Origin of the sequence: Flavobacterium sp. MMS24-S5 (assembly GCF_050320125.1) — a bacterium.
GTDB lineage: Bacteria > Bacteroidota > Bacteroidia > Flavobacteriales > Flavobacteriaceae > Flavobacterium > Flavobacterium tyrosinilyticum.
This window is the reverse complement of the sequence record NZ_CP190016.1, coordinates 4,443,238-4,904,610: the sequence shown is the minus strand read 5'-3', so window position 1 is coordinate 4,904,610 and position 461,373 is coordinate 4,443,238. Positions and strand designations below refer to the sequence as shown.

The 461,373-nt window shown below is 33.3% G+C and carries 395 protein-coding genes and 38 pseudogenes (2 of these 433 cut by a window edge); 210 read left to right on the top strand and 223 right to left on the bottom strand.

Annotation, left to right across the window (positions count from 1 at the left end; translation table 11 throughout):
• Positions 1-777: the 5' portion of a DUF808 domain-containing protein gene (locus ACPWTF_RS22595; protein WP_427873240.1), read on the bottom strand. It extends 108 nt beyond the left edge of the window; the window shows 777 of its 885 coding nt (coding positions 1-777); it begins with the start codon at positions 775-777; the stop codon falls past the left edge of the window.
• Between the two features lie 390 nt (positions 778-1,167).
• Positions 1,168-3,765, bottom strand: coding sequence for an ATP-dependent chaperone ClpB (gene clpB, locus ACPWTF_RS22590; protein WP_427873238.1), 2,598 nt, complete (start codon positions 3,763-3,765; stop codon positions 1,168-1,170).
• A 202-nt stretch (positions 3,766-3,967) separates the two neighbouring features.
• Here clpB and ytxJ point away from each other — a divergent pair, with 202 nt between their 5' ends.
• Complete coding sequence (gene ytxJ / locus ACPWTF_RS22585; protein ID WP_427873236.1) at positions 3,968-4,357, top strand: bacillithiol system redox-active protein YtxJ; 390 nt, start codon at positions 3,968-3,970, stop codon at positions 4,355-4,357.
• A 152-nt stretch (positions 4,358-4,509) separates the two neighbouring features.
• On the opposite strand, the gene ACPWTF_RS22580 is transcribed toward ytxJ, so the two are convergent.
• The gene (locus ACPWTF_RS22580; RefSeq protein WP_427873235.1) at positions 4,510-5,673 is read right to left on the bottom strand and encodes a hypothetical protein; all 1,164 of its coding nucleotides are present in this window, start codon (positions 5,671-5,673) and stop codon (positions 4,510-4,512) included.
• Positions 5,670-6,671, bottom strand: coding sequence for a DUF2157 domain-containing protein (locus ACPWTF_RS22575; RefSeq protein WP_427873233.1), 1,002 nt, complete (start codon positions 6,669-6,671; stop codon positions 5,670-5,672). The genes ACPWTF_RS22580 and ACPWTF_RS22575 overlap by 4 nt, the downstream gene beginning before the upstream one ends.
• Before the next feature lie 257 nt (positions 6,672-6,928).
• On the opposite strand from ACPWTF_RS22575, the gene ACPWTF_RS22570 reads away from it, so the two are divergent.
• The gene (locus tag ACPWTF_RS22570) at positions 6,929-8,245 is read left to right on the top strand and encodes a T9SS type A sorting domain-containing protein (protein ID WP_427873231.1); all 1,317 of its coding nucleotides are present in this window, start codon (positions 6,929-6,931) and stop codon (positions 8,243-8,245) included.
• Positions 8,246-8,321: 76 nt separating this feature from the next.
• Here the strand turns inward: ACPWTF_RS22570 and argH are convergent, their stop codons facing one another.
• From argH to ACPWTF_RS22515, 11 genes and pseudogenes are all read right to left on the bottom strand, one after another.
• Positions 8,322-9,602 (bottom strand): argininosuccinate lyase, encoded by a 1,281-nt coding sequence (gene argH / locus ACPWTF_RS22565; RefSeq protein WP_427873230.1) that lies wholly within the window; start codon positions 9,600-9,602, stop codon positions 8,322-8,324.
• A 139-nt stretch (positions 9,603-9,741) separates the two neighbouring features.
• A pseudogene (locus ACPWTF_RS22560) lies at positions 9,742-10,813 on the bottom strand (M20 family metallo-hydrolase).
• Positions 10,814-11,069: 256 nt separating this feature from the next.
• Positions 11,070-11,843, bottom strand: a complete 774-nt coding sequence (gene argB, locus ACPWTF_RS22555) for an acetylglutamate kinase (RefSeq protein ID WP_427873228.1) — start codon at positions 11,841-11,843, stop codon at positions 11,070-11,072.
• Positions 11,844-11,942: 99 nt separating this feature from the next.
• Positions 11,943-12,895: pseudogene (locus ACPWTF_RS22550) on the bottom strand (N-acetylornithine carbamoyltransferase).
• Between the two features lie 99 nt (positions 12,896-12,994).
• Complete coding sequence (locus ACPWTF_RS22545) at positions 12,995-13,384, bottom strand: GxxExxY protein (RefSeq protein WP_427873226.1); 390 nt, start codon at positions 13,382-13,384, stop codon at positions 12,995-12,997.
• A 107-nt stretch (positions 13,385-13,491) separates the two neighbouring features.
• Positions 13,492-14,253, bottom strand: a complete 762-nt coding sequence (proB, locus tag ACPWTF_RS22540) for a glutamate 5-kinase (RefSeq protein ID WP_427873224.1) — start codon at positions 14,251-14,253, stop codon at positions 13,492-13,494.
• A gap of 182 nt (positions 14,254-14,435) precedes the next feature.
• Complete coding sequence (locus ACPWTF_RS22535; protein WP_427873223.1) at positions 14,436-15,629, bottom strand: glutamate-5-semialdehyde dehydrogenase; 1,194 nt, start codon at positions 15,627-15,629, stop codon at positions 14,436-14,438.
• A 101-nt stretch (positions 15,630-15,730) separates the two neighbouring features.
• Positions 15,731-16,870 carry an aspartate aminotransferase family protein gene (locus ACPWTF_RS22530; protein WP_427873221.1) on the bottom strand — a complete coding sequence of 380 codons (1,140 nt, stop codon included), beginning with the start codon at positions 16,868-16,870 and terminating at the stop codon, positions 15,731-15,733.
• Between the two features lie 160 nt (positions 16,871-17,030).
• Positions 17,031-18,008 carry an N-acetyl-gamma-glutamyl-phosphate reductase gene (argC, locus tag ACPWTF_RS22525; RefSeq protein WP_427873219.1) on the bottom strand — a complete coding sequence of 326 codons (978 nt, stop codon included), beginning with the start codon at positions 18,006-18,008 and terminating at the stop codon, positions 17,031-17,033.
• Positions 18,001-19,194 carry an argininosuccinate synthase gene (locus ACPWTF_RS22520; RefSeq protein ID WP_248726407.1) on the bottom strand — a complete coding sequence of 398 codons (1,194 nt, stop codon included), beginning with the start codon at positions 19,192-19,194 and terminating at the stop codon, positions 18,001-18,003. The genes argC and ACPWTF_RS22520 overlap by 8 nt, the downstream gene beginning before the upstream one ends.
• 55 nt (positions 19,195-19,249) lie before the next feature.
• Positions 19,250-19,897, bottom strand: coding sequence for a GNAT family N-acetyltransferase (locus ACPWTF_RS22515; protein WP_427873217.1), 648 nt, complete (start codon positions 19,895-19,897; stop codon positions 19,250-19,252).
• Positions 19,898-20,098: 201 nt separating this feature from the next.
• Between ACPWTF_RS22515 and ACPWTF_RS22510 the strand changes: the two genes are divergently transcribed.
• The gene (locus ACPWTF_RS22510) at positions 20,099-20,266 is read left to right on the top strand and encodes a hypothetical protein (RefSeq protein WP_162615021.1); all 168 of its coding nucleotides are present in this window, start codon (positions 20,099-20,101) and stop codon (positions 20,264-20,266) included.
• Between the two features lie 102 nt (positions 20,267-20,368).
• Here the strand turns inward: ACPWTF_RS22510 and ACPWTF_RS22505 are convergent.
• A pseudogene (locus ACPWTF_RS22505) lies at positions 20,369-22,640 on the bottom strand (M1 family metallopeptidase).
• A gap of 185 nt (positions 22,641-22,825) precedes the next feature.
• Between ACPWTF_RS22505 and ACPWTF_RS22500 the strand changes: the two are divergent.
• From ACPWTF_RS22500 to ACPWTF_RS22490, 3 genes are all read left to right on the top strand, one after another.
• Complete coding sequence (locus tag ACPWTF_RS22500) at positions 22,826-23,677, top strand: aldose 1-epimerase family protein (RefSeq protein ID WP_427873215.1); 852 nt, start codon at positions 22,826-22,828, stop codon at positions 23,675-23,677.
• Between the two features lie 8 nt (positions 23,678-23,685).
• Positions 23,686-24,234, top strand: a complete 549-nt coding sequence (locus ACPWTF_RS22495) for a GNAT family N-acetyltransferase (RefSeq protein ID WP_427873213.1) — start codon at positions 23,686-23,688, stop codon at positions 24,232-24,234.
• Positions 24,235-24,344: 110 nt separating this feature from the next.
• The gene (locus tag ACPWTF_RS22490) at positions 24,345-24,899 is read left to right on the top strand and encodes a DUF3575 domain-containing protein (RefSeq protein WP_427873212.1); all 555 of its coding nucleotides are present in this window, start codon (positions 24,345-24,347) and stop codon (positions 24,897-24,899) included.
• A 3-nt stretch (positions 24,900-24,902) separates the two neighbouring features.
• On the opposite strand, the gene ACPWTF_RS22485 is transcribed toward ACPWTF_RS22490, so the two are convergent.
• The gene (locus ACPWTF_RS22485) at positions 24,903-25,127 is read right to left on the bottom strand and encodes a VF530 family DNA-binding protein (RefSeq protein ID WP_427873211.1); all 225 of its coding nucleotides are present in this window, start codon (positions 25,125-25,127) and stop codon (positions 24,903-24,905) included.
• A 110-nt stretch (positions 25,128-25,237) separates the two neighbouring features.
• Positions 25,238-25,876 carry a hypothetical protein gene (locus ACPWTF_RS22480; RefSeq protein ID WP_427873210.1) on the bottom strand — a complete coding sequence of 213 codons (639 nt, stop codon included), beginning with the start codon at positions 25,874-25,876 and terminating at the stop codon, positions 25,238-25,240.
• A gap of 141 nt (positions 25,877-26,017) precedes the next feature.
• Between ACPWTF_RS22480 and smpB the strand changes: the two genes are divergently transcribed.
• From smpB to ACPWTF_RS22465, 3 genes are all read left to right on the top strand, one after another.
• A complete protein-coding gene (smpB, locus tag ACPWTF_RS22475; protein WP_095927676.1) occupies positions 26,018-26,473 on the top strand; it encodes an SsrA-binding protein SmpB in 456 nt (151 codons plus the stop codon).
• 82 nt (positions 26,474-26,555) lie between these two features.
• Complete coding sequence (locus tag ACPWTF_RS22470) at positions 26,556-27,194, top strand: hypothetical protein (RefSeq protein WP_427873209.1); 639 nt, start codon at positions 26,556-26,558, stop codon at positions 27,192-27,194.
• A gap of 86 nt (positions 27,195-27,280) precedes the next feature.
• Positions 27,281-28,330 (top strand): Fic family protein, encoded by a 1,050-nt coding sequence (locus tag ACPWTF_RS22465; RefSeq protein WP_427873207.1) that lies wholly within the window; start codon positions 27,281-27,283, stop codon positions 28,328-28,330.
• 28 nt (positions 28,331-28,358) lie between these two features.
• On the opposite strand, the gene ACPWTF_RS22460 is transcribed toward ACPWTF_RS22465, so the two are convergent.
• Entirely contained in the window at positions 28,359-29,000 is a 642-nt protein-coding gene (locus ACPWTF_RS22460; RefSeq protein WP_250835697.1) for a protein-L-isoaspartate(D-aspartate) O-methyltransferase, read from the bottom strand.
• A gap of 246 nt (positions 29,001-29,246) precedes the next feature.
• On the opposite strand from ACPWTF_RS22460, the gene ACPWTF_RS22455 reads away from it, so the two are divergent.
• The 9 genes and pseudogenes from ACPWTF_RS22455 to ACPWTF_RS22415 all read left to right on the top strand — a co-directional run bounded on the left by ACPWTF_RS22455 (position 29,247) and on the right by ACPWTF_RS22415 (position 37,023).
• Entirely contained in the window at positions 29,247-30,212 is a 966-nt protein-coding gene (locus ACPWTF_RS22455; protein ID WP_095927680.1) for a Gfo/Idh/MocA family protein, read from the top strand.
• Positions 30,213-30,305: 93 nt separating this feature from the next.
• Positions 30,306-31,193 carry a 3-hydroxyacyl-CoA dehydrogenase family protein gene (locus ACPWTF_RS22450; protein ID WP_427873205.1) on the top strand — a complete coding sequence of 296 codons (888 nt, stop codon included), beginning with the start codon at positions 30,306-30,308 and terminating at the stop codon, positions 31,191-31,193.
• 15 nt (positions 31,194-31,208) lie between these two features.
• Complete coding sequence (locus ACPWTF_RS22445; RefSeq protein WP_427873203.1) at positions 31,209-31,622, top strand: hypothetical protein; 414 nt, start codon at positions 31,209-31,211, stop codon at positions 31,620-31,622.
• A gap of 85 nt (positions 31,623-31,707) precedes the next feature.
• Positions 31,708-32,379, top strand: a complete 672-nt coding sequence (locus tag ACPWTF_RS22440) for a YggS family pyridoxal phosphate-dependent enzyme (RefSeq protein WP_427873202.1) — start codon at positions 31,708-31,710, stop codon at positions 32,377-32,379.
• Between the two features lie 63 nt (positions 32,380-32,442).
• On the top strand, positions 32,443-32,790 hold the full coding sequence (locus ACPWTF_RS22435; RefSeq protein ID WP_091496967.1) for a four helix bundle protein: 348 nt from the start codon (positions 32,443-32,445) through the stop codon (positions 32,788-32,790).
• 103 nt (positions 32,791-32,893) lie between these two features.
• A complete protein-coding gene (locus ACPWTF_RS22430; protein WP_250835694.1) occupies positions 32,894-34,255 on the top strand; it encodes an exonuclease domain-containing protein in 1,362 nt (453 codons plus the stop codon).
• 30 nt (positions 34,256-34,285) lie between these two features.
• A complete protein-coding gene (locus tag ACPWTF_RS22425) occupies positions 34,286-35,125 on the top strand; it encodes an ion transporter (RefSeq protein WP_427873200.1) in 840 nt (279 codons plus the stop codon).
• A gap of 152 nt (positions 35,126-35,277) precedes the next feature.
• Positions 35,278-36,198, top strand: a complete 921-nt coding sequence (gene miaA / locus ACPWTF_RS22420; protein WP_427873198.1) for a tRNA (adenosine(37)-N6)-dimethylallyltransferase MiaA — start codon at positions 35,278-35,280, stop codon at positions 36,196-36,198.
• A gap of 77 nt (positions 36,199-36,275) precedes the next feature.
• A pseudogene (locus ACPWTF_RS22415) lies at positions 36,276-37,023 on the top strand (acyl-[acyl-carrier-protein] thioesterase).
• A 241-nt stretch (positions 37,024-37,264) separates the two neighbouring features.
• On the opposite strand, the gene ACPWTF_RS22410 reads toward ACPWTF_RS22415, so the two are convergent.
• From ACPWTF_RS22410 to ACPWTF_RS22325, 18 genes and pseudogenes are all read right to left on the bottom strand, one after another.
• Positions 37,265-37,807, bottom strand: a complete 543-nt coding sequence (locus tag ACPWTF_RS22410; RefSeq protein WP_427873197.1) for a hypothetical protein — start codon at positions 37,805-37,807, stop codon at positions 37,265-37,267.
• Positions 37,794-38,483, bottom strand: coding sequence for a peptide chain release factor H (gene prfH / locus ACPWTF_RS22405; protein ID WP_427873196.1), 690 nt, complete (start codon positions 38,481-38,483; stop codon positions 37,794-37,796). Before prfH ends, ACPWTF_RS22410 begins: the two co-directional genes overlap by 14 nt.
• Entirely contained in the window at positions 38,471-39,085 is a 615-nt protein-coding gene (locus ACPWTF_RS22400; RefSeq protein WP_427873194.1) for a hypothetical protein, read from the bottom strand. The genes prfH and ACPWTF_RS22400 overlap by 13 nt, the downstream gene beginning before the upstream one ends.
• A gap of 11 nt (positions 39,086-39,096) precedes the next feature.
• The gene (locus ACPWTF_RS22395; protein WP_427873192.1) at positions 39,097-40,488 is read right to left on the bottom strand and encodes an RtcB family protein; all 1,392 of its coding nucleotides are present in this window, start codon (positions 40,486-40,488) and stop codon (positions 39,097-39,099) included.
• The gene (locus tag ACPWTF_RS22390; protein ID WP_427873191.1) at positions 40,478-41,239 is read right to left on the bottom strand and encodes a hypothetical protein; all 762 of its coding nucleotides are present in this window, start codon (positions 41,237-41,239) and stop codon (positions 40,478-40,480) included. The genes ACPWTF_RS22395 and ACPWTF_RS22390 overlap by 11 nt, the downstream gene beginning before the upstream one ends.
• Positions 41,240-41,752: 513 nt before the next feature.
• Entirely contained in the window at positions 41,753-42,469 is a 717-nt protein-coding gene (locus ACPWTF_RS22385) for a response regulator transcription factor (RefSeq protein ID WP_095927693.1), read from the bottom strand.
• A 3-nt stretch (positions 42,470-42,472) separates the two neighbouring features.
• Positions 42,473-44,059 carry a sensor histidine kinase gene (locus ACPWTF_RS22380; protein ID WP_250835685.1) on the bottom strand — a complete coding sequence of 529 codons (1,587 nt, stop codon included), beginning with the start codon at positions 44,057-44,059 and terminating at the stop codon, positions 42,473-42,475.
• A gap of 59 nt (positions 44,060-44,118) precedes the next feature.
• Positions 44,119-44,715, bottom strand: coding sequence for a dephospho-CoA kinase (gene coaE, locus ACPWTF_RS22375; protein WP_427873190.1), 597 nt, complete (start codon positions 44,713-44,715; stop codon positions 44,119-44,121).
• Positions 44,716-44,717: 2 nt separating this feature from the next.
• Positions 44,718-45,715 (bottom strand): annotated as a pseudogene (locus ACPWTF_RS22370) (glycosyltransferase).
• Between the two features lie 126 nt (positions 45,716-45,841).
• Positions 45,842-47,032 (bottom strand): enoyl-ACP reductase FabV, encoded by a 1,191-nt coding sequence (gene fabV / locus ACPWTF_RS22365; protein WP_095927697.1) that lies wholly within the window; start codon positions 47,030-47,032, stop codon positions 45,842-45,844.
• A 21-nt stretch (positions 47,033-47,053) separates the two neighbouring features.
• A complete protein-coding gene (locus tag ACPWTF_RS22360) occupies positions 47,054-47,575 on the bottom strand; it encodes a tetratricopeptide repeat protein (RefSeq protein ID WP_427873188.1) in 522 nt (173 codons plus the stop codon).
• Positions 47,576-47,584: 9 nt separating this feature from the next.
• Positions 47,585-49,237: a DNA repair protein RecN gene (recN, locus tag ACPWTF_RS22355; protein WP_427873186.1), complete on the bottom strand. Its 1,653-nt coding sequence runs from the start codon at positions 49,235-49,237 to the stop codon at positions 47,585-47,587.
• A gap of 59 nt (positions 49,238-49,296) precedes the next feature.
• Positions 49,297-50,181 carry a DUF4835 family protein gene (locus ACPWTF_RS22350; RefSeq protein WP_427873184.1) on the bottom strand — a complete coding sequence of 295 codons (885 nt, stop codon included), beginning with the start codon at positions 50,179-50,181 and terminating at the stop codon, positions 49,297-49,299.
• Between the two features lie 69 nt (positions 50,182-50,250).
• On the bottom strand, positions 50,251-51,465 hold the full coding sequence (gene coaBC, locus ACPWTF_RS22345) for a bifunctional phosphopantothenoylcysteine decarboxylase/phosphopantothenate--cysteine ligase CoaBC (protein ID WP_427873183.1): 1,215 nt from the start codon (positions 51,463-51,465) through the stop codon (positions 50,251-50,253).
• A gap of 7 nt (positions 51,466-51,472) precedes the next feature.
• Positions 51,473-51,790: a DNA-directed RNA polymerase subunit omega gene (locus tag ACPWTF_RS22340; RefSeq protein WP_008463064.1), complete on the bottom strand. Its 318-nt coding sequence runs from the start codon at positions 51,788-51,790 to the stop codon at positions 51,473-51,475.
• Between the two features lie 9 nt (positions 51,791-51,799).
• Entirely contained in the window at positions 51,800-52,594 is a 795-nt protein-coding gene (locus tag ACPWTF_RS22335; RefSeq protein WP_250835677.1) for an outer membrane protein assembly factor BamD, read from the bottom strand.
• 141 nt (positions 52,595-52,735) lie between these two features.
• Positions 52,736-53,617, bottom strand: a complete 882-nt coding sequence (gene dapA, locus ACPWTF_RS22330) for a 4-hydroxy-tetrahydrodipicolinate synthase (protein ID WP_250835676.1) — start codon at positions 53,615-53,617, stop codon at positions 52,736-52,738.
• Between the two features lie 12 nt (positions 53,618-53,629).
• Positions 53,630-54,142: a DUF6913 domain-containing protein gene (locus tag ACPWTF_RS22325; RefSeq protein ID WP_427873180.1), complete on the bottom strand. Its 513-nt coding sequence runs from the start codon at positions 54,140-54,142 to the stop codon at positions 53,630-53,632.
• Between the two features lie 47 nt (positions 54,143-54,189).
• Between ACPWTF_RS22325 and ACPWTF_RS22320 the strand changes: the two genes are divergently transcribed.
• Together ACPWTF_RS22320 and ACPWTF_RS22315 are read left to right on the top strand one after the other, a co-directional pair.
• Positions 54,190-54,969, top strand: a complete 780-nt coding sequence (locus ACPWTF_RS22320) for a 5'-nucleotidase C-terminal domain-containing protein (RefSeq protein WP_250835674.1) — start codon at positions 54,190-54,192, stop codon at positions 54,967-54,969.
• A gap of 44 nt (positions 54,970-55,013) precedes the next feature.
• A complete protein-coding gene (locus tag ACPWTF_RS22315) occupies positions 55,014-55,925 on the top strand; it encodes a bifunctional metallophosphatase/5'-nucleotidase (protein WP_427873178.1) in 912 nt (303 codons plus the stop codon).
• Here the strand turns inward: ACPWTF_RS22315 and ACPWTF_RS22310 are convergent.
• The 10 genes and pseudogenes from ACPWTF_RS22310 to rpsF form a co-directional block, all read right to left on the bottom strand.
• The gene (locus ACPWTF_RS22310; RefSeq protein ID WP_427873176.1) at positions 55,915-56,604 is read right to left on the bottom strand and encodes a hypothetical protein; all 690 of its coding nucleotides are present in this window, start codon (positions 56,602-56,604) and stop codon (positions 55,915-55,917) included. The genes ACPWTF_RS22315 and ACPWTF_RS22310 overlap by 11 nt on opposite strands.
• Positions 56,594-58,596: pseudogene (gene ligA / locus ACPWTF_RS22305) on the bottom strand (NAD-dependent DNA ligase LigA). Before ligA ends, ACPWTF_RS22310 begins: the two are co-directional and overlap by 11 nt.
• A 244-nt stretch (positions 58,597-58,840) precedes the next feature.
• Positions 58,841-60,778 carry an OmpA family protein gene (locus ACPWTF_RS22300; RefSeq protein WP_427873174.1) on the bottom strand — a complete coding sequence of 646 codons (1,938 nt, stop codon included), beginning with the start codon at positions 60,776-60,778 and terminating at the stop codon, positions 58,841-58,843.
• 11 nt (positions 60,779-60,789) lie between these two features.
• On the bottom strand, positions 60,790-61,722 hold the full coding sequence (locus ACPWTF_RS22295; RefSeq protein WP_427873172.1) for a PorP/SprF family type IX secretion system membrane protein: 933 nt from the start codon (positions 61,720-61,722) through the stop codon (positions 60,790-60,792).
• A 47-nt stretch (positions 61,723-61,769) separates the two neighbouring features.
• Positions 61,770-68,822: a gliding motility-associated C-terminal domain-containing protein gene (locus tag ACPWTF_RS22290; protein WP_427873170.1), complete on the bottom strand. Its 7,053-nt coding sequence runs from the start codon at positions 68,820-68,822 to the stop codon at positions 61,770-61,772.
• Entirely contained in the window at positions 68,803-71,463 is a 2,661-nt protein-coding gene (locus ACPWTF_RS22285) for an immunoglobulin domain-containing protein (protein WP_427873168.1), read from the bottom strand. Before ACPWTF_RS22285 ends, ACPWTF_RS22290 begins: the two co-directional genes overlap by 20 nt.
• Positions 71,464-72,628: 1,165 nt before the next feature.
• Positions 72,629-73,102 carry a DUF6495 family protein gene (locus ACPWTF_RS22280; RefSeq protein ID WP_427873166.1) on the bottom strand — a complete coding sequence of 158 codons (474 nt, stop codon included), beginning with the start codon at positions 73,100-73,102 and terminating at the stop codon, positions 72,629-72,631.
• Positions 73,103-73,235: 133 nt separating this feature from the next.
• On the bottom strand, positions 73,236-73,676 hold the full coding sequence (rplI, locus tag ACPWTF_RS22275) for a 50S ribosomal protein L9 (RefSeq protein WP_095927713.1): 441 nt from the start codon (positions 73,674-73,676) through the stop codon (positions 73,236-73,238).
• A gap of 68 nt (positions 73,677-73,744) precedes the next feature.
• Positions 73,745-74,041 carry a 30S ribosomal protein S18 gene (gene rpsR, locus ACPWTF_RS22270; RefSeq protein WP_002987043.1) on the bottom strand — a complete coding sequence of 99 codons (297 nt, stop codon included), beginning with the start codon at positions 74,039-74,041 and terminating at the stop codon, positions 73,745-73,747.
• A gap of 5 nt (positions 74,042-74,046) precedes the next feature.
• Positions 74,047-74,388, bottom strand: a complete 342-nt coding sequence (gene rpsF, locus ACPWTF_RS22265; protein ID WP_068842999.1) for a 30S ribosomal protein S6 — start codon at positions 74,386-74,388, stop codon at positions 74,047-74,049.
• Positions 74,389-74,565: 177 nt separating this feature from the next.
• On the opposite strand from rpsF, the gene ACPWTF_RS22260 reads away from it, so the two are divergent.
• Positions 74,566-75,264, top strand: a complete 699-nt coding sequence (locus ACPWTF_RS22260; RefSeq protein ID WP_008463025.1) for a LytR/AlgR family response regulator transcription factor — start codon at positions 74,566-74,568, stop codon at positions 75,262-75,264.
• Between the two features lie 8 nt (positions 75,265-75,272).
• Here the strand turns inward: ACPWTF_RS22260 and priA are convergent, their stop codons facing one another.
• The 5 genes from priA to nadC form a co-directional block, all read right to left on the bottom strand.
• On the bottom strand, positions 75,273-77,723 hold the full coding sequence (gene priA / locus ACPWTF_RS22255; RefSeq protein ID WP_427873162.1) for a replication restart helicase PriA: 2,451 nt from the start codon (positions 77,721-77,723) through the stop codon (positions 75,273-75,275).
• Positions 77,724-77,746: 23 nt separating this feature from the next.
• The gene (gene bla-B1-FLAV, locus ACPWTF_RS22250) at positions 77,747-78,505 is read right to left on the bottom strand and encodes a subclass B1 metallo-beta-lactamase (RefSeq protein WP_427873160.1); all 759 of its coding nucleotides are present in this window, start codon (positions 78,503-78,505) and stop codon (positions 77,747-77,749) included.
• 10 nt (positions 78,506-78,515) lie between these two features.
• Positions 78,516-78,944, bottom strand: coding sequence for a DUF2147 domain-containing protein (locus tag ACPWTF_RS22245; RefSeq protein WP_427873158.1), 429 nt, complete (start codon positions 78,942-78,944; stop codon positions 78,516-78,518).
• A gap of 1 nt (position 78,945) precedes the next feature.
• Positions 78,946-79,869, bottom strand: a complete 924-nt coding sequence (locus ACPWTF_RS22240; RefSeq protein WP_095927719.1) for a YihY/virulence factor BrkB family protein — start codon at positions 79,867-79,869, stop codon at positions 78,946-78,948.
• Positions 79,870-79,956: 87 nt separating this feature from the next.
• Positions 79,957-80,814: a carboxylating nicotinate-nucleotide diphosphorylase gene (gene nadC, locus ACPWTF_RS22235; protein WP_427873157.1), complete on the bottom strand. Its 858-nt coding sequence runs from the start codon at positions 80,812-80,814 to the stop codon at positions 79,957-79,959.
• Positions 80,815-81,019: 205 nt separating this feature from the next.
• Here nadC and ACPWTF_RS22230 point away from each other — a divergent pair, with 205 nt between their 5' ends.
• From ACPWTF_RS22230 to rlmH, 7 genes are all read left to right on the top strand, one after another.
• Positions 81,020-82,120 (top strand): DNA alkylation repair protein, encoded by a 1,101-nt coding sequence (locus ACPWTF_RS22230; RefSeq protein ID WP_427873156.1) that lies wholly within the window; start codon positions 81,020-81,022, stop codon positions 82,118-82,120.
• Between the two features lie 234 nt (positions 82,121-82,354).
• Positions 82,355-83,236, top strand: a complete 882-nt coding sequence (locus ACPWTF_RS22225) for a pirin family protein (RefSeq protein WP_427873155.1) — start codon at positions 82,355-82,357, stop codon at positions 83,234-83,236.
• A 2-nt stretch (positions 83,237-83,238) separates the two neighbouring features.
• Positions 83,239-83,634, top strand: coding sequence for an OsmC family protein (locus ACPWTF_RS22220; protein ID WP_095927723.1), 396 nt, complete (start codon positions 83,239-83,241; stop codon positions 83,632-83,634).
• A gap of 5 nt (positions 83,635-83,639) precedes the next feature.
• Complete coding sequence (locus ACPWTF_RS22215) at positions 83,640-83,924, top strand: GNAT family N-acetyltransferase (protein ID WP_427873153.1); 285 nt, start codon at positions 83,640-83,642, stop codon at positions 83,922-83,924.
• A gap of 258 nt (positions 83,925-84,182) precedes the next feature.
• Positions 84,183-85,598, top strand: coding sequence for an adenosine deaminase (locus ACPWTF_RS22210; protein ID WP_427873151.1), 1,416 nt, complete (start codon positions 84,183-84,185; stop codon positions 85,596-85,598).
• Between the two features lie 177 nt (positions 85,599-85,775).
• On the top strand, positions 85,776-86,078 hold the full coding sequence (locus ACPWTF_RS22205) for an antibiotic biosynthesis monooxygenase family protein (protein WP_427873150.1): 303 nt from the start codon (positions 85,776-85,778) through the stop codon (positions 86,076-86,078).
• A 208-nt stretch (positions 86,079-86,286) separates the two neighbouring features.
• The gene (rlmH, locus tag ACPWTF_RS22200; protein ID WP_427873149.1) at positions 86,287-86,760 is read left to right on the top strand and encodes a 23S rRNA (pseudouridine(1915)-N(3))-methyltransferase RlmH; all 474 of its coding nucleotides are present in this window, start codon (positions 86,287-86,289) and stop codon (positions 86,758-86,760) included.
• A gap of 30 nt (positions 86,761-86,790) precedes the next feature.
• Here the strand turns inward: rlmH and ACPWTF_RS22195 are convergent, their stop codons facing one another.
• Both ACPWTF_RS22195 and folP read right to left on the bottom strand, forming a co-directional pair.
• Positions 86,791-87,423 carry a hypothetical protein gene (locus tag ACPWTF_RS22195; RefSeq protein ID WP_427873148.1) on the bottom strand — a complete coding sequence of 211 codons (633 nt, stop codon included), beginning with the start codon at positions 87,421-87,423 and terminating at the stop codon, positions 86,791-86,793.
• Between the two features lie 138 nt (positions 87,424-87,561).
• Positions 87,562-88,386 carry a dihydropteroate synthase gene (gene folP, locus ACPWTF_RS22190; RefSeq protein WP_427875778.1) on the bottom strand — a complete coding sequence of 275 codons (825 nt, stop codon included), beginning with the start codon at positions 88,384-88,386 and terminating at the stop codon, positions 87,562-87,564.
• 226 nt (positions 88,387-88,612) lie between these two features.
• Here folP and ACPWTF_RS22185 point away from each other — a divergent pair, with 226 nt between their 5' ends.
• The 16 genes from ACPWTF_RS22185 (at position 88,613) to ACPWTF_RS22110 (ending at position 101,215) form a co-directional block, all read left to right on the top strand.
• On the top strand, positions 88,613-89,155 hold the full coding sequence (locus ACPWTF_RS22185) for a DUF1599 domain-containing protein (protein WP_379800619.1): 543 nt from the start codon (positions 88,613-88,615) through the stop codon (positions 89,153-89,155).
• Between the two features lie 86 nt (positions 89,156-89,241).
• A complete protein-coding gene (locus ACPWTF_RS22180; RefSeq protein WP_427873146.1) occupies positions 89,242-90,342 on the top strand; it encodes a BT_3928 family protein in 1,101 nt (366 codons plus the stop codon).
• A gap of 228 nt (positions 90,343-90,570) precedes the next feature.
• Positions 90,571-90,936: a hypothetical protein gene (locus tag ACPWTF_RS22175; protein ID WP_427873144.1), complete on the top strand. Its 366-nt coding sequence runs from the start codon at positions 90,571-90,573 to the stop codon at positions 90,934-90,936.
• A 41-nt stretch (positions 90,937-90,977) separates the two neighbouring features.
• The gene (locus tag ACPWTF_RS22170; RefSeq protein WP_427873143.1) at positions 90,978-91,637 is read left to right on the top strand and encodes an alpha/beta hydrolase; all 660 of its coding nucleotides are present in this window, start codon (positions 90,978-90,980) and stop codon (positions 91,635-91,637) included.
• A 326-nt stretch (positions 91,638-91,963) separates the two neighbouring features.
• The gene (locus tag ACPWTF_RS22165; protein WP_320492622.1) at positions 91,964-92,461 is read left to right on the top strand and encodes a TlpA family protein disulfide reductase; all 498 of its coding nucleotides are present in this window, start codon (positions 91,964-91,966) and stop codon (positions 92,459-92,461) included.
• 97 nt (positions 92,462-92,558) lie between these two features.
• Entirely contained in the window at positions 92,559-93,311 is a 753-nt protein-coding gene (tpiA, locus tag ACPWTF_RS22160) for a triose-phosphate isomerase (RefSeq protein ID WP_427873142.1), read from the top strand.
• A 171-nt stretch (positions 93,312-93,482) separates the two neighbouring features.
• On the top strand, positions 93,483-94,316 hold the full coding sequence (gene prmA, locus ACPWTF_RS22155) for a 50S ribosomal protein L11 methyltransferase (protein ID WP_427873140.1): 834 nt from the start codon (positions 93,483-93,485) through the stop codon (positions 94,314-94,316).
• A gap of 36 nt (positions 94,317-94,352) precedes the next feature.
• Entirely contained in the window at positions 94,353-94,628 is a 276-nt protein-coding gene (locus ACPWTF_RS22150) for an ATP-dependent Clp protease adaptor ClpS (protein WP_095927736.1), read from the top strand.
• Between the two features lie 175 nt (positions 94,629-94,803).
• Positions 94,804-96,075, top strand: coding sequence for a sterol desaturase family protein (locus ACPWTF_RS22145; protein WP_427873137.1), 1,272 nt, complete (start codon positions 94,804-94,806; stop codon positions 96,073-96,075).
• 8 nt (positions 96,076-96,083) lie between these two features.
• A complete protein-coding gene (locus tag ACPWTF_RS22140) occupies positions 96,084-96,770 on the top strand; it encodes a lysoplasmalogenase (protein ID WP_427873136.1) in 687 nt (228 codons plus the stop codon).
• A gap of 20 nt (positions 96,771-96,790) precedes the next feature.
• Positions 96,791-97,237 carry a 2-dehydro-3-deoxyphosphooctonate aldolase gene (locus tag ACPWTF_RS22135; RefSeq protein ID WP_427873135.1) on the top strand — a complete coding sequence of 149 codons (447 nt, stop codon included), beginning with the start codon at positions 96,791-96,793 and terminating at the stop codon, positions 97,235-97,237.
• 603 nt (positions 97,238-97,840) lie between these two features.
• Positions 97,841-98,659 (top strand): 3-deoxy-8-phosphooctulonate synthase, encoded by an 819-nt coding sequence (gene kdsA, locus ACPWTF_RS22130; protein WP_427873133.1) that lies wholly within the window; start codon positions 97,841-97,843, stop codon positions 98,657-98,659.
• Positions 98,660-98,681: 22 nt separating this feature from the next.
• The gene (locus ACPWTF_RS22125; RefSeq protein ID WP_320492617.1) at positions 98,682-99,587 is read left to right on the top strand and encodes a hypothetical protein; all 906 of its coding nucleotides are present in this window, start codon (positions 98,682-98,684) and stop codon (positions 99,585-99,587) included.
• 99 nt (positions 99,588-99,686) lie between these two features.
• Positions 99,687-100,364, top strand: coding sequence for a YiiX family permuted papain-like enzyme (locus ACPWTF_RS22120; protein WP_427873131.1), 678 nt, complete (start codon positions 99,687-99,689; stop codon positions 100,362-100,364).
• Between the two features lie 90 nt (positions 100,365-100,454).
• Positions 100,455-100,907 (top strand): hypothetical protein, encoded by a 453-nt coding sequence (locus ACPWTF_RS22115; protein ID WP_427873130.1) that lies wholly within the window; start codon positions 100,455-100,457, stop codon positions 100,905-100,907.
• A 5-nt stretch (positions 100,908-100,912) separates the two neighbouring features.
• Entirely contained in the window at positions 100,913-101,215 is a 303-nt protein-coding gene (locus ACPWTF_RS22110) for a hypothetical protein (protein WP_427873128.1), read from the top strand.
• Positions 101,216-101,270: 55 nt separating this feature from the next.
• On the opposite strand, the gene ACPWTF_RS22105 is transcribed toward ACPWTF_RS22110, so the two are convergent.
• The 12 genes and pseudogenes from ACPWTF_RS22105 to corA all read right to left on the bottom strand — a co-directional run bounded on the left by ACPWTF_RS22105 (position 101,271) and on the right by corA (position 122,288).
• Positions 101,271-102,662, bottom strand: coding sequence for a M20/M25/M40 family metallo-hydrolase (locus tag ACPWTF_RS22105; protein ID WP_427873127.1), 1,392 nt, complete (start codon positions 102,660-102,662; stop codon positions 101,271-101,273).
• 166 nt (positions 102,663-102,828) lie between these two features.
• Positions 102,829-104,748: a discoidin domain-containing protein gene (locus ACPWTF_RS22100; RefSeq protein WP_427873125.1), complete on the bottom strand. Its 1,920-nt coding sequence runs from the start codon at positions 104,746-104,748 to the stop codon at positions 102,829-102,831.
• 29 nt (positions 104,749-104,777) lie between these two features.
• Positions 104,778-105,551 (bottom strand): glycerophosphodiester phosphodiesterase family protein, encoded by a 774-nt coding sequence (locus tag ACPWTF_RS22095; protein ID WP_427873123.1) that lies wholly within the window; start codon positions 105,549-105,551, stop codon positions 104,778-104,780.
• Between the two features lie 91 nt (positions 105,552-105,642).
• Positions 105,643-107,943, bottom strand: a complete 2,301-nt coding sequence (gene bglX / locus ACPWTF_RS22090) for a beta-glucosidase BglX (RefSeq protein WP_427873121.1) — start codon at positions 107,941-107,943, stop codon at positions 105,643-105,645.
• Between the two features lie 92 nt (positions 107,944-108,035).
• Entirely contained in the window at positions 108,036-108,749 is a 714-nt protein-coding gene (locus ACPWTF_RS22085) for a prolyl oligopeptidase family serine peptidase (protein WP_427873120.1), read from the bottom strand.
• A 6-nt stretch (positions 108,750-108,755) separates the two neighbouring features.
• Positions 108,756-110,132 carry a glucoamylase family protein gene (locus ACPWTF_RS22080; RefSeq protein ID WP_427873118.1) on the bottom strand — a complete coding sequence of 459 codons (1,377 nt, stop codon included), beginning with the start codon at positions 110,130-110,132 and terminating at the stop codon, positions 108,756-108,758.
• Positions 110,133-110,207: 75 nt separating this feature from the next.
• Positions 110,208-111,686: a RagB/SusD family nutrient uptake outer membrane protein gene (locus tag ACPWTF_RS22075; RefSeq protein WP_095927756.1), complete on the bottom strand. Its 1,479-nt coding sequence runs from the start codon at positions 111,684-111,686 to the stop codon at positions 110,208-110,210.
• A gap of 4 nt (positions 111,687-111,690) precedes the next feature.
• Positions 111,691-114,705, bottom strand: a complete 3,015-nt coding sequence (locus ACPWTF_RS22070) for a SusC/RagA family TonB-linked outer membrane protein (RefSeq protein ID WP_427873116.1) — start codon at positions 114,703-114,705, stop codon at positions 111,691-111,693.
• Positions 114,706-114,949: 244 nt separating this feature from the next.
• On the bottom strand, positions 114,950-117,694 hold the full coding sequence (locus tag ACPWTF_RS22065; RefSeq protein WP_427873115.1) for a LuxR C-terminal-related transcriptional regulator: 2,745 nt from the start codon (positions 117,692-117,694) through the stop codon (positions 114,950-114,952).
• A gap of 99 nt (positions 117,695-117,793) precedes the next feature.
• Positions 117,794-118,978, bottom strand: coding sequence for an acetate/propionate family kinase (locus ACPWTF_RS22060; RefSeq protein WP_427873113.1), 1,185 nt, complete (start codon positions 118,976-118,978; stop codon positions 117,794-117,796).
• A 74-nt stretch (positions 118,979-119,052) separates the two neighbouring features.
• A pseudogene (gene pta, locus ACPWTF_RS22055) lies at positions 119,053-121,148 on the bottom strand (phosphate acetyltransferase).
• 66 nt (positions 121,149-121,214) lie between these two features.
• Positions 121,215-122,288, bottom strand: coding sequence for a magnesium/cobalt transporter CorA (gene corA / locus ACPWTF_RS22050; RefSeq protein ID WP_427873112.1), 1,074 nt, complete (start codon positions 122,286-122,288; stop codon positions 121,215-121,217).
• 166 nt (positions 122,289-122,454) lie between these two features.
• On the opposite strand from corA, the gene ACPWTF_RS22045 reads away from it, so the two are divergent.
• A complete protein-coding gene (locus ACPWTF_RS22045; protein WP_427873111.1) occupies positions 122,455-123,057 on the top strand; it encodes a transposase in 603 nt (200 codons plus the stop codon).
• Between the two features lie 143 nt (positions 123,058-123,200).
• Here the strand turns inward: ACPWTF_RS22045 and dnaK are convergent.
• Positions 123,201-125,085, bottom strand: a pseudogene (gene dnaK / locus ACPWTF_RS22040) (molecular chaperone DnaK).
• 388 nt (positions 125,086-125,473) lie between these two features.
• Between dnaK and ACPWTF_RS22035 the strand changes: the two are divergent.
• The 5 genes from ACPWTF_RS22035 to ACPWTF_RS22015 all read left to right on the top strand — a co-directional run bounded on the left by ACPWTF_RS22035 (position 125,474) and on the right by ACPWTF_RS22015 (position 128,997).
• Complete coding sequence (locus ACPWTF_RS22035; protein WP_427873109.1) at positions 125,474-126,523, top strand: hypothetical protein; 1,050 nt, start codon at positions 125,474-125,476, stop codon at positions 126,521-126,523.
• An 80-nt stretch (positions 126,524-126,603) separates the two neighbouring features.
• Positions 126,604-127,050 (top strand): hypothetical protein, encoded by a 447-nt coding sequence (locus ACPWTF_RS22030; RefSeq protein ID WP_427873108.1) that lies wholly within the window; start codon positions 126,604-126,606, stop codon positions 127,048-127,050.
• 82 nt (positions 127,051-127,132) lie between these two features.
• Positions 127,133-127,588 (top strand): SRPBCC family protein, encoded by a 456-nt coding sequence (locus ACPWTF_RS22025; RefSeq protein WP_427873107.1) that lies wholly within the window; start codon positions 127,133-127,135, stop codon positions 127,586-127,588.
• A gap of 64 nt (positions 127,589-127,652) precedes the next feature.
• Entirely contained in the window at positions 127,653-128,438 is a 786-nt protein-coding gene (locus ACPWTF_RS22020; RefSeq protein ID WP_427873106.1) for a TlpA disulfide reductase family protein, read from the top strand.
• A gap of 121 nt (positions 128,439-128,559) precedes the next feature.
• Positions 128,560-128,997, top strand: coding sequence for an acyl-CoA thioesterase (locus ACPWTF_RS22015; protein ID WP_057122622.1), 438 nt, complete (start codon positions 128,560-128,562; stop codon positions 128,995-128,997).
• Positions 128,998-129,090: 93 nt separating this feature from the next.
• On the opposite strand, the gene ACPWTF_RS22010 is transcribed toward ACPWTF_RS22015, so the two are convergent.
• The gene (locus ACPWTF_RS22010) at positions 129,091-129,783 is read right to left on the bottom strand and encodes a hypothetical protein (RefSeq protein ID WP_427873104.1); all 693 of its coding nucleotides are present in this window, start codon (positions 129,781-129,783) and stop codon (positions 129,091-129,093) included.
• Between the two features lie 282 nt (positions 129,784-130,065).
• Here ACPWTF_RS22010 and ACPWTF_RS22005 point away from each other — a divergent pair, with 282 nt between their 5' ends.
• The 8 genes from ACPWTF_RS22005 (at position 130,066) to ACPWTF_RS21970 (ending at position 135,864) form a co-directional block, all read left to right on the top strand.
• Complete coding sequence (locus ACPWTF_RS22005; protein ID WP_427873102.1) at positions 130,066-131,055, top strand: alpha/beta fold hydrolase; 990 nt, start codon at positions 130,066-130,068, stop codon at positions 131,053-131,055.
• 200 nt (positions 131,056-131,255) lie between these two features.
• Positions 131,256-131,645: a DUF1398 domain-containing protein gene (locus ACPWTF_RS22000; protein WP_427873100.1), complete on the top strand. Its 390-nt coding sequence runs from the start codon at positions 131,256-131,258 to the stop codon at positions 131,643-131,645.
• Between the two features lie 14 nt (positions 131,646-131,659).
• Positions 131,660-132,517, top strand: coding sequence for a ThuA domain-containing protein (locus ACPWTF_RS21995; protein WP_427873098.1), 858 nt, complete (start codon positions 131,660-131,662; stop codon positions 132,515-132,517).
• A 21-nt stretch (positions 132,518-132,538) separates the two neighbouring features.
• The gene (locus ACPWTF_RS21990; RefSeq protein WP_427873096.1) at positions 132,539-132,901 is read left to right on the top strand and encodes a hypothetical protein; all 363 of its coding nucleotides are present in this window, start codon (positions 132,539-132,541) and stop codon (positions 132,899-132,901) included.
• A 42-nt stretch (positions 132,902-132,943) separates the two neighbouring features.
• Complete coding sequence (locus ACPWTF_RS21985; RefSeq protein ID WP_427873094.1) at positions 132,944-133,795, top strand: sulfurtransferase; 852 nt, start codon at positions 132,944-132,946, stop codon at positions 133,793-133,795.
• A gap of 211 nt (positions 133,796-134,006) precedes the next feature.
• Entirely contained in the window at positions 134,007-134,867 is an 861-nt protein-coding gene (locus ACPWTF_RS21980; protein WP_427873092.1) for an ATP-binding cassette domain-containing protein, read from the top strand.
• Positions 134,845-135,231, top strand: a complete 387-nt coding sequence (locus ACPWTF_RS21975) for an ATP-binding cassette domain-containing protein (RefSeq protein ID WP_427873090.1) — start codon at positions 134,845-134,847, stop codon at positions 135,229-135,231. Before ACPWTF_RS21980 ends, ACPWTF_RS21975 begins: the two co-directional genes overlap by 23 nt.
• Before the next feature lie 18 nt (positions 135,232-135,249).
• Positions 135,250-135,864 carry a family 16 glycoside hydrolase gene (locus tag ACPWTF_RS21970; RefSeq protein ID WP_427873088.1) on the top strand — a complete coding sequence of 205 codons (615 nt, stop codon included), beginning with the start codon at positions 135,250-135,252 and terminating at the stop codon, positions 135,862-135,864.
• A gap of 224 nt (positions 135,865-136,088) precedes the next feature.
• Here ACPWTF_RS21970 and ACPWTF_RS21965 read toward each other — a convergent pair whose 3' ends face one another.
• Positions 136,089-137,132, bottom strand: coding sequence for an RluA family pseudouridine synthase (locus tag ACPWTF_RS21965; protein WP_427873086.1), 1,044 nt, complete (start codon positions 137,130-137,132; stop codon positions 136,089-136,091).
• The gene (locus tag ACPWTF_RS21960) at positions 137,122-137,742 is read right to left on the bottom strand and encodes a PASTA domain-containing protein (RefSeq protein ID WP_095927824.1); all 621 of its coding nucleotides are present in this window, start codon (positions 137,740-137,742) and stop codon (positions 137,122-137,124) included. Before ACPWTF_RS21960 ends, ACPWTF_RS21965 begins: the two co-directional genes overlap by 11 nt.
• Positions 137,743-138,170: 428 nt before the next feature.
• Here ACPWTF_RS21960 and ACPWTF_RS21955 point away from each other — a divergent pair, with 428 nt between their 5' ends.
• From ACPWTF_RS21955 to ACPWTF_RS21935, 5 genes are all read left to right on the top strand, one after another.
• Positions 138,171-139,142, top strand: coding sequence for a D-alanine--D-alanine ligase (locus tag ACPWTF_RS21955; protein WP_427873083.1), 972 nt, complete (start codon positions 138,171-138,173; stop codon positions 139,140-139,142).
• Positions 139,143-139,281: 139 nt separating this feature from the next.
• The gene (locus ACPWTF_RS21950) at positions 139,282-139,974 is read left to right on the top strand and encodes a DUF421 domain-containing protein (protein WP_427873082.1); all 693 of its coding nucleotides are present in this window, start codon (positions 139,282-139,284) and stop codon (positions 139,972-139,974) included.
• Positions 139,975-140,102: 128 nt separating this feature from the next.
• A complete protein-coding gene (gene coaD, locus ACPWTF_RS21945) occupies positions 140,103-140,561 on the top strand; it encodes a pantetheine-phosphate adenylyltransferase (RefSeq protein ID WP_026729362.1) in 459 nt (152 codons plus the stop codon).
• Position 140,562: 1 nt separating this feature from the next.
• Positions 140,563-141,435, top strand: a complete 873-nt coding sequence (locus ACPWTF_RS21940; protein WP_427873080.1) for an alpha/beta hydrolase — start codon at positions 140,563-140,565, stop codon at positions 141,433-141,435.
• A gap of 70 nt (positions 141,436-141,505) precedes the next feature.
• Complete coding sequence (locus ACPWTF_RS21935) at positions 141,506-142,084, top strand: PhnA domain-containing protein (RefSeq protein WP_427873078.1); 579 nt, start codon at positions 141,506-141,508, stop codon at positions 142,082-142,084.
• Between the two features lie 284 nt (positions 142,085-142,368).
• Here ACPWTF_RS21935 and ACPWTF_RS21930 read toward each other — a convergent pair whose 3' ends face one another.
• The gene (locus ACPWTF_RS21930) at positions 142,369-142,812 is read right to left on the bottom strand and encodes a hypothetical protein (RefSeq protein WP_095927830.1); all 444 of its coding nucleotides are present in this window, start codon (positions 142,810-142,812) and stop codon (positions 142,369-142,371) included.
• A 264-nt stretch (positions 142,813-143,076) separates the two neighbouring features.
• A complete protein-coding gene (locus ACPWTF_RS21925) occupies positions 143,077-144,438 on the bottom strand; it encodes a DEAD/DEAH box helicase (protein ID WP_427873075.1) in 1,362 nt (453 codons plus the stop codon).
• 215 nt (positions 144,439-144,653) lie between these two features.
• Between ACPWTF_RS21925 and ACPWTF_RS21920 the strand changes: the two genes are divergently transcribed.
• From ACPWTF_RS21920 to ACPWTF_RS21910, 3 genes are all read left to right on the top strand, one after another.
• Positions 144,654-146,381 carry a M14 family metallopeptidase gene (locus ACPWTF_RS21920; RefSeq protein ID WP_427873073.1) on the top strand — a complete coding sequence of 576 codons (1,728 nt, stop codon included), beginning with the start codon at positions 144,654-144,656 and terminating at the stop codon, positions 146,379-146,381.
• Positions 146,382-146,650: 269 nt separating this feature from the next.
• Entirely contained in the window at positions 146,651-146,986 is a 336-nt protein-coding gene (locus ACPWTF_RS21915) for a cyclic-phosphate processing receiver domain-containing protein (RefSeq protein ID WP_427873071.1), read from the top strand.
• 112 nt (positions 146,987-147,098) lie between these two features.
• Complete coding sequence (locus ACPWTF_RS21910; RefSeq protein ID WP_427873069.1) at positions 147,099-148,079, top strand: restriction endonuclease; 981 nt, start codon at positions 147,099-147,101, stop codon at positions 148,077-148,079.
• A gap of 181 nt (positions 148,080-148,260) precedes the next feature.
• Here the strand turns inward: ACPWTF_RS21910 and ACPWTF_RS21905 are convergent, their stop codons facing one another.
• The 5 genes from ACPWTF_RS21905 to ACPWTF_RS21885 all read right to left on the bottom strand — a co-directional run bounded on the left by ACPWTF_RS21905 (position 148,261) and on the right by ACPWTF_RS21885 (position 151,779).
• A complete protein-coding gene (locus ACPWTF_RS21905; RefSeq protein WP_250835610.1) occupies positions 148,261-148,674 on the bottom strand; it encodes a helix-turn-helix domain-containing protein in 414 nt (137 codons plus the stop codon).
• Between the two features lie 145 nt (positions 148,675-148,819).
• On the bottom strand, positions 148,820-149,218 hold the full coding sequence (locus ACPWTF_RS21900; RefSeq protein WP_427873067.1) for a hypothetical protein: 399 nt from the start codon (positions 149,216-149,218) through the stop codon (positions 148,820-148,822).
• 37 nt (positions 149,219-149,255) lie between these two features.
• Positions 149,256-149,630, bottom strand: coding sequence for a hypothetical protein (locus ACPWTF_RS21895; protein WP_427873065.1), 375 nt, complete (start codon positions 149,628-149,630; stop codon positions 149,256-149,258).
• A 273-nt stretch (positions 149,631-149,903) separates the two neighbouring features.
• Positions 149,904-150,302, bottom strand: a complete 399-nt coding sequence (locus ACPWTF_RS21890; protein WP_427873064.1) for a hypothetical protein — start codon at positions 150,300-150,302, stop codon at positions 149,904-149,906.
• A 19-nt stretch (positions 150,303-150,321) separates the two neighbouring features.
• Positions 150,322-151,779: a hypothetical protein gene (locus ACPWTF_RS21885; RefSeq protein ID WP_427873063.1), complete on the bottom strand. Its 1,458-nt coding sequence runs from the start codon at positions 151,777-151,779 to the stop codon at positions 150,322-150,324.
• A 208-nt stretch (positions 151,780-151,987) separates the two neighbouring features.
• On the opposite strand from ACPWTF_RS21885, the gene ACPWTF_RS21880 reads away from it, so the two are divergent.
• From ACPWTF_RS21880 to ACPWTF_RS21860, 5 genes and pseudogenes are all read left to right on the top strand, one after another.
• Complete coding sequence (locus ACPWTF_RS21880; RefSeq protein ID WP_427873062.1) at positions 151,988-152,908, top strand: hypothetical protein; 921 nt, start codon at positions 151,988-151,990, stop codon at positions 152,906-152,908.
• Between the two features lie 119 nt (positions 152,909-153,027).
• Positions 153,028-153,258, top strand: a complete 231-nt coding sequence (locus ACPWTF_RS21875; RefSeq protein WP_427873060.1) for a DUF4287 domain-containing protein — start codon at positions 153,028-153,030, stop codon at positions 153,256-153,258.
• 54 nt (positions 153,259-153,312) lie between these two features.
• Positions 153,313-154,053, top strand: a complete 741-nt coding sequence (locus tag ACPWTF_RS21870; protein WP_427873058.1) for a DUF6882 domain-containing protein — start codon at positions 153,313-153,315, stop codon at positions 154,051-154,053.
• 152 nt (positions 154,054-154,205) lie between these two features.
• Positions 154,206-155,565: pseudogene (locus ACPWTF_RS21865) on the top strand (IS3 family transposase).
• 159 nt (positions 155,566-155,724) lie between these two features.
• Positions 155,725-156,132 carry a hypothetical protein gene (locus ACPWTF_RS21860; protein WP_427873056.1) on the top strand — a complete coding sequence of 136 codons (408 nt, stop codon included), beginning with the start codon at positions 155,725-155,727 and terminating at the stop codon, positions 156,130-156,132.
• Between the two features lie 77 nt (positions 156,133-156,209).
• Here the strand turns inward: ACPWTF_RS21860 and ACPWTF_RS21855 are convergent, their stop codons facing one another.
• The gene (locus ACPWTF_RS21855; protein ID WP_427873054.1) at positions 156,210-156,848 is read right to left on the bottom strand and encodes an NUDIX hydrolase; all 639 of its coding nucleotides are present in this window, start codon (positions 156,846-156,848) and stop codon (positions 156,210-156,212) included.
• A 7-nt stretch (positions 156,849-156,855) separates the two neighbouring features.
• On the opposite strand from ACPWTF_RS21855, the gene pyrE reads away from it, so the two are divergent.
• Entirely contained in the window at positions 156,856-157,500 is a 645-nt protein-coding gene (pyrE, locus tag ACPWTF_RS21850) for an orotate phosphoribosyltransferase (RefSeq protein WP_095930841.1), read from the top strand.
• Between the two features lie 342 nt (positions 157,501-157,842).
• A pseudogene (locus ACPWTF_RS21845) lies at positions 157,843-158,237 on the top strand (SRPBCC family protein).
• 407 nt (positions 158,238-158,644) lie between these two features.
• Here the strand turns inward: ACPWTF_RS21845 and ACPWTF_RS21840 are convergent.
• Positions 158,645-159,373 carry a biotin--[acetyl-CoA-carboxylase] ligase gene (locus ACPWTF_RS21840; RefSeq protein WP_427873052.1) on the bottom strand — a complete coding sequence of 243 codons (729 nt, stop codon included), beginning with the start codon at positions 159,371-159,373 and terminating at the stop codon, positions 158,645-158,647.
• Positions 159,374-159,465: 92 nt separating this feature from the next.
• On the opposite strand from ACPWTF_RS21840, the gene rsfS reads away from it, so the two are divergent.
• The 8 genes and pseudogenes from rsfS (at position 159,466) to ACPWTF_RS21800 (ending at position 166,215) form a co-directional block, all read left to right on the top strand.
• Positions 159,466-159,837 carry a ribosome silencing factor gene (gene rsfS / locus ACPWTF_RS21835; protein WP_095930844.1) on the top strand — a complete coding sequence of 124 codons (372 nt, stop codon included), beginning with the start codon at positions 159,466-159,468 and terminating at the stop codon, positions 159,835-159,837.
• A gap of 15 nt (positions 159,838-159,852) precedes the next feature.
• The gene (gene ftsH, locus ACPWTF_RS21830; protein WP_250835603.1) at positions 159,853-161,778 is read left to right on the top strand and encodes an ATP-dependent zinc metalloprotease FtsH; all 1,926 of its coding nucleotides are present in this window, start codon (positions 159,853-159,855) and stop codon (positions 161,776-161,778) included.
• A gap of 116 nt (positions 161,779-161,894) precedes the next feature.
• Positions 161,895-162,500, top strand: a complete 606-nt coding sequence (locus ACPWTF_RS21825) for a lactate utilization protein B/C (protein WP_095930846.1) — start codon at positions 161,895-161,897, stop codon at positions 162,498-162,500.
• Position 162,501: 1 nt separating this feature from the next.
• Positions 162,502-163,392, top strand: a pseudogene (locus ACPWTF_RS21820) (phosphatidate cytidylyltransferase).
• On the top strand, positions 163,382-164,035 hold the full coding sequence (locus ACPWTF_RS21815) for a phosphatidylserine decarboxylase family protein (protein ID WP_320492463.1): 654 nt from the start codon (positions 163,382-163,384) through the stop codon (positions 164,033-164,035). Before ACPWTF_RS21820 ends, ACPWTF_RS21815 begins: the two are co-directional and overlap by 11 nt.
• Positions 164,036-164,305 (top strand): acyl-CoA-binding protein, encoded by a 270-nt coding sequence (locus ACPWTF_RS21810; protein ID WP_248726295.1) that lies wholly within the window; start codon positions 164,036-164,038, stop codon positions 164,303-164,305.
• A gap of 6 nt (positions 164,306-164,311) precedes the next feature.
• Positions 164,312-165,091: a superoxide dismutase gene (locus tag ACPWTF_RS21805; RefSeq protein WP_427873050.1), complete on the top strand. Its 780-nt coding sequence runs from the start codon at positions 164,312-164,314 to the stop codon at positions 165,089-165,091.
• A gap of 65 nt (positions 165,092-165,156) precedes the next feature.
• Positions 165,157-166,215, top strand: coding sequence for a glycoside hydrolase family 130 protein (locus ACPWTF_RS21800; protein ID WP_427873049.1), 1,059 nt, complete (start codon positions 165,157-165,159; stop codon positions 166,213-166,215).
• 176 nt (positions 166,216-166,391) lie between these two features.
• Here ACPWTF_RS21800 and ACPWTF_RS21795 read toward each other — a convergent pair whose 3' ends face one another.
• Positions 166,392-168,263 (bottom strand): alpha-amylase family protein, encoded by a 1,872-nt coding sequence (locus ACPWTF_RS21795; protein WP_427873047.1) that lies wholly within the window; start codon positions 168,261-168,263, stop codon positions 166,392-166,394.
• 284 nt (positions 168,264-168,547) lie between these two features.
• Here ACPWTF_RS21795 and ACPWTF_RS21790 point away from each other — a divergent pair, with 284 nt between their 5' ends.
• The 7 genes and pseudogenes from ACPWTF_RS21790 to ACPWTF_RS21760 all read left to right on the top strand — a co-directional run bounded on the left by ACPWTF_RS21790 (position 168,548) and on the right by ACPWTF_RS21760 (position 177,798).
• On the top strand, positions 168,548-170,227 hold the full coding sequence (locus ACPWTF_RS21790; protein WP_427873045.1) for an OstA-like protein: 1,680 nt from the start codon (positions 168,548-168,550) through the stop codon (positions 170,225-170,227).
• A gap of 119 nt (positions 170,228-170,346) precedes the next feature.
• Positions 170,347-171,541, top strand: a pseudogene (locus ACPWTF_RS21785) (aspartate aminotransferase family protein).
• Positions 171,542-171,805: 264 nt separating this feature from the next.
• Positions 171,806-173,200, top strand: a complete 1,395-nt coding sequence (locus ACPWTF_RS21780; protein WP_379801388.1) for a tetratricopeptide repeat protein — start codon at positions 171,806-171,808, stop codon at positions 173,198-173,200.
• Between the two features lie 2 nt (positions 173,201-173,202).
• On the top strand, positions 173,203-173,955 hold the full coding sequence (locus ACPWTF_RS21775) for a shikimate dehydrogenase family protein (protein WP_427873043.1): 753 nt from the start codon (positions 173,203-173,205) through the stop codon (positions 173,953-173,955).
• A 68-nt stretch (positions 173,956-174,023) separates the two neighbouring features.
• Positions 174,024-174,770 carry a lipid A phosphoethanolamine transferase gene (locus tag ACPWTF_RS21770; RefSeq protein ID WP_427873042.1) on the top strand — a complete coding sequence of 249 codons (747 nt, stop codon included), beginning with the start codon at positions 174,024-174,026 and terminating at the stop codon, positions 174,768-174,770.
• Positions 174,771-175,018: 248 nt separating this feature from the next.
• Positions 175,019-176,998 carry a DUF349 domain-containing protein gene (locus ACPWTF_RS21765; RefSeq protein WP_427873040.1) on the top strand — a complete coding sequence of 660 codons (1,980 nt, stop codon included), beginning with the start codon at positions 175,019-175,021 and terminating at the stop codon, positions 176,996-176,998.
• A gap of 380 nt (positions 176,999-177,378) precedes the next feature.
• Positions 177,379-177,798, top strand: coding sequence for an OsmC family protein (locus ACPWTF_RS21760; protein WP_095930858.1), 420 nt, complete (start codon positions 177,379-177,381; stop codon positions 177,796-177,798).
• Positions 177,799-177,859: 61 nt separating this feature from the next.
• On the opposite strand, the gene ACPWTF_RS21755 is transcribed toward ACPWTF_RS21760, so the two are convergent.
• A complete protein-coding gene (locus tag ACPWTF_RS21755; protein ID WP_427873038.1) occupies positions 177,860-179,128 on the bottom strand; it encodes a tetratricopeptide repeat protein in 1,269 nt (422 codons plus the stop codon).
• A 39-nt stretch (positions 179,129-179,167) separates the two neighbouring features.
• Positions 179,168-181,807 (bottom strand): DNA gyrase subunit A, encoded by a 2,640-nt coding sequence (gyrA, locus tag ACPWTF_RS21750; protein ID WP_379801392.1) that lies wholly within the window; start codon positions 181,805-181,807, stop codon positions 179,168-179,170.
• 257 nt (positions 181,808-182,064) lie between these two features.
• Between gyrA and ACPWTF_RS21745 the strand changes: the two genes are divergently transcribed.
• From ACPWTF_RS21745 to ACPWTF_RS21735, 3 genes are all read left to right on the top strand, one after another.
• Entirely contained in the window at positions 182,065-184,611 is a 2,547-nt protein-coding gene (locus ACPWTF_RS21745) for an ATP-dependent Clp protease ATP-binding subunit (RefSeq protein WP_095930861.1), read from the top strand.
• 140 nt (positions 184,612-184,751) lie between these two features.
• Positions 184,752-186,119 carry a 30S ribosomal protein S6--L-glutamate ligase gene (gene rimK / locus ACPWTF_RS21740; protein ID WP_095930862.1) on the top strand — a complete coding sequence of 456 codons (1,368 nt, stop codon included), beginning with the start codon at positions 184,752-184,754 and terminating at the stop codon, positions 186,117-186,119.
• A 100-nt stretch (positions 186,120-186,219) separates the two neighbouring features.
• Positions 186,220-186,738: a DUF421 domain-containing protein gene (locus tag ACPWTF_RS21735; protein ID WP_427873036.1), complete on the top strand. Its 519-nt coding sequence runs from the start codon at positions 186,220-186,222 to the stop codon at positions 186,736-186,738.
• Positions 186,739-186,750: 12 nt separating this feature from the next.
• Here the strand turns inward: ACPWTF_RS21735 and ACPWTF_RS21730 are convergent, their stop codons facing one another.
• The 5 genes from ACPWTF_RS21730 to hutH form a co-directional block, all read right to left on the bottom strand.
• The gene (locus ACPWTF_RS21730) at positions 186,751-187,158 is read right to left on the bottom strand and encodes a hypothetical protein (protein ID WP_427873034.1); all 408 of its coding nucleotides are present in this window, start codon (positions 187,156-187,158) and stop codon (positions 186,751-186,753) included.
• Between the two features lie 351 nt (positions 187,159-187,509).
• The gene (locus tag ACPWTF_RS21725) at positions 187,510-188,226 is read right to left on the bottom strand and encodes an inorganic phosphate transporter (protein WP_427875777.1); all 717 of its coding nucleotides are present in this window, start codon (positions 188,224-188,226) and stop codon (positions 187,510-187,512) included.
• Between the two features lie 53 nt (positions 188,227-188,279).
• The gene (locus ACPWTF_RS21720) at positions 188,280-188,849 is read right to left on the bottom strand and encodes an inorganic phosphate transporter (protein ID WP_427873032.1); all 570 of its coding nucleotides are present in this window, start codon (positions 188,847-188,849) and stop codon (positions 188,280-188,282) included.
• Positions 188,850-188,879: 30 nt separating this feature from the next.
• Positions 188,880-189,524 (bottom strand): DUF47 domain-containing protein, encoded by a 645-nt coding sequence (locus ACPWTF_RS21715; RefSeq protein WP_008462731.1) that lies wholly within the window; start codon positions 189,522-189,524, stop codon positions 188,880-188,882.
• Positions 189,525-189,573: 49 nt separating this feature from the next.
• Positions 189,574-191,088 (bottom strand): histidine ammonia-lyase, encoded by a 1,515-nt coding sequence (hutH, locus tag ACPWTF_RS21710; RefSeq protein ID WP_427873031.1) that lies wholly within the window; start codon positions 191,086-191,088, stop codon positions 189,574-189,576.
• Between the two features lie 645 nt (positions 191,089-191,733).
• Here hutH and thrA point away from each other — a divergent pair.
• The 6 genes from thrA to ACPWTF_RS21680 all read left to right on the top strand — a co-directional run bounded on the left by thrA (position 191,734) and on the right by ACPWTF_RS21680 (position 199,978).
• Complete coding sequence (gene thrA / locus ACPWTF_RS21705) at positions 191,734-194,181, top strand: bifunctional aspartate kinase/homoserine dehydrogenase I (protein WP_427873029.1); 2,448 nt, start codon at positions 191,734-191,736, stop codon at positions 194,179-194,181.
• A gap of 127 nt (positions 194,182-194,308) precedes the next feature.
• Entirely contained in the window at positions 194,309-195,229 is a 921-nt protein-coding gene (locus ACPWTF_RS21700; protein ID WP_198857192.1) for a homoserine kinase, read from the top strand.
• Between the two features lie 499 nt (positions 195,230-195,728).
• Positions 195,729-197,018 carry a threonine synthase gene (thrC, locus tag ACPWTF_RS21695; RefSeq protein ID WP_073409768.1) on the top strand — a complete coding sequence of 430 codons (1,290 nt, stop codon included), beginning with the start codon at positions 195,729-195,731 and terminating at the stop codon, positions 197,016-197,018.
• Between the two features lie 263 nt (positions 197,019-197,281).
• On the top strand, positions 197,282-198,109 hold the full coding sequence (locus tag ACPWTF_RS21690; protein WP_427873027.1) for a DUF6602 domain-containing protein: 828 nt from the start codon (positions 197,282-197,284) through the stop codon (positions 198,107-198,109).
• A gap of 53 nt (positions 198,110-198,162) precedes the next feature.
• On the top strand, positions 198,163-199,584 hold the full coding sequence (locus tag ACPWTF_RS21685; RefSeq protein WP_427873025.1) for a hypothetical protein: 1,422 nt from the start codon (positions 198,163-198,165) through the stop codon (positions 199,582-199,584).
• 55 nt (positions 199,585-199,639) lie between these two features.
• On the top strand, positions 199,640-199,978 hold the full coding sequence (locus ACPWTF_RS21680; RefSeq protein WP_427873023.1) for a hypothetical protein: 339 nt from the start codon (positions 199,640-199,642) through the stop codon (positions 199,976-199,978).
• Between the two features lie 191 nt (positions 199,979-200,169).
• On the opposite strand, the gene ACPWTF_RS21675 is transcribed toward ACPWTF_RS21680, so the two are convergent.
• Positions 200,170-200,562 (bottom strand): helix-turn-helix domain-containing protein, encoded by a 393-nt coding sequence (locus tag ACPWTF_RS21675; RefSeq protein WP_427873021.1) that lies wholly within the window; start codon positions 200,560-200,562, stop codon positions 200,170-200,172.
• A gap of 133 nt (positions 200,563-200,695) precedes the next feature.
• Between ACPWTF_RS21675 and ACPWTF_RS21670 the strand changes: the two genes are divergently transcribed.
• The 4 genes from ACPWTF_RS21670 to ACPWTF_RS21655 all read left to right on the top strand — a co-directional run bounded on the left by ACPWTF_RS21670 (position 200,696) and on the right by ACPWTF_RS21655 (position 202,959).
• Positions 200,696-201,220 carry a hypothetical protein gene (locus tag ACPWTF_RS21670; protein WP_427873019.1) on the top strand — a complete coding sequence of 175 codons (525 nt, stop codon included), beginning with the start codon at positions 200,696-200,698 and terminating at the stop codon, positions 201,218-201,220.
• On the top strand, positions 201,204-201,437 hold the full coding sequence (locus ACPWTF_RS21665) for a hypothetical protein (protein ID WP_427873017.1): 234 nt from the start codon (positions 201,204-201,206) through the stop codon (positions 201,435-201,437). The genes ACPWTF_RS21670 and ACPWTF_RS21665 overlap by 17 nt, the downstream gene beginning before the upstream one ends.
• 233 nt (positions 201,438-201,670) lie before the next feature.
• Positions 201,671-202,177: a GNAT family N-acetyltransferase gene (locus ACPWTF_RS21660; protein ID WP_427873015.1), complete on the top strand. Its 507-nt coding sequence runs from the start codon at positions 201,671-201,673 to the stop codon at positions 202,175-202,177.
• Between the two features lie 233 nt (positions 202,178-202,410).
• Positions 202,411-202,959 (top strand): HutD family protein, encoded by a 549-nt coding sequence (locus ACPWTF_RS21655; protein WP_427873014.1) that lies wholly within the window; start codon positions 202,411-202,413, stop codon positions 202,957-202,959.
• A 277-nt stretch (positions 202,960-203,236) separates the two neighbouring features.
• On the opposite strand, the gene ACPWTF_RS21650 is transcribed toward ACPWTF_RS21655, so the two are convergent.
• On the bottom strand, positions 203,237-203,809 hold the full coding sequence (locus tag ACPWTF_RS21650) for a Crp/Fnr family transcriptional regulator (protein ID WP_229352141.1): 573 nt from the start codon (positions 203,807-203,809) through the stop codon (positions 203,237-203,239).
• Positions 203,810-204,047: 238 nt separating this feature from the next.
• Between ACPWTF_RS21650 and ACPWTF_RS21645 the strand changes: the two are divergent.
• Positions 204,048-205,166, top strand: a pseudogene (locus ACPWTF_RS21645) (pectate lyase family protein).
• 365 nt (positions 205,167-205,531) lie between these two features.
• Here ACPWTF_RS21645 and ACPWTF_RS21640 read toward each other — a convergent pair.
• From ACPWTF_RS21640 to ACPWTF_RS21630, 3 genes are all read right to left on the bottom strand, one after another.
• Positions 205,532-205,915 (bottom strand): DUF3037 domain-containing protein, encoded by a 384-nt coding sequence (locus ACPWTF_RS21640; RefSeq protein ID WP_427873012.1) that lies wholly within the window; start codon positions 205,913-205,915, stop codon positions 205,532-205,534.
• The gene (locus tag ACPWTF_RS21635) at positions 205,905-206,684 is read right to left on the bottom strand and encodes a HipA family kinase (RefSeq protein ID WP_427873010.1); all 780 of its coding nucleotides are present in this window, start codon (positions 206,682-206,684) and stop codon (positions 205,905-205,907) included. Before ACPWTF_RS21635 ends, ACPWTF_RS21640 begins: the two co-directional genes overlap by 11 nt.
• 326 nt (positions 206,685-207,010) lie before the next feature.
• Positions 207,011-207,859, bottom strand: a complete 849-nt coding sequence (locus ACPWTF_RS21630; RefSeq protein ID WP_427873008.1) for an NAD(P)H-hydrate dehydratase — start codon at positions 207,857-207,859, stop codon at positions 207,011-207,013.
• A gap of 281 nt (positions 207,860-208,140) precedes the next feature.
• Here ACPWTF_RS21630 and gcvT point away from each other — a divergent pair.
• The 5 genes and pseudogenes from gcvT (at position 208,141) to ACPWTF_RS21605 (ending at position 213,641) form a co-directional block, all read left to right on the top strand.
• Positions 208,141-209,225: pseudogene (gene gcvT, locus ACPWTF_RS21625) on the top strand (glycine cleavage system aminomethyltransferase GcvT).
• 198 nt (positions 209,226-209,423) lie between these two features.
• The gene (locus ACPWTF_RS21620; protein ID WP_427873006.1) at positions 209,424-211,460 is read left to right on the top strand and encodes a S41 family peptidase; all 2,037 of its coding nucleotides are present in this window, start codon (positions 209,424-209,426) and stop codon (positions 211,458-211,460) included.
• 302 nt (positions 211,461-211,762) lie between these two features.
• Positions 211,763-212,476, top strand: a complete 714-nt coding sequence (locus tag ACPWTF_RS21615; RefSeq protein ID WP_427873004.1) for a YebC/PmpR family DNA-binding transcriptional regulator — start codon at positions 211,763-211,765, stop codon at positions 212,474-212,476.
• Positions 212,477-212,746: 270 nt separating this feature from the next.
• Positions 212,747-213,235, top strand: coding sequence for a hypothetical protein (locus ACPWTF_RS21610; RefSeq protein ID WP_427873003.1), 489 nt, complete (start codon positions 212,747-212,749; stop codon positions 213,233-213,235).
• 22 nt (positions 213,236-213,257) lie between these two features.
• Positions 213,258-213,641 (top strand): hypothetical protein, encoded by a 384-nt coding sequence (locus ACPWTF_RS21605; RefSeq protein ID WP_427873001.1) that lies wholly within the window; start codon positions 213,258-213,260, stop codon positions 213,639-213,641.
• Positions 213,642-213,643: 2 nt separating this feature from the next.
• On the opposite strand, the gene ACPWTF_RS21600 is transcribed toward ACPWTF_RS21605, so the two are convergent.
• Positions 213,644-213,934, bottom strand: a complete 291-nt coding sequence (locus tag ACPWTF_RS21600; protein WP_427873000.1) for a hypothetical protein — start codon at positions 213,932-213,934, stop codon at positions 213,644-213,646.
• A 132-nt stretch (positions 213,935-214,066) separates the two neighbouring features.
• Here ACPWTF_RS21600 and ACPWTF_RS21595 point away from each other — a divergent pair, with 132 nt between their 5' ends.
• Both ACPWTF_RS21595 and ACPWTF_RS21590 read left to right on the top strand, forming a co-directional pair.
• A complete protein-coding gene (locus ACPWTF_RS21595) occupies positions 214,067-214,273 on the top strand; it encodes a hypothetical protein (RefSeq protein WP_379797669.1) in 207 nt (68 codons plus the stop codon).
• Between the two features lie 63 nt (positions 214,274-214,336).
• Positions 214,337-214,786 (top strand): hypothetical protein, encoded by a 450-nt coding sequence (locus tag ACPWTF_RS21590; RefSeq protein WP_427872999.1) that lies wholly within the window; start codon positions 214,337-214,339, stop codon positions 214,784-214,786.
• A 95-nt stretch (positions 214,787-214,881) separates the two neighbouring features.
• Here ACPWTF_RS21590 and ACPWTF_RS21585 read toward each other — a convergent pair whose 3' ends face one another.
• Positions 214,882-215,790 carry a LamG domain-containing protein gene (locus ACPWTF_RS21585; RefSeq protein WP_427872998.1) on the bottom strand — a complete coding sequence of 303 codons (909 nt, stop codon included), beginning with the start codon at positions 215,788-215,790 and terminating at the stop codon, positions 214,882-214,884.
• A gap of 355 nt (positions 215,791-216,145) precedes the next feature.
• Here ACPWTF_RS21585 and ACPWTF_RS21580 point away from each other — a divergent pair, with 355 nt between their 5' ends.
• A complete protein-coding gene (locus ACPWTF_RS21580) occupies positions 216,146-217,165 on the top strand; it encodes a DUF481 domain-containing protein (protein ID WP_379797676.1) in 1,020 nt (339 codons plus the stop codon).
• Positions 217,166-217,267: 102 nt separating this feature from the next.
• Here ACPWTF_RS21580 and ACPWTF_RS21575 read toward each other — a convergent pair whose 3' ends face one another.
• The 3 genes from ACPWTF_RS21575 to ACPWTF_RS21565 all read right to left on the bottom strand — a co-directional run bounded on the left by ACPWTF_RS21575 (position 217,268) and on the right by ACPWTF_RS21565 (position 221,688).
• Complete coding sequence (locus ACPWTF_RS21575) at positions 217,268-218,164, bottom strand: LamG-like jellyroll fold domain-containing protein (RefSeq protein WP_427872996.1); 897 nt, start codon at positions 218,162-218,164, stop codon at positions 217,268-217,270.
• 350 nt (positions 218,165-218,514) lie between these two features.
• The gene (locus ACPWTF_RS21570; protein ID WP_095930895.1) at positions 218,515-219,555 is read right to left on the bottom strand and encodes a PLP-dependent cysteine synthase family protein; all 1,041 of its coding nucleotides are present in this window, start codon (positions 219,553-219,555) and stop codon (positions 218,515-218,517) included.
• A gap of 72 nt (positions 219,556-219,627) precedes the next feature.
• Entirely contained in the window at positions 219,628-221,688 is a 2,061-nt protein-coding gene (locus ACPWTF_RS21565) for a S9 family peptidase (protein WP_427872994.1), read from the bottom strand.
• A gap of 144 nt (positions 221,689-221,832) precedes the next feature.
• Here ACPWTF_RS21565 and ACPWTF_RS21560 point away from each other — a divergent pair, with 144 nt between their 5' ends.
• Positions 221,833-222,153, top strand: coding sequence for a YbaB/EbfC family nucleoid-associated protein (locus ACPWTF_RS21560; protein WP_008462685.1), 321 nt, complete (start codon positions 221,833-221,835; stop codon positions 222,151-222,153).
• Positions 222,154-222,264: 111 nt separating this feature from the next.
• Entirely contained in the window at positions 222,265-222,651 is a 387-nt protein-coding gene (locus ACPWTF_RS21555) for an Imm1 family immunity protein (RefSeq protein ID WP_427872992.1), read from the top strand.
• 117 nt (positions 222,652-222,768) lie between these two features.
• On the opposite strand, the gene ACPWTF_RS21550 is transcribed toward ACPWTF_RS21555, so the two are convergent.
• The gene (locus ACPWTF_RS21550) at positions 222,769-223,788 is read right to left on the bottom strand and encodes a threonine aldolase family protein (RefSeq protein ID WP_427872990.1); all 1,020 of its coding nucleotides are present in this window, start codon (positions 223,786-223,788) and stop codon (positions 222,769-222,771) included.
• 151 nt (positions 223,789-223,939) lie between these two features.
• Here ACPWTF_RS21550 and prfB point away from each other — a divergent pair.
• The 3 genes and pseudogenes from prfB to lpxD all read left to right on the top strand — a co-directional run bounded on the left by prfB (position 223,940) and on the right by lpxD (position 226,888).
• Positions 223,940-225,038 (top strand): peptide chain release factor 2 gene (gene prfB / locus ACPWTF_RS21545; protein ID WP_427872989.1). Its coding sequence is split into 2 segments (ribosomal slippage): positions 223,940-224,002 and positions 224,004-225,038, totalling 1,098 coding nucleotides; the frame shifts between segments, so codons are not numbered across the junction.
• Between the two features lie 73 nt (positions 225,039-225,111).
• A pseudogene (gene msrB, locus ACPWTF_RS21540) lies at positions 225,112-225,557 on the top strand (peptide-methionine (R)-S-oxide reductase MsrB).
• A gap of 332 nt (positions 225,558-225,889) precedes the next feature.
• A complete protein-coding gene (gene lpxD / locus ACPWTF_RS21535) occupies positions 225,890-226,888 on the top strand; it encodes a UDP-3-O-(3-hydroxymyristoyl)glucosamine N-acyltransferase (protein ID WP_427872988.1) in 999 nt (332 codons plus the stop codon).
• A gap of 49 nt (positions 226,889-226,937) precedes the next feature.
• Here lpxD and ACPWTF_RS21530 read toward each other — a convergent pair whose 3' ends face one another.
• The 4 genes from ACPWTF_RS21530 to ACPWTF_RS21515 form a co-directional block, all read right to left on the bottom strand.
• Positions 226,938-227,144, bottom strand: a complete 207-nt coding sequence (locus ACPWTF_RS21530; protein WP_250835548.1) for a hypothetical protein — start codon at positions 227,142-227,144, stop codon at positions 226,938-226,940.
• Between the two features lie 4 nt (positions 227,145-227,148).
• Positions 227,149-227,460 (bottom strand): DUF3817 domain-containing protein, encoded by a 312-nt coding sequence (locus tag ACPWTF_RS21525; protein WP_427872986.1) that lies wholly within the window; start codon positions 227,458-227,460, stop codon positions 227,149-227,151.
• Between the two features lie 2 nt (positions 227,461-227,462).
• Positions 227,463-227,921, bottom strand: coding sequence for a hypothetical protein (locus ACPWTF_RS21520; protein WP_427872984.1), 459 nt, complete (start codon positions 227,919-227,921; stop codon positions 227,463-227,465).
• A gap of 69 nt (positions 227,922-227,990) precedes the next feature.
• Positions 227,991-228,581 carry a TetR/AcrR family transcriptional regulator gene (locus tag ACPWTF_RS21515; protein WP_427872983.1) on the bottom strand — a complete coding sequence of 197 codons (591 nt, stop codon included), beginning with the start codon at positions 228,579-228,581 and terminating at the stop codon, positions 227,991-227,993.
• 186 nt (positions 228,582-228,767) lie between these two features.
• On the opposite strand from ACPWTF_RS21515, the gene ACPWTF_RS21510 reads away from it, so the two are divergent.
• From ACPWTF_RS21510 to hemN, 5 genes and pseudogenes are all read left to right on the top strand, one after another.
• Positions 228,768-230,396, top strand: a complete 1,629-nt coding sequence (locus ACPWTF_RS21510; RefSeq protein ID WP_427872982.1) for an acyl-CoA carboxylase subunit beta — start codon at positions 228,768-228,770, stop codon at positions 230,394-230,396.
• A 123-nt stretch (positions 230,397-230,519) separates the two neighbouring features.
• Positions 230,520-230,941, top strand: a pseudogene (locus tag ACPWTF_RS21505) (DoxX family protein).
• Positions 230,942-231,036: 95 nt separating this feature from the next.
• Positions 231,037-231,384 carry a hypothetical protein gene (locus tag ACPWTF_RS21500; RefSeq protein ID WP_427872980.1) on the top strand — a complete coding sequence of 116 codons (348 nt, stop codon included), beginning with the start codon at positions 231,037-231,039 and terminating at the stop codon, positions 231,382-231,384.
• Positions 231,385-231,489: 105 nt separating this feature from the next.
• Entirely contained in the window at positions 231,490-231,966 is a 477-nt protein-coding gene (locus tag ACPWTF_RS21495) for a hypothetical protein (RefSeq protein WP_095930909.1), read from the top strand.
• 119 nt (positions 231,967-232,085) lie between these two features.
• Entirely contained in the window at positions 232,086-233,450 is a 1,365-nt protein-coding gene (gene hemN, locus ACPWTF_RS21490; RefSeq protein ID WP_427872978.1) for an oxygen-independent coproporphyrinogen III oxidase, read from the top strand.
• A 20-nt stretch (positions 233,451-233,470) separates the two neighbouring features.
• Here the strand turns inward: hemN and ACPWTF_RS21485 are convergent, their stop codons facing one another.
• The 8 genes and pseudogenes from ACPWTF_RS21485 to ACPWTF_RS21450 all read right to left on the bottom strand — a co-directional run bounded on the left by ACPWTF_RS21485 (position 233,471) and on the right by ACPWTF_RS21450 (position 242,094).
• Positions 233,471-234,172: a sulfite exporter TauE/SafE family protein gene (locus tag ACPWTF_RS21485; protein WP_427872976.1), complete on the bottom strand. Its 702-nt coding sequence runs from the start codon at positions 234,170-234,172 to the stop codon at positions 233,471-233,473.
• 6 nt (positions 234,173-234,178) lie between these two features.
• Positions 234,179-234,628, bottom strand: a complete 450-nt coding sequence (locus ACPWTF_RS21480) for a FixH family protein (RefSeq protein WP_427872974.1) — start codon at positions 234,626-234,628, stop codon at positions 234,179-234,181.
• A gap of 12 nt (positions 234,629-234,640) precedes the next feature.
• On the bottom strand, positions 234,641-236,059 hold the full coding sequence (gene ccoG, locus ACPWTF_RS21475; RefSeq protein WP_427872973.1) for a cytochrome c oxidase accessory protein CcoG: 1,419 nt from the start codon (positions 236,057-236,059) through the stop codon (positions 234,641-234,643).
• A gap of 10 nt (positions 236,060-236,069) precedes the next feature.
• Positions 236,070-237,008 carry a cbb3-type cytochrome c oxidase N-terminal domain-containing protein gene (locus ACPWTF_RS21470; protein ID WP_320492419.1) on the bottom strand — a complete coding sequence of 313 codons (939 nt, stop codon included), beginning with the start codon at positions 237,006-237,008 and terminating at the stop codon, positions 236,070-236,072.
• Positions 237,009-237,010: 2 nt separating this feature from the next.
• Positions 237,011-237,205 (bottom strand): cbb3-type cytochrome oxidase subunit 3, encoded by a 195-nt coding sequence (locus ACPWTF_RS21465; RefSeq protein ID WP_095930915.1) that lies wholly within the window; start codon positions 237,203-237,205, stop codon positions 237,011-237,013.
• A gap of 7 nt (positions 237,206-237,212) precedes the next feature.
• Positions 237,213-239,399: a cytochrome-c oxidase, cbb3-type subunit I gene (gene ccoN, locus ACPWTF_RS21460; RefSeq protein ID WP_427872971.1), complete on the bottom strand. Its 2,187-nt coding sequence runs from the start codon at positions 239,397-239,399 to the stop codon at positions 237,213-237,215.
• A 2-nt stretch (positions 239,400-239,401) separates the two neighbouring features.
• Positions 239,402-239,593 (bottom strand): cbb3-type cytochrome oxidase assembly protein CcoS, encoded by a 192-nt coding sequence (gene ccoS / locus ACPWTF_RS21455; protein ID WP_427872970.1) that lies wholly within the window; start codon positions 239,591-239,593, stop codon positions 239,402-239,404.
• 117 nt (positions 239,594-239,710) lie between these two features.
• A pseudogene (locus tag ACPWTF_RS21450) lies at positions 239,711-242,094 on the bottom strand (heavy metal translocating P-type ATPase).
• A gap of 202 nt (positions 242,095-242,296) precedes the next feature.
• Between ACPWTF_RS21450 and ACPWTF_RS21445 the strand changes: the two are divergent.
• The gene (locus ACPWTF_RS21445) at positions 242,297-242,980 is read left to right on the top strand and encodes a Crp/Fnr family transcriptional regulator (protein WP_250835536.1); all 684 of its coding nucleotides are present in this window, start codon (positions 242,297-242,299) and stop codon (positions 242,978-242,980) included.
• On the opposite strand, the gene mazG is transcribed toward ACPWTF_RS21445, so the two are convergent.
• The 3 genes from mazG to def form a co-directional block, all read right to left on the bottom strand.
• On the bottom strand, positions 242,977-243,747 hold the full coding sequence (mazG, locus tag ACPWTF_RS21440) for a nucleoside triphosphate pyrophosphohydrolase (RefSeq protein ID WP_111424177.1): 771 nt from the start codon (positions 243,745-243,747) through the stop codon (positions 242,977-242,979). The two genes, ACPWTF_RS21445 and mazG, sit on opposite strands and share 4 nt — an antisense overlap.
• A gap of 100 nt (positions 243,748-243,847) precedes the next feature.
• On the bottom strand, positions 243,848-244,330 hold the full coding sequence (locus tag ACPWTF_RS21435; RefSeq protein WP_427872967.1) for a DUF5606 domain-containing protein: 483 nt from the start codon (positions 244,328-244,330) through the stop codon (positions 243,848-243,850).
• Between the two features lie 47 nt (positions 244,331-244,377).
• A complete protein-coding gene (def, locus tag ACPWTF_RS21430; RefSeq protein WP_427872966.1) occupies positions 244,378-244,980 on the bottom strand; it encodes a peptide deformylase in 603 nt (200 codons plus the stop codon).
• A gap of 199 nt (positions 244,981-245,179) precedes the next feature.
• Between def and ACPWTF_RS21425 the strand changes: the two genes are divergently transcribed.
• On the top strand, positions 245,180-247,402 hold the full coding sequence (locus ACPWTF_RS21425; protein WP_427872964.1) for an FUSC family membrane protein: 2,223 nt from the start codon (positions 245,180-245,182) through the stop codon (positions 247,400-247,402).
• A 39-nt stretch (positions 247,403-247,441) separates the two neighbouring features.
• Here ACPWTF_RS21425 and ACPWTF_RS21420 read toward each other — a convergent pair.
• The 5 genes and pseudogenes from ACPWTF_RS21420 to ACPWTF_RS21400 all read right to left on the bottom strand — a co-directional run bounded on the left by ACPWTF_RS21420 (position 247,442) and on the right by ACPWTF_RS21400 (position 250,797).
• A pseudogene (locus tag ACPWTF_RS21420) lies at positions 247,442-248,936 on the bottom strand (malate:quinone oxidoreductase).
• A gap of 126 nt (positions 248,937-249,062) precedes the next feature.
• Positions 249,063-249,476 carry a Holliday junction resolvase RuvX gene (ruvX, locus tag ACPWTF_RS21415; RefSeq protein ID WP_427872962.1) on the bottom strand — a complete coding sequence of 138 codons (414 nt, stop codon included), beginning with the start codon at positions 249,474-249,476 and terminating at the stop codon, positions 249,063-249,065.
• A 45-nt stretch (positions 249,477-249,521) separates the two neighbouring features.
• Positions 249,522-249,803 carry a type II toxin-antitoxin system RelE/ParE family toxin gene (locus tag ACPWTF_RS21410; RefSeq protein WP_095930925.1) on the bottom strand — a complete coding sequence of 94 codons (282 nt, stop codon included), beginning with the start codon at positions 249,801-249,803 and terminating at the stop codon, positions 249,522-249,524.
• On the bottom strand, positions 249,793-250,044 hold the full coding sequence (locus tag ACPWTF_RS21405) for a hypothetical protein (protein ID WP_427872960.1): 252 nt from the start codon (positions 250,042-250,044) through the stop codon (positions 249,793-249,795). The genes ACPWTF_RS21410 and ACPWTF_RS21405 overlap by 11 nt, the downstream gene beginning before the upstream one ends.
• Before the next feature lie 120 nt (positions 250,045-250,164).
• A complete protein-coding gene (locus ACPWTF_RS21400) occupies positions 250,165-250,797 on the bottom strand; it encodes a PAS domain-containing protein (RefSeq protein ID WP_095930926.1) in 633 nt (210 codons plus the stop codon).
• A 262-nt stretch (positions 250,798-251,059) separates the two neighbouring features.
• Between ACPWTF_RS21400 and ACPWTF_RS21395 the strand changes: the two genes are divergently transcribed.
• Positions 251,060-251,875, top strand: coding sequence for a 2,3,4,5-tetrahydropyridine-2,6-dicarboxylate N-succinyltransferase (locus ACPWTF_RS21395; RefSeq protein ID WP_248726233.1), 816 nt, complete (start codon positions 251,060-251,062; stop codon positions 251,873-251,875).
• A gap of 69 nt (positions 251,876-251,944) precedes the next feature.
• Here the strand turns inward: ACPWTF_RS21395 and ACPWTF_RS21390 are convergent.
• Positions 251,945-252,690, bottom strand: a pseudogene (locus tag ACPWTF_RS21390) (glycosyltransferase family 2 protein).
• A 127-nt stretch (positions 252,691-252,817) separates the two neighbouring features.
• Here ACPWTF_RS21390 and ACPWTF_RS21385 point away from each other — a divergent pair.
• The 3 genes from ACPWTF_RS21385 to ACPWTF_RS21375 are packed head-to-tail and all read left to right on the top strand — an operon-like array spanning position 252,818 to position 254,672.
• Positions 252,818-253,882 (top strand): glycosyltransferase family 9 protein, encoded by a 1,065-nt coding sequence (locus ACPWTF_RS21385; RefSeq protein ID WP_427872957.1) that lies wholly within the window; start codon positions 252,818-252,820, stop codon positions 253,880-253,882.
• An 18-nt stretch (positions 253,883-253,900) separates the two neighbouring features.
• Positions 253,901-254,401, top strand: a complete 501-nt coding sequence (locus ACPWTF_RS21380; protein ID WP_427872956.1) for a glycosyltransferase family 2 protein — start codon at positions 253,901-253,903, stop codon at positions 254,399-254,401.
• Between the two features lie 46 nt (positions 254,402-254,447).
• The gene (locus ACPWTF_RS21375) at positions 254,448-254,672 is read left to right on the top strand and encodes a hypothetical protein (RefSeq protein ID WP_427872955.1); all 225 of its coding nucleotides are present in this window, start codon (positions 254,448-254,450) and stop codon (positions 254,670-254,672) included.
• On the opposite strand, the gene ACPWTF_RS21370 is transcribed toward ACPWTF_RS21375, so the two are convergent.
• Positions 254,653-255,417 (bottom strand): lipopolysaccharide kinase InaA family protein, encoded by a 765-nt coding sequence (locus ACPWTF_RS21370; protein ID WP_427872953.1) that lies wholly within the window; start codon positions 255,415-255,417, stop codon positions 254,653-254,655. The two genes, ACPWTF_RS21375 and ACPWTF_RS21370, sit on opposite strands and share 20 nt — an antisense overlap.
• A 121-nt stretch (positions 255,418-255,538) precedes the next feature.
• On the opposite strand from ACPWTF_RS21370, the gene ACPWTF_RS21365 reads away from it, so the two are divergent.
• Positions 255,539-256,636 carry a glycosyltransferase family 4 protein gene (locus tag ACPWTF_RS21365; protein WP_427872952.1) on the top strand — a complete coding sequence of 366 codons (1,098 nt, stop codon included), beginning with the start codon at positions 255,539-255,541 and terminating at the stop codon, positions 256,634-256,636.
• Here the strand turns inward: ACPWTF_RS21365 and ACPWTF_RS21360 are convergent.
• Entirely contained in the window at positions 256,633-257,418 is a 786-nt protein-coding gene (locus ACPWTF_RS21360; protein ID WP_427872951.1) for a DUF5672 family protein, read from the bottom strand. The two genes, ACPWTF_RS21365 and ACPWTF_RS21360, sit on opposite strands and share 4 nt — an antisense overlap.
• A gap of 174 nt (positions 257,419-257,592) precedes the next feature.
• Here ACPWTF_RS21360 and ACPWTF_RS21355 point away from each other — a divergent pair, with 174 nt between their 5' ends.
• Positions 257,593-258,153: an L-threonylcarbamoyladenylate synthase gene (locus ACPWTF_RS21355; protein WP_427872950.1), complete on the top strand. Its 561-nt coding sequence runs from the start codon at positions 257,593-257,595 to the stop codon at positions 258,151-258,153.
• Between the two features lie 245 nt (positions 258,154-258,398).
• On the opposite strand, the gene ACPWTF_RS21350 is transcribed toward ACPWTF_RS21355, so the two are convergent.
• Positions 258,399-259,523, bottom strand: coding sequence for a cysteine desulfurase family protein (locus ACPWTF_RS21350; protein WP_427872948.1), 1,125 nt, complete (start codon positions 259,521-259,523; stop codon positions 258,399-258,401).
• A gap of 87 nt (positions 259,524-259,610) precedes the next feature.
• On the opposite strand from ACPWTF_RS21350, the gene ACPWTF_RS21345 reads away from it, so the two are divergent.
• The gene (locus ACPWTF_RS21345) at positions 259,611-260,612 is read left to right on the top strand and encodes a hypothetical protein (RefSeq protein WP_427872947.1); all 1,002 of its coding nucleotides are present in this window, start codon (positions 259,611-259,613) and stop codon (positions 260,610-260,612) included.
• A gap of 136 nt (positions 260,613-260,748) precedes the next feature.
• Here ACPWTF_RS21345 and ACPWTF_RS21340 read toward each other — a convergent pair whose 3' ends face one another.
• Together ACPWTF_RS21340 and ACPWTF_RS21335 are read right to left on the bottom strand one after the other, a co-directional pair.
• Positions 260,749-261,300 carry a Smr/MutS family protein gene (locus ACPWTF_RS21340; protein ID WP_427872945.1) on the bottom strand — a complete coding sequence of 184 codons (552 nt, stop codon included), beginning with the start codon at positions 261,298-261,300 and terminating at the stop codon, positions 260,749-260,751.
• 1 nt (position 261,301) lies between these two features.
• Positions 261,302-261,475 (bottom strand): hypothetical protein, encoded by a 174-nt coding sequence (locus tag ACPWTF_RS21335; protein WP_008462622.1) that lies wholly within the window; start codon positions 261,473-261,475, stop codon positions 261,302-261,304.
• A gap of 108 nt (positions 261,476-261,583) precedes the next feature.
• On the opposite strand from ACPWTF_RS21335, the gene ACPWTF_RS21330 reads away from it, so the two are divergent.
• On the top strand, positions 261,584-261,868 hold the full coding sequence (locus ACPWTF_RS21330; RefSeq protein ID WP_427872943.1) for a DUF2752 domain-containing protein: 285 nt from the start codon (positions 261,584-261,586) through the stop codon (positions 261,866-261,868).
• Positions 261,869-262,188: 320 nt separating this feature from the next.
• Here ACPWTF_RS21330 and ACPWTF_RS21325 read toward each other — a convergent pair whose 3' ends face one another.
• Complete coding sequence (locus ACPWTF_RS21325; RefSeq protein WP_427872941.1) at positions 262,189-262,890, bottom strand: DUF1003 domain-containing protein; 702 nt, start codon at positions 262,888-262,890, stop codon at positions 262,189-262,191.
• Positions 262,891-263,080: 190 nt separating this feature from the next.
• Between ACPWTF_RS21325 and epsC the strand changes: the two genes are divergently transcribed.
• The 3 genes and pseudogenes from epsC to ACPWTF_RS21310 all read left to right on the top strand — a co-directional run bounded on the left by epsC (position 263,081) and on the right by ACPWTF_RS21310 (position 265,885).
• Positions 263,081-263,872 carry a serine O-acetyltransferase EpsC gene (gene epsC, locus ACPWTF_RS21320; RefSeq protein ID WP_095930983.1) on the top strand — a complete coding sequence of 264 codons (792 nt, stop codon included), beginning with the start codon at positions 263,081-263,083 and terminating at the stop codon, positions 263,870-263,872.
• 1 nt (position 263,873) lies between these two features.
• Positions 263,874-264,763, top strand: a pseudogene (gene cysM / locus ACPWTF_RS21315) (cysteine synthase CysM).
• A gap of 135 nt (positions 264,764-264,898) precedes the next feature.
• Positions 264,899-265,885 carry an aldo/keto reductase gene (locus ACPWTF_RS21310; protein ID WP_427872939.1) on the top strand — a complete coding sequence of 329 codons (987 nt, stop codon included), beginning with the start codon at positions 264,899-264,901 and terminating at the stop codon, positions 265,883-265,885.
• A 69-nt stretch (positions 265,886-265,954) separates the two neighbouring features.
• On the opposite strand, the gene ACPWTF_RS21305 is transcribed toward ACPWTF_RS21310, so the two are convergent.
• Positions 265,955-266,830 (bottom strand): sensor histidine kinase, encoded by an 876-nt coding sequence (locus ACPWTF_RS21305; protein WP_427872937.1) that lies wholly within the window; start codon positions 266,828-266,830, stop codon positions 265,955-265,957.
• 330 nt (positions 266,831-267,160) lie between these two features.
• Between ACPWTF_RS21305 and rlmD the strand changes: the two are divergent.
• From rlmD to ACPWTF_RS21290, 3 genes and pseudogenes are all read left to right on the top strand, one after another.
• A pseudogene (gene rlmD / locus ACPWTF_RS21300) lies at positions 267,161-268,572 on the top strand (23S rRNA (uracil(1939)-C(5))-methyltransferase RlmD).
• Between the two features lie 7 nt (positions 268,573-268,579).
• The gene (locus tag ACPWTF_RS21295) at positions 268,580-269,116 is read left to right on the top strand and encodes a DUF6452 family protein (RefSeq protein ID WP_095930945.1); all 537 of its coding nucleotides are present in this window, start codon (positions 268,580-268,582) and stop codon (positions 269,114-269,116) included.
• Positions 269,088-269,933 carry a DUF6048 family protein gene (locus ACPWTF_RS21290; protein ID WP_379797760.1) on the top strand — a complete coding sequence of 282 codons (846 nt, stop codon included), beginning with the start codon at positions 269,088-269,090 and terminating at the stop codon, positions 269,931-269,933. Before ACPWTF_RS21295 ends, ACPWTF_RS21290 begins: the two co-directional genes overlap by 29 nt.
• 144 nt (positions 269,934-270,077) lie before the next feature.
• Here the strand turns inward: ACPWTF_RS21290 and ACPWTF_RS21285 are convergent, their stop codons facing one another.
• The 3 genes from ACPWTF_RS21285 to ACPWTF_RS21275 all read right to left on the bottom strand — a co-directional run bounded on the left by ACPWTF_RS21285 (position 270,078) and on the right by ACPWTF_RS21275 (position 272,313).
• Entirely contained in the window at positions 270,078-270,770 is a 693-nt protein-coding gene (locus tag ACPWTF_RS21285; protein WP_427872936.1) for an aspartate/glutamate racemase family protein, read from the bottom strand.
• Positions 270,771-270,782: 12 nt separating this feature from the next.
• Entirely contained in the window at positions 270,783-271,019 is a 237-nt protein-coding gene (locus ACPWTF_RS21280) for a hypothetical protein (protein WP_095930948.1), read from the bottom strand.
• A gap of 136 nt (positions 271,020-271,155) precedes the next feature.
• Positions 271,156-272,313, bottom strand: coding sequence for a THUMP domain-containing class I SAM-dependent RNA methyltransferase (locus ACPWTF_RS21275; RefSeq protein ID WP_427872934.1), 1,158 nt, complete (start codon positions 272,311-272,313; stop codon positions 271,156-271,158).
• Between the two features lie 137 nt (positions 272,314-272,450).
• Between ACPWTF_RS21275 and ACPWTF_RS21270 the strand changes: the two genes are divergently transcribed.
• Both ACPWTF_RS21270 and ACPWTF_RS21265 read left to right on the top strand, forming a co-directional pair.
• Positions 272,451-273,215, top strand: coding sequence for a class I SAM-dependent methyltransferase (locus ACPWTF_RS21270; protein ID WP_427872932.1), 765 nt, complete (start codon positions 272,451-272,453; stop codon positions 273,213-273,215).
• Between the two features lie 92 nt (positions 273,216-273,307).
• Positions 273,308-273,976, top strand: coding sequence for a ZIP family metal transporter (locus ACPWTF_RS21265; RefSeq protein ID WP_427872931.1), 669 nt, complete (start codon positions 273,308-273,310; stop codon positions 273,974-273,976).
• Positions 273,977-274,326: 350 nt separating this feature from the next.
• Here the strand turns inward: ACPWTF_RS21265 and ACPWTF_RS21260 are convergent, their stop codons facing one another.
• Positions 274,327-276,705, bottom strand: a complete 2,379-nt coding sequence (locus ACPWTF_RS21260) for a TonB-dependent receptor domain-containing protein (RefSeq protein ID WP_427872930.1) — start codon at positions 276,703-276,705, stop codon at positions 274,327-274,329.
• 150 nt (positions 276,706-276,855) lie between these two features.
• A complete protein-coding gene (locus ACPWTF_RS21255; protein ID WP_427872929.1) occupies positions 276,856-277,995 on the bottom strand; it encodes a helix-turn-helix domain-containing protein in 1,140 nt (379 codons plus the stop codon).
• A gap of 168 nt (positions 277,996-278,163) precedes the next feature.
• Here ACPWTF_RS21255 and murQ point away from each other — a divergent pair, with 168 nt between their 5' ends.
• From murQ to ACPWTF_RS21210, 9 genes are all read left to right on the top strand, one after another.
• Positions 278,164-278,976 (top strand): N-acetylmuramic acid 6-phosphate etherase, encoded by an 813-nt coding sequence (gene murQ / locus ACPWTF_RS21250; protein WP_427872928.1) that lies wholly within the window; start codon positions 278,164-278,166, stop codon positions 278,974-278,976.
• 180 nt (positions 278,977-279,156) lie between these two features.
• Complete coding sequence (locus tag ACPWTF_RS21245) at positions 279,157-279,378, top strand: DUF6095 family protein (protein WP_095930955.1); 222 nt, start codon at positions 279,157-279,159, stop codon at positions 279,376-279,378.
• A gap of 30 nt (positions 279,379-279,408) precedes the next feature.
• The gene (locus ACPWTF_RS21240) at positions 279,409-279,981 is read left to right on the top strand and encodes a pentapeptide repeat-containing protein (RefSeq protein ID WP_427872926.1); all 573 of its coding nucleotides are present in this window, start codon (positions 279,409-279,411) and stop codon (positions 279,979-279,981) included.
• Between the two features lie 2 nt (positions 279,982-279,983).
• Entirely contained in the window at positions 279,984-280,559 is a 576-nt protein-coding gene (locus ACPWTF_RS21235) for a DUF1572 family protein (protein WP_427872924.1), read from the top strand.
• 85 nt (positions 280,560-280,644) lie between these two features.
• Positions 280,645-281,016 (top strand): DNA topoisomerase IV, encoded by a 372-nt coding sequence (locus ACPWTF_RS21230; protein WP_427872923.1) that lies wholly within the window; start codon positions 280,645-280,647, stop codon positions 281,014-281,016.
• A gap of 183 nt (positions 281,017-281,199) precedes the next feature.
• The gene (locus tag ACPWTF_RS21225; RefSeq protein ID WP_427872921.1) at positions 281,200-283,119 is read left to right on the top strand and encodes a DUF294 nucleotidyltransferase-like domain-containing protein; all 1,920 of its coding nucleotides are present in this window, start codon (positions 281,200-281,202) and stop codon (positions 283,117-283,119) included.
• Positions 283,120-283,121: 2 nt separating this feature from the next.
• Positions 283,122-283,754 carry a 3'-5' exonuclease gene (locus ACPWTF_RS21220; protein ID WP_427872919.1) on the top strand — a complete coding sequence of 211 codons (633 nt, stop codon included), beginning with the start codon at positions 283,122-283,124 and terminating at the stop codon, positions 283,752-283,754.
• Between the two features lie 158 nt (positions 283,755-283,912).
• Positions 283,913-285,388 (top strand): hypothetical protein, encoded by a 1,476-nt coding sequence (locus ACPWTF_RS21215; RefSeq protein ID WP_427872918.1) that lies wholly within the window; start codon positions 283,913-283,915, stop codon positions 285,386-285,388.
• A gap of 68 nt (positions 285,389-285,456) precedes the next feature.
• Positions 285,457-287,241, top strand: coding sequence for a cytochrome-c peroxidase (locus ACPWTF_RS21210; RefSeq protein ID WP_427872916.1), 1,785 nt, complete (start codon positions 285,457-285,459; stop codon positions 287,239-287,241).
• 67 nt (positions 287,242-287,308) lie between these two features.
• Here ACPWTF_RS21210 and ACPWTF_RS21205 read toward each other — a convergent pair whose 3' ends face one another.
• The 29 genes from ACPWTF_RS21205 to ACPWTF_RS21065 all read right to left on the bottom strand — a co-directional run bounded on the left by ACPWTF_RS21205 (position 287,309) and on the right by ACPWTF_RS21065 (position 313,302).
• Positions 287,309-289,150: a type VI secretion system baseplate subunit TssF gene (locus ACPWTF_RS21205; protein ID WP_427872914.1), complete on the bottom strand. Its 1,842-nt coding sequence runs from the start codon at positions 289,148-289,150 to the stop codon at positions 287,309-287,311.
• Positions 289,151-289,305: 155 nt separating this feature from the next.
• Entirely contained in the window at positions 289,306-289,755 is a 450-nt protein-coding gene (locus tag ACPWTF_RS21200) for a hypothetical protein (protein ID WP_427872912.1), read from the bottom strand.
• A 207-nt stretch (positions 289,756-289,962) separates the two neighbouring features.
• On the bottom strand, positions 289,963-290,445 hold the full coding sequence (locus ACPWTF_RS21195) for a hypothetical protein (protein ID WP_427872910.1): 483 nt from the start codon (positions 290,443-290,445) through the stop codon (positions 289,963-289,965).
• A gap of 279 nt (positions 290,446-290,724) precedes the next feature.
• Positions 290,725-291,192: a hypothetical protein gene (locus tag ACPWTF_RS21190; RefSeq protein WP_427872909.1), complete on the bottom strand. Its 468-nt coding sequence runs from the start codon at positions 291,190-291,192 to the stop codon at positions 290,725-290,727.
• A gap of 7 nt (positions 291,193-291,199) precedes the next feature.
• A complete protein-coding gene (locus ACPWTF_RS21185; RefSeq protein ID WP_427872907.1) occupies positions 291,200-292,627 on the bottom strand; it encodes a hypothetical protein in 1,428 nt (475 codons plus the stop codon).
• Positions 292,628-292,630: 3 nt separating this feature from the next.
• Complete coding sequence (locus tag ACPWTF_RS21180) at positions 292,631-293,974, bottom strand: type VI secretion system Vgr family protein (protein ID WP_427872905.1); 1,344 nt, start codon at positions 293,972-293,974, stop codon at positions 292,631-292,633.
• A 31-nt stretch (positions 293,975-294,005) separates the two neighbouring features.
• Positions 294,006-294,440, bottom strand: a complete 435-nt coding sequence (locus ACPWTF_RS21175; RefSeq protein WP_427872903.1) for a hypothetical protein — start codon at positions 294,438-294,440, stop codon at positions 294,006-294,008.
• A 38-nt stretch (positions 294,441-294,478) separates the two neighbouring features.
• Positions 294,479-294,874 carry a type VI secretion system tube protein TssD gene (tssD, locus tag ACPWTF_RS21170; RefSeq protein WP_095930969.1) on the bottom strand — a complete coding sequence of 132 codons (396 nt, stop codon included), beginning with the start codon at positions 294,872-294,874 and terminating at the stop codon, positions 294,479-294,481.
• Positions 294,875-295,025: 151 nt separating this feature from the next.
• Positions 295,026-295,412: a type VI secretion system tube protein TssD gene (tssD, locus tag ACPWTF_RS21165; protein ID WP_012025247.1), complete on the bottom strand. Its 387-nt coding sequence runs from the start codon at positions 295,410-295,412 to the stop codon at positions 295,026-295,028.
• Positions 295,413-295,599: 187 nt separating this feature from the next.
• Entirely contained in the window at positions 295,600-296,028 is a 429-nt protein-coding gene (locus ACPWTF_RS21160; RefSeq protein WP_427872901.1) for a GPW/gp25 family protein, read from the bottom strand.
• Between the two features lie 11 nt (positions 296,029-296,039).
• Positions 296,040-296,753: a hypothetical protein gene (locus ACPWTF_RS21155; protein WP_427872899.1), complete on the bottom strand. Its 714-nt coding sequence runs from the start codon at positions 296,751-296,753 to the stop codon at positions 296,040-296,042.
• 58 nt (positions 296,754-296,811) lie between these two features.
• A complete protein-coding gene (locus ACPWTF_RS21150; RefSeq protein WP_250835491.1) occupies positions 296,812-297,339 on the bottom strand; it encodes a hypothetical protein in 528 nt (175 codons plus the stop codon).
• 97 nt (positions 297,340-297,436) lie between these two features.
• The gene (locus ACPWTF_RS21145; RefSeq protein WP_427872897.1) at positions 297,437-298,807 is read right to left on the bottom strand and encodes a DUF5458 family protein; all 1,371 of its coding nucleotides are present in this window, start codon (positions 298,805-298,807) and stop codon (positions 297,437-297,439) included.
• A gap of 21 nt (positions 298,808-298,828) precedes the next feature.
• Entirely contained in the window at positions 298,829-299,278 is a 450-nt protein-coding gene (locus ACPWTF_RS21140) for a hypothetical protein (protein ID WP_095930974.1), read from the bottom strand.
• Between the two features lie 51 nt (positions 299,279-299,329).
• Positions 299,330-299,842 carry a type VI secretion system TssO gene (gene tssO / locus ACPWTF_RS21135; protein ID WP_095930975.1) on the bottom strand — a complete coding sequence of 171 codons (513 nt, stop codon included), beginning with the start codon at positions 299,840-299,842 and terminating at the stop codon, positions 299,330-299,332.
• A 23-nt stretch (positions 299,843-299,865) separates the two neighbouring features.
• Complete coding sequence (locus tag ACPWTF_RS21130; protein ID WP_427872894.1) at positions 299,866-301,035, bottom strand: hypothetical protein; 1,170 nt, start codon at positions 301,033-301,035, stop codon at positions 299,866-299,868.
• A gap of 210 nt (positions 301,036-301,245) precedes the next feature.
• Positions 301,246-301,974, bottom strand: coding sequence for a hypothetical protein (locus tag ACPWTF_RS21125; protein WP_427872893.1), 729 nt, complete (start codon positions 301,972-301,974; stop codon positions 301,246-301,248).
• Positions 301,975-302,076: 102 nt separating this feature from the next.
• On the bottom strand, positions 302,077-302,526 hold the full coding sequence (locus ACPWTF_RS21120) for a hypothetical protein (protein ID WP_427872891.1): 450 nt from the start codon (positions 302,524-302,526) through the stop codon (positions 302,077-302,079).
• Positions 302,527-302,645: 119 nt separating this feature from the next.
• Complete coding sequence (locus ACPWTF_RS21115; protein ID WP_427872889.1) at positions 302,646-303,125, bottom strand: hypothetical protein; 480 nt, start codon at positions 303,123-303,125, stop codon at positions 302,646-302,648.
• Between the two features lie 50 nt (positions 303,126-303,175).
• Positions 303,176-304,018 carry a hypothetical protein gene (locus tag ACPWTF_RS21110; protein WP_427872887.1) on the bottom strand — a complete coding sequence of 281 codons (843 nt, stop codon included), beginning with the start codon at positions 304,016-304,018 and terminating at the stop codon, positions 303,176-303,178.
• A gap of 179 nt (positions 304,019-304,197) precedes the next feature.
• Positions 304,198-304,527, bottom strand: coding sequence for a hypothetical protein (locus ACPWTF_RS21105; protein ID WP_427872886.1), 330 nt, complete (start codon positions 304,525-304,527; stop codon positions 304,198-304,200).
• Positions 304,496-304,870 (bottom strand): hypothetical protein, encoded by a 375-nt coding sequence (locus ACPWTF_RS21100; RefSeq protein ID WP_427872884.1) that lies wholly within the window; start codon positions 304,868-304,870, stop codon positions 304,496-304,498. The genes ACPWTF_RS21105 and ACPWTF_RS21100 overlap by 32 nt, the downstream gene beginning before the upstream one ends.
• A 143-nt stretch (positions 304,871-305,013) precedes the next feature.
• Positions 305,014-306,228 carry an XAC2610-related protein gene (locus ACPWTF_RS21095; protein ID WP_427872883.1) on the bottom strand — a complete coding sequence of 405 codons (1,215 nt, stop codon included), beginning with the start codon at positions 306,226-306,228 and terminating at the stop codon, positions 305,014-305,016.
• Positions 306,212-309,088: a peptidoglycan DD-metalloendopeptidase family protein gene (locus ACPWTF_RS21090; RefSeq protein WP_427872881.1), complete on the bottom strand. Its 2,877-nt coding sequence runs from the start codon at positions 309,086-309,088 to the stop codon at positions 306,212-306,214. Before ACPWTF_RS21090 ends, ACPWTF_RS21095 begins: the two co-directional genes overlap by 17 nt.
• Before the next feature lie 33 nt (positions 309,089-309,121).
• Positions 309,122-309,619 (bottom strand): DUF4280 domain-containing protein, encoded by a 498-nt coding sequence (locus ACPWTF_RS21085; RefSeq protein ID WP_427872880.1) that lies wholly within the window; start codon positions 309,617-309,619, stop codon positions 309,122-309,124.
• Positions 309,620-309,687: 68 nt separating this feature from the next.
• Positions 309,688-310,746, bottom strand: coding sequence for a LysM peptidoglycan-binding domain-containing protein (locus ACPWTF_RS21080; protein ID WP_427872879.1), 1,059 nt, complete (start codon positions 310,744-310,746; stop codon positions 309,688-309,690).
• A 15-nt stretch (positions 310,747-310,761) separates the two neighbouring features.
• Positions 310,762-311,730, bottom strand: coding sequence for a TssN family type VI secretion system protein (locus ACPWTF_RS21075; RefSeq protein WP_427872878.1), 969 nt, complete (start codon positions 311,728-311,730; stop codon positions 310,762-310,764).
• A 2-nt stretch (positions 311,731-311,732) separates the two neighbouring features.
• Positions 311,733-312,677, bottom strand: a complete 945-nt coding sequence (locus ACPWTF_RS21070; protein WP_427872876.1) for a type VI secretion system baseplate subunit TssG — start codon at positions 312,675-312,677, stop codon at positions 311,733-311,735.
• Positions 312,661-313,302 (bottom strand): C40 family peptidase, encoded by a 642-nt coding sequence (locus ACPWTF_RS21065; protein ID WP_427872874.1) that lies wholly within the window; start codon positions 313,300-313,302, stop codon positions 312,661-312,663. Before ACPWTF_RS21065 ends, ACPWTF_RS21070 begins: the two co-directional genes overlap by 17 nt.
• Before the next feature lie 346 nt (positions 313,303-313,648).
• Here ACPWTF_RS21065 and ACPWTF_RS21060 point away from each other — a divergent pair, with 346 nt between their 5' ends.
• Both ACPWTF_RS21060 and ACPWTF_RS21055 read left to right on the top strand, forming a co-directional pair.
• A complete protein-coding gene (locus ACPWTF_RS21060; protein ID WP_427872873.1) occupies positions 313,649-314,701 on the top strand; it encodes a PKD domain-containing protein in 1,053 nt (350 codons plus the stop codon).
• A gap of 7 nt (positions 314,702-314,708) precedes the next feature.
• Positions 314,709-317,171, top strand: a complete 2,463-nt coding sequence (locus ACPWTF_RS21055; protein WP_427872871.1) for an AAA family ATPase — start codon at positions 314,709-314,711, stop codon at positions 317,169-317,171.
• Between the two features lie 57 nt (positions 317,172-317,228).
• Here ACPWTF_RS21055 and ACPWTF_RS21050 read toward each other — a convergent pair whose 3' ends face one another.
• The 10 genes and pseudogenes from ACPWTF_RS21050 to ychF form a co-directional block, all read right to left on the bottom strand.
• On the bottom strand, positions 317,229-319,949 hold the full coding sequence (locus ACPWTF_RS21050; protein ID WP_427872870.1) for a DNA gyrase/topoisomerase IV subunit A: 2,721 nt from the start codon (positions 319,947-319,949) through the stop codon (positions 317,229-317,231).
• A gap of 23 nt (positions 319,950-319,972) precedes the next feature.
• A complete protein-coding gene (locus ACPWTF_RS21045) occupies positions 319,973-321,076 on the bottom strand; it encodes a PDDEXK nuclease domain-containing protein (RefSeq protein WP_427872869.1) in 1,104 nt (367 codons plus the stop codon).
• Positions 321,077-321,097: 21 nt separating this feature from the next.
• The gene (locus ACPWTF_RS21040) at positions 321,098-322,966 is read right to left on the bottom strand and encodes a DNA topoisomerase IV subunit B (RefSeq protein WP_095931725.1); all 1,869 of its coding nucleotides are present in this window, start codon (positions 322,964-322,966) and stop codon (positions 321,098-321,100) included.
• Between the two features lie 162 nt (positions 322,967-323,128).
• Positions 323,129-324,304: pseudogene (pncB, locus tag ACPWTF_RS21035) on the bottom strand (nicotinate phosphoribosyltransferase).
• Between the two features lie 76 nt (positions 324,305-324,380).
• Positions 324,381-325,355: a transglutaminase domain-containing protein gene (locus ACPWTF_RS21030; protein ID WP_427872868.1), complete on the bottom strand. Its 975-nt coding sequence runs from the start codon at positions 325,353-325,355 to the stop codon at positions 324,381-324,383.
• On the bottom strand, positions 325,356-325,880 hold the full coding sequence (locus ACPWTF_RS21025; protein WP_427872866.1) for an NADPH-dependent FMN reductase: 525 nt from the start codon (positions 325,878-325,880) through the stop codon (positions 325,356-325,358).
• A gap of 14 nt (positions 325,881-325,894) precedes the next feature.
• On the bottom strand, positions 325,895-326,836 hold the full coding sequence (locus ACPWTF_RS21020; RefSeq protein WP_427872865.1) for a YihY/virulence factor BrkB family protein: 942 nt from the start codon (positions 326,834-326,836) through the stop codon (positions 325,895-325,897).
• 152 nt (positions 326,837-326,988) lie between these two features.
• A complete protein-coding gene (locus ACPWTF_RS21015) occupies positions 326,989-327,603 on the bottom strand; it encodes a hypothetical protein (protein WP_427872864.1) in 615 nt (204 codons plus the stop codon).
• A gap of 7 nt (positions 327,604-327,610) precedes the next feature.
• Positions 327,611-328,288, bottom strand: coding sequence for a TIGR02117 family protein (locus ACPWTF_RS21010; RefSeq protein ID WP_427872863.1), 678 nt, complete (start codon positions 328,286-328,288; stop codon positions 327,611-327,613).
• Positions 328,289-328,631: 343 nt separating this feature from the next.
• On the bottom strand, positions 328,632-329,726 hold the full coding sequence (ychF, locus tag ACPWTF_RS21005) for a redox-regulated ATPase YchF (RefSeq protein WP_012024533.1): 1,095 nt from the start codon (positions 329,724-329,726) through the stop codon (positions 328,632-328,634).
• 291 nt (positions 329,727-330,017) lie between these two features.
• Between ychF and ACPWTF_RS21000 the strand changes: the two genes are divergently transcribed.
• On the top strand, positions 330,018-332,651 hold the full coding sequence (locus tag ACPWTF_RS21000) for a TonB-dependent receptor (RefSeq protein ID WP_427872860.1): 2,634 nt from the start codon (positions 330,018-330,020) through the stop codon (positions 332,649-332,651).
• Positions 332,652-332,859: 208 nt separating this feature from the next.
• On the opposite strand, the gene ACPWTF_RS20995 is transcribed toward ACPWTF_RS21000, so the two are convergent.
• Positions 332,860-334,014, bottom strand: a complete 1,155-nt coding sequence (locus ACPWTF_RS20995) for a carboxypeptidase-like regulatory domain-containing protein (RefSeq protein ID WP_427872858.1) — start codon at positions 334,012-334,014, stop codon at positions 332,860-332,862.
• 199 nt (positions 334,015-334,213) lie between these two features.
• Here ACPWTF_RS20995 and ACPWTF_RS20990 point away from each other — a divergent pair.
• A protein-coding gene (locus ACPWTF_RS20990) for an IS3 family transposase (protein ID WP_427872856.1) occupies positions 334,214-335,481 on the top strand; the annotation gives its coding sequence in 2 pieces (ribosomal slippage) (positions 334,214-334,553 and positions 334,553-335,481; 1,269 coding nt in all).
• A 65-nt stretch (positions 335,482-335,546) separates the two neighbouring features.
• Here ACPWTF_RS20990 and ACPWTF_RS20985 read toward each other — a convergent pair.
• Positions 335,547-335,897, bottom strand: a complete 351-nt coding sequence (locus ACPWTF_RS20985; RefSeq protein ID WP_111366760.1) for a 4Fe-4S dicluster domain-containing protein — start codon at positions 335,895-335,897, stop codon at positions 335,547-335,549.
• A 149-nt stretch (positions 335,898-336,046) separates the two neighbouring features.
• Here ACPWTF_RS20985 and ACPWTF_RS20980 point away from each other — a divergent pair, with 149 nt between their 5' ends.
• The 10 genes and pseudogenes from ACPWTF_RS20980 (at position 336,047) to ACPWTF_RS20935 (ending at position 346,066) form a co-directional block, all read left to right on the top strand.
• Positions 336,047-337,111, top strand: coding sequence for an acyl-CoA reductase (locus ACPWTF_RS20980; protein WP_427872854.1), 1,065 nt, complete (start codon positions 336,047-336,049; stop codon positions 337,109-337,111).
• Between the two features lie 126 nt (positions 337,112-337,237).
• Positions 337,238-338,275 carry a 3-phosphoserine/phosphohydroxythreonine transaminase gene (gene serC, locus ACPWTF_RS20975; RefSeq protein WP_427875776.1) on the top strand — a complete coding sequence of 346 codons (1,038 nt, stop codon included), beginning with the start codon at positions 337,238-337,240 and terminating at the stop codon, positions 338,273-338,275.
• A gap of 141 nt (positions 338,276-338,416) precedes the next feature.
• Positions 338,417-339,367, top strand: coding sequence for a D-2-hydroxyacid dehydrogenase (locus ACPWTF_RS20970; protein ID WP_263525041.1), 951 nt, complete (start codon positions 338,417-338,419; stop codon positions 339,365-339,367).
• 95 nt (positions 339,368-339,462) lie between these two features.
• On the top strand, positions 339,463-339,822 hold the full coding sequence (locus tag ACPWTF_RS20965) for a hypothetical protein (protein WP_427872852.1): 360 nt from the start codon (positions 339,463-339,465) through the stop codon (positions 339,820-339,822).
• 170 nt (positions 339,823-339,992) lie between these two features.
• The gene (locus tag ACPWTF_RS20960) at positions 339,993-340,556 is read left to right on the top strand and encodes a DUF937 domain-containing protein (protein WP_095931739.1); all 564 of its coding nucleotides are present in this window, start codon (positions 339,993-339,995) and stop codon (positions 340,554-340,556) included.
• Positions 340,557-340,663: 107 nt separating this feature from the next.
• Positions 340,664-342,023: pseudogene (locus tag ACPWTF_RS20955) on the top strand (IS3 family transposase).
• Positions 342,024-342,158: 135 nt separating this feature from the next.
• A complete protein-coding gene (locus tag ACPWTF_RS20950; protein WP_320495199.1) occupies positions 342,159-342,599 on the top strand; it encodes a DUF6146 family protein in 441 nt (146 codons plus the stop codon).
• Between the two features lie 31 nt (positions 342,600-342,630).
• Positions 342,631-342,933, top strand: a complete 303-nt coding sequence (locus tag ACPWTF_RS20945; RefSeq protein ID WP_095931741.1) for a DUF6787 family protein — start codon at positions 342,631-342,633, stop codon at positions 342,931-342,933.
• Between the two features lie 353 nt (positions 342,934-343,286).
• Positions 343,287-344,594 (top strand): hypothetical protein, encoded by a 1,308-nt coding sequence (locus tag ACPWTF_RS20940; protein WP_427872849.1) that lies wholly within the window; start codon positions 343,287-343,289, stop codon positions 344,592-344,594.
• Positions 344,585-346,066 (top strand): T9SS type A sorting domain-containing protein, encoded by a 1,482-nt coding sequence (locus tag ACPWTF_RS20935; RefSeq protein ID WP_427872848.1) that lies wholly within the window; start codon positions 344,585-344,587, stop codon positions 346,064-346,066. Before ACPWTF_RS20940 ends, ACPWTF_RS20935 begins: the two co-directional genes overlap by 10 nt.
• 45 nt (positions 346,067-346,111) lie before the next feature.
• Here the strand turns inward: ACPWTF_RS20935 and ACPWTF_RS20930 are convergent, their stop codons facing one another.
• On the bottom strand, positions 346,112-346,396 hold the full coding sequence (locus ACPWTF_RS20930) for a hypothetical protein (protein WP_095931743.1): 285 nt from the start codon (positions 346,394-346,396) through the stop codon (positions 346,112-346,114).
• A gap of 397 nt (positions 346,397-346,793) precedes the next feature.
• On the opposite strand from ACPWTF_RS20930, the pseudogene ACPWTF_RS20925 reads away from it, so the two are divergent.
• The 4 genes and pseudogenes from ACPWTF_RS20925 to ACPWTF_RS20910 form a co-directional block, all read left to right on the top strand.
• A pseudogene (locus tag ACPWTF_RS20925) lies at positions 346,794-347,006 on the top strand (ATP-binding cassette domain-containing protein); the annotation flags it as partial.
• A 216-nt stretch (positions 347,007-347,222) separates the two neighbouring features.
• Positions 347,223-347,672 (top strand): annotated as a pseudogene (locus tag ACPWTF_RS20920) (ABC transporter ATP-binding protein); the annotation flags it as partial.
• A 119-nt stretch (positions 347,673-347,791) separates the two neighbouring features.
• Positions 347,792-348,556, top strand: coding sequence for a TIGR02757 family protein (locus tag ACPWTF_RS20915; protein ID WP_427872846.1), 765 nt, complete (start codon positions 347,792-347,794; stop codon positions 348,554-348,556).
• A gap of 102 nt (positions 348,557-348,658) precedes the next feature.
• Positions 348,659-350,006: pseudogene (locus ACPWTF_RS20910) on the top strand (DEAD/DEAH box helicase).
• Between the two features lie 145 nt (positions 350,007-350,151).
• On the opposite strand, the pseudogene ACPWTF_RS20905 reads toward ACPWTF_RS20910, so the two are convergent.
• Positions 350,152-351,263 (bottom strand): annotated as a pseudogene (locus ACPWTF_RS20905) (lactonase family protein).
• A gap of 230 nt (positions 351,264-351,493) precedes the next feature.
• Between ACPWTF_RS20905 and ACPWTF_RS20900 the strand changes: the two are divergent.
• From ACPWTF_RS20900 to ACPWTF_RS20870, 7 genes are all read left to right on the top strand, one after another.
• A complete protein-coding gene (locus ACPWTF_RS20900) occupies positions 351,494-353,422 on the top strand; it encodes a BatA domain-containing protein (protein ID WP_427872844.1) in 1,929 nt (642 codons plus the stop codon).
• Between the two features lie 159 nt (positions 353,423-353,581).
• Positions 353,582-354,832 carry a dihydroorotase gene (locus ACPWTF_RS20895; protein ID WP_427872843.1) on the top strand — a complete coding sequence of 417 codons (1,251 nt, stop codon included), beginning with the start codon at positions 353,582-353,584 and terminating at the stop codon, positions 354,830-354,832.
• Between the two features lie 5 nt (positions 354,833-354,837).
• On the top strand, positions 354,838-355,164 hold the full coding sequence (locus ACPWTF_RS20890) for a hypothetical protein (RefSeq protein ID WP_250835428.1): 327 nt from the start codon (positions 354,838-354,840) through the stop codon (positions 355,162-355,164).
• A gap of 147 nt (positions 355,165-355,311) precedes the next feature.
• Positions 355,312-355,956, top strand: coding sequence for an alpha/beta hydrolase (locus ACPWTF_RS20885; RefSeq protein ID WP_427872842.1), 645 nt, complete (start codon positions 355,312-355,314; stop codon positions 355,954-355,956).
• 165 nt (positions 355,957-356,121) lie between these two features.
• The gene (locus tag ACPWTF_RS20880; protein WP_427872840.1) at positions 356,122-356,460 is read left to right on the top strand and encodes a type II toxin-antitoxin system RelE/ParE family toxin; all 339 of its coding nucleotides are present in this window, start codon (positions 356,122-356,124) and stop codon (positions 356,458-356,460) included.
• Between the two features lie 16 nt (positions 356,461-356,476).
• Positions 356,477-356,791, top strand: coding sequence for a helix-turn-helix transcriptional regulator (locus tag ACPWTF_RS20875; RefSeq protein WP_379797876.1), 315 nt, complete (start codon positions 356,477-356,479; stop codon positions 356,789-356,791).
• 29 nt (positions 356,792-356,820) lie between these two features.
• On the top strand, positions 356,821-357,390 hold the full coding sequence (locus tag ACPWTF_RS20870; RefSeq protein WP_427872838.1) for a cysteine hydrolase family protein: 570 nt from the start codon (positions 356,821-356,823) through the stop codon (positions 357,388-357,390).
• Positions 357,391-357,505: 115 nt separating this feature from the next.
• Here the strand turns inward: ACPWTF_RS20870 and ACPWTF_RS20865 are convergent, their stop codons facing one another.
• Genes ACPWTF_RS20865 through ACPWTF_RS20855 form a run of 3 tightly spaced genes read right to left on the bottom strand, consistent with a single transcriptional unit; the run spans position 357,506 to position 359,261 of the window.
• Complete coding sequence (locus ACPWTF_RS20865) at positions 357,506-357,934, bottom strand: hypothetical protein (protein WP_427872836.1); 429 nt, start codon at positions 357,932-357,934, stop codon at positions 357,506-357,508.
• 46 nt (positions 357,935-357,980) lie between these two features.
• On the bottom strand, positions 357,981-358,484 hold the full coding sequence (locus ACPWTF_RS20860; RefSeq protein ID WP_111286674.1) for a hypothetical protein: 504 nt from the start codon (positions 358,482-358,484) through the stop codon (positions 357,981-357,983).
• A 12-nt stretch (positions 358,485-358,496) separates the two neighbouring features.
• Complete coding sequence (locus ACPWTF_RS20855; RefSeq protein ID WP_427872834.1) at positions 358,497-359,261, bottom strand: MBL fold metallo-hydrolase; 765 nt, start codon at positions 359,259-359,261, stop codon at positions 358,497-358,499.
• 90 nt (positions 359,262-359,351) lie between these two features.
• Between ACPWTF_RS20855 and ACPWTF_RS20850 the strand changes: the two genes are divergently transcribed.
• Entirely contained in the window at positions 359,352-360,812 is a 1,461-nt protein-coding gene (locus ACPWTF_RS20850) for a TonB-dependent receptor (protein ID WP_248726145.1), read from the top strand.
• Positions 360,813-361,144: 332 nt separating this feature from the next.
• Here the strand turns inward: ACPWTF_RS20850 and bcp are convergent.
• A pseudogene (bcp, locus tag ACPWTF_RS20845) lies at positions 361,145-361,598 on the bottom strand (thioredoxin-dependent thiol peroxidase).
• A 276-nt stretch (positions 361,599-361,874) separates the two neighbouring features.
• Between bcp and nth the strand changes: the two are divergent.
• Positions 361,875-362,543 (top strand): endonuclease III, encoded by a 669-nt coding sequence (gene nth / locus ACPWTF_RS20840; RefSeq protein ID WP_427872832.1) that lies wholly within the window; start codon positions 361,875-361,877, stop codon positions 362,541-362,543.
• Between the two features lie 63 nt (positions 362,544-362,606).
• Here nth and ACPWTF_RS20835 read toward each other — a convergent pair whose 3' ends face one another.
• The 3 genes from ACPWTF_RS20835 to ACPWTF_RS20825 all read right to left on the bottom strand — a co-directional run bounded on the left by ACPWTF_RS20835 (position 362,607) and on the right by ACPWTF_RS20825 (position 364,995).
• Complete coding sequence (locus ACPWTF_RS20835; protein WP_427872831.1) at positions 362,607-363,671, bottom strand: tetratricopeptide repeat protein; 1,065 nt, start codon at positions 363,669-363,671, stop codon at positions 362,607-362,609.
• A gap of 545 nt (positions 363,672-364,216) precedes the next feature.
• Complete coding sequence (locus ACPWTF_RS20830; RefSeq protein WP_248726141.1) at positions 364,217-364,360, bottom strand: hypothetical protein; 144 nt, start codon at positions 364,358-364,360, stop codon at positions 364,217-364,219.
• A 50-nt stretch (positions 364,361-364,410) separates the two neighbouring features.
• The gene (locus ACPWTF_RS20825; RefSeq protein ID WP_250835419.1) at positions 364,411-364,995 is read right to left on the bottom strand and encodes an RNA polymerase sigma factor; all 585 of its coding nucleotides are present in this window, start codon (positions 364,993-364,995) and stop codon (positions 364,411-364,413) included.
• A gap of 519 nt (positions 364,996-365,514) precedes the next feature.
• On the opposite strand from ACPWTF_RS20825, the pseudogene uvrA reads away from it, so the two are divergent.
• Positions 365,515-368,311 (top strand): annotated as a pseudogene (gene uvrA, locus ACPWTF_RS20820) (excinuclease ABC subunit UvrA).
• Between the two features lie 88 nt (positions 368,312-368,399).
• Here uvrA and ACPWTF_RS20815 read toward each other — a convergent pair.
• The 7 genes and pseudogenes from ACPWTF_RS20815 to ACPWTF_RS20785 form a co-directional block, all read right to left on the bottom strand.
• Entirely contained in the window at positions 368,400-368,699 is a 300-nt protein-coding gene (locus tag ACPWTF_RS20815) for a hypothetical protein (protein WP_172426902.1), read from the bottom strand.
• Positions 368,700-368,926: 227 nt separating this feature from the next.
• Positions 368,927-370,579: a mechanosensitive ion channel family protein gene (locus ACPWTF_RS20810; RefSeq protein WP_427872828.1), complete on the bottom strand. Its 1,653-nt coding sequence runs from the start codon at positions 370,577-370,579 to the stop codon at positions 368,927-368,929.
• 96 nt (positions 370,580-370,675) lie between these two features.
• Entirely contained in the window at positions 370,676-372,145 is a 1,470-nt protein-coding gene (locus ACPWTF_RS20805; protein WP_250835415.1) for a polysaccharide biosynthesis C-terminal domain-containing protein, read from the bottom strand.
• Positions 372,146-372,180: 35 nt separating this feature from the next.
• A pseudogene (locus ACPWTF_RS20800) lies at positions 372,181-373,466 on the bottom strand (glycosyltransferase family 4 protein).
• 20 nt (positions 373,467-373,486) lie between these two features.
• Complete coding sequence (locus tag ACPWTF_RS20795) at positions 373,487-373,675, bottom strand: hypothetical protein (protein WP_427872826.1); 189 nt, start codon at positions 373,673-373,675, stop codon at positions 373,487-373,489.
• A gap of 264 nt (positions 373,676-373,939) precedes the next feature.
• Positions 373,940-376,384 carry a YfhO family protein gene (locus tag ACPWTF_RS20790; RefSeq protein ID WP_427872824.1) on the bottom strand — a complete coding sequence of 815 codons (2,445 nt, stop codon included), beginning with the start codon at positions 376,382-376,384 and terminating at the stop codon, positions 373,940-373,942.
• 49 nt (positions 376,385-376,433) lie between these two features.
• On the bottom strand, positions 376,434-376,727 hold the full coding sequence (locus ACPWTF_RS20785) for a DUF4834 family protein (protein WP_177210233.1): 294 nt from the start codon (positions 376,725-376,727) through the stop codon (positions 376,434-376,436).
• A gap of 123 nt (positions 376,728-376,850) precedes the next feature.
• Here ACPWTF_RS20785 and ACPWTF_RS20780 point away from each other — a divergent pair, with 123 nt between their 5' ends.
• The 3 genes and pseudogenes from ACPWTF_RS20780 to ACPWTF_RS20770 all read left to right on the top strand — a co-directional run bounded on the left by ACPWTF_RS20780 (position 376,851) and on the right by ACPWTF_RS20770 (position 379,570).
• Positions 376,851-377,819 (top strand): transporter, encoded by a 969-nt coding sequence (locus tag ACPWTF_RS20780; RefSeq protein ID WP_427872823.1) that lies wholly within the window; start codon positions 376,851-376,853, stop codon positions 377,817-377,819.
• A 44-nt stretch (positions 377,820-377,863) separates the two neighbouring features.
• Positions 377,864-378,984 (top strand): annotated as a pseudogene (locus ACPWTF_RS20775) (GTP cyclohydrolase).
• 40 nt (positions 378,985-379,024) lie between these two features.
• Positions 379,025-379,570, top strand: a complete 546-nt coding sequence (locus ACPWTF_RS20770) for a hypothetical protein (RefSeq protein ID WP_427872821.1) — start codon at positions 379,025-379,027, stop codon at positions 379,568-379,570.
• A 60-nt stretch (positions 379,571-379,630) separates the two neighbouring features.
• On the opposite strand, the gene ACPWTF_RS20765 is transcribed toward ACPWTF_RS20770, so the two are convergent.
• Positions 379,631-380,119: a hypothetical protein gene (locus ACPWTF_RS20765; RefSeq protein WP_379797907.1), complete on the bottom strand. Its 489-nt coding sequence runs from the start codon at positions 380,117-380,119 to the stop codon at positions 379,631-379,633.
• Between the two features lie 123 nt (positions 380,120-380,242).
• Positions 380,243-381,501 (bottom strand): annotated as a pseudogene (locus ACPWTF_RS20760) (aminotransferase class I/II-fold pyridoxal phosphate-dependent enzyme).
• Positions 381,502-381,759: 258 nt separating this feature from the next.
• On the opposite strand from ACPWTF_RS20760, the gene nirK reads away from it, so the two are divergent.
• Genes nirK through ACPWTF_RS20745 form a run of 3 tightly spaced genes read left to right on the top strand, consistent with a single transcriptional unit; the run spans position 381,760 to position 384,615 of the window.
• Positions 381,760-383,205, top strand: a complete 1,446-nt coding sequence (nirK, locus tag ACPWTF_RS20755; RefSeq protein WP_427872819.1) for a copper-containing nitrite reductase — start codon at positions 381,760-381,762, stop codon at positions 383,203-383,205.
• A 16-nt stretch (positions 383,206-383,221) separates the two neighbouring features.
• Positions 383,222-384,001: a formylglycine-generating enzyme family protein gene (locus ACPWTF_RS20750; RefSeq protein WP_427872817.1), complete on the top strand. Its 780-nt coding sequence runs from the start codon at positions 383,222-383,224 to the stop codon at positions 383,999-384,001.
• 17 nt (positions 384,002-384,018) lie between these two features.
• Entirely contained in the window at positions 384,019-384,615 is a 597-nt protein-coding gene (locus ACPWTF_RS20745) for an SCO family protein (protein ID WP_427872815.1), read from the top strand.
• 320 nt (positions 384,616-384,935) lie between these two features.
• On the opposite strand, the gene ACPWTF_RS20740 is transcribed toward ACPWTF_RS20745, so the two are convergent.
• The 5 genes and pseudogenes from ACPWTF_RS20740 to ACPWTF_RS20720 form a co-directional block, all read right to left on the bottom strand.
• Entirely contained in the window at positions 384,936-386,159 is a 1,224-nt protein-coding gene (locus tag ACPWTF_RS20740; RefSeq protein ID WP_427872813.1) for a hypothetical protein, read from the bottom strand.
• Between the two features lie 165 nt (positions 386,160-386,324).
• Positions 386,325-387,056, bottom strand: coding sequence for an iron-sulfur cluster repair di-iron protein (ric, locus tag ACPWTF_RS20735; RefSeq protein ID WP_427872811.1), 732 nt, complete (start codon positions 387,054-387,056; stop codon positions 386,325-386,327).
• 27 nt (positions 387,057-387,083) lie between these two features.
• Positions 387,084-389,316, bottom strand: a pseudogene (locus tag ACPWTF_RS20730) (nitric-oxide reductase large subunit).
• Between the two features lie 99 nt (positions 389,317-389,415).
• Complete coding sequence (azu, locus tag ACPWTF_RS20725) at positions 389,416-389,943, bottom strand: azurin (RefSeq protein WP_427872809.1); 528 nt, start codon at positions 389,941-389,943, stop codon at positions 389,416-389,418.
• A 20-nt stretch (positions 389,944-389,963) separates the two neighbouring features.
• The gene (locus ACPWTF_RS20720) at positions 389,964-390,413 is read right to left on the bottom strand and encodes an RrF2 family transcriptional regulator (protein WP_250835402.1); all 450 of its coding nucleotides are present in this window, start codon (positions 390,411-390,413) and stop codon (positions 389,964-389,966) included.
• A gap of 200 nt (positions 390,414-390,613) precedes the next feature.
• Between ACPWTF_RS20720 and ACPWTF_RS20715 the strand changes: the two genes are divergently transcribed.
• Together ACPWTF_RS20715 and ACPWTF_RS20710 are read left to right on the top strand one after the other, a co-directional pair.
• Positions 390,614-391,393 carry an NYN domain-containing protein gene (locus ACPWTF_RS20715; protein WP_379797922.1) on the top strand — a complete coding sequence of 260 codons (780 nt, stop codon included), beginning with the start codon at positions 390,614-390,616 and terminating at the stop codon, positions 391,391-391,393.
• A 36-nt stretch (positions 391,394-391,429) separates the two neighbouring features.
• Positions 391,430-392,944: an FMN-binding glutamate synthase family protein gene (locus ACPWTF_RS20710; protein WP_427872806.1), complete on the top strand. Its 1,515-nt coding sequence runs from the start codon at positions 391,430-391,432 to the stop codon at positions 392,942-392,944.
• 50 nt (positions 392,945-392,994) lie between these two features.
• On the opposite strand, the gene ACPWTF_RS20705 is transcribed toward ACPWTF_RS20710, so the two are convergent.
• The 4 genes from ACPWTF_RS20705 to ACPWTF_RS20690 form a co-directional block, all read right to left on the bottom strand.
• Entirely contained in the window at positions 392,995-393,426 is a 432-nt protein-coding gene (locus ACPWTF_RS20705) for a hypothetical protein (RefSeq protein ID WP_427872804.1), read from the bottom strand.
• 264 nt (positions 393,427-393,690) lie between these two features.
• The gene (locus ACPWTF_RS20700; RefSeq protein WP_427872802.1) at positions 393,691-394,098 is read right to left on the bottom strand and encodes a hypothetical protein; all 408 of its coding nucleotides are present in this window, start codon (positions 394,096-394,098) and stop codon (positions 393,691-393,693) included.
• A gap of 6 nt (positions 394,099-394,104) precedes the next feature.
• Positions 394,105-395,283: a glycoside hydrolase family 88 protein gene (locus tag ACPWTF_RS20695; RefSeq protein ID WP_427872800.1), complete on the bottom strand. Its 1,179-nt coding sequence runs from the start codon at positions 395,281-395,283 to the stop codon at positions 394,105-394,107.
• 322 nt (positions 395,284-395,605) lie between these two features.
• Positions 395,606-396,580 carry an integrase core domain-containing protein gene (locus tag ACPWTF_RS20690; RefSeq protein WP_427871829.1) on the bottom strand — a complete coding sequence of 325 codons (975 nt, stop codon included), beginning with the start codon at positions 396,578-396,580 and terminating at the stop codon, positions 395,606-395,608.
• A gap of 179 nt (positions 396,581-396,759) precedes the next feature.
• On the opposite strand from ACPWTF_RS20690, the gene ACPWTF_RS20685 reads away from it, so the two are divergent.
• On the top strand, positions 396,760-397,143 hold the full coding sequence (locus ACPWTF_RS20685; RefSeq protein ID WP_427872798.1) for a DUF2809 domain-containing protein: 384 nt from the start codon (positions 396,760-396,762) through the stop codon (positions 397,141-397,143).
• On the opposite strand, the gene ACPWTF_RS20680 is transcribed toward ACPWTF_RS20685, so the two are convergent.
• Positions 397,124-398,902, bottom strand: a complete 1,779-nt coding sequence (locus ACPWTF_RS20680) for an ABC transporter ATP-binding protein (RefSeq protein WP_095929946.1) — start codon at positions 398,900-398,902, stop codon at positions 397,124-397,126. The two genes, ACPWTF_RS20685 and ACPWTF_RS20680, sit on opposite strands and share 20 nt — an antisense overlap.
• 76 nt (positions 398,903-398,978) lie before the next feature.
• Here ACPWTF_RS20680 and ACPWTF_RS20675 point away from each other — a divergent pair, with 76 nt between their 5' ends.
• From ACPWTF_RS20675 to ACPWTF_RS20665, 3 genes and pseudogenes are all read left to right on the top strand, one after another.
• The gene (locus ACPWTF_RS20675; protein ID WP_427872795.1) at positions 398,979-399,557 is read left to right on the top strand and encodes a non-canonical purine NTP diphosphatase; all 579 of its coding nucleotides are present in this window, start codon (positions 398,979-398,981) and stop codon (positions 399,555-399,557) included.
• Between the two features lie 204 nt (positions 399,558-399,761).
• A pseudogene (locus tag ACPWTF_RS20670) lies at positions 399,762-401,680 on the top strand (DEAD/DEAH box helicase).
• Positions 401,681-401,932: 252 nt separating this feature from the next.
• Positions 401,933-402,715: a carboxypeptidase-like regulatory domain-containing protein gene (locus ACPWTF_RS20665; RefSeq protein WP_095929943.1), complete on the top strand. Its 783-nt coding sequence runs from the start codon at positions 401,933-401,935 to the stop codon at positions 402,713-402,715.
• Positions 402,716-403,017: 302 nt separating this feature from the next.
• On the opposite strand, the pseudogene ACPWTF_RS20660 reads toward ACPWTF_RS20665, so the two are convergent.
• Positions 403,018-404,479 (bottom strand): annotated as a pseudogene (locus tag ACPWTF_RS20660) (aminoacyl-histidine dipeptidase).
• Positions 404,480-404,657: 178 nt separating this feature from the next.
• On the opposite strand from ACPWTF_RS20660, the gene ACPWTF_RS20655 reads away from it, so the two are divergent.
• The 3 genes from ACPWTF_RS20655 (at position 404,658) to ACPWTF_RS20645 (ending at position 407,006) form a co-directional block, all read left to right on the top strand.
• Positions 404,658-405,719, top strand: a complete 1,062-nt coding sequence (locus ACPWTF_RS20655) for a DUF3810 domain-containing protein (RefSeq protein WP_427872793.1) — start codon at positions 404,658-404,660, stop codon at positions 405,717-405,719.
• Positions 405,720-405,870: 151 nt separating this feature from the next.
• Positions 405,871-406,365, top strand: coding sequence for an RNA polymerase sigma factor (locus ACPWTF_RS20650; protein ID WP_008462500.1), 495 nt, complete (start codon positions 405,871-405,873; stop codon positions 406,363-406,365).
• Between the two features lie 8 nt (positions 406,366-406,373).
• On the top strand, positions 406,374-407,006 hold the full coding sequence (locus tag ACPWTF_RS20645; RefSeq protein WP_427872790.1) for a hypothetical protein: 633 nt from the start codon (positions 406,374-406,376) through the stop codon (positions 407,004-407,006).
• A 211-nt stretch (positions 407,007-407,217) separates the two neighbouring features.
• Here ACPWTF_RS20645 and ACPWTF_RS20640 read toward each other — a convergent pair whose 3' ends face one another.
• The gene (locus ACPWTF_RS20640) at positions 407,218-408,027 is read right to left on the bottom strand and encodes a lysophospholipid acyltransferase family protein (RefSeq protein WP_095929938.1); all 810 of its coding nucleotides are present in this window, start codon (positions 408,025-408,027) and stop codon (positions 407,218-407,220) included.
• Positions 408,028-408,153: 126 nt separating this feature from the next.
• Positions 408,154-408,804 (bottom strand): NUDIX hydrolase, encoded by a 651-nt coding sequence (locus tag ACPWTF_RS20635; RefSeq protein ID WP_427872787.1) that lies wholly within the window; start codon positions 408,802-408,804, stop codon positions 408,154-408,156.
• Positions 408,805-408,897: 93 nt separating this feature from the next.
• Here ACPWTF_RS20635 and ACPWTF_RS20630 point away from each other — a divergent pair, with 93 nt between their 5' ends.
• Positions 408,898-409,338, top strand: a complete 441-nt coding sequence (locus ACPWTF_RS20630; protein WP_095929936.1) for a DUF4268 domain-containing protein — start codon at positions 408,898-408,900, stop codon at positions 409,336-409,338.
• Between the two features lie 151 nt (positions 409,339-409,489).
• Here ACPWTF_RS20630 and ACPWTF_RS20625 read toward each other — a convergent pair whose 3' ends face one another.
• From ACPWTF_RS20625 to mnmA, 4 genes are read right to left on the bottom strand one after another with little or no spacing between them, the layout of a single operon-like run.
• On the bottom strand, positions 409,490-409,900 hold the full coding sequence (locus tag ACPWTF_RS20625) for a hypothetical protein (RefSeq protein ID WP_095929935.1): 411 nt from the start codon (positions 409,898-409,900) through the stop codon (positions 409,490-409,492).
• A gap of 20 nt (positions 409,901-409,920) precedes the next feature.
• A complete protein-coding gene (locus ACPWTF_RS20620; protein ID WP_427872785.1) occupies positions 409,921-410,865 on the bottom strand; it encodes an NAD(P)H-dependent flavin oxidoreductase in 945 nt (314 codons plus the stop codon).
• Between the two features lie 5 nt (positions 410,866-410,870).
• Positions 410,871-412,478, bottom strand: coding sequence for a S8 family serine peptidase (locus tag ACPWTF_RS20615; protein WP_427872783.1), 1,608 nt, complete (start codon positions 412,476-412,478; stop codon positions 410,871-410,873).
• A 44-nt stretch (positions 412,479-412,522) separates the two neighbouring features.
• On the bottom strand, positions 412,523-413,710 hold the full coding sequence (gene mnmA / locus ACPWTF_RS20610) for a tRNA 2-thiouridine(34) synthase MnmA (RefSeq protein ID WP_427872781.1): 1,188 nt from the start codon (positions 413,708-413,710) through the stop codon (positions 412,523-412,525).
• A gap of 344 nt (positions 413,711-414,054) precedes the next feature.
• On the opposite strand from mnmA, the gene ACPWTF_RS20605 reads away from it, so the two are divergent.
• Positions 414,055-415,932 (top strand): PEP/pyruvate-binding domain-containing protein, encoded by a 1,878-nt coding sequence (locus tag ACPWTF_RS20605; RefSeq protein ID WP_427872779.1) that lies wholly within the window; start codon positions 414,055-414,057, stop codon positions 415,930-415,932.
• Here the strand turns inward: ACPWTF_RS20605 and ACPWTF_RS20600 are convergent.
• The 3 genes from ACPWTF_RS20600 to ACPWTF_RS20590 form a co-directional block, all read right to left on the bottom strand.
• Positions 415,929-416,486 carry a DUF4956 domain-containing protein gene (locus ACPWTF_RS20600; protein WP_250835384.1) on the bottom strand — a complete coding sequence of 186 codons (558 nt, stop codon included), beginning with the start codon at positions 416,484-416,486 and terminating at the stop codon, positions 415,929-415,931. The two genes, ACPWTF_RS20605 and ACPWTF_RS20600, sit on opposite strands and share 4 nt — an antisense overlap.
• A gap of 107 nt (positions 416,487-416,593) precedes the next feature.
• Positions 416,594-416,791: a hypothetical protein gene (locus ACPWTF_RS20595; RefSeq protein ID WP_427872777.1), complete on the bottom strand. Its 198-nt coding sequence runs from the start codon at positions 416,789-416,791 to the stop codon at positions 416,594-416,596.
• 25 nt (positions 416,792-416,816) lie between these two features.
• Positions 416,817-417,287, bottom strand: coding sequence for a toxin-antitoxin system YwqK family antitoxin (locus ACPWTF_RS20590; protein WP_427872775.1), 471 nt, complete (start codon positions 417,285-417,287; stop codon positions 416,817-416,819).
• Between the two features lie 297 nt (positions 417,288-417,584).
• On the opposite strand from ACPWTF_RS20590, the gene ACPWTF_RS20585 reads away from it, so the two are divergent.
• Positions 417,585-418,562, top strand: coding sequence for a fasciclin domain-containing protein (locus ACPWTF_RS20585; protein ID WP_427872773.1), 978 nt, complete (start codon positions 417,585-417,587; stop codon positions 418,560-418,562).
• A 72-nt stretch (positions 418,563-418,634) separates the two neighbouring features.
• On the opposite strand, the gene yidC is transcribed toward ACPWTF_RS20585, so the two are convergent.
• The 7 genes from yidC to ACPWTF_RS20550 form a co-directional block, all read right to left on the bottom strand.
• Complete coding sequence (gene yidC, locus ACPWTF_RS20580) at positions 418,635-420,551, bottom strand: membrane protein insertase YidC (RefSeq protein ID WP_427872771.1); 1,917 nt, start codon at positions 420,549-420,551, stop codon at positions 418,635-418,637.
• 79 nt (positions 420,552-420,630) lie between these two features.
• On the bottom strand, positions 420,631-422,247 hold the full coding sequence (locus tag ACPWTF_RS20575; protein ID WP_427872769.1) for a CTP synthase: 1,617 nt from the start codon (positions 422,245-422,247) through the stop codon (positions 420,631-420,633).
• A 240-nt stretch (positions 422,248-422,487) separates the two neighbouring features.
• The gene (locus ACPWTF_RS20570; protein WP_250835380.1) at positions 422,488-422,721 is read right to left on the bottom strand and encodes a DUF3820 family protein; all 234 of its coding nucleotides are present in this window, start codon (positions 422,719-422,721) and stop codon (positions 422,488-422,490) included.
• Between the two features lie 296 nt (positions 422,722-423,017).
• Positions 423,018-424,946, bottom strand: coding sequence for a glucosamine-6-phosphate deaminase (gene nagB, locus ACPWTF_RS20565; RefSeq protein ID WP_427872767.1), 1,929 nt, complete (start codon positions 424,944-424,946; stop codon positions 423,018-423,020).
• Between the two features lie 24 nt (positions 424,947-424,970).
• Positions 424,971-426,350 (bottom strand): sugar MFS transporter, encoded by a 1,380-nt coding sequence (locus ACPWTF_RS20560; protein ID WP_427872765.1) that lies wholly within the window; start codon positions 426,348-426,350, stop codon positions 424,971-424,973.
• A gap of 165 nt (positions 426,351-426,515) precedes the next feature.
• Positions 426,516-427,397 carry a sugar phosphate nucleotidyltransferase gene (locus tag ACPWTF_RS20555; RefSeq protein WP_427872763.1) on the bottom strand — a complete coding sequence of 294 codons (882 nt, stop codon included), beginning with the start codon at positions 427,395-427,397 and terminating at the stop codon, positions 426,516-426,518.
• 6 nt (positions 427,398-427,403) lie between these two features.
• Positions 427,404-428,495, bottom strand: coding sequence for a mevalonate kinase family protein (locus tag ACPWTF_RS20550; protein ID WP_427872761.1), 1,092 nt, complete (start codon positions 428,493-428,495; stop codon positions 427,404-427,406).
• Positions 428,496-428,726: 231 nt separating this feature from the next.
• Here ACPWTF_RS20550 and ACPWTF_RS20545 point away from each other — a divergent pair, with 231 nt between their 5' ends.
• Complete coding sequence (locus ACPWTF_RS20545; protein ID WP_095929921.1) at positions 428,727-429,767, top strand: LacI family DNA-binding transcriptional regulator; 1,041 nt, start codon at positions 428,727-428,729, stop codon at positions 429,765-429,767.
• Positions 429,768-429,940: 173 nt separating this feature from the next.
• Here ACPWTF_RS20545 and ACPWTF_RS20540 read toward each other — a convergent pair whose 3' ends face one another.
• On the bottom strand, positions 429,941-430,576 hold the full coding sequence (locus ACPWTF_RS20540; RefSeq protein WP_427872759.1) for a sugar-binding protein: 636 nt from the start codon (positions 430,574-430,576) through the stop codon (positions 429,941-429,943).
• Positions 430,577-431,254: 678 nt separating this feature from the next.
• On the opposite strand from ACPWTF_RS20540, the gene ACPWTF_RS20535 reads away from it, so the two are divergent.
• The 9 genes and pseudogenes from ACPWTF_RS20535 (at position 431,255) to ACPWTF_RS20495 (ending at position 448,661) form a co-directional block, all read left to right on the top strand.
• A complete protein-coding gene (locus ACPWTF_RS20535; protein WP_427872757.1) occupies positions 431,255-434,341 on the top strand; it encodes a SusC/RagA family TonB-linked outer membrane protein in 3,087 nt (1,028 codons plus the stop codon).
• A gap of 36 nt (positions 434,342-434,377) precedes the next feature.
• Positions 434,378-434,563, top strand: a complete 186-nt coding sequence (locus ACPWTF_RS20530) for a hypothetical protein (RefSeq protein ID WP_427872755.1) — start codon at positions 434,378-434,380, stop codon at positions 434,561-434,563.
• 145 nt (positions 434,564-434,708) lie between these two features.
• Entirely contained in the window at positions 434,709-435,890 is a 1,182-nt protein-coding gene (locus tag ACPWTF_RS20525; protein ID WP_427872753.1) for a RagB/SusD family nutrient uptake outer membrane protein, read from the top strand.
• 99 nt (positions 435,891-435,989) lie between these two features.
• Entirely contained in the window at positions 435,990-437,396 is a 1,407-nt protein-coding gene (locus tag ACPWTF_RS20520) for an aryl-sulfate sulfotransferase (RefSeq protein WP_427872752.1), read from the top strand.
• Positions 437,397-437,498: 102 nt separating this feature from the next.
• On the top strand, positions 437,499-438,500 hold the full coding sequence (locus ACPWTF_RS20515; RefSeq protein ID WP_427872750.1) for a c-type cytochrome: 1,002 nt from the start codon (positions 437,499-437,501) through the stop codon (positions 438,498-438,500).
• 37 nt (positions 438,501-438,537) lie between these two features.
• The gene (locus ACPWTF_RS20510; RefSeq protein WP_427872748.1) at positions 438,538-441,540 is read left to right on the top strand and encodes a glycoside hydrolase domain-containing protein; all 3,003 of its coding nucleotides are present in this window, start codon (positions 438,538-438,540) and stop codon (positions 441,538-441,540) included.
• Between the two features lie 137 nt (positions 441,541-441,677).
• The gene (locus ACPWTF_RS20505; RefSeq protein ID WP_427872746.1) at positions 441,678-444,773 is read left to right on the top strand and encodes a DUF5107 domain-containing protein; all 3,096 of its coding nucleotides are present in this window, start codon (positions 441,678-441,680) and stop codon (positions 444,771-444,773) included.
• A 21-nt stretch (positions 444,774-444,794) separates the two neighbouring features.
• On the top strand, positions 444,795-446,978 hold the full coding sequence (locus ACPWTF_RS20500; RefSeq protein ID WP_427872745.1) for a M1 family metallopeptidase: 2,184 nt from the start codon (positions 444,795-444,797) through the stop codon (positions 446,976-446,978).
• A gap of 302 nt (positions 446,979-447,280) precedes the next feature.
• Positions 447,281-448,661 (top strand): annotated as a pseudogene (locus ACPWTF_RS20495) (Gfo/Idh/MocA family protein).
• 130 nt (positions 448,662-448,791) lie between these two features.
• Here ACPWTF_RS20495 and ACPWTF_RS20490 read toward each other — a convergent pair.
• From ACPWTF_RS20490 to guaA, 4 genes and pseudogenes are all read right to left on the bottom strand, one after another.
• Complete coding sequence (locus ACPWTF_RS20490) at positions 448,792-449,193, bottom strand: OsmC family protein (protein WP_427872743.1); 402 nt, start codon at positions 449,191-449,193, stop codon at positions 448,792-448,794.
• Positions 449,193-451,268, bottom strand: a complete 2,076-nt coding sequence (locus tag ACPWTF_RS20485; protein WP_427872742.1) for a PBP1 and LysM peptidoglycan-binding domain-containing protein — start codon at positions 451,266-451,268, stop codon at positions 449,193-449,195. The genes ACPWTF_RS20490 and ACPWTF_RS20485 overlap by 1 nt, the downstream gene beginning before the upstream one ends.
• A 94-nt stretch (positions 451,269-451,362) precedes the next feature.
• Positions 451,363-453,276, bottom strand: a complete 1,914-nt coding sequence (locus ACPWTF_RS20480) for a LysM peptidoglycan-binding domain-containing protein (protein ID WP_427872740.1) — start codon at positions 453,274-453,276, stop codon at positions 451,363-451,365.
• Positions 453,277-453,339: 63 nt separating this feature from the next.
• Positions 453,340-454,870: pseudogene (gene guaA, locus ACPWTF_RS20475) on the bottom strand (glutamine-hydrolyzing GMP synthase).
• 224 nt (positions 454,871-455,094) lie between these two features.
• Between guaA and ACPWTF_RS20470 the strand changes: the two are divergent.
• Positions 455,095-455,622, top strand: a complete 528-nt coding sequence (locus ACPWTF_RS20470; RefSeq protein ID WP_250835362.1) for a hypothetical protein — start codon at positions 455,095-455,097, stop codon at positions 455,620-455,622.
• A gap of 168 nt (positions 455,623-455,790) precedes the next feature.
• Here the strand turns inward: ACPWTF_RS20470 and ACPWTF_RS20465 are convergent, their stop codons facing one another.
• Positions 455,791-456,504 (bottom strand): hypothetical protein, encoded by a 714-nt coding sequence (locus ACPWTF_RS20465; RefSeq protein WP_250835361.1) that lies wholly within the window; start codon positions 456,502-456,504, stop codon positions 455,791-455,793.
• A gap of 293 nt (positions 456,505-456,797) precedes the next feature.
• Between ACPWTF_RS20465 and ACPWTF_RS20460 the strand changes: the two are divergent.
• The 6 genes and pseudogenes from ACPWTF_RS20460 to gldI all read left to right on the top strand — a co-directional run.
• Positions 456,798-457,717: pseudogene (locus ACPWTF_RS20460) on the top strand (DnaJ C-terminal domain-containing protein).
• Positions 457,714-458,019 carry a chaperone modulator CbpM gene (locus tag ACPWTF_RS20455; protein WP_250835359.1) on the top strand — a complete coding sequence of 102 codons (306 nt, stop codon included), beginning with the start codon at positions 457,714-457,716 and terminating at the stop codon, positions 458,017-458,019. The pseudogene ACPWTF_RS20460 and the gene ACPWTF_RS20455 overlap by 4 nt, the downstream one beginning before the upstream one ends.
• A 150-nt stretch (positions 458,020-458,169) precedes the next feature.
• A complete protein-coding gene (locus tag ACPWTF_RS20450; RefSeq protein WP_095929905.1) occupies positions 458,170-458,553 on the top strand; it encodes a RidA family protein in 384 nt (127 codons plus the stop codon).
• Positions 458,554-458,690: 137 nt separating this feature from the next.
• On the top strand, positions 458,691-459,926 hold the full coding sequence (locus ACPWTF_RS20445; RefSeq protein ID WP_427872737.1) for a voltage-gated chloride channel family protein: 1,236 nt from the start codon (positions 458,691-458,693) through the stop codon (positions 459,924-459,926).
• A 198-nt stretch (positions 459,927-460,124) separates the two neighbouring features.
• On the top strand, positions 460,125-461,129 hold the full coding sequence (locus ACPWTF_RS20440) for a DHH family phosphoesterase (protein ID WP_427872736.1): 1,005 nt from the start codon (positions 460,125-460,127) through the stop codon (positions 461,127-461,129).
• An 8-nt stretch (positions 461,130-461,137) separates the two neighbouring features.
• Positions 461,138-461,373: the 5' portion of a gliding motility-associated peptidyl-prolyl isomerase GldI gene (gene gldI, locus ACPWTF_RS20435; RefSeq protein ID WP_427872734.1), read on the top strand. Its footprint extends 415 nt past the window's final position; the window shows 236 of its 651 coding nt (coding positions 1-236); the start codon lies at positions 461,138-461,140; its stop codon lies off the right edge, out of view.

Genomic DNA, 461,373 nt, shown 5'->3' with positions numbered 1-461,373 from the left:
AATTTCTTCTGACAAATGGTGAAAAAACGGAATGTAATGCACAAATATTCCTCCTGCCACTAAAATCAATGCAATTGTACCAATTACAGTTAGACCTTTTATAACAAGCGGCAATGCTTTTACTAATAAATTTCCAATAAATCGTGATGGACTTTTTTCGCTTTTGCTATATTTTATAAGCTTATAGCCTGCTTCATCCATACGAACAATAAGTGCTACAATTCCGTACACTCCTATTGTCGCAACTAACGCGATTATCGAAGTTACAATTATCTGCTGTGTCAGCGGTTCTTCTATAACAGTTCCTAATGCTATAATTACTATTTCTACAGATAATATAAAATCGGTTATGATTGCCGATTTTACTTTTCCTTTTTCAATTACTAGAATTTGTTCTTCTGTTAAATCCTCATGGGTAATTCCTTCTGATTCATCGTGCTTGTGCGGAAAGGCAAATTCGTAAATTTTTTCGGCTCCTTCGTAAGCTAAAAACAATCCTCCAAGCACCAAAATTATTATAATTGCAATTGGTAAAAAAGCACTTAGTAAAAATGCAATTGGAAGAATAATGATTTTATTCAATAAAGAACCTTTGCTAATTGCCCATAAAACCGGTAATTCTCTTGAAGATGCAAATCCAGAAGCTTTTTCGGCATTTACTGCCAAATCATCTCCTAGAATTCCAGCCGTTTTTTTTGCAGCAACTTTACTCATTACTGCAACATCATCCATAATTGCTGCGATATCATCTAATAGAACAAAAAAACCTGAAGCCATTTTTTAAATTTATTTTTAGTGATGCGAATCTAGACATTTTGACTTAATCTGCCCAACAATATTGCATCAAAATTTGTGTTTTTATTCCTATTTTCTGTACAGAACCTTTAACTACATTGCCCTAAGAGCACCCATAAAATAATAAAAACGATAATTGTTCCAAAACATCCTCCTCCAAGCTTTTTAGCTCCATAACCTGCCAATAATCCTCTAAATATATTGTTCATAATTTCTAATTTTAATTAATAATTTGCTGATTTTTATTTATTTAAAATTCATTCTTTTTTGAGAATATCTTGTTATATGAATTAGATGAAAAGTTTCAAAATTTCGGGCAAAAAAAAGCACCAGTTAAAAACTGATGCTTTTTTAAGATTAACATTAAAAAAATTAATTAGCGGTCTGGTTTCTAAAAACCAATTGGCCATCGAAAGCATCTAACAAAATGATGCTATCTGTTATTATATTTCCTGCCAGAATTTCTTTTGACAGTTGATTTAAAACTTCTCGCTGCACGACACGTTTTACAGGTCTTGCTCCAAAATGAGGATCGTAACCTTTGTCTGCCAAATAAGCAATAGCTTCTGGAGTCGCATCCATTGTAATGCCTTGCAAAGCCAGCATTTTTGTAACGCTCTTCAACTGCAAACTTACAATTCTTGAAATATTCTCTACTGTAAGTGGCGTAAACATTACAATCTCGTCGATACGGTTGATAAACTCAGGACGAACAGTTTGTTTCAATAACCCAAGAACTTCGTTTTTAGCGGCTTCTGTAGCTGCTTCAACTCCGCCTTTTAGGTTTTCAAATTTCTCCTGAATAATATTACTTCCCATATTTGAGGTCATAATAATTATCGTATTTCTAAAATCGGCTAAACGTCCTTTGTTGTCTGTTAAACGTCCTTCGTCTAGAACCTGTAATAAAATATTAAACGTATCAGGATGCGCTTTTTCGATCTCATCTAAAAGTACAACAGAATATGGTTTTCTACGAACAGCTTCTGTCAACTGACCTCCTTCATCATACCCTACATATCCTGGAGGCGCACCAACTAAACGACTCACGCTGTGACGCTCTTGATACTCACTCATATCGATACGCGTCATTGCATTTTCATCATCAAAAAGATATTCGGCCAGAGCTTTTGCCAATTCGGTTTTACCAACTCCGGTTGTTCCTAAGAATAAGAATGATCCAACAGGTTTTTTCATATCCTGTAAACCGGCACGGCTTCGACGAACAGCATCACTCACGGCTTCTATCGCTTCTTCCTGACCTACTACACGTTTGTGCAGTTCATCTTCTAAATGCAATAGTTTTTCTCTTTCTGTCTGAAGCATTTTGGTTACTGGAATTCCAGTCCATTTAGCTACCACTTCTGCAATGTCTTCTCTGGTAACTTCTTCTTTAATTAAAGAATTTCCAGATTGGAATTCCTGCAATTGTTTTTGCAAAGTTTCCTGACGTTCCTGCGCTTCTTTTATTTTTCCGTAACGTATCTCCGCTACTTTTCCGTAATCACCATCACGTTCTGCACGTTCTGCTTCGTATTTAAAGTCTTCTATTTCATGTTTTACAGCCTGAATTCCGTCAACGATATCTTTTTCCTGTTTCCATTTCGCATAGATTTCGTTTCGTTCTTCTTTCAGGTTGGCCAATTCCATACCCAAAATTTTCAGCTTGCTTTCTTCTTTTTCACGTTTAATGGCTTCAATCTCAATTTCTAACTGCATGATTTTACGATCCAAAACATCCAATTCTTCTGGTTTTGAATTGATTTCCATACGCAATTTAGAAGCTGCTTCATCCATTAAGTCAATCGCTTTATCTGGCAAGAAACGATTGGTAATGTAACGTTGTGAAAGTTCAACTGCTGCAATAATTGCCTCATCTTTAATTTGAACCTTATGATGCGTTTCATATTTTTCTTTAATTCCACGAAGAATCGAAACCGCACTTTCTGTATCTGGTTCATCAATAAGAACTTTTTGGAAACGTCTTTCAAGTGCTTTATCCTTTTCGAAATATTTTTGATATTCATCCAAAGTCGTAGCACCAATTGCTCTCAATTCTCCACGAGCCAAAGCTGGTTTCAAGATGTTCGCTGCATCCATTGCGCCCTCACCTCCACCTGCTCCAACAAGCGTATGAATTTCATCAATAAACAAAACAATATCTCCGTCTGCAGCTGTAACTTCTTTCACAACCGACTTTAAACGTTCTTCAAATTCTCCTTTATACTTCGCTCCGGCAATCAAAGCTCCCATATCAAGAGAAAAAACGATTTTATCTTTTAAGTTTTCTGGAACGTCTCCGTCCACAATTCTATGCGCTAAACCTTCTGCTATAGCGGTTTTACCAACTCCAGGCTCACCAATAAGCATTGGGTTATTTTTGGTTCTACGAGTTAGAATCTGCAATACACGACGAATTTCTTCATCTCGCCCAATAACCGGATCTAATTTTCCTGTACGGGCTAATTCATTTAAGTTTTTAGCAAATTTATTTAATGAGTTATAGGTTTCTTCTGCCGAAGCCGAAGTTACTCTTTCGCCCTTACGCAATTCTTCAATGGCCGCTTTCAAACCTTTTCCTGTAACTCCCTGATCTTTTAAAATCTGAGAAACTTTACTTTTTGAGTCAAAAATGGCTAAAATTAGATGCTCGATCGAAACATATTCGTCGTTCATTTTTTGTGCAATGATTTCTGCTTCATTCAAAGCTTTGTTTGCGTCTCTAGAAAGCATAACATCTCCTCCAGAAACTTTTGGAAAACTCTGAATTGTGCTATCTAAAATTTGTAAAAACAACGGCACATTTACATTTAATTTTTTCAAAATAAATGGCGCTACGTTTTCATCAACTTCAAAAATAGCTTTAAAAATATGCTCATTTTCAATTTGTTGCTGACCATTTCGTTGCGCTAATTGTTGCGACAACTGAATGGCTTCCTGTGATTTGATTGTAAATTTATTTATATTCATATCTTTTAATTTGATTGATTTAACTGTTTAAAATATATAGGATTAAAGTTACGATTTATTGAGGTAAATAGTTCGATCAAATAATTTAACTTTGTATTCGAATAGACAAATTATATTCCACAGTAAAAAAACAGACAAAAAGACAGTTAAAATTAGTTTTTAACGCTTTTAACACGTCAAAAAGTCATAAAACAAGCCAAATATGAGTTTTTTTAATTCAATCTTCGGAAGTTCAGAGAACTCAGAAGCAGCAAAAAGTAAAGTAAATTGGACAGAATTAACAGATATGCTTCAATTAATGGAAATCGAAGCGATCTCAAATGAAAAACCAGTTGTCATTTTTAAGCATAGCACAAGATGCAGCATCAGCCGAATGGCTTTAAAACAATTTGAAAGAGAATATGATCTTGAAGGTGTTGTTGACGCTTATTTTTTAGATTTAATAGCACACAGAGACATTTCAAATGAAATTGCAAGTAAATTTGGAGTTTATCATGAATCTCCTCAATTGATATTGATCAAAAACGGAAAAGCAGTTTACGATGTTTCGCACAGTGATATTGATGCAGAAGCATTGAAGGGTAAGATCTAAGTTATGAGTTAATTACTTAAACTAAAAAAAATAAAGCCTGAAATTATTTGTATAATTTCAGGCTTTATTTTTTTTAGTCAACTCTAAATTTTAATTCAAATTAGCGCTCAACTCATAATTCACAACTCATAATTCACAACTCATAATTAAACTTAAAAACTTCCGTCTGACCCTCCACCGCTGAAACCTCCTCCTCCAAATTCCATTGGAGAAGCTGTCTTAACTTCTGGTTTCATTCCGAAAGTTGAAGCTACAACTAAAGCTTCTGCATTTAATAAACTATCTGAATGGTTTATTCTATCTGGTTTAAAAGTCAGACCGCTTTCTTTTTCTTTTAATTTTCTAATTGAAAAATATGCTATTGCAAATAAAACTACACCTCCAAGCGTAAACGCTACTTCGATTGGTAAAACCGAATGATAGAATCGAATGGTATAGATTGAAAATGCAATTGCCAAAAAGCTCAACCAAAGCATTATTCGGTCTTTTGTTTTTAAAGCTTGCACCAAATAAACAATCGGTACAATAAAAGTAAACCCATAAAAGAAAAATGCAAACGGAATATCTGTTCCAGGTTTTACTTCTGTTCCTAAAAGTTCTGCAGAAAGTTCTCTTACAACCAAATAATTACAAGAAAGATAAAATAAAACCAAGCAAAAACTATTTGCCAATAATAATCCGTTGTAATAATAACTTTTGCTTAGATAATTCATTCTCTTTTTTGTCAAAAAATAAAATAATCCTGCAAAAATCATTGCTACAAATGGCAAAATAGCTTTTCCAATATCTCCAAATTTAAACATTCCGAAAAACAAAAAGGCGGTTGCCGAAATGCAAAATACAAGGATTGATAGCACATGCAGATACCTCAAAAACATAAAAAGCGCGCCAACTGCTACAAAAAAAGCAATTACTATTTCATGACCTTCAGTTGTTATTGCTACTGCTGCGCCCAAACATAAAAGCGCATTTAATATAAAAGCATCATCTAAGCCATGATTATGATAATTTTGATTTGCAAGCAATTCTACTCCTGCAAATCCAACTATAGTAAAAATATAGCAGCAGATTTGAAAAAATACATTTTCTGCGCTTAATCCAAATAAAGAAATTGCTCCACAAATTGAACCATACAACAAGCAGCCAAGCAAAAAGAAGCCTATTCTAACCAGAATATTACTCTGACTTTTTAAAACTGGCAGTTTTTTTTCTATAAATTTCTTCTGTTCTTTACTAATGAAACCTCCTTTGTACAAAGAATCTGATTCATCGACCAAAATTTCATTATCTAATAATTGTTTGCTATATACTATCATTCCGCTATCTCTTTATGAAATTTTTTAATCAATTTAATGAACATTACAATCGAACCAACAAAATAAGCTGGTAGTAAGAAAACTAATAATTCCCAAATATCAGAGAAATCAACATTTTCAAAAATTCTAAACAAAACAATATTTCCACCGATATAAGCATAAACAATCATAAATACATATAGTGACATTGCTTTATATTGGTAGCTAACTTTATAAAAATAATAGGTTGAACCAGCTAAAACTAAAGCAAATATTACCCATGTTAATGTATCATAACCTGTTAAATTACTAATTGCGGCGATACTTACAATATGCAATGCAAAAGTGAGAAAAACTAAACTAAAATGAGTTTTAAGTGAAATTCGACTACTGTAGATCGTCCATAAAATAAGTAAAACTCCCAACATTACTGCTGAATAGCTTAAACTTTGGCTAGCATACAAATTATTACTATCATTAAATATATCTTGTGGCGTAACCGAAAGTCCCACATAAGCCGCCAGACCCGTAATTGCAATCGTTAAAACACTTCTATTATCAAAATAATAAGCACAAAAGAAACTCACAACAGTGGGCACTAAAGTCGCTAATCCGTAATGTTCTCCAAAAGGTTTATATTGAAACTGAAGATATCCGATAAAAATACAAGTCAAGATATTGCCCGCCAAAACCAGATATTCTAAAACAGGATGCTCAAAAGTTGTTTCTGCTTTCTGAAAACCTTTAGAATGCTTGAAACAATAAAAAAAGCAAACTACAATAACAATTAAAAGCAACGATAGAATAGCGATGTGTCCTATAGTATCAATATTTTCATAAATCAAAACTCCAATTCCTGAAGTAAATAATAATACTGATAAATAAAGGAATAACTTTAATTCTGCATTTAACGAAAAGATATTTAGGCTTCGATAGGTTTTCACTTCTTCTAACTGGTTTTGTGTGATTAAACCTTTCTCGAAAAGATGAAGAGCAGACTGATCTTTGAATTTTTCCATTGGTACGTTTTAAACTGGTACATCAAATATATGTATTTAGCATGAATTTTCTCCTTTTACTTTAAAACCTTTCCTGTTTTCTAAAACATCTCTACAGATCGTATTACAATTAAATAGTGTAAAAACAACACTTACAAATCTATAAATCAAAACTTTAAAACATAAATATTTGAAAAATTAATTTGAAATTCTTTTAATTCTTTTACATTTGTGCAATCGATTACATTGACTATTAAACCACAAAAAACCACACTTAAATGAAAACGAAACTTATTGCATTGGCCTTACTTTTGCCTTGCTCCTTTCTGTTTGCACAAAACTATTTTATGAGTGCGCCAGAAGGATTTGGAGCTTCTGCCACTGGCGGAGGAAGTGCAACTCCTGTAACAGTAACTACTTTAACCGATTTAACGGCGAAATTAAAACTGACTACTCCACAAGTTATTTTGGTTTCAGGAACCATAAATTGTTCCTACACCAGCCTCCTAGTAAATGACAAAACTATTATTGGTCTTCCTGGTGCTAGATTAGTCAATCTGGATCAAACTGCTGCGGGTTCTGGAATTTTAAGTTTAAAACCAGGATCAAATAATATTATTATTAGAAATCTAATTTTTGAAGGCCCAGGTGCGTATGATGTTGATGGACGCGATAATCTTACTTCTGAAGCAACGAATCTTTGGGTAGATCATTGCGAATTTCAGGACGGAATGGACGGGAATTTTGATAATAAAGGGGCTGCTGATAACGTAACGGTATCTTGGTGTAAATTTATTTATTTGAAAGCCCCAAAAGCTGAAGGATCTGGCGGAGCCGATGATCACCGTTTTTCTGATTTAGTTGGTTCTTCTAAAACTGATGCTCCTTCTGACGGTCATTATAGCATCACTTTTAAAAACTGTTATTGGGCTGAAGGCTGTAAAGAAAGAATGCCACGAGCAAGAAATGCCGAACTTCATATTTTAAATTGTTACTACAATACATCCGTTTCGGGTTCACTTGCAATTGGTTTAGGTGGAGGAAATAATAATACAACTTGTTATGTAGAAGGAACTGATTTCGCAAAAATCGGAACTTCTTTCAAAAGTTATGTGAGTACAGACGGTGGAACAATCGGAATTGCTTTTACAGATTGTTTAAATGCTCCTGCAAATTCAGGAACTACTGTTACAAAACCTTCTTATACTTATAGTGTTTTGCCAATTGCTAATGTTGCTGGATATATTTCTAATGCTACTTGCGGAGCTGGAGCAACGCTTCAAGTTAGTGCTCAAGGGGCTGTATCTACGAGCTGCAACAATTTAGGCTTAAATGATAATGCAAACAATCTAGATTTAAAATATTATCCGTCAGTTATCAATCGTCTTTTGAATATCGATTTTTCCAGTTCAGATAATGGTTTGGCACATGTTGATCTTTTTTCTTCTAATGGCGCAAAAGTATATTCAAATTCCAAAAATGTTTCTCCTGATGAAAAACTAGAATTGAATGTTGGAAATCTTGCTAAAGGAATTTATGTATGCAAAGTTCAAATCGAAAATCGAAGCAAAACTTTTAAACTGGTAAAAAACTAAACTTACTCCATAAAAAAGGTCATTGAAACAAATCAATGACCTTTTTACATTTTATATCTTACTTTTCACATCTCACTTAAAAAGCAGCTTTCATTTTATCTTTTATAGCATCTAAGCATAAATTATTAATACTGCCTTCGTGCGTATGTTTGGTTTCTTTTGGAGATTTGTACGTTCCTGCTTCTAATTGTTCTGCAACAGCTTTGTATGCATCTCTAAATGGCATTCCTTCTACTACCATTTCGTTTAAAGTATCTACCGTAAACAAATAATCGTATTTTTTATCTTCTAAAATATGATCTTTAACCGTAATATCTTTTATTGAAAATATAGCAATATCCAAACAAGCTTTCAGGTTTTGAATTGCTGGAAACAAACCTTCTTTCAAAAGTTGTAAATCTCTGTGATATCCGCTTGGAAGATTATTGGTAATTAAAGTGATTTCGTAAGGAAGCGCCTGAATCTTATTGCATTTTCCTCTGATTAATTCGAAAACATCTGGATTTTTCTTGTGAGGCATAATACTAGACCCAGTTGTAAGATGCGCTGGCAAACCAATAAAATCAAAGTTTTGACTCATATACAAACAAACATCCATTGCAAATTTTGACAATGTTCCTGCAACACTTGTCATCGCAAAAGCAACCGTTTTCTCTGCTTTTCCACGGCTCATTTGTGCAGCAACAGCATTGTATTTTAAGGTTTCAAAACCTAATTCCTGCGTTGTAAAAGTTCTGTTGATTGGAAAAGAACTTCCGTAACCCGCAGCAGAACCTAACGGATTCTGATCTACAATTTTTGAAGCCGCGTTCAACATTGTTACATCGTCAATTAAACTTTCGGCATAAGATGAAAACCACATTCCGAATGACGATGGCATAGCAATTTGCAAATGTGTATAACCTGGCAATAAAACGTTCTGGTGTTTCTCTGCCGATTCCATCAACAAATCAAACAATGTTTTTACTTGCTCTTTTATTGCTTTTAATTCGTCTTTTAAATACAAATGAACGTCTACTAAAACCTGATCGTTACGAGAACGCGCGGTGTGGATTTTCTTTCCGGCATCGCCTAGTTTTACGGTTAGAAGATATTCGATTTTTGAATGTACGTCTTCGAAACTGTCTTCGATTTCGAAATTCCCAACTACAATATCAGCAATGATTTCGTTTAATGCATCAACTAAAGATGTTGTTTCTTCTTGCGTTAATAAACCAATCTGTCCCAACATTTTCGCATGAGCAATTGAACCTAAAGCATCATATTTTGCTAAAACCAAATCCAGTTCACGGTCGTTTCCTACCGTAAAGTGTTCGATTTGTTTATCTGTTGGTATTCCTTTTTCCCAAAGTTTCATAGGTCATATTTTTTTTCGCCACGAATTCACGAATTATTTTTTCAAATCTTTGCGATTATTTTTTTCGAATTAATTCGAATTAATATCTGATTTAGATAGTAAAAAATTAATTCGTGAATTCGTGGCGGTTTTTCTTTTCTTATAATTTAAAGAAATCAGTTAGTATCTTGATATACAAGTCGACTCCTTCTTCAATTTCATTTACAAAAATAAATTCGTCAGCTGAATGCGAACGCAACGTTTCTCCTGGCCCTAATTTTAAAGACTGACAGCTTAAAACCGATTGATCTGAAAGTGTTGGCGAACCATAAGTTGTTCTTCCTAATGCAATTCCAGCTTGAACCAAACCGTGCGCAACTGGAATAGACGATGCGTTTAAATGCATAGATCTTGGCGTTACTTCGGCATTTACATTTGCTTTTACAACTTCCAAAATTTCAGCGTTTGTATAACGGTCTGTTACACGAATGTCTACAACCAAATCACATTCTGAAGGCACAACATTATGCTGTTTTCCTGCATTAATCTGCGTTACGGTCATTTTTACACGAACCTAAAACGTCTGAGATTTTGTCGAATTTATAGTTTTTAAACCATTCCATTACCGGAATTGATTTGTATAATGCATTATCGTCATTTTGGTGCGCGGCGTGGCTTGCAGTTCCTTTTACTTTTACATCCAAAACTAATAAACCTTTTTCAGCAACTGCCAATTGCATTAATGTCGGTTCACCCACAATAGCGCAATCTAATTCCGGTAAATGTTTTAAAACGCTGTTTAATCCATTTTTTCCACTGCTTTCTTCTTCGGCGGAAGCCACAATTACAATATTGTGTGATAGGCTTTGATTTTCGTAAAAATGAACAAAAGTCGCTAATAATGAAACTAGACATCCACCTGCATCATTACTTCCTAAACCGAATAGTTTTCCGTCTTTTTCGATTGCTTTAAACGGATCATTTGTATAAGCTTGATTTGGTCGTACAGTATCGTGATGTGAGTTAAGTAAAAGTGTTGGTTTGTTTTCGTCGAAATATTTGTTGAAAGCCCACACATTATTATTTTCTCTCTTGAAAGGAATTTCATTCTGATAGAACCAATTTTCTATTAAAAGTGCCGTCTGGTCTTCTTCACTTGAAAATGAAGGGGTTTCGATTAAGCTTCTTAATAAACTAATTGCTTCTTGGGTAAGCGTATCTATACTTTTCATAGGTTTTATTTCTTTGCCACGAAGGCGCGAAGTCACAAAGTTTAATTTAAATCTGTGACATTTTTAATTGGCGCAAATTTCTAAAATTAATATTTAAAAGTACTGCGCAACTCTGTTTTTTTGCCACTGATTACACGAATTTTCGCAAATTATTTTTTTGTTGTAGATTTAAAATCAAAATGAACTTTTTAGTGTACATCTAAAATTATTTTCTCTTTTAACAACAAAAATTAGTGTCAATTCGTGGCAACATTTTTTATAATGTAATCGTTGTATGCGGAATATCTGAATTTTGGAGCATTTTGTGATGCCCAATCTTGATTTTCTGCACACCTCTTGATAAACTATTGAAACAGTTATCCAATTTCGGAATCATTCCGGAATGGATTACTTTTTCTTCTTTTAACTTATTATATAATGTTTCGTTGATTTCAGTAATTACAGACGAATCATCTTCTGAATCTTGTAAAACACCTTGTTTTTCAAAACAATAGGTCAACGTAACATCAAAAACTTCAGATAATGCAATTGATAATTCGCTTGCAATAGTATCGGCATTTGTGTTTAATAATTGTCCGTTTTTGTCGTGTGTAATCGCACAGAAAACAGGAACAACTCCAGCTTCTAATAAAGTTGCCAGTAATTTTGTATTCACTTGTTTTACATCGCCTACAAATCCGTAATCGATTGTTGGATGATTTCTTTTTACCGATTGAATTAAATTTCCGTCAGCACCTGAAAAACCAATTGCGTTATTGTCTTTTGCCTGCAATTGCGCCACAATATGTTTATTGATTTGTCCAGCGTAAATCATGACCACAACGTCCAGCATTGGAGCATCTGTAATTCGGCGTCCGTCAATCATCTGCGGAACTAAACCAATACTCTGCGCCATTTTTGTAGCCGATTTTCCACCGCCGTGAACTAAAACTTTATAGCCTTCAATTTTAGAAAAATCAGTTAAAAATTGTTCTAATTCTACTGGATTATCAATGATGTTTCCACCTATTTTTATTACGTTAACTTTCATAAGATTCTAAGGTTCTGAGATTCTAAGATACTAAGTTTTTTTTCCGCGCAAAGTTTCTTAGCATCTTAGTAGCTTAGAATCTTAGCAACTTTAAAAAAATTACAATTTCTTCAAAATCTTCTGTAAAACTAATTGCGCTGAGTACGTTCTGTTATTCGCTTGTTCGATTACGATTGAATTTTCTCCGTCTAGAACTTCATCACTTACAATTACATTACGACGAACTGGAAGACAGTGCATAAATTTTCCGTTGTTGGTTAGAGCCATTTTTTCCGCTGTAACGGTCAATTTGGATCCCTGTTGGTTACTTTTCCGTAATCGTTAAAATTACTCCAGTTTTTTACGTAAACGAAATCGGCATTTTCAAACGCTTTATTTTGATCGTATTCGATTTTACAGTCTTTTGTAATTTCTGGACTTAACTCGTAACCTTCTGGATGTGTGATTACAAAATCCATCTCTTTTTGCATCTGCATCATTTCTACAAAAGAATTTGCAACCGCCTGAGGCAACGCTTTTGGATGCGGAGCCCAAGAAAGAACTACCTTTGGTTTTTCTTTGTGTCTAGGTTTGAATTCTTCCATTGTAATCGCATCTGCTAATGACTGCAAAGGATGACGAATAGCACTTTCCATGTTTACAATTGGCACAGTAGCATATTTCAAGAATCCTGAAATTACAGTTTCTTGATAATCTTTTTCTTTATCAACCAAACCTGCAAAAGCACGAATTGCGATAATATCACAATATTGAGAAACTACTTCTGCAGCTTCTTTGATGTGTTCTGATGCACCAGAATTCATTACAGCTCCATCTTCGAATTCTAATGTCCATCCTTCGTTGGTAAAGTTCATTACCATAACATTCATTCCTAAATTTAAAGCCGCTTTTTGAGTACTCAAACGCGTTCTTAAACTTGGATTGAAGAATAACATTCCAAGAGTTTTATTCTTTCCTAAACTTTGATTTTTAAGCGGATTCTTTTTGATTTTTATCGCTTGTTTTACCCATTTTGATAATGAGTTGATGTCTTTTATTGAGATATAGTTCATTTGTTTTCTTTTGTTTTTATTTTTTTATATGCAATTCCTAAAATTAGACGCGGATTATACTGATTCGCTATCGCGAAGACGCGGATTGAGACGGATTTTTTATATTCTTACTTTTTTGCTATTCTCAAAAATTTTTCTTCGAAATTCTGGTTTTGTTCCAAAATTTAGAAGTAAACCTACTTCGCAATTAGTACCTCTTAAATAGTTTAAAATTTGGTTTTCAAATTCCATTACGATACAATCTGCTGCTTTTAATTCTAAAATAATTAAATCTTCCACTACCAAATCTGCATAATATTCGCCTACTTTTATTCCTTTATAATAAACGATGATTTTCTTCTGTGCTTCAACGTTAAGCCCTTTATTCTTTAATTCTAAATACAACGAATTTTGATAAACTCTTTCTAAAAATCCATATCCTAACTCATTATAAACTTCATAAAAAGTTTTGATAATTACTTCGGTTAACTCTTGATGCAATAATTTCATAAAAAACAAATTTGAATGAAATATACTACATAAAATTTAAAACCAAATATAAAATCCGTTTTAATCCGCGTCTTCGCGATAGCGAATCCGTTTCATCCGTGTTCTATCTACACAATCTTGGTAAACGGAATTTCGTCTTTTAATGCCTTTAAAATAAAATTATCGTTTAATCCATTGACAATCCAAGTTTCGATATTCGCTGCTTTTGAAATTGCAGCCGCTTCTATTTTGGACTGCATTCCTCCTGTTCCGTGTGATGATTTTGATTCGCCGATTTCCTTTTCTAAGGTCTTTAAATCATTTACCAATTTGATTGTTTCTGGATTTTCATCGTGAATAGAATCTTTCGTGTAAATTCCATTTGTATTGGTGGCAATAATCAGAATATCAACATTTAACAGCACTGCCGTTAAAGCGGCTAATTTGTCGTTATCTCCAAACCTAATCTCATCTGTTGCAACAGTATCATTCTCATTAATAATCGGAATGTAATTGTTTTTAACTAATACATTAATGGTATTGACAATATTCTTTTTGGTCTGCTCTTTTTCGAAATCAGAATAAGAAAGTAAACACTGCGATGTATTTAAACCTAAATCCTTGAAATTTTCATTGTAAATCCGCATTAAATGAGGCTGTCCAATTGAAGCTAAAGCCTGTTTTACAAAAACATCCTTGTCTTGATTATCCAGCTTTACAAATTGCTTTGCCGCCGCAATTGCTCCTGAACTCACTATGATAAATTCATATTCGTCGTTTAAAGCTGCAATCTGTATTCCAAGGTCTTCAATTTTTCCCCGCGAAATATGATTGGTTTCTTTGGTTAAAGTATTACTTCCTATTTTTAATAAAATCCGTTTCTTACCCATTGTTGTTGTTTTGCTGCGATTTTTTAACCGCAAAGTGCGCAAGGTTTTTTTATTGTGTGTGTTTACAAAACGCTAAGTTCGCAAAGCTTCATCTATAGTTAAATTCCAAAAAATAAATTCCAAATTCCAATAATCTAAAATCAAAAATCGTTAATCATCAATCTAAAATCTGAACTCTAAAATCACCTAATTTGTCCTTCTCCATACACGTACCATTTATTGGTTACAAGATGTTGAAGACCAATTGGACCTCTTTGGTGCAATTTATCGGTACTTATTGCTAATTCGCCACCAAGTCCAAATTGTCCGCCGTCTGTAAAACGGGTTGAGGCATTTTGGTATACTGCTGCAGCATCTATTGCTTCCATAAATTGTTGTGCCGTTTCGTCGTCTCTTGTTATAATTGCTGCAGAATGTCCTCCACAGTATTTATTAATCATATCGATTGCATGATCCTGAGAATCGATGGTTCCAATTACAATTTTATAATCTAAAAACTCTTCGTACCAAATATCTTCGTTTTGCAGTGTTTTCGTGTTTTCGAAATTCTCTAATGATTTATCTACAATAACTTCTACTTTTGCTTCTATTAAAGCCTCAATCAGCATTGCTGTGAAGCCTTCAAAATTAGGAAGTTTCGAATCAATCAAAACTTTATCCAAAGCATTACAAGCTGAAATTTTAGCTGTTTTGGCATTCAAAATCACTTTTAAAGCCAAATCTGTATCTGCTTTTTCATTAACATAAACAAAATTATTGCCGCGTCCGCTTACGATTACGGGACAAGTTGCATGCGCTTTTACAAACTCAATTAGTTTTTCTCCTCCTCTTGGAACAATTAAATCAACTTTTTGAGTTGGTTTTTCTAAAAATGCCTGAGTTTCTGTTCTGTTGTAATTCAGATATTCCACCCATTCTTTTGAAACTCCGTTTTCTTCTAAAGCTTTATGCCATAGGCTTACGATTTTCAAGTTTGATTTTAAAGATTCTTTTCCTCCTTTTAATAAAATCTTATTTCCAGATTTAAAAGCGATTCCTCCCGCTTCTATGGTAACATCAGGACGAGATTCGTAAATAATTAAAATCGTTCCGAAAGCAGCGGTTTTATTCACCACTTTTATTCCATTATCATGAGTAAAATGAAAACGCTCAACACCAACGGGATCTTCTTGAGAAGCTAATTGGTTTAATGATAAAATCATTTCGTCAACTTTTTTATCATCTACTTTTAAGCGTTCTTCCATCGCTAAATCTGAGCCGTCGTAATCGGCAAGATCTTCCTGATTAGTCAAGATTATCTCATTCCGTTCCTGTTCGACCAGCTTTGCCATAGTCCGCAAAACCGCATTGCGTGTTTCAATTGATAATGGTTTCATAATTTCAAGTGGTTGGTTGTTTTTTGGTTGTTTCTTTTTTCAGAAACTTTATTTTAAACCTGACAGGCTTTTAAAACCCGTCAGGTATAACGTAACAAGAATTAGTTCTTTAATTCTTCTAAACTTTCTTTTAAAGCTTTTACAAACGTATCAATATCAGCTTTTTTCACAGTTAAAGGCGGTAAAATTCTTAATAGATTTTTATTGTTGGCGCTTCCTGTAAAAATGTGTTTTTCGATAATCAATTTCTTTCTTAAAGCTGCAACATCAAAATCAAACTCAACTCCAAGCATTAATCCTTTTCCTTTTACTTGTTTGATTCCGTCAACTTCTTTTATTTTTTCTAAGAAGTATTCATAAACTTCGTTTACATTTTTCTGTAAATCTAGTTTTTCAATTACATCTAAAACCGCAATTCCCGCTGCACAAGACAAGTGGCTTCCGCCGAAAGTAGTTCCTAATAATCCGAAACTTGCTTCAAATTTTGGAGAAATTAAGATGGCTCCAACAGGAAAACCGTTCCCCATTCCTTTTGCAACCGAAATAATATCAGCATTGATTCCGTGATGCTGGAAAGCGAAGAATTTCCCGCTTCTTCCGTATCCTGATTGTACTTCGTCTAAAATTAAAACAACATCGTGTTTTTTACAAGCTTTTTCTAAAGCCTGGAAAAACTCAGTTGTTCCTTGATCTAAACCACCAACTCCTTGAATTCCTTCAATAATTACAGCAGTAACATCTCCTTTAGCTAATTCAGCTTCAACTAATTCGATTTGGTTTAGTGGTAAAAAAGTAACCACTTGTTGTGCGTTAATTGGTGCAACAATTTTTTTGTTATCAGTAACTGCAACTGCTGCAGAAGTTCTTCCATGAAAAGAATTATCAAAAGCTACAACTCTTGATTTTCCATTGTGGAAAGAAGCTAGTTTCAAAGCATTTTCATTGGCTTCAGCACCAGAACTGCATAAAAACAATTCGTAATCTTCTAAACCAGAAAGCTTTCCTAATTTCTGAGCCAATTCTACCTGCAAAGGATTCTGAATAGCATTCGAATAAAATCCTAAATGATCTAATTGATTTTTAAGTTTTGCTACATAATCCGGTTGTGTGTGTCCGATCGAAATCACACCATGTCCGCTATATAAATCTAAATATTCTACTCCTTTGTCGTCAATAATTGTACAATCTACTGCTTTTACTGGAGTTATGTCGTATAATGGGTAAACGTTGAATAAGTTCATGTGTTTTTTTGTTTATTTTGTTTCAGGTTTCATGTTTCAAGTTACTCACTGAACGTGAAAACTAAAACTTCAAACCTTAAAACTAGTTATGTTTCTTCGTATCCATTTCGAGTCACGCACAGAACGTGAAACCTGAAACTTGAAACTTGAAATTAAAAAATTAAAATCCGCTTGGTTTCAAATGTAAACCTGTGGTTTCTTCTAATCCGAACATTAAATTCATGTTTTGAATTGCTTGTCCTGAAGCACCTTTGGTTAAGTTATCGATAATTGATGTTATGAGAACCCGGTTTCCTTTTTTCAATAAACTAATAATACATTTATTCGTCTGCACCACTTGTTTCATGTTGATGTTGGTTGTGGTAACGGTTACAAAAGGCTCATTTTTATAAAACTCTTCGTATTTGGCAACCAATTGCTCCAAACTATCATCACATAATGTATATAAAGTTGCAAAAATTCCTCTTGGGAAATCTCCTCTGTTTGGAATAAAAAGCAATTCGCTGTCAAAATCGTCTTGCAACTGAACTAAGCTTTCTCCGATTTCTCCCAAATGCTGGTGTTCAAAAGCTTTATAATGTGACATATTATTGTTTCTCCAACTGAAATGAGAAGTTTCTGAAAGACTTACTCCCGCTCCTGTACTTCCCGTTGTAGCATTAATATGAATATCATTATTCAGCAAATTATGTTTTGCTAAAGGTAATAATGCCAATTGAATAGCAGTTGCAAAACAACCTGGATTTGCAATATAATTTGCTTTTTTGATTTCGGCTTTATTGATTTCAGGCAATCCGTAAACAAAATCTTTTCCTTCAAAATGAGCGTCTTTATTCAATCTGAAATCATTTCCTAAATCGATGATTTTCGTATGGCTTGCAAACTGATTTTCTTTCAAAAATGAAATCGATTTTCCGTGACCTAAACACAAGAAAACAACATTCACATTTGGATTTATTTCAGCTGTGAAATTCATTTCGATATCACCCATCAAATCTTGGTGCGCCACAGAAAGCGGCTTTCCCGCATTTGTTGTACTGTAAACAAAATCGATGTTTGCTTTGGGGTGATACATTAAAATTCTGATGAGTTCTCCAGCCGTGTAGCCCGAACCACCAATAATTCCGACATTAATCATGATCTAATTTGTTTACAGATGAGAAAATATTTTGTGCATTTCCTAAAATCTTAATAAATCCTTTTGCATCGTCAGATGTCCAAGCATTGTTCATTTCTCCGTATTGACCGAAACCTGTATTCATTAAATCATTTTCAGATTCGATTCCATCAAGTGAGAAATGGTATGGTTTTAAAGAAACTGTTACCGTTCCGTTTACTGTTTTTTGTGTGTCTTGCAAGAAAGTTTCAATGTTTCTCATAACTGGATCTAAGAATTGACCTTCGTGAAATAACATTCCGTACCAGTTTCCTAATTGTTCTTTCCAGTATTGCTGCCATTTTCCAAGAGTATGTTTCTCTAATAAATGGTGTGCTTTGATGATAATTAACGGAGCTGCAGCTTCAAAACCAACTCTTCCTTTAATTCCAATAATCGTATCTCCAACGTGAATATCTCTACCAATTGCATAAGCACTTGCCAGTTTTTCAAGAGCTACAATATTATTTGATGGTTTATCCGTTTTTCCATTTAAACCAACTAATTCTCCTTGTTCAAAATGAAGCGTTACTTTTTCTTCACCTTCTTTTTGCAATTGAGAAGGGTACGCTTCACTTGGCAACGGTTGGCTTGAAGTTAGAGTTTCTTTCCCTCCAACACTTGTCCCCCAAAGTCCTTTATTGATAGAATATTGAGCTTTTTCCCAAGAATAGTGAACTCCGTTTTGAGCCAAATAATCAACTTCTTCTTGTCTTGACAATTTTAAATCTCTAATCGGCGTAATGATTTCGATTTCTGGAGCAATAGTCTGGAAAATCAAATCAAAACGAATTTGGTCGTTTCCTGCACCAGTACTTCCGTGAGCTATAGCAGTTGCTCCTACTTTTTTCGCATATTTTATAGCTTCAATTGCCTGAAAAACACGCTCAGCACTTACTGATAATGGGTATGTATTGTTCTTTAATACATTTCCAAAAATCAAGTATTTTATAGCTTTATCGTAATATTTATCTAAAATTGTTAAGTTGGCGTGCTGTGCACTTCCTAACTCGTAAGCTCTTTTTTCTATAGCTGATAATTCTTCTGCACTAAATCCTCCTGTATCAACAAGAACGGTATGAACCTCATAACCTTTTTCATTTTTTAAATATTTCAAACAATACGAGGTATCTAATCCTCCGCTATAAGCTAATACTACTTTTTTCATTTTTTATAATTTAGGCTAATACTTTCGTATATAGCAGTTTGAGATTTCTTTTTAATTAAATTTTGAATAAAAAAACAAATGACAATAATTTGTTTAAGAATAAAGCCTGTTTTATTTTTTTAAGTCTGCTTAAAACAGCCTCGTTAAAAGGATGTCTCGGTGGTGTTTTTTGTTTTTCTTTTGGATTGTACAACATTCCAGTACAAAGACACATTTTGTTTTCTTTGCTTTGTAAAATTGGGAAGTTAGTACAGGTTTTACAGCCCGCCCAGAAACTTGGATTGGTTGTCAATTCTGAGAAAGGAACTGGTTTATAGCCTAATTCAGAGTTAATTTTCATAACAGCTAAACCTGTAGTAATTCCAAATATCTTAGCATCTGGAAATCTTTTCAAAGAATAATCAAAAACTTTGGATTTTATTTTTTTTGCCAAACCATGACTTCTATAATCTGGATGTACAATTAATCCTGAATGAGCGACAAATTTTCCGTGCTGCCAGCTTTCTATATAGCAAAAACCTGCAAATTTTCCGTCTGCCAAAGCAATCATCGCATCACCATTTGCCATTTTTTTCTGAATGTACTCAGGAGTCCTTTTAGCAATCCCCGTACCTCTTAATAAGGCAGACGATTCTATCGTATCGCAGATTTCCTGCGCATACTTAAAGTGTTCTTCTTGAGTTACAACAATAGAGATCTTCATTTCAATTATTGAAGTTAGAGTTAAAAATTAAAGCATATTGATTCGCTTGAAATCCAGAATTGAATCCAATAAAATTAAGCACAAAAGAAGTAAACACCTCAAAACCAAAACATTGATTAAGAAAATTTACAAAATAATAAATACTTTTAGGATGCGTTTGTCCAATGGACAAATTATGTGATTTCAAAATGAAAAATGGATATGAATAAATATACGGCTATAAAACTCAGTGAACACTATAGAGATAGTGTCCGTACTTCGGGAGAAGTAATCGGTGAGTTTGTCCGTGACAAAGAAGTTATATGTAAACTTATTTTATTCATCGGTGCAAAAGTACATTATTTTTTTATTTACAAAACAAAAAATTAAAATTCTAACATTTTTTTTAGGTTTTGTTAATATATGCAAAAACAAAAACCCGATAATTATCTCTAACTATCGGGTTTTAAATAGGTTATATCTTTATAATTTTTACTTCTTAGTAAACTGCATTATTTGTCCGTTATCTAAAATTGTCATGTCAAACGCATTTTTAGCTTCATTAAATTTAAATTTTAATCCCGCTCTTTTCGATTCAAATGTGTCTTTTTCGCCTGCTACAGGCTCTAATGTAAACTTAGGATAATTTGGAAGTTCGGCAACTAAAGCACTATTTTTTTCTGTCAGTTCAATAGTTAAAGGAGATTTTGCTGTAGCATATTTACCTAAATATCCATCTAAAATAATATCTTTTTCCAATTTACCTTTTGCTGCTGTCCAAACATTATTTGAGTCGTTATTGTCTGGAAAAACATGATCAGGATCTAGCGTAATGCTTTCTATTTCTTCTGTAGAATTATGTTTGAAAGACCAGCTGTTATTACGTTGCCATACTTCTACCGGAAGATTAACTCTAGTTACTTTTCCGCTTTTTGTTTTCACATCTAAAACAATTGGCATTGGCATTTTATCAAAATTTTCAACTGTGATTATGGCACCTTTAGCAGGATCGTTTTTTACATATTTTACAGAATTAACACCTTGATCAAAACGCCAATTGTTTACATACCAGCTTCTCCAGAACCAGCTTAGATCTTCACCGGCAACATTTTCCATAGATCTAAAGAAATCATCTGGTTGTGGATGTTTATATGCCCAACGCTGAATATAGGTTCTAAAAGCAGTATCAAAACGCTCTTTTCCTAAAATCTGTTCTCTTAAAATTACTAAACCTGCACTTGGTTTAAAGTAGCATAACATACCAATATTAGCTTCCTTCATATTATCAGGAGAACTCATAATTGTTTCTAAATTGGGTCTAGTAAACGGTTCTGCTTGTTCGTGCAAATCTGTTGGCTGTTCTTTGTACTCTCCATTATTAAATGCAGCAGTGCTTAACGAGTTAATAAAAGTGTTAAATCCTTCATCCATCCAAGCAAATAATCTTTCATTAGAACCAACAATCATTGGGAACCAAATATGTCCGAATTCATGATCTGTAACTCCCCATAAATCTGCTCCTTTAGATTTCCATCCGCAGAAAACAATTCCAGGATATTCCATTCCTCCTTCATTACCTGCAACGTTTGTAGCTGCTGGATAAGGATATTCGAACCATTGTTTAGAATAATGTTCAATTGAAGCTTTCACATATTCTGTAGAACGTCCATAAGCACCTTGCCCATCACTTTCAACTGGATAAGCAGACAATGCTAATGATTTTTTACCGCTTGGAAGGTTAATTTTAGCTCCGTCTAAGATAAAAGCCGGAGAAGATGCCCAAGAAAAATCACGTGCATTTTTGATTTTATAATGCCATGTTTTTTCAGTTCCTGAGTTGCTATTTGCCGTTGCGTTAACTTCATCGGCAGTACGAATCATAACTGTTTTGTCGCTGTTTGAAGCGTCTTTATATCTTTTTAATTGCTCAGCAGAAAATACTTCCTGACCGTTTAGCAATTCTCCTGAAGCTACAACATAGTGATTTCCTGGAACTGTAAGTTTCACATCAAAATCTCCATATTCTAAGTAAAACTCAGACGCACCTAAATAAGGAGCTGTATTCCATCCTCTAACATCATCATACACACACATACGTGGGTACCACTGTGCAATCGTGAAAATTTTTCCATTTTTTGTTTCCAAAACTCCCATTCTATCAGAGCCCTCGAAAGGCGCGATGAAAGAAAATTCGATTTTAACTTTTACAGAGCCTCCTTTTGCAGCTAATTCTTGTGGAAGGAAAATCTGCATTCTTGTGTCTGTAACTATATATTTGGCAACTGTTTCTGTTTTAGTTTTTCCACCAGTAATTACTTTTACAGATTTAATTTTATTTCCACCATCAAAAACTTGTCCTTGGGCTCCGTTACGGCTTCCTGTCAAAGGCACTATAGCGTTTCCTCTAGAATCTTCTTTAAATAAATTCTGATCTAAATTCAGCCAAAGAAATGATAATTTATTAGGGCTATTATTCGTATAAGTAATTTCATCTGTCCCTACAATCTCATTTGTAGTTCCGTTTAATTTTGCCGTAATCTGATAATCGGCTCTATTCTGCCAATACTCAACTCCTGGCTCACCACTAGCTGCGCGGGTTGATGTAGCATTTTTGGTGTAAAAATGAGGTTCCAAAGGCATCATGATAATTGTAATTGTTTACCGGATTTGCTGCTGTCGCTGACGGGGTTTGCTGCGCCCATACTGAAGAAATCCCAAAAAATAAAGCCGCGGTTAAAATGGCTTTTGCAGATTGCTTTTTCATATTTTTTAGCTGTTTATGTAGCAAATTAATGAAAAAAAAAGCTATTTACAGAGAAACTTTAAAACATAAATTCAATTTTAGCAAAATTTTATCAATAAAATAATTTAAGCCTTTTTCTTAAAAAACTAAATTTTATAAAATATATTTACATCTCTATAAAAAATATTCATTTTATATTCAACATTGTGACTACAACTATTTCAAATTCAATATTAAAAGCTTCCATTAAACATGCTGGAGCTGAATTATTTTCATTAAAAGACAATCAAGAAAACGAATATATCTGGGAAGGCAATCCAGATTTTTGGGGCAAACATTCTCCTGTACTTTTTCCAATTGTAGGAACTTTAAAAAATAACACCTACACAATCAATGAAAAAGAATACCATCTGCCACGCCATGGTTTTGCTCGTGACATGGACTTTGAATTGATTGAAAAAACGGAAAATAAAGCCGTTTTCTCTCTTCAATCTTCTGAAGAAACATTGCAGAAGTATCCTTTTAAATTTGAATTGCAGCTTATTTATACGCTTAATGAAAACGCATTGGAGCTTGAATACAAAGTCATTAATAAAGGAAAAGAAAAAATGCCTTTTTCTATTGGAGCGCACCCAGCAATTGCTCTTCCTGATCATTTTGAAAATTATGCCCTTCAATTTGAAAAAGAGGAAAGTTTAAAATATTACCTTCTTGAAAACGATTTGATTTCGTCTAAAACTAAAATTTTAGATACCAAAAACAATTTAGTCCCTTTAAATTATGAACTATTTAGTAACGATGCTCTAATCTTTAAAACATTAGAATCAAAATCTTTAACTATTTTAAACAATTCAAAACCTTATATAAAAGTTGATTATAAAGATTTTCCAAGTTTAGGAATCTGGACAAAAGAAGACGCACCTTTTATTTGTATTGAACCATGGCTTGGATATTCTGACACTGATGAAAACACAGGTGATTTATACCAAAAAGAAGGAATTTTGACATTGGAAGCCAACAAAGATTTCAGTGCAAAATTTAGTATAACAACATTATAATAAAGAAAATGTTAGATTTTAACTTTACTCCATTTCCTGTAATAGAAACAGAACGCATAATTCTAGACCGCCTTAACAACAAAGACGTACAGGAAGTTTTTGAACTACGTTCTAATCCTGAAATCATGAAATTTATTCCAAGACCTTTAACAAAAAATCATGAAGACGCTTTGGAACACATCAAAATAATCAATGATAAAATTGACGATAACACTGGAATAAATTGGAGTATCAGACTAAAAGGCAACCCTAAGTTGCTTGGAATTATTGGTTTTTACAGATTGCAACCTGAAAATTACCGAGCAGAAATAGGTTATATGCTTTCAGCTGATTATCATGGAAAAGGAATTATTCCAGAGGCTGTAAACCGACTAATTAAATTTGGTTTTGAAGATTTAAAACTTCACTCGATAGAAGCTGTAATTGATCCAGGAAATCATGCCTCAGAAAAAGTATTACAAAAATGTGGATTTGTTAAAGAAGCGCATTTAAAAGAATCAGAATTTTGGGAAGGAAAATTTCTTGATAAGGTAATTTATTCATTATTAGAAAAGTAGATTTTTATTCTTGTTAAAATAATCTTATAGGCAATTGTTCTCTAGCATTATACGTTATATTTGCGCTCGAAATCAGCAAAAAAAGCTGTTTTTGAATCCAAAACATTTTTATGAAAAAAATACCTGCCCTACTTGTTCTTTTATTTTGTATGCAATTACAAAGTCAGACATTTGTAAAATTTAACGGAGCAACTGCTTTGTTTTTAGTTCCTAATATTGGAATAGAAACTAGCATTGGAGAGAAAACCACATTTAGTGCCGATGTAATGGCTTCTTTCTGGGAATCGTTTAACGGACACAATCCAATGAAATTTATTACTATTACTCCAGAAGTACGTTACCATTTTAAAGAAAAATATAACGGTTTTTATGTAGGAGGACATATTGGAGCCGATAAATACGAATTGCAAAAATGGAATTATTGGGACAGTAACCGTTATGAAGATGGTTTTGGATATAGACTTGGTGCTACTGTGGGTTATAACCTAAAACTAAGTGATAAGTTTTTACTTGACTTTTTTGTAGGCGGTGGATGGCATCAAGGTTTTTATAAAGGATATTATAATGATGGAACTCCAGGAAGATATGAAAAAGCCCCGAATTATAATAAAAGTGGTGAATGGCTTCCGTACCGTGGAGGAGTTATGATCTCTTATAAACTATAAGAATCAGCTGAGCTTAGGAAGCGTTTTTACATAAAGCTCTTCTACTTTTTTACGAGCCCAATCTGTTTTTCTCAAGAATGTAAGACTCGATTTTACACTCGGATTTGAAGTAAAGCATTTTACTGGAATTAATTCTCCTAAAGTATCAAATCCATAATGATTGACTAAAGTTTCGACAATTTTTTGAAGCGTGATTCCGTGAAGGGGATCTTTAGATTGATTTTGCATTTTATACTTTTTAGATAATAAATCAAAAAGACCGTACTAGGAAAAGTACGGTCTTTTCTTTTTGCAAAATTACTAAAATAGAATTTTACGATAATCAAATAAAGAATAAATTAGAATACGAATTTAAATCCGACAGAAACAGGAGAGGTCAAATTTGGGTTACTTCCTGCTAATGCTGTATTGTAAAACGGATCTATATTTGCAACATGTGCTAAACCAAAATTGGTAACTGTAGTTTTGTCTCCAGTTTTAGGATCAAGTGTTGTTGATGTAAAGTTGGCCAAATCATAAGAAAACTCCACAGAGAAATTTTTGGTTACGAAATAATCAAATCCACCTGATAAAGACAATCCAACTTGATTTACTTTTAACTCACTTTCTTTTTCTTTACCAGTAATAATAGGTACTGCCAATTGTCCGAAGAAATAAAGTGAACCAGCAACATTCCAGTATTTTCTAACTAAAGGCTGCGCGACAAATAGATTTGTTTTTGCTGCAGTTCCAGCATCAGAATCTGCTTTAATGTTGATAAAACCAACTCCTGCACCTACCGCAACAGATGGTGTTACAAATGTTCCAACAATTGGCAGCACAGATAATGTCGTATTTTTTTCATCTGCCGTTTTCGTTTGTTGATAACCGAATTGAGAGGTTGCAAACCATGCTCCTTTTAGTCCTTGAGTTGAATCCTGGGCTTTAGCGGTTAAACCCATAATTACAACGCCGACTAGCGTTACAATTTTTTTCATTATTAAATTTGTTTTAGAAATTATGAGACAAACTTAAAAGGAAGCGTTTTTGTCCTAGATGATTAAAATCATAGATTAAAAAAAAACTTTAATTATCTTAGCCCTCATGAAATTTTTCAATTTTGTCTTACATTTGCAGCTATGATAAAATCAGTCAATATATTAAACAAAAGAGCCCGATTCGATTATGAAATAATCGATACGTACACTGCTGGAATTGTTTTGGCAGGAACAGAAATTAAATCTATACGTTTAGGGAAAGCAAACATTACCGAAAGTTTTTGTGAATTCAGTGGTATGGAACTTTTTGCCATTAATACTTATATTGAAGAATATTCTTTTGGAAATCAATTCAATCATAAATCTAGAAGTGAGCGAAAATTACTTTTAAACAAAAAGGAGTTAAAAACGCTACATAAAAGTGTTCAGGCAAAAGGACTTACTATTATCCCTTTGAAATTGTTTACAAATGAAAAAGGTTTAGCCAAGTTACAGATCGGCCTTTGTAAAGGAAAGAAAAACTACGACAAACGTGAATCTCTAAAGGAGCAAGATACCAAACGAGATTTAGACCGCATTAAAAAAGCTTACAACTAGTAAGCTTTTTTATTTTTATACAAAACACTTATAATTAACATTTTATAGTTATTTTTACTTATAACCAATTTAACTGTAAAATATGAAAAAGTACTTAGTTTTGTTTTTCGCTATTGCAGCGTTTTCAAGTTGTGGCAGTAATACTTCTATTGTAAACAGCTGGAGAGATCCTGATGTAACGATTGCTCAGGAACAATTTAAAAAAGTTTTGGTTGTCGCTTTGGTCAAAGATGAAGCTTCGAGACGAATTACAGAAAACAGAATTGCGGCAAGCAATCCAGTATTTAAAACGTCGTATCAATACTTAAATGCAACTTCACAATTATCACAAGAACAAAAACTAAAGGTTTTACAAGACGAAAATTTTGACGGAGTAATCAGTATGCGATTAGTCAGCAAAGAAAAAGAAGTTAATTATGTTCCTGGCACTTATACAGGAATGTACTATGGCGGTTTTGACGGAATGTATACAGGAATGTACGGTTATGGATTTGGAAACTGGTACGGAATGTATTCTCCAAATTTTTACGATCCAGGATATTACCAAGAAACTACATCTTACATGGTAGAAACCAATGTATTTTCGCTAAAACAAAACAAATTAATCTGGACAGGAACTACAGAATCGCAATATGTTACCGATTTAGGACAAACCGTTGATGCAATAATGCAAGCTGTTGTAAAAGAAATGAGAAAGGACGGATTGCTTCCTCCAAAATAAAATGTCGAAGCAGTATTTTTATGAAATACTGCTTTTCTTTCACTTAAAAAATTGACTAATTTTGTCAAGACTAAATATTTCATAAAATGAAATCACTTTTAAAAAACGCTAGAGAACAGAAAGGTTTAAAAACTCGTGAGTTAGCTCAGCTTGCTGATATCGATCAAGCTTTGATCAGCAAATTTGAATCTGGAACTCGAAGACCAACGAAAGAGCAAGTAACCAAATTATCTCAACTTTTAGAGATTGATTATGAAACTTTAATGGTTGCTTGGCTTAAAGAGAAAATTCTTTATGAAATTGGGGATGATGATCTTGCTTTAAAGGCGCTAAAAGTTGCCGAAGACGAAATCAAATACAATAAAACGGTTTCGAATCTTAAGTTATCTACTTCGTTAGAGAAAATCCTAAAAGAGATTGATGCTTTAAAAGAAAAATTAGATTCTTATCGCCAGTACGACAGCTTTAAGATCAAACAAGCTCTCGAATTAGAATATACTTTTGAAAGTAATAGGATTGAGGGAAACACAATGACTCTTCGTGAAACAGATATGGTTATCAATGAAGGCTTGACAATTTCTGGCAAAAGCATGCGCGAACATCTTGAAGCCATTAATCATCAGGAAGCTATTGGTTTTATAAAAGAGTTAATGAGTAAAAACAATTCATTAAACGAACGCGATCTTTTATCAATTCACAACTTAATCTTAAGAGGAATAATTCCAGAAGATGCTGGACGTTATAGAAAAGTTCAGGTCATGATTCAAGGAAGCAGTCACATGCCTCCTCAATCTTTAATGATTCCACAAGAAATGGAAGAATATTTTAATTGGTATGAAATCAATAAAAATAAATTACACCCTATTATTCTTGCTGCTGAAATGCATGAAAGATTAGTTACAATTCATCCATTTATTGATGGAAACGGAAGAACTTCAAGATTAATTATGAATTTAATACTCATGCAAAAAGGTTATCCTATTGCTAACATTAAAGGTGATTATGAAACTCGAATGCAATATTATCAGTCCTTAGAAATTGCTCAAACCAAAAAAGACAAAGAAGATTTTTTTCTGTTTATAGCTCAAAAAGAAAAAGAAAGCCTGGAAAGATATATTTCAATTCTTACACAATAAAAAAGCCCAGCTAAAACTGGGCTTCGTATTAATTTTTATCTTCTAATAAAGGAACAAATCTAAACTCTCCAAACTCATGTTTTTCAAATTGAGTTTCATTCTTTCTGATTAATAAAGTCATAATCTGAACATCTTCTCCTAACGGAATAACAAGCCTTCCTCCTATTTTCAACTGAGCCATTAAAGGCTGCGGAATAAAAGGCGCACCTGCTGTAACTATAATACTATCAAACGGAGCAAAATTGGGCAATCCTTTATAACCATCTCCAAAAGAAACATGCTTTGGACGAATGTTTAACTTTGGAAATAAATTGGAAGTTGTTTTAAACAATTCACTTTGTCTTTCAACGGTAAATACTTTAGCGCCTAGCATAAATAAAACGGCAGTCTGATAACCAGAACCAGTTCCTATTTCCAAAACTTTATGATCTTTCTTAACTTCAAGCAATTGCGACTGAAAAGCCACCGTATAAGGCTGAGAAATCGTTTGCCCCGCGCCAATAGGAAATGCCTTGTCTTGATAAGCGAAATCTTCAAAACTTGAATTTAAAAAAAGGTGTCTTGGGATTTTTTTAATGGCATCCAAAACCGCTCTATCAGTAATTCCTTTTTGTTCTAAAGTCGTTACTAATTGATTGCGAAGTCCTTGATGTTTGGCAGTGTCTTTCAAAATGGGTAGGTTTTATTTTCGCAAAAATAAGAAACAAAACAGGATTTCAAATATTGATTTTTAAATATTAAATTAATAAAGCTAAAAGTTGAAATGTGAATTGCGAAATATAGACCGTAAAACGTAAAACATCGACCGTTAAATATCGAAAGCCATAACTCACATTTACATTTCACATTTCACAATTCGGTAAATTCATTTTCACGTTAAACAAATAAATTATATTTTTGTTTAAAATACATTCTCATGTTAAAAGTAGGAGTTTTAGGTGCTGGTCATCTTGGTAAAATACATTTACGCTTATTACAACAATCTGACAAATACGAATTAGTTGGATTTTACGACGAAAATCAAGAAAATGCCGAAAGAATCTCTAAAGAGTTTGGCTATAAAAACTTCAGCACAATTGCAAAACTTATTCACGCTGTCGACGTGATTGACATTGTAACTCCAACACTTTCACACTATAAATGTGCAAAAGTTGCCATCAAATCAGGAAAACATATCTTTATTGAAAAACCAATCGCTAATACGGTTGAAGAAGCGGAAGAAATTATTGCTTTGGCAAAAGAGTACAATGTAAAAGGGCAAGTTGGTCACGTAGAGCGTTTTAATCCCGCTTTTATCGCTACAAAAAACATGATCGAAAACCCGATGTTTATTGAGACGCATCGTTTGGCCGAATTTAATCCGCGTGGTACAGACGTTCCTGTGGTTTTAGATTTAATGATTCATGATATTGATGCCATTTTAAGTGTAGTAAATTCAAAAGTAAAAGATATTCATGCCAGCGGTGTATCTGTAATTAGCGATACTCCAGATATTGCCAATGCCAGAATTGAATTCGAAAATGGTTGTGTAGCGAACTTAACAGCAAGCAGAATCTCATTAAAAAACATGCGTAAGTCACGTTTCTTCCAAAAAGATGCTTACATTTCTGTTGACTTCTTAGAAAAGAAATGCGAAGTGGTCCGTATGAAAGATGCGCCAGAAGTTCCTGGAGATTTTGACATGATTCTTCAAAACGCCGAAGGTGTAAAAAAACAAATCTATTTCACCAATCCAGATGTCGAGCAAAACAATGCAATTCTGGACGAATTAGAATCTTTTGCAAATGCAATCAATACAGATACTACACCAGTTGTAACACTGGAGCAAGCTACAGATGCTTTGCGCGTGGCTTATCAAATTATTGATTGTTTCGATAAATAAATTAAAGAATTTTAAAAATAAATTAGCCACGAAATTCGCGATCAAGTTGCGAATTCGTGGCTAAATCGTAAAATATAATATACTAAAGGTAATATGAAAACAATAGCTGTAATTGGAGCAGGAACAATGGGTAACGGAATTGCACATACTTTTGCGCAAAGCGGATTTACTGTAAAATTAATCGATGTTTCTGAAAAATCATTAGATAAAGGAATGGCAACCATTGCTGCTAACCTAGATCGTATGCTTTCTAAAGGAACAATTACTCAAGAACATGTTGCTAAAACTATCACCAATATTATTACTTACACAGATATAAAAGACGGTGTTGTTGGTGTAGATTTAGTAGTTGAAGCAGCAACTGAAAACGTTGAATTAAAACTAAATATCTTCAAACAATTAAACGAATATTGCTCGCACAACACCATTTTAGCAACCAATACTTCTTCTATTTCAATTACACAGATTGGAGCTGTTGTAGCACATCCTGAACGTGTTATCGGAATGCACTTTATGAATCCTGTGCCGATTATGAAATTAGTCGAAATCATCCGAGGATACAATACAAGCGATGAAGTAACTAAAATCATCATGACTTTATCTGAAAAATTAGGTAAAGTTCCTGTTGAAGTAAACGATTATCCAGGTTTCGTAGCAAACAGAATCTTAATGCCAATGCTAAACGAAGCAATTGAAACGTTATATAACAAAGTCGCAGGAGTTTACGAAATTGACACCTTAATGAAATTAGGAATGGGGCATCCAATGGGACCACTTCAATTAGCTGATTTCATAGGTCTTGACGTTTGTCTAGCAATCTTAAATGTAATGTACGACGGATTCAAAAATCCAAAATATGCTCCTTGCCCACTTTTAGTTAATATGGTTAGAGCTGGAAAACTTGGAGTTAAATCTGGAGAAGGTTTTTACGATTACAGCGAAAGTAAAAAAGCAGAGAAAATCTCGAAGCAATTTTTGTAAAATCTGATTTGTTCAATGAAAAAAATAATCTTTCTAGTCATTCTAATAATTTTTAGTTTAATTACTCTTTATTATTACAAACCAGTGACTATTGATTATTTATTTGGAATAACTAGAACTTTAAAGCCAGAAAATGGATATCAACTGGATATCAACAACAAAAGGTATGACAATTGTGTCTTTAAAAGTACCGAGAGTTTTGATAAAAAGCGAAAACACAATTTTTTAATTTTATATTTAAGAGATTTAAATATAAAATCAGACTTTGAAATAATCGTTGTAAATCTTGATGACAAAGTAGTAGGCTATTTTTGTGGTTCTGATAAGTGCTATGACAAAGTATTTGGCACTCTTTTTCAAAGTGATATGGGTTCTTTTTATATTCCTTTAGAGGATGATGCAAAAGGCCTGGATTCGATACTAAATTAAAAATGGAAAGTAAAAAGATCGATTTTTACATTCCATCAGAAAGAAATGAAAGCTTACATATTCAGCTTTTAAAAAAATAAATAAAATGTCAATAGCATCAAACTTACATACAATCAAAGCAACTTTACCTGAACAGGTAACTCTTGTTGCCGTTTCTAAAACAAAACCTGTTTCAGACTTAATAAAAGCGTACGAAGCAGGCCAACGCATTTTTGGAGAAAACAAAATTCAGGAAATGACCGAGAAATGGGAACAAATGCCAAAAGACATTCAATGGCATATGATTGGTCATGTTCAGTCCAATAAAGTCAAATTTATGGCTCCGTACGTGACTTTGATTCATGGTGTTGACAGTTTAAAATTATTACAAGAAATCAACAAAAAAGCTTTAAAAAATAAAAGAATTATAGATTGCCTTCTTCAAATTTATATTGCAGAAGAAGAATCTAAATTTGGTTTGGATGAAAACGAATTAAATGAACTTTTAACTTCTCCAGAGTTTAAAGAGTTAAAAAATATTCGTATCTTAGGTTTAATGGGAATGGCAACTTTCACAGACAATCAAAACCAGATTAAAAAAGAATTTACCCATTTAAAATCCATTTTTGATTCATTAAAAAACATTGACGGATATGGTAAAGACGCACTGCAGTGCGTCTCTACAATCTCAATGGGAATGTCTGGAGATTATCAATTGGCAATAGAATGCGGAAGCACAATGGTTCGCATTGGAAGCAGCATTTTTGGAGGCAGATAATTTTTCAACATCAATTTCAATTGCAAAAATCAATGTCAATTTTAAAAGAAGGGAAATTTTTAAATGGAAAAAATATTCAATTTTGAAGATCGATTAGTTCGTTTTGCTGGAGAATGTATTTTCTTTACAAGACAATTAGAAAGATTATTTGAAAATGAATATTATAAAAATCAATTAATTAGATCATCTGGAAGTGCATCTTTAAATTTTGGAGAAGCGCAAGGAACAATAACTGACAAAGATTTTGTCTTTAAAGTTTCATTAGTTGTAAAAGAGTTAAAAGAGTCTAGAAACTCATTAAAAATTCTAGATTATATAAAAGAAGGCGACGACAGCAAAAGGAATAAACTTCTAATTGAAGTAGAGCAATTAATCGCAATCTCATCAAAAATGATAATAAATAAAAGATAATTTTTCAATATCAATGACAATGGCAATTACAATAACAATTTTCAAAATTGATATTGAGTTTTGATCTTGTAATTGCCATTGATTTTTGAAATTGACATTGAATATGTACGCAATACTAGACATAGAAACTACAGGAGGACAATTTAATGAAGAGGGAATTACTGAAATCGCCATCTATAAATTTGATGGACATGAAGTAGTAGACCAATTCATCAGCCTTGTCAATCCTGAAATTCCGATTCAGCCCTTTGTAGTAAAACTGACTGGAATCAATAATGCGATGTTGCGTTCTGCTCCAAAGTTTTATGAAATCGCCAAACGCATTATCGAAATTACTTCAGACTCTGTAATTGTGGCTCACAATGCTTCTTTTGATTATAGAATCCTGAGAACAGAATTTCGTCGTTTAGGCTATGATTTCGAAGCCAGAACTCTTTGCACAGTAGAATTAGCCAAAAAACTAATTCCAGAACAACCTTCATACAGTTTAGGAAAACTAGTGCGTGCGCTCGGAATTCCTATGGCAGATAGACATCGTGCGAGCGGAGACGCTATGGCAACGACAAAGCTGTTCAAAATGCTTTTGGAAAAAGACACAGAGAAAACAATTGTAAAAGATTTTATAAAACTTGAAGTCGAAAAAGGAATTTCTCCAAAACTCCTAGATATCTTAAATCAAATGCCAGCCAAAACAGGCGTTTATTATATTTATAACGAAGGAGGAACTTTGATTTATATTGGCAAAAGTCAAAACATCAAAAAGAGAGTCAATCAGCATTTTACTGGAGTTACAACCAAAAGCAAAAGAATTCAGGCTGAAGTCTTTACCATAACTTACGATGAAACTGGAAGCGAATTAATCGCCCTTTTAAAAGAAAGTCAGGAAGTAAAAATAAATCGTCCGAGATACAATCGTTCGCAAAAGAAAACTGTTTTTCCTTTCGCCTTGTATGCCGAAAAAGATGAAAACGGATACATCAATTTAAAACTTGAAAAAGCAGACGGACGTAAAAAAGAAATAACCTCTTTTGCTTCTTTGCAAGAAGGTAAAAATGCACTTTTTAGGTTTACAGCAAAATATCATTTGTGCCAAAAACTAACCGGTTTATATCAAACCAAAAAAGAGTGTTTTCAATATAAAATCAAAGAATGCGACGGCGCTTGCATTGGCGAAGTTACACCAGAAGTTTACAATTTAAGAGTACAGCAGTTTATCTCAGAAAACAGTTTCGATAATAAAAGCATGATCTTAATAGACAGAGGCCGAAATGTAAACGAAAGAAGTGCTATTTTAATAGAAAACGGAACCTATCAAGGTTATGCTTATTACGATTTGAATCATCAAATCACCAATATTGATATCCTGAAAAACATTCTGATTCCAATGCAGCATAATCGTGATGTGAAAAATATCATTCAGAATTACATCCGAAAAAGCAAATCATTAAAAATACTTCATTTTTAACAAAACAAAACTTTCATTATCTTTAGTGATATGAAAAATAAAAAATCACAATACGAAATCTTCAGGGAAAAAGTCAAAATTATTCTATATGGTACCAATACCATTTTAGGACGAATGTTCGATTTAGTATTGCTGGGTTTAATCCTGCTGAGCGTTCTCCTAATAATGCTTGATACTGTTGAAGGAGTGAGCTCTAAATATCATGAACAATTATTGATATGCGAATGGATAATTACGGTTTTTTTCACCATCGAATATATACTGAGAATTATTTCTATTCAAAAACCCGTTAAATACGTTTTCAGCTTTTACGGAATCATCGATTTGCTTGCCGTATTACCCATGTATTTATCGATTTTTTTTCCTGGTGCGAGTATTTTATCCATCGTAAGAGCACTACGTTTTCTTCGATTGTTCAAGATTTTGCATATTCCGCAAATTAATCATCAATCTTTACAATTAAAAGAAGCTATAGAAGCCAGCAAAGAAAAAATTCTGGTTTTCATTTATTTTGTATTAATCAGCACCGTTATAATTGGTACAATCATGTATTTGGTTGAAGGCAGAGAATCAGGATTTACAAGTATCCCGATGGGAATTTATTGGACAATTGTTACTTTAACAACCGTTGGTTATGGCGACATTTCTCCTCAAACTCCTTTAGGACAATTTATTGCTGCATTTGTAATGATTTTAGGTTACGGAATAATTGCTGTTCCAACCGGAATTGTTACAGCCGAATTTGCAAAAAGCAGCCTAAGAAACAATTCAGTAAGCGGAAAAAAAACATGCCGAAAATGTCAGTCGCAAGTTCATTTTGACAATGCAAAATATTGTTACGAATGCGGAACAGAATTGCCAAATAATTAATTTTAGAAGCTAATCCAGCTGTACATTGCAACTCCTCCTTATATTTGTAATTTTTTAAGGCATAAAAGGAGCTTCCGCTGGTCGCTCTTTTACACCAAAAAAATGCAACAAATATAAGTCCGGGGTTTCCATTTCCATCTGGGCTAAAAAATATGAAACACCTAATTACCATTGTCGGACCAACAGCTATCGGGAAAACAGCCCTGAGCATTGCTTTGGCACAGCATTTTAAATGCGAAATTGTTTCTTGCGACAGCCGTCAGTTTTTTAAAGAAATGACCATTGGGACCGCTATTCCAAGTCAGGAAGAATTAAGTGCTGCAAAACACCATTTTATTCAAAACAAATCTATTTTCGAAAATTATACCGTTGGCGATTACGAAAAAGAAGCACTTTTAAAACTAGAAGAATTATATCAAAATAATGACTTCGCTATTTTAATTGGTGGATCAGGTTTGTACGTCGATGCCATATTAAAAGGTTTTGACGAATTTCCAGAAATTGCTCCAGAAATTCGTGCCGAAGTAAATTCAAACTATGAAAAATTCGGAATCGAATATCTTCAAGAACAATTACAAAATTTAGATCCAGATTATTATCAAAAAATAACGATCGAAAATCCGCAGACCTTACAAAATCCACAACGAATGATGCGTTTTGTAGAAGTTTGTATTGGATTGCAAAAACCCTATTCTTCATTTTTAAATTTGAAGAAAAACAATAGAAACTTCACTCCTATTTTAATTGGCTTAGACGCCGACAGAGAAATCATCTATAGCAGAATCAACCAACGTGTCGATATTATGATGGATATGGGATTGTTGGAAGAAGCCAAATCACTTTATCCTAACAAAGAGTTAAATGCTTTACAAACGGTCGGTTATAGAGAATTATTTAGTTATTTTGACGGAGATTTCACTTTGCCATTCGCAATTGAAGAAATAAAAAAGAACACACGTCGATTTTCTAAAAGACAATTAACGTGGTTTAAACGAAATGAAAACACCAAATGGTTTGATTATTCGACTGATAGAAATGAGATTATAAATTACATAGAAAATCTTCTAAAGTAGAAGTCTTTTCTCTTTCATCTTTATTCTATTTTCCACAGAAAAATCTAAAATCAACAATCTAAAATCTAAAATTAGCAATGCCTATATCACCAAATTTCACATCAGTTTTAAGTAAAGACTGGGAAATTAATTTTACACAATGTACGCCAAACGGCTACTTAAAATACACCGATTTATGCAATCTTTTACAGCTTACAGCTGCTGCACATTCAGAAGTTGGCGGAATCAGCTTTACAGATATGCAAGAATTTGATCAGGCTTGGGTTTTAAGCAGAATGCGTGTAGAAATTACTGAATTACCAAAATGGCAAGATGTTGTAACAGTAAAAACATGGATTAACAGCTTAGAAAATTCACGTTCGGTTCGTGCGCTTGAAATGTATGTAAATGGGAAAAAGATTGTTGGAAGCGAAACCTATTGGGCCGTTTTTAATACCAAAGCACGTCGTCCAGAAGCCTTAGCTTTGCCTTATGAACATTTCGAATTGTTCCCAGAAAAAAGAGCAACAACAGAAGGTTTTTCTAAAATAAATATTAACCACGAAAAAGAAGCTGTTTTCGAAAAAACAGTTTATTTATCAGATTTAGACATTGTAAACCACGTCAATAACGTAAAATATTTAGAATGGTGTCTGGACCAGTGTCAATCCAAGAAGAATTATAAAACAAGAAGTAAAAAGCTTCGAAATGAATTTCATGAAAGAGCTTTCATTACAAGATAATGTGGTAATTCACGAAAGCGAAGACGACGATCATACAACAGCAATATTCAGTATTACGAAAGACGATAAAACTTGTTTTGCTTTGGAGCTGCACTGGAAGTAAAAGAAGCTTATAAACAAGTTTTATTTACTATTTTCCCGCAATAGTGTCATTTCGACGAAGGAGACCCGAGCAATAGCGAATAGGCGAAGCAAATCTCCACAAGAAGCTCTACAAAGATTGTACATTCGTTGCGGAGTTACTCGCGGAAATTTCTCCTTCGTCGAAATGACAAACTTTATCTAAATATTCTTCATAGAACACAAAAAAAACGATGCTAAATTGCATCGTTTTTTGTTTAAAATCACTTTGATTTCTTTTTAGAGCTTTTCTTAGATTTATCCTCTTTCTTCTCTTTCTTCTTTTTCAATAAACCAACTTTAACTTTAATTCTTTTCTCCACTTCACTAATTCCAGAGTCATAATCATGCTGAATAGAATATAATTTTGCTTGCTTAATTTCTTTTAAAGCTTCTTTAAATTTATGCTGTACTTCTAACAGAATTGCTTTTTTGATGTAAATTTCAGACTTGTTTATTCCTTTTACAGTTAAAGCAAAATCAATTAGCTTTTGAGCCTCTTCATAATCTTCATTCACGATCAAGGTTTGCAAATAATACGGATATACTTCAAGCCCATAAATATTAATAGATAAAGCTTGCTGAAAATAAGATTTTGCCTCTTCATAATTCATTAATTGTTCTGCCTGAATTCTTCCGTATAAACACAAAACCATTGTATTTTTTGAATCATAAGAAAAAGCATAATCTAAAGATTCTATAGTTTCTTCAAGCGAGTAAGGATAATTATCCAACGCTTGAAAAAGGTATTTATCAGTTGTTTTCATTTCGTAAATCATTTTTTAATTTCTGACGAGTCCCTTTGTAACTTTTCTCCACTTTATTCTTCTTAAAATCACTTCCGGTAAAAACTCTCACTGGATTTCCTCGTTGTACATTGAGCTGATTTTCCCATTGTTTTCCCACATGATTCTTAAGCTGAATCAGTTTCTCGTCTTCTAGTTTTTTAATTAATCTTTCTGTTGCCAGTTTTTTGTTTTGGTGCTGCGAACGGCTGTCCATAGAAACTACTGCAATTCCGGTTGGAATATGCGTCGCTCTGATTGCCGAACTTACTTTATTTACGTGCTGACCACCCGCACCAGAACTTCTCATGGCCTGATATTGAATATCATTTTCAGAAAATAAGCTGTTTTTCTGTTGTTCAATTTCAAAGATTCCAATAAACCAGTTTTTGCGTTTGTGCATTTTCCTAAACTGACTTTGTCCAATCCATTGAACTGTTCCAATCCAAGAATTCACAAACTGATCAGCGTTCTTTCCTTTTATAGCGATTGAAGCTGTTTCTACAGTTCCGTTTTCAGTTCCTGCTTCTCTTTGCAGCAAAACAGTTTCCAATTGCTGTTCTTGTGCTTCTTCAAGTACTTTTTTAAGCACTTGAGCAACTACCCAAGTGCATTCTGCAGCTTCGCGACCCGCTGTTATCTGAATTATTCTTTCCATTTCTTTAAAATTTTTAGCAGCTTTTCTCTATTTTTCGATGCTTTTACAAATTGCGGTAAACGAGAAACTAAGCTTGAATTGTAATTTGCTTTTGAATTTCGCTCTCTTAAATCAGCCTGAATATATCTTTCCAGATAATCAATATGATCTTGATTATAAGCCCAGAAAACATTTCCGCCAATATCTTTTTGAAACCAAAGAGGTAAGTTATAGTGTTGTTCTCTTACTAAACCATCTTCTATTTTTGAATCCTGCAAAAACTCTCTAATTTTTGGTTTCCATTCTTCGTGAAAGCCGCAATACGGACATTTTACTCTACACTTCTCTGGTTTTTCTTTTAATGGCTGTGATTCAAATTCATATTGTTCATAACAATTGTTGCAATATGGATTTCCATAAGCTACGTATTGATAAATAGGTTTTTCAAGCTTGTAAAAGCAATGTTTACATTCAAAAACATTCGAATAATTATAACATTTACCACATTCACAATCTATTTTACTTCTCTTGATACTAGATTTAGATTCACATTTTGGACATCTTACAAAAATCTCATTTGCAAAATGTCCCAACCATTTATTTTCATCTTGAAATCTTTCCATAATCTTAATTTTTAGCAATCCATTCTAACAATTTTAGGCGTAAATGTTCCTAAAACTTCAACTAATTCTGTTTGGTTAGCCATCACTTTTGTAATGTCTTTATATGCCATTGGAGCTTCGTCAATATTACCGCCAATCAAGGTTACATCGTTGGCTTTCAAAACCTTTTTGATTTCACTTTGCGTAAAAGTACTTTTGCATTTGGCTCTCGAAAACAAACGTCCAGCACCATGCGAAGCAGAGTTTAAACTTTCAGCATTTCCTTTTCCTTTTACAATAAAACCTGGCGCTGTCATAGAGCCTGGAATAATTCCCAATTGTCCTTCACCTGCAGGTGTAGCTCCTTTTCTATGCACAATACATTCCTGACCATTTACCATTTCTTTCCAAGCAAAATTGTGGTGATTTTCTATTGTTACCACTACTCTTTTTCCAATCGCTTTGGCAATTCTTCTATGAATATCATCATGACAAGCCTTTGCATATTCTCCAGCCAAATTCATAGCCAGCCAATATTCCTGACCATCATGTGTATTCAAATCTAGCCAAGCTAAATGCTGTACATTCTTTGGCAACGGACATTGTTTTGTGGCCAGATACGTGTAATGTTTTGCAATATTAGCACCCAATCCGCGGGAACCGCTATGCGAAAGAACAGCAAAATATTCTCCTTTCTGCAACTTCCATTCGTTTTCTGGATTATCGATTTTTGCAATTCCGAATTCTACAAAATGATTTCCTCCTCCTGAAGTTCCCAATTGTTTGTAAGCTTTTGGTAAAAGATTCTTTAACAACGGAATATCCTTGAATTCACTTTTATAAAATACTTCATGATCTACTCTTGAAGCATGCGTCTCATACATTCCAAACTTTGTATTGTCTTTCAAAATAGCTTCTAATTGATGTTCTTTTCCTTTGAAATGAGAAGCTGGCAAATCAAAAATGGAAAGACTCATTCTGCATCCAATATCAACACCAACTCCGTACGGAATCACAGCATTGTCTGTTGCTAAAACGCCTCCAATCGGTAATCCGTAGCCTGAATGTGCATCTGGCATTAAAGCTCCAGCAACCGATACTGGGAGTTTCAACGAATCGTACAATTGAAATTTAGCCTGTTCGTCTATTTCGTTCTCACCAAAAATCTTAAAGGGCGCTCTTGTATTTTTAAGCTGATGCATTCTTACCTGAACGGGTTTGATTAAACCTTCGGCTACTTTACCCCAAGTTCCATTTCCTTCATATTTTTCAGGATTTAACAATACATCCTTTGCTTCTGTTAGAATAGATTCCTTTTTTTCTCTTTTTCTATATCTGTTTATCTGTCCTAAGGCGATATTTATTGAATTATTTTTTGGAAAACCTAATTTAATCAGGTCTTTTCCAGATAATTTATTTCCCATGATTTTCTATCATTTCGTCTGCATATTCCTGATACAAAGCATGCAGACTTTTATTTTTAATTGGGCTTATCTCTTTTGGATTTTCCTTTTCATAGTAACTCCATTTATGAGAACTGCCGTGTATTAATCTATTTATTTTATCTCTCAGATAATGATTAACAATATAATTGTCAAGAAGCTGAATTTGGCTTTCTAAATCTGAATCGACCATTCTAGTATGTGTTATCATATAAGGGCTTACACGAAGAACATATCGCCAAGGTTCGTTAAATACATAATGAATTTTGTATCGTTTAAAATTGCTGCACCAACGTTCCCTTTTGTAAAAATGTGCTTTTTCTTTTTCGGTCAATTCTAATTTTGAACTTCTCCACTCCCATTCCGAAAATTCTTTTACAGTTTGCAGTTTTTCAACATACAGATGTTTTCTCTTTCTCTTTTTCTTTCTTTTAAAAGATTTTTCAGGAGAAAACTGCCATGTATTTATTTTTTCCAATAACTCTCTGTAAAACGACGCTTCACTAGATCTAGCAATATCATCTCTTAATTTAAAATTACGTTGCCAGCCTTTTTGATACGGAATTTCCAAAGGAACCAATGGTAAGTCTTTACGCTTTTTCCAAAGGTCGATTTCAAGTTTTCTTAACTGGATTAATTGTTTTTCAAAATCTTCTTTTACTAATCTTTTCTTTTTTCTTTTACTTTTAAAACGAGTACATAAAGCATACTCGTCTACCGTATAATTTTCCATAAAAAAATTATCGTGCATTAAATTAACAGCCAAAAAGGCCAAACTATTTATCCTGACGGATAAATTCTAAAAATCGATTTTCGGGAAAATTTTGAAGAGTCTAGAATAAAAAAAAGCCCGAAACTTATTGTCTTCGGGCTTTTTTTATATATCTAAAAATATATTTCTAAGATTGAAATAAGCCACGAAGAATTGCTTCACCAAAAACATTTGGTGTAAAGCTCTGAGATGTCAATGTAAGTACAAACATTTTTTCTTCGTTTTTAAAGGGTTATTATTTTTTTTCGTGTGCAAATATTCATAATACTTTTTTGATTTTCCAAATTTATTTAAAGAAAATTCTTCAAAATAAATTTCACCAATATATTTTGAGCTTTTAAAACCAACACTATTGATTTTAGAATCAAACAATTAAAAGCAAATCTATATCACAAAAAATAAATTAAAATATTTTTATTTCATGCACAAAAAAAGCCCTGATTTCTCAGAGCTTATCTTTTTTTTGCTGAATGATTATTCAGAAACTTTGCTTTTTATTACCAATCTGAAACCTTCTCCATGAATGTTTAAGATTTCAACATCTTCATCTGCTTTTAGATATTTTCTTAATTTAGCGATGTAAACGTCCATACTTCTTGATGTAAAGTAGTTATCATCTCTCCAAATTTTTGTTAAAGCTAGTTCTCTTGGCATCAAATCATTTTCATGAAGAATAAGCATTTTTAACAATTCATTTTCTTTTGGAGACAATTTAATTGGCTCTTCATCTTGGAAAGTTAAGAATCTTAGTTTTGAATTTAAGTGGAATTTTCCAATATTAAACTCAAACTGTACTTGTTCTGCTTTTGTATCAGCTGATTTTCTTTGAATGATTGCTTTAATCTTCATTAAAAGAACTTCTGAATCAAAAGGTTTATTTAAATAGTCGTCTGCACCAGCTTTATAACCTTTTAACACATCTTCTTTCATAGATTTTGCTGTTAAAAATATAATTGGCACTTCACTGTTCTTCTCTCTAATTTCTTTGGCCAAAGTATAACCATCTTTATAAGGCATCATTACGTCAAGAATACATAAATCGTACACATCTTTCTTGAACTTCTCGAAACCTTCCATACCGTTTTTAGCTAAAGTAACTTCAAAGTCATTTAACATTAGATAATCTTTAAGAACCGCCCCAAAATTTAGGTCATCTTCTACTAAAAGTATTCTTTTGTTAGTATTTTCCATATTTTAATTTATTAATGGTATTTTTATTATAAAGGTGCTACCTTTTCCTTTTTCGCTTTCTACATATACTTGACCATTGTGATCCTCTACTATTCGTTTTACGTAAGCAAGTCCTAATCCGTGTCCTTTTACATTATGAAGATCCCCTGTGTGTTCTCTGTAAAATTTCTCAAACACTCGTTTTTGAGCTATCTTACTCATTCCCAATCCATGATCTCTCACTTTTATCAGGATCATATCTTTAATGTTTTCAGTAAAGATTTCGATCTCTGGTGCGTCTGGAGAATATTTAATGGCATTTTCCAAAATATTAACCAGCACGTTTGTAAAGTGAACTTCGTTAATCAAACAAGTTGTTCTTGCTGCGTTATAATGCTTTACTACCGAACCATTTCTGTCTTCTAAAATAAGATTCACATGCTCAATAGCATCGTCAATTATATCTGTAATTACAGTTGGCTCTTTAGTTATGTCAAGTTCTCTCTTTTCTAATTTTGAAATACGGAGAACATTCTCAACTTGAGCGTGCATTCTTTTGTTTTCATCTCGAATCATTTGAAGGTAACGATACACTTTTTCTTTATCTTCAATAACTTTCGGACTTCTAATAGCATCTAATGCTAGGTTTATAGTTGCAATAGGAGTTTTAAACTCATGCGTCATGTTATTAATAAAATCGGTCTTGATTTCAGAAATGTGTTTCTGACGCAATAATTGATTTAACGCACTTGTATATGCAACTATTATAATTAATGTAAAAACTATTGACAAAATAGTAATACTTAATAATTCAGATAATAAGAATTTCTTTTTGTGAGGAAAAGTAACTGATAATTCATATTTGCTATTCCCTTCATTATCTGTATAAATTGGAATATCATATGTGGATTCTTTATCAAAATGAAATCCATCGGATTTAATCTTTGTTGGAACGCCACTGCTGTATATTCCGAATTCAAATTTGGTTTTTACACCATATTCTTCAAGTTCTTTTTTCAATAATTTAAAAAGCCTTTCCTTTGTAACTCTCCCTTCAATTGGAGTTAGAGAAGCAATATCTTTGTATTGAATCTGCTGTTGAACTTTATTTAAAATATCTAAACTTCCTGATTTTTCAAATCTTTGATCAGGAATTATACTTTGACCTAAATTATTATTATCAATTCCGTTGTGGTTATTATAAACTTCAGTTATTCTTTTTGAACTAAAATTTTTAAAACGCTCGCTACTGAATTTTTTGTTAAAAACAGAGCCATTAATATCGTAATCTTCAGATGTCAATGTGCTTGAATAAACGATTGTTTTATTCGTTTTTGTGTTTCTTTGTACATAAAGTACTTCTAGTAAATCTTCTTTTTTTGGAATTTTACCCGTACTGTCTTTAATACGGTTGTATTTGTCGTAGAAACTGTACTCTTCTTGTTGTTCCAGCTTGTCTGCAACATTTCCAATTACTTGAGTAACGTGGTATTTAAATTGCTCTTCATTATTTTTGAACGAAGAATTGAACCAAAACACTTGCACCAGAATTATCCCTATCAAGGACAAACTCATCAATAAAACAAGTATTCTAAAAAATAATTTATTCATCGAAACAAAATTAATATTTTAACAATATACTAAATAATACATTAACCAAATATTAACATTTAAGACTGTTTTTGTTTTATATTTAAAATTTTAAGAATTTTAACAACTTCTTCTTTAGCATTTTTAAGATTATTGTTATTAATCACGAAATTGCTCTTAGAAATTCGTTTTTCATCATTCCACTGCATTTTCATTCTACTTAAAACTTCTTCACGGGTGGTTTTATCTCGTTTTATAACCCTATCAATTCTTACCTCTTCGGGTGCTGTTACGGTTATAATTACGTCACAATCTTTATATCGGCCGCTTTCAAATAAAATAGCAGCTTCATACATTACATAATCATTATTCTTGTGCTCTTTTACCCAATCATCAAAATCTAATTTTACCGCTGGATGCACAATCGCATTTAATTTTGCCAATTGTTCTTTATCATTAAAAACAATTTGAGCTAGTTTAGCACGATTTAAAATATCATTATCAAAAATATTGCCACCAAATGCAGCTTTTACTTCTGACAGAATGTTTTTTGACTGCATTACTCTTTTAGCACCGTCATCGGCAATATAAACAGGAACGCCCATTTCTTGAAAATAGTTTGCAACAGTCGTTTTCCCACTGCCAATTCCTCCTGTAAGACCAATAACTTTTGTCATTCTTATAATTTAAAAAACATACGCGGAAAAGCCTCTTGTGGTTTTTTCTTTAATAAAATTACTTTAATGTAGGATTTTAAAAATCCTGTTCCGTAACCAAAAAACTGTTTCCACACTGCAATTACAGATAGATATCCAATTTTGATACTTTTATTTTGAATACTGGCTGTAAGAAAAATTATAACGAAATATACGAAATATAATTGTAATAAAATATCGATATTGAAAATTAACAATAAAAAAGCTAATAATAATCCGAGTATAAAGAAAGTCGGAAAGAAAAAAGTTAACTTATTATGTTCTGGATACCAGCTATTTAAAATCGGTCGAGCAATACCAAATTTATTTACCTGAATTGAGAATTTTTCCCAATCGATTCTTCTTTTATGATACACATAAGCTTCTTTGAAAAGCCTTGTCTCGAAGCCTAAATTCCATAAACGAATTGATAAATCTGGATCTTCACCCGGATGAATGTTTCCAAATCCTTTTGATGCCTCAAAAGCTTTCTTAGAAATACCCATATTAAAACTGCGTGGCTGAAACTTGTTTATCTTCTCCGAACCACCTCTAATTCCGCCTGTGGTCAAGAAAGAAGTCATAGCAAAATTAATGGCTTTTTGAATATCAGAAAAACTATCTAATGCTTTATCTGGCCCTCCAAAACAGTCTACATAATTTGCATCTAATTCTTTACGAACTTCAGTTAAATATTGTGATGGAATAATGCAATCTGAATCAAAAATGATAAAATAATCACCTCTAGCTCTCTGCATCCCAAAATTTCTAGAATCTCCTGACCAGAGTTTTCTTTAAAATAGTATGATATATTTAATTTTCCTTGATAATTCATCACTACATCCCGACATGGAATAGAAGATCCATCTTCGACAAGAACAATTTCAAAAGCTTCATTATAATCAGATTTTGAGAGACTTTCCAAAAGCTCATCAACTTCATCAGGACGATTATACACGGGTATAATTAAAGAAAAAATCATAGCAGAATGTGCGTTATTAAAGGGTATATTTTTATTGTTTTAAAATTTTAACAAAGATATGGTATATTCACAAAAAAACCATCAACTTTTGGTTGATGGTTTTTGGTTTTACTAAGTAAAAATATATTATTTGATACTTTCAATCTCAACAACTTCGTTAGTGTCTGCGTTGTAATCAACACCAGGAACTTCGAATCCGAATAAATTTAAGAAATCACTTCTGTAACCAGCTAAATCACCAATTTCTGGCAATGTTTCAGTTGTAGCTTCCAACCAAAGTTTAGCCACTTTTTCCTGAACATCTTCACGCATTTCCCAGTCATCAATTCTGATTCTTCCTTTTTCATCAACAGGAACTTCAGAACCATTATACAATCTGTCTTGGAATAAACGCTGGATTTGCTCAATACAACCTTCGTGAATCCCTTCTTCTTTCATGATTTTATATAAAAGAGAAATATACAATGGAATTACTGGAATTGCAGAACTTGCTTGAGTAACCAAAGCTTTATTTACAGAAACATAAGCTCTTCCTCCGATAGATTTTAAAGAATCTTCGATAGTAAATGCAGTAGCCTCTAAGTGATCTTTTGCACGACCGATTGTTCCTTTTCTATAAACAGCTTCAGTTAAAGCTGGCCCGATGTACGAATAAGCAACTGTTGTAGCTCCTTCAGCTAATAAATTTTCAGCTTTCAAAGCATCAATCCACATAGCCCAGTCTTCACCTCCCATTACCGCTACAGTATTTTCAATATCTTCCTCATTTGCAGGATTGATAGAAACATCTGAAACTTTTCCTGTGTGAAAATCAACAGTTTTGTTTGTAAAAGTTTGTCCTATTGGTTTTAAAACTGAACGATGCGTAACCCCTGTATTTGGATTTGTACGCACTGGAGAAGCTAAACTATAAATTATAAGATCTACCTGTCCTAAATCTGCTTTAATCAAATCTAAAGTCTCTCTTTTTATTTCGTTTGAGAACGCATCACCATTGATACTTTTTGCATATAAACCTGCTTTATGAGCTTCTTTTTCGAATGCTGCAGAATTATACCATCCTGGAGAAGCTGTTTTCCCTTCAACTGGTGGTTTTTCAAAAAACACTCCAATTGTTGATGCACCAGAACCAAAAGCACTAGTAATTCTTGAAGCCAATCCGAAACCTGTAGAAGCACCGATTACTAAAACTTTTTTAGCACCAGCAATTTCTCCTTTAGATTTTACGTATTCGATTTGATTTTTTACATTTTGCTCAGCTCCCGTTGGGTGGGCAGTCAAACAAATAAATCCTCTCATTCTAGGTTCTATAATCATCTTGCAATTATTTTTTTTGTATTATTTCAATTTCAGTTTTAATTTTTCAAAAATAGACATTTTATCCTTAACCCTTTTCATATTAGCCTTCATATTGTCAATAAAATTTGGGTTTAATGCATTCCTCTTTGCTTCTTTATAAAAATTGAATGCCTTAGTATATTGGCTTTCATACTCCGCCATCCTTCCTAATTCACTGTTATAAGTAGAGTTATCTGCATTTTCTAAATTAGCCAATGTAAAATTAATATGCTCTTTTGCTTCTGCATATCTCCCTATGTCAATTAGCAGATAGGTGTAATTTAAATATGGAGCTGGATATTTAGAATCAAACTTCATGGCCAATTTATAATGATAGATTCCTCTTTCGAAGTCACTTAATTTATTATAGTAAATCCATCCCAAATGATTATGAGCTTTACCAAAATCAGGATACTGAGATAAAATTTCTTCCAGCAGTTCTTTTGCATCTGCTGAATTTCCTTCAGAAATTAATGTGTCTGCCTTAATAAATTGATTTTCGTAAAAACTCAAACTTTCCATTCGTCTATTTTAATTCAATAATTCTTTTGCGTGATTTAATGCTGATTCAGAGATGTTTGCTCCTGACAACATTTGAGCTATTTCTATAATTCGGTCTTCTTGCGATAAAAGTTTCAATTCAGATTGTGTATCGTCGCCAACTGTAGATTTAGAAACTTTAAAATGAGAATCTCCTTTTGCCGCAATTTGAGGTAAATGCGTAATGGCAAATATCTGCATTGTTGCACTCATTTCTTTCATAATTTCTCCCATTCTGATGGCAATTTCTCCCGAAACCCCTGTATCAATTTCATCAAAAATCAAAGTTGGCAGTTTTGAATATTTAGCTAAAATTGCTTTTACAGCCAGCATAATACGAGACATCTCTCCGCCTGACGCTACTTTTTTTAGCAAGCCAAAATCGGTTCCTTTATTTGCTGAAAATAAGAATTGTAATTCGTCTTTTCCGTTTTGAAAATACGTTTCAGAAGGCTGCAATTCCATATTAAAACGTGCATTAGGCATTCCTAAAGTCTCGAGAATTGAAACCAATTGTGCTGATAGCGTAGGAATTGCATCTAATCTATTTTGATGTATTTTCGATGCGTAAACATCAAGCTCTGTTGCTTTTTCCTCGATAATTTTAGTCAATGAAGCTATTTCTTCATCCATATTATCAAGCTCAAGCAAAGAATTTCCTAAATCGGACTGAATTTGCAATAACTCATCTACAGTACTTACCTGATGTTTTTTCTGCAAATTATAAATCGACTGCAGTTTTTGGTTGATCAATTCTAATTGTGCAGGATCATTCAATAATTTTTCTGAGCAATTTTCCAATTCTTTAGAAACATCATCAAACTCTATAGTCATACTTGTTACTCTTTCAAACAAATTTTGGTACTCTACAGAGAAAGGTGCAACTTTTTGCAAAGCATTTTTGATTTCATTTAAACTATGAAAAACACCAAATTGCTCTTCATTAGCAATTGTCAAAGATTTATCTAGAGATTCTTTAATTATCTCAACATTATTCAGTTTTTCGTAGTCTGCTTCTAACTCTTCCTGCTCTCCAGATTTCAATTGAGCCGCAACCAGTTCATTCAATAAAAATGTATGATATTCCTGCTCTTTCCCAGCATCACTTTGTTTTTTAAGCAAAGCATTTAACTTCGATTTATCTGACTTATAAGACTTAAGTAGTTTCTGATACTCAGCAATTATATCATTATTGTTTGCAATGGCATCAATAATTTTAAACTGAACATTTTCATCTGATAATTCTTGAGTTTGCTGCTGTGAATGAATATCAATCAAATATAAACTCAAATCTTGCAATTCTTGAAGATTTACCGGACTGTCATTTATAAAAGCACGAGATTTTCCAGAAGGTAAAATTTCTCTCCTAATGATGGTTTCATCTTCATAATCCAAATCATTAGCTTCAAAAAACTCCTTTAAATTATATTTTCCAATTTCAAATTGTGCCTCAATAACACATTTTTCTTCTTTATTTTTTAATGAAGTTAGATCTGCCCTTTTACCCAAAACAAGACCAATAGCCCCTAAAATAATTGACTTTCCCGCACCTGTCTCACCTGTAATTATAGAAAAACCTTTAGAAAAATCTATAGCCAGTTTTTCGATAAGAGCATAATTTTTAATTGACAGTGATGTAATCATAGGTCGATTTGTAAAAATATAAGGTTAAAAAGTAGCGAAGATAAAAATGAAAAACGAGATTAGTATTTAATCTGTGACCATTTTGTAGAATTTAACGGCGAAACTTTATTTAAGACATCGGTTAAATCTGTAATTGTGATACTTGGGCCTCCAGAAAAAATAGAAACAATTTCATCTGATTTTGCATCAAAGAAAACTCGGGTTATAAAAGCATTTGGCTTAACAGAGTTTAACTTACCAATAAGCATTAATGCATTTTTGATTTTTTCCTTAGCTGCTTTTGTATCCAATGTCATTGCATCCAATCCTGTATGATATGCATAAGTAGTCTGACGCAAATCGCTATAGGTTGGAGCAATCATATCATTAATTAAATAGTATCGATTTTGAAGTCCGTCAGATTGATTCCATCCTTTAAAACCTCCTTGTTGTGCAACATTGGCAATATTTTGCGCGGTTTGAAGATATGGATTTCCTGCTCCCATCTGAAAGGTATCGGCATCCATTCCTAAAATTACATAACAGTAAAAAGATATGACAGAAACCAAGTTTGACTCGTAAGTACTTGGGTTAAACAACAATGGTTCGTACTCTGTATATCTAAAATTAAAATCTTTATCGTTGTAATTTAAAACCGGAGAAGAATAGGTTGAATTAAAAATCAATCTCGAAGACTGAACTTGAATGGTTCCAGTGAATTGATCTGAACTGTTAGATGATAAAGTAATATACATTGAACAGTTTATTCTTTCATTTTGTTTTAAAACAGACCCTGTCCAGTCTGTTTTATTAACAAACTCAGCCAAAGAAGTCTGAAGCGTTTTAAAAACCTGATTATTTGGGTTTGTTAATCGTTCTGTATTAATAGTCACTGTACAATTTAACTGTTGAGCTTGTACAAAACCAAAGCTTAAAAATACTAATAGCGTAACTATCTTCTTCATAATCGTCTAGATATTTAATTTTATAACATAAGTTGTTTCCAATTTATGTTTTCGGCGTATATTCTAAATTTATGATTTTGAAAAATGCAGAATAACTTTATTCAAAATATCAGCCGCAACAGATTCTTTTGATTTTAATTCCATAGGTTCGATTTCAAAATTTTTATCAATAAAAGTAACTTTATTGGTCTCTTTTTTAAAACCGGCACCTTTATCTTGTAAGGAATTTAAAACAATCAAATCTAAGTTTTTTTTCTGAATTTTCAGCTTAGCATTTTCAATTTCATTTTCAGTTTCTAATGCAAACCCGATTAAAAACTGATTCTTTTTGATAGCGCCTAAAGAAGACAAGATATCTTTTGTTTTCTCTAAATCTATCGAAAATTCTGCAGTATTCTTTTTAATCTTTTGATCTGCAACTAATTTAGGTCTGTAATCTGCAACAGCAGCAGCAGCGATTGCCGCATCAACTTCATTAAAATACAAATGACAAGCATCGTACATTTCTTGAGCCGAAACAACATCTATCACTTTTATCAGACTATTTTTTGCTTTTAAATGAGTTGGCCCTGCAATTAAGAACACTTCTGCACCTAAGCTTGCCGCTTCATTAGCAATATCAAATCCCATTTTCCCTGACGAATGATTCCCTATAAAACGTACAGGGTCTATCGCTTCGTATGTCGGTCCTGCGGTAACTAGTATTTTTTTTCCTTTTAAAGGCAATTTACTTTCTAAATCAGCTTCTAGAAAAGCTACAATATTCTCAGGCTCAGCCATTCTACCCTCACCTGACAAACCACTTGCCAATTCTCCGCTTTCAGCAGGAATCATAACATTTCCGTACTGTTTCAATGCTGTAAAACTCGATAAAGTCGAAGGATGTTTGTACATATCCAAGTCCATTGCTGGCGCAAAGTAAACGGGACATTTTGCCGATAAGTAGGTCGCAATTAAAAGGTTATCACAATTTCCTGTAGCCATTTTAGATAAAGTATTTGCAGTAGCAGGCGCAACCAACATAAAATCTGCCCAAAGAGCCAATTCTACGTGATTGTTCCAAACTGCCTCTTCATCATCCTGATTAAAGAAACTTGAATGTACTGGATTTTTTGATAATGTAGATAATGTAAGTGGGGTTACAAAATCCTTAGAAGCAGGTGTCATGATCACTTGGACATGTGCACCTGCTTTTATAAAAAGTCGTACTAAAGTGGCTGTTTTATACGCTGCGATTCCACCGGAAACACCCAGTAAAATCTTTTTCCCGTTTAAAACTGACATTGTACTATTATTTGTTTGAACTTCTGTGGTAAGTTTTACCGTCTAACCATTCTTGAACAGCTAAAGCGTGTGGTTTTGGTAATTTTTCGTAAAATTTAGAAACTTCAATTTGTTCTTTATTTTCAAAAACTTCTTCTAGACTATCATTGTAAGTAGCAAACTCTTCTAATTTTTCAGTCAATTCTTTTTTAATCTCTGAATTAATTTGATTTGCTCTTTTAGCCATAATGGTAATTGCCTCATACACATTTCCTGTTGGCTCTTCAATAACTGTTTTATTGTAAGTTATTGTGTTTACAGGAGCATTCGTCTTTTTTAAATCCATGACTTTATTTTATTTAGTAAATTTTTGTAAATCTGTTTCAACTCTGGCATTCATTTCGTCTGCCTCTTTTTTATATTTGGTATCGCTTTTAAACTTCAATAAGTTAGCATAGCATGTTTGTGCAACATGTAAACGATCTTCCATTTTTGAAGGAACACTGTTAATTGCTAATTTATATGCAGAATCGTATTTATAGAAAAGCGCATCTTCTTTAAATGGTGTACCAGGAAAATCAGCAATAAAGTTATCAAAAGCTATTAAAGCCGATTTGTAATCTGATATTGTATTGTATCCTTTAGCGTTCTCGTAAGCTTTTTTCTCCAACTTACCATTTAGCTTCTGTACAGTCTCATTTGCCTGAGGAATGTATTCCGAATTTGGGTAATTTTCAATAAAAGTCTGTAATTTCTCTAATGCCTTTACCGTATCTGCTTGATCTAAGCTATAAACTGGCGACAACTTAGAATAACTATAAGCTCCTAAAAATGCAGCTTCCTGCACTTTTTCACTTCTTGGATACCCCGAAACAAAAGCTTCAAACTGATATCCAGCTAAATAATATTGTTTTGTTTTATAATACGATTGCGAAAACATGTAAAACAGTTTTTCTGCTTGTGGTTTTCCTCTGTATGAAGTTGCCAGTTGCTCAAAAAGACGAATCGCCTTTGTGTATTTACCAGCATCATACATTTTTGTTGCCACTTCAAATTTTGCTGCAACATCATCATTTTTCAACGCTTTTTGATATTCTCCACAAGAATAAAAAAGAGTTACAACAATTAATAGCGATACTATTTTTTTCATTTTCTTACTGTTATTACAATCTCTCAGACAATTAATTATGCCAAAGTGAAATCGCACCGAAGTTTCGGTGGCAAATTTAGTTATTAATTTAGCTACTGCAAAATAATTTTTTAGTATCTTAAAATACTAGCACTTTAACAATTATTTAATGCTGTTTTTTACAAAGTCATTTAACCTTGTTGCTAGGGATTCATCAACAGAAACTAATGGAAGACGAACAGTATTCTCAGCAATTCCAAGGGCTTGGAAGATTTGTTTGATTCCAGCTGGATTTCCCTGCTCAAAAATCATATCAATACTGTCTGACAAAAAGTAATGTGTTTTGTAAGCGTCAGCCGCTTTTTTATTTAGTCCTAAACGGATCATTTCTGAAAATTCTTTAGGAAAACCTTGTCCGATTACAGAAATAACACCTGCTCCTCCAGCCAAAACGATCGGTAAAGCCAACATATCGTCTCCAGAAATCACTAAGAAATCTTTTGGAGCATTTTTAATAATCTGCATCGCTTGAGCCATATCTCCAGCTGCTTCTTTAATAGCTACAACATTTTTAAAATCGTTAGCCAAACGCACCACTGTTGAAGGAAGCATGTTACTTGCCGTTCTTCCAGGAACATTATATAGGATTACCGGAATTGGAGAAGCTTCCGCAATTGCTTTAAAATGCTGATAAATTCCTTCCTGAGTTGGTTTATTATAATATGGAGAAACTGATAATATCGCTTCAAAAGCAGAAAAATCTCTTGTTTTTAGCTCCTCAACAATCTGCATAGTATTATTTCCTCCAACTCCTAAAACTAGAGGCAATCTTCCTTTATTCACATCGATTACAGTCTTTATAACCAACTCTTTCTCCTCTGCTGTAAGGGTTGCATTTTCTGCTGTTGTCCCCATCACAACAAGATACTCCACTCCGCCATCTATAGAGAAGTTTACAATTCGCTGTAAAGCCTCAATGTCAACTGAAAAATCTTTTTTAAATGGCGTCACAAGCGCAACACCAGTTCCTATCAATGATTGCATATTATTATTAATTTATTTTATATTTTTTAAATACCTAAACAATTCTGAAACGAATAGTTTATAGCTTCCTAATTCTGTATTAATCATCCAACGATTTAGCCTCTGATCTACAGCAGAAAATCCGACTTTAAATTTAGCTTTTGACTTGCTCGTGATTAACATCAAAATACTATTCTCGACATTATAATAACTCAGCAAAAGATCAAATTCTGAATTCACAAAATCATTCAAGAAACCTTCTGTAATTTCTCCGTTCCAACTGATGTGTTTTTTACCAAAAGTTGGACGAGAATAGGTTTCTTTTTCCTTAAATTTTCCTGTGTACGCAAGAACTTTTATATTTTCTAAAGCAATTCCGTGGAGCGTTAACTCCTTTACTACCGCTTCCGAATACTCAAAATCGCTCTCATCTATCAATAAACCAATTGATTGGATGTTCTTAGTAAATACTTCGTTTTTTTCCTTATTTAAATTATTATTTAATGATTTTTTTACAAAAAATTCCTTTATATAATTCAAAAACATAGTACTTTTACTAGATTACAAAATTAATTATTTAAGTTGCATTTAAAATGGTAAAACTAAAAAAGTATAACGGATTTTTAAAACTTTTTGTTATATTCTTAACACTTTTTTTAATCTCTTCCTGTAGTAAGAATAACTACAATTTAACTAAAATTGAAGGAAAACAACTCCCTGTTACTGAAAAAGCTGCAGAAACTCCTGAAATTGAAAACTTTATTAAGCCTTATCGCGATCACATTAATAAAGATTTGGATAATGTATTGGCTTATTGCCCAGAAACTCTTGACAAAAGCACTGGAAAATGGCAAACTGGCATTGGAAGCTTGATGGCAGATGTTTGTGTACTAAGAGGAAACATTGTTTTTAACGCTCGCGAAAAGAAAGATATCGATTTATGTCTTTTAAATCATGGCGGTATTCGTGCTATTCTTCCAAAAGGAAATGTTACAACTAGATCGGCTTTTGAAATTATGCCTTTTGAAAACAGCTTGGTTGTTCTCGCTTTAAAAGGTGAGCAAATCTCAGAAATTGCTGCTTATATTATTAAGGAGAAAAAACCTCAGCCATTGTCTGGAATGACTTTTACAATTACAAAAGACAATAAGGCAAAAAACATCATGGTGCAAGGCAAACCGCTTGACTTAAACAAAACGTACTATGTTGCTACAAACGATTACTTGGCAAATGGCGGAGACAGCATGACTTTCTTTGCAAAAAGCACTCAAAAGTTTGACTTAAACTACAAGCTTAGAGATGTATTGATTGATTATTTTAAAGAAGTTGACACAGTAGTTGCTCCGAAAAATATCAGAATCACAGAGGAATAAAAATTATAAAAACAAGCAAAGCATTTCTGCAAAAAATATATAAAATGAAAAGAAGAGAGTTTATCGAAAAAACAGCAGCGAGTACTGCCCTATTAAGTTTAGGATTGTCTTTGAGCAGTTTTGAAAGTAACGAGAATAAGCATTTAACGATTCTACATACTAATGATGTGCATAGCCACATTGACCCTTTTCCTGCTGATGATCCGCGTAATCCTAACAAAGGTGGTGTTTCTCGTCGTGCAACGTTGATTGAAACTATTCGTAAAGAAAACCCTAATGTACTTTTATTAGATGCTGGTGATATTTTTCAGGGAACGCCATATTTCAATTATTATGGAGGTGAATTAGAATTCAAATTGATGAGTATGATGAAATATGATGCTTCTACAATTGGAAATCACGATTTTGATAATGGTCTTGACGGATTATATGCTCAGCTTCCTCACGCAACTTTTGACTTTATCAACTCTAACTACGATTTTAAAAACACGGTTATGGACGGACATGTGAAACCGTACAAAATCTTTAATAAAAATGGAATTAAAGTTGGTGTTTTTGGTGTTGGAATTGAATTGCAAGGTTTAGTAGATAAAAAATTATATCTAGAAACGGTTTACAATAACCCAGTAGAAGTTGCTCAGGATATGACAAAACTTTTAAAGCAAGAACAAAAATGTGATTTGGTAATTTGTCTTTCGCATTTGGGTTATAAATACAAAGATGATGCAACAAAAATTAGTGATTTGACATTTGCAGAACAAACACAAGACATTGATTTAATTATTGGAGGACATACGCATACTTTCTTAGACAAACCTACAATTGTAAAAAATAAGGCTGGAAAAGAGGTTCTTGTTAATCAAGTTGGGTGTTACGGAATTAATTTAGGCCGTATCGATTTCTATTTTGATAAAAACAAAGCGCATACAAACCAAAGTGCAACTATTATTGTATAGTCTTTTTTTGAATTCTAGCTTTTTCTAAAAAGTATTCTACCATAAAGAAATAAGCTAGAATTTGAGTTGTATCTCGTATTAAAACTAAAACAATAGAATACGAGAAATATTCATTAAAAATATAGAAGATATCTGAGAAAATGTAGCTTATTGCCATGAGCGACATCAGTAGCGCTATATGTGTTCCCTTTGTGATGTAACTTACAAAACAGAAATAGCTCAAGATACTCAGAACGATTCCGTACACGGTGTATATTACAATAAATTTTCTCATGCTGTCGAGCTGTAGGCTCAAAACAGAGATTAACAAATAGACGATAAAAACAACTACAATAGAAATTGGCAGAATATCGCGTTTGGTTAATCTGATTCTTTCGTGCTGTCGAATAAATATAGTAACGATTAAACTATAAACAACTAGAAAACTGAGCACTCCTCCTAATTCAGAGCTTTCAACATCCATTAAATCATAAACTTGTCCAACAAAACAGAATAAAAAAATCAATCCTTCTGTTTTTCCGATTTGAAACTCACTGCTAATTAAATAATAAATAAAAATAGCAGGGAGAACAATCGCTTTTGCATATGTCGCAAAAACATCTTGTTCTGCCCAATCAAAAATGATGGTACAAAACAAGCCGAAAAAGAACAAAATTAATGATGGTTTATTAGGCTTCATTCAATTTGTTTATAAAGTCTTCTTCTGATAATATAGTGATGTTCAGCTTTGTTGCTTTTTCCAGTTTTGCTGGCCCATATTATCTCCCGCAACTACAAAATCTGTTTTTGCAGAAATTGAGCTTCCTACTTTTCCTCCGTTATCTTCGATAGCCTTCTTTAATTCGTCTCTAGAAAATTGGCTAAAGACGCCAGAAACTACAAAAGTTTTTCCAACAAATTTATCAGTAGCATTTGGGTTTATTTTTTCTTCAATTTCAAATTGAATTCCATAACTTTTTAATCGTTCAATAATTTTTCTATTTTCTTCATTTTCGAAGAATTCGATAACACTTTTAGCAATTCTTTCTCCAATTTCATCAACCAAAATTAAATCCATTAAAGAAGCCTGTGCTAAAGCATCTATGTTTTTGTAATGTTTGGCTAGTTTTTTGGCAACTGTTTCTCCAACAAAACGAATTCCAAGTGCAAACAATACGCTTTCGAACGGAATTTCTTTTGATTTCTGAACTCCATTTACCAGATTTTCTGCTGATTTCTGAGCCATTCGTTCTAAATGCAGAATATCCTCTACTTTCAATTCATACAAATCGGCATAATTGTGCACGAGGTTATTTTTGAAAAGCAGCGCCACCGTTTCTCCTCCAAGTCCTTCAATATCCATTGCTTTTCTAGAAATGTAATGCTGAATTCTTCCAATAATCTGCGGAGGACATCCATAAAAATTCGGACAATAATGATTGGCTTCTCCAACATTTCGAACCAATTCTGTATGGCACTCTGGACAATAAGAAATATAATGTGTTGGTTCTGAATTTTCAGGACGTTTTTCTAAATCTACCGCAATGATTTTCGGGATAATTTCTCCTCCTTTTTCGACAAAAACAGTATCGTTTATTCTAATATCTAATTTTTCAATTTGATCGGCATTATGAAGAGAAGCTCTTTTTACAATAGTTCCAGCTAGCTGCACAGGTTCTAGATTGGCAACTGGCGTGATAGCTCCAGTTCTTCCAACTTGATACGAAATTGATTTTAATTTAGTTGAAACTTGTTCTGATTTAAATTTGTAAGCAATTGCCCAACGTGGCGATTTTGCTGTATACCCCAATTCTTCCTGATGCTGAATGCTGTTAACCTTTACAACAACTCCATCTGTTTCATAAGGCAAATTATGACGGTGAACATCCCAATAATCAATGAAGTCAAAAACTTCTTGCATACTATTAACTAATTTTGCTTCTTTTGGAACTTTAAAGCCCCAGCTTCTGGCTAATTCTAGTCCTTCATATTGCGTTTTAAAAGGCAGATTGTTTCCTGTTACAAAATAAAGCAAGCATTCTAGCGGACGTTTGGCTACCTCAGCACTGTCTTGTAATTTTAAACTTCCCGAAGCAGTATTTCTTGGGTTTGAATATGGAGTTTCGCCAATTTCTATTAATTCCTGGTTCATTTTTTCAAAACCGGCAAACGGAAGAATAATTTCTCCACGAATGTCAAATTTATCAGGATAATTTCCTTTCAAATGCAACGGAACTGATTTTATGGTTTTTATGTTGCTCGTTACCTCATCTCCTTGAAAACCATCTCCACGCGTTAAGGCTTGAACTAATTTTCCGTTTTCGTATGTAATACTTATTGAGGCTCCATCGTATTTTAATTCGCAGGTATATTGCAAGTTTACGTTTCCTAAAACTTTCTGAATGCGGTTTTCCCAATCTAAAAGATCTTCTTTAGAATAAGAATTATCTAAAGAATACATTCTGTATTGATGCGCTATCGTTTTAAAATTTTTGGTAACAGTTCCTCCTACTCGCTGAGTTGGCGAATTTTCGTCAAAAAACTCTGGGTGTTTATTTTCTAAATCCTGAAGTTCTTTTAGCTTAATATCAAAATCATAATCTGAAATTGTAGCATTATCTAACACATAATAATTATAGTTGTGCTGATTAAGTTCATTTCGTAATGCTTGAATGGTCTCTTGAATGCTCATAAATAGTAAAATATTGCAGATTATAATAATGTAAAACTGAATATCAAAATTAGAATTTATTTTTGTTCAAATGCAGAAAAAATAAAAGTTTTAAAAAATCAAAAATCAGACTGCAAATACATGCAGTCTGATTTCCTCCTTGTCCATTATTCTTAAAAAAGAATTAAAAAAAACCAACTTCCAAATGGTTTTGACGTTTTATATTTTTAACTGAAAATCAATACTTTACAATACAAATATAGAACTATTTTTGAATAATGATAAAATCTGAACGTCTATTTAGCACATGCTCCTCTTCAGAACATTTTACACCATTTTTACATTTATTAATTAATCGTGTTTCACCATAGCCGATAGCACTTTCGATACGAGAATCATCTATGCCCTGCGAAAGGATATAATCTCGAGTTGATTTTGCTCTATTATCTGAAAGTTTCAAGTTGTACGAATCCTTTCCGCGTGAATCGGTATGCGATTCAATTTTGATTCTGATGTTTGGAAACTTCTGCATGATGAAGACCACTTTAGACAATTCTTCTACAGCTTTTGGTGTAATGTCATACTTATCATAATCGAAGTAAATTGGATTTACATCCACTTTTTCTACTCCTTGTTTTTTGACAACTAAGTCATCATAATTGCTCAATTCAAAATTTACATCTTTTATTTCGCCACCATTTTCACCAGTTGTTTCTACTGTTTTATCATCACTACTGTAATTTTGTTTTGCGGCAATCATTTTTACCACTTTGTTGCAAGGAACTTCAATAGCATATTTTCCGTCAAAGTTTGTTTTGGTTTCGCCCAGAACTTCACTAAAAGAGTTATACGCCATTATCGTAACATCTGTTAAAGGCTTTTTTGTTTTATGATCGATAGCCATTCCAGAAATACTTTGGTTGCAAACTGGTTTTCCTTTTACAAAAGAGTAAATATCATCATCGCCCTTTCCTCCTGCTCTGTTGGAAGAAAAATAGCCATAAGCACCTGTTCTATCAATTATAAAAGAAAAATCGTCTTTATTACTGTTGATAGGCGCTCCAAGATTTCTTGGTGCAGAAAATGTTCCATCGGGTAAAAGTTTACTTTCATAAACATCTAAATCACCCCAGCCATAATGTCCATCAGACGAAAAGTATAAAACTCCGTTTTGGTAAAACGGAAACACTTCGTTACCAATCGTATTAATATTAGATCCTAAATTTTTAGGAGAGCTCATGGTTCCGTCGGCCGCAATTTTCACCATGTACAAATCTGTTTCGCCTTGACCTCCAGGCATGTCTGAAGCAAAGAAAAGCAATTGTCCGTCTTCGCTTAATGATGGATGTCCTACAGAATAATCGTCGCTATCAAAAAATACTTTCTGAGGATTTTCTAATTTATTATTGACAATTGATCCTTTGACAATCTGAAAATTGTTAACTCTGGCCTCATCAACAACCAATTTATTTTTCTTTACAATATTGGTCGAATAATAAATGGTACTTCCTTTACTATCAAAACTTGCCGTAGCTTCATGATATTTGGTCATTACGTTTGGAAGAAAAACCGTCTCGTTGAATAAACTTCCATCTGCCGGATTTCTTTCTGCAATGTATAAGTTAAGAAAAGGCTGATTATTCCAGGTATACAATTTTTCACTAAACTTTGTTGTATCACGAGCTGACGTAAATACTACATTATCTTTAAAAAATGTAGCACCAAAATCTGATTTGCTGGTATTGATATCCAAATTTTTAATGGTGTAAAGCGGTTTTGCTTTTGCAACGCTGTCCATATATTTCTTTTGGGCAACATATTTATTAATCTCTGCTTTATCACCTTTTTTATCTAGATATTCTTTTGTAATTTTATCTGCCTCATCATAATCCATAACTGCTTTCATAGACTGAATATAACGCAGATAGTAAATATCAGTCAGATTATTTCCTTGAACTTCGTACAATTTTCTATACCATTTAAGAGCATTTCTGGAATCAGAAATAAAATAATAGGAATCTGCCGCGTTCTTCAAAGTCTGCGCTGATGGATCTTTTATGTTTTGCAAACATTCTTCGTAAGCTTTGGAAGCATCCAAATAAGAGAAGTTTTTAAACAAAGCATCCGCTTTCTTTAAGTTAGTTTTTTGAGCGAAACTAAACGTAACGCTCAAAATTAAACATAGGATATATAGTTTTCTCATAAGTTTTGTTTTTAGAAGAATCGAGGAGATTTAATTTTGCTTTGGTTTTTCACAAATTGATAACGCAAGATGATCTCGTGTGAGCCATCATTGTATTTATTCAATTGGCTTACAGTATAATCAAAAGCATATCCAAGATAGAAACTTGGTGATATTTGAAAACCTGCCAGTATGCTTATCGAATCATCTGTTCGATACGCTCCTCCTATAACAAACTTTTCTTGAATCATGAAATTTGCTGATACATCTGCGGTAAGCGGTGCTCCACTTACGGCTTTTACTAAAAATGCTGGTTTAAATTTCAAATTTGGATTCAAATCAAAAACATATCCCCCCATTAAATAGTAGTGCAAACGATCATAGTCTATAGATTCTTTTACATCGTCATAGTAATCATTCTGAATAAAACTTGGAATAGAGAATCCTACATACCATTTTTCTGTATAGTAGTAAATACCTGCTCCTACAGCTAGTTTCATCTGATTGTTAATGTTCTGATTTAACAAAACATCATCATCATCGTAGTATCTTCCTTTAGACCAATCGATGTTTAACATTCTCGTACCAGCTTTTATACCAAAAGCTAATCTTTTTTCATATCCGAGAGGTAATGAATAAGAGAAGTTCCCATCAAGATATAGCTCATTTGAAGGTCCGATTTTATCATTTACAATACTTAGACCTACTCCCAATTTTTCATTTCTAAGAGGAGCATGAACAGAGAAAGATTGTGTTTCTGGAGCTCCAGGCATTCCTACCCATTGAGAACGATACAAAAGTGCTGCTTCTATGGTTCCGGTAGATCCAGCATACGCTGGATTTACCGCCATAGTATTATACATATACTGGGTATATTCGGGATCTTGTTGTGCCGAAGCGCAAACCGTAATAAAAGAACATATTAAAATGAAATATGTTTCTAATGATTTTATATATAGTTTCATAACGATACTTATTTAGTTTAATTAATTAGATGATTAATAGAAGTGGATTATCTCATAATAGACAACCAGCCTTTTTTAACCGTTCCATCTCCAATGGTTATCACATAAAAATAAGTACCTGTTGGCAGCATATCTCCTCTATTAACTACACCGGATACATTTGCTGTACCGTTCCAATCATTTTCATAACGTGTTTTACTATACACTAATGCTCCGTATCTGTTAAATACTTTCAGTTCGTTGTTTGGATAAGACTCAATACAGTCAATTCTGAACAAATCGTTTTTACCATCATTGTTTGGAGTAAACTCATTGTAAACCGTTAGACAAATTGGTTCTAATGTAACCGAAGCTGAATTATTTGATGCATCAACATCTAAAGGAGTCGAAATTTCAACGGTAGCAACGCTAGTGTAGTTTCCGCTTGATAATACTTCTGCAACAACTGTTAATACTACGCTCTGACCTGCCGTTAATGTTGGTATAGTCCAAAGCTGTGTTGCTGGATCGTATGTTCCTGCAGTTGCTGAAGAGCTTACCAATTGTAAGCCGCTAGGAAGCAAATCACTCACAATCGTATTGATAAAATCTCCTTCACCTACATTGTTTACTGTAATCGTAAACGTTACTTTATCTCCAAAGTTCGGTGTTGGATTATCTACAGTATGCGTAATAGTTAAATCTGAACAGCTTGCAACAGTAACATCTAACGTTTTAATTGTTCTCTCGTCGCAATTATTAACATAAGCTACAGTTACTTTTCCTGAACCAATATCTGACCAAGAAACGGTTACAGAACCATCGTTTGTACCCCCGCCTGAAACAATTGTACCTCCATTAATAGTCCATACATAATTAGATTTACCATTTGCAATTGAATACGTTACACCTTTGAATACACAAGGAGTATCATCTGTCGTAGCAAGCTGAACTGCAGCGTCATTTTCGAATGCAATTGTAACTCCTAATCTTCGTCCGTTATCACAACCGTTAAATGTATTAGTCAATGCTCCTGCATAATAAGTCGTTGCTGTAAGCGGAGTTGTATTTGCTAATGCTGTTCCGCCAGTTGCAGATGCGTACCAAACTACATTTGTTTCGTTTACAAAAATACTAGCCAATGTTGGCAAAGCTGATAAACAGAATGTTTGTGTAGTTCTTGGCGTTGTAATTACACTTGGCGAATTTACATTTACCGTAACAGCTAATCTAGCTGGGTTTTCGCATCCAATAGCACTTGAAACTGCACCATAATATGTACCTGTTACAAGAGCTGTTGTTGGCGCAATTGCTGTTCCTCCTGTAGCTGTGCTATACCAAACAACATTTGCTTCGTTTACTTGAATATTTGCCACTGTTGGCGAATTTAAAGTACAGAAGTTTTGTGTTGTGTTAGCCGTAGTTGGTGTTGGACTTGGATTAACTACGGTAACAGTCACCTGAAGACGAGTTGAACTTTCACATCCTGATGGATCAACTATATTTCCGAAATAAATTCCTGAAGTAAGCGCTGTTCCTGCTGGAATTGCTGTTCCTCCTGTTGCTGCTGTAAACCATGTTACATTGCTTTCGTTTACCTGAATATTGGCAATAGTTGGAGCATTTGCAGAACAGAAAGTCTGTGCTGTACTATTTGTCGTTGGATTTAATGTATTACCAACTGTTACAGCCACTTGCAATCTGACACTGCTTTCGCAACCTGTTACTGGATCTTTAATTGCTCCGAAATAAGTTGTTGTAGTTAGCGCAGTTGTCGCAGCCAAAGCAGTTCCTCCTGTTTGAGTTGTGTACCAAACTACATTACTTTCATTCACTTGAATATTAGCAACTGTAGGATTTGTACCTGTACAGAAAGTTTGTGCTAAAGCAGTTGTTGTTGGTGTTGCAGGGTCAGTCACATTTACATCAACTGTTAATCTTGAAGCACTTTCACAGCCTGTTGCTGGGTCTGAAATTGCAGCAAAATATTGGCCTGTTGTCAGAGCTGTTGTTGATGGAATTAACGTTCCGCCTGTTAAAGCTGTATACCAAACAATATTCGCTTGATTGAACTGAACGCTTGCAAATGTCGGAGCATTAGCCAAACAGAAGTTTTGCGTTCCTGCTGTTACTAAAGTTGGCGTTCCTGGATCGTTTACAATTACATCTACTGTTAATCGTGAAGCGCTTTCACAACCTGTTGTTGGATCTGAAATTGTTGCAAAATATTGTCCTGTTGTCAAAGCTGTTGTCGGCGCAATTACTGTCCCCCCTGTTAAAGCTGTGTACCAAACAATGTTAGTTTCATTAGTTTGGATGCTTGCAAACGTAGGAGCATTTGCCAAACAGAAGTTTTGTGTTCCCGCAGTAACCAATGTTGGAGTTCCTGGGTCATTTACAATCACATCAACTGTTAATCTTGTAGCGCTCTCGCATCCTGTTGCAGGATCTGAAATTGCTGCAAAATACTGTCCTGTGGTTAAAGCCGTAGTAGATGGAATCAATGTTCCGCCTGTTAAAGCCGTATACCAAACAATATTCGCTTGATTAAACTGAACGCTTGCAAATGTTGGAAGGTCTTCTTTACAGAAAGTTTGTGTTCCAACAGTCACCAATGTTGGTGTTCCCGGATCGCTTACAATTACATCAACTGTTAATCTTGAATTGCTTTCACAACCTGTTGCAGGATCTGAAATCGCGGCAAAATATTGTCCTGTTGTTAGAGCCGTAGTAGATGGAATCAATGTTCCGCCTGTTATAGCTGTGTACCAAACAATATTAGTTTCATTTGTCTGAATGCTGGCAAATGTAGGCTGATCTACCTGACAGAAATTTTGTACTCCGGCTGTTACCAAAGTTGGCGTTCCTGGATCGTTTACAATTACATCAACTGTTAATCGTGAAGCGCTTTCACAACCTGTTGCAGGATCTGAAATTGCTGCAAAATATTGTCCTGTTGTTAGAGCCGTAGTAGATGGAATCAATGTTCCGCCTGTTATAGCTGTGTACCAAACAATGTTAGTTTCATTAGTCTGAATGCTTGCAAATGTCGGAGCATTAGCCAAACAGAAGTTTTGTGTTCCCGCAGTCACCAATGTTGGAGTTCCTGGGTCATTTACAATTACATCAACTGTTAATCTTGTAGCGCTTTCACAACCTGTAGTTGGGTCGGAGATTGCTGCAAAATACTGTCCTGTAGTTAGAGCCGTAGTAGATGGAATTAATGTTCCGCCTGTTATGGCTGTATACCACACAATATTCGCTTGATTAAACTGAACGCTTGCAATTGTAGGCTGATCTACCTGACAGAAAGTTTGTGTTCCTGCAGTCACCAATGTTGGTGTTCCCGGATCGCTTACAATTACATCAACTGTCAACCTTGAATTGCTTTCACAACCTGTAGTTGGGTCGGAGATTGCTGCAAAATATTGTCCTGTTGTTAGAGCCGTAGTAGATGGAATCAATGTTCCGCCTGTTATAGCTGTATACCAAACAATATTAGTTTCATTAGTCTGAATGCTGGCAAATGTAGGCTGATCTACCTGACAGAAATTTTGGACTCCTGCTGTTAATAATGTAGGTGTTCCTGGATCGTTTACATTTACTGTTACTTCTAATCTTACTGAACTTTCACAGCCTGTAAGTGCATCTGTAGCTGCTCCGTAGTAAATTCTACTTACTAAAGGAGTAGTTGAGGCAATTACATTTCCACCTATCGCTGCATCATACCAAATAACATTGCTCTCATTTACTTGAATATTTGCAACTGTAGACGCAGAAGATAAACAGAAATTCTGAGTATCGTTTGTAGTTGTTGGCGTATTTGGATCGCTAACTATAATTACTGCATCTTGTAATGTTCCTGCTAAATTTTCACACGTATTAGTGCTTGAAACCGCTACATAATAGGTGATCGGACTTACAGCTTTTGTTAAACCTGTAGCAGTTAAAATACCAGCTGCATCTATTGCATAAGTAACCCCTGCTATTACAGCCCCATTTGTAATTGGCTGCGTTTTAGCAGCGTCTAAATACCAAGTAAATACAGGACTAGTTAATGCTGGTGCAGTGGGAGTTAATGATGCTGATAAGCCTGGGCAAACCGTTACATCATCAACCAAAATATCGCTTCCTATTGAAGGAGGCAAAATTGTGAATGTGATTTGTTTTCTATCTGCTGCTGCAGTTTCACACAATTCATCTGAACTCACTCCAACAAAATAAGTATAAGTTCCCGGAGCCAATCCGTTTACTATCAACTGTGCAGTTGTTTCGCCAGGAATTAACTGACTTGTTGTTCCATTAAAACTATACCAATAGTATACAGGATTTGTTAAAACAGGAGTTCCGCTTAAACCTGTTGCTAAAGTTACAGTTCCAGAAGCAGAACAAATTGATGTTGCTGTTCCTCCGTTTAATGTAATATCTGTTAAAGCATTTACTGGAGCAGAAGCTTTTACTTCGACAGTAACCTCTCCTCTTGCGTAATTTTCACAACCGTAACGTACTGGTTGTACATAATACTTGTAGATACCTGCAGTTAAATTATCTGGTAACGTAAAGGTTGGTTCGCTAGCCACCAAGTTTCCTCCTGTCTCGGCATCATACCATCGATAGGTCGAACAGGCGACTTCAGGAATCTGGAGTTCAATTTCGCTGCCCGGACAGACCGTAATTTTATTCTGCGGATCTGCTCCAATAACGGTGGTGTTAGCTGTTCTTTCTACAGTATGAACTCTTAAGAAATCTAATACTCCAGCAACACCTCCTAAACGAATTCTAACTCTATCATAAATCTCTGTTGGAGAAGACACTAATACCATTGCCAAAGAATTTCCTGGCAATAATTTTATACTCAATAATGTACTAGTATTTTGAATTGGAGCACCAACTGCCACATTTCCTAAATAACGCTGAATTGAGAATCCTGTAAGCAGATTCACGCTTAAAAGACTGCCTGGTTTTGAAACCACAATTCTTAAAGTATCACTAAGAACAGAAGGTGTTTTAAATTGTACCGTTAAATCTGCAGCTGCCGCCACTCCAACTCCACTATACATTGTAGCAAAAGTTGTTACGTCATTATCAGCAACATTCCAAGCATCACTTACACCTATTAAAGCAGTTGCCGCACCTATAGGAAGGTTTATATCTGTAGCACCATAAAAAATATCCTGAATATCTCCTGGAGTACAAGTTACAGCAGTAACTGGTTTATTATAATGAGCTTCAAACACTTTTGTATTTTGAGCAAGACTTAAAATTGAAGAAGATACAATACGAATACCATCATAATCTTGCGGAACTGATGCATCTGAAGGAACAAAAGTAAACTCATAAGTATTGTCTCCTGAAATTAGTTTTAATAGCGATCCCGACACAGGCTGCATTGCTCCAATAAGATTACCTCCAATAGTTCCTACTACCGATAAGTTCTCTCCAACAGCCAACAAACTATATTCAGATCCTAATTTAACTGTAACAGGGGTACCTTTAGCAATAGGAGTTGCCCAAGTTAAATTCTGCCATGTTGTGCCAATTCCTAAAAGTCCTAAACCAGTAGTAATTGTTGAGAATGTCTGAGGATTTCCATCAATTGCATTTGCATTGTTTGAAACACTCCCAGTAAGTATAAAGCCTTCACTTTCTCCTGATGCATAAACTCGTTCTGTTAAGTTTTGACAGCTGGTAAGATCTATCACATTGATTACCTTAGTTGCAGTAACACTACAAGTTCCTAAAGTTGCAACAGCTGTGTAGGTGTAAACTCCCGGAACATTTAAAGGACCTGTTGTAAATGGAGAACCTGCAAGCGCAACACCTTGTGGATTAAACCATGTTACAGTTCCTGTAGAAGTAGCATTTAACGCAACATCAGCTCCAACATTTACAGATTCTTGCGGATTAGTCACCACTAAAGTTGGTACCGCATTAATTGTTACGGTCACAGATTGTCTAGCTGACGGGCAAGTGCTTGTCGCGCCCTGTGCTTGTATAGAATAAATACCACTTACTGTTACATTTGCAGCAGCATCAGCGGTCATTACATTATTTAAAGGATCATAAAAAGTATAAGTAGCTGCTGAATCAAAATTAGTGATTGCATTAGCCAAATTGGCGCTACCACAGGCTACTAATGGAGTAGTGATAACCGTTAAAGGTGTTGTTGAAGGAAAATTAACCGTTACTAGTTTTAAATCTCCATTCACATTCTCACAAGTACCTCCATTAACTGCAGATATATATAAATTGTAAGGAGAATTTAAAGTTGTTAAACCAGTTAATGAAAGAACACCAGTAATAGGATCTTTTGCAAATGTTATGCTTCCATCTACACTTCCATCTACAATTTCTGTTACTTTATTCTGATCTCTATAATACTTAAACTGAACACCAGCAATATCAGAAGATGGAGTTAAAACTGCCTCTCCAGAACAAGTAGCTTCAACTGGACTTGTAATTAAAATATTTGCCGCAGTCGGAATTGGTAAAACATTAACAGTAACCGCTTGGCGTAAACTGTTAACACAACCTCCTCGTGTTGCTTCTAAGTAGTATGTAGTTGTAGTTGTTAATGGAGCTGTTGGAGCTACGCTTACAACATTTCCTAAAGTTGGAGAATCATACCATTGAAAAGTTTCTCCTCCTGCTGAAGTTGCAGATAAATTAGCTGTTTGACCAGCACAAATTGGTGCAGTTGCTCCAGTTATTGTGGCATTTGGAAATCTATAAGAAGCTCCATAAATGTTTACAGTAGTCAATAAACCAACCAATGCTCCCAATCTAATATCAACTCTATCAAATGCAGCAGTTGTTGGGTAACTAACTTTGAATTTGTTTCCTGATAATACCTGTAAGTTCAATAAACTATTGTTTACTGCAAGTCTGCCTGGATTTTCAGCTCCTGCTAAAGAAGTTCCTATGCTTACAGATCCCAGCAATGCAATATCAGCAAGACCGCCTGGTAATTCTAATTCAACATCAATAATATCTCCTGCTTGACCGGGTGTTAGAAAATTTAACTGTTGTTGTATGTATGAATTAAGCACTCCCGCAGTTATTGTCAAAGAAGAAAATGTATTTGGATTTCCGTCAACAGCGTTAGGTTCCGTTAACACCATTACATAGAACACATAATAAACCAGGGTCAACCGTTATGGCTTGTGTACTTGGTTGCAAACAAGTGCTTACTGTATTGGTTACGATCACATTTATAGCAGCTCTTGAAGTACTTCTACAATCTGATGCCGTACTTACAGCTTCAACATAAAATGTTTCATTTGCTGTTAAAACTGGATTAGGTATATAAGTATTACTACCAGTACCTTGCAAAAGAGTTCCTCCTGTTGGAGCATCATACCATAAATAAGAAACTCCAGGGCTACTTACAACAGACAACTGTACATTCTGGCCTGACTGAATAATAACGCTAGAAGATACAGGGACTGGTGCCGCTGGTCTAGGATTTACATTTACATTTACCGCTGTACGAGTACTTAAACAAGCTCCAATTACTGCTTCAATATAATAAGTAGTTGGAACAGTTAGATTTGGAGTTACAAAAGAAGTTCCTGTAAATACCAAAGTTCCTCCTGTAGCAGCATCATACCAATTATACGTTGTGCCGGCAACTGGAGATTGAATTGTTATCGTTGTAGTTTCTCCACTACATAAATTTGCAGGAACAGTAGAAATCGCCGTTGGAGCTACTGGACTATCGACTGTAACAGCAAAAGGATTTCTTACACTATTAACGCAACCATTACGAGTTAATTCAACATAATAAGTTGTATTAGCTGTCAAGGCTGGAGTTGTAAACGAAGCTGTACTGCTTAATAAATTTCCACCAGTTAAAGCATCATACCATCTAATCGTTTCCCCTAAAGCCAGATTAGCATTTAATGTCGCCGTTTGTCCACTGCAAATTGCAGTATTTCCAGAAACAACTGGAGCTTTATATCTATAGGCAGCTTGATAAATATCCAAATTAGTTATAAGACCAAGTACACCTCCTAAACGAACTTCTACACGGTCAAAATTCGCACCAGCCGTAACGCTAGCTCTATATCTAGTACCACTTAATAACTGCAAGGTAATAAGAGGATTATTAATTGCAACTCTATCATTATTATAAGTTGCACCATTGTAGGTTGCCAAACTAATCACGCTTAACAACTGAACATCTGCCAAACCTCCTGGCAATTCTAAGTCAACATCAACAATATCACCAGCTTTTCCTGGATTTGTAAATTGTAATGTTTGCTGCATAGATCCTAATACATTGGCAGGAAGAGTAAGTCTTGTTGCAGTTGCAGGATTTCCGTCTACAGAAAAATTCGGATTTGTAGCATTACACAATAAACATACACCAACCTGAGAAGTTACCTGACTGCTGGCTTCAAGACATCCGCCTAAAGCTGCTGGCTGAACCGTTACTGTAACGGGTACTCTCGTTGCGCTAACACAATTTCCATTTGGGCTTTGTGCTTCAACATAATACGTTTTAGTAGCTGTTAAAATTGGCGTTGTAAAAGTGGCTGTATTTGTTGCAACAGCTGTTCCTCCAGTTGAAGTTTCATACCAGTTTAATTGTGCTCCAACCTCTGTAGTCGATGCATTTAACGTTGCATTCTGACCAGATTGAATAGTCACACTTTGCGTTAAAACTGTCGGAGTAATTGGAACGGCTGTCGAAACAACACTTACTGGCGTACGAGAACTAACACAGCTGCCAATAGCAGCCTCCACAAAGAATTGAGTCGTTCCTAATGGCACTGTTGGCGAATAAGTAGTTCCACTAGCTAAAACAGGACCACCAGTTGCCGAAGAGTACCAGTTGTAAGTTGTTCCTGGAGCCACATTTACAACCGATAAAGTGGTTTGCTGAGTTGCACCTGTAGAACAAACTGTTGTTCCAACATTACTAATTCCTGGTATTAATGGATTAGAAACATTCAAGACAACAGGTACACGAACATTTCCTTCGCAGCCTGCAGCTCTAGTTATTCCTATATAATATGTTGTATTTGCTGTTAACGCTGGGGTTGTATACGTATTTCCCACTGCCAAAGCTGTTGTAGAAAATTCAGAACTGTACCAAGCCAGCGAAGTACCCGCAGCTGGTGTCGCAGTTAGAGTGGTTGGAACTCCCGCACAAACTGTCTGCGATAAACCGCCAGATACAGTTGGCTGTGCAAATTCTAGCCTAACATCATAAACTCGTAAGCTTACCAAAAGACTTAAAAGTCCACCACCAACCTGAATTTGAATTTGGTTGGTGTCACCCGTAATAGGGAATTTTGCAACAGCAACCGTATTGCCGCTTAACAAATTCAAATTCAAAAGCGGACTATTTAAAGCCACACTGGAACCCACATTGGCTCCAGAATTTTTAGCTTGAACTGTTGCATTTGCTAACAAACTTAAATCAAGCAATCCGTTGCCTGTACCAAAGTATATTGCAACTTGGTCACCAGCTCTAGCTGTTTGGTTTAAGGTCAATGTTTCTTCTGCAAAACATCCAAGCACTGCAACACCATTTGTTAAGGTTGCATAAGTGGATAAGCCAGCGCTATCATAAGCATTGGCAGGACTATTAACATCTACTCCTAAACACAAAAGCCCTCCTCCTGCACTATTTGTCTGAGACACAGGTCTACAAATAGTCTGAGAGAATGCATTGGCGCATATAAAGAATAACGTTAAAAGTCCTAATAATCTCATTTGAGGATTGAGACTACAAAAAGTAATTTTTTTTTTCATAATTTGGAAGATTAGAAAATGGACAATAAAACACCTCATGCAGTAAGTGCAAGCACCTACGCAATTAAACAATCAGTTAAAAATCAAACAGTTAAAACAAACAATAGTAGCCTATAAAAAGCTGCTAAATTCTGTTTTAATAAAAAAATTTATGTTGAATTCGGTATATCAAAGTATACCGTAGAACAAATTCTATCTCTTTGAGACAAAATAAGTTCTGCTTTTTTAGAGGAAAAATGATTGTAATCAATTTTCCAAGAGGAGTGATTTGTTGCAGGCCTAATTTTCATAATGAAAATTTTAGTTGAAAGTAGAACTGGGGTTCTTTATATATGTCGATTCTTTTTTTTCAGAAAGTTGATTAGTCTTTTCTAAAACTAACTAACTGCAAAAGTTAGTTCGAATCTTTTTATATTCAAAAAATTATTCTCCCTTATAGTCAGCCCGCCAAATGGGGTGATTAAAAGACAGCAAACTAAAATGTAAACTTTTTGAAAAAAAATTAAGTATTATGTAACGATTAAAATTATCTTTGAAACGAAGTAAGCGAAATAGGTTAAAAAATAAAACTAAAACAAAATTTACGATTAAAGTAAATTTGATAAAGAAAGTAATTGTCAATTCCATACGCAGACTTATTAGGTTGTGGTATAATTTCTCAATTTTCAATCTTAACAACATGGCCAATAATTTTCTAACCAATATGTCTTGAAAACCAAAAGAAAACTTTGTTTAACTTTTGTTACCTAAAATTAGGTAAAACAAAAACATAAAACAAACATAAAATTCTTATAATTTATTCATAAAACTTTAATTCTAAAATTACAGACACATCAAAACATCAAGAAAATCGCTACTTTTAACATAATTAGCTTACAATTTCCTTATTAAACAAAATATTAAACAAAATATGTTAAATCGATGTAAATAAAGAATAATCCTACATTAAAAACAATTTTATCGACAAAACTATCCGTAATAAAGACCAAAAGCAATAAAACTGTTTCATGAAACCTCAAAATCTAAAAAAATATGAAGAGTTTTAAAAAAACAAGTAGAAATACGGTGTCAAAAATTTCAAAAATATTAAACAAAAGTTAAAAAACAAAAAAAGCAGACAGTTCCCAACAACTGTCTGCTTATTAAAAACCTTACAAAAATTATTCTAAGATTCTATAATTGTATTAATTTGATTAAACAACTGTCCATCACTTAAAAAAGCACCTTGTTTAATCAATTCAAAAATCGAAGAATTACGTTCCTCTGTAAACACTTTCTTCCCGACTTTCATTTCAATATTTTCTGTAAACATATTATCGCTTAACCATTGAAGCCCCTCTTTAGTCAAAAAGTCCACCTCTGGAGAAAAAGTTTTCAAAACAATTGACTTAATATAAGTGTCAAAACAATGAAACAGAAAAATATGGTTCTTAGAAAAATGTTCCAAATATTCTGCTCTACCTAATACACCTTCCCAAATCAAATCTGAAAAAACATCAAGTTCCTGTTCTGCAACTTCTGGCTTATTAATCTTAAGCTCTTCCCACTCTTTTCTGTCTATTGCTTGTGTTGCCAAAAAACTTGCAAATTCAGCATGTAATTCGTCAAACTGCTCTTTTGTTAATCTTGCGTATTTCATTTCTTTTTTAGGCTTTATGCTTTACGCTGCAAGCTATAAGCATCCAGCCATAAGTCTAATTATTACTATTAATCTTGTCTTAAACAAAAAAATCCCGACTTTCATCGGGATTTTTGTATAGATATAAAAACTATTACTTTTCAGCAACAATTTCGTAAGCTAATTCAACGATTACATCTCTGTGTAAACGAACTGTAGCATTGTATTTACCTAAACGTTTTACAACACCGCTAGTGATGAATTTTCTATCGATAGCATTACCAGATTTCTCTAAAGCTGCAGCAATATCGATGTTAGTGATAGAACCAAAAAGTTTCTCTCCGCCAGCTTTTGCAGTAAGTTTAATTTCAAGAGCTTTTAAAGTTTCAGCTATTGCTTTAGCATCAGCTACAACTTTAGCTTCTTTGTGTGCTCTTTGTTTTAGGTTTTCAGCTAAAACTTTTTTAGCAGAAGGAGTTGCTAAAGTAGCAAAACCTTGAGGAATTAAAAAGTTACGACCGTAACCAGGTTTTACAGATACTACATCATCTTTAAACCCTAGGTTTTGTACGTCTTGTTTTAAAATAATTTCCATGTTGTTGTCCTTATATTTTAGAAGTTAGGTTCTGATCAAACAGAAACCAGCGACTAGATTTTTTTATACTATTTTAATAAATCGGCCACGTATGGCATTAAAGCTAAGTGACGAGCTCTTTTTACAGCTACAGAAACTTTTCTTTGGTATTTTAATGAAGTTCCAGTTAAACGACGTGGAAGAATTTTTCCTTGTTCGTTAACGAATTTCAATAAGAAATCAGCATCTTTATAATCGATGTATTTGATTCCTGATTTTTTGAAACGGCAATACTTTTTAGTTTTGTTAGTTTCAATGTTTAAAGGCGTTAAATATCTGATATCTCCGTCTTTTTTTCCTTTTGCAGATTGCTCGATTGTAGACATAATAATTACGCTTTAGTAGATTTTAATTTTGCTCTTCTTCTCTCAGCCCATGAAATAGCATGTTTATCTAAACTTACAGTTAAGAAACGCATAACTCTTTCATCACGTCTGAATTCAGTTTCAAAAGCTAAAAGAACTTCTCCAGCTACTTTGAATTCGAATAAATGGTAAAAACCACTTTTTTTGTTTTGGATTTCGTAAGCCATTTTTTTAAGACCCCAATCCTCTTTCGATACCATTTCAGCTCCTCTACTAGTAAGAAATTCTTCAAATTTCGTTACTGTTTCCTTCACCTGAACCTCAGATAAAACGGGATTTAAAATGAAAACAGTTTCATAATGATTCATAAATAAAAATTTTATTTGTTAAAATTGGGTGCAAAAGTAAGCATTTAATTTACATATCCAACATTTTTTTTCTTTTATTCGTCATAATGCAAAAAAGATGCCTCAACCTTAGTTTTTTTTACAAAAAAATAATACATTTACTACTGCTATCCTGAATTTATTCTAAATATAAATGTTATGAAACTAAACTGTGTTGTTGTAGATGATAGTTCTATACAAAGGACAATTATTGCCAAATTGGTCAATAATCACCCAGGCTTGCATTTAATCGGGGATTTTTCTAATGCAATTGAAGCAAAAAGTTGTATCTCATTAAATAATATTGACTTAATATTTCTTGATATTGAAATGCCTGTTATTAACGGATTTGATTTTCTTGACGGATTAAAATCAAAACCGCAAATTATATTTATTACATCTAAAGCCGAATATGCCCTTAAAGCTTTCGACTACGACGCTACCGACTATCTTCAGAAACCTATTGCAGTAGATCGTTTTAATGCCTCTGTAAAAAGAGCAATTGATATGCATTTGCTTAAAAAGGATATCAAAGAAGAAGAAGGCGAACATATATTCATCAAAAGTAATCTAAAAAAACTTAAAATCTTTACTTCAAAAATAAAATGGATTGAAGCTTTTGGAGATTACGTAAGAGTAGTAACCGAAGACGACAGCAATCTGGTTCTCTCTACTATGAAGTCTTTTGAAAATGATTTGTCTAAGGACAAATTTATTCGTGTACACAAATCGTATATTATTAATATCGATAAGGTTGAACGTTTCAATAGTAAATTTGCCGAAATAGGCATTACCAAAATACCGCTAAGCCGCAATAAAAAAGAAGATCTAGTAAAAGCTCTTTCAACTTCTTCTTAATTGCCGTTTTAATAAAAATCTACATTAACTACAACTTTTATAGCTCTGTATTGAGCCACAGCTTCAAAACTATTCAGCATTTTCTGAATAGTTTTTTTTGTGTTTCCTAAATGAAGATTATGCGGAATCTTTATTAAAATAGTTCTAATATATTCATTTCGTATTCTACTTATCGCTGGCTCTTCTGGCCCTAAAACAGGCATTCCTAAGTTCTGACTTAAAACCTGATACAGCCACATAGCTCCTTCCTTCAATTTATCAAAATCTTTATGTTTTAGCGTAAGCTTAATAATCCTGAAATAAGGCGGATATCTATAAATTTGTCTGTCATACAACTGTTCTTTATACATACCTATATAATTATGGTTTGTAACCTGCTGAATTGTATTGTGATTCGGATTGTAAGTTTGAATGACAACTTTTCCCTGTTTTTCTGATCTACCTGCTCTTCCCGCAACTTGCGTCATCATTTGAAAACTACGTTCAAAAGCTCTAAAATCTGGATGATGGAGCATATTATCCGCATTCATGATTCCGACTAAGCCTACATTATCAAAATCAAGTCCTTTGGCCAGCATCTGTGTACCCACCAAAATATCAATTTCGCGATTTTTAAACGTATCGATTATCTTTTCAAAACCAAATTTACCTCGAGTAGTATCTTGATCCATTCGAGCTGTTTTTGCTTTCGGAAAAAGTGAAGCCAGCTCCTGCTCTATCTGCTCGGTTCCAAATCCTTTTGTAGTTAAATCAATACTCGAGCAATTATGGCAATTTGTAGGTTTTGCTATAGAATAACCGCAATAATGGCATCGCAATTGGTTCTTATGCTTATGGTAAGTCAAACTTACATCGCACTGCTGGCAATGCGGAACGTGCCCGCAAGTCAAACATTCTATTATAGGCGAATATCCCCTTCTATTTTGAAACAAAATAACCTGCTCACCTAATGACATCGATTCTGCAATTTCTTCGATTAAAAGATCGCTAAAGTGCCCTGTCATTTTTTTTCTGAAATGCTTGTCTTTTAAATCAACTAAAAGCACTTCAGGCAAGCGGACATTTTTGTAACGTTCAGAAAGTGTTACCAATCCGTATTTATCATTTTGGGCATTAAAATAGGTTTCAATGCTAGGCGTTGCAGAACCCAATAACACTTTTGCTTTATGAAAATTAGCCAAAACAATTGCAGCATCTCTGGCATGGTATCTTGGTGCAGGATCTGTCTGCTTAAAAGTCTGCTCATGTTCTTCGTCAACAATTAATAATCCTAAATCATTAAAAGGTAAAAACAAAGCCGATCTTGCTCCAATTACAATTTGTGCTTTTGGAGAATTTTCAAGCGTTTGCCTCCAAACCTCAACTCTTTCATTATTACTGTATTTGGAATGAAAAACAGCTACTTTGTCTCCAAAATGAAAACGCAGTCTCGAAACCAACTGCGTAGTAAGAGCAATTTCTGGCAAAAGATACAAAACCTGTTTTCCTGTCTCTAAATACTCTTCAATTAACTTGATATAAATCTCAGTCTTTCCGCTAGAAGTCACACCATGAAGCAGACAAACCTCTTTCTCCAAAAAACTATTTTTGATTCCAGAAAAAGCATTTTCCTGAGCCTCACTAAGCTGCAATTGCTTATCTGATACTTCTCCATTAAATGTAACACGATCGTGCTGCAAATAATATTCTTCGAAAATTTCTTTTTCAACTAAAGCCTTTACAACTGCTGCTGTTACATTTGAAACTTCCGTAAGTTTTTTGACCGTAATTGGCTTTTTCTCCGAAGCATTCAACTGAAAATAAGTTAAAACAATTTCTTTCTGTTTATTAGCACTTTTCAGCACTTCGAGTAATTCAGCCAAGCCGTTATCAGATTCGTATTTTGAATGCAATTTAACATATCGAACCAATTTTGGCTTGTAGGTTTCTTTTATTTCTTCATCCAAAAAAATAATGTCTTTCGCTATTAGCTTTTGCAGAATCGGAAGTATATTCTTTTTATTCAAGATCGAAGTAATCTCCTGAATCTTTAATGAACTTTGATGATGCAGCGCTTCATAAATCAAGAATTCATCATCAGAAAGTTCGCTGTCATTTACCACAACATCAGGTTTATGCGAAATAATTGTCTCACTTTCCAACAATAATCCACTCGGAAATGCGCCTCTATACACATCTCCAATTCCGCACATATAATAATTTGCAACCCAAAGCCAGTGTTTAATCTGGATTTCGGTTGCAATGGGTACTTCATCTAAAATTTGATGGATTTCTTTAGCTTCGTATAATGTTGGAGCATTTTCATGAACGTCCAGAACAAGCGCTGTATATATTTTACTTTTACCAAATGGCACAGCAACACGCATTCCTTTTTTTATGAAATGAAATTCGGCTTCAGAAATTCGGTATGTAAATGTCTTAGCTAAAGAAAGCGGTAAAATAACTTCAATGAAATGCATGGATTTTTATTATAAATCAGTTATTATTTCTGACCTGATTTAGAGGAAGTGTCGTTGGAAAGATTATAATCCTGAATCAGCTTTAAAGTATGCACAACAGATTCATTTGTTGTCCCTCCATCGTGCCCCGGAATAACAAACTTCGGATTCTTAAATTTTGACTGAACTTTTTTTATGGATTTTTGCCATTCCTTAACATCAGCATCACCTAAATTTCCTAAATCTTTTGCCTCAATACTCTTTATAAAACAACCTCCATAAAGAATTTTCTCTTTCCCAAACCAAACCACAATATTATCTGGTGCATGACCTTTACCTGGATAATACACTTCAAAATTATATTGCCCAACGGTAAAAGTCGCATCATCTGGAATTATAAATTCTGCTCTTCCTTCATTATTCGCTTTAAGGATTTCGTCTGTCAATTTACCTGAGTAGGTTTTAATTCCTTTTTTTCTATAAAAATCCAATCCACCCGCGCGATCTTCATGCGAATGCGTTGCAAAAACCATTACGACCTTTTTATTATGTTTCGCTTCAATGCTGTCTAACAAAGGCTGAAACTGCGTTTTATCCCACGGAGCATCAAAAAGAACAACACCTTCTTTTGTAACAACATACATAGCATTGGCAGAAATTTTTACCCCTTTGTATTCATTAAAAGTTTTATAAACATAAAAGTCACCTGTAAGATGACTTATTTGTAATGGCGAGTTCTTAGATTGTCCAAAGCTATTTGAAACTATAACTAAGAATAAAATTATTGAAGCAATTTTTCGCATTATATTTTAATTAGTTTTTTACTCTCGTCCAGTATTGTGTTCTTCCCATCAAAGAAATCCCAACATAACCGCGAAGTTTTAATTTGTCTGCAGATTCTAAAGTAACATAACATTTGTACTTTTTACCGCTTGTAGGATCCAAAATGGTTCCTCCATTATATTCTGAACCATCTTTCTTAAGACCGTTTATGATTACCATACCTAAAATTGGCTTATTTTTTTCGGCTCCATCACATTTTACACAAACATCTTTTTTATGGCTGTCACGAAGGATATCTACTACTTTACCATATATTTTTCCCGATTTTTCGTAGATTTCTACTATAGATTTAGCTTCTCCTGTTTCATCGTCAATTGTTTTCCATTTTCCAATTACACTTTGACTTTGCATGGTCAGCGCAAAGAAGAACACTCCGATAGTTAGCATCAAATTTTTCATATTATTTCTCTTTTTTTTGTTTTAATTTTCTGATAGAAGCATTCAATTCGAACCCTAAAAGCAGAATCATACAGTTTATCCAAATATAAAACATTAGAATTAATAATGTCCCAATTGAACCATAAAGTTCATTGTATTTTGAAAATTTTATAACCCAAATCCCAAAAAAGAATGAAGATATAACAATTAAGACCGTTGTAAAAACAGAACCAATGCTTATAAAAGGCACTTTATTGTACTGTTTTGTACCATAACGCAATAATATTGAAGATGTTATCAAGATCATTAAAACAACAAACAGATATCTTCCTAAAATAATCAACGGAATTCGATCACTCAGTACATCCTGAATTATTGTTTTTTGAATAAATACCTCAAAAACCACAATTGTTGCCACTGTTACAAACAGAATAACAGTCATAACAATAGAGATCGCTAGCGCAACTAAATATTGTCTAAAAAAACCACGCTTATCAAAAACGTGTTTGGAAGATTCAAAACCGCTTAGAATTCCATTAATACCATTTGCCATTAAGAATATCGAAAGCAAAAAACCTGATGATAATAATCCTGAGTGACTATTATTTAAGATATCGCTGATGATTTTACTAATAGCATCGAACGTATTAGGAGGAACACTCTGTTGCACAAACTGCAAAAAATCTTCCTGGAAATTGTCTATCGGAATAAACGGAATTAAGTTTAAGATAAACAGCGCAAAAGGAAATAAAGCCATAAAAAAGCTAAAAGAAACCGCACTTGCATGATACGAAAAAGCTCCATCAATAATCCCGATGGTATACATTTCTAATAAATCGTACAATGAAAATCCTTCCAGCCAAGGCAGTTTTATCTTCTTCAAAAGTCGGGCTAAAGTCCGCACCACAGGCAGTTTCTCAATCCGATCTTCTATCTCTTGCGACATATTTTTTTGATTTTAGATTTCAGAGTTCTGATTTTAGATTTTAGATTTACAAAACTCATAACTTATAACTCAAAACTTATAACTTCCTTAAAACGCTTTCAAACTCAAATCCATATTATAAACAGAATGTGTTAAAGCTCCAGACGAAATATAATTTACACCGCATAAAGCATATTCGCGAACTGTTTTTTCGCTAATATTTCCTGAAGATTCTGTCTGACATTTTGTACCAATTAAAGCGACAGCCGTTTTGGTATCTTCATAATTAAAGTTATCAATTAAAATTCTATGAACACCATCACTCAATAAAATTTCTCTAATTTCATCTAGATTGCGGGCTTCAACAATAATCTTTAAATCCAGATTATTTTCCTTTAAATATTCTTTAGTTTTAGAAATAGCGCGAGTAATTCCGCCAGCAAAATCGATATGATTGTCTTTCAACATGATCATATCATACAAAGCATAACGATGATTTTCTCCTCCGCCAATTTTTACAGCCCATTTTTCTGCAACTCTAAAATTTGGAGTTGTTTTACGTGTATCTAATATTTTTGCATTTGTCCCTTCCAAAAGTTGCATTAAATGGTTTGTTTTTGTAGCAATTGCAGACATTCTCTGCATCGTATTTAAAACAACTCTTTCTGCTTTTAATATAGATTGCGAGCTCCCAGAAACTTCAAAAACAATTTCACCATACTCTACATGCGTTCCATCTTCAATAAAAGTTTTTACTTTCAATTTTGGATTTACATGCTCAAATATCATTTTAGCCAATTCAACACCTGCAATTATCCCTTGATCTTTCACCAATAATTTAGCCTGACCGTGTGCTGTATCAGGAATACAAGCCAGTGAACTGTAATCGCCTGAACCAACATCTTCTCTAATGGCATTACTGATTAAAAGTTTTAATTCTGCTTGAAATTGAGCTTTGCTTATCATTTTTCTGTTTTTAATAATAATGCTAAATTAGGATATATTTTATGGATTTGAAAGTTCTGACAACATGAAAAATCACATAAAACATTAAATATCTCTTTTTTAACCATTAAGATATTCCGAAAAATAAAGTTACAATTCTTAACAAAACTTAATCTACTAATAAGCGTTCAATTAAATATCTTTGAAGTTCAATCAAACAAAATTTATGGGATTAATTAAAGATATTTACTCGGTTTCTTTTTACGAAAAATTTGGTGAGGCTGTCGCCGAAGTGCATCCTTCATTCAACAAAAAGAAATTCATCGATACCATTTACGAAGGTGATTTTGTTCAAAAAGAATGGAAAGAACGAATGAAACATACAACAGTTGTACTTCATCAATTCATGCCTCAAAATTTCGTAGAAGCCACTTCTTTAATTGATAAAATCATCGAAAATTTAAAGAGAAATAATTTTGCAGACAGCAATTTGGCTTTCATTTTCTTTGCCGATTATATTGAAATGTATGGTTTAGATGATTTTGAAACTTCAGCGAAAGCCTTTGTTTCCATAACACAATTTATAAGCTGCGAATTTGCCGTTCGTCCTTTTATTTTAAAATATAAAGAACAAATGATCGGAGAAATGACAAAATGGTCTCTGCATGAAAATCATCATGTTCGCAGATTAGCTAGTGAAGGTTCCCGCCCCAGATTACCTTGGGCAATGGCAATTCCGTTTCTTAAAAAAGACCCCTCGTCTATTCTTCCAATTTTGGAGAATTTAAAGAATGATCCCTCAGAATATGTCCGCAGAAGTGTTGCTAATAATTTAAATGATATTGCAAAAGATAATCCGCAGATTGTATTAGAAATCGCCAATAAATGGAAAGGACACAGCAAAGAAACCGACGGAATCATTAAACACGGCTGCCGAACTTTATTGAAACAAGGACATCCTGAAATTTTAAGTCATTATGGCCTAGAAAGTACCAATATTGAGCTTTCTTCATTTGAAATTAAAACGCCAATTGTAAAAATTGGTGATTATTTGCAGTTTCAATTTCACTTAAATAATAAAAACGAAGAACCAAAAACAATCCGTTTAGAATATGCGGTTCATTATAAAAAAGCAAAAGGGCATTTGGCGAAAAAAGTCTTCAAAATCAGTGAGAAAATTTACCAGCCGAATCAATTAACCAAAATCGAAAGAAATCAATCTTTTAAATTAATTACGACGCGAGTTTTTCATACTGGAGCGCATCAGTTGTCGATTATTATTAATGGAACTGAGAGTGAGGTTTTGGAGTTTGAGTTGATTGATTAAACAAAAAAAGTATTGTGATCAGTTTTGTCAGACTGAGCGAAGTCGAAGTCCCGCAAAGTGATTCAGCATGTGTGACTTCGACTTCGCTCAGTCTGACAAAAAATGCTTCACTTATCCAGCATTTTCCTTACTTTTATAATTCAAAAAAAATCAAAAACAACTTTTCTTAATCTAAATTAAGTTACAGAGACGCATCACAACTGTAATTTTGTTTTCAAATCAAATAAAAATACCATGTCAAATATCAGTTTAATTATCGAAGAACGTGCTGCCAATATTGGCAATTTTATGGTAGGACGATTATTGCCTTTCCGTGAAAAAAGAGCTGTCGGATCATTTGTATTTATCGATCATATGGGACCTGCACATTTAAGTGATCATGAAAATATGGATGTTCCTCCACATCCGCATATCGGACTTTCTACTCTTACATTTTTGTTTGAAGGAAGTATTATGCACCGCGATAGTTTAGGAACAGAATTGGAAATAAAACCAGGCGCTGTAAACTGGATGACAGCTGGAAAAGGAATAGTTCATTCTGAAAGAACTCCTGAATATTTAAGACATTCAGACAAAATGCTTCACGGATTGCAGATTTGGGTCGCGCTTCCAAAAGAATTGGAGCAAATGGAACCTAATTTTACGCACGTTGAAGCAGATGATATTCCGGCTTGGGAAGAAGATGGCGTTTCATATAAATTAATTGCTGGTGAAGCTTTTGGCAAAAAATCTCCAGTTCCTGTTTATAGTCCGCTTTACTTTATTGAAATTAAAAGCAAAGAAGCAAAGAAAATCAATATTGGACATCATTTATTTGGCGAAAGCGGTTTATATATTTTAGATGGAAGCATTAAAAATGGCGAACATACTTACGATCCAAGACAAATTCTGATTACAACTGAAGCTTCTCTTTGCGAATTCGAAATTGCCGCGAATTCGACTGTTTATATCTTTGGCGGACAGCCTTTTCCTGAAGAGCATTTTATCTTTTGGAACTTCGTTTCATCTGACAAAAACCTCATCGAAAAAGCAAAAACAGATTGGACAAACCAAACTTTCCCGAAAGTTCCAGGAGAAACTGAATTTGTGCCATTACCAGAACCAAGAATCAAATAAATATGGATACAGTAAAAGCAACAATAGACACCCGAAAATATCGCACAGAAATAACTTCTAAAACAGGAAATATTCTAATTGCTGACGAACCGCAAGAAATGGGCGGAAAAAATTTAGGCTTTAGTCCGTTTGAACTCCTAGCTTCTTCGCTCGCTTCCTGTACTTTAATTACATTGCGAATGTACATTGACCGCAAAGCTTGGGATGTTTCAGAACTTACAATCTGGGTAGATTTTGAAAAGAATGAAGAACATACCGTTTCTTTATTTTCAACCAAAATCTTAATTACAGGAAATGTAGACGATGCTCAAAAACAGCGTATTTTGAAAATTGCTAACAGCTGTCCTGTTCATAAAACACTTATAAATACAATTAAAATAGAAACTTCTTTAGTATAAATAATATGGAAATTCAACAAATAAACGACACAAGAAAAGGCTATTTTGAAGCCATAGAAGACGGAAAGGAAGCCGGAAAAATGACTTACACTTGGGCGGGAGATTCAAAATTCATAATTGACCATACCGAAGTAAGCCCAGATTTTAACGGAAAAGGCGTTGGTAAGAAACTGGTTATGGCGGCCGTAGAATATGCAAGAGCAAACAACTTAAAAATTATTCCGCTTTGTCCGTTTGCCAAAAGCGTTTTCGATAAAGTTGAAGAAATTCGTGATGTACTTTTTTCTTGAGTTTCTAAGTTTCTGAGATGCTAAGGTTCTAAGTTTTTTTTAACCGCAAAGTTCGCGAAGGATTACGCAAAGTTCGCAAAGTTTTTTTCGTAAAGCTTTGCGAACTTTTTCGTTTATATCAAGTTAAGCTTGTAATAAAACCTTGCGAACTTTGCGATAAATCTTTGCGCTCTTTGCGGTAAAACTCACCACAACAAAAAACAAATTTTCGAAATTCTCCGAAAACTCGTATATTTGCGCGTAATTTAATCTTAGAGTATGACAAGAATAATTACGCTTTTCTGTTTTTTTATAGCACAAATTGGCTTTTCTCAATCGGCTGAGAGTTATTTAGAAAAAATCAGAAATAATGAAGCTCTCTTAACGGCTTTCTTTCAACAAATGCCTAAAGGAGGCGATTTACACCACCATTTTTCAGGATCAGTTTATGCAGAACCTCTTTTAGAAAGAGCTATTGCAGAAGACTTTTATTTAAATTTGGAAACTATGGCAGTTTCTAAAACCAAACCTGCAAACGGAAACTGGGAAAACTTCTCCTCTCTTAATAACAAAGGAAAATTAGAGTATTACGAACAGCAGATCATGCAAACTTGGTCGGTAAAAGATTATAATGGTTCTGTGCCTTCGGATGATCAGTTTTTTGATTCTTTCATGAAATTTGAACCTACTATCGCGGGGCATTTTGCAGAAGGAATGCTTGAACTAAAAAAGCGCGCCATTGCAGAAAACGTTACTTATATAGAAACACAATTATCTACAATTCCTTGTGATATGAATGTTTCTGACTTAGCTGATTTCAATACCAAACTTCGTCAAGCTTCAGAACAGAAAGATGAAAAAACAGTTCTGAAACTTTTGGATGAATTGTATAAATCGCTTCAGAAAAAAGAGGCTAAAAGATATGCTGAAGATTTCAACACTAATTTCATTGCCAAGCTGCACAAGGAATTAAAAATGGATGACGATAAATTCACGATGCGTTATCAAAACTTTGTGCTTCGTTTTATGGAACCGGTAGATTTGTTTAAAAATCTGGTTATTGCTTTTATTTCGTCAAGCGAAAGTAAATTAACTGCGGGTGTAAATATCGTTTCTCCAGAACACGGACAGACTTCTATGAAAGATTACTGGTTGCACATGGTGATGTTTAAATACTGTCATTCCAAATTTCCTGATGTAAAATATACGCTTCATGCAGGTGAATTGACTTTAGGTTTAGTTCAGCCAGAAGAATTAACATGGCACATCAACGATGCTATTTATGTTGCAGGTGCAAACAGAATTGGTCACGGAGTTGATATTGCTTACGAAGCTAATTCGTATGATTTATTGAAGTACATGTCTCAAAAAAATATTCCAATTGAGATTAATTTAGTAAGTAATGAATTCATTTTGAAAGTAAAAGAAAACAGACATCCATTTACACTTTACAAAGAATTTAATGTGCCAATTGTAATCAGCACAGATGATGCAGGAATTTTAAGAAGCAATATGACAGAACAATATGTTTTACTGGCAAAAAGATATCCTGATGTAAATTACGAAACAATTAAAAAATACGTTTATAACAGCATTAATTACAGTTTTATTCAAGACGCTTCGGTTAAAAAACAATTAATTAAAGATTTAGATAATCGTTTTAAAACTTTTGAAGCAAAGTTTTCTAAAAACTAATCTAAAAAAAATCTGTATAAAAATTTCACGCAGATTTTAAACGGATTTAGGCTGATTTAATGCAGATTTTTTTTTACCAAAATACTAAGAATAAAATCAGCTTAATCTGCAAAATCTGCGAGAGTATAATTTTTTCCCGCAGATTTGGCAAATTAAGCAGATAAAATTCCTTTAAATATGATACTTGAAGCCGCATTTCTTTTCGTTAAACCAGAATTAACTTCTCAATTTGAAGTCGATTTTACAAAAGCAAGTCAATACATTTCTTCAATTGATGGTTATTTAGGGCATCGATTAGAGAAATGTCTGGAAGTCGAAAACAAATATCTTTTATTGGTCGATTGGAATACATTAGAAGATCATACAGTAGGTTTTAGAACTTCTGAAGCGTATCTCGAATGGAAAAAGATTTTACATCATTATTACGAACCGTTTCCAATTGTAGAGCATTTCGAAACGGTTTTTGAAAATAAAAAATAGATTTTATTTGCCACAGATTAAAAGTATTAAAAAGGATTTTCTATTTGCTGTTTTTGTCAGGCTGAGCGAAGTCGAAGCCTACGTCCAATTGGAACGCCCTTCGACTTCGCTCAGGGTGACAATCTAAAGAAATCATTCTAATCCTTTTAATCTGTGGCAAAAATAAATTCGTGTGAATTCGTGCAATTCGTGGCAAAAAACTTAACCAATGAACATCAAACTTATAGCCATAGGCAAAACAGATAATAAATCGCTTCAAACTTTGATTGACGATTATACCAAACGTTTGTCCTTTTATATCAAATTTGATCTGGAAATTATTCCCGATATCAAAAACGTAAAAAACTTATCTGAAAGTCAGCAAAAGGAAAAAGAAGGCGAATTAATTCTGTCTAAACTTTCAGCAACCGATCAATTGATTTTGTTGGATGAAAACGGAAAAACATTCTCAAGCGTTGGTTTCTCAGAAGAATTACAAAAGAAAATGAATTCTGGTGTTAAAACTTTAGTTTTCGTAATTGGCGGTCATTACGGATTTTCTGAAACCGTTTACAAAAAAGCACAGGGAAAAGTCTCGCTTTCGCTAATGACATTTTCGCATCAAATGGTACGTTTGTTTTTTATAGAGCAATTGTACCGCGGATTTACCATTTTACGCAACGAACCTTATCATCATCAATAGTTTTTTTTGTTTCAGGTTTAAAGTTTTAAGTTAGAAAATAAATTCTACTGGAAGTGTATCAAGATTGTAAGTAACGTCTTTTTGAAGTAGAATTTTATATTGAATATATTCTTCATAACTCATGTTCTTATCAAATAAAAATACTAGATCTGGCACTTTCTCAAACTTTATACTGTAAAAATGCTTTAATATTTCTGATATTTTTATTTCCTGATTTCCCATAAAAACTCGTTTTTTCCCTTTACTAAAGTAAACCACAAAACTTCCTGCTGTAGGTTTCTCCATTTTATAAAACACTTTTGTGAAAGGCAAAAAGGCTAGATTTTTCCCTATAGAATCTGCGTAAGAATAATAATTTTCGGCATTTTCGTTTTTGTGGGCGCTGTCAGCTCGCTTTTTTTCCTGCATTTTGATTACCTGCGGAATTACAACTTTTAATGGCAAACGCTTGTCAATATTGAATATCCAATTGGTTGAAATAATCGCACTCTTTCTATTCAAATCTGCAATGGTATCTTTTCCTTCTTTTTTAAAGAAAATATAAATCGGCGAATGATCTTGTACGTCTTTTACAATTGAAATATTTGATTTTGGAAGTAAAACGTCTTCTTTTTTTCCACAGGAGAAAAGTAGGAAAGCTATAATTAGAGTAAAGTATTTCATATTTTTACAATTCATTTTACACAAGTTTGTCATTTCGACGAAGGAGAAATCTTCGCAAGTAACTCCGCAACGAGAATCCATTCTTTGTCGATCTAGCAACGAAGATTTCTCCTTCGTCGAAATGACAAAACTGGCGATTTATAAACTCATTTTATTAAACAAAGTAACACATTCCACCGCTTCTTTCACATCATGCACACGCAGAATTTTTGCGCCTCTTGTCAAAGCAATTGTATTCAGAAAAGTTGTTCCGTTTAAGGCTTCTTGAGGCGTAATATCCAGCGTTTTATAAATCATTGATTTTCTTGAAATTCCAGCTAAAACGGGCAATTCTAAAAGATTAAAAAGTTCCATTTTTTGCATGACTTCATAATTCTGATCTGTTGTTTTGGCAAAACCGAAACCAGGGTCTAAAATCAAATCGTTGATTCCTAAAGCTCTCGCTTTTTTAACTTTTTCAGAAAAATAAAAAAGCATTTCTTTAATGATATCGTCATATTGGGTCAAACTCTGCATCGTCTGCGGGTTTCCACGCATATGCATCATGATATATGGAACGTTATAATGCGCAATTACATCAAACATTTTTTCATCCAATTCGCCTGCAGCAATATCGTTTATAATTGCTGCGCCGCTTTCTATACTTGCTTTTGCAACCTCAGCCCTAAAAGTGTCAATAGATAATAAAGTCTTTGGAAAGTGTTTTAAAATCAATTCTATTGCTGGAACAATTCGGTCAATTTCTTCTTGTTCGGTTACAAACTCAGCACTTGGTTTGCTGGAATACGCTCCAATATCGATAAATGTTGCGCCTTCAGAAAGCATTTTATCTACCTGCGAAATAATTTCGTCTTCTTTTTTATATTTGCCTCCGTCAAAGAAAGAATTTGGCGTAACATTCAAGATTCCCATTACTTTAGGAATCGATAAATCTATAAGTTCACCTTTGCAGTTAATCGTCATGCGTTTTGTTATTTTTGTTTCATGTTTCATGTTTCAAGTTGATGCAGATTGCGTAAGTTCGAAAAGTTAAAACTTGAAACCTAAAACTTGAAACATTTTTTAGTTTCAAGTTACTGCTATTAACACTTTGTTTAGAAAAAACTTGAAACAAAGAAAACCTGAAACTTGAAACTCTTTAATTTAATCCTTATTTTTGAAGAAATTTTAGCAAATATACAGCATATAAATGAAGAATACTTCCCAAGAATTTGATAATGTTATCGAGGTTTGCAGAACCTTATTCATCAATAAAATGAAAGATTATGGTAGTGCGTGGAGAATTTTAAGATTGCCATCGCTAACAGATCAAATTTTTATAAAAGCGCAACGAATCAGAAGTTTACAGGAAAATGATGTTCGTAAAGTGGATGAAGATGAAAAAGGAGAATTTATCGGAATCATCAATTATTCTATTATGGCTTTAATTCAATTGGAATTAGGCGTTGTTGATCAGCCCGATCTTGATGTTGAAAAAGCAACTGAATTATATGATGCTAAAGTAAAATTGACCAAAGAATTAATGGAGGCCAAAAATCATGATTATGGAGAGGCTTGGCGTGATATGCGTGTAAGTTCTTTAACTGATTTGATTTTGCAGAAACTCCTTCGCGTAAAGCAAATTGAAGATAATAAAGGAAAAACAATCGTATCTGAAGGAATCGATGCTAATTATCAGGATATGATTAATTATTCTGTTTTTGCTTTAATCCTAAACCCAATTACTAAGTAAAATTCTAAATTTTAAATTCCAAATTCCAACCTTAAAATTGGAGTTTGGGATTTAAAAATTTGGAATTTAAACCCTAAATATTTGCCATGAAAAACATCATTACTCAATTTTCCCGATTATTTGTCGGCGTATTATTTATCATTTCCGGACTAATCAAACTAAACGATCCAGTTGGATTCTCTTATAAACTGGCTGAATATTTCAGTGAACCTGTTTTCAATATGCCGTTTTTAGAGCCATTAGCTTTAGGGTTGGCGATCTTTTTAGTGATTTTAGAAGTAGTTTTAGGTGTAATGCTGTTGGTTGGCTATAAATCAAAACTAACGATTTGGGCTTTACTTTTACTAATTGTTTTCTTTACATTCCTTACTTTCTATTCAGCTTATTTTGACGTAGTAAAAGATTGCGGATGTTTTGGAGATGCTTTACATTTAACGCCTTGGCAATCATTCACAAAAGATATTGTTTTACTATTCTTTATATTGATTTTATTTATCAATAAAAAATTAGTAAAACCTTTATTCTCTAAATTGGCAACCAATATTATCACTTTAATCAGCATTGTTTTGTGTGTTTTTATGGCTGTTTGGGTTATCAATCACAATCCTATCAAAGATTTCCGCCCATATAAAGTAGGAACAAACATCGAGAAAGGAATGGAAATTCCAGAAGGTGCTCCAAAATCGGTTGTAGAAATGATTTTCATTTATAAAGTAAATGGCGTTGACAAAGAATTTACAGAAAAGGATTTAATGAATATTCCTGAAGGTGCTGTATTTGTTGATCGTAAAGACAAAGTAATCTCTGAAGGATACGTTCCTCCTATTCATGATTTTACCATGACTAAAGATGATTCTGACTACAAAGAAGAATTATTAAAAGAGCCAAAATTATTGATTTATGTAACTTACGATTTGAATTTATCGAATTCTGAAGGAATGAAAAAATTATCTAAAGTTACTGCAGATGCAAAAGCAAAAGGCTACAAAGTAATTGGGATGACCGCTTCTGGAGCTGACGAAATTGCTAAAGCTAAAAAAGATTACGCTTTAGATATTGATTTCTATTTCTGCGATGGAACAGCTTTAAAAACTGTTGAAAGAGCAAATCCAAGTATTGTTGTGGTACATGACGGAACTATCGCTCAAAAAGTGCATTACAATGATGTTGATGATTTGAAATTGTAATACTTCAAAAAAAAATTAAAAACGCCAGCAAACGTATTGTTTGCTGGCGTTTTTGATTTTTAGCATTCCGTCAAAAGTTAACTTTTAGATTACGAATAATAATCCTACATTTGAGCAAACCAAAAACTATTTTAACCATGAAAAAACTGCTACAGATTTCCGCTATTCTAGTTTTATTTTTTGCTGCAGGATGTGACTCGCCTCAAATAATTTGCGAAACGGGACCTTTTGATTTATACTTTTGAATTTGTTGATAAAGATTCGGGAACAAACTTGTTTGACAATGGCACTTTTACCCCACAAACACCCGTGACAGTAACAGATTTGAATCAAAATAAGATAATTCAAACTACTTATATGAAAAGCAACAATTCAGATCGTGCTCTGTTAGTATTAGCATTTGAAACAGGAACATTTAAATATGCTGTAAATATTGGAGACAAACCTGCCTTTGAATTATCTGTTGTTACGGAGAGAATGAAAGGAAGCCAATGTAATGGTATCGTGAAAAAATCAATTGAAATTAAAAATGCTGAATATGAAGAAGAAAAAACAACTGGGATTTATAAAATTCTAATAAATACAAAAAACTAAAATCAATTTTAATTCAGCTTTACAATCCTTTAATCCAATCAATGAAAAGAATCTTTCAATCACTTATTTTCGCGTTCTCCATTTTATTTAGCATTTCAGGTTTCAGCCAAACAAAAAATGAAGATCAACGTTACATTTTCTTTTTTCACAACAAATTTGTTGAAGAAAATGATTTAAATGCAGTTCATCCAGAATATGGCAGAGCAGAATACAACGAAATTTTAGAATCATTCAGAAAAGATAATTTCATCGTTTTCAGTGAAAAAAGAAAGAAAAACACCAATTCTGCCGAATATGCCGAGAAGATCGCAAAACAAATCAAAAAGCTTATAAAGAAAGGCGTCCCGCCAAATCATATTACAGTAATTGGAACTTCACAAGGTGGTTATATTGCCCAATATGTTTCGACTTATCTCTCCAATCCAGATGTGAATTTCGTTTTCATTGGTTGTTTTAGAGATGTTGATATTCAAGAAATTCCAGATATTAATTTCTGTGGCAATATTTTAACCATTTACGAAAAATCAGATATTTACGGAGTTTCTGCCATTAAAAGAAAAGAAACTTCAAAATGCAAAATAGATCATTTTAAAGAAATTGAACTTAACACAGGTCTAAAACATGGCTTTTTGTACAAAGCGGCAGACAATTGGATTGCTCCAAGCAAAAAATGGGCAAATGGCAATTATGAATTAAATTAAGCATTACAAAAACATAAAAAAAGTCTTCAATAATTTTGATTTTATTGAAGGCTTTTTTTATTGCAATCTGACGTTTTTTTTGATTAAAATCTTTTTCCAAAAATAAAATTTTTATCATTTTTTTATTTTCAAAACACCTCCATTAGGAAAAAACACCATTTCCTACCTCAACTATTACGATTTCAACACTCTTTTTTCAACCAAAAAACGTCGATTTGTTACAAAATAAACGACTCTTCAAATTTTGTTAATCTGCAATCGGCATTCGATTTGTTTGTTTAACTTTGTGAATTCAGTACCCTAATAAAAAATAATTTTAATCAAATATGAAACAATTAGTTCTAGTCGTAATTGCGTTTATTTCTTTTTCTTGCTCACAAGCTCAAAAAACAGCTTTTTCTAAAGAAGCTCTGTCTGAGAAATTACTAGCCACTGATGGAAGTCAGGTTACCTTCAAAAACATCTTAAAAAAATACAAAGGCAAAACTTTAGTGATAGAAGTTTGGGCTTCTTGGTGTGGTGATTGTGTGAAAGCAATGCCAAAATTAAAAGAGCTACAAGCTAATAATCCTGATGTGTCTTACTTATTCATTTCGGCTGATAAAACGGCTGATAAATGGAAAGCTGGAATCGAAAAACATGAGTTAAATAAAGGCGATCATTATATGATGAATGATGGTATGAAAGGGCTTTTTGGAAAAGCTATTGACTTAGACTGGATTCCAAGATACATTGTAGTTGATAAAACTGGAAAAATCGTTTTATACAGAGCGATTGAAACTGATTTTGAGAAAATCAATTCTACTTTACAATCATTGAAATAATCTTTCAATAACAATAACAATATCAATGTCAAAATTCAATTTAAATTTTGACTTCTTTCAAAATAAAAAAACAAAAAAATAATATAAAACTACCAAAATGAGAAAATCGATTGTTGCAGGAAACTGGAAAATGCATAAAAATGCTGAGCAAACTGAAGAATTATTAAACGAATTAGTGGCTAAAATTCCAGCTAAAACAAATGCACAAGTTATTGTAGCTCCAACTTTTGTAAACTTACAAGCTGCTGCTGCAAAATTAAAAAATACAACTATTGGTGTTTCTGCTCAAAACGTTCACCAAGCTGAAGGTGGTGCTTTTACAGGAGAAATTTCTGCAGATATGTTAACAAGCATTGGCGTTAACACCGTAATCTTAGGTCACTCTGAGCGTAGAGCTATTTTCCACGAAACAGATGCTTTAATTGCAAACAAAGTTGATACAGCTTTAAAACATGACATGACAGTTATTTTCTGTTTTGGAGAAGAATTAAAAGATCGTCAATCTGGAAATCACTTTAATATTGTTGAAAATCAATTGCGTGATGGTGTTTTCCATATTGCTAAAGAATCTTGGTCTAAAATTGTTTTAGCTTACGAGCCAGTTTGGGCTATCGGAACTGGAGAAACTGCTTCGCCAGAACAAGCACAAGAAATGCACGAATTTATCAGAGAAACTATCCGTAAAGCTTTTGGAGCTGAAATCGCTGATGAAGTTTCTATTTTATACGGTGGTTCTGTTAAACCAGATAACGCTAAAGAAATCTTCTCTAAACCAGACGTAGATGGTGGTTTAATTGGAGGTGCTGCTTTAAAAGCTGACGATTTCTTAGCTATTGTAACGGCTATCTAATTTTAGATTTTAGATTTTAGATTTTAGATTTTAGATTTTAGATTTTAGATTTTAGATTTTAGATTTTACAAAAAACCATTCGCGGTGCGAATGGTTTTTTCGTTTTGGAATTTGGAATTTTTAAATTGAAAATTTATAATTTAAGGATTACCTTTGCAAAAATTTTTATTTATGTCAAACATCTATTTAGGATATCATTTTACGATTGAGCCGAAAGAATTAGGATCAGAAATTTTAGTTGCTGAATTGGGCGAAAAAGCGTTTGAAAGTTTTACAGAAACAGAAAACGGAATTTCGGCTTTTGTGAAGAAAGATTTATGGGACGAAAATATTCTGGATGATATTTACATTTTACAATCTGAAGAGTTTAAAATTGAATATACCATTGAAGAAATCGATCAGGTAAACTGGAACGAAGAATGGGAAAAAAATTTCGAACCAATCGATGTTGATGGAAAATGCCACGTAAGAGCTCCTTTTCACCCAAAAACCGATGCTGAGTTTGATATTTTGATCGAACCTAAAATGAGTTTCGGTACTGGTCATCATGAAACTACTCATATGATGATTCAGCATTTATTGGAAATGGATGTAAAAGGCTTAAAAACACTTGATATGGGTTGTGGAACTGCCATTTTAGCTATTTTAGCAGAAATGAAAGGCGCTGAACCTATCGATGCAATTGATATTGACAATTGGTGTTATTTAAACTCTATCGAAAATGCCGAACGCAATAATTGCAAACATATCAGCGTTTATGAGGGCAATGCGGCTTTATTAGCGGGTAAAAAATACGATTTAATCATTGCCAATATCAACAGAAATATTTTGTTGAACGATATGCAGGCTTATGTTGATGCTTTAAACCCAAAAGGAATTATTCTTTTTAGCGGTTTTTATGAAGAAGACATTCCATTTATTGACGCTTCATGCGTTGAAAAGGGATTAACTTATGTTAAAAAGCTTCAAAGAAACAACTGGGTATCTTTAAAATACGTAAATTAGATACTGATAATCAACTCAGTACAAAACCTATAAGATATGAGTACTAAAGAAAAAGTAAGAGAAAGAGTTCGCGAAAAAGAAGCCATTGCTTTTAATAACGAGATCATTGTTTATAATGATGATGTAAACACTTTTGATCACGTAATCGATACTCTTATGCGTGTTTGCGACCATACGGCTGAACAAGCTGAACAATGCTCTTTGATTGTTCATTACAACGGAAAATGCACTGTAAAAACGGGTCCGATTGAAAAACTTAAACCTCAATGCACACAACTTTTGGAAGCTGGACTTAGCGCCGAAATTGTCTAATTGATCCATAATTTAAAGCGCATTCTATTTTGTTCTATATTCGAATAAAATAGAATGCGTTTTTTATTTGTCTTATTTTAAATCAAAATATCACATTAAAAACCGTTTAATTTAACAATAATTTAAAAAGCATTTGATTTTATTCTATATTTGAACGAAATAGAATGCTTTTTTTATGGAAGAATATGGAAAGATATTGATTATTGCAATGCCCATTTTTTTGACTTTAATTATCATTGAAAAAATATACGGCATTTATGTAAAAAACGATACAGCGCCACTAATAGATAGCGTATCGAGCATTAGTTCTGGAATAACCAATTCTGTAAAAGATGTTTTAGGACTCAGTATCACTTTTCTTTCTTATGAATGGCTGGTTTCTAAAATTGCATTACAACACTTAGAAGTCAATGTCTTGTCTTATTTCATAGCCTTTTTTGTGATTGATTTTTATGGATATTGGAGTCATAGACTAGCACATCAGGTTAATTTTCTTTGGAACAAACATGCTATTCATCACAGCAGTGAAGAATTTAATCTTGCCTGCGCATTACGTCAGCCCATTGCTAGTTTGGTTAATCTCTTTACTTTTTTATTGATTCCTGCTGCTTTACTGGGTGTTCCTGCTTCAGTAATTGCGATAACGCTTCCTGTTCACTTGTTTTTGCAATTTTGGTATCATACCAAACACATCAAAAAAATGGGCTTTTTGGAGCATATTTTAGTAACTCCTTCGCATCATCGCGTTCATCATGCTATTAATCCAGAATATCTAGACAAAAACCACTCTCAGATTTTTATTTTTTGGGATAAACTTTTTGGCACTTTCCAAGAAGAATTAGACGAAGTTCCTCCGGTTTTCGGAATCACACGACCTGCCAATACTTGGAATCCTATTAAAATAAATTTTCAGCATTTGAGCTTGCTTATAAAAGATGCCTGGCGCGCTCCAAAATGGAAAGACAAACTCACCATTTGGTTTAAACCAACAGGCTGGCGCCCCGAAAATTTTGAAGAAAAATATCCTGTAAACAAAATTGAAAATGTTTTTAATTTTGAGAAATATGGCACTCAAAACTCTCAAAAATTAATTTACTGGTCGGTCTTACAAGTTTTAATAACCTTACTATTTGTAAGCTATCTATTTGAAAATATTGCCAAAATTGGTCTGCCCAATATTTTTATCTACGGTTTTTTTATTTTCGTAACCATATATAGCTACACAGAGTTAATGGATAAAAATAGATTGGCTCTTTTATGGGAAGGCATCCGATTAGCAATAGTAATGGGTATTATTGGCTATTACGGAGACTGGTTTGGGCTAAATCGTACAATCCCAATTAGCAATTATATTATTTTTACCTACCTGATTTTATCTTTTTCAGCAACACTTTATTTTGTTAATTTTGACTTTAAAACCAACCAAAACCAATATACCAATTCATAACCCCTATTATGAGAAACTCATCTTTTTTTAAAATTTATGCTGCATTTAGTGTGGTTTACCTCATTATTCTGCTCACTGGCCACGAACGTTTTGATCTTTTTCTTAAACCCATTCTAATACCAATTATTGGGTTTGGCGCTTACTTTTATAGAAATTTTCCAACGCAGAATATTTTATTAGCCGCACTTGTACTCTCTTGGCTTGGAGATGTTATCTTACTTTTTACAGATCTTGGTGAGATATATTTTATTTTAGGACTCTTATGTTTCCTATCTGCACATATCATCTACTGCATTCTTTTCAATAAGCAGAAGAGAATTAGAAAAAAACAAAACAAACCAATTTTTATATTTGGCAGCATATTAATCGCAGTCTATTTAATCGGGATGGTTTCTGTATTAATGCCACATTTAGGAGATCTTGAAATTCCTGTTTCTATTTACGCTTCGATAATTTCAATTATGCTTTTATTTGCTTTCAACGGATTTTTAGTGTGGGAAAAGCCCGGAAATCAGCTCGTGTTTTTAGGGGCTATTTTCTTTATTATTTCTGATAGTATTCTGGCTGTAAATAAATTTTATGCTCCAATTCCTAAAAGCTCCTTTTTTATTATGCTAACTTATCTTCTGGCACAATATCTGATTGTAGTTGGTATTTTAAAACTAAATCCAAAAAAAGAACAGCAAACAGTTTAACTTTTCCAACAACCTCAATCATGAAAAAAATAGCACTTTTAATTGTTTTAGTAATCTTTGCTTCTTCTTGTGTAAGCACAAAATCGACTTTAAAAAATGTTGATGATAATGCGCCTGATTTGATTTTGAAGAAGGACAATACGTTTGCTATAACGCAATTTGCTAAAGACAAAAAGTACGGTTATGATCCTGATTATCCTGTTAACATATTTTTTCAAAATACAAATAGTGAGACTTTAAACGAAACCCGTTTCTTAAATGCTTTGGCTGGCTCAAATGGCGAAAAAATTACGTATACTAGATTAGAAACTTGTTGCCCGTTTCCAACCAAAAGAAGCAATATGGGCGCTGGATTTTTGAATGTTTATGAGTTGAAATGGGAAGGGCAGAAAAAGCCTGTAAAACTGTATTTGAACATTTATGAAAAAGGAATTTTAATGGTTCCGATGGGATTGAGGTTGAAATAAAATAATCTCAGATCAAGACCATGCTTACTATACTACCGTTATTGCTGATTATTTTACCTGTATTATCACAGTTAATCTGGGGAACATTTTCTATCTATAGATCTGCATCATTTAAATTCAGCCAAATTTCTTGGATTAATTTTATGCCTGCAAATTGTACTTTCTTTTGTAGCTTTTAATATTGCTGATTATAATTTTTCTAAACAATACGAACAATATCCCAATCCTATGAGATGTGGCATGCCACTTGTTGGAATGGCTGTAGCTTGTTTCTTTTTACTTTTTGTTCTGATATTGATTCTTGTAATTCAATTTCTAATTAAGAGATGGCGAGCAAAAAGAAATAGGATATAAATCTCAATATTTCTTAATGAAAGAGAGTATTAAACTTCAAAACTTTAGAACATGATAAATGTCATTTATTAGTTTCTTTTCATGCTTTAATATTGCCTCAGAAAAAGCATTTAATCGTTTTAAAGAAATTTTAGCAATTCGTTAATTCTACTCAGCTCCTAGTCAGCTATTCGAGTTCTTAAAATAATCTTAAATCTTCATCTGCTATTCATAAATCATAACTACCTTTGCAGTGCAAAAAATAATTTTATGAACTTACAACATATTCCACAAATTAAGCATACTGACAGCGGAAATTTCTTTTTATTGGCAGGGCCTTGTGCTATCGAAGGAGAAGAAATGGCGTTGCGAATTGCTGAAAAATTAGTTGGTATTACCGACAATCTTCAGATTCCTTATGTATTTAAAGGATCTTTTAAAAAAGCAAACCGTTCTAGAATTGACAGTTTTTCTGGTATCGGTGACGAAAAAGCTTTAAAAATCTTAAGAAAAGTTTCAGAAACTTTTCATGTTCCAACTGTAACAGATATCCATACCAACGAAGATGCTGACATGGCAGCTCAATACGTTGACGTTTTACAGATTCCTGCATTTTTAGTACGCCAGACCGATCTTGTTGTGGCTGCTGCCAATACCGGAAAAGTGGTAAACTTAAAAAAAGGACAATTTATGAGTCCGGAAAGCATGAAACATGCTGTTCAAAAAGTTTTAGACTGCAATAACGAGAATGTTATGGTTACAGATCGTGGTACTATGTTTGGCTACCAAGACATGATTGTAGATTTTAGAGGCATTCCTACTATGCAGCAATATGCTTCTACAGTTCTAGATGTAACACACTCTTTACAACAGCCAAATCAGACTGCTGGGGTTACAGGCGGAAGACCTGATATGATCGAAACAGTGGCAAAAGCGGGTATCGCAGTGGGTGTTGACGGTATTTTTATCGAAACACACTTTGATCCTGCAAATGCAAAAAGTGATGGTGCTAATATGCTTCATTTAGACTATTTTGAAGGTTTGATGAACAAATTAGTAGCTATTAGAAAAACGGTTAACTCATTTTAATTTTTTATAATACTTAAGTTCTTTGAAAACAAAAATTTTATTTTTCTTACTGACTTGTGTTTCTTTAAACACATTTGCTCAGGAAGAAATACCAGTACAAAAATATGCTGCCCATAATAAAGGAAAATTCTTTGTTATGTGGGGTGGTAACAGAGAAAGCTACTCAAAATCTGATGTAAACTTTAGAGGTAAAGATTACAACTTTACAGTTGAGAATATGGCTGCTCATGACAAACCAAAAGGATGGCATGTTGATTACATCAATCCTGTTAACATGACTATTCCTCAAACCAATTTGAGATTGGGTTACTTTTTTAGTGATCATTATAGTGTTACAATTGGTGTTGACCACATGAAATACGTAATGTCACAGAATCAAATCGCAAATGTTACTGGAAACATCAATTTACCTGCAGATGATCCCGCGTCAATTTACAATGGTAACTACAACAATACTCCTGTCGATATGTCCCAAGGAGGAGCGAAAGAAGGCGGTTATGGCAATGGTGAAATAAATGTAAATGGTCCAGCTTTTTTAATGTACGAACATACAGATGGTTTAAACTACATTAATACGGAAGTTGCAAGATTTGATGATGTTTCTAAATGGTTTGGATTACCAAATATTGATAAAGTTCAGATTAACTTAACCGAAGGTATTGGCGCTGGAGTTTTATATCCTAAAACCAATACTACCCTTTTAGGCAAAGAACGTCACGATGATTTTCACGTTTCAGGTTATGGTGTTTCTGCTAAAGCTGGTTTAAACGTTACTTTCTTCAAGCATTTCTATATTCAAGGAGAGTTAAAAGGTGGTTATATCAATATGCAAGACATTAGAACAACTACTAGCAATGAAGATAAAGCTTCTCAGCACTTTACTTATTTTCAAAGAATTATTGCTGTTGGAGGTATTTTTAGACTCTAACATCTCGTAAAATATATTTAGAAAATAGCTGCCATTTTATTTGGCAGCTATTTTTTTTATCATTTACTTTGTGCTTCAAAGTACTTTAAATTTTACTTTATGAAAAACAAAAAATATCTATTTCCGATTATTACTTTTTTCTTAAGCTTTGGCTGTGCCTTATTCGTGGCTATAAAAGTTTTTCCGAATAATCCGTTTACTGGAACATCCAAAACAGAAAAAACAGCTGTTAGCAAGTTTAAAGACGGAGATCTTATTTTTCAAACATCAGAATCTAAACAGTGTGAAGCAGTTCGCATTGCTACAAATTCGAAGTTTTCTCATTGCGGAATCATTTATGATATTAACGGAAAATGGTTTGTTTTTGAAGCCGTTCAGCCTGTAAAGCTTACTCCGTTGGAAGATTGGATCCAACATGGAAAAGATCATAAATATGTAGTTAAACGATTAAAAGACGATAGTGTTTTAAAACCCGAAGTTTTACAAAAAATGAAAGACTACAGCCAGCAGTTTGACGGTAAAGAATATGATGCTTATTTTGAATGGACTGATAACAGAATATATTGCTCTGAATTGATCTGGAAAATTTATAAAAATGCTGCAGGAATCGAATTATCTCCACTTAGAGAATTGAAAGATTTTAATTTGAAAGATCCGGGGGTTCAGAAAATACTAAAAGAACGTTATGGCAACAACATACCATTAGAGGAAAAAGTCGTTGCTCCTTCTGACCTTGCCGACTCTACTATTTTAAAAACTGTAATAGACACTTATTAATATTTTAAAAAGCTAGATTGCTTTATTGTTACTAGCTTTTTTATTTATCTATTTACTTTGAAACTCAAAGAACTTTACAAAAACTAACCTATGAGAGATTATTTGATTGAAAAACTGTATGAATGTTCTAAAAAACCGTATCAAAAATATTTCAAGAAGAATCAGCCTTGGAATATTGATAAAACTAAATTAATGGATTATCCTGAAGAAAGCCTAGGATTTAGCTTGGGTAGTTTTCTTTATAAAAATCATTTTGATATTCAGGAAAAACTCGAAGATCACGACATCATTCATGTACTGACCAATACGGGAGTTTCAGTTTATGAAGAAATCGGAATGCAGTATTATTTACTCGGAAATGGGAAGAAAAGCTTGTATTTGTTTATGGTCATACTAACTGGCACTATTTTTTATCCGAAACGTATGAGCTATTTCATTCAGCAATTTAAAAGAGGGAAAAAGGCAAATGCCTTTCATTACCTCGATTTTTCAAAAATGCTTTTTTTGCCAATTCAAACTATTCAGCAAACTTTTAAAATTTAAAAATCATGAAAACAATTTATAATCCTTCTGAAGAAAAACAGTCTACAGAATTAGCTATCGGTACATTTATAATCAGTACAATTCTATTTATTCTTTACATCGTTTCAAACGGAAATGCTATGGTATTAGTTATTGCATGGCCTTTTGCTTTAGGAGCCATAATTGTAAATACAATTATGTTTTTACATTTGACAGATCTGTTTATTCATCTCTCAGAACAGCGAAAAGATATTGGAGTGAAGCTTCTAATCTTATTTTCAAATATTCCAATCCTCTTTTTTTATTATTTGGTTGTGATGAAATCTTGACATAAAAAAAGCCACAAGTAAACTTATGGCTTTTTGTGTCTTATTTTTTTGAAACTTAATTTGCTTTTTTAGTTTCGATTCCGTTTTGGTCTAATAAATACATTAATGTGGTCATTGTTGCTGCACCAAGTTCAAGCTCTCTTTTATTGATTGCATCAAATTTATCGTTTGCTGCGTGGTGGTAATCAAAATAACGCTGAGAATCTGGTTTTAAACCTGCTTTTACAATAGCTTGAGAAGTCAAATGGCTAATATCTGAACCTGCATGGCCAATTGTGAAACTGTGTACCAAATAAGGCTCAAAAAGGTCTTTGTAACCTTGAATTTTTTTCAAATTAACATCATCTGCTTCAATTGAAAATCCTCTTGGAGAAAATCCGCCTGAATCACTTTCTAAAGCAAAAATGTGGTTTTCTTTATTTTGTTTTGAAACCTCTTCATATTTGGCTCCGCCTCTTCCTCCATTTTCTTCGTTCATAAACAATACAACACGAATCGTATTTTTTGGCTTGTAATTTAAGTTTTTTAAAATACGAATTACTTCCATACTCTGCACTACCCCTGCTCCATCATCGTGAGAACCATCTGCTAAATCCCAAGAATCTAAATGTCCTCCAACAACCATAATGTTTTCTGGAGTTACGCTTCCTGTCAATTCACCAATTACATTATAAGACAATGCATCTGGTAAAGTTTCGCAAGATTGTTTAAAATAAAATTTCAAAGCTGGATTTCTTTTTAAAGTTTTACTCAACAATTCTGCTCCATTTGTACTAATTGCAGCTGTTGGAATATATTGTTCTTTTGGCAAATCACCGTAGCTTTGAGTACCAGTGTGAGGGAAGTCGTCTAGACGTAAATTCATAGAACGAACAATTGTTCCAACAGCACCTAATTTCGCTGCTTCTTTTGCTCCTGCATATCTTTGGTCTACGCAAGCTCCATAAGAAGTAAAAGTTTCAATATTTTCCGGATTCATTGGTCTGTTATAGAAAACAATTTTTCCTTTTACTTTATCTGCTCCAAGTTCATTTAGTTCTTTAATTCCTTGAACTTCTATTATTTCTGCTGTAAGACCTGTTTTTGCAGTAGCTACAGAACCACCAAGTGCACAAATTGGCACAGTAGTTTTTACTTTTCCATCAAGAATGTAAGCCGTTTCTTTTTCGCCACGTACCCAATGAGGTACCATAACTTCTTGTAAATAAACTTTATCTAGTCCTAAACTTTCTAATTGTCTTTTAGTATAGTCAACTGCCAGTTCTGCACCTTTAGATCCAGACAAACGAGCCCCGATATCGTTAGACAAATATTCTAACCAAGTGTAACATTTTGATTCAGTTAAAGCTTTTTTATAAAATAATTTGATGTTTTTTTCATCATTTGTCTGAGCAAAAGATGTCAATCCGCTTAAAACTAATGCAGTTAAAAGAATTGTTTTTTTCATAGTTTTGATAGTAATTTTGGAGTTTAGCATACCATTGGTATATTAGCAAAGGAACAAAATTATTAACATTTCTGACGTCTTTTTCTCAACCTTTTCTCAAAAAAAAGCTCCAATTGCAAATTTTTCAATTTGCAATTGGAGCTTTTACAGATTTTATAAATAAAGACTATTTAACTTCAATAATCTTATTTTTCGTTCCGATTCCGTTTTCATTAAAAGGCTCAATCGTAAAATAATATTTAGTTCCTTTATCTAAACCTCTAAAATCATAAGTATTATCACCGAAAACCATAATGCTGTTATACAATTTATCTGGTTCAATTCCGTAATAAATATTGTAACCGATCGCATCAGCTTGCTTTTTCCAAGAAATCATCGCATTTCTAGAATCTGCCTTGTTTCTGTCTACTTTAAAAGAAGCAACTGCTTTTGGTTTTGCTGCCAATCCGTTTCCAAAAACTCTAAAATCTGAAATTGCAAACAAACCAGATGCATTATGAATATTCTCCATTTTAATGTAACGCGCTTTAATAGATTTTGAAAGCTCTACATAATCATGAGGTGCATCTTTATCATTTTTAGATTTATCTACAACCAAAGTCCAATTTTGAGCGTCATCAGACATGAATATTTTATATTGATAATAAATATCCATTGCTTTATTAAACTGCGTTGCTTTATGATCTGCGTAGTTAATTTGTAAAGCATTAATTTCCATTTGTCTTCCCAAATCCATTTGAAGCCATTCTCCTGGATTGTCAGTTTTTGCAGACCAATAGGTTTGAATGTTTTCATCGGTAAGATTTTCTGGTCCATAACAGAATTTCTCATATACTTTTTTACCGCCATTATCCATTCTGTGTGTTTCTACTTCCATACATTCTTCTGAAGAAGAAACCGTTACAGGCTTTTTATAGGAAAGCAGCATCCATCCAGAAGAAGCTCCTTTTGTTTGATCACGTTGAGCTGTTGGCAATACAATTGGAAAATCCCCATAAGCTGTGATCGAATACATTACATCATCTTTATCAAATCCGGCAGGAAACATATCTATACGACGCTCAAAACGATCTTTAATAGAGATTTTGCACGTTCCTGTATTCCAGTAATTTCCATAATTATCTGCGAAAGTATTTCCGTGTCCTGCTCCAATTACAAATCCGCCTGGTTTATATGACATCGGATTGTGTTTTTGGTACGTAAATGGCCCTAACGGATTATCTCCAACATGAACACCATTTGCGTAGCCTTTAAATTCGGTAGCAGGCGCTCCATATTGCATGTAATATTTTCCGTTATGTTTGGTCATCCAAGCTCCTTCAATGAAATTCCCCCACGGCGCAGGTTCCATATCGTTGTTTGGTCCAAAACGTTCCCATCCGTGAGCCGAAGGATCCAAAATAGCGACTTCCTTAACTTGTCCATAAACTTTCTGAATATCCTCTACTTCTGTCGCTTTATACAATTCTGCATAGTCTGCTTGATTTCCTTTTGGAAGCCAAGTTTTATAATCAACCTCAACACCTACAAGTGGTAATTTTCCGCTTGAGCCGTAGTACATATATACCTTTTTGTCATCATCTTGAAAAATCGCTGGATCCCAAGTTGGCAACATTGCTTTGTCTACGTGGCGTGTCCATCTTCCTGATTTGGGATCAGCTGTTTTCCAAATCGGATGATCTCTTTTCCAAGTTGAACCTACATAGAATAAAGTGTCATTTACAACCCAAGCAGCAGGAGCACACTGGTCATCATCGCCTGGCTGCCTTTGGAAACTTCCATAAACAAAATTCCAGTCGGACATGTCTTTACTCCAGAAGAAACCTGCCTGATTGGTAGCAAATAAATAATATTCGCCTTTATAAGTAATAATTACTGGGTCTGCGCTTGAACGGCGTGATTCTGGAATTCCATTGTGATTATGAGTCGTAAAATTGTACCCAATATTTATCGGATTACAATATGTTGTTGCCGGTCTGCTAGGGTCAAACCATTCTGTTTTCCCAGAATTTTGCGCCGAAAGACTGCTTCCGAAAAGCATCGAAAGCAATAAAATTGGCTTAAATTGTTTATATATATTCTTCATGATTAGATTCTTTAGCTAAGCATTACAGCTTATTTTTTAATCTCTTTTCTTTCCTTTAAAAGTTCGGGTTCGTTTGTAGTAATGTAATTGAATTTGTGTTCAATAATCCAATCCATATCTTTAGCGTCATTAACAGTCCAAGCGTTTAGAATAATTTTATTATCCTTTGCTTCTTGTATCCATTCAGGATGTTTTTGAAAAACAGAATAATGATAATCAACACCGTTAATTTCATCCGCCTTTACCTCTTTTGGAGATTTATTCCCTTCTAAATATTGCAGAGAGGTTTTCGGATCTATTGCTCTGATTTTTTTTAGAATATCGTAATCAAAACTGATGTAGCAGATATTTTTATTGGCTTTTAATTTTTTAATGGTTTCAACTGCTGCTACACCAGTTTTTTGTCCTCTTTCTTTACTGATTTCAGAAGGCTTAATTTCGCAAACCAAAAGTGTGTGCTTGTTATTTCGCATTCCTTCGGAAATATATTCATACAGCGTTGGAAGTTTTTCTCCGTTAGAAAGTTTAAACTTTATCAAATCTGCATAATTTGTTTCTTCAATAAGCAGTTTGTTGTAATGAGCATCATGATTGATTACAAGTGAATCATCTGCTGTTCTCCAAACATCAAACTCTGATCCTGGCAATTTTAAATCTATTGCATGTCTTAATGATGCAATAGAATTTTCAGGTAAATTATTCTTTTTCCAAGCTCCGCGATGCGCTACTATTGCGTTCTTTTGCGCATTGCAATAGGAGAAAGCAATAAGACATACGGCACTAAATATTTTAATTTTATTCATAATAACGTAGTTAAAAAATTACAAAAAGGCTTTGTCTTTTTAGAAAAAAAGCCCTCCAAACGAAGGGCTTTTCACTAATCAAATAAACCAACTATTTAGTTAACTCAAAACTAACTTTCTTATCGGCATTTGAATTTCCTCCAACGAAAACATCAAACTGCCCTGGCTCTGCTACGAATTGTAAATCAGAGTTATAAAATTTTAAATCTTCAACAGTAATATCAAAACTTACTGTTTGTTTTTCACCTTTTTTAAGTGCTATTTTTTGGAAACCTTTTAATTCTCTAACTGGTCTTGTTACTGAACCAACTAAATCTCTAATGTATAATTGAACTGTTTCTTTTCCGTCAAAATTTCCAGTATTTGTTACATCAACAGTTACTTTCAATTTTCCAGATGGATTCATTTTATCAGAAGAAATTTTCAAGTTTGAATAATCAAAAGTCGTGTAGCTTAAACCAAATCCGAATGGGAATAAAGGCTCGTTTCTTTCGTCAATATAATTTGATCTGAATTTCTCGAATTTTCCTTCTGTGTTAGAAAGCGGTCTTCCTGTATTTTTGTGTGCATAATAAATTGGTAACTGTCCAACACTTCTTGGAAAAGTTGAAGTCAGTTTTCCTGAAGGATTTACATCTCCGAATAACACATCAGCAATTGCATAACCAGCTTCTGTACCAGCAAACCAAGCATTTAAAATTGCTGGAACTGTTTTTTCTTCGTCTGTAATTACTAACGGACGTCCATCAAATAAAACTAAAACAACTGGTTTTCCAGTTTTTAATAAAGCATTTAATAAATCTTTTTGCGCTTGTGGAATTTCTAAGTTTGTACGGCTGCTAGATTCTCCGCTCATTTCTGCAGATTCTCCTAAAGCTGCTACAATTACATCTGACTGCTCTGCTACTTTTAAAGCTTCTGCCAATAAATCTTCTTTTGAACGAGCATCACGGTGTAAAGTTTTACCGAACATTGTCGCATTAGTTTCAAAAGTTTCATCGTAATCTAAATTGCTTCCTTTTGCATATAAAACTTTAGTTCCAGCTCCCGCTACTTCTTTAATACCTCTCAATAACGAAACGGCATTTTCCATTTTTGTAGCCACACTCCAAGTTCCTGGCATGTTTTCTTTAGCATCTGCCAATGGTCCGATTAAACCAATTGTTCCAGATTTTTTAAGTGGTAAAAGCTGGTTTTGGTTTTTTAATAAAACTAAAGATTGTGCAGCAATATCACGTGCTTCTTTTCTGCTATCTGTTGTAAAAATCTCCGTTTTAGCTCTCTTCTCATCACAATATTTATACGGATCTTGGAATAATCCTAAGTCGTATTTTGCTTCTAGAATAAGTTTTACAGCATTATCGATTGTTTCGATTTTTACTTTTCCTTCGTCCAAAGATTTTTTCAAAGTTCCTAAGAAACCTTCTCCAACCATATCCATTTCAACACCAGCATTTAGAGATTGAGCAGAAACTGCTTGTAAATCTCCCATTCCGTGCTCAATCATTTCAGGAATTCCAGTAAAATCTGTTACTACAAATCCTTTAAAACCCCATTGTTTTCTTAAAACATCTGTCATTAACCATTTGTTTCCTGTTGCTGGAATTCCGTCAACTTCGTTGAAAGAAGCCATAACCGAACCTACACCAGCATCTACTGCAGCTTTGTAAGGAGGGAAATAGTCATTAAACATTCTAATGTGGCTCATATCGACAGTGTTGTAATCACGTCCGCCTTCTGGAGCTCCATATAATGCAAAGTGCTTAACACAAGCTAAAATTGAGTTGTTTTTTGAAAGATCATGCTGTTGGTAACCATTCACCATTGCTTTTGCAATCTGGCTTCCTAAGTATGGATCTTCTCCTGAACCTTCAGAAACTCTTCCCCATCTTGGATCGCGAGAAACATCAACCATTGGAGAAAATGTCCAGTTAATACCGTCTGCACTGGCTTCTTTTGCAGCAATTTGCGCACTTCTTTCAATTAATCCCATATCCCAAGTACAAGATAATCCTAACGGAATTGGGAATGTTGTTTCGTAACCGTGAATAACGTCCATACCAAAAAGCAACGGAATTTTTAAACGGCTTTTTTCAACCGCAATTTTCTGCACTTCTTTAATTTTTTGAACTGATTTAATGTTGAACAAACCACCCACTTTTCCTTCAGCAATATTTTTTGCCACATTTGAGCTGTTTGCCTGCCCAGTGGTAATATCACCAGATGTTGGCAAGTTTAACTGACCCAATTTCTCGTCTAAAGTCATTTTTGACATTAACTCCGCCACAAATTCAGACTTTGGTTTAATTTTCACTGTATTTTTAGCTGGCTTTTTTTGAGCATAACCCAAAACAGCGCATCCTAAAAAAAGTAAGACTAATTTGTTTTTCATGTGTATTTAATATTTGTTTTTAATCGGAACATGGAATCACTTTTCTTCGTTCAATTTTTTGTTTGAATCAAAGTGATTTCATTCTATTCTATTTATTTGTTTGTATTCGTTTTTCTTTGCTGTAACATCCAGTCATAGATTTCTTTGTTATCATAAACTCTTGTCCAGCTGTCATGATTGGCATCATCAAAAATGGTCAGCTTTACATCTTTGGCATTACATTTTTTCAATTCATTATAAATCGTGATGGCATAATTTACATTTACCACATTATCCTGTAATCCGTGGAAAATTCTGGTTGGAATATTAGCTATTTCACAAGCGTTTTCTAACTGAATTAAATCTACAAAACCCGCGACAGGTACATTTGCTGCAAATAAATCCGGATGTGAAAAAGCCAAATTCCAAGAAGCCCAACCTCCTGAGCTCAAACCAGTAACATATATTCTTTCTGAATCGATTTTATTCTCTTTCTGAATTTTTACAATCAGCTGATAAATTGATTCTATATCCCAATTTTCGTCTTCTTTGCATTGCGGAGCCAAAACATAAGCGTCTAAATGGTGTGTTTTTAAATATTTTAAAGGACCATTAATTTTTACTTTCTCCAAATCGGTTCCTTTTTCTCCATCGCCCGAAATAAAAACAATCAATGGTTTTTTCTCCTTAACATTCGCTGGACGATGTAAAACATATCCCAGTTCATATTTAGACATTATAACTGTATTGATTTTTCCAGTTGTTTCACTCTGCCCAAAAACAACTAGAGAAAACAACAGAAATATAAATGCTAACTTATTTTTCATAGAACCTTAAATTCCGTATTTTCCAGATTTAAATCCAAGTTTTGTTAAGCCTTGTTTTACTTCTGGTGCATTCATAAACAATTTCCACAATAATCCTGTTCTGTAATTTTCGATCATTACAACTTCTGAACCTTGATCAATTGCCAAATAACGTTTTGCTACCCATTTATTTCCTAAACTAAGAGCATCATAAAAACCTGCATTTCCCCAAGTTTCATCTTTATGATTCTCATATAAATTGCGAATAAATGTCATTGATTCTTTTGGCGTATAAACGATTGAGCTAATTGCCGCTGTCGGAGAAATCACACCTTGATCGTTACTTGGCATATGTGCATTGTATCCAATAGAACCGTCAGGATTTCTTGAATATGATGCTGTTAATCCCCAATATTCTGGTCCATAACCCGCAATTTTTTTCGGATTTTCAACACAATATTCGTAGTTAATTTTAGTCTGATTAACATTTAAATCCCAATAGTTAGCATATTTATCTGTTAACTGATTTGGATCTAAACCTACATAAGAATAATGAGCCCAGAATAATCGGACCCCAAATTCTTCTGCACCATTATGCTTTAAAATAAGTGGAATATTGTATTTTGTTTTTGAAGAAACTATACCACCGCTTCTCGCCCATCCTTCGTGATAGGCTTTCGCATCGATTGTATGCGTTGGTGAAGACGCTGCTAATACATAAGTAATTAAGCATTCATTGTAACCCTCCAACGGAAAATTCATCTCCCAAGCATAGCTCGGAGACCAGTGCCAGTACAAAACATTTTTATTATTTGTGTACCATTGCCAATCAACACCTTTCCAAAGTGCATCGTATTTTGCCGCAACTGCTTTCTCTTTTTCATTACCTGTTTTAAGATACTCGCGAACTGTAATAAATCCTGATACCAAAAATGATGTTTCGACTAAATCTCCTCCATTATCTTTGGTTCCAAAAGGTTTTACTTTTCCTGTATTTCCATCAATCCAGTGTGACCATGCTCCATGAAAGCGATCTGCTTTTGCAAGGAAATCTGCAATTTTGTCTAATCTTTTTACTCCTTCTTCCTTAGACACATATCCTCTATCTATTCCTGCAACTAATGCCATTAATCCGAAACCTGAACCACCTGTTGTAACAATATTCGAATCATTTTCAGGATAAACTCCGTCAGGATGATAACGTTCTCTCGCTAACCCAGAATTTGGTTCTGCATAGTCCCAGAAATATTTAAATGTTTGTTTTTGAACAGCATCTAAAAGCTGTTCGTCTGTTAATGCAGTAACGCCAGAAGTATTTTCCTGTACATTTTCTTTCGACTTATCGGCATTGGATCCACAACTAAAAAAAGTAAAAGCTAAAAATAAAACTGAAATTCTAACCATTATAAAAATTTAAGATTTTAATAAATAATCACTTCCCTTAGAAAATCTAAAGGGAAGTGATTTTTAAGATTTTGATTAATATCCAGGGTTTTGTGTTGTTACCCCTCCAGACTGTTGAACCACTAAAGCTGGAATTGGATATAACTCATGTTTACCCACTATAAAAGTTTTTCCGTTAGGGAAAGTAGCACTAACATCTGCTTTCATAGCTGCTTCTGCCTGTCCTGTTCTTACAAGATCAAACCATCTGTCATGCTCAAAAGCAAATTCTAATCTTCTTTCTTTATAAATTGCTTTTCTAACATCTGACTGACCAGTTGCTGGAGTATCACCTAATCCCGCTCTATGTCTAATTTGATTGATCAAAGGAATCGCTTCTGAAGTTTGTCCTAATTCATTTAGAGCCTCAGCCTTCATTAATATTACCTCAGCATATCTCAAATATCTAAGATTTACGTCTGTAAATTCCTGATTGTAAAACGCTGATGAATATGCTTTATAATTGTACATTGGGTTAGATACAGTAGATGCCACCTCTCTACCATCATACAAAACAGAACCTCTAAAAATAATGGTTGCAGCTCTTCTTACATCTCCCGCTTCATATGCGTCAGCAAGTCCTTGAGATGGTGTATTGAAACCCCATCCCCATCCTCCAGCACCTCTTGGCGCTTGAGACACAGTATAATTTCCTATTCCATATCCTGGAGAAGAAGTTCCTCCAATTCCATTAATTTCAAAAATTGACTCTGGACCAAACTCTCCTTCTTTCTTGTATTGTAAAGAGTAGTCAGAAACTAAAGAATAACCTGTTACTTGATTGCAATTGTCAATTACTTTTTGCCAGTTTTTTTGGTATAAATTAACCTTAGCTAACAAAGCATAAGCTGCTCCTTTAGAAGCACGTGCAACGTCATTTCCACTATATGAAGATTTTAATGGCAAAGCTTCGATCGCGTCATTTAAGTCTTTTTCAATAAAAGCATAAACTTCAGCTGGAGTTTTACGAGTTAACTGCATAAGTCTGTCTTCTTCATTTCCAGGAATTGGCAAACGGTCAACAATTGGAACTCCTCCATATCCTTTAACTAAAGTAAAGTACATAAAAGCTCTTAAAAACTTAGCTTCTCCTTCTAATCTTGTTTTTAAAGCTGGAGATACTTGCTTAAGCTTTGGAAACATTGCTAATGCTTGATTAGCTCTATTGATTCCTGCATAATTATAATTCCAGATACTACTAAAAGATGGTGTAGAAGAATTGAAAGTTAAAGCATCCAAAACATCTTTATCTGTACCAGTATCTCCTGGATCTGAACCTTTATCTGCGTCGTCAGTCATAATACTGCTTACCCCGTTCCAAGCAAAAGAAGACATGTCCCAAGATAAAAATATATTATAAACTGCATCAACCATTGATGTAGCTCCTGCATCGCTATCCACTAAAGCAGGATCTGCTGGAATATTTTTTGTCTGATCTACTTCCAAAAATTCATCTGAACATCCAGATACAAACAAACCAGAAAGTATAAAAAGTGATATATATAATCGTTTCATGATATTAAAATTTTAAGTTTGCACCAACTACAAATGTTTTCAATGCTGGATAAGCATCTAACTCTACTCCCTGAGTACCTTTAACCAATTCACCATCTCCTAAAACCTCAGGTGAGAATCCTGAAAATTTTTGACTGATGAAAGGGTTCATGGCATTTACGTAGATTCTACAATAGCTAATAAAACCTTCTTCTCTTAACGGAAGTTTATAACCTAATGTAATGTTATTGATTCTGAAGAAATCTCCAGATTCTAAATAATAAGTTGATGCTACTGGAACCTGATTAAATGGAGCTGGATTAGATCCTGATGTATTTGTAGGTGTCCACATATCATTAAGTAAAGAAGTTTCTACATTTTCGCCATAAAAACGCTGTGCTTTTTTTCCGTTATATACTTTTGCTCCATTTGTTCCGTATCCGTCTACAGAGAAATCAACATTTTTGTAATTTAATCCTAAAGTAACCCCGTAAGTAGAAGTTGGTAAAACTGAACCTACATATTTTCTGTCTTTAGTTTGATCTAAAGCACCTTGAGCTACCTTATTTCCGTCTGCTGTATAGTACAACATTTGTCCGTTTGCTGGATCAACCCCTGCATATTCGTACATATAGAAACTACCTAAAGGCTGTCCTACTGATGTATTATCAAGTATTTTTGTTACTTGACCATTTCCTAATGAACCACCATTAATTGTTGCAAGTCTTACATTTTTCAAACTAGATAATTCATTTTTGTTATGAGAGAAATTTCCTCCTACCCAGTAACTTAAGTTATCTGTGATTTTATCATCCCAACGTAAAGCGATTTCGTATCCTTTATTAGATACCTCACCTACGTGTGTTGGAGATTCTACAGTGATTCCAGAAGTTGAGTAAGGCGTAACATTTAAAATAGCATTGTTAGTGTTTTTACTGTAAACATCAAACGATCCTTTCAGTCTACTATTAAACAATTCAACATCTATACCTGCAGAAGCTTCTTCTACAATTTCCCATGATAAACTTGGATCAATTTGCGAATTAATAGTTGTTCCAGAACCTCCATTATAATCTACTCCAGATGTAAATGACTGAATGTTTAATGGCACTTTTTGGTTTCCTAATTTACCCCAAGAACCTCTAACTTTTAATAAATCTAAATTTTTAATATCAGATAAGAAGCTTTCTTTTGTTACAATCCATCCAATACCTACTGATGGGAATGTTCCCCAACGGTAGTCGCTAGAGTAATTTGAAGATCCGTCACGTCTTACAGTACCTGTTAATAAATATCTGTCCAATAATTTATATTGAAAACGTGCAAAATATGATGCTAATCGAGCTTGATTATCATTTACAGCTTTATATGTAGTTACACCTCCATTTTGTGCGTAATTAATACCATCAAGTCCCCAATAGTTACTATTTGGATTTACATTTCTAATATCCGCAGTAGTTTTTGATCTAGTTCCAATTACGTTAGCCTCAATACCTGCAGTAACTTCAACATCATGAATTTCAGCAAAAACTTTGTTATAAGTAAAATAGTTCGATAAATTCCAGTTGAAATAATCATCAGTGTTTCTTGTCAAAGTGTTTGTATTCAAACTCTTTTTGTCATAAGCAGATTCTACTCTGCTCGGATCAGCTGCTAACCAAAGACCTAAATTATCAACAAAATTATATTGTTTATAAGTAAAATATTCTCCATTAAATTGAGATGTAAACTTCAATGATTTCATGATATCCCAATCTAATCTTAATCCACCTTGAAGTGTTACTGTTTTTTGTTGCTCATTGTTATAATCTAAAGCAACAACAGGGTTACCAACTGAGTTAAAAGAATCTCCTGTTTCACCCACAACTCCATTTTGTATAAATGGCACACCATATTTTCCATTAGCATATCGTACTGGAACTAAAGGAGATTGTCTGTAAGCAGATGTAAATGCAGACATTGGCTGTGGAGTATTTTTTATAGAACTAACACTGAAATTTTGGCTAATTTTAAGTTTCTCCGAAATTTTGTACTCATTGTTACTTCTAAAAGTAGTACGCCCGTATTCAGTTCCTTTTAAGATACCCTCTTCTTCGTAATTACCAACACTAAAGAAATATTTAATATTTTCTCCTGATCCAGAAAGCGATACGTTATTTTGAGTGTAAACTCCTGTTCTTGTTATTTCATCAAACCAATTTGTATTGTATGGTTGATTTTGAGAAAATCTTCCAGCAGGAAACTGACTAATAAACGCTGCATTATTATACTGAATATATTGGTCAGCATTTGCCATTTTCACTTTCTTTAGAGGAGATCTAAAACCAGCATAACTGTCAATATCTACAGTAAGTTTTCCTTTACCAGTTTTAGTAGTGATCATGATTACTCCATTTGCACCTCTTGTTCCATAAATGGCAAGTGCAGAAGCATCTTTTAAAACCTCATAAGAAGTAATATCATTTGAGTTGATATTATTAATGTTATCAGTAGGCATACCATCCACAACATACAATGGATTTCTTCCTCCTAATGCAGTACCAACCCCTCTAATAACAATAGAAGGTGTACTTCCTGGTGCGTCTGAAGTAGCAACTTGCACCCCTGCAGCTTTACCTTGAATAGCTTGAGAAGCATTTATTACTTTCATTTTGGTAATCTCTTCGGACTTAATTGAGCTTACAGCCGAAGTATTATCAATTTTCTTTCTTGTACCGTATCCAATTACAACTACTTCTTTTAAAGCAGTATCACCCGCTTCTTTTAAGGTTATTGTCATTGGTGCGGAAGTAGCCGGTACAGAAACCGAATCAAAACCCAACATAGAGATCTTTAAAATATCTCCAGGTTTTGCATTAATTGTAAAGTTTCCGTCGAAATCTGCATCTGCAGTTGCTCTAGCATCAGCTGAAGCGATAATTGCTCCTGGAATTCCCATTCCATTACTGTCTACTACTTTTCCTTTAATTGCTTGAGCTTGCCCCATCATATAGGTAGGCAGCAGCAAGAGCGCTAAAAAGCTAAAAATAAAATTTTTCATACAGTACGTAATCGTTTAAGTTAGTAGAGCCAAATTAAGCAATTACAACGTTGTAGTACATCAAACACCACTACAACATAGCTACATCATTATGTTAAAATTTTACCCTACAACAATGATTATCAATATTATAAATGTTAAAGAAATTCGTTTAACATAACATTATGATGTAGTAATGATGTATCGCAATTATATAAAAAATGATATGGAAAAATATAAATTCTGTAAAAAACAAAACCAAATCTTACAGAGTTAATAAAAACTTAGACAGGTTTTCGTCCTGAGTAAGGTTTAACTTCTTTCTAAGACGATATCTATGTAATTCTACACCTCTAAAAGAGATATTCATCATAGGAGCAATTTCTTTAGAAGACAGGTTCATTTTTAGATAAACACACAGTTTTATATCCTTTGGAGTTAATTGTGGATATTTTTTAGAAAGGTTAATAATAAACTCATTGTGAATTTGATTCAGATTGGTTTCAAAAGTTTCCCATTCGTGCTTATTCACTTCATTGATCTTAATTGCTTTTCTAATTTCATTTTTAAGTTTGCCAAAATCTTTTTCGGTTTCCAAAATACCTTGAATTTTATCAATCATTTCTGTTTGTTTGGCAATTGATAAAGATTTACCCGCTACTTCTGAAGATTTTGCTTGCAATTCTAATTCCAAGATATGTTTTTCATATTCTTGAATATTAAGTTCGTTTTCTTTCTTCAACTCCATCTCAAGAATTTCTCTCTGATGTTTTAATTCTTCAGCCTGCAATTTTAATTTTTGCATATAGCGAAGTTTATTCCATTTATAATAGAAAAATAAAACTGCACCAACAACAAGAAGATATAACAGAATCATCCAAAAAGAAAAATACCACGGCTCTGCAACTTTAAATTTATAAGAAGAAACTTTATCATAAGTTGATCCATCGTGTTTGAATATTTCTACTGTATGATCACCACTGCTTAAATTGTTCAAAACGATTAATCCATCTGAAATAGAGATAAATTCTTTTTCCTTATCAAGTTTATAAAACAAATTTGGTCTGCTCGCACCATAAATTCCAGAAATAACGTTAATCTTCAATTCCGTATTAAATTTAACTTTCTCTTCACTCGGAACTAAAATATCATTACTAAATGCTTCAATTTTTACTCCAGAATTTTGTTTGTTTTCATATTCAAGTTTAAGTGAAACAAATCCGTCATCGAGATTAAACAGATAATAATTATCTTTCTTAAAAATCCTTAAATTCTCATTTATTAATTTTCCTTTATAATATTTCTCCTGAATAATATTCCACACAAACTTGTTTCCTTCTGTATAAATATGATATAAGATCCCGTTTTGCAGAACCATAAAATGATCATCGTCTATGGAAACAATATCTGTTACATTTTTAAAACTTGTATTAAACAATTCATTTTCTTCCAATTTACCAGCTATCGAATTGTAGGTATACCAAGAATTATTAATTAGAAAAAGTATTTCTTTTCTAAACTCAAAAATCTTTATCCCAAAATCATTTTGTATTTTACTCTGCTGTGTGACATTTTCAACTTTTAGCGTGTTGTAATTATCATCTAGTAAAACACGATACAAACCGCGATAATTATCTGCAGCCCAAATTTCATTTTTTTTATTTTGAGCTACATACTTTATAGGTTTTGCAAGATCTTTTATGATTTTATAATGAGACATGTTTGAGGGATTGTCATAAACCAGAATACCGCTGTAAGTTGACTGAAAATAAGTATCATTAATACTGCTCTTAGCCATATTCCAACCTCCACTAACACCATTTATTTTGGTCAGAGTATTATTTTCATACGAAAAAGTACCATCATTATGACCTATAATATATTTTCCATCTATAAGAGAAATATTCCAGCCCTGCCCTTGCGTATTAGGCATCATATTAAACTTTCCGGCACTATATTCAAAAATTCCATGATTGGAAGCAATTAAATAACCTTTATTAATTGAAGCGACTGCATAAACTGATCCTAAAAGTCCAGAATTATCATAAAAGAAAGAAATAGGAGAATTAACCTCAACGTGCGCAATACCATTATCTAAACCAACCCACAAATCATTTTCTTTATCCAATCCTAAACTTAAAACCGAATTATTCATTAAGACATTATTGCGTTCAATATTTTTGAATGAATTGTTTTTTAAATCTAAAATGAAAATTCCGCGATTTCCAGTTCCGATAATTAGTTTTTCATTTTTGACAAATTTTGCCACATTAATTGTAGCCGATTTTAAAACTTCATTTATTGGATGCTCCCAACTTCTTAGTCCATTTTTTTCTACAATAAATACTCCTTTTTTCTGTGTAAAGATGTAAGTCTGGTTTTTATACTTTTCTATGGCATGAACGACAGTATTTTTTAAAACATTCCATCCTTTTGGATTGGCAATATATTTACCATTCATTTTAAAAATTCCGTCTCTCACAGAAGCAACATATAAATCTTTATCGACACCAAAACAATAAGAAATAAGAAATGGAAATTTAATTTTCTTAATTGTTTTTCCATTATAAATAAAAACATCATTAAAAGATTGAAAATAAAGAGACCCGTTAAATTTGAATATTTTCCAAATTTCCTCGTTGTCCTTCTCATCAAATAATCTAAGGTTTTTGGTAATAGAAACATAGTGCATTGTTCCTTCTTTTCTATACCAATAGCCAAATTCTTTATAAGAACCAGAATAGATTTTATCTCCTTCAATCAAGATAGATCGAATGATCGTTTTGTTCGGAAGTGTATATTTTTCCCATTTTACTCCGTCGTAACGAAGCAAGTAGTGATTATTGGCAAAATACATCGCATTATCATTTCCTTGTGCCACATTCCAAATCTGATTATCACCCTGATAATCTGATTTGCTGTAATTTTCGACAAAGGGAAGTAATTCTTGTGCTTGAAGTTGTAAAGCGATGAAAAAGAAGATAACTGATTTAAAAAGTATCGATTTCAAAGTATTCGTTTTTAACTTCAAAGATACTCACAAATATTTAATTTTTAGTCCAAAAAAAACTCCTCAAGCTTGAGGAGTTTTTCTGATCGTATTTCAATTTTAATTTTCCAGTAATTGATAAACCTGATTGGCAATTTCATACTCTTCATCTGTCGGAACAACTAAAACTTTTGTAGTAGCATTTTCTGAATTTATTTCTCTTAATTCTTTCGAACGAATTTGATTTTTTGCTGTGTCAATTTCAATTCCAAAATAATTCATATCTGTACAAATCAAATTACGCATATAAGATGAATTCTCGCCAATTCCCGCAGTAAAAACAATAGCATCTAGTCCGTTTAGAGCTGCTGCGTAAGCACCAATCGTCTTTCTGATTCTATAAGCATTCATCTGTAATGCCAACTGGCAATCTTTGTTTCCTTTTTCGGCTTCAGCTTCAATATCACGCAAATCGCTATAACCTGTAAGACCAAGCATACCGCTTTGTTTCAGTAAAACAGCATTTACTTCATCTGGCGTATATCCTAAATTTTTAATCATATAAAAGACCACAGACTGGTCAATATCTCCAGCACGGGTTCCCATGATTAAACCATTTGAAGGAGAAAACCCCATTGAAGTATCAATACATTTTCCATTTTTAACAGCGGCCATACTGCAGCCATTTCCTAAGTGAATCGTAATTATTTTAGAATTATTTTCTAAATAATTAATGGCTTTTTCAGACACATATTTATGGCTCGTTCCATGAAAACCATAGACACGGACTTTATTTTCTGTCAAAAGATAATTTGGAATAGCATATTTATATGCTACTTCTGGCATAGTCTGATGAAAAGCGGTATCAAAAACAGCAATTTGCTCTGCTGAACTGAAAATCTCTTCTGCTACATTAATTCCTTCTAAATTTGCTGGATTATGCAAAGGCGCCAATTCAAAAAGCTGTTTAATCTTTTCTTTAACTTTCTCATCGATTTTTACAGTGTCACTAAAATCGCTTCCTCCATGCACAACACGATGTCCCACTGCCGAAATTTCTGAAGTTGATTTAATAACTCCTTTTTCAGCATCCAAAAGCATATTGGCTACTTTTTGCAAACCTACTTTATGATTCGGAATTGGAAGCATTTCTTCGATTGAAGCGGTTGCTGTTTTAAAAGTTACATTTGAAGTTTCTAAACCAATTCTATCAATCATTCCAGAACAGATTACTTCGTTTTCTGGCATTACCATTAATTGATATTTAATTGAAGAACTTCCTGAGTTTATTATTAGTATTTTCATTCTTTTTAAATTGCTAAGGTTCTAAGAAGCTGAGATTCTAAGAGTTTTAGTTTATTATTATTTTTTTATTGTTTTTACATTCCCTGCGCTTGGATTGCTGTAATAACTACCGTATTAATAATATCGTCTACAGTACAACCGCGACTTAAGTCATTTACGGGCTTATTTAAACCTTGTAACATTGGACCAATTGCCAATGCTCCGGTTTCTCTTTGAACGGCTTTATATGTATTATTTCCTGTATTTAAATCAGGGAAAATTAATACGCTTGCTTGCCCTGCAACTTCTGAATCTGGCATTTTGCTTTTTCCTACAGTTAAATCCACCGCAGCATCGTATTGAATTGGTCTCTTCGATTTTTAAGTCTGGCCTTTTTTCTTTTACGATTGTTGTAGCCGCTCTCACTTTGTCTACTTCATCCCCTTTTCCAGATGATCCAGAAGAATAAGAAAGCATCGCAATTTTTGGTTCAATTCCGAAAGCTAAACTTGATTCTGCAGAAGAAATTGCAATTTCTGCCAATTGTTCTGCTGTTGGGTTTGGATTAATAGCGCAATCTCCAAAAACAGAAACTCGATCTTCTAAACACATAAAGAATACAGAAGAAACCACAGATGAATTCGGTTTTGTTTTAATGAATTGCAGTGCTGGTAAAATGGTATGCTGTGTTGTGTGTGCCGCACCAGAAACCATTCCGTCTGCGTGGCCTTTGTACACCATCATAGTTCCAAAATACGAAACATCTTCCATTAAATCTCTTGCCATTGTAATGCTTACGTTTTTCGCCTTTCTTAGCTCATAGTACGTATTAGCATAATCTTCATACATTTCAGATTCGATTGGATTGATGATGTTTACTTTAGAAAAATCAAATGTAAGTCCAAGTTCTGCCACTTTGCTTTCAATTTGTTTTTTATCCCCAATAATAGAAATATCAACCACATCCATATCTAATAATCTTGAAGCTGCAGCAATAATTCGGTCATCATTCCCTTCTGGCAAAACAATATGTTTTCTATGCTGTTTAGCTCTTTTAACCATATTGTATTGAAACATTTTTGGCGTCATTCCTTCAGGTTGGAAAGTGATTACTCTTTGCGATAGAGCTTCAATTTGAACGTACTTTTCAAAAGTGTTAATCGATGTTTCTATCTTATGCGTGTTGTTCGCATAAATCTCCGATTTAATCGAACCTATTTTATTGGTGATATGGTAAGTTCCGCCATCAACAGCAATAATTGGGACAATAGGAGAAAGTCCTTCTATAAGCTTTAAAATACTTTCTTCTGGAACAATATTTCCTGTCAGGATAATTCCTGAAATAGTTGGGTAATTTGCTGATTCATTTGCTTGTAAAGCTCCTAAAATAATATCAGATCGATCTCCTGGAGTAATAACTAGTGCATTGTCATGCAAATCGAACCAGATAATTATGCAATTGCATTGCTCCTACACTATAATGTCCAATTTCATTATTCAAATAATTTTCACCAAATAGCACTTTAGCATTCAATTCGTGTACGATTTCCTGCATGGTCGGATTATTCAAACTCGAAATAAGCGGAATTGTATTAATCAAAACATTTGAAGGCAAACTTTTTTGCAAGCTCGTAGTAACCAATTCTATATTTTCTGGCTGTACTTTATTGGCAAAAACGGATAATACTTCAACCTCTTTTATTTTAAAAGAATCATAAACCAGATATAAACTATCTAAAAGTTCTTCTAAGGTTTTGCCAACACCTGAACCAACAATTATGGTTGGAATTCCGAGGTTTTTGGCAATCAAAACATTTAAGTCCAATTCGATAGAAGTTCCTTCTCCTGTAAAGCTAGTTCCTTCAACTAAAACAAAGTCAAATCGTTCTTCCAGCTTCTTATATTTCTCAATAATTAAATCTAGAACCTCTCCTATCTTACCTTTATTTTTTTTCTTAATCAATCTGCTTTTGGTAATAGCATACGCATCGTCAAACGCAATATCAAGGTTAAAATACGACAAAACAGTTTCGATATGATTATCTACCTCACCATCCACAAAATCTTCGATTATAGGTCTAAAATATCCTACTTTAGCCGTTTTACCAATCAAGATACTCATTAAACCGAGCGTAATAATTGATTTACCACTGTTATGGTCGCTAGTGGCTATATATATTGCTTTACTCATAATTATTTATATTTATTCTAAATAACAAAATTACATAAATACTATTTCTCTGGCTTGCAACAAACGTTAAAACCAGCGTCTTTTTTTGAAATAAATGATCAGGGCGACTACGAGCAAGAACATAATACCCATAACTACAAAATAGCCATTTTGGGTTTTAAGTTCTGGCATGTTTTCAAAGTTCATTCCGTACACTCCAACTATAAAAGTAAGCGGAATAAAGATTGCTGAAATAATCGTCAGCGTTTTCATGATTTCGTTCATTTTTCGGCTTTGTTCCGAGAAATAAAAGTTTGAGGCACTTTCCAGTGCGCTCATGTCAGATTCTATCTGCTCTAAAAGCTCTAGACTCTTTTGATGAAGCCTAATAAAGAAATTAAATGTTTCTTTCTGAATCAAACCGTTGGATTCATCATCATCTTTAATCGTTTTTAGATAAAACAAAGAATCCCGAAGCGGTATAATGGAGCGTTTTAAGAAATTTAAATTATCGCGGTGATTTTCAATTTTCTCTAAAATAATGGGTTTCGCTTCTTTTTTGGTCAAATTGATTAATTCTTCAATTTTATCTTCTTCGTCTTCCAATGTGATGTAGAAATTCTCCATTACAGCGTCTAAAAGCAAATACAAGAGATAATCTACCTTTTTGGTTCTAACAATTCCTGCATGCGTACGCAAACGCTCACGAATATGGGTAAAGAAATCACTTCGTTTTTCTTGAAAGGAAATTAAAATTCCGTCTTTCAGAATAAAACTAATCTGTTCGACACTGATATTATCAGAATACTCAGAAGGCAAAAGTGATTTTATATTAAAGAACAGAACATTTTGCTGTTCTTCTAACTTGGTTCTTTTTGTTGTATTTAAAATATCGGCTAAAAGAAAATCGTCAAGCTTAAAATGCGCTCCGATAGTTTTTATTAGATTAATATCGTTTAAACCATGAATATTGAGCCAATTGTTTTTAGTATAATCAAAACAAGAATTAAGGGCAAGAACTGTAAACTTATCATATTCAACAACATCATTATCATTATAAACAAAAAGCTGCATTTCTGTTTCGTGCTCTTTGTGGGTGCCAGTATACTCTAAAGTAATGTGTTGCAACTTACGTCCTTTCTTGTATTTGATCTTTCTCATCCATGAAAATTTACAATAGTAATATTACGAAAAAGAATCCGAACAGGAAATGACAATTATCAGTTTGTGCAAAACTCAGTAAATTAAAAAATATAGTATTTTTACTACTTTTTAAAATTAAACCCGACAGGTTTTAAAAACCTGTCGGGTTCTCAACATATTAAAAATGCAAAAAACTGAAAATCTGGAATCTGGAAAATATTATCATATTTATAATCGAGGAATTAACAGCGAAAATTTGTTTAAAGAAAATAGAAATCATGAGTATTTCTTAATGCTTTACACTAAGCATATTGATCCAATTGCGGAAACATTGGCTTGGTTTCTACTAAAAAATCATTTCCATCTATTAGTAAGAATTAAAACTTTTGAAGAAATCCTAAAAACTCATAAAGAACATGAGATTAAAAAAATAATTCCTCCACATCAGTCATTTGGGAATTTATTTAACTCTTATACGAAAGCCATCAACAAAGGATATAATAGACACGGCGCTTTATTTGAAAGGCCTTTTAAAAGAAAATTAATTGATAATGACGCTTACTTACGTTCTGTTATAAAATACATTCATTACAACCCTGTAAATCATGGTTTTTGCGATCATCCGATAGAATATCCTTGGAGCTCCTATTTGACTTGCATATCTGAAAAACCCACTAAATTAAAACGTGAAAAAGTATTATCATTATTTAAAGATCTAGATAACCTAAAAACTTCTCATAATCAAAGAGAAAATTTTGCTTCTTTGGAAGAATTTTTAAGTCTATAATTTCACTCTTTTTAGCAAACCCGACAGGTTTTAAAAACCTGTCGGGTTTAACAAACGTGAATATTACCCATAAAAAAAACCGAGCCATTTCTGACTCGGTTTTCTATCTTAATACTTTGTACTAATTACTTAATACTAAAGAATTATTTTACTTCTTCGAATTCAACGTCTTCAACGTTATCTCCAGAAGACTGCTCTTGTTGTGGAGCAGCTTGCTGTCCTTCACCACCTTGAGCGTACATTGCTTCTGTAGCTGTTTTCCAAGCTGCATTTACATTGTCTAATCCTTTTTGGATTGCGTCAAGATCTTGAGATTGGTGAGCCATTCTCAATTCAGTTAAAGCATATTCGATAGCTGTTTTTTGCTCATCTGTCAATTTATCTCCTAACTCTTTCAATTGAGATTCAGTTTGGAAAATAGTACTGTCAGCTTCGTTCAATTTCTCAGCTCTTTCTTTTGCAATTCTGTCAGCATCAGCGTTAGCTTCAGCATCTTTTTTCATTTTTTCGATTTCTTCAGCTGTTAATCCAGAAGAAGCTTCGATACGGATATCGTGAGATTTTCCAGTTCCTTTATCAGTTGCAGAAACTTTGATGATACCATTAGCATCGATATCGAAAGTTACTTCGATTTGAGGAACTCCTCTTGGTGCTGGCGGGATACCATCTAAGTGGAAACGACCGATAGTTTTGTTATCAGCAGCCATTGCTCTTTCTCCTTGTAATACGTGGATTTCAACAGATGGTTGAGAATCAGCAGCAGTAGAGAATACTTGAGATTTTTTAGTTGGGATAGTTGTGTTAGACTCGATTAATTTAGTCAATACACCACCCATAGTTTCGATACCTAAAGAAAGAGGAGTTACGTCAAGTAACAATACATCTTTTACATCTCCAGATAAAACTCCACCTTGAATAGCAGCTCCAATAGCAACAACCTCATCAGGGTTAACACCTTTAGAAGCTTTTTTACCGAAGAATTTTTCAACTTCGTCAGCGATTCTTGGCATACGAGTAGAACCTCCTACAAGGATTACTTCGTCGATATCAGATGTAGATAAACCTGCATCTTTTAATGCTTTAGCAACTGGCTCCATAGAACGTTTTACTAAAGAATCAGATAATTGCTCAAATTTAGCTCTAGATAATTTTTTCACTAAGTGTTTTGGTTCCAGAAGCAGTAGCAGTTACGTATGGTAAGTTGATTTCAGTTTCAGCAGAAGATGATAATTCAATCTTAGCTTTCTCAGCAGCTTCTTTCAAACGCTGTAATGACATTGGATCTAAACGTAAATCAATACCTTCTTCAGTTTTGAATTCGTCAGCTAACCAGTCAATAATAACTTGGTCAAAATCATCACCACCTAAGTGAGTATCACCATTTGTAGATAATACTTCAAATACACCGTCTCCTAATTCAAGAACAGAGATATCAAAAGTACCTCCACCTAAATCGTAAACAGCAATTTTTTGATCATTTCCTTTTTTATCTAATCCGTAAGCAAGTGCAGCAGCAGTTGGCTCGTTGATGATACGCATAACTTTAAGACCAGCGATTTCTCCAGCTTCTTTTGTAGCTTGACGCTGAGCATCGTTAAAGTATGCAGGAACAGTAATAACTGCCTCAGTTACTGTTTGACCTAAATAGTCTTCAGCAGTTTTTTTCATTTTTTGAAGTGTCATAGCAGACAATTCTTGAGCAGTGTATAAACGACCGTCAATATCCACACGTGGAGTATTGTTGTCACCTTTTACAACACTGTAAGGAACTCTTTTTGCCTCTTCTTGAGTTTCAGCAAAAGTGTGTCCCATAAAACGTTTAATAGAAGCAATCGTTTTTGTAGGATTCGTTACTGCTTGTCTTTTTGCAGGATCACCTACTTTAATTTCTCCACCTTCAACAAAAGCGATGATAGATGGTGTAGTTCTTTTTCCTTCTGCGTTAGGGATAACAACTGCTTCGTTACCTTCCATTACAGAAACACAAGAGTTCGTCGTACCTAAGTCAATTCCGATTATTTTACCCATTTTTTATATATTTAATTTTTGATTTAATTTTATAACTCAGGTGGCATAAGTCAATCTTTGTGCCAATATAAAAAACTAAATAAAATTGTCAGTTTTAGCGTCAGTGCCCTAAAAATCATCTGACAACATGACATTTCCAAAACCTGACATTCATGGCACAACATTGTATAACTGTCATTTTTTTTAGGATTATTAGCTTTTCATTATGATTTGAAAACTAATAATTATGACTTCAAAAATCTCTTGTAGAGGAAAATGAGAAATGGCAAAGAAGTTTCGACAGAAAGAAAATAAAATTTATGTTTTTAGTTTTTTGCTTTTGACTGAAGTGCTAAAAAACTTACATTCGTATTCTAGTTGCAAAAAAACATACAATCCTTAACCAATCATGAAGCAAATTTTACTATTACTTATTTTAGGTACAATAACTGCGTGCCAAAACAAAAACTATCCCGATTTAATAAACAAAGAATCGAAATTTTCAGATTCAGATTTCACAAAACAACATTTTCAAGAATTTTTGATTTACGAAGATATCACCACTAAAAACAGTAAATTACCTAAACCTAAACCTTCTGCAAAAAAACAATATCCTTGGATGCTATCAGTCTCTAAGGAACGTACAGAAAAAACTCTTAATCAAATTGAGAAATCTATAATCGCAATAACAGACGGTGCCTCTGATTATAACAAAGAACCTTCAAATTCTATTAACTTTTCTTCGCTGGTAGATAATTTTTATACAGACCAACAACTTTCAGAATATAGAAAAAATAGAAGCATAACTACACAAACTTCAATTTTAGATTATATAAAAGCCACAATTAAAAAATACGATTTGACCAACGAAAAAAATGAAAAAATAAAATTGAATGGAGAAGTTCTAGGTTTAGGTGGGGGTGGTTTTGAAGAAAAAAATGGAAAGCTTTTAGAAGGAATTGTATTTCAAACCCTTGGAATGGGAGATTCAAAATATTTAATACTGAAAGGTTATGTAGATATTGAAGTAGAAATTCCAGTAGAATATGAAAAGATAGAAATTACCAAAAGTGATATTGGAGACAAATTTAGCATTGGAGGCCAAAAAATACAGATTTTAGAATTTGATGCTAATGCAATTCATTATAAATTATTTAATTCTGATTCTCAAAATTTCAGCGTTTATATAGACAATTGCAACGGAAATTATGGAAGTGTGCAATCTCCTGAAAATATTTATGATAAATTTAGAGACAATCAAGGATTAGACTATGCTTCCTTTTTGAAAAAATATAAAGAATTTGGTTTAGACAAAATGGAGAATCCTAATGAGGGTAATTTTGTTTCAGTATTAAAATCAGACGACTGCCAACTCGAAAAAGTCTTTTTCTATTGTCCAATAACTTCGAAATTGGCAAAAAAGACCATTAGGGTTCCTGTTAACATTCAAATAAAATAATAGGATTGACGGAAGCTTCATTTAATTCAAACCTAAAGAATAATTTGACTATGCAACACACATAATAAAAGACAGTAAAAATGAAACTAAGCCTCAAATTTATATTCCTTACTATACTATTTATCCCTATCTTAACATTGTCGCAAACAAACAAAAATTACATTGCTATAACTTACTCAAGCATATGTTGTGGGACACCATCTGAAAAACCTGTAATGGATTTTGTAAAAAAGGCTGAAAAAAAATTGAAACTAAAACCTTTTGAAATATTTATAGAAAACGGCTTAGGAAAAGAAGGTGAACATAGTTTTTATATTGGAACAGATAACTTGATTAACAATCAGTTAAAATCTTTTTGGAATAATCTAAAACATATAGCATCTAATCAAAACCAATCCAGATCAAAAAATGAAAATGGGTTTGTAAATATAGAAGATAATCTTATATCTAATTCTACTTTGAAAAGTATAAAAGCAAATCCGAGAACCAGTATTAGTTCGTTGAAAATTTATAATTACAAAGAATAAAATTGTATAAATAATTCTTAATTAAAAATTAAACCCATTAACTTTACTATAACAATTTGATTTTCAATAAAAAAAACTCAAAATGACTTCAGATATTCTCAATACAACATCAGATTCAGAAATTGTAACCACACGTGTTCTGAATTTCCCGCAAGAACTTGTTTTTAAAGCTTGGAGCAATCCAGAACATTTACAAAATTGGTGGGGACCAAAAGGTTTTACTAATACTTTTCAGGAGTTTAACTTTTGCGAAGGCGGAAAATGGAGCTTCATTATGCATGGTCCAGAAGTTGGAAATTATGCCAATGAATGCGAATTCATCAAAATAGACAAACCCAATCTTATTGCTTGGAAACGCCATACGAAACCACTTTTTCAAATCTTAACCACTTTTGAAACTGTTGCCGAAAACCAAACCAAAGTAGTTTTTAAAATGCTTTTTGAAACTGAAGCAGAATGCCAGAAATTAAAACCTTATGTTGTCGATAAAAACGAAGAAAACTTTGACAAACTGGAAGTTGAATTATCTAAAATGTAATTATGAAAACTTAATTCCGTATTTTTACCTTATCATCAATCATTAAACAATCAAAATCAATCACATGAAAAAAATTATCCTTCTAGCAATTTTTCTAATTGCTCAATCCTTTTATGCGCAAAACCAAGTCGCAAAAAAACCTGAAACCGTTATTATTATCAACAACGAAATTGCCACAATGGATCAAGTGATGAAATATGGCAATGAGGGTTATGTCAAATCAATGAATAAAGGCGTTAGTGAAGAAAAGCGAAATGAACTAGCAAAAAAATTTGGCGATAAAATTGGCGACAGAGAATTTATAGTCGTCGTAGAGGTTTTTACTGAACAAGAAAAAATCGAAAACGATAAAAAGACTAAAGACACTGCCTTAGATCCAAAACCTCAAGTCGAACAAAAACAATTTCTCTTAAATGTAAACGACAAAGCCAAAGACTTTACCTTAAAACTTGTCGACGGCAAAGAGGTAAAACTTTCTGACTTAAAAGGAAAAGTGGTACTGGTTAATTTTTGGGCAACCTGGTGCGCACCTTGCCTACAAGAGTTCTACGATATTCCATCAAAAATTCTCGAACCTTTTAAAAATGATAATTTTGTCTTTTTAGCAATCTCAAGCGGAGAAAAAGAAACTGCAGTGGCTAAAAAAGTAACAAAACTAAAAAATGATGGCCTTAATTTTAATTTCGGCGTTGATCCGAATAATATAATATGGAATCAATATGCAACGAATGCAATTCCTAAAAACTTTTTAATCGATCAAAACGGAATTATACAATATGTGGCAGTAGGAAATGCTGAAGGAAACCTAGACAAGATAGCAAGCGAAATCAAAAAACTGCTTTCAAAATAGATTATTGGAACTAGCTGTTTATAATTTTAAAACAAAAAAATTATGCACGCATAGTAATTTTATGATATTCGTTTGTTTTTTATTTGTAATTTCGGTTTTTCAATAAAATACAATATTAAAAATGGCTTCATTTACAAAAGAAATATCTTTCCGTTGGTCAGATCTTGATCCTAATTTTCACGTTCGTCACAGCGCTTATTATGATTTTGGTGCGCAGCATCGTATCGAAATTTTAGAAGAATTGGGTTTAACATTAAAAGTAATGCAAACGCAAGGTTTTGGTCCTGTTTTGTTTAGAGAAGAATGCGTTTTTAGAAAAGAATTAAAACTTTCTGATAAAATATTCATTCATACTAAAACTTCAAAAATGAAAGCCGATGCTTCTCGTTGGTCAATCATACATGAATTTAGAAGAGAAGACGATACACTTTGCGCAACAATCACGGTTGATGGTGCGTGGATGGATACAAAACTGAGAAAACTAGCTTCTCCAACGCCAGAAATCGCGATTCAGGCTTTGAGTATTTTCCCAAAAAGTGATGATTTTGTTGGACTATAAACCAGTAAATCGTAATCTTATAAAAAGTCCCAAAAACAATTTTAAATATTGTTTTTGGGATTTTCTCTTAACCAAATTGTATTTTTAATTTCGTTATTCAAACTTTAATCCAAAGTTTACTTTTTCAAAAGTAGTACTGCACGAAAAGGCAAATCGTCCGACATTAACAGTTCCGAAAATGCCGCCAACGGAATGTCCAGAATAAAATCCTCCAGCAGAAAATCGGCGAACCTGATATTTTAAAGCAATATCATTTACCCTCGAACTCAACTGTCCAAAAGCAATTACATGCGGGATAATCTCGTAACTCCCAAAAACTTTGGGAACCAGTTTTTTGTAATAATCAAAACTTTCGTCAGTTTCATAATCAATAATTGACGAATGCAAATTTTCGAGGTTTCCGCCAATATAGGTGTTTTCAGAAAAATGCCAAGAGATACTGAAACCTGTAAAAGTTCCCTCATAACCGCTTCTAGAATCTACATAACCGATACCAATTGTAGCTCTAAATTTTTCGCAAATTTTCCCTATGTAACCCACATAAGTGCGATCTATTTCGGATTTGTCAATTCCAGCACCAAAAATGATATCGTCTTCACACATGGTAAGAGCATACTGAAAATAAGCTGAATATTGATCTTGATTTGCCGCGATGACACTCCGGCCTTTATCGAGATCTATATTGGGAGAAATTAAGGTTGAGTTTATAACGGCGAAATCAAAAGTATTGAGTTCTTGGGCAAATGTGGGGACAGTGAGCAGGAGCAAAAGTAGTGTCTTTTTCATAATACTATTTTTTTAAGGCTTACAACATTCTGAAACTAAATTACATACATTTTTCCTGTTAATAAAAGAAGTTCTTTGAAGTGCCACATTACTCGTCAAAATACATTATTTTCATAATCAGCTTCATTTAATCGATAAAAACTCAATAAATCATCGATTATTAACACTAAAAACAATTAAAACATTTTGAAAGCTTTTTTTCTGATAACTTTAAGATATTACGCTTTGTTTTAAAAATGGTTCGGTTTAATTTTATAAGTCGTAATAACAAATGACTTTAAAATGAAAATACTCAAACTAATCTTTATACTAATTCCTTTCTTAAGCTTTGGCCAGCAAGGAAATATAAAAGCACTGGATATTAATTTAAGTAATTATGAATATCCGTTTCCTGTTCATTTTATCGAATTGAGCAGTCAGCGCCAGTACATGAAAATGAGCTACATGGATATCATTCCAGAAAACTACAATCAAAAAAATATTGTGTTACTTCACGGAAAAAATTTCAATGGCGCTTATTGGGAAACTACTATTAAAGCCTTGACAAAAGAAGGTTATCGGGTAATTGTTCCCGACCAGATTGGATTTGGGAAATCGACAAAACCAGACCATTTTCAATACACTTTTCAGCAGTTAGCCGAAAATACCAAGAAACTTTTAGATCATTTGGGAATTCAAAAAACCACGATTTTGGGACATTCTATGGGCGGAATGCTGGCGACACGTTTTGCATTGATGTATCCTGAAACGACAGAAAAATTAGTTTTAGAAAATCCGATTGGTTTGGAAGACTGGAAATTAGTTGTTCCGTACAAACCTGTTGATTGGTGGTACGAATCGGAATTAAAACAGAATTATGAAAGCATTAAGCAATACCAAATGGCAAATTATTATGACGGAAAATGGAATGCCGATTATCAAAAATGGGCTGAACTGGGTGCAGGATGGACAACGGCACCAGACTATGATCGCGTTGCTTGGAATTCTGCTCTGTTATACGATATGATTTTTACGCAACCTGTTTTGTACGAATTTAAAAATATTAAATGTCCAACGCTATTAATTATAGGAACGAGAGATAAAACCGCTTTAGGAAAGCCACTAGTTTCTGAAGAAGTACGAAAAACAATGGGTAATTATGCTGAATTGGGCAAAAAAACACAGAAAGCAATTCCGAATTCAAAACTGGTAGAAATTCCAAATACAGGGCATTTGCCACATATCGAATCTTTTGATTCGTTTATAAAATCATTAATCGTATTTTTGAAATAGTTTATTAGCCAAGAATTACACGAATTTGCGCTAATTATTTTTTATTTCGCCACAGATTAAAAAGATTAGCACAGATTAAATCATCTTAATCCTTTAATCTGTGGCAAAAAGTTTAATTCGTGCAATTGCTTCGCCTGTTCGCTACCGCTCGGGTCGTGGCAAAATCTAAAATCTAAAATCAACAATCTAAAATTAAAAATATGTTTACAATCGAACAAATAAAAGAAGCACATGGAAAAGTAAAAAGTGGTGCAGATTTTCCAAATTACATCCAGGATTTAATCATTTTAGGCGTAAAAGGATATGATACTTACGTTCATGACGGAAGCACTGTTTACTATGGATTAAACAATTATACCGCAGCTGCCGAAGAAAAATATCCGGAAATTAAAGTTGCTGATTCTCCAAACAAAGAACTTTTTATAGAACATTTGGTAAAACATCAGCATGGCGAAACCGATTATATGACTTTCTGTAATCATTGCGCACAAGCTGGAATTGCAAAATGGCGTGTTGATATTATTGAAATGACTTGCACATATTTCGACAAATCCGAACACGAAATTTTAATCGAAAAAATTCCTGTTTAATCGGTTCAACATTCATGGCTTTTTTCAACCAAAACCACCAAACCGTCTTTAAGAAAAACATTGTACTTTTAGCTTTAATGGTCTTTTTCTTTGGTTTTTCTCAAAACAAAAAAGAACATTCAAAATTCAAAGTCATTGCTTTTTATACGGCTAAAAACGATCAGGCGCATATTAGTTTTGTGCACGAAGCCAATAAATACTTTCCAAAATTAGCAGCAGAAAATCATTTTCAATATGATTCTACAAGCAATTGGGATAATTTAAATGCTAAGTTTTTAGCAAAATATCAGGTTGTTTTATTTTTAGATACAAGACCTGAGAAAAAAGAACAGCGAGAAGCTTTTCAAAAGTATATGGAAAATGGCGGCGGTTTTATTGGATTTCATTTCTCTGCATTCGCTTTAAATGATTCTAGCTACAATCAAGATTGGAACTGGTATCACAACACTTTCTTAGGTTCTGGCGAATACGGAAGCAATACTTGGAAACCAACTTCGGCAGTTTTGAGAGTAGAAAATGAGCACCCTGTGACTAAAAATTTGCCTAAAACCTTCTCTTCCGCTCCAAATGAATGGTACAGATGGTCGAACGATTTAACCAAAAATCCAGATATCGAAATTTTAGTGGCTATTGACGAATCTAGTTTTCCACTCGGAACTGGTCCAAAAGCGCATGAAATCTGGAATAGTGGTTATTACCCCGTTGTTTGGACCAATAAAAAGTATAAAATGTTGTACGTAAATATGGGACATAATGATATTGATTATGAAGATGGAACAAACAAAACGTTATCGTACACTTTTGAAAACAAAACACAAAGTCAATTAATTTTGAATGCTTTGCTTTGGCTTGGAAATTCAAAGAAAAAATAAATTTGTTAAATGAAAAATTATTTGATTCTAGAAGAAGAATATTATGCCAATATTGACAATTCTATTATAAATAAGATTGCAAGCGATCATTCTTATGCCGAAGAACTTTTATTTAGCCCTAATAAATGGTCTAATTATTTAAAAATATATTTACTCCTTACTCATGAACTAAGCGTAATTGAAAAAACAAAACTTAAACCAATAGATTTATTATTAAATAGGTATTACTGGTTTAAAAAATTTTACCATAATTATTCTTTAGCAAAAGGCATTGATGCAGGAATTGAGCAACAAATTTTTGAAATATTAGAACAAATAGGTAATCAAGATAGTTTTGACTGGCTGATTATACAAAATATTGATAACGAAATAGAAAATGAATAATCTTGTCTTTCAAATTAATAGATTATACAAATAGAAAAAATAATGTCTAAAAAGATTATCTCCTTAATTACAGCTCCAGAATTAATCGAATTAAATTCCTTTTCAAAAATCATTTTAGTTGATGCTCGGGCTGGCGCGAATACTTTTGAAAATTATCAAAAAGAACATTTGAAAGGCGCTCGTTTTGTAGACTTAAATCGTGATCTGGCTTCAATTCCAGAAAATCCAGCCAATGGCGGAAGACACCCGTTACCATCTCCAGAAGATTTTTCTAAAGTACTTTCTTCATTAGGAATTGCACCTTCCGATCATGTTGTGGTTTACGATGATAAAAATGGCTCTAATTTCGCTGCACGTTTCTGGTGGATGATGCGTGCCATTGGACATGAAAAGATTCAGGTTTTAAATGGCGGTTATCAAGCTGCGATTCAAGCTGGTTTTCCAACCAATTCTGGAAATGAGACTTTTGAAAAAACAGCCTATCCTTCTCAAGAATGGAAATTGGCTTTAGCTGATATCGAAGAAGTCGAAAAAGCTCGTAAAAACGATCAAAATATCGTAATCGATGTTCGTGACAAAAACCGTTACGATGGCTTAACAGAACCTCTGGATTTAATTGCTGGACATATTCCTGGAGCTATCAACGTTCCCTTAACTGAAAATTTGAACGAAAACGGATTGTTTAAATCTGCCGAAGAATTGGCCGAAAAATACAAAGCTGTTCTTAAAGATATAAAACCAGAAAATACAATTGTCCATTGCGGCTCTGGCGTTACAGCCTGTCATACGTTATTGGCGATGGATTACGCTGGACTTCCAATTCCGAAATTATATGCAGGTTCTTGGAGCGAATGGTCAAGAAACGATCGCGAAATGGCAACACAACAAACATAATAATTTTTAGCCACAGATTTCACAGATTAAAGTGATTTTTTTTAGCCACGCCCCGAGCGATAGCGAACAGGCGAAGCAATTCCACTAATTTCACTAATTATAAATGACAAAAAATTCGTGCGAATTAGCGAAATTCTTGGCAACACATTTTTTTAATCTTTTTAATCTGCGAAATCTGTGGCAAAAAAAAATAATACAAATAAAAATTACAATGCAACACTGGGATATACTTTTATCAAATCAGGTAAATAAAAAGAAACTAATAGATAATATATTAAATGGGGAAGCAACGGGCGAATTAGCCGTTTTTAACCATCAAAAAGGAATACTGTTTTCTGATATTGCCATCGAAAAATTCATCGAAAAAGAATTTCAATATGACAGCGTAGAAGCTTCTCCAGATTCGCACAGACAACTTCGCACTTTTTCGTCTGGCGAACGTAAAAAAGAGTTTTTAAAATACTGCATCAATCAAAAACCAGATTATATTATTTTCGATAATCCTTTTGATCATTTGGATCAGGCTTCAAGAGTAATTTTAGCCGATTCATTAAAAGATCTAACCAACGATATTGCAATTATTCAGCTTTTAAATCGTACTGTTGATGTGCTTGAATTTGTACCCAATAAAGCTCAAATTAAAGACAATACATTCGAATTACATCCATTCAAAAAAACCGAAAGTCATTTCAAAACATTAAATACAACTACAATTCCTAAAGCAACAGAAACTCATACTTTTCCAGAAGATGAACTAATCAGACTTGAAAATGTTTCGGTAAGTTATGACGAAAGAAAGATTCTCGACAACATTTCCTGGACAATCAAACAAGGCGAATTCTGGCAGTTAATTGGTCCAAATGGTTCTGGAAAAAGCACAATTTTATCTTTGATTACAGGAGATAACCCGAAAGGGTTTGGGCAGAATTTGTTTTTGTTTGGAAGAAAAAAAGGAACTGGCGAAAGTGTTTGGGATATTAAAAAACAAATCGGGATTTACACTACTTCTATGATGGATCTGTTTCAGAAAGGGCCATACGGTAGAACAGATGATATTATCGGGATTCTTTGACCAAATCGGATTGTATACAGAACCTACAACACATCAGAAAAATATCGTAACGCAATGGCTCGAAGTGATTGAAATGACTCATTTAAGAAAAAAGCGTTTTATAGATCTTTCTATCGGGCAGCAGCGTGTGGCATTAATTGTTCGCGCCGTTTTAAAACATCCGCCATTATTAATTTTAGACGAACCTGTAGAAGGTTTAGACGACGAAAATGTAGATTTGGTAATTCAGCTTATCAACACCATAAAACAAGAAACCAATGTTTCTATACTTTATGTTTCACACCGAATCGAACAAGGCCTTGCTCCTACTTCTGTTTTCGAACTTTTGCCATCAGAAACGGGATCAACCGGAAAAATAAAATAGTAATCAGAATTAAATTAAATGAAAATAAAATTTGCAGTATTTCTCCTTTTGCAGTTCATCTTGATTTCGTGCTCTAGCACCATTTCAACAGTAAAAAAAGAATATACTTTAAACCATTCAAAAAAACTAAAATCAAATTGGACAATCGATTCTAAAGAATGGGTTTTAAAAAACGATACCCTTACAGGAAATGGTTCTCTTTCACCTTGGGGAGTTTTGGTTTCAAAAAAACAGCTCCCAAATAATTATGAAATTGATTTTAAAGTCAACATGACAAATTCATCTTTATTCGAAATCATGCTCAATTTGGATAAAGGAAAATACATTAGAACCTACTTATACCAAATTGATCAAAACATTGTAATTGGTGACGGGATCTATGATAAAAAAGACGATTCATATGGCAAACGAGGTGGAAAAACCTTATTCAAAAAACCAATGAAATTAGAAAATAACAAATGGTATACTATAAAAATCAGAGTTACAAATAACCAATTATTCTTTTCTATAGACGATAAAACAACTTTAGAATGTTCACTCGAAAAAAACAACCTAAACCAAAAAGGAAAACTAGGTTTCATAACCAACGGAGAAGTTAAAATAACGGATTTAAGAATTAAATCTCTACAATAATTTAATTACCAGAAGCAATATATGCCATTACACAAAGCATATCCGTAGAGGCGCACTGCAGTGCGTCTCCGCAACGAATATCCACAATACGTTAGACGCACTGCAGCAAGCCTCTACAAAATATTGGAACAATAAAAAATTGCGTTAAAATGAAAAAAGCTCCCAAAAAGGAGCTTTTTATTATTATAAAAATTTTCTAATTTTCTAATTGACAAATTATCTAATTAACTTTCATCTTCCGTATTATGCGACTTCACATAAACACGCCATTTCTCAATACAATCCTGAAAATCCTGAGGCAATTCTGTATCAAAACGCATTAATTCTCCCGTATTTGGGTGAACAAATCCAAGCGTTTTTGCATGCAGCGCCTGACGTGGTAAAGCTTTAAAACAATTCTCAATAAACTGTTTGTATTTTGTAAAAGTCGTTCCTTTCAAAATCAAATGACCACCGTAACGCTCATCATTAAACAACGGATGCCCGATGTGTTTCATATGTGCACGAATCTGGTGCGTTCTACCCGTTTCCAGTTTACAAGAAATTAAAGTTACATAACCAAAACGCTCCAAAACTTTATAATGCGTAATAGCTGGTTTTCCAATTTCTGGATCATCAAAAACCGCCATTTGCATACGGTCTTTTAAATGTCTTGCTAGATTTCCTTCAATTGTACCGCTCTCGGCCGCAACATTTCCCCAAACAAGAGCAATATACTCACGTTCGGTAGTTTTAGCCTCAAATTGTTTTGCTAAATGCGTCATTGCGGCTTCCGTTTTAGCGACAACCAAAAGACCAGAAGTATCTTTATCAATTCTATGAACCAAACCTGGGCGTTCGCTGCTATTCATTGGCAAATTATCAAAATGATGCGCCAAAGCATTAACCAAAGTTCCGGTATAATTTCCGTGACCTGGGTGCACAACCATTCCAGGCTCTTTATTAATCAATAAAAGAGCATCGTCTTCATAGACAATATTCAGCGGAATATCTTCAGGAAGAATATGATTTTCAAACGGAGGATGCGACAACATAACCGTAATCACATCAAAAGGTTTTACTTTGTAATTTGATTTTACTGGAATCTCATTCACAAAAATGTTTCCATTAGTTGCCGCATTCTGAATTTTATTTCGTGTGGCATTCGGAATCAAATACATTAAATATTTGTCAATACGCAAAAACGCTTGACCTTTTGGGACTTCAAATCTGTAGTGCTCAAATAATTCGTCTTCCAGATCTAAATTTTCTTCAATATTATTGTTCATCACTTGGGGTTTCTACAGGCGCTGCAGTACTATCTGTTGCCTGACTTTCATCTACATAACTTGCTTTCCCGTCTCCTAAAACCAAATCGATTTTAGACGCTTTCAAAACGCGATCTCCTACTTTTAAGTTTCTTCCTTTTAAACGCATTTCCAAAACCATATCTTTTCCAAGATTCGGAATATACGTAATCGTTCCTGGCTCAAGACCTAACGCTTTCAACGTTGGTACAGCTTCACGATATGTTTTTTCGATTAAATCTGGAATTTTCACAGAAGAAAAACCAGATGCATTAATCTTAATATAAATTTTTCTACCCACTTTTACCATCGTCCCAGGCAAAGGATCTTGCTCTACAACGCTATATTTTGGGTATTCACTTCTGTAATCAACACTGTCCAAAAGAACATAATCTAAATCCAGTTCATCCAATTTGTTTTCCACTTGCTCTTCAGTTAGTTTAGACAAATTCGGAACCGCAATTTCGTGACCGTGATCTGTTGTAAAAGTTAACCAATGCATGAATAAATAACCAATAACCGCTATAATAGCTGCGGCCGCAAGCAATTGCAAGAAAAAAACTCGGCTTGTTAAATACTGACGTAAACTCATAAATTTATTTTTAATAGCGACAAAGATAAAGTATTTCGTTTCAAAAAAAATGATAATTTTGTTTAAAACAAGAAAGTCCCGAGATTGTCATCCTGAGTAAAGACTAAGGATAATTTTCAGGAGCTATTTCCCGCTTTCGCCTATATCTTTTTGTCTGCAGAAAAAGCAGCCAAAAAGGATACCGGCTCTATCGGGGCTAGGACAGTCGGTTTCAAAAGAACGTTTTCTTGTTGTCAGACTGAGCGAAGTCGAAGTCATACAAAGTGATTCAGCACGCGGGACTTTGACTTCGCTCAGTCTGACAATCAAAACGAATAAAAAACATTTAAGAAAAATTAGTTCACCCGCTTCGTCTTTTCGCTATAGCTTGGATTGTGGCAAAAACTTAAAACATTAAACTTGAAACAATTAAAAAATAAAAATATACAATGAAAAACATTGCCATCATCATGGGCGGCTATTCCAGCGAATACAAAATATCATTAATCAGCGGGAATGTCGTGTATCAATATCTTGACAAAACAAAATACAACGGATTCCGTATTCACATTTTTAAAGAAAAATGGGTTTATGTTGATCAAAATGATGCCGAATTCCCAATCGATAGAAATGATTTTTCAGTTACCGTAAACGGCGAGAAAATTACTTTTGACTGTGTTTTCAACGCCATTCACGGAACTCCAGGCGAAGATGGATTAATGCAAGCCTATTTCGAATTAATCGGTCTGCCACAATCTTCTTGCGATTATTATCAATCGGCACTAACATTCAATAAAAGAGATTTATTGTCTGTTTTAAAACCATACGGAATTAAAACAGCAGTTTCTTATTATTTGAACAAAGGAGACGAAATCAATACTGCAGAAATCGTTAGAAAAGTTGGGCTTCCTTGTTTCGTAAAACCAAACAAAGCAGGTTCAAGTTTCGGAATCTCAAAAGTAAAAACTGAAGCTGAATTGCCAATTGCGATTGAAGTTGCGTATAAAGAGGACAACGAAATCATTATCGAAAGTTTCCTTGACGGAACCGAAGTTTCTGTTGGAGTAATTAATTATCAAGGAGAAATTAAAGTATTGCCAATTACAGAAATTGTATCAGACAATGATTTCTTTGATTACGAAGCAAAATACGAAGGGAAATCGCAGGAAATCACGCCAGCGAGAATCTCTGACGAAATGACTAGAAAAGTTGGCGAAACAGCAAAACGTGCCTACGAAGTTTTAAAAATGAAAGGTTTCTCTAGAAGCGAATTCATTATCGTAAACGACGAGCCTCATATGCTGGAAATGAATACGATTCCAGGTTTAACAACAGAAAGTTTAATTCCGCAGCAAGCAAAAGCAGCCGGAATTTCTCTGGAAGATTTATTCACAAACGCAATCGAACTAGCTTTAAAATAAGATGTTAAGATACTAAGGTGCTAAGATTCTAAGATTTTAGCACCTTATTTTTTCGCATTGTCAGGCTGAGCGAAGTCAAAGCCTTTGAACCTAAAAACCTTAGCCTCTTAGAATCTCAGAACCTTAGCACCTAAAAAAAATGAAAGAAATCTTCGAATGGAATAGACTGTTTTTTAATGAATTGCCAGAAGTTTTTCTTTTGGAAGTAATATTTCGTTCGACAGTAATGTTCACTATTTTACTGTTAACGCTTAAACTGGCTGGTAAACGAGGTGTTAAACAATTATCAATTTTTGAAACCGTAATTGTTATTGCATTAGGTTCTGCTGCTGGCGATCCTATGTTTTATGAAGATGTCGGAATCGTTCCGGCAGCAATTGTTTTTTTAGTCATTATTATTTTGTACCGGTCTGTGACATGGCTTACTGGAAAAAGCAAAAAATTTGAAGAGTTTATAGAAGGTAAAACCGAATGTTTAATTAATGATGGAAAATTTTCTATATCGAGTTTTAAAAAAGAAACTTTGGCACAAGACGAATTTTTCTCAGAACTTCGTGTAAAATCAATAGAACATTTAGGGCAGGTAAAACATGCTTTTATAGAACCAAGTGGTGAAATAAGTGTTTTTTACTATCCCGACCAAAATGTAAAATACGGACTCCCTATTTTGCCTTCATTGTTTAATGCTAAGAACAAATTCATTCCAACCGACGGAATCTATGCTTGTTCTTTCTGCGGACACACACAAGAAGTTAAAAAAGGAACAGCAAAGTGTGATGTATGTAAAAGAGAAGAATGGGTCGAAGCTATAAATACCCTTAGAATAACTTAAAATAAATTCCAAAAAAGAAAAATTCCAAATTCCAAAACAAAGAAAAACTAAGATTCAGCACCATCCAAATAAAACTTAGTCCCGATAGCTATCGGGATAGCATCCCACAACCTTAGAAACTTAAAGAAATGCGAAAAGCCATATTTCCAGGATCATTTGACCCAATTACGTTAGGACATGAAGACATTATCAAAAGAGGAATTCCTCTATTTGACGAAATTGTGATTGCCATTGGGGTTAATGCCGAAAAAAAATACATGTTTTCATTAGAAGAAAGAAAACGCTTTATTGAAGAAACTTTCAAAGACGAACCAAAAGTTTCCGTAATTACTTATGAAGGACTAACAATTGATTTGGCTAAAAAAGAAAAAGCCAATTTCATCTTAAGAGGCCTACGTAATCCAGCCGATTTCGAATTCGAAAAAGCCATTGCACATACCAACAGAAAACTGTCTAAAATAGAAACCGTTTTCTTATTGACAGCTGCAAGTACCTCATTTATCAGTTCGAGTATTGTGCGCGATGTATTGCGCCATGGTGGCGAATATGAGATGCTGGTTCCAGATGCGGTTAGAGTGAAAAAATAATATGAATAAGAAACAAATTCTTTCTTACATCATTACATATGTATTTTTTCTGACAATTTCATCACACAAATTACTAGCACAAAAAGATAAGGATTTTGAAAAAGAAATAGAAAATCCTAATCAGTACAATTTTAACAAAATTGATTTTATTGATTCCGAAAATAATGAAAAATTAAGCGGTACTTTAATATCTCCCAAAACAGAATATTCAAAGATCATTATAATTGTTCCTGGTAGTGGAAAGAATACAAAAAATTCGCATTACGTTTTAGCAGAAGAAATATTAAAAAACAATATTGCTGTTTACCGATTTGATGATCGTGGAGTTGGAGAATCAGAAGGAAATATTAATTTTAGTGTAGATCAAATAATACGTGATCTATATTATGCTTATACTAATATAAAAAAAGCAAGCAATTTATCTCAAAAAAGTATTGGAATTTTGGGACACAGTTTAGGAGGAATTGCAACTATCGATAATTATCAAAAAGGTCTAAATTTAGATTTTATTGTACTGATGTCAACTCCATTTGAAAAATATGGAAGATTTACTAAATCACAATTCCCTTTTAATAGCATTAAAAAAGTAAGTGCCAAAACTGTATTTGAAAACATACATATTCCTCTATTGTTCATAGCAGGATCTAATGACAGTTTCTTAGAAAGTGAAAAAACTGCCGATCTTTTACGTTCAGTCAATAATAAAAACATTGATGTTAGAATAATCGATGGCTTAAATCACTTCTTAATAAAAGGTAATGATAACTGGAAAGAAACAAAAAAATACAATGATTTATATGACATGAGCCAAAAAGCCTTGACTGAAATTATTACTTGGATTAAAAACCTTAAACTAAATTTAAATCAAAAATAGTTCTAATCATTAAATTTGCAATGCTTATCAATTATAAGTAATTTCGCATTTTTAAAACAAACAATAAATAATGAGCATCGAAAGAGAATTAAGCAAACGAAGCGGATCTAAATGTGAGCTTTGTGGTGCTGAAGAGAATTTAAAAGTTTATCAAGTCCTGCCAACTAAAAAAGGCGGAATTGATGAAGCTGTATTAGCCTGTAACACTTGTATTGACCAAATTGAAAATCCAGACAACGTCGATTTAAATCACTGGAGATGCCTTAACGACAGCATGTGGAACGAAAATATTCCTGTGCAAGTTGTAGCTTGGAGAATGTTAAGCCGTATGCGCGCTGCAGGATGGCCACAAGAATTACTCGATATGATGTACTTAGATGAAGATACTCTTGAATGGGCAAAAGCAACGGGAGAAGGCGAAGATGACGAAAATAAATTAGTTCACCGTGACAGCAATGGCGTGGTACTACAACACGGAGATTCTGTAGTTTTAATTAAAGATCTTAAGGTAAAAGGTTCTAGCATGGTTGCCAAACAAGGAACTGCTGTTAGAAACATCCGTTTAGACCACGAAAACTCCGAATACATTGAAGGAAAAGTAGACGGACAGCAGATTGTGATTATTACGCAATATGTGAAGAAGATTTAAATAAAGTTGCTAAGGTTCTTAGATGCTAAGATTCTAAGTTTTTTTTAGAATACTAACTATTTAACCGCAAAGCATACAATGATTAACGCAAAGTTCGCAAAGTTTTATCCACAAAGCTTTGCGAACTTTGCGCTTTTATAAAGCCTAAAATTAGAAAAAAACTTAGCGAGCTTTGCGTTAAAATTATAGACAAAGTATATCAACTTTAAACCTGAAACTTTAAACAAAAAAGCCCGTACATAAAACTGAACGGGCTTTTTAAATATATTGTTTTTAATCGTAAATTATTTTTGGAATAATTTATTGATCTGATCTTTTACGAATGGCTCAGAAACGTTGTTTGTTGCTGCGTCTCTTTCTTTACCAGAAACCATAAACTGAACTGTAGCTTTGTCTGGAACCACGTTTCCTGTGTAGTGCAACCAAATGTAGTTGTTAGGTAACTCTAATTTGATATCGTACAACGGAGAAGCTGTAAATCCGCCCATGATAATGTTGTATAAAGCGTTATAAGCATTATCGATGTTCTTAAATGAAAATTTTCTCAAAGTCGAATCGTCATCACTTTGAACAATAGTGTAATACACAGTGTATTCGTCACCAATTTTCTGAATGTAGTTGTTATTTACTTTTCCTAATTTTTCTACAGGAACCGTTTCTAGAACCTTAACCTGTGCAAACGAAATAAAAGTAAAAAACAATGCGGCAAGAGTAATAATCTTTTTCATATAGTATTTGGGGTTACAATTTTACGAACACAAAAAAACACAGAAATATTGAAAAAACACCTATCAATTCGTTATTTTTTTAACATAAAATTGTAAAACTTAGCCAAGCAATCCTAAACTATTGAAATACAATAAAATAAATATTGTAAATTCTAAAATCCAAAATCCAAAATCCAAATTCTAAAAATCCAAAATCCAAAATCCAAAATCTAAAATCTAAAATCTAAAATCTAAAATCTAAAATCTAAAATCTAAAATCTAAAATCAATACTTCCCTCTCTTCTCCTCTTCTTCTTTCTTGATGACATTACGAGCGACTTCGATTTTAAACTTCTTCCCTTTCATTTTTTCATCCTTAATATTCTTCAGAAGATCTTTTACTTTATTATATTTTACCGCTGCAAACGAGACAAAATCTTTTACTTCAATCAAACCTAAATCGTCTTTTTCTAGTTTTCCCTTTTGCGAAAAGAATCCAACAATGTCAAATTTGTTCAGTTTTGTCTTTTTACCGCCGCTGATATAAATAGTCTGAAATTGAGGCGGATTTGGCAAAGAAACTTTACCTTCAACATCCAAAACCTCCATTTCGTAATTAATGTAGTCTAATTGTTTTTCACTTTCGTGAATAATTACATACGCCGTTCCTGTTGCCTGCATACGCGCTGTACGTCCGTTACGGTGGGTAAACTCGTCTTCTTTTAAAGGCAAATGATAATGAATTACATGTTTCATTTCTGGAATATCCAAACCTCTTGCTGCCAAATCGGTTGTAACCAAATACGTAACACTTCCGTTTCTAAACTGAATTAAGGCACGCTCACGTTCTTCCTGATCCATTCCGCCATGATAATACACCGAATAGATTCCTTTTCCGTTTAAAGTATCGCTGATGCGTTCTGCAGCATCACGATGATTACAGAAAATAATTGCCGATTCTGATTTTAAAGAACAAATCAAATTGAATAAACTTTGCAGTTTATCTTTCGCTGGCGAAATCACCATTTTCATCGAAAGATTCGTTTTGTCTTCTTCCTCCGGAATAAAATCCAAAACAACTGGATTTACAACTCGCGTATATTTCGGAATTTCAATATCAGACGTCGCCGAAACCAAAACTCTTTTGTTTACTTTCGATAATCTTCCAATGATAAAAGACATCTGTTCGTGAAACCCTAATTGAAGCGATTTATCAAATTCATCCAAAATTAAAGTCTGAATTTTATCTGTTCTAAAAGTTTCTCTTTCAATATGATCAGCAATTCTTCCAGGCGTTCCAATTAATACTGCTGGCGGATTGCTTAAATTTTTGATTTCTGTTTCGATTGAATGCCCGCCGTAACAAATATTAACTTTGTATTGCGTTCCCATTTTTTTCCAAACCTGCTCAATTTGAAGTCCCAATTCGCGTGACGGAACCAAAATCAAACATTGAACAGACAACACTTCTGGCTGCAACAATTCCAATATCGGAAGCAGGAAAGCCAATGTTTTTCCAGATCCTGTTGGAGAAAGTAATAAAGTATTGTTTTCGTTTAAAATAGCATCATGTGCCATTTCCTGCATTTCGTTTAGGCTTTTAATCCCTAAATTCGAAAGTATATCGTTGGAATGGTGTTTTTTCATGCTGCAAAAGTAGGGAAAGTTTTTTAACCGCAAAGCACGCAAAGGTTTACGCAAAGTTCACAAAGTTTAAGTTCAAAGCTTTGCGAACTTTGCTTTTTTTTGTAAAATACATACTTAAAAAACCTTGCGTGCTTTGCGGTAAAAAACACAAAGCATATCAAATATGAAACCTGAAACAAAAAACTATATATTTGATTCCTATTAAACCCAAAACCATGAAACTTTTTACCATTCTCTTTTCACTTTTCACCATTACTCTTTTTGCTCAAAACAATAAAAAATACGATACTTTTTTTGAGAAAGGAAACGGAAACCAATCGGCCTCTTATCAAGAAACTATTGCTTATTGGAAGATGCTCGCTGCCGATTTTCCGACTATTGAAATGAAAGAAATGGGACTAACGGATTCTGGTGAACCTTTGCACATGATTACCTTCAATCCTGACAAGGAATTTGATTTTGATAAAATCCAGAAAACCAAAGCTGTTCTATTTGTAAATAACGGAATCCATGCTGGAGAACCAGACGGAATCGATGCGACAATGCAATTCTATAGAGATTTGGCAACAGGAAAAATGAAAGCGCCTAAAAACACTGTTTTGGTTACGATCCCGGTTTATAATATTGGCGGTGCTTTAAACCGAAATTCGACAACGCGCGCCAATCAGGACGGACCTGAGATTTATGGTTTTAGAGGCAATGCAAGAAACTACGATTTGAATCGTGATTTAATGAAATCGGATACGCGAAATACAAAGAGTTTTGTGGAGATTTTTCAGAAAATAAACGCCGATGTTTTTATCGATAATCACGTAAGCAACGGTTCTGATTATCAATACAAATTGACGTACATTATGACGCAGCACAACAAATTGGGAACCGTTTTGGGCGATTTTATGAATAACGAAATGATGCCGGCTTTGGTAAAAGATCTTCAGAAAAAGAAAATCGAAACTACGCCTTATGTCGATTCGTTTAAAGATACGCCAGATAAAGGTTTTGGGCAGTTTGTAGATAGTCCGCGATATACAACGGGGTATACTTCGCTATTTAATACGATTGGTTTTGTGGTGGAAACGCACATGCTGAAAAAATATGCCGAACGTGTAAAAATGACCTACGAATACATGAAATCGACTTTGGATTTTACCGATGCGAATTACCAGAAAATAAAAGATTTAAGAGTACAAAATTTAGAACAATATCAGCCTAAAAAATCATACACTTTAAAATGGGAATTGGACAGTACAAAAGCTACAACTTTTTCGTTTTTAGGTTATGAAGCCGGTTACAAAAAAAGCGACGCTACAACGGGAAATCGTTTGTATTACGACCGAAGCAAACCGTACAAAAAAGATGTTCCGTACATTAAAGAATTTAAATCGGTTAAAGAAGTGGCGATTCCTACGGCTTATATTGTTCCGAGAGGATATTGGAATATTATTGACCTTTTAAAAAACAATAACATCTCGTTTAAACCAATTAAAAACGATACGATTATAGAAGTCGAAAGCTACAGAATTGCCGATTTTAAAACCGTTCCGTCTGCTTACGAAGGACATTATTTGCACAGAAACACAACCGTAACTTCTAAAATCGTTAAAATGGCTTTCGCCAAAGGAGATTACCTAGTTCCAACAAACCAAAAAGGTGTAAAATACCTTGTAGAAGCTTTTGAACCAGAAGGCGTTGATTCGTTCTTTAATTGGAATTTCTTTGATGCTATTTTACAGCAAAAAGAACATTACTCAGAATATATTTTTGAAGATACTGCTGGTCAGCTTTTAAAAGAGAACCCATCTCTTAAAGCAGAATTAGAAACTAAAAAAGAAAACGACCGTGAATTTGCTAAAAACGCCGAAGCACAATTGAATTGGATTTACAAGCATTCTGTTTATTATGAAAAGGCGCATATGCAGTATCCAGTTTATCGGGTTTTGTAGATTTTTTTTGCTTGTTTTTTTAACGCAAAGTGCGCTAAGATTTTTTTATTTTGATTGGGTTTGGTTTGCGATAAGAACGCAAAGCTAGAAGTGTAGAACTTTGTCAAAATTCTTACTCAAAGTTTTGTTGCACAACGTTTGTCATTTCGAGGAACGAGAAATCACACTCGTAGCTCGACAAAGATTGTCAATATTCTGGATGGAATTACTAGTGTGATTTCTCGTTCCTCGAAATGACAAAATATTAAATAATTTTTAAACCTTTAAAAATGACATACAAACTTTTTCTTGACGACATTAGAGATGTAAATATGGTTTACAAAAAATTAACTAATGATGATTTCGTTGTCGTTAGAAATTTCGATGATTTTAAAAAAGTAATTCTTGAAAAAGGACTTCCTGAATTAATTAGTTTTGACAATGATTTAGGTCTCGATGCAAATGATCAAGTTGCCGAAGATGGTTACGCTTGCGCAAAATGGCTGGTTTATGAATCTGGAATTGATATGCAAAATTTAAAGTTTAATGTACATTCTGCTAATCCTGTAGCGAGTCAGCAAATTCAGGGTTTGCTTGATAATTATATTAAACATTTGAGAAGTTAACTCCCGCTAACGCGAGCATCTCGCTCGTAAATGCAATCTAAAATTTATCAAAATCTAATAGAAAAAATAATATCCTAAACCTCGAAAGTAAAGAGATAAAACTGTACTATTTATGGCAAAAAAAAATAGCGGTAAAACCTTAGAAAAAACTATTAAACTAATTGAAGAAACCTTCAATAATTCGCCTGACACTAAAGTTTTCTTAAGTCATAAACTAATTTGCGAAAGTGGAATTGAAAGAGAATTCGATGTAGTAATAAAATCTAAGGTAAATGGTTATGATATGTGCATAGCAATTGAATGCAAAGACTATGGCTCAAGGGTTTCAATTGAAAAAATTGAAGCATTTAAGTCCAAGTGTTCAACGGTCAAAGAAATTAATAAAATGGTTTTTGTTAGTGCTCTTGGTTATCAACGTGGAGCAATCACACAAGCCAAAAATTTTGGGATTGACCTTCTAACAGCAGAACAGATTAGTGTAGCATATTTAAACGAACTTATGCCCGACATCTCAAATCTATACATCCAAATAACCCCTAAGTATGGTCATAGAATTTCTCTTGGAAGCAATGAAGAAATAAATATAGAAATATCAAATCTTTCTTATGAGTCTCAATTCATTGAATACGGCACAAAAAAAACTGTTACAATTTTTCAATTAATGAAAATGACAATTGAGCTTTTTGAGCGCTGTGTAGATGGCATTGTAATAAAACATTATGCAAAATACAAAGATTCCATTGAATCGAATAGCACAATTCCCGTTACTTTGGGTATGGATTTTTTACCACAAACATTTTATATAGAAGATGAAAATTTAAAAAACGTAGATTTAACTCGCTTAGAATTTGATGTTACTGTTTCAATTAGTAAGCCTGAAAGTGAAAATACTGGTCGAGTAATTAAAAATAGTGATGAAACAATAAAAGCTCATTCAATAAAATTTAAATATAGCGATACCATCGAAAGCGAACTAATTTTAAAACCTAATAATGATTTTACTTTCTTTCATACAGAAAACAAAGAAACCGTTGAATATAAAAAATTATTGAGTTACGACCCTAAAACGGAAGAATTTAAAAATCCTTCATAGTATTATCCTTTTACCTCCGCTAGCGCGAGCGTCCCGCTCGTGAACACAATCTAATTTCAAAACGAGACACAAAAAAGTCACGAGCGGGACGCTCGCGCTCACGAAAAACATATAAAGCAAAAAAGCCTAATAAAAAACAAATTTTATTAGGCTTTTTATTATCTCAGAAAGAACAAAAAACTTATTTATCCTTTAATATCTTCTCTAAATACTCCACTTTATCTTTTTCAGCCTGAACCAAACGTTCGTAAAGCTTTTTATTTTCTTCATAAGCTTCAATCAATTTATCTAAAGGATTAAAAGTGCAATTATTATTAGTTCCGAAATTAGTCCCGTTACTATTATCATAGAAATTATTGAAATAATTAATCGCGGCTTCTTCTGAAAAGTTTTTCAGCGCTTCAACATTTACTCCCAAAGCTTTTGCAATCTGTTTTAGCTTTTCATCATCAATAGTTTCGCTATTTTCTAAAGCAGAAATCGCTTGTTGGTTTGTTCCTAAAGCTTGAGCCAAAGCTTCTTGCTTCATGTCACGAAGTTCACGAATACGGCTAATTTTTCTTCCTATATGGCTTGGTTTTGTAAATGTGCTCATAATTGTAATGTATTGCTTATTAAACAAAAGTACGATTTTTGAGACATGAAATTAAATAAGTTTTAAGTTTCTCAGATTCTAAGATGCTGGGGCTTCTTTTTAATGCTTAATTGAGCGAACTTAAATTGATATAAACTGAAAAATTTTATTCAATTTCAAAACTTGCTTCTACTTGTAAGTAACTTTTTTTACCATTTTCAGTTTTGACTAAAAAAATAACATAATTTTTAAAGTAATCCCAAAGATCATAATCTCTTAATTTTAACCTTCTATTTTCATTATAGAATTTAGACGACCTAATAAATTCTTTAAGATTAATTTCTCTTTTTTTAGTCTTGTAATTCTTCATCTTCTGAACTCCAGTAAAGTAAAATCCTCCTACAGTAGCACCACTACCATCTTCTATGTAAAAATGATTTGGAATTTCGATATGCGTATTAATGTATTGACTATCATAAGAAAAGAAAAGTGTGTCTTTTACTTTTTCCTGAGCTTGAGAATTTATTCCAAGAACAAAAGTCACTAATAAAATGAATATTTTCATAATTTGTTTTCCAAATTTCAAGCTTTATCCTAAATATTTATCCAAAAATCATAATTGAAACATTTACTTTAATATATTCTGTCTTTTTATCACTTTCTCTTATTAAAATAATTTTATAGTTTTTCATAAAATCTACCAGTCCTTTTATATCTAATGCTATTTTTCCTTGATTTATAAAGAATTTTGAATTTCTTATAAAGTATTTTAAATCTAAGACTTGTATAGGTCTTAAATCAAATAAAATTTCAGCTTCTTGAAAACAAAATTCAGTGTGTCCATTTCCGTCTTCAATAAAAAAAGTTTTTGGAATATTCTTGTTTTCAAACAGATAAGAATTATCTATTTTAAAATACAACGTGTCTTTTTTTACTTTTTGCTGCGCTTGTACATTATTTAAAAAAAATAAATGCATTATTAGTGTGTACCCTATAAAAACAAAGCTTTTAAATTTCGACATCATCATTAAAATCAAATTAAGTTTGATATTATTTATTATCACAAAGGCGAACTTGTGTTAGCTTCTTAGCCATATTATTATACATTGCATCTATAGATGTTTTTTTTCAGCTGATAATTCATTCCAAGCTTACCCTTTCATCCCTCAATCCTCCCCACGCAAGATCCTCGTAAAACGCATCAATTGGTGGTTCTTGAGCGAACTTAAATTGATATAAACTCAAAAATTTTATTCAATTTCAAAACTTGATTTTACTTGAATATAACTTTTTTTACCGTCTTCAGTTTTGACTAAAAAAATAACGTAATCTTCAAGGTAATCAGCAAGTTCATAATCTCTTAATTTTAATCTTCTATTTTCGTCATAGAATTTAGATGACCTAATAAATTCTTTAAGACCAATTTCTCTTTTTTTAGTTTTGTAATTCTTTATCTTTTGAACTCCAGCAAAGAAAAATTCTCCTACATTACCGCCACTACCATCTTTTATGTAAAAATGATTGGGAATTTCGTTATGCGTAATAATATAATTACTATCATAAGAAAAGATTAGTGTGTCCTTTACTTTTTCCTGAGCTCCTGCAAAGCAAGGAAATAATGACAAAATAAAAAGTATTGCAATTTTCATATCGTTTATTTTTTTATTATTAATTACTGCAAGGGCTTGTCTTGGAGAATCTCTCTACTCTGCTGGCAAGAGCCTCTATAGATGCTTTTTTTGTAGCTGATAATTCATTCCAAGCTTTTACATCTTCATCCCTCAATCCTCCCCACGCAAGAGCTTCGTAAAACGCATCACTTGGTGGTTCATTATAATAATCAGTATAAGCTTTAATATCACCAGGCAAAATACTCTGATGAAATTGTTTCAATGCTTCCTTCATACTTTGAACGTACAATGTAGCCATTACACTGTGCTGTTCCCCTTCATACTTTTCATATGTCGTTTTAAAATCTAAATTCTCTACATTCATGGCAAGTACTGTGCCAAGTTTCCTATAAATATCTGCGTGTATATATTCGTGCAAAATAATTCTTGCAACTTCAAGCGGAGCTCTTGCATTTACCCTAGAGGTGCTAATTTCGATTTTTATCAATTTACCATCTGGCTTAAACGTCTTTCCATTAACCTCTTTAGTTACGCCATCTTTAGTAACCATAAGAACATCTGCGGAAGAAATCGCAATATCGAATTTTGATTCTCCTTCAAACTTTGAAAATAGATTTTGGACAAAAGAATTCCCGTTTTTATTTAATAAATCATTAAGGCACTTTGCTTTTCCTGTAAGATAATCCATAATTTGGAAAGCAGAGCTCTCTCCAAGATATTGCCCACCATCGCTATAGCGATAATAATGTGCCATTCGCTGCAACTTTATAGCTTCTATATCTGCTGGACCATCACAAGGGTAAGGTAGGATATTAATACTTTTTGTCACCCTTTCGCCTTCATAGATAACCTCTAAAATCTTTGGGCCATTGCTAATTATTCTCCAAACATCTTGAGTTAGCCATACAGTTTGTGTGTATGTTGCGTCGCATAGAGGTATTTTGCTTGTAATATCGGATGGAGCATAAAACAAATTTATTACTTTTGTTAAAATATCCAACTCATTTTTTCCTGAAGCATTTGCAGCTTTACCACTTCTAACGACAACTGAACCTAAATTTTCCCCATTAAAGGAATACACATTCAATCCCCCTGTAAAATCCTTTAGCTTTGTGATAGTCTGAGGGTAAGCAGCACTTTTTGCAAGCGTATAAACTTCTAAAAAATAAGATTGCGATTTGCCTTCATTTTCAATTGTAACACCTTGATATTTTAATTGGCTTTGCAGAACATTAGATTTAAAAGTGTTTACAACTTTTTCTTTGGCTGAAAACTCTGAAATTTTAAAATTGTCTTTTTCAATTTCATTTACATTTTCAAAATCCGCTTCAACATTTTGGGCGATGTTAAGATTTGAAAATTTCGCTAATTCTAAAGTAGTCCTGGCAACTTTTGCATTTTCCTGTTTTTTTTCTAACTCATCATTATTGCACGACAAAAGAAAAAGTGCAGTAAAGGTAAAAACGGAATACTTAATAAACTTATACATATTCATTTACATTGGTTGGTTAATAAATTCTTTTAACTTAAATAATATCTTACAATTAAGGTCGCGAATATAAAAGAATTATATTTCTTTTAGCAAGAAAAATATTAAAAACATATTAAATAAATTTTTGATACAGTTTTAGTCCTATATTAAGGTTTAAGCGCAACCTTTTCATATTTTTTTTACTTAAGTATATAACTTAAAAGATAAAAAAATGAAAAAATTTATTTTGTTTTTACTAGGGTTTACAGCTGTTTCCTGTGTAAACGATGAGGTAATTGGCAACGAAACCAGTAATAGTCTGTCAACTATTAAGGTAGATGAGTATCGAGATGATGTTTTTCTTTATTCTAAGATCATGCATTTTTCTAATGATAAACTAACAAAGGTTACGTATTCTGACAACGGAACTGAACAAAATTATGAGAATTACAGTTACAATAGCAAAGGACTACTTTGTAAAGCAGTACGATATGAATACCCCGAAAATCTCTACACAGTAACTACTTTTTCTTATGATAGCGAAGAACGAATTGTTGAAATTAACAGCCAAAGAGACCTACCCAATAGCGAAACAAATAATCTCGAAGATAAGTTTACTTTTACGTACCTGACTGATAAAATTGTTTCTTCTATTTATTACAAAAATACTTTTATGAACTCTACAGCGTTTTTGCTAAACTCAAACCAAGAACCTAAAAGAATCAATGCACCAAGTTCCTATTCGAAAGAATACAGCTATGATAATGGCAATATAGTAAGTATTACATCATTTCATCCCGACATGTCGTCAAATACAACAACGTACTCTTACAGCTCGTTAAAAAACGAATATGATTACAGTAAATTTTTATATGGTGAAAAATGGAAACTTAATAAATACTTAATTGGGTATACAGTTGGGATTACAACTGGCGAAGGGGACGCATTATTTAGCTTTTCTAAAAACCTGATATCAGAATACAGAACTATTTCTGTACCCAGTAATCCTGGGTTACATAATAATCATATTAAATATGATTATGTGATAAATGACAAAAATCTTTTAGAGAAAAAAACCATTACAAATGTGCGCTCCAGCACAAAATATAGCCCCTTAACAGTTAGAACTGAATATCTATATACTTACAAGTGATAAAAAAGTTCTAAACACCATTTGTTTGACAAAGTTGAGCTAAAGAAATTTTGAAAAGCGAATACTAATCTTACTTTAATTTGTACATTCGTTTTGCTTAACTATTTAAATTCTATTTTATGTCATTTCAAGGATATCTAAAAACGATTAAAGAAAAAACAGGAAATGGTTCAGCTGAGTTTAGAACTCTCGCTGAACAAAAAGGATTTACCTCAAACGGAGAATTAAAACCCGAAGTAAAAGCTGGAGATATTGTTAACTGGCTTAAAAATGATTTTGCTTTAGGACAAGGGCATGCAATGGCCATTTATGCTCTCTTAAAAGACATTAAAAATGAGGATAGTGAATAAAACTTAACTAAAAATCAAGAATTTCAATTTTATAATTATACAAGCCACAAAAACATGGGACTATTCAATAATCTTTTTAAAAAGCAAGAAGAAAATACAGAATCAAATACAAATCAGCTAAATATTGCTAAGCATTTTACCTCTGAAAATGATTTTTTAGAAAAGTTTGGAGCTCTTGCTTTAGAAAAACAAAGAAATCTTTACAGCGTAACTGGTGGACTTTCTTGGAATGTGGACATGAACAAGGAAGAAATTACTTTTGGAGACGATCTTACTTTTCCAATGCAGGTTTTGGGCTCGTTTTCTCATTCGTCAGAAACATGGCTATGGCTTTGGGAAAATAAAGCAGGCGGTTATGCAGAATCTGTTATGCAACAGGCGCTTTTATTAAAGCAATATGGTGAAGAAAATAATATAGAATTATTAAGTGTTGGAAAATTTGATGCTGTACAAAACGATTTGCATTTAATAGGAATGATTGCTACTGAAATGTTTAATTTGAGCGGCTATTATCTTGGAAATTATGGTCAAGGAACAATGGTGGTTACGATAAAAGATGATGCAATTGACAACTCTGAAAGTGAGGAATTCTCTAGAATTCTGACTGTTTTCCCAGAGTTGATTTCGACATTTGAAATTCAGAATCACAGAAATGCTTTTACCAATTATCTTTCTCAAAAAGGTTTTGAATTGACTCCAAACGGAAATGAAGTTAAAGCAGAAAAAGACGGAAATATCATTAATGCCGTTTTTAACGAAAATGATCTTTTGACAAGCTTAAATGGTAATTCTTAAACTTCGAATAACTAAATAATCTTTAAGGCTGATTGCCCGCGTGAGGGATAGAGCCAATCCGCCGCGGCGGAAGAGAAAGCCCGACAGCAATAAAAAAAGACCCAATGAATGCACTGCCCCCAAAAAGTTAGACGCTATTTGGGGGCATTTTTATGGAAAGAAAAGTCAAGCACAGTTATGAATTCAAACTTGAGTGTGTAGAATTAGTAGTTGTTAAACATTATTCATTTGCATTAGCATCTAGCGAGAAAGGAACCAGCAAATCTAATATACGCAAATGGGTGAGTTTTTACAGGGAATATGGAAGGGCAGGTTTAATGTCACGAAAAAATCAGGTTTATCCGATTGGTTTTAAATTAAAGGTTTTAAAGTCAATTTACAGGGATTCATTATCTTTAAGAGAAGCTCGTTTGCGATTTAACATTCCTTCGGATTCAATTATCATTAAATGGAAAAAAGATTTTGCTAATTTTGGTTTAGAAGGATTAAAACTAAAACCAAAAGGGAGACCAAAATCTATGAGTGATTTTAAAGATAAAAAAAGTAAATCTGAAAAACCTTTAACCAGGGAAGAAGAACTTCTGTTGGAGAATGAAGCATTACGCTGTGAAATTGATTATCTAAAAAAGTTACAAGCCTTAATTCAAGCCGAAGAAAAAGCCAAAAATCGCAAGTCATAATGGAATTAAGGCATCTCTATGATTTAAAATTACTTTTAAATTGCAGTAATGTGGCGCGCAGCAGTTTTTATTATTATCAAAAACAGAGTAAAACAGCTGATAAATACAAAAAAGTAAAAGAACTTATAAAATCAATTTATTCTAAGCATAAGGGGCGTTACGGATACAGGAGGATCACTAGTAATTAAAGCTTCAAGGGATAATCATCAATCATAAAACAGTTTTAAGGCTAATGAAATCGTTGGGATTAAAAAGCCTCATCAGAGTTAAAAAATATAAATCCTATAAAGGAGAACAAGGCAGGATTGCCCCAAATATTCTAAGCAGAAACTTTAAAGCATCAGTGCCTAATCAAAAATGGGCGACCGATATAACTGAATTTAACGTCTCAGGAAAAAAATTATATTTATCACCAATAATTGATTTGTTTAATGGAGAAATAGTTAGTTATGAACTGGCTGAAAGACCTGTATTTAAACAGGTAGCTGTGATGCTTGAAAAAGCATTTAAGAAAATACCCGACAATACTAATTTAACGCTGCACTCTGATCAAGGATGGCAGTATCAAATGAAACAGTACCAATGCTTATTAAAAGAAAAAGGAATTAAACAGAGTATGTCCAGAAAAGGAAATTGTCTTGACAATGCAATTATTGAAAACTTCTTTGGAACATTAAAATCAGAGTTGTTTTATCTTAAAAAATACAGTTCCATTGGTCAATTAAAACAGGAGATTATTGAGTATATTAATTATTATAATAATGACAGAATAAAACTTAATCTAAAAGCAATGAGCCCGATACAATATCGAGCTCATTATTATAAAACTTAATTATTAATTTGTCTAAACTTTTGGGTGCAGTCTAGAACGCAAAGTTTATTGGGTCTTTTTTTTATTGGTGGCACGCCATAACAGTGACAATTTTGCTTTCTAGACGCAACCTTTTACAATATATTTTACTGATAGTATAGAACTCTAAACAAAAGTAAAATGAAAAAATTATCTATAGTATTTGCCACAATTTTCATTGTTTCATGTTCTAATGATGAAAAAGATGAAGCAATCAATAAATTTAGCACACCTTCTAACTTACAAGGAACTTACTGTTACATTTCTGGTAGTACAGTTTTTTTTGACAAGGACAATAATGCAAGTTGTATTGCAAAGCCAAAATCTACTTTGACTTTTAAATACAATAGCTCATTAAATGCTACGACCATTCAGTGGAGTATTGAAGTAAAGCCAGCTGGAAGTATAATTGTAAACGGAAACACTAACCAAGAAACGATAAGTCTAACTTTTAAAGCTGATTTTGAGAAAGGGTCGATTAATTCTATTGGTGAGAGCGAAAAAGGAATCTGCGGAACTTACTTTATTTATTACAAACAGATAAAATAAGCTCTTTTAGAATTCCTCTATCATTTTATGATTGAGTCGTCCTGAAAAAGGTTGACTAATTATTTCAGAAATCTAATTTAAGATTCTAAATTTTCCTTTTTTGACTTTAGATCTACAGGAGCACTTTTATCTTCTTCAAACAACAATTTAATGTTTTCGTATGAGTTTTTAAGTGCTTCTTTGATTTGATCTGGGTTTAACCACGCTACTTTTTCGATTCCTTCTTCTATTTGTCCGTGTGGCGTTCCTTCAAAATCAGACTGCATTTCGAACCAATGCGTGATTTTGAGTTTGTATTTTCCGTTGCGTTTAAAGATATGATAGGTTTTTTGAAGTTTATTCGTAATACGAAGCTGGTTTACTCCTGTCTCCTCCTCTACCTCACGCATAGCCGTCGCTTCAATGTCTTCCCCTTTCTCGATTCCGCCTTTTGGCAGATCCCATTTTCCGTTTCTAAAGATAAACAAGACTTCGCCTTTCTTATTGTAGACAAAGCCTCCGCCCGCTTTATTTACCGGAATCTTGGCTTTAAGGGTTTTCATGATCTCACTTTCGTCGGGATGATATAGAATGGCTTTTTGAATTTTATTTTGAAAAATTTTTATAATAAGCTGTTCGATATCAATACTCTCCAACAAGAACAATTGGAAATCTGTTTCGCGCGAGATTTCATTTGTCAAAAAAAGTGGTTTGTCGTTTACAAAAACTTTATACATTTGTACTATGATTTTTAATAAAGATACTGCCGAAAAAACAGCCGAATTGCTTTTGCAAATAAATGCAATTAAATTGAATCCCGAAAATCCTTTTACATGGGCTTCTGGTTGGAAATCTCCTATTTATTGTGATAATAGGTTAATTCTTTCATTTCCGAGCATCAGAAACTATGTTCGTGATGAGTTTGCTAAGAACATCGAAAAACAATTTGGAAAACCCGATGTGATCGCTGGTGTTGCTACTGGAGCGATTGGAGTGGGAATTTTGGTTGCCGAAAGTTTAGGACTTCCGTTCGTATATGTGCGTCCGGAGCCAAAAAAACACGGTAGACAAAACCAAGTGGAAGGTTTTTTACAAAAAGGACAAAATGTTGTGGTTGTCGAAGATTTAATTAGTACCGGAAAAAGCAGTTTGATGGCTGTTGAAGCTTTAAGAAGCGAAGGTGCTAACATTAAAGGTATGGCAGCGGTCTTTACGTACGGTTTTGGCGTTGCCGAAGAAAACTTTAAAGAAGCTAATGTTGATTTATTCACTTTAAGCAACTACGAAAACTTATTAGATTTAGCAGTTCAAAAACAATATATCACAGAAGATCAGCAATCTACCCTGCAAGAATGGAGCGTTAGCCCATCTACTTGGGGACAAGAGTAAGATTTTAGATTTTAGATTTTAGATTTTAGATTTTAGATTTTAGATTTTAGATTTTAGATTTTAGATTTTAGATTTTAGATTTTAGATTTTAGATTTTAGATTTTAGATTTTAGATTTTAGATTTTAGATTTTAGATTTTAGATTTTAGATTTTAGATTTTAGATTTTAGATTTTAGATTTTAAAGTCGCTTTGCTCCTTTTGGAATTTGGGATTTAAAAAATTGGGATTTTATTTAAAATTTCAGCTTTGCGAACTTAAATAAAACCAAAGTATATAAAAAGACCTTGCGCCCTTTGCGGTAAAAAAACATTTGCAGTAAAAAACAAAACAAAAAACACTATATGAACTTAGAAAGTCCAAAAGTTACAGTTCAGAAATCAGCTCAAGATTTATTCGATCAATTGACTGATGTAAAGAATTTCGAAAAATTAATGCCAGACAATATCGCTAAATTTGAAGTGACTGGCGAAGACGCTTTTATTTTTGGATTGAAAGGGATGCCTGAAATCAAATTGAAAATGAAAGATAAAGTAGCGCCAAACAAAATTGTTTTGGGTGCTGCAAGTGATAAACTTCCATTTACACTAACTTCAAAAATTGATACTATTTCTGATTCAGAAAGTGCAGTTCAGTTATTTTTTGAAGGTGAATTCAACGCTATGATGGCAATGATGGTTAAAGCTGCCCAATCAGTAAGTTTATTGAAACTTTAGCAAACAATATGCACAAGCTTTAATAATGGTAAATTATTAATTGTGAATTATAAATGAAAGCCTGATTTAACGATCGGGCTTTTTCTTTGAATGCACGAAGACACTAAGACACAAAGTTTTTTTACGCAGATTTTGCTGATTTATTTCTCAAAAGTCGCTAAATCGCAGAGTTTCTCTTTTAGCAAAGCTTCATACAGTTTGTCATTTTCACACTTTGTTTTCCGAATAAATTAATAAAAAAACTCTGCGACTTAGTGACTTTGCGAGATTTCATAAATACGTTAGACGCACTGCAGTGCGTCTCTACAAAAAACTTCGTAAAAAAAACTTAGAATCTTAGCATCTCAGAACCTTAGCACCTTAGTTAGACGCTACAATGCATCTCTACGAAAAACCTTTGTCACTTTGTCTCTCAGTCACTTTGCAACTCTCAATAAAGCATTTTCACTTCTTTAATCTCAAACTCTGCAACAGAATCATCTTCTAATAAAACTTGTAGTTTTCCTATTGGAGAAACGCCTTGAATGATTCCCATAAAATCTTGATTGTTATTGTCTCTAAATGCAGTTGGAATTCCTTTTTTAAATAAAAAATTAAAATAGTCATCCCAGAAAATCTGTGCTGAGGTGTTCCAAGATTGAATTTTCTCTTTTAGTTTTTCAACGATTAAGATTGCCAACTCTTCCTTGTCAAAAGTTTTTCCTGAGATTACTGCCAACGAAGAAGCATTTGGCAATTCCTCAAAATCGGTTTGATTGACATTGATTCCGATTCCGACAACTGACACGATTCTGCCATCGCTTTTTAAGGTATTTTCGATTAATATGCCAACTAACTTCTTATTGTATGACAGAATGTCGTTTGGCCATTTAATGCATATATTAGGAATATTTAACGATTTTAAAACCTCTGCAACCGATAAAGAAACCAAGACGCTTAAATTAAAAACTTCGTCGTTATTAAACAGAAAATCTTTCACCAAGATACTCATAGTTAAGTTCTTACCTGCTTCAGTCTTCCATAAGCCTCCAACTTGCCCCTTCCCTTTTGTCTGATTTTCAGCTGTTACCGTTGTAAAATTCTCCAGTTCATCCTGACTTGACAAAGCTTTTAAGAAGTCATTTGTAGAATCTATGGCATCGAGTTTGATTAGTTTCATTAAATAATTTAAATATCTTAATTTAATATTTTGTTAAGGTTCAAAAATAATCACAAAATTTGGTAACTTTACAAATTCATATAAAATAATTCATGGCGAAAAAGACTATTAATAATGATGTTCTACTGGCGAACATAATCAAAGGGATTGAGGAAGTAAAAGGAAATGATATCGATATTCTTGACTTAAGAGAAATAGATACAGCTGTATGCGACTATTTTGTTATTTGCAACGGTAGCTCAAACACCCAAGTTAACGCCATCGTAAACTCAATTCAAAAAATTGTATCAAAAGACTTAAAAGATAAACCTTGGCACGTAGAAGGAACAGATAATGCAGAATGGGTTCTTATGGACTATGTACACATTGTAGTACACGTTTTCCAGAAGCACATTCGCGAATATTACAACATCGAAAGCCTTTGGGGCGATGCCAAAATAACTTCAATCGAGAACAAATACTAAAGAAACTTTCATTAAATGGCTAAAGATAATAATCCAAATCCGAATAAATTTAAAATAAGTCCTTGGTTAATATATACCGCAATACTTTTAGTTTTTTTATTCATAAGTTTTGCTACAGGAGGATCAAGCCTAAGCGAACCTGCTCAATTAACATCTTCTAAGTTCAATACGCTTTTGGAAAAAGGCCAGATTGAAAAAGTAATTGTTTACAATAAAGCAGAAGCTGAGGTGTATTTAAATGCTGCGGCTCTTAAAGACCCGGCAAACAAAAAAGTAGCTGAAGATATTTTCAAACAACCAAACAAAGGCCCGCACTATACGCTGGAAATTGGTAATGATCAAATCTTTCAGACTAAATTAGAAAAAGCAGTTAATGAGGGGAAATTGAAAGATTTCAACTTCCTTCAAAAAAATAACTGGAGCGATATTTTAATCAGCTTACTTCCTATCATCATCATTGTTGGTGTATGGATCTTTATTATGCGTAAAATGTCTGGCGGAGGCGCTGGAGGTGGAGGTCAGATTTTTAATATCGGGAAATCTAAAGCGAAACTTTTCGACGAAAAAACAGATATCAAAACTACATTTAAAGATGTGGCTGGTTTAGAAGGTGCTAAGGAAGAAATTCAGGAAATTGTTGAATTCCTTAAAAACCCAGAAAAATACACTAACCTTGGAGGTAAAATTCCAAAAGGAGCTTTATTGGTAGGGCCTCCTGGAACGGGTAAAACTTTACTAGCAAAAGCTGTTGCTGGTGAAGCGCAAGTACCTTTCTTCTCTTTATCTGGTTCAGATTTCGTTGAGATGTTTGTTGGAGTTGGTGCTTCACGTGTACGTGACTTATTCAAACAAGCTAAAGAAAAATCTCCTGCTATTATCTTTATTGATGAGATTGATGCTGTTGGTAGAGCAAGAGGAAAAAGTAATATGTCTGGCGGAAACGACGAGAGAGAAAACACTTTGAACCAATTACTAACAGAAATGGATGGTTTTGGTACAAACTCTAACGTAATTGTTTTAGCAGCAACAAACAGAGCTGACGTTTTAGACAAAGCTTTAATGCGTGCAGGACGTTTTGACAGACAAATTTTTGTTGACTTACCAGACATTCGCGAAAGAGCAGAAATCTTCAAAGTACACCTAGCTCCTATCAAAAAAGTTGAAGGTCTTGATTTAGATTTCTTAGCAAAACAAACTCCAGGTTTCTCTGGTGCTGATATTGCTAACGTTTGTAACGAAGCCGCACTTATCGCAGCTCGTAACAACAAAGCGGCTGTTGACAGACAAGACTTCCTTGATGCTGTAGATAGAATTATTGGTGGTCTTGAAAAGAAAAACAAAATCATTACTCCAGACGAAAAGAGAGCAATCGCAATTCACGAAGCTGGTCACGCTACTGTAAGTTGGATGTTAGAGCATGCTGCGCCACTTATTAAAGTTACAATTGTTCCTCGTGGACAAAGTTTAGGAGCTGCATGGTATTTACCAGAAGAAAGACAAATCGTAAGAACAGATCAGATGTTAGACGAAATGTGTGCTACTATGGGTGGTAGAGCTGCTGAAAAAGTAACTTTCGACAGAATTTCGACTGGTGCTTTAAGCGATTTAGAAAAAGTAACACGTCAAGCTCGTGCAATGGTAACTATTTACGGATTGAACGATAAAATTGGAAACGTTACCTATTACGATTCAACTGGACAAAATGAATACAATTTCTCTAAACCGTATTCTGATGAAACTGCAAAAATTATTGACAAAGAAATTTCAGAGTTAATCGAAGGTCAATATCAAAGAGCGATTCAGATTTTAGAGGAAAACAAAGACAAGTTAAACCAACTTGCTGATATTCTGATTGAAAAAGAAGTAATCTTTAAAGATGACTTAGAAAACATATTCGGAAAACGTACTTTTGACAAAAATTTAGAAGAAGTAGTTTCATAAATAATTACGAAAAACGTAATAAATTTTTAAAATCTTAATTCAAAAGTCCCTTTTGAATTAAGATTTTTTTATCTTTGAACGTTTTCAATTAACATGTAAAGCATTTCATATAAAAAATGAATTTTTTCAAAAAAATATTTGGCTCTAGTGAAGCCGCTTCTGACGAAGAGAACGAAAGCGAATATGCAGGTTCATCTGCGCAGAACAGTCATTTATCTTTAGACGAGCAATTTATTTTCAACTTCAAAAAAAATGGAGGAAAGTTCTTGTATTGCGAAAACATGGGAGAAGTTGCTGAACAGTTTGAAAACATTTTAGAAGAAAACGACTGGTTCGAGAATGAAGTTTTATGCTATGAGCAAGGCTTATTTGGCTTACTGGAAGAAAATAAATTATTTTATATCGCTCCAACTAACCCAAAATTTTTATTGGCTAGCTGCGAAAACCTTATAGCCGATGAAGGTTCTATCTTATTTTCATCAAAACAAATCAGACAAAATAAACCAAACGAATTACCTGCAAATATTGTTATTATAGCAACCACAAGCCAAATCCTTCCAATGAAAAGCGACGGATTAAGCGCTATAAAACGAAAATACGAAAGAGACTATCCTACTAATATCACTACAATAAAATATTTCGAAAAAGCGAAAGACGAAGATTTTACACAATACGGAAGTGTTGCGAAAAACCTTTATTTACTGCTTTTAGAAGATCTTTAAGATGAACGAAACACTGAAGAGTGCCATTTCTGGTGCTGTTTATATCGCTTTATTACTAACTTCGATATTGTTTTCTACCGAAAGCTTCATTACTCTTTTTGGTGTTTTCTTAATTATCACGATATACGAGTTTTCTAATATCGTAAACTTAAACAAAGTGTTTTCTATCCTTTTTGGAACTTTAGTTTATGCTTCAATTGTTTTGGTAAGTCATTACAACAAACAAACAACCAAGTTTCTTAACGACACCTTTAACACTAACATTAGTTTAGAAACCAATATTAAACAGCTCGATTTAATTCTTCTTGCTATAACTATTGTCGTTTCAATAAAATGCATCCTATTTTTATTCTACGATTCGGTTCAAAAAGTAAGTACTTCTTCAAAATATTTATATCTCCTTGGATATATTACGCTTCCTTTTGTATTTATCGTAAAAATCTCTTTTGGAACAAATGATTATAATCCGAAAATTATTATTGGTTTATTTGTTTTAATCTGAACCAATGATACTTTCGCCTATTTAGTTGGAAAATCAATGGGAAAACACAAATTATTTGAGCGAGTTTCTCCTAAAAAAACAATTGAAGGTTTTCTGGGTGGTGTTGTCTTTGCTGCTTTTGCTGGTTTTTTGATTTCTAAACTCTATATTCAGCCTAAACCCGAATTCAGCAATACATCAATCTTAATCTGGACTATTATCGCATTAATTGTGAGCATTTTTGGAACTATTGGAGACTTAATAGAATCCAAATTTAAACGAATTGCAGGTATAAAAGACAGCGGTTCGATAATGCCTGGTCACGGAGGTATTCTAGATCGATTAGATAGTGTTATATTTGTAGCACCAATTATATTTTTATTTTATCAAATTTTATATTATGTTTCATAAAGAGGGAGGCCCGTCCATTTTATTAGGTACTGTATTTACTGTAGCTGTACTTTTAATTGCTGATAAATTCATTGATATTGCTTGGCTGAGAATGCTTGTGCAATTTGCAGCGCTTGTAATTTTAATTATTATTTTACAATTCTTCAGAAATCCGAAAAGAATTGCAATTAGAAACAGTGATCATATCCTTGCTCCTGTAGATGGAAAAGTGGTGGTTATTGAAGAAGTTTATGAAGGAGAATATTTTAAAGATAAACGTTTACAGGTTTCTATTTTTATGTCGCCAATCAATGTGCACGTAACACGTTACGCAATGGATGGAATCATTAAATTTAGCAAATACCACCCTGGAAAATTCCTTGTTGCTTGGCACCCAAAAGCAAGTGAAGAAAACGAAAGAACTACAGTAGTAATCGAAAATGAAACTTTCGGCGCTATTTTATACAGACAAATTGCTGGTGCATTGGCTCGTAGAATTGTAAACTACGCTAAAGAAGGAATGCAGGTTGTTCAAGGAACTGACGCTGGTTTCATTAAATTTGGATCAAGAGTCGATTTATTTTTACCTTTAGGTACACCAATCAATGTGGAATTAAACCAAAAAGCGATTGGAGGAAAAACAATTATTGCTACAAAAGCATAAATGGCTGATAAAGATTTAGATATTCGCTTCACTAAAGCCGTAGAAGCCGCAATGGCAATGACTCAGGCTTCACTGCCGCAAGATGTGCAGTTAAGACTTTATGCTTTTTACAAACAGGCTACTTTTGGAACGGCTGTATACAATCAATCTGAGAATTTTGATTTGCGAAATGCTTTTAAAACCAATGCCTGGATGCAGATAAGTCATATGTCTGTAGACGAAGCCAAAGAAAATTATATCGAGATCATCAATTCATTAACATCAAAATAAAACATTATGAAGAAAAACGTTGTTATTTTAAGCACTTTAACTTCATTTTTACTATTATTTTCTTGTAAAGAAGATAAACTGACAGAAGTAGTTGAAGTTCCTCTTCCAACAAAAGAAGAAAAAATTACTATTGGTTCGCCAAATGATGTTAAAGCCGATCCAGGCTCTTTTGAAATGACGAAACTGCCATTTAATTATGACGCTCTTGCTCCTGATATTAGAACCTTAACTTTAGAAACGCATTATTCTAAACATTACTTATCGTATACCAACGCTTTTAATAAAGAGATTGTCTCGACTGAGTTTGAAAACATGCCTCTTGAAGACATTTTAAAAAAAATGCCTCTTACGAATTTAAAACTCCGTCAAAATGCTGGAGGATATTATAATCATACGCTTTATTTTAATATTCTGACACCAAAAGAGCAGACCCCAAAAGACACTCTTGCTGGTTCTATTAATAAAGAATTTGGTTCTTTTAATAATCTGACCAATCAATTTAAGGCACAGTCAGAAAAGCAGTTTGGTTCTGGATGGGTTTGGCTGGTTGTAGATCGATATGGTAAATTGCAAATTACCACAACTGATAACCAAGATAATCCGCTGATGAAAAATGCTTTGATTCCAGGAACTCCAATTATGGGAATTGATCTTTGGGAACATGCTTACTATTTAGATTATCAAAACCGAAAAGGCAGTTATATTGACGCTTTTTACAATCATATAAATTGGGAAAAAGTGAACGAATATTACGTTGAAGCACTCAAAAAGGTTAAAAAAGTATAGAAAAAAAGCTGATGCAATTAAGTATCAGCTTTTTTTTATACCTTTTAGGTACTCAAACGAAGATCATGAAAGACATTGCCAATCGTTTTACCGAAAATCCCATATTATCTCCGTCAGATATACCGCCTAGTAGAGAAGGTTTAGAAATTACCTGTCTATTGAATCCTGGCGTGTTTCGGTTTCAAAACAAAATCTGGCTAGCGGTGCGTGTTGCCGAAAGACCAAAGCAAATTGAAAACATTATTTCTTTTCCAATACTAACAGAAGCAGGAACTATTCAGATTATTGAAATTCTAAAAGATCATCCGGAACTTATTGCAACAGATGCACGCGTAATTAATTATCAAGGCATTGATTATTTGACCACATTATCACATATTCGATTGTTATGCAGCGAAGACGGAAAACGATTTTATGAACCTGAAGATTATCCACATTTAGTTGGCGAAGGAATACTAGAAACGTTCGGAATTGAAGATTGCCGGGTTTCTCTCATTGAAGGAAAATATTACCTCACTTTTACATCCGTTTCTCCTAGTGGTGTAGGCGTTGGATTAAGAACCACAATCGACTGGAAGAATTTCGAAAAACATGGACTGATATTTCCTCCTCACAATAAGGACTGTGCCATTTTTGAAGAAAAAATAAACGGCTTATTTTATGCCTTGCATCGTCCTAGCAGTGTAGATATTGGCGGAAACTACATTTGGATTGCTTCTTCTCCAGATGGAATTCATTGGGGAAATCATAAATGCATTATCAAAACCAGAAAAGATAGTTGGGACAGCAAAAGAGTTGGCGCTGGAGCTGCTCCGATAAAAACAGAATTAGGCTGGCTAGAAATTTATCATGGAGCCAACGAATTTCATCAATATTCTTTAGGTGCTTTTTTATTGGATTTAGAAGATCCTACAAAAGTGATTTCGAGAACCGAAACTCCTATTATGTTTCCTAAAACAAATTACGAATTAAGCGGTTTCTTTGGAAATGTCGTTTTCACAAACGGTCATATTCTTGATCCAGATGGCGATACACTAACTGTTTATTACGGCGCTTCAGATGAATTTGTCTGCGGCGCAACATTTTCCATTAAAGAGATTCTTTCGTTGCTTAAAAAAATTTAAAACAAAAAAATATTTAACACATAGAAACATAGATTTTAATACTAAAAAAAAAGAATATTAAAGAAACTAGTTTCCACACATAGACGCTATGTGTATTTAAACTAGTGAAACGCCTTTTTCAAGTTTTCTAAGCTATGTTTCTATGTGTTAAAAATCAACTCAAAAGATGAGCTAGTTTATTTTAATTCCAAAATCAAAGATTCTGAAGGCTGAATGGAAACTTTAGCTTCTCCTTCTCCATTTTGCACTTTCAATACAAATGTTTTGTTTTGATACAGTTGCTCTTTCAATTGATATTCTCCTTCTTTTAAATTCCATTTTGAAATAAGTGATGACGGAACTTTTAAATTGAATTCATTTCCTTTCTCAGAAGAAAAATTAGCAATTAGGATCAATTTTTGATTTTCAGACCAACGCGCATAAGAATACAACAGTGCATCATAACCTTCATTATTTTGTCTATTTGCAGATTGAATCTCTTCAAAACTTCCCATCAAAGCGCTGCTGCTAATAGTAAAATTCAATAATCGTTTGTAAAAATCACGGAGCTGTTTTTCAGATTCAGAAAGCTTTCCTCCATCAAATTTACCGTCATTCATCCAGCGCTGATGATTTGGAACTCCAATATAATCAAAAATCGAGGTTCTTGATCGTTTTCCAAAACCTGCATCTTCGTTCCCTGCCTCTCCTACTTCTTGTCCAAAATAAATCATTGTTGGCGAAGTACTAATTGTTGCTGAAACCACCATTAAAGGCTTTCCTCTTTCTGGAGTTCCTGCAAATTCTGGACTTGCTAAGCGCTGTTCGTCATGATTGTCAAGAAAATGAAGCATATGATGCTCGATATCTGCCATTCCGTCTTGGATTTTGGTTAATTCGTCTGGCGAAGATTTTCCGCGAATAACATCTTTCAGCTTATCGTACGTCTCTACTTTATCATACAGATAATCCATTTTTCCTAAGCGGATATAATTTCGATATTCATTCGGATTGTAAACTTCAGCCAACAAAAACGCATTTGGATTTTTCATTTTAATCGAAGAGTTCATATAACTCCAGAATTCATACGGAACCATTTCGGCCATATCGTAACGAAATCCATCAACACCCTTTGTTGTCCAGTATAACGCAATATCTCTAAACTTTTTCCAAGAATCGGGAACCTCTTTGTCTTGCCAAAAAGCAAAATGTTCCTGATAGGATTTCTGATCAAAGCCAGCAGGAAGTTCAGGAAAATCTTTAGTCCCATCTGGGCGTACTCCGTAATTTACTTTTACCGTTTCGTACCAGTCGTTTTGATCTGGTTTAATTTTACGAGAACCGTTCCCTGTCCATTTTGCCGGATTTTCATCAAAAAAACCATCAATCATTGGATTTTTTTCTCCGTTTAAAGGAATATCTCCGTCAGGAATTTCAAAATGCTGCTTCGGAATGTAATAGAAATTGTTATCTCTTTTGTATTCAACCGTAACATCATCTTCCGCTCCAAAATCCTTCACCCCTTCTGGATTCGATTTTCCGTCATATTTTCTGGCAATATGATTCGGGACAATATCAATAATCACTTTCAAACCAGCATTATGAGTACGTTTTATTAGAGCTTCAAATTCTTCTAATCGCTTTGCAGGATTTACAGCCAAATCTGGATTTACATTATAATAATCTTTCACGGCATAAGGAGAACCTGCGCGACCTTTTATCACTTCTGGATCATCATTTGAAATTCCGTACGCTGTATAATCACGCACTAAAGCATGATGCGGAACTCCCGTGTACCAAATGTAAGTAACACCTAAATCTTTTATTTCATGAAGGGCTTTATCCGTAAAGTCATTAAACTTTCCAACACCGTTCTCCTCAATAGTTCCCCATGGTTTGTTGGTTGTATTTTTATTTCCAAATAGGCGTGTAAATACTTGATAGACTACAACTTTTTTATCTGTTGCAGCATTTTCGTTTGAAGTACTCATTTTTAAATCTTTTGTTTTACAGGCTGAAAAAAGTACAGTTAATGTAATTCCGACTGCAATTATTTTTTTACTTATCATGTTTTTAGGCTATTCTTATCTTGTTTTTTTCGTTCCATTTCTAAAAAGAATGGAAACAATTTTCTAAAAATAGCTCATTTTTTAAAACTTCGAAAACGATTTATCTAATTTACACCGTTTTCAGCTCAAAAGACAACTACTACAACGTGAGAGTTTGTTATTTTGTTGAAAAATTAAATAATGCCTAAATTGAACTTTGGACTGTTAATGACTAATTATAAATTAATGCTAATAACCGCCACAGGTTCTATCCTTTTTTATAAATTTGACAAAAATTTAATCAGTTGAAGAAATCACTCTTTTTCATATTTACTTGTCTGTCTTTTTTAAGCGTTCAATTCACTTTCGCGCAAGCAAAAAAACCTGCTCAATCTCCGAAAACAATTGTCATCGAGAATGCCGACTTTTCTGACGTGGATCAAGTTAATGTACCTGATGCGCTTTTACTTACTGGAAATGTAAAAGTGAATCATGATGGTGTTGTGCTAACTTGCAACAAAGCTTACTTTTTTCAAAAAGAAAATTATTTAAAAGCATTCGGAAATGTACAATTAGTACAAGGAGATACTTTATTCTTGAATAGTAAATATGCGGAATATAGCGGAAATGAAAAGAAAGCTTTTGCTACAGGAAATGCGGTTTTAACTTCTCCTGACGCCACTTTGCAAACTGATACTATTAATTTTGACAGAAATGTTCAGGAAGCATTTTACAATACAAAAGGTACGATCGTAAACAAAGACAATACTTTGGTCAGTAAATCTGGAAGGTATTATGTAAAAGAAAAGAAATTTCAGTTCTTGACTGAAGTTACGATTACGAATCCGAAATATGTGATTAAATCAAACCATTTGGATTATTACAGCAATTCTGGACATACGTATCTTCTTGGCCTCTCAACTATTACAAGTAAAGCCAATTATATTTATACCGAAAAAGGTTTTTACGATACGAAGAAAAACTTAGCCCATTTTCTACGAAGGTCGTACATTAAGTACGATGACCGACTTATAGAAGGCGATAGTTTGTATTATAATCGAAATATTGAATTTGCATCGGCAACACGAAATGTAAAAATTACCGATTCCATTAACAAAGGAATTGTAAAAGGCCATTACGCAGAGCTTTACAAACTCAAGGATTCGATGTTTGTAACCAAAAGAGCTGTTGCCATCAATTTAGTTGAGAATGATTCGGTTTACATTCACGGAAAAAAATTAATGGTAACAGGTAAAGAAGGCGAACGAATTCTGCGCGCTTTTAACAATGTCCGTTTTTACAAGACAGATATGAGCGGTAAGTGCGATTCTATACACTCAGATTCTAAAAGTGCTTTGACAAAGCTTATAGGAAATCCGATTCTTTGGAATGGCGACAACCAAATTACGGGCGACGTAATGCACTTAATTGGCGACAATAAAACGAGGAAAATTGATTCTTTGAAGGTGCTCAATAATACTTTCGTACTCTCCAAGGACACGCTCGGGACAGGTTTCAATCAAGTCAAGGGAATTAATTTGTTTGGAAAATTCCGGGATGGAAAACTGCATGATGTTGATGTCATTAAAAACACCGAAGTCATTTATTACATGAGAAATGATGCCAACGAGCTAATTGGTATCAATAAAAATGTCAGCAGTAAAATCAACATGATATTGGAAAATAATGCGATCGAAACCATTACTTTCTTTAATAAAGTGGACGGTGATATTTTTCCTGAAGACGAACTTCCAGAAAATGCTCGAAAACTTCGAGGAATGAAATGGCGAGGCGATGAAAGAATAAAGTCTAAAGACGATATTTTTTCTGCAGAAGATAATGAACTCAATGAAAAACTGATTAAAGAAGGAAAAGATCAAGAGGAAAAAGGTAAAAACGTTCCACTGAAAATTAGGAAAGAAACCTTGAATTACGACAAGAAGAAACCAGCTGCCAAAGCGGAACCGAAGCCTAAAATTAAGTAGTTTTCAGTCTCAGTGACAGTTTAAAGTTCTACGATAATTTAAAACACAAAGTTAACTGAAGCGTAAAGTTAAAAGACCTTAGAATCTTAGTATCTCAGTACCTTAGCAACTTAAAAAAAATGAATCCAGATTTTATAAAATACCAAGCGCAAACTTCTCCTTACCCACTCGGAATGGAAGTTTCGCATGCCATTGGCTCTTACATATACGACACAAACGATAAAAAATATTTAGATTTTGTTGCTGGAGTTTCGGCGTGTACTTTAGGACATCAGCATCCGAGAGTAAATCAGGCGATAAAAGATCAATTAGACAAATATTCGCATGTAATGGTTTACGGAGAATACTCTCAGAGTCCAGCCGTACAATATTGCAAATTAATGGCCTCTCTACTTCCAGAATCTTTAAACAAAACCTATTTGGTCAATTCTGGTACAGAAGCGATTGAAGGCTCTTTAAAATTAGCCAAACGAGTTACAGGACGCAGTCAGCTTATTTCATGTCATAATGCTTATCATGGAAACACCATGGGTTCGATGAGCGTTATGGGATTTGAAGAAAGAAAACAAGCTTTCAGACCTTTGCTTCCAGATGTTGATTTTATTACTTTCAATAACGAAGAAGATCTGCAAAAAATAACTACAAAAACGGCAGCCATTCTTTTAGAAACCATTCAAGGAGGCGCCGGTTTTATTCAGCCAGAAGATAATTTCCTTCAAAAAGTACGTAACCGCTGTGATGAGGTTGGTGCTTTAATGATTGTTGATGAAATTCAGCCTGGTTTTGGAAGAACAGGAAAACTCTTTGGTTTCCAAAATTATGACGTTGTTCCAGATATTGTGGTTATGGGTAAAGGAATGGGCGGCGGAATGCCAGTTGGTGCTTTTACTGCTTCTGCCGAAAAAATCGGACCTTTTAACAGAGAATCCAAAACTAGGGCATATTACCACTTTTGGAGGTCACCCTGTCATTGCGTCAGCTTGCTTGGCTACTTTGCAAGAATTAACTGAAACAAATTTAATGGCAGAAACGCTGGAGAAGGAAAAACTCTTCAGATCGCTTTTGGTACATCCTTTGATTAAAGAAGTTAGAGGAAAAGGATTAATGCTTGCCACTATGACAGAATCGGCAGATATTACAAACGAAGTCATTTTAACCTGTCAAGACAGAGGACTTATTTTATTCTGGCTTTTATTTGAAGGATGCGCGATACGAATTACACCTCCTTTGACTATTTCTGAAGACGAAATTAGAGAAGGTTGTGCCATTATTTTAGACGTGATGGACGAAATAATGAAGAAGAGCAATAACTAAAATACAAAACTATTTGGAGCGCTGTTTTAATAAAACTGACAGAAATTAAAGCTCCATTTCTATTTCAAAAAAGTCTTCCGATACCAATAAAAAAATGACAAAACCGAAGCTAATCCCTTGACAACAAAGGAGATTTCTTCCCAAAATAGAATAAAAAACGCCATATATTGTTAATTAAATTGTTCAAAACAATTAATTTCTTATCCTTACAGCGATTATATGGTTGCCTAAATTTATAACAGGCTAATTTCAAATATACGAAGTATGCAATTAAGCAACGAAGAAGAAGATTATAACCTATCCCTATCCAAATTTGAGTCGATGTTAAAAACTAACAAAGTGCTCTTTTTTGATTCTGAAGAATTTGAGGAAATCATTCTTCATTATTTAGACATAGGTAAGGCTAATTTAGCAAAAAAGGCCTTAAAACTTGCATTAGATCAGCATCCAAAATCTACAGGCTTAAAGTTAGTACAAGTAGAAATGCTGGTTTATGATGACAAACTCGACATTGCTGAAAAGCTTTTGAATGAGTTATACGCAATTGAACCCAACAACGAGGAAATCTATATTCAGAAAGCCAATATCTGCTCAAAAAGAGATCAGCACGAAAAAGCGGTTGAACTGTTAAAAATCGCGCTTCAATACACTGATGATTACGCTGATGTGTACAATTTGATCGGAATGGAATATCTTTTTATGGATAATCTTGAGCTTGCAAAAGACAGTTTTATCAAATGCCTTGAAGAAGACTTAGAAGATCAATCTGCTCTTTATAACGTAGTGTATTGCTTTGAGTTTTTAGACCAAAATCAAGAAGCTATTGTTTATCTAAACGATTACATCAACAGAAACCCTTACAGCGAAATCGCTTGGCATCAGCTTGGACGCCTTCATTATGGCATAAAAGAATATGAAGCAGCAATTCGTGCATTTGATTATGCAACGCTGATTGATGATGAATTTTTAGGCGCTTTTATGGAAAAAGCAAAAGCTTACGAGCGTCTAAAAAAATACAATGAAGCAATTGAAAGTTATAACAGAACCATCGAATTGGACGATGCGACTTCGTATGCCCTTCTTCGAATTGGAAAATGTTATGAAAAACTTGGAAATTTAGCGAAAGCAATCCAATATTATAACCAAACTGTACATGAAGATCCGCTTTTAGACAAAGGCTGGATTGCGATTACAGATTTTCATCTTCGCCAGAAAAACTATCAAAAAGCATTATTTTTTGTAAATAAAGCTTTAGCGATTGACAATCAGAATCGTTTGTATTGGAAAAGATATGCTACAATCAACAAACAAATGAATTTCTTTGAAGAAGCCGAATTCGGTTTTAGAAAAGCGGTTGAATTTGGAGATTATGCCTTAGACACTTGGTTGTACTGGGTTGATATTCTTCAGTTTTTAGGAGAATTTGAAACCGCTATTCAAACTTTATTGCAAGCTTCAGAATATTTCCCTGAAGAAAACGAAATCGAATATCGTTTGGCAGGATTGTATTTTATGATTCAAGATAACACAAAAGCTAAATTCCACTTAAGCAATGGCTTACGTCTAAATTTTGATAATTATATCTTAATTGAAGACTTATTCCCAGTTGTTTGGGCAAAAAAAACAGTAAAAAATTATATAGAAAAACATCGTAAATAAGAATGGTTGATATTTTATTAAGAAGACGTTTTGGATTATTAGGACGCAACATAAGCTACTCTTTTTCAAAAGGTTATTTTACAGAAAAATTTAATAATGAAGTTTTTGCTGGCAACAGCTATGAGAATTTTGACATTTCTGGAATTAATTACTTCACAGAATTAATTAAAAACAATCCTGATTTAAAGGGTTTAAATGTTACTATTCCGTACAAAGAACAAGTTATTCCATTCTTAGATAAATTATCAAAAAAAGCCACTCTAATTGGCGCTGTTAATACCATTAAATTTACCAAAAACGGCAAATTAAAAGGATACAATACCGATTATTACGGATTCAAAAAGTCTCTTAAGCCACTATTAGAGCCGCATCATAAAAAAGCGCTTATTTTAGGAACAGGAGGCGCTTCTAAAGGTGTTGCTTTTGCTTTGGACGAATTGGATATTCCGTATACTTTTGTTTCTCGAGAAGCAAAAGAAAACATCATTGACTATGATTTGATCAATGCAACTACTTTTGACAATTTTCAAATTATAATCAACTGTACGCCAGTTGGAACAAGCCCAAATATTGAAGCTTGTCCGAATTTGCCATACGAGTATTTCACAGAAAAACACATTGCTTACGATTTAATCTATAATCCAGCAGAAACCACTTTCTTACGAAAAGCAAAAGAAATGGGCGCTGTAATTAAAAATGGTCACGATATGCTTATTTTTCAAGCTGAAAAAGCATGGAAAATCTGGAATAAATAAAATAAGTATCAAAAAATAAAATGTTAATGTATTTTTCGTACTTTTAATCCACTAACTAACAAGTGGTTATGAAGAAAATACAATTACTTAGCATTTTATTTTTTTTATTACACAACCTACTTTCAGCTCAAAACGCAGACACTATACAAAGTCCGTTATCTGAGCCTCGCTATCATTATTTTCTTAAAACAATTTTGTTTTACAATGAGTATCTAGATACCGACAAAGGTTCTTTTAACACCACACAAGTTCGTTTCTTACTACCAATTGGCAATAAAGCCTGGAATCTACGTTTTGATCTTCCTTTGGTTTCTACTAATACGACTTCAACCAACAAAACAGCCATTGGAGATGTTGGAGGCGGAATCAGTTTTATTCCTTACTTAAGAAATAACAACGGTATTGCGGTAAGAACCCGAGTTTATTCTAACACAGCCGAAGATCCAAATTTTGGAACCGGAAAATGGGTTGTCATGCCCGCTATGGTTTACGGAAGATATTTCAATCAAAAAAAGTTTCTGCTACTGACTACGGTTGAATATCAGCAGAGTTTTGCTGGAAATAGTGATCGTTCCGACATTAGCACTGCACTTTTAGAAAATCTGTTGATGCATTTTTTTGGAAAAAACTGGATTTCTGGAGATGTAGCACTTCGATATAATACTGTTATTGAAGGCTTTCAAAATAACGCTTTTATTGAATTTGGAAGGAAAATTACACCTTCAAATCTTGTTTACATACACCCGAGCGCTGGTTTCGGCCCTAACAGAACCTATAATTGGGGAATGGAAGTTGGAGTGTTGATTCTTTTTTAATTTAAAATAATAGCAAAATAAGTCCTAAAAAATTAGATTATTGAGAGTCTATTTTATTTACAATGCCAATTTTGAATTTATATATCCTTCAGCAATTCGCTAAAAACAGATTCAACATACTAGAAAACTTTCAGAAAGAATAGGAATTTCATCGTAAAATACCGTATAAACAAGTGATTTATTTTGTATTTAGAAACACCTTTACTATCTTTCGCATTGTTTAAAATAAAAACCTTATACATTTAAAGATGTTAGAAGAAAAGAATGATAACCTGCATGAAGCAGACGGAAAATCTGGAATCGAAATAAATGATTCTGTAGCAAATGATGCAATCGAAACATCAGATTCTGAAACTTTGACCGAAAATTTGGTCTCAGAAACTGAAAATGAAGTAGAAAAACAAGAAAATGATCATCAAGAAGCATTAGATGTCATTACAAATTCAAATGCTGCTGAAAGTGAAGACGAAACGTTAAAGGATCGTCATGACATTCCTATGCAGGATTACAACACTTTCTCACTTGACGCTCTTGTTGATGAACTTAAAAAATTGGTTAATATAGACAAAGTAATGTCTGTAAAAGATCATATTGAAGAAATCAAAAAAGCTTTTTTACTACAGTATCACCATCTTATAGAGGAGAAAAAAGAAGAATTTTTAGCTTCTAATCCAGATCCTAATGAAGAATTTGAATATCATCTTCCTTTAAAATCAAAATTTGACGAATATTATAATGTTTTTAGAGATAAAAGAAATGCTCATTTTAAACATTTACAAACCAATCTAAAAAGCAATTTAGAGAATCGTCTGGCTATTGTTGAAGAATTAAAGGAACTAATCAATCCGCAAGAAAACATCAAAGACACTCTTAAGCATTTTAATGAATTAAGAGAAAGATGGAAAAATGCTGGAGCAATTCCAAAAGACAAATACAATCACGTTTGGAACAATTACCATTTTCATGTAGAAAACTTCTACGATTATCTACACTTAGATCGTGAGGCTAGAGATTTAGATTTTAAACATAATTTAGAACTAAAACAAAAGATTATAGCGCGCGTTGAAGAATTGGTAAATGATACCGATGTAAGCAAATCTTTCCGCGAATTACAGGATTTACACAGAATCTGGAAGGAAGAGATCGGACCCGTTTCTAAAGAGCACCGTGATGCCATCTGGAATCAATTTAGCGAATTGACTAAAAAAATACACGATAAAAGAGAACTTTTGTTTGAAAGCCAAAGAGCAAACGAGCAAAAAAATCTTGAAACCAAAAAAGAAATTATTGCTAAAATTGAAGTGCTTGGAAGCGAAAAAGTAAATTCTCATTCGCAATGGCTTATTCAGATTCAGAAAGTAGAAGAGTTAAGAAACGAGTTCTTCGCTGCTGGAAAAGTACCTTCTGAAGTAAATGAAGAAACTTGGGCAGCATTTAAAACTGCTGTTCGAAACTTCAACGCTTTCAAAAATTCTTTTTATAAGGATATCAAAAAAGACCAAAACGATAATTTAAATAAAAAACTGGCTCTTGTTGCAAAAGCTAAAGAATTACAAGAAAGCACTGATTTCTCAGCTACAACTCCTGTAATGAAACAGATCCAGGAAGAATGGAAACAAATTGGCCATGTTCCTAAAAAATATTCCGATAAAATCTGGAAAGAATTTAAGGATGCCTGCAACCATTATTTTGATAAATTAAAAGAGCATAAATCGGAAGAGAACAGTGAAGAAGTTGCCGCTTTTGACAACAAAAAAGCATACTTAGACACTTTAAGATCTTTCCAATTGACTGGAGATCACAAAACAGATTTAGATGCCATAAAAGCACATATTGAAACTTGGAAAGGATTTGGTAAAGTTCCTTTCTCTAGAAGACACATAGAAGGGAAGTTCAATAAAATCTTAGATGCTCTTTTTGAGAAACTAAGCTTAAGCAAAAAAGAATCTGAAATGATGCGTTTTGCAAATCGTATTGATTCTTTATCTGACAGCAATGATACGCGTAAATTAGACAATGAAAAAATCTTTATTATGCGTAAAATTGAGGAAGTTCAAAATGAAATTTTCCAGTTAGAAAATAACATTCAGTTCTTTACCAATACTAAAAATGCTAAAAAAGAGAATTCAATAGTTACAGAAGTTCGTAAAAACATTGCCATTCACAAAGAAAGCCTTGAAGTTTGGAAAGATAAATTGAAACAATTAAGAAACTTGGGACAAGAATAAATACTAGAAATTCCAATTTTTTAAATTCCAAATTCCAATTAACAACGCTTAATTGGAATTTGGAATTTTATTTTTTTTATAATTTAAAAAGATGCAATAACAATCCATTGTGTCTTTTTTTTATGATGCAAAACTTTGTCAAAGTTTCAAACTTTGACAAAGATTATAAAACCTCGAACAAACTTAAAAACTTTGCGTGCCTTGCGTAAACCCTTGCGTACTTTGCGGTTAAAACTCACTACAACCTAAAACCCAAAACTTAACAATCTCATTAAATTTCATAAAACTATTCTGCAAAATATTGATTATATTTGAGTTACCACTATTAACTGGCAATTAAACAAATAACATTTAATACTAATTTTTTAAATAAGGAGAATATGAAATTTACAAGAAAAGCACACGCCAACTGGCAAGGAACCGGTATGGAAGGAAAAGGAACAATAAGCACGCAAAGCACCACATTAGATAATGCACAACTGTCTTTTAAAACAAGATTTGCTGATGGCGTTGGTACAAATCCAGAAGAATTGGTTGCCGCAGCGCATTCAGGGTGTTTTACCATGCAATTAAGTTTTTTATTGAATGAAGCAGGTTTTACAGCCGATGATTTAACCACCGAAGCGACAGTAACTTTTGAAGACGGATCTATTACTTTAATTCATTTAGATTTAAAAGGGAAAGTACCATCAATTTCTGCCGAAGAGTTTGCTTCAACGGCTGCCAAAGCAAAAGAGATCTGTCCGATTTCAAAACTATTAAATACCACCATTACTTTATCTGCTGAATTAATCAGCTAAAAGCATAAAAAAAACCATCCGCCAAGGCGGATGGTTTTTTATTTATTTTAAAAAGCAGTGCTTACATTTTTGCTTTCAAAGCTTTAGCTTCTGCAGTCATTTCAAGAGCATTGTAAACTCCTAATAATGTTTTAGAAACATCCTCGTTTTTAGGATCTAATTCGTTAGCTTTTTTAAGGTAAGGAATAACTCCTTTGAAAACAGCTTCTCTTTGTGCTTTTAAAACATCGTAACGTTTCATGTCTTTAGTAGAAGTACCTAATTTATTCATCTCGTCGATGATTGGTTTTTCAGCTTCTAATTTTAAAGCAGCAAGATTCAAGTAAGCATTTGTATACTCAGGATTGATTTCAATTGCTTTTAAGTAATATTTCTCTGCGTCAGCAGTGTTTTTAGCTCCAGAGCTAATTACTCCTAAATTGAATACTAAATCAGCATTTTTTGGATCTTTTTCCAAAGCTTCACCAACTAATTTTTTGTATGTCTCGTAATCTTTACTTTCTAAGTATAAATTTGCTTCAGTAAGAATTAAAGAAGAATCTTCTGGGTTTGCTTTTCTAGCATCAGAGATTGCTTTTTTAGCATCTTCAGTACGTCCCTTTTGAACTAAAATTAAAGCTAAGTTTTTGTAGATTTCACCTCTTTTAGAAGGAATAGCTTCCGTTTTAGGTTTTTCGTGAGTTCCTAATTTAACAGCTAAATCTCTTTCTTTAGCGTTAGCAAAGTTATCTTCACTTCCGTTAGCTTTGTTTACAGCTAAGTACAAAGTTCCTTTTCCAGAAAAGTTTAATTTTTTCAACTCTTCATACATTGGCAAAGCAAGATCATAATCTTGTGAATTCACAGCTGTAGAAGCTGCATAATACAAGTTGATTGTATCTTTCTTGTCTAACTCGTATGCTTCATACAATTTCTTTGCACCTTCAGCATGTTTATTTACTTGCGTGTCAGCAATTGCAGAATTAATTAATAATCCTTTAATGTTAGTAATTGACGCTGCTGCTTGTGTAGAATATTTTTGTTTTCCTGAAGATTTTTCTACATCAATTAATTTCTTGTAGCTGTCTGCTGCTGCTAATAAGTTTTTACCCTCTTCAACCTTTTTGTTTGCAAGGTCAAGAAAAGCATTTCCTTGAACGAAATAGTATTGTGCTTGTTCTGTATCTTTAGCATTTGCAATTAAGTTCTCTGCATCTTTCAATTGAGCAATAGCGCCTTGTGCGTCTCCGCCTTTTAATGCCTTTTCAGCATTCTTAATTTGATCTTTCTGAGCAAACGTAGCTACAGAGATCAGTAATGCTGATGCAAGTATTACATATTTACTTTTCATAATGGTATTATTTGTTTGTATTTAATTTTCTGTTTTCACTTATTCTTCAGACTCTTCGTCTTCTGCTTCAGCATCGTCTTCCTCTTCTACTTCATCATCAGAGTCGTCTTCCTCTTCTACAGATCCATCATCTTCTAAAACCTCCAAATCTGGTTTAACTCTCTCAATAGCACCAATTACATTTCCATCTTCATCCAATTCTACCTCTTCGGCATCATCTTTCATTACAGTTGTTACAGCAGCAATAGAATCTTTTCCTTTAAGATTAATTAATCGAACACCTTGAGTTGCACGTCCCATAACACGTAAATCTTCGATTGCCATTCTAATTGTTAATCCAGATTTATTAATAATCATTAAGTCATCTGCATCAGTAACAGCGTTGATCGAGATCAATTTACCTGTTTTATCCGTGATATTAAGTGTTTTAACCCCTTTACCTCCACGGTTTGTAATTCTATACACGTCTTCTCCGTCGTCATCAACCAATTTAGTACGTTTACCGTATCCATTTTCAGTTACAACTAAGATTTGAGAAGTAGAAATATCGTTTTTATCCACAGTAACCATTCCGATTACCTCGTCAGTTTCATCTTTTAAAGTAATTCCACGAACTCCAGAAGCTGTTCTTCCCATAGGACGTGTTTTAGTTTCCTCAAAACGAACTAATTTACCAGATTTAACCGCTAAGATAATTTGGCTTTCTCCGTTTGTCAACTGAGCTCCAATCAACTCATCTCCTTCTTTAATTGTAATGGCAGCAACTCCATTTGCTCTTGGTTTAGAATATTTCTCTAAAGAAGTTTTCTTCACCTGACCTTGTTTGGTTACCATTACAAGATTATGCGTATTGATATAATCTTTGTCTTTTAAATCTTGCGTACAAATGAAAGCTTTTACCTTATCATCACTTTCAATATTTACCAAGTTCTGAATTGCTCTACCTTTTGCTGTTTTACTTCCTTCTGGAATTTCGTAAACACGCATCCAGAAACATTTTCCTTTTTGGGTAAAGAACATCATATATTGGTGGTTTGTTGCCACAAACATGTGCTCTAAGAAATCTTGATCTCTTGTTCCTGCACTTTTCTGTCCAACTCCACCTCTATTTTGCGTTTTGTATTCTGTAAGGTTTGTACGTTTGATGTAACCTGCATGTGAAATTGTAATAACCACATTTTCGTCAGCAATTAAGTCTTCAATACTCACATCTCCTCCAGAGTACTCGATTTGCGAACGTCTTTCGTCACCATATTTATCACGAATTTCTGTAAGCTCTTCTTTAATCAAATCTGTTCTCAAATTAACATCTGCTAATAAAGCTTTCAAATGCTCAATTAACTTCATTAATTCTTCAAACTCAGCTCTTAATTTATCTTGCTCCAGACCTGTTAACTGACGTAAACGCATCTCAACAATAGCACGAGCTTGAATATCTGATAATTTAAATCTTTCGATTAATTTTTCTCTAGCTTCATCTGTGTTTTTAGATCCTCTGATTAACGCAATTACCTCGTCGATATTGTCAGAAGCAATAATTAACCCTTCTAAGATATGGGCTCTCTCTTCTGCCTTACGTAATTCAAACTGTGTTCTTCTAACTACAACTTCGTGGCGGTGCTCAATAAAATAATGAATCATATCTTTTAGATTCAACATTTGCGGACGTCCTTTTACTAATGCAATATTATTTACACTAAAAGAAGATTGTAATGAAGTATATTTATATAAGGTATTTAAAACTACGTTTGGTGTAGCATCTCGTTTCAAGATATAAACGATACGCATACCATTTCTATCCGATTCGTCACGAATGTTTGCAATACCTTCAATTTTTTTCTCGTTAACCAAATCAGCCGTACGTTTGATCATTTCGGCTTTGTTAACTTGATATGGAATTTCAGTAACAATGATACACTCTCTTCCGTCCACTTCTTCAAAACCAACTTTAGCACGCATTACAATACGTCCTCTACCTGTTTTAAAAGCTTCACGAACGCCTTCATAACCATATATTACACCTCCCGTTGGAAAATCAGGAGCTTTAATATGTGTCATTAATTCGTCAACCTCAATATCATTATTATCTAAGTATGCTAAAGTACCATTGATAACCTCTGTTAAATTGTGTGGCGGCATATTAGTCGCCATACCAACCGCAATACCAGTTGCTCCATTTACTAATAAAGTAGGAACTCTTGTCGGCATTACTTTTGGCTCATATAAAGTATCGTCAAAGTTCAGCTGAAAATCAACTGTTTCTTTTTCGATATCTGCCATAATATCTTCTGAGATTTTACGCATTCTAGCCTCAGTATAACGCATTGCTGCAGGACTGTCTCCATCGACAGAACCAAAGTTACCCTGACCATCAACTAATAAATAACGCATGCTCCATTCCTGCGCCATACGTACCATTGCATCATATACAGAAGTATCTCCGTGCGGGTGGTACTTACCCAGAACCTCCCCTACAATTCTCGCAGACTTTTTGTGGGCAGATCTTGATGTTACACCTAAATCATACATTCCGTAAAGAACTCTTCGATGCACTGGTTTCAAGCCATCTCTAACATCAGGAAGCGCTCTCGATACAATTACTGACATCGAATAATCGATGTAAGCTGATTTCATTTCATCTTCAATGTTAATAGGAATTAACTTTTCTCCTTCAGACATAAGTTGTTATGTTTTAATAATTACATTAGTTTCAAAGCGTGCCAAGATACGTTTTTTTAAAATTTTTTCAGCTATTTCCTTACACTTATTTAAATGATTTATTAACAACTTTATTTCCGCTTTTAGTTAATAAATTAAGCGTTTTTTAACTCTTTTATTCTCTTTTTTTTCGTCTATTAGCTGACAGTAGTTCTTGAAGGTACGGTTTTTGTTTTTAAAACAGTAATTCACTAAATTTACAATACCAATTATATATTATGGATGATAATTTTTCACCAAGAGTAAAAGATGTAATTACGTACAGTAAGGAAGAAGCTCTTCGTTTAGGGCACGACTTTATTGGTACAGAACATCTTATGCTAGGTATTTTAAGAGATGGTAACGGAAAAGCTATTCATATACTTAATAACCTAGCTGTCGATTTAGATCATTTACGCAGAAAAGTAGAAGTACTTAGCCCTGCCAACTTGAGCGTTGAAGTAAATGCAGAAAAGAAAAACCTTCATCTTACCCGACAGGCAGAAAGAGCCCTGAAGACCACTTTTCTTGAAGCAAAAGTATTTCAAAGTTCATCGATAAGCACGGCACATTTGCTGTTATGTATCTTGAGAAACGAAAACGATCCAACAACCAAGCTATTGAATAAACTTAAAATAGATTATGACGTAGCTAAAGAACAGTATTTAAATATGACTCCAAACGAAGAAGAATTCTTAGAAAACTTGCCAAGAAACGAATCATATAATGATGATTCAGGACAAGATGACAGTCTTAAAGAAAGCAGTTTTAATAATCCCGCCAATAAGTCAAACAAAAAATCTAAGACTCCGGTTTTAGATAATTTTGGGAGAGATTTAACAGAAATGGCCGAAGAAGGAAAATTAGACCCTGTTGTAGGACGTGAAAAAGAAATTGAGCGTGTATCGCAAATTTTAAGCCGTAGAAAAAAGAACAATCCGCTTCTTATTGGAGAACCTGGAGTTGGTAAATCTGCTATTGCAGAAGGACTGGCGCTACGTATTATCCAAAAGAAAGTATCGCGTATCCTTTTCCACAAACGTGTTGTAACTCTTGACCTTGCAAGCTTAGTTGCTGGCACAAAATATAGAGGACAATTTGAGGAAAGAATGAAAGCCGTAATGAACGAGCTGGAGAAAAACGACGATATTATTCTTTTTATTGACGAGATCCACACTATTGTAGGCGCTGGTGGAGCAACAGGTTCTCTTGATGCTTCAAACATGTTCAAACCTGCTTTAGCTAGAGGAGAAATTCAATGTATTGGTGCTACTACTCTTGATGAGTACAGACAATATATTGAAAAAGATGGTGCTTTAGAAAGACGTTTTCAAAAAGTAATTGTAGAACCAACTTCTGTTGAAGAAACAATCGCAATTTTGAACAACGTAAAAGATAAATACGAAGATCACCACAACGTAACTTACACTCCAGAAGCTATTGAAGCTTGTGTTAAGCTAACAAACAGATATATGTCTGAGCGTTTCTTACCAGACAAAGCAATCGATGCAATGGACGAAGCAGGTTCACGTGTACACATCACTAACATCGATGTTCCAAAACAAATTTTGGATTTAGAACGTCAGTTAGAAGAAGTTCGCGAAATGAAAAATATGGTTGTTAAAAAACAAAAATATGAAGAAGCAGCCAAACTTCGCGATGATGAAAAACGTATCGAAAAAGATCTTGCTACAGCACAAGAACAATGGGAAGAAGATTCTAAAAACAACAGAATTGAAGTTACAGAAGATAACGTAGCCGATGTTGTTTCTATGATGACTGGAATTCCTGTTAACAGAATTGCTCAAACAGAAAGCAACAAATTGGCTCAATTGCCTGAATTGATTCAGAATAAAGTAATTGGTCAAAATGAAGCTGTTTTAAAAATCGCTCGTTCTATTCAGCGTAACAGAGCTGGACTTAAAGACCCGAACAAACCAATTGGTTCATTCATTTTCTTAGGTCAGACTGGTGTTGGTAAAACACAGTTAGCTAAAGTATTGGCAAAAGAATTATTTGACTCTGAAGATGCTTTAGTTCGTATTGATATGAGTGAATACATGGAGAAATTTGCGATTTCTCGTTTAGTTGGAGCGCCTCCAGGATACGTTGGATACGAAGAAGGCGGTCAATTGACTGAGAAAGTTCGTAGAAAACCTTACTGTGTAGTTCTTTTAGACGAGATCGAAAAAGCTCACCCAGATGTATTCAATATGATGCTTCAAGTTTTAGATGACGGATATTTAACAGATAGTTTAGGTCGTAAAATTGACTTTAAAAACACTATCATTATCATGACCTCTAACGTTGGTGCTCGTCAGTTGAAAGATTTCGGGCAAGGTGTTGGATTTGGTACTGCTGCAAGAACAGCTCAAGCTGATGAAAACTCAAAAAGCATTATCGAAAACGCTTTAAAGAAAACTTTTGCTCCTGAATTCTTAAACAGAATAGATGACGTAATTGTATTTAATGCATTAGAGAAAGCAGATATTGATTTGATTATCGAAATCGAATTGAAAAAACTATATTCTCGCATTGCAGAGTTAGGCTACAAATTAAGCTTAACTGATAAAGCAAAAGCGTTTATCGCTGAAAAAGGTTTTGATAAACAATTTGGAGCAAGACCGCTGAAAAGAGCGATTCAGAAATACGTTGAAGATTTGCTGGCTGAAGAAATCATCACTTCAAAAATACATTCGGGTGATGAAATTATGATGGACTTAAAAGAAGATTCTCAAGAGTTATCAGTTGAGATTCATAAAGCCGAAGAGCCAACGAATCAATAAATTAGTCAAAATTTATAACATTCATAATATGCCCGTTACGTTTTCATAACATAACGGGTATTTTTTTTATCAAAAATCACTATCTTTAGTAAAAGCAAATAGCTATTTTTGAATTTAAATTCTATAATAAAAAACAAAATATGCTTCAAAACAAAGTCATTTTAGGTAGCGAAGAATGGTGCTCATTTCCAGAACTTGGAATCCCGACAATTAAGGCTCGTGTCGATTCTGGTGCCAAAACTTCGGCAATGCACGCTTTAAACATAGCTCCTTTTATAAAAAATGATGCCAATTGGGTTAAATTCGACATTAACCCGATTCAGAATAATATCAAAACCATTATTCATTGTGAAGCGCCTTTGGTTGATAAACGAATTGTAAAAAGTTCGAGCGGATTTAGAGAGCATCGCTATGTGATCCAAACCAACTTAAAAATTGGCGACGCCAAATGGCCAATCGAAATGACTTTGACCAATCGCGATTCTATGGGTTTTAGAATGCTTTTAGGACGCGAAGCTATGAGCGGAAGGGTTTTGGTTGATCCTGAGCAAAAATATCTTTTAGGGCAGCCAACAGCAGAATCTTTAAAAGAATTATATCAAAATTCAGAAAAAGCAACTACAGGCCTACGAATTGGTCTTTTAGCCAGTAATCCAGAATTGTACAGCAATAAAAGAATTATGGAAGCTGGCGAAATGCGCGGGCACGAAATGCATTTCTTAAATATCAAGGAATGCTACATGAAATTGGATGCAAAAAAACCTGAAATTCATTACCGAGGCGGGAAAATCTTAAACGAATTCGATGCTATTATTCCGAGAATTCGCCCTAGCATCACTTTTTATGGCTGTGCTTTGACACGTCAATTTGAAGCTTTAAAAGTCTTTGTATTAAATTCGGCTACAGCCATAACGCAATCTCGAGATAAACTATATTCTTTACAATTATTACTGAATAGCGGAATCGATATTCCAACTACTGGATTTGCCAATTCTCCGCTTGATACAGACAACTTAATCAAAATGGTTGGCGGTTCGCCACTAATTGTGAAATTATTAGAAGGAACACAAGGAAAAGGCGTTGTTTTGGCTGAAACTAAAAAAGCGGCAGAAAGTGTAATCAATGCTTTTAAAAGTTTAAATGCCAACATCTTGGTTCAAGAATTTATCAAGGAAGCCAACGGAAAAGATATTCGCTGCTTTGTAATTGACGGAAAAGTAGTTGCCGCAATTCAGCGTGAAGCTATGCCAGGCGAGTTTAGAGCTAATATTCACCTTGGCGGAACTGCATCTGTAATCAAAGTAACTGCCGAAGAGAAAAAAATCGCCATAAAAGCCGCAAAAGCAATGGATTTAAAAGTAGCCGGTGTCGATATTATTCGTTCGTCTAAAGGCCCATTATTACTTGAAGTAAACTCTTCTCCAGGTTTGGAAGGAATTGAAGGCGCAACCAACAAAGATGTAGCTGGAGAAATGATTAGAGCGATTGAAAAGAATTTCAAACTATAATTAAGTTCATCCAAACTTAATTCCCTATAAATAATTTAGCAGCTTTGTCGAAGTTTAAAACTTTGGCAAAGCTTTTTTATTTAACTTTAAAATAAAAAACATGCATTTTCCTTATTTAGATATTGTTATTCGAAGCGTTGCCGTATATTTCTTCATGACCATTGCGCTTCGCGTTTTTGGCAAAAAAGAACTTTCGCAATTAAATACTGCCGACATTATTTTGATTTTATTAATCAGTAACTCCGTTCAGAATGCAATGGTTGGCCCTGACACCAGTCTTATTGGAGGTCTAGTTGCAGCTTTAGTTTTGTTTACCATAAACTTTGCTATCAAAAAACTAACAAAGAGATTCAAAACTCTTGGCGACTTATTGCTCGACAAACCTGAAATATTAATTCATGACGGTATATTAGATTTTCAAACCTTGAGCCGATTAGATGTTTCGCACGAAGAATTAAAAGAAGCCGCGCGCGAACATGGTTTAGAGCATTTAACTGATATTAAACTCGCTATGCTTGAGATTGACGGTACCATAAGCATCATTTCTAAAGATCAAAAACAGCTTAAACAGACACATTACAAACGTAAGCATAATCATAAAAACCTTCAAAAATTTTAATCGCAAAAAAAATTATCTTTTCTTTTTAAATGAACTTTTTGACTTTCCATAAAAAGATAGAAGTAAATCTTCATTTGCAAATTTCCCATCAAGATCATATTTTGAAGGTGTTTTCACTAAAAGAGTGGTAAAGTTTCCTTCAACATCAATATAAATCTTTTTCATATTATACCTTTCGGATGTTAAAATACAATGGTTAATTGCAAATAACAATTTTCTCCTTGAAGCTTTTTCAATCCCTACCATATCAGTAACTTTTACTATTACCAAGATTGTATCATTTCTTTCTACTGAATAATATTTTAGCTTGCCTGTATCTATCCCTTTTAAAGACCTTCCAATTGATTCTTTAATGAAACATGAAATTAAATCTGACTCTTCATTTGGACTACTCGTTACCTTCTTTTGATCTACTTGCAAACGAATTCTTCTTATATCCTGTTCTTGGCAAGAATACAATGAAAAAACAAAAATTAAGATATAGAATCTTGAACTTATAATATTTTTTATACTGAACATTCCTTTTGAAATTTGCTGTTGTTCAGAGCTGTTTCAATAACTTTTTCTAATGAAACATACCTTGAATAATTGCGCAAATATCAATCTATAGAATACTAACAATGGCTAGTAAAAATTAAAAAAATGTTATTTGAAGACATTTTTTTTAATTAATTCTAATCCAATAAAAAAGCCGATTTCAAATTTGAAATCGGCCTTTTAAATATTTAGATAAAATGCAATTTACATCTCACATTTTACAATAATCATTTACTAAATAAATACACTTAGAATAAAGTAAACCAAACCAGCTAATAGAGCTGAAATTGGAATAGTTAAGATCCAAGCCCAGATTAAACTTACTGTAACTCCCCATCTAACGGCAGAAACACGTTTTGTTAATCCAACACCAATAATAAATCCTGTAATGGTATGCGTTGTACTTACTGGGATTTTTAAGTGTTCTGTAAAGTAAAGTGTCAAAGCACCTGCAGTTTCAGCAGCAACACCTTCAAACGAACTTACTTTAGTAATTTTAGAACCCATTGTTTTCACAATTTTCCATCCACCACTCAAAGTTCCTGCTGCAATGGCAGAATAACACGCAAGAGGAATCCAGCTCGGCATTACACCTTTAATACCTGCATCGTCATTTGGAAGCACAACATCTAACCAAGCATCCATATGAACTCCAGGATTAGTATTGATATAAACCGCTACAGCAGCAGCAATAATACCCATTACTTTTTGAGAATCGTTTCCTCCGTGACCTAAACTAAATGCCGCAGAAGATAATAACTGCATTTTCTTTAAAGCAGCATCTGCTTGATGAAGATTCAAACTGCTGAATATTAAACAGAATGCGCTTACTGTTAAGATAATGAAGGCTACTAAGAACCATTTAATATTATGAGAATCGAATACAACGCTCCAGAAATGAGATTCGAAACGAGGTTTTCCATGCTCTAAAATCTCTTCATAAGAAACCATTTGAACGTAAACAAACCAAATAGTTGCAAGCATTAAAGCCACAGTAAAGATTTTTAGCCAATACTTTTACGTGAAGCATTTAACAGCCAAATCGAAATTAAGTAAGATGCAATAACTCCTAAAAGCGGTGCTAAGACAATAAAAGCAATAATAATGAGGACTCCCGAGGGCATTCCACCATCTTTACCAGCCTTATACCAGCTTACAATTTCATACCAGTAGTGAGTTGCTCCGTCTTCTCCAACATAACCAGAGAAACCATGAACTGCAATAGCGTGCGCTACAGCTGCTCCTGCGAAACCTCCAATTAAGGTATGCGAAGAACTTGAAGGGATTCCTAACCACCAAGTCAATAAATTCCAACAGATTGCTGCAATTACTCCGGCTAGGATAACCACAAGGTTAATTTCCATTGTGTGCGCTGTTTTAGCAACAGTATCCGCAACACCAAATCCAAAAACCCAATAAGCCAGAAAGTTAAAAAATGCTGCCCAGACAACCGCCTGAAAAGGTGTCAAAACCTTTGTTGCAACAACAGTCGCTATAGCATTTGCCGCATCATGAAAACCATTGATGTAATCAAAAATTAAGGCTAATACTATAATTAATATAAGTAGCGTCATAAAATTATAACTTCAGATTGAAAAATTGAATTAAGAATGTTTTACAGAAATAGATTCTAGTATGTTCGCAACACTCTTACATTTGTCTGTTGCTGATTCTAAAACAGATAACACCTCTTTATATTTAATGATATTTTTAGCGTCTGTTTCGTTTTCAAAAATTTCAAAAACTGCTTTGTTATATACGTTATCAGACTTGTTTTCTAGTTTATTGATTCTAGCACAAGCGTCTTTAATAACTTTAAAATTTTGTAAGTTTCTCAACTCTTTTACCGCACTGTCAATGTTTTGACAAGCTTCAAGGTTGATTTCTGTCATCTTTCTGATAGATTTTGTAATCTTATCAACTTGATACAATCTCATACGGCTAGATGCACCATGAAGGTAATCGGCAACGTTGTCAATTGAAGTAATTAACGTGTGAATGTCTTCTCTATCAAATGGAGTAATAAAGTTTCTGCTTAACTCAAGGTTAGTCTGACGTGTAATGTCTTCTCCTTTTTGTTCTAATTCGTCAATCTTTTGAAAAAGAATTTCTCTTTCTTTTAATGGTAAATTTACAGCTTCGTGTAAGTTAGAAGCTAATTCAATTAAATTGCTAGAAGCCTCTTCAAAAAGTGGAAAGAATTTTTTGTCTTTCGGCACTAAAAATTGGAAAATACTGTTTATTGACATTGTTTTATTTTTGATAGTGCAAAATTACCTTCAATAACACGTTTCAGTGTTAAGCCATTGTTAACAAATCGTTTTCAATTTGAAAACTCTCAAGGAATAACACTGTGTTTTCTATGTCATTATGTAAGATCCTGTCTTCTTTCACCAAAGGCACCACTTCTCTGTAACTATTTAAGAACATTTCGATAAAATCACTTGATTTTAGAGGCTCTCTGTACGCAATGGCCTGAGAAGCATTTAATAATTCAATTGCCAAAATGCGCTCTAAATTATCTAAAACACGTAAGGCTTTTGTTGCTCCATTTGCTCCCATACTCACGTGATCTTCCTGACCGTTGCTTGAAACAATACTGTCAATACTCGCTGGAGTTGCCAATTGTTTGTTCTGACTGGCAATACTTGCAGCCGTATATTGCGGAATCATGAAACCTGAATTTAATCCTGGATTATCTACCAAAAATGCTGGAAGATTACGCAATCCTGAAATTAACTGATAAGTTCTTCTTTCAGAAATACTTCCTAATTCGGCCAAAGCAATTGCCATAAAATCTAAAGCTAATGCTAAAGGCTGTCCGTGGAAATTTCCGCCAGAAATAATCTGATCGGCTTCTATAAATATATTTGGATTATCGGTAACCGAGTTGATTTCTGTTTTGAATACTTTTCGAACATAATCAATCGCATCTTTTGAAGCTCCGTGAACCTGTGGCATACAACGGAAAGAATAAGGATCTTGAACGTGTTTCTTCTCTTGAGTAATGATTTCGCTTCCGTCCAAAAATTCTGTAATTCTTTGTGCCGTTACGATTTGTCCTTTGTGTGGGCGTATATAATGTATCAATTCGTTAAATGGTTCAATTCTTCCATCAAAACCTTCCAAAGAAATCGTTCCGATTAAATCTGCCAAATACGAATATTTATACGCTTTAATTAAAATATGCGCTCCGTAAGCACTCATAAACTGCGTTCCGTTCAGTAAAGCCAAACCTTCTTTTGACTGCAAAACAATAGGTCCCCAGTTAAAATGCTTTAAAACTTCAGCAGAAGCCACTTTTTTTCCTTCAAACAAAACAATTCCTTCTCCAATTAAAGGCAAAGACAAATGCGCCAGAGGAGCTAAATCTCCAGAAGCCCCAAGCGAACCTTGCGTATAAATAATAGGCAGAATATCATTGTTATAAAAATCAACCAAACGCTCTAAAGTTACTAGCTGAATTCCAGAATGTCCATAACTTAATGATTGGATTTTCAGTAAAAGCATCATTTTCACAATCTCTGCAGGAACTTCCTCTCCTGTTCCGCAGGCGTGCGATTTTACTAAGTTTTCTTGAAGTTTAGATAAGTTTTCATTGGAGATTTTCACACTATATAAAGATCCAAAACCTGTATTGATTCCGTAAATTGGCGCCGTATGCGATGCCATTTTCTTGTCTAAATAATCACGGCATTTCTGAACATTTACTTTAGCTTCTTCAGATAATTCAAGTTTTTTATTCTGACTTAAAATTTCTTGTAATGTTTCTAAAGTAATGGTTTCTGAACTTATATAATGGATCTCTCTCATGATGATTTTAAATTTTAAACACCAAAATTCAACAAATCAATATTAAAAAGCAACATTTTATCACAATAATTAAAATTTCTATAAAAACTCTTAACATACATTTAATTGCTTTTCGAACCAGAAAATTTCATTTTCACCCATTTTTCATGCCTTTTTGGGCTAAACATCAATCTCTTGCGCGGGTTAAATCTCCAAAAAACGCTGTGCGAAATATATTAAAACATCAATTTAACATCAGCAATTTTAACAAATACTCAATATTGATTTATAGAGATTTGAATTATTAAAATATTCGTAAAAAAGCCTTTTAACTTTTTAACTCTTATAAAAAGCTGTACTTTTGAAAAATCAAAAATGAAAAGTAACAGCATAAAATATCAATCTACAATTATTACAGCTCAAACAAGAGTTGCAATTGCTGCTACCATTATTTCTACTACAACAATTACTACCCCTTAGGGGTATACATTTTTACATATCATCCTAGGTTACCTATACTTTTTTCTTGAAAGAAGAGAGTTATTGGATACATAAAAAACATTTACAAAAAAAATAGTCGCAGTTTTCAGTTTCAGTTCACAGTTGATAACCTTTGAACCTTTGTCACTCAAAATCTTTGCACCTTATTAAAAAATATCAAACAAAATGAAAGTATTAAAATTTGGCGGAACTTCGGTTGCCAATGCTCAAAATATAAAACTCGTTCTCGAAATTGTTAACCAAAAAGCAAAGCAAGACCAATTAGTCGTTGTAGTTTCTGCCCTGAGCAAAGTGACAGATTTACTGCAATTGGCGGCGGCAAAAGCAGCAGCAAACGACGAAAGCTTTAGAGAAGTGGTTGCCGAAATCGAGAAAAAACACCTTGATACATTAAAAGAATTGATTCCGGTAAGCGAACAAAGTAGTTTGTTGAGCCATGTAAAAAGAATCATAAACCATTTAGAAACTTTATTAGACGGATGTTTCTTATTGGGTGAATTATCTCCAAGAACTGCCGATACCATTTTAAGTTTTGGTGAATTACTTTCTTCCTTTATTATTGCTCAGGCATTTCAGCAAACTGAAAAAGATGCGGTTTACAAAGATAGCCGTGAATTGATTAAAACGGATAGTAACTTCGGAAAAGCTGTGGTAAACTTTGAAGTTTCGAATCAGTTAATTCAGGAATATTTCGCTTCGAATAAATCAAAAATCAATATACTTCCAGGATTTATTGCGCAGACTTTAGACGGAATCACTTCGACTTTAGGACGTGGCGGATCTGATTATACTGCAGCCATTATCGCTGGTGCAATCGATGCTGAACAACTGGAAATCTGGACTGATGTAAACGGAATGTTTACTGCAAACCCGAAAATTGTAAAACAAGCACAGCCAATTGCAAACATTTCGTATCAAGAAGCGATGGAATTATCGCATTTTGGTGCAAAAGTGTTGTATCCGCCAACCATTCAGCCTGTTTTAAGAAAAAACATTCCTATTTTAATCAAAAATACTTTTGAGCCAGAAGCCGAAGGAACTTTAATTTCTAGTCAGGTTCAATCTAAAGACACTGTAGTTAAAGGAATCAGCCATATCGATCATATTTCACTTTTAACACTTGAAGGCCCAGGAATGATTGGAGTTGCAGGTTCTTCTAGACGTTTGTTTGAAGTATTATCTCAAGAAAAAATCAACGTTATTTTTATTACGCAAGCTTCTTCTGAGCATTCAATTTGTATCGGAATCTTGAATTCGGATGCTGATAATGCCGAAGCTGCAATTAATAGAGCTTTTGAAATCGAAATTTCGCAGAACAAAATCGATCCTTGCTATGTAGAAAAAGATCTTTGCATTATTGCTTTGGTGGGTGAAAACATGAAAAATCACCAAGGTTTAAGCGGAAGAATGTTTTCTACTTTAGGAAAAAACAACGTAAACATTCGTGCAATCGCGCAAGGTGCTTCTGAAAGAAATATTTCGACTGTAATTAATGAAAGAGACGTTAAAAAAGCATTGAATACTTTGCACGAGAATTTCTTTGAAGAAAACACCAAACAGCTCAACTTATTCGTAATGGGAGTTGGAAATGTGGGAGAAAAATTCATTGAGCAGATTCACAACCAAAGAAAGTTTTTAAAAGATAATTTAAAGATCAACGTTCGCGTAATTGCTTTATCAAATTCAAGAAAAATGATTTTTGATGAAGACGGAATTTCATTAAAAAATTGGGATGCCGCTTTAAGCGAAGGTCAACCAGCAAGCATTGAAGAATTCATCAAAAAAGCCAAAGAACTGAATTTACGTAACAGTATTTTTGTCGATATTACAGCAAATGCAACCGTTTCTGAAGCTTACGAGAAATTCTTAAAAGAAAGTATTGCCGTTGTAACTTGTAATAAAATTGCTTGTTCTTCTGCTTACGACAACTATAAAAAATTAAAAAGCTTATCTCGCCAATACAACGCTCCTTTCTTGTTTGAAACAAATGTTGGTGCGGGATTACCAATTATCGATACCGTAAAAAACCTTATTGCATCTGGAGATAAAGTGCATAAAATTCAGGCCGTTTTATCTGGAAGTTTGAACTTTATTTTCAACAATTTTGATGAGAAAAATTCTTTCCACGATGTGGTAAAAGAAGCTGGAGTTCAAGGTTTCACAGAACCAGATCCAAAAATTGACTTAAGCGGAATCGACGTAGCGCGTAAAATCTTAATCTTAATTCGCGAAAGCGGTTACGAAATGGATATTGATGCCATTGCAAACGAATCGTTCCTGCCTGCAGAATGTTTAGCGACAACAAACAACGAAGACTTTTTTGCATCGTTAATCAAACACGCTGCTCATTTTGAAAACATTTATAAAGAAGCTTTAGCCAAAGATTCAAGATTGAAATACGTAGCACAATTCGAAAACGGAAAAGCAAGCGTAGGTCTGCAATTCATTCCAAAAGATCATCCTTTCTACAACCTAGAAGGAAAAGACAATATCGTATTGTTCTACACAGATCGTTACGTAGATCAGCCTTTATTGATCAAAGGAGCCGGTGCCGGAGCAGCAGTAACAGCATCAGGAATTTTTGCCGACGTTATTCGTATTGGGAATGTTTAGCCGCTAAGGCACTAAGACGCTAAGCTTCTAAGTTTTTTTTATACTTAGCATCTTGGAAACTTAGCATCTCAGAAACTATAAAAATAAACTTTGTGACTTTGTGCCTTCGTGGCAAAAACCAAAAAAAATGGAAATAAAATTATTCTGTCCCGCTACAATTGCCAACCTCTCATGCGGATTTGACGTACTCGGACTTTGCTTAGACAATGCGGGCGATGAAATGATTGTTCGAAAAGTCGATCAAAAAGGAGTTCGAATCACTAAAATTGTCGGTGCCGATTTGCCTTTGGAAACCGAGAAAAACGTTTCTGGAGTCGCAGCTTTGGCAATGCTTGAAACTTTGGACGAACTGGATTTTGGATTCGAAATCGAAATTTATAAAAACATAAAAGCCGGAAGCGGAATCGGAAGCAGTGCTGCAAGTTCTGCTGGAGCGGTTTTCGGAATTAATGAATTATTAGGAAGACCGTATTCTCGTAAAGATTTAGTTCAGTTTGCCATGCAGGGCGAGAAATTAGCCAGCGGAAACGCTCACGCCGACAACGTTGCTCCTGCCCTTTTAGGCGGATTTACTTTGGTAAGAAGTTACGCTCCGCTTGATATTATCAGAATTGACAGTCCAGAGGAATTGTACGCAACGGTTGTTCACCCGCAAATTGAGTTAAAAACATCTGACGCCCGTTCGGTTTTAAAACAAAACGTTTCCCTAAAAAGCGCCATTATGCAATGGGGAAATGTAGGCGGATTAGTAGCAGGTCTTTACACCAAAGATTACGAATTAATCGGTCGTTCGCTTCACGACGAAATCGTGGAGCCTTTACGAAGTGTTTTAATTCCAGGTTTTGATCAAATCAAACAAACCGCTTACGAAAACGGCGCTTTAGGTTCTGGAATTTCAGGTTCTGGCCCGTCAATTTTCGCTTTAAGCCGAGGAAAAGAAACCGCCGACCAAATCGCAAAAGCCATGAGCGACGTTTACGAAAAAATGAATTTACCGTATGAAATTCATGTTTCGAAGATTAATCCTGATGGTGTAAGAATTTTGTAGAAGAGTATTAAGTACTAAGAATTAAGTATTAAGTATTAAGACAAAGTTTGTCAGGCTGAGCGAAGTCGAAGCCCCGCAAAGTGAGCGACAAAGTATAGCGCGTCCAGTTTGTCATTTCGAGGAACGAGAAATCTTCGCAAGAAGCTCGAGAAAGATTGGATCAACGTTGCGGAGTTACTTGCGAAGATTTCTCCTTACGTCGAAATGACAAACGTTGAGGATTTACTTTATGTGCATACTTTGCGGGGCTTCGACGGAGTTTATCCTGAGGAACGAAGGGCTCAGCCTGACAAAAGCAACACACAATTGAAAACATAAAATATTGAAATAAAAAAATATTACCACAAAGCTTTGCGATCTCTGCGTTTTCAAAAGAAACCAATTCCTTGCGCTCTTTGCGGTTAAATAAAAAACACAACCATTGGAATTTGGAATTTTAGCATTGGAATTTACTCTCCAAAAAATCTAAAATCTAAAATCTAAAATCTAAAATTTAGAAATGAAATACTACAGTTTAAACCATAATGCCCCAAAAGTTTCTTTTCAAGAAGCTGTTATACAAGGATTAGCAACTGACAAAGGATTATATTTCCCAGAAAGCATTACACCGCTTGATCCTTCTTTTTTTGATAAAATCGAAAGTTTAAGCCACGAAGAAATCGCTTTTGAAGCCATTAAACAATTTGTTGGCGACGAAATACCAGCAGAAAAACTAAAAGAAATCATTGCCGAAACTTTAGTTTTTGATTTCCCTGTTGTGAAAGTCGAAAACGGAATCTATTCGTTAGAATTATTTCATGGGCCGACAATGGCTTTTAAAGACGTTGGAGCGCGTTTTATGTCACGTTGTCTGGGATATTTCAACAAAGACAAAAAAGACGCTAAAAACACGGTTTTAGTAGCAACTTCTGGAGATACAGGCGGAGCCGTTGCCAGCGGATTTTTAGGCGTTGACGGCGTTGATGTTGTCATTTTATATCCGTCAGGAAAAGTGAGCGATATTCAGGAAAAACAATTGACTACTTTAGGGCAAAACATTAAAGCGCTTGAAGTTGACGGTGTTTTTGACGATTGTCAGGATATGGTGAAAAAAGCGTTTTTAGATGAAACTCTAGCGCATAAAAACCTGACTTCGGCGAACTCGATTAATATTGCACGCTGGCTACCGCAAATGTTCTATTTCTTCTTTGCTTACAAAGCGTTGAAAAGCCAAAACAAACCTTTAGTTTTCTCTTGCCCAAGTGGAAACTTCGGGAATATCTGCGCGGGAATTATGGCAAAAAAATTAGGTTTGCCAATTGAACATTTTGTTGCGTCTACAAACGTAAACGACACCGTGCCAAGATTCTTAGAAAACGGAAAATACGACCCGAAACCTTCTAAAGCAACAATCTCTAACGCCATGGACGTTGGAAACCCAAGCAACTTTATTAGAATTCAGGAATTATACAATAATGATTTAAAAGCTTTCGAAAAAGACTTCTCTTCTTATAGTTATACTGATGAAGAAACGCTTGAAGCGCTAAAGAAAATCTACAATACAGACGGTTATATCGCAGAACCTCACGGCGCTGTTGGTTATTTAGGTTTGAAAAAAGAACTAGAAAAACACCCGAACGCGATTGGTATTTTCTTAGAAACCGCGCATCCGATTAAATTCTTAGATGTGGTGGAACCGGCGCTAGGAATTACACTTCCTATTCCTGCTCAAATTGAGAGTGTTATTAATGAGGAGAAAGTTAGTGTGAAGATTGGGACTTATGAGGAATTGAAGAGTTTCTTGGGGTAGTTTTTATAACAAAATATTAAAAAGCGGCTGAAATTAATTTCAGCCGCTTTGTTTTTTGAGTCAATCCTTTGTCTAAACTATTCTTAGATCTATTTTGTTTCAAAAAACAAAAACAATGTTCTACATTAAGCTTATAAATACACTATAAAAAACATATATTTGAAGAGCAAGAAAACGAGACTGACCTTCATATATATCCGAATTTAAATTTACATACGAAGGTTTTGTTTTGTCTATATAATAGTCATAAGCAAATTAACCAAATGAATCCAATAATTAAAAACCTTACAATACAAAATTTTAAAAGTTTCATAAACTCATTCAAAGAGTCAAAAAATGTTTTTTGGGATGATGAAAAAAATAAGCTAATACATAGCGGCGAATATGGATTTTACAGAGAAGAATTAGTTAAAAGGTGGTTAAGATTATTCATTCCTGAAAAATTTGGAATTAGTTCAGGATTTTTAATTAATTCAAAAGGTGAAATCAGTACTCAATGTGACTTAATAATATATGACAAAGACAAAACTCCAAAGATTGAAACAGTCGAAAATCAAAGATTTTTTCCTGTAGAAACTATTGTTTTAATCGGTGAAATCAAATCTGATATTAAGTCAATAAGTCAATTAAACAATTATTTATTAAAGCTATCAAAAGTAAAAAAAATAAGAGATGGAGTAATATCCAATCATTCATATAATTCTAAATTTGAAGGATATAAATATATGCCTGAAATAAATCCTTTTGATAATGTATATTCGGTATTAATCTGTCATAAATTTAATTTTGATTTTGATGTATCTAAAATCGACTATGGAGCGACTAAAAAGCAACATAAACATAATTTGATATTGAGTCTTAGCGATGGAATTATAAATTACAAAACAGTCAAAGGAACCGAAAACATGAGCGTTCCATTTGTAGGTGACGAAATTTTAGAAAATCATTATTTAAAAACAGATAATGAAGAATTACCCTCACATATAATTAGTTTTTTGAACTCAATTAATCAAGCAATATCTTTAATCACTTTATTTGAGCTTGATATGATTTATTATTTAACAGATTCTATATATGACAAAATAGAATAAACTTCATATTTTAGAATTACTTTTTTAGGAAAAAATAAAATTTATCTATAATCATGAGTTTGAATTTTAATTATATAAGAAATAAAATAAGACAATATGAAACTAATGATTTATTAGACTTTTGTTATAATTACATTCAACTTCAGAACGAAAGATCATTCCCAATCTGGCCTATTTTTACTTTAATGAAATGGTCGTATTTACATGGTGGATATAATATAAATCTAAAAAAACTAAATAATGAAAACTTCTTAAAACTTTTAAACTTAACGTTTGAATTAAACAATGATCATGTATCAAATTTTTTAAAAACAAATATCCATAGAGGTTTTTATATTTTAGCTTCTCAACAATTTTATCTTCAAAAAAATGTAAGCCTACAAGTCTTCGCTACACAATTAAAACTTTACAGTTCTTTAAAAGGTAAATATGATATTGAAAAATCATTTTTGGAAAAAACTGGTTTATCAATTTTTGATTTTCTTTATTTACAACAAATTACATGGCTATATGTAAATGTTGATAATACGTCAAATACGTTTAAGTATGAAGGTCACTTAACAAAAGAATTCATTGACGTTTTAATTCAAATGACTAATTTAAATAAAGTAAACAGTTTTTTAAATCTATTAATATTAAATCCCACAACAACAATTGAAAGTATTGAAAAATATAAAAGACGAATTATCTTAGAAGATCTTCAATCCTTAGAGACTACCTTTTTTACTATTTATCCTTTTCAATTTTTCAATAATCAAATAAAAGTCATCCATAAATCTGTTTACAATCATTTTGCTAATTATTACATTTATGATTTTATGAAATCAAACGATAGTGATTTTACGACTGAATTTGGATATCGTTTTGAAAGATATATTGGAAGTTCATTAACTGAAATAAAGTATAATTTTAAAGATGAAAATAGCATAAAAAAGCTTTTACCAAAAAACTCAAATTTAGTCGATTTCTATGTTGACCCGTATAATATTTTCATAGAATGCAAAGCTATAGAAATCCAAGCATACACTTCAATAAACCCAACAGATGAACTTCTCTACAATTCTCTAAAAGATTCTATACTTAAAGCTTATTTTAAACAATTTTTAAATGTTGCAAAATCAATGAGCCCAGATACGGAAAACTGGGGAATAATTTTAACTTACAAAGAGCTTTTCTGGAGTAGTTTTGATGAGTTATTTGAAATTGGCAAAGATAAATTTTCAAATTCGAAGGATTATAAATTTTTACCACCTGAAAATGTTTTTATTATTGATATCTATTCTTGGAACACTATAATAGAAATCATAAAAGATAAAAAAGCAACTCTATTAGATATACTAAAAGTTGCAAAATCAAACAACTCTTCACCTAAAACAAAAAAACAATTATTTAATATGCATTTGAATATTTATAATCTGGAAATATCGAGTTCATTTTTTTTGCAAGAAGAAATAGAGTTACTTAAGATAAAATAAATAATGATTTCCCACTCATGAACACAAAGAAATTCAAGAAACAAATTCTCAATTGATGAATAAATATATTTTACTTCTACTACTTTCAAGCTTAATTAGTTGCAAATCTGAATCAATCTTGACTGGTAGAAAATATCAAACCGATTCCATAAATGAAGGCATATATACATTTGATATGAAAAGTCATAATTATTCTAAGAAAATGGTTAGTGGAACAATTGGAAAAGGAAAATTCAAAACTTTCATGTTAAGCTCCGAAAAAACTTTAATTGTTTGTAACGACATAATTTTGAGAAAAACAAGTGATGATATTGAAGAAATTAATAATACTGGTGACTCGCTTGTTGCAACCCTGTTTAATAGATATAAAAATCTAGGATTCGACAGTTTTTGAAATAACTTCAAAAGAAAAAAAACTATCATTTCGAAAAACGTATACAAACCAATTACAACAAACCGAAAGCGAAGGAACTTTAATTAAAAAATAAATATCGCCAGTGTGCAATCGTACTTCTCGTTAACACAAATAAAAAGAGACCTCATCAAAGGTCTCTTCTCAATCTAATAATACATCTTAGAAAACGGTTATTTCCCGTTCAATAATTTCTCCAAATACTCCACTTTATCTTTTTCAGCTTGCACCAAACGTTCGTAAAGTTCAACTACTTTATCTAAAGGATTAAAAGTACAATTTGTTGCAAAAATACTGCCTGTTGTAACAACATTATTATTGAAACTATTAAAGTAATTAATAACACCTTCATCCGAAAAGTTCTTAATTGCTTCAACAGAAACTTCAAGAGCTTTTGCTATCTCAATTAGTTTTTGTTCGTCAACCGTTTCGCTGTTTTCAATAGCCGAAATCGTCTGCTGATTTGTTCCTATAGCCTGTGCCAGTGCTTCCTGTTTCATATCTTTAAGCTCTCTGATACGGCTTATATTTCTGCCGATATGTTTTGGTTTTATTGCTGTACTCATAATTCAAAGATATTTAAAATTCTTAAACGAAAATCAGTTTCTGTAAAAAACAAAGCTGTTTTTGTAAGATACTATTTTCATATTTTCTATATTAGCCTCGAGAGTAATTATCAATTATTAATCTTATCGTAAAATGGCAGTTTGGCAATATCTTTTAATCGTAGTTCCTGAAGATTCTATTGATAGTAATTACGAATGTATTTTTAAAAATAACAAAACAGAATATTTACCAGAGACTGATGTTTTTTGGAAAAATTTTGATGGTGACATTTCTTCAATCATTTCTGAACTTGATCAAATTATCCCTAAAGCTGATTGGGGAAATGAAACTTGTTTAAGCTGGAAAGGAAATGGAAATAAGGATGAAGATAATGATGCCTGTATTTGTTTAAGCGATGATAAATCGAAAATTGAAAGCTTTCAATTTCGAATTGATTTAAGAAAAGCTTCCAATATTACTGACGTTTTGCAATCTATTTTAAATCTTTGCAAAAAAAATCACTTCATTTTAATTGACTTAAAGGGAGAAATTTTTCAACCAAATTTAGAGGATATTTTCAAAAGCATTAAAGCCTCAAATGCTACAAGATTTTTAAATGATCCAATACAATTTTTAGAAGATTTAAGTAAAAATAGTTCAGATGAAACCAGAGCATAAACTTATCCTTGAGTTAATAGAATCTTATTTAGAAAAGAATCCAAGTCAGAGATTTGGACAGGCATTGTTCAATCTTAATATTAATGAATTTCAGAAAACTACTGACCCAAGAAATCCGAATTATAATATAAGAGATATTCATGGCGACAATGATTTAGATATTATTGAACGAATCAAAAATCGTTTAGATTTGATTGAATCACAGAAAAATAATTAGTTCTCTCACGTTATCAAATGCGCACAATATTGAAATCAATTGCCTCCAGCTTTAGTTGGAGGTATTGTTTGGCAGAATAAAAGGCTTTAGCCAAAAACTCAAAAGATTAGGCTAAAGCCCTTTTCTACTATAACTTTGTTTCTCCAGCTAAAGCTGGAGGCAATTCAATTTTATCTTTTGCTAAAGCAAAATTTAAATTCAAAAACTTAAAAAAAATATATCATAATATTATCATGATTACCCAAGCTACATTCCAAGACATTCCAGCATTAACCATCTTAATAAACTCAGCTTACAGAGGCGAAACCTCAAAAAAAGGCTGGACAACCGAAGCGCATTTACTAGAAGGAAAAAGAACCGACGAACAAGAAATGACCGAAATATTTCTGGATCCAAAAAATACGATTCTGAAATTTACAGAGAATGATAAAATTATCGGTTCGGTTTTGTTGGTAGAAAAAGGACATCAATTGTATTTAGGAATGTTGACCGTTTCGCCAGAACTTCAAAACAGTGGAATCGGAAAAAAACTTTTGGCAGAAGCCGAAAATCATGCAAAATCTTTGGGATTATCGAGTATTATTATGACGGTTATTTCGGTTCGTGAGGAGCTTGTGGCGTGGTACAAACGTCATGGTTATGTGGATACTGGAAAACGTGAAGCTTTCCCTGAAAGTGAAATTCATACTACAGTTTCTGCTGAACCTTTGGAGTTTATTTATTTGGAGAAAAGTATTTAAGTTTTTGTTTAGCCACAAAGGCGCTAAGACACGAAGTTTTTTTAATCTCGCAAAGCCGCAGAGTCGCAAAGTTTTTTTTTATAAAGCTTCTATACGGTTTGTCTTCCTGAGAGAAGTCGAAGGATCGCCAAGCTATTCAGTAAAGTTTTTTTCTTTGTCGAGCTACTTATGATCCTTCGACTTCGCTCAGGAGGACAAAAAAAAGAGAATAAAATTTTTAAAATATTCAATAAATGAACGTACAGCATTTCTCTAAAAAAAATACTAAACCCTCTATTTGGAGCGGCGGATTGATATATGAATATCTAATATATCCGAAAACTGCTATTTATGCCGATAGAGATTTTGGTTTTAGAATAAGCAGTGCTACAATAGAGGAAGTGCCTTCAGAGTTTACCAAATTTAAGGGCTATTATCGATATCTGGTTATGCTCGATAATGTCTTAAATGTTGAGGTAAACAAAGAAAAGAAAGCATACAAGAAATATGAAATCATGGAATTTAACTCCGATGATAATGTGACTTCTTATACAAAAGGCACTGATTTTAATTGGATGATTTCTGAAAAAATATCCCATCATAAACTGGAAGTAGTCAATAGTAATCAGAATTGTAATGCTGGCGTAGTAATTGTATTTTCTTTACATACAGCGTTTATTACAATCAATGAAAAGCCGTATCATGTAGAACCTTATGATGTATTGCTTATTGAAAATGAAGAAAAGGAAAATGTAAGGCTTCATTTTTCTACTGAATGTCTTTTTGGAGTATTGAATTTTTAATCGAGTTTTTTTGCCACTAAGGCGCGAAGACTCGAAGTTTTTATTTTTAATCTCGCAAAGTCGCAGAGACGCAAAGTTTTATTCTCTTTACCATATAAGTTATATAAGATAATTTAAGCTTTGCCTAAAATGAACTTATATAACTTATATGGTTTAATTACTTTGCGCCTCTGCGACTTTGCGAGATTTTTTTAAGGAATGTGAGACGCACCGAAGTGCGCCTCTACAGAAAAACCTTTGTCACTTTGTTACTCTGCACCTTTGAACCTAAAAAAAATCAAGAAACTGTTCTCTTTATCTTCGAAAGAAACTCGTGCGAAACGCCCAAATACGACGAAAGATTCTTATTATTTATCGAACTTACCTTTTGCGGATAACGTTCTTTAAAATCCAGATAACGCTGTTTTGAGGTTTTGTTGAGCACATCTAAAAGCCGTTGCTGAATGGCAACATTGGCTCGTTCAATCATCAAGACATGAAACTTAATGAGTTTCGGAATTACAGCAAACAAATACGCTTTTTGCATTTTATTGATGACCACTATTTCACTGTCTTCAATGGCTTTAATGTTGTACGTTGTGGGCTTTTGATGGTAAAAACTTTCCAGATCACACATCCATTCGTTTTCGAAAGAAAAGAAAATAACCGTTTCTGTTCCGTTTTCGTTTAGAATGTAGGTTTTAAATGATCCTTTTAAAATGAACCCCTCATAACTATTCTGAGAATTTTGAATTTGCAAAAACTGATTCTTTTTCAGCTTTATCAATTCGGCTTTAGAGACAATAATGTCCCATTCTTCATCCGTGAGCGGAATTTTCCTTTCAATGTTTTTTCTTAGTAGGTTGTACATTTTTTTGTGGTTTTTGTTTAAGGAATAAGTTTGTTTTTCGATTCATCATTAATTAGGGGCTTAACCAATGTAATCGATTACGTAAAAATACGCTATTTGTGCATTTTTGTAAATTTACAAGTGTTAAAAAAACACATTTCGTAGATTTTTTTGTAAAAGTTTGAACTTGTTCAACTTTTTTCCTACAAATAATACTGAGTTTTGCGCTGTTAAACTTTTTTAAATAACCAAACTTATTATGAACTTAAAATCAAAACTTTCAATGTTCGCTGCAACATTGATCTTCGGATTTACAGCATGTAATTCTGAAGAAATCGCTTCAAACACAGAAGCAGGGATTCAAAGCAATGAAACAACCGTTGAAACAGCTGCAACCAACCCGACGGGTAAAATTGGAAACTGCGCTGAGGTTCCAGGATGGGCTTCTCAAAACGGAGGTACAACTGGTGGTGGCTCTGCTGCTGAAACTACAGTTACTACTTATGCTCAGTTGAAATCGGCTATTGAGAACACTTCTGTAAAAGTGATTAAAGTCTCTGGAACGATCACAATTACAACAAGATTGTCTTTTCAAGATCAAACTGGAAAAACAATTTATGGAGCAAGTGGAGCAAAATTGGTTTCGACAAATCAAACCAAAGATGGTTCTGGAATCATCAACATTAAAAGATGTAAAAACATCATCATCAGAAACTTGATTTTTGAAGGTTCCAGGTGCTTATGACACTGACGGATGGGATAATGCAATCCTTGACGAATGTACAAACGTTTGGGTAGATCACTGCGAATTTAGAGATGGTGTTGATGGAAACTTCGATATCAAAAACAAATCTGATTATATCTCGGTTACGTATTCTAAATTCCACTACCTAAAACCTCCAAAAGCAGGTGGATCTGGTGGATCAGATGATCATAGATATTCAAACTTAATTGGTTCTAGCGATGGTGCAACTGGTGATCGCGGTAAATTGAGAATTACTTTTGCAAGATGCTGGTGGGCTCCAGGCTGTAAGGAAAGAATGCCTAGAGTTCGTTTTGGAAAAGTGCATATTGTAAACAGTTTATTTAACAGCACCGTAAGCAACAAATGTGTTGCAGCAGGTTTTGAAGCTAGTATTCGCGTAGAAAGCAATGTTTTTGAAGGTGTAAAAAATCCAATCGATTTAATGTCTGGTTTTACTGCCGTTACTTCTACTGATAACGTATTTACAAATGTAACAGGAACTCAGGCTGGAAGCGGTACTGCTTTTACTCCGCCTTACTCCATCGTAAAATTGGCTAAAACTGCGGTTAAAGCTGATATTTCTGCAAATGCAGTGACGCTACTTTAGGTGGGAATGTTTGTGGCTCTTTTTAAATTGAATTAGAATAAAAAGTAAGTTAGTTTTTAGTTAGAACCACGGATTGCAGTGATGCAGTTCGTGGTTTTTTATTTTTTTCTTTTGCCACGAAGGCACGAAGGCACAAAGTTTTTTTTAATCTCGTAATCCAGATAGTTATCGAGAGCTGAAGCGCAGAGATTTTCACGCAGATTTAACAAATTCAAGCAGATTTAAAATTAGATTAATCAATTAAATCAAATCTGCATAAATCTGCGTAAATCTGCGAGAAACAAAAATCACTTTAATCCATTTAATCTGTGGCAAACAAATAGACGCACTGCAGTGCGTCTCTACAGAAAAAACTTTGTAACTTTGAACCTCTGCACCTTTGAACCTTTCCCTAAAGCACCAACTCTTCAAACAATCTCTGAATCGTTTTCTCCAAGTCCTGACTCAAGCCTGGATGAGGTCTTGAGGTTTGAATTGCCGAACTTCTAATGGCGGTTAACCATCTAAAACGCTCTGGAATCTCAAATTCAGCAATTGGACCGCCGTCTTTTGCTCCGTTGGCGATTTTTACTAACGAAGTCAGATTACATTCTAATTGTTCGGTGTCGAAATCAGAAGAAAGGGCTTGTATTTTTTCTTTATTTAAATGAAAAAGAACCTTTATAAATTTGGCTTTTTTACAAAACAAAATGATTCCGATATTCAGGAATTCTTCGCGTTCTACCCTTGGCACAACACGAATCACAGCATATTCGTATAAGTGGTTATCTTGCATTTTGCGCCTGATTTACAAATATTTCTGAATTCTCTAATCTTGTTTTTAAAAACTGCAAATAAACATTTCGCAATCCTTCAGGAGTTTCGTCTGCGTCTTCCCATTGCAGCCAGTCTAACGGAATCGTATTGACAATTTCCTCTAAAATTTCTGGTGTTAGAATGGCTTTAAACTCAGCATCAACTTCTTTTAAAAGTGAAGCCTGTGGCAATAAAACGTGATCTTTTATCAGCGCAAACGGACTTTTGGAATGTTGTTCCCAGTTGTTCCAAGAATGATGAAAGTATAAACACGCGCCGTGATCAATTAGCCATAATTCTTTATGCCAGATTAGCATATTGGTATTTTTGAAAGTTCTATCTACGTTTGTAATATAAGCATCAAGCCAAACAATCTGTGAAGCCAATTTAGCGTCGACAGTGGTTACAGCAGGATCAAAAGTAATGGCGCCAGATAAGAAATGAAGCGCTAAGTTTAATCCCTGACTTCCTTGCAGCAGATCCTGAATTTCTTCATCGGCTTCGGTTCTTCCGAAAGCTTCGTCAAGATTGGCGAATACTAATTCTGGCAATTGTAATTTTAAGGCTTTTGCTATTTGTCCGCCGACTAATTCGGCTATTAAGGCTTTTACGCCGTGTCCGGCTCCTCTAAATTTTAATACGTATTTAAAATCGTCATCGGCTTCTGCCAAAGCGGGTAAAGAACCTCCTTCGCGCAGTGGCGTTATATATCGCATGACGTTTACTGTTCTTAAGTCGAAATTTTTCATATTACAAACTTAATGATTTTTGATTTTAGATTGTAGAGGGTATATTTTAGATTTTTTATTGCGGTGAGATTTTTAACGCAGAGCACGCGAAGGTTTTTCGCAAAGTTCGCTGAGTTTTTTTGAGTTGCTTTGCTTTTTTTAAGGTCACAAAGTTTTTTATTGCAGAATAAAACATTTGACTTGTCATCCTGAGGAACGAAGGATCACACTAGGAGATCGACAAAGATTGGCGAATTACTTTATGGTTACTGTGAGGAGTTTCTTGTATGATCCTTCGTTCCTCAGGATGACAAAACGTACAACTAATTATCTAATTGACACATTCTCTAATTCTCTAATTCTAAAAAAGCTTTTCCTAAGTACTTAATAATACTAGAAGCCGTAAAAGACTCATAACCTGTTTTGGGCAGGGCTAAATCGGCTGTTAGCCCGTGGAGATAGACACCAAATTTTGAGGCATATTTAGGTTCGTAGCCTTGTGCTAAAAGACTTGTCAGGATTCCAGTTAAGGTGTCGCCGCTTCCTGCGGTTGCTAAAGCTGCGTTTCCTGTTGTGTTTTCGTATACCGAAGTTCTGTTGATAATGTAGGTTGGTGCGCCCTTCATAACCACAATGACTTTATATTTTTCTGAAAAAGCGATTGTTTTTTGAAATTTCTCAGCTTCTGAATTCCATTTTCCTATCAAACGTTCCAATTCTTTTGGATGAGGTGTTAAAATGGTATCTTCTGGAACTAATTCTAACCAAGATAAATTTTCTGAAATAATATTCAACGCATCTGCATCGAGAACTAAAGGGGCTTTATTGACTCTTAAAAACTCAAATAAAGCTTTTTGTGTTCCGAGCTCCTTTCCTATTCCTGGGCCGAATCCAACTGCTTGCGGAATTAATGGCAGATGAATATTGGTTATAAAATTCACATTTTCATCAGTTGCCACCATCACTTCTGGAATGGAAATTTGAAGTATTTGATAACCGCATTTGGGTACAAAAGTTGTTACGAGTCCGCAGCCTGTTTTTAGGCAGGATTTTGAAGCTAAAACCGCTGCTCCTATTTTGCCATAACTTCCGGCAATAATCACCGCATGCCCTTGTGTTCCTTTATGTGCTTTGGAATCTATGGGTTTGTATAATTTCAGAATCTCTTCTTTTGTAATTAAATACGATGATTTCATTTGAATACTTTTATATAATAAAATTACGTAAAAATTTGAAATGATGATTGTTCTTTTGAAACTGTTAGCCCTAGCCCTGATTACTTCACCATATTTTTATTTTTTATAGGAGTTCAGTGAACTTCGTTTGAAGCGGCATCCTTTTTGTTTTTTCTTTAAAAACAAAAAGATATAGCGGATAGCAGGAAATAGCTCCTAATTATTGCGAAATTTATAATTTAAGACATTCAAATTTGATATTTTTTGAATAGATTTGCAAAACAATTTTATAAAACAACACAATGAAAAATACTGCGCTTACGCACATACATGAAGGTTTAGGAGCGAAAATGCTTCCTTTTGCTGGTTATAATATGCCTATTACTTATGAAGGGGTTAATGCTGAACACGAAACGGTTCGTAACGGCGTAGGAGTTTTTGACGTTTCGCATATGGGTGAATTTTTGTTGACAGCTGCCAAATGCTTTGGCTTTGATTCAAAAAGTGACTTCAAACGATGCATCTACTTTGACAATTGGAAGAGCGCAATATTCTTGTCTTCCAAATAATGAAGGCGGAATTGTTGATGATTTGATTATTTATAAAATGAAAGAAGAGCAGTATTTACTAGTTGTAAATGCTTCGAATATTGAAAAAGACTGGAACTGGATTTCTTCTCACAATGATTTGGGAGTTGAGATGAAGAATATTTCCGAAGACTATTCTTTATTAGCGATTCAAGCTGCCAAAAGCGGTTGAAGCTATGCAGGCTTTGACTTCTGTAAATTTATCTGAAATTGCTTATTATCATTTTGAAGTTGGTGATTTTGCTGGAATTGAGCATGTAATTATTTCTGCTACAGGTTATACTGGTTCTGGCGGATTTGAAATTTACTGTAAAAACAATGAAGTAGAACAAGTTTGGAATAAAGTTTTTGAAGCTGGAGCATCTTACGGAATTAAACCAATTGGTCTTGCAGCTCGTGATACTTTACGTCTTGAAATGGGATTCTGTCTTTACGGAAATGACATTAATGATACCACTTCTCCACTTGAAGCTGGTTTAGGATGGATTACGAAATTCACAAAAGATTTTACCAATTCTGAAGCGCTTAAAAAACAAAAAGAAGCTGGTGTTACAAGAAAATTAATTGCTTTTGAAATGCAAGAGCGCGCTGTGCCAAGACATGATTACGAAATTGTTGATGGTTCTGGAGCAGTAATCGGAATTGTAACTTCTGGAACTATGTCTCCTTCTATGAATAAAGGAATTGGTTTAGGATATGTAACAGTTGCAAATAGTGCGGTTGACAGCGATATTTTTATTAGAATTAGAAAAAATGATGTTCCTGCAAAAGTGGTTAAATTACCGTTTTACAAGAAATAAGTTTTGACTTTATAGTTTAAAAATGCGTTACGATTGTAACGCATTTTTTTTCTTCAAAATAGGCAAATTCGAGTTAAATTTTTTGGTGTGCGTTCGTTTGACGATTAAAAACTTTTCATTGTCGATATTTTGCTAAAAAACCTACAATTTGTAAAAAATTTAGTGTAACTTTAATCATGAACCCATGAATTTCCATTTATGAAAAAGATTTCACTACTCCTTTTTTTGCTGACATCAACTATATCCATTGGTCAGAACAGCGCAGAAACTTGTGAAATATTAAACAAAATAAATGCGCTTATTCAAGTAGAACACTTACGACCAAAACCAGTTGATGACAGTCTTTCTGTGTTTGTTTTTGACAATCTTATTAACGAACTTGATCCTTCACGCAATATCTTCTTTAAGAGCGAATACGACGAATTGGCTCAGAAATACCGTTACAATCTCGACAATTTAATTTTAAAGAACGACTGCAGTTTTCTTACCGATATTAAAGCTACCTACATCAACGGCCTTTTACGTACTAAAAAAGTTTTAGAAAAAATTCAGACTATTCCGATTGATTATACCAAGAAAGATACCATCCGTTTTTATAAAAAATCTTTTGCTTTTTATTTGAAGAAAGAAGATTTAGAAAAGGTTTGGGTGAAAAAATTGCGTTATCAAATCTTGGATGATATTGTTGAAACGAGCGATAATCTCGATTCTTTAAAAGCTAATTTCAAATCTATTGAGCAGGCTTCTAAAAATCAAATTCTTACAAATGAAATCTGCCGTTTTAATTCGCTAATAGACTCTAATACAAAACAAGAAGAAAAACTATACAATTTCTTCTGCACCTATTTTGACCCTCATACGGCTTATTTTAGTGATGATTCTAAAACGAGTTTTGTTGCTTCTTTGTCCAAAGAACATTTATCACTTGGAATGACGGTAAACCTCAACGAGAAAAACGAAATTATAATCGATGAGGTAGATCCGAACGGAACGGCTTATCAGACTGGACAGATAAAAAAAGGCGATCAGATTATTTCGATTTCCAATCAGAAAGAAACACTTCAAGTTTCTTGTGCTTCTTTGGAGTCTATATCTTCCATGATTTTATCTGAAAATAACAAGCATATTACGCTTACTTTAAAACGCAATTCGGGCAAAAATTTTGATGTTTATATTGAAAAACAAATGATGAAAGATGAAGAAAATTCTGTTTTCAGTTTCATCATTGGCAAAGACAGTAAAATTGGATATATAAAAATTCCGAGTTTCTACGCCGACCTTGATGGCAACAGCAGAAAGGGCTGTGCAGATGATGTGGCGCGCGAGGTTATAAAACTGCAAAGAGATAGCATACAAGGACTTGTTATTGATCTTATAGACAATGGCGGCGGCTCTATGGAAGAAGCCATAAAACTGGCTGGAATGTTTGTAGATTACGGTCCGCTTTCGATTGTAATTGATAATAAAAAAGAGAAATCTGTCATTAACGATCCGTTTAAAGGCGTCATTTATCGAGGTCCAATTGTAGTTTTGGTAAATACCAACACGGCTTCAGCAAGTGAGTTTTTTGCTTCTATTATGCAAGATTATAACCGTGCGCTTTTGCTAGGAAGCAATACCCTCGGAAAAGCCACAATGCAGACTATACTTCCGCTTGAAGAAGATAAAAACACGGATTTCTTAAAAATTACAATCAATAAATTTTACAGGATTACGGGCAAAAGTCATCAATATATCGGCGTAAAGCCAGATGTTATACTACCTGAATTTTACGAAGATATTTACCAAAAAGAAAGCGACTTCCCGACGGCTATAAAAAACGACAGCATCGAACCGTTCTTAAAATACAAGACGTATGTAAAGCGAAATTTGATAGACAAAATTGCTAAAAACAGCTCGGCGAGATTATCAGACAATTATTTTTTCAATAACATTAAAAAGATTAACCTTAAAATAGATCAGATTGTGAATGCTCCTAAAGCCGAAATTCCAATGACATTAGATTCGGTTTTCAAGCAGAAAAAGACATTAGGTGCACTTTGGACAGAGATCAATACTTTTAATGATGAAAATAATCCGCTTGATGTGTACAATTCTAGCGTTAATCAGTTTCTTCTAGGCGCTTATCCAAATGATAAAACGATTAATCAATATCAAATGGATAATCTTAAAACAAATCCGTACCTCAACGAGGCCGTAAATATCATTAATGAGTTTAATGGAATTAGTAAATAATGGTTTTGTTTCAGGTTTCAGGTTTCAGGTTTAACTGCATGAGATTTTTTTTACCGCAAAGTACGCTAAGGTTTACGCAAAGCTCACAAAGAAATTTTTAAGTTAAGGCACAAAATAAAAAAGTTCCCAAAGCTATATAAATAAAACTTTGCGAACCTTGCGTAAACCTTAGCGTACTTTGCGGTTAAACTCAACACAAACTAAATAACTTGAAACCTCAAACCTGAAACAAAAAAGAACAATTTTGTTTTTGTAAAAATTAGGAAAACCTTATTTTTGCATCACAAAACTAAAAATTAGAAATGGGAAGAGCGTTCGAATTTAGAAAAGGAAGAAAAATGAAACGTTGGTCTGCAATGGCCAAAACGTTTACCAGAATTGGTAAAGATATCGTAATGGCTGTTAAAGAAGGTGAGCCAAACCCAGATGCCAATTCTAGATTAAGAGCTGTTATACAAAATGCGAAAGCTGCCAACATGCCTAAAGACAATGTGGAGCGCGCGATTAAAAATGCAAGTAATAAAGATACTGCTAACTATAAAGAAATTTTGTTTGAAGGATACGCTCCTCACGGAATTGCAATCTTAATTGAAACTGCTTCTGATAACAATAACAGAACTGTAGCTAATATTCGTAGTTATTTCAACAAATGCAACGGAACAATGGGAACTCAAGGTTCTGTTGAGTTTATGTTTGACCACACTTGCAACTTCAGAATTGCAAAAGACGGTATTGACGCTGAGGAACTAGAATTAGAACTTATTGATTTTGGTGCCGAAGAAGTTTTTGAAGACGAAGACGGAATCCTAATCTACGCTCCTTTTGGAAGTTTTGGTGCTTTACAGAAAGAATTAGAAAATAGAGGTTTAGAAATTTTATCTTCTGGTTTTGAGCGTATTCCGCAAATCACTAAAGAATTAACGGAAGCCCAAATTGCTGATGTTGAGAAATTAATCGAGAAAATCGAAGAAGATGATGACGTTATGAACGTTTATCATACTATGAAAGAAGAATAGTCTTTCTATCAAATATATTAAAAAAGCTCTGGATTTTTCTGGAGCTTTTTTATTTTAGGAAATTTACCTCTAATTCAAATAAAAAATTATATTTGCTACTATCAGATATAAACTAATTTAAATCTTCAATTATGCAATCATCAAAATTTATGAAATTTGCTGTAATAGCACTTGTAATCTTATTTATTGTGATTAGTGTTATTAGCTAAAAAAAAAATATAAGTCTTTTGATTTTCAGAAGACTTTTTTATTTCAAGACAAATTCTCTAAATGAAACTAATAGAAAACTTCTACTGTATCCAATCTGAAATTTTCGGTGATGGAAGCACAAATAATACTGAAGGAATAAGTTCAATAAAAACAGAATTGATAAGACCTTCAGTAAAAATATTAGATATAGAATCTGCAGAGAAAAAGACCTACACAAAAAGATTAGTTGCTGATGATAGTTTTACAATAAATGAGTTATTATTTTTATCCAAAACATACGGATTTGAAATTGAAGAACATTCTCGTTATGAAGGATATTACGTAAGCGCTCTAAAAATCCATAAACTGTATAATAGTCCTGGCGATATTACTTTTATTGAATCTGGCGATAAAGAATATCTAATGATTGAATTTCGTCGCTGGCAGTATGAATATCAGCCTAGAGGAGCTGGAGAAGATAGTTTGGGAGAAGATGTAACTTATATTCTTGGCATTTGGGAATCTCCATTACTGACAGATGAAATAATTGCAAAAATAAAAAAGCGATAATTAAAAGTCAGGCTACTCAATTATGACCAAAATTTCAATTATAAAAAAAATACAACTAGGTGGCGAAAGATCGTTTCCAATTGAAACTCCTGATTCTGAAGTATATTTTAATTTCTACTGCGGAAGCGGAGGAATAAAGCATGAAGCTATTATTTCTTTTAAAAACTCTAATTTTTTAAGCTCATTAATCGAAACTGGTCTGATAACAAATCATGATTTAGCCCAAAACAATATAGTTAAACTAGAATATTTGGAGGATCCAAACGCAGTATTTTCATTTAGGTATCAGATTTGTAATTTTAAAGATTGCCAGAACACTTATCTTTTAATTTTTGAGGTTCATGAAAATAGAGGTTATTATGGCTTTTTTGTACATGGGGTTTTAGAGATAAAAAATATCGCTTAACACTAGAAAAAATTCAACAAATCAGTATTAGCGTAGTAATAATTTCTAAAAAACAAAAACAAGTCTTCTGCTTCAAGTGACGATTTATTTTTGTTTAACGTAACACTGATAACATCGTCATCTTCCATTTTTTCGATTTTCCAAATATCATTTTCATTGACCAGCAAAAGAAAAATCTCTTCATTAAGATATTTAGCGCAAAAAGTTATTCTCTCCCTTCCGTCTCTCTTTTTCTTATCCAAATGAACAAAATCCGTAAATCCAATTATTAAAAACTTTTCTTTTATCGTCATATTATCTCATAAATAGTCAGGAAATCAAAGCTAAAATAAAATTATTTGAACTCATTTTAAACTAGGCCTAAAAATAGCTAAAGATAACATTTAGATTATATTTGCAATACCTCAAATAATTAAAACTAAAAAATGCAAACATCAAAAATCACAAGAATTGCTGTCGTAGCACTAGTACTTTTATTCTTAGTATTAAGTGTCATTAGCTGTAGTACACATACACATGTTCATAACCACCCTGCTCCATCTGGTAAAAAAATACCCCCAGGACAAGCCAAAAAAATGAATGGAGATAAAAGTGCAAAAGCTTACGCTCCAGGCCAGCAGAAAAAAAGATAATTTTATAAGCCTTCTGAAATTCAGGAGGTTTTTTTATATGAAAATAATTTTAACTTAGCATTAATGAGAAAACTGTTAGCCTACATTACATTAGTCTTTGCTATTGGTGGATTAATTTCTGAATTAACACATAATTTCAGGGATCTCAAATTAATATATTATAATTTGGATCCAGCTAACTATTATGAAAAAGATAAATTATACATTTGTAAGATAGAGAATAATAATTCCTCCAATTCAAGCGGATTTAATTCTTGGTATTATGGTGTTTTAGAAAAACAAAAAATAAATGAAAATATATACTATTCTACTTCTTATTTAATGGAAAATACCTCACTAGATACAAAGGGACAATATTTAAAAGTGTGGTATTGCAAAAATGTAAACAAAACTATATTACGAGATACAAATGAATTACAACCTACAATTTATATTAAAGGTATAATTATTTATGCACTGATTTTACTCATAATTCCTTGTCTGATTTCTATTTTAAAAAAAAGTAAAAGTTAAACAGTTGTTCTTAAATCTTATTTCTTTAAATTCTCAAAACGAAAATGAAGGCTACTTAATTAAATGTAACAAGGATATTACGCAAACCTTAATGATTATTTTTTAGAACCATTAATAACCTTAATCAAATAAGTTCCTTCGGGCAAATCAGTAATATTAAAGGCATTGGCACTCATTATTTGCTTTCCTTGTGAGAAGACCTCAATGGTTTTACCGCTTTTGTTTGTTTCAACTGAAGTCGCGGGAGCTGCAGTCTTTACAGGCATAGCTGCTACAACAGTTTTTTTTGATGCATTTGAAGTTGCAGGACTTGAGACAGGTATACTTTCGGTTACAGGAGCGCCAGTTGGTTTGGAACTATTATAGGCTTCCCTCACTTGTTCATCTGTCATGGCAACACTATACAATCTTAAATCGTCAATATCTGCATTGATACTCGTTGAGGTATTCAATTTTCCAAGATTTAAAATATAACCTTTTGCAGAACGCTGAATTCCTTCGACAGATTTTAGCAATTCGCCATTTCGGTAGATTTTAGAAATATTTCCATCATAGGTAATACTATAAAAATACCAAGTTTCTTTTACTAAAGGCACAGAAACAATTACATTATTTGCGTCTCCCCATCCTACCAAACTCAAATCTGAATTGCTTCCAGACACAGGCTGCTGCACTAATCCAAAGTATTGTCCGTTTACTGCTGCACCGTAACCCAAAATATAATTAGGAATGTTAACCGCATTAAATTTTACCCAAACCGATATTGTTTTTGGTTTATTATCTTGTGGAAGCTCTCCTACCACAGCCTGATAAGCCTTATTTACAAGTCGTAAAGCACTTTTAGGACTTCCCATTCTGTCATTTACAAAAAGCGGTGTGCCTAAAAACGAAATCGTATTATCGGTACTGTTCAAATTTCCATTGAAATTAAATTCCTGTACCGGATTTTGCGCGTTAGCAGTTAAAAAATTTACAAACATTAAAGTGAGTAATATTTTTTTCATAGTAGTAGCTTTTATCAGAATAGTTTTGGTTTAGGGCAAATAGTAACTAACTGTAAAATTTAAATTCATTAGATTTTACAGTTCTAAAATTTCGTTTATTATTTTTAGAAAATTTGTTAAAACTATAATTAAAATTCAGCATCTCCAAACAATTCCTACATACAAATGCATAATTCTCACAAAAATACTTAATAGCTCAAACAACTGCTTCTTCCAATTGCTTTAAGCGCACTTCAACATATCCATAATATTGGGCAACATTCAAAACACTATTTTTTTGCGATTCTATCTTACATTACGTTTTTATTTCTAACTTTAGCATTACAAGCTGGAAATCAAAGAAATATACCTAGACATGAAGAAAATTTTACTATTATTTTTTCTTTTATTTTTCTTAAAAATCACTGCACAGATTTCTGACACTCTTGTATTGAAAAACAATGATATTATTGTAGGTGAAATAAAAACCATGAATAAAGGCATTGTACAGATTGAAACCGATTACAGTAAAGACGATTTTAAATTAGAATGGAAATACGTTAAAAGCATTGGCTCGGAAAGAGTTCATATTATCAACCTTTCTAATGGTAATCTATTAAACGGAAAAATTACCAAAACCAAAACTCCCAATAAATGTGAAATCACCAATGTAGAAACGCAAACCAAAAGCATTGTAAATCTTGCCGATATTGTACGCATAAAACCGGTTGATGATAGTTTTTGGCACAGACTCGATGCCAGCTTTGATGCCGGAATTAAATTAACCAAAGCGCAAAGTTTACAGCAACTAACAATAAACGTAAATTTAGGCTACACTGCAAAAAAATGGTATGGAACTGCTATGTTTAAACAAATTCAATCGATACAAGATGATAGCGATCCTATACGAAGAATTGATACCGATGTTAGTTATGTACATTTACTGCCAAAGGATTATTTTATTCCGCTATCGGTGGTGACTTTAAAGAATACAGAACAGGATATTGATCTTCGTGTTGTTTCAAAAGCAGGTTTCGGAAAATATATCATTCATAGCAACAAAAAATACTGGGGAATCGCTTCCGGATTGTCTTTTAACCACGAGCGCTTTACAGAAACTCCTGAACCGAATAAAAGTTTGGAGCTATTTTTAGGCAGCGATCTTAACTTATATGATATTGGTGATTTTAGCATTCAGTCTAAAGTGACCTTTTTTCCTAGTTTAACAGAAAGCAAAAGGATTCGTACCGATTTTTCTGTTGATACGAAATACGACTTGCCACTAGATTTTTTTATTAAACTTTCTTTTGTTTACAACTACGACAACAAACCAAAGCCAGGAGCATCTAAAGATGATTATGTGTTTCAAACCACTTTTGGATGGAAATTAGACTAAAAAAAAGCCTCCTGAATACAGAAAGCTTTCCTTACTATTCCAAAAACTCAATTGCTTGCGCAATAAAAAAAACTAACTAACATTTAAAAACTAAAAAACCATTTATTTTGAGGTAATTTTTTTTGATGGAGTACTGGTAATTTTTAATAAATAAGTCCCTTCTGGAAGATCGCTTATATTCGTTGCATTACTTCCCATTAACTTTTGCCCTTGCGAATAAACTTCTACACTTTTTGTTGTTCCACTAACATCGCCCGAAGCAATAATAGTTTGATTTGTTTTTGTTTTTACTGCCGATTTAGCTGTTTTAGTCTCTGTAACTGCTGCTACAAGCAAATTAGAAGCCTTTTCGCTCTCATATAACTCATTTACCTGATCTGGGGTCAGCGCTATATTATAAATCTTTAAATCGTCTATATCAGCATTTATTCCAACCATTGTGTTAATTTCGCCCAATCTAAAAATATTTCCATTAGTAGACCTTACCATACCCTCTAGATATTTCAATAATTTACCATCGCGATATATCTTAGAAGTAGCTCCTTCGTAGGTAATCGTATAATTATACCAAATGTTCTTTTCAAGCGGTGTAGATACAATAACATCATTAGAAGCACCCCAAGCAGCCAAACTTAAATCGGAGTTAGAAGAAGTTGTTCCTTGCTGTAATAGCCCGCAATATTGCGCAGTAAGAGGACTTCCGTAACCCCAAATATAGTTTGCGTTTGAAATATCATTAAACTTAACCCAAATACTAATTGTTCTTGAGCTTTTTCCTTGAGGCAGGTTATCGATTACAGCTTCTAGAGCTTTATTATTTAATCGTTGAGCTCCTTTTATAACTCCAGCTCTGTCTGCTACGAAATTGTTGGTACCGATAAACGAAGTGGTGTTTGCCGTATTATTTAAAGTACCATTAAAGTTAAATTCCTGAATCGGTGTTTGCGCATTCACATTCAAATAACTTACAAACAATACTGTTAGTAGTAATTTTTTCATAATAGTAGATTTTAGGGATTAAACAACTATGTTATTTTAATACCTCTAAACTATATTATTATGGTATCGAGCTAAAATATTTCCGACAACTTACCTAAATACTCGTTAAAATAACGTTTTTTAATCATTTCATCTATAAAAAGTCATTTTTTAAAACTCAATAATTTTATCAAAACTTTAAATTAAATTTATTAATCTTAATAATTTCCTACGTATAAATACGGTATAATCAACAAAATAATAAATTTTAACTTTTACATGTTTGTTTACTTGCCGAAAAAGAAGCCAACAAAAAAAACTCCATTCGAAATTACGAATGGAGTTTCTATATTAGAATAAAGTACTTTATACTACTTTACGAATTCAATTTTTTGAGCTTCTTCTTCGTTAACACTATCAAAGAAACCTTGCTCGTTCATCCAGTCATCGCTGAATACTTTACTCATGTAACGAGAACCATGATCTGGGAAGATAGCAATAATATTACTCTCTTTTGTAAATTCTCCTTCTTCAGCATATTGCTTAATAGCTTGCATTACTGCTCCAGAAGTATATCCAACAAATAAACCTTCTTTTCTAGTAATCTCTCTAGCAGAGTGAGCACTTTCTTCATCGGTTACTTTCATGAATTTATCAATAATATCAAAATCTGTAGCCGATGGGATTAAGTTCTTACCAAGACCTTCTATACGGTAAGGGTAAATTTCTTTGCTATCGAATTCTTTTGTCTCGTGGTATTTTTTCAATACAGAACCAAAAGCATCAACTCCTAAAATTCTAATATTTGGATTTTTTTCTTTTAAGAATTTTGCAGTTCCAGAGATAGTTCCTCCTGTTCCGCTGCAAGCAACTAAGTGCGTAATTTGTCCTTTTGTCTGTTCCCAAATCTCTGGACCTGTAGTGTTATAGTGAGCATCAATATTTAACTGATTGAAATATTGATTAATGTAGACTGAACCTTTTGTCTCTTCGTGCAAACGTTTTGCTACATTATAATAAGATCTTTCATCATCTGCAGAAACGTGAGCCGGACAGACATACACTTTGGCGCCTAAACTTCTCAACATGTCAATTTTATCTTTAGATGATTTTGAACTTACAGCCAAAATACAATTGTAACCTTTAATAATGCTTACCATTGCTAAACTAAATCCTGTGTTACCAGATGTTGTTTCGATAATGGTATCTCCTGGAGATAGAATTCCTTTTCTTTCGGCTTCTTCAATAATATATAGTGCTATTCTATCTTTTGAGGAATGACCTGGGTTGAAAGCTTCTACCTTTGCGTAGAAATTTCCTTCTAACTCTTCGGTAATTTTATTTAGCTTAATAAGGGGGGTGTTTCCTATTAACTCTAAAACATTATTATAAGCAGTTATTTCTTCTTTCATAAAAAAATAGTTAATCAAAGGTCTTTTCTAAATTAACCTTGATAGGTTGCAAATTTAACAAAAAATTTCTAATTAGCTTTTAATTTTTTCTAAATCTAATAAAAAACTAAATTCTTTTGCTAAGTCTTTTAAAGCCTCAAAACGTCCCGAAGCCCCGCCATGACCTGCATCCATGTTGGTATCTAAAAACAAAAGTTTATTATTTGTTTTCAAATCTCGCAATTTTGCAACCCATTTAGCTGGCTCCCAATATTGTACCTGCGAATCATGAAGACCAGTAGACACATACATATTAGGATATTCTTGTGCTTTTACGTTATCGTAAGGCGAATACGACAACATATAATCGTAATATTCTTTCTTGTTTGGGTTTCCCCATTCGTCATACTCTCCAGTTGTAAGCGGAATACTGTCGTCCAACATCGTGGTAATTACGTCTACAAAAGGCACCTGAGCGATAACGCCATTATACAATTCAGGAGCTTCATTTACAATCACTCCCATTAAAAGTCCTCCAGCAGATCCTCCTTCAGCATAAAGATGTTCAGGAGAAGTGTACTTTTGGTCTATTACAAATTTAGAGCAATCGATGAAATCTGTAAAGGTATTTTTCTTTTTTAACAGTTTTCCGTCTTCATACCATTGTCTTCCTAAGTCCTCACCTCCTCTAATATGGGCGATTGCATAAACAAATCCGCGGTCTAAAAGCGACAATCTTGTCGAAGAAAAATATGTATCCATCGTAATTCCGTATGAACCGTATGCATAAAGCAACAACGGATTTTTACCATTTTTCTCCAATCCTTTTCTGTAAACCATCGAAATAGGCACCTTTACACCATCTCTGGCTGTTGCCCAAACCCTTTCTTCTATATAATTGTTCTTATCAAATTTCCCTCCTAAAACCTCTTGTTCTTTCAAGATTTCTTTGGTTTTAGTCTTCATATTAAAATCAATTACAGAAGACGGAGTTGCCAATGATTGATAACTGTAACGCAAAATATCGGTGTCAAAATCAACATTGGTTGTGGTGTACGCATTATACGTTTCACTGCCAAAAGGAAGATAATAATCTGGCTCATCGCCCCAAGGCATGATCCTAATATGATTTAATCCGTTAGAACGTTCTTCTACGACTAAATAGTTCTTAAAGATTTCAATATCTTCCAACAAGACATCTTCTCTATGCGGAATGAGATCTACCCAGTTTTTCTTTCCTGTTTTACCTTCAGGCGTTTTCATCAATTTAAAATTGGTCGCCTTATCTTTATTGGTTAGAATATAAAAAGAATCTTCGTAATGAGAGATACTGTATTCTAACCCGCGTACACGAGGCTGAAAGACTGTAAACTCTCCATCTGGATTACTTGAGTTTAGAATTCTATATTCTGTCGTTAATGTACTTCCAGAACCAATAACAATATATTTTCTTGATTTTTCTTTACTGATCGACACATTAAAAGTATCATCTATTTCATCAAAAACCAAAACATCATTTTCAGATGCAGTATTTAATTTATGTCTAAAAACCTTATCGGCTCTCAACGTAACTTGATCTTGTCTCACATAAAAAATAGTACTGTTGTCATTTGCCCAAACTGAAGCGCCTGTAACATTTTCTATTTTATCTGCTAAAATTTCACCAGTTTCTAGGTTTTTTATTTGAATCGTATAAATTCTTCTTCCAACAATATCTACTCCAAAACTAGCAAATTTGTTATCTGGACTAATGCTTAAACCACCTAATTTAAAATAAGCGTGTCCTTTTGCCATTTCGTTACAATTAAAAAGAATTTCTTCTTCGGCAGAAAGGCTTCCTTTTTTTCTTGCAAAAATTGGATAATCCTGCCCTGTTTCGAAACGTGTAATATAAAAGTATCCATTATAAAAATAAGGAACAGAAGAGTCATCTTCTTTAATCCTTGCTTTCATCTCTTCAAACAGACTATCTTTTAAATTTTGGGTATGAGAAGTCATGCTTTGGTAATAAGCATTCTCCTTATTTAGATAATCAATTACTTCAGAATCCTCTCGGTCATTAAGCCAGAAATAGTTGTCAATCCTAGCTTCTTTATGTTTTTTTAATGTCTTTGGAATTATTTTAGCCTTTGGGGCCGATATATCATTTTGCATTTATTAAGCATTAATTTTTAAATATGAAGACGCAAAAATAGCACAAACCCAACAGAACAGAATTAATTTTTTCTTAAATTATTCTATTGAATTCACACAGCAATATAGTAATTTTGTCTGAAATAATTTAAAAAATCAACAAAAATGGATTTAATGGGAATGATGGGCAAACTTAAAGAAACCCAGCAAAAAATTGAAGATACTAAAAAGCGCTTAGATACTGTTTTGATTGATGAACAAAGCGCTGACGGATTATTAAAAGTTACTATCACTGCTAGTAGAAAAATAAAATCGCTTTCTATTGACGATTCTCTTTTAGAAGATAAAGAGCAATTAGAAGATTACTTAATTGTAACGTTAAATAAAGCTATAGAAAAAGCAACAAGTGTAAACGAAAGAGAATTAGATGCCGTAGCTAGAATGGATATGCCGTCTATTCCTGGAATGGATAATTTGTTTAAATAAGTTACAAAGGTTTAGAGATGCAAAGGTTTAGAGGTTTTATTGGAAATAGTAATCAACCTAAACCATCAAAACCTAAAAAAGGTATAATTAAACTTAGGAGGAAGTTTTAGTATGTATGCAGGTGATTTTGAAGGTGAAGAAATTATCAAATCTGAAGAGAAGCTTCAAGAGGTTTTAAGAAAACGTCCAGCTTTTGATGCTAATAACTTTATTTTGACTTTTAGCGAAGATGGATTTCCGCAGTTAAATATATTTGTAAAAAAAGATATATGTATTATCTACTACATAGAGGAAAATAGCGAGAATTTTGTTTCATATGATGAGTTTGAATACTATGAACACCATGGGGAAACGGAGATTTTTTATGAAAGTATGTCAGGTGAAGAAACAGAACTATCTAGTGAAAACATTGTTCCTATAAACAAAATGTATGAGGTAGCAACAGAATTTTTTGTTACAAAAACACGTCCAAGATGCATAAAGTGGACAGAGCTATAATAGCATTTTCTATATGTTAAATAATATTCTTGTTTTGTTACAAAAAAAGACGCACTTATTGTGCGTCTTTTTTTATAAACTTTGTCACTCTGAACCTTTGTCACTTTATCACTTTCTCTAAAACTTCGAAAGCGTATCAATTACATAAGTATGCATTACTTCTTTATAATCCAAATGCGTTACAATACGAAGTTTATTATGTCCTAAAGAACTTATTAATATGTTTTTCTGTTTTAATTTTTCAATCAATAGTTGATCACTGTAACCTTCTGCAAGAGAAAAAATCAAAATATTGGTTTCAACAGGTTCAATAGATGCAATCCAAGGTTTTGTACTCAAGATCTTTGCAATTTCTTTCGCTCTGCGATGATCTTCTGCCAATCTTTCAATATTATGAGCTAAAGCATATAATCCTGCTGCAGCCAAATAACCAACTTGACGCATTCCTCCACCTAATATCTTCCTGATTCTCAACGCTCTGTGAATATCAGCTTTACTTCCAAGCAGTACAGAACCAATTGGAGCGCCTAACCCTTTAGACAAACAAACCGAAATGGTATCGAAAATTGCCCCAAATTCTCTAGGATTCTGTCTTTTAGCTACTAACGCATTCCAAATTCGAGCACCATCTAAGTGAAACTTCAAATTATGAGCATCACAGACTTTTTTTATCTCTCTTAAATCTTCTAATTCATAACAAGCGCCACCACCTTTATTGGTCGTATTTTCTACACATACCAAACTCGTTAGCGGACTATGATAAAACTCTGGATCGTTTATTGCGGCTTTTACTTGCGCAGCAGTTATCATTCCGCGATTTCCATCCAATAAACAGCAAGAAACACCGCTATTAAAAGAAACTCCTCCTCCTTCATAATGATAAACGTGAGCATATTTATCTGCAATTAATTGTTCTCCAGGCTGCGTGTGCAGTTTAATTGCAGTCTGGTTTGCCATAGTTCCAGACGGGAAAAAAAGTCCAGCTTCCATACCAAAAAACTCCGCTGTTCTATTTTCTAATTCAATCACCGTTGGGTCCTGTTTGTATACATCATCGCCGACATGAGCGTTAAACATATACTGAAGCATCTCATAAGTAGGCTTTGTTATGGTATCGCTGATTAAATTTATTTCCATATTCTAAAAACTATATCTTATTTTTGTATGCAAAATTACGTATTACAAATAGTTATTCTGGGCAAGTTTAATAAAATTTAACTCGCTCGTTTCTATAGACCAAATTAACGTAATAATTCTAAAAAACATATAAAAACCTATTAATTAATTTATGACAACAGCCGAACAAGTAAAAGGTATTGTGGAGCGCCTTGGTGCGTTGAGGAGGTATCTTTGACGTCGATGCTAAACTAATCGAGATTGCAAACGAAGAAGAAAAAACTTTTGCTCCTGATTTTTGGAACAATCCAAAAGAAGCAGAGAACATTGTAAAGAACCTTCGAAACAAGAAAAAATGGATTGAAGATTATGACAAAGCAGTATCACTCACAGAAGAATTACAGCTGGCTTATGATTTTTACAAAGAAGGAGAACTTTCTGTAGATGAATTAGATGAACAATATGAAGCTGCTCAAGCACATATTGAAAATATCGAGTTCAAAAACATGCTTTCTGATGAAGGCGACAGTTTAAGTGCGGTAGTTCAAATTACTGCAGGAGCTGGCGGAACTGAAAGTTGCGATTGGGCAGGAATGCTGATGCGTATGTACATGATGTGGGGAGAAAGCTATGGTTACAAAATCAAAGAGCTTAACTTTCAAGAAGGCGACGTTGCCGGAATTAAAACCGTAACTTTAGAGTTCGAAGGAGATTACTCTTTCGGGTATTTAAAAGGAGAAAATGGTGTTCACCGTTTGGTTCGTATTTCGCCTTTTGACAGTAACGCAAAACGTCATACTTCTTTCGTATCGGTTTATGTTTATCCATTAGTTGATGATAGTATCGAAATCGACATTAATCCTGCCGATATCGAAATCACAACTTCTCGTTCGAGTGGTGCTGGTGGACAGAATGTAAATAAAGTTGAAACTAAAGTTCAGTTAGTTCACAAACCAACTGGAATTCAGATTCAATGTTCTGAAACGAGATCTCAACAAGACAACAGACAGCGTGCCATGCAAATGCTTCGTTCTCAGTTGTATGAAATCGAATTAAAGAAACAACAAGCGCAACGTGCTGATATCGAAGCTGGAAAAATGAAAATCGAATGGGGTTCGCAAATTCGTAATTACGTTATGCAGCCTTATAAATTAGTAAAAGACGTTCGTACAGGTTACGAAACCAGTGATGTGGACGGTGTAATGAACGGAAATATCAATCCATTCCTTAAAGCCTATCTGATGATGATGGGACAGAAGGAAGAGGAATAGTATTCAGTGTTCAGTTTTTTTTAGTGTTCAGTTGCAGTGAACCTGAAACTTTAAACTTTAAAACAAAAAAGTTATGATAAAATGGGCAGATGTAATTCATTTTACAAATAAAGGAAATCCAGCTCCAGACAAAAGAGTGGAGAAAACGGATGAAGAATGGAAACAAATTCTAACTCCAGAAGAATTTCAGGTAACACGTTTAAAGGGAACTGAAAGATCTTTTAGCTCAGAAATGTGCAGTTTGTTTGAACCTGGAATTTACGAATGTAAATGCTGTGGCACTTTATTGTTTGATGCCAGCGAAAAGTTCGAATCTGGAACAGGATGGCCTCTTTTACGCAACCCGTAAAAGAAAATGCGGTTGGATATCATGCTGATAGATCTCACGGAATGATTCGTGTTGAAGTAACTTGTAATGTTTGCGATTCGCATTTAGGACACATTTTTCCTGATGGTTCGCCTCCAAGTGGTTTACGCTACTGCATTAACGCAGTTTCTTTATCAAAAATCAAAGAATAATACATCAAAAAGCGGTTCATTAAAACGAATCGCTTTTTTTATTAAACCCTCACTATAAATGATTTAACAAAACAAATGTAAGCGATAACCTAACAATTAAATTATTTATTTTCTATACCCACTTTCCAATTATTCTAAACAAAATACCCAAGCATTTATTAGTCAGTTTATTAAAAAACCCTCATTAAATTAATACACTGAATGTTAATTTTGTAAAAATTACCATCTTATTTTAAACATTTATTAAGAAACATAAAAAAATAATTAGGTAATTAAAATCTAATTCATTTTATTTGGCAAAAAATAACCCTTTAGTCGATTAAAATTTGTCAATGAGATCCTATTCAATTCAAGAAATTAGCGAAGTTATTAATGGTGTAATTTACGGCAGTACTTCACAAAGCGTAACTGCAACAGAACAATTAGAAAAAGCAACGACTTCGGAAATCTCATTTATCGGAAATAAAAAATACGAAAAATACTGGTCGACATCTAATGCTTCCATTGCAGTTGTAAATGAAGATATTTCAATAGAGCCTGGAGAGAACCGCGCTTTTATAAAAGTAAAAAATGCCGATTTGGCAATGTCACAAATCCTTGCCCTTTTTGCTCCCCCTGCCCCAATCTTTCATAACAATATTCATAAAACAGCCACTATAGACGAAACCGCTATAATTGGTGAAGGCGCTAAAATTGGCGCTGGCTGCTACATTGGCCCAAAAGTAGAAATTGGCGCTAACACCGTAATTTATCCTAACGTGACCATTTTAGACGAATGTACAATCGGAAGAAACACGATTATCTGGTCTGGAACTGTTATTCGCGAACGTTGTCATATCGGAAGCGAATGCATTATTCACCCAAACGCAACAATTGGTGCAGATGGTTTTGGATTTCGTCCTTGTACGGAAAAAGGATTGGTAAAGATTCCGCAAATTGGAAATGTTATCATAGGAAATGGAGTTGAAATTGGCGCAAATTCTTGTGTGAGCCGAGGAAAATTCAGCTCTACAATTCTTGGTGACGGATGTAAAATTGATAATTTAGTCCAGATTGGACATAATAGCAAATTAGGCAAGTTCTGCATTATGGCCGGAAACAGTGGCTTAGCAGGTTCTGTAACCTTAGGAAACGGAGTTATTATTGGCGGAAGCGCTTCTATAAAAGACCACACTACAATTGGAGATGGTGCCATAATTGGTGCCGGATTTGGCGTTACCGGAGATGTTCCTGCAGGAAAAACAATGCTTGGGTACCCTGCCGTTGAAGCTCGTGATGCTTTAAAACAATGGGCTTTACTTAAACAAATGGTTTGCATTCCTAAAAAATAAATCAATTCTATTTATAAAAAAACATCCGCAAAAGCGGATGTTTTTTGTTTTATAAAGCTTCACATTCAAAGCCAATAACTTTCATCAGGAAAATTACTTTTTCGATAATATCATCTTTACATTCAAATCTGAGAATATTATCGCAATCTTCAAGATCAAAATTCCATTTTGAATCTGGAAACAAGCGATTCAGTTTTGGCGTAACTTTCTTCACTTTAGAAATGCTGTCAACATTTGTTTTGAATACAAAAATCATGATTTTACCCGTTTTTAATCTTACTTAAAATTTTAGAATCAATATAAAAAGTACCAAAGGGAATTACACAAGCTAAAAGCACTTTCCATGTTGTAGTTGCAAACTTCCAGTTCTGCTCTACTCCAACGCTTATTGTATTAAATATAAAAAGTAGAAATAAAGCACCATGAATGGTTCCTATTGGCCTGGTCAAAAATGGCATTTCAAAAATATATTTCATGGGCATTGCTATAAAAAGCAAAATCAAAAGTGAAGTTCCTTCAAGAAATCCAATAATTCGTAAACGTCCGGTATTGGTCTGAAATAAATTTTTCATAATTATCTAAAATAAGGTCGGTTAGCAAGAGGTGAAAATGGCCACGGAATGGCAATAAAAATGATTATTAAAGCGATAGAAAACCAAATAAGCATGGTTTTAAATTTCTCTTTGTCAGAAAGTTTTCTTTTGGCTAGAGCAGATCCAATTGTTATAAAAATGATCACTATAAGCATTAATGTAATATGAATAATTCCGAAGAAAGAAGCATCCAGATTTTGAACAGCATCTTTATAATTTCTCCAGAAATATTTCACAATCGGACTTTGCACATATACCAATATGCCGAAAAGAAGCTGAATATGAGCAATTTTGGCCGTCCAGTGCCTAAGGAGATTATCCTTTTTGGTAAAAGGAAGTTTTTGAGAATAACCTTTGTAAGCAATAAAAATAGAATACAATAAGCTTACTAATACAAGCCACCTCACGAATGAATGGCCTTCTAAAAGTGTTTGATACATTGTTTTTTGATTTAGACAATGCAAATATATTCAAAAACATACTAATTGGTATGTTTTTGAATATTAATTTTATTTTAAACCATTCAAATAAACATTAAGTTCCTTTAAATAAACCAGATAAGAAGAATTATCGTTCTGAAGTTTCCCAAAATTTCGTATTCCCCAATAACCAGATAAGATAAAAAATGCTACTTGTTCGCCAACAACATCTTTGCGAATTAAACCTGATTCTTTTCCTTTTTCAATTGAATTGATGATGGTTGCCTTCCATAAATCAACCAATTCGGCTAAAGCTTCACTGAATTTAGTATTCCATGGCGTCATTTCCTGAGTAAGATTTCCAACTGGACAGCCGTATTTTACCTGCAGGAAAGGATCTTCAAGCAACAAATATGAAATCATATTATAAAAATCTTCAATAGGATTTTGCGAGGCTTCTGTGGGCTTTATGAAATGTTCCTGCATCGTTGGTTTTAGAATTTCTTCAATAATTGCAACTCCCATTTCATCTTTCGTTTTAAAATGATAGTAGAAAGCACCTTTTGTTACTTTAGTTGTCGCAATAATTTCATCAATACTAGTGGTTTGATACCCTTTGGTATAAATCAATTCAAATGCTTTATGAAGAATTGTTAGTCGTGTATTTGCCGCTTTTGACATAAAAAATACTAATTAGTATTAAATAGCAAATTAAAGAAAAATAATTAAGTAATCCTTCTTGCCCTACTTTTGAAAAATACAATAAAAAAACATTTGCATACTATTTCTTAATTCGTGAAGCTACTCATTTATTTCAATTGATTTTGTAAATTAGCCAACACTATTTTATCAAATCAATACTACCTCATGGATTTAAACTTCAATAAAAACGAAGATCACAATAAATTACTTCTTTCTGAACTAAAACAAAAATTCGCCAAAGTAAAATTAGGCGGAGGCGAAAAAAGAATCGAAAAACTGCATGCTGAAGGTAAAATGACCGCTCGCGAAAGAATTGCTTATTTATTGGATGAAAATTCTAAAAGTATTGAGATTGGAGGGTTTGCTGGAGAAGGAATGTACCCAGAACATGGTGGCTGCCCTTCTGGAGGTGTTGTGGTGAAAATTGGCTACATTAGAGGCAAACAATGTATTGTAGTTGCCAATGATGCAACTGTAAAAGCCGGAGCTTGGTTTCCGATTACAGGAAAGAAAAATCTTCGTGCGCAGGAAATCGCGATGGAAAACCGACTTCCCATAATTTATCTTGTAGACAGCGCAGGTGTTTATCTGCCAATGCAAGACGAAATTTTTCCTGACAAAGAACATTTCGGACGTATTTTTAGAAACAACGCTCAAATGAGCAGCATGGGAATTACCCAAATTGCTGCCGTTATGGGAAGCTGTGTTGCTGGCGGAGCTTATCTGCCAATTATGAGCGACGAAGCTCTAATCGTTGACAAAACGGGAAGTATTTTCCTTGCTGGAAGCTATTTAGTAAAAGCGGCTATTGGAGAAACAATAGACAATGAAACTTTAGGTGGTGCGACAACACATTGCGAAATTTCAGGCGTTACCGATTATAAAGCCAAAGACGATAAAGATGCTTTAGATAAAATCAAAAATATTGTAGATAAAATTGGAGATTTTGATAAAGCAGGCTATAGCCGAATCAAATCGGAAAAACCGGCATTAGAACCCAATGATATTTACGGAATTCTTCCAAAAGCCAGAACCGAACAATACGATATGATGGAAATCATTAAGCGTCTGGTTGATAATTCAGAATTTGAAGCTTATAAGGAAGGTTACGGACAATCTCTCATTACAGGTTATGCCAGAATTGATGGCTGGGCTGTAGGGATTATCGCCAACCAAAGAAAAGTGGTGAAAACCAAAAAAGGAGAAATGCAGTTTGGCGGTGTTATTTATTCTGACAGTGCCGATAAAGCTACCCGTTTTATTGCCAATTGCAACCAGAAAAAAATTCCATTGGTATTTTTACAAGACGTAACAGGTTTCATGGTGGGTTCAAAATCAGAACATGGCGGAATTATTAAAGACGGTGCCAAAATGGTAAATGCTGTAAGCAATTCAGTTGTTCCAAAATTTACAGTTATTGTCGGAAATTCATACGGAGCAGGAAACTATGCTATGTGCGGAAAAGCTTATGATCCGCGATTAATATTTGCTTGGCCAAGCGCAGAACTTGCTGTAATGGGCGGAACTCAAGCGGCAAAAGTACTAGCGCAAATTGAAGCTTCTTCGCTTAAAGCGAAAGGAGAGAAAGTCGATGAAGCGAAAGAAACAGAGCTATTCAATAAAATAAAAGCACGTTACGATGAGCAGACTTCACCTTATTATGCAGCCTCAAGATTGTGGACAGACGCAATTATTGACCCATTAGAAACCCGAAATTGGATTTCAATGGGAATTGAAGCTGCAAACCACGCTCCTATTCAAAAACCATTCAATTTGGGAGTCATTCAAGTTTAAGGATTTAAGAATTCTTAAAGAAACATTAAATTAAAAGCAAGAAGCTTATTTTCAAGATGTTAAAAATAAATATTTAATTAAAAATTAGTAACTTAGTAATGTAATTTTTAATCACACAACATCATGGAAAATGTAAAAAGTTTGAATAAATGGGCAAATTCGCACACTTATTTACCAGTTGATTTAGTACGTATTGTTTTGGGTGGATTTTTATTTATGAAAGGTGTCTCTTTCGTCACCAATATTCAATACCTGCATGATTTGATTTCCCCTATCGATAAGTATGGCGGAGGTATGTTTATGCTACATTACATTGCTCCTGCCCACATGATTGGTGGTATAATGATTATTTTTGGACTTTTAACCAGATGGGCAATAGCAGCTCAATTACCCATTTTATTCGGGCCGTTCTCATTAACTTTATGGGACAAATGCACTCCGAAAGTTTAGTTTTAGCATTAATCATTTTATTTGTCTGCATTTTTTTCCTATTTTATGGAAGCGGTAAACACTCGGCAGATTACTATTTTAAAATGCAACAATAACTCTTAAGCCCCCATTTTATTGGGGTCTTTTTTTTGAGTGTTAATTAATTCTATAAAATTTCTTTAATTGCGTTTTATGACTTAAATTCGCCGGCATGAATTGGATTCGTAAAACCGTTATTTTCATTACGCTTTTGCTAGCGGGATTGTTTGCTTATCAGGCAGACCAAGATTCTGCACGCATAATCGAAACAGAAAAATCGGATACCAATTTCTGTAAAGACGTTTTAGATTCTTCTGCATTTATACAGCCTCAGGGAAGTTATCAGTTTGCGGCAAACATCAAAACAAATCCTAGCGGAATTATTAAATGTTTTGACACGCTATTACCGCTAATTCCACAGCATCAAACCGTTACTTATAACACAGCATATACTAAACTCTTTACTACTCAAAGTAAAAAGGTCTCGGTCATACTTTATGCTTTCCATTTTTTCTGGTAAATAAATACTTGATTTTTCCCTAGAAGATTATTCTTCTAGCACTTAATTAGCCGTTTTCAAACTGAAAACCGCTTTATCTCATTTATTTATTTCATTAAAAACATCATGGAAACTACTACCACCATTATGGGTATTGTGATTCTGATTATTGTCGCTATCCCAGTATATTTTTCTGCGCGCTCATCTGCAGCTAGCAAATCAAGAATTTTAAACATCAAGAAAAGATTCAATCCAAATCATCCTGAAGATTTTGATTTGACGGAATCTATCAACAATAAAACTTTAACGATTGATCAGAAAAATAATAAATTCATTTTGATGAATTTCAATCCAAATCAACAGGAATCAACCTATGTCGACTTAAATACAATTGCTTCCAGCAAATTAATTCCGACAACAGATGCTGGTTCAGATACAATTATCAAAATTGATTTCGAATTTCAAGAAAAAGAAACATCAAAAAAAATATTAATTCCATTCTATGATTTTGATGATGACCGCATCAAACAGATTAGTGTCTATCAAGATCATCAGTTTGCGAAAAAATGGCTTAAAATCATCCAAGATTCTATATCACGTTAGTTATTTAATTCAGTAAAGAGACTCAATTTTGGGTCTCTTTTTTTTACAAGTTATATGATATTTGTCATTTTATGTCTTCGCCTTAAGTTTTAATTTTGATGAAAACTAAATCCGTCGTTATGAAAATTTCTTTGACACAAAAGTACAATGTCCCAGGTTCAAGATATACTAGTTATCCGACAGTTCCATATTGGAACGAAGCTGACTTTACATCAGAAAAATGGATTACTACTTTAAAACAATCATTCTCAGAAAGCAATTCAAAGAACGGAATCAGTTTATACATTCACCTGCCTTTTTGCGAAAGCATGTGCACTTTCTGCGGATGCAACAAGCGTATTACCAAAAATCATTCAGTAGAAGAGAAATACATTCAGGCCGTTCTTAAAGAATGGAAAATGTATTGTGATTTACTTCCAGAAAAGCCCGTTATTAAAGAAATACATTTAGGTGGAGGAACTCCAACATTCTTTTCAAAAGAAAATCTGGAGAGCCTTATAAACGGAATTTTTAAAAATGCTGTAAAAGCAGCAAATCACGAATTTAGTTTTGAAGGACACCCAAACAATACAACTTACGAACAGCTTAAAAAACTTTACGAATTAGGCTTTCGCCGAGTAAGTTTTGGAGTTCAAGATTACTCTGCAACTGTTCAAAAAGCTATAAATAGAATTCAGCCATTTCATAATGTTGCCAAAGTAACTTTTTGGGCAAAAGAAATTGGCTACACTTCAATTGGACACGATATTATCTTTGGACTTCCATTTCAAACCATCGAAGATGTAATTGATACAGTTGAAAAAACCAATTCATTAAAACCAGATAGACTAGCGTTTTACAGTTATGCACACGTGCCTTGGATAAAAGGGAATGGACAACGTGGTTTTAATGACGAAAATCTGCCTAAAGATTCGGAAAAAAGAAAACTGTATGAAATTGGTAAAAAACTTTTAATTCAAAACGGTTATCATGAAATTGGCATGGACCATTTTGCTTTAACAGACGATAGTTTATATAAAGCCGCACATAATGGAAATCTGCACAGAAACTTCATGGGTTATAGCGCTTCAAAAACGCAGGTTATGATTGGACTTGGCGTCTCTTCTATTAGCGACAGCTGGTATAGTTTTGCACAAAACACCAAAAGTCTAGAGGAATATTACGAGATTTTAGAGTCTGACCAACTTCCTGTTGTAAAAGGCCATATTTTGAACGCTGAAGATCTAATTATTAGAAAACACATTCTGAATTTAACCTGTGAATTGGAGACTTCCTGGAGTGGAGAATCTCTAAATTTTGCCGAACTTCCTGAGGTTATTATTGCTTTAAAAGAAATCGAAAACGATAATTTAATTATTATTGAAAGTAATAAAATCAAAATTACAGAAGAAGGAAGGCCTTTTGTACGTAATATTTGTATGGCTTTTGATTTACATCTAAAAAGAAAGTCACCGGAAACAAATTTGTTTTCGATGACCGTATAAAATCTTTTTAAAATATCTTTTTAATGGCAGTTTGGAGTCTGCTGCACAAATAAACTCATGTTTGAAGGAGAAATATAAGGAATACCTAATCCTAATCCGCGAAGGATAAATAAAACTCCAATTATAACTGCTACATAAGGAATTGCCTTTTGAATTTTGTTTTTTAAAGGCAGTTTCAGCAATGTATTGACATAAACTACAATCGTCATCAAAGGAATTGTTCCGATTCCAAACAAAAGCATATAAAGTATACCAAGACCTGCGCTCTGCATGGCAATTGCTCCAAACAAAGCAACATAAACCATTCCGCATGGTAAAAATCCATTTAGAAGACCAATTGTAAAAAGAGATTTATAACTCTTGTTTTTAAACTGACTTCCAAGATTGCCTTTAACTTTTGAAATGATTTTGTATACTGGTTTAGAAAAATTGTATTGAGCAAATTTCTTCTCAGGAATCAAAACCAAAACAATCATAATTACACCAATAATTATTGACATTTTCTGCTGTAATCCTGCGAGAAAAAAACCTCTTCCGAGCAATCCAAAAATCAGCCCAATTGCTGAATACGCGGTTAATCGACCAAAATGATATGTCATAATCTGTGTTACTCTTTTGGCTTCATTTTGCCTGTCTACAGGAAGCATCATAGCAATTGGCCCGCACATTCCAACACAATGCAGACTACTGATCAAACCTAAAAATAAAGCAGAGAATAACATTTTGATTTAGTTTACGTAAATGACTTCTTTAGTGAGATATTTTTTTCCTTCATATTGCCATTCCATATTCACATCCCAACGACCCTTTATTAGTTTTTTCTGTGGAATAATAATTTCTGAATTGTTTAAAGCAATTTGAGTATTAAAATCGAATTTTTTGTTTGAAGGTCTATACAGTTGAATATTACCTTTCACCTTGTCACTTTCAAATCCTGCAGGAAAGATTACCGCTACACCATCTTCAGTATATTTGATTGATGGTTTATGTTGTAAATCGTGTGCATTTTGAATCCTTGCCATTTCGTCCTGAAAGTGCGTATCGTGTTTGTAATATTCTTCAACTACCAAATCATTATCGTATTTAGAATTTGACTGCACTTCAAAAACAAAATATAAAATAAATGTCATAAACAATCCGAATGCAATGACGATTCCAGTTCCCCAATTAAATTTCATAATACTATATTTTTAATTAAAACTACGTGGTCCTAAGAAATTTGTTGTTGTTGTTTCTATGAGTTCAGAACCATTATAAACTCCTATTTTTACTTTTGTTTTATCGCTTTCCAATAAAACTTCATCGATTTCAATGAATAATGTTCCTTGAGAAATTCCTTCTTTTGCAACCTTAAAATGTCTCTTACCAACATTTTTAATTTCTCCCTTCTGATCTATTAATTCAAAATGAATATCGTTGTAATCTTTCATCGTTTTGTTTACAATTTTATAGGTGTAAACGTTACTAATTTTTTCTCCATTATGCTGGAACAACTGACCAGGCAAACGTAAAACTACTGCTTGTACATCTGTTCTTAAAAATAGCATTCCAACAAAAATACTCAATAAAATAAAGAGAACAGCTGTATAACCTTTCATTCTTGCTGTAAACTTAAAAGGTTCTTTTTTGGCAATTTCATCTTCCGAAGCATAGCGGATAAGGCCTTTTGGCAGTCCAACAGATTCCATAATATGATCACACTCATCGATACAAGCTGTACAGTTTGTACATTCTAACTGTGTTCCGTTTCTAATGTCAATTCCCATAGGGCAAACATGAACACATTGAAGACAATCAATACAATCTCCTTTTCCTGTTAATGCTCTATCTTCTTTTTTATTGAATTTTGCACGGCCTTCTTCTTTTTCACCTCGTACAAAATCATAAGCAACATTTATAGATTTATTATCTAGAAGAACCCCTTGTAATCTTCCGTACGGGCAAGCAATAATACAAACCTGTTCACGAAACCATACAAAAACAAAATAGAAAACTCCAGTAAATATTAATAATGCTATAAAATTGCTTGCCTGTTTTATCGGGCCTTGCTCAATCATTAAAAATAATGTGTCGCTTCCTACCAAATAAGCAAGAAAGACATTAGCAATAAGGAAAGAGATCAAAAAGAAAATAGTCCACTTAATCAGTCTTTTTCTAATTTTTTCTGCATTCCATTCTTGTTTCGCTAAACGAGTTTGAGCTCCGCGATCTCCATCGATCCAATATTCTATTCGACGGAAAACCAATTCAAGAAAAATAGTCTGCGGACAAATCCATCCACAAAAAATCCTTCCAAAAACAACAGTAAATAAGAGTATAAATACAACGCCGATCAGCATTGAAATTACGAAGAGATAAAAATCCTGTGGCCAAAAAGGGAATCCAAAAATATTAAAACGACGTTCGATAATATTGAACATCATAAACTGATTCCCATTAACCTTGATAAAAGGATTTATGAATAAAATTGCCAACAAAACATAGCTGACAATTTTTCTATAATCATAAAATTTACCAGACGGTTTTTTAGGAAATATAAATTTTCGTTTTCCACCTTCATCTATTGTTCCAATGGTATCTCTAAAAGCTTCGTCTGGTAAATTTGACATGATATTCTAATTATTTTTTAACTTGTGTGGTATCTTTTGGTGCTGCAGCGGCCGCATCTGTTTTGGGAGCACTATCATCTACCCAAACTTCTCCTTCAGCTTCTTTTGGATCTTTAGGATTACTTCCTTGTAAAGAAAGAATATAACTTGCCACTTTTTGTATTTCTTTTGGTTTAAGGGTTCCTTTCCAAGCAATCATCCCTTTTCCATCTCTACCTCCATTTGTAATAGTGTGGAATAGATTTTTAATTCCTCCTCCTAAAATCCATTTATCATCTGTAAGGTTAGGCCCAATTTGACCTCCTCCATCTGCACGGTGGCATGCGGCACAATTGGTTGTAAAGATTGTTTTACCTTCATCCAAACTCGGTGCATCAGTTAGTAAAACAACCGTTTTTTCATCCATTAAATCTGGTGCTGTTTTCATGTACTCTGCAACATCAATCTTTGCTTGAGCTAATTCTTTTTTCAGCTCCATTTCTTGATCATCGGCTCCTAAAACATCGTAACGAACTACATAGATTACTCCAAAAATGATACAGATGTAGAATAAATATACCCACCATGGCGGTAAATTATTATCTAATTCTTTGATTCCGTCATAATCATGATCCATCAATAAATCAGCTTCTTTCTCAATCGGTTCTGTTTTAGTCAATTTATGCATAAGGTTTTTAAACCAAGTGCTTTCTTTGAAGCTTAAACTTTCTTCAAGTTCTTTTTGCGCTTTTTCTTCTGGTGACAGCAATTGATACATCACTCGATTTACAGCGCTAAGCGTAATTTCGATTGCAATCAGAATAAATAAAAAGACGAATAAAAAGAGGGCTACCATTGGGAACTTTACAAAAGCGGGCTTATCGCCTGAGTCTATAAAATATTCCATCAAAGCAAATACGATGAAGAAAATCAACGGTACTCTAACATATACTGGGAAAAACTTTTTCATTTTTATCTATCTTTTGTAATTACACTAAGTCCTTCATCTAAAGGTATATTGCTCATTTCTTGAATTTTTTCTTTTCTATAAGAGAATACCCAAACGCCTAATCCTACAAAGAATAAGAAGAAAATTAAGAGGGAAATAATCGGGTAAACTTCTATACCCGATATTGTTTCCATATTGTGTTTTATTTGTTCAAACATAATGCTGTTATTTTGAAGTTTCTTTTACTTTAATATCAGTACCAAGTCTTTGAATATAAGCGATCAAAGCAACTATTTCTCTTTCGTTCATCGGAATGAATTTCTCGCCTTTTGCTTCAGCTTTTTTGCGGCTGTCTTCATAACTCTTAACAAAATCAGGATCGCTTTCTAAGTTTTTTTCTATCTTAACAGCCTGCTCTCTTAAAGTTCTTTGTGCATTAGCAACTTCTTCTGGAGTATATGGCACCCCTAAAGAAATCATAGCTTGCATTTTCTTCTGAGTCAATGAAATATCCATTGGTTTATTATCAAACAGCCATTTATACCCTGGCATAATTGATCCAGCAGATGTACTTTGTGGATTCCACATGTGGTTAAAATGCCAATTGTCATTATACTTACCACCTACTCTTAACAAATCTGGTCCAGTACGTTTTGATCCCCATAAGAATGGATGGTCGTAAACAAACTCACCCGCTTTTGACTGAACTCCATAACGTTCAACCTCACTTCTAAATGGACGAACGGACTGAGAGTGACATCCAACACAACCTTCTCTAATATATAAATCACGTCCTTCAAGCTCTAACGGCGTATATGGTTTTACACTTGAAATAGTTGGAATATTTGATTTTACCATTATTGTTGGAACAATCTGAATAATACCTCCAATTAAAATTGCAATAGTTGCTAAAATGGTTAACTGGATTGGTTTTCTTTCTAACCATGAGTGGAATTTCTCTCCACTTAATCTACTGCTTTTTATTGTTTGCAAAGCTGGAGCCTGAGCCAATTCATCTTCAATTGTATTACCAGCTTTTACAGTCATAATAATATTATAAACCAAGGTCAGCATACCTATTAGATACAAACTACCTCCAATAGCTCTCATCCAATACATTGGCATAATAGCCGTTACGGTTTCAAGGAAGTTACCATAAGTTAAAGTACCATCTGGATTAAATTGTTTCCACATTGATGCTTGTTGGAAACCAGCCACATATAACGGAATTGTATACACAATAATACCTAAAGTCCCAATCCAGAAATGGAAGTTTGCTAATTTCTTAGAGAATAGCTCTGACTTTGTCATTCTTGGAATCAGCCAATAGATAATACCAAATGACATGAAACCATTCCAAGCTAAAGCCCCTACGTGTACGTGTGCTACGATCCAGTCCGTATAATGCGCAATAGCATTTACGTTTTTTAAAGATAACATCGGACCTTCAAAAGTTGCCATACCGTAACCTGTAATTGCCACTACGAAGAATTTTAAAACGGGTTCTTCACGAACTTTATCCCAAGCTCCTCTTAATGTAAGAAGACCATTGATCATACCCCCCCAAGATGGCGCAATTAACATTACTGAGAATGCAACCCCAAGATTCTGAGCCCAGTTTGGCAATGCAGAATATAATAAGTGGTGAGGCTCTGCCCATATATAGATAAAGATTAAAGACCAAAAGTGAATAATAGATAATCTATAAGAATAAACAGGTCTGTTTGCAATTTTTGGAACGAAATAGTACATTAATCCCAAGAACGGAGTTGTAAGGAAGAATGCTACCGCATTATGCCCGTACCACCATTGCACAAGCGCATCCTGAACACCTGCATATACAGAGTAGCTTTTTAAAGCTGAAACCGGAATTTCTATATTATTAAAGATATGAAGTACTGCTACCGTTACAAATGTTGCTAAATAAAACCAGATTGCAACATACAAGTGACGCTCTCTACGACGCAGCATGGTTCCAATCATATTGATTCCCATTACCACCCAAATTAAAGCGATTGCAATATCAATTGGCCACTCTAGTTCTGCATATTCTTTAGAAGAAGTATAACCTAACGGAAGTGTAATTGCGGCTGCTACAATAATTAACTGCCATCCCCAGAAATGAAGGTTACTTAAAAAATCACTAAACATTCTGGCTTTTAGCAATCTTTGTAGCGAGTAGTACATACCAGCAAAGAAGGCATTACCCACAAAGGCAAAAATAACTGCATTGGTGTGTAACGGTCTCAAACGGCCGTAACTAAGCCACGAAATCCCATCTGTAATGTTGGGAAAAAGGTACATTACCGCAAGGGTAAGCCCCACTAACATACCCACAACACCAAATAGTATTGTGGCGTAAATGAATTTTTTTACAATTTTGTTGTCGTAATAAAACTGTTCCATTTCCATAATTATACTTGTTTTTCTTCGATTGGTGAATTATTATTTTGGGAATTAATTTTGGTTTCGTCATCAAAAAGAATTCTGACTGAAGGGGTATAATCATCATCGTACTGTCCAGACTTGACAGCTGCGATAAAGGCAACAAAGAAACAGATTGCCACAAAAATACTTACTGAAATTAATAGATAAATAACACTCATACCTTAGATTTATATTAACAAAATTACTTCGTTAAGGGCGTATAAAATATGATAATTATCATAAACAAAAAGATTGTTAAATTTATAAAAAAAATCTTATAATACAAATTATAGTTATTATAAATTTCTGCTACTGAAATAGTTAGACATTAAAGTTACAAAACTCACAATAGTAATTGTACTCAATGGCATAATGATAGCAGCAACTAACGGAAGTAGGTTTCCTGTAACTGCAAATGCAAGTCCAACAACGTTGTAAAGCAAGGAAAGTCCGAAACTCATTTTAATAATAGAAATCGCTTTATGTGAGAGCTTTAAAAAGTAGTTCAAACGTGAAAATTCTGTTGCATCAAGAATTGCATCGCATGCAGGCGAAAAGACATTTACATTCTCTGAAATAGAAATCCCGACGTTGCTTTGCGCCAGCGCTCCTGCATCATTCAGCCCGTCGCCAACCATCATTACATTTTGCCCTTTTTCTTGAAGTTTCTTTATGTATTCTAGTTTTTGTTCTGGTTTCTGATTAAAAATCAGCTCAGTTCCTTTTGGAAGAATCGCTTCCAAATTAGCTCTCTCACCATCATTATCTCCAGAAAGCACTTTGATTTTATAAGCTTTACTCAGATCTTCAAAAAGTTTTTCTAAACCTTCACGATATTGATTTTGAAAAGTAAATTTCCCCAAATAAACCTCTCCTATTTTGATATGCAACGCTGTTTTTTCAATTTCCGAACCATCTGCAACTATATCATGTACAAATTGTCCTGAACCAATTTTAATTTCTTTATTCTCAACAATTGCCAAAATTCCTTTTCCTGTAATCTCTTGAAATTCTTCTACAGCGACACGTTTAGCTTCTGGCAGAAAATCATACAGCATTCTGCTTAATGGATGATTTGATCCTCGTAATACATTTTTAATCCATACAATATCTGAATCCGAAATAGCATTTCCTTCATACATTATATTCGATTTTTTATTCGTTGTAATTGTTCCTGTTTTATCAAAAACAATCGTATCCACCTTAGCAAGTTGTTCGATTACAATCGCGTTTTTCAGATAAAATTTCTTTTTCCCTAAAATTCGTAATATGTTTCCAAAAGTAAACGGAGCTGTAAGAGCCAATGCGCAAGGGCAAGCCACAATTAATACGGCCGTAAAAACATTAAAAGCAGTATTGGCATCAATAAAAATCCAATAACCAAAACCACCAAATGCAATTAGCAATAAAATAGGGGTAAAATATCGACTTATTGCATCTGTTATGGTTTTGTGTTTCTGATCTACTTTTTTCTGAAAAATTTCATTACTCCATAACTGAGTCAGATAACTTTGCGAAACAGAATGCAATACTTCCATTTCTATTACTTTTCCAATCTGTTTTCCTCCTGCAAATATTTTATCTCCAGACTTTTTAGTAATTGGCACTGCTTCTCCTGTAACAAAACTATAATCTATCTCTGCGCTTTCGCTAATTAAAATTCCGTCAACCGGTATAAGCTCCTGATTTCGAATTAATAATCGATCTCCTTTTAATACATCATAAATAGCGACATTATCTTCGGTAGCATCTTTATTAATTTTAGTAACAGCAATTGGGAAATACGATTTAAAATCTCTTTCGAAACTTAAAAAACTATACGTTTTAATTTGAAACATTTTGCCAAGGAGCATAAAAAATACTAAACTGGCCAAACTGTCAAAAAATCCCGACGATCGTCCATTAACATATCGTATGTACTGCGAATAAACATTACAATAATTCCTAAAGCGATCGGAATATCAATGTTAAGCATTCTAGTTCTAATGCTGTGATAGGCAGAAATATAATACCCGCTTGCCGAATACAAGAAACTTGGTAATGCTAAAAGAAAAATCAGTAATCTGAAAAACGGTTTGTAACTATCCAACCAGAATTCTTTCATTTCGAAATATTCTGGAAATGAAAGCAGCATAATATTTCCAAAACAAAAAAATGCGACTCCAAGTTTATAAGTTAAACTCCTGTCTACCTTTGCTTTTGCTGTTCCGTAATTTTCTAGACTTATGTAAGGTTCGTAACCAATAGAGCTTAAACGATAAACAATTTCTTTTAAAGAAACGACATCTGAATTAAACGTAATTCTAACTTTCTTTTCGTGAAAGTTAACTTGAGAAGTACTAATTCCTGGTTGAAGACGATTTAGGTTTTCTAAAATCCAGATACAAGAACTGCAATGGATATGCGGAATATTGAGCGAAACAATCGATGTGTTTCCTTCCTGAAATTCCAAAACCTTTGCTAGTATGGTTTCATTTTCTAAAAAATCATATTTTCCTTTGATGTCTTGCGGAGTGGCGCCTGGAGACTTTTCAAAATCATAATAAGATGTTAGGTCATTGATGCTGAAAATTTCGTAAACTGTTTTACAGCCTGTGCAACAAAACTTTTTATCATCAAAATCAATTTCTTCATTTTGTTCAATAGTTAAACCACAATGAAAACAACTTTGCTCCCTCATAAACTTGTTTTTATTTGTTGCAAATTTCCAATTAAAGCATAATTTTTAAGATGACAATTATCATGTTATTTTGAAATCGGATTCCTAAATTTATAAAATAAAAAGCTCAAACGAGAGTAAACCCTAATTTATAATAATTTTACCTTATTATGGTCGTTAAAACCCTTAAATATGCTTATTTTTGCAGCAAACAAATATTGTCATGAATAAATGTGATCAATGCATTGTACGTCAGCTAAGCTCATTAAAAGCCCTTAACAAAGAAGAAGTCATTAAATTAGCCAGCAGTAAAACCTCTTACAAAATTAAAAAAGGTGAAGCCATTTTTGAAGAAGGCGAAGTAACCAATGGCGTTTTTTGTATAAAAGATGGTGTTGGTAAGCTTTCGAAATTGAGTGCAAACGGAAAAGATCAAATTGTAAAATTGGTTAAATCTGGCGAACTACTTGGACAGCGCTCGATGATTAGTAACGAGCCGGCAAACTTGACTGCAAAAGCGATTGCCGACATGGAGGTTTGTTTTATTCCTAAAACTGAAATCATCAATTTCTTTAACAATAACAATCAGTTTTCTTTAAATCTGATGCAGTCTGTTTGCGAAGATTTAAAAGAATCTGAAAACGAAAAAATTGCTTTAGTTCAAAAAACCGTTAAACAACGACTTGCCGAAACTTTATTGCAATTACATGACGAGTTTGGCGAAGACGCTGACAAAACGCTTAAAGTTCAGCTAACAAGAGAAGAACTTGCAGGAATTATTGGTACTGCAACAGAAAGCTGTATTCGCTTATTATCTGATTTTAATAAATTGGGATTAATAGAATTGGTTGGTAAAAAGATTATGCTTAAAGATGTTCGCGCTTTAAAGAAATTAGCCGACAACTAGAGTTTTTTAGCTTCATTCCAGAAAACGTCCATTTCTGTAAGTGTCATATCCATTAATGGCTTACCTAATTCGTTTGCTTTACTTTCTAAGTATTGAAAACGCTTTATAAACTTTTTATTGGTTCTTTCTAATGCGTCTTCTGGATTTACATTTAAGAATCTTGCGTAATTAATCATAGAAAACAAAACATCTCCGAATTCGTCTTCGATTTTATCTTGGTTTCCAGATTTTACCTCGTCTTGCAATTCTTGTAATTCTTCTTGAACTTTATCCCAAACCTGATGAGGTTCTTCCCAATCAAAGCCTACTCCTTTAACTTTATCTTGAATTCGGCTCGCTTTCACTAAAGCTGGAAGACTTCTTGGCACACCTTCTAAAACAGATTTTTTACCTTCTTTCAGTTTTAATTTTTCCCAATTTTGTTTTACTTCTTCTTCATTTTCTACTTTTACATCTCCATAAATATGAGGATGACGATGAATTAGTTTCTCGCAGATTTCATTACAGACATCAGCAATATCAAAATCATTGGTTTCGCTACCTATTTTGGCATAAAAAACAATATGAAGCAGTAAATCTCCCAATTCTTTTTTAACTTCATTTAAATCATTGTCCAGAATAGCATCGCCCAACTCGTAGGTTTCCTCGATTGTGAGATGTCTCAATGTCTGCAAAGTTTGCTTTTTATCCCACGGACATTGCTCACGAAGTTCATCCATGATATTCAATAATCTCTCAAATGCTTTTAACTGGTTTTCTCTGCTCATTTTGAAGTTTTCTTTTGATTTAAACTCGATTCTGTAAAATTAAAAAATCCTGTCAAGAAAACATCTTAACAGGATTATTTTATGTTTAAAAGAAAAATTACTATTCTTCTTTTTTAGCTTTTGCTTTTTTAGCTGCTGGAGCTTTTTTTGGTTTCTCCGCAGCAGGAGCTTCTTCTTTTGGTTCTTCAACTGCAGGAGCTAAGTCTGTTACTAAACCTTTTGCTTGAAGCGTGTTGTACCAATTTAATACTTTTTTGATATCTGATGGATAAACTCTCTCTTCATCGTAATCTGGAAGAATTTGTTTGAAATAAGCAGACAAAGTAGCATTATCTTCTTTATGAGAAATAGCTTGTCCTTTATTTTCTTTAACGGCAATCTGCTGCATTACTTCAGTTAACGGTTTTTCACCTTCATAAGTATAAATCGAAATTTCAGACAATAAACTTACATTGCTTTTTAGATTTACAGTAATCTTCTTCCCATCAATTAATGATTCCGCCACAAAACCTGTACGAGTTTGTACTTTTAATTCGTATAAACCTGGTTTTCCTGAAATGGCTAAAATTTTCGTTAAATTCATTTTTATTAAAATTAGTATTAAGAATTTGATTTATTTTTTGTTTCTAACTATTTAGAAAACTTACCTTGCTTTTTTAGCTCGAAAAATTTCATTCTATATTCCTGAGACGTTTTTCCCTCAGTAATATTTTTCAATTTCTTTTGGATTAAACGCTTCTTAAGAGATGATATTTTATCTGTAAACAAAATTCCTTCAATATGATCGTATTCGTGTTGGATAACTCTTGCGATTAATCCGTCAAATACTTCCGTTTTCATTACAAAATCTTCTTCACAATATTCAATTGTAACAGTTGGTTTTCTGTAAACGTCTTCACGCACATCTGGAATACTTAAACAGCCTTCATTAAATCCCCACTCTTCTCCTTCTTCTTTAACGATTTTAGCATTGATAAAAGTCTTCTTAAAGCCTTTCAAATCTTTTTGTTCCTCTGAAGGAAGATCCTCATCATCACTAAAAGGCGTTGTATCTATAACAAACAAACGAATTGGAAGCCCAACCTGCGGTGCTGCAAGTCCAACTCCATACGCATTGTACATCGTCTCGTACATATTTGCGATCGTTTCTTTTAGGTTTGGATATTCTGGTGTAACGTCCTGCCCTACTTTTCTTAAAACAGGATCACCGTATCCTACAATTGGTAAAATCATTTGTTTTTATTTATATTTAATATGCTGCAAAAACAGAATTAAAGTTATGCTATTTCAGCTGGCAAAAATAGTAAAAAATAGTCAAGAATGATTCTAATAAACTATTATATCGCATTTTTTACAAGCTGTTAAAAATCTCATCCATAATTATGCCAAAATCACTCCTACAATTCTTACCTTTGTTAGTAAACCTCTTTTTATGATTGATAAGATTTCAAAATTTACAAACAGCACTTCATTTTTCAATGCTTCCAAAGTAACTATTGCTTCTGTTGTTCCTGTTTTAGTCTTAAATTTTTTAGGCCATTTTGAAATTGGGTTCACCATCGCACTTGGAGCTTTTTACACCTATCCTAGTGATATTCCGAGTTCTCTTAGCCATAAAATAAAAGGATTAATTGCTGCGTCATTTATTGTTTCAGGCGTTAATCTACTTGTAAATCTCGTCTATCCATATCCTTTCCTTTTTTATATCTTTTTAGGATTTCTATTGTTTTTGTGCTCTATGATTTCGGTTTACGGGCAGCGAGCAACTCTGATTTCTTTCTCGGCTTTATTATCGATTTCTCTTTCTTTTGGACATTTACATGAAGGTTGGGAAGCTTTTGAATATTCTGGCTTTATTTTTATTGGAGGAATTCTATATTTGGTAGTATCTCTTGTTTTTCATTTTGTACAGCCCTATAAATATGTAGAATTACAAATTGCCGAAGGAATAAAACTTACTGCCAAATATCTAAAACTAAGAGGTGATTTATGGAGCCCTGAAGCCAATAGAAAAGCTATTATCGAGAAACAGCTGGCCGTACAGGTAGAATTGAATCTTATTCATGAAGATTTAAGAAAAATGCTGATTGGAAACCAGAATGCATCTGGAATTACAAGTCAGAATCGAAAAATGCTTTTAGTCTTTATTACTTTAGTCGAAATTCAAGAATTGGCGCTGTACACTTCTTTCGATCATAGCAAACTTCATGAAAAATTCGCTAAACATCCCGATGTTTTAAGAACGTATCAAAATGTTGCTTATAAACTAGCTTCAACTCTCAAGAAGCTTTCAAAAAATGTCCGTCATATTAGTGTTTATGTTGACAAACATGATTTGAAAAACGAATTGGATGCTCTAGAATTTGCCATTTTTGATTATGAAAAAACATTAGGCAAAGAAGAAGCCGCAGAAGGAGTTTTAATGCTGACCAATATGCTGAAATATGCTAAAAACCAGGTTGGAAAAATCAAAACCATTCAGCGCGCACTTTCTCTGGCCATGCAGTCTTATAAACTAAAAGACAAAGACAAGGAACTTGAAAAATTCCTTACGCCACAATATTATCCGTTGAGAACTTTAATCGAAAATTTAAGTTATTCTTCATCAATTTTCAGACATTCGATACGATTAACCATTACTATTTTAATCGGTTTCTTTCTCGGACAAGTGCTTCCATTTCAAAACGTATATTGGATTCTGCTTACGATTGTAGTAATCATGCGCCCTGGTTACGGCTTAACAAAGGAACGATCTTACAACAGGATGTTCGGAACTGTTTTGGGAGGATTTATAGCTTTCGGAATTGTATCGGTTATTCAGAATCACGTAGCATTGAGCATTTTCTCTATTGTATGTATGCTTTTGGGAATTTCATTTACCCAAATCAACTATAAGATAAGTGCGACATTTGTTACAATGTATGTCGTTTTTATTTACGGAATTCTTACCCCAGATATCAATGAGGTAATCCAATACAGAATACTAGATTCGCTTGCCGGAGCTATTTTAGCCTTTATTGCCAATCAGTTTTTATGGCCTGCGTGGGAATTTATCAATACACCAATTCATATCGAAAACACGATTCGAGCCAACAGGAATTACCTCAAAGAAATTGCAGATTTTTATAATAAAAAAGGTGAAGTTCCTACTTCTTACCGTCTTGCCAGAAAAAATGCTTTTGTTGAAATAGGCAATTTAATGACTTCTTTCCAGCGCATGATGCAAGAGCCAAAATCGAAACAGAAGACAATGCCTTTGGTGAACAAATTGGTAGTTTTAAACCACTCTTTATTATCTGCTTTGGCTTCATTGTCAACTTATATTCAGTCGCACCAAACCACTTCTGCATCAGATTCTTTTAATTATATCATCAAAACAATTTTAGCCAATTTGGATCATTCTATTTCTGTTTTAAGAAATGAAGTTATTATAAAGGATACCTTTTTTGAAAAAGAAGATGTGACTTTGCAATTTGAAGAATTAAAGCGAAAGCATTTTACGCGCTTAGCCGAAGATGATGATTTGGATAAGGAAACGCGTCAGGCTAAAATGCAGGAAGCACAAATGGTAATTGAACAATTGATCTGGATGAGTAATCTGGCAGAAAAAATTCTAAAAAACACAACCGACCTAAAAAAAACAAATCCAGATTAATTCATCTGGATTTGTTTTTTTATATAAATGAGGAAAAGCTTAATTTAATTTTAAAACTTCTGCTGTTTGTTTTCTAAGCTCTTGTAAAAGTTCTGGCTTATCATTTAAAGTCTGACCGTAAGAAGGAATCATTGTTTTTAATTTTGCTTGCCATTCTGGTGTTTTAATTTGATGCGTAAAACATCTGCTGATCAAATCAACCATAATTGCTACAGCTGTAGAAGCACCTGGAGAAGCACCTAATAAAACCGCCAACGTTCCGTCATGCGTATTAATTACTTCAGTACCAAATTCTAAAACTCCGCCATCTTTCTCATCCTTTTTGATCACCTGAACACGCTGTCCTGCTTTTTCCAATTTCCAATCTTTTGAACGAGCTGTTGGAAGATATTCGCGTAAAGCTTTCATTCTATCTTTTGGCGACTGGCGCACTTGCTCGATCAAATATTTTGTTAATGGAATATTGTGATATCCTGCAGCCAGCATCGGAATTAAATTGTTAGGCTTAATAGATAACGGCAAATCTAAATAAGAACCATTTTTCAAGAAACGAGTTGAAAATCCTGCAAATCGAACCAAAAAGAAGTGCTTTTTCTCCATCAATTACACGAGTATCGATATGCGGAACAGACATTGGAGGAGCTCCAACGCTTGCTTTTCCATATACTTTTGCTTGGTGTTTAGCTATTACCTCTGGATTTGTACATTTTAGCCATTGTCCGCTTACAGGGAAACCTCCATATCCATTTCCTTCAGGAACATTTGCTTTTTCTAATAAAGGAAGAGAACCTCCACCTGCACCAATAAATACAAATTTAGTATAGGCTTTACGAGTTTTTCCTGTCGACAAATCTTTAATTTTAATTCTCCAAGATTTATCTTCACGCTGTTTTAGTTTTTTAACCTCATGATTAAAATACAAAGAAACACCATCTAATTTTTCTAAGTAATTGAACATACTTCTTGTTAAAGCACCAAAGTTAACATCGGTACCAATTTCCATATGTGTTGCTGCTAATTTTTCGTCAGCAGTTCTGCCTTCCATTACCAATGGCATCCATTTCTGAAGTTGCTCAAAATCGGTGCTGAAAGTCATATCAGAGAAAATTGGATTGCTTTGAAGCGCCTCAAATCTCTTTTTTAAATAATCTACGTTTTTATCTCCCCATACAAAACTCATATGAGGTACGCTTTTAATAAAATTATCCGGAGACGGCACTTTATTTTGTTGCACTAAATAAGACCAAAACTGGCGAGAAATCTCAAATGATTCTGCGATGCTTATTGCTTTTTTAGGATCGATGCTACCGTCTGCCTTTTCTGGAGTATAATTTAATTCACAAAAAGCAGAGTGTCCGGTTCCTGCATTATTCCAAGCATCAGAACTTTCAGCTGCTGCAACATCTAATCTTTCGTAAATTTCAATTTTTATATCTGGTTGTAATTCTTTCAAAATTACTCCAAGAGTGGCACTCATTATTCCAGCGCCAATGAGTACTACATCACTATTTGAACGTATGGTTTCGTCAGGCATAACAGTATTTTTATTTAAAGTGCAAAGGTACTTTTTTAATTGCAAAAAAAAACTAATTTTTAGATGATAAAAGTTAGGATTTTCTAAAAACCATTAAATTATAAATAAAAAATACGACGAACAGCGTTATTTTTTTGCGGAAAGATAATCTTGAAGCAGAATTGTAGCAGAAATTTCGTCTATCAAACCTTTATTCTGACGCTGCTTTTTATTTAAACCGCTGTCGATCATAGTTTGAAATGCCATTTTTGAAGTAAAACGCTCATCTACTCTAATCACTTTCATGTCTGGGAAGATATTCGAAAAGTGAGTTGCAAAACCATTAATTATAGAAGCGCTTTCAGACGGAAGACCGTTCATTTGTTTGGGTTCACCAATCAAAACCGCTTCGACTTTTTCTTTAGCAAAATAATCTTTCAAAAAGTCAATCAAAGTATGAGTCGGAATTGTAGTTAAGCCTGAAGCAATAATCTGCATTTCGTCTGTAACAGCTATTCCTGTGCGTTTTTGTCCGTAATCTATTGAAAGGATTCTTGGCATGTTTTGAAATTTTTATAAAAGATTTAGAAAGTAAAATTATAATCTTTAAAGAGAGTCTTTATATTTTATAAAACCGAAAATGAAAACAATGTTTTTATCGGTATCAACTTCATAAATAGAAACGTAACCTTTAAAAACATAATCCCTAATATTTTCATCATCAAAATATCTTGATTTTTTAAAGAGAAAAGGCTGTTTTAAATCTTTTTTAATATTTCTTAGCAAATCTTTCCTAAACTTTAGTGCTGCTCCAGGTTTATCTTTATAAATATAATGAACTTGTTCTTTTAATAATTTTAAAAATTCATTCGAAATTTTAATTGTCATATTCCGAAAATGTATTGTCTAAAATTGAATCTACTTCATCTATTGAATACAACTTTTCATTACCACTTTTTAATTTAGCATAAGCTGCATGTATTTTTTTTTTATCATTTTCAAAGTCAGAATCTTCTTCAATAATTGTCAATTCACTAGGAGAAAACTCACTTAATAACTTAAGTACTTTCTCTCTAATCTCTGGCTGAAATTCCAATCTAATCGCTTCCATAATACTTTCATTTTCCATACAAATATAAACCTTTTTAAATTCATGATTTTTAAATTAAACTTAAAAACAAAAAAATCCGCCCTGAGAAACTCAAGACGGACTTTTATCCAAATATTCAAACCTAAAAAATAACTCAATTTATCTTCCAAACAATCGGCCAAAAAAACCTCTGTGTTCTTCTTCCTCTCCTGCATCCTCTTCTTCACTGTAATTAGCAAACTTAGATTGTGATTTTTCGTGTTCGTAAATCAGCTCCTTAATATATTCAACATACGTTCTCTTTTTCTCTTCTAAGAATCCTATTAAATACTTTTCGCTAAATTCAACTCCGCTTGCGGCTTCAATCTGCAATAACTTTTTATATAAAGGTTCAATATGCATCGCAATAACTTCCTGCGGTACAGCTTGTCTTCTTCCGAAATAATTTACAATAACGTCGTTTTCGTCGCGGGCGATTTCAAAATCGGTAATTACCCAATAGTATCTTCCAGACTTTGCAAGGTTTTTTACAATAGCGTGAAAGTTTTTCCCGTTTTTAAGATTTTCCCAAAGCACTTTAAAGATTACTTTTGGCATATCAGGGTGACGTATGATATTATGAGGCTGCCCCATTAATTCATAGTCTTCGTAACCACAAACGTCTACAAACACTTCGTTGGCATATTCTATAATACCAAAAGCATTTGTTTTACTCATAATAACCTGAGTTTTATCCCAGCTTACTTCTTTGTCAATGATTACTCTGTTTTGAAGGTGATTTTCTTGATTCATATTTTACTGCTTATATGATTATTTATGGAATGGAATTGTTGATCAACACTGCGAAATTAAAGTGAAGAAAAAGCAGAAACCCTGACTTTTGTCATATTTTGATACAAAAAAAACTTCTAGTGGTAGCAGTATTAGTAAAAAATACACATCGCTTCATTAACCTTACAAATAAGAAACAAAAAGTTAAATCTGTAACATTTTCAAACCGTTTTACTTTTTTGCATTTCTACAAATACCTTATCTTTGCAAAAAAAATAAACGTATGAATTCTTTACAGACTATAATTGAACAAGCTTGGGAAAATAGAGCTTTATTACAAGAAACCGCAACAACTGATGCTATTAGAGAAGTTATCGAATTAGTAGACGCTGGAAAATTACGTGTTGCTGAACCAGTTGGTGACAAATGGCAGGTAAACGAATGGGTTAAAAAAGCGGTTGTGATGTATTTTCCGATTCAAAAAATGGAAACATGGGAATCTGGTATTTTTGAGTACCACGACAAAATGTTACTAAAAAGAAATTATGCTGAAAAAGGAATTCGTGTGGTACCAAACGCGGTTGCTCGTTATGGAGCTTACATCTCAAGCGGTGTAATCTTAATGCCTAGTTACGTGAACATTGGTGCTTATGTTGACGAAGGAACAATGGTTGATACTTGGGCAACTGTAGGAAGCTGTGCTCAAATTGGTAAAAATGTACACTTAAGCGGTGGTGTTGGTATTGGTGGTGTTCTTGAGCCATTGCAAGCTGCTCCAGTTATTATCGAAGACGGTGCTTTTATCGGTTCTCGTTGTATCGTGGTTGAAGGTGTTCACGTTGGTAAAGAAGCAGTTCTTGGAGCTAACGTATGTTTGACGGCATCTACAAAAATTATCGATGTTACAGGTGATGAGCCAGTTGAAATGAAAGGTTATGTACCTGCTCGTTCTGTAGTTATTCCTGGAAGCTACACTAAGAAATTCGCAGCTGGAGAATTCCAAGTTCCTTGTGCATTAATCATTGGAACTCGTAAACCATCTACAGATTTAAAAACTTCTTTAAACAATGCACTTCGTGAGTACGATGTTGCGGTATAAGCTTTAAAAAGTCTAAATATTAAAAAATCCAAATTCCAATAGATTATTACTGGAATTTGGATTTTTTTATTACTTATTTTTTTGCAGTTTTATAAGCTTCGCATATTTCATATAAGAGAAAAAAGCCTGAATCATTGCGATTGATAATCCGTCAAGACCGTTAAAGATTCCTTTTTTAAAGAAATAGCATCGAACAAAAGCTACAGTTCCGTTCAAAACAGGTTTAAAGGCATTAATTCTTTTTCCTTGATCATACAACTGCTGCGCATGCCATCCAGAATATTGATTCTTTTTAGCAATAATCTGATCAAAAGAATCCCATCCGTAATGCAAAATATGCACTGCAACCTTTTTCTCGTTCTGAGCAACAATTTTCTGGTGCACTTTAGATTCTGAAGGATGAGCAGTCTGTTTATTGAAAAAACGAACTTTATGATCTGGATACCATCCTGAAAAATCAATTAATTTATCGGCCAAAAAGTTTTTTACTCTAAAACTTAAAGCATCATGATTTCCTTCCAAATATTTTTTCTTTAGAATAAATTCTTCAGCATCTTTATCTAAAAACTCATCTGCATCAAGGTTTAAAATCCAGTCATTTTTACAAAAAGGCAATCCGTGGGTACGCTGCGAACGTCTCCTAAAAATGCCTGCTTAACAACCTGCGCTCCTTTTTCTTTAGCTATTTCTACTGTGCGATCTTTACTGAAAGAGTCTACAATAATAACTTCATCACAAACTTTAAATAAGGCATCTATACATTTTCCAATGTTTTTTTCTTCATTGAAAGTAATAACCAAACCGCTAATTCCCATTATAAATTTTAATTTGTTGACCACAAAAATATAACTTTTTAATTTAGTTTAATCTTAATTACCGCCATCACTTGTGCACTTCATAAAATAGTTTGTACTTTAGCTTTCAAATTGAATAAAAAACCAGATGAGAATATTAGTTATCCAACAAAAAAGAATTGGAGACGTTTTAACAAGCACAATTATTTGCAACAACTTGAAGAGCAAGTTTCCTGACTCTACAATTGACTATATGTGTTATCCCAATTCGATTGATGTTCTAAAAGAAAATCCGAATATCGATAACATCATTCCGGTGACTAATAAAATCCGAAAATCGACTTTCGGATTCCTTAAATTCATTTTTGAGATCCGAAGAAAAAAATATGATGCCGTAATAGACGTTTACAGCAAATTAGGAACTAGCTTAATTACGTTTTTTTCTGGAGCAAAATATAAAGTTTCGTATCATAAATGGTATTCTAATGTCTTTTACAATTATAGTTACGAACGTTTTGATGCCATAAAATCAGAATATGGATTGGCAATTGAAAACAGGTTGTTGCTCCTTAAACCATTTTTTACTGAAAAGATAACGAATGTAAAACCGAAAATCTTTTTAAAAAAATCTGAAATTGCAGAAGCAAAAAGCATTTTAAAAAGCTACAATATTGATCCCGAAAAACCTCTTATTATGTTTGGAATTTTAGGAAGCGAGCACTACAAAACCTATCCGCTTGACGGAATGGCAAAAATTATCGATTTTACCGTAGCAAAAACAAACGCTACAATTCTCTTTAATTATATTCCGAACCAAAAAGAAGAAGCTTTAGAGGTTTACAACCATTGTTCTGAAGAAACAAAAAAGCATATTATTTTCGATTTGTACGCTACAGATTTACGTCAGTTTTTAGCAATACTTTCTCAATGCGAAATGTTGATAGGAAACGAGGGAGGAGCTGTAAATATGGCCAAAGCACTTGAAATACCAACTTTCTCTATTTTTACTCCTTCTGTTAGAAAAGAAACTTGGCAGTTGTTTGAAAATGAAGCAAAAAATGCTTCAATTCATTTAAAAGATTTAAAACCTGAGATTTACGAGAAGCACACCGAACAATACATAAAAGAACACACTTTTGAATATTATGCTGAATATCCGTTGGAACTTATGCTTAAAAAACTAGAGACTTATTTTCAGGAATATAAAAATTGAAAAAGCAAAGCATCACCAATGAATAGCGAAAAGCAAAAATTATCAGTATTGATTATTACGCTTAATGAAGAACATCATATAAAATCACTTCTTGAAGACATTGATTTTGCAGATGAAATAATTGTTGTTGATTCTTACAGCACCGATAAAACGGTACCTATTGTCGAGTCTTTCAAAAACGTAAAATTAATTCAGAATCCTTTTATTGATTATACCTCTCAGCGAAATTTTGCCTTAGAGCAAGCTGAAAACTCATGGGTTTTATTTATTGATGCTGACGAAAGATTAACACCTGAATTAAAATCTGAAATCGTTACTGCAATTAATGCTGAAAAAGTCGCAAGCGCTTATTTTGTCTATCGTATTTTTATGTTTAAGGAGCGCCAACTAAACTTCAGCGGCTGGCAAACCGACAAGATTTTTAGGCTTTTTAATAAATCAAAATGCAGATACAACGAAGAAAGAACCGTTCACGAAAAACTGATTGTAAACCGAACCAATCTCTACTTTAAAAAATAAAATTATACATTTCTCCTACTCTTCTTATGAGGATTATAAATCGAAAATGTACAATTATGGAATTCTTAAAGCCAATGAGAAATTTGCAAAAGGAATAAAACCTTATTTCCTTCTGCTATTTCTTCATCCTTTATACACTTTTTTGTATCAATTTATAATCCGATTGGGTTTTCTAGACGGAGGAAAAGGTGTAACAATCTGTTATCTGAATGCGTACAGCGTTTTTGTTCGATATAAAGAGTTAAGAAGAATTACTTCTTCCAGAATTTAAGTTTCTTTTTCAGACGTTTTTTTCGATAAAACTTTTCTTGAAAATCTGAAGTATCTTTCCATAAAGTATCAAAAATCTTCTGTTCAGGTTCGCTATAATATTTAGCATATTCGTTACTCATTGTTGCCACCATTTCTTTTAATGGAGTCAAACGGCATAAGTTTTTCATACGCGTTTCAAAAGACATTGTAGTATGAAATTCCATTCTATTCAAATCGACTAGAAAAAAATCATAATTTCCGCTGGCATTCTTTTTTATTAAAGTATTTCCTGGAGAATGATCCAAAAATTCAATTCCCTTTTCATGAAGATCGAAACTGAATTTGGTAAATTGTCTTAGAATATTATCACGATCTGGATAATCAGGCACTTCTACAAGCTCTCTATAGGTCAAGTCGCACAAAAGATGCTCGCTTACATAATAGCTGTTTTCTAAACCTAATAAAGACGAAAACTCTACAAATGCAATAGGTTCTGGTGTTCCAACACCCAACTCTATAAGCTTGTTTGCATATTCAAAAGATCGTCTGGCTTTTGATTTTCTAAAATATTTATATGCTATTTTATTAATAAAATGAGGAATCTTGAAAGATTTCACGTTTATAATCTTCCCATTTAGATCAAATAATTTGATTTTATTTCGATCGCCATTTCCAAAAAGTTCACCAGAAGAATCAAAACTGCTGATAATTTGTTGTATTGAATGTTCTTCGGACTTAAATTTTTTGCTTATTTCAAATGACATAATGGGTATCTATACTTTTAAAATTCAAAAATAACTAAATGCTTTCATAGAAATAAAAAAAGAAAAGAATATTTTTACAAAAAGTAATCCTTTTCTTATATATTTGTAAAAATTTAAAGCAATGAAAATATTAAATGTTACCTCGATGATTGACTTTCGAGGCGGCGATTCGCAAATGTATACAATCTACAAGCTATTAGCTCATAAAACGGATCTAAAACAATATATTTTATGTCCCGATAAAGCTGTTTTAGCGGCTATCTGCAAAAATGACAACGCTAATTTTTTTACTTACCAAACAAACCGATTCAAATTATTCAGTCTGATTTTATCTATTATTAAAATCTGCAAAAAAGAATCGATAACCGTATTGCATATACATGATTCAACTTCTTTAACTGCTGCCCTTATTGCTTTAAAATTTTTAAATAAATCAATTACTTTAATCTTCAGCAGAAAAAGAAACAATAAAATTAAAGACAAATTTTTAAACAGATATAAATATTCGCATCCTAGAATTCATAAAATTATATGCGTTTCTAAGGCTGTTGAAGCTATTTTTGAAAAAATTGTAGACAAAAGCCGCCTTATAACAATTTATGACGCTATCGATGTTGAACAATTTGCTCAAAAGACAAATCAAAATCTGCTTCATAAAGAGTTTAATTTTGCACCAGAAACCAAAATAGTGGGAAATATAGCCGCTCTCACAAGTCAAAAAGACATACACACTTTTATTGACACAGCTAAATTAATTAAGCTAAAAACCAACACTTCTGACTCCATAAAATTTATTGTAATTGGAGATGGTCGTCTTAAAGAAGAGCTGCTAAATTATGCTATCGCAAATGATTTAGAGCATGATTTATTTTTTACTGGATATCGAAATACTGCCGATTTACTTCCAGAATTTAATATTTTTCTATTAACTTCTATAACCGAAGGGCTTCCATTGACTATCTATGAAGCTTTCGCCTGTAAAATTCCTGTAGTATGTACTAAAGCCGGCGGAACCCCAGAGGTCATTACAAACGGTGAAACGGGATTTCTAGCCGATTTAAAAGATACCGAAACGTTATCCAATAGCGTACTTAAAATTATAAATAATCCATCTTTACAGGAAAAAATAAAAACCAATGCTTTTCAGCTCGTTAGTCAAAATCATAATCTCAGCATAATGCAAAAAAACTATTATGATTTTTACAAAAGCTTAAATTAATATTGATCTAAAATTGGTTTCCAGAATTTATTCACTTTAGGTTTGTTAATGGCATGGCAACCAAAAGGAAGCTTGTTGCCAGCTATTTTCATAGCAATTTCTGGTTTTCTATCAATGGCAAAAAGCACGCCTTCTTTATAATCCGGAATTCTAAAATTTGAATCAAATTCGGGAGCTTTTAAAGACCAAAAAACGTCTTCTGTAGCATAAATTGGCTTTTTATCTGCTTTTAAAAAGTCTGCTATAAATTGGCTTTTTTCTTTTGCAATAGCAAAATGCGAAGCCACTTTACGTAATGAAAATCCGCCATTACCTACTTTATAAAAAATCTGTTCGCGCTCTTTTTTCTTTGCCGATCTGAAATTTTTAGTAATTGCATTCAATATTTTCTTCCCAAAAGTATCTACAGGAGTTGCAATCCAGGGAGCTCCAATATAATCGTAACCTTTCTGGCACCATTCTGCTAATTCATTTCTAAAAACGAATGCGTCAAGCTGATAAATCAATATATATTCTGAGTCCAAAAAAGGCTCGTAAAATTCAGGCAATAGCAAAAGCTCATTATAACCATCTATAGTAGCAAAATGATGTTTAGGAAAACTTTTGAAAGTTAAATTCTCATATTTTTCAGTCAAATAAGAACAATTTAATCCTTCTGGATGCGCAATTACAATTTCATAATCTTTTAAAATTTTGCAGCCTTGTAAAAATGATTTTTCTTCTAATTCTCCAAAATACTCCTTGTATACAGGAATGACTACTTTTGCTAATACTTTATTCATATGGTTTTGGGTTAAAGCAAAACTGCTTACGGCTTGGATTTTTTGCTATTTGGTATTTTAACTTTAAGTGCAAAAATAATCTTATAAATTACAAAAACTTAATTATTGCCAAGTAAATTTGATTTTTTTACCAAATAAAAAAATTAATTTTGCACTTTACATATTCCATTTATAATGAACGAAGAAATTATCAACGCATACGAAGTAATTAAGGAAGGCGGTATCATTTTATATCCAACAGATACGGTTTGGGGAATTGGCTGTGACGCTACAAACCCAGAAGCTGTTGCTAAAATCTACAAGTTAAAACAGCGTGCAGAAACACAAAGCATGATTGTTTTAATGAATGGCGAAAAGATGCTGTACAATGTATTTAAAGAGATTCCTGAAGTTGCATGGCAAATCTGGGATTTATCAGAGAAACCAACTACTTTAATTCTTGATGATGCGCGAAACGTTGCTCCAAATATTATTGCTGCAGACAAATCACTAGGAGTTAGATTGGTAAAAGAACCTTTCTGCTTCAAATTGATGGAAAGAATGAAAAAGCCTTTGGTTTCTACTTCTGCTAATATTTCTGGACAACCAACACCAATAGCTTTCAAGGACATTAGCCCAGAAATCATTAAAGGTGTTGATTATGTGGTGAAATTAAACCAAGATAAAATCAACGGAAAATCTTCTACGATAATCAAATTAACCAAAGATTCTCAGGTAAAAGTAATTCGTAAATAGCTTTTTTTTGTTTCAGGTTTCAGGTTTCAAAAACTTTGAGTGTAGTTTTTACCGCAAAGTACGCAAAGAAGGTCTTATTGAGAATCTAAATTAGAGTTAAAAAAAGTTCGCAAAGCTTTATCAAAACAAGCTTTGCGAACTTTTTCATTTTATGGTTCTAAAAAATCTTAGCGACCTTTGCGTAATTCTTAGCGCACTCTGCGGTTAAAAAAACTTAGAATCTCAGAACCTAGTATCTTAGCAACTTATACCGTTTTCAAACTCTCAATAAGCCAATCAATATCTTCTTTGGTGTTGTAGTGACTAAATGAAATTCGGAGATTTGGCAATTTTAAATCGGTCTCCGAAAGCATTTCGTTTAAAACGTGCGAAGGTTTAATGCTTCCAGACTGGCAAGCGCTTCCTCTAGAAACTGCAATTCCTTTCATATCTAAACTAAAAAGCAGCATCGAAGTTTTATCTGATGAAAACGGGAGAATGATATTGATAATATTATAGAAATCTTCTTTTTTTCCGTTAATTCTGAAATTTGGAAAATGAATTTCTAATTGTTCTATTAGATAATTTTTCAAACCTAAAATATAACTCCTTTCTTCTTCTAATTTTCCATATGAAATAGACAAAGCTTTTGCCATACCAGCAATCTGATGCACTGCTTCTGTTCCTGCGCGAAGGCCTTTTTCTTGTTCTCCTCCAAAAAGCAAAGGCTGTAAACCAGAATTTTTTCGAATAAAAGCAAATCCGATACCTTTTGGCCCGTGAAATTTATGTGCACTCGCCAAAATAAAATCAATAGGTGTTTTTTGCAGATCGATTTCCGTTTTTCCAATAGATTGAACTGTATCCGAATGAAATAAAGCATTATACTGCTTGCAAATCAAACTTACACGATCTAAATCTAAAATTGTCCCCGTTTCGTTATTGACATGCATTAAACTAACCAAAGTCTTTTTTTCTTCGGATAATAAATTAGACAAATGCGTTAGGTCTAGACTACCGTCTGCATTCACATTTACATAATCAACTTGAATATTGTATTCTTCCTGAAGCACCCAAACAGTATGCAAAACAGCATGATGTTCAATTTTTGAAGTAATAATTCTCTCCACCTTCAAATCTTCAACAGCAGAGCGTAAAATCCAGTTGTCGGCTTCTGTTCCGCCAGAGGTGAAAATTATTTCTTGAGCAGTGCAATTTAAGTGTTTTGCAATACTCTTTCTAGAAAGTTCTAATATGGTCTTACCATTTCGACCAAAACTGTGTGTAGACGATGGGTTTCCGTAATCCTCAAGCATTATTTTTGTCATTTCCTGAATTACTTCAGGACGCATGGCAGTTGTTGAGGCATTATCTAGATATACTTTTTTCATTGCTGCAAAGTTAAGAAATATCAATTGTCAAATCTTAAATATCATTTGGCAATTTTTTCACTATTTTTGACCCAAATAAATTTTACGATGAAAAAATATGCTGCCCTCCTATTATTTGCTCTTTTCTTGAATGGATGCGATGATGGAGATTTAACTGTAGACGAAATAGATTTTGCTGATGTACAGGAATCGTCAGCCTGTGATCCGTTAACCAATACTTTAATTTATAAACTAAAATCTCAGGAAGCACTTTTGCTTCAATTACCTGCAGGAGCAATTGTTAATGATCAAGGAACCTACACGTATACTATCGACGCAAATGGAAAAGGATCATATCGTGTAGTTTATAGAGCTTATGACGGAACTGTAGCAAAGGATAATATTTGTGGTGCAATACCTCCTACCACTCCAAAAGTGACCGAGGAATGGAATGCAGTTGAAGGTTTGATTGAAGTTGCAACAACTCAACTAGTAGATTCAAGTGCAACTGACGGAAGCACAAGAATAAAGGGTTACGAACATAGTATTATTTTTAGAAATATCACATTTGCAAAACCAGCTGGAAATCAAACAGAAGCTGAATTTGTGTTTGGAACATACAACACAAATGTAACTAAGGCTGATTTGACTTTCAAAACTAATCCGAATGGTTCGGCTTATGAATGTGACAACAAAACTTATAATTACAACAATTCATTTTATTTATCGATTGAAGATATAGATCCTGCACTATTTGTCAATGAAGTAACAGCTAGTAACCAACCACGTACAAGTTTAATAACAGCAACACAAAACAAAGTATTTTACAGAACTGCATTGACAGAAACTGGATCTATTACACCAGCTTTTATTTGCGCTAAAGTACAACCAAGTTCTCCTGCTATCGATGAAACATGGACAGGCCAATTTGGTGTAGCAAACATAAGCGGAATTATAGAAGTAACCACTACTGTATCACCTAATGCATTAGGTCAAGTTTATACGCACACAATTGTCCTTAAAAATGTAATTTTATTAAAAGGAAAAAGTAATTTCAAACTTGGAAACAGCTTCGTTCTTGGAAAAATTGAACGACAAGCAACCAACTAAAAGTATATTTTTTACAAAAAATAATTCTTACAAAAAAACGTCTGTTTTTTGAAATGATTTTAGAACTAAATCACGACAAAAAACAGACGTTTTTTTTATGTTTTATAATGAAACTTTTGTACTAAAGCAAGCCTTATTATTTATTGTTTTGCCTTATATAAACTTCGGTTGCTCCAAGTCCATATTTTTGATAATTGGCATCTTGGAAATCAATTCCGTCATAACGGCCTAATAAAAAATCAAGTTCGGCTTTCAAAATTCCTTCACCCACGCCATGAATAAAAACGATTTTCGGAATGCGATTTCTAATCGCAAATTCGATATGTCTTTTTGCCGTCTCGGTCTGTAATGTCAAAATATCATAGTTAGACATTCCGCGTTTATTTGGAACCAATTTTTCGATATGCAAATCAAATTCCGGAACACCAACATCGCGTTTATCTTTCTTTTCTTTAACAAAACTTCTCGGTTTTGGCTCTGTTTTCTCTTTTGAAACTTCATCTAAATCAATTCTTTTAATAGAATTCATTAAATTACTGGTTTCTTGTATTTTAATCAGTTCGTTGACTAAAAATGTCATCATAAATCCATCCTCAGTTTCAATCAAAACTTCATTGTTTTTAACCGAAATCACCGTTCCGTTTATGGCTTCATCAAGTACAGAAACCTTATCTCCTTTTGCCAGCATTCTACTCTTCTTTATCGTTATTTTTACTTGGTGTTTTAGCACTAAGCTGCATCATTCCGAACATGAAAACTACAATTGCAGCAATCATGATATAGATGTTTTTTTCTTCTGAAACTTGCTCATAAAGCGCAACCGAAATTGCAAGAATCATTATTATAATTTTAAAAGTTTTCATCCTTCCTGTATTTTAAGATTTCAAAAGTATAAAACTTTCAAGTACTTGTTCTATACCACTCCAAACGTTTGTCATATTTTTTTAGTAAAATTGCAAAAAAGATTCACCATGAGCTTAGAGAAATACATGATCCCTTGCCTATTCAAAACCTTCTTTGGTTATGACTGTTTAGGATGTGGATTTCAGCGCTCTTTATTCTTACTTTTTCAAGGTGATTTTTTTGGTGCTTTTAAAATGTATCCAGCCATTTATACTTGTCTTTTACTCTTCCTTTTTATCGCGTTTCATTTCTTAGATAAATCAAGAAATTACAAAAAAATCGTTTGGAACATTGCTGTGGTAAATTTCATTTTTATGCTCGGCGGCTATTATTTCAAACACTTTTATTTTTAGATTTTAGATTTTAGATTTTAGATTTTAGATTTTAGATTTTAGATTTTAGATTTTAGATTTTAGATTTTAGATTTTAGATTTTAGATTTTAGATTTTAGATTTTAGATTTTAGATTTTAGATTTTAGATTTTAGATTTTAGATTTTAGATTTTAGATTTTAGATTTTAGATTTTAGATTTTAGATTTTAGATTTTAGATTTTAGATTTTAGATTTTAGATTTTAGATTTTAGATTTTAGATTTTAGATTTTAGATTTTCTAAAAGTCGCTTCGCTCCTTTTGGAATTTGGGATTTAAAAAAATTCGAATTTTAAGAAACTTCTATTTCTTAATCTGATCCAAAATATCATTCATCATCTCGATTTGCACTTTCTGAATTTCGATTAGTTCTTGCTGCTGATGCATAATTAAATGATCAATTTTATCATGAATTAATCTAATCTCCAATTCCGATTTCAGGTTGATCATAAAATCTTTTTTAGCGCGATTGCGATCTTTTTCTTCCTGACGGTTTTGGCTCATCATAATAACGGGCGCCTGCAAAGCTGCAACGCAAGAAAGTATTAAATTTAAAAGAATGAATGGATAGGGATCAAAACCTTTGTTTAGAAAAATATAAACATTTGAAGCAATCCAAATCGTAATAAAAACTACAAACGAAATAATAAAAGTCCAGCTCCCGCCAAAATCAGCCACTTTATCGGCCACTTTTTGCCCTAAAGTTCTAGTTTCTTCCTCATCTTCTACAATACTCACAATCGATTTATCTTCTTTTAACGAAGAAATGACATTTTTCTCCATTGCCGAAAGCGCTCCTATTTCACTAGAAAGATAATTCGAAATGTATTTCTGGCGGTAGACATTCAATTCATTTATAGAAATGCAATCTTCGGCATTAAAATCGGGATATTCCTTTTTAATCAATCCCAAAATAGGATCATGAATTGCTCTTCCATAAACTTTCTCATTTTCATCAAAAGAATTGCCAGAAATTGCACTCTTAAATGTTGGTTTATTTTTCATTTTAGTATATTTTGAAAGCTAATTTACGCAATTAACTTCTTAAGAATTGCATAAATAAGAACCGTTTAGAATTTGCTTTTTATCACAAATCAAACCTTTCAAAGTAAATTTCTTTCGTTAAATCGTGATTTTATTTCCAAAAAACGCCTTACTTTTAACGTTCCAAAATTATTCATTCATTTTTACCATTGTGACAAAAGACAATATCATACAAAATATAAGAGCTTTAAAGAGCCACTCACACATAAATTACGGTATTAAAACCAAAACAGAAGACTTTACAGAAAAGCTTTTTTACACGCTTTTTGATTCGAATGCGGCACTTGACGAAAGCATTGATGAACTAGAGTTTCGCTTTAAAGAAATTGCGGTTTTGGCTTGTAAAAAACCTCAAAATTTATGCGAATCTATCTGGGATCGCTTTTTGGAGAAACTTCCTGGAGTATTAGAAAAACTAAATCAAGATGCCGAATATATTCTTGAAAACGATCCTGCATCAAACAGCATTGATGAAGTGTACTTGGGGTATCCAGGCTTTTATGCCATTGCAATTTACAGACTTAGTCACGAATTATATCATTTAGACTTATTATTATTCTCTCGATTAATGAGCGAATACGCACATAGAATTACTGGTACAGATATTCACGCTGGAGCCGATATTGCATCGCCATTTTTTATTGATCATGCAACCGGCATTGTAATTGGTGAAACTACCGTTATCAAGAAACATGTAAAAATCTATCAAGGTGTTACGCTTGGTGCATTAAGCGTAAGCAAAGACATGAAAAATGCAAAAAGGCATCCCACTGTTGAAGCCAATGTCTGCATTTATGCCAATGCAACAATTCTGGGCGGAGAAACTGTAATTGGAAAAAACAGTGTTGTTGGAGGAAATGCATGGGTTACCAAATCTATTCCGGAAGATTCTATCGTTTTAAACACCACTACGACTGACGTTAAAATAAAAGAAAAAAAATAACATGAATTCACATAAATTATTAAACCTAATTGGCAATACTCCTTTGATGGAAACGGTCAATCTAGTTAAAAATAAAAATGTAAAACTTTTACTGAAACTAGAAGGAAATAATCCTGGAGGAAGCGTAAAAGATAGAGCGGCATACAATATGATTGCTGCAGCATTAGAAAGAGGCGATATCAAAAAAGGAGATAAATTAATTGAAGCAACCAGCGGGAACACTGGAATTGCGCTGGCTATGATTGCTCAATTATTCGGCATTGAAATCGAACTGGTTTTACCAGAAGATTCTACCAAAGAGCGCACTCAAACTATGCGTGCTTATGGCGCAACAGTTATTCTTACGCCTGCAAGCGAAGGAATTATTGGTTCTAGAGATTATGCAGATAAAAAAGTAGCGCAAGGAGGCTATTTAATGCTGAACCAGTTTGCGAATGATGATAACTGGAAAGCGCATTACAAAACAGACTAGGACCTGAAATTTGGAATGATACTGACGGAACGGTAACGCATTTCGTTTCGGCAATGGGAACAACAGGAACTATTATCGGGACTTCTACTTATTTGAAAGAAAAAAATCCAAATGTTCAGATCGTTGGCGCACAGCCAAGTGATGGTTCTCAGATTCCTGGAATTCGTAAATGGCCACAGGAATATCTTCCTAAAATATTTGATGCTTCTAAAGTCGATACTGTTGTAGATGTGAGCGAAGAAGAAGCACGAGAAATGACCAAAAGACTAGCGCTAGAAGAAGGTGTTTTTGCTGGTATGAGCAGCGGAGGTTCTGTTGCAGTTGCCTTAAAAATTGCAGAACAATTAGAATCTGGAGTTGTGGTTGCCGTTATCTGCGACCGCGGCGATCGTTATTTGTCTTCGGATTTATTTGACTAAAAAGATACTAAGTTGCTAAGGTTCTAAGATGCTAAGATTTGAATAACTGAAAAAACTTTGTATATCAGAATCTCAGCAACTTTAGAAAAAAAAACTTAGAATCTCAGCAACTTAGAACCTTAGAATCTTAAAAAAATGAACTACAGAAAACTAGGAAAAACAAACTTTAATATCTCTGAAATTTCGCTTGGCACTTGGCAAGTTGGCGGAAAATGGGGATCGGGTTTTGATGATAAAACTGCCGATGAACTTTTGAATACTGCTATTGATAATGGCGTAAACTTTATTGATACGGCAGATGTTTACGAAAATGGATTAAGCGAAACTGCTGTTGGAAGAGTGGTTCGTTCTCGTTCTGAACGTATTTTTGTTGCCACAAAATGCGGACGCCAAATTAATCCTCATGTTAATAAAGGATATACGCCAAAAGTACTTCAAAAATTTGTTGAAGACAGTTTAAAAAGAACGGGATTAGAAACGCTTGACTTAATTCAGTTGCATTGTCCGCCGACTGAAGTTTATTATAGTCCAGAAATATTTGAACTTTTTGATAGACTAAAAGATCAGGGAAAAATTCTTAACCTCGGTGTAAGTGTTGAAAAAGTCGAAGAAGCTTTAAAAGCCATTGAATATTCAAACGTAACAACGGTTCAGATTATCTTCAATTTGTTTCGTCAGCGACCTTCTGAATTGTTTTTCGCGGAAGCTAAAAAGAAAGATATCGGAATTATTGCCAGAGTTCCATTAGCAAGCGGTCTTTTAACAGGTAAATTTGATGCAAAAACAACTTTTGACCCTCAGGATCACCGCAATTTTAATCGTAACGGAGAAGCGTTTGATAAAGGCGAGACTTTTTCTGGCATTGATTACGAATTAGGATTAAAAGCTGTTGAAGAATTAAAAACTTTATTTCCAGAATCAAAAAATCTGGCCGCAATTGCGTTACAATGGATTTTGAGTTTTAATGAAGTAAACTGTATTATTCCTGGAGCATCCAAAACAGAACATGTTTTATCAAATTTATCGGTTTATGACACTCCAAAATTAACTTCAGAGCAGATTTCAGCAATGAATAAAATCTATAATGATCTTATCAAACCTTCTGTTCATCAGCTTTGGTAAGTTATTACTATTAAAATATAAAAAAAAGCTGTCAAGAATAAAATCTTACAGTCTTATTTTTTTTAGAATCTAAACGTCGAATTCTATCTTAAATTCTGCACCTTTATTTTTTCCTTCGCTAGATGCGGTCAATCGACCTTTGTTTCTTTCTATGATTTTTTTGCACAAATACAATCCGATTCCTGTCGAACCTTCGTTTGCGGTTCCTAAACGGCTCATTTTAGTGAATTTTTTAAATAGTTCCTCAATCTGATTTCGATCAAAACCCATTCCGTAATCTTTTACCGTCATAATCAATTTTGAATCTGCAGAAAAGATTCTGACTTTAATTTCGCTATCAAAATAAGAGAACTTAACAGCGTTGCTTATTAGATTTACCAATACTTGAACCAAAAGCCCCTCGTCTATCTTCAGTTTTGCTTCATTACATTCCAAAACCAAATCCATTTTTATATTTTTATCTAACAAACGCTGTTCGACTTGTTCGTTAATAAAAGGCACAATATTCGAAAACAAAACCGCCTTCACTTCTGGGTTTACTTTTACAACATCGTCTTGTTCTTTTAGCAATTTGATAAAATTTTCGATGTATCTAAATTGCAGTTCAGTCGATTCGCAAATTAGCTCGGCCATATTTTTAACCGATTCTGATGGTTCTTCACTTATAATAAGCTTCGCTAAACCTTGCGGATTTCCTGCAAAATTTTTCAAATCATGCGAAAGCATATAAACCAAATCCTGCTTTTCGTTTATAAAATTCTCTGCTTCGTTAATAGATTCCTGTATGTTACACAAAAGCAGACCTGCTTCATCTGTATATTCTGTTGGCAAAGCAGCTATTTTTCTTGAATCTCTATAGTCATCTAACGCTTTTGAAGCTATAGCAATTGGCTTTATCAGTTTATTTAAAACCAAAAGCGTTATTGCTGTTGCCAGCAATGTCATAATTAAAGAAAAAACAAGAATAGAAGCTGAGGATACTTTATGCTCAAAAAATAGAACAAAAAACAAGATTCCGATTAAGGGAATATGGATACCGATAAAAGCAACAAATAAAAATTTGAAAGCATAACTTTTTTTTAGAAAGCTGATTTGTGAAAGTTTGTGATACAACTTCATAAAAAGATAAAAATAGCAGGTTAATATGTAATTTTATTGGGATTATTACGAAAACAAAATTAGCTTTTATCCCCAATTAAACTAATATTTTGAAGAATTTCTAAATTTTTTCTAAAATTAAATTTGTAAAAGTTTTCAAAGGCTTATTTTTGCGCTATGGGAAGAAAAAATACAGACAAAATTGTCTTTCATCAAATTCAAGTTCTTGATGCTGGTGCAAAAGGGGTTTCAGTAGCCAAAGCACCTGACGGAAAAGTTATCTTTATTCCGAATGTCGTACCTGGAGATGTTGTAGACGTACAGACACTAAAAAAAGAAAAGCATATTACGAAGGTAAAGCGGTAAAATTTCACGAATTATCTGAATATAGAGTTGAACCAATATGCGAGCATTTTGGTGTATGCGGTGGTTGCAAATGGCAAAATATGAAATACAGCCAACAACTTGCATTTAAACAAAATGAAGTTAAAAATCACTTACAAAGAATAGGAAAAATCGAACTTCCAGAATTTGAAGATATTTTAGGTTCTGAGAAACAGTTTTTCTATAGAAATAAAATGGAATTTTCTTTTTCTAACAGCCGTTGGTTAACTGAAAAAGAAATTGGAAGCACTGAAGATTTAGGGAACAGAAACGCTTTAGGTTTTCATATTCCTAAAATGTGGGATAAGATCTTAGACATCAACAAATGTCATTTACAAGAAGATCCTTCAAATGCCATTCGTAACGAAATTAGAGCTTTTGCAAACGAACATAATTTAGCGTTTTTTAATCCGAGAGAACATTCTGGATTATTAAGAACGGTTATGATTCGTACAGTTTCTACTGGAGAAATCATGGTTTTGATTCAGTTTTTTGAAGAAGATAAAGAAAACCGAGAATTAATTCTTGACCATTTATACGAGAAATTCCCTCAAATTACTTCATTACAATATGTTGTAAACGGAAAACCAAACGATACAATTTACGATCAGGATGTCATTCTTTACAAAGGAAGAAACTACATTTTGGAAGAAATGGAAGGTTTAAAATTTAGCATTAATGCTAAATCGTTCTACCAAACCAACTCTGATCAAGCTTACGAATTGTATAAAATAACACGAGATTTTGCTGGACTTACAGGAAATGAAGTAGTTTATGACTTATATACAGGAACTGGAACCATTGCTCAGTTCGTTTCTAAAAAAGCAAAAAAAGTAATTGGAGTAGAAAGTGTTCCTGAAGCTATTATTGATGCTAAAGCCAATGCAGAACGCAATAATATTACAAATTGCGAGTTTTTTGTTGGTGACATGAAGGTAGTCTTTAATGAAGCTTTTATTGCACAGCACGGAAAACCGGACGTTATTATTACAGATCCGCCTCGCGACGGAATGCATAAAGATGTTGTAGAGCAAATTTTAAAAATTGCTCCTAAAAAAGTGGTTTATGTAAGCTGTAATTCTGCAACTCAAGCACGCGATCTAGCTTTAATGGATGAAAAATACAAAGTAACTCGTGTGCGCCCTGTAGATATGTTTCCGCAGACGCATCATGTTGAAAATGTTGTACTTTTAGAACTTCGATAAAAAATACATGAAAAAATTAATCTCTCTTTTACTGCTCTTCACTTTCGGCTTATCTAGCTGCGAGAAAGATGATATCTGCGATGCCAATACACCAACTACACCAAGATTGGTTATGACATTTTATGATATTTCTAGTCCGACGAAAACAAAAAATGTTACCAACTTAAAAGTTATTGGTGACGGAATGGAAGAAGGGATTGTTTTTAATGAAAGTCTTGCAGAAGATGATTCATTGAGATATGTAACCAGCGGAAGTACGGTATCAATTCCGTTAAAGGTAAATGACACTACAGCAACCTTTAAGTTTATTTACAGTTCGTTAAGCACCACAGCCATCAACACTGATGTTATTAAATTTAACTATAACACGCAAAATGTATATGTTTCGAGAGCTTGTGGCTTTAAAACTATTTTTCAGCTAAAAAATATTCTGCCTTTTGTACATACTGATCCAGACGGAGATACGTTTTGGATGACCGAAGTTGATTTAGAAAACCCTAACATTGAATCTGAAAATGAAACACACATTAAAGTTTATTTCTAGTCTTTCATTATTGTTTTCAATGTTTTTAGGTTATGCGCAGGATGTTCCTGAGATTTCTAAAAATTTGAAGGACACAGTAGCGACTAAAAAGCCAAAAACAGAAACTGTAAAAACGGCAAAACCAGAAATTCAGGAAGCTCAAGCCCTAAAAGATAGCGTTGTAAAAACAGACCGTTACGGACTTCGTGTTGGTGTTGATTTGTACAAACTTACTCGTGGCCTTTATGACAAAGATTATAAAGGAGTAGAATTTGTTGGAGACTGGCGATTAACCAAAAAGTATTTCTTAGCGGCAGAATTAGGCTACGAAGATAAAACTACAGAAGATGACCGTTTGACTTCTTCTGCTAACGGAACTTATATAAAAGCAGGTTTTGACTATAATTTTTATCAAAACTGGCTTGATATGGAAAACCTGATCACGATAGGACTCCGTGGCGGATTTAGTAGTTTTGCGCAAGAATTGCATAGCTATAAGATCTACAACCCGAATCCGTATTGGGGAGAGCTACCTCCAATAGCAACAGACAATAAATATAGCGGACTTACCGCTACTTGGATTGAAGTTGCATTAGGACTAAAAGCCCAAGTTGTGAAAAATGTATTTGTTGGTTTCGGTGTTCAGCTTAAACTTCTGACTTCTAATAAAGAACCAAATAATTTTGAAAACCTTTATATTCCAGGTTTTAACAGAACTTATGATGGAAGTTTTGGAATTGGTTTCAACTACACAGTTTCCTACTTTATTCCGATTTACAAGAAAAAAACAATGGCATCTGAAACAGTAAAAAAAGAAGAGCCTAAGAAGAAAAAATAGTTTTTTTTTAAGGTTCTAAGATGCTAAGTTTCTAAGATACTAAGTTTAAAAAAAAGCGGTAAATTCAAGTTGAATTTACCGCTTTTTTATGTTGTTAAGATTAAAAACTTAGAAACTTAGCATCTCAGAATCTTAGCATCTTTTTTAAGTTAACTGAAAATTAATCGCTGCTTGTGTATGTATTAAAGCAGTATCAAAAATAGGGACACTAAAATCTCCTTCTTTTATTACTAACGGAATTTCGGTGCATCCTAAAATAATTCCTTCTGCTCCATTTTTGATTAATTCATTTGCAATTTCAAGATAACGTTTTTTCGTTTCTTCAGTTGCAATTCCTCTTCCCAATTCTTCGAAAATGGTGTAATGAATAAAATCTTTGTCAGCTTCGCTTATTGGTATTATTGTCTCAATTCCTTTTTCAGCAAGTTTATCTTTAAAGAAATCCAATTCCATTGTGAATTTTGTTCCCAGCAAACCGACTTTTTTCAAGTCTTTTTTCTGAATTGCAATTGCTGTTTCTTCAGCAATATGAATAAGCGGAAGTCCAATAGCTTGCTGCAGTTTGTCTGCAATTAAATGCATCGTATTGGCACATAAAACAATAGCTTCTGCCCCGCCCGATTTTAAAACTTCTGCCGCTTTTAGAAGCATATTAAAAGTAGAATCCCAGTCGTTGGCATCGTTATTCTTTTTAATATCGGCATAATTAAAAGAGTAGATTAGACATTCAGAGAAATTTAGTCCGCCGAGTTTTTCATTAATTCCTTTATTAATTAAAGTATAATAATCAGATGTAGAAACCCAGCTGATTCCGCCAATAAGTCCAATTTTCCTCATATATTTTTCAAATTATCCGATTTCTTTAATTCCTTTTATAAAAAGCCATTTCATAAAAAGCTTTTCACCGTCTTTGGTTCTTACCGCTTGAAATTTAGGACCAATAATAGTTCCAATTACAAATGCCGTCATCGGAATCCAAATTCCAGTTAATCCCGTATAAGCAGCAATCAAATATCTAAATAAAAGAAATAAAATTGCAAAAGCAGCCAATTGGTATAAAAAAGCGCGTAGTTGTAGTTTTGACATTTTTTTTGAGTTGCCAAGGTTCTGAGAGGCTAAGATGCTAAGTTTTTTTCCTTGCAACTTATATTCTTAGAAACTTGATATTTATTTAAAATTATTCTTTTTCCCATTTTGCTAAAACTCTTAGCATCTTAGAGACTTAGACTTGAAATTTTGTTCTCTTACTTCCTTCGTACATTTCGTATTTTACCAAACGTGCTTCAAGGCTTCCGTTAAAAAGTTTGATTTTTCTAGAAGGTTTTAATCCTACGAATTTTAAGGCTTCAAGGTTGGCTGTAATAAACCAAGCGTTTGTTCCTGGATAATTCTTCTTTAAAGTATCTCCAATACTAGCGTAGAATTTTTCCATATGAATATCCAAACGCTCATCGTAAGGCGGATTGAAAACAATATGCAGTTTACCTTCCGTTTCTTTTTCTGTATCAAAAAAGTTCTCTTCGTAAATTTTAATGTAATCTTCTAAATTAGCATTTCTAATATTGTCTTTCGCTTTGCTTACAGCACTTGGCGCTTTATCAAAACCTTTAATTGTATAATGAAATTCTCTAGTTTTTTTCATTAAACTGTCAACAATTGTATCAAACAAATCATTGTCCCAATCTTTCCATTTTTCAAAAGCAAACTCTTTTCTGTTAATGTTTGCTGGAATATTGCAGGCAATCATAGCTGCTTCTGCCAAGAAAGTTCCAGAACCGCACATAGGATCCAAGAAATCACTTTGTCCATCCCATCCAGACAATAAAAGAATTCCAGCTGCCAAAACCTCATTAATAGGTGCAATATTGGTAGCCGTTCTGTAACCACGCTGATGAAGTGAAGCTCCAGAAGTATCTAAAGAAACCGAAACCTGATCTTTGTCAATATGAATATTTATACGCAAATCTGGATACTGTTTATCAATACTTGGACGCTGTCCTGTTCTTTCTCTAAACTGATCTACGATCGCATCTTTACATTTCTGAGAAATAAATTCAGAATGATTGAAATAAGTCGAATGCACCGTGCTATCAATCACAAAAGTCTGATTCGCATTTAAGTATTTAGACCAGTTTATACCCAAAATTCCTTTGTACAAAGCCTGTTCATTATTAGCTCGAAAAGAATAAATCGGTTTTAAAACTTTAAGCGCAGTACGCAAAGACAAGTTGGCTTTGTACATAAAACCTTTGTCTCCTTTAAAGTTTACCATTCTCACACCTTTTTCAACATCTTGAGCGCCAAGTGTGCGTAATTCTTTTTCTAATATTTCTTCAAAGCCAAAAAAACATTTGGCAATCATTTTAAAATTTTCTTCCATTTCTTTTTCAATTAAAAAAAGCTAATCGCTATAACATTTTATTATACTGTTATAAATAGGTATCGAAGCGAAATAGTTATTTTTCGGCAAAAATACACTAAATTTGCCGGACTTTTGAATTAATTGAAATAGAATAAATGTCTGTAAAACATAACGCACCAATCCAAAATCAAGAAGACGACAATCAAAACTGGTATTCTTCGTGGTTTGACACGCCATATTATCATATTCTTTACAAGGATCGTAATTATCGTGAAGCTCAGGTTTTCATGGACAATTTAACGCATTATCTTAACTTGCCAGAAAAAGCCAAAGTATTGGATTTAGCGTGCGGAAAAGGCCGTCATTCTATTTATTTAAATCAATTAGGCTACGATGTTTTAGGCGCAGATTTGTCTGAAAACAGCATCGCAGAAGCTAGCAAAAACAGCAATGAAACCCTTCATTTTAAAGTGCACGACATGCGCCAGCCTTTTGAAGAAAAGTTTGATGCTATTTTCAATCTCTTTACCAGTTTTGGCTACTTTGAAAGCGACGAAGACAATCTGACCACTTTAAAAGCAATTAAAGAAAGCTTATCAGAATACGGTTTTGCTGTAATCGATTTCATGAATGTGCCAAACGTTATTGAAAATCTTGTTCCCGAAGAAGTAAAAACAGTTGACGAAATAGATTTTCACATCAAAAGATACGTTGAAGACGGACATATTTTCAAAGAAATTGATTTTGAAGACCAAGGCAGAAAATATCATTTTACAGAAAAAGTAAAAGCACTAACTTTGAAAGACTTTCAGGATTTAATGGACGAGGCTGGAATTTTTCTTTTAGACATTTTTGGAGACTACAAACTCAAAAAATTCCATAAAACCGAAAGCGAAAGATTAATCATGATTTTTAAGTAAATTGGTTAATCGTTTAATTGTTTAACCGTTTAATCGCTAAACAAAAAAAACAATTAACCGATTAAACGAATCAACGATTAAACAAAATAAAAATGAACTATTTATTACCCTTATTTTCTGTACTTTTAGGATATGGCGTGGCTTTATTTATAAAACCAGAAAACAAAAATAATTTAAAATTACTACTCGCATTTAGCGGTTCTTTTTTATTATCGTTAACCGTAATGCATCTTCTTCCAGATGTTTACGAATCGCAAAATCATAATATCGGAATCTTTATAATGGTCGGAATTTTATTCCAGATTGTACTTGAATTTTTCTCAAAAGGTGCCGAACACGGACACGTTCATGGGCATGCAAAAATGTCTCAAATTCCATGGCTTTTATTTATCAGCCTTTGCATTCACGCCTTTTTAGAAGGATTTCCTGTAAGCCACCATCATGGTTTAGCAGTAGGAATTGCCATTCATCATCTGCCAATTGCGGTTATCTTAACCACATTTTTCATCAATGCAGATTTAAACAAAAAAGCCATTTTTGCCTTCATGCTGACCTTTGCCATCATGACGCCACTCGGAACTGTAGCCTCAGAATATTTGCCTTTTTTAAGTAAATATTACACCGAAATAACAGCAATCGTAATCGGAATTTTATTCCACATCTCCTCAACCATCATTTTTGAAAGCAGCGAAGGACATAAATTCAACATTGCCAAAGTTTCTATGATCGTTCTAGGAATTTTGTTGGCATTCTTTTTATAATCTGGGCGTGCCCAAATTTACAAAAGGCGCAATTTAACAAACCGCTTACGTGCGCCTTTCGCAAATTCGGTCGGGCTATCCGCATTACTTCGGTAATTTGCTCCTATCCCTCACGCAAGAAAAAGTTTCAAGTTTCAGGTTTCAAGTTTTACTCTCGCGTGTCAGGCTGAGCGAAGTCGAAGCCCTTTTGTTTGTTGACCTTCGACCTCGCTCAGAGTGACATTAGTTTGTTTTAAGTTTCAGGTTTCAAGTTTTAAGTTTTACTCTCGCGTGTCAGGCTGAGCGGAGTCGAAGCCCAGTGAAAAATTATCTAATTATCTAATTATCAAATTGACTAATTATCTAATTCCTTAATTCCCTACCCTCTTCTTCTCGTCCTGATTTCCGAAAGCACGCTCTTTCACATTAATCTTTTTATTACCGAAATTGTAAATCACAGATAAACGAACAAAGCGATTACTTTCATTTTGGCTATAAACCTGTTTCACGCCATTTACAACCGAAGTAAAATCTTTCAAATAAGAAGTATTAAAAATATCATTGGCCAAAAATGCAATCTGAAGCGTTTTATTCAACAAATCCTGTTTAAACCCAATATCAAAACTTGATGCATAACCAATCTCATACAAACCACTTTTAAAAGGCGAACTATAATTAAAATCAATTTGAAGTTTAGTGCTTTTTCCTAATACAAAAGTATTATTCGTCGTAAAATCAATCTGTAAACTATTTGATGGCGTTGCATTAATATCTTTTATAAACTCCGTTTGAGCGCCTAAAAAGTACAAACTATTTTCACTCTGCCACCAATCTGCAAAAGTGGCTGAATAAGTTTCTCCAACACCGTAATTTATATTTTTAAAATAATTTTCACGCGTTACGATCTGTGTATTCGTTTCTGGATTTGAAGTAAACAAAACGCCATAACCATTTGAAACTAAATTCACAAAAACGCTGGTTCTAAAAATTTCTTTATACGAATGTGCAAACTCAAAATTATCACTAAATGAAGGTTTTAAAAACGGATTTCCTTCAGAATAACTGTTACTATTAATATAAACTCTAAACGGATTCAGCAAATCAAAACGCGGTCTGTTGATTCTTTTTCCATAATTCAAACTAAAAGTATTATTCTCGTTTTCCTTGTACGAAGCATAAACTGTTGGAAACAACTTCAAATAATCATTTACATTTTCCTGATTCATGGTTTCAGAGAATCCGCTTGTTTGTGTGTTCTCCAATCGTAAACCCATTTGCAGATTCCATTTTTCATTCAGTTTTTTATCTCCGTTAATGTAAAACGCCTGATTATTTTCAGTGTATTTAAATTGATTTGACTGACTAGGATCTAATTCTGGAGTGCCAGTAATAGTATTGTAAAAAACCACATCGCTTATGCTATTGGTAAAACTCATTTTTGCCCCATAAGACAAATTAAAAGTTTCAAACGGATGTTCCATATCCGCCTTAAAACTCCAGTTATCAATGTCTTGGTCAGAAATATTTCTTCCTGCCTGATTGACATCAATAAATTCCATATCTGGATTAAAATTATTCGCTATAAAATCTCTATCAAATTTTGAACTGTAATTGAAATAATCCACATCAAAGGATAATTTCTTTTTCGAATCAAATTTGGTAATCAAATGCGCATTATAAGTCTGATTTTTAGAACCTTTATCTGTAAAACTTTTATTCAATGTAACCTGCTGTAATTCGTTTTGCGTATTGTACTTTTCAATTCTAATATCCGATCCAAAATCAGGATTATTCCTGTCATTCATAAACTGAAAACCAATTGTTGTACGTTCAGATACATCATAATCTAATGCCAATTTTCCTGAAAAATTCTCATTTTTAACTTTTGTATCGGCATCCATTGTAGAAAGTCCATCTGGAAAATACATATCTAAATTCTCTATAGCATTTTTATAACCAGTTTTACCATTCACGCTTGCCGAAAATCTAAACTTATTTTTGCTATAAAAGAAATTATCTCTCAAAGTGTAAATTCCATATTTATTCTGGTCGTAAGAAACTGTAATCGAATTTTTCCACGAATCGCGGACTCCTTTTTTCATAATAATATTAATCAGCCCTCCAGTTCCATCCGCTTCATATTTTGCGGGCGGATTGCTTATAACTTCAATATTTTTGATATCTGCAGCCGAAATTGATTTCAAGAAATTGTTCAGTTCTTCGCCAGTCAATTCAATTAAACGTCCATCAATCATGACGCGCGAAGTTCCCTTTCCTAAAATGGTTATTACATCATTTTTCACTACAACTCCAGGCGCAGTATTAATTGCGCTTAAAGCATCGCCGCCAGTAGTTGTAACATTATTTTCTAGATTATAAACCAAACGATCTGTTTTCTGTTCAATAGTTTTCTTTTTAGACTGAACCACAACTTCAACTAATTTGGTTTCGGTTTCTTTTAAAATAATAGTTCCTAAATCGGTGTTTTTGTCTAGTGAAATTTCTTTTTCATAATCAGCAAAACCCAAAAGACTGATTTCAATTTTATAAGAACCATTTTTTAGGTTAATTTCAAAAGAGCCATCTTCTTTAGTCGTAGTTCCATCAATAATTTTCCCTTCTTTATTTAATATTGAAATTTCAGCCCATTCTAAAGATTTGGTTTCGCTAGTGACTTTTCCTTTTAATGTTGATTGTGCCAAACAAAATAAAGGCAATAGTAAAAAGATTAGGAGATTTAATTTTTTCATGATTTCTAATTTTAACTTGTTCGATTAATTTGAAGCAAAGTTCCCTTAGAAAATCTTCCTATGCGACCGACGAAAAAAGTCGAACCATTTTCTCAAATAGAAATTGGTTCGACTTTATATAGGCAAGGCGTTCGACTTTTTACAAACCCTTTATTTCCAGCTATTTCTGTAGGCTGTTGGGGTTAAATTGGTATATTTTTTAAATGAAGTATTAAAAGAAGATTTGGAGTTAAAACCAACTTCGTACAATATTTCTAGAACAGTTAATTGATTTTTTGACTGGTCTCTTAAAATTTGCATGGCTTTTTGAATACGATATTCATTTACAAAATCAAAAAAATGCTGATCGATATGATGATTTATTAAAACAGATAAATCGCGAACGGGAATACTAATCTGATTGGCCAATTCCTGAATAGTAAGCGACGGATTGAGAAATGGTTCTTTCTCAGTCATATATTGTTTTAAAGTACTAATTTGTGTAGTGATCAAATCATTTTGCTGGTTTACAGCTTCTGGCTTTTCATCAATTTCTGGCAGAATATCTTTTGTTAACACTAACTTAGAATTTACACCTCTAAAAAGTTCTGGATATTTTAAAGCTTTCATTATAAACCAGCACGTTATAAATAAAGCTATAGTTCCAACAAGTACATTTGCCCACAAAAAAACTTCTTTGAAACCACTATACCTCAATATATTTTTTGAAAGTACAATAGAATGTGCAATAAGAAACACGCATGTCATTTGAAAAAGCCATTTATAAGTAGAAACGCTCGGATTGGCGTAGTTTTCTAGATAAATTTCTTTGTATTTCTTCAAGATCAAAAACACACTTACGATATAAAAAACGTACTGAAATTCTATTAAAATCTGTATAAAATAGATCTCAGACATTTCATTTAAAGGACCTATGAAGTTGCCATTTACAATACTTAAATATATTCTTGGTATAAAAATTAAATTGACTATTACAAAAGGAAGCAAATGAATGAGATGTTTCCATTTTAACTTAAAGTCTGAATAACATACAGATAAAACGTACAAATAAAATGATGGCATTCCCAGTAAACAGAAAGTTGCTCTGAAAATTTCTAAATTCCTGTGATCTTCTGTATACAGATACATAAAAAAGCCACTGAGATCTATTGCCGAAAAAATAAAGAACAAAGCAAACAAGCGGTTTGCCAGTTTATTTTCTGTTTTAACGGTTAGCAGAAAAAATGCCATTAATAAGGAAACGAAAACAGAAATTCGAGCAATTCCCTGTAGTAAATCTAATTGATCCATCTATCTTTTTATATTAGACAAATATAATATTTTCGTTTTTGTAACAAAGCCACAATAAAACAGTCTTTAGAGAGAAAAAATAGAAGAAAAAAATTGATTTTAAATCTCTGAGACTTTGCAAGATTGAAATAAAATATATTAATTTTGACGAGTCTAAATAACGATAAAATGACATTTACGAAAACTACTGAACAAGCCTCAAAATATGAACATTTAGAGAAGATGTCTGTTCATGAATTGTTATCTAATATAAACCAGGAAGATAAAACGGTGCCTTATGCAGTCGAAAAAGCTTTACCTCAAATAGAAGCTTTGATTCCGCAGATAGTCGACAAATTAAAACTTGGCGGCAGATTGTTTTATATTGGAGCAGGAACTTCTGGCCGACTTGGTGTTGTTGATGCTTCTGAATGTCCGCCCACTTTTGGCGTTCCTTTCGACTTAGTAAATGGCATTATTGCAGGTGGTGACACAGCGATTAGACGCGCAGTAGAAAACGCAGAAGATAACCCTACACAAGCTTGGATTGATCTTCAAAACCATAAAATCGATTCTAATGATGTTGTAATCGGAATTGCTGCTTCGGGAACAACTCCGTATGTTATCGGCGGATTAGAAACTTGTAACCAAAACAATATTATCACCGGTTGTATTACTTGTAATGCAGGAAGTCCGTTGGCATTGACGGCGCAATTTCCTATTGAGGTTGTAGTTGAACCAGAATTTGTAACCGGAAGTTCAAGAATGAAAGCTGGAACTGCACAAAAACTGGTTTTAAACATGATTTCGACTGCTGCTATGATTAAGCTAGGAAAAGTAAGAGGAAACAAAATGGTCGATATGCAGTTAAGCAATGTAAAGCTGGTTGATCGTGGTGTAAAAATGATTATGGATGAAATTTCAGTTTCGTATGACGAAGCGTCTGAATTATTGAAAAAATATGGCAGCGTAAGAAATGCTGTCGACAATTATAAAAAATAAAAAGGCTTCTGAGTGGTTGTTTAACCGCAAAGTACACTAAGATTTACGCAAGGTTCGCAAGGTTTTTGTCCAAAACTTTGCGAACTTTGTCATTATAAAAATATAGCATCTAAAAAACTTACCGTACTTTGCGATAAATACAAGCCAACAGCTTGTAACCTTAAAATTGAAACAAAAAAGATGGCAACAAATAAAGAATTACTAAAAAAAGGAGTGAAATATTTATCAGGCGCTCTGCCTTTAATGTTTCTTGGCCCAACATTGATTTATAATGCTTTTATGAATCAGCATACCAACTGGCATTATCTTGTTTTAGGAATTGGAATTGTGGCTTGTCTAAGTTCTATGCTTTTGATCTTTTTGGGATTGAAAATTATTATGAAAGGTATATTTAACGATTAAGAACTGAAACCCTAAATTTCAAAAACACTTATGGAAGCTCTAATTCACATTCAGAAAACATTTGAGAAAGTTGTTTATATTGATAAGAAAATAAACAATCGCGAGTTTGAAGATTGTGTTTTTAAAAACTGCGACTTTTCTAACAGCAATTTCAATTCTAATACTTTTCTTGACTGCGAGTTTATTGATTGTAATTTATCAATGACAAGTTTAGCAGGAACGAGTTTAAAAAACGTCACTTTTAAAAACTGTAAACTTCTCGGAATTGCATTTAACGAATGTGACGATTTTCTATTCCAGGTTTATTTTGATGAATGCGTTCTCGATTACGCATTGTTTTCAAACAAAAAAATGCCAAAAACTAAGTTCATTAATTCTTCTGTTCGCGAAGTAACTTTTGTTGGAACCAATTTAACGAGTTCTGTATTTGATAATTGCGATCTTGATGGCGCTATTTTTAATGAAACACAATTAGCATCGGTCAATTTTAAAACCGCTTACAATTACAAAATAGATCCAGAATTTAATCCGATGAAAAAAGCACAATTTTCTACGGAAGGAATTGTCGGATTATTAGATAAATATGATATCAAAATCGTTTAGTTATGAGTGCCGATCAATCTTATTTAGAAAGCGTTAAAAAGCAGTTTTTGTATTATAAAATGCTTGGCGAAAAAGCAATGGATCAGCTTGAACCAGATCAGCTTTTCATTTCAGTAAATGAAGACACCAACAGCATTGCTACAATAATAAAACACATTTCGGGCAATATGTTGTCCCGCTGGACTGATTTTCTTACAACAGATGGTGAAAAAGAATGGCGCAACAGAGATTCTGAATTTGAAAATGATTTACAATCTAAAGATGAAGTTCTTGAACTGTGGAATAAAGGATGGAATTGTCTCGAAAATGCTCTTGAAAACTTAGAACCTAATCAACTTTCGGACATTATTTATATTAGAAATGAAGGCCATACGGTTATAGAAGCTATAAATCGACAATTGGCGCACTATCCGTATCATATTGGCCAAATTGTTTTTTATGCCAAACAGCTGAAAAACAGTGAATGGAATAGTTTATCGATTCCGAAAAACAAATCGGGAAATTATAATGCTGAAAAGTTTGCCAAAGAAAAAGAAATCAAGAACTTTACCGATGATGAGTTAAAAAGATTGAAATGACCCGTTTGTCAGTCTGAGCGAAGTCGAAGACCTTTTTGTGACATAAAAATGAAATCTCTAGCTCTAAAAAAACAACTTAATTAAAATGAAAAAAATAGCATTCTTATTCCCTTTTCTAGCTTTAGTTTCATGCTATAATGCAGAACATAATTGCAAGGATTTTAAAACAGGGAAATTCAAATTTGAAACAGATGTCAACGGCGTAAAAAAAACAACTTATTTTGAGCGTAAAAACGATATTGAAATTGAAACTTTTGAAGGTAAAACCGATACTGCTACAATACGTTGGGTAAGTGACTGTGAGTACGTGTTGCAAAAGAAACATCCTAAAAATATGGCTGAAGAAAAAGCAATCAGCATGAAGATTTTAAATACTTCTAAAGATTCTTATACTTTCGAATTTGGCTTGGTTGGTTCTGAAGAAAAACAGCGAGGAACGGTTTATAAAGTTGATTAAATAATAAAGGCTCCAATTTTGGAGCTTTTTTTATGCCACAAAGGCACAAAGTCTCCAAGTTTTTTTATTCTCATTTTTTAAACTTTGCAACTCTGAATCTTTATCCCTCTGTAACTAAAAAAACAAACGTGTTTCTTTTACATTTCTATTTTAAATAGTACATTAGAACTCTAATCTAACCAAATGAAAAATACCATTTCGCAGAGAGTTGCCGATTTTTTAAAGAATTATCCGCCGTTTAATTTTCTTCATCAGAGAGATTTAGAAAAGCTTTCTGAACAGATTTCTATTATTTATAAAGAAAAAGATGCCGTCATTTTTGCTGAAAATGACAAAACCCACGATTCTTTTTATGTGGTTCATAAAGGCGCTGTTGCACTTAAAAAAAATACTAAAAATACCGTTTTAGATATGTGCGATGAAGGCGATATTTTTGGATTGCGTCCGTTATTGGCACAAGAAAATTACATCATGGAAGCGGTCGCTCACGAAGAAAGTATTTTGTACTCCATTCCTATTGCAGTTTTTAAACCTTATGCGCTCGAGAATAGAAACGTTGGTAATTTCTTGATTGAAAGTTATGCTTCGAATACTCGAAATCCATATTCAGACATTCATAAAGATAAATTGTATGGTGATGATCAGTTAAATGAAAACCTGCATTCGAGCAATCATTCTTTTGATTTAGCGCCCATAAAATACTCAAAAAAAATTGTAACCTGCAGTCCGTCAACTACGGTAAAAGAGATTGCAAAAATTATGAATAAAAAGAAAGTCGGTGCAATTTTAATCGTAGACGAAATGCTTCCGATTGGTATTTTGACGGATAAAGATCTTCGAAATAAAATCGTTACAGGAGATTTTCCAATTACAACTACTGCGGAAACGATAATGACCAAACCTGTTATTACGTATCCTAAAAAAATGACGGTTACTGAGGCGCAAATGGCCATGATGAAAAGCAATATCAGCCATTTGTGTTTGACCAAAGACGGAACGGTAAACACAAAAGCGGTTGGGATTTTATCGAAACACGACGTTATGGTAGCGCTCGGAAACAATCCTGCGGTTTTAATTAAAGCCTTAAAACGAACTAAAAAAATTAAGGAAATAAAACCTATTCGCAATCGTATTATGCAGTTATTGCAAGGCTATTTGGATCAAAATATTCCGATGACTTTGATTACGAAAATCATCACCGAACTTAATGAAGCTTGCACCAATCGTGTTATTGAGATTTGCTTAGAAAAAATGAGCAGTCCTCCACCCGTTAAATTTGCTTGGCTCGCACTTGGAAGTCAAGGTCGCGGTGAACAAATGCTACATACAGATCAAGATAATGCAATTGTTTATGAAAATGTGAATGAAGTCTTTAGAGAGGAAACTAAAATCTATTTTCTAAAATTTGCCGGACTTGTCAATAAAGGGCTTTTTGAAATTGGATACGATTATTGCCCTGCCGAAATGATGGCCTCGAACCCAAAATGGTGTATGAGTGTAGACGAATGGAAAAGCAATGTGCATCACTGGATTACAAATCCGGGTAAAAATGAGGTCTTATTGTCCTTTATTTTCTTTGATTATAGTTTAACTTACGGAGATACGGAAGTAGCAAATCAATTGTCTGATTATATTTTTGAAGATTTAAAAGCAAATCCTATTTTTTATATGCATTTGGTGAGTGGAGCATTGCAAAGTCCTTCTCCTACTGGCTTCTTTAGACAATTTTTGGTAGAGCAAGATGGCGCAAATAAAGATAATTTTGATATTAAAAGAAGAGCTTTAATGCCTTTGACAGATGCTGCCCGTGTTTTAATTTTATCTCATTCGATAAAATCGATTAGCAATACAGCAGAGCGCTTTGAGAAATTAGCAGAACTGGAACCTAACAACAGAGAATTGTATTTATCGTGCTCCTATTCGTTCAAAGCTTTACTGAAATTTAGAACCAAGCAGGGTCTTCTGCATCATGATTCTGGTCAGTTTATCGAATTGGAATCTTTGACCAAAATGGAAAAAATTAAGCTGAAACGTACTTTTAAAACCATTAAGGAACTTCAGGAACTTATTTCGGTGCGTTTTAACATCTCAAATCTGGTATAATAATGAGTTTATTTAATTTTTGGAAAAAAGAAGAGAATAATCTATTCGATGAAAATATTACAATCGAAGAAACTCGTTTTGTGGTTTTGGATACCGAAACAACTGGTTTTGATTATGAAAATGACCGTATTCTATGCATTGGCGCATTGGTTCTTCAAAACGGAATTATTAATGTTCAGGAAAGTTTCGAAGTGTATTTAGAACAAGATCATTACGATAAATCGACCGCTCAGATTCATGGTATTTTAAAAGATTTACTGATAAAACGTCCTACAGAATTGGAGGCATTACAGCAGTTTCTAGATTTTCTAGGAGACTCCATTATCATTGCGCATCATACTATTTTTGATGTTACCATGATCAATAGAGCTTTAGAGCGAAACGGACTTCCTCATTTAACTAATCAAACCTTAGACACGGCTTATTTGTATAAAAAGACTTTAATTCAATCTCATTTATTTGAACGAAAGGATCATTACACCTTAGATGATCTTGCAGACAAATTTGATATTTCTAAGAAAGATCGCCACACAGCACTGGGCGATGCCTACATCACTGCCATTGCTTTTCTTAAGATTGTAAAGAAATTGAGAGAGAAAAAAGCAATTAATTTAAATCAGCTTTTCAAACCTTAAGATTTTTTTATGAATCTTAACTTTACATTTAAGCACTGTAATTTACCATTTAATAATACTAGACTTATAAAAATTAGCAAAAAAGAAAAATAGCCATAACCTGTATTTTGTTTTTGAAAGATAGCTTTGTCGTAATCAAAAAAAACACAAAAACAATTATGAAAGCTAACTTTTTAAAATCAATTACCTTGCTTGGAATTGCAGGTCTTTCTGTAATAAGCTGTCAAAACGATGACAAAGACTCGAATAGTGTAAATGCTAGTATCGATTTTACTTCGCATTCAAAGGTGCCACCTTTTGTTTATCCAATGACAGGTTTTGAAAATCTAAAAATCAGTACTTTAATTGCTAGTACAGATGTTCTTCCAGAATCTCCTTCTTTTGTGTATGGTGCACAGCCTGATGGAGCTGGATTAATGAAAGATCCAAATGGTGATGGATATATCATGATTACTAACCACGAAATTCTGCAATCTGTATCAAGAGTTTATTTAGACAAAACTTTCAAACCTGTAAAAGGTGACTATATTGTTGATGGTGTTGGTGGCTTAACTCGTTTATGTTCTGCTACATTGGCAACTCCAGAAATTCACGGCTTTGGACCAATCTTTTTAACTGCTGGAGAAAGCGGACAAGAAAGTATGGTGCATGGAATCAATCCGTTGGGACAATCTTCAGACAAAGCAAGAAAAGATAGAGTTTTACCAGCTTTAGGAAAAGCGAGTATGGAAAACGCTGTTCCGCTTCCTAAAGAAGCTTATCCAGGAAAAACCGTAATTCTAATTGGTGAAGATCAGTCGTACGCGACTTCACACGTAAGTGCTGGACAATTAATTATGTATGTAAGTACTGTTGGCGATTTGTCTAACGGAAAATTATATGCTTTAAAAAGAACTGATGGAAATCAAGTTGAAACGGATATCAAATTAAATAGCAGTTATCCCGTTGAATTTGTTGAAATTCCAAATGCAAAAAACCTTACTGGTGCTGTTATCAATACAACTGTTAACGACTTAAAAGCGATTCGTTTTTCTAGAGTTGAAGACGTAGATTACAGAAAAGGGAGCGCAAACAACAATAGAGAAGTTTATTTTACTGCTACAGGTCAAGCAACTAATAATGCTCCTGTTGACGGTTACACGATGTGGGGAAGAGTTTACAAAGTGAAACTAGATGCTACAAATCCGTTAAAAGGAACTTTAGAATTAGCCGTTGAAGGTGACAGTACTCCAGGAACTGGAATTATTAACCCAGATAACTTATGTGTAACAGAGAACTACGTTTACATTCAAGAAGATGGTGACAGCTACTATGCCGATGCTAAACACGATTCATATATCTGGCAATATAGCATTGCGACAAAGCAAAATAAACCTTGGTTAAACATGAACCACAAAAGAACCGATGCTGCTTGGAATACTTTATACAATCAAACTGGCGAAATGAGATTAGGAAGCTGGGAGTTTGGTGCTATGGAAGATATTTCAGATATCATTGGTGTTCCAGATACTTTTACCGTAAACATTCACCCACACACATGGCAAAGTGATGCATTCAAAAATGCAGACGGTTCAGGAACTCAAACCAACAAAGAGGGAGGACAAACTGTAATTATCAGAAACGTACAGAGATAATAATTTCAGTCAAAATCTATTAACAACCCTTATTTTTCGATAAGGGTTGTTGCTATTAAAACACTATTATGAAATTAAAATATTTTTCATTTCTATTTTTAGCACTTTGTTTGTTTTTTTCGTGTCAAAAAAATGAAACCTCTAAAACAACAATCAAACAGAATCTTCTTGTTGACTTAAACAAATTAAGTAATGAAATTACCCAATTTCAAAAGCTGGTAGGTAGCAATGCTTCTCCAAAAGAAATTGTAGAACAGTTTAAAAAATCACGCTTATTCTATAAAAAAGCGGAATGGGCAATCGAATATTTTATTCCCGAAACGGCTCGTTTTATGAATGGCTCGGCCTTGGATGAAATGGAATTGGAAGAAAACAGATCTTTTGAGCCACATGGGTTTCAAGTAATCGAAGAAATCATTTATCCTGAATATAAAATCGAGGATAAAGAAAATGTCATAAGAGAATTGAATATTTTTCAATCTAACATAAAGCAGCTGAAAACCACATTTGAAGTAATCACTATTTCTGATGATTATGTTTTGGATGCAATGGAACAGAATATATTTCGTGTTATTACGTTAGGAATTACAGGCTTTGACAGTCCTATTTTACAATCTTCAATTCCTGAAGCGGGAGAAAGTTTATTATCAATTGCTAAACCTCTTGAAATCATTAATTCCGATAATAAAGCACTAGCCGATTTAAAGAAGTTAATCGCAGAAGCACAGCAATATTGTAAAGAAAACAATAACTTCAATGCTTTTGACCGAGCCTTTTTTATTACAGAATATTTGAATCCGATTTCGAAAAAAATTAAAACTTTTCAGAAAGAACTAAATATTAAAAACGTAAAAAAAACAAGTCCATTAAAACCCGAAATTGAAACTTTGTTTGATAAAGATGCTTTTGATGTAAATGCGTTTGTACTTTCTAAAGATTACAATTATACCACAGATAAAGCCAAACTGGGAGAAAAACTGTTTTATGACACCAGCCTTTCAAAAAATAACGACAGAAGCTGTGCAAGTTGCCATCATCCAGAAAAAGCATTTACAGATGGTTTAAAAACAAACGTTTCCTTAACAGGATCTAATCTTGCACGAAACACACCTACTCTTACGTACGCTTCTTTACAAAATGCTCAATTTTGGGATATGCGTCAGTTAGACTTAGAGAAGCAGAGTGTAGATGTAATTCAGAATAAAGAGGAAATGCATGGTTCAATGGATGCCATTCATACTAAAATTCTACTAAATAAAGAATACATCAGCCTTTTCAAGAAAGCATATCCAAAAACTTCAAAACCTGAAGCTTGGCAGATTCAAAATGCTATTGCGAGTTATGTGCGTTCTTTAAATGCTTTCGATTCAAGATTTGACGAATACATGAGAGGAAACAAAAATGCGCTGAACAATCAGGAAATAGAGGGAATGAATCTCTTTATGGGAAAAGCAAAATGTGCAACTTGTCACTTTACGCCTTTGTTTAACGGAACCGTTCCTCCAAGTTATTCTAAAAGCGAACATGAAGTTATCGGAACTCCTCAAGATGTTTCAGGCAAGAAATTGAGCGTAGATCAAGGACGGTATTTATACAATAAAATGCCTCAATTGGTTGGAGCTTTCAAAACTCCAACAGTTCGAAATGTAGCTGTTACAGCTCCCTATATGCACAATGGTGTTTTTAAAACTTTAGAAGAAGTCGTTGATTTTTACAACAAAGGAGGCGGTCAAGGTTTAGGCTACGAAGTCGAAAATCAAACTTTACCATTCGATAAATTAAATTTAACTGTGAAAGAAGAACAATCGCTTGTTGCATTTATGAAAACGCTTACGGATAAGAAATACCAATAAAAACCAAAATAGATTTCAGTAAATCAAAAACGCCAGAGCTTTAAGTTTCTGGCGTTTCTTTTTATTTTTATTCGTTTTCTATAAAAAGACGATATGGAAATACATTTGAGGATCTATTTTTTAAGTTCTTCATAAAACTCTCACACAAATAATCCCATTCCATTGCCGATAGATACTCTTTCTCAATCGGATTTACTTTTAAATGAATATCGACCGTTCGGCTAAAACCTGCTTTTACCGAAATCTCTTTTCGAGTTCCTTTCTCTATTTTAATATCTAAAATACAGCTTTTAAAATGATTAAATCCAAATGCCTTTATATCTGCAAACGTCACAATTCTACCGCGCGTTAGCAAAGCGTTACGGTATGCTAAGATTCTATCTTTATTGTTTTGTTTGTTCATTCCGCCAACCGTATTGGTAATCAGTACGGCTTCTTTACTTACAAACTGCATATCTTCTTTGGTTTCTAAAACCGTTCCTGCTTTTATATCATTCCCCTCTTCTGCACAAGTAGACCAATAATGTATTGAAAATGATTTTCCTAAAGATTCATCAAACTTAGGTTTAATCATTAAATAAGGATCATTATTTTTAGAAAAGCTACTTTCTTTAGCCTGCTGCTCTACAGAAGCCAAAAGCTGATTAATTTCGACCAAAGAACTGTTCATAAAGTCTTTTCCTAAACCTGCAAAAGAAGAACTTTCATCTTTTAAAAGATCTAATACATTTTGAAGCAGTTCTGATGCACTTCTAGAATCAAATCTTGAAACTCCACCCGTTCTTAATACTGCATTTCCTTCTTCAATAACACCATCTTTAAATTCTTTTATTTCGTAATGATTATTGAATCCATCGACAACAGTATCAACATCCAAATAGATATTATTATCTGTTTCTAAAGCAATGTACGACAAGAAATTACCTAGTGTTTTATTTATAATGTGCTTCTTTTTGTTAATTACTGGAAAGCAATTTGCGGTAAAAGAAACATTATCTAATATTTGAGGAATTAAAGATTCTGGAAAAACCATTTTCACCCAAATAATAGGATTATCATTTCTATTTGTTATCGCTTCAAAACATTTGTACTCTTCACCATATTCACTAATAGGCTTATGTTTTAACGCTCCTTTTAGTGTGTAAAAGTTATCAAAATAAAACTCATTTACCTCCTGCATTATCTCGCTCAAATGCGTGTAATTGCGGTTTATAATGCTTTCTATATCAATGTTATTTATAGGAACATTATATCCCTCTTCTACCGTGATTTGTACCTCATCCTGAAAACACTTCATTTGCTTCAGGTAGTAATGAAACATCTCTTTCTGATGCGTGTTTTTAATATCGATGTACAACATTAAATCTTCCAAATCCAACACTTTTGGATTTTTTAATTCAATTCCCATAAACACAATACCAGAAGGAAGAGAATGTTTATAATCACGAATCGCATCTTTATAAAAAAGATTCGAAATTTCGAATAAGTTTCTCTCGTAAGCAATATACTTTACCTCAGCAGACGCTAATTTTACTTCTAATGTCGGCGACAGTGCAATTTCTTTGGTTATTGGAGCTAAAGGATTATAAATATTATGAATTCTTCTACTTGCCGACATTTGATTCTGCAATGAAACTTTCATATTATTATCTATTGGCAAAGCATGCAAAATAGCTCTTGCTGGCTTTACTCCCGCCGTAACTTCTGGAAACATAATTTCCAAAACCCTTTCTACAACTCTTGTTTTAGAGTCTTCAAGTTCATGGGCTACTTTCTCCAGTTCGTAAGACAATGCATTAAGCATCATTGACACCACAGGATCGAAAGATGTTTCCATCTCAACATCTGAAAAGCCCCATGACCTAGCTGCTCTTTTTAGCACTCTGTCTTTTATTCGATCTTGTCTCATTGTCTTGTTTTAATTCTGTTTTTTTTTAGTTAGTATAATTAAAAAAAAAGAAGCTTTCTATAATCTTCAATAGCTTTTTCTTTAATAAAATACCGTATGAATTTTATTTTAAAAAGACATCTATAATATTAACAATTACCATAAAATGACACATCCTAAAAATCTTTTCCTAGAAAAATCTCATTATAACCATAAGAATTATAAACTTTGCCATTTATTGTTGCATTGAGAATACCACAATGAAAATTACCTTTATCCTGACCTGCTTTTGATATTTGACCTCCGTTTTTAAAATCATAAATTTTATAGATTTTATCTTTTAGTAAAATAGTTAAAGTGTCTTCTACCAGAATCTTTGAATCAATATAAAAATTGAGATTACTTATAGTATCTATTTTATAATTATATTCTTTATTATTTGAAGTTTTAATCTTAATCTCTTTTAGACTTAAATTTTTAAAATGTGGATTTAACCTTATCCATACTCTTTCTCCATTAGCAACATATTCAGAAGAACTACATTTATTTCTATTTCGATAATCATTTGCCTTAAAAATGAAAAATACAATCATTATCATAGAAAGAGCAGAGAGTATTCTTTTCATCTATTCACATTATGTAAGTAACTTTCTCTTATCAAAGTACTTTTTATTTTTTCTATTTCCTTGTGATCTTCATTTTTCGATTTGCAACTATGAAATACAAAAGCTAGGTATATTAATAATATATTTTTCATTTATAAATCTTTTGCTGCTCTCTTCCAAAACTCGATTTAATCTCTCTTTTCTACTTGTGAAAATAATCCAATACAATCATAGGATATTAATTCTGGATCCGTCGTGAATAGTTTGTGCTTCCTGATTATCTACTTTATAGTATAATAAAAAACAACCTACAAAGTGTTCTCCATGTGCATATTCAACCTCATTTTCAAACCCATGAATATAGACAAATTTGCTATTACTAAAAGTTATTTTTAAACTGTCAGTTTTATATAATTTATACTGTTCTAATTCTAGTTCTATTCGAGCATTCGCATTTTTCTTTGTGTATCTCAATTCTCCAAAAACTTTACCCTTCCTTACTACCTGTATTATCATTCCTTTTTTAGTCATTTTTTCATATCTATTACTAAAAATCAATGATAAATCTCCATTTCTTAAATTAACGATTGTATCATTTGCACAATCAGTGTAAATTTCAGTTTTTATATTATTATGTCTACAATCCATTAAATATATATACAATCCAATTGCCAAAACAAAAAGTACAAACCAAAATATTTTCTTCTTCATTTCTTTTATTCTATAATAATGAATAAGCAGGATCTGCAAAGAGAGACATTTTAAAATATTAAAAAATCTATTTAATTGAAAATGTATATTTATAACGTTTCGATTTTAAACTGAATAATATACTCCCACGCTGGTGCTACCGTCTCACTCTTGTGATCAATTTAAGCTATTCGTAGTTGTACCTATTTTAGTATTAAATGTAAAATATGTAAACTTTTTTTAAGATGAAACATAACAAATATCACAAGCGAAATGCTTCTCGCCAGCGAGGTCTCTTTTTTAATTGATTTTATACTTTTTCTTCCTATTATAATATTGTTTTTTATTTGCATAGTCATACAAATAATAATAAATAGAAATGGAATCATGGCATTCCTTACGAGGAAGATATTCATTAATGATTATCGCAAGACTGTCGATTTTTTTATCTAAAAGTATTGTATCTTTTGAATATTTTGGTGCTTTGACTTCATTTAGATAAATATTGAAGTTTTCTTTAGAAAAAGTATCTTTTTTTCCGTAGACTTTTGCACATCCTCTTTCTTTCAAATCATAAATAGATTCGTTTGTATCCAATTTAAATTCATTTTTAGCATATTTTTCCAATGCTATCAACTCTTTAGGATAACTTTTTAAATCAACTGATTGAGCTTTACCGTGTCCAATCGAAAACAAAACGCCTCCAACTATAACACATGTTCCTATTATAAAAATGAACAGTACTAAATATTTAATGCTTTTTTTCATTACTTAGCTAATTTAACGGTATGTTGTCTATGATTATATTGTCTTCAACTCTATAAAAACGAGTATTGACATCATATTGTGCATATCCACTATAAAACTCTCCTTTATATTCACCGATCACTTGACCTACTCTTACTTTTTTTAGGTCTTCTAATTGTTTAAATATATTTGAATCAATCAAATCGGCATGCAAATTCATCCAATCAACATTAGGATTGTTACTAATAACCACTCCTGATTTTATAGCTCCTTTTAATCGATAATCACCAACCACCCAGTCCACAATAATATAATAATCTCTTATTTTTTTTATTTGCTGACTATGAAATATGAATCTCGGAAGGTTCAAAATCTTTTTCACAATTGTATAATCTTTTGTAAGATAGCAAGGTATTAATTGATAAGTTGGAACTTGACTATTTACCGTAAATTCATCGGCTTCATCACATGACAACATAATATGCTCTCCGACTGTAACTCCATTTTCAGTTAGATATTCTGCAACTCCAGCTGCAAAGGCACCGCCTTCGCTATGTGAAATAAAATAATATGTCCTAGTTTGCATGGCTTTTAATTCTTTTTCGAATTTTTCCTTCGCTGCTTCTTTTCCTTTCTGTTTTCTTGCACTACCAGAACTACTTCCTCCAATAAACGAACTTCCATCAAAAAAGTATGGTGTTCCGTTTTTATAGTTTATATTAAAATGCGTCTCAGAATCTTTTATAAAAGTCTGTTTTGAACGTCCTAAAAAATAATCCCAATACTTTTCTCCTCCACTTCCTGGTGATGCGCCTAATGCATTTGCAATTCTATTCCAGTGACCATTTACAAGTATGAGTTGAGGAATTGTATCAACAGTCACTCTTAAATAATTACTAGGTGATTTTGGTAATTCTACATTTTCTGTTTTGTAACTACAACGATAATAAAGTTCAATCTCTTTATCTTCCTCATCTTTTATAAAACTTTCTAAATTGTTTAAGACAATAGAAACAACAACTTTATTATTCTTAACCATCCATCCTAATCTTTTTTGATTATTGCTCATTCTGGTTTTTATATAGTCATCATTATCCTTATCTTTATCTTTACGTTCATTTTCATTAGTATTATCATCATCATACAATTTCATTTGTACAATTTCACCATCAGGAATGCCCTTTGTTGTTATGTGAAAATAAACATGATCTCCTACTAAAGCTTTTTTAATTCTTATATCTCCAGCTTCATCGGAAGACCACCAACCATCTTCAAAATATTTTTTTAAAAGTGGTGAAGAAGGCAAATCTTTAGGTTTTCCATAAACAATACTAGTTTCACTTGTTTCTGTTACTGCTGTTCCTGAATTATAAACAATATTACCCTCAGAATAAATATTGTGATCTCCTCCAGTAGTTTTGGTGATAGTACCTCCTACAATTCTTATTCTGCTCATACCTTAGTGTGATTTAGATTTTTCGGCACTATTAACCTGTATTTCTTTTTTAGAGTGTTTATTTATTCCGCCTTCACTACTATTGTCAATTCCTTTAACTCCAATTTCTTGCCTTTCTTTTGCAGTATGCGATTCCAAATTACCTTCAATATTTTCCATGAAGTTTCCTGTAACTGATAACATACTATCACCACCAACTGTTGTATTAAGCATCATACCTACAACACTAGTTTTGTCAGCACCAGCACTTTCTGTAATATTCATTCCAGCGCTTACACTAATGTTTTGAGAAGCATTAAAATTGATATTTTGTGCGTTAAGATCAATCGTATTGTTTGCTGTAATACTAATATTACCACCCACAGTATCCATTACTATCTCGTTACCATTTTTATCGGCAATTATGATGCTTTCGTCTTCCGTAAATTTTATAACGTGTCCGCTTCGGGTATGAATTGCTTTTACATTATTCTGAGCATCAGCATAACCGCTTGAATCTTGTCCGTTATATTGCGCACCAATTACGTACGGATTTTGGACATTATTGCCTTCAAAACCAATTAAAACTTCTTCTCCGATTTCGGGAACAAAATAAAATCCTTTTCCTGGTCCAGAATAAGGCTGTACCATTCTTATCCAATCTGTAACTGCTGTACCGCTTGCTCCATAAAATTCTACTTTTACACGTCCTAATCCTTCTGGGTCATTATTGTCTTTTACCTTTGCTGGCTGTGTTTCTGCTTTACCGTATACAAAAACATCTGTATAATGTGGAGCCGATACATCGGCAGGGATTGCTTTAAATTCGCAAGAATAATTTCCATGAACCTGAGAATGGTGTACAACTTCTATAGCAATTAGCTCATGCACTACAGTTTGGTTTACTATTGTAAAAACCTGTCCAAGACCAATTGGAAAATAAGAAATACCGCTGTAATATACACTGTTGGCATCACTACCCGCAGTTTGCAGTTTTATCATTTCCTCTAGTTCTTCTTTATTTGTAGCATTTGCAGTATACGCACCATTATTTAAATCAGAATTTGCAACCGTTCCCTGATTATAACCAACAATAGCGGCAAAACTATCTTTACTTCCAGAGGAAGTCTTAGCGGCAGCATCACGAAAGGTTGCCACATTTTCATAATTATAACCATTCAGCGAAATTTTATGCGAGCTCATATTAGCTTGTATCTTAAAACTATGTAATGAAGCCCCGTTAATTAACTTGGTCTGACTACTTTTTGTTTGTCCGAACTGCATACGCATTCCGTCAAAATAAAACCATTGCCCGTAACGCTTAGCAATTCTCTTTAAGAACTCAAAGCTAGTCTCGTTATATTGCAAAAGGTTTCTAAATTCTTTAAGATAGGTTGATTTAATAGAATCTCTTTGATAAAATTCTCCAGGTTACTTCAGCAAAAATTCCCAGTACGATATCATCCATACTGCGATCTTTAAATGTTCTTGACTTTTTCATATCGTCAATTACAATACTGTGGCTTACGCCAGAAACGTGTAATCCAGCTGGGCTTCCATCAAGATCAATAGAAGAAAGTTCCGTAATGATTCCTTTACTCATTAATCTTATTCCAGTAAGACTTTTAAAGGTAAAAATCACCTCATCGCCAAGATAGGTTCTAAGTGCTTTTGCTTGATCTGCCGGATTAATTACTGCTCTACCCGTGTATTGCCAAACAAACGAAAAATGATGATGATCGGCCATTTTTTGAGATAGCTTTAAATCATAATAAACAACGTTTTGGGTAAAACCTCCTATAGTTATATGTACTTGTTCTGAAAAATGTGCCATAATAATGTGTCCTTGTTTTTTAATGAGCTTTTAAACAATTAATCTAACGCAATCCAATTATTTGAGAATTTAGCGTCTCCAAAAGTCAATTCTTTTGCCACTAATTCCATAGTAATTCTCATTGGGATTTCGGTAGTGCTTGTAAATTGCTCATCGTAACCAATACAAAATGCTTTAGTAAATGAAAGCTCTTTCATTTTACTTAATGCATCTCTTCTATAAAAAACAATTTTACCATCTTTGGTTAAATCTCCGTTTAACATCCAAGACAAAAAATGACTGTTCTGACTTGCTTCGATAATCATTTTTATTACTCCGCCTTTAGCGTTTCCTGTAGGTTTGCTTGTTGTGTCAATTTCTTGTTTGAAACCAATATTAAATTCAAGAACATTATATTCTTCGCCGTCTATATGTAATTTAGATAAAAAACTCATTTGTAGATTTGTTTAGATGATTAATTTAGGAAGTGCGAAAATCCAGCTAATCGGGAATTGAAAACCAGATATTCTAAAAAAGAAAACAAAAAAGGAAGTCCACTTATCGGACTTCCTTTTAGTTTAATTAAGATTGATAAAGTCCAAAGGATTATACCCAAGCATTATCAAATTCTCCTCCACCCATCGAAATTTTACGAGCAGAAATCATAAAAGTTTCAGTTAATGGATTTTCACTGTTATGATCAAAGTTTTCTTTGTACTTAACCATGTAAGCTTCTGTAAACTTTAGCTCTTTTAAAGTAGCATTTGAATCACGTTTGATGAATTTTACTGACCCGTCTTTTCTTTCGAAATTGTTAGTCATCCATTCAAACAATTCAGTACTTCCAGTTGATTCAACCTCGATCATGATTCTTCCTCCACGTGTTACTGTAGATGGGCGCCCAGAAGCATCTGTTTCTTGAGCTAAATCATAACTAACGTTTAATACTTTGTAATCTTTTCCTGCTACTGTTAATGATGTTAAAAACGACATAATGAAAAATTTTTAATTATTAATTTATTTATTTATGCTGTAAATATATAAATAAAATCTTATTATAATAATTTATTTAATAAAACTTTATTTACAATATATAATTATCAAACTATCAGATATTTAAAAACTAAAAAAACACACCTTTTTAGCTTATTGAAATAAAAATCGCACTAAAAAAAGCTATTTATAGGATAGCGGTTGCAACAAAAAAGTACCCTCTAAAGTCAAAATCACGATTGGTACTTTTAATTGTTGCTTCAATTATTATATCGACTTTCTTTTTTGATCTGCTCACATCATCAACAAAATAGATCGTTTCAGATAATTCAACTTTAAGCTCGTTTACTTTTATTCTCTTTTCATGAAAAGCCAAAGACTGTTTCATTGTTTTTGAAATGATTTCTTTTAACGTATTTTCATTCATCAGCAAATCAAAGTCGATTTCCCAGATTTTTGAACCAAACGTTTCATCAAACTTGCACTCACCAAATGTGGTAGTAGCCAGTAAAATGATCTGTTGGGCGATAGAATGCTCAATCGAGGTTTTTTCCAACTCTTTTTTTTGCATTACGCTATTAAAATCTATTGGAAGTTTGTAAAATGCTCCTTTCATAATTTTGCTTCTTAAATATAAATCAACTTATTAGCTTGGCCTTTTTTATCTGTTTCCATTTCTTTAGAAACTCGCCTGCGTTTAATGATATGAAGTTTAACTGATGGTGTTAGTTTTATAAATTTTTCTCTATATAATATATCGCCAATGAATCTTTGTCCTTTTTTCTCATCAACAACTACAAAATAGCTTATGCCCTTCTCTACTTTTAGCGTATTAATATCACCAGCAAAAAGCTGAATATTTTGTTCTCCTTTCTGAAAACTATAAGTCAGTTTATCTTGATCTAGCTTTCTGTATTTTGAAATTTCATAGGTTTCCATTTCTTCTTTTAAAGGTTCGAAAGGAATATTTTCAAAAAGAAAGTTATTGGGAGCTAAGAATTTTAAACCCAAAAAACTCCACAATCCTTTTTTCTTTGTTTGCTGTTTATAGAAAAAAGTATCGCGAGTAACTTTGTAGATTTCTTTTTCGTTTGTTTTATCATCTGTAACAATCATTTGATAAACAGGAATTTCAATTTCAGCAGGAATTTCGACATCTTTTAAATGTGTATTCAAATAAACTGATCCAACCTCTTGTTCTGAAATTGTGATATTGATACTATGCTTTTTTAAAGCAGAATCTGTTTTTACAATCACTTTTCCTTCTCCGCTTCCCGCATAGAAAACAGAACCGTCGTTATCTGTAAGTCCTAATGAAAGGTTCAATTCTGGAAATGGCATATCTTGATTTTTTATTAGAGATTATATTTAGGTTGCGTCAAATTATGTCAATCGAATTCTATTTTTTCTTTCTCACTTTATAAAGCTTTAAACAGTGTAGATAAAACCTTATATTTTGATTATCAGCTTCTGTGGGACTAAATTCATAGTCTTTTTTAAGTGTGAAAAATTTAATTGTATTGATACTATTTGACATTAATTTCTTAATGTCTCTTCGTGAAAGTTCAAGAGCTGCAGTTCCATCACAATTTACCTTGAAAGTGTTTTTGAGAATATACATTTCTCCATTTTTAAAATAGAGTTCCAGCGGCTGCTCTTGTTTTACACAGACATTATCTGTAAAAATTTTAAAGTATAAATAAATGCTGCCTCTCCTTTTTCCTAACTGAAAAACAGCGTATTCATAATCTTCGTTGTAAACACGAAGTAAAATTGGGGTCGCACTTGCAAATAACTTTCCTGAAAGCAATAAATCGTTTTGCGTAATAGGGCAACTTAAAGTATCAATTTGTTTTACTTTTTGTGCTTTAATCGAACTTGATATGGAAAACAAACCGACTAAAAGTAAAATTTTAAGTACGTTCATGAATTTGAATTATTTGGTTTGATCATTCAAAAGATCAATGTTTTGTTGAAAAAGGAAGCACAATTTTATGTGCTTCCTTTTTTTATTTACTGTACAATTATTTTTGCTCGTAATCTGTATCCCATTCTGTTCCGTCATCTCCTTTGTGTCCATCCATTTTAATAAGGAAGTTTTTAGCAGGGAAATAAGGTTTCATGTGGATATCCATATAAATTCTGTCTTTTTGAATTGGATCTTGTTCGAATCTGCGGATTTCAAAATTCTCGATCAATTTATCTGGACCTGTGATTCCGTCAAGGAAAGCCACAATCTGATTCATAATCTCTTTACGTGTTTTAGCTGTAAAGTTTTCGAATGCACGACGATTAAGGAAATCCATTAATACTTTAGTTACATAATCAAAAACACGAACTACAGAGTAAGTCTGTAAACCTAAGTTATCTCCGCTGAATAGTGTTTTAGCAGAAAATGCCATAACTTTTCCGTACTCGTTTACCATTGGAACCAAACCTAAGTTTTCAAGATTTGCGATTTCGCTTTTCTTAAGGTCAAATTTTACTCCGTCAACTTCATTAATTCCTCCAAATTTCTTACCTGCAGTAACTTGAGACATTAATGTTTTGTAAATTTTTCCTGCTAATGCTGCAGAAGGCGCAACGTGTAAATCTTCGCTTTCTCCAATTTGATCAAATCTGCCACGTCCAACAAGCCAGTTACACGTCATGATTACGTTAGAACGGTAAACATCTCCTCCTGTTAAAGAAGCAGTGTCAAACATTTCCATTACATCATCCGGTTCATCTAAGTGTTCGAAATCTGTAACCAACATTACTTTATTTTCATGCGCAATTTTTGCCCATTTTTCAATCACTTTATTAGAACCTAAATATCCAGGAATTACCAAAATTCCGTAGTTATTTTTAAGGTCTAAACGATCATAATTATCCACTAATTCTGAGTGAATTGCATCGATAAAACGTGTATTGTCAAGATCTTTTAACTGATCAAGTTCAGCATTTACAATCGTAACATTTTTTACTTTATCTGTTTCTGTGTTTTTAAAGAATAAAGCTAAAGTTCTGTAAGCCGCTTCAATCTCTCTTGTATCTTCAACAGCTTTTGCAAGGTTTTTTTGTAGCAAAGCTTCAGATTCTTTGCATTTGTCTTCACTTTGTGCTACCATGTCAGTCAAAGCTTCATTATTGCTTAAAACCGAAGTCCAAAGTTCTAATGTTTTCAAAAGCGTTTCTCTTTCTTTTGCTTTGTTTACTTCGCCTAAAAAGATTTTTCTTCTTGCTTTTCTCTCTGGATTAAGATTTTGAACTCCTTCAATAGACATTTCCAGTAAATCAAAACCACCGTATTTAGCTAGTTTTTCAACATTTTTTTCAATCGAAATTCCTTTTACTGCTTTAGGTTCTAATACCGCTGTATCAAGATCTCCTTTATATGCTTCTTTATTTGACATATCTAAAATATTTTAAGATTCTTATTTGTTCTCTTTTAACTCATTGATCAATGCTCCAAGACTTTCTAATAAAGCTTGTTTTGCTTCTCCGTCTTCTAAAGCCGCTTTTAAAATCTTATTTGATTTTAACTGACGGATAATTTTTTGATATTGATCCTTTTCTGTCTCAAGATCAGATAAAAAACTACTTTGTGTAGTAATTCCTTTTATTCCAAAATCTCCTAAATTTTTAAAGTTTAAAGCTTCTACTTTAGTAGCTCCGTCAACAGTTTCAAAATTTACTTTTACTTCTGGTTTAAAGTGTTCAAATGCTTTTTCGATACTTGTAATTCCTTCTACCAATTCAGGTTTTACTGGAGCATCTACTGTTAACTTCTGAGCAACAAGTGTTCTGTTTTGAGGGATTGCAGTGATTGCTTCATCTGCATCAATTTTTACTTCGTTACCTCCAATTCCATAATTTGACAACATAATTTGAATTTTTTTAATGATTGGTTTATTATTTTTTACTCTTATTTCTGTTTATTGATTTTGATAAATCTGACGACATACATCTAAATCTCTGCTTACTTTTTCTAATTCTTCTTTGTATGTTTTGGCCGATTGGTTCAAACTGTCTATTAAGTGAGAATTGTGCGTAAGACTTCTAATCTGCTTTTTGTAATCAATAATATTCTTGTAGGCCAGAATAACATTGTTGTATAATTTTTTATTCTCAGTCGTATCTTTTGGTACTTTCTGATAAATATTCGCAATCATAACATTTGCCAGACGCTGCTGAAAATCGTTATCTACTTTTGGCGAATTAATAGAATCGATTGTCATTCTAATACTGTCGATTTTAACCGAAAAGTTAGTTTGATAATCGTATTCTCTTTTCATCATTTCATTCTCTGCTTTCAGCATTTTATTTTCTGCTACTGGCATATAAAAGTTGAACGAAACAGCAAGCAGCATAACGCAAAAAGTTAGGATAAAGGCAATTAAAAAAGCGATAAAGGCTTTCTGGCGTTCTTGTTTATTTAATACTTCCATAATTTATATTACTATTTTACTTTTTAATCTTTGATAAAGAAACCGTGACGTTTTGGGTTATGAACGATATCTTTTTTATCTGTTTCAGCAACAAACAATTCGATGTTTTCTTTCTTCTTGCCTATGTAATCCAGCTTGTTTAATGTTTCAAATAACTTCTCTATTCTCGCCAAAGCGTTCATTACCAATGAAGCTGTTTTATCAATGTGCACATGATCGTAACCTGCATTAATAAGAGTGGTAAACATAATCTCCAAATCTCCCTGTGAAATATCGCACCACTCGGCAAAATAATTCAACAGCTCTTCTTTTCCAGCTCCCGATTTCGAGTCGATAAAATTCTTCATCACTCTCGCAAACGATACTACCGAGCCTAGCATTGAAGCTGGGTGCTGATGCAGTGAAAACCAACGAAATTGTGTTAGAGTACTTCCCAAATAATACCCGGTATTGTCTGCCAGCTGCATTACAGTCTGCGGTAAAACTCCTGCCTGTTGCCCTCTGTTTATTTTTTGAGAAATCTGAACAGCATAAATTTCAATCTGTCCAAACGAACGGGCGATCTGTGCCTGCATGTCAACTAATTTTGGATGGCAGGCCACTGTGACTGATGGCGGAATATAATCTTCATCTAAAATTGTAGTGTCTCCAATAAGCACTTTACCAATTGCCAAGTAAAAACCTCCGTACCCAATTCCTGAACGGAATTCTTCGGCTTTAATTAAATGCAATTTGTATTCTGGCTGTGTATACGGATATCTTGGCGGAACCTCATCTGGATCTGGCTCGCCAAAAGGAATTCTCTTTTTTGAATTAACTGATATACAGGCTAATAACACCAATTGTTCTCCGTCTTTTATTTCATAAGTGTCTTCTGGATACGGAACCTGAAGATCTAATGTATCGGTATTGCTTTTACTGATTTCGATTCTTGAACCGTTTGGCGTTATAGCGTGGCACTCTTCTACACGAACACGAAGCAGTTTGTGATTGTCGATTCCTAAAGTAATTTTTGTAGTTTCTTTATTTTGGTTTCCAGAATCCAGCAATCCGTAACTTATTGGTGTGGTATGAATACCAATGGCATCGTTTACCAACTCAGAAACGTTGTCCTGAATAGATAAAAAATGACTCTTATTTATCTTCATCCCATCAATCCAGTTTACGGGAAAATGACTTAATTTTTCTATCATAATTCTATTAGTTTTTATTTTGAAATGAGAATTTTTAACTCCTCTTTTTTTTGGTTAGATTTTGATTATTACTGTTAGCTCTATTATTATAACAAGATTTTACGGGTTAAATAGATACAATTGTGCGCATTGAGCCTGATTTTCAACTTCCCTATTTGATTTATAATTTAGATTTAAAACTTCATTAATTGTTGTAATGTTTTTTTTATTCTAATTACAAAAATCAAATGCGATAAACTTATATGAGTTGTCTTTCCATTTTATCCATTTCGTAACATCTTTATATTCTTCCACATAATCACAGGACGTTTTAGAAACAGATTTAATCTTCATAGAATCTCCTTTTACTTGAAGTACTTCATAATAATATAGCTTCTCCTCTTTCGAACTATTTTTAACTTTTGGCGTCAGGTGAACAAAAGCTGTCTTTGCATATGCTTCCCATGAACTAAACTTATATTTAACTCTCTGTTTACTAATTAATCTTTTTTCTTTATTTATATAAATAATTAAAAAATTATTATCGCTTTCAGGTTGTTCTGCATCGAAGCAGAATATTCTATATTCAACATTTGGAATCAACTCCCTTGCAACAACACTTTTTGGTAGTTTTATATCAAAAGGTTCTTCTACATTGCTATTTAATTTTATACTTCCAAATACAGTTTTATCAAAATTTAAAATTTCGATATCCATATCGATTAATAATTGAACTACACCATCACCTCTTAATTTATCTTCAGTGTAAAATTTAATTCCACCGTATTCTGCAATCATTGTAGTTAATGTATCTATTAAACCATTATCTGTAAATTTTTCCTTATCATTATTCGAGATTGATTTGTTCGAATAATTTATTTTTTCTACACTTTTATCATTACTTTTTATTGGTTTTCCAGTACAAGAAATTAGCAGAGCTATTATTAAAAAATTAAACATTATTTTCATTACCATCTAAACTATAAGTATCATTAATTTTTCAAATTTTTATTAGTCGAGCCTTTTTTCAATATTTTAAAAAAGTTGTATAACAAATTTTAATTATTTAATAATTACAATTAAGCCATTTTCATCTATTTTAAATCGCTCTGTGTTTTTGATTTTTAAATCTTCACCGCTTTTTGATTTAGTATTTATCACAAAAACATAATCTTGATCTATTTCAAATTCTGTTATTTCAGATATTGTATTTGGTTCATCAATATCTTTAGCAAAACCAATATCTTGCTTTGTAATAATTTTATCATTTTTTATGGTTACTAACGTATAGGTAAAATCATCAAAATTGAAATTTGCTAAAATAAAAACCTTAACATCTTTTATGTCTGGTAATCTTAAATAATCTTTATTGTCTAAATTGGCTATATTACAATCTAGTTGATTCCATACATTATTACCATTAATAATTTTATTTGTTATAGGTAAATTTGTAATCTTAGTCTTTGAATAACAATCATCTTGATAATTGCCATTTTGCCTTTTAAAAAACACCAGATAATCATCAAATGTTATAATAATTGTATTATCAGCAATAATTAATTCGTCCCAAGGAATTTCACAAGCCTTTTCAGGATATAATGATTGATAAACCGTAATTTCATTGCCAAACTTTATTTTTTTTTTACAAATATATCCTCATACAGTTTAGCCGTTTTAGTACTTTCATAATATTCTGTTAGGCTTTTATTACTTTTATAATAATCATAAATACAAAATTCTCCTATTTTTACTTTCTTTTCATCAATTTCTATTTTAACATTTTTAAATTGACTTACAATTTCATCTTTCGTCATTTTAGATGTTCCTGAGATAGAATTTTCAGAAATTTTATAAAATGACCAATAATTCCCTGCTAAACTTTTATCATTTAACTCTTTGTCTTGACTTGATTCTAATTTAGAAGCTATTTGTATTGAATCTTCTTTTAAGTCTTTTCCTAGACTGGCATTGATTTTTGAATCTCCTTTACAGTTTACAAACAATAAAGTCAAAATTGCAAAACTTAATATTTTTTTCATTTTATTTAATTTATAAATTCCCTCAGCTAACAAAAGAAAAAATCTTTTGCTAGCTGGGGCTTTTCTTTTCAATATGTCAAGGAGCTTTCTTTACTTTAAAATCGTATTATTTATTTATTTTTTTAAGGATATGATTGTGAAATAAATCTCCCTTTATCAAATTTCTTTATCATATCTACTGAACCTTCAGGAGAAAAATTCCAATCACCGTTTCTTAATCCATTAATATAATATCCATCTTGAATTATACTTTTGCCATATTCGAATAAATACCTTTTCTCAACCCAGTAACCATTTTTTAAATGATTATTTGTTTTTCCTTTCAATAGATATTTAAAAATTTCTTTTTGACCGAAAATTTCCCTTTCACCCCATTTTTCATCAACTGACTGATTGTCAAAATAATCTAAAAACATACCATCTTTTAACTGAAAAAATAAGTTTTCGACTGTATTAGGACTTTTAAAACTAATATAAAGTTTGTCTGCTTTTATTTCACTAATTCTCAAATATTTTACTTCAGAGTTTAATTCTTCATAAACTATCATACTATTATATTCGACATTCAAACTTTCATTAACCAATAAAACACACTGAAAATCAGCATCTTCATAATCTATTTTTATAAAATATGATTTAATTTTAGTCGCATTAATTTCAAAAAATTTATAATCATAAAATTGCAATAGAGTATCATTACTTGAAACAAAAATATCGAACATATAGGGTCTCTCGATTTGTCTCTCTAAGGAATTTTTCAATATGCTTTTTAATTCCTTAATCTTATTCAATTCCTTAATCTTTTTACCAATGGCACTTTTATCTATCGAGTCTATTGAATAATTTTCTTGAGTTAACTTTTCAACTTTTACATCATTATTTGATGAATCTTTTGACTCAATATTGGTTTCGGATTTGCAATTTTGAAATTGAATAAAAAAAACCAAGTATAATAAGTATTTCATTTTAAATTTCTTTTAGTGTTGGCGAATATCCTTGTATATGTAGATGGTCGTTGTGATCATTGTCTTTGTCATTAGTACATTTATTATTCTAATGTTTTCTTTTCTTTACCAAGATCTATTAAAAAACGTCATTTAGGTTTAGCTTTTATGTAATAAGATATTTTAGGTATTATCACATTTTATAAATTCAGTTTTTTTTCAATATAAACATATTCTAAATCACTTTTTAAGTCAGGGCTAACTGTTGAATATTTAGCTATTTTATCTTTTTTAAACTTAAATACTAATGTTCCGTTACTAAAAAAAATACTTAAAAAATCTTTTATCTGAGTTATTTCTGAATTTGATCTAGGTTCTTTAATGTAAAATTTATCAACTAAATCCTTTTTATTTAATATTATTACATAATACCAATTTGTACCAATATCTGCTAAAGCTTCAATGATAATTATTTCTATATCTTTATTCTTGCTAGATTCATAAGAATACATAGAAAAACCAGCCTTCATAATTTGTTTCAGATAAATCAACATCGGTAATTCCAAATTCTTTTTTTGTTAGCATAAAGCTATTATCTGTCTTATAGGTTAGTCTCGTATCAAAACATATATAAGAATTTTCAGAAGTATCTTCTTTAAAAGAATGAATGATGTCAAATGAAATCTCTTTTTTTACATAAATACTATCCTTTTTTTCAGCGATTGAAGAGACCTTTGTAGAATCATCCCGTTTAATAATTACTTCATTTTCTTTTGAGTAAGATTGGTTCTCCTGCTTACAACCATTTACTATTATTCCAAAAAGTATAAATGATTTTAAAAAAGTTTTATACATGCAATTTTTCATTTTCATATTTTTTCATTTAATTCCCTCAGCTAACAAAAGCATTGCGCTTTTGCTAGCTAGGGCTTTTCTTTTCAATATATCAAAGAGCTTTATATCTATTTTTTGAATAAAATAATTTTTGAATCTAAACTAAAAATATTTACCAAATCTTATTTAATATTTTCTAAATGCGAATAGGTATTTTTCCATTTCCCGTTTGATTGAATCTGAAACTTAGATGTTTGAAACTGGCAACACCCCGAAGGATAAATTATTGTTAATATTTTTTTACCTTTATTAATTTCAGATGGAAAAAATCTAACATTTTCTGTTAGATATGAATCCAATACAAATTGCTTATTTGCTTTTTGAACATAATAAGCATATTGAGTTCCTCCATTACTTCCCTGATAATTTATTATTGCAAAATCTTCTAACCCATCAAAATTTACATCTAAAGCTATCAACATATGACCGCCTTCTATTTCTTGATAACTTTTTATAATTGATTGTTCTTTACCAAAATATGATATACTATTTGCTGAGCTTCCATCAAATTGTGTTACTAATAATTTAGGAGTGAAATCTATTACCTGAATTTTATTTGTTTCCTTGTTTTTAAGGTTTATTTTAACTTTTTGTATTTCGTTTCCATCTTCATTTTCAATTTTAGATATTGAGAACTCAAAAATAAAGTTTCTTAATAAAGTTATATTTTCTGTTTCACTAATATTCTTGTTATCATTTAATCTCAAATCTTTTTTTAAAGAAAATAATTCTGGAAACTGTTTGCTGAAAAAATCACGTTTTCCAATTAATGGTGCATTTGTTTGTGTTTTTTTTAGAAATTTCCATTTATTCTCTAATGCATCATATAGATAAAAATATAACTCTGTATTATTTTTAAAAAACATTGCCTCTTCTGATACTCCATTTGATATATCCAAATATTTTTTAGGTATATAAACTGCAAAAATGTTATATGAACTCAAATCTTTATTGATTATTTTTTCAATTGTTGAACTTTGTGTCGCTTCATTTGAGCTCGAACCCTGAAGATAGCTTGACCAGTATTTATGTAAAGAAATGTTTTTTGGCACATAACTTATAGCAAACCACTGTATCTCTTTATTTTCATAATTATAATAATAGCGATATGGATGTTCTGATATATCTTCATCTCCAAAGGAAATCTTATAACCATTGAAATATTTTTGGTCAAAAAAATCAACAGGCGGATGTTCTTTTATATTTTTAGTTTGTTCTTTATCCTCATTTAAAACCTGATTTTTCTTATTTGAAACTTGCCCATTACATGAAATAATCAATAAAAAGATTAGAATTACTTCTATAATTTGTTTTAGTTTACTATATTTTCTCACCATCAATATCAAATTTAGTTTTCATATAATCCTCAGGATTTACTCTTGAAGAAGCAACATTTTTAAAAGTAGCAGTCCCAGCAACATAGCTGGTTGAAGCCTCGATATGAATATGATAATTTTCTGGAGAAATACCATGTATCAATTTTCCATTTTCATACACTGAACCAGCATTACCTGTAGAGCCCGAAATCCCTATTACATCGTTATGCTTAACTTTATCATTCTTAGCTACTTTTACAGAGTCTAGATGACAATACATTATATAAACTACTTCATCATTTTTATCTTTCGATTTTACAACAACTAAATTACCTAGACTAGTTGAGTTGTATTCATTTGTAGCAAATGAGGTCACTGTAAAGACTACTTCACCACAAAGTAAAGAATGAACATCAACTTTATTATCTCCAGTATAAATATCGACACCTCTATGTGGGTTTTTCCTTCCTCCTGCTGAGTTAAATCTATTGTTTTTCTTTCCTCCATTATCAGTACTTATTTGAGGATTTGGAACTACATCAGCATACTGAGTACATTTTTCTTCAGTACAATCGCCTAAATCACAACTACATTTAATATCAAAATCTTTCAAAAACCCTTGTTTGATATGTAGATTACTTTTTCCTGCCAATTCATCTTTTAAAAACTCTTCATAATAATCCAATGTCTCTTGCATTTTTGCAGTGGGTTGTCCAGCTGTTGCTCCAGGAAGACTCACCCATATTCCGCTTGATTTTGAAATTGCTTCCTTAATATCTTTTTTTTGAAGAGCATTTATTACTTTGGCATCATCTTTTAATATAGCAACACACAACTTATCTTGTGCCTCTTTAGAAAATCCTTTTGCATCGTATTTTTTAGCTTTATCATACTTTTCAATATATTCTTCAGGGAGTTTTTTTTGAAAATATCCATCCTTAAATACTAATGTATATCCATTTAGGTTATCAGATTTCCAACTCATAATTTGATAAGCACCAGCAGCTGATGATCTTATCGTATTTGTACTATTGCTGTTTATTACTCGTGGATGATCATCTGATAAAGTAAAGTTATTTCCAGCCCCACTAAACCAAGTTGTATATCCTAATTCGGGGTCTCTTGCTTGTTTAGTTCCTTTTATATATTCTCCTGTTCCTTCTGCAATGCGTATTACCCTCATGAATGCTCTTATTCTTGCTTCACACTCACACTTTTTCCCAATTATAAAATAAGCCCCATCTCTTTTCAAAAATTCTTTTTCGTGTTTAACAGTCTCACCTTGACATTCGGCTTTTAACCAAAGGCTTTCGGCTTGTGTTTTATAGGTATCAAAACTAATTGTGGCACCACTGCTGTAGGTTTCGCTTTTTAACGCTTTTTCAACATCATCTGCAAAAGCCGTTTTTCCGGTTGCTATCTTTGCATTGCCTTGTTTTCCTTCTTTTGCATTGTTTAGTATTATTACTGCAAATTGTTTTTTATTGCTATCTGTAATTACGGTTTCGTTTTTAAATGTATAGCGGTAAGCTTCTTCTTTTTTTCCTTTAAGCAGTTTTTCTTTCCATTCTTTTAAATCTTCATCTGCTTTTGGGCGAAGCTTTATTTTTACTTTTGCTATGCCTTTTTCAACCGTTGCTTTTAGTGTTGCAAGTTCTGCTCCATCTTCTTTGGCTTCCAAAACAGGTACGTTTGCATCTGCATCTATCAGAATGGTCTCTTTTTCTTTTATTGTAATAGATACTTCTTTGCCGTCCAATAAAAATGTTTTTGCTACGACATATACTTCCTCTTCCAAAGGAGCACTGTTTATTTTTATATAATTTGCTCCTAACTTGTACAAATTAAAAGAAATAGAAGCCCCCTTTTCATAAGTCCTCTCTATAAGCGCATTTTTAATATCATCAAGTTTAGCATATTTTTTATCTGCTTTTACTTGTGGGTCTACATTTTTCTTAATAATGGCAGCAATCTTGTCTTTGTCAATATTGGCATTTCTATTTTTAAATTTATATTCGAATTGGTCAGCAACCTCAGCTGTTTCCAACGAAAATTCTTCTTTAGCAAAATATGCTGTAATAATACCTTCTGTTTTTACTTCTTCCTCTTTAGGAGTGCTGTCAACTGTTAAGGGAGTTGTATTTGTTGGTGGCTCAAATACAGGCATTACCCTCTTATTTTTTATAGTAAAAGAAACTATTTTATCATTCCCACTTTCAGTTTTAAGATACTCTCCTGTGATGTCAAGTACTTTTATATAAAAATTTTCTAAATCACTAGGCAAACCTGGAACTGCCATAAAACAAGACATTGTTGTAAACTTAGCCTTAAGTGCTCCATTTATGCATTTTACATTTACAGTTTGTATAGGTGTTTCTGTTTTTTTTGCACTATATGATTCCAATGTTAATGTATCACCATTTACACCTTCCGTTTCTAATGAAATAAATAAATCATGTCCATAATTTATCTCGCTATTATCTGCTGTATTTTCTTTTTTACTCCAAGAAGAAGAAGTTATTTTTTTTTCACATTTTCCATATACATGTAATCCAGTATTTGCATTGCGGTCATGGCTTCCATATAAACTGGCCTCCAGATAAAAAGCATACGACCCACATAGCTTTTTAGGCAAGTTGACACCGAAAGGAGTACCAGCAGATCTTATTTCTTTCTTGAAAATCTTTTTCTTTTTCTGATCCATCCATAACCATGTGATGTTTCTTCTTTTTTCTTCCTCTGTGGTTTCACTATACCATTCGTCAACCATAAATGGAGCTGTTTGGTTTGGTTTTATGCAAAGTATTTTATTCTGCAAACTAAAATCTCTTAGCGCACCACTTTGACCAACCCATTTTATTTTTTTTACTCCCTTTGCCATTTTTATACTTTTAGAAAATAATGAAACTATTTCTTAACTATATATTATTCCTTCGTCTGTATGTTCAATTGCGAATAGCTCTTTTACATCTACCATTGGGTTTATTTGCTTTAGAACTTCAGATTTAGCATTCTTCAAATTCTGTCTGTTCAATTCTGCTTTTTGCCCGTGTTTATCCACTTCTATACAGTCAGCTCCACCAATAGGACAAGTTCCTTTACTGTCTTCCAATAAAATTTTTCCTTTGTTAGATAATGTAACTTTTTCGTAAAAACCACTCCATTTAGTAATTACTGCTTGACATGGCAAGTAATCTCCACTTCCGTTAGGTTGCATTTTACATTTTCCAAAAGTATTTTTCTCTAGTGTCTGACCAATTTCTTTATCGGTTGCTATGAGTTTGCTTTCAGCACCTTTATCATTAGCATAATGTTTACTGTGCGTTTTAACCTTAAGCGTATCTAACTTAGGCTCTACGCTAAACTTGCATTTTAAAGTTGCTCCTTGTACTACTACATGTTTTTCACTCATAACTTTACTTCATTTAATGTCAAAACAATCCTTGATATTCCTTGAATTTTAAACTATTATCTTCCTTATTATTCTAAAAGCTTAATCTCAATAGTATTTTTTTTATGCTCATTTGATAAAATATTGCATTCTACATTCATTCTCTCAATTGTATACGTTTCCGAATTCAAGAAGTAAATAGCGCTATAATTCACTTTTGAAGGACTATACCCATATAAAATCCCTAAGCCTGAATCCATATAAGCGCCTTTTTGATCTACTTTAATAAAACCATCATCATCTAAAAGAGGAGTGATTTTTTGCATAACTTCAAAAATAGCTTCTACTTCTTCCTCTAAAGGGAAAGAAACTTCATCTTTAAATGAATAATCAGCTGTATAACCAACATAAATTCCATTAAAAAATGTCCTGAAAAAATAATCTGAACGAAGCGATCTTAATAAAGTATCTGAATTTGTTAAGGTTTTTTCCGTATAATCAATATAAGCTTCCGTTAATTCGCCTTCGTAATAATTCAGAATTTCATTTTTTAAATTTTCCCACCGACTTTCAATTTCATCATAATTATAAATATCAACCCATTTACCAAATTTGTCTACCACAATTTTTAGAGGATAAAGCATTTCTGCTGTTTTTCCACCAAGTTTCTCAATCAAAGAACTAGGAGGCAAACCATTGATATGAACAGTTTTACTTCGTCCAATTTCAAAAAGATGGTATCTATTTTTATCTGTAGCAAGCCATTTTACATTTATTGCCATTTCTGTGACATCTACCTGGTCTCCAACCTCAAATGTATATTTTACCTTATATCTTCCATTTAATCTTTCTGCTAAAAAGGGTAGCCCATAATCACTTCCCAAACTTATTTTTTGTCCCTTTTTCTCTTCTTTTTCTTTTCTTTCTTCAATATATTTTTCCGGAGCCAGAATCAAAAACTCAGAATAGCTTTTAAAATCAGCTTCTATTAAATCTGGAATCTCACAATACATATTATGATACCACCTAAGCTCATCGGCCTCAACGCCAAGATCTCTAGCTACGCTTGCAAGTGTATCTCCTTTTTTGATCTTATAAGTACGGAACTTACCGTATGGGGATTCTTCAGGTTTGTCTTCGTAATACATATTTTCTCAGCAACATTAAACTTCAACCTCTTTTTCTTTATTTTCCATCTTAGGTTCAAACATAAAGTCTTTACCTTTTCCTTCTTTTTTTGTTTGAGTAATTTCTTTCACTCTTTGTCTTTTACAAATAATGACTGAATTTTCAGTGATGCCGTTCATCCCTAAAGTATATTTTGCATCTACATATTTCGCTGTCTGATACCATTTAGGCTGTAAAAAGAAAACCCAATTGTAATTTTCTCCATTATGCTTTAAATCAATTTTACTTTCTGCATTATGCTCATTATATCCTGAAACGGTATGATAAAATAGAGCCCCAAAATCAATTCTAACCGAACCTTTTGATCTAATTGAGGTATATTTTGTATCGCTTTCTTTTTTCTGAATCAATAATGTTATCAGTAATAAATCCTTCATTTGAACGTTTTCTATCTCAGGAAAAGGATTTTTTCTTTCTGGTATTCTCCAAGTAACATACTCTTTTGGAGGTATCTGCATCATATAATTAAATACCACATAAACTCCTGTTGGAACGATAAATACCAAGAAATGAGAGCACATTAAAAAAGTCAAGGCAATGCCGTTTAATGCCGTGTAGATAATGACAAATAATACGCTTGAGTAAAGTGTTATTAGTAAAGAAAACAACAATTCTATACCAACAGATCCTTTTTTATTGAACTCGTCAAAGTACCATCTATACAGGTAAACATTAAGGATTCCGAACAAAAGCGATGCTATTTGATAAAATCGAAATTCGTCTGATAACTCTGTGAATAATTTGTTATACCCCAAAAAACCAACAAGGGCATATATCAATACAAATGAGAAAACATAGATGTAAAATTTTCTTTTATACTGTACTGCAAATTCTTTTATTTTATCGCTGAATACCATCGTAAGTATAAAACTCACTGCTATAATTGCTACTAAAAATACAATAAGCCTAATATCAATAAGGGCTAATAAATGCTTTTTTACCATTACTAAATTCGTGTTGTGTACCCTAACACAGGTTCTTTACTAAAATTAAACTCTTCGGTTTCTTCATTTATCAATAAAACTGTTTTTACTTCTACTTCCATCGGAAAGAAATGTTCGCAAAAACAATCTATAAATATTTTTATCTCGCCGTTTTTAAGATAATGCTGATACGGTTTATTCGCTATCGGACCTATTTTTATGGTTAAATTCATCGAATAATCCATGTAATTTTTCCCGGTAATAAAATCAACTCCTAATCGATTTTCACCTAACTTAATCTGCTCTCCTTCTTCACTATATTCTTTCGAAGTAGTCGTTGTATAAGTTACTTTTTCTTCAATAATACTAGACAAACAATGACAAGCCAAGTCTATATCTCCCACTATTTTATACGCATAAGGTAAAAGCTGAATAAACTTTGAAACTAAAATTTCTGGATAAATGTGCGACAATCCCCAAAAATCATAGAAAAATTCCAATGGCTTACTTCCGTTGAGCTGATACAAAAAATTTCTTTCAACACTTTCAATTTTAGTTCGATAATGAAAAATCTCATTTTCAAAAGGAGTAAAAAAAACACGAGCTTCTGCTTCTTGCTTTTTCTGGTGTTTATGCTCCTTAATCATTTGTTTTACAGACTTATCCGAATTGTTTTCAGTCAAACTATGAACAAAACCCTCTGGTAATGCATCATACATACTATCTCGCGACAGCCTAATATTAAGATACTCCTGTTTGTCATAATTATCATCCTGAATTCCTGCTCCTAGAATATCACTTCTGTATGCTCGTGAAAACTGTCCATGGTTCGAAATCGTGATTTCGTCTTGTGCCACGGCTTTATTTTCAAGAAGTTCATTAGCAACAACTTCCGCCCTTATATCATAGGAAATACTCTCTATTTCGTATGCAAGCTCTTCAAGACTTTTTTTACTTTTTCTTTCCATCTTCGTTGATTCGTCCTGCGCCTATATATCGTAACTGAAAGTATTCATCATTGAAATTATATATTGCCAAACCTTTGTCTGTACAAGCCAGAATTCGGTCATTATGCAGATACAAGCCAACATCAGATATTGGATGATCTTTATCGTATCTAAAGAAAACTAGATCGCCTTCGGCAAGAAAACTTCTACCTGTAAAAATCTGGATTGATTTAGATTTCCACATCCCTGCAGGATCTTTAGGAAGAGTAACCTTGTAAACATCACTGTATAGAGACTGTAGAAAATAAGAACAATCAATTCCTTTTTTAGAAAAACTTTTTTCTTTATACGGCGTGTTCAACCAAGGATTTATGTACGAGTATAATTTGTAATTGGTTATTTTATTTGGCATTACAGCCAGAATAATAGAATATTTCTCTTTGAGAGCCAATACTTCATCGCTTAAATTCTCGGAGTTATCATTTACGACTGTTTTATTCTTCAAACCTGTTTCGGTCATTTGAGACTGTTTTTTTAATAGCTCCAAAGAATAATCATATTTGAAGGGAATTTGGGAAATATATTTTTGAGCATGGCATTCTGTAAATAAATGCATCATAAGAATCATTATAACAATCTGCCTCATAAAAAATAATATTAATACGCTCTTTTTAGATAATTAAAAATTAATTGACTTCCCAAAACGGGTCTTTTTTAAAATTTTAGCAACATTAAAAAATAATTTTCTCGCTCATTTTTCCTTTTTCAACCTTGAGAAAATTCTCATTTTTGGACGTAACTCGTTTATTATGAATTTATTTACATTTTGCAACGAGGTGGTTACAAACCTAACAAAATATTTTGTAAGAATACAAATCTTTTTTGTAAAATTTATAGTATAAAATATAAGTTTTTTAAAATAATAAAAACTACATTTGCTTCCGTTTTTTGTTAAAATTATCTTACATAGTAAAATATTCCAAAATTTAAAAATGAATCAAAAAAATATCGATATTAGGATTGTATTTTTTTTTACCATCCTGTTATTAGCTGGAATCATTGCCTTTATAGTTCAATTTTTTAATCATGTCGATTGTGAAGACGCAAAATTTTATATCTTTTCAGACCAATCGCAATCAGAAGAATCTATAGAATTTTATGATAAAACTCCTAATGCAAAATCATGGGTTTGGGACTTTGGAGACGGATCAGAAAAAGATGTCAGAAAGCATACTTTTCACATTTACAAAAACCCAGGAAAATACTATGTAACACTAACCATAAACGGTGGTTGCACACATACAAGAGAGCTGATTATAAAAGATAAATTTGCTGCCGATAAAATAGGCACGCCAAAGATTATTGCACCTAGAACTATCACCGTTGGACAGCCTGCTTATTTTAAGTCAATTTCTGAAGATGCCAAGACTTGGGAATGGGCATTTGGTGAAAATAAAGGCATAGATGAAACTTCTTCAAACCCAGTCTACAACTTCATCACTCCCGGCGAAAAAACAATTACGCTGGTCATAAATGGCGATTTTAGTCGTGTCGCTAAAAAAATAATCTATGTGCATCCAAGAGTTATAAAAAAGACCAATCCGTTGGATGTTAGTTCGTATGAATTTGAGAAAAAAGCAGAAGCTTTTGCACTTCCTCGCGGTCCTGTAAAAAAAGATCCTTTAGAAGAAATGTTGCAGTACGTACCTGTTGCTCCTAAAGCAAAAACAGTAAAAGACAGTACTGCTACAGCCAAAAAAGCACCTAAAATGTCTGAAGATCAGTTTGAGATTTTATTTAAAAAAGTGGCAGAAGGCAGTAAAGTAAAAGATGATTTTGCCGAATTTTTATGTGACGATCTTGATATTCCAGTTGTAAAAAACGACGCAGATTTATTGACTTTTGCGCAATTATGCGCCTCTGTTAAAGGAAAGAAAATTAAAATCGAATCAATACGCTTAAACAAAGACAAACAAACTAACTGCATTAAAGGACTAAATATCAGCTACAAAGTAAAAAAGTATTTGATATGGTCTAAAGATTAAATTGGATATGGAAGAAGAAAAAAACATTTTCAGTACAGAGCTGTTAAGCGCATTAGAAATTGCTAAAAAGATTGCTAAAACCAATTCAAACAAATATTACTCGGCTGCTCATTTGCTAAAAGCCATTTTAAATAGAGATTTATCACTTTTAAAACGACTTGAAGCTATGGGTAAAGATGTGTATTATCTTGATGAATGGGCTGAAGTAAGAATTGAAGAGGAACCTAAAACTACTAATGTTTTTGATGCTGAACCACACGATTTCATTGACGAAATTATAAAGGAAGCCGAATCTGTTCGAATAGCATTAAATGAGGATGAAATTAGCCTTTATGCTGTTGTAATTGCCATCAGTTCGCCTGGTGTAGCTTTCAATTTTGACCAGATGAAATCTTATCCTATTTCTAGAAATGAATTATTGGAGGATCAGATTGTTATTCCTCAAAATAATAACGCGGTCAAACAAGAAGTCAAAAAAGGCTTTTTGGGCAAATACAGCATTCATAAAAATCTTGAAAAGAACAAGAAAAGAATACCTGCAATAGGCCGTGAGGCCGAATTAAATACTATTAAAGAAATTTTATGCCGTTTCTCTAAACCCAATGTATTGCTAATTGGTGATCGTGGCATTGGAAAAACCATTTTAATTGATGCTTTGGTCGAAAATGTCATTAATAATAAAATTCCAGATGTATTAGACAAAGTGCAGTTATTCGAACTGGATTTATCTTCTTTAATTGCCGGCGCTTCGTACAAAGGAGAAATTGAAGACCGTTTAAAAAACTGTATTCAGGAGTTAAAACAATATCCAAAAGCAATTTTAATTATAGAAGAAATACATACTCTTTTAGATAAAAATGGTGGAGATTCAGGAGTTTCTAATGTCTTAAAAGGTGAATTGGCAAAAGGTTTAAACATTATTGCAACCTCGACGATTGATGAATTTACAAAAAGAATCGAAAAAGAGCAAGGGCTTTCAGGCATGTTTGAAATTGTGAAACTGGAAGAATCGGATGATGAAACCTTGTTTCGAATGATTCGTGAATCAATAAAAACATATCAGGAACATCATAAAATACAAATTGATGACGAAACGATTTCTGAATCTATTCGATTATCTAAAAGGTATTTAAAAGAAAAAAGTCTACCAGAATCAGCTATAAATCTGATTGACCATACAATGTCTGTTCTAAAAACTTCTGGTGAAACTTTTTTAAAAGAAAAAGCTGCGCTTGTTAGCAAACTGGAAGCTCTTAAACAAAATGAAAAGGGCTTATCTGAAGAACAATTAATTAAAGAATGTAATTGGTTTTTAACCGATTTAGCAAACAAAACTGCTTTTTTAATGCTTGCTGATGAGGAGAATAATTCTAAAACATTTGAATCTTCTGATGCTATCATCACTCATATTGAAAACCTTTTGCAAATAATCGAAAAGAGAGCTTTAGACAAACGTGTTCATATTGAGGCTTTTGATTTATCTCTTATAATTGCACAAAAAACCGGAATTCCGGCAGGCAAGCTAAACGAAGAAGAAAAAAATAAACTTAACACAATTGAAGAGGTTTTAAGCAAAAGAGTGATCGGGCAAGATCATTGCATTGCCACGGTTGCAGGTTCTATCTTAGAATCAAGATCAGGCTTAAGTAAAGCAGGTCAGCCCATTGCATCTTTTTTCTTCTTAGGCTCAACAGGAACTGGAAAAACAGAATTAGCCAAAAGTTTAGCTGAATTTCTTTTTCAAGATGAAAATGCAATTATCAGATTTGACATGTCTGAATTTAAAGAAGAACATTCTGCAGCTCTTCTATACGGTGCGCCTCCAGGATATGTGGGTTATGAAGAAGGTGGTTTGCTAGTCAACAAAATTAGACAGAAGCCCTACTCTATTGTTTTATTTGATGAAATTGAAAAAGCGCATCCATCTGTTTTTGATGTCTTCCTGCAAGTTATGGACGAAGGTAAACTCCATGATCGTTTAGGAAAAGAAGGTGATTTTTCGAATGCTATTATACTTTTTACATCGAATATCGGAGCAGATCACATTGTAGAAACCTTTAACAGCGGCGAAATTCCAAGTTCGACTTCTTTAATGGAAATTATGGCAAATTATTTCAGACCAGAGTTTTTAGGAAGATTAACTGAAATTATTCCTTTTGCCCCACTTAGTAAAGAAAATGCACTTAAAATATTTGAAATACATCTTAAAAAAGAATTTACGGACTTATTGAAAAACATCAATGTCGAAGTTGAAATTCCGATTGAGACTAAAACTTATCTCGCCGAAAACGGATTTAATGCCAAATATGGAGCAAGACCAATTAAAAGCATTATTAGAAGCCACTTGAGAAGGCCTTTGGCAAAGAAGCTAATTTCTGGAGAAGTCAAAGATGGCGATATCGTTACGGTAATTATTGAGAATAACGAAGTGAAATGGATTAAAGAAGAAATTGTTCCCGTTGAAAATTAATAGAAGAATCTATCTATAAAAAAAACGCTAAGAATTAATTCTTAGCGTTTTCATTTTTTATTCTAAAACCAAGCCTATCTGGCCATCGTCATCTAATTCTGTTTCGACTGGATCGTCTTCTGAAATCTCTGGTCTTTCAGGAACTTCTTCAACCGGTTCTTCATAAGGAAGCGGATCTAATAAGTTTACTTGTTTTAGTTTATCTGTTGTCAACTGATTTCCTAATGCTTTGAAACCTTTTACGGCTATAAAGTCTTCCACATCAATATGTAAATCATCTTTTTGAACCCCTTTTACTTTGGCAAAAACCAATTGTGCAACCGGACGATAATCTGTAGAAACAATCTCTAACTGCGAATTCGGGTGATCGGTAATAAAGCTTTCTTCCTTACCTTCGTTTTCTACAAGGAAACGTTTCAAGAAATAACGTTCTTTTTCTCCATCATAATAAATTGCAGAAATTGGTTTTTTAGGTTTCCATTTTTCCAAAACGATCATATCTTCATCAAAATGAGTCGATAATTCAGGAATAATAACCTTCAATTTACCCGATTGACTAATTACCAATATTTTATCACTTGGTTTAAATTCGCCTAATAATTCTCCTCTTGCATCAACATTTAAACGTTTTACCGTATCATCAAACCAAACTTTTCTTGGCAGTAAAGTCGAAATTCCTTTTTCTTTTAATTCAATTTTCTTAATTGGATATTTGGTAACCAAGTTTCCTTTAGAACCACGTCCTTTAATCGCTAAATTAGCAAAATCTATATCGAATTTCAATTTCTTAATCGTTCCTACCTGACGAAGCAAAATAGTCACAACCTCAGCTTCTCCATTTGGATTATGTGAAAAATAAACGACCTGAGAACCGTTTGTTCCATTAGTTAAATCGTAAGCTTTATCACGTGTTACACCTGTAACATTAAAACGTTTTATATAAGAAGGTCCCGATTTACCATCACGGTACATCATATTATAAATGGTGCGTTTATCGTTTTTATCAAAAACTGCGGCGTGTATAATATCTTTTCCTATAAATGTTTTGGCATCTACTTTTGTGATCATCAATGTTCCGTCTCTTAAAAACACGATAACATCATCAATATCAGAACAATCACCCACGTATTCGTCTTTCTTTAAACTCGTTCCTACGAAACCTTCTTCGCGATTTACGTAAAGTTTTGTGTTTCTTAAAACCACTTTCGTAGCTTCCACATTATCAAAAACACGAAGTTCTGTTTGGCGTTCACGACCTTTTCCGTATTTTTCTTTTAATTTCGTAAAATAAGCAATGGCAAAATCTGTTAAATGTTCCAGATTATGCTCTACTTCTTTCATCTCATCTTCTAACTTAGCGATTAAATCATCCGCTTTATCAGAGTCGAAACGCGTAATACGAATCATTGGGATTTGAGTTAATCTTTGTAAATCGTCGTCATTGATTTCTCTAACGAATGATTTTTTGAAAGGCTCAAAACGATCGTATAAATATTTATAAAGTGATTCTCTATCGCCATATAATTTGAAGTCAATATACATTTCTTCACGAATGAAGATTTTCTCCAAAGTAGAAAAGTGCCACTTATTTTTTAATTCTTCTAACTGAATTTCTAATTCCTGACGAAGCAAATCGACTGTTCTTTCTGTTGAAATTTTCAACATTTGAGAAACACCGATAAACAACGGTTTATTATCTTCAATAACACACCCTAAAGGCGCTACAGATGTTTCACAAGCGGTAAAGGCAAATAAAGCATCAATAGTTTTATCTGGAGAAACGCCTGGAAAAAGGTGGATTAAAATCTCAACATCAGCAGCCGTATTGTCTTCGATTTTCTTGATTTTGATTTTACCTTTTTCATTGGCTTTCAAAATACTATCAATTAAACTCGATGTATTGGTTGAAAACGGAATCTGTGTAATCACCAATGTATTTTTGTCTAATTGCGAAATTTTAGCACGCACACGCACACGTCCACCACGCATTCCGTCGTTGTAATTAGAAACGTCGGCAATACCCTGCGTCATAAAATCAGGATAAAGCGTAAATGGTTTTCCTTTTAAAATCTTGATCGAAGCGTCGATTAACTCATTGAAGTTATGAGGTAAAACCTTAGTCGAAAGTCCAACCGCAATACCTTCTGCTCCCTGCGCTAAAAGCAATGGGAATTTTACTGGAAGATTGTTTGGTTCTGCACGACGACCGTCATACGAAACTCCCCAATCTGTAATTTTAGGAGAATATAAAACCTCTAAAGCAAATTTAGATAAACGTGCCTCAATATAACGCGAAGCTGCTGCTCCATCGCCCGTTAAAATATTTCCCCAGTTTCCTTGACAGTCAATTAATAAATCTTTCTGACCAATTTGCACCATTGCATCACCAATACTTGCATCTCCGTGTGGGTGATACTGCATGGTGTGACCAACAACATTGGCAACTTTATTATAACGACCATCATCTAACTCTTTTAAAGAGTGCATAATACGACGCTGAACAGGTTTGAATCCGTCCTCGATAGCAGGAACTGCACGTTCCAAAATTACATACGAAGCGTAATCCAAGAACCAGTCTTTGTACATTCCGGTTACTTTGGTAATAACGTCTTCGCCTTCTTCTTCCTGATTTTCGTAAAAATGCTGTCCTTCAAAATGCTTAGCATCTACGTCAATAATATCATCGTCATCTCCATCCTGATTGTCATCCATCAGGTTCTCATCTTGATTATTCTCGTCGTCGTTTGGAATTATGTTATCGTCTTCTTCGTCTTTCATTTAATTATATTCTAATTATAATTCTATTTGTTTTCGAGTAGTTCTTTTAAAGCTTCAACACTTGGTAAAACGGTCTTATATTTACTGGCAAATATTTGCTCATTGTTTTCTGGCAATGTATATTTTACTACAGCTTCACTTTTGGTCTGACAAAGTACAATTCCGATAGTTTTATTTTCATCTTCCAATCGCATTTCTCTATCGTAATAATTGACATACATTTGCATCTGACCTAAATCCTGATGTTTTAGTTCGCCTATTTTTAAATCTATAAGAACAAAACATCGCAGTATTCTATTGTAAAAAACTAAATCAATTCTAAAATGTTTATCATCAAAAGTAATTCTTTCCTGTCTTGCAACAAAAGTAAAACCATGACCTAACTCTAATAAGAAATGTTCCAGTTTACTAATGATTTCTTCTTCTAACTGCGATTCTGAATATTGATGTAATTCTGGTAATCCTAAAAATTCAAGAATATAAGGGTCTTTAATAATATCTTTCGGTTTCTCGATAATCTGTCCTTGCTCTGAAAGCTTTAAAATTCCTTCTTTATCTCTGCTTAAAGCCAATCGTGTATAAAGTGCCGTGTCATATTGACGTTTTAACTCCCGAACACTCCAATTATGTTTTTCAGATTCTATTTTATAAAAGCGTCTTTCTTTTTCATCTTCAATTCGCATTAAAAAGACATAATGGGTAAATGTCAATTTAAAAAATGAAGCCAAAGTTTGATAATCTACTTTATTAAATTCCGCAGACACTGACTGCGTTTTTTCAGATTTGAATTCCGCAGTCAGTGACTGCGTTTTTTGAATTTTCAAAATCCTAGTCAGTGACTCGGATTTTGAAAAAATAATATAGAATTGTCTAATTTGCTCTAAATTCCTAATAGAAAAGCCTTTACCAAACTCTTTTGTTAGCTGTTCGGATAAACCTTTTAGAAGCTGCTTTCCATATTCAGCCCTATCTTTTCCATTTTGTTCTTCTTCAACAATTATTCTTCCTATTTCAAAATAGGTAATTGTCATTGTTGAATTTACAGTACGCAAAACCTGTTGTCGGGCATTTTGCAATAACTCGGCAACTTGCTGATAAATAACTTTGTTTTGAAGACCGTCTGACACTATTTATTATTCTAAAAATTCTTAAACCTCCTCCAATTCATCAATCTCAACCTTCAGATTTTTGATAATAAACTCTTGTCTGTCTGGTGTGTTTTTCCCCATGTAGAAAGACAATAACTGCTCAATAGAAGTGTGTTTATCCATCATAACCGGATCAAGGCGAATGGTGTCTCCAATAAAGTTTTTGAACTCATCTGGCGAAATCTCTCCCAAACCTTTAAATCGGGTGATTTCTGGTTTTGGTTTCAGTTTTTCGATAGCGTCTTTTCTTTCTTCCTCAGAATAACAATAAATTGTTTCTTTTTTATTACGAACCCTAAAAAGCGGTGTTTGCAAAATATACAAATGCCCTTCTTTGATTAATTCTGGAAAAAATTGTAAAAAGAACGTAATTAAAAGCAAACGAATGTGCATTCCGTCGACATCGGCATCGGTAGCGATTACGATATTGTTGTAACGTAATTTTTCTAGTCCGTCTTCGATATCAAGCGCCGCTTGCAATAAATTGAATTCTTCGTTTTCATACACAATCTTTTTCGTCATTCCGTATGAATTCAAAGGCTTACCACGCAAACTGAAAACCGCTTGTGTATTCACGTCACGCGACTTTGTAATCGATCCAGAAGCCGAATCTCCCTCGGTAATGAAAAGTGTACTTTCTAAGTTTCTTGGGTTTTTGGTATCTGGAAGATGCGCACGACAATCTCTTAATTTTTTATTGTGAAGATTGGCTTTTTTAGCACGATCTGTCGCCAGTTTTCTAATTCCAGATAATTCTTTACGCTCACGTTCTGCCTGCAGAATTTTACGCAATAAAGCTTCGGCAGTTGTTGGATTTTTATGAAGGTAATTATCCAATTTCGTTTTGATGAAATCGTTAACGAAAGTACGAACAGAAACTGCTGGAGTTCCGTCATCAGAACCCATATCGGTAGAACCTAATTTTGTTTTGGTCTGAGACTCAAAAACTGGTTCCATCACTTTAATACTAATCGCACTTACAATAGATTTACGAACATCTGATGCTTCGAAATTCTTATTGTAAAACTCACGAATTGTTTTTACTACAGCTTCACGGTAAGCCGCTAAGTGCGTCCCTCCTTGTGTTGTGTTCTGACCGTTTACAAAAGAGTGATATTCTTCGCTGTATTGCGTTTTACTGTGTGTAAGTGCAACCTCGATATCGTGCTCTTTTAAATGAATAATTGGGTATTCTAAATCGTCTTCATTGATCGTTTCTTCTAATAAATCACGAAGTCCGTTCTCTGAATAGTATTTTTCTCCGTTGAAAATAATAGTCAAACCATTGTTCAAATAACAATAGTTTTTGACCATTTTGATTACATATTCTAAACGAAATTTATAGTTTTTGAAAATCGTTTCGTCTGGCGTAAAAATTACTTTTGTTCCTTTACGTTTTGTTGTATCGATAACGTCTTCTTCTAGAACCAAATTTCCAGCAGAGAATTCAGCCGCTTTTTGTTTGTCATCACGAACCGATTCTACACGGAAATAATTAGACAAAGCGTTTACTGCCTTTGTTCCGACACCATTCAAACCAACTGATTTTTGGAAAGCTTTAGAATCGTACTTTCCACCAGTATTCATTTTCGAAACTACATCGACTACTTTACCCAATGGAATTCCACGTCCGTAATCACGAACAGAAACTGTTTTGTCTTTAATACTTACCTCGATAGTTTTTCCGGCACCCATAACGAACTCATCGATACAGTTGTCTAAAACCTCTTTTAAAAGAATATAAATACCATCATCTGGTGATGATCCGTCCCCTAATTTCCCGATGTACATACCCGGACGCATACGAATATGTTCCTTCCAATCGAGTGAACGAATATTATCTTCGTTGTATTGATTTTGCTCTAGCATAAATGAATTTAGGATTTTTGGCTAATGTACCATTTATCGGTAAAAAATAAAAGCGTATTTCTTTTTTGTTATGAATAATAACAGTTTAAATTCTATTTAAATTGATTTTAAAATAAAACAAACACTAAAATTATAAAAAACTGCTTTTTCAGCAAAAAAATACTATTTGATTCCCAACACTTGTTTTGCCAATGCAATCATTTCGGGCGTTCCCGTGTTTTTATTTTTTTCGTCAGAAAGTTTAACAACTCCCTGCCAATGTATATTGTCAGGTTTTGTATCTGTCAATTTTATAACCATATTCATTGCTGGAAGACCAACATCGTTGGTAAAATTTGTCCCGATTCCAAATGACATTTTTATTTTGTCCTGACAGAAATCGACAATCTTTTTTACTTTATCGTAATTTAAAGAATCTGAAAAAACAATAACTTTTGATTTTGGATCAATTCCCATTTTGGTATAATGAGCAATTACTTTTTGGGCAAACTCAATTGGGTCGCCGCTGTCATGTCGAACACCATCAAAAAGCTTAGAATATTTTTTATCGAATTGGTTGAAAAATATTTCTGTAGTATAAGTATCCGTTAAAGCGATTCCGAGATCACCGCCATAAACTTTGGTTCAGTTTTCGAGACTTATAAAATTCGCGACCTGAAAACCATATTGCGCGGCATGAAACATAAACCATTCGTGTGCATGTGTTCCTAAAGGACGCTTATTATTGACCATTGCAAAATGCACATTACTTGTTCCAATAAAACTTTGTCCACCATAAGTGCTCAACGTTTTATTTACTAAGTCGTGAACTTCATAAGAATGGCGACGTCTGGTTCCAAATTCTAAAACTGAAACTCCTAGTTTATTATAGTTTTCAATTTTTTCTTTCGTAAGATTCTTTATGGCTTCATCATTTAAGCGAATCAGATGGCTCGCTTTATAAAACAATTCTGAAATCAATGCCATTAGCGGCACTTCCCACAAGATTGTTCTATACCAGAATCCTTCTACAGTAACACTGATTTCTGACCCTTCTTGACTGATTTGCACCTCAGAAGGATCAAAACTATATCCCTGGAGAAAATCTAAATAAGTGGGATCCAAATAAGGGCAATAATGGGCCAGATAATTTTTTTCTTCTTTTGTTAAACGAAGATCCGACATTGCATCTACAGAAACGCGAAGTAAATCTGCAAAACCTTCTGGAAAAATATGTTTACCCCGATTTATGAATCCGTAACGGACTTTTGCCTTTGGAAAAAGCTTTATTACAGCATGCTGCATTGTAAATTTGTAGAAATCATTATCTAAAATTGATTTCAAAAAAGTTGTTTCCATAGCATCAAATTCTTTTCATTTCCTGCTAAGATACGGCAATTTCAGAAAAGATAAAATATTGAAGAACTCTTATTTTCTAGACAATTTTAAAAGACACAATACTATCGGTGTCCACAAAAATCGTGATAAAATTACCAACATTGCTGTCAATAAGAATTTGAAACTCTAAGCCTCCTCTTTTTTCCTTTGGATTTTGAACTTTAACTGGTTGATTCTTTTTATTTAAATAAAAAACCTGATTGGTTTTGGAAACATTTTTAATTTCGACAGTTATTTTATCTCCATTTTTTACTTCCATTATTCCGGAACTTGGCGTTTTGATTTTATAATCGTTTTCGATCGTTTTATTATAAATCAATGGACCGTTTAAGAAATCATCTTTGTTTAATCGATCTCCTAAAAACGATCCAGAATCTGGAAAATGTTTGGCAAAAAAGTAGTCAGGATCGGTATCAAAATAAATCGGATTAAAATCATTAACCATTCTTCCTTTATTACTATCATAATAACCTTGACCCCAAGTTACATCGATCAAGCGCCATTTTTTGTTAATCAAAACCATATTCCAAGCATGGTTTGACGAAGTATTTTTTCTTCCAATGTCAGCCAGTCTCGTTTTAGAATCTCCTTTAACAATTTCGCATTTCAAACCAACTTGTTCAGCCAAATTCTGATACAAAGCAGTAAAGCCTTCACAAACCGCTTTTTTAGAATTAAAAGTCTTTTGAATCAGGTTATCATTCAATTGTTTTATTTTTCGCTGTTTTTCGGCTTCGGTAGAATAACTGAAACCCTGCACTCTCGGCGGATTCAAATAGGCGTTGTAATCATATCTTATATTAAAGGCAATCCAGCTGTAAATAGCGCGTGCACGCTCAGCATCCGAATCAAAATCTTTCTCGATTCTGTCGGCTAACTTTTCGGTGCTGTCAAAATTTTTTGGATATTTTGCAACTATTTTATCGACTTCGCTAATCTTTTGAGCGAAAATAAAATTGATAGAAAAAATATTTAATAAAAGGAAAATAAGGGCAATCTTTTTTTGTGGCATTTAAAAATTTGATTTAATAATGTTTTTCAGTTCATTATCTAACTCAACGTTAGAAATTTTATTTTCCTGTAAATCAAAATTCGAGCCAAATGCTGGCAATGAGAAACTTCCCTTAATTTCTGCGCCATAACGCGGGAAAAGATTCTGGGCAATTCCTAAAACAGATGCGCCTCCTCTTCCGCCTGGAGAAGTTGCTAATAATAACATTGGTTTATGCTGAAAAACATCTTTTTCAATTCTAGAACTCCAATCGAAAACATTTTTGAAAGCAACAGAATAGTTCCCGTTATTTTCTGCCATTGAAACAACCAGAATGTCAGCTTCTTTAAGCTTATTTAAAAATGCTTGCGCCACTTCATGCTGACCAATTTCTTTTTCAAGATCTACACTAAATACAGGCATTGCAAAATCGTTAAGATCTAAAACTTCAACTTCTGCATTTTCAAACAAACTAGACGCATAAGTAGCCAAACGTTTATTGATTGATTGTGAACTGTTACTTCCTCCAAAGGCTATAATTTTCATGGTTTCTTGTTTAGTTATTTTTCTTCAATTAGTTCTTTTTTTGGTCCGTCGATTTCATAAATCTCCTTTGCAATTTCTACAGAATATTCGTTAGGATAGATTTTTCCTCCGTAAGACTTTGCATAGACCTTAGTAAATTCTGCTCCAAAATACAGAATTATTGCCGAATAATAAACCCAAACCAGAATAATAATCACAGAACCCGCTGCACCATATACAGAAGCTACTGTCGAACTACCTAAATAAAATCCAATGGCAAATTTACCAATCATAAAAAGTATTGCCGTAACTCCTGATCCTATAAAAGCATCTTTCCATTTTATTTTTCCGTCTGGTAATGTTCTAAAAATTATAGCAAAGAGAAGTGTAATACTGGCTAAAACAATGACCACGTTTACAATGTAAAATAGGTAGACGGTACTTTCTGGAAAATAGACTTTTAAACGTGCACTAAGTAAATCTAAGGTTGTACTTATAAAAAGACTGACTAGCATTAAAAACCCAACTGAAGCAATCATAGAGAATGACATTAATCGATTTTGAATAAATTTCTTAATGCCTTTATCTGGTTTTGCACGAAGTCCCCAAATAAAATTAATAGAACTTTGTATTTCGGCAAAAACTCCCGAGGCTCCAATTAATAGCATTACGATTCCAAATACGGTTGCAAAAACATTATCGCCAGATAATTGCACATTTTTAATAGCTTCCTGAATTTGAGTTGCAGCGCCATTGCCTACCAAACCATTAATTTGTCCGTATAATTCTCCAGTCACCGCTTCTTCTCCAAAAAAGAAACCGCAAATTGTGATAATAATAATTAATAAAGGTGGTAACGCAAATATGGTATAGTACGCCAATGCAGCGCTTAACTTAATGGCATTATCATCACTAAATTCTAAAAAGGTATTCTTTAAGAGAAACCAAGTTTTGGAGAATATATTTTTGATTTTCATTTGCTACTTATTTGATATTCTCTCAAATTTACGCAATAATGAAAACTCTTAAATTCTTGGATTTTAGGCAGATTTTACATTTTTACCATGTTTATTTAGAAACTTTTTTATATTCCTGATCATATCCTAGATTTCTAATTTTTAAAATATTTTTAAATTCTTTCTTTGTTGGTTTGATCAAATAAGAAAGCGAATCTAGCATTTTTGATTTTATAGCGGTAACGGAGTCGAATTTCCTCAGGTTCGTCTGGTAAATAAATATTTTTAATTTTAAGAATATTCTTTTCTAATGTAATCGTTTTTATCTTCCAAAAAACCGAATCTCTTACACTTAAAACCAACTGACCGTTTATACGCTTTAATTTCTGATTATATGACAATCTGAATAATGTATCCGTATCTCTTTGAGACAATTCAATAGAATCTCCTTTTTTAAGCACATCAAATTTATACTTTCTATCCTTAGTAATTAATTTCCCACTAATGAGGTTGTATTCAGATTTTAAAGAATCTAATTTTTGTCTGTAAACCTTGAATTTAAAATAATATTCTATAAAGATTCCATTATCGTCAATTCTTAAAAAAGTAGAATCTGAATTCATATATAGTCCTTTAAATTTAGAAGGAAATCTATTTAGTTCAGAATCATCAATCGGTTGAGGATTCTCAAAATAAAATGTCAAACCACCAGACTCTGCAGCTGCATCAGCCTTTTTACAGGAAAGAATCAATACAATTATTACGATAATTGAAACTGCTTTCTTCATCGTAGGATCATTTATAATGACAAAAAATCCCCTTATCATAAACCGTCCACAAACTTGCTTTTTGATTGGCTGCTTTTAAAGCATTATTTGCCCAAGTGTTACAAGTATAGAAAAGGCTATAACTTCCTTTAGCTTCATAAAAAGCATCTTTTTTACCATAACTGTGGCCTTGAATCCATTGTGGACGAACTGGATCGCTGAAACTACCTGAAATATAAGTGACTAACTTTTGATAATCTTCTTTTGAAACCAAAATACGCTTGCAGTCGTCTCCTTCTCTTAATTGTTTAAAAAATGTAGCATGCACCGCAGATGAACTGATTCCGAAAGCAGCTTTGAAGGCTGTACTTGCTTTTAAATCTGACCATTCTGGTGTTTCGAGATAAAATCCTTTATCGCCCCAGCCAAAAGCAATATAATTCATTAACGAATCTTTTGATTGAGTTTGACTGAATTGAATTTCGTTTCGCCAATCTTTAACTTCGTTTTTAATCGGAACTACAATATCGGTATGGACTCCGTTTGAAAGAATGTAAATCGGAATAGCATTTTGTTCTTCGACTTTTGCTATATCGGAGTTGACTGTAATTTTAGAAATAATTAAAACAGAAGTAATGTAAAGAGCAAGAAAACTGAAAATTCCGAAAAGCGTCCAGCCTAGAATTTTAAAAGATTTTTTTAGCATTTTGATTGGTTGATTTTAGATTAGTAATTGGTTAATTATTCTCTAACCAATTTTTGAGCCAAAAATTTTGTTTCCTGAAAATGGTACGCAGATTTTTCGGATTCGCTTTCGCGAAAGCACGGATTTAAACGGATTTTTTATTCTTATTTTTGTCATCCTGAGCGAAGTCGAAGGATACACAAGAAGCTCCGAAAAGTATCAGACAATCTTCGCGTGGGCTTCGACTTCGCTCTGCCTGACAAAACAGAACTTTGATTTTGAGTATAAAAAAAACTGCTGAATCTCTCCAGCAGTTTTAATCTATTCTCTTTATTCTTTACTCTATTTTCTAAAGAAAAAAAAATTAAACGTTAAAACGGAAATGCATTACATCACCATCTTTTACGATATATTCTTTTCCTTCAACTCTGAATTTTCCAGCTTCTTTTGCTTTTGCTTCAGAACCGTATTGAACGTAATCATCATATGAAATTACCTCTGCACGAATGAAACCTTTTTCGAAATCAGTATGAATAACTCCCGCTGCTTGTGGTGCAGTTGCTCCAATATTGATTGTCCAAGCACGAACTTCTTTTACACCAGCTGTGAAATAAGTTTGCTGTTTTAACAATTTATAAGCTGCACGAATTAAAACTGAAGCTCCTGGCTCTTCCAATCCCATATCTTCAAGGAAAACCTGACGCTCTTCGTAGCTTTCTAATTCTGTAATATCTGCCTCCGCTCCTACTGAAAGAACAATAACTTCAGCTTCTTCGTCTTTTACTAATTCGCGAACTTGATCTACATATTTGTTTCCGTTTACTGCAGAACTTTCGTCTACATTACAAACATATAAAACTGGTTTTGCTGTAATTAACTGGAAAGCTTCCATTAAAACTTCTTCATCATTATTTTGAGGAACAATTGTTCTTGCAGATTTTGCTTGTAACAAAGCCTCTCTAATTCTATTTAGTAAAGCCTCTTCAGCTTGAGCTTCTTTATTTCCTGTTTTTGCAGCACGTTTCACTTTTTCTAAACGTTTTTCTACAGTTTCTAAATCTTTTAACTGCAATTCAATATCGATAGTTTCTTTATCACGAATTGGATTTACGTTTCCATCAACGTGAACAATATTATCATTATCAAAACAACGTAAAACGTGAATAATAGCATTACACTCTCTAATGTTTCCTAAAAACTGGTTTCCAAGACCTTCCCCTTTACTTGCTCCTTTTACCAAACCTGCAATATCTACGATATCTACAGTTGCCATTTGAACGCGCTCTGGTTTAACCAATTCTTCCAATTTGTTGATTCTTGGATCTGGAACGTTTACAACACCAATATTTGGCTCGATTGTACAAAACGGAAAGTTAGCACTCTGCGCTTTTGCATTAGATAAACAATTAAATAATGTTGATTTTCCAACATTTGGCAATCCTACAATTCCTGCTTTCATCTGTTTGTTTCTATTTATTTATTCGACCCTTTAAAAGGTCTGCAACATTAAACCCTGTTATTTAATGTATTATGATTTACATGTTTTTCTTTATTTCTGCCAAAATGATATTTTTTGGCTTTAAAATTTTGCAAATATAAGATTTAATAGCTCTTGCACGAAGTAAAAATGTTCAATAATATAATTTTAGCGCCAATCTTAAAAATTTTTAAACATTTTGCTAATTTTTTGTTAAAAAAAAGTACTTTTATAAAACTAATCAACAAAAAACAAACCAAACAACCAAATACCATGAAAAAGATTGCATTATTACTATTTCTGCTGAGTTCAGCGTTTCTTTTTGCACAAAAAGAAGTCTCGGGTGTTGTAAAAGACAAATCTGGTGCACCACTTCCTGGTGTAAATATTGTCGAAAAAGGAACTTCAAATGGTGTTTCTACCGATTTTGAAGGTAGTTATAAAATAAAAGTAAAAGAAGGCGCTACTTTAATTTTCAGTTATGTAGGATTCGCAACAGTCGAAAAAGTAGCTTCTGCCGACAAGATCAATGTAGTTTTAGGCGAAAGTGAAGGTCAAGTTTTAAGTGACGTTGTTGTTACAGGATCCAGAAGCACGAAGAGAACTGTTGTAAATTCTGCTGTTCCTATTGACGTTATTAGTGTAAAAGATGTTACAACACAAAGTGGTAAAATTGAAATTAATCAATTACTTCAATATGTTGCTCCATCTTTTAATGCCAACAAACAATCGGGTTCTGATGGTGCCGATCACGTAGATCCCGCTTCATTAAGAGGTATGGGACCTGACCAGACTTTGGTTTTAATAAACGGAAAAAGAAGGCATCAATCGTCTTTAATTAACTTATTTGGAACAAGAGGTCGTGGAAACACAGGAACAGATTTGAACGCAATTCCAGCCGCTTCTATTAAAAGAATCGAGATTTTACGCGACGGAGCTTCGGCGCAATATGGTTCTGATGCCATTGCGGGAGTAATCAATATCATTACAAACGATAATGTAAACGAATTAACGGGATCTGTAACCTACGGTGCTTTCAACACAAAGGCGAAAGGCGATTTTCTTCCTGGAACACCAAATACAAAAGGCTTTAGATTAGATCAAGATGGAAACGGAAATTCATACGGAAAAGATCAGGATTTTGATGGTGGTTCTGTGAGAGTTGCTGCTAATTACGGAGTTGCTTTAGGAACTAAAGGCGGTTATGCAAACTTTACAGGTGAGTTTTTGAACAAAAATAAAACCTTAAGACCTGCTTATGATTTTAGAAAAGGTTTTGGAGATGCAAGTATGCACGGAGTAAATTTATTCGCCAATCTTTCTATTCCGATTTCAGACAAAACAGAGTTTTACGCTTTTGGAGGAAGTAATTTCAGAGATACAGATGCTTATGCGTTTACTAGAAACGATGGCGAAAGAGTGGTAGAATCAGTTTATCCTGGAGGCTACACGCCAAGAATTACGTCAAAAATTAATGATAATTCAGTTGCTGCAGGAATCAAAACAGAATCTACTGGAGGATGGAAATTTGATTTGAGTAATACTTTCGGAAAAAATAAATTTCAATATGATATTAAAGGAACAATAAATGCTTCCCTAGAAGAAAAATCTCCTCATGAGTTTGATGCTGGAGGACATAGTTTGCTTCAAAACACTACTAATTTTGATATTTCTAAAAGTTATGACAGTGTTCTTGAAGGCTTTAATATTGCTTTTGGAACCGAATTTAGAGTAGAAAAATTTGAAATCTTTGCTGGCGAAGAAGGATCATATACCACTTACGACACCAATGGACAACCTATTACTGATCCTACCACCCAAAGCGCGCCAATTGATCCTATTTCGGGAAATCCTAGACCTGGAAGCTCGCAAGGTTTTCCTGGCTACAGTCCTGCGAATGAAGTAAATGAAAGCCGTACCAACTTCTCTTTATATGCTGATGGCGAATTGGACATCACTAAAGATTTAATGGTAAATGCAGCCGTTCGTTTTGAGAATTACAGTGATTTTGGAAGTACTGTAAACGGAAAATTGGCCTCTAGATTAAAACTCGGCGAACACTTTAATTTAAGAGGTTCTGCAAGTACCGGTTTCCGTGCACCATCATTAGCACAGATTTATTATAATTTACGTTTCACCAACTTTAATGCAAGCGGTGCAACCGAAGTTTTATTAGCGCCAAATGACAGCGAAATTACAAGAGCTTTCGGAATTGGTAAATTAAACGAAGAAAAAGCAGTAAATGCATCTTTAGGTTTTACAGCATCTTTTGGCGATTTCACTGCAACAATTGACGGTTACTATATTCAGGTAAAAGATCGTATTGTACTTACTGGATATTTTGATGCAAGCGCTTTAAACCTTGGTGTTTCTGAAGCACAGTTTTTTGCCAATGGTGTAGACACGAGCACACATGGTCTTGATGTAGTTTTCTCTTGGAAAAAAGGATACGATTTTGGTCAGCTTAGCGCCACTTTGGTTGGAAACATCAACGATATGAAAATTGACAAAGTCAAAAACGGCACTCTTGATGAAGCAACTTTCTTCGGAAAACGCGAAAAAGCCTTTTTATTAGCTTCTGCTCCTGACAACAAATTCAGTTTAAACCTAAATTATGCTAAAAACAAATTTGACGCCGGACTAGCTTTTACTCGTTTCAGCAAAGTTGTTTTGGTTGATTATGCAGACGAAGATGATGTTTACAACCCGAGAGTGGTAACCGATTTAACAGTTGGATATCAGTTCACTAAAAGTTTAAAACTAACTATCGGAAGCAACAACTTATTTAACGTATATCCGTCCAAACAAGATGAGCAAGGAAACACAGAAGCTGGAGGATATTGGGATGCTGTACAAATGGGATTCAGTGGTGCTTATTACTATGCAAGACTTGGATTTACTTTTTAATAATTAACAAGTGGCTTCGACTCCGCTCAGCCTGACAATTGAATGAGTTCTTTTTTTGTCTTCCTGAGCGAAGTCGAAGGACACGCAAGAAACTCTACAAAGTACATCTCAAGTTATATTGGGCTTCGACTTCGCTCAGCCTGACAAACTTTATAAAACAAAAAATCCTGAGTATAACGCTCAGGATTTTTCTTTTCTATTTATTTAATTACAATTTAAACTCTAATGATGCAATAATCGCTTTTTCTTGCTCTGTTGCTGTAAATCCCGAAATATCCCAATAATTGGTCAGAATTTTGTTTTTCTTATTAAAAAGCGATTTTTCTTTAAAAACATCACTTTCACTATAAGTGAAATTCTGTTTATTGAAACCTGTTGTCACAAAACTATTTCTTACCTGAACATTTTTAGTTTTATCTTTTACAACAACATTATAACCAATTTCTTCATTCGAACTCAATAAATAATAATCAGTTCCGTCCCATCTGTAATTTACTTTGACAAACGATTTTGTAATATTCTTTTCGCCTTCTTTTGTCTTTTCTTCCACTTTATCCAGTGTTGCTGGCGTAACTGAAATTGTAAATTCTACTATAATTTTTTTCTCAGGATCGTAAATAATTTCAAAATTATCAATTGCCTCTTTTGCTTTATCCAGCGGAACAACTGACATTATATAATAATCTTTATTTTTTGAATGTCCTTTTGTTGTAAAATCATATTCCTTTTTCGCTTTGGGATCCAACAGCGGATCCAAATACTTAAAGTTAGAGTAATTCTCCATGATATCATTCAAATTATATCCTTTCAAATCTGCACTAACATCTGTGTCTATCAAACCGTAAGAACGATTTTGTTCTACTAATAACGTAGTTGTATTGTTTTTATTGAATTGAAAGTTAACTAATCCATCATTATAATAAGAATATTGATTGTCAAGCATGAAAAATTCACGAACATATACTTTTAATCGATGTGCAATGCTAATTTTTTGTTTCGAATTTGAAACTACTTTCTGAAGCATTTTTTGGGGATTTTCTTTTGAGACTACAACTTCGTCTAAGTTTTCTTTTTTATTTTTAAGATAAACTACAAATCCGCTTTCTTTTAAAGCGGCCCAACGAACAGTCAGATTTTCATAATTCATTTCTGAAACCTGTATGTTTGATCCTCCGCTCAAAACAAAAGTTATTTTACCATCTGCGTTAGTCATTAAAACCTGTTTCGTTTTTAAGACCATTACAGTAGCATTCTCAATAGGCTGTAGGGTTTCAATGTCTTTTACATAAATAGAATATTCATCATTTTGTGCAAAAACATTCAACTGAAATAATACGACAAATAAAAGTAGCAGTTGCTTCATAGGCGTTGTTATATTTTCAACTAAATTATTGTTTTTTTAACAATAAAGCAACCCTAGAAAAAATAAAACATTAATTACCAACAAACTAACTTTTAAAAATACCTGATATCAGGGGGCAAAAAAAATCCTGAGTTTTACAACTCAGGATTTTTTTTATTTTGTCTCGTCCTGAAAAAAGTTGACTATAATTAATCTAATTATGTCATTACCAAGAGAAGAATTTAAAAGAGTTATGCCTATATGCACTTACAGTGAGGCAGTCAAAAAACAGGTTGTAAAAGAATTTGAATTGGGATTATTTTGTAAAGCAGATCTACGTCGTCGCTATCAAATCAGAAGCCATAGCTGTATTGATAGTTGGTTAAGAAAATATGGTAAATTTACATATCTGGAAAAACTAACACTGGGACGTCCTATGAAAAATCCTCAATCTCAACGCATCAAAGAACTCGAAGCTCAATTAGCTAAGAAAGAGCAGGAATTACTGGTCTTTAAAAAGTTTATAGAAATAGCCGAACGCGAACTAAAAATCGAGATTGTAAAAAAGTCTGGTTCCAAGCAGTCCAAGAAATAAATCGTATGCACAAGGTTAGTCCTTGTGAAATATGTCGATTGTTTGGATATAGTAAACAGGCTTATTACAAACGAACATCACATCAATTAAAGTTAGGTCATGACAAAGAATATCTCAAATCTTTGGTAATGTCGGTTCGTCAAAAACTACCAAAAACTGGCGGCAGGAAACTGTATTATATGCTGAAAGATGATTTAAAAAGATATCAAATAAAGATTGGCAGAGATAAATTATTTGATTTTTTACGTGATGAATATTTATTGATTCCTAAAGTTAGAAGATATTATAAAACAACAAATTCAAGGCATTGGATGCGTAAATATCCCAATTTAATAAAAGAAATTAAGCTCAATGAGCCGGAGCAGGTTTGGGTTGCTGATATTACTTATCTAAGAATAAAAGAAAAAACGTACTACCTTCATTTAATAACTGATGCTTATTCAAAGAAGATTGTAGGCTATAATTTATCGGATAATTTAATGGCTTGTTCTACATTAGAAGCTTTAAAGATGGCTGTTAGCAATAGAAAATACAACAGAAATCTTATACATCATTCCGATAGAGGTCTTCAATATTGCAGCAAAGAGTATACTCAGTATTTATCTCAAAGTAAGATCCTTATAAGTATGACACAAAACTATGATCCATATGAAAATGCAATTGCAGAAAGAGTAAATGGCATTTTAAAAGAGGAGTTCGGATTATCGGAAATCTTTGAAGATTTTGAGAACTTAAAAAAGCAAGTCCAGCAATCCATTTTATTTTACAATCAAATCAGAGTGCATTTATCAATAAATATGCTAACTCCAAATCAAGCACATTTACAAAATCAAATTAAACTCAAAACATGGAAAAAAATAAATCGGAACAAAAGTAATTCTGTTCCGATTTAACTAATTTTATATTACTAATCGAGTCAACTTTTTTCAGGACGACTCATTTAGATATTCAGAAATAATTATTCGTTATGCAAAAACGCTTGTCTTTCTAACAAAGTTTCTTCGTCTTCAACATGATTATCATCTGGTACACAACAGTCAACAGGACAAACAGCAGCACACTGCGGCTCATCATGGAAACCTTTACATTCTGTACATTTTCCTGGTACTATATAGTAGATTTCGTCAGAAATTGGAGTTTGAGCGTCATCTGCGTCAACTTCAGTTCCGTCAGGTAATACAATTTTTCCAGAAAGACTTGTTCCGTCTTTATATCTCCAATCATCTGCTCCTTCATATATTGCTGTATTTGGGCACTCTGGTTCGCAAGCCCCACAATTGATGCATTCGTCAGTTATAATAATTGCCATCGTTTATTAGTCTTAAAGTTAAAAGTCTTAAAGTTCTAAAGTCAAAATAAAGGCAAGCATAGCTTTTGACTTTATGACTTTTGACTTTCGACTTAATTATGCTTATTTTTGTGCAAAATTACAATCAAAACAATTCATAAACAAACATTATGACATTAGAAACAAAAAAAAGTGTTTTTGTTGAATTAGGAAAATTTTTAAGTCAGTTTTCTGAAGGTGCTTCTGCGCAAAAATCCGATGTCTTATATAATGATATCTTTTTTGATGATTTCAATAATCTGATTCATTTATCGCAATCTCATAATGGATGGTATACCCCTGAACAGGTTTATTTTTCTATACAATCGTGGGCTGAAGCTTTAACCACTGAAAATATTGACAAATGGCTTTCGGCTTACAAAATAGATCAGAAAGGCGATGCAAAAACTGTTGCTTTGATTTTAGCTGGAAATATTCCGCTAGTAGGTTTTCATGATTTTTTATCTGTTTTAATTACAGGCAACAAAGCTTTAATTAAAACTTCGTCAAACGACCAGCATTTATTGCCATTTTTGGCTAAATACTTAATTGCTGTTGATGAAAATCTGAAAAACAGCATCACTTTCGTGGAAGGAAAACTAGAAAATTTTGATGCCGTAATTGCCACAGGAAGCAATAATACTGCTCGTTATTTTGAATATTATTTTAAAGATAAGCCTTCGATTATTCGTAAAAACAGAAATTCGGCCGCTATTTTAACCGGAAAAGAAACCACTGAAGAATTGGAAGCGCTTGGAGAAGATATTTTTAGATATTTTGGTTTAGGATGCAGAAATGTTTCCAAACTTTTTATTCCGAAAGACTATTCTTTTGACACTTTTTTCCAAGCAATATTTAAATACCAAGACGTTATCCATTACGAAAAATACGCTAATAATTATGACTATAATAAAGCGGTATTTTTAATGAGTAATTTCAAATTATTGGACAACGGATTCTTGACTTTAAAGGAAGACTCAAGTTACGCCTCTCCCATTTCGAGTGTTTTTTATGAATATTATGAAAGCTTAGAAGAACTTAAAAAACGCCTTCAGGACGACACAGACCAAATTCAATGCATTGTTAGCAATAATCTAACTGCAGATAGTATAGCATTTGGAGAAACCCAAAAACCGCAATTGTGGGATTACGCAGATAATGTCGATACTATAACGTTTTTGTTAACAACAAAGTAATAAATTGTTTAATTATTTCGAATATTTTAACGCTTTTTCGGCTCTTATTACCGAAATTTGCGTCTTTAAAATTTTCGACTATTAACAACAACCATGAAAAAACACAACTACAGCGCATGACCAAGTATTTTACCTCAGGAAGTTTTTGAGAAGGCATCAAAAGCAATTTTAAATTTTAATGATTCAGGGTTATCGATCCTTGAAATCTCGCACCGAAGCAAAGATTTCGTTGCAGTTATGGAGGAAGCTCGTTCCCTTGCTTTAGAATTATTAGGACTTCAAGGAAAAGGTTATCAGGCTTTATTTTTACAAGGCGGTGCAAGTACAGCATTCTTAATGGCACCCTATAACTTAATGAAAGAAAACGGAAAAGCTGCTTATTTAGATTCAGGAACGTGGGCAACTGCGGCGATCAAAGAAGCTAAACTTTTCGGTGAGACTGTTGTCGTAGCTTCTTCAAAAGAAGACAATTATACTTATGTTCCTAAAGGTTACGAAATTCCAGCCGATGCTGATTATTTCCACTGCACAAGTAACAATACCATCTTTGGAACTCAAATGAAAGAATTCCCAGCAACAAATGTTCCTGTTGTTTGCGATATGAGTTCTGATATTTTTTCACGTGAATTAGATTTCTCTAAATTTGATTTAATCTATGCTGGTGCTCAAAAAAATATGGGTCCTGCAGGAACTACTCTAGTAGTCGTTAAAGAAGAAATCTTAGGCAAAAACGGAAAAACTATTCCAAGTATGCTAGATTATGCTAAACACATTAAAGGAGAAAGTATGTACAATACTCCACCTGTATTTGCTGTTTACGTTTCTCTTTTAACTTTACAATGGATTAAAGAAAAAGGCGGAATTGCTGCTGTTGAAAAATTAAACAACGCAAAAGCAGAATTACTTTATGCTGAAATCGATAGAAACCCATTGTTTAAAGGTGCTGCTGCGGTAGAAGATCGTTCTAACATGAACGTAACTTTCTTATTGAACAATCCTGAACACACTGAAACTTTTGATGCTTTATGGAAAGCGGCAAATATTTCTGGATTGCCAGGACACCGTTCTGTAGGTGGTTACAGAGCTTCTATTTACAACGCTATGCCTATCGAAAGTCTTCAGGTTTTAGTGGATGTAATGAAAGCATTGGAATCTAAAGTTTAGTTTTTTTTTCGGTTAATCGTTAATTTGTTTAACTGTTTAATCGTCAAAAAATACCTCCTTTAAAATATCAAAAAAGAAAAATCAAATAGCTGGTTTATCGATTAAACAATTAAACGATTAACCAAATAAACAATAAATACAATGAAAGTATTAGCAAATGACGGAATTTCTAAAAGCGGAATTCTAGCCTTAGAAAAAGGTGGTTTTGAAGTTATCACAACAAAAGTAGCTCAAGAACAAGTAGCTAACTATATAAATGAAAATAACATTGACGTAATTTTAGTTCGTAGCGCAACTAAAGTTCGTAAAGATATTATCGATGCTTGCCCTGGTATCAAAATCATCGGACGTGGTGGTGTTGGTATGGACAATATCGATGTGGATTATGCTAAAAGCAAAGGAATTCATGTAATTAATACTCCAGCTTCATCTTCAGAATCTGTTGCTGAATTGGTTTTTGGACACCTATTTTCTGGTGTTCGTTTTTTACATGATTCTAACAGAAATATGCCTCTTGAAGGAGATTCAAACTTTGATGGTTTGAAAAAAGCTTACGCTAACGGAACTGAATTAAGAGGAAAAACTTTAGGTATTGTTGGTATTGGTCGTATCGGACAAGCTACAGCAAAAATGGCTCTTGGTTTAGGAATGAAAGTTATCGCTGCCGACAGTTTTATCCCAGAAGTAGATGTAAAAGTTGAGTTTTTTGACGGACAGTCTATCACAACTAAAATTGTTTCTCAATCTTTAGAATCTTTATTTAAAGAAGCAGATTTCATTACACTACACGTTCCTGCACAAGATGGATACATCATTGGAGAGAAAGAATTTGAAATCTTGAAAGATGGTGTTGGAATTGTAAACTGTGCTCGTGGTGGTGTTATTGATGAAGTAGCGCTAGTAAAAGCTTTAGATTCAGGAAAAGTTGCTTTTGCTGGTTTAGACGTTTTTGAAAGCGAGCCAAAACCAGAAATGGCAATCTTAATGCACTCTAAAATCTCTTTGACTCCACACATCGGAGCCGCAACTGGAGAAGCGCAAGATAGAATTGGTACTGAATTGGCTTCACAAATTATTACTTTGTTGAGCTAAATAAAAATAGATTAAATTCGATTAAAGGGATTTACTACTTACCTGTAGTAAATCCCTTTCTTTTTTATACTTTCGCGGACACTTAAAGTACAACTATGAATACACATAAAAAAAGCTCTAGACGTAAATGGATCATTCGACTGATTGTAATTGTAATTGCAATTGCTTTGTTCTGCACTTCTATCTTTGGCAATATATTTTCGCTTATTATTGAAAAAGAATATTTTATACCTGAGCAATCTTCCATTTTTACTTTTAATGAAACTGCTGGCAATGAAGGCTCAAGCGATGTGTGGAGATATGGAGAAGATTACAGCAACTATTACTTCAACCTGAGTACATTTGATAATGATGTGTTATTTTTTCCTAAAAAGAACATTAATAGTTGTCCTGGATTTAATCCTAAAGATGTTACAACCTGGTGCAAAATAAAAGATACAAATACTAAGTTTTAACAATGTCTTTAATTTAAGTCAATATAAATAAGGTTTTAGCGAATTTCTTGAATTTGCCGAACCAAGTAATTAAAAAATAAAGTATCTTTAAATGGATTATCACTACATTTGTAGTAAATATCTTTCTTTTTTTTATTAATTTTGGCGTGTAATTTTAAACCTTAAATATCATGTTTGAACAATTAACCCAATTAGTACAGCAATACGGAGGCGACGCTGTGGTAAACAATAACGCTGTCCCAAACGAACATAATGAAGCCGTAATAAACGAAACAAGCAGTTCTATTTTTGAAGGATTAAAAAAGATTGTTTCTGAAGGAAATACAGATCAGATTGCCGGATTATTTAACGGAAACACACCCATTGACAGCTCAAACCCTGTTGTACAGCAAATTCAACAGCAATTAAGCGGAAGTCTTGGTCAAAAATTCGGATTAAGCAGCGCCGATTCAAGCGGAGTTGCTTCCAATTTGATTCCACAGATTTTAGGCTCTTTAGTAAATAAAGCAAAAGATCCAAACGATAGCAGTTTTCAAATTTCTGATATTATAAATTCCATTTCAGGAAACAGCGGACAAGCATCTGGAATAATGGATACTATTTCTAAATACGGAATGCAATTTGGCCTTGACCAAAACAACGATGGAAAAGTTGATGTTGCAGATGTATTAGTAGTTACCAAAAGCAAAGGAGGAATCGCAGGATTTATTGGAAAGCTGTTTGGAAGCAAATAGCTCTTTAGATACAAAGGCCCAAAGTAAGAGAGACTTTTAATTAAAATAAAAAAGGATTACAAAATGCACTGCCCCCAAAAAGTTAGACGCTATTTGGGGGCATTTTTATGGAAAGAAAAGTCAAGCACAGCTATGAATTCAAACTTGAGTGTGTAGAATTAGTAGTTGTTAAACATTATTCATTTGCATTAGCATCTAGCGAGAAAGGAACCAGCAAATCTAATATACGCAAATGGGTCAGTTTTTACAGGGAATATGGAAGGGCAGGTTTAATGTCACGAAAAAATCAGGTTTATCCGATTGGTTTTAAATTAAAGGTTTTAAAGTCAATTTGCAGGGATTCATTATCTTTAAGAGAAGCTCGTTTGCGATTTAACATTCCTTCGGATTCAATTATCATTAAATGGAAAAAAGATTTTGCTAATTTTGGTTTAGAAGGATTAAAACTAAAACCAAAAGGGAGACCAAAATCTATGAGTGATTTTAAAGATAAAAAAAGTAAATCTGAAAAACCTTTAACCAGGGAAGAAGAACTTCTGTTGGAGAATGAAGCATTACGCTGTGAAATTGATTATCTAAAAAAGTTACAAGCCTTAATTCAAGCCGAAGAAAAAGCCAAAAATCGCAAGTCATAATGGAATTAAGGCATCTCTATGATTTAAAATTACTTTTAAATTGCAGTAATGTGGCGCGCAGCAGTTTTTATTATTATCAAAAACAGAGTAAAACAGCTGATAAATACAAAAAAGTAAAAGAACTTATAAAATCAATTTATTCTAAGCATAAGGGGCGTTACGGATACAGGAGGATCACTAGTAATTAAAGCTTCAAGGGATAATCATCAATCATAAAACAGTTTTAAGGCTAATGAAATCGTTGGGATTAAAAAGCCTGATCAGAGTTAAAAAATATAAATCCTATAAAGGAGAACAAGGCAGGATTGCCCCAAATATTCTGAGCAGAAACTTTAAAGCATCAGTGCCTAATCAAAAATGGGCGACCGATATAACTGAATTTAACGTCTCAGGAAAAAAATTATATTTATCACCAATAATTGATTTGTTTAATGGAGAAATAGTTAGTTATGAACTGGCTGAAAGACCTGTATTTAATCAGGTAGCCGTGATGCTTGAAAAAGCATTTAAGAAAATACCCGACAATACTAATTTAACGCTGCACTCTGATCAAGGATGGCAGTATCAAATGAAACAGTACCAATGCTTATTAAAAGAAAAAGGAATTAAACAGAGTATGTCCAGAAAAGGAAATTGTCTTGACAATGCAATTATTGAAAACTTCTTTGGAACATTAAAATCAGAGTTGTTTTATCTTAAAAAATACAGTTCCATTGGTCAATTAAAACAGGAGATTATTGAGTATATTAATTATTATAATAATGACAGAATAAAACTTAATCTAAAAGCAATGAGCCCGATACAATATCGAGCTCATTATTATAAAACTTAATTATTAATTTGTCTAAACTTTTGGGTGCAGTCTAAAATTGTAATCCTTTTTTATTTTAATTAGCAAGAAGTTAAACCTTTGTTACTTTGAACCTTTGCCTCTCTGAACCTAAAAAAAAATTCGTAAATTTAGGCTATGAAAAAATGCATTTCCATATTAATTGTACTACTTACCATTGTTGCATGTTCTACAACTTCGCAGAATATTGCCAGCACTGATACTGTATCTGCATCAAATAAAAAGGTAAACGATACCATTAGAATTGCAAACGATTCATTAGAATACGAAGTCATCATAATCGATAACGGATTCTCAACCTGGCTTGCCTCTCGAGCCTATCCACGAAACTATTACTCCTTACAATACCTTGAAAACAAAAACTATTTGTATGTAACAGAATGGAATAATCGTGTTCTACAGCCACAGCGTTATAGCCCAAGGTTATACGAAATGTCTATTGACTACCGTCCAGATATTCATTATGGCTACGAAGTAAATTACTTAATTTACAATTACATGATTTATTTTCAAAATACTTACAAACAAAAGCTTTGGGGTTATGTTCCGTCAAGATAATATACTATATTTGTAATCATTACAAATAGCAATGAACAGATTAAAAAAACGCTGGGGAATTACCTCAAATTTACAAGCCATAATTATATTTATCGTTTTTGCCATCACAGGATCGGCATCTGCGTGGCTTTCTAAACCTTTCTGTGTTTTGCTGGGTATTACTAAAGAAGATTTTGGTGGCTGGTTTACACTCATTCGTCTTATTATTATCTTCCCTATTTATCAAGTTTTACTAGTTGCGATTGGAACTATTTTTGGGCAATTTAAATTCTTTTGGAACTTCGAAAAGAAAATGCTTAAAAATATGGGACTAGGATTTTTATTCAAAGAATAACTCCGCTTTTACCCACTTAATAAAAAAACCGTTCTGGTTAAGATCGTCTCTTAAGCTAAAATTTTATTTAATTTCATTTTTTAGACCGTTTACTATTTTTGAAACTGCAGTTTAATCAATCCCTGCATTTATCAAACATTACATATTTAAAAAATTGGCATAAAAAAAATACATAACATTTTTTTTATGCCAATTTTTTATTTAATCACTATACAGAACAGGATGGTACAGGATAGTTATATTTTAAGTAATAACAAACTTTACAATAGTTAGAAGCATTTATTAAACTTGATAATCAAACAATTAATGTTTCTAACAAAAATTATTACTTACTAACCAAACCACAATTTGACATGCTGAAAAATTACTTTAAATCCTCCCTTATGGTGGCGATGATTTGTCTCATTGCACCCGTAAACAAGGTTTTTGCTCAAAATCCGATTGTAAAAATCGACTTTGACCAATCTGGAAGACCGAAAGCCGAAGTAAATGATCCCGATTACACCGCTTGGGTAATTGCTTCTGGAAACACTAGTTCTTATACCGAAAATGGAGTTACTTTTACAATTAGTCGCACCGGAACTAATGGAGACAACTTAGGAACCAATTGGTACAAAGCAGGAATTCAAGCCCCTTATTACGCTAGATTAGTCTGTGACGGACTTACAGTAAAAGGTACAACAGCAAATCTTGGTGCTCAAATCGAACTCAAAATAAGCGGTTTAGCCACAGGAGAACATACTTTATTGGCTTTCTTCAACAATGTAGACAGCCCAACCACAAATACCTTTAGTCCAATTGATATTTCTGTCGATGGAAATGTAGTGGTCAATAATTTAATTCCAACTGTAAGAGCAACTAAAACAGCTGACGCAGCGTCTTCTTATTTAAGATTTCAAGCTACAGCAGGAACCGATGTCGTAATTTTAATCGCTGCAGAAACTTCAGGAACAGAAAATGTTAAAAACTTCATTTTTAATGGTTTTGAATTAAACACACCCAATATTTCTCATCAAGCTATAAACCCAGATCCAAAACAAAACAACGAACATGTAGAATTAGTATCTGGCGGAAAATTGTTGCAATGGACTGCTGGGTCAGGAGCTGTTTCGCACAATGTCTATTTTGGAACAGATCCAACAGCGGTTGACAATGCAACGACAGCTTCACCAGAATATAAAGGAAATCAAGCTTTAGCCAACAATTCTTATCAAGCAAACGGATTGTATACGGGAGCAACTTATTACTGGCGTATTGATGAAGTTTTATCAAATGGAATTGAAAAAGGAAATGTTTGGCGCTTTCGTCCCGCACAGCTTGCTTTTCCTGATGCTGAAGGATACGGCCGTTTTGCACGTGGAGGACGTGGCGGAAAAGTTGTTGCCGTTACTAATCTAAACGACAGCGGCCCAGGAAGTTTTCGTGAAGCCGTTACAAACGATATTGGACCGAGAACAATTGTCTTTAATACTTCGGGTGTAATTCAGTTGCAATCCCGTCTGGTTTTAAGCCAGCCTTACGTAACAGTTGCTGGACAAACCGCTCCAGGAAAAGGAATCTGCATTCGTTCTGCTCCTTTTGGCGTAACAGGAAACGATGCTGTTGTACAAAATTTGCGTGTTAGAGTTGGTGCAGGCCTACTTTTGACGGAATGGGATTAACAGGTGCAGATAATAGCATTATTGACCACTGTTCAATCAGCTGGACTATAGATGAATCTTTTAGTTCTAGATCTGGAAAAAACATCACCCTTCAGAGAACACTTATTTCTGAGGCTTTAAATGCAGCAAATCATCAAAATTACCCAGCAGGAACAGAACATGGATATGCTGCTACAATTGGCGGAGATATCGGGAGTTTCCATCATAATCTATTAGCCCATTGCTATGGCAGAAATTGGAGTCTTGGCGGCGGACTGGACGGAAACGGTGCTTATGCTGGAAAAATGGATATTACGAACAATGTCGTTTATAACTGGGGAGGAAGAACTACAGACGGAGGAACCAAAGAAGTTAACTTTGTAAACAACTATTACAAACCTGGCGCTGGTTCAAAAATATTTGTTGCTTTTAATCAGCAAAATGAAGGTGTTGGAACCGGAATGCAGCAATGTTATTTTAACGGAAATGTAATGCCTGGTTATTTCGACGAAACCAACCAAACTGCTGGAAGAAAAGCATCAGGAAATACAGTCCCGTATAACAACTTTGTAAATACCCCTTTTTTCCCTTCTTATGTAACGACGCAATCAGCTAAAAATGCTTATAAAATTGTTCTTTCTGATGTTGGATGTACCCAGCCAGAATTTGACGAACATGACCAAAGAATTATTTCGGAGACATTAAACGGAACGTATTCTGCAGTTGGAAGTGTAACAGGCAAACCTGGATTTCCAGATAATGAAGCAGATGTTGGTGGTTTCGAAAACTATCCGACTGTAGTGAGAGATGCTAATTGGGATAGCGATCAAGATGGATTGCCAAACTGGTGGGAAAATATCATAGGAACCAATGTAAACTCTGCAATTGGGGATTTTTCAGATGCAAATGCCGATCCTAATTTAGATGGCTATACTCATCTAGACGAATATTTACAATGGATGTCACTGCCACATTACGAATCTCCAGACGGAACAAAAATTGACATTAATATTCAAAAATTATCAAGAGGATTTACAAGTGGCGTTTCTTATACCATTTCGAATGTAGTAAACGGAAATGCAACTCTCAATTCAGATGTGGTTGCATTTACACCAACTTCAAACGGATTATGTTCTTTTGAATTTACCGTAACAGATTCTGAAGGTGGCACAATGAAAAGAAAAGTGAATGTCATAAGCGGGCAAAGCTTGACATTAGGAACAGACGATAGTATTAAAGAAAGTAAAAACAATGCTTTTAATGTTTGGCCAATTCCAAGCAACGGATCTTTCTCTATTTTTATTGATAATGAAGAAGCAGAAATTTTAGATCTTAAGATCTACGATATTTCTGGAAAAGAATTAGTAAAGCAAAAAATTAAAGGAGGCACACAAGAAACAATCCAATTGCATTCAAAAGGTGTTTTCTTGATTAAAGTGGTAAATCCGCAGACTAAGAAAACACAATATGTAAAAAAAATAATCATTCAATAGTTAAAACTAAAGCAATTAAAAAAGACGGCCTAAAACCGTCTTTTTTTATTTTTTCTGAAAGAAATAAGTATAAATCCAAGTCAAGGTAAAAGACGGAATTACGTCTGTAAAAGGCAATATTTCCTCAAGAAAAGTCAAAACACCAGCAACCTTCCCTACTCTTCCTTTATACATCCTTGCCATAATTATTGCCGCAATGGGAGCCCAAACCACATCTGAAAACTCACCCAGAAACGGAATCGAGAAAGAAATCATACCAATTCCATCCAAAACCAGCCCTATAAGTAGTTTTGACATTCTGCTATCTTCTGCAACTTCTAAATCTTGCATAACACATTCATTTTTAAGTTAATCGAAATTAAAAATAATTCAGGAAATACTATTATCTCTTTCCTAAATTTAATTTCCATTATTCCCATATCAATTTACGTACCGATTTTAGATTTTAGATTTTAGATTTTAGATTTTAGATTTTAGATTTTAGATTTTAGATTTTAGATTTTAGATTTTAGATTTTAGATTTTAGATTTTAGATTTTAGATTTTAGATTTTAGATTTTAGATTTTAGATTTTAGATTTTAGATTTTAGATTTTAGATTTTAGATTTTAGATTTTAGATTTTAGATTTTCTAAAAGTCGCTTCGCTCCTTTTGGAATTTGGAATTTCACATATTGAAATTTGATTTTGATCATATTCTTCGTTTCTTTGTAAAAACAGTTTCACTACATGATACACGCAAAAAACATACATAAATTTTACGACAAACTTGAAGTTTTAAAAGGAGTCGATTTACATATTAAAAAAGGCGAAATTGTTTCTATCGTTGGTGCTTCGGGCGCTGGTAAAACTACATTACTGCAAATTTTAGGAACGCTAGACAAACCAGATCATAATCCCGATTCATCTTTAACCATTAATGGAAAAAATGTACTCGAGTTACAAAACATTAAAAATAATAGCTCAAATCAAGAAAAAGCATTCAAAATCATCACTTGGTTAGGCTCTTTTTATATTATTCTGCTTGCGGTGTTTCTAGTGCTTTTTAGAAATAAAATAGAGAATGATATTTTGGGTTATATCAATTGGGGAATATTACTTATGCCCATTATTTTACTATTAGGGTATTACAATCGTTACTTTAAAAAGAAAAGCAGACAAGACAAAATTTTATCCGATTTTAGAAACTTAAATCTTGGTTTCATTTTTCAATTTCATCAACTTTTACCTGAGTTTACAGCGCTAGAAAACGTATGTATACCAGCTCATATTGCAGGCAAAAAGACCGCTGAAACCGAAGAAGAAGCAAAAAAACTGTTGAACTATCTTGGTCTTTCGCACAGAATTAACCATAAACCTAGCGAACTTTCGGGCGGAGAACAACAGCGTGTAGCAGTTGCAAGAGCCTTAATCAATAAACCAGATGTCATTTTTGCCGACGAACCTTCTGGAAATCTGGACACCCATTCTGCCGAAAACCTGCACCAATTGTTTTTTCAGCTTCGAGACGAGTTCGGACAGACTTTTGTCATTGTAACCCACAACGAAGAATTGGCCAATATGGCTGATAGAAAATTAGTAATGGTCGACGGACAAATTAGCAATTAAGTTAATTAGGAGCTATTTCCTGCTGTCCTTCCAATCTTTTATGCCGAACCCCGGCATAAAAGGATTTTCCCTCCCATCAGGGCTAGGGCACTCGAACATAAAAGAATATTTCATTTAAAATGAACCAAAAAGAACTCAAAGAATTTCTAGACGAAAAAGTCATTCAATATAACAATCAGGATTTTATAGAAAGTGATCCTGTACAGATTCCGCATCTCTTTACTCAAAAAGAAGATATCGAAATTGCGGGTTTTCTTAGCGCTTCTATTGCTTGGGGAAACCGTAAAATGATTATCAAGAATTCGCATAAAATGATGGAATTAATGGGCAACACGCCTTACGATTTCGTTATGTCACATTCTGACGAAGACTTGGCAAGACTAGAAACTTTTGTGCACAGAACTTTCAACGGACATGATTTTGCCGGCTTCATAAAAGGCTTAAAAAACATTTATCAAAACCATAATGGACTGGAAAATGTTTTTGCTAAAAATCAGGAAAAAGACAGTTTACAGAAAAGCATCAGCGAATTCAAAAAGATATTCTTTGAAACCGATCATTTGGCGCGAACTCAAAAACACATTTCAGATCCATTAAACAATTCGGCAGCAAAAAGAATCAACATGTATCTGCGCTGGATGGTTCGCCAAGATGCAAAAGGTGTCGATTTAGGAATCTGGAAAAGTATTTCCCCATCAGTTTTATCTTGTCCACTAGACGTTCACTCGGGTAATGTTGCCCGCAAACTTGGAATTCTTTCGCGAAAGCAAAATGATGCTAAAGCTTTATTAGAATTAGATACCAAATTAAGAAAAATGGATGCGCAAGATCCTGTAAAATACGATTTTGCCTTGTTCGGATTAGGGGTTTTTGAAGGGTTTTAATATTGAAAATTAAACAGTTAGACTAACAAATTATTAGATGATTTTAAGAATTTGCTAAACAAACCACGAATTTAACGTACATTTGCACAAAATTAAAAGCAAATGAGCACTTTCGAAAAATTTAATCTTCCAAAATCATTACAAAAAGCAGTTGACGAATTAGGATTTGTTACGCCTACTCCTATTCAAGAAAAATCTTTTTCTGTAATCATGTCTGGACGTGATATGATGGGAATTGCACAAACCGGAACCGGTAAAACATTTGCTTATTTACTACCTCTTTTAAAGCTTTATAAATTTACTCATACCAATACGCCAAAAATTGTAATTCTAGTTCCAACTCGTGAGCTAGTGGTTCAAGTAGTTGAAGAAGTAGAAAAACTGACTACCTATATGTCGGTTAAAACGTTGGGTATTTACGGAGGTGTAAACATCAATACGCAGAAAAAGGCCGTTTACGAAGGTGTTGACATTTTAGTTGGAACGCCTGGACGTACTATGGACTTAGCTCTTGATGCTGTCGTTCGTTTTGACGAAACACAAAAACTAGTGATCGACGAGTTTGACGAAATGCTGAATTTAGGTTTCAGACCACAGCTGACTTCGCTTTTTGCGATGATGAAAACCAAACGTCAAAACATTTTGTTCTCTGCAACGATGACAGATGAAGTCGATGATTTATTAAATGATTATTTCGATTTTCCTGAAGAAGTTACATTGGCACCATCAGGAACTCCGCTTGAAAAAATTACGCAGCTTACTTATAATGTTCCGAATTTCAATACCAAAGTAAATCTTTTAAAACATTTACTGGAAAACGATGAAAGTATGAGTCGTATTTTGGTTTTCGTAAATAATAAAAAGATTTCAGATATGCTTTTCAATCGTATTGATGAGCTTTTTGAAGGACAATTTGGTGTAATTCACTCGAACAAATCCCAAAACTACCGTTTGAGCACAATGGCAGAATTTCAAGAAGGAAATCTTCGCGGCTTAATTACAACCGACGTTATGGCAAGAGGTTTGGATATTTCTAACATCACGCACGTAATTAACTTTGAACTTCCAGAAGAACCAGAATTGTACATGCACAGAATTGGTCGTACGGGTCGTGCAGACGCAACGGGAACTGCAATTAGTTTTGTTACTCCAAGAGAAGAAGAATTCAAAATTGAAACGGAACTTTTAATGGATCAGGAGCTTAAAATTGCTGATTTCCCTGAAGAAGTCGAAATCTCAGAAAAACTGATCGAAGCTGAAAAAGATAAATTGCCAAGAAAGTTTTTAATGAAAAAACCAAAACTAGCAGGTGATGGAGCTTTTCATGAAAAATCTAAAAAGAACCAAAAAGTAAATCTTGGAGGTCACTTCAAAAACCAAAAAGAAAACTCACGGTTCTGTTAACAGAAATATGTTGAAGACAAGAAACGAGAAGAAGAAGAAAAAATAAGTTTTTTTTAGATGCTAAGTTACTAAGTTGCTAAGGTTCTAAGTTTTTTTTCTATTACTACATAAAAAAGGGTAAAGATTCTTTGAATCTTTACCCTTTTTTTTAGCTTAGAAGCTTAGTATCTTAGCAACTTAGAACCTTTTTTCTAAATTTTCGTAAATAGAAGTCCTACTGGCGAACATAATTGAATTCTTCTTCCAGTGTCTGTCAGTTTTCCTGTTGCGATATCTCTTTTAAAAATAACGATATCATTAGTATATTGATGTCCTACTAAAAGGTAATTTCCTGTTGGATCAATCGCAAAATCTCTTGGTCATTTTCCTAAAGTACTTTGCTGTTCTACCAATTCTAAAGCTCCTGTCTTAAGAATTTTGTATACTGAAATTGCATTGGCGTCTACACGATCCGTAAGATATAAAAAGTTTCCGTCTGGCGAAAGTTTAATTGCCGCTGCTCCTGTTCCTCCTTTAAAGTCTTTTGGAAGAATGCTTGTTTCTGCAACTACTTTCAAACTTCCTGTTTTATCCCAGCTTAATGTTGTCAAAGTTCCATCCAATTCCTGAACCAAATACACAAATTTTCCATCTTTACTGAAAGTCAAATGTCTTGCACCGCTTCCTGGCTTTACATCAACACTTCCTTTTAATGTCAATATTTCGTTTTTAGCTGCTGGATTATATTTATAAATAAATACTTTATCTAAACCTAAATCATTCGAAAGCACAAACTTTTTATCTGGAGAAAAAACAACCATATGGACATGCGCTTTCTCTTGTCGCGCTGCGTTCGGCCTTTTCCTTCATGCTGGATTAACTGCTGTACTTCTGTAATACTTCCGTCTGTATTTTTCTTAAAAACCGCAATACTACCACCAGAATAATTGGCAACAATTACATGCTTATCGTCATTTATCAAATGACACGGATCTGCTCCTAAAGCGTCATTTTTATTCAACAGATTAGTCTTTCCAGATGCTGAATCATATGAAAATGAACTTACTGTACTTTGTGTTCCATTTTCGTTCACTGCGTAGATAAACTTATTATCAGCAGAGACAGATAAATAACTTGGGCTTACCACATTCTCAGAAGAACTTTTTAATTTATATTCGCCAGTAGAAGCATCAAATTCATAAACATAAATACCATTGCTTTGGCAGGTATTGGTGTAAGTTCCAACTAATAAATTGAATTTATTTTGAGCTTTAACAGCGGTTATGGATAAAGCGGAAAACAAGATTAAATATATTTTTTTCATAATTTGTTTTTTTTGAATTAGCTAAAATAAACAATATATCTATTTGAAACAGTCTCTTTATTACAAGAAATTACAAAAGTTACATTTTTTTCACGTACATAAGAAATATAAGCTTTAGACTTTACCAATAATCTCTTAAATGAACTTATATGGTTTAATAATTTTTAATTCGTATTTTTGACCAGCATCTTCGCGAAAAACAAAACGTAGTGAAGTAAATCGAAGCCAGAATGCATTTTAAACATCCCGAAATTCTATACTTTCTGTTTTTATTGATTGTTCCAATTTTGGTTCACTTATTTCAATTAAGACGATTTAAAACTTCTTTTTTCACCAATGTTCGATTTTTAAAAGAACTTGCCATTCAGACTCGAAAGAGTTCTAAAATCAAAAAACGTCTTTTATTAGCAACACGTTTATTATTGCTTGCTTGCGCGATTATTGCGTTTGCACAGCCTTTTTTTGAAGCTGCCGACAGCAAAAATGCTTCAAACGAAATGTATATCGTTTTAGATAATTCGTTTAGTATGCAGGCTAAAGGCAAAAAGGGCGAATTATTAAAAAGAGCTGTTCAGGAATTACTCGAAAACACTCCAGAAAACACTCAATTTTCGCTTTTAACAAACACCGAAAACTTTTGGAATACCGATATAAAATCATCTAAAAGTGCTTTACAAAATCTAAAATACAGCGCAACTTCTTTTGATCTTTCAGCCATTACAGCTAAAATTAAGGCACATAAATCGGCTCATAAAAAAGATATTGTCATTATTACTGATGCCGTTGGTTTAAAAGAAAAAGATATTGCAACTATCGATTTTGAAGAAAAACCTTACTTCATAGTTCCAGAAGCAGAACAGAAAAACAATGTTTCTATTGATAGCGTTTACATTAATCAGACTTTAGAAAACTTCTACGAAATTGGCATTAATTTGTCTGCTTATGGCAAAGATTTTAAACCGGTTTCTACAGCCTTATACAATCAAAATAAACTTATCGCCAAAACGATTATCAATTTTGACACCAAGAAAAAGAAAATCAATTTCACCATTCCAAAAGAAGCTTTTCATGGATATGTTACAATTGAAGACAATGGTTTAAGTTATGACAACAAATTGTTTTTCAGCATTTCTAAAAACAAAAAAACAAACGTTATCAGCATTGGTGAACCTGAAAAAAGCAATTTCTTATCGAGAATTTATACCTCGGCAGAATTCAATTACAACAATTACCCAATTGGCTCTTTAGATTATAATAGTTTAGAAAAACAAAATACGATTATTCTGAACGAATTAATTGATATTCCGCAGACATTGCAGACGACTTTAAAAGCTTTTGTTTCTAAAGGCGGAAATTTGGTTGTCATTCCATCTGAGAAAACTTCTCTTTCGAGCTTAAATGCATTATTGGGGAATTTTGGAAAAATTCAATTCGGAAATTTAGAAACCAACAGCAAATTAATCACTAAAATTAATTTCGACCATCCTTTATTTTCAGGCGTTTTCGAAAACAAAATAACCAATTTTCAATATCCAAAAGTAAATAGTTCGTTTGCTGTTTCGAGTTCTTATCCAGCTGTACTTTCATTTGAAGACCAAACCGCGTTTGTAACTGCTGTTCAAAATCAGGTTTCTGGAATAACGGTTTTTACCGCGCCAATAAATAGTGCCAATTCCAATTTTCAGCAATCTCCTTTAATTGTTCCGTTATTTTATAAAATCGCTCAGAACAATCAGAAAACAGGCGTAAATGCTTTGACAATTGGAAACAACCAGCCTTACTTTGTAGATGTTTTATTGACTAAAGATGCCATTTTGGAAGTTAAAGGAACAGACGATTCGTTTATTCCGATTCAGCAGATTTTAAATAATAAAGTCAAATTAACATTCAATGATTTTCCTGAAACCGCTGGAAATTACAGCGTTTTTGACAAAAAAGAATGGGTTGAAAATATCAGTTTTAATTACAAAAGAACCGAAAGCGATTTGAGCCAAGTAAACACAAATGTAGTTTCTGATTTTAAAACTGCCGATACCATTTCAACCATTTTTAATACACTACAAACAGAACGAACAGACAGCCAAATTTGGAAATGGTTTGTTATCTTTGCACTGTTATTTTTAGCATTAGAAATGGCAATTATAAAATTTGTGAAATGATTTTTTTACCATTAAGACATTAAGATTATTAAGTTTTTACTTTATGAACTTACTTTTTTAATGTTTAGAAAATTAAGTTCTTCTCTTTATTAACTTAATTTCTTAATGGTAGTAAATAAAAAAACATTTAATGTTTTAATAAAAATAAATATTCAAAATATGAAACTAATCATCAAAAGCGCCAAAATTATCGACTCAAAAAGTCCGTTTCACAATCAGACCGTTGATCTTTTAATTGCAGATGGTGTAATAGAAAAAATAGGCGTTTCTCTTCCAAATGACGATGCAGAAGTAGTACGATTTGATGATCTTCATGTTTCTCAAGGCTGGTTTGACAGCAGTGTCTCGCTGGGCGAGCCAGGCTACGAAGACAGAGAAACGATAGCAAACGGATTGAATGTTGCTGCCAAAAGCGGATTCACAGCAATTGCATTACAACCCAACTCTTTACCAATTATTGACAATCAATCTCAAGTAAATTTTGTAAAAAATAAAGCAAATGGTTTTGCTACAGAAATTTTCCCAATCGGCGCTTTAACTAAAGCCAGCGAAGGAAAAGATATGGCAGAACTTTTTGATATGAAAAATTCTGGAGCGATTGCTTTTGGAGATTACAACAAAAGCATCGACAATGCTAATATCCTGAAAATCGCTTTACAATATGTTCAAGATTTCGACGGGTTGGTAATCGCTTATTCGCAAGATCCAAACATTAAGGGGAATGGTGTAGCAAACGAAGGGATTGTTTCGACAAGATTAGGCCTAAAAGGAATTCCGAATCTGGCAGAAGAACTGCAAATTTCAAGAAATTTATTTTTGTTGGAATATACGGGCGGAAAACTTCACATTCCAACTATTTCTACAGCAAAATCGGTTGAATTAATTAGAGAAGCTAAAGCTAAAGGCCTACAAGTAACTTGCAGCGCATCTGTGCATCATTTGGTTTTAACAGATGAAAAACTGGACGGGTTCGATACTCGATTTAAAGTAACGCCACCACTAAGAACAGAAGTTGACAGACAAGCTTTGCTTAACGGAGTTGCTGACGGAACCATCGACTTGATTACTTCAGACCATAATCCGATTGATATTGAATTCAAAAAAATGGAATTTGATACAGCCAAAAACGGAACCATAGGTTTAGAAAGCGCTTTTGGAGCTTTATTAACAGTTTTACCAGTAGAAACAATTGTAGCAAAATTAACTGCTGCAAGAGGCATTTTTGGTTTGGAAAACAATACAATCGAAGAAGGTGCAAAAGCTAATATTACCTTGTTTACAACAGAAGGAAAATCAACTTTTACGAAAGAAAACATTCTTTCAAAATCTAAAAATTCTGCTTTTTTAGGAACTGAACTTAAAGGTTCTGTGTACGGAATTTTAAATCAAAATCAACTAGTTACAAAATAATACAAATGAATAATTCAGTCGAAGAAGGAAAACCAATTGCTATAACGAGTTACATTCTAATCATTGGTGTTTTGATTGCCATGAGCATGAATTCTGAGAACAAAAATAGCTTTGCTTCTTTTCATATCCGTCAAGCTTTAGGTTTGTCTTTAACTTTTATTTCTTTAGGAGCAATAATCAGTAATTTCGATAGTTTTTTTATCACTTTCCCAATGTGGATTTGTATTTCAATTCTATGGACTTTTGGAATTTTTAATGCTATTCAAGGACAAACGAGACCTATTCCGCTAGTTGGGGAATTATTTCAGAAATGGTTTAAAAAAATTGGTTAATTTTTAAAATCCCAAGTTTTAAAAATCCAAATTCCAAAACTGGAATCTGAAATTTGAAATTTGAAACCTTAAAAATCTTTGTCAAAGTTTGAAATTTTGACAAAGATCAAGCTGAACACTGAATACTAAAACCTGAACACTAAAAAAATGAATCTATCTTTAGAATATAAAATAAGAGAACCAAAAGTAATTTTAGATAAAAATCCGTTATTGCTTTTATTGCACGGATACGGCAGCAATGAAGCCGATCTATTTTCTTTTGCTTCTGAACTTCCAGACAACTATTACATTATTTCTGCTAGAGCACCTTACGATTTGCAGTATGGCGCTTACGCTTGGTACGCAATCAATTTCGATGCTGATCAAAATAAATTTTCTGATAATGAACAAGCAAAAACTTCTCGTGATATAATTGCTAATTTCATTGACGAATTGGTTGCCAATTACCCAATTGATGCTAATAATGTAACTTTAATCGGATTCAGTCAAGGGTCTATTTTAAGTTATGCTACAGCACTTTCTTATCCAGAAAAAATTCAAAGAGTGGTAGCAATGAGTGGTTATTTTAATGAAGAAATTATCAAAGAAGGTTTTGAAGATAATGATTTCAAAAACTTAAAATTCTTCGCTTCACACGGAACTGTAGATCAAGTTATTCCAATTGAGTGGGCAAGAAAAACTCCGGCAATTTTAGAGAAATTAAATATTCCTGTTGTTTACAAAGAATATCCAGTTGGACACGGAGTTGCACCTCAGAATTTCTTTGATTTTAAGAATTGGCTAGCTTTATAACTAAAAAAGAAAGAAAAAACTTATTTTTTTTCACAACCTTTCAAATTATATATTGTACTTTAGCCTTAATAAACCGAACATGGTTTATTAAAAGAGAGTAAAGTAATTAAATACCCAAAAGTTTCTCCAAAAGGAAACTTTTGGGTATTTTTGTATAGCAAGAAAATGGAAAAAAATTTTGATGTAATCTTTCTAGAAGAAGTTTTTGATTTTCTAAAAAATTTGAAACCCAAACATTCAGAAAAAATAATTTATAATATTCGAAAATCGCAAACAAAAAATGATCCTGAGCTTTTTAAAAAGTTAAATGATGAAATTTGGGAGTTTCGGACTTTATATCAAGGAAATTACTATCGGCTATTAGCTTTTTGGGATAAAACCAATGCACAAAACACTCTTGTAATTTCTACACATGGATTTATAAAGAAACAAGGTAAAGTACCTGATAAAGAAATATCAAGAGCGCAAAAATTGAGGTTAGAATATTTTAAAGATAAAGATTAAATTCAATTTTAAAAACATGAAAACATATACTTTAAATCAAGTAACCGATGAAATCATTGGTAAAACTGGAACTCCTGCAAGAGATCGATTTGAACATGATTTACAAATGGATTTGATTGGAAATGCGATTAAGCAAACTCGTAAAGAACGCAATTTAACTCAAGAAGAGTTAGGCAAACTTATTGGAGTTCAAAAAGCACAAATATCCAAACTTGAAAAAAATGCGGGAAATGTAACACTAGAAACTGTAATTAAAGTTTTTACAGCACTAAAAGCTACAGTCAAATTTCAAATAGAATTGAAAGACTTAACGATCAGTTTAGATAAATAAACTTTTTTCATCATTACAATACTATATAAATGAACACTACAAAACTTAATAACGCCGCATTGATTTTAATTGACATTCAAAAAGGTTTTAACGATGTTGCCTATTGGGGCGGAGACCGAAATAATGTCGACGCAGAAGAAAAAGCGAGTGAACTTTTGGAAATTTGGAGAGCTAAAAAACTGCCAATTTTTCACGTTCAGCATTGTTCTTCAAATCCAAATTCGATTTTAAACGAAACAAATCCTGGAAATGAATTTCAGGATATTGTGAAACCTCTTGAGGGAGAAACAATAATCAAAAAGAATGTCAATAGTGCTTTTATAGGAACGAACCTAAAAGAACTAATTGACAATGCTAATATCACGAATCTTGTTATTGTTGGTTTAACTACAGATCACTGTGTTTCTACAACAACTAGAATGGCTGGTAATTTTGGTTATACAGTATATTTAGTTTCTGATGCAACCGCAACTTTCAATAAAAAAGGTCTAAACGGAGAAGAATTTTCTGCCGAATTAATACATCAGACTGCTTTAGCAAGTTTAAACGAAGAATTTGCTCAGGTAGTAAGCTCTGAGTTTATTAAAGAGGTTATTTAGTGTTCAGTAGCAATCGCAGTTTTCAGTCTTGAATGATGAAAAAAAACTTTGTCAAAGTTTCAAACTTTGACAAAGTTTTAGTCTGTAAACTGGGACTCGATACTGCGACTGAATACTATTGCCCTGTATAAAGAATCTTCTCTTCTTTTTTCAGAACATATCCTTTCCAAGGAATTAACTGCCAATCGCCATTAACCCAAGAATCACCTTCCGATTTTCTTTCTAGAATGATCGATTCTTTCTGAGTATCTAAGAAAAGCTCTGCTTTATTTCCGTCAAAAATTACATAGGAAACTGTAGAATATGTTTTTCCATCTTCTGCATGGTTCAGTCTTGTACTATTTTCAAAAACCCTGATACACTCTTTTTTAAGCGCTGACCAAGTATAACCAGCCGAAGCTTTACAGCCATGCGAATCGGAATCTCCTCCAACCACAGCTTCTTTTTGTGGCTCTTTTGGAGTTGTGCTGGTATTTTCTTGAGAAACTTTCTTTCCGCAAGAAATTGCACTTGCCATAATCAAAAACAAAAATATCTTTTTCATAATCCTAAATTTATTTAAAGGTCAAAAAAAATAGGATTATAAAATCCTATTTTTGATATAACCAAGTTTGATTTACTTCAAAGGTAATATTATCGTCGTTATCAACAAAGTATTTTAACAAGACTTCTCCCCATAATTCTCCATTACTATAATCTGCAATTATCCAACGGTGGTTTAAAATTTTTACTTTATTGATGATAAATTTGTTTGGACCTATTTGATCTTGCCCTGTGTAAGGATTCCCTTTTGGATTTGCATTGAAATCTAGCAGCTTTTCAGTTACTACCGGAATTAGTTTCTCATACAAAATCACTTTTCCGCCAGAAGCACTATTATCAAAGTAATTTTGTGCATTCTCGTTGTGTTCTAAAGAAAAATAATCAGCCTCTGCCAATTGAGTTTTTACTAGATTAATACTATCTCTTAGTTTCTTAGTTGTTTTATCATATCTATTCTGCGCAAATTTTACTTCACCGCTGTAGAACGCATAAGTAAAGACATTCATTAAAATGGCAAGAATAAAAAGATAAAGCATTAAGGATTTTTTCATTGTGTGGTATAATTAAATTGTAATTTCTAAATTATCGTAAGCCAAGAAAACATTTTCAGGAAGGCTTTGCTGCACTTCTTCATGAAATCCTAAAACATGGCTAATATGCGTTAAATACGCTTTTTCGGGCTTAACAAGATTAATAAAATCAAGTGCTTCTTGCAAATTGAAATGAGTATTGTGAGGTTCGACACGCAAAGCATTTACAACCAAAACTTTCAGTCCTTTTAGTTTTTCAATTTCAGCTGGTTCGATGGTTTTTACATCTGTCAGATAAGCAAAATCATCTATTCTATATCCAAAAACCTGCAAATCACCGTGCATAGCATTTATCGGAATTGCCACTTTATCGCCAACTGCAAATGGCGCATTGTTTTGCACTTCGATTGTTTTTACACTTGGTGCCCCTGGATATTTGTTTACTGTTTCAAAAACATAATCAAAACGACGTCTTAGATTATCTAAAACGCGTTGATGTCCATAAATTGGAATTTCTCCCTGTCTAAAATTAAACGGGCGGATATCATCTAAACCTGCAGTATGATCTGCATGTTCATGAGTAAAGAGAATTGCATCCAATTTTTGGCATCCGCAAGAAAGCATTTGCTGTCTGAAATCGGGACCGCAATCTATTACATAAGAATGCTCGCCCCATGTTATCCAAATGGATACACGAAGCCTTTTATCCTTAGCATCAGTGCTTTTGCAAACGGGATGATCGATTCCGATAATTGGAATACCTTGAGAAGTACCTGTACCTAAAAAATAAACCTTCAATTGAACTTAATTTTTTTACAAAAATAGGATTATTTCTCTTTCATTAGAAGCCTAATTTACTAACTTTGTAACAAATCTATTTAAAACAAAATGGGTACAGAAATAAAACTCAAGGGTGACAAGGTCATCGAACAGATTCCTTCTATAAAAGACAAAGCGTTACGCATTAATTTAAACGAAAATATTTACGGAACATTTGCTGAGATTGGCGCTGGACAAGAGACAGTTAGACACTTTTTCAGATCAGGAGGTTCGTCGGGAACTATTGCAAAAGCGATGTCTGCCTATGATAAAGATTTTAGTGATGCCATTTATGGGACTGAAAGTGACGGAAGATATGTTACTGAAGAGCGACTGAAAAAAATGCTTACACATGAAGGGCAAATTATCGAAGAGCGTTTAAGTCGTGAAAAACACCCTACAAAACTTTTTTTTAGCTACGCTAACACTGTTGCCACAATAGATTTTGCCAAACAATTTAAAGGTCACGGCTGGGTCGGAATTAGATACCAAATTGAACCAGACGAAGCGTATAACGAAATTATCTTACATATTCGTTTTAAAGAAACTGACGCTAGATTACAACAAGAAACACTTGGAATTTTAGGAGTTAACTTAATTTACGGTGCTTTTTATAAATACAACGATCCAAAACGATTACTTCGTTACTTATACGATCACTTAGATAAAGATCAATTAGAGATCGATACCATTAACTTTTCTGGACCTCGTTTTGCCGATGTAGACAATCGTTTAATAAGCTTGCAATTGGTTAAAAACGGAATGACAGATGCCGTAATGTTTAACCCTGAAGGAAAAAACATTCTGCCAGCAGCTATCTTATACAAAAAGAACCTTTTAGCTTTAAGAGGAAGTTTCCGTCCTGTTACTAAAGTAAATATGGACATGTATGAGAAATCATTAGAAATGTTTCTAAAAGAAAATAAAGTTGAAAAAAATAACACGCTGGTTGTTTTTGAAATCACTCTTTCGAATTTACGTTCTGACGGTGAAATTGACGAGCGTGACTTTATGGACAGAGCCGAATTACTTTGTTCTCTTGGCCAAACAGTTATGATTTCGAATTTTCAAGAGTATTATAAAGTTGTAGAATACTTCGCCAATTACACCAAAGCTCGTATGGGATTAGCAATGGGTGTAAACAACCTGGTTGATATTTTTGACGAGAAGTACTACCGTCATTTAAGTGGTGGAATTCTAGAAGCTTTCGGTAAATTATTCTATCGTGATATGAAAGTATTCTTATATCCTATGTTAGATGAAGATGGCTCATTAATGAATTCGAACAACCTGAAGGTTCATCCTAGAATGAAAGAATTATATAAATTCTTTAAATTCAACGGAAAAGTGGTTGATATAGAAGATTATGATCCGAATATCTTGGATGTTTTCTCTAGAGAAATCCTAAAAATGATCAATCAAGGTAAACCTGGATGGGAACCAATGCTTCCTCCTGGAATTCCTGAAATTATAAAAGAACATCACCTTTTTGGATATCATCCACAGAAAGAATTAGAACAAAATACGTAATAAAAAAAGTCCCTGTATTGGGACTTTTTTTTGTTTCAGGTTTTGTTTGTTTCAAGTTTCAGGTTATTGTTGGAGCGGGTATTTTTTTTACCGCAAAGTTCACAAAGTTTTTTCGCAAATCTCGCAGAGAAATTATATAAAGCTTTGTAAAAGCTTTTTAAGTTCTCAAAGTAATATAATCTATACTTCTAAGCTTTGAGGACTTAAAAAAAACTTTAATTCAAACTGTAAACCTTTGCAAGCTTTGCGAAAAACTTTGTGAACTTTGCGTTAAAATTAAGTCCCAACAGGCAACTTGAAATTTGAAACCTGAAACTTGAAACAAAAAATCTCTATTTCAAAATCTGCGAAGCGTGTTCTTTTGTTTTTACTTTTTCGATTACTTCTTCTATAATTCCTTTTTCATCGATTACGAAAGTTGTTCTATGAATTCCATCGTATTCTTTTCCCATGAATTTCTTCGGTTCACCAAACTCCAAATGCATTAATAACCGATTTGTCTTCGTCTGCAAGTAAAGGAAAAGGCAATTCGTATTTTTCTTTGAATTTTATCTGCGCTTTCTGACTGTCGGCACTAACCCCAAGAAGTTCATAATTATTTGATTGAAAACGGTGAAAATTATCTCTTAAATCACAGGCTTCAGCCGTACAACCTGGTGTACTTGCTTTTGGATAAAAGAAAACAACTAATTTTTTTCCAGCATAATCTGCTAGCTTATGTGTTTTTCCGTCTTGATCTGTTCCTGAAAAATTTGGCGCTTTATCTCCTGCTTTTAATGTTGTCATACCTTTTTTTATTTTAGATTGTTGATTTTAGATTATTCACAAATATAACTCACAACTCTTAACTCATAACTTATAATTCATAACTTTTTTATGCCCCAGATTGAAGTGAAAACCCCGGAATTATGATAGTCTACATTTTTTGTATTTAAAAAGCGACCAAAGGAAGCTCTTTTAAATACTTAAAAATGTGACTAGCATAATGAGGAGTTGAAACGGAAAGCTGGATTAGGCACATCATTAAAATTATACTATTTTTACAACATTAAAAATACGGAAATGAATAAAGAAGCTCGCGTACAATTTGTTATTGATAAACTAAAAGAACTCTACCCTACTATACCTGTTCCGCTTGATCATAAAGATCCCTATACGCTTTTGATCGCTGTTTTATTATCTGCACAATGTACCGATGTTCGTGTAAACCAAATTACACCTTTATTATTTGCAAAAGCCGATAATCCGTATGATATGGTTAAAATGTCGGTAGAAGAAATCAAAGAAATTATTCGTCCGTGCGGTTTATCTCCTATGAAATCTAAAGGCATTTATGGTTTATCTGAAATTTTAATTGAAAAGTATAATGGAGAAGTTCCACAGAGTTTTGAGGCACTTGAAGCTTTACCTGCTGTTGGACACAAAACGGCAAGTGTAGTAATGTCACAAGCTTTTGGCGTGCCTGCATTTCCTGTAGATACGCATATTCACCGCTTGATGCACAGATGGAATTTATCTAACGGCAAAAATGTAGCGCAGACTGAAAAAGATGCCAAAAGATTATTTCCTAGAGATTTATGGAATGATTTGCACTTGCAAATTATTTGGTATGGCCGAGAATATTCGCCCGCTAGAGGCTGGAATCTTGAAAAAGATATTATAACTAAAACCGTTGGTAAAAAATCTCTAATTGAAGAGTTGGAAAAAAGCACAAATAAGGTCAAAAAATAAAAGGCGCAGATAAAAACATCTGCACCTTTGTTATTTTTTCAACTTTGTATCTTTTTAAGAAAATTACATTCCCGCTTTTAAAGCATTATATTCTGCATTCATATCAAGCGATCTGTAAACGCCCAATAATGTTTTGGTAGCATCTGGATTTTTCGGCTCAAGAACCAATACTTTTTTCAAATACGGAATTGCACTTCGAATAATATCATCTTTCTGAGCGTTCAACTTATCATATTTCTTCATTTCGGCTGGAGTAGTTCCTAATGATGCTATTTCATCAGCCAAATCTTTTTTCATTTGCAACTTCAAATAAGCCAAATTAATATAAGCATCGACATAATTCGGGTCTAGCTCCAGAACATAATTATAAATAGATTCTGCTCTTGGATAATCCTTTTTTTCAAGATAAGCATAAGCTAAATTATTATTTACTTCTATTCTTTTTGAAGGCACAGACTCGGTTCTTGGTTTTTCGTAAAGACCTTGCTGTATTGCCGATTCTCTAGCTTTTGGCGAAATAAAAAGGTCTTCTTCTTTTGTTTTCTTATTTGTGGCAAAGTACAAAACTCCTTTTCCTGAATAATTAATTTTTTTGAGAAGTTCGTAGTAAGTCACAGCTGCATTAAAATCTTTAGCATTTAGAGATGAAGATGCTGCATTGTATAAGTTTATGGTATCTTTTTTATCAAACAAATATACCTTGTAACTTTTTTCAGCGCTTTCTTTATATTTTTCGGCTTTAAAATCTGCCATTGCGCCATTAACAAGACTAGCTTTCATGTCTTTTAAAGCCATATTAGCTTTAATTGTCCACTTAAATTTTCCTGATTCGTTCTCGTATAAGAAAACGTCTTGATACGATTGGGATGCCAATGTAAAATTGTTTGCTGCGTCTATGTTTTTTACAGCCAAATCTTTTAAGACATTACCTTTTAAGAAATAGTAATCAGATTTGTCTTCATCAGAAGCATTAAGAATAAGGTATTCTGTTTTAGTTAAAATAGCCAAAGCATCTTGACTATTTCCTTTATCAAATAAAGACTGCGCTTCCTTAATTTTGTCTTTTTGGGCAAATGCGCCAATGCTCATCAATAATAAGCACGACAACACTTTAATGTTCTCTTTCATTTTTACGGTTAAGTTTTGGTGATTAAATGATTTTCTTAGTTCTTTTGAGGCATAGTAAAAAGATAATTAAATTGATTTAAAATTATCTTTATTACCATTTGTGAGCAAACATTTTCTGGTCCAAATATTTTCTCAAAAATCAAATGAGCATCAAACTTAACAAAATAAAGCAGGGTAGTTTTTCTTCATAAACGATCTGTTTTGGGGTTAAATATTTAATTTTTAATGTTTATTTTCTAATTCTTATCTTAAACAACTTTTCAATATGAATAACACTTCACAAAAGCATTTTATTCGAATAAAAAGTTAGTTTTTTAACTAAAATAGAATTAAAAACCAAATAAACATATAAATTCTCATCAAATTTTTAAATTTTAACAAAAAGAGGAGAAAAATGATGTAAAAACCTTATGTTTTTATATCAAAAAATAGTAGAAAAAAAAAAAACTCACTACCTGTATATTAAATATACAAACAGTGAGCTCTTAAACCAAAACGACCATTTGGTTTATTTTGATAAACATCCGACAGAACCAGTGGGCTGTTTAGTTAGCTATAATCTCAAAATTTTTATCCTCAATCTTAACTACAGTCAAGGCTCTTGAATAATTCAATAAAAAAGAAACAACTTCTTTTTTAGGTTTAAGATTTTTAGAAGCTAATGCTTTTTTTGAGTAAATTTTCCCCATACTATCAGACTATTTTATACTAATATAACGGGCTTATTATCAAAATAGTATTAGTTGGTTAAAATAATTTGATGTTTATCTATTATTTTTCTCAAATTCATTAGCGCATAACGCATTCTTCCTAATGCTGTATTGATGCTAACGCCTGTTACTTCAGAGATTTCTTTGAAGCTCATATCTTGATACATACGCATCACAAGTACTTCCTTTTGATCTTCTGGAAGCTCTTCTATTAGCTTTTTTAAATCAAGTTCTACTTGATCCACAATCATTTTGCCTTCAATTGTCAAGGTATCGTCTGACATAATAGAGAAAATAGAAAACTCTTCTGTCTCTCTGTACATCGGCATTTTCTTTGTTTTGCGAAAATGATCTACAATTAAATTATGAGAAATACGCATAACCCAAGGCAAAAATTTACCCTCCTCGTTGTACGAATTACTTTTTAAAGTTTTAATTACTTTAATAAATGTATCTTGAAAAATATCATTTGAAATATCTCTATCAGCTATCTTAGAATATATAAATCCATATATCTTAGACTCGTGCCTTTTTATTAATGTTGCAAGTGCAGCTTCACTACCGTCAACATAATTTTTTACTAATAGAGCGTCTGGAGTATGCAGATCAGCCATAATAACTACTTTTTTTAGTTTTAATTTTAAAATTTGGAGTATTTTCTAAAAAGTAGTTTTCTTATATAGGCGTTTCTTTTTTATAGGTTATGTTAATATTGTGACCAAATTTAACAAATTTTAGTTTTAAAAAGCAAATAAAATCATTAATAATTATTAGTAAAACTTTTATTAATGTACAATAAACATAAAATTTACGTGCAAACAGCTAAAAATTCATAAAACGAAAGAGGCTTAAAAGCGTTAAAAAACACATCTAAAGACCTCAATATTAACGAGATAATCTTTACTTATTCATTCAAATCAAAATTCAAATTACAATTTTTTCCCGAAATAAACAGACAATCGCTTAATATTTTTTTTTGCAGAACAATTTGTTTCCATCCAAAAAGCACATTTTTTAAGTTAAAATTCGGTTCAAAAATGAATCCTAAAAGATTAAAATAGTTAAGATTTGGAACTAAATCCTTAACTAAATCCAATTCAAAATTGATTACTTTTGTAAAAATTGACTTTTTTATGCAAATTGACCTTTCTAAAATAAATCCAAAATCAAATATTATAATTAAAGGAGCACAGGTACATAATTTAAAAAATGTAGATGTTGTTATTCCGAGAAATAAACTGGTTGTCATTACAGGTCTTTCAGGATCAGGAAAATCGAGTTTGGCTTTTGATACTTTATATGCCGAAGGACAAAGACGTTACGTAGAAAGTTTATCCTCTTATGCGCGTCAGTTTTTAGGCCGTTTAGACAAACCAAAGGTAGAATATATTAAAGGTATTGCGCCTGCAATTGCTATTGAGCAAAAAGTAAATACAACCAACGCTCGTTCGACTGTCGGAACTTCTACAGAAATTTACGACTATATCAAACTTTTGTTTGCGAGAATTGGACGTACCTACTCTCCTATTTCTGGGCAGGAAGTCAAAAAAAATACCGTTACAGATGTTATTTCCGACGTTAAAAACCTTCCACTCGATAGCAGATGGTTACTTCTTGCTCCTATTCATCTTGAAGAAGGCAGACAATTAGAAGATAAACTAAAAGTGCTTTTACAGCAAGGTTTTGCCCGTATCTTGGTTGATAACGAAATGATTCGTTTGGACGAGTTTTCTGCTTCAGATTTACATCAATTAGACAATAAAGATATTTTATTGATCATTGACCGTATTGTTGTAAAAGAGGAAGAGGAATTTTATAACCGTCTGGCTGATGCTGTACAAACTGCTTTTTTTGAAGGAAAAGGAATTTGTTACCTTCAAGAATTAAATGCAGAAAAGAGATTTTCTTATTCTAATAATTTTGAGCTTGACGGAATGACTTTCCTGGAGCCAAATGTGCATTTATTCAGTTTCAACAATCCGTATGGAGCCTGCCCGGTTTGTGAAGGTTATGGAAATATAATTGGCATTGATGCTGATCTGGTTGTTCCGAACACTTCATTATCCATTTATGAAAGCGCTATTTATCCATGGCGCGGCGAGAGCATGAGTTGGTACAAAGATGAACTGGTAAAACATGCTTATAAATTTGACTTTCCAATTCACAAACCCTATTTTCAATTAACAGACGAACAGAAAGATTTAATTTGGACTGGAAATCAGTATTTTCAGGGACTGAATGATTTCTTTAGAGAATTAGAAGAAAAAAATTATAAGATTCAAAATCGTGTAATGCTTTCGCGCTACCGCGGAAAAACAAAATGTCATGTTTGCAAAGGCAAACGTCTGCGCGAAGAAGCTTCTTACGTAAAAATAAACGGGAAAACGGTTTCTGACTTGGTAGATTTACCAATTAAACATTTGGTTACTTTCTTCAAAAACATTGAATTAAATCAGTACGAACAGCAGATTGCTAAACGTTTGATGGTTGAAATTAATAATCGTTTATCTTTTTTAACCGAAGTTGGACTGGATTATCTTACTTTAAATAGAAATTCTGCTACACTTTCTGGAGGAGAATCGCAGCGCATTAATCTAGCGACTTCGCTTGGAAGTAGTTTGGTTGGATCGATGTATATTTTGGATGAGCCAAGTATTGGTCTGCATCCTAAAGATTCTGAAAGACTGATCAAAGTACTGCTTTCTCTTCGTGATCTTGGCAACACTGTAATTGTGGTTGAACATGACGAAGATATTATGAAAGCTGCCGATATGATTATCGATATTGGTCCCGAAGCTGGAACTTTTGGAGGTAAATTGGTTGCACAAGGAACTTATGATGAGATTTTGAAATCTGATTCTTTGACCGCAAAATATTTAAATGGCGATTTAGAAATTTCTGTTCCAAAGAAAAGAAGAAAATTCAAAAATCATATTGACATCATTGGCGCACGCGAAAATAACTTAAAAAATATTAATGTCACTTTTCCTTTAGACGTTTTAACTGTTGTTACAGGAGTTTCTGGAAGTGGAAAAAGTACTTTGATTAAGAAAATTTTATTTCCAGCTGTTCAGAAAAAACTAGAAAGTGCCTCTGAAAAAGCAGGACAATTTACTGAAATTGCTGGATCTTTTTCGCAAATTAAACATATTGAGTATGTAGATCAAAACCCGATTGGAAGAAGTTCAAGATCAAATCCGGTTACCTATATCAAAGCATATGATGATATTCGTGATTTGTATGCCAAAGAAAAATTATCAAAAATAAGAGGTTATCAAGCCAAACATTTCTCTTTTAATGTTGACGGGGGACGATGTGAAACTTGTAAAGGTGAAGGTTCTATAAATGTCGAAATGGTCTTTATGGCCGATGTTTCTCTGCCTTGTGAAACTTGTGGCGGAAAACGATTTAAAAAAGAAATTTTAGAGGTTACTTTTGATAATCAGAATATCAATGACATTCTTACCATGACAATTGACGATGCGATTGCCTTTTTCGAAAAAAACAAACAGGCTAAAATCACTCAAAAATTGCAGCCTCTTCAAGATGTAGGTTTAGGATATGTTCAGTTAGGGCAATCTTCTTCTACACTTTCTGGTGGAGAAGCACAGCGTATTAAATTGGCTTCCTTTTTAGTGAAAGGAGCAACAAAAGATAAGGCCTTGTTTGTATTTGATGAGCCAACAACTGGACTTCATTTTCATGATATTAAAAAGCTTTTAGCTTCGTTTGATGCCTTAATAGATAAAGGACACTCGATAATCGTAATCGAACATAATCTGGATCTCATAAAATGCGCCGATTGGATACTTGATTTAGGTTCGTGAAGGTGGAGAAAACGGAGGTCATTTATTGGCATCTGGAACTCCAGAAGATATTGTAAAAGTAAAAGAATCGGTAACGGGAATTTACTTAAAAGACAAACTATAAATCTTACCCGTTTTTAAATAACAAAGCCATAAGTGCAATTGATTAATTTGCATTTATGGCTTTATTTATTTCTCGTTTTTTAGCTTTCTTATGCTACCAAACATCTTTCCTCAAAAGGAAGACCATCTTCGTCAATAGCTACTAAAATCTTTTTTTGTTTTGAAGCTTCAAAGGTTAAGTACAGCCATGCAAATGACCATAAACCTAGAGTTAAACAAAAAATCAAAAAATTCAAACTGTGATTAACCACTTTACCACCTTTAGATAAAACCGCGAAAAGCAATTCATCATTTCTTTCTTCTAAAGTAAATCCATTATGAACTTTGGTTGATATCATATTAGAAAATACTTGCATGCTTTGTTCATGGCTGAGATGATTGTACTTCATAATTTCTAATCTACAATTAATTCTGGTTACACTTTATTCGTAATTTCCTTCAAAACTATTTAATTCCTAACAATATATAAACACCTAGATTTAGTCGTTTTATTAAAAAAAAACTGAGTTTTGAGCAAAGTACTGACAAACATTCATGATAAAGTTAATTTTTATTCGATTAATTACAAAGTATTCATGTGTTAAAGTTTTAAATTTAATTACTCGTTATCAATTATTTAACCTTTGCTTTTAATATTAAAAACAGGAGATTCATAATCTTCTTTTAAATAATTAGGCGGAATTGTTGTTGTGTTTCCATCTCGTAAAGCACTGTAATGAGGCGACATAATCTCTATACCTGCAGCATTAAAAGAATCTTGAATATTTTGATGAAGTGAAGAATAAATCCTAGGTTGTTTGGTTGGTTCTTTGGTATAAACATTTATTTGATACGAAACATAAAAATCATCTAAACTGGTTTGAAGCACAAATGGTTTAGGTTCTTTTTCTGTCATTTCCGTTTTTAAAGCGGCATCAATCAAGGCGGCATAAATGTCTTTCCAAGGAACATCATATCCAATTGTCACTGTGGTATGTATTAGCAATCCGTTTGTAGACTGATTTGTGTTTGCCGAATAATTGGTTGAAGTACTTGACAAAACGGTAGCGTTCGGAATTGTTATATCTTCAAATTTTGGTGTTCTGATTCTGGTGACCAAGGCAGTTTTTTCAATTACTTCTCCACTTACATCACCAATTTTTATAAAATCCCCTATTTTAAACGGACGCATATAGGTAATGACCAAACCTGCAACCATATTGGCAATAGCATTAGAAGAACCAAGCGAGAATAAAACTCCGACAAATACAGAAACTCCCTTAAAAATAGGTGAATCTGAGCCTGGCAAATACGGAAAAATAATCACCAGCATAAAAGCGTACATTAAAAGTCTGATTACGTTGAATGTCGGTAATGCCCAATCACTATAAAAGCCATCAATTTTAATGTTTTCTGATTTTATTTCATAAAAGAAAAACTTAATAACTTTAAGTGAATATTTAAAAATAATGATGATTACAATTATGGTAAACAAGCTTGGCAAAAAGCTGATAAATCCCATAAAAGCCAATTTAGCTGGTGTTAAAATCCATTTGAGCAATGTTGTTGTATAGTCTTTTGTAGCAGGAAATATGCTGAACAAAACAGGAAGCGAAAGATATACGATTAAAATAAGCGTAATTATTTTTATAATGCCAAAAAATCGAAGGAACAAAAACAGCTGTTTGTCTGGAGATAATATATTAATTGAATTGTAACTGACTCCTTTAAAATACCTCGCTCTATTTTTTACAATATATCTTTTTATGAAATTGAAAACCTTCGATATCAAAAATAAGACTAATCCAATTATAATAGTTAATAAAACTGTATAACCAATTCGTTTAGGAAGCTGCGAATAATTTTCATTCTGATAGATTATTGCACTTTTAATTTTAGCCAAATTGCGATTGGCAATTGCGCTTACTGTACTATTTTCGGCTTTTGCATCGGCTTCCAAAACAGACATTATCACCAAATCGCTTTGGTACACAATATCCATAGAAACATCGGAAGGAATAACTTTTATAGAGTCTTTTTCGAAAAAGGATTCATTATAAAGCCTTTTAATCTTATTGGTGATGTATTGCGCTCTTTCTTTTGCAGAAAAAGAACCGACATTATGATATACTAGAAAAAGTGTATCGTTAAAAGGCTTTACAGGATAACCTTTTAGTTTTATTGCTGTAGATTCTTTTTCTGGATTTTTCAGATTTTTATTCTGAGCAATTACAGAAAAAGAAAACAAGACAAAAAAGAAAGCTAATAACCTAAGTACTTTTATTTTCATATTCTATTAGAAATAAATTAGTTATCCTTTCTAACAAATATAAAAACAAAAAAGCTACGATTTTTAAATTACTTTCTTTTTTACAGAAAAATCAGATCAAATTTTAAAACCTAATTTTTTAAAAATTGAATCTATAACATTATTGATATCTGGTGAAATCTTAAACTTATAATTCAAGTACAGATATAAAATAGTTACTAATATCGATTTTAAAGCAATACTTATTAATTGAAAAAATGGAAATTCCCAAAAATAAAACAATAAAAACAATGCAAAGGTTAAGAGCATCGAATGAATAGTCTGTTTTGTAAAAGGGTATAAATGAAGTTTTTTCACCACAAAAAGCAGTTTTGCCAAACTATATAAAGTAATAGACAAAAGTGTTGCAAAGGCAGAACCAAAAATCCCGAAAATCGGAATAAATATCATATTTAGAATTACGGTCAGAACCACAAGCATTAATCCTAAATACAATACCATACGGTAATATTTGGTATTGAAAATAATAGCGTTATTATTTCCTAAAATCAAGTCAAAATACTTAGAAAGACCAATCATAAATACAACTGAAATACCTCCGCTGTATTCTTTTGGAACCAATTCATACAATTGATGAATGTTCACAAAAATACACAGCATTACAAATCCACCGACAATTTGTAAGTTAATTGACGTCTTTTTGTACAGCAGATTTAATTCGTCATGTTTGTTTTCATGCATTAATTTGGCCGTAATCGGGTACACAATCTGATGCATGGCACGGCTCGGTACTGAAATAACCAAAGCGATATAAGTAGCGACTGAATAATAAGCAATATTTTCAATCTTCATGTATTGATTCAGCATCAGCTTATCTCCATCTAGAAGCAAATTGGCAACGCTTCCTGACAAGATAATATAAAAAGTATACTCCATTACACTTTTTACATTTTCTGGTATTGTAATCTGGAAATTCGGTTTTTTAATATAAAATGCATAAAACATTGTGACAATAAAAGCCAGAAAATAAATACCTGCCGTTACATAAACAAATTCAACCAAACTAATCCAGTTGAAATACAATCCAATCAAAGCAAATGTAGAAAGCAGTCTTAAACCAACTTCTTTTATAAAATTTCCAAAAACAGAATGCATATGCACTCTCGCCCAAGCGTAAAATATCTCAAAATAGGCCATGCAGATTCCAATAAACGGAATAAGAAGCATAAACTCACGAACAACTGGATTCTCTTTAGAAACAAAATCGGTTATATCGTCATAGAAGAAGATTCCGATAAGTCCTAACGGAATACACATTAAAATGGGAAACAGTGCTGTAAAAGACAAAAACTGCTCTCTTTCTTCTTCTGTTTCATATTGCGAATAAAACTTTACAAGCGTATTCTGCATTCCAATTGCAAACAAGGGCATAATTACGTTTGCTGCAGAAGTAACGTAATTGGTTAATGCATAATAAGTTGCTCCAAGAAAAACAGGATAAAGGTATAACGTATTAATGGCTCCGATACCAAAACCAATGTATGTAATTATAGTGTTTTTAAAAGACTGATTTAAGACAATACCCATTTCTTGAGTTTAGATTGTATTTTATTTTTAAATGATTATCCTCTAATCAGCTGTGCTAATTGTTTGGTCAGGTTTTTTCTCGAATATTGCTGTAAACCAATTCCATGCGATTGTAATTTCCCTTCCAAAAACTGATTAAAAAAGTCCAAAATTACACTTTTTAACTTCGCTTTCTCAGAATAATCAAAAAATACTCCTGTATTGGTCTGCGTAACGATATCGGCGAAGTCTGAACCTTGAGGCCCGATAGCGATTATCGGACGATTTGAGACCATATATTCGAACAATTTTCCTGGAATAATACTTTTAGTATCTTCAGAATTAATTTCTATTAAAAGTAAAACTTGAGATTTTCTTTGATGCGAAACGGCTTCTTTGTGAGAAACGTAACCTACCAAATTCAAATAATCATTTAATCTATGTTCTTGAATAGCATCAAGAACTTCTTGACTTACTGCTCCAATTAATTTTATTTCTAAATGCGTCTTAAATTCTGGAACTTCTTGCAACAACTCAACTAAAACCTCCCATAAAAATGGCGGATTTCTATCAGACAAAAATGAACCAATATGGGCTAAGGTAAATTTAGTGTCTAGCGTCTGTTTTTCGACAGTTTCAACATCGTAACCGTTTGTGATTACCGTAATTGGCTTATTGGTAATAGCCTCAAATTCAGCTTTTGTAGTTTTGCTTGTTACAATGATTTCGTCTGCAGAATTAAGCACTTTGTATTCTAAGTTCTTATGCTTTTTTTCGGCATAAGAAGATAATCGAAGTGCTTTATGATAGCCAATAGTTGTCCAAGGATCGCGAAAATCAGCGAACCATTTCACTTTTAATTTCTGCTGTAATTCTAAACCAATTAAATGCAAACTGTGTGGCGGTTCAGAAGTTACAATCGTATCAATATTATTTTCTTGAATGTATTTTTCCAAATAAGAAACAGATGGTTTTACCCAAAACACACGTGCATCTGGAATAAAAAGATTTCCTCTAACCCAAAGAAATGTTTTATCCAGAAAAGTTTGTTTTTTCTTGTGAGGAAAAATTCCTGAACTGATTTTCTTGGTTTTATTTTTAGAAAAAATAGAAGCCAATTGATAAGGCTCCCATATTTTATTCTTTAGAACGATTACTTTATCTGATATTTCACTTACCAAACCTTCATCAACAATTGGATAAGTTGGGTTTTCTGGAACATAAACTATTGGTTGTACATCAAATTCAGGCAGATATTTTACAAATTTCAGCCAACGCTGTACTCCAGCCATCCCGCAGGTGGAAAATAATAGGTAATTATTAAAAGTTTTTTTTGTTCCAAGGAAATAATATGATTAATATTTAAGAAAATGAACTAAAAGCTTTTCTAAGTGGGATTCTATTTACTTTCTTTAATGTATATGAGACTTCAATAAGTATCATCAATCTTTCTAATCTTTCTAGATAAGATAACGACTTCACTTCATTTATTCTTTCTTGTTCTGTATCTTTTAGATTTACTTCACAAATAATGTTTTTATTCTTCTCCATAAAATTATTTTAAAATAAATCTTTTATAAAGTTTAAATATAATATAAGATAAAAGTATACAATTTAAAACAATCCAAAAATTATAGAATCCCCAAACAATTTTGTATTCCATTTTCATACTTGAAAAACTAAAATATTCTCCTTGAGTTTCTGAATAAGAATCATCATACCCCATCATGAAAATGCCACAAAAAATGAAAACGAATAAATCAAAAATAGCCAAAAAAACTATTTTAATAATTTTTGGGATTTTCATCTAAAAATTTAATCTTTCAGTTCGCTTTTTGAACTTTTTTTTCGATTCTCAAAATAAATCCCTCCAGCTAAAAGCAACAACATTCCAATTGAGCTTATTAACGTAATGGTTCCTCCAGTTTGAATAATCTGAGGCTCGAATTTAAATTCAATAGTATGTTTTCCTGCAGGAATTTCCATTGCTCTTAAAACATAATCAACAGGGAAATGATCTGTTAGTTTACCGTCAATATAAGCGTTCCATCCATTTTTATAATACATTTCAGAGAAAACAGCTAAACCATCTCCGTTATTTTCAGATTTGTATTTGATATAATTTGGTTTGTACTCTACTACTTTTATCGTTCCAGTTGTATCCCAAGGCTTTTTTAGACGAGCGTTCGGGAATTTACCTTCATGTTCGTGAACATTGAAAACTGCCACTTTTTTAGTGTCTAAAGTGTTTAGCGCTTTCATTACATCGTCTGGTTTATTTACCAGTTTTACAGCACCCACAAACCAAGCATTTCCGTTAGCATCTGGATTAACAGCAGGAATTTGATTTCCGTCTTTATTCACTTGAATTACATACTTAACATTTAACATATTTAGTATTTCAAGGTTATTTTTAGCAATTTGATAATCATACAATTGCTGCATTCTTCTTGGTCTTACAGCACTATAACCTCCAATTGTTTTATGGAAATAAGAAGATCTTCCTTGTAATTGTCCCTGAAGGTCAAACACACGATAAACCGAAGTGTCTTTTAATATCTGAGAATCTGCCTGCGTTTCTTGAAAAGGAGCTGCAATCTGAACTGGGCTTACAAAATCTTTGGCAGAAACGTATTTTTTATCTACAAAGAATAAATCAAAAATCATTACTAATCCAACAACAACTAAGGTAGTTGTTTGAGAGAATTTATTCTTTACAAACATCCAAAGCACTACAAATGTGACTATAATTAAGAATCCAGATCTTAGTAAATCTGCATAATACATCGTCATTCTGTCTTCTTTTAAAGCATCAACGAAACCTGGCCCGTAACTTTCTAAGAAATACTGATCACTAGTTCCTGTAAAATGGAAGAAGCTTTTTGCTATTAGCAAAATAACAAGTACACCTAAACCAAAAACGCCTGTCTGCACTAATGCTTTCTGCTGCAATTTTGGTTCATCTTTAGCTTTAAAGAATGATTGTAATCCCATCACGGCTAAAACAGGGAAACATAATTCTAAAATAACCTGAATTGAAGATACAGCTCTAAATTTATCGTAAAGAGGAACATATTCTATAAAAAAGTCTGTCAATAAAGAGAAGTTTTTCCCCCAAGAAAGCACCAAAGTAAAAAGTGCTCCGGTAAGAAAAACATATTTAATTTTTCTTTCGTCTATAAATAAAGCTAAAACTGCTAAAAAGAAAACTACAGCTCCAATATAAGCTGGTGCAGAAACGATTGGCTGATCTCCCCAATACGTTGGCATTCCAGAAACAAAATCCTGAGCTTGAGATGCAGGAACTCCCTGTTCAAGCATAAATGCATACATGCGGCTGTCTGTACCCACGTTTTCGTGACTTGAACCTCCAAAAATTCTTGGTGCAATTAAATTTAAACTTTCTGCAATACCATAACTATATTCTGTAATATAATCTGTAGTCATAGAAGCAGTCGTTTCATTTTTAGATCCGTCTGGATTAAAAGTCAACTCGCTTTTATCTCTGATACTGTATTTAGCATATTCGTTGGTTGCCATTAAATTACCTGCATTGGCACCTAAGGCAAAAATCCCTGCAACTAGTAAAACTCCACAAGAGATTAGAAGTCCTTTAAAATCTTTTTCTTTGATATAATTAAAAGCATAATAACCTGAAAGTATCAATAAGAAAATCAATAAATAATAGGTCATTTGGAAGTGATTGGCACTAATTTCTAGTGCTACGGCAAACATGGTGAGCAGACCTCCCTTAATGTACTTCTTCTGAAAGACGAGTATAAAACCAGCAATCACCAAAGGCATATAGGCAATAGCATGCGCTTTAGCATTATGCCCAACCCCTAAAATAATAATCATATAAGTGGAGAAACCAAACGCAATTGAACCTATAAAGGCTTTTAAAGGATCTGTTTTTAAAACCAATAATAAGCCATAAAAACCAAGGAAATATAAAAATAAGTAATCTGCAGGACGCGGAAGAAAACGCAGTACGTCATCAACCTTACCAATAAAATCGTTCGGATAATTTGCTCCAAGCTGATAGGTTGGCATACCTCCAAAAGCAGAGTTTGTCCAATAAGGTTCAGCATTTTCCGTTGCTCTAAAATCGTTTTGCTCTTTTGCCATTCCGGTATATTGAGCAATATCAGACTGGAAGATTTGTTTTCCTTGCAGAACTGGATAAAAATAAATTAACGAAACAAAAATAAAGCCCAAGATAACAAGGGCATGCGGATAGAACTTATTTACTATTTTCAATTTTGGCTAGTTTGGGTTAAAATGAATCCTAAATTTTCAGGACACAAATCTAATCTATTTCTTCGTAATCGACATACTCTCCCACTTTTTTGGTTTCGCGCGGGTTTTTAGCATTAGCGGTATTAATGATTATTTCATCATTATTATTTGTATATTGTTTGTTCTGATACGTATTGCTTTGATTATACTGCTGTTGCTGTCTTTGAAAATTTTCACTAGCATTTTCTACCGCCTTTTTTACCAATACTGGCAAAAAGATTCTAGCTAAAAATTTAAAAATGTAATAAAAAGCTATAACCCACATGATGGTCTTAAACAAACCTGAAAATGATGCTTCTTGCATAACTATATATTTTTTTCCAAAATTAATAAATCCATTCCTTAAAAATAAAATATGAATCTTAAATAAATAATAAAATATGTACATTTGAAATGCGTTATTATTTTTTAATCCAAAAAAAATTATATGTCCAAAATTAAAAACTTACTTGCCCCGGTACTTTTTTTTATTCCACAACTGTTTTTTGCGCAATATACTGATGTTATTAATTCCAATCGCCCAGGAGAAACCATGTCAGCATATGCTGTCGGAAAATCTGTAATTCAGGCCGAACTTGGTGTTTATGGCATTAAAGAAAAACACGATTTATTAGATTATGATGCCAGCGGATTTGGTACAGATTTAACCCTAAGATATGGAGCTTTTTTAGAACAGCTAGAGTTTGTTGTAGATTTACAATATCAAACAGAAAACTTTGATACTCCGTATACTAGTTACAAAAAGAACAATTTCAGACAAACGGTTTTAGGAGCTAAATATCTTATTTATGATCCATACAAAAACTATAAGAGAGAAGTAAACATTTACAGCTATAGAGCCAATCGTAATTTTCAATGGCGCGAATTAATTCCAGCGGTTTCGGTTTTTGCTGGAGCTAATTTTGTTGGCGCAAATAATCCGTACTATTTTTCTCCAGATGGAGCTATTTCACCTAAAGTTTCATTGATCACGCAAAACTTGCTAGGAGGCGGATCTTGGGTGTTTGTTACTAATATTTTTGCAGATTATATCAGCACAGACTATCCAAGTTACGGATATATCTTAACTTTGACGCACGGATTCAATGATAGATGGTCTGGTTTTATTGAAAACCAAGGACATAAAAGTGATTTTTATAGCGATTCAATCCTTCGTGCTGGAGCTGCTTTTTTGCTATCTTCGAATATGCAGGTTGATGCTTCTATAACTACTAATTTCAAAAACACACCATCTATTGTATATGGAGGCGTTGGTGTATCATGGCGTTATGACGGATGGTACAAAGAAAAACAAATTGAAAACAAAGCGGCTGATAGAGCTAAAAAGAATCCTGACAACGAGAAAAAAGTTGATTATCAGGAAAAAGAAAGAAAACGTAAAGCAAAATACGAATAAACATAAATAACTAGATCCTTTTTAAGGACTATTAATACCACCTAATGATTACAATTAAAGAAGCCAAAAGCAAGAAAGAATTAACCGAATACATTAAATTTCCTTTCTCATTATATAAGGACAATCCGTATTGGGTACCACCTATTATTTCAGATGAATTGGAATCTTTTGATAAAACCAAAAATCCTGCATTTGATAATGCTGAAGCTTATTTTTATCTAGCATACAGAGACAATAAAATTGTTGGGCGTATTACTGCCATTATTAATTGGTCTGAAGTGAATAATCAGCACAAAAGAAAAGTTCGTTTTGGATGGTTTGATGTAATTGATGATATTGAAGTTACAAAAGCACTTCTAGAAAAAGTTTATGAATTAGGAAGAAAACACAACTTAGAGCATGCTGAAGGTCTGCAATGGGATTCTCGAATCTAGACAAAGTTGGAGTTCTTACTGAAGGTTATGATCAGGTTGGAACCATGATTACTTGGTATAATCATCCTTATTATGTAACTCATTTTGAACAATTAGGATTTCAGGTTGAAAAACAATATATCGAAAGTATCTTCCCTTTTTCAAATGTAAAACCAGAGTTCTTTCAGAAAGCTGTGGCTTTAATCAAAAAACGTTACGAAGTAAGATCTCTAACTTTTACCAAAACAAAAGACATTATGCCTCACGTAGACAAAATGTTTGATTTGTTTAATGAATCTTACGAGAAACTGGCTTCGTTTGTAGCGATTTCTGATATACAGAAAGAATATTTCAAAAAGAAATACATCAGTTTCATCAATCCAGAATATATTAAGTTTGTTGTTGATAAAGATGATAATTTAGTCGCTTTTAGCATTGTAATGCCAAGTTTTACAGAAGCACTGCAAAAAATAAAAGGAAAATTATTTCCGTTTGGTTTTCTACAATTATTAAAGGCTAAAAAACACAGTAAAGATGTTGTTTTTTATTTAATTGGTGTCCATCCAGATTACCAGAACAAAGGTGTAACGGCATTAATTTTTGATGAATATTACAAAACTTTTTCAGAAAAAGGAATTAGAAATTGCATTAGAACTCCAGAATTATTAGAAAATAATGCAATCCATTTGCTTTGGAAAAACTTTGATCCAGTTATTCACTGTCAGAGAAAGACTTATTTAAAGAATCTTTAATTTTAGTTTTTAGTCGCAGTCGCAGTTTTCAGTTTATAGTATGAAAAAAATTGGCATAATACTTTTAATCATAATTTCTTTTTCATTTACAAATGATAAAAAAGATCTTTTATATGAAAATTATGCTAAAGCACTAAATCAAGGTGGTACTTTTCAATTTTTCCTGGTCATTAAGATTAAAAACCTAAATACCAATGAAGTTAGAGAAATATGTACGAAAGGTAACTTTTTACAAGGGGCAATTCATCATGAATATAAAATTCCATATACTGAAAAAGGATTACTCAAGGCATATCAAATTGCTTTAAAAAACAAGGAAAGATATTTTGAGTTTAAAAATGACAGTGCAATTGCAAATTTGGGAGTAGAATATTATTCAGTAAATGACTTGAAGAAACTAGAATCTAAAATTAACTTTAACTTACTTGCTGAAAAAATAAAGAAGAACAAAAAATGGTATTCTTATCTTGATGACAAAGACTTAACAATGTATGCCCATGCATTGTTTAACAGAGGAATTTTAACTGGAGAAAACAGTTGTATGGGAGGTTCACTTATTTACATAGGTCATGAAACAAAATTTTAAAAAATAAAAAAAATCCATTCGCCCAAACGAATGGATTTTTCACTTTTATAAAACACATCATTACTCTACTTTGCAATCCACTTTTACCAAAGTATTTTTTGGATCAAATTTCAGTTTTGATTTATCTTTAAAAGAAACCTTATCATTAGCGGTTACCACGTCGCCGTATCCTTCAATAAAAGTTCCATCTTTTTGTAGAAAAGCAACTTCTCTTACAGATGAAACTCCTTCCGAATTAAAGGTATAATCAGCAATTAAAGTATCGCCTTTCATGTTCCCGATTAAGGTTCCCTCGTTTTTATCTTTTCCAACCAAATTATAGCTTAATTTTCCGTTTACTTCCTGATGGGAATTAACATTAAAACTCATTTCTATAATACTTCCGTTCAATCGCCAAGCATAACATTGATCTCCCGCAGGCTCTACAAGTTCAGCTTCTTTTGGCGGACTTGGTGTAATTTGTACCGGCTCTATCGTCGTTGTTTCTTTTTTACAAGAAGCAAAAACCGACAAGGAAAGTACAGCTATTAGTGTTAGTACTTTTTTCATAATTCTTTATTTTTATTTTGTGATTATGACATAAAGTTACCTCAAATAAAAAAAAATCCATTCGTAGAACGAATGGATTTTTTTACATAATTCCCACTTAAGGAAATCTATTTTTACAAGAATTTACGAAACGTCAACCGTTGTACGTTCAGCAATTTCTTTATAAGTTCCGTTAACTAATTTCTCACGGATCGCTTCAAAGGCTGTTAAAGTCTCTTCGATATCGGCTAAAGTGTGAGAGGCAGTTGGAATCATTCTTAACAAAATAATTCCTTTTGGAATAACTGGATAAACCACAATAGAAAGGAAAATTCCGTAATTTTCTCTTAAATCGTTTACCATTACCATTGCTTCCGGAATACTTCCTTCTAAGTAAACTGGAGTAATACAAGTATTGGTATCTCCAATGTTAAATCCTTTTTCTTTAAGACCGCTTTGCAATGCATTTACGTTTTCCCAAAGTTTGTCTTTAATTGCAGAAGATTTACGTAATAACTCTAAACGTTTCAAAGAACCAATTGTTTGAATCATTGGTAAAGCTTTAGCAAACATTTGAGAACGTAAGTTATATTTCAAGTAATCGATAACTGTTTTATCAGCCGCTACGAAAGCACCGATATTAGCCATAGATTTTGCAAAAGTAGAGAAGTAAACATCAATTTGATCTTGAACTCCTTGCTCCTCACCTGCTCCAGCACCAGTTTTACCTAAAGTACCAAAACCGTGAGCATCATCTACCAACAATCTGAAATTGTATTTTTTCTTTAATTCAGCAATTTCTTTTAATTTTCCTTGCTGTCCGCGCATTCCAAAAACACCTTCAGTAATAAATAAAATACCTCCGCCTGTTTCTTCTGCCATTTTAGTAGCACGCTGCAGGTTTTTCTCCATACTTTCCAAATCATTGTGTTTGTATGTGAAACGTTTACCCATATGCAAACGAACACCATCAATGATACAAGCATGTGAATCTACATCATAAACAATAATGTCATTTTTAGTAACCAAGGCATCAATGATAGACACCATTCCTTGGTAACCAAAATTTAATAAATAAGCAGATTCTTTCATTACGAACTCTGCCAATTCATTCTCTAATTGTTCGTGGTACGTAGTGTGTCCAGACATCATACGAGCTCCCATCGGATACGCTGCACCAAATTGAATTGCTGCATCAGTATCTGCCTGACGAACTTCTGGATGATTGGCTAAACCTAAATAATCATTTAAACTCCAGTTTAAAATATTTTTTCCGTGAAATTGCATTCTAGCACCAACTCTCCTTCTAACTTTGGGAAAACATAATAACCTTCTGCTTGAGAAGCCCATTTTCCTAAAGGCCCTTTATTGTCCTGAATTCTTTCGAATAAATCTTTTACCATAATATATGTAGTAATTTTTTTTACTTAATCAGCGAGCAAAAATAATCATTATTAATTTAAAATGAAGAGCCTCAATTATTTTTATTAAAAAATATTCGGTCACAAAAGAAATATAAGATTTTACATCTATTTATTTAATCCCAAAAAAGCTTCTTAACTCTGTAATTGTGTAAAAACATGATTAATATCATAATAAAGGATAAAGAAGTCTTTTATTTTTGTTTAGAAATTTAACGCAAAACTAAATCTAAATATATCATGAAAAGAACTATCAAAATCTGGATTAAAACAAGCTTTCTTATCTGCACGTTATTTATGTTGCTCATTTTAGGAAGCTGCAAAAAAAATGAAGACAAGTCGTATGCAAATATTATGACTGAAGGCGAAATGGATGCCGAACTTACAGCTCCTCCTCATGTTCCTAAACCAGTCGGAAGCAGAACAGCGATGAAACTGAAACTAAACATGGAAATTAAAGAACAAGAAGGAACAATGACTGACGGTGTAAAATATACGTATTGGACATTTGGAGGTTCTGTTCCAGGAAGCTTTATTAGAACTCGTGTTGGCGATGAAGTTGAATTTCACTTAAAAAACCATCCTGATAACAAATTGCCTCACAATATCGATTTACACGCTGTAACTGGTCCAGGCGGTGGAGCAACCTCATCTCTTGTAGCTCCAGGACACGAAAAAGTATTCAGCTTTAAAGTTATAAATCCTGGATTGTATGTTTATCACTGTGCTACTGCTCCTGTGGGAATGCACATTGCAAATGGTATGTACGGATTAATTTTGGTTGAACCAGAAGGCGGACTTCCTCCTGTTGATAAAGAATACTATGTAATGCAGGGTGATTTTTATACTCAAGGCGAATATGGTGCAAAAGGTCTTCAGCCGTTTGACATGAACAAGGCGGTAAAAGAAACTCCTGATTATGTTGTCTTTAATGGAAAAGTTGGTGCTTTAACAAATGGTGGTGAATTAACCGCAAAAGTTGGCGAAACTGTTCGTTTGTTTGTTGGAAATGGCGAACCTAATTTAGTTTCTTCTTTTCACGTTATTGGAGAAATATTTGACAATGTGCATGTTGAAGGAGGAAGTACAGTAAATAAAAATGTTCAGACTACTTTAATTCCTGCTGGTGGTGCAGCAATTGTAGATTTTAAAGTAGAAACTCCGGGAACTTTTATTTTAGTTGATCACTCTATTTTTAGAGCATTTAATAAAGGGGCTTTGGGAATGCTTAAAGTTGAAGGAAAAGAAAATAAAAACATTTACTCAGGAACCATTCAAGAGGGTATTTACTTGCCTGAGGGCGGAACAATACAAAAAATGCCAGGAACCTCAACTGCAAAAGTTGCAGTTCCGAAACGTACTGTTGAAGAGAAAGTTAAAATTGGTAAAGAAATCTTTGGAACAACATGTTTCGCTTGCCACCAATCTGAAGGACAAGGAATTCCAAGTACTTTTCCTCCTCTAGCAAAATCAGATTATTTAAATGCCGATTCTAAACGTGCAATTAAAACAATTCTTCATGGTTTAACTGGAGAAGTAACCGTTAACGGTAAAAAATACAACAACGTAATGCCTGCTCAGAATTTATCTGATGATGAAATCGCAAATGTATTGACTTACATTTATAATAGCTGGGGTAACAATAAAACAGAAGTCACACCAGAAATGGTTAAAGCTTTAAGATAACAGCAAAACTCCTAGAATGAAAAAATACATTTTCATACTTACAATTTTCTTTTTCTCTGCGGTTAGTGTCATGAAGGCTCAGGAAAAAGGGATGGCATTCATAAAAGAGGGATCTTATGTCCCTCTTTATGGAGCTGTTTCTCAAAAACCTGTTATAGTAAAACCTTTTTACATAGACATTTATCCTGTAACCAATAGCGAGTTTTTAGAATTTGTCAAAAAAAATCCTTCTTATCAAAAATCTAAGATTAAAGGAATTTTCGCTGATAAAAGCTATTTGTCTTATTGGACAAATGATTTTCATTTTGGAAATGCCAATCCTAAATCGCCAGTAACAAGTGTATCTTGGTTTGCAGCAAAAAAGTACTGTGAATGTCAAGGAAAACGATTAGCGACAATGGATGAATGGGAATATGTAGCAATGGCCAACACCAGAAAAATCGATGCGCGAACCAAAAAAGAATTCAACGAATATATTTTGTCTTGGTATGAGAAATCGAGAACGTATGAAAATGAAATTGGAAAAACTTTTAAAAATTATTGGGGAGTTTACGATATGCACGGTTTAGTTTGGGAATGGACTTCTGATTTTAACAGTATCTTTTTATCAGGAGAGTCGAGAAAAGATAAAAGCACCGATAAAAATCTTTTCTGCGGAAGCGCTTCTGTAAATGCGTCCGATTTAATGGATTATGCCGCATTTATGAGATATGCGTTCAGAGGAAGCTTGAAAGCACAGTATTCTACACGAAATCTTGGATTTAGATGTGCCAGCACGACAAAACCGAAAATCTAATTTAAAATTATTTCATAATGAAAAAAATAGCAGTTGCTTTTCTTCTCTTATTCTCGCTTTACAGTTGCAAAGAGTCTGATAAAAAAGAAGTAAAAGCAGAAACAAAAAAGGAAATCAGCGATTTATCAATTTACAACCTGCCTTCTAAATGGACAACACAAGATGGAAAAGATATTGAATTAAAATCACTTAGAGGAAATGTTTTGGTAATGGTGATGATTTATACCAGTTGCAAATCGGCTTGCCCTAGATTAGTTGCCGATATGCGGGATATAGAATCAAAACTGGAGAAAAAGACGAAACAACATGTCAAATTGATTTTGGTTAGTATTGATCCTAATACAGATACACCCGAAAGATTAAAATCGTTTGCAATTGAAAATAAAATGAATCAAGAACCTTGGATTTTCCTTCGTTCATCTGAAGAAAATACAAGAGAGTTTGCGGCAGTTTTGGCTGTCAATTATAAAAAAATCTCTCCAATAGATTTTTCGCACTCTAATATTATCAGCGTTTTTAATCCAGAAGGAGAATTGGTATTTCAGCAAGAAGGTTTAGGAGTTAATAATGAAAAAACAATTGAAACCATAAACTTAGAAGCGGCAAAAATATAGAAATTTAAATAGGTTAATTAGTAAGGAACAAGAGCAAGTTTAGAAATAAAGTTGACTCTTGTTTTTTATTTATCTAAAAAGCTAAGTTAAGCTTCGGAGAAGCGAAATATTTATAGAAAAATCTAAATTACCCACATAGAGAGCTCCAGCGGAGCGAAATATTTATCAGGTTAACAAATTACAATCCTAATATGATTCTATAAATATGTCGCTCCGCTGGAGCTTTTTATCTTCGCCAAACGTTTTCTATAAATATTTTGCTTCTCCGAAGCTTTACAATATATCATCCCTCTTTTATAAATATATCGTTCCTCCGGAACTTATTTGTTGAAATTATTGGAACGAAAATTTACTAGTGATGCCATTATTAAAACCAATCCCAAAACCAAAAGAATACTAAAAATCAAAATACTTTGAAAATATCCTGGAATACTTCCTTCTCCAAAAAAGAAGAACCAACCTTGAAGAAACAACAAAACTTCTGTCAAAATATATCCCAAAATAAAAACCTTCACTCCTATTTTTAATAGGACAGAATTGGCAGAAAGCATTTTATTTTGAAGAAGAATTCCAAACAAAAATCCAGTTATGATTCCCAAAGTCGTTAAATGAATAAATCCAATAACAAAACTTCTAATTTGATGTGAAACTTCAGCTAAGTTTGGGAAAATAGTCAGCAATTGAATTCCTACTTTCAAAAACAAAGAACATAATGCCAAACCATAAACTATTTTAGTCGATTTATCTAAAGTACTTTTGAAATAATTTATTTGCGGTTGCAACATTTTATAGAAATAAATAAAAGCTCCTAGCTGAATCAAAACTCCCAAAACATTAATATAACTTAAAACATCATTTTCTATAAACCATCGCACTGGAAAAGAAACTGTCAGCAGTGTAGAAATAATTATTAAAACGTAAAACTTCTTAAACTTTACCTCATCAATTTTATTTTGAAATTGTTTTAAAAACAAAGCTAAAATTGCCAATATAAACCAGCCATTAAACTGAAAATGGAGAAAAAACTGAATCGCAATCTGATAAAAAGCGCTTTGTTTTCCTAACGTGCTCACCGCCTGACCAAGACACCAAACTCCAAAAGTAGATAAAACCATAAATAGAATCGAAACCGACAAAAGTCTTTGCGATGGTGATTTATCTCTTAAACAATCTTTCCAAACCAAACGGCAAAAAACATAGCTCAGCAAAATATGCATGGTTGAAAATACAATCGAAAACAAAGCATAACCTTGAATTGGAAAAGTAATCATCATTCCGATTACTGAAAATTCTGTCAGCCAAAAAAGACGGTTATAAATTGGTTTCTGGCTTTTTTCTTTCGGAATAAAAAAATGAACAACCAAAACATAAACGATCATATAAACCCAGCCTAACATGGCAACATGCGAATGCGCATGAAGTAGAAAACTATAGTTCAAAAAATCTAATGAAAACAAATAAATAAACCGCATTAATAATCCAAAAACACAGGCAATCAGAAAATTAAAAAAACAGCAAAGTATCCAAGCTTTTTGAGAATTCATATTGCAACTTTTAAACCTATAAAATTATTAAACCATATAAGTAATATAAGAAATTATAAGTCTGTTTTAAATGAACTTATATTACTTATATGGTTTAAAAAAAACACCGATAATTATCATTTTAAAAGATTATTACCGATGTTTTCAAACTATTAAAATTAACCTTTATTCTACTTCAACAAAGTCTTTTTCTAAAGTCACAGCTTTTGGAAATAAAATATTGTTTTCCAAATGAATGTGTTTGTGTAAATCTGCTTCAAACTCTTTCAGCATAGCAAAAGTTACTCTATAAGTAGTACAGGCATCTGCTGGCGCAGTATAATTGTTTGTCAATTCGGCAATTTCTCTAAAACGTTCTCCTTCATTATCATGTTCGTGCATCATCATCGCAATCGGATTTGAAACGGTTCCAAAAGATGGCTGAGATAAAATCCCATCAGAATCTTTAGTTTTTACCATCCTTTTTACAAATGGAAATAAAACCAATTCTTCTTTTTTCATGTGTTGAGATAATTCTCCTGCACAGCCAATAAACAGTTCATTTATTTTAAATAATTCTGGATGATTTGCACCGTGCACTTTGCATAATTTATCTAAAAAAGGAAGCAAAACATTTGTTTTTTCTTCCACATAACGGTGATGTGTTTTCTCGATATAATCTGCCAATAAATCTAATGGCCATGAGTTGAAATCAATACTTCCGTTATTTTCTGATTGTACAACTTGCAATACATTTTCTAATAAAGTATCGGCATCAATATTTTGTTTTTCGCATACTTCAGTAACTGTTCGGTTTCCTTTGCAGCAAAAATCTATTCTATATTTTGAAAATACTGCAGCCGTTCTAAAATCTTCAGCTACAAACGAACCTATTGTTTTGTTTTTTAAATTTTCCATGATAATCTGTATTATATTTTGTGTGTTTTATTTTTTGTTTTTTAATGTCAGTTCAAATACAAACCAAGCCATTGTAATAAATCCGATTCCGAAAATAGAATCTCCAATAGCGCGAAGCCATTTTAAAGTAATCATTGTTGGCTGCTGCATTAATTCTGATGAACGAGCGTACCACATTCCGTGATTGATGCTTTCAATTGCCTGCCAAACTCCAATTGGTAATAAGCTTAGAATTGCCATTAGGAATAAACCAATATTTAAAGACCAGAAAGTAATTTTTAACAGCTTATTATTCCAGCTTACATTTCGGTATAAACTTCTTAGTACAAATAGTACCAGACCAATTCCTAGCATTCCGTAAACTCCAAATAATGCGGTATGTCCGTGTAAAGGCGTTGTATTTAAACCTTGAACATAATACAATGCAATTGGCGGATTAATAATGAATCCGAAGATTCCGGCTCCAAGGAAATTCCAAAAGGCAACAGAAATCATAAAGTAAATAGGCCATTTGTAATCGGCAATCCATTTCGTTGATTTTGATATTTTATAGTTTTGATATGCTTCAAATCCGATTAAAGTCAACGGAACCACCTCTAAAGCACTGAATGTTGCTCCCAAAGCCATAATTGCTGTTGGCGTTCCAGAGAAATATAAGTGATGGAATGTTCCTAAAATTCCTCCAGACATGAAAATAATGGTTGCAAAAAGCACATTTAAAGTCGCCGTTTTCGTTTTTAATAATCCTAAACGAACAAACAAGAAGGCGATTACAACTGTTGCAAATACTTCAAAGAATCCTTCAACCCAAAGGTGCACTACCCACCATCTCCAATATTCAGCAATAGCTAAATTGGTCTGTCTTCCCCACATTAATCCAGCTCCATAAAACATGGCAATTGCAGTACAAGAAACTAAGAACAATATGATTAAGTTTTTTTCTTCTGTCTTTTTCTTTAAAACCGGAATCAAAGGACGAATCATTAAAGCCAGCCACAAGAACAATCCCACTAAAAGAAAAATCTGCCAGAAACGACCTAAATCAACATATTCGTAACCTTGATGGCCAAACCAGAAATTCTGAACCAAATTCAGTTTTTGCATCACTCCAAACCATTGTCCAACCATTGAGCCTAAAACAATAATCAAAAGCGCAATAAACAGAAAGTTGATACCAAAACACTGAAATTTAGGATCTTTACCCGAAACTGCTGGAGCAATATATAGTCCTGTTGCCAACCAAGCCGTTGCGATCCAGAAAATAGCCAATTGTGTATGCCATGTTCGTGTTACAGCATAAGGCAGAATTTTGTCAATCGGAATTCCGTATAAACCATTTCCTTCCACTCCATAATGCGCGGTAATAATTCCGAAAACCATTTGTAAAACCATTAGCAGACTCACAATCCAGAAATATTTGGTTACCAATCCCATAGATTTGGTTTTGCCCTGCTTGATAAGCGGATCTTCTTTTGGAAGCGGAAATTCTTCCTCTTCGCCAGATTTTGCATGATAGAAAACTAAGATTCCAACACTTAAAATCAATAAAATAATACTTACTCCAGACCAAGCTAAAAGCTCTGTAGTGGCGGTATTTCCAACCAATTCATCTGACGGCCAATTGTGTGTATACGAAATATCTCCATCAGGACGGTTGGTAACGGTTGCCCAAGTTCCCCAGAAGAAAAAAGCATTCATTTTATGCATTCTCTCCACATCTTTAATAGAGTTTTTCGGAATCGCATATTCTTCTCTCAACTTATCAAATTGAGGATCATTTGTAAAAAGACCTTTATAATACTCGCTTAAATACTCAATCGCAGCCAAACGGTTTTCAGAAATGGTAAGCACTCCTGTTTCAGCATCATATCTATTGGTTCTTAAATCTTTCTGAAGACGAACCTTTAGAGCCGATTGTTTTTCGGCATCTAATTCATCATACTTCTGGTTAAAATCTTTCTTTGCGTAGATATCCAATATAAAAACAGCCTCTCTATGAAGCCAATCTGCGGTCAGTCTGGGCCACATAGGCGCCGTGTCCCCAGATAGATCCCACTTCCTGGCCACCTATACTTTGCCAGATATTTTGTCCGTCTTTAATTTCGCTTTCGCTAAAGACAACTTTACCAGAATCGGTTACTATTTCTTTTGGAACTGGCGGTGCCTGCTGATAAATCTCGTAACCGTAATAACCAAGCACGGCAAATGATATACTCATTACCAATGCAAAAACTATCCATAATTTTTTTTCTCTTTTCATTTCTCTTGGGGGGAAATTGATTAATAAAAGACAAAATTATCTTTTATTTGTTTTTAAAAAAACTCCAAACCTATTTACAGCATTTGGAGTTTATATTATTTACTCAACAATTAACATACCTTTCATCATGGCTACGTGACCAGGGAAAGAGCAAATAAATGGGTATGATCCTTTTTTATCAATTGTAAACTCGATTGTATCTTCTTCTCCACCACCAATTAATTTAGTGTGTGCAATGATCGAAGCTTTTTCAGATTCTGGAATATAATCAGTTGCTTTGGCATCATTAGCTTTTAAAGCAAAAGCAGCTTGATCTGTTCCTTCTTGTAAAATCACTAAATTGTGTCCCATTGCTTCTTTCGGAATTTTACCAACGTGTTTCAAAGTCAATTTGATTGGTTTTCCAGCAACAGCTTTCAATTCACTTGTATTAAACTGCATTTGGTCATTTCCTTCAATAACTAAAACATTTTCCTCTGTCGGAGCAGCTGTTGGAGCTGGTTCACCTTCGGTAGATGTTTCGGTTGTTTCTGTTGATTCAGCTGGAGCTGTTTCTTTTTTACCACAAGAAGTAACTGCTAAAAATCCCATTAGGATTAATACTGAAATTTTGGTTTTTGTATTCATTTTTAAGATATTTAATAATATTAATTGTTCGCATTTGTCGCTTTGAGAAAGAAATCTCCCGATTTTACATCAGAAGCTAGTTGTTCTAAAGTTGTATTTTTAAGCATTTCTAACAGCAGTCCACGTATTTTCTTGAACTCGTGATGAACCGGGCAAGGATGTTCTTCTGAGCATTCTTTTAATCCAATTCCGCAGCCACTGTAAATTTTGTTTCCATCAATAGCATCTACAATCTGAATTAATTTAATCGATTTTGCTGCCTCTGGCGAAACTTCAAATCCGCCTCCTACTCCTTTTGTCGAATTAATTATGCCATTTTTGGTTAAAATCTGCATAATCTTGGCTGTAAAGGGTTCTGGCGAATCAATCTCTTTCGCGACGTCTTTTATCCCAACTCTAATCCCTTTTGAAGATTTAGTTGCAATAAATATTGAAGCTCTTATTCCATATTCACACGCTTTTGAAAACATACATCCTTAATTAATTCCTGACAAAGATAGAAAGGTTTTACATAAAAGACAAATTTATCTTTAATTAATTTCCCATGTATTAAATATTATTTATAATGAAACTAATTAGTACTAATAATTACACATATTCATCATTGAATTCTTATAAAACCCAATTTTAATTTTAACTTTGAGAGTACTAAATTTTAAATATTTAACAAATGCCTTTAAGCAATTCAAAAGATTTAAAACTGGCTGTCCTTATTGATGCAGACAACGTGCCATACAGCAATGTAAAAGGCATGATGGAAGAAATTGCAAAATTGGGAACACCCACTACGAAAAGGATTTATGCCGACTGGACAAAACCTAATGCAAATGGCTGGAAAGGCGTTTTATTAGAACATGCTATTACTCCTATTCAACAATATAGTTATACCGTTGGAAAAAATTCATCAGATTCTGCTTTAATTATTGATGCAATGGATTTGCTTTATTCTGGAAAACTAGATGGTTTTTGTATTGTTTCTAGCGACAGCGATTTTACGCGTCTTGCTGTGAGACTTCGTGAATCGGGTATGAAAGTAATTGGTATAGGCGAAAAGAAGACACCAAGTTCGTTTATTGTTGCCTGCGACCGATTTATTTACATTGAGGTTTTGGATGGAGCAATTCAAAAGAAAAAACCTAAAACAGCTGCTGCCGATACCAAAAAACCAATTGAAAAACCGGCTGAAAAAGCACTTCATAAAATTGACAAACAGACTATTGAACTGATTGAAGCTACCATTGAAGATATTGAAGATGATGATGGCTGGGCATTTTTAGGAGATGTCGGAAATCTGATTGTGAAGAAAAAACCAGAATTTGACCCTCGAAATTATGGCTTTTCTAAACTAACGCCAATGCTTAAATCATTAACTGATATTTTGGAAATCGACGAAAGAGAATCAGACAAAAAAGGAATCAAACACGTTTATGTACGTTTAAGATTCAACTAATTATCGCATTTATTACCTATTTAATTTTTTAAAAACATGAGAAAAAAATTCTTTATTTACGGATTCTTATTGTTTCTAATTGTTGCTGCAATTTATTATTACACTGGACGAGGTTATTTACTCGTATTTATTATTCCGCTTTTGCTAATTGTCGGAGCTTACAATGCCTCTCAGGAAAAACACGCCATTTTAAGGAACTTTCCTGTTCTGGGTTATTTCAGATATTTATTTGAAATGATCGCACCTGAGATTCAGCAATATTTTATTGAAAGATCTACAGACGGAAAACCTTTTTCTAGAAACCAGCGTTCATTGGTATATCAAAGAGCTAAGAACATTGATTCGAGTACGCCTTTTGGGACTCAATTAAACTTAAATACAGAAAGTTACGAAGGAATAAAACATTCTATCTTTCCAGCAAAAGTAAACGAAGAATTGCCTCGCGTTTTAGTTGGCGGAAAAGATTGCAAACAGCCTTATTCCGCTTCTTTATTTAATGTTTCCGCAATGAGTTTTGGTTCGTTGAGCGAGCATGCGGTTCGTGCCATAAATATTGGTGCGAAAAAAGGGAATTTCTACCAAAATACAGGTGAAGGCGGATTAACTGAGTTTCACCTTGAAGGCGGCGGAGATATTACCTGGCAGATTGGAACAGGCTATTTTGGCTGTCGAGATGCCGAAGGTAATTTCAGTCCCGAAAACTTCTCAAAAAAAGCAAATCTTCCAAACGTAAAAATGATTGAGATTAAGCTTTCTCAAGGTGCAAAACCAGGTCATGGAGGTGTTCTTCCAGCTAAGAAAAACACCGAACAGATTGCTAAAATTAGAGGTGTTGTACCGCACACCATGATTCTTTCTCCTCCTGGGCATCATGCTTTTTCTGATGCTAACGGACTAATTCAGTTTATCAAACAATTACGTGATCTATCTAATGGCAAACCAATCGGCTTTAAATTATGTATTGGAAATACAGCCGAATTTGAAGCTATATGCCAGGAAATGATCAATGAAGACACCTATCCAGATTTTATAACTGTTGACGGTGCAGAAGGCGGAACTGGAGCGGCTCCGCTTGAGTTTGCAGATGGTGTCGGAATGCCTTTTGAGCCTGCTTTAATTTTTGTGAATAAAACATTGGTGCGTTTAGGTATACGCGATAAAATGCGCATTATTGGAAGCGGGAAAATTATTTCTGGATATTCTATTTTACACGCAATTGCTTTGGGTGCAGATATGTGTAATAGTGCGAGAGGATTTATGTTTTCGTTAGGCTGTATTCAGGCTCTACGCTGTCATAATAACGAATGCCCAACAGGAGTGGCAACTCAAAACAAAATGTTGATGAAAGGTTTGGTTGTTACAGATAAATCAGAAAGGGTATTTCACTTTCATAAAAATACACTTCATTCTGCAAATGAACTTTTAGCTGCTGCCGGAAAAACGTCATTTGCCGATGTTGATATCAACATTTTTATGCGTGGAGATGAGTTTACCAATTTATCTGAACTCTATTTCCCTGATAATTTGAAAAACGTTACTCAATTCTCATAAAAAAAATCCTCTTCAATTGAAGAGGATTTTTTTTTACCTAAGTTTTTCAATTATAATTTCGCTGTTTCTTTACCTGCACTGGTATTTCCTTCCAAAACCGCTAATTCTTCTTTATCTACTACTTCTTGAGCCAAAATAGCATTATTATAAGCTAAGAAATAGACGTCGAACTTTACTCCTTCAGCAATAAGAGAAGATGAAATTTGGTCATTCTTGATCATCTCTTTTAATAAATCTGGAAAAGATTCTTTGTAGGCTAATTTGTTTGCATCGTTTTCTTCCAAATTGGTTTCAATTCTAATTTCGATTTTATTGTCATTTAGAAAAGCTTTTGCCGATGTACTCGTAATACCGCTCCCTTTTATAGAAACAGAATTATTGTAATTACTTACATGTTCCTGAATTTTCTGCTTGGTGTTTTTACAGCTTACTAAAAATAATGCAAAAGCAATTGCAAATGCGATTTGGGTAATTTTTTTCATAATTTTTTGGTTTAATAGTTATTTTTTAACTCAAACATAATTAATTTATAACATAAAACCAATATGAATTTATAAAAAAGACATATGTAATTCTTTGAATGCAAACCGTTTATACTTGTAAAATACAAATATTTGTAAGAATGAAAACGCTATTTTAAATTTTAATTTTTAGCTGTAAATACAAAAAAGTCTCTTTAAATAAACTTTAAAGAGACTTTCAATATGTAAGAATTTAAAAATATTTTATTTTTTTTAATCGATCTATTATTTCAAAATATATTTAAGAGATTCTCCTGTGAGCACCTCTTTATCTAAAACAGTATTATCATTTGCTAAAAAGTAAACATCAAATTGAACTCCCTCTTCTATTAATTGCCTTGGAATCTGATCTTTTTCAATCATTGATCTTATCAATCTTACAAATGATATAGAAGAAGCTAATTTATTGCCTTCATTTTGGTCTAAGCCAGTTTCAAATCGCAATTCAATTTTATTATCATTAATGTAACCTCTTGCCGTAGTAAGCGTTACATTTTCAGCTCTAAAACTTGGAGCAATGTTTTTGTTGTACGTAACAACATATTCTTGAAGTTTCTGTTTGGTATTTTTACAGCTGACAAGTGTCAATACCATCATTATTGCAAAGGCAATCTGGCTTATTTTCTTTAGCATAATATTCTATTTTATTTTTTGAAGTCTTAATAATGCCTCAAGATAGTAATAATCTGCGTAATTAATAGAACAATCTATTTCGCTTCCTGCAGGTTTATGGCCCGTTGAATGCAATAAAAATGCCGAATTCACATCATGACTTTGATAATCGTTTGAAAGCGAAACGATCATTTTTTTGGCTTTTGTCAAATATTCAGCTTTTAAATTCTTGTCTTTTGTATACGAACTTAACTCTAAAAGCGCAGATGAGACAATAGCCGCCGCCGAAGCATCACGAGGTTCGTTCGGAATATTTGGCGCATTAAAATCCCAATACGGAACTAAATCTTCTGTAGTTAATTTATCCAAATAAACACGGGCCAATTTATGGGCAAAATCTAAAAACTTAACGTCTTTTGTTTCTCTATACGTCATTGTAAAACCGTAAATCGCCCAAGCCTGTCCACGCGCCCACATACTGTCATCACTATATCCTTGTGCTGTTCTTCCTTTTATCTTTTTTCCAGTTTCGAAATCATAGATTATAACATGATAAGAAGTGTTATCTGGTCTAAAATGATTAGCCATTGTAGTTTCGGCATGTTTAACTGCTATATCGTATAATTTTTTACTTCCTCCATTTTTTGAAGCCCAAAACAAAAGCTCCAAATTCATCATATTATCAATAATAGTATTATGCCCTCCCATTTTGTTATGAGGCCAAGATTGAATGGTTCCCACTTTCGGATTAAAAAGTGTTGCCAATGTATCTGCAGTTCTTAATATAATTTGTTTGTATTCTGGATTTTTAGTCAATCTATATCCGTTTCCAAAACTATTAAAAACCTGAAAACCTAAATCATGATCACCGGCTTTGCTAACAGATAATGGCGTTAAAAAACGACTGAATTTATCGGCTTCTTTTTTCCATTTTTTATCTTTAGTTGCTTCATACAAAAACCATAATTCTCCAGGCCAGAATCCGCTTGTCCAGTCTTTATAGCCAACAAATTTCCATTCTTTGCTTCCGTTTGGAACTGTTCGCGGAGAAGTTCCGTCGTTTGGAATTACTTGTAGTGTTTTAGAAGCTTGCTCTGCGCAATAGCCTAACTGTTTTTTAATATTAAACGTTTTGTCTTTCTGAGAATAACCTTGATTTCCTAGAAAAAACAAAGCTGCAATCAGAGTAAAAAATTTTGCATTCATGTGGTTGATAGTTTGTTTAATCGATAAATTTAGGAAATAAAGTGAATCTAATTGAGTTTTGTATTTTTTGGTACCTAAAAGTGGATTATTGATGTACTATTTCATTCACGTTTATTCCTGCTGTCTACCTCTCTCCTCTTTGTCAAAATTCAAAACCAAGGTTATGAGGTACTTTGATAAAAAATAAACCATAAAGTTATTTTTTACGCATTTTTGTCATTTCGACGAAGGAGAAATCTCTGTAAGAAGCTCTACAAAGATTGGACTTTCTGTGCGGAGTTACTTGTGAAGATTTCTCCTTCGTCGAAATTGTAAAAGTTACTTATTTCGGTAACGGATTTATCATTTCAATTGGCTTTTTTCCATCAATTCCCTGATGTGGTCTTTCATGATTGTAATAATATAAATATTGCAACAGTTCCTCTTTTAGTTCTTCTTGAGAATCAAAGTCAGTATCTCGTAATAAATCCTCTTCCAGAGTTCTCCAAAATCGCTCTACTTTACCATTTGTCTGCGGACGGTAAGGTCTGGTGTATCTGTGTACGATCCCAAGTTCCATAAGCATTCTTTCAAAAGGATGCTGATTTTTTACCTTGCTTGTTTTAATTCCAAATTCAGCTCCATTGTCAGATAATAACTCTTCAAATTTTATTTCATAATGGCTGCTTAGAATATTTAAGCATTTTAATGAAGCAAACATTACGGTTAAACTGGTTATATCGGGAACCAATTCTGCCCAGGCAATCCGGCTGTAATCATCAATTACACAGACTAAATACAGTTTTTTGTTTTCTCCGCGAATTATGCTTTTACTTAAGTAATGGCAATCAATATGACCCAGCTGTCCCATTCTTTCTTTGATTATTTTCTGATGATTCTTTTTAATCTTCGGAGTTAATCTATTTATTTTATGCCGTTTTAAAATATTATAAACTCCAGAATATGATGGTGTATGTTTTCCTAATTTGGGATTTAAGATACTAACAATTTCATATTTGTTGTTTCCTTTTTCTCTTAATTCAACTACTTTTTGCTCTATAAAAGGCAAAGGGCGCCTGGTTTTATATTTTGGACCTCGCTTTTGAGGCAATAAATCTACAGCCTTACCACTTTGCTTATAGCGGTTATAATACTTTAAAAAACTTTTTCGGCAGGTATCATTTGCTGTGTAAAAATCCATTGCTTTTTTATGCACTGGATGAGTCTTGTTTTTTACCTGCTCGTATTCTCTTATTAAAAAACGATATTTCTCTAAATAGTTTCTCTCTAATGTCGAATCCTGACTGTTATTTCTCATCGCAACAAAATTTATTAAAGTTAAATTTTGTTACCGAATTATCTAACCTTTACAGAAATGACAAAAATTGTGGCTATTCTGTGTAAAACTAAAATTTGTTACACTCTTGTTTTTAAACTTTGACAAAGAGGAATTACAACTGATTATATACATTTGCTTCAACTAAAACCAATCTCAACTTGAACAAAACCAGAATTACCTATTTCCTAGTTTTTCTAAGCATCATTTTCCTTGGAATCCTTTCTAGAAAAATCTCTTTTATCCCCTTATGGATTGGCGATTTTCTATACGCTGTCATGATATATTTTCTGGTTCGGATATTTCTTCCTTTCAAAAATGCTTTCGCAATTGCGTGCCTTTCTTTATTGATTTGTTATGGAATTGAATTTCTACAATTATATCAAGCCGATTGGATTGTAGCACTTAGAAAAACACTTTTTGGAAGATATGTTTTAGGCCAAGGATTTCTTTGGGAAGATATTCTGGCTTATACTTTTGGAATTCTTGTGGTTTTTGTTTTTGAAAAAATAACTTTGAATTATTTCAGTCAAAAGTCTGTGTAATTTTTTCAATGTTTAAGCTGTTGGCCATTGCCATGAATATTTGATGATACGTTCCTTTATTATCATACAATTCGTCATGAGTTCCTTTTTCGACACATCTTCCCTTTTCTAAAACGATAATATTAGAAGCGTCGATAATTTGAGAAATACTGTGCGATATTATAATTACGGTTCTATCTTTTTTGATAGCATCCAGAGACTTTTTAATTTGTTCTGTTGCAATGGCATCCAAACTTGCTGTTGGTTCATCAAGAAAAATGATTGGCGGATTCTTCAGAAACAATCTAGCAATCGCTATTCGCTGCTGTTGGCCGCCTGAAAGTAAATGCGCATCAGAATCATAACCTTTTGGCAATTGAATAACCTGCTCGTGAATATAAGCTTGCTTTGCCGCTTCTATAACTTCATCTTTTGAAGCTTCTGGTTTTCCATATAAAATATTCTCTAAAATTGTGCCTTTAAAAATGTGATTTTTCTGAAGCACCAAACCAATATTTTTGCGCAGAAAATCGGTATTGTATTCAACCAAATCAACTCCATCCAAAAATATCTGACCAGTTGAAGGCAAGTAAAATTTATCCAATAAATTAATAATGGTACTTTTTCCAGCTCCGCTTAATCCGACCAAAGCAGTGGTTTCATTTGGTTTTACAGTGAAATTAATATCATAAAGTGCCTGAGTTCCGTTTGGATATACAAAATCTACATTTTTCACTTCTATTAATCCAACAATTTTTTCTGGGATGTAATTACCGCTAGTTTCTGTCTCATGCTCTGCTTCTAAAATATCAAAGAACCCTTCAGAATAAATTAATGCATCATTTACCTCGTCATAAATTCGGTGTAATTGTCTAATTGGCGATGAAACATTATTAAAGAGCATAATATGAAACATAATCGCACCAATTGTCATTTGATTATTCAAAACAAAATAAGCCGTTAGAATAATTATAATTACTACTCCTATCTGTTCAACAAAGCTTTTAATACTTTCAAAAATAAAACTGGTTTTTCGGGTTTGTAGCTGATTTTCGGTCATTTCAAACTGAATCTTTTCATGACGATCAGCTTCTGTAGATTCACGCACAAAAGACTTAATTACTGTTATCGATTCAATTAAACTGATGATTCCGTTATTTTTAGTTTCGCGATACTTACGCATTCTTCGTCGGAATCCGCTCAATCTCGTTGCTTGCAATTGACTGATATAAAAATAAATCGGGATAATGCACAAACTTACCAAACCTACATAAACATTGGCATAGAACATAATTACCAAAGCCACAAAAGCGTTAGCAAATAATGGCAGAATATCAATAAAGAAGTTTTGCACCAATCTGGTTAAACTGCTAATTCCGGCATCAATTCTAGTCTGCAGTTTTCCACTTTCATTTTCATCTGAAGTATAAAATTCCATTCGATAGCTTAGAATTTTTTCTACTATGGTTTGAGAAATGTCACGGGTTATAAAGATGCGGAGTTTTTCTCCGTAGAATTTCTGTCCAAATTGAACTACCGAATTCACCAGTTCTTTAGTTAACAAAACAATACTAATTATACCAAGTAAATGAAATCCTTTGGATAATGGTTCGTGCGCTACCATCAAATTATTTATAGTATCGACAGTATATTTTAAAATTACAGCATTTACCTGTGCTGCAAACGAACCCAAGAAAGTTAGCAGTAAAGTTGCAATTACCATTTTTCTATACGGCTTTACAAAAGGCAAGATTTTTTTATAAAGTACTGATAATTGCATTTATTTGAATTTTAGCTAACATATCAAATATAAGAATTCTAAATTTGTGTTGAAAATCATTTAAACACATAATGCTATGAAACTCGTTTTCGCTTCAAACAACAAAAATAAAATCGCAGAAATTCAAAGTATGCTTCCAGAAAGCATTAAAATATTAAGTTTAGAAGATATTAATTGTTTTGAAGACATTCCAGAAACTGCAGATACAATTGAAGGAAATGCGATTTTAAAAGCAGATTATGTAACTCAAAAATATGGGTATGATTGTTTTGCAGATGATACAGGTCTAGAAGTAAATGCTTTAAATGGAGAACCTGGAGTATATTCTGCACGATATGCAGGCGAGCAAAAAAATGCAGACGACAACATGAACAAGCTTTTAGATGCTTTAAAAAATGAAGAAAATCGCAGCGCTCAGTTCAAAACTGTTATAACTTTAAACCTAAATGGAAAACAATATTTGTTTACTGGGATTGCAAAAGGAGAAATTACTTTAACCAAAACAGGCACAAATGGTTTTGGATACGACCCCATTTTTAAACCTGAAAATTTTGACAAAACCTTTGCAGAACTGCCGTTGGAAGTAAAAAACACCATTGGACATCGCGGAAAAGCAGTTCAGCAACTAATTGATTTCCTGACTACCACAAAATAATTGTTTCAAATACAACATTTTAAAGCTCAAATTTTACATTTTCAGACGTGTTTTTGGGGCAAATTCTAGATTTTTTGTAAAAAATCATTTTACCAAAATCGTAACTTTTTGATAATCAAATCATAACAAATACATAATTCTTGAAATTGCATTAGTTTATCTGAATAATTAACAGTAATTTTGCACCCTATTTTAAATACATATATGAATAAATTTGAACAATTAGGATTGAATGAATCGTTACTGAAGGCGATTTTAGATCTAGGATTTGAAAATCCGTCAGAGGTACAGGAAAAGGCGATTCCCCTATTATTGGAAAAAGACACAGATATGGTTGCGTTGGCTCAGACAGGGACAGGGAAAACGGCAGCTTTCGGTTTTCCGCTAATTCAAAAAATTGATGCTGACAATAGAAACACACAAGCATTAGTTTTATCGCCAACACGAGAACTTTGTTTACAGATTACCAACGAACTTAAAAACTACTCAAAATACGAAAAAGGTATTAATGTGGTAGCAGTTTACGGCGGGGCTAGTATTACAGAGCAAGCTAGAGAGATTAAAAGAGGCGCACAAATTATTGTGGCTACTCCAGGAAGAATGCAAGACATGATTAACAGAGGTTTAGTTAACATTAAAAATATAGATTACTGTATTTTGGATGAAGCTGATGAGATGTTGAACATGGGATTCTATGAAGACATCGTATCTATTTTATCAGATACACCAGATCAAAAAAACACATGGTTGTTCTCTGCAACTATGCCGCAAGAGGTTGCCAGAATTGCAAAACAATTCATGAGCGAACCGGTTGAAATTACTGTTGGTGCTAAGAACTCAGGTTCTGCAACAGTTTCTCACGAATTTTACTTAGTAAATGCTCGTGATCGTTACGAAGCTCTAAAACGTTTAGCAGATGCTAACCCGGATATTTTCTCTGTAGTTTTCTGTCGTACTAAAAGAGATACACAGGCTGTAGCTGAAAAATTAATTGAAGATGGATATAGCGCCGCTGCGTTACACGGAGATTTATCTCAAGCGCAACGTGATGGTGTAATGAAATCGTTCCGTGGAAGACAAATTCAGATGCTTGTTGCTACTGACGTTGCTGCACGTGGTATTGACGTTGATAACGTAACTCACGTTGTTAACTATCAATTGCCTGACGAAATTGAAACATACAACCACCGTTCGGCCGTACTGGTAGAGCTGGAAAATTAGGTACTTCTATTGTAATTGTTACAAAAAGCGAGTTACGTAAAATTTCTTCTATCGAGAGAATCATCAAACAGAAATTCGAAGAAAAAACGATTCCATCTGGAATTGAAATCTGCGAAATTCAGTTGTTACACTTAGCAAACAAAATTAAAGATACTGAGGTTGATCACGAAATTGACAACTATTTACCAGCAATCAACAATGTTCTTGAAGATTTATCTAAAGAAGAATTGATCAAAAAAATGGTATCAGTAGAATTTAACCGTTTCATCGCATACTACAAAAAGAACAGAGATATTTCTACTCAATCTTCAGACAGACGCGAAAGAGGTGATTCTGAACCAAGAGAATTCAGCAATAATGGAGCAGTTCGTTATTTCGTGAACATTGGTTCTAGAGACAACTTCGACTGGATGTCATTAAAAGATTACTTGAAAGAAACATTAGATTTAGGTCGTGATGATATCTTTAAAGTTGACGTAAAAGAAGGATTCTCATTCTTTAATACTGATCCTCAATTTACTGATAAAGTAATGGATGTTTTAAACAACGTTCAATTAGAAGGTCGCCGTATCAATGTTGAGATTTCTAAAAATGATGGTGGTGGAAGACGTGATCACAACAACCGTGGTGGCGGAAGACGCGATTCTGGAAGAAGAGACGGAAACTTCGCTCCAAGACGTGAAGGCGGATTTAGAAGTGATAGAAATTCTTCTAGAGACGGTGGATCACGCGAAGGTGGATCTCGTGAAGGAGGTTTTAGAGGTGATAGAAACTCAGCTCCTAGAAGAGAAGGTGGTTTCAGAAGTTCTGCACCAAGAAGCGAAGGTGGTTCAGATAGAGCACCAAGACGTTCTGAAAACTTCGGCGACAGCTCAAGACCAAGAAGATCTAGAAGAGATTAATAATTTAATTTCTTAAAATACAAAATCCCAAATTCCAGACATACTTGGAAGTTGGGATTTTTTTATATCCATAATTTCATACTTTATAAATAGTTTTACAATCCAAAACAACAGGATACAATCTTCTCTTTCCCTTTTTATTTAACACAAAAAAAGCAATACTGCAGCCTTTGTTAATTTTCTTATAATTAAATTCCAAGACTACGAGATATTTAATCCCGATTTACTACTTTTAGTGCTTTAAATCAGGATATGAAATATTTCGCAGTTTTCTTTTTTACACTTCTCGCCAACATTGGTTTTGCACAAGATACGCAAGATGCACAGCCAACAGTTCCACAAAGAGTTTCAGGTTACGTTATTAATGACGACAGCAAACAACCACTGGCTGGCGTAAATATCATTAACACCAACAAAGTGCGCGGTGCAAAATCTGACGAAAAAGGGTATTTTGAAATTGACGTGCAAGTAAACGATACACTTCATTTTTCTATTCTAGGATTTCAATCGCTAAGAATTAGAGTTACAAATGACTGGATTAAGAATAAAGTGACTAGAATTCAGCTTACAGAAAAAGCAATTGCTTTGGAAGAAGTTGTTATTGCTCCTTTCTCTTTGACAGGATATCTTGAAATTGATTCTAAATTAATTCCAACAAAAGAAAACTATCGTTACAGTATTTCGGGACTTACACAAGGTTATGAAGCTGGAGAATATGCTCCAAATGCTTTTGGAAAAGTCCTCGGTTCGATCTTTAACCCTGCCGATATGCTTTATAATTTCTTCGGGAAAAATGGTAAAGAACTCAAGAAGCTGAAGGAAATGAAAAAAGATGATACGGTAAGAACGCTGTTAGAATCAAAATACGATCGTGAAACAGTTGCCGTATTATTAGGAGTCAGCAAAGATGAAATCCCTGAAATTATGCATCGCTGTAACTATTCCGATTCTTTCATCCAGACCGCAAATGATCTTCAGATTATGGACGCAATCAGCGCTTGTTATGAACAATATAAAGTATTAAAACGCAATTAAACTTTTAATACCAATAAAAGAACACCTAAATCCTCAATTTTTAAAATTGGGGATTTTTTTGGCGTTTCGGATTTTAAAAACCTTACATTTACTTACAAAACAGCAAAATCAATATTATGGCAAAAGGTCAAGACGCTAAAAAAACAGCAAAAAAAGAACCGTTAAAAACGGCTAAAGAAAAGAAAGAAGAAAAGAGAGAAAAGAAAAATACTCCTAAGAGGGATTAATTTTTAGTCTCAGTTTACAGTCTCAGTTTACAGTTCTTCTAAACTGATTACCGAGACTGCGACTGAATACTAATATTATTTAACTGGAATATTAGAAAGGATTTCTAACACAAATTTCCAGTATTTCTGTGCAGAAGAAATACTTGCTCTTTCGTCTGGAGAGTGCGCTCCGTGAATTGTTCGGACCGAAAGAAATCATGTCCATATCAGGGTAATTTGTTCCTAAAATTCCGCACTCTAAACCTGCATGGCAAGCCACAACTTTAGGCTGTTCTCCATTTTGCTTTTCGTAAATCTCTTTTAAGACTTCTAAAATTTCAGAATTTACATTTGGTGTCCATCCTGGATAAGAACCAGAAAGCTCCACTTCACACCCAACCAATTCAAAAGCAGAACGTAAAGAATTTGCCAAATCAAATTTTGAAGATTCAACAGAAGAACGTGTTAAACATCCTACCAAGATTTCTCCATCTTTAATAACGACGCGAGCAATATTATTTGAAGTTTCAACTAAATCGGCCATATCAGCGCTCATTTTGTAAACTCCATTCTGAGCTGCATAAATCGCTCTGATAATTCCTTCCTGTACACCTAAATCCATCACTTTTTCAGGCAAATCGCCTTTTACGATTTCAATAGTCAAATTAGGCTCGGTTGTTTTATATTCTGCTTTGATATCAGAAATAATTTCCTGCATATCATAAACATAAGCTTCATCAAACATTTGAGAAATAACCACTTTTGCAACACTTTCTCTCGGAATTGCATTTCTAAGGCTTCCTCCGTTGATCTCTACAACTTGTAAACCAAAGTTTTCAAATGCATCAAACAACAAACGGTTCATAATTTTATTAGCGTTTCCTAAACCTTTATGAATATCCATTCCTGAATGTCCGCCATTTAAGCCTTTTACTGTAATTGTATACCCAACAGAACCTTCCGGAACCTCTTCTTCATGATAGGTTCTAGTTGCGGTTACGTCAATTCCACCAGCACATCCAATATCAATTTCATCATCCTCTTCTGTATCCAAATTCAATAAAATCTGACCTTGTAATATACCACCTTTTAGGTTTAAAGCACCTGTCATTCCTGTTTCTTCATCAATTGTAAATAAAGCTTCAATTGCAGGATGCGGAATATCTTTACTTTCTAGAATAGCCATAATAGTCGCCACTCCTAGCCCATTATCAGCTCCAAGTGTTGTACCGCGCGCGCGAACCCAGTCACCATCCACATACATGTCGATTCCTTGCGTATCAAAATCAAAAACTGTATCAGCATTTTTTTGATGCACCATATCTAAATGCCCTTGCATTACGATTGGTTTACGATTTTCCATTCCTGGAGTAGCCGGTTTTCTGATGATTACATTTCTGATTTCATCTTCGAAAGTTTCTAAACCTAAGCTGTTTCCAAAGTTCTTCATAAACTCAATTACGCGCTCTTCTTTTTTAGACGGACGAGGAACAGCATTTAAATCTGCGAATTTATTCCAAAGTGCTTTAGGCTCCAGATTTCTAATTTCTTGACTCATTATATTTTGTTTGATGTTTAACAATTAAGAGTCCCAAAGTTACAAAGTTTCAACTTTTTTTGAGCACAAATTTGAGGAATTAGCACGAATCCAAATTCTTAAAATCAAATCCTACAAATACAATCCTTTTTTTTAATAATAATATTGTGTTTATATTTACGTATCTAAAAACTATACTGTGAAATCAAAATACGTTTTACCTTTATTTCTCTTAGTTCAAATTATCTTTTATAAAATCCTGCCATTCTTTCCAGATTTTGTGGAGGGCTTTTACAGCAAAAACTTATTCGTTAGAATTTCTCATTTTTCAAGAACAATCTTAGGTAAAATTCCTTTTTCTGTCGGCGACATTATTTATGCTCTTTTAATGATTTCCATAATTACTTGGTTTTGGAAAATCAGAAAAACTTGGAAAACAGATTGGAAGGATCATCTTCTTAAAATCCTAGGTAAAATCTCTGTTTTTTACTTTTTCTTTCACTTGCTTTGGGCTTTCAATTATTATCGTAAACCTCTTTTTGAGAAAATGGAAATCAAGAGAGAATATACTGATGCAGATCTTTTGGCTTTCACTAAAAGATTAATTGCAAAGACGAATGAAGTTCAGTTTCAAATCACAAAAAATAAAAGCTCTAAAATTGTCTTTCCATATTCACAGAAAGAGTCATTTAACATGATTTTAAACGGTTATGATAATTTAGCGAAAGAACACCCTTATTTTGAATACAAAACATTAAGTGTAAAAAAATCATTGTTCAGCCTTCCTTTAACTTATATGGGATTTGGCGGTTATTTAAATCCATTTACAAACGAAGCGCAAATTAACGACTTATTGCCAATGTACACTTTTCCACTAACTACATCTCATGAAATGGCACATCAGATTGGTTTTGCAAGTGAAAGTGAATGCAATTTTATTGGCCTTTTAGCTTCTGTCAAAAATGACAATTTATATTATCAATATGCAGGATATAGTTTTGCATTACGCTATTGTCTAGGAATCTGGCAGTTTAAAAACGAGAAAATTTTTGAAATACTAAAGAAACAAATAAATACCGGAATTTTAAAAAACTATCAAGAAGACCAAGATTTCTGGAAAAAATATGACACATTTATAGATGAAGGTTTTCATTTTCTATGGGATAGTTTTTTAAAAACAAATAACCAAAAAGATGGAATGAAAAGCTATAGTAAGTTCATCGATTTGACGATTAATTACTACAAAACAAGAGAATTATAGCTTTTTTTGCCACAGATTAAATGATTGAAAAGATTTTCTAATCTCTTTTAATCGCTAGCCTAAAAACAGAAAATCGTGAAAATCTGTTCAATCTGTGGCAAAAAATAAAACTCAACTGTAACAAAAATGATTTCATAACTACTAATACATTATGAGTGAAAATCTAGAACAGTCATTTGTTGCGCAGCTGCAGGCAAATCAGAATATAATCCACAAGATTTGTAGATTATATACTGCTGGCGAAGATGCTCATAAAGATCTGTTTCAAGAGATTACCATTCAGCTTTGGAAAGCTTATCCAAAATTTAGAGGCGACAGTAAATTTTCGACTTGGACCTATCGCGTTGCCTTAAACACAGCCATTACCTTATACCGAAAAACCAAAAGAACTATATCGACCGTAGATTATGAAAATCATCAGCATTTTGTAAAAGATGTTGACTATAATTATGAAGAAGAGGAACAGATAAAGCTGATGTATAAGGCAGTTTATCAATTAAATGACATCGAAAAGGCATTAGTTTTTATGTATTTAGAAGACAAAGATTATCAAGAAATAGCTGAAACTTTAGGAATCAGCGAAGTGAATGCACGCGTGAAAATGAACAGAATTAAAGGGAAACTTAAAAAAATACTAAATCCTTAAAAATTATTATGAAAGAACTGGATTTACTAAAAAAAGACTGGCAAAAGAACTCTGCTTCTTTTCAACAAATTTCTGAAAATGAAATCTATAAGATGATTCATAGAAAATCATCTTCAATTGTAAAATGGATTTTAATCATCAGTATTGTGGAGATTTCGTTTTGGACTTTTTCCAACTTGTTTATCAATACAGATGATGTATTGCGAAAAATGAATCATCCTGAAATAGTAACAGCTTTAGAGTTTCTAACCTACTTTAATTATGTTGTAGTATTGATTTTTGTTTACATTTTCTACAAAAACTACAGAACAATTTCGACCACAATAGCAACAAAATCATTGATGAGCGCTATTTTAAAGACCCGAAAAACAGTACAATATTATGTTTGGTATAATCTCGGAATGATTGTAATTACAGCAATTTTAAGCTTCTTTATTGCTTTTGTTTACAATCCAGATATGGAGTTTCTTAGAGAAAAATTAGCGATGAACGGAAAAGCCATGTTTGTTACTATAGGAATATTATTCCTTGTAATTTTAGGTTTCTTTGGATTATTCTGGTGTTTTTACCGAATTATTTACGGAACACTTTTACGCAGATTGTACGCTAATTATAAAGAGTTGAAGAAGATAGATTTTTGAAAAAGTTTCTAAGGTTCTGAGATGCTAAGGTTCTAAGTTTTTTCTTTAAGGGACAAAGTTTTTCCTACTTGAAACCTAAAACCATAAACCTGATACAAAATCGATTTGTCACCCTGAGCGAAGTCGAAGGGAACAACGTTAGGCTTCGACTTCGCTCAGCCAGACAAAGCAAACTTGAAACCTTAAACTTGAAACAAAATAAAACCAACTTTTAGTAATCCCAACGTCTTAATTTATTCAGTTCTTCTTGTGCTTTGATTTCTTCAGCAGGAATAACTTTTAAAAATGAAGGGTGTTGTTCGATTGCATATTCTACTTTTTCTACAATTTGTTCGATAGTATCGTTTTCATAATCAATATCAAGAGGCTCTTTTATAATGAAGGATTGTAGAATTCCTTTTTTCTTCATTCGAAGTCCTTTTTTGTCAAACGAACGACGGAAACCATCAATTACAATAGGAATAACAATTGGTTTATGCTGTTTGATAATATGAGCTGTTCCTTTACGAACTGGTTTGAATGATTTTGTTGTTCCTTGAGGGAAAGTAATAACCCAGCCGTCTTCGAGAGCAATTCTAATGTTTTCTGTATCGTTTGGATTTACATCACGCTTTTCTGTAACATCAACACCTTTAGCACGCCAAGTTCTCTCAACGGTAATTGCGCCAACATAAGCTAAGATTCTTGGCAGTAATCCAGCCTGCATGGTTTCTTTGGCTGCTACGTAATAAATATTCATTTTGGGCTGCCACAAGTAGCCAATATTCTTAATAGTGTCTTGACGCCCCGATAAACTCGCGTTAAAAACATGAAACATCGCTACAACATCAGCAAAATAAGTCTGGTGATTGGATATAAATAAAACATTAGTATCTGGGAGTGTTTTAATAATTTCAGACCCTTCAATCTGCAATTCATTAAAACCTCTATACCTTCTATGAGTCATGGCACCGAGAACTCGGATTAACCATTTCTTGATGAATAATATGTGCCCAAAAGGATTTCGTTTAAACAATCCCATAACTAATTTATCTTATTTTTTTGTTAGGTCGCAAACATACAAAAATTATTCTTTTAGCAACACTTTAAAACAATTTCTCCAAATAACAGTTATCCAAATGAATATCAAATCATTAAATAAACTTTATTAAATTTCTTTTGCAATAGCGACATTCAAAACATCGCGCAATTCACTCAAAATCATTGCTGTGGCACCCCAAACAACGTGATTTTGAATATTAAAGGCAGGAACTAAGATATTTGCTCCGTAAGAAGTTGATAATCTGGCTTCAATAATTATATCATCATTTAAAAAAACAGACAAAGGCAGTTCAATAATTGCAGCTACTTCTCTTATATCAGGATAAAAAGAAAGTTCTTCTGTAGCAATTCCTAAAAAAGGGTGCACCAAAAAATTACTTGGCGGAATATACATCGGAGAAAAATGTTTAATTATATTTATTTTATCCCTCGGTACTCCAACCTCTTCATGTGTTTCTCTAAGTGCGGTAGTTTCAAAATTTATATCTTCCTTTTCATATTTTCCTCCTGGAAATGCTATCTGAGCAGAATGAACTCCATCATAAGCATTTCTAACAATCAAAACCAAATGTGTTTTTTCCTGTTTTGGATAAAACAGCATCATTACTCCCGCCATTCTGGCGTTTAATGCATCAATATCAAGATTTTTTAATCCCTCTATACGCTCTTTTGGAGCCATTTTTAAGTGTGACGTCACTGCTGGTAATTCTAGCGGAATTATATTGGGAACATATTTCAAAAAGTCTTGAAAATTCATAATCAAAGCTTATTTTTGTATTTTCAAATAAATCATAAATATACTCCAGAAAACGCAGTACCGCAAGTTTTCTAATCTTAAAGCCTAAAAAAAATGTACAGCAGAGAAGAATCGCAAAGAATAAAAAGAGAATTTTGGGTAGCTTTTGCCGAAAAATACCCTCGCAAATGGGTGCTTTACGACACTAAAATCAAAGATTTTTCTTTTAAATTTTATGTAGATAACAAGAAAGCGCAGGTTTTAATTGATATCGAACACAGAAGCGATGAAAAACGTATTGCCTACTTTGAAAAACTTGAAGCTTTAAAAAATATCCTAGAGGAAGAATTTATCAAAGATTTGGTTTTTGAAAAAAATTATACTCTTGAAAGTGGTAAAAACATCAGCCGAATTTGGGTAGAAAAACTTGGCGTTGGGTTCAGCAATAAAAACACTTGGGATACTATTTTTGATTTCTTCAACGAAAACATGCATGCTCTAGAAATGTTCTATTTAGAATATGATGAGTTTATTAAGGATGTGGATTCTTTGTAGATGCTAAGGTTCTGAGATTCTAAGATTCTAAGATTCTAAGACATTGAGCTTTTTTATATAGCAAACCCGACAGATTTTTAAAAACTGTCGGGTTTATTATTTTATTAAATTCAAAAGACTTAGCGACTTAGAATCTTAGCATCTCAGAAACTTAGACAGTAATAATATTATAAACGATAATATGATCATCATAATTAATATAAAGCTGTTTTCTATAATCTTGTTTTTTTCGCGTGATAATTGACAGCTTGCATTCTTTCCCATCATTATCTTTGCACATAAAAGAATATACAATATCTGTGTCATTTTCTTCTCTTTCAATATAATCTAAAATACTGTAAAGCTGGATTTCTTGAGAATAAACTACAATTCTATGTTTATTGGTGTCTAAAACAACTGAAAGATTTACTAAATCTAGATTGGACCACTCGCCCCATTTTCCTCTTTCATTTTTTTGTAGAACGCTAAATCCTGAAGTTTTAAAATGATATGACTGACTTTTAGCTTGTTGAAGGCCTAACACTAAAAAAAGTAATAGTATGTATGTGCGTATAGAATTCATAGATTATTTCTTGCAGTCAATTAAAACTCAAATGTAGTCTTTTCTTTGGATGCGACTTCAAATTCGACTATCATTTGTCGAATAATTTCTTCAACTGGCAAAATTTCATGAATGAGACCTGCAACCTGTCCAATCTCCAATTCTCCCTCATCCAAATCCCCTTCAAACATTCCTTTTTTGGCTCTTGCACGTCCTAAAAGCTGAACCAATTCTTCTTTAGAAGGACATTTTTGATACAAATCCTGAACATCCTGATAGAACTTATTTTTCACTAATCGTACAGGTGCCAATTCTTTCAAAGTCAGCTGTGTACCTCCTTCTATAGTATTAACTATCGTATCTTTAAAATTATTGTGTGCCGAAGATTCAAAAGATGCTGCAAAACGGCTTCCCACCTGAACACCATCTGCGCCCAAAACCATTGCCGCAAGCATTCCTCTTCCTGTTGCAATTCCGCCAGCTGCAATTAAAGGGATTTGTATTTTTTCTTTCACCATCGGAATCAAAGTCAAAGTAGTCGTTTCCTCACGGCCGTTATGTCCGCCCGCTTCAAAACCTTCTGCCACGACAGCATCAACACCAGCATCTTGCGCTTTTAAAGCAAAAACACTGCTGCTTACCACGTGAACAACTGTAATACCTCTTTCTTTCAAAAAAGAAGTCCAAGTTTTCGGATTTCCTGCAGAAGTAAAAACAATTTTAACCCCTTCATCAACCACAATATTCATAATTTCTTTGATGTTAGGATATAACATCGGAATATTGACACCAAAAGGTTTGTCTGTGGCTTTTTTACATTTTTGAATGTGTTCTCTAAGAACTTCTGGATACATAGAACCTGCACCAATAAGTCCTAAACCTCCTGCATTACTTACCGCCGAAGCCAATTTGTAACCGCTATTCCAGATCATTCCACCTTGAATGATTGGGTATTTTATATTAAAGAGTTGGGTAATTTTATTCATTAAAACTATTGCTTGATTATTTTTCCTGTTTTATGCAGATTATCAGCATCAAAACTATAAATATAAAGTCCGCTTTGAAGTGATTGCAAGGAAAGAACTGGATTTGAATTATTGATTTTTTCTTCGATTAATTTTTGTCCTAAAATAGAATAAATGGTTACCGATGCGGTATTGCTTTCGTTTAAAAAAGAAAACCAAACTTCACTCTTTACTGGATTTGGATAGACCAAAAATGAAGCTTCAGCTATAAAATCATCAACACCTAATGCTGCCCCAAAATTTGGAATTCCATATCCATAGTTATTATCCGGATTTGCATATTTATTGGCAGAAGCCAAAATCATTTGTCTAATTTCTTTGTTTGTTTTTGATGGAAAAGCTTGCCACAATGAAGCTGCCATTCCCGCCATTATCGGACAAGAAAATGAAGTTCCGCTTGCTGTACCAATAGTTCCATTTGCATCAGAAACCACAGCCGATGATCCTTGTGCCATTACATCAGGTTTAATTCTTCCATCGTAACTTGGCCCGATCGAACTGAAACTAGATCGTACTTTGTTAGCTGTAACCGATCCAATTGCCAAAACAGACACTGCATCAGCTGGAGCACCAATGTGCTTTTCAGGTTGAGCTCCTTCATTTCCAGCAGAAGCCAAAACTAATATTCCTTTATTAAAAGCGATTTCTGCACCACGCGAAATAAAAGTCGTAATTCCGTTCATATCGCTGTATGTATGATTGTACCTAACTTCATCTCGATCAAGGAAATATCCAAGCGAAGTCGTAATAATATCTACTCCCAAAGCGTCCGCTTTCTCCGCCGCTTCAACCCAAAGTGATTCTTCAAGAGGATTCTCATCATCAACAATTTCAGTTATAAAAAGATAGTAGGAAGCGTTTGGAGCCGTCCCTATTAAAGCATTTTCTTTGTAACCGCCCATTGTAGAAAGCACTTTCGTTCCATGATCTCCTCCAGTATAGAAATTAGCATTTCGAGTGGTAAAATCGTATCCTCCTAGAATTTTATTATTATTTCTAAGATTTTCAAATGGTTGAGCGGTATTGACACCTGGAAATCCAGCATCTAAAACAGCAATAATTTTACCTTCTCCTGTGTAATTCTGTTGATGCAAAACCTGCCCATTCAACGTCTGAATTTGATTGGCAGAATTACCATAAGCATAATCAATAGCGGTTTGTATTTGTTTTTTCGTCTGATTGATTGCAGTTTCTGAAACTTTTTTTCCCGTAGTATTTAAAGTTCTATCTGCAAATTCTACTTTCTGAACAAAAGCTAACGCTTTTAAAGCATTGATATTAGCCTGAGTTCCCTGAATATGAAGTGCATTCAGCCATTTCGACTGTGCTTTTACCGTAATTCCTGTACTTGCGGAAATTTGATTAACATACGAGGTCTCTAACGGAGCATCAGTAATATCCAAAACGATATTCTGGTTCGTTCTTCGATCCAGAGCTCTTTGCGAAAGTACAGCTTGAGGATTGTCATAAAAAGCCTGAGCATTAGGCTTACCATTAAAATAAACCCATGCATCTTCTTGTGCAAATACTGTAAACGAAAGAAGTATTAAAAGAAAAGTAAAGTTACATCTCATTCATCTATACTTTTTAGGGATCTTCTCCCAAATAAAGTATAAAGCTAAGAAATTACTCCCGAACCAACTAATTCATTTTCTAAATACCAAGCAACAAATTGTCCTTCTGTAATAGCAGACTGTGGTTCTTCAAACTCTACATACATACCGTCTTCAAATTGATGTAAAACAGCTTTTTGAAGAGGCTGACGATAACGAATTCTAGCCATCACTTCCATTTTCTCACCCGATTTCAAAGTCATATCTTCTCTAATCCAATGAACTTCAGACTCTCCAACAAAAAGAGCTTTTTTAAATAAACCCGGATGCTGGCTCGACATACCTGTATAAATTGTATTAGTTTCTACATCCGTAGCAATTACAAACAAAGGATTTATTGTTCCTCCTACATTTAGACCTTTTCTTTGTCCAACTGTAAAGTAATGAGCTCCTTGGTGATTTCCAACTACCTTTCCCATTGTTGGAATGTAGTCTAGCTTTTGAGATTCTAACTTTAATCTTTCTTCCAAAGAAAGTTCAGCTGATTTTTCAGAGGTATAAATCGGATCGGTTTTATCTACTTGAACAATTTTACCATCTTTTGGCTGTAATTTTTGCTGTAAAAATTCTGGAAGACGAACTTTTCCAATAAAACATAAACCTTGTGAATCTTTCTTTTCTGCTGTAACCAATTCCATTTCAGCAGCAATTTCGCGCACTTCAGGTTTTGTTAAAGCTCCGATAGGAAACAAAGCTTTAGACAATTGTTCTTGTGACAATTGGCATAAGAAGTACGATTGATCTTTATTATTGTCAACTCCAGCAACTAGTTGGTAAACTGGTTTTCCGTCTACCTCAATTTCGCTTTTTTGACAATAATGTCCCGTTGCCACATAATCGGCACCAAGACTTAAAGCGATTTTCATAAACACATCAAATTTGATTTCGCGGTTACAAAGCACGTCAGGATTTGGAGTTCTTCCTTTTTCGTATTCGTTGAACATATAATCAACGATTTTTTCTTTGTATTCCTCGCTTAAATCAACAGTTTGAAACGGTATGCCTAATTTTTCAGCCACAAGCAAAGCATCATTACTGTCTTCCAGCCAAGGACATTCGTTAGAAATAGTAACAGAGTCATCGTGCCAATTTTTCATAAAAAGGCCAATAACTTCGTATCCCTGCTGTTGCAATAAATACGCTGCAACACTAGAATCTACTCCACCTGAAAGTCCAACAACTACTCGTTTCATTTTGAAAAGTTTAATTTTTTAAGGTTGCAAAGGTACGCCAAATAATAGAAAATTTCACCATGGTTTTCATTACTTTAAGCAATCCCGCGGTAGATAAAACTTATTCTATTTTTACCCATTGGGCAAAATAGAATAATTAATAGAATAAAAATCAAATTTGATCTGCTTTAATCTTTTAAAATCTGCGTGAAATACTTTTTTCAGTCGATATTTTCACGCAGATTTTAAAAGATTAAAGCAGATTTGCAAAGATTTAAATTTAATTGGACGAGGTAAAATTGACAAAAACAATTTCACACAATGAGTTCTTTTTTTAATTACATTTAATCATCCATTTTTATGATATGAAAAAATACATTTATAGCTTGTTTTTCCTTTTCGTATTAACTTCGTTAAGTGCGCAGCGATTTAGCGCGTCTTTACCAAATTATGAAGCTTACAAAGCATTTAGAGGAAAACCTTTGTCTGATAAATTTTCGAATATTGAATCAGTAAAAGTCATTTACGATCTCAGAAAACAAAAAATGTATTATTTCAACAGCAGTATTATTTTGCTTCATTACGATTTTGTAGTTAATTATTTGGGATACAGCCATGATTTAGAAGTCTTCAATAATGAGAACTATAGCAACACTGAAAAGAATAGAGATTTTCTTCTCGGAAATTTAAATCACATTAAAGGAACAGACAAATGGATTTTTGAACTCGCTGCATCCGATCATATGCCTCTACCACTGATTGAACGTTTTTTTACTATGGTTAAAAATTCCACTTTTATTGGAGAAAAACTGAAATTTTATCTGAACAATCCAGAAATGATGAATTGGTTCCAACGCGAGGAATTCAAAATTCCATGTGTAAAATCTGATTATATTTTTGGCGAATTAAAATATCAGGAAGTTGTTCGTGGAAGTACTATTGGGATTCTGCGACAATACAAAATCAAAGATTTAGAAACTACAAAACCTAGTTCTGACGAGATTATTATTCTGGACGGAACGCCTGATATTCTCCCAAATGTGCGAGGAATTATTGTCAATGAACTTCAAACTCCATTAAGCCATTTGGTTCTTTTAGGAAAAAACAGAAAGATTCCGATAATGGCGTATACGGATATTGAAAAAGACAAGAACATAAAAAGGCTACTTTCTAAAAAAGTAGAATTAAAAATTGAAGTCGATACTTTTTTCATTAAAGAAACCACTAAAAAAATTCCAACAAAATCTCCTGGAAAAAAGAAAAAGCTAGTTATAGACAATAGCGTTATAGAATTGGTCAATTTATCTGAAATTCCAAAAAAGGGAATTAATTATATTGGTTCGAAGGCACAAAACATGGCGTATTTAATTGCCATTTCTAAAGAGATTTCCTTTAAAGTTCCAGAAAATGCACATGCTATTCCGTTTTACTTTTACACAAAACATATTCAAAAAGCATCTATTTCGCCATTAATTACAGAGCTTTTGGCTTTCCCACAAAAAGATTCTGCGGTTTGGATCAATAAACAGCTTAAGAAAATTAGAGACGCTATCAAAAAAGAACCTATTGATCCTGAATTAATATCGAAATTGAATATTGCTTTTAAAGACGCCAAATTTAAAAACTTCAGATTTCGTTCGTCTACGAATGCAGAAGATTTAGATGATTTTAATGGCGCTGGATTGTACGATTCTAAAACCGGAATTATAGGCGATTCGATCAAAACTTTCGAAAAAGCCATAAAACAAGTCTGGGCAAGTGTCTGGAATGAAGCCTCGTATAATGAACGAGAACTTTTTGGAATTGATCAGCAAAATATTGCAATGGGTGTCTTGGTGCATCGCTCTTTTCCAGATGAATTGGCAAATGGCGTAATTATTACCAAAAATATATTTAGAGAAAACTTTCCTGGAATTACGGTCAATGTTCAAAAGGGAGAAAATTCGGTTGTGAAACCCGAAAAAGGAGAAATCTGCGAACAGTTTGTAGCCTATCATTTTAACGACGGAAAAGACGAAACAGATTTTGATATTGATTATACTTCCAATTCCAATCTGAATAATAATGAACCGTTATTGACTCGAAAAGAAATGAGTAATCTATACGATGTCAGTAAAAAAATTGAAACTAAAATGTATCGTTATTGGCGTAAAAACCAATTTCATCCTGTAGATATTGAATTTAAAATTGTGGGAGAAAAAAGAGATTTGTACATCAAACAAGTCCGTCCATTCAACGATTAATAGAATACTAATAAATCTATTTCGTTGCTTGCTGTGTTGATTAATACAATTCTAAAGTCGAAATCTTCAATCTTAATTTTCTGCTGAATTGATTTTCGAATTACTTCTGAATTTAAAGAAAAATTATCGTCAAGCGGAATTTTCACATCTACAGAATTCAGATATTTTGAAGCTTTTTTGTTGACAATAACCGAAGCGGCAATATAAAATCCGATAATAATAATTTGAAAAAACAGCAACAGTTCAATCTTTTCAAACGGATACATAATGTCCAGAATTGACAATGTAATTGTGGCAAAAAGAAAGATGATAGCATTTACCGTGAAAGATTGTGTTCTAAATCGAAGTATCGAAAAAATAGCAAAAAGGCCAAAACCAATTCCGACTCCAATTTCTATTTTGGTAAAAAGATAACAAAGGGAAAAAGTACAAAGTCCCACAATAACCATCAACGGATTTATAGTAGCATTATCTTTTCTGTTTGAGAAAAAATATAAAACCAAAATCGAAAAAAACAACAGTAAAAATCGTCCTAAAAGTTCTTGTAAATCCATTGGTTAGAATAAATTGGTTACTCAAAAGTAAACAATTTATTCTTTACCTATTTTATTTTTAAGGAATGAATTCTGAACTTTTTAGGCTATTACTTTTTTGGCGCTGGTCATTTTTCAGAAGCTTTATTCGTGTCTTTAGGATCACTCATATTTACTTCTTTCACCAATTTTCCTTTTTGGTAAAACTGCCAGATTCCAGCTTTTTTACCATTTATAAACTTTCCTTTAGAAGCAACAGACTTATCTGAATCATAAAAAACAGCTGCACCATTGTATTCATTATTTACAAAGTTCGATTCTTCCAAAAGCGTTCCGTCCTGCCCTATTTTTTTATATGCTGCCTTCTTTTAAACCATTTTTATAGGTCATCTCTTCCGCAATTTGTGCATTGGGATAATAAACAGTTTTTAAACCTTCTAATTTTCCATTTTTATAATTCTCAACCGCCATTAAAACTTTAGAAGCTTTATGGTAATATTTCCATTCCCCTTCGCGAGCTTTTCCTATCTCTTTTCCTTCACTTACTTTGTTTTTATTTTGATCAAAAAAGACAGTATACGAGCTTCCATCATTGGCACTAAAATCTCTTGTTGCTAAGACATCACCTTTTTTAGTATCATCAAAAAATTTAAAAACACCAGTTTCCTTTCCATGATCAAAAGTTCCTTCGTAGCGAGGGCGTTTAGATTCAGCATAAGTGCCTTTCCAAAGTCCGTCTTTTTTTCCAGCCGCGTCAACTTTATTGGTTTCTTGAGAAAAAGCTGCTGTAGTAATTAGAAATAAAATCCAAATTTTTTTCATAAACTGTTTTTCTTTATAACATTAAAAAGCGTGTTTTATTATTGCAAAAGTATAACCAATTTTACTTTTTTACCGATTTTTAAAGTCTTAAATACTATTTAAAATTTTGTTAAACAAAATTTAGACCTACGAATAATAAAATCAGAACTAAAACAATATAAACAACTAAAAATCAACAACATAAAAACGACAAACAAAGCGAGTAAAACATGTAACGAATATAACTTTTGTTTAACATTATGTAAAAATAGTTAAACAAAATATCATAATTTAGCCTAACAAACTAAAAACTATATTATGAAAACATTGAAAATTAAATTAATTGCTTTTTTAGCATTAATTGCTTTCGTTAGCATTTCATGTAATAATGATGACGACGACTCGCAACAGACTCCACAAACGATTGTATCTATTGCGAAAGCAAATCCTGACCTTAGCAGTTTAGTTGCTGCTTTAGAAAAAGCAGATCTAGCTGCTACATTGAACTCTTCTGGCTCTTACACCGTCTTTGCACCTAATAATAAAGCTTTTAGCGCTTTCCTCTCTGCAAACGGTTATGCTAATCTTAATGCAGTTCCTGTTGCTGCTTTAAAAGAAATATTACTCAACCATGTTTTAAGCACAAAAGTAAAATCTAGCGAGATTACTACAGGATATGTAAAAACTCTGGCAAAAGGAAATGCTTCAGCATCAAACACCATAAGTATGTATCTTGAAAAAAACACAGGAGTTGATATTAATGGCGGAAAAGCCAATGGCGGTGCAACAGTAACAACTGCAGATATTGAAGCTTCAAATGGCGTTATTCATTTGGTTGATGGTGTAATAGGATTACCTACTATTGTTAACCATGCTGTGGCTAACAAAAATTTCACAACACTTGTAACAGCATTGAGCTACAACTCTGCATCTGGTTTTGTTGGAATATTATCTGGAACGGCAAGTTCACCTTTTACTGTTTTTGCACCTACAAATACTGCATTTGCAAGTTTCTTAACCGAAACTGGATTCTCTGGTCTTTCTGCGATTCCTGCTAATGTTTTAGAAACTACCCTGAAATATCATGTGGTTGCTGGTGCGAATGTGCAATCGACTTCTTTAACAAACGGACAGGTAGTTAATACTTTTGCCAGTCAAAGTTTCACAATTGGCCTTACTGGAGGCGCAAAAATTACGGACACCAATAATAGAGTTAGTAATATTATTGTAACAGATGTTCAATGTTCAAACGGTATAATCCATGCTATTGACAAGGTTTTATTACCTAAATTTTAAATACAACTAATTGCAAATAAAAAACCGTCTCGTTAAAAAACGAGACGGTTTTTTTGTTTTATTGATATAGAATTACTTCTTTTTCTTATTCTGAGCTTTTGCTGCTTCCTGTTGTTCCATTACTTCTTGAAGACGCTGTTGGAACTTACTTGGCTTTTTAGGCTCTCTTTGTTTGTTTTCTTGAATCTGAGCGTGAATTTTATCACTATCTACAATATAATTCTTGATTACAAACATGATTCCGATTGTAATTAAGTTTGAAATAAAGTTATACAAACTCAATCCTGCACCATAACTATTGAAGAAAATTAACATCATTAATGGCGAAACGTAAATCATGATTTTCATCATTTTTGCCATATCCGGCATACCTTCTTGTTGAGGAGCAGCCATCTGCTGATCTCCAGAAGTCATTTTCATATAGAAGAAAATTGCAATTGCTGCCAAAATTGGGAACAAACTGATATGATCTCCATACAATGGAATAGTAAACGGTAATTTTACAACAGAGTCAAAAGATGATAAATCGTCCGCCCAAAGGAAACTTTTCTGTCTTAATTCAAATGCTGCAGGGAAAAACTGGAACGATGCATACATAAATGGCAACTGAATCAATGCCGGAATACATCCTGCCATTGGGTTTACACCTGCTTTGTTGTACAGTTTCATTGTTTCCTGTTGTTTCTTCATTGGGTCTTTTTTGAATTTCTCTCCCAACTCAGCAATATCAGGTCTTAAAACTTTCATTTTAGCCTGAGACAAGAATGACTTATAGGTAATTGGCGACATAGCCAATTTGATGATAATCGTAAAAATGATAATCGCAATTCCTAATGACAATCCGATTGTTGAACTTAAGAATCCGAATAATGGAATGAAGATTAATTTGTTAATCCATCCAAAAATTCCCCATCCTAAAGGAATGATCTTATCGAAATTTTTATCGTAAGCTTTTAGTGTTTTGTAATCCACAGGACCCATATACAAATTCATTTTGTAATCGATCTCTCCGTTTGAAAATGCTAAAGGTAAATTTGCTCTAAACTGTTTCGTAAAAACAGTATCGATTTTTTCATCTTTAACTAAATCATCAGATTGTAATTTTGAAGTCTCAAAAGGCTTTTCTGTAGATAAAATAGTAGCAAAGAAATGCTGTTTAAAAGCTACATAACTCACTTTTTCAGGAGTTTCTTCTTTTCCTTGTCCGTGCGAACTAACGTTATTGTATTTTGATTCGTTGTATTTGAAATCGATTTGAGCAAAACGGTTTTCATAAGAAACACTTTTTTCGTTTCTATATGTTTTTAAATCCCATTGCAAATCAATTGGTCTTGCAGAATTTAAAACTCTGTTCAAACCTTGAGAACGGATATCAAAACCAACTAAATAATTGTTTGGTTTTAAGATGTATTTATATTCTAAAAATTCATTAGCTCCAGCTTTCAAACGCATAGATAAAACTTGGTCTGCACCAATTTTCTCTAATGTTGGTTCGAAATACAGATCTTTAGAATTTAATGTTCTATTGTCTGTAGTAAGAAGCTGCAAATTTAAATTTGAGTTGTTATTTTTGATTAACTCAACTAGCTCTCCAGAACCTTTTTTAAATCTTTCGAATTCTTTTAAAGTAGCTTCAACAATATAACCACCTTTATTAGCAATCTTTAATTTTAATTTTTCATTTTCGATTGTAGTAAAAGCTTCTTTTGCAGAAGGAAGTGTTGCAGAATAAGCAAATCCTCCTAAAGTTTTTTGCAATTGAGCCAATTGAACTGTATCTCCAGGAGTTACAGCAGCAGCTGGTAATGATGCCGTTTTTGCTTTATCTGCTTTTGCTTGTGCTTCTTGTTTAGCAACTAATTCTTTCTTGGCTTTTTCAGCAGCAATTTCTTTTTCAGAAGGCTGATTTTGGTACATAATCCAAATCAAAATTCCGAAGATCAATACAAAACCAATGATCGAATTGAGGTCTAATTTTTTTTCTTCCATTATAATTTAAAAAAGTTATTCGTTGAAGTCTATTAGTACTGAGTTTATCTCAAAAGTTACAAACTTCTCAAAATATTAATTACTGTTTTTTATGCGCATTTACTGCAGCAGCCACAAAGTTTACAAAGATTGGGTGCGGATTTGCAACCGTACTTTTGTATTCTGGGTGGTATTGAACACCGATAAAAAATGGGTGATTATCAAGCTCAACGATTTCTACTAAACCTGTATCAGGGTTAACTCCAGAAGCCTTCAAACCTGCTTTTTGCAATTCATCAGCATATTTATTATTGTACTCATAACGGTGGCGGTGACGCTCCGAAATAGTTTTTTCTCCGTAAATTCTGTGTGCTAAAGTGTTTGGTTTAATATCACATTTCCAAGCACCTAAACGCATTGTTCCTCCTTTATCGGTTACATTTTTCTGTTCTTCCATTAAATTCACAACCGGATGAGGCGTTTTATCGTTCATCTCTGTAGAATTCGCATCAGCATAACCTAAAATATTTCTAGAATATTCGATAACAGACATTTGCATTCCTAAACAAATTCCGAAGAAAGGAATGTTGTTTTCACGTACAAAACGAACTGCTTCAATTTTTCCTTCAATACCTCTTTCACCAAAACCTGGAGCAACTAAAACTCCATCTAAAGAACCTAATTTCTCTTCAACATTATCCGCATTAATATGCTCTGAGTGAATAGAAATTACATTTACTTTTGTTTCATTTGCAGCTCCTGCATGAATGAACGCCTCTAAAATAGATTTGTAGCAATCTTGCATTTCGACATATTTTCCAACTAAACCAATGTTTACAGTTTGTTTTGGATTTTTTAATCTTTTTAAGAAAGTATTCCAGTTTTTAAGATCTGGAGATGCTTTTTTAGGTAAATCTAATTTCTTTAAAGCCACAACATCTAATCCTTCTTCAAGCATTAAATTAGGAACTTCATATATAGTAGAAGCATCAATTGACTGAATAACTGCTTCTTTTTTCACATTACAGAATAAAGCTAATTTCTGGCGCAATTCCTGAGACAATTCGTGCTCTGTTCTACAAACCAAAATATCTGCTTTAATACCACTCTCCATTAAAGTTTTAACAGAGTGCTGAGTAGGTTTTGTTTTCAACTCACCAGCTGCAGCCAAATAAGGAACTAATGTTAAATGAATTACGATTCCGTTATTTTCACCCAACTCCCAAACTAATTGACGAACAGATTCTATGTAAGGTAGAGACTCGATATCACCAACTGTACCTCCAATTTCAGTAATTACAATATCATAGTCGCCAGATTTACCCAGCAATTGCATTCTGTCTTTGATTTCGTTTGTGATATGAGGAACAACCTGAACCGTTTTTCCTAAAAACTCTCCTCTTCTTTCTTTTTCAATAACCGAAAGATAAACTCTTCCTGTAGTAACGTTATTAGCCTGAGAAGTAGGAACGTTCAAGAAACGCTCGTAGTGTCCTAAGTCTAAGTCAGTTTCAGCTCCATCATCTGTCACATAACATTCTCCGTGCTCATACGGGTTTAGTGTCCCCGGATTTACGTTAATATATGGATCAAATTTTTGAATAGTCGTGCGATATCCTCTTCCTTGTAACAATTTTGCCAAAGATGCCGCGATAATCCCTTTTCCTAATGAAGAGGTCACACCTCCTGTAACAAAAATATATTTTGTTTGATTCATTCTGTTGTTGTTTGTAAGTAGTTGTGTAAAAAACTTGGCAAAAGTACAAATTTAATTAGACAATTTATACAATAGACTTCTTAGATTTTTAGAATTTTAGAATGCTGATTTTTTAGCTTTTTCAAATCAAAAGAAAACCTTCCTATATATTAATTTTTATCTATTGTTTAAAAGATTTTCAGTCATTATAATGAAAATTTTATCTAATTATATAAAAATCCCATAATCATAAAAAGCATGTTACATTGGCTTGGGATATTGCTTCTTAATATTCCGAATTAATTCTTCTAAACCATTCAATTTCAATTCATAAATAAGTTGCAATTGTTGACCAAGCTCTCCTTTTGGAAATCCTTTATTATGATACCAAACAACATAATACTCAGGTAAATCAATTAAATATTTTCCCTCGTATTTCCCGAAAGGCATTTTGGTGTGCGCTAATTTTATGAGTTGTTTTTTATCTTGATCCATAGTTTTCTTGTAGAAGAAAGAAGCAAGATGAAAGACTTCATAGATTTTCTGCTTATTTCATTTCATGCAAAACTACTATTTATTTTTTCTTTTGCCACAGATTAAAAGGATTCTCACAGATTAAAAACCTAGAACCTTAGTATCTCAGCAACTTAGAAGCTTAAAAAAAAGAAGCAAGAAAAAAGAACTTATTTGCGTTCCCTCTTCCTGCTTCAAAAATATCATTTAAGACTTATTACTAATTTCTAAAAACGCTAAAAAAACTTAGCATCTTAGCATCTCAGAACCTTAGCATCTTAGTAGTGCCATCTCACGAAAGCTTCCATTGCAGCATACGTTGCTAAACCTAATTGGTGATATAAAGCTGCCGTCTCGCGGTTTCTGTCTTCTGCTCTCTGCCAGAACTCTCTTGCGTCTGTTCCTTGGAAAACAACCCCATCTTTTTGAGACTGGTGTTTGAAGATTCCATGACGTTTTTCTAGAACTTGATCTGGACTCATTGGAACAGCCATCTCAACTTCGTCAATTCCCCACTCTTGCCAAGCTCCACGGTATAACCATAACCAACAATCGTTCATAAACTCTTTTGGTTTTAAAACTTTTACTGCCTCAAAAATCGCATCCAAACAAACTTTATGTGTTCCGTGTGGATCTGCTAAATCTCCCGCTGCGTAAATCTGGTGTGGTTTAATTTTCTCAATTAAATCAACTGTCAACTGAACATCTTCTGCTCCAATTGGTTTTTTCTCGATTGTCCCTGTTTCATAAAAAGGCAATTCCATAAAGTGAATTTGCTCGTCTGGAAGACCAACAAAATGACTTGTAGCTCTCGCCTCTCCTTTTCTGATTAGACCTTTAATGTAACGAACTTCTGGAATATCAATTTCGCTGTTCTTTTTGTTCTGCAAGAATGCTTCTGCCTTTTTATAGATATTATCAGCTTCTGCACTTTTGATTCCGAATTTCTCGTTGTAATCAATCACAAATCTTGCAAAACGAAGCGCCTCATCATCAGCAACGGCGATGTTTCCAGATGTTTGGTAAGCAACATGCACCTCATGTCCTTGCTCTTGCAAACGCATGAAAGTACCTCCCATACTAATAATATCATCATCTGGGTGCGGACTGAAAATCAATACACGTTTTTTAGCTGGCTCCGCTCTTTCAGGACGATTTGAGTCGTCTGCATTTGGTTTCCCACCTGGCCAACCTGTGATTGTATTTTGTAACTTATTAAATATCTTAATATTAGTATCGTAAGCTGTACCCGAATCTGCCAACAAATCGCTCATACCGTTTTCGATATAATCTGCATCTGTAAGCATTAAAATTGGTTTTTTAAGATCTAATGCCAATCCTAAAACTGCTTTACGAGTCAATTTATCTGTCCAAACAATTTTTTCAACCAGCCAAGGCTTGTTGATTCTCGTTAATTTTGAAGAAGCTTCTTTGTCTAAAACAAAAACTGCGTTGTTATGCTCTTGCAAGAATGAAGCAGGAACTCGGTTTGTAACTTCGTCTTCAACGGATTTTTTTACAATGTTTGCTTTTCCTTCACCCCAAGCTAATAAGATCACTCTTTTTGCTTCCATGATTTTTTTAACCCCAAGCGTAATTGCTGTTCTTGGCGTATTATTTAAACCAAAGAAATCTTTACTTGCCGCAACTCTTGTAATATGATCTAAAGCCACTAAACGAGTTTTAGAGTTTTGAAGCGAACCAGACTCATTAAATCCGATGTGTCCGTTTCCTCCAATTCCAAGAATCTGAAGATCGATTCCGCCTAAAGCTTCAATTTTAGCTTCATATTCGTGGCAATAATCTGCAATTTGTTCTTTTGTTAAAAGTCCGTCTGGAACATGAGCGTTTTCAGGTAAAATATCAACATGATCAAACAAAAGTTCCTTCATGAAACGAACATAACTATTGATTGAATTGGGTTCCATTGGATAATATTCATCCAAGTTAAAACTGATTACGTTTTTGAAACTCAAACCTTCTTCTTTATGCAGACGCACTAATTCGGCATACAATCCTTTTGGAGAAGAACCTGTTGCCAAACCAAGAATACATGGCTTTCCTTCTTTTTCTTTTTCTTTGATTAATGCTGCAATTTCTTGCGCTACTTCTTTTGAAGCATCTGTTGAGTTTTCAAAAACAACTGTATTAATGTTTTCGAATCGTTTTTCGAAACCTGTTGCTTTGTCGATTTTACTTTTTAACATGATATATTAATTTTTTATTTTTGTTCAACTATTCCATTTCCTGTATTTATGCCCTTTTACAGCATAAAACAAAATCATTGCATAAGAAGGTAATAACATTAAATACGCCAACTGATTACCGCTTTTTGAAACACCTTGCATATTTTTTGCAATATTTGCAGAATTGATGCTTTCAGTAATCATTCCGTAAAAAAGCGGAAAAACTGCACCACCGATAATTCCCATAATCAAAATAGCACTACCAATCTTGGTATAACCACCTAAATCCTGCAAAGCCATTGGCCAAATTGCTGGCCAGCATAATGCATTTGCCAATCCTAAAAGCGCTACCAAAAGTATCACCAATGGTATATTTGGAGTTCCAGGAACTGCGATCATTATTTTTGGCGAAATCAAAACAATTGCCAAAACCAACACCAAGCCCAATATTCCCGACACTTTTAAAGCAGTGACCTGAGAAAGATATTTAGGAATCAATACTATTCCAAGAACGTATCCGATAACCATTGCTGACATGGTAAATGAGGTTAGTTTAAGATAGAAATTCCCTTCTCCACCATAAACTCCAAGTTGTTTTCCGAAAGCTCCAATAGAATCTCCTGCCAAAACTTCGGCAGACAAATACAGCATTAAAGTAATTACTCCTAAAACAAGCTGCGGATATTTAAATGCATTTTTAATCTGTTGAAAAACACTTAAATTCGAAACATTTCCTTCTTCATCCAAATCAATTTCTGGAAGAGGAGAAAATTTAACCATCAAAGCTAAAACTGTAATAATCAACCCCATATAAAGATACGGCGTTTGCAATTGCAAAGCAAGAGAATTTAACGCAGTAGTTTTTGCAGCTTCATCCATCGCAGCGATTTTGTCTGCGGTAAAGTCCTGCATATTAGACAAAACCAAAACCGTAAGAACGATTGGCGCTACAAACCCAGCGAGTTTATTTGCAATTCCTAAAACACTGATTCTTGCCGCTGCACTTTCTCTAGGCCCAATTACAACAACATACGGATTTGATGCTGTCTGTAAAACCGCCAAACCAGTTCCCATTACAAATAAGGCTAATAAAAATAAAAGAAAAGTACGACTAGAAGCCGCTGGATAAAACATAAAAGCTCCTGCGGCGATAATTAGCAATCCTAAAGAGATTCCGTTTTTATACCCCACTTTTTCAATAATATAAGAAGAAGGAACTGCCATTACGAAGTAGGCAATATAAAATGCGAAAGTCACAAAATAAGCTTGCGAAGAAGTTAGTTCGCAGGCTAATTCAAAAAACGGAATTAGTGGTCCGTTAAGCCAGGTTACGAATCCTAGAATAAAAAACAATAAGGTTAAAATTACCATCGGAACAATGGCGCTTTTTTTCTCTACCTGTAATGTACTTTGAATGTTTGTCATAATTTTTGGTTGATTAGTTTATAGATTTATTTAATTCAAAATCTAAATTAGAATCAACTCTCACATTATTGATTGCGTAATTTATGCAAATATCTGCATTTTTTTTGCAAAACAAAAGTACTACATTAAATTTCCTTATTCTCTAATTTAGATATGAAAGTTTTGTTAATTTTTGCTATTCCAGTTTAAATCAGGGTAATATTTTGCCAAATATGTTTTTACATCGACAATATCTTCTTTGGCCGTTAGGTCTGGAACATGCTCCGAAAACGGAATTCCGATCGTTGTATTCGGATTTTCCTTAACGGAGTTCAAAAGCACTGTTGGAAGCTCCTTTTCATCACGCTCTGGATGAACGGGACAATTTTTAAGATGTATATATAAAGTCTTGCCATTAAACTTAAAAGCATTCATACTCACACGGATCTTTCCTTCTGCATCTTTATATTGTTCCAAATCCTCTTCTGAAGGCTTTTCTAAAATATCCAAAAGCTGATTATTTGCATCTAATTTTGCAATTGCAAAACGAGAAATACGTTCCAGTGGAAAACCCATTGCATCGCGGTCATAACTAATAAAAGCATTCGGGCTTTCAGTTTCTCTCAAAGCACGCAATGCTTCAGCAGAATACAAATTATCACTGTTACAAACCGAATAAAACTGCGAATTTAGTTCTGGATATTGCTCTACAGCTTGAAATAAAGCATCTGCAGTTCCAAAAGGTTTCCCTCTTCCTTCAGGAATATACTGAACAGCAAATGAAATATTGAGTCCGTGAAAATCGTTATCCTTCATTTTACTTCCATAAAATTCCTTAAACAATTCTCCTTGCTCTCCTATTATAATATAGATATTTTTATAACCTGCTTTTTTGGCATTCCATAAAAGATAATCCATAAGAGGTCTTCCGCTTGCGCCAACACCTATTAAACCTTTACTCCTTTCGTTAGCTTGTGCGATTTCTTCTGAAGAAAGATTATGGGTAACCGCTTCTTTTTTCATACGAGAAGAAGCTCCACCAGCTAGAATTACTAAATTGTTGTGCATTTTATTTTAATTTTCAATATTATCAATAATTCGTACTCCGGGATCAACATTTACCGCGTAAGCTTCTTGCGCTCCAGCATCTAAAATCGCCTTAATAATTCCATCTTCATTTTTTGGATCGGCAATCACCACAATGCTTCCGCCGCCGCCAGAACCTACAATTTTTGCTCCGTATGCACCGGCTTTCAATGCTGCGTTAATCATTTCATCAATTCTTGGAACAGTTATTTTCAGCAAATCGCGTAAAACTTCATGATGCCCATTCATTAAAGCACCAATTTTTTTAAGATCCAAAACTGGTTTTTCAAATTCTTTTAAAGCTTCCTTAGTGTACTGATAGTTCTTAACAGCAGCTTCAAAAAACGGAATCATACGATCTGGCAAACAATTTCTGTATTTATCCAAATCCTCTATTTCAGATGAATTCAAGTCAAACTGCGGATAGTTTTGCTTCACAATATCAATTGCCATTAAAGCATTTCCTTTTAATTCTCCAAGCAATCCAATAGTTTCCTTTGGAACACCAGAAACTCCAGTAATTAAACCCTTCAACTCTGTTCCTATTACATTAAAAGAAAACGGCTTTTGGGTATTAATATAAACGATATTTCCAACGCCAATACTAAAATGATCCATCATTCCGCCAGGTTCTCCGTGTTCTACAACTTCAGATTCGTAACCTAATTTAGAGAGAAATTCAGGCGTAACTTCTTGATCTATTCCGAAAGCTTCTATAAGGAAACGAATCCAAGCCATCAATAAAGCCGACGAACTCGATGTTCCCGAATTAATCGGAATATTTCCAGTAATTGTAATATCGTAGCCCGATTTAGGTTCACAGCCATATCTTCGCAATACTCGCAAAGCAGATGCAAAATAATCTCTTGGTTCTAATTTTTCGAAAGCCTCGTATATATCGATAACTCGAATTTCATTAATATCAACCATATTCAGAACAAAAGTTTTGGTCTGATTTTCTTTTGCAATTAATTTAATATTTCGATCTATCGCACAGGCTATAACAGGCAACCCTAAATAATCTTGATGATCTCCAAAAAGACAGGTTCGGCCGGGAGCTAATGAGGTAATTTTTTTCACTTAAACACTTTGTGTTAAAATACTTTATTTCAATAAATTAAAGCATTATTTGGTTATAGATTTATTTTAGTTTTTCGGTTTTTATTTCACGAAACTAGAGATTATATTTTTATAAAACAAGAAAAAATATAAAAATGTGCTCGAACACACTATTTTTATGTTCTCGAGCACATTTATAAATTCTTACATAAAAAATGCGTTTATTAACTCAAAGTTTTTATATTTGTCTATATGGACAAAAAGTACACAATTAAGGATATAGCACAAATGGCTGGAGTTTCTAAAGGAACTGTAGACCGTGTGCTGCACAATAGAGGAAAAGTCTCTCCTGCTGCACTCGAAAAAATCAATGAAGTTTTGAATGTTATTGATTATGAACCCAACTTAATTGCACGAAATTTAAAAAGCACAAAAGTGTATCGTATTTGCGTTTTACTTCCTGATCCTGTATTTGACCCTTACTGGCTTCCTTGTGTTAACGGAATTCAGGATGCCATTACAGAATTCAAAGCTTACAATGTCGTTATAGAAATACATTACTTTAATCCAGAAAGCACCAAATCTTTTTTAAAGACGAATGAAACTATTATATCGCAATCACCAGATGCTGTTTTATTGACTCCGCTTTTCCATAAGGAAACCATCGAAATCATAAATCAATATGACGAACTGGGGATTATGGTCAACACCTTTAACAACCAAGTGGAATCCTCTTCTATTAAAAGCTTCGTGGGACAGGATTTATACAAAAGCGGCCGAGTTGCTGCCAGTTTAATGAATCTGATTCTTCCGAAAGGGCAAATTGCGATTATACATATTGATGAAAGCCTTAAAAATGCCGTTCACATGCAGGAAAAAGAACGCGGCTTTAGAAGTTATTTTGAAGAAAAAAACCTTTCTAATTTCTCTTTAACCACTTTAAAACTGAAATATTCCAACATTGAAACCAAGCTACCAGCTTTCATAAACGAAAATCCAGATTTAAGCGGCATTTTCATCACCACTTCAAAAGCCTACCAAATTGCCTCTACACTTTCAAACGTAACAGACAAAAAGATCGCTTTGATTGGATATGATTTAATTGATAAAAATGTTAGTTTTTTAAATCAAGGATTGGTTCACTTTTTAATCCATCAAAACCAAAAAAGACAGGCTTATTTAGGCGTAAGCACTTTAGCAGATCACTTTATATTTAGAAAAGACATTCCGGAAACTATTTTGCTTCCTATTGATATTATAAATGTAGAAAATGCTTCTTTTTACGTTAGCTAGGATTTTGCCACGAAGCCACTAAGACGCAAAGTTTTTTTATTTGAAACAACCATGGAATGTGTTTAAAAATAGATGCAAAAAAAAAAAAAACAACAAAAGTTAAAGCTGGAGGCAATTCAAATTAGATTTTCCCTTTAAAAAAACTTTGTGCCTTAGCGCCTTTGCGGCAAACTTTACTTCAAGATAAACCTCCCAAAAGAAGAAGCGATATGAAAATTCGGTTCTGCTGTATTTGGATTCACCCATGAAATCCAAGTTGGCTGATATTCGCCTTTTTCATTTGGAGAAAATTTAGCTCGGTAAACCCCAGCTTCGATAATATTGCCCTGAATTAAATCCAATTCTTTTAAAGACGCAATACTAATCCTTCCCGCAACCGTAAACGAATTTTGTCCTTTTACCGACTGTATTTCCAACTGTTTTTCCGGCCATCTCCAATTGTAATCAAAATTCCAATTCGGATAAGCTTCAAAATCCAAAATACGCGCATCTACATCCATTTCCAAACAATAATACGGACTCAGCTTTTCATCTTTTCTAAAAAAGAGCTCTACTCTATCCGAATTACAAATACTGTCTGTGGAATTGTCTTTTCGATCAATATAAACCTCTGAATCAAAAACTTGAAAATTAAAATAAAGATAATCTAAATCCCAAAGCGCGCGGAATTCAATCTTTAAAACTGGATCATTATTCCATGGCGAAGTAAAATCGGTTAAACAATTTGCTTTTTCCCAAAAAACAGGATCCATAATTTCGCTTACGTTTTTTTGACTTTTATCGATAATTTCTACGTGGTATTCTTTCAAAATTCTTCTTCTTAAAATCTGTTAATTTTTTATTTTCATAAAAGGTCAAAATGACCATTAATTTATTTCGCGATTTCGGCCTTTTTATCGTTGACCAATATAGTTCAAAAATCCAATAAAAAAACAAAGCGAATTCATAATTAAAACTAAAAATCACTTCCTTTTCACCATAAGAAAAGACTGCTTAATTTTTATGTTTTTCGTTTAGTGATTGCGAAATTCACAAGTTTTTAATAAATCCTTATTTATAATTCAAAAAACTACTAATATCACACATACTGTTTTTTCCAAATCATTTTAAAAATATCACAGCAATTTAAGTCAAAAAAAACGATTCGCACAATTTTATGTGCTCGAGAACATAAATTTTGTGTGTTCGAGCACATTTTTTGTGTTTTTTCTTGTTTTATAAAAATATAATCTCTAGTTTCGTCAGAGATTAATCTTAAAACTAAGTTAATTATGTAAAAATTAGGGTGATTTTTAACCTTTAAAAAAGAAGAAAATAGAACTAAACAAGCCGTGTTTAGCGCAAAAGCAAAAACTCTTATTCGCATAGAAAACAATTTAATCAACACGTAACTAAAAAAACAAAATGAATTCCACGATCAAAAAAGAAATCTAAAACCTACAAACAAGAAAAAAACAATTAAACATTAACCAAAACCAATTTAAAGTATGAAATTATTAACCCAAAAAAAGCCAAGAGATTTTCGGATTAACAATTTATCCCGCAAAGAAATCGGAATAACGGTTCTCTCGTTATTAGTTTTTACATTTCAAGCTTCTGCAGCTCCTTCTATAAATACTTCAGATAAAAACAAAACAGCGCTGTATTTTGAAAAAACAATAAAAGGTACTGTAACAGATCAGAACGGTTTACCTCTTCCAGGGGCAAATGTTGTGGTTAAGGGAACTACAAAAGGTGTTCAGACGGATGTTGACGGAACTTTTGCCATTACAGTTCCAGACAATGCTACAAAATTGGTGATTACTTTCATCGGTATGGAAGATCAAGAAGTTAGTATTGGAAGCGCTCCTCTAAAAATTGTCATGAAAGAAGCAGGACAAAAACTAGAAGAAGTAGTAATTGGATACGGAAAATCTAAGAAAAAAGACCTTACAGGTTCTGTGAGTTCGCTTAGCAAAGACAATTTAAACTTAGGCGGAACGGTTGCAAACGTTGGACAAGCTCTTCAAGGACGTGCTTCTGGAGTGCAGGTTCAGCAAAATAGTTATGCGCCTGGAACAAATCCGTCAGTAATAATTAGAGGTGGAAACTCAATCAATACTTCGAATGCTCCGTTATATGTTGTTGACGGATTCATTACTAGCACCGGAGGTTCAATTAGTCCAAACGATATTGAAAACATTCAGATTCTTAAAGATGCGGCTTCTACAGCAATTTATGGTGCTCGTGGAGGAAATGGGGTAATTTTGATTACTACTAAAAAAGGAAAAGCTGGAAAAATGAATGTTGAGGCCGAGATTTCTGATGGTTTTCAAAACATCATAAAAGAGCCTTCTTTATTGACTGGGCAGCAATATGCCGATTATCAGAATGCTCTTAATGCTGAAAACGGACGACCGCCACTTTTCCCTTCAAGTTTTCCTGTTGCCAATACGAATTGGTTTGACGCTGCAACTCGTCCTGGAGAAGTGCTTAACAGAACGCTTACTTTTAGCGGAAGCGACCAAACTTCAAAATTCTTTCTTTCTGGAAACTATTTAAAACAAACTGGAGCCATCGTAAACACTGATTTTGAAAGATACAGTGTGAGAATGGGTGCAGAAAAGAAATTCAACGATAAGCTAAACATGGGAATGAATGCTTATGGCGCTGTTGCTGAAGGAAATAATAGTGATTTTGGTGATAATATCTTATCTCCAATGTTCTCTATCCAGACCGCTCCTCCAGCTATTCCAATATACAATGCTGATGGTTCGTACTATAAATTTCAAGGAAAAGACAATGCATTAGCACTTTTACTTGAGCCAACAGATCATACAATCAATAGATTGGTAAACGGAAACATGTTTTTGGATTACCAGATCATTAAAGGTTTAACGTATCATTTTGGTGCTGGCGCAGAATGGCAAGAAAATATTCAAGGAAAATATACTCCTAGTACTTTAGTAGCGGGAGCTGCATTAAAAGGTTCTGGTTCTGAAGAAAATAAAACATATTTCAGATGGAGTACAGAACAGTATTTGACATATAAATTTGATATCAAAGAAGTACATTCTATAACAGCTATGATTGGTACTTCGAACCAAAAAGATACTTATGAAAGAGTAAGAGCGGCTGGCACAGGTTTCTCTAGCGATTTATTGACTTATTACAATCTTCAAGGAGCTTCAGTGTATCTAAAGCCTGAAACAGAAAAAACAGAAACAAAATTGACATCTTATTTTGGAAGGTTAAATTATGCGTTCAACGATAAATACTTAGCCACTTTTACGATTAGAAAAGACGGTTCTTCTCGTTTTGGGCCAAACAACAGATTTGGTATTTTCCCTTCTGGAGCCGTTGCCTGGAAAATCTCTAACGAATCCTTTATGCAAAACGTAAAAGCAATTTCCGAACTTAAATTGAGAGCGAGTTATGGTATTACAGGTAGTGATGGTATTGGAGACTACTCTTATATGAGCCGTTTATCTTCTTGGGGTGTAACTATTGCACCAGATGAATTTGTTGCAGGAACAGAACCAGCCAACTTAGCTAACCCAAATCTAAAATGGGAAGAAACAGCTCAGACTGATATCGGTTTAGATTTAGGTTTATTTAATGACAAACTTTCAATTACATTCGATTATTACAAAAAAAGAACGACAGATGCTCTTTTAAATGTTCCTGTTGGAGGATGGTGGGGATTTGGCACTCAGAGAGTTAACGCAGGAGTTATTGATAACCAAGGTATTGAGCTAGGAATAAGCACTACAAACTTTAGAACAGATAAATTTACTTGGACTACCTCATTAAACGTAGCATACAATAAACAAGAAGTAGTATCTCTAGCAGATAACGTAAAAATTATTAGTACAAACACTTCAAACCCAAGCGGAACAGTTTCTGGTCAAGAATTTACAAGATTGGAGCCTGGAAAAGAAATGGGAGTTTTATTTGGATACAAATATGCAGGAGTTATCAAAACAGGAGAAACTTATGCCCCTCAGCCATTATCTGCTCCTGGAGATCCTAAATATGTAGACGTTGATGGTGATGGACAAATTACAGCAAAAGACAGAACCTATTTAGGAAATACTATTCCTCATTATGTTGCAGGTTTCAATAACGATTTTAAGTATAGAAATTTCGATATGAATATCTTTTTCCAAGGCGCTTTTGACTATTCAGTTTACAATATGACTAAAATGGTTGGTGAGTCTTCTACAAGCACAGATGCACTAAACCGCTGGGTCGCTGGACAAAACGAAAACACCGATATTCCTAGAGATGGTTATTACAAAAGCACTTACGGAAGTTATGTGAATTCTAAATTTGTTGAAGAAGCTTCTTACTTACGTTTGAAAAATGTTTCTATCGGATATACAATTCCTGAAAGTGCATTAAAAACGGTGAAATTTATTGATAACATCAGATTATATGCAATCGGACAAAATTTATTGACGATTACAAATTATTCTGGAAATGATCCTGAGGTAAACGGACACTCTACGAACAATTTAGGTGGTGGAATCGACTTTAACTCATTCCCAGCTTCAAGAACTTTTATACTTGGAATTAAAGTAGCAATTCACTAGTCTAAAATGCTTTATAGTAACATTAAATTGATTAAAATGAAAAAATATACAATCTTATTACTTTTACTTACCGCCGGGACACAATTTTCGTGTAACCAAGATTTGGATCCTACGGTATACAGCAGTTTGACTAATACCAATGGGTATCAGACAAAATCGGATGCTATTGCGGCTATCAATTCCATTTATGGAAGATTAAAAGGAACCTTCTGTAGGCGATAACTTCTCATATTGGGCTACAAGACACTTTGCTCTAACAGATATTGCGACAGATTTAGGACACTGCCAATTTGGAGGAGATCCAGGACAACTATCATTAGGAACTTGGAATTCTGCAAACGGTCTTCTAAAAGAAGATTGGAACGCTATGTACAAATTGATTGCCAATGCTAATAATGCGATTTTCAACATTACACCAATGAGTGGTATTACAGCTGCAGAAAAAGCTCAATTTATTGCAGAAGCTAAATTCTTAAGATGTTCTGCTTACATGGATTTGACAGATTCTTGGGAGCCAGTAATTTTGATTACTGAAGCTAATCTAGGAAACCCTGGGTATTTAGATCAAACTCCGCCATCTTCTGTAGAAGAAATTGATGCTTTCATGATTAAAGAATTGACTGAAGCTGCCGATGTTCTTCCTCTTAATTACAAAAACAATGAAATTTATGGCACAAATGATGTGGGTCGCGCTACAAAAGGTGCAGCTCTTACGCTTTTGGCTAAATTATACTTAAGAAGCCACGACTGGCAAAAAGTAGCAACGCTAACCAAACAAGTAATGGATTTAAACGAATACCAGCTTTATCCTTCTTACTTAGGTTTGTTTAAAGAAAGTAACAAATGGTGCAGCGAAAACATCTTCTCTTCTTTGAGTGACGCCAACACAAACGGAACAGAATTATTAAACCACTTTGGTCCTGTTGATCATCCTGTTGTTCAAAACAGATGGCAATATTATACTGTAAACTGGGATTTCTACAACACTTTTGGTGACGAAGATGAAAGAAAACAATGCTTCTTCCCAGAATTTATGGGTACAGATGGTCTTCTTCATAAACAAGCGCCTTCATTGGGAGCTCAACCACCAGCTGGGGAATTCTACATGCAAGACGTTTCTACAAAAAAATATGCTGACGACGAAACCACTACTTATTATGATGGTCATAGTGTAAATATTCTTCGTTATGCTGATGTTTTATTGAGCAGAGCTGAAGCATTAAACGAAATCAGCGGACCAACTCAAGAAGCGATAGATCTTATCAACCAAGTAAAAGGAAGATCGCATGCAAAACTTCTAGTTTTATCAGATCATACGCAGACTAGTTTGAGAGATGCTATTTTACAAGAAAGAGGTTGGGAACTTTTCTACGAAGGAAAACGCCGTTCAGATTTAATCAGAATGAACAAATATGATGTTTTGGTAAATGCATACCATCTTAGAGTTGGTGAGGCCGCTTTAATCAAAATGCCGCAAAACAAATATTACACCTATCCGCAGAGTCAGGTAGACCTTAATCCGAACTTAAGCAACGCCGACAGACAATAAAGAATATCTAAATCAAGAACAGACAGTTAAATGTCTGTCTGTTCTTGAATTTTTATAACAATAAAAGTACTTTTCTGTTTCACAAAAGAAGCTTTTCAGATGATCAAAAAATTAATACAAAAAGGAAGTTTTATTTTAGTTCTGCTTGCATTGGCAAGTTGTTCTAACAACCAAATTATTTCCAATATCAATATTGGCACTCATGGCAACAACGAATTGAAAATTCAGATCGATGTTACTACGAATGACCAAGCTCAGGTATATGCAGAATATTGGTCGGACAAAAAAGGAACTCAAAGTAAAATCACCTCTCCTATTTCAAAATCAGGTCTTAAACATTCGCTGGTACTTTGCAACATAACTCCTGAAACCAATTATAGTTTTCAATTAATAACGGTTCAAAACGGTAATAAACAAACCAGTAAAGTTTATACTTTCAAATCTAGAAAACTTCCAGAATGGCTACAAAAACAATTTAAAGCCAATTGCCCGAAACCAGAATTACTACCAGAAAATTTCAAAAAAGGTTTTCTGCTTTTAGCCAAAAGAGAAACTCCAGGAACGGCCTATATTGTAGATTACAAAGGAAATTTAAGATGGTATCATACGCTTGAAGGAACTGGATTTAAAGTTACGCATTTTACAAAAGAACAAACGATTCTTTCCATTTTGGGAACAAATGATGAACCAACAAGTTATGGAAGTGAAATCCTAGAAATTAATCTTCAAGGCGATACTTTAACCCACATCAAAAAAGGGCAAGGCGATTTGAAGCAGGTTCTTCATCACGAAATCATCAAAAAATCGGCTGATGAAATTGTCGCCTTAACTGTCGAGCAAAAAATAATCGATTTGACTTCTATTGGAGGTAAAAAACAAGATACCATCAACGGAGACGGAATTTTAATCTTAAATAAAAAAGGAAAACAGCTTTGGAAATGGAGCGTTTTTGATGATTTAGATCCGTTTAAAGATAAAGATTTACTAAAAACCAAAAAGGATTGGACGCATGCCAACAGTTTGAGCTACGATACAGATGGAAACTTTTTAATTTCTTTCTATAACAATGGTCAGATTTGGAAAATCAATTCTAAAACAGGAAAAGTAATCTGGAAATTAGGAAAAGGCGGCACAATGAAAATGGCTCCAGACACCAATTTCTCTCAGGCGCATGCTGCGCATATCGACCAAGAAGGCAGTTTATTGTTTTTTGACAATGGAGTCGACATCAAACAATCTTCTGTTTTTGCCTTAAAAGTGGACGAAAAAAATAATGATGTAAAACTTGATTTTCATATCAAATTACCAAAAGATGTATACAACGATAGAATGGGAAGTGCTTATATGATCAATAAAGACCTCTTTTTGGTATGTTGCTCTAAAAGACATATTACCGTTTTAACCAATAAAAAAGGTGTTTTGTTATGGGCTTTAGAATCTGAAATTCCGCCTTATAGAGCCATCTTTATTCCAGAAGAAAAACTGAAACCTTTTCTTTTGAATTAAAAAGATATTTTCCTGCAAGGTTTTTAAAACCTTGTAGGTATAAGTAAATTAGAATAAATACCTAACAGGTTTTTAAAACCTGTTAGGATAAAAATAATAGACATGAAAAAAACAATTCTTATCGGACTTTTTTCAGCATTATCAATCGCTGTTTTCAATTCCTGTACCAAAAGCAATTCTCAGACTTTAGCTTCAAATACAATCGAAGAAGGAGAAGAAGATGAAGGTTACATCACAATTGATACTTCTCAAATTCCTGATGATCAATTTGGAGAATCGGTTCGTTACGGAAGAGAATTAATGATGAAAACCGCTTATTACATTGGCCTAAACGGAAAAAACGGACAATATTTAGGCAATAAAATGAACTGCACCAATTGTCATCAAGATGCGGGAACAAAACCTCATGCATTCAATTTAATGTCTTCACATGACAATTATCCACAATATCGCGGGCGCGAAAATAAGGTGCTTACACTAGCAGAAAGAGTTAATAACTGCATTATGCGCCCGCATTCTGGAAAACCGCTTCCGCTAGATAGCAAAGAAATGGTAGCCTTTTTATCTTATTTTAAATGGATTAGCAAATTTGTACCAAAAGATGGTAATTTTAAAGGAGCTAAAAATTTAGAAATCGAATTCCCGGATGTTGCCGCAAGTCCAGAAAGAGGAAAAGTTTTATTTGCCGAAAACTGCGCAAGATGTCACGGAAATAATGGTGAAGGAGTTTATAATGCTGATAAATCTGGCTACACTTATCCTCCTCTTTGGGGACAATATGGTTATCAGCCTGGCTCAAGCATGCACCGCGTAATCAAACAGGCGCAATGGTTAAAAAGCAACATGCCTTATGATAAAGTACAGCTTGGAAAACCGTACCTTACAGACAAACAAGCGCTTGATATTGCTGCTTATGTAAATGACGATTCCCAACATTCAAGACCAAACCCAAAAACATTGGATTATCCAAATAAAATGGGCAAGCCTATTGATTATGCACATAGCCCTTTCAATGATAATTTCTCTGAAGAACAGCATAAATACGGTCCTTATAAACCTATTATCGCTTACTGGAAAAAACAAGGATGGAAAGCCGTTTACTAAACTCAAAATATACTATTTAACCTGATTATACAATACAATGAAACTAAACCTAAACAACACAACGCTTTTAAGCAGAATACTGATAATGTGTTTTATTACGATCAGCATTCCTCTAACTGCACAAATTAAATATTCAGACGGAAATGACAGCTGGAATCCGAATCAATTAGGGAATCACCGCGCTGTAGTTGCTTTTTCTGGTTCAGGAAATGTTGCTAAAACAACGATCGAATGGCGAAGAAGAGACACAAATCCAGAACTTAAAAAAATTATCGTTCAGGATGCATCTGGAAAAGATATTCAGAATATAAAAACCGAAAACATCAATAGAGAAAACGGTACTATTTACTTCGAACCAATTTCTGGAAAAGGAACATACTACGTGTATTACATGCCTTATGTTGATGAAGGAACTGCAAATTATCCAAAAGGAATTTATCAGAAACCTGAAGACAAAGCCGATGCAAAATGGCTTTCTAATGTAAAAGCAAACTTAAAAGACAATGCGGCTGTAACAGAAATTCAGAGCGTGAATGCTTTCAATAGTTTTTATCCAATGGAAGTAATTGCGACAGCTGCTGAAACTTCGGCTCTTCTTGCAAAAAACAACGGAAATTCTTTCTTAGTTTTCCCAGAAGACAGAGAACATTCTATCAAATTAAAATCAGATCTGCCACAAAGATGGATTCAGAAAGGCGTTCAAAACAGCTTTTCTGATACGGCAATGAAAGGTGAATATTTAGCTTTTCAGTTGGGAGTTTACGCTCTTGAAGATTTAAAAAATGTAAAAGTATCTTTCACCAATTTAGTAAGCACAACTGGAGCAACAATTGAAGCGAAAGACATCAACTGCATCAATACTGACGGAACTAGATATGATGGTACTCCTTTTGCAAATACGGTTTCAGTTTCAAAAGGAAAAATTCAAGCAATGTGGTGCGGTATTGATGTTCCGCAAACAGCTGCTGCTGGAACTTACAACGGAAAGGCAACTGTAATTGCTGACGGAAAATCAAAAGAAATCAGCCTTCAAATTACCGTTTCTAATCAAGTAACAAAAAACGGAGGTATCGACAGTCCAGAAAAAATGACTCGTCTAAAATGGTTAAACTCAACATTAGCTCAGGAAAATACCGTTATTGCTCCTTATACTCCATTAGTCGTAAACAATTCTGAAATTGCTTTATTAGGAAGAAAACTGGTTTTAGCTCCAAACGGATTCCCGGGACAAATTCAGACTTTCTTTACTCCAGAAATGACTTCTGTAACAGCAAAAGCAAATGATGTTTTAAGCGCTCCAATCGATTTTCATTTTGTTGACGCTTCTGGAAAAGAAGTACAATGGAAAAACAGCGGTGTAAAATTCACTAAAAAAGAAGCTGGAATAGTTTCTTGGGAAAACACTTCGACTTCAAAATCGGTTCAAATGGATGTAAACGCTTCTGTTGAATTTGACGGTTTTGTACATTATATCGTGAAAGTTACAGCTCTTGAAGACGTTACCTTTAATGATATTAATTTCCAAATGTCAATGCAGCCAGCATCTGCAAAATACATGATGGGATTAGGTCAAAAAGGTGGCGATCGTCCTGCAACTTTCGATTGGAAATGGGATGTAGCACATAAAAACCAAGACGGCGCTTGGATTGGTGCTGTAAATTCTGGATTGCAGTTTTCTTTGAGAGATGAAAAATATAGCCGCCCTTTAAATACTAATTTCTATTTGCAAAAACCTTTATTACTTCCTACTTCATGGGGTAACGAAAATAAGGGCGGTATTACCATTACGCCAAACCAAAAATCGGTTGTAGTAAATGCTTACAGTGGTGCTAGAACAATGAAAAAAGGCGATGTTTTGTATTATAATTTCAACTTATTGATTACGCCTTTCCATACGATTAATACCGATTTTCAATGGGATACAAAGTTTTACCACAAATACAGCCCAATCGATTCTATTGCTAAAACTGGCGCAACGGTAATCAATATTCACCATGCAAACGCAATCAATCCATATATCAATTATCCTTTTATCGAATTTAAAAAGATGAAAACATATATCGATGAAGCGCATGAAAAAGGATTAAAAGTAAAAATCTACAATACGGTTAGAGAGGTTTCTAACAAAGCTTATGAGACTTTCGCTCTTAGAAGTTTAGGTCACGAAATCTATTCACCAGGAAAAGGTGGCGGATTCTCTTGGTTACAAGAACACGTTGGCGATGATTATATCGCAGCTTGGTTTGTTCCTGAAATTAAAGATGCTGCAATCGTAAACAGCGGTATGAACCGTTGGCATAATTATTATGTTGAAGGAATGAATTGGCTGACTCAAAACGTTGGCATTGACGGAATTTATCTAGATGACGTTGCCTTTGACAGAATCACTATGAAACGTATTAAAAGAGTTTTGACTAAAGATGGTCATCCTGGAATTATCGATTTGCATAGCGCGAATCAATACAACAAAAGCGACGGATTTAATAACAGTGCCAATTTATATATGGAGCACTTTCCGTACATCAATAAATTATGGTTTGGAGAATATTTCGATTACGAAAAAAATCAGCCTGACTTTTTCTTGACTGAGGTAAGCGGAATTCCGTTTGGATTAATGGGAGAAATGCTTCAGGATGGAGGAAACCCTTGGAGAGGAATGGTTTACGGGATGACAAACAGATTGCCTTGGAGCGACGGTGCTGACCCAAGAAACATCTGGAAAGTATGGGATTCTTTCGGAATTAAAGGTTCTGAAATGATTGGATATTGGAGCGAAAACTGTCCTGTAAAAACAAACAACGACAAAGTTCTAGCAACAGTTTACAAAAAGAACGGAACGGCTTTAATTTCAATCGCAAGCTGGGCAGATGCAGATGTAAATGTGAAACTAAATATTGACTGGAAAAAACTAGGAATCAATCCTGCAAAAGCAACTATTAGTGCTCCAGAAGTTACCAATTTCCAGCCTGCAAAAACATTCACAACAAAAGACGAAATAACTGTTCCTAAAGGAAAAGGATGGTTATTGATTGTGAAGTAAATACAACTAAAATTTAATGCCACAGATTACAGAGATTAACACATATTAATTTGTATTACGCATAGATTAAAAAAATCCTTTTAATCTGTGTAATCTGTGGCAAAACCAAATAACCACAAATAACCAAGCTCTCCATCATGAAATTTAGACCATTACTATCCTTTTTACTCCTTGGAAGCCTTTTTGTCACAGCACAAAACAAACCCACTATAAAAGAATACAAAAAAGTATTTACCACATATCCGTTCTCAAATCCTGATCCGATTCCGAAACCAGATACCAAGTTTTATCCGTATTTCCGTTTTGACGGTTTTACCGATAAACCCGTTCAGAAAGAATGGAAAGTGATCGAAATTGAAAACGATTATATCAAACTGATGATTCTGCCAGAGATTGGCGGAAAAGTTTGGTCGGCTATAGAAAAATCTACAGGAAAAGACATTGTGTACAATAATCATGTGGTAAAATTTAGAGACATTGCCATGCGCGAGCCGTGGACAAGCGGAGGTGTTGAAGGCAATTACGGAATTATCGGCCACACGCCAAACTGCGCCACTCCTGTCGATTACAAAATCATAAACCGAGAAGACGGAAGCATCAGCTGTGTAATTGGGGTTTTAGATTTATTGACAAGAACTTCTTGGAAATTAGACATCAATCTGCCAAAAGACAAAGCTTATTTTACTACAAATTCGTTTTGGTCAAATACAACCGAATTCGAACAGCCTTATTACACTTGGATGAATACGGGCATAAAAGCAGCCGAAAATCTGCAATTTATTTATCCAGGACAAACTTATATTGGTCATAACGGAGATTACCATCCATGGCCAATTGACAAAGAAAATGGCAAAGATTTGTCATTCTACAAAAACAACAATTTTGGCGGTTACAAATCCTATCACGTATTCGGGAAATATGATGATTTCTTTGGCGGATATTATCATGACGAAGATTTCGGAATGGGAAGATATGGCAATCATGATGATAAACCGGGCAAAAAAATCTGGATTTGGGGATTGTCTCAGCAAGGAATGATCTGGGAAAAATTATTAACAGATACTGACGGACAATATGTAGAAGTGCAAAGCGGAAGATTGTTTAATCAAGCGAGCGAAGGCAGTAACCTTACACCTTTCAAACAACGTTCATTTGCGCCTTATCAGACTGATACCTGGACAGAATATTGGTTTCCTGTAAAACACACAAAAGGTTTTGTTAAAGCCAATAATTATGGCTCTGTCAATATTAAAAACGAAAATGGCTGGCTGAAAATCTATTTTTCTCCTCTTCAAAAATTAAATGAAAAAATTGAGGTTTTTGAAAACGATAAAAAAGTGTATTCTAAAGATATTGCTTTGAATACCATGCAAACTTTTAAAGATTCAATTCAGGTAAAAGTTGATTCTAATAAATTGAAATTTGTTTTAGGTGAAAATAAACTCGTTTGGAATTCTGCTCCAGAAGATGGAAATATCAATCGTCCTGTAGAAATACCTAAAGATTTTGATCATAATTCGGTTTATGGATTGTATTTGCAGGGGAAAAATTACATCAGTTTTAAAGATTATGTACTTGCCGAAGAAAAATTAAATGCCTGTTTAAAATTAGATGCTAACTACGCTCCTGCTCTTTCTGCATTGGCTTCTTTACAAATCAGAAAATTAGATTACAAAGCAGCTGTAAATTCAGCAAGCAAAGCTTTATCAATAGACACTTACGATCCTGCGGGTAATTATTTTTATGCTTTGGCTAATTTCCATTTAGGAAATAATACCGATGCAAAAGATGGTTTTGATATTGCTGCTGCAAGCGTTGAATTTAGAATTCCTGCTTATACTGCTTTAAGCAAAATTTATTTGGCCGAAAACGATTTGCCAAAAGCGGTTGAATATGCTGAAAAAAGCTTAATCTACAATCAATACAATGTTGAAGGTTTACAGGTTTTAGCAGTTTTATATCGTCTTCAAAATAATTCTGATAAAGCAAATTTGGTTTTAAAAACCATTACAAAACTAGATCCGCTGAATCATTTTGCTGATTTTGAAAAATACCTTTTGAACAATTCAAACGATTCAAAAAATGCTTTTACTGCTGCCATTCAAAACGAAATGCCAGAACAGACTTTTCTTGAATTAGGAATCTGGTACAATAATTTAAGCCGAAAAGAAGAAGCTTTAAAAGTGTTTTCTATTGCAGAACCAAGTGCTGAAATTATCTATTGGAAAGCCTTTTTAGAAAACAAACCGGTTGATGTAAGCAAAATCAAACCAGGAACTAGTTTCCCTTTTAGAAATGAAACTGCTGAAATTCTAAAATCTTTAATTAAAACAAACGATCAATACCAATTAAAATATCATTTGGGTTTAATTGAATGGAATCGTAACAGCATCTCAGAAGCTAAAAGATTGTTTTCAGAATGCGGTTCAAAACCAAATGATCCTGCTTTTTATGGCGCAAAAGCTTCTTTATTCAAAGACGATGCTACAATCGCTTTGACAAGTCTTCAACAAGCTATAAAATTAGATCCGCAAGGCTGGAGATACCATAAAATGCTGGCAGAACATTATATCGCTCAAAAACAATTTGATAAAGCGCTTACAACAGCTGAATCTTTCTATAAAAAGCATCAAGACAATTATTTGATTGGAATGCTTTACGCTAAAACTTTATTGCTAAACAAAAAATACCGTGAAGCCGATTCGTTTTTAACCAAATTGCAAATCCTTCCGTTTGAAGGTGCAACAGCAGGAAGACAATTGTATCATGAAGCTAAGTTGATGCAAGCTTTAGCAGAAATCAAAAACAAGCAGTACAAAAAAGCATTACAATTTATTGCCGATGCCAAACTATTTCCAGAGAATTTAGGCGTTGGAAAACCGTATGACGAAAACATAGATGAAAGACTAGAAAACTGGCTGGATTATCAATGTTACAACAGTCTTGGAAATAAAGAAATGGCTTCTAAATCATTAGATAAAATCGTTGCTTTCCGTCCTGTAGTGGATAATACGGTTATGAACTTCCTTCCGGCAAACAACCTTGTTTCGGCGTGGGCTATCGAAAAAACATCTTCTTCACAAGAGGCCGAAAAATGGATTAAAACGCAGGCAGATTTATATCCTACAAATAAAATTGTGCAGTGGACTTTATTGTCTTACACCAAAAAACCATCGAATGTTTTGAGTGAAGATGAAAAAGACGGTGAAGTTAGAATTATCGAAAAATTGTAAAGAACTTTCAAAAACAATAAAATGAAAAACCATTTTTTAAAATATACTTTTTTGGGTCTTGTCGTTTTGATGAGTCCAAAAATTGAGGCGCAAAACAAAGCTGAAAAGGTTGACGAATTATCCATTTACCGCGCTACTCCATTAAAAACACACGATTTAATTCATACCAAACTGGAAGTTTCATTCGATTACGGAAAACGTTATTTGTACGGAAAAGAATGGATTACTTTAAAACCTCATTTCTACGAAACAGATTCACTTAAGCTAGATGCAAAAGGAATGGATTTCAAAGAAATTGCTATTATTGATGGTAAAAAAAGCATTCCGTTGCAATACAAATATGATAACGAAGAGCTTTCAATTGCTTTAAATAGAAAATATAAACGAACTGAAAAGTATACGATTTTCATTAATTACACTGCAAAACCAGCAGAACTGAAAAGTAAAGCTGGCGAATCGATTACCAATTCAAACGGATTGTATTTTATTAATCCTGACGGAAAAGGTGACAAACCAACACAAATATGGACGCAAGGTGAAACGGAAGCTTCTTCTTGCTGGTTCCCAACAATCGATAAACCAAATCAGAAAACAACTTCTGAAATTGCGATGACTGTTGAGGCAAAATATACGACACTTTCAAACGGTAAATTGGCTTCTCAAAAAGTAAATAAAGACGGAACAAGAACGGATATCTGGAAGATGGAACAGCCAAATGCGCCTTATTTGTTTATGATGGCCGTTGGTGATTTTAAAATTTATAAAGATTCATATAACGGTAAAGAAGTCAGCTATTATTTAGAGCCAAAATATGCGCCGTATGCCAAACAAATTTTTTATAAAACTCCAGATATGATGAATTTTTACAGCAAAATGCTTGGCGTAGAATATCCTTGGGCGAAATATTCTCAAATTGTGGTAAAAGACTATTTTGGAGGTGCAATGGAAAATACTTCTGCAACCGTTCATGGTGAATATGTACAAAAAACAGAACGAGAATTATTAGATGATAATCAAGAAAGTACCATTGCTCACGAACTTTTTCACCAATGGTTTGGCGATTATGTAACGGCTGAGTCTTGGTCAAACTTAACCATGAATGAATCGTTTGCCACTTTTGGAGAAGTGCTTTGGCATGGGCATGATGCCGGACAAGATGGTGAAGACAGATCACGTTATGAAAAACTGCAGAATTATCTACGCTCTCAAAAAAATGGTGACAGTCCTATTTTAGCACGTTTTCATTACAGAAACGCAGACGATATGTTTGATAATATCAGCTATTCTAAAGGTTCGATTATTTTGTATGCCATGAAAAACCAAATGGGTGACGAAGCCTTTTTTAAAGGACTAAATCATTATCTGACAACAAACGCTTATAAATCTGGCGAACCGCATCAACTGCGTTTGTCTATGGAAGAAGTGACTGGAAAAGACTGGCAACCTTATTTTGAACAATGGTATTATAATGCTGGAAGTCCGATTCTGGATGTAAACTACAAATATGCTAACGGAAAAGTTATTATTACGATAAATCAATCTCAGGATAGTTCGGTGCAAACCTTTACACTGCCTTTAAAAGTTGATTTTTACGTAAACGGAACTAAAATCAGAAAGGATATTTTAATTAATAAAAAACAACAAACATTCACTTTTGATCTTCCTTCAAAACCTGAATTTATAGACTTAGATCCAGATAAAATCTTAGTTGGCGAAGTGAATGTTGATAAAAAAACGGCTGCTGATTATCTTTTTCAATATAAAAATGCACCATCGTATTATAACCGAATTGAAGCTATAAAATTTGCTTCAAAAGACAGAAGTCAGGAATCACAACTTATTTTATTGGACGGTTTAAAAGATCCTCAAGAAGATTTAAGAGTGTTGAGCATCAAAGCAATTGATTTAAATGAAATACAAACCAAAGATCAGGTTTTAAAATCACTGCTTGATATTGCCAAAAACGACAAAAAGACCATTGCCAGAGCAAATGCTATTGTAAAATTGGCTTCTACTGGAGATACTTCTTATAAAACGTTAATGGAAGAAAGCATTAAAGAACAATCATACAACGTAATTGCCGCCGGATTAGCAGGATTAACAAAATATGCACCAGCCGAAGCAGATAAGGCATTGGCTTCATTAGATGACGATACCCAAAAACATGTAACGCCATTAATAAAAAGATTTAGTAGTCAAAAATAATTATAAAAGTCCTTGGATTGTTTTGTTTTTGAAAACCTCTCTAATTTGGTTCATTAGAGAGGTTATTTTTAGAATTACCAGCTATAAAAGATTCAATTTAACACATAGAAACATAGATTTTTGTTGCTTCTATTTAAGATTAGAGAAAAAGCAAGCTTTAACACATAGCTCTATGTGCATTAAAATTAGTGAAACGCCTTTTTTTAGTTTGCAATGACTATGTTTCTATGTGTTAAAAATCACATCCAACTAATTAAAATAAATGCCCTAAAAGCATTTTTTGAACACCAAATTACCAACTTATGAAAACTACCTTTTTTAAACCTCTAATCATCCTTTTTCTTTTGTTCGGATGGACAATTGCAACCGCACAAATGATTAAGACCAAAACTCCTGCGCGTGCAAAAGGACAGCAAGATGTATTGAGAATGGCAGCAGATCCGATTCCGACCGTTCGTGTTGCTTTTATCGGACTTGGAATGCGCGGTCCTGGCGCCGTTGAACGTATGACACATATTCCGGGTGTAGAAATTGTAGCGTTGTGCGATATGACTCAGGAAAATACAGCAAAATCAAATGAAATTCTAACCAAAGCAGGTTTTCCAAAAGCGCAGGAATTTTATGGCGATGAAAATGCTTGGAGAAAAGTAACGGCTTTGCCAAACGTAGATTTAGTTTATGTAGCTACAGACTGGCTTCATCATGCTTCTATCGGAGTTCAAGCCATGAAAGACGGAAAACACGTTGCGATTGAAGTTCCTGGCGCTTTAACCATGAAAGAAATCTGGGAATTGATTGATACTTCAGAAAAAACGAGAAAGCACTGTATGCAATTGGAAAACTGCGTTTATGATTTCTTCGAACTGACTACTTTAAACATGGCTCAGCAAGGCCTTTTTGGAGAAATTCTTCATGCTGAAGGTTCGTATATTCACGGTTTACAGCCTTTTTGGGGAGAATACTGGAATAACTGGAGAATGGATTACAATATCAAACACCGCGGCGATGTTTATGCGACACACGGTATGGGGCCTGCGTGTCAGGCACTAAATATTCATCGCGGTGACAAAATGAATTTCTTGGTTTCAATGGATACAAAAGCCGTCGGAAATCCTGCTTACATCAAAGAAAAATCAGGAAAAGAAATTAAAGATTTTAGAAACGGTGATCATACCATGACGATGATTCGTACCGAAAACGGAAAAACGATCCAAATTCAGCACGATGTGACTTCTCCTCGTCCCTACAGCAGAATGTATCAATTGAGTGGTACAAAAGGTTTTGCTAACAAATATCCATTAGAAGGTTATGCTTTGGATGGAAAAGAATTAGGTGATGATGTAAAACCAAATCACGAAAAATTAAGTGCTCATTCTTTTGTTCCTGAAGAAGTGAAAAAAGCATTAATGGAAAAATACAAACATCCAATTGCAAAAGGAATCGAAGAACAAGCCAAAAAAGTCGGCGGTCACGGCGGAATGGATTTTATAATGGATTATCGTTTAATTCACTGTCTGCAAAAAGGACTTCCGTTGGATATGGACGTGTACGATTTAGCCGAATGGTCTTGCCTTCGTTGCATTAACCGAAATTTCATTAGACCATAATTCCGCTCCCGTTGAAATTCCAGATTTTACGCGTGGAGGCTGGAATAAACTTAAAAAATTAGAGTTTTCAGAATAAATATATTGGTTAGTTAAAGAGCGACAAGAGGGCAAAGTAGATGTTGCTCTCTTGTTCCATTTTTACACCATTCATAAAACAAAAAAGCCACCTGATTTTCTCAGATGGCTTCTTTTATTTTTAATAAAAATTAATTCCAGTTGAAAGTAATTCTCTTTTCTATTTCACTGCTTAAACTTAGAAATACTGGGCAAGTCATTGCAGCACGTTCCAAAATCGTTTTGCTTTTTTCATCAGCATTACTTTTCATTTGAAATACAATTTCGATTGCTCCAATTCTTCTTGGTTCAGCATTCATAATCTTAGTTACTTCAGCTGTAGAACCAACAAAATCTACTTCCAAATCACGGGCTTTAATTCCCATAATGGTCATCATGCAGCTTGCTAATGCGTTTGCTACAGTATCTGTTGGAGAAAATGCCTCTCCTTTTCCGTTATTATCTACTGGCGCGTCAGAAATGATTTCGCTTCCTGATTGCACGTGAATTGAACTTGTTCTTAAATCTCCTAAATAGGTTACTTTTGATGTCATTAATTTGCTACTTTTAAAGTTAAGTCACTATCATAATATAAGATGTAAACACCTTTATTAGCGTGTCCGCCATCTTCTTTTCTATAATATTGAAATTTATTGTCTACTTGCTGAGTCGTCATCAAATCAGCTGTTTCTTGAAATGTTTTTCCTTGAGATAAACGCATCATCGTGTCAAAAGTTACATCAAATCCTCTAGTTGCATAAGTTGTTGGATTTGCTTTGTTTTTCAAACGAAATTGTTTTTCATAAATTAAAACTGGCTGTTCGTCACTTTCGCGCGTTACAGAAGGATACATTAATTTCAATTTTATCAAATTATCAAAACTAATTTCATCTGTATCCAATGTGCTGTTTGGCTCTAAAATCACCAATTGAACCTGACATGTTTTCTGAGAATCAAGCAATGCTTTAATCGTAGCTTTAACCATCGCTGTATTACCGGTTTCCATCACAACATAATTCATTCGATTTGGCATCAACAAGCTTTTTAAATTAGCCACATCCAAACCACCTGTTTCGGTTAAAGTTGAAAATGCAACTCCTTTTTGGTTTTGTCTGATGTAATTAATAACCGATTCCTTTTTCTTATCTACTACCGCTACAATATTCCCGTTTTTAGAACGCATATAATCAAAAACCGAATTTCTAATTACATCACTTGAAGGTACGGTTTGGTATAAATTATCTATCGGATTTGCACTATCTTTTGATAAAGGAGAAATTACCGGAACGTCATACGAACGCAGCATGTTTGCTGTCGTTTCTGCGTTACTTTGGTAAAATGGTCCAATTACAGCATCTGCATCTTGAAGTTTCGGAGTTAAACCTACAACATTAGAAGTTGTTTTAGTTTCCTGAGAATCGTAAATAGCAACATCAATTGGAAGCTTTAATGTTTTTGCAGAATCAATCGCCATCATAGCTCCAGCATAAAAATCTAAAGTCATGTTTAAAAACTTGTCGTTTTTAATTCTGTTAGCTGTTCCAGAAGTATCGCTTTGTACTTTAGCCAAATTAAAAGGAAGCAATAAAACTACTTTTTTACGCTCGTTAAGACCTTTCTTTTTGGTCAATTCAACAATTTCCACGTTTTCGTTTTCAGTCGATTTTACTTTATCGACAATTTTAATTCCACCGCCAGTATTTTCAACTGGTTTATACACTGAAGAATCAGCAGGTTTATCTGGCACTTGTGCAGCAACAATTGGTGCTGGAGCCACATATCCTGTTGGAACTTTCAAAACCATTCCTTCTTTTACACCTTCAGAAAGTGACGGATTCAATGCCACTAGTTCTTCTTGCGACAGATGAAAAACCCTTCCTAAACTATAAAAAGTTTCCTTTGGTTTAACCTGATATTCCATATAAGTCACTGCTTTTTTAGAAGTTTCAGCAGGCTTTTTACTTTCTACAGCTTTTGCCGTTTCTACTGGAGCAGCTTCTGTTTTTGGAGCTGTTCCTTTTATCGTCAATCTGTAACCAACTGGCAAGCTGTTCACAATATCTGGATTGCGTTTTTCCAATTCGTCAACCGTAATATTATACTGTTTTGCAATACCAAATTTTGTTTCTTTTGGCTGAACATCATGATAAACATATTTTTCAGCACCTTTTTCTTTAGCAGGTTTTGCTGCCACTGCTTTTGGAGCAGATCCTTTTGCTGGAATAACTAACTTTTGTCCGATTTGAACACCAGTTTTTTCCAAAAACGGATTTGCAGCTTTTAAAGCTTCATCTGAAATTCCGTATTTTTTCTCGATACTATAAAAAGTTTCCTTTGGTTGCACTTCATGGATAATCTCTTTTCCTGAAGCCACTACAGCTTTAGTTTCAGAAACTTCTTTTTTTGCTTCTCCTGTTTTTGTCGGAATCAACAGCACAGAATTTGGCACCAATCCCGTTCTTGCATCTGGATTGAGCTGATAGATATCATAAGGCGTTACCTTAAATTTTTGTGCAATCTGATTAATCGTCTCACCGCTCGATACTTTATACTTCACCACTTTTTCTTGCGAAAATACGCTGGAAGTCATAAAAAATACGAGAGACAATACTGTTAAATAATATTTCATAATAAGGCTTAAAACAATTTAATTTCTAATTCTAAAATAAGTTACAATTTTACTAAAAGCAAAATTCGCGCCGTTTGCTTTATCGCTGTAAAAATTACCTTAAATCGATTTCTACTTTAGCAATAATGATTTCTTTATATAACTCATCTTCTTCTTTTTTCTTGCATTTATAAAGCACTTCTTCCATGTTTTCGAACTTATCGGCGTAAACATAATATGAAAGGCTGTTAATGTTGAAAAAGAAGCTAGCGTTAAATTCGCCAGAATCAATGAGTTTCATAATGAGCTTATCTCGGTCAACTGCGTCTGTAAATATACCTAAAACTAAGTAATACCCGTTTGAAACTTCTTTAAGATTATCATAAACTTCAACTTTTACAGTTTTGTCAGGTCTTAAGGGATTGTCTTTCAATTCTTGTTTCATTTCTTGCAATGAAATTGTTTTTGAATTTTCTCCTGCACCATTTTCCTTCTGTTTCTTAACCGCTTCATCCTGATATTTTTTCAATTTGATCAAAGCCAATTTATCATCAAATTTTCGAGCTTCCATACTATAATAAGAGGCTTTACTGATGTGTCTTTTAACCTCAATTTTTTTCTGAGTGTCCAAAGAATCTATTTTAGCAATTAAAAGCTGATTTTTTTCATCTCCTTTTTCCTGCTCGATTTTATAACGTTTAATTTCTTCTAAAGACAAACGCTGCTGTAAAGGTTCTGTATTGGATTTTTTCTCGCTTTCGCGGATTTTCTTCTTGTATTCCTGATTTTCCTCAACTGCGATTTTCTCTACTTTATTCATCAAACCAGCGTAGGCTTTTCGGTTTTCGGCCAGTTCCTTTTTCAATTGAGACGATAATTCATTCGTTTTATTGATTCCTTCAGAAGATTGTTTTTCCAATCTTTTAGATTCTTCAACATTCAAAATATCCATTCTCTTCAATTCTTTCAAATCATTATTCATTGAAGTGACAAGCGAATCTAACTTGGCCATTAAAATATCCTGAACATTCTTATTAGCTTCTAAAACCAATCGGAGTTTTTCAACTGAGTTTTCTTTAGAACCATTCATATCGTTCAAATTCACTTTCAGATCATTAATTTTTATAATTTTCTGATTCATCTCTTTCTGAACCACAAGACGGTCTTTTAAATCCTCTATTTCGACTGTTTTAGCTTTTGTTTTTTCAACCACAACTTGTTTTTCGGCCAAAGCCAACATCAATTCTTCACTTTCGTTTGATGGTTTTATGGCTGCAGTATTGATGGCTAATTTGTTTCCAACAATTAATCCGTTTACGATTTCAGGATTTTGAGATTCTAATTGATCAATTGAAATTCCGTATTTCTTAGCAATCGAAAACTTGGTTTCTTTTGGCTCTACAACATGAAAAATGGTTTCTTGATTAATTACGCGAACTCTCCCATCCAAAGTTTTTCTTTTGTTCGGAATTGAAATCGTTTGACCAATTTGCAATCCATTAATCAAAATGTCTTTATTTAAATTTTCTAAATCTTGAACCGAAACATTGTATTGTCTCGCAATGCTGAATAAAGATTCTTTAGCCACAACTTGATGCGTAGTTTTTGAAGAAACACCAACTTCTGATTTAGTTGCACTATCTAAATTTTGGGGAATTATTAATTCTTGACCAATTTGGAGTCCGCTGGCCAGAATTTCTGAATTGGCATTCTGAATGGCTTCAACTGAAACATGATATTGTTTTGACAAACCAAACAATGTTTCTTTGGGTGCAACAATATGGGTTTGCTGCTTTGAAGTTGTATTTTGTAAGGAGTGAACTGGAATCTTTATAATCTGATTATCCTTGATTCCGTTTTGCGATTCGGGGTTGAGTTTGTAAATCTCGTCTACAGAAACCTTGTATTTTTGGGCAATGAAAAAAGCGGTTTCTCCTTTTTGAATTCTGTGTTCAATTATTGCATCTTGTGCAGTTATTTTGTTAAAAGACAAAACAAACACAAGAGAAATCGTTAAAAGTTCTCTCATAAATAGTAGGTTATAAAAAATTAAGGCCTTACAAATGTAAGACCTTAATTTTAAATTATGCTACTATTCCCACTCAATTGTTGCAGGTGGTTTCGAACTAATATCGTAAACTACACGATTCACGCCTTTTACTTTATTGATAATGTCGTTTGACACTTTCATCAAGAAATCGTAAGGCAAATGAACCCAGTCAGCAGTCATACCGTCTGTTGATTCTACAGCTCTAAGCGCTACTACTTTTTCGTAAGTACGCTCATCACCCATAACACCAACACTGTTTACAGGAAGCAAAATTGCTCCAGCCTGCCAAACTTTATCGTATAATCCCCAAGATTTTAATCCTTCAATAAATACAGAATCCACATCTTGCAAGATCTGTACTTTCTCTGGCGTAATATCTCCTAAAATTCTAATTGATAATCCAGGTGCCTGGGAAAGGGTGTCTTCCTAATAATTCTGGATCTATTCCTAATGTAGCACCTACTCTTCTTACTTCGTCTTTGAAAAGCATTCTAAGTGGTTCTACAATTTTTAATTTCATATAATCTGGCAATCCACCAACGTTGTGGTGCGATTTAATTGTCGCAGATGGTCCTTTTACCGAAACAGATTCGATAACGTCTGGATAAATAGTTCCTTGCGCCAACCATTTTACGTCTTCTAATAAGTGCGATTCATCATCAAAAACTTCGATAAATACACGACCGATTGTTTTACGTTTCGTTTCAGGATCGCTGATTCCGGCCAATTCGCCAAGGAAACGATCTCCAGCATCTACACCTTTTACATTTAATCCCATTCCTTTGTATTGATCTAATACATTTTGGAATTCGTTTTTACGTAAAAGTCCGTTGTTAACGAAAATACAGTATAAATTTTGTCCGATGGCTTTGTTTAATAAAACTGCCGCTACGGTAGAATCTACTCCTCCAGATAAACCAAGAACCACTTTATCGTTTCCTAATTTCTCTTTTAGTTCTGCTACCATTTCGTCAACGAAAGCATTTGGAGTAAAGTTTTGAGGAACTTCAGCAATTTTTACTAAGAAATTTTCCAGCATTTTTTTCCCATCTGTAGAATGGTAAACCTCTGGATGATATTGAATTGCATAAGTAGTTTCGCCTTCAATTTTGTAAGCTGCGTATTCTACATCATGTGTGCTAGCTAATTTTACAGCATTTGTTGGAAGCGCTTTGATACTATCGCTATGGCTCATCCAAACCTGGCTGTTTTCTGAAACTCCTTCAAAGAAAGTTTCGCCTTCTTTAATATAAGACAAGTTTGCTCTACCGTATTCTCTTGTATTGGAAGCAGCTACTTCACCGCCACTGAAATGAGCCAAATATTGAGCTCCGTAACAAACAGCAAGCAAAGGCATTTTACCTCTAATTTGTGATAAATCAGGATGTGGCGCATCTTCTCCTCTAACAGAGAAAGGGCTTCCTCCTAAAATTACGGCTTTATAACTTGATAAATCACTTGGAATGTGATTGTAAGGAAAAATTTCGCAGAATATATTTAATTCGCGAACTCTACGCGCAATAAGCTGAGTATATTGCGATCCGAAATCTAAAATAAGTACGTTGTGTTGCATGCGCAAAAATACTTTTTATATTCGAAATTGAAAAATCGGAGCAGTGAAAAAAAATATTTTTTTTTCACTGTAGATTCTAAGATACTTAGTTACTAAGATTCTGAGCTTTTTTCTAACTCAAAAACAAAAAACTTAGCATCTTAGAACCTTAGCAACTCAGTATCTTTGCAAATCCAAAAACCCAATTATTTCGTATCTAACGAAAAACCAAATTTAATTTAACAATGAAATCAAAAATTATTGCCCTGACAGCTTTCTTATCGATCTTTTTTAGCTCTTGCAACACTGTTGATGATTTGCTGACTTTTACTATTTCGAACAATGCTTCGATTAAAATTCAAAGCACTTCTCCAATCAATTTGCCATCAGAGATTATTACGCCAGAGGTTACGACCAATTCTTCTGCTGAGTTTGAAAACAATAAAACAAAAGCAAATTTGGTGAAAGACGTAAAAATCAGATCGCTGAAATTATCAATTACAGATCCTTCGGATAAAACATTTACCTTTTTAAAATCTGTACATCTATATATTTCTACAGCTAACTCAGAAGAAATTGAATTAGCGTATGCTGACAATATCAATGTATCCAGCAATACGATCGATTTGATTTGTACTGATAAAAGATTAGATGAATACATAAAAGCAGACAGTTACAAAATCAGAACGAAAGTAACATTGAAAGAAACCTTAACAAAAGATGTGACCGTAAAAGCAGAAATGAAGTTTAAGGTTACTGCGGATCCATTCTAGTCTAAGATACTAAGATACTAAGATTCTAAGATACTGAGATACTAAGATTCTAAGATACTGAGATTTTAATCAGATTGTATAACAAAAAGGAGATTCTAAAATAGAATCTCCTTTTTGTTTGTGTTTAAGCTTCTAAAAAAAACTTAGAATCTTAGAATCTTAAAAAAATCACTCTTTCGTCACCACTATCGACGCTTTAAAACCTGCGGCTAGATTATCCCAGTAATCATTGGTTACTAGATTACCTTTATCGTCGTAAACCTGTATTTCTGCTGTGTTTCCTCCAAGCGTTCCTATATTTAGAGCTTCAAAATCTAATTTATTAAAACCTTGTCCAAGATTGATTTTTACTTGCTGGAAATTGGAATCTAGCAAAATTCGGTCTCTTACCACAACTTCATTGCAAGATACTTTTACTAAATCACCATCAATTGCTCCAAAATCTCGGAACTTCACTATAAAATATTCTGATTTCGTTTTAAAATCACCCAACGAAATATTCCTCTTCACCAATACCCCTCGCCCTTCTCTTAAACCAGCATCTTTTAAGCTTTTATCCAAATCTTTTTCCATTTTTGCTACATATCGGTCACCGGGATTAGCAAAATCGGTTTCAGTAGACATGGTAAATTTGCTTTTTTCTTCTCCAATCTGAAATTTTGATTTTGGAGTTATAGTAGTATTTTCAAAAACATTTGGCGTTTTAATTGCCGGCATATCATTAAAATCTGCCTGCGGATCTTTGACTTCGGGAATCGGAGTCTTTTTGGGCTTCGCAGTAAACTTTCCCCCTGGAATTGCTTTGAATTTAGTATTAGACTCAATTTGAGCTGATACAGACATCGCAGTAAAAAATAATATGAAAAATAAAATGTGCTTCATTGAAAAAATATTATCGAATCGCCTTTTATAATTAATACAAACCAAAAGTCTAGCATCACAAAAATAGTATAATTTAGTTAGGTGCTACAACTTTAGGAGTTTTATAACATTAAATTAAGCTAATTTTTGGAATCAAAAAACCTGCCAAAATTTTTTATTTCATAAAAAATAAATTTCAATTTTACAATTTGCAAATTCCAAAGACTTACTTTTTAAAAGCATATAGTATTTTGATTATTAACAACTTATTCTTACCTTGAAGACTTTATTTACCATTTATAAATCACAGCAAAATGGATTATATAGATTACTACAAAATATTGGATGTTACAAAATCGGCTACCGAAGCAGACATCAAAAAAGCATATCGAAAATTGGCTAGAAAATATCATCCCGATTTAAATCCGAATGATAAAGAAGCCGAGAAAAAATTCAAAGAAATAAATGAAGCAAACGAAGTTTTAAGCAATCCTGAAAATCGAAAAAAATACGATAAGTATGGTAAAGACTGGAAACATGCTGACGAATTTGAAAAAGCAGGCTACGATCCGAACCAGCAGCAAAGCAGACAGCAAGGCGGTTATCAATATTCTGAAGGCGATTTCTCTGGTTTTGAAGGTGGAGACTTTTCTGGAAGCGACTTTTCCGATTTTTTTAATTCGATGTATGGCGGAGGAAGAAGCAGATCTCAATCTAAATATAGAGGTCAGGATTTTAATGCTGAACTGGTTTTAGATTTAGCAGAAGCCTACACAACACATAAACGAAACTTGTCTGTAAACGGAAAAAATATTAGAATTACAATTCCCGCTGGTGTAGAAAATGGGCAGATTATAAAAATTCCGAATCATGGCGGGCCAGGTGTAAACGGCGACCAAACGGCGATTTGTACATCACCTTTATAATTTCAAATAATTCAGATTTTAAACGTGAAGGAAATAATTTGTACGCCGAGGCGCCAATCGATCTTTACACGGCTATTTTAGGCGGAGAAACATATATCAATACTTTTGATGGAAAAGTAAAAATTAAAGTCCCACCAGAAACGCAGCCTGGAACAAAGGTAAAATTGAAAGGAAAAGGTTTTCCTGTTTACAAAAAAGAAAATCAGTTTGGTGATTTATACATTACTTATACCATTAAACTTCCAACAAAACTGTCGGATAAAGAGAAAGAATTATTTGAAGAATTAGCAAAACTAAGAAAGTCATGAAAAGTAAAAATTTAATCCAGATCAAACAGTTTTGTATGTATCACGAAATTGAAAACACTTTTATCACTGAACTTAATAATTATGGCCTTATTCATATTATTAATGAAGAAAATGACGAGTTTCTGGAACAAGAACAGCTGCCAACGGTTGAAAAAATGATTCGAATGCATTATGATCTCAAAATAAATCTAGAAGGAATTGATGCCATTGCACATTTATTAAATAAGATTGAAGCCTTACAGCAAAATTTAAATACGATACAAAATAAGCTTCGCCTTTACGAAGAAAGAGAAACTGAATAACAATTAATATCACAAAAAAGCTTGAATTTCTGAATTGATTTCAAGCTTTTTTTAATCCCTTTCAGAACCATAATTCTTAAATTGCAGCATCTTTAATTAACCTGAATTTGCTTTTAAAACGTACAGCCAAATTCGCAAAAAACTAAAAAAATGAAAAGAGAAAACATCTTAACTGGATCGCCTTGGGAAGACAAAATGGGATATTGCCGTGCCGTAAGAATTGGCAATATTGTGGAAGTTTCTGGAACTGTAGCCATTGTTGACGGCGAAAAAGTAAAAGCTGATGACGCTTATGCTCAAACCTATAATATTTTGGAACGAGTTGAAAAAGTTTTAGAAGATTTAAATGTGGGGATGAAAGATGTTATTAGAACTAGAATTTTCACTACCAATGTTTCTACTTTTGAAGAAGTGGCGAGAGCACATTCTGCTTTCTTTAAAGATATAAAACCAACAACAGGATTTTACGAAATCAGTAAACTGGTTGCTCCAGAATATTTGGTTGAAATAGAATTTACTGCTGTTGTTCAGTAATTTTTTATAGCCACGAATTACACTAATTGCGCTAATTATTTTTTTATGCCACAGATTAAATGGATTAAAAATGATTATTTCCCTTTTAATTCGTGAAAATTGGCGAAATTCGTGGCTAAAATATTTTTATTATTTGAATGACTTTTCAAGCCTCAAAACAACTACTACTTGATATTCCTAAATGGATTCTTATCTGTGCTTTAATCGGAATACTTTCTGGATCGGCTTCAGCATTTTTCTTAGTTTCTTTAGAATGGGTGACGCAATTTAGAATTCACCATGACTGGATTATATGGCTTTTGCCTTTCGGCGGATTTATGGTTGGATTGAGTTATTATTATTGGGGAGAATCGGTTGCAAAAGGAAACAATCTTTTATTGGAAGAATACGAAAATCCCAAAAAAGTCATTCCGTTTAAAATGGCTCCTTTAGTACTTTTAGGAACATTACTGACCCATTTGTTCGGAGGATCTGCGGGACGAGAAGGAACTGCGGTACAAATGGGAGGCGCAATTGCCGATCAGTTTACAAAATTCTTCCAACTTGATAATTCAGAACGCAAGATTCTGATTATTCTTGGAATCAGCGCAGGTTTTGCTTCCGTTTTCGGAACTCCTTTGGCTGGCGCAATATTCGCTTTAGAAGTTTTATATTTCAGTAAAATTAATTTTAAAAGCATTTTACTTTCTTTTTTAGTGGCTTATGCGGCCTATTTTACTGTAGAATTCTGGGAAATAAAACATACCCATTACAGTATTCCTGTTGTTCCAGAACTTAGTTTAAACAATATTATTTTCACTCTAATTGTTGGGATCTTATCTGGATTTGCAGCATTATTATTTTCTAGAAGCACACATTTTTGGGGTTCACTTTTTTCGAAAAACATTAAATATCCTCCACTTCGTCCTGTAATTGGTGGAGTCGTTTTGGCTATTGCCATTGCCGGTTTCGGATTTACAAAATTCTCTGGATTAGGAGTTCCTGTAATTGTGGATTCTTTTTCGAATCCAAACCAATGGTATGATTTTCTATTAAAAATTTTATTTACCGGATTCACATTAGGAGCTGGTTTTAAAGGTGGCGAAGTAACACCGCTATTTTTTGTCGGTGCGACTTTAGGAAGTGCTTTATCGACCGTAATTCCAATGCCTATTGCGCTTTTAGCAGGAATCGGATTTGTTGCTGTTTTCTCAGGCGCAACCCACACTCCTATCGCCTGTACGATTATGGGAATGGAATTATTCGGAATTGCTCCTGGAATTTTCATCGCAATTGCCTGTACAATTGCTTATTTTTCTTCTGGTTCTGTTGGAATTTACAAGTCTCAGATTGTAAAAGGTGCGAAATATAAATTGTACCAAAGGTTTCTTTAAACGGAGTTTTCAGTCGCAGTCGCAGTTTACACTCTCAGTTTTAAAATAAAAAAATCCGTCCAAATCTGCGTTTTCGCGATAGCGAATTCGTTTCATCCGCGTACATTTTTTTTAACCCTAGAATATCTGAAAACTGAAACTGAAAACTGCGATTAAATATTTTCAGCATTACATTAAAAAAATGTAAATTCGCACACTATGAAAATACAAGATATTCAAGCGATTCAATTATTACTCGCTACCCCAAAGAAAATTGTCATCATTCCGCACAGAGGACCAGATGGCGATGCAATGGGATCAACATTAGGTTTATACCATTTTTTAATTAAAAACAATCATCAGGCAACAGTAATTGCTCCTAATGATTTTCCTAATTTTTTAGCTTGGCTTCCGGGATCTGAAACCGTAAAAATATTCGAAAAAGAAACTGAAATCTGTACACAAATTTTAGAAGAAGCTGAAATCATTTTCACACTTGATTTTAATGCTTTTCACCGTACAGGCGAAATGGAGCATACTTTAGCAAAACTGAAAGCTACTTTCATTATGATAGATCATCATCAAAAACCTGATGATTACGCTACCTATACTTATTCTGATACTTCATACGGATCTACTTGCGAAATGGTCTATAACTTTATCACTTTCTTAAACAAAAAAGAAGACATAGATAAAACCATTGCAACTTGTATTTATACAGGAATTTTAACCGATTCAGGTTCGTTTCGTTTTCCTGGCACAACAGGAAATACACATAGAATTATTGCTGAATTAATAGATTTAGGAGTTGAAAACACTCAGATTCCTGTATTACTTTTTGACAATAGCTCTTTCAGCAGATTACAGTTATTAGGCCGCGCTTTGCAAAACATGAAGGTCTTTGAAGATCATAAAACTTCATATACGACTTTAACACAAGAAGAGCTAGATTCTTTTAATTATGTTAAAGGTGATACTGAAGGAATTGTTAATTATGGCTTAAGTATAAAAGATATTGTTTTTACTGCTATTTTTATCGAAAATAAAGACGAAGGCATTATCAAGATTTCATTCCGTTCACAAGGAGGTTTTGATGTAAATCAGTTTGCTCGAGACCATTTCAACGGTGGCGGACATAGCAATGCAGCTGGCGGAAGATCTGAAGTTTCGATGCAAGAAACAGTTAATAAATTTGAAGATTTAGTAAAAAAACTAAAATTATAATCCAAATCATGAACTACCTAAAACTTAGCATTTACACTTTGCTTTTTACAGTTTTGTTGAGCAGCTGTAAGCATCATGAAGAAGCCAGAAGACCCATTTCTAGAGCTTCGGGAACATTCATGAAAAAATCGGCTGACCGAAACAAAAAATTAGTGGCAAATGAAGAAGATGTCATTAAGAAAATAATCAAAAGCAATCCGAAGGTAAAATATTATGCTACTCCAAAAGGCTATTGGTTTTATTA

Excerpts from the sequence above, each read along its gene's own strand:
- clpB (WP_427873238.1), bottom strand. The coding sequence starts at position 3,765 with ATGAATATAAATAAATTTACAATCAAATCACAGGAAGCCATTCAGTTG.
- ytxJ (WP_427873236.1), top strand. The coding sequence starts at position 3,968 with ATGAGTTTTTTTAATTCAATCTTCGGAAGTTCAGAGAACTCAGAAGCA.
- ACPWTF_RS22580 (WP_427873235.1), bottom strand. The coding sequence starts at position 5,673 with ATGATAGTATATAGCAAACAATTATTAGATAATGAAATTTTGGTCGAT.
- ACPWTF_RS22575 (WP_427873233.1), bottom strand. The coding sequence starts at position 6,671 with ATGGAAAAATTCAAAGATCAGTCTGCTCTTCATCTTTTCGAGAAAGGT.
- ACPWTF_RS22570 (WP_427873231.1), top strand. The coding sequence starts at position 6,929 with ATGAAAACGAAACTTATTGCATTGGCCTTACTTTTGCCTTGCTCCTTT.
- argH (WP_427873230.1), bottom strand. The coding sequence starts at position 9,602 with ATGAAACTTTGGGAAAAAGGAATACCAACAGATAAACAAATCGAACAC.
- argB (WP_427873228.1), bottom strand. The coding sequence starts at position 11,843 with ATGAAAGTTAACGTAATAAAAATAGGTGGAAACATCATTGATAATCCA.
- ACPWTF_RS22545 (WP_427873226.1), bottom strand. The coding sequence starts at position 13,384 with ATGAAATTATTGCATCAAGAGTTAACCGAAGTAATTATCAAAACTTTT.
- proB (WP_427873224.1), bottom strand. The coding sequence starts at position 14,253 with ATGGGTAAGAAACGGATTTTATTAAAAATAGGAAGTAATACTTTAACC.
- ACPWTF_RS22535 (WP_427873223.1), bottom strand. The coding sequence starts at position 15,629 with ATGAAACCATTATCAATTGAAACACGCAATGCGGTTTTGCGGACTATG.
- ACPWTF_RS22530 (WP_427873221.1), bottom strand. The coding sequence starts at position 16,870 with ATGAACTTATTCAACGTTTACCCATTATACGACATAACTCCAGTAAAA.
- argC (WP_427873219.1), bottom strand. The coding sequence starts at position 18,008 with ATGATTAATGTCGGAATTATTGGTGGTTCGGGCTACACGGCTGGAGAA.
- ACPWTF_RS22520 (WP_248726407.1), bottom strand. The coding sequence starts at position 19,194 with ATGAAAAAAGTAGTATTAGCTTATAGCGGAGGATTAGATACCTCGTAT.
- ACPWTF_RS22515 (WP_427873217.1), bottom strand. The coding sequence starts at position 19,897 with ATGAAGATCTCTATTGTTGTAACTCAAGAAGAACACTTTAAGTATGCG.
- ACPWTF_RS22510 (WP_162615021.1), top strand. The coding sequence starts at position 20,099 with ATGAATAAATATACGGCTATAAAACTCAGTGAACACTATAGAGATAGT.
- ACPWTF_RS22495 (WP_427873213.1), top strand. The coding sequence starts at position 23,686 with ATGTTAGATTTTAACTTTACTCCATTTCCTGTAATAGAAACAGAACGC.
- ACPWTF_RS22490 (WP_427873212.1), top strand. The coding sequence starts at position 24,345 with ATGAAAAAAATACCTGCCCTACTTGTTCTTTTATTTTGTATGCAATTA.
- ACPWTF_RS22485 (WP_427873211.1), bottom strand. The coding sequence starts at position 25,127 with ATGCAAAATCAATCTAAAGATCCCCTTCACGGAATCACGCTTCAAAAA.
- ACPWTF_RS22480 (WP_427873210.1), bottom strand. The coding sequence starts at position 25,876 with ATGAAAAAAATTGTAACGCTAGTCGGCGTTGTAATTATGGGTTTAACC.
- smpB (WP_095927676.1), top strand. The coding sequence starts at position 26,018 with ATGATAAAATCAGTCAATATATTAAACAAAAGAGCCCGATTCGATTAT.
- ACPWTF_RS22470 (WP_427873209.1), top strand. The coding sequence starts at position 26,556 with ATGAAAAAGTACTTAGTTTTGTTTTTCGCTATTGCAGCGTTTTCAAGT.
- ACPWTF_RS22465 (WP_427873207.1), top strand. The coding sequence starts at position 27,281 with ATGAAATCACTTTTAAAAAACGCTAGAGAACAGAAAGGTTTAAAAACT.
- ACPWTF_RS22455 (WP_095927680.1), top strand. The coding sequence starts at position 29,247 with ATGTTAAAAGTAGGAGTTTTAGGTGCTGGTCATCTTGGTAAAATACAT.
- ACPWTF_RS22450 (WP_427873205.1), top strand. The coding sequence starts at position 30,306 with ATGAAAACAATAGCTGTAATTGGAGCAGGAACAATGGGTAACGGAATT.
- ACPWTF_RS22445 (WP_427873203.1), top strand. The coding sequence starts at position 31,209 with ATGAAAAAAATAATCTTTCTAGTCATTCTAATAATTTTTAGTTTAATT.
- ACPWTF_RS22440 (WP_427873202.1), top strand. The coding sequence starts at position 31,708 with ATGTCAATAGCATCAAACTTACATACAATCAAAGCAACTTTACCTGAA.
- ACPWTF_RS22435 (WP_091496967.1), top strand. The coding sequence starts at position 32,443 with ATGGAAAAAATATTCAATTTTGAAGATCGATTAGTTCGTTTTGCTGGA.
- ACPWTF_RS22430 (WP_250835694.1), top strand. The coding sequence starts at position 32,894 with ATGTACGCAATACTAGACATAGAAACTACAGGAGGACAATTTAATGAA.
- ACPWTF_RS22425 (WP_427873200.1), top strand. The coding sequence starts at position 34,286 with ATGAAAAATAAAAAATCACAATACGAAATCTTCAGGGAAAAAGTCAAA.
- miaA (WP_427873198.1), top strand. The coding sequence starts at position 35,278 with ATGAAACACCTAATTACCATTGTCGGACCAACAGCTATCGGGAAAACA.
- ACPWTF_RS22410 (WP_427873197.1), bottom strand. The coding sequence starts at position 37,807 with ATGAAAACAACTGATAAATACCTTTTTCAAGCGTTGGATAATTATCCT.
- prfH (WP_427873196.1), bottom strand. The coding sequence starts at position 38,483 with ATGGAAAGAATAATTCAGATAACAGCGGGTCGCGAAGCTGCAGAATGC.
- ACPWTF_RS22400 (WP_427873194.1), bottom strand. The coding sequence starts at position 39,085 with ATGGAAAGATTTCAAGATGAAAATAAATGGTTGGGACATTTTGCAAAT.
- ACPWTF_RS22395 (WP_427873192.1), bottom strand. The coding sequence starts at position 40,488 with ATGGGAAATAAATTATCTGGAAAAGACCTGATTAAATTAGGTTTTCCA.
- ACPWTF_RS22390 (WP_427873191.1), bottom strand. The coding sequence starts at position 41,239 with ATGGAAAATTATACGGTAGACGAGTATGCTTTATGTACTCGTTTTAAA.
- ACPWTF_RS22385 (WP_095927693.1), bottom strand. The coding sequence starts at position 42,469 with ATGGAAAATACTAACAAAAGAATACTTTTAGTAGAAGATGACCTAAAT.
- ACPWTF_RS22380 (WP_250835685.1), bottom strand. The coding sequence starts at position 44,059 with ATGAATAAATTATTTTTTAGAATACTTGTTTTATTGATGAGTTTGTCC.
- coaE (WP_427873190.1), bottom strand. The coding sequence starts at position 44,715 with ATGACAAAAGTTATTGGTCTTACAGGAGGAATTGGCAGTGGGAAAACG.
- fabV (WP_095927697.1), bottom strand. The coding sequence starts at position 47,032 with ATGATTATAGAACCTAGAATGAGAGGATTTATTTGTTTGACTGCCCAC.
- ACPWTF_RS22360 (WP_427873188.1), bottom strand. The coding sequence starts at position 47,575 with ATGGAAAGTTTGAGTTTTTACGAAAATCAATTTATTAAGGCAGACACA.
- recN (WP_427873186.1), bottom strand. The coding sequence starts at position 49,237 with ATGATTACATCACTGTCAATTAAAAATTATGCTCTTATCGAAAAACTG.
- ACPWTF_RS22350 (WP_427873184.1), bottom strand. The coding sequence starts at position 50,181 with ATGAAGAAGATAGTTACGCTATTAGTATTTTTAAGCTTTGGTTTTGTA.
- coaBC (WP_427873183.1), bottom strand. The coding sequence starts at position 51,465 with ATGTCAGTTTTAAACGGGAAAAAGATTTTACTGGGTGTTTCCGGTGGA.
- ACPWTF_RS22340 (WP_008463064.1), bottom strand. The coding sequence starts at position 51,790 with ATGGATTTAAAAAAGACGAATGCTCCTGTAAACACAATAACTTACAAT.
- ACPWTF_RS22335 (WP_250835677.1), bottom strand. The coding sequence starts at position 52,594 with ATGAAAAAAATAGTATCGCTATTAATTGTTGTAACTCTTTTTTATTCT.
- dapA (WP_250835676.1), bottom strand. The coding sequence starts at position 53,617 with ATGCAATCATTGATAGGAACTGGTGTTGCGCTTGTGACGCCATTTAAA.
- ACPWTF_RS22325 (WP_427873180.1), bottom strand. The coding sequence starts at position 54,142 with ATGTTTTTGAATTATATAAAGGAATTTTTTGTAAAAAAATCATTAAAT.
- ACPWTF_RS22320 (WP_250835674.1), top strand. The coding sequence starts at position 54,190 with ATGGTAAAACTAAAAAAGTATAACGGATTTTTAAAACTTTTTGTTATA.
- ACPWTF_RS22315 (WP_427873178.1), top strand. The coding sequence starts at position 55,014 with ATGAAAAGAAGAGAGTTTATCGAAAAAACAGCAGCGAGTACTGCCCTA.
- ACPWTF_RS22310 (WP_427873176.1), bottom strand. The coding sequence starts at position 56,604 with ATGAAGCCTAATAAACCATCATTAATTTTGTTCTTTTTCGGCTTGTTT.
- ACPWTF_RS22300 (WP_427873174.1), bottom strand. The coding sequence starts at position 60,778 with ATGAGAAAACTATATATCCTATGTTTAATTTTGAGCGTTACGTTTAGT.
- ACPWTF_RS22295 (WP_427873172.1), bottom strand. The coding sequence starts at position 61,722 with ATGAAACTATATATAAAATCATTAGAAACATATTTCATTTTAATATGT.
- ACPWTF_RS22290 (WP_427873170.1), bottom strand. The coding sequence starts at position 68,822 with ATGGTGTTAACGGAACCTAACGCTGTTGACGGAAATCCAAATACATTT.
- ACPWTF_RS22285 (WP_427873168.1), bottom strand. The coding sequence starts at position 71,463 with ATGAAAAAAAAAATTACTTTTTGTAGTCTCAATCCTCAAATGAGATTA.
- ACPWTF_RS22280 (WP_427873166.1), bottom strand. The coding sequence starts at position 73,102 with ATGAAATACGCAAGATTAACAAAAGAGCAGTTTGACGAATTACATGCT.
- rplI (WP_095927713.1), bottom strand. The coding sequence starts at position 73,676 with ATGGAAATTATTTTAAAACAAGACGTACAAAACCTAGGGTTTAAAGAT.
- rpsR (WP_002987043.1), bottom strand. The coding sequence starts at position 74,041 with ATGTCTACAATCGAGCAATCTGCAAAAGGAAAAAAAGACGGAGATATC.
- rpsF (WP_068842999.1), bottom strand. The coding sequence starts at position 74,388 with ATGAATCATTATGAAACTGTTTTCATTTTAAATCCCGTTTTATCTGAG.
- ACPWTF_RS22260 (WP_008463025.1), top strand. The coding sequence starts at position 74,566 with ATGAAACTAAACTGTGTTGTTGTAGATGATAGTTCTATACAAAGGACA.
- priA (WP_427873162.1), bottom strand. The coding sequence starts at position 77,723 with ATGCATTTCATTGAAGTTATTTTACCGCTTTCTTTAGCTAAGACATTT.
- bla-B1-FLAV (WP_427873160.1), bottom strand. The coding sequence starts at position 78,505 with ATGCGAAAAATTGCTTCAATAATTTTATTCTTAGTTATAGTTTCAAAT.
- ACPWTF_RS22245 (WP_427873158.1), bottom strand. The coding sequence starts at position 78,944 with ATGAAAAATTTGATGCTAACTATCGGAGTGTTCTTCTTTGCGCTGACC.
- ACPWTF_RS22240 (WP_095927719.1), bottom strand. The coding sequence starts at position 79,869 with ATGTCGCAAGAGATAGAAGATCGGATTGAGAAACTGCCTGTGGTGCGG.
- nadC (WP_427873157.1), bottom strand. The coding sequence starts at position 80,814 with ATGATAAGCAAAGCTCAATTTCAAGCAGAATTAAAACTTTTAATCAGT.
- ACPWTF_RS22230 (WP_427873156.1), top strand. The coding sequence starts at position 81,020 with ATGGGATTAATTAAAGATATTTACTCGGTTTCTTTTTACGAAAAATTT.
- ACPWTF_RS22225 (WP_427873155.1), top strand. The coding sequence starts at position 82,355 with ATGTCAAATATCAGTTTAATTATCGAAGAACGTGCTGCCAATATTGGC.
- ACPWTF_RS22220 (WP_095927723.1), top strand. The coding sequence starts at position 83,239 with ATGGATACAGTAAAAGCAACAATAGACACCCGAAAATATCGCACAGAA.
- ACPWTF_RS22215 (WP_427873153.1), top strand. The coding sequence starts at position 83,640 with ATGGAAATTCAACAAATAAACGACACAAGAAAAGGCTATTTTGAAGCC.
- ACPWTF_RS22210 (WP_427873151.1), top strand. The coding sequence starts at position 84,183 with ATGACAAGAATAATTACGCTTTTCTGTTTTTTTATAGCACAAATTGGC.
- ACPWTF_RS22205 (WP_427873150.1), top strand. The coding sequence starts at position 85,776 with ATGATACTTGAAGCCGCATTTCTTTTCGTTAAACCAGAATTAACTTCT.
- rlmH (WP_427873149.1), top strand. The coding sequence starts at position 86,287 with ATGAACATCAAACTTATAGCCATAGGCAAAACAGATAATAAATCGCTT.
- ACPWTF_RS22195 (WP_427873148.1), bottom strand. The coding sequence starts at position 87,423 with ATGAAATACTTTACTCTAATTATAGCTTTCCTACTTTTCTCCTGTGGA.
- folP (WP_427875778.1), bottom strand. The coding sequence starts at position 88,386 with ATGACGATTAACTGCAAAGGTGAACTTATAGATTTATCGATTCCTAAA.
- ACPWTF_RS22185 (WP_379800619.1), top strand. The coding sequence starts at position 88,613 with ATGAAGAATACTTCCCAAGAATTTGATAATGTTATCGAGGTTTGCAGA.
- ACPWTF_RS22180 (WP_427873146.1), top strand. The coding sequence starts at position 89,242 with ATGAAAAACATCATTACTCAATTTTCCCGATTATTTGTCGGCGTATTA.
- ACPWTF_RS22170 (WP_427873143.1), top strand. The coding sequence starts at position 90,978 with ATGAAAAGAATCTTTCAATCACTTATTTTCGCGTTCTCCATTTTATTT.
- ACPWTF_RS22165 (WP_320492622.1), top strand. The coding sequence starts at position 91,964 with ATGAAACAATTAGTTCTAGTCGTAATTGCGTTTATTTCTTTTTCTTGC.
- tpiA (WP_427873142.1), top strand. The coding sequence starts at position 92,559 with ATGAGAAAATCGATTGTTGCAGGAAACTGGAAAATGCATAAAAATGCT.
- prmA (WP_427873140.1), top strand. The coding sequence starts at position 93,483 with ATGTCAAACATCTATTTAGGATATCATTTTACGATTGAGCCGAAAGAA.
- ACPWTF_RS22150 (WP_095927736.1), top strand. The coding sequence starts at position 94,353 with ATGAGTACTAAAGAAAAAGTAAGAGAAAGAGTTCGCGAAAAAGAAGCC.
- ACPWTF_RS22145 (WP_427873137.1), top strand. The coding sequence starts at position 94,804 with ATGGAAGAATATGGAAAGATATTGATTATTGCAATGCCCATTTTTTTG.
- ACPWTF_RS22140 (WP_427873136.1), top strand. The coding sequence starts at position 96,084 with ATGAGAAACTCATCTTTTTTTAAAATTTATGCTGCATTTAGTGTGGTT.
- ACPWTF_RS22135 (WP_427873135.1), top strand. The coding sequence starts at position 96,791 with ATGAAAAAAATAGCACTTTTAATTGTTTTAGTAATCTTTGCTTCTTCT.
- kdsA (WP_427873133.1), top strand. The coding sequence starts at position 97,841 with ATGAACTTACAACATATTCCACAAATTAAGCATACTGACAGCGGAAAT.
- ACPWTF_RS22120 (WP_427873131.1), top strand. The coding sequence starts at position 99,687 with ATGAAAAACAAAAAATATCTATTTCCGATTATTACTTTTTTCTTAAGC.
- ACPWTF_RS22115 (WP_427873130.1), top strand. The coding sequence starts at position 100,455 with ATGAGAGATTATTTGATTGAAAAACTGTATGAATGTTCTAAAAAACCG.
- ACPWTF_RS22110 (WP_427873128.1), top strand. The coding sequence starts at position 100,913 with ATGAAAACAATTTATAATCCTTCTGAAGAAAAACAGTCTACAGAATTA.
- ACPWTF_RS22105 (WP_427873127.1), bottom strand. The coding sequence starts at position 102,662 with ATGAAAAAAACAATTCTTTTAACTGCATTAGTTTTAAGCGGATTGACA.
- ACPWTF_RS22100 (WP_427873125.1), bottom strand. The coding sequence starts at position 104,748 with ATGAAGAATATATATAAACAATTTAAGCCAATTTTATTGCTTTCGATG.
- ACPWTF_RS22095 (WP_427873123.1), bottom strand. The coding sequence starts at position 105,551 with ATGAATAAAATTAAAATATTTAGTGCCGTATGTCTTATTGCTTTCTCC.
- bglX (WP_427873121.1), bottom strand. The coding sequence starts at position 107,943 with ATGAAAAACAAATTAGTCTTACTTTTTTTAGGATGCGCTGTTTTGGGT.
- ACPWTF_RS22085 (WP_427873120.1), bottom strand. The coding sequence starts at position 108,749 with ATGAAAAATAAGTTAGCATTTATATTTCTGTTGTTTTCTCTAGTTGTT.
- ACPWTF_RS22080 (WP_427873118.1), bottom strand. The coding sequence starts at position 110,132 with ATGGTTAGAATTTCAGTTTTATTTTTAGCTTTTACTTTTTTTAGTTGT.
- ACPWTF_RS22075 (WP_095927756.1), bottom strand. The coding sequence starts at position 111,686 with ATGAAACGATTATATATATCACTTTTTATACTTTCTGGTTTGTTTGTA.
- ACPWTF_RS22070 (WP_427873116.1), bottom strand. The coding sequence starts at position 114,705 with ATGAAAAATTTTATTTTTAGCTTTTTAGCGCTCTTGCTGCTGCCTACC.
- ACPWTF_RS22060 (WP_427873113.1), bottom strand. The coding sequence starts at position 118,978 with ATGAAAATACTAATAATAAACTCAGGAAGTTCTTCAATTAAATATCAA.
- corA (WP_427873112.1), bottom strand. The coding sequence starts at position 122,288 with ATGAGAAAGATCAAATACAAGAAAGGACGTAAGTTGCAACACATTACT.
- ACPWTF_RS22045 (WP_427873111.1), top strand. The coding sequence starts at position 122,455 with ATGCAAAAAACTGAAAATCTGGAATCTGGAAAATATTATCATATTTAT.
- ACPWTF_RS22035 (WP_427873109.1), top strand. The coding sequence starts at position 125,474 with ATGAAGCAAATTTTACTATTACTTATTTTAGGTACAATAACTGCGTGC.
- ACPWTF_RS22030 (WP_427873108.1), top strand. The coding sequence starts at position 126,604 with ATGAAACTAAGCCTCAAATTTATATTCCTTACTATACTATTTATCCCT.
- ACPWTF_RS22025 (WP_427873107.1), top strand. The coding sequence starts at position 127,133 with ATGACTTCAGATATTCTCAATACAACATCAGATTCAGAAATTGTAACC.
- ACPWTF_RS22020 (WP_427873106.1), top strand. The coding sequence starts at position 127,653 with ATGAAAAAAATTATCCTTCTAGCAATTTTTCTAATTGCTCAATCCTTT.
- ACPWTF_RS22015 (WP_057122622.1), top strand. The coding sequence starts at position 128,560 with ATGGCTTCATTTACAAAAGAAATATCTTTCCGTTGGTCAGATCTTGAT.
- ACPWTF_RS22010 (WP_427873104.1), bottom strand. The coding sequence starts at position 129,783 with ATGAAAAAGACACTACTTTTGCTCCTGCTCACTGTCCCCACATTTGCC.
- ACPWTF_RS22005 (WP_427873102.1), top strand. The coding sequence starts at position 130,066 with ATGAAAATACTCAAACTAATCTTTATACTAATTCCTTTCTTAAGCTTT.
- ACPWTF_RS22000 (WP_427873100.1), top strand. The coding sequence starts at position 131,256 with ATGTTTACAATCGAACAAATAAAAGAAGCACATGGAAAAGTAAAAAGT.
- ACPWTF_RS21995 (WP_427873098.1), top strand. The coding sequence starts at position 131,660 with ATGGCTTTTTTCAACCAAAACCACCAAACCGTCTTTAAGAAAAACATT.
- ACPWTF_RS21985 (WP_427873094.1), top strand. The coding sequence starts at position 132,944 with ATGTCTAAAAAGATTATCTCCTTAATTACAGCTCCAGAATTAATCGAA.
- ACPWTF_RS21980 (WP_427873092.1), top strand. The coding sequence starts at position 134,007 with ATGCAACACTGGGATATACTTTTATCAAATCAGGTAAATAAAAAGAAA.
- ACPWTF_RS21975 (WP_427873090.1), top strand. The coding sequence starts at position 134,845 with ATGATATTATCGGGATTCTTTGACCAAATCGGATTGTATACAGAACCT.
- ACPWTF_RS21970 (WP_427873088.1), top strand. The coding sequence starts at position 135,250 with ATGAAAATAAAATTTGCAGTATTTCTCCTTTTGCAGTTCATCTTGATT.
- ACPWTF_RS21965 (WP_427873086.1), bottom strand. The coding sequence starts at position 137,132 with ATGAACAATAATATTGAAGAAAATTTAGATCTGGAAGACGAATTATTT.
- ACPWTF_RS21960 (WP_095927824.1), bottom strand. The coding sequence starts at position 137,742 with ATGAGTTTACGTCAGTATTTAACAAGCCGAGTTTTTTTCTTGCAATTG.
- ACPWTF_RS21955 (WP_427873083.1), top strand. The coding sequence starts at position 138,171 with ATGAAAAACATTGCCATCATCATGGGCGGCTATTCCAGCGAATACAAA.
- ACPWTF_RS21950 (WP_427873082.1), top strand. The coding sequence starts at position 139,282 with ATGAAAGAAATCTTCGAATGGAATAGACTGTTTTTTAATGAATTGCCA.
- coaD (WP_026729362.1), top strand. The coding sequence starts at position 140,103 with ATGCGAAAAGCCATATTTCCAGGATCATTTGACCCAATTACGTTAGGA.
- ACPWTF_RS21940 (WP_427873080.1), top strand. The coding sequence starts at position 140,563 with ATGAATAAGAAACAAATTCTTTCTTACATCATTACATATGTATTTTTT.
- ACPWTF_RS21935 (WP_427873078.1), top strand. The coding sequence starts at position 141,506 with ATGAGCATCGAAAGAGAATTAAGCAAACGAAGCGGATCTAAATGTGAG.
- ACPWTF_RS21930 (WP_095927830.1), bottom strand. The coding sequence starts at position 142,812 with ATGAAAAAGATTATTACTCTTGCCGCATTGTTTTTTACTTTTATTTCG.
- ACPWTF_RS21925 (WP_427873075.1), bottom strand. The coding sequence starts at position 144,438 with ATGAAAAAACACCATTCCAACGATATACTTTCGAATTTAGGGATTAAA.
- ACPWTF_RS21920 (WP_427873073.1), top strand. The coding sequence starts at position 144,654 with ATGAAACTTTTTACCATTCTCTTTTCACTTTTCACCATTACTCTTTTT.
- ACPWTF_RS21915 (WP_427873071.1), top strand. The coding sequence starts at position 146,651 with ATGACATACAAACTTTTTCTTGACGACATTAGAGATGTAAATATGGTT.
- ACPWTF_RS21910 (WP_427873069.1), top strand. The coding sequence starts at position 147,099 with ATGGCAAAAAAAAATAGCGGTAAAACCTTAGAAAAAACTATTAAACTA.
- ACPWTF_RS21905 (WP_250835610.1), bottom strand. The coding sequence starts at position 148,674 with ATGAGCACATTTACAAAACCAAGCCATATAGGAAGAAAAATTAGCCGT.
- ACPWTF_RS21900 (WP_427873067.1), bottom strand. The coding sequence starts at position 149,218 with ATGAAAATATTCATTTTATTAGTGACTTTTGTTCTTGGAATAAATTCT.
- ACPWTF_RS21895 (WP_427873065.1), bottom strand. The coding sequence starts at position 149,630 with ATGCATTTATTTTTTTTAAATAATGTACAAGCGCAGCAAAAAGTAAAA.
- ACPWTF_RS21890 (WP_427873064.1), bottom strand. The coding sequence starts at position 150,302 with ATGAAAATTGCAATACTTTTTATTTTGTCATTATTTCCTTGCTTTGCA.
- ACPWTF_RS21885 (WP_427873063.1), bottom strand. The coding sequence starts at position 151,779 with ATGAATATGTATAAGTTTATTAAGTATTCCGTTTTTACCTTTACTGCA.
- ACPWTF_RS21880 (WP_427873062.1), top strand. The coding sequence starts at position 151,988 with ATGAAAAAATTTATTTTGTTTTTACTAGGGTTTACAGCTGTTTCCTGT.
- ACPWTF_RS21875 (WP_427873060.1), top strand. The coding sequence starts at position 153,028 with ATGTCATTTCAAGGATATCTAAAAACGATTAAAGAAAAAACAGGAAAT.
- ACPWTF_RS21870 (WP_427873058.1), top strand. The coding sequence starts at position 153,313 with ATGGGACTATTCAATAATCTTTTTAAAAAGCAAGAAGAAAATACAGAA.
- ACPWTF_RS21860 (WP_427873056.1), top strand. The coding sequence starts at position 155,725 with ATGAAAAAATTATCTATAGTATTTGCCACAATTTTCATTGTTTCATGT.
- ACPWTF_RS21855 (WP_427873054.1), bottom strand. The coding sequence starts at position 156,848 with ATGTATAAAGTTTTTGTAAACGACAAACCACTTTTTTTGACAAATGAA.
- pyrE (WP_095930841.1), top strand. The coding sequence starts at position 156,856 with ATGATTTTTAATAAAGATACTGCCGAAAAAACAGCCGAATTGCTTTTG.
- ACPWTF_RS21840 (WP_427873052.1), bottom strand. The coding sequence starts at position 159,373 with ATGAAACTAATCAAACTCGATGCCATAGATTCTACAAATGACTTCTTA.
- rsfS (WP_095930844.1), top strand. The coding sequence starts at position 159,466 with ATGGCGAAAAAGACTATTAATAATGATGTTCTACTGGCGAACATAATC.
- ftsH (WP_250835603.1), top strand. The coding sequence starts at position 159,853 with ATGGCTAAAGATAATAATCCAAATCCGAATAAATTTAAAATAAGTCCT.
- ACPWTF_RS21825 (WP_095930846.1), top strand. The coding sequence starts at position 161,895 with ATGAATTTTTTCAAAAAAATATTTGGCTCTAGTGAAGCCGCTTCTGAC.
- ACPWTF_RS21815 (WP_320492463.1), top strand. The coding sequence starts at position 163,382 with ATGTTTCATAAAGAGGGAGGCCCGTCCATTTTATTAGGTACTGTATTT.
- ACPWTF_RS21810 (WP_248726295.1), top strand. The coding sequence starts at position 164,036 with ATGGCTGATAAAGATTTAGATATTCGCTTCACTAAAGCCGTAGAAGCC.
- ACPWTF_RS21805 (WP_427873050.1), top strand. The coding sequence starts at position 164,312 with ATGAAGAAAAACGTTGTTATTTTAAGCACTTTAACTTCATTTTTACTA.
- ACPWTF_RS21800 (WP_427873049.1), top strand. The coding sequence starts at position 165,157 with ATGAAAGACATTGCCAATCGTTTTACCGAAAATCCCATATTATCTCCG.
- ACPWTF_RS21795 (WP_427873047.1), bottom strand. The coding sequence starts at position 168,263 with ATGATAAGTAAAAAAATAATTGCAGTCGGAATTACATTAACTGTACTT.
- ACPWTF_RS21780 (WP_379801388.1), top strand. The coding sequence starts at position 171,806 with ATGCAATTAAGCAACGAAGAAGAAGATTATAACCTATCCCTATCCAAA.
- ACPWTF_RS21775 (WP_427873043.1), top strand. The coding sequence starts at position 173,203 with ATGGTTGATATTTTATTAAGAAGACGTTTTGGATTATTAGGACGCAAC.
- ACPWTF_RS21770 (WP_427873042.1), top strand. The coding sequence starts at position 174,024 with ATGAAGAAAATACAATTACTTAGCATTTTATTTTTTTTATTACACAAC.
- ACPWTF_RS21765 (WP_427873040.1), top strand. The coding sequence starts at position 175,019 with ATGTTAGAAGAAAAGAATGATAACCTGCATGAAGCAGACGGAAAATCT.
- ACPWTF_RS21760 (WP_095930858.1), top strand. The coding sequence starts at position 177,379 with ATGAAATTTACAAGAAAAGCACACGCCAACTGGCAAGGAACCGGTATG.
- ACPWTF_RS21755 (WP_427873038.1), bottom strand. The coding sequence starts at position 179,128 with ATGAAAAGTAAATATGTAATACTTGCATCAGCATTACTGATCTCTGTA.
- gyrA (WP_379801392.1), bottom strand. The coding sequence starts at position 181,807 with ATGTCTGAAGGAGAAAAGTTAATTCCTATTAACATTGAAGATGAAATG.
- ACPWTF_RS21745 (WP_095930861.1), top strand. The coding sequence starts at position 182,065 with ATGGATGATAATTTTTCACCAAGAGTAAAAGATGTAATTACGTACAGT.
- rimK (WP_095930862.1), top strand. The coding sequence starts at position 184,752 with ATGCTTCAAAACAAAGTCATTTTAGGTAGCGAAGAATGGTGCTCATTT.
- ACPWTF_RS21735 (WP_427873036.1), top strand. The coding sequence starts at position 186,220 with ATGCATTTTCCTTATTTAGATATTGTTATTCGAAGCGTTGCCGTATAT.
- ACPWTF_RS21725 (WP_427875777.1), bottom strand. The coding sequence starts at position 188,226 with ATGGTTTCTTATGAAGAGATTTTAGAGCATGGAAAACCTCGTTTCGAA.
- ACPWTF_RS21720 (WP_427873032.1), bottom strand. The coding sequence starts at position 188,849 with ATGACGCTACTTATATTAATTATAGTATTAGCCTTAATTTTTGATTAC.
- ACPWTF_RS21715 (WP_008462731.1), bottom strand. The coding sequence starts at position 189,524 with ATGTCAATAAACAGTATTTTCCAATTTTTAGTGCCGAAAGACAAAAAA.
- hutH (WP_427873031.1), bottom strand. The coding sequence starts at position 191,088 with ATGAGAGAGATCCATTATATAAGTTCAGAAACCATTACTTTAGAAACA.
- thrA (WP_427873029.1), top strand. The coding sequence starts at position 191,734 with ATGAAAGTATTAAAATTTGGCGGAACTTCGGTTGCCAATGCTCAAAAT.
- ACPWTF_RS21700 (WP_198857192.1), top strand. The coding sequence starts at position 194,309 with ATGGAAATAAAATTATTCTGTCCCGCTACAATTGCCAACCTCTCATGC.
- thrC (WP_073409768.1), top strand. The coding sequence starts at position 195,729 with ATGAAATACTACAGTTTAAACCATAATGCCCCAAAAGTTTCTTTTCAA.
- ACPWTF_RS21690 (WP_427873027.1), top strand. The coding sequence starts at position 197,282 with ATGAATCCAATAATTAAAAACCTTACAATACAAAATTTTAAAAGTTTC.
- ACPWTF_RS21685 (WP_427873025.1), top strand. The coding sequence starts at position 198,163 with ATGAGTTTGAATTTTAATTATATAAGAAATAAAATAAGACAATATGAA.
- ACPWTF_RS21680 (WP_427873023.1), top strand. The coding sequence starts at position 199,640 with ATGAATAAATATATTTTACTTCTACTACTTTCAAGCTTAATTAGTTGC.
- ACPWTF_RS21675 (WP_427873021.1), bottom strand. The coding sequence starts at position 200,562 with ATGAGTACAGCAATAAAACCAAAACATATCGGCAGAAATATAAGCCGT.
- ACPWTF_RS21670 (WP_427873019.1), top strand. The coding sequence starts at position 200,696 with ATGGCAGTTTGGCAATATCTTTTAATCGTAGTTCCTGAAGATTCTATT.
- ACPWTF_RS21665 (WP_427873017.1), top strand. The coding sequence starts at position 201,204 with ATGAAACCAGAGCATAAACTTATCCTTGAGTTAATAGAATCTTATTTA.
- ACPWTF_RS21660 (WP_427873015.1), top strand. The coding sequence starts at position 201,671 with ATGATTACCCAAGCTACATTCCAAGACATTCCAGCATTAACCATCTTA.
- ACPWTF_RS21655 (WP_427873014.1), top strand. The coding sequence starts at position 202,411 with ATGAACGTACAGCATTTCTCTAAAAAAAATACTAAACCCTCTATTTGG.
- ACPWTF_RS21650 (WP_229352141.1), bottom strand. The coding sequence starts at position 203,809 with ATGTACAACCTACTAAGAAAAAACATTGAAAGGAAAATTCCGCTCACG.
- ACPWTF_RS21640 (WP_427873012.1), bottom strand. The coding sequence starts at position 205,915 with ATGCAAGATAACCACTTATACGAATATGCTGTGATTCGTGTTGTGCCA.
- ACPWTF_RS21635 (WP_427873010.1), bottom strand. The coding sequence starts at position 206,684 with ATGAAAAATTTCGACTTAAGAACAGTAAACGTCATGCGATATATAACG.
- ACPWTF_RS21630 (WP_427873008.1), bottom strand. The coding sequence starts at position 207,859 with ATGAAATCATCGTATTTAATTACAAAAGAAGAGATTCTGAAATTATAC.
- ACPWTF_RS21620 (WP_427873006.1), top strand. The coding sequence starts at position 209,424 with ATGAAAAAGATTTCACTACTCCTTTTTTTGCTGACATCAACTATATCC.
- ACPWTF_RS21615 (WP_427873004.1), top strand. The coding sequence starts at position 211,763 with ATGGGAAGAGCGTTCGAATTTAGAAAAGGAAGAAAAATGAAACGTTGG.
- ACPWTF_RS21610 (WP_427873003.1), top strand. The coding sequence starts at position 212,747 with ATGAAACTAATAGAAAACTTCTACTGTATCCAATCTGAAATTTTCGGT.
- ACPWTF_RS21605 (WP_427873001.1), top strand. The coding sequence starts at position 213,258 with ATGACCAAAATTTCAATTATAAAAAAAATACAACTAGGTGGCGAAAGA.
- ACPWTF_RS21600 (WP_427873000.1), bottom strand. The coding sequence starts at position 213,934 with ATGACGATAAAAGAAAAGTTTTTAATAATTGGATTTACGGATTTTGTT.
- ACPWTF_RS21595 (WP_379797669.1), top strand. The coding sequence starts at position 214,067 with ATGCAAACATCAAAAATCACAAGAATTGCTGTCGTAGCACTAGTACTT.
- ACPWTF_RS21590 (WP_427872999.1), top strand. The coding sequence starts at position 214,337 with ATGAGAAAACTGTTAGCCTACATTACATTAGTCTTTGCTATTGGTGGA.
- ACPWTF_RS21585 (WP_427872998.1), bottom strand. The coding sequence starts at position 215,790 with ATGAAAAAAATATTACTCACTTTAATGTTTGTAAATTTTTTAACTGCT.
- ACPWTF_RS21580 (WP_379797676.1), top strand. The coding sequence starts at position 216,146 with ATGAAGAAAATTTTACTATTATTTTTTCTTTTATTTTTCTTAAAAATC.
- ACPWTF_RS21575 (WP_427872996.1), bottom strand. The coding sequence starts at position 218,164 with ATGAAAAAATTACTACTAACAGTATTGTTTGTAAGTTATTTGAATGTG.
- ACPWTF_RS21570 (WP_095930895.1), bottom strand. The coding sequence starts at position 219,555 with ATGAAAGAAGAAATAACTGCTTATAATAATGTTTTAGAGTTAATAGGA.
- ACPWTF_RS21565 (WP_427872994.1), bottom strand. The coding sequence starts at position 221,688 with ATGCAAAATGATATATCGGCCCCAAAGGCTAAAATAATTCCAAAGACA.
- ACPWTF_RS21560 (WP_008462685.1), top strand. The coding sequence starts at position 221,833 with ATGGATTTAATGGGAATGATGGGCAAACTTAAAGAAACCCAGCAAAAA.
- ACPWTF_RS21555 (WP_427872992.1), top strand. The coding sequence starts at position 222,265 with ATGTATGCAGGTGATTTTGAAGGTGAAGAAATTATCAAATCTGAAGAG.
- ACPWTF_RS21550 (WP_427872990.1), bottom strand. The coding sequence starts at position 223,788 with ATGGAAATAAATTTAATCAGCGATACCATAACAAAGCCTACTTATGAG.
- lpxD (WP_427872988.1), top strand. The coding sequence starts at position 225,890 with ATGAGATCCTATTCAATTCAAGAAATTAGCGAAGTTATTAATGGTGTA.
- ACPWTF_RS21530 (WP_250835548.1), bottom strand. The coding sequence starts at position 227,144 with ATGATTTTTGTATTCAAAACAAATGTTGACAGCATTTCTAAAGTGAAG.
- ACPWTF_RS21525 (WP_427872986.1), bottom strand. The coding sequence starts at position 227,460 with ATGAAAAATTTATTTCAGACCAATACCGGACGTTTACGAATTATTGGA.
- ACPWTF_RS21520 (WP_427872984.1), bottom strand. The coding sequence starts at position 227,921 with ATGTATCAAACACTTTTAGAAGGCCATTCATTCGTGAGGTGGCTTGTA.
- ACPWTF_RS21515 (WP_427872983.1), bottom strand. The coding sequence starts at position 228,581 with ATGTCAAAAGCGGCAAATACACGACTAACAATTCTTCATAAAGCATTT.
- ACPWTF_RS21510 (WP_427872982.1), top strand. The coding sequence starts at position 228,768 with ATGGATTTAAACTTCAATAAAAACGAAGATCACAATAAATTACTTCTT.
- ACPWTF_RS21500 (WP_427872980.1), top strand. The coding sequence starts at position 231,037 with ATGAATTGGATTCGTAAAACCGTTATTTTCATTACGCTTTTGCTAGCG.
- ACPWTF_RS21495 (WP_095930909.1), top strand. The coding sequence starts at position 231,490 with ATGGAAACTACTACCACCATTATGGGTATTGTGATTCTGATTATTGTC.
- hemN (WP_427872978.1), top strand. The coding sequence starts at position 232,086 with ATGAAAATTTCTTTGACACAAAAGTACAATGTCCCAGGTTCAAGATAT.
- ACPWTF_RS21485 (WP_427872976.1), bottom strand. The coding sequence starts at position 234,172 with ATGTTATTCTCTGCTTTATTTTTAGGTTTGATCAGTAGTCTGCATTGT.
- ACPWTF_RS21480 (WP_427872974.1), bottom strand. The coding sequence starts at position 234,628 with ATGAAATTTAATTGGGGAACTGGAATCGTCATTGCATTCGGATTGTTT.
- ccoG (WP_427872973.1), bottom strand. The coding sequence starts at position 236,059 with ATGTCAAATTTACCAGACGAAGCTTTTAGAGATACCATTGGAACAATA.
- ACPWTF_RS21470 (WP_320492419.1), bottom strand. The coding sequence starts at position 237,008 with ATGAAAAAGTTTTTCCCAGTATATGTTAGAGTACCGTTGATTTTCTTC.
- ACPWTF_RS21465 (WP_095930915.1), bottom strand. The coding sequence starts at position 237,205 with ATGTTTGAACAAATAAAACACAATATGGAAACAATATCGGGTATAGAA.
- ccoN (WP_427872971.1), bottom strand. The coding sequence starts at position 239,399 with ATGGAAATGGAACAGTTTTATTACGACAACAAAATTGTAAAAAAATTC.
- ccoS (WP_427872970.1), bottom strand. The coding sequence starts at position 239,593 with ATGAGTGTTATTTATCTATTAATTTCAGTAAGTATTTTTGTGGCAATC.
- ACPWTF_RS21445 (WP_250835536.1), top strand. The coding sequence starts at position 242,297 with ATGAATAAATGTGATCAATGCATTGTACGTCAGCTAAGCTCATTAAAA.
- mazG (WP_111424177.1), bottom strand. The coding sequence starts at position 243,747 with ATGAGCAGAGAAAACCAGTTAAAAGCATTTGAGAGATTATTGAATATC.
- ACPWTF_RS21435 (WP_427872967.1), bottom strand. The coding sequence starts at position 244,330 with ATGAATTTAACGAAAATTTTAGCCATTTCAGGAAAACCAGGTTTATAC.
- def (WP_427872966.1), bottom strand. The coding sequence starts at position 244,980 with ATGATTTTACCAATTGTAGGATACGGTGATCCTGTTTTAAGAAAAGTA.
- ACPWTF_RS21425 (WP_427872964.1), top strand. The coding sequence starts at position 245,180 with ATGATTGATAAGATTTCAAAATTTACAAACAGCACTTCATTTTTCAAT.
- ruvX (WP_427872962.1), bottom strand. The coding sequence starts at position 249,476 with ATGCCAAGAATCCTTTCAATAGATTACGGACAAAAACGCACAGGAATA.
- ACPWTF_RS21410 (WP_095930925.1), bottom strand. The coding sequence starts at position 249,803 with ATGACAATTAAAATTTCGAATGAATTTTTAAAATTATTAAAAGAACAA.
- ACPWTF_RS21405 (WP_427872960.1), bottom strand. The coding sequence starts at position 250,044 with ATGGAAAATGAAAGTATTATGGAAGCGATTAGATTGGAATTTCAGCCA.
- ACPWTF_RS21400 (WP_095930926.1), bottom strand. The coding sequence starts at position 250,797 with ATGAATCAAGAAAATCACCTTCAAAACAGAGTAATCATTGACAAAGAA.
- ACPWTF_RS21395 (WP_248726233.1), top strand. The coding sequence starts at position 251,060 with ATGAATTCTTTACAGACTATAATTGAACAAGCTTGGGAAAATAGAGCT.
- ACPWTF_RS21385 (WP_427872957.1), top strand. The coding sequence starts at position 252,818 with ATGAGAATATTAGTTATCCAACAAAAAAGAATTGGAGACGTTTTAACA.
- ACPWTF_RS21380 (WP_427872956.1), top strand. The coding sequence starts at position 253,901 with ATGAATAGCGAAAAGCAAAAATTATCAGTATTGATTATTACGCTTAAT.
- ACPWTF_RS21375 (WP_427872955.1), top strand. The coding sequence starts at position 254,448 with ATGTACAATTATGGAATTCTTAAAGCCAATGAGAAATTTGCAAAAGGA.
- ACPWTF_RS21370 (WP_427872953.1), bottom strand. The coding sequence starts at position 255,417 with ATGTCATTTGAAATAAGCAAAAAATTTAAGTCCGAAGAACATTCAATA.
- ACPWTF_RS21365 (WP_427872952.1), top strand. The coding sequence starts at position 255,539 with ATGAAAATATTAAATGTTACCTCGATGATTGACTTTCGAGGCGGCGAT.
- ACPWTF_RS21360 (WP_427872951.1), bottom strand. The coding sequence starts at position 257,418 with ATGAATAAAGTATTAGCAAAAGTAGTCATTCCTGTATACAAGGAGTAT.
- ACPWTF_RS21355 (WP_427872950.1), top strand. The coding sequence starts at position 257,593 with ATGAACGAAGAAATTATCAACGCATACGAAGTAATTAAGGAAGGCGGT.
- ACPWTF_RS21350 (WP_427872948.1), bottom strand. The coding sequence starts at position 259,523 with ATGAAAAAAGTATATCTAGATAATGCCTCAACAACTGCCATGCGTCCT.
- ACPWTF_RS21345 (WP_427872947.1), top strand. The coding sequence starts at position 259,611 with ATGAAAAAATATGCTGCCCTCCTATTATTTGCTCTTTTCTTGAATGGA.
- ACPWTF_RS21340 (WP_427872945.1), bottom strand. The coding sequence starts at position 261,300 with ATGCTGGCAAAAGGAGATAAGGTTTCTGTACTTGATGAAGCCATAAAC.
- ACPWTF_RS21335 (WP_008462622.1), bottom strand. The coding sequence starts at position 261,475 with ATGAAAACTTTTAAAATTATAATAATGATTCTTGCAATTTCGGTTGCG.
- ACPWTF_RS21330 (WP_427872943.1), top strand. The coding sequence starts at position 261,584 with ATGAGCTTAGAGAAATACATGATCCCTTGCCTATTCAAAACCTTCTTT.
- ACPWTF_RS21325 (WP_427872941.1), bottom strand. The coding sequence starts at position 262,890 with ATGAAAAATAAACCAACATTTAAGAGTGCAATTTCTGGCAATTCTTTT.
- ACPWTF_RS21310 (WP_427872939.1), top strand. The coding sequence starts at position 264,899 with ATGAACTACAGAAAACTAGGAAAAACAAACTTTAATATCTCTGAAATT.
- ACPWTF_RS21305 (WP_427872937.1), bottom strand. The coding sequence starts at position 266,830 with ATGACATTGCTGGCAACAGCAATAACGCTTTTGGTTTTAAATAAACTG.
- ACPWTF_RS21295 (WP_095930945.1), top strand. The coding sequence starts at position 268,580 with ATGAAAAAATTAATCTCTCTTTTACTGCTCTTCACTTTCGGCTTATCT.
- ACPWTF_RS21290 (WP_379797760.1), top strand. The coding sequence starts at position 269,088 with ATGAAACACACATTAAAGTTTATTTCTAGTCTTTCATTATTGTTTTCA.
- ACPWTF_RS21285 (WP_427872936.1), bottom strand. The coding sequence starts at position 270,770 with ATGAGGAAAATTGGACTTATTGGCGGAATCAGCTGGGTTTCTACATCT.
- ACPWTF_RS21280 (WP_095930948.1), bottom strand. The coding sequence starts at position 271,019 with ATGTCAAAACTACAACTACGCGCTTTTTTATACCAATTGGCTGCTTTT.
- ACPWTF_RS21275 (WP_427872934.1), bottom strand. The coding sequence starts at position 272,313 with ATGGAAGAAAATTTTAAAATGATTGCCAAATGTTTTTTTGGCTTTGAA.
- ACPWTF_RS21270 (WP_427872932.1), top strand. The coding sequence starts at position 272,451 with ATGTCTGTAAAACATAACGCACCAATCCAAAATCAAGAAGACGACAAT.
- ACPWTF_RS21265 (WP_427872931.1), top strand. The coding sequence starts at position 273,308 with ATGAACTATTTATTACCCTTATTTTCTGTACTTTTAGGATATGGCGTG.
- ACPWTF_RS21260 (WP_427872930.1), bottom strand. The coding sequence starts at position 276,705 with ATGAAAAAATTAAATCTCCTAATCTTTTTACTATTGCCTTTATTTTGT.
- ACPWTF_RS21255 (WP_427872929.1), bottom strand. The coding sequence starts at position 277,995 with ATGGATCAATTAGATTTACTACAGGGAATTGCTCGAATTTCTGTTTTC.
- murQ (WP_427872928.1), top strand. The coding sequence starts at position 278,164 with ATGACATTTACGAAAACTACTGAACAAGCCTCAAAATATGAACATTTA.
- ACPWTF_RS21245 (WP_095930955.1), top strand. The coding sequence starts at position 279,157 with ATGGCAACAAATAAAGAATTACTAAAAAAAGGAGTGAAATATTTATCA.
- ACPWTF_RS21240 (WP_427872926.1), top strand. The coding sequence starts at position 279,409 with ATGGAAGCTCTAATTCACATTCAGAAAACATTTGAGAAAGTTGTTTAT.
- ACPWTF_RS21235 (WP_427872924.1), top strand. The coding sequence starts at position 279,984 with ATGAGTGCCGATCAATCTTATTTAGAAAGCGTTAAAAAGCAGTTTTTG.
- ACPWTF_RS21230 (WP_427872923.1), top strand. The coding sequence starts at position 280,645 with ATGAAAAAAATAGCATTCTTATTCCCTTTTCTAGCTTTAGTTTCATGC.
- ACPWTF_RS21225 (WP_427872921.1), top strand. The coding sequence starts at position 281,200 with ATGAAAAATACCATTTCGCAGAGAGTTGCCGATTTTTTAAAGAATTAT.
- ACPWTF_RS21220 (WP_427872919.1), top strand. The coding sequence starts at position 283,122 with ATGAGTTTATTTAATTTTTGGAAAAAAGAAGAGAATAATCTATTCGAT.
- ACPWTF_RS21215 (WP_427872918.1), top strand. The coding sequence starts at position 283,913 with ATGAAAGCTAACTTTTTAAAATCAATTACCTTGCTTGGAATTGCAGGT.
- ACPWTF_RS21210 (WP_427872916.1), top strand. The coding sequence starts at position 285,457 with ATGAAATTAAAATATTTTTCATTTCTATTTTTAGCACTTTGTTTGTTT.
- ACPWTF_RS21205 (WP_427872914.1), bottom strand. The coding sequence starts at position 289,150 with ATGAGACAAGATCGAATAAAAGACAGAGTGCTAAAAAGAGCAGCTAGG.
- ACPWTF_RS21200 (WP_427872912.1), bottom strand. The coding sequence starts at position 289,755 with ATGAAAAGAATACTCTCTGCTCTTTCTATGATAATGATTGTATTTTTC.
- ACPWTF_RS21195 (WP_427872910.1), bottom strand. The coding sequence starts at position 290,445 with ATGAAGAAGAAAATATTTTGGTTTGTACTTTTTGTTTTGGCAATTGGA.
- ACPWTF_RS21190 (WP_427872909.1), bottom strand. The coding sequence starts at position 291,192 with ATGAAAAAAAGCATTAAATATTTAGTACTGTTCATTTTTATAATAGGA.
- ACPWTF_RS21185 (WP_427872907.1), bottom strand. The coding sequence starts at position 292,627 with ATGAGCAGAATAAGAATTGTAGGAGGTACTATCACCAAAACTACTGGA.
- ACPWTF_RS21175 (WP_427872903.1), bottom strand. The coding sequence starts at position 294,440 with ATGGCACATTTTTCAGAACAAGTACATATAACTATAGGAGGTTTTACC.
- tssD (WP_095930969.1), bottom strand. The coding sequence starts at position 294,874 with ATGAGTTTTTTATCTAAATTACATATAGACGGCGAAGAATATAATGTT.
- tssD (WP_012025247.1), bottom strand. The coding sequence starts at position 295,412 with ATGTCGTTTTTAACATCATTAACAGTAGCAGGAAAAGATTACAAAGTA.
- ACPWTF_RS21160 (WP_427872901.1), bottom strand. The coding sequence starts at position 296,028 with ATGAAAGGAGCATTTTACAAACTTCCAATAGATTTTAATAGCGTAATG.
- ACPWTF_RS21155 (WP_427872899.1), bottom strand. The coding sequence starts at position 296,753 with ATGCCATTTCCAGAATTGAACCTTTCATTAGGACTTACAGATAACGAC.
- ACPWTF_RS21150 (WP_250835491.1), bottom strand. The coding sequence starts at position 297,339 with ATGAACGTACTTAAAATTTTACTTTTAGTCGGTTTGTTTTCCATATCA.
- ACPWTF_RS21145 (WP_427872897.1), bottom strand. The coding sequence starts at position 298,807 with ATGTCAAATAAAGAAGCATATAAAGGAGATCTTGATACAGCGGTATTA.
- ACPWTF_RS21140 (WP_095930974.1), bottom strand. The coding sequence starts at position 299,278 with ATGTTGTCAAATTATGGAATTGGAGGTAACGAAGTAAAAATTGATGCA.
- tssO (WP_095930975.1), bottom strand. The coding sequence starts at position 299,842 with ATGGAAGTATTAAATAAACAAGAACGCCAGAAAGCCTTTATCGCTTTT.
- ACPWTF_RS21130 (WP_427872894.1), bottom strand. The coding sequence starts at position 301,035 with ATGATAGAAAAATTAAGTCATTTTCCCGTAAACTGGATTGATGGGATG.
- ACPWTF_RS21125 (WP_427872893.1), bottom strand. The coding sequence starts at position 301,974 with ATGTTTAATTTTTTAATAATAGCTCTGCTAATTTCTTGTACTGGAAAA.
- ACPWTF_RS21110 (WP_427872887.1), bottom strand. The coding sequence starts at position 304,018 with ATGAAATACTTATTATACTTGGTTTTTTTTATTCAATTTCAAAATTGC.
- ACPWTF_RS21105 (WP_427872886.1), bottom strand. The coding sequence starts at position 304,527 with ATGAAGGCTGGTTTTTCTATGTATTCTTATGAATCTAGCAAGAATAAA.
- ACPWTF_RS21100 (WP_427872884.1), bottom strand. The coding sequence starts at position 304,870 with ATGAAAATGAAAAATTGCATGTATAAAACTTTTTTAAAATCATTTATA.
- ACPWTF_RS21095 (WP_427872883.1), bottom strand. The coding sequence starts at position 306,228 with ATGGTGAGAAAATATAGTAAACTAAAACAAATTATAGAAGTAATTCTA.
- ACPWTF_RS21090 (WP_427872881.1), bottom strand. The coding sequence starts at position 309,088 with ATGGCAAAGGGAGTAAAAAAAATAAAATGGGTTGGTCAAAGTGGTGCG.
- ACPWTF_RS21085 (WP_427872880.1), bottom strand. The coding sequence starts at position 309,619 with ATGAGTGAAAAACATGTAGTAGTACAAGGAGCAACTTTAAAATGCAAG.
- ACPWTF_RS21080 (WP_427872879.1), bottom strand. The coding sequence starts at position 310,746 with ATGTATTACGAAGACAAACCTGAAGAATCCCCATACGGTAAGTTCCGT.
- ACPWTF_RS21075 (WP_427872878.1), bottom strand. The coding sequence starts at position 311,730 with ATGGTAAAAAAGCATTTATTAGCCCTTATTGATATTAGGCTTATTGTA.
- ACPWTF_RS21070 (WP_427872876.1), bottom strand. The coding sequence starts at position 312,677 with ATGGAAAGAAAAAGTAAAAAAAGTCTTGAAGAGCTTGCATACGAAATA.
- ACPWTF_RS21065 (WP_427872874.1), bottom strand. The coding sequence starts at position 313,302 with ATGAGGCAGATTGTTATAATGATTCTTATGATGCATTTATTTACAGAA.
- ACPWTF_RS21060 (WP_427872873.1), top strand. The coding sequence starts at position 313,649 with ATGAATCAAAAAAATATCGATATTAGGATTGTATTTTTTTTTACCATC.
- ACPWTF_RS21055 (WP_427872871.1), top strand. The coding sequence starts at position 314,709 with ATGGAAGAAGAAAAAAACATTTTCAGTACAGAGCTGTTAAGCGCATTA.
- ACPWTF_RS21050 (WP_427872870.1), bottom strand. The coding sequence starts at position 319,949 with ATGAAAGACGAAGAAGACGATAACATAATTCCAAACGACGACGAGAAT.
- ACPWTF_RS21040 (WP_095931725.1), bottom strand. The coding sequence starts at position 322,966 with ATGCTAGAGCAAAATCAATACAACGAAGATAATATTCGTTCACTCGAT.
- ACPWTF_RS21030 (WP_427872868.1), bottom strand. The coding sequence starts at position 325,355 with ATGCCACAAAAAAAGATTGCCCTTATTTTCCTTTTATTAAATATTTTT.
- ACPWTF_RS21025 (WP_427872866.1), bottom strand. The coding sequence starts at position 325,880 with ATGAAAATTATAGCCTTTGGAGGAAGTAACAGTTCACAATCAATCAAT.
- ACPWTF_RS21020 (WP_427872865.1), bottom strand. The coding sequence starts at position 326,836 with ATGAAAATCAAAAATATATTCTCCAAAACTTGGTTTCTCTTAAAGAAT.
- ACPWTF_RS21015 (WP_427872864.1), bottom strand. The coding sequence starts at position 327,603 with ATGAAGAAAGCAGTTTCAATTATCGTAATAATTGTATTGATTCTTTCC.
- ACPWTF_RS21010 (WP_427872863.1), bottom strand. The coding sequence starts at position 328,288 with ATGCTAAAAAAATCTTTTAAAATTCTAGGCTGGACGCTTTTCGGAATT.
- ychF (WP_012024533.1), bottom strand. The coding sequence starts at position 329,726 with ATGAAAGCAGGAATTGTAGGATTGCCAAATGTTGGAAAATCAACATTA.
- ACPWTF_RS21000 (WP_427872860.1), top strand. The coding sequence starts at position 330,018 with ATGAAAAAGATTGCATTATTACTATTTCTGCTGAGTTCAGCGTTTCTT.
- ACPWTF_RS20995 (WP_427872858.1), bottom strand. The coding sequence starts at position 334,014 with ATGAAGCAACTGCTACTTTTATTTGTCGTATTATTTCAGTTGAATGTT.
- ACPWTF_RS20985 (WP_111366760.1), bottom strand. The coding sequence starts at position 335,897 with ATGGCAATTATTATAACTGACGAATGCATCAATTGTGGGGCTTGCGAA.
- ACPWTF_RS20980 (WP_427872854.1), top strand. The coding sequence starts at position 336,047 with ATGACATTAGAAACAAAAAAAAGTGTTTTTGTTGAATTAGGAAAATTT.
- ACPWTF_RS20970 (WP_263525041.1), top strand. The coding sequence starts at position 338,417 with ATGAAAGTATTAGCAAATGACGGAATTTCTAAAAGCGGAATTCTAGCC.
- ACPWTF_RS20965 (WP_427872852.1), top strand. The coding sequence starts at position 339,463 with ATGAATACACATAAAAAAAGCTCTAGACGTAAATGGATCATTCGACTG.
- ACPWTF_RS20960 (WP_095931739.1), top strand. The coding sequence starts at position 339,993 with ATGTTTGAACAATTAACCCAATTAGTACAGCAATACGGAGGCGACGCT.
- ACPWTF_RS20950 (WP_320495199.1), top strand. The coding sequence starts at position 342,159 with ATGAAAAAATGCATTTCCATATTAATTGTACTACTTACCATTGTTGCA.
- ACPWTF_RS20945 (WP_095931741.1), top strand. The coding sequence starts at position 342,631 with ATGAACAGATTAAAAAAACGCTGGGGAATTACCTCAAATTTACAAGCC.
- ACPWTF_RS20940 (WP_427872849.1), top strand. The coding sequence starts at position 343,287 with ATGCTGAAAAATTACTTTAAATCCTCCCTTATGGTGGCGATGATTTGT.
- ACPWTF_RS20935 (WP_427872848.1), top strand. The coding sequence starts at position 344,585 with ATGGGATTAACAGGTGCAGATAATAGCATTATTGACCACTGTTCAATC.
- ACPWTF_RS20930 (WP_095931743.1), bottom strand. The coding sequence starts at position 346,396 with ATGCAAGATTTAGAAGTTGCAGAAGATAGCAGAATGTCAAAACTACTT.
- ACPWTF_RS20915 (WP_427872846.1), top strand. The coding sequence starts at position 347,792 with ATGAACCAAAAAGAACTCAAAGAATTTCTAGACGAAAAAGTCATTCAA.
- ACPWTF_RS20900 (WP_427872844.1), top strand. The coding sequence starts at position 351,494 with ATGCATTTTAAACATCCCGAAATTCTATACTTTCTGTTTTTATTGATT.
- ACPWTF_RS20895 (WP_427872843.1), top strand. The coding sequence starts at position 353,582 with ATGAAACTAATCATCAAAAGCGCCAAAATTATCGACTCAAAAAGTCCG.
- ACPWTF_RS20890 (WP_250835428.1), top strand. The coding sequence starts at position 354,838 with ATGAATAATTCAGTCGAAGAAGGAAAACCAATTGCTATAACGAGTTAC.
- ACPWTF_RS20885 (WP_427872842.1), top strand. The coding sequence starts at position 355,312 with ATGAATCTATCTTTAGAATATAAAATAAGAGAACCAAAAGTAATTTTA.
- ACPWTF_RS20880 (WP_427872840.1), top strand. The coding sequence starts at position 356,122 with ATGGAAAAAAATTTTGATGTAATCTTTCTAGAAGAAGTTTTTGATTTT.
- ACPWTF_RS20875 (WP_379797876.1), top strand. The coding sequence starts at position 356,477 with ATGAAAACATATACTTTAAATCAAGTAACCGATGAAATCATTGGTAAA.
- ACPWTF_RS20870 (WP_427872838.1), top strand. The coding sequence starts at position 356,821 with ATGAACACTACAAAACTTAATAACGCCGCATTGATTTTAATTGACATT.
- ACPWTF_RS20865 (WP_427872836.1), bottom strand. The coding sequence starts at position 357,934 with ATGAAAAAGATATTTTTGTTTTTGATTATGGCAAGTGCAATTTCTTGC.
- ACPWTF_RS20860 (WP_111286674.1), bottom strand. The coding sequence starts at position 358,484 with ATGAAAAAATCCTTAATGCTTTATCTTTTTATTCTTGCCATTTTAATG.
- ACPWTF_RS20850 (WP_248726145.1), top strand. The coding sequence starts at position 359,352 with ATGGGTACAGAAATAAAACTCAAGGGTGACAAGGTCATCGAACAGATT.
- nth (WP_427872832.1), top strand. The coding sequence starts at position 361,875 with ATGAATAAAGAAGCTCGCGTACAATTTGTTATTGATAAACTAAAAGAA.
- ACPWTF_RS20835 (WP_427872831.1), bottom strand. The coding sequence starts at position 363,671 with ATGAAAGAGAACATTAAAGTGTTGTCGTGCTTATTATTGATGAGCATT.
- ACPWTF_RS20830 (WP_248726141.1), bottom strand. The coding sequence starts at position 364,360 with ATGGGGAAAATTTACTCAAAAAAAGCATTAGCTTCTAAAAATCTTAAA.
- ACPWTF_RS20825 (WP_250835419.1), bottom strand. The coding sequence starts at position 364,995 with ATGGCTGATCTGCATACTCCAGACGCTCTATTAGTAAAAAATTATGTT.
- ACPWTF_RS20815 (WP_172426902.1), bottom strand. The coding sequence starts at position 368,699 with ATGAAGTACAATCATCTCAGCCATGAACAAAGCATGCAAGTATTTTCT.
- ACPWTF_RS20810 (WP_427872828.1), bottom strand. The coding sequence starts at position 370,579 with ATGAAAATAAAAGTACTTAGGTTATTAGCTTTCTTTTTTGTCTTGTTT.
- ACPWTF_RS20805 (WP_250835415.1), bottom strand. The coding sequence starts at position 372,145 with ATGGGTATTGTCTTAAATCAGTCTTTTAAAAACACTATAATTACATAC.
- ACPWTF_RS20795 (WP_427872826.1), bottom strand. The coding sequence starts at position 373,675 with ATGGAGAAGAATAAAAACATTATTTGTGAAGTAAATCTAAAAGATACA.
- ACPWTF_RS20785 (WP_177210233.1), bottom strand. The coding sequence starts at position 376,727 with ATGCAAGAAGCATCATTTTCAGGTTTGTTTAAGACCATCATGTGGGTT.
- ACPWTF_RS20780 (WP_427872823.1), top strand. The coding sequence starts at position 376,851 with ATGTCCAAAATTAAAAACTTACTTGCCCCGGTACTTTTTTTTATTCCA.
- ACPWTF_RS20770 (WP_427872821.1), top strand. The coding sequence starts at position 379,025 with ATGAAAAAAATTGGCATAATACTTTTAATCATAATTTCTTTTTCATTT.
- ACPWTF_RS20765 (WP_379797907.1), bottom strand. The coding sequence starts at position 380,119 with ATGAAAAAAGTACTAACACTAATAGCTGTACTTTCCTTGTCGGTTTTT.
- nirK (WP_427872819.1), top strand. The coding sequence starts at position 381,760 with ATGAAAAGAACTATCAAAATCTGGATTAAAACAAGCTTTCTTATCTGC.
- ACPWTF_RS20750 (WP_427872817.1), top strand. The coding sequence starts at position 383,222 with ATGAAAAAATACATTTTCATACTTACAATTTTCTTTTTCTCTGCGGTT.
- ACPWTF_RS20745 (WP_427872815.1), top strand. The coding sequence starts at position 384,019 with ATGAAAAAAATAGCAGTTGCTTTTCTTCTCTTATTCTCGCTTTACAGT.
- ACPWTF_RS20740 (WP_427872813.1), bottom strand. The coding sequence starts at position 386,159 with ATGAATTCTCAAAAAGCTTGGATACTTTGCTGTTTTTTTAATTTTCTG.
- ric (WP_427872811.1), bottom strand. The coding sequence starts at position 387,056 with ATGGAAAATTTAAAAAACAAAACAATAGGTTCGTTTGTAGCTGAAGAT.
- azu (WP_427872809.1), bottom strand. The coding sequence starts at position 389,943 with ATGAATACAAAAACCAAAATTTCAGTATTAATCCTAATGGGATTTTTA.
- ACPWTF_RS20720 (WP_250835402.1), bottom strand. The coding sequence starts at position 390,413 with ATGTTTTCAAAAGCGTGTGAATATGGAATAAGAGCTTCAATATTTATT.
- ACPWTF_RS20715 (WP_379797922.1), top strand. The coding sequence starts at position 390,614 with ATGCCTTTAAGCAATTCAAAAGATTTAAAACTGGCTGTCCTTATTGAT.
- ACPWTF_RS20710 (WP_427872806.1), top strand. The coding sequence starts at position 391,430 with ATGAGAAAAAAATTCTTTATTTACGGATTCTTATTGTTTCTAATTGTT.
- ACPWTF_RS20705 (WP_427872804.1), bottom strand. The coding sequence starts at position 393,426 with ATGAAAAAAATTACCCAAATCGCATTTGCAATTGCTTTTGCATTATTT.
- ACPWTF_RS20700 (WP_427872802.1), bottom strand. The coding sequence starts at position 394,098 with ATGCTAAAGAAAATAAGCCAGATTGCCTTTGCAATAATGATGGTATTG.
- ACPWTF_RS20695 (WP_427872800.1), bottom strand. The coding sequence starts at position 395,283 with ATGAATGCAAAATTTTTTACTCTGATTGCAGCTTTGTTTTTTCTAGGA.
- ACPWTF_RS20690 (WP_427871829.1), bottom strand. The coding sequence starts at position 396,580 with ATGAGAAATAACAGTCAGGATTCGACATTAGAGAGAAACTATTTAGAG.
- ACPWTF_RS20680 (WP_095929946.1), bottom strand. The coding sequence starts at position 398,902 with ATGCAATTATCAGTACTTTATAAAAAAATCTTGCCTTTTGTAAAGCCG.
- ACPWTF_RS20675 (WP_427872795.1), top strand. The coding sequence starts at position 398,979 with ATGAAACTCGTTTTCGCTTCAAACAACAAAAATAAAATCGCAGAAATT.
- ACPWTF_RS20665 (WP_095929943.1), top strand. The coding sequence starts at position 401,933 with ATGAAATATTTCGCAGTTTTCTTTTTTACACTTCTCGCCAACATTGGT.
- ACPWTF_RS20650 (WP_008462500.1), top strand. The coding sequence starts at position 405,871 with ATGAGTGAAAATCTAGAACAGTCATTTGTTGCGCAGCTGCAGGCAAAT.
- ACPWTF_RS20645 (WP_427872790.1), top strand. The coding sequence starts at position 406,374 with ATGAAAGAACTGGATTTACTAAAAAAAGACTGGCAAAAGAACTCTGCT.
- ACPWTF_RS20640 (WP_095929938.1), bottom strand. The coding sequence starts at position 408,027 with ATGGGATTGTTTAAACGAAATCCTTTTGGGCACATATTATTCATCAAG.
- ACPWTF_RS20635 (WP_427872787.1), bottom strand. The coding sequence starts at position 408,804 with ATGAATTTTCAAGACTTTTTGAAATATGTTCCCAATATAATTCCGCTA.
- ACPWTF_RS20630 (WP_095929936.1), top strand. The coding sequence starts at position 408,898 with ATGTACAGCAGAGAAGAATCGCAAAGAATAAAAAGAGAATTTTGGGTA.
- ACPWTF_RS20625 (WP_095929935.1), bottom strand. The coding sequence starts at position 409,900 with ATGAATTCTATACGCACATACATACTATTACTTTTTTTAGTGTTAGGC.
- ACPWTF_RS20620 (WP_427872785.1), bottom strand. The coding sequence starts at position 410,865 with ATGAATAAAATTACCCAACTCTTTAATATAAAATACCCAATCATTCAA.
- ACPWTF_RS20615 (WP_427872783.1), bottom strand. The coding sequence starts at position 412,478 with ATGAGATGTAACTTTACTTTTCTTTTAATACTTCTTTCGTTTACAGTA.
- mnmA (WP_427872781.1), bottom strand. The coding sequence starts at position 413,710 with ATGAAACGAGTAGTTGTTGGACTTTCAGGTGGAGTAGATTCTAGTGTT.
- ACPWTF_RS20605 (WP_427872779.1), top strand. The coding sequence starts at position 414,055 with ATGAAAAAATACATTTATAGCTTGTTTTTCCTTTTCGTATTAACTTCG.
- ACPWTF_RS20600 (WP_250835384.1), bottom strand. The coding sequence starts at position 416,486 with ATGGATTTACAAGAACTTTTAGGACGATTTTTACTGTTGTTTTTTTCG.
- ACPWTF_RS20590 (WP_427872775.1), bottom strand. The coding sequence starts at position 417,287 with ATGAAAAAAATTTGGATTTTATTTCTAATTACTACAGCAGCTTTTTCT.
- ACPWTF_RS20585 (WP_427872773.1), top strand. The coding sequence starts at position 417,585 with ATGAAAACATTGAAAATTAAATTAATTGCTTTTTTAGCATTAATTGCT.
- yidC (WP_427872771.1), bottom strand. The coding sequence starts at position 420,551 with ATGGAAGAAAAAAAATTAGACCTCAATTCGATCATTGGTTTTGTATTG.
- ACPWTF_RS20575 (WP_427872769.1), bottom strand. The coding sequence starts at position 422,247 with ATGAATCAAACAAAATATATTTTTGTTACAGGAGGTGTGACCTCTTCA.
- ACPWTF_RS20570 (WP_250835380.1), bottom strand. The coding sequence starts at position 422,721 with ATGGATCAAGATAAAAAACAACTCATAAAATTAGCGCACACCAAAATG.
- nagB (WP_427872767.1), bottom strand. The coding sequence starts at position 424,946 with ATGTTAAAAAGTAAAATCGACAAAGCAACAGGTTTCGAAAAACGATTC.
- ACPWTF_RS20560 (WP_427872765.1), bottom strand. The coding sequence starts at position 426,350 with ATGACAAACATTCAAAGTACATTACAGGTAGAGAAAAAAAGCGCCATT.
- ACPWTF_RS20555 (WP_427872763.1), bottom strand. The coding sequence starts at position 427,397 with ATGCACAACAATTTAGTAATTCTAGCTGGTGGAGCTTCTTCTCGTATG.
- ACPWTF_RS20545 (WP_095929921.1), top strand. The coding sequence starts at position 428,727 with ATGGACAAAAAGTACACAATTAAGGATATAGCACAAATGGCTGGAGTT.
- ACPWTF_RS20535 (WP_427872757.1), top strand. The coding sequence starts at position 431,255 with ATGAAATTATTAACCCAAAAAAAGCCAAGAGATTTTCGGATTAACAAT.
- ACPWTF_RS20530 (WP_427872755.1), top strand. The coding sequence starts at position 434,378 with ATGAAAAAATATACAATCTTATTACTTTTACTTACCGCCGGGACACAA.
- ACPWTF_RS20525 (WP_427872753.1), top strand. The coding sequence starts at position 434,709 with ATGTACAAATTGATTGCCAATGCTAATAATGCGATTTTCAACATTACA.
- ACPWTF_RS20520 (WP_427872752.1), top strand. The coding sequence starts at position 435,990 with ATGATCAAAAAATTAATACAAAAAGGAAGTTTTATTTTAGTTCTGCTT.
- ACPWTF_RS20515 (WP_427872750.1), top strand. The coding sequence starts at position 437,499 with ATGAAAAAAACAATTCTTATCGGACTTTTTTCAGCATTATCAATCGCT.
- ACPWTF_RS20510 (WP_427872748.1), top strand. The coding sequence starts at position 438,538 with ATGAAACTAAACCTAAACAACACAACGCTTTTAAGCAGAATACTGATA.
- ACPWTF_RS20505 (WP_427872746.1), top strand. The coding sequence starts at position 441,678 with ATGAAATTTAGACCATTACTATCCTTTTTACTCCTTGGAAGCCTTTTT.
- ACPWTF_RS20500 (WP_427872745.1), top strand. The coding sequence starts at position 444,795 with ATGAAAAACCATTTTTTAAAATATACTTTTTTGGGTCTTGTCGTTTTG.
- ACPWTF_RS20490 (WP_427872743.1), bottom strand. The coding sequence starts at position 449,193 with ATGACATCAAAAGTAACCTATTTAGGAGATTTAAGAACAAGTTCAATT.
- ACPWTF_RS20485 (WP_427872742.1), bottom strand. The coding sequence starts at position 451,268 with ATGAAATATTATTTAACAGTATTGTCTCTCGTATTTTTTATGACTTCC.
- ACPWTF_RS20480 (WP_427872740.1), bottom strand. The coding sequence starts at position 453,276 with ATGAGAGAACTTTTAACGATTTCTCTTGTGTTTGTTTTGTCTTTTAAC.
- ACPWTF_RS20470 (WP_250835362.1), top strand. The coding sequence starts at position 455,095 with ATGAAATCAAAAATTATTGCCCTGACAGCTTTCTTATCGATCTTTTTT.
- ACPWTF_RS20465 (WP_250835361.1), bottom strand. The coding sequence starts at position 456,504 with ATGAAGCACATTTTATTTTTCATATTATTTTTTACTGCGATGTCTGTA.
- ACPWTF_RS20455 (WP_250835359.1), top strand. The coding sequence starts at position 457,714 with ATGAAAAGTAAAAATTTAATCCAGATCAAACAGTTTTGTATGTATCAC.
- ACPWTF_RS20450 (WP_095929905.1), top strand. The coding sequence starts at position 458,170 with ATGAAAAGAGAAAACATCTTAACTGGATCGCCTTGGGAAGACAAAATG.
- ACPWTF_RS20445 (WP_427872737.1), top strand. The coding sequence starts at position 458,691 with ATGACTTTTCAAGCCTCAAAACAACTACTACTTGATATTCCTAAATGG.
- ACPWTF_RS20440 (WP_427872736.1), top strand. The coding sequence starts at position 460,125 with ATGAAAATACAAGATATTCAAGCGATTCAATTATTACTCGCTACCCCA.